Below are 461,373 nucleotides of genomic sequence, written 5' to 3' on the forward strand. Positions count from 1 at the left end.
CACCTCCGGGTTCGCGGACGCCGTCCGCCTGGCCCGGGGCGCCGATGTCTGCGTCGCCGTGCTCGGTGACCGGGCCGGTCTCTTCGGCCGCGGCACGTCCGGCGAGGGCTGCGACGCGGCCGATCTGTCGCTGCCCGGCGTGCAGGGCGAGCTCCTCGACGCCCTGCTCGCCACGGGTACCCCGGTGGTCCTGGTGCTGCTGACGGGCCGCCCGTACGGGCTGGGACGCTGGGCGGACCGGACGGCGGCCGTCGTGCAGGCCTTCTTCCCGGGGGAGGAAGGCGGTCCGGCGCTGGCGGGCGTGCTCTCCGGCCGGGTCAACCCCTCCGGCCGGCTGCCGGTGAGCGTGCCGCAGGGGCCGGGTGGTCAGCCGTGGACGTATCTGCAGCCGCCGCTGGGGCTGGTGAGCGGGGTCAGCAACCTGGACCCGACACCGCTCTATCCCTTCGGGCACGGCCTGTCGTACACCACCTTCGACTGGGAGCAGGGCGATCCCGCCCCGGCCGGGATCCCCACCGACGGCTCCACCGACGTCGAGGTCACGGTCCGCAACACCGGGGAGCGCGAGGGCGCCGAAGTGGTGCAGCTCTACCTCCACGACCCGGTGGCCCAGACGACCCGGCCGCAGGCACGGCTGATCGGCTACGCAAGGGTCCCGCTCGCCGCCGGCGAGGCGGCCAGGGTCCGGTTCCGCTTCCACGCGGATCTGGCGTCCTTCACCGGCATCGGCGGCCGTCGTGTCGTCGAGCCCGGAGAGCTCGAACTGCGCCTCGCCGCCTCCAGCGACACGGCCGACATCCGCCGGACCCTGCGGCTCCGGCTCACCGGCCCCGAGCGCATCGTCGACCACCGTCGACAGCTCGTCTGCGGCACTTCGGTCGAGCCCGCCCCCGTGCCGGAGCCGGCCGCGCGCTGACCCGTACCGCCCGCACAGCCGCACCATCCCTCTCGTGAACCTCCCCGCCGCCACTACGGTCTCCCCGTCGGATGCGGGGAGGTTCACGAAACTTTCGAAGCATCTTCATCGAATGCGCGTCGATCCCGGCACCCAGGTTCCGGGGGAGACGCGCCCACCGAAGGGATATGTCATGCGCAAGACAGCCCAGGCCGCCATGATCGGCACCGCCGCCGCGGCCCTGCTCGTCTCCTCCTTCACTCTCAGCGCCTCGGCCGCACCGGAACACTCCGGCTCCCACGCGAAGCCCAAGCTCCCCGTCGCCGACACTCTGGGCAGCCTCGGCAAGCGGGCCGACCTGCGCATCGGCACAGCAGTCGACATGGCGGCCCTGGCCGCCGACGCGCCCTACCGGGCCAAGGCGGCGAGCGAGTTCACCTCCGTCACACCGGAGAACGTCATGAAGTGGGAGGTCGTCGAGAAGGAGCGCGGCACCTACGACTGGGCCGCCGCCGACGAACTGGTCGACTTCGCCGGAGCCAACGGACAGCTGGTGCGCGGCCACACCCTGCTCTGGCACAACCAGCTGCCCGCCTGGCTCACCGAGGGCGACTTCGGCGCCGACGAGCTGCGCGCGGTCCTGCGCAAGCACATCACCGACGAGGCCGGCCACTTCAAGGGCCGGATCTGGCAGTGGGACGTCGTCAACGAGGCCTTCAACGACGACGGGACCCTGCGCGACAGCATCTGGCTGCAGAAGCTCGGCCCCGGCTACATCGCGGACGCCTTCCGCTGGGCCCACCAGGCCGACCCCAAGGCCAAGCTCTTCATCAACGACTACAACATCGAAGGCGTCAACGCGAAGAGCACCGCGCTCTACGACCTGGTCGTGGAGCTGCGCAAGCAGCACGTACCGATCGACGGTGTCGGCATCCAGGGGCACCTCTCCGTCCAGTACAACGCCCCGCACGACATCGCCGACAACATGAAGCGGTTCGACGACCTCGGCCTGGAGACCGCGATCACCGAGGCCGACGTCCGCATCCCGATGCCCTCCGACAGCACCAAGCAGGAGGCCCAGGCCGAGGGCTACGACGTGCTGCTGCGCGGCTGCCTGCTCACCCGTCGCTGCACCGACTTCACCGTGTGGGGCTTCACCGACACGTACTCGTGGGTGCCCGACACCTTCGAGGGCGAGGGCGCGGCCAACCTCTTCGACGAGAACTACGCGGCCAAGCCCGCCTACAGCGCCCTGCGCGACGACCTGAAGCTCGCCGCGGGCCGGGACTGACCGCTCACGGGAAGGGCATCGGTATGACGAACGGCCTCCGGATCACCGGAGTGAGAATCACCCCCGTGGCCTTCCGGGACCCGGCGCTGCTGAACGCCGTCGGCGTGCACGAACCCTACGCACTGCGCGCGATCGTCGAGGTCGACACCGGCGAAGGGCTCGTCGGCCTCGGCGAGACCTACGCCGACGAGGGCCATCTGCGCCGCCTGCGGGCGGCCGCGGACGCCCTCACCGGGATGGACGCGTACGCACTCGGCGCCATGCACCGCAAGGTGGCCGAGGCCCTCGCCGGGGACGACGGCACCGGCGGCTCGGGACTCACCGGGATGATCACCACCAGCAGTGCCGTCGACCGGGTCTTCTCCCCGTTCGAGGTCGCCTGTCTGGACCTCCAGGGGAAGGCCGCCGGCCGCCCGGTCAGCGATCTGCTGGGCGGTGCGGTGCGGGACTCCGTCCCGTTCAGCGCCTACCTCTTCTACAAATGGGCCGGGCACCCCGGCGCCGAACCCGACGACTGGGGCGCGGCGCTGGACCCGGACGCCGTCGTCGCCCAGGCCCGGCGAATGATCACCCAGTACGGATTCACGGCGGTCAAGCTCAAGGGCGGCGTCAGGCCGCCCGAGGAGGAGATCGAGGCAGTCCTCGCCCTGCGCGAGGCCTTCCCCGGGGTGCCGCTCAGGCTCGATCCCAACGCGGCCTGGAGCGTGCCGACTTCGGTCGCGGTGGCCCGCCGGCTGGAGGGGGTCCTCGAATACCTGGAGGACCCCACCCCCGGACTCTCGGGCATGGCGGAGGTGGCACGGCAGACCCCGATCCCGCTCGCCACCAACATGTGCGTCGTCGCCTTCGACCATCTGGCGCCCGCCGTGGAGCAGGGCGCCGTGCAGGTGGTGCTCTCCGACCACCACTACTGGGGCGGTCTGCACCGCTCGAAACTGCTCTCCGGAATCTGCGACACCTTCGGCATGGGGCTGTCCATGCACTCCAACTCCCACCTCGGCATCAGCCTGGCCGCGATGACCCACCTGGCAGCCGCCACACCCCATCTCACCTACGCCTGTGACACCCACTGGCCGTGGAAGACGGAGGAGGTCGTCGAGCCCGGCGTGCTCGAATTCATCGACGGGTCGGTCCGGGTCCCCCAGGGGCCGGGGCTGGGTGTGGAGCTCGACCGTGACGCACTGGCCCGGCTGCACGAGCAGTACCTCGCCTGCGGTCTGCGCAACCGGGACGACACCGGCTACATGCGGCGGATCGACCCGGACTACGAGAAGAAGTCACCGCGCTGGTGACCCCCGCCGCGGAACCCCGCCGTCGGCTCCGCGGCCCCAGCTCCGTCCCCCTTCACAGGACATCGAGGATCTCTCATGGCCCCTCTCGACTGGGCCGCCCTGGGCGGCTACTTCCTGGTGATGCTGCTCATCGGTCTCTGGTCGCACAAGCGCGTCGGTGACGTCAGCGACTACTTCACCGGTGGCGGCCGGATGCCCTGGTGGCTGTCCGGCATCTCCCACCACATGTCCGGCTACAGCGCCGCCGTGTTCGTCGCCTACGCGGCCATCGCCTACAGCTACGGCATCACCGTCTACGTCTGGGCGTTCCTGCCGCTCGCCCTCGGCACCGGCGTCGGCGCCTGGCTCTTCGCCCCGCGCTGGAACCGGCTGCGGCAGCGGTACGCCGTCGCCTCGCCGCTGGAGTACCTGGCCAAGCGGTACAACGTCCCCACCCAGCAGGCGCTCGCCTGGAGCGGCGCCCTGCTCAAGGTTTTCGACGTCGCCGCGAAATGGGCGTCGGTGGCGGTCCTGCTCAACGTGTTCACCGGTATGTCCATGACGGCCGGCATCCTGATCACCGGCGTGGTCACGCTGCTGTACTGCACGGTCGGCGGACTGTGGGCCGACGCGCTCACCGACTTCGGCCAGTTCATCATCCAGGGCTTCGCGGCCCTGGCCATGGTCTGGGTCGTGCTCGACCGGCTCGGCGACGGCATATCCGGCCTCGGCACCATCTGGCACCGGCTGCCGGAGGGGCACGGCCACCCGCTCGTCGGTCCGTACACCGCCACCTTCCTCGGCGCCTACGTCGTCGTGAAGCTCTTCGAGTACAACGGCGGCATGTGGAACCTGGCCCAGCGCTACATGGCCACCGACACCCCGAAGGCCGCCCGCCGTTCGGCCGGACTCTCCGCCGTGCTGTACGTGGTGTGGCCCGCGGTCCTGCTGTTCCCGCCGCTCGCCGCGGCGGTGCTGCTGCCGGACATCACCGACCCGCAGAAGGTCTACGCGCTGATGGCCCAGTCGTATCTGCCGGCGGGCCTGGTGGGGCTGACCCTGGCGGGGATGTTCTCCCACACGATGGCCATGGCATCCTCCGACGCCAACGCGGTCTCCGCCGTCGTCACCCGCGACATCATCCCGGCGCTCGTGCGCGGCGCCAGGAACCTGCCCCCGGCGACGGGGCTGCTCATCGCCCGGGTCTGCACGGTCGTCTTCATCACCATCAGCATGGTCGTCGCCATCGAAGCCGATCACTTCGGCGGGGTGCTGGGCATCATCGTCGGCCTGGTCGCCGCCGTGATGGGGCCGATCTCCATTCCGATGCTGCTCGGACTGCTGCCCCTGTTCTGCCGGTGCGGCCCACGGGCGGCGCTGTCCTCCTGGGGGCTCGGGCTGCTCGGCTACGTCCTGGTGAAGTTCGTCCTCGACAGCTCCGACCAGACCCTGGTCATCGTCACCCCGCTGGTGACCTCGCTGGTGGTGTACGTCGTCGTCGGGCTGGTCGCCCCCGAACCCGACGCGACGGCCGACGCGATCACCGCCGCGGTCTCGGGCCCCGACGGAGACGACGAGCCGGCCGTGGTGGCGCAGCCGCAGCCCGTGGTGCCCGGCTCCACCGGCTGACCCGGGCCCGGCCCGTTCCGGACAACTGTTCCGGGCGCCCATCCACCCAATTTGTCATGAATGTGAACAAATAGGAGAGCAGTATGGACGACAACGTCCCGCAGTACACCGGCCGCAGAAAGGTGCTGGGTCTCGGGCTGGGTCTCACCGCACTCACCGCGACCCCCCTCGGCTCCCTCCTCGGTCTGGCCACCGAGGCGTCCGCGAGCGGCCATGGCCCTGCGGTGCGGCCGACCGACCCCGGCGCGTACATCTCGTTCACACCCCGGCGCGGCAGCTTCGCACTCGTCAGGAACGGGCGCGCGGCCCCGATCCTGGTCAGCGACCGCGACTGGGCCGGCGTCGTCCGGGTGGCCGGAGACCTCCGGAGCGACATCGAACGGGTCACCGGCGTCCGCCCCGAGCTCTCGCACGGCGCGGCACCCAAGGGCGACGAGATCACGATCATCGGCACCGTGGGCCGCAGCCCGCTGATCGACGGACTCATCGCCCGGGGCAGGCTCGACGTCTCCGCGATCCGGGGCAAGTGGGAGACCAGCCTCCAGACCGTCGTCGACAAGCCGATGCCCGGGGTGGAGCGCGCACTTGTGATCGCGGGCAGCGATCAGCGGGGCACGATCTTCGGTACGTACGACGTCTCGCGCGGCATCGGTGTCTCGCCCTGGTACTGGTGGGACGACGTCACCCCCGTACACCGGGACGAGATCCATGTCCTGCCCGGCCGGCACACCCAGGGCACCCCGGCCGTGAAGTACCGCGGTTTCTTCATCAACGACGAGAACCCGGCGCTCGGCACCTGGGCCCCCGCCTACTTCGGCCCCGGCAAGGCGCCCGGCTTCGAGGGAGGCTTCAACGCCGACTTCTACGCCAGGATCTTCGAGGTGATGCTGCGCCTCAAGGCCAACTACCTCTGGCCCGCCGTCTGGGGACGGGCGTTCGCCGAGGACGACCCGCTCAACCACGCCACGGCCAAGGCGTACGGCGTCGTCATGGGCACCTCGCACGAGGCCCCCATGATGCGCGGCATCGAGGAGTGGAACCGGCACGCGGTCGCGGCGGTACGCGACAGTGCGGGCACCATCACCACCCCCGGCCACGACCCCTACGGCGGCACCGGCGAGTGGTCCTTCCGTCGCAACGCCGAGGCGATCAAGGCCTACTGGGCCGACGGCATCCGGCGGATGAAGGACGAGGGCTTCGAGGGTGTCGTCACCCTCGGCATGCGCGGCAACGGCGACGTCAGCCTCCCCGACGGCGACGGCATCGAGCTGATGACCGAGATCATCGCCACCCAGCGGAAGATCCTGGCCGAGGTCTCCGGCAAGGACGTCACCACGATCCCGCAGGTCTGGACGCTCTACAAGGAGGTCCAGCGCTACTGGGACCGCGGACTGCGGGTCCCCGACGACGTCACGGTGGTGCTCACCGACGACAACTGGGCCAACATCCGCAAGCTGCCCGACCTCGCCGATGACGTCCGAGAGGGTGGTTACGGCCTCTACTACCACTTCGACTACGTCGGGGTCGGCCGCAACTACAAGTGGGTGGACACCGCTTCCCTGCCCAACATGTGGGACCAGCTCCACCAGTCCGTCGCCTACGGCAACCACGGCCTGTGGATCACCAATGTCGGTGACCTCAAGGGCAACGAACTGCCCACGCAGTTCTTCCTGGAGTACGCCTGGAACCCCGAGCGCTGGACCCTGGACCGGCTGCCGGAGTGGGAGGAGCAGTACGCCCGGCAGAACTTCGGCGAGAAGGAGGCGGCCGCGGTGGCCGGCGTGCTGCGCACGTACGCCCGGCTCCAGTCGCGGCGCAAGCCCGAACTGCTCAACCGGAAGATCACCCTCGACCCGGCCAAGGACCCCGCCACGGACAGCTCGGCGATCGTCTACGACGACCGGGCGACTCCGTTCAGCATCGTCGACTACCGCGAACTGGAGCGGGTCACCGAGGAATGGCGCACGCTCGGCGCCGAGGCCGAACGGGTCGGGCGTCGGCTGCCGGCCTCCGCCCAGGACGCCTGGTACGAACTGGTCGGGTACGAGGTGCGGGCCACCGCCAATCTGTACGCGCTGCGCGCGGCGGAGTTCACCAACCTGCACTACGCCGCCCAGGGGCGGGCCCTGACCAACGACCTGGCGGCCGCCGCCGAGGCCCGGCTCGCCGACGACCTGGCCCTGGCCGACCGCTTCAACAACCGGGTCGCAGGGGGCAAGTGGCAGGGCTTCCAGACCCAGCCGCACATCGACTACGGCGACGTGGAGCGTTACGGCCCGAACGCGCCCTGGCAGCAGCCCGAGATCAACAACGTCGCGCTCAAGGACGTGCTCTTCCCGGCGGTCAAGCGCATCGACCTGCCGGCCGGCGCCGAGATGGGTGTGGCCGTCGACGGCTCGGCCGCATGGTGGCCGCACGAGCAGAGCCCGGCTGTGCTGCCGGTCTTCAGCCCGTACCAGAGCCAGCCCGCCCAGTACATCGAGGTGTTCAACCGGGGCACCGCTCCGTTCGACTACCGCGTGCGCACCGGCGTCTCCTGGCTGACCGCGGACCGCGTCCGGGGCCGGGTCGACCAACAGGACCGGATCACCCTGCGCGTCGACTGGGACGGGGCCCCGAAGGGGGTCACCGAGGTGTCGGTCACCGTCACCGGGCCGGACGGGGCGGAGGTGGTCGTCAAGGCGGTCGTCGACCGTCCCGCGCTGTCCCGCTCACGCCTCGACGGCTTCGTCGAGGCCAACGGGTACGTCTCCGTAGAGGCCGACCACTACAGCCGGGCCGTCGACGGCGGCGGCATCAGCTGGCAGCGCATCCCGGACATCGGCCGGACCGGCGCGGGGATGGAACCCTTCCCGGTCACCGCCGCCCGGCAGACCCCCGGCGGCAACAGCCCGCGGCTGGAGTACCGGGTCAGCCTGTTCACGACCGGCCCGGTCACCGTCCACGCGTATCTGTCGCCCCGCAACAACCCGCTGCCGACCGACGGACTGACGTACGCGGTCTCCTTCGACGACGCCGCACCGCAGTCGGTGAACGTCACGAAGGTGACGGGGGCCGACGACGGCACCATGAACGCGCAGTGGGCCCGTAACACCTCCGACAACGTCACCATCACCAGTACGGTGCACCACATCACCGCCGCCGGAGTGCATGTGCTGAAATTCTGGATGGTCGACCCCACGGTGGTGCTGCAGAACCTGGTGGTCGACACCGGCGGCCTCAAGCCCAGCTACCTGGGCCCGCCGGAGAGCCTCCGGCTGGGCTGAGAAGCCCGGAGTCCGGGCAGGGGAGAGCAGAGCGAATGAAGAGCGGCAACGACGACACCGGCGCGTCGACCGAATACCTGGAGGTGACCCCCGTGGGCACGGGGGTCGAGATCAGGGTCGGCGCACCGTCGGGAGAGCTCTCACTGATCTGCACCCCGGAGCGGGCCCGGGAACTGGCCACCGCTCTCGGCCTCGCGGCGGACGAGGCCGAGAGCGTGGCGTCGGCGGACCCCGTCACCGTCAGGGCGGACGATCTGCGTCGTGGAGACGTACGCGACGGCGACCGCGCCATGACGGTCGACGCCGTGCGGATCGACGGGGCCACCGCCCATGTCACCTGGAAGTCGGCGGCCGGTCGCAGCTGGAACCAGCTCTACGACGCCGACGCCCGCATCACGCTCCGCCGCCGCGGCCGGCAGCCCGGGGCCTGAGCGCACCGGCCGCCGCAACCTTCGTTCCACGCATCCGCCCTGTCGTGCGTCGCCGCGCTGCGAGGCGCACCCTGGAGGGGAGGCTACGGAGGTGAGCGCCATGACACAGACGGCTGTCGGATGGCACATCGAGCTGGAATTCGAGGAAGACACCCATCGCACGCGCGCGGCCGCTCTGGTGCGGCTCTCCGACGGGAGTGAGGTACGCGCCCACGGCTACGCCAGCCGCCATCCCTCGGACTCCGAACAGCCCCGGGTGGGCGAGGAGATCGCGGGGGCCCGCGCACTCAACGAACTGGCGATGAAGCTGCTGACCAAGGCCCACGACGAGATCGACGAGGAGTCCGGCCGTACGTCGTACCCGCTGACCTGACCGTGGATGGTCCGGGCTCTTCGCGTCGCCTTGTACGAGAGGCATCGTAATTTGACGGACGTCGTAGTACGGGATGTATCGTACTAGCGATCCTTCCGTACCCGCGAAACGGAGTCCGTCGTGAGTGTCCTTTTCGAGCCCTTCACCCTGAGGTCGCTTGTCGTGCCCAACCGGGTATGGATGGCACCCATGTGCCAGTACAGCGCCGAGGCGGAGGGCCCCGAAACGGGCGTGCCCACCGACTGGCACTTCGCCCATCTCGCAGCCCGCGCCACAGGTGGCACCGGTCTGGTCCTCACCGAGGCGACGGCCGTCAGCCCGGAGGGGCGGATCAGCCCGGCCGACCTCGGTATCTGGAACGACACCCAGGTCGCGGCGTTCCGCCGTATCACCGACTTCGTCAAGGCTCAGGGCTCGGCCGTCGGAATCCAGCTGGCACACGCCGGCCGCAAGGCGTCGACCGCCGCCCCCTGGACCGGCGGCGGACCGGTCGGCCCGGACGCGCACGGCTGGACGCCCGTCGCCCCCAGCCCGCTGCCCTTCGACGCCGGCTACCCCGTCCCCCACGAGCTGACCGTCGACGAGATCCAGGCGGTCGTCGCAGACTTCCGCGAGGCCGCCCGACGCGCACTCGAGGCGGGCTTCCAGGTCGCCGAGGTCCACGGCGCGCACGGCTACCTCGTCGGACAGTTCCTGTCGCCGCACAGCAACCACCGCACCGACGCGTACGGCGGCAGCTTCGAGAACCGGACCCGCTTCGCCCTCCAGGTCGTCGACGCCGTACGGGAGGTGTGGCCCGAGGACCTGCCCGTCTTCTTCCGCATCTCCGCCACGGACTGGCTCACCGAGAACGCCGAGGACGAGCGCGAGGGCTGGACCGCCGACGAGACCGTGCGCCTGGCCGGGGAACTCCGCGCCCACGGCGTCGACCTGCTGGACGTCTCCACCGGCGGAAACGCTCCCCGCGCCCGCATCGCGACCGGACCCGGCTACCAGGTCCCCTTCGCCGAGCGGGTGAAGCGGGAGACCTCCCTCCCCGTCGCGGCCGTCGGCCTGATCACCGACCCGCAGCACGCCGAGAAGATCCTCACCGAGGGCAGCGCGGACGCTGTGCTCCTCGGGCGCGAACTGCTGCGCAATCCGTCATGGGCGCGTAATGCGGCCCGCGAACTGAGTGGCACGGTGCACGCCCCCGAGCAGTACGGCTACGCGATCTGACCCGGCCCGAAGCCCTCCCCGCATCGTCCCGGCCGTCTCGCGAGGGCGGCCCGCGGGGAGGGCGGTTGCGTACGTACCGTCCGGATCGCGGCATCCGTTCATCGCGCGTTCACCCGGGATGACGGCCGAGGCATTCCCTCCCGCGCCATGGGGATCTACGCTCGGCCGCGAATCGATCAACGTTGTCACCGGCCGGACCCCGGCCGGTGACAACGTTGTCCGGACTCCCTGGAAGGTACCGCGACATGCCCCCCAGACCGCTGACCGCGACTCGGCGCCTCGCCGCGCGAACAGCCGCCGTGGTCATCACCGGCACGCTGGCCGCCGCCGCCCTGCCGCCCGCCGCGCAGGCCGCGGCGCCCGTCACCCGCCCCACCGCCTACGTGGACCCGCTGATCGGCAGCGCCAACGGCGGCAACACCTTTCCCGGCGCCACCCTCCCGTACGGGATGATCGCCTGGTCGCCGACGAGTACCACGGGCGACCAGACCGGCACCGGCGCCGCGAACGGCTACGAGTACGGCGCCACCCGGCTGCGCGGACTGAGCCTCACCCATGTCAACGGCGCCGGCTGCAACCCCGGTGCGGCCGGTGACATCCCGATCATGCCCTTCGTCGGGGACGTCACCACCTCGCCGTCCGCCGACACCAAGGACGCCGTCTACGCGGCGAACTTCTCGCACGACGACGAGCGCGCCGTCCCGGGCAGGTACACCCTCGGCCTCGACTCGGGTGCCAGTGCCGACCTCGCGGTGAGCCGCCGCGCGGGCGTCGCCGACTTCGCCTTCCCGGCGGGGAAGCCCGCGAACCTCCTCTTCCGGGTCTCCAATTCGCTCAACGGCAGCGAGGATGCCCAGGTGGCGATCGACACCGCGCACCGGAAGGTCACCGGCTCGGTTCTCACCGGGGCCTTCTGCGGCCGGCGCGCCAACGGCGGCACCAACAACCGCAAGAGCTACTACCGCCTCTACTTCAGTGCCTCCTTCGACCGCGGCTTCTCCTCCACCGGTACCTGGAAGGACGGCACGATCGCTCCCGGCTCGACCGCCGGCAGCGGCGGCGAGGGCTACGCCACCGGAGCGGACCGGGCGGGCCGCGGGTCGGGGGGCTGGGTCGGCTTCGACACCACGTCCGACCGCGACGTCCACATGCGGATCGGCATCTCCTACGTCAGCCAGGCGGGCGCCGAGGCCAACCTGAAGGCGGAGATCGCCCCGCGCGCGAGGGTGGACGAGGTGGCGGCCGCCGCGAGCCGGACCTGGGACCGGGAGCTGAACTCCGTACGCACGACAGGCGGCACCGAGGACCGGCGCACCACCTTCTACACCACGCTGTACCACTCACTGATGCAGCCCAACCTGGTCAGCGACACCGACGGCCGCTACCCGGGGATGGACGGGCAACCGCACCGGATCGAGCGCGGACAGGGGGCGCAGTACAGCAACTTCTCCGGCTGGGACCAGTACCGGGCCCAGATACAACTGCTCGCCCTCCTCAAACCGGAGATCGCCGGGGACTTCGCCCAGTCGCTGTACAACTTCGCCCGGCAGAACGGCGGTGTGTGGGACCGCTGGGTCCACGTCAACGGCGCCACCCATGTCATGACCGGTGACCCCACCGCGGCCACACTCGCCACGTTCTACGCCATGGGGGTACGGAACTTCGACTACGAGGGGGCGTACGAGTCGCTGGCGCGACAGGCGACCGTCCCCGTCGACGACGGGCTCTCGGACGCCGGCTGCCCGGGGCAGTGCACAGGTCAGCGGCCCAACCTGGCCCAGTACCTGGAATCCCACTACGCGCCGCAGGACGTCTGCCACTGCTGGGGCGGCGCCGCCGAGACGCTGGAGGACGCGGTCGCCGACGCGGCGCTCGGACGCTGGGCGAAACTGCTCGGGCGTGACGAGGAGGCCAGGGCCTTCGAGGAGCGCGGCGGCTGGTGGCGCAACGTGTACAACCCCGACGCCACGGACGGCACCGGCACCGAAGGCTACATCCAGGCCCGCAATCTCGACGGCTCCTGGGTCGGGCCCTTCAGCCCGGGCAGCGACCGGGGCTTCGCACAGGGCACCAGCGCGACGTACACCTGGATGGTCCCGCAGGACGTCCAGGGACTCGCGGAGGCCATGGGCGGCCGGGACGTCGCGGCCCGGCGCCTGGACGGCTTCTTCCACAAGGCGGACGGCTCCTGGTCGGTGAAGGGTGGCGACGCGGTGCGCTATGACCCCACCAATGAGCCGGGTATCCACGCCCCTTGGCTCTACAACGCCCTCGGGCAGCCGTGGAAGACCCAGGAGACCGTCCGCGAGATCATGAACACGGTCTACGGCACGGGCCCGCGCGGGCTGCCGGGCAACGACGACCTGGGCACCATGTCCGCCTGGTACGTCTTCTCCGCGCTGGGTCTGTACCCGCAGGCGCCGGGCGGCGGCGAACTGCTGCTGGGCGCGCCGTTGTTCCCGAAGGCGGTGATCGGCCGGCCGCACGGCAAGGACATCACGATCACCGCCCCGGCAGCCGATGCCGCCCATGCGTACGTCGACGCGGTGACGGTCGACGGGCGCGTGCATGACCGTTCGTGGACGGACGCGAGCCTGCTGGCCAGGGGCGGGAATCTGGCCTACCGACTCTCCGTGACGGCCAATACCTCGTGGGCCACGGACCCATCGGGGCTGCCGCAGTAGTCGGACCCCGACCCTGCGCCGGATCCCCGCGTCCCGATCGCGGCGATCCGGCGCGGGCATCGGCAGGGTCTGGCCCGGCTAATTTATATCGTTGAAAATTCTCTGTGCACGACTGTTGTTTTGCGTTTGGTGCTGTGGCTCAATGTTCGATTGTGTGCTGTGCCTCACAGGTTCGAGGCACTTCAGCTCTCTCGACAGGACGACGCCTTGAGACGACAAATGCCCCGCCCCCGCGCTCTGTTCCGAACGGCGGCCCTGGCCGCAGCGCTGCTGATCCCCGTCGGGGCCACCCTGGTCCCGGCCGCCGCAGCCACCCCCGCCGCAGCCGCCGGCGACGCCACCGCGACCACCTTCAAGGCCGGGGACCCGGCCACCGCCGCCCACGGCCTGAAGGGCGAGTACTTCAGCATGTCCGCGCCCGGCGCGCGGGACTTCGACAAGCTCGGCGGGACTGCCCTCGACCCGCAGATCAACTTCCCCGGTCTCACCGGCACGTTCGAGTCCACCACCGGCCGGACCGAGAACACCACCGCCCGCTGGACCGGCAGCATCACGGCCCCCGAGGACGGCGACTACACCTTCGCCGCGAGTGGCGACAACGGCTTCCGGCTCTTCATCGACGGCCAGGTGGTTATCGACCACTGGGAGCCCGACTGGGACAACGAGCAGACCAGCAAGCCGGTCGCACTCAAGGCCGGTGAGCCGCACACGTTCAAGCTGGAGATGTTCCAGGACACCGGCGGCGCCAACATGTTCCTGCGCTGGTCCAGCGCGACGCTCGCCCGGCAGATCGTGCCCGAGTCCGCGTTCACCCCGCCGGCGGACTTCGAGGTCTACCCCATCGGGCTGAGCGTCGCGGACGACGGCCTGAAGCTGCTGGCGACGTTCGAGGACAAGGTCGGCGACTACGCGGCGCTGAAGGACCACCTCACCATCGAGGCCGACACCTCACCGATCCCGGTGAAGTCCGTCGCCCGGGTTCCCGGCAACGCCAACGCGCTGGCCGTCACCCTGACCGGCCCCGTCCTCAAGGGCCAGCAGGTCAGGTTCGCGTACGACGGCGAAGCCGGTCTGCTGGCCGGCGGCAAGGCCGTTCCGCAGATCAGCCGCACGGCCACGAACCTGTCCACGCACCGGCTGACCACGACCTGGGGCGACAAGGTCGACCGCAACCACCCGCTGCCCGAGTACCCCCGGCCGCAGCAGGTGCGCGACGACTGGAAGAACCTCAACGGCCCGTGGGAGTTCGCCGGGGCCGAGGCCGGTGAGAAGCCCGTCTTCGGTAAGAAGCTCGGTGAGCGCATCACCGTGCCCTACCCGGTCGAGTCGCAGCTCTCCGGACTTGAGCGCCACGAAGACCACATGTTCTACCGCAAGCTCGTCACCGTTCCGAAGAACTGGTCCGTGAAGGGCGGCAAGGGCGACAAGAGCGCCGAGGCCAACCGCCTGAAGCTCAACTTCGGTGCCGTCGACTACCAGGCCACCGTCTGGGTCAACGGCAAGCAGGTCGCCGAGCACACCGGCGGCTACACCGCCTTCAGCGCGGACATCACCGACGCGGTCAAGGGCAGTGGTCAGCAGGAGATCGTCGTCGCGGTCACCGACACCACCGGCGCCGACCAGCCCACGGGCAAGCAGTCCGCCAACCCCGGTGGCATCTTTTACACCGCCTCGTCCGGCATCTGGCAGACCGTCTGGATGGAGCCCGTCGCCCCGGCGGCCGTCGACTCCCTGACGACCACCCCGGACATCGACAAGGGCCGGCTCGCCCTGACGGTCAACTCCGAGGACGCCTCGGACTCCGCCCGGATCACTGCCGTCGCCCGCGACAAGAAGGGCAAGGTCGTCGGCACGGTCAGCGGCCCGGCCAACCGGGAGCTGAGCCTGCCGGTCTCGAAGCAGCACCTGTGGACGCCCGACGACCCCTACCTCTACGACCTGAAGGTCACCCTTGACGACGGCCGCTCCAAGGACACCGTCGACAGCTACTTCGGCATGCGGTCCTTCGGCATCGCCAAGGTCGGCGGCTACCAGAAGCTGGTCCTCAACGGGAAGCCGTTCTTCTCACTCGCCCAGCTCGACCAGGGCTTCTACCCCGACGGCCTGAACACGGCACCCAGCGACTCCGCTCTGCTCTTCGACCTGAAGGCGCAGAAGGACCTGGGCTTCAACTCCGTACGCAAGCACATCAAGGTCGAGCCCGCACGCTGGTACTACCACGCCGACCAGCTGGGTCTTCTGGTGTGGCAGGACTTCGTCTCCGGCAACCTCACCGGCGAGAAGGGCCACAAGGCCTTCCTCGACCAGGGCGCCGAAATGATGAAGCAGCTGCACAACTACCCCTCGATCGGTGCCTGGATCGTCTTCAACGAGGGCTGGGGCGAGTGGGACCGCACCGAGACCGGCAAGATCACCGAGCAGGTCCAGGCCGCCGACCCCTCCCGCGTCGTCAACGCCCACAGCGGTGTCAACTGCTGCAACTCCAAGGGTGATTCGGGCAAGGGCGACATCATCGACCACCACGACTACAACAACACCGACCCGGCCTTCCCGGACGACAACCGTGCGGCGATGGACGGCGAGCACGGCGGCTTCACCCTGCGGAGCCCCGGGCACATGTGGCCCGGCGCGCCCACCGCGATCTACAGCGGTGTCGCCGACAAGGCCGCGCTGACCGCCAAGTACGTCGAGAACACCCGTAAGTACTACCTGGAAGCGGCCGGGGCCGAACTCTCCGGCTCCATCTACACCCAGGTGACCGACCTGGAGAACGAGCTCAACGGCCTCTGGACGTACGACCGCCGTGAGATCAAGGTCGACCCCGCCCAGGTGCGCAAGATCAACCGGGAGGTCATCGCCGCCGGCGCGGCCGCCGGCGCGCGGGACGAGGTCAAGGGCGGCGGCGCCTGGTCCCTCGACGAGAACAAGGGCACCAAGGCCGCCGACAGCGGGCCGAACCACAAGGACCTCACCCTCTCCGAGGGCACGTCCTGGACGGCCGGCGTGCACGGCTCGGCGCTGAAGTTCAACGGTGAGGGCCAGTACGCCGAGACCTCGGGCCCGGTCGTCGACACCACCCGCGACTACACCGTCTCCGCCTGGGCGTCCCTGGACGCGCTCCCCGGCAACTACGCCACCATCGTCAGCCAGGACGGCCGGCGTCAGGAGAACCCGTTCTACCTCCAGTACGGACAGGGCGGGTTCGCCTTCTCCACCCCGGGCGCCCAGCGGGCCCGGCTGGAGATGAAGCCCGAGCTCGGCCAGTGGTACCACGTGGTCGGTGTACGCAGCGGTGACGAGATCAAGCTGTACGTCGACGGCAAGCTCGCCGCGACCGCGCCGGCCGGGACCGCCGATGTCAGCAGCGGCGCGCTGTCCGTGGGCCGCGCCAAGTGGTCGGGCGGCAACACCGACTTCTGGAACGGTTCCGTCGACCAGGTCGCGGTGTACGACAGGGCACTGACCGCCGACGAGGTGAGCGCGCTGCACGACACCGAGCAGCCGTAGCCGTCGGCTGTCGCGAAGAGCTGAACCACTGAGCCGCTGCCTGCGGTCGCCCCGTGCGACGGCAGGCAGCGGCATCTGTGGAATCGGCGATGCCGAGCCGTGTCTGCGCCTCACGTCGGGGTACTGCCGATCACCGTGCCGGAGACGGCCGGTCAAGGACACCCCGGCAACGATCCGGGCACTCGGCCTCGCCCCGGCCACGCTGCGACGGGGTTCAGGCGATGAGCAGGCGGAGGACGGGATCTGCCGCGTCGAGCTCGGCGAGGTCGCTGTTGCGCTCGTCCCACCGGCCGGATCCGAGGTCGGCACCGAGGCTTCGTACCGCCCGCGAGGACGGCGGCGAACTCGGGCAGGTAGTCGCGGGTGAGTCAGAACCGGTCCTGCCATCCGGGCTCGTCGGTGTCGAACGTGAGCACCACCACATGGCAAAGGCAAGGAGAGAGGTCTCTCCTTGCCACTCTCAACATATAGCGCGCCGGGGGGCTTGCCGCAAGGCCCGGGTTACGGTGCAGAATCGTCGGCCGATGCCACAACCTGCGGAAATGGGAGCACGACGTGCGTGTGTTGTTGTCGGCGTCCGGGGGGTGCGGTGACGTCGAATCAGAGATGCGGTCGCGACCCCTCGGGGCGGCGCTGCGGGGTCGGGTGCCGCCCGACTCGTCAGAGGCAAGGGAACGCGGGATGAGGACGTGCTCGACAAGAGGTGCGGCAGAGTGGAAGGCGCCGGTGATTCGATCGGCCACCGCAAGGCAACGGAGCACGGCAGTCTCGGAGGTGGCGCAATGACTGAACAGTACGTCCGGGATCTGGAAGAGACGGACGAGACGCAGGTAGCGCTCGTTGGCGGCAAGGGCGCGCACCTGGGCGGGCTGTCGCGGATCGAAGGCATCCGCGTGCCGGACGGCTTCTGCGTGACGACGGACGCGTTCCGCCGGATCATGGCGCAAGCACCGTCGATCGGCGACCGGCTGGATCAGCTGTCGCTCGTGGACCCGGACGACCGGGAGGCGATCCGCACCCTCAGCGCACAGATCCGTCGGACCATCGAAGGGATCGCCGTCCCGGACGGTCTCGCGGCGGCGATCACCCGTGCGCTCGCCCGGCACGGCGAGCAGGCCGCATACGCCGTCCGGTCCAGCGCGACGGCGGAGGACCTGCCGACGGCCTCGTTCGCCGGCCAGCAGGACACGTATCTGAACGTCGTCGGGCCGACGGCCGTGCTGCGGCACATCAGCCGGTGCTGGGCATCGCTGTTCACCGAGCGCGCCGTGACCTACCGCCGGCGGAACGGCATCGACCACCGTACGGTCCACATGGCCGTGGTCGTGCAGCAGATGGTCTTCCCGGAGGCCTCCGGCATCCTGTTCACGGCCGACCCCGTCACGGGCAACCGGACGATCGCCACCGTGGACGCCGGCTTCGGCCTCGGCGAGGCCCTGGTCTCGGGCCTGGTGAACCCGGACGTCTTCAAGGTGCGAAACGACGAAGTCGTCGCCAGGACGATCTCCGCCAAAGAGCGTGCCGTTCACGCCCTGGCGACCGGTGGTACGCAGGAGGTGACGGTCGACGCGCAGCGGCAGGAGCAGCCGGCACTGACGGATGCGCAGGCCGTGCGGCTCGTGCGGCTCGGGCGGCGGATCGAAGCACACTTCGGCCGCCCGCAGGACATCGAATGGTGCCTGGCCGACGACGAGTTCCGGATCGTGCAGAGCCGGCCGATCACGACACTGTTTCCCGTGCCGGAGGCCGGCGACCAGGACAATCATGTCTACGTCTCCGTCGGCCATCAGCAGATGATGACCGACCCCATGAAGCCCCTGGGATTCTCCATGTGGCAGCAGACGGCCATGGTGGCGATGCACGAGGCAGGCGGGAGGCTGTTCGTCGACGTCACCCGGCGCCTGGCCTCGCCCGCGAGCCGCGCCGGCCTTCTGGACGTCATGGGGAAAGGCGATCCGCTGGTCAGGGACGCTCTGGAGACCGTCCTGGACCGCGATGGCTTCGTCCCGTCGCTCCCGGACGCGGCTCCCGGAGGGCCGCCGGCCGGAAGCGCGCCCGCCCCGGTCGAAACCGATCCGGCCATCGTCACCGAGCTGATCGAGCGGAGCCGGCAGTCCATCGCGGCTCTGGAGCGCGACATCCGGACGAAGACCGGTCCGGCACTGTTCGACTTTCTGCTGGCGGCCTTCGACGAGCACAAGCGCGTCCTCAGCGACCCACTGAGCATGCAAGTCATCATGGCGGGGATGGAGGCCACCTGGTGGCTCAACGACAAGCTGGAGGAGTGGCTGGGCGAGAAGAACGCGGCTGACACGCTCACGCTGTCCGCACCCGACAACATCACGTCGGAGATGGGGCTGGCGCTGCTCGATGTCGCGGACGTGATCCGCCCTAATCCGGAGGTGGTGGCGTTCCTTCGCGGCGTCGAGCACACCGGGGACGAAACCTTCCTGGACGAGCTGGCGAAGCTCGCGGGCGGGACCGGAGCGCGCGATGCCATCGAGGCCTATCTCGACCGGTACGGCATGCGCTGCGTCGGCGAGATCGACATCACGAGGCCGCGGTGGAGCGAACGCCCCACCACGCTCGTGCCCGTGATCCTCGACAACGTCAGGAACTTCGAGCCGGGAGCCGCCGCGCGGCGCTTCGAGCAGGGGCGGCAGAAGGCGCAGAAGAAGGAACAGGACGTGCTGTCCCGCCTGCGTGCCCTGCCGGACGGGGACCGGAAGGCGGACGAGGCCAAGCGCATGATCGACCGGGTCCGCACCTTCATCGGGTACCGGGAGTACCCGAAGTACGGCATCATCGGCCGCTACTTCGTCTACAAGCAGGCTCTGCTGGCGGAGGCGGAGCGCCTCGTGCGGGCCGATGTGCTTGCCGAGAAGGAGGACATCTTCTACCTCACGTTCCAGGAGCTCCACGACGTGGTGCGCTCGAACCAGGTGGACGATCAGCTGATCCAGCAGCGCAAGGACGAGTTCCGGTCGTACCAAGCGCTCACACCGCCCCGGGTGCTCACCTCGGACGGCGAGGCCGTCACCGGGGCCTACCGCCGCGACGACGTGCCGGACGGCGCCCTGACCGGCCTGGCGGTTTCCTCCGGGACCGTCGAGGGAAGGGCCCGCGTCATTCTTGACATGGCGGAGGCAGATCTCGAAGCGGGCGACATCCTGGTCACGGCCTTCACGGACCCCAGCTGGTCGCCGCTGTTCGTCGGTATCGCGGGTCTGGTGACGGAGGTCGGCGGCCTGATGACCCATGGTGCGGTGATCGCCCGGGAGTACGGCTTGCCGGCCGTCGTGGGCGTGGAGCGGGCGACCCGGCTGATCCGGGACGGGCAGCGGATCCGCGTGCACGGAACCGACGGGTACATCGAGATCCTGCCTTGACCGGCCGCACCGGGAAGAGCATCCATGGCTTCCGGCCGGACGGAGCCGGCATGACCACCGTGAGGATCGAGGAATGGGAGATCCGGCGCCGTCGATACGCCGACCTGAGCGCGTGCGTGGCAGCACTGGCCACCGTGCACGAGGCGGACCGCTACCCCGCCGAGTGGCCGGCCGACCCGGCACGCTGGCTGACGCCCGATGACATGCTCGATGGCTGGGTGGCCATGGAAGGTCCGGACGTTCTGGGGCATGTGGCACTGCCCCGTACCGACCACGTCCTGGCGGCGGATACGGGACTGCCGCCGGAGGAACTGGCCTCGGTGGCCCGGCTGTTCGCCACGGCGTCGGCCCGTCGGCGCGGCGTGGCACGTGCGCTGCTCGACACCGTGACGACGGCCGCGGCAGCCGAGGGCCGGCGACTGGTCCTGGAGGTGGAGGACGGCGGCAGGGCGGCCATCGCCCTCTACGAACGCACGGGGTGGCGCCGTGCCGGCAGCCGCCCCGGCGACTGGACGACGGCCGACGGCCGGACGGCGCTGCTGCACACGTACGTGGCCCCGGCTGAAGGAATTTGCTAGGGCCTTTCGTTTGGATCAGGCCGGATCAGGGAGCGGGGTCCGGTGCGTGCAGCTGCAAGGCGGAGGAGGGAGTCACTGCGGAGCATGGGTGACCGATGACAACGCGGCAGATGTGCGTGCCGGAGCCCGCGAGCCCGGCCTGATCCAAACGAGAGGCCCTAGGGGCTCCGGACCGACGGCCAGGACGCGACGCATGTGCGTCGGGTCCTGGCCGTGGGCGGGGGAGCAGACGGTCAGGTCACGGTGCCCAGGGCGCCTCCACCGCCCAGGTGGTGTCCTCGGCGAACGTGGCCGGGTTGTCCCAGGCGTGCCCACCGCCCGGCGTGGCCAGCCACACCTCCGAGTCGATGTGGCGCAGATAGCTGCCCGGCAGATTGGCGCTGGACAGCCGTACCCCTCCCGTACCGGCGATGGCGCACCAGGTGGCGTCGGCCTTGAAGAGCGCCGAGCCGTCATCGGCGTCCCGTCGCACCCGGAAGTCGCGGTGCCGGAGGAACTCGCCGGGATAGTTGCGGGACTCCAGCGAGTAGCAGTTGCTGTTGGCGAGCCCGGTGACGATCTTCCAGGTGGCGTCGTTCTTCAGCAGCGTGCTGCTCGCTCCGCTGACGACCTCGGTGAAAGCGAGCGCGTCCTGATGGCGCAGGTACTTGTCGGTGTAGCCAGGGGTGGTGACGCGCAGGGACTTGTACTGTCCGGTGGGCAGGGTCACCGGCGGGGCGGGGTTGCGTGAGGCGTTGACGAGCGCCTGGTTGGCGGCCTTCACGCGTGCGGTGTCCACCTTGACGACCTGGCGGTCGTAGGTGAGCAGCCCGTTCGCCTCGTTCTCGACGTCGGTGATCTCCGTATACACCGAGGCGGACAGGCCTGCGGGCAGCTGGCCGACACGGATGCTGTCGAGCAGCCCGACGAAGCGGTCGTTGAGTGCCGCGACGCTCGCCTGGTCCTCGTAGCTGAAGCCGCCGCCGGGGAACCACTCGTGCCCGGGGACCTTGTAGCCGAGGCCGCCGAACTCGCCGAGGACGGCCGCCCGGGTCGCCGTCGGCGCGGTGTTGCCGGGGCCGACGTAGACGTGGTGGTCGACCACGTCCCCGTTGCCGCCGTCCACCGAGCCGCAGCAGTTGACCCCGCTCATGTTGTTCACCAGCCGGGACGGGTCGTACGCCTTCACCTCATTGGCGATCCTGCCCTGGTCGTACTGCCCCCAGCCCTCGTTCTGGTCGACCCACATCACCAGCGAGGGCGAGCTGCGGTGCTGGTCGATGACGGCGTGGAACTCGGCCTCCCACTGGGTGCGGGCCGCCGCGTCGGGACTCTTGCCGGTGTCCATGGCGGGCATGTCCTGCCAGACCAGCAGTCCGAGCTTGTCCGCCCAGTAGAACCAGCGCTGCGGCTCGACCTTGATGTGCTTGCGGACCATGTTGAAGCCGAGGTCCTTGTGGGCCTGGAGGTCCGACTTCAGGGCGTCGTCGGTCGGCGCGGTGTAGATGCCGTCCGGCCAGTAGCCCTGGTCCAGGGTGCCGGTCTGGAAGACGAACTTCCCGTTGAGGACGGGTCGCAGTACGCCGTCGACCTTCGCCACGGCGATCGACCGCATGCCCGTGTAGCCGGCGGCCGAGTCCGTGACGGCCGAGCCGTCCAGCAGCTCCGCCTTCACGTCGTACAGGAACGGGTCCTCCGGAGTCCATAGATGCGGGTTCGGCACCGGAACGGAGATCTCGGAGCCGACGGTCCCGGTGGCCGTGCCGACCACGTTCCCGCCGCTGGAGACGGTGACCCGGGTGCTGCGGCCGGACGCGGACGCGCCCTGCACCTTCACCCGCAGCGTGCTGTCGCCCAGGTTCGGTGTCATGTCGAGGCGGGTGATGTGGGCGGCCGCGACCGGCTCCAGCCACACCGTCTGCCAGATGCCGGAGGCCGCGGTGTAGAAGATGCCGCCGCCGGTGTGCGGCTGCACGTCATTGATGCGCTGTTTGCCGACGGCCTGGCCGCCCGTCTGCGTCGGGTCGTACACGGAGACCACGACCGTGTTCGTACCCCCGTTGAGCTGCGGGGTGATGTCGTACGCGAACGAGTCGTAGCCGCCCTTGTGCGCACCGACCTGGGTGCCGTTGACCCAGACCGTGGTCTGCCAGTCGGACGCGCCGAAGTTGAGTACGACCCGGCGGCCGTTCCAGTCGGAGGGCACGGTGAAGGTGCGCTTGTACCAGAGCTTGTCGTTCTCGGTGATCTTCCGCTGGATGCCGGAGAGCGCGGACTCCGCGACGAACGGCACGCGGATCCGATCAGGGAACGAGGACGGCTGCCCGGCGTCCCGGCCGGTCACCGCGAAGTCCCAGATGCCGTTGAGGTTGGCCCAGTCGGGCCGGGTCAGCTGCGGGCGCGGGTACTCCGGCAGCGGATTGTCGACGGGGACCCGGTCGGTCCACGGCGTCGTCATCGGGGACGGTTTGGGTGCCCAGGAGGCGGCACCGGCGGGCGCGGAGCCGACTCCCACCAGCGTCGAGGACACCAGCGCCAGCAGTCCGGTCGTGGCGATCGCCCGTCTCCACCACGGCCTGCGGCCGGGCACACGTAAACGGCTCATTGGTTCGTCTCCTTCGCCGGGGGCTGCCCCGGTACGGGGAAACTCCCCGCGCCGGGTGGCGCGGGGAGCGGTGCGGGATGTGCGGACGAACGGTCGGGGGTCAGACGAGCTGCCAGAGGTGGTCGTCGGTGCCGTTGTCGTCGAACTGGACGACGTGGGCGCTGTCCTGGGTGGACATGTTGTCGACGCCGAGGACCTTGCCGGAGTGGCGGTTGCGGACGCGGTACCAGCCGTCGCCGTCGGGGACCAGCTGCCAGAGGTGGTCGTCGGTGCCGTTGTCGTCGAACTGGACGACGTGGGCGCTGTCGGCGGTGGACATGTTGTCGACGCCGAGGACCTTGCCCGAGTGACGGTTGCGGATCCGGTACCAGCCGTCGCCCTCCGGGACGAGCTGCCAGTCGTGGTCGTCGGTGCCGGTGTCACCGAACTGGACGACGTGCGCGCTGTTGGCCGTGGACATGTTGTCGACGCCGAGGATCTTGCCGGAGTGGTGGTTGCGGATCCGGTACCAGCGGTCGGAGAGCCAGGGTGCCGCGCCCGGACCGGCCGTGGGGAACGAGGTGATGCGCAGCCGCGCCGCCCCCATCGGAACGAGCGTGATCTCCTCCACCGGCTCCGTGCTGCCGGCCGGGCCGTCCTGGAGCGGGGCGACGACGTGCTCGCCGTCCGCCGTCCATTCCGGGATCCGCCGGGCCTTCGCCGTCATGGTCAGCGGGGTGCCGTCGAGCGTGAACGGGTTGGCGTCCTTGGCATGGCGCACCGTGTGGTGGCGCAGAGAGGCGGCCGGCTTCCGGTCGTCGAGTACGAGGCCGTAGTTCCACGGACTCGTGGCGTGCACCGCGTACTCCGGGAACTGCTCGGTACCGCCGATGCGCTCGTACGTCTCACCGATGCGCAAGGAGTACGTGAGCGGGCCGCGGTCCACGCTCACGGCTCCGTGGTTCTGCTCCCAGGTGCGGACCGTGGTCTTCTGCGGGAAGCAGAGGGTCACCTTGTCGCCGTCCGCCCAGGTGCGGTCGACACGGGTGAAGGCCGGACCTGCGGGGGCGTCGACCGGACGTCCGTTGACCTTGATCTCCGGGCTGTCGCACCAGGCGGGAACGCGCAGCACCAACGGGAACGACAGGCGCTTCGGTGCCTTCAGGGTCAGCGTGACCGTGTCCGTGAAGGGGTAATCGGTCTCCTCCGTGAAGGTGACCTCGGTGCCGTCCGCGACCTTCGCGGTGACCTCGCAGCTCGCGTACATCGCGGCGGCGAGACCTCCGTCCGGTGTGGCGAGCCACAGCTCCTCGACGAAGTAGGGCCAGCCCATGCCGTAGTTGTGCGGGCAGCAGCGGTACTGGTCGACGCCGGGCAGGAACGCCTGCATGGCGAAGCCGTTCTGGAACTGCCGGTCCTTCTTGGGGGCGTTGTCCAGGTCGACGCTGTTGGCGCTGGTGATGTAGTGGACCGCCTTGCCGGACGGGTCGAGCGAGGCGGGCAGCGAGTTGAACGCCAGCTCCTCGCAGCGGTCGGCCCACAGCGGGTCGCCGGTGATCCGGGTGAGCAGCTGGTGGCTGGCCATGAACTCGACGATTCCGCAGGTCTCGAAGCCCTGCCGGGGGTCGCCGTGCCCGGGGCGCGCGTTCTCGTCCCCGGCGAATCCGCCGCCGGGGAACTGACCGTACTGGTCCATCGCCTTGCCGTACGTTCCGTACGTGTTCCGGGTGTCGTCGGCCGAACCGCTGCGCAGCGCGTACTGGGCGGGCTCGCGGAAGCCCTGCGCGATGTTCACGTTGTGCAGGTTGACCAGGTTGTCGCCCCAGTCGGCGCCGTTCGCGTGGATCTTGTCGGCGAGGTCCAGGAGGAAGGTGTCGCCGGTGCGGTTGAAGAGCCAGAAGACGCTGTCCAGGCCGTCGCCCCAGCGCAATGCGATCCAGCTGGTGTTGAAGGCGCCGGGCCCCTGGGCGTTCATGTAGCGGAAGAACCGGCTGAGGAAGGGGATGACCCGGGTGTCACCGGAGTGCTCCTGCCAGGAGCGCAGGGCCTGGATCAGCGGCAGGAAGGGCCAGAAGTCCGGGCCGCCGTTCAGGGACGTACGCAGCGCCTTGGGGCCGAAGAAGCCGTCGGACTGCTGGGTGGTGAGAATCGCGTCGAACCAGCGGCGCACCGCGGCGAGTGCCTTCGCGTCGCCCGTGACGATCGCGAGGTCGGTGTATCCGCGCAGCCAGTACGGGACCTCCTCCCAGCCGCCCAGCTCGGGGCGGACCCAGCCGGTGGCCGTGAAGTCCAGGAAGTGCGAGAACTCCTCGTAACGGCCGCACAACCCGTCCAGCTGGAGCTTCAGTTGTCCGGCCAGCCAGCCGCGCGCGGTGACCTGTCCGGGCGGCAGCTTCAGGAACGCCGTCGGGTGCAGGGGCGCGGCGTTGGGGGAGTAGTGGCCGCCGTGGGCGGGCTTCGCGCGGTGCTCGGCCGCGGTCGCCGTGGTGGCCCAGCGGCCCGATGCGGCCGTGGTCGCGGCGACGGTGGCCAGCGCGCCGGCCATGAGTTGTCTGCGGTTCAGGGGCATGGAAGGGCTCCTGCTCTCGGCCGGCCGGGCGGGGCTCCGGCCGGGGGGACGGCACATGACAGTGCAGGTCTCGCCACGGACGCTGTGGGGCGACCGGAAGGGTTGCGCGGCAAGTTCTTGCAACGTTGGAAAAATGGGTCCGGCGGTATGACAGCACGGCGTCGGGCCACTGTCCAGGGGTGCGGCGGTATCCGGGGCCGCGGGATCCGTCCGCCGGTGCCGGGCAACTCCGACACATTTTGGAAACGCATCGACAACGCTCTTGCCGCCTGCGCCGCGGCGCCTATATAACGTTGTAAACCGAGCCGCCGAGAGGCCGCGCAGACCTTCACGACCGCAGTTCGTCCAGGTGGCGGGGTCGTGAGGAATGCAGTGACATCAGCCGCCGAGCGGCAGCCGATGCATCGTCCAGCCATGCCCGACCGCACGCCCATCGGCGTGCCGTCATCCCCGCCAAGGAGCTCCCGCGCATGATGATCCAGCGCCGAACCCGTACCCTCGCCGTGGCCTGCCTCCTCGCCGCCACCGCCACGCTGGCCGCCTCCGGCTGCTCCAAGTCGGAGACCTCGGACACCGCGACCACCGACAGCAGCCAGGGCGCGCAGGCGGCCAAGTCCCCGGAGTCCTCTTCCGGTTCGGGCTGCTCGCTGCAGACCTACGGCGCGCCGAAGCTGGACCTGAAGAACGCCGTGGTCGGCTTCTCCCAGTCGGAGAAGGAGGCCAACCCGTTCCGGATCGCCGAGACCCAGTCCATCAAGGACGAGGCCAAGAAGGTCGGCGTCAAGAAGCTGCTCACCACCAACGCCCAGTCGCAGCTGTCCAAGCAGATCAGCGACATCCAGGACATGCTCTCCCAGGGCGCCCAGTTCCTCATCGTCGCTCCGCTGAACTCCGACGGTCTGGAGCCGGCGCTGAAGGCCGCCGCGGCCAAGAAGGTCCCGGTCCTCACCATTGACCGCAAGGTCAACTCGACCGCCTGCAAGGACTATGTGGCCTTCCTCGGCTCCGACTTCGTGGAGCAGGGCAAGCGCGCCGCGGACGCGATGATCAAGACGACCGGTGGCAAGGGCAAGGTCGCCATCCTGCTCGGCGCCTCGGGCAACAACGTCACCACCGACCGCACCAAGGGCTTCGTCGACCAGCTCAAGGCCAAGGCCCCCGGACTGGAGATCGTCGCCCAGCAGACCGGTGAGTTCGCCCGCGACAAGGGCCAGCAGGTCATGGAACAGCTGATTCAGTCCAAGCCCGACATCACCGCCGTCTACGCCGAGAACGACGAGATGGGCCTCGGCGCCGTCACCGCGCTGAAGGCCGCCGGCAAGAAGCCCGGCAAGGACGTCAAGATCGTCTCCGTCGACGGCACCCGTAACGCCGTCCAGGCCCTGGTCAACGGCGAGTACAACGCCGTCATCGAGTCGAACCCGCGCTTCGGGCCGCTGGCCTTCGCGACCGCCCAGAAGTTCTACGGCGGCGAGGAGATCCCGGAGAACGTCATCATCACCGACCGCGCCTACGACGAGTCCAACGCCAAGGCCTCGCTCGGCGGCGCGTTCTGACCGGAACCCGCCCCACCTGCCCGGACCGCCGGCCGGCGCCGGTCGTGTACTGATCCGTACGCGGCCCCCGGCCCGAACCGGACCTGCCGGACCACCCGCCGCCGTGACGTCGCCACCCGTCACGGCGGCCCCGGGCCCCCACCCTTGGAAGAGCGGAAGGCCAAGAACAGCCATGGCACCACCCGAAGCAGTACCGCAGCCGCCGCAGCCGGCCGCCGGCCCGAAGGAGGCATCCGCGCCGGGCGTCGTCGGAAAGGATGCCGCTGCACCGGTCACCGGCGCACCGCAGGCCCCCGCACCGGCCGCGGCAGTCCTCGAAGCCCGCTCGGTGAGCAAGCGATTCCCCGGCGTCGTCGCCCTCGACGATGTCTCCTTCTCCCTGCGTGCCGGGGAGACCCACGCACTCGTCGGGGAGAACGGAGCCGGAAAGTCCACCCTGATCAAGGTGCTGACCGGCGTCTACCGGCCCGACGAGGGCGAACTGCGGCTGGCCGGCGAACAGATCACCTTCGCCCGCCCGTTCGAGGCGCAGCAGGCAGGCATCTCCACGATCTACCAGGAGGTGAACCTCGTCCCGCTGATGAGCGTGGCGCGCAACATCTTCCTCGGCCGGGAGCCCAAGAACCGGCTGGGCCTGATCGACTTCGCCCGGATGCATCGCGAGACGACCGAACTCCTCGACGGCTTCGGCGTACGCGTCGATCCGAAGAGGCCCCTGCACACCCTCGGCATCGGCACCCAGCAGATGGTCGCGCTGGCCCGCGCCGTCTCGGTCAACGCCCAGGTCGTCATCATGGACGAGCCCACCTCCTCGCTGGAGCCGCGCGAGGTCGAGACCCTCTTCCGGGTCATCGAGGACCTGCGCGCACGCGGCATCGCCGTGCTCTACGTCAGCCACCGCATGGACGAGCTCTACCGGATCTGCGACCGCGTCACCGTGCTCCGCGACGGCCGGCACATCCACACCGGGGACCTCGCCGACCTCGACCGCATGCAGCTCGTCTCGATGATGCTCGGCCGCGACATGGCCGAGGTCCGCCGCTCCGGCCTCACCAACTTCGGTTCCGAGGGCCACGACGCCTCCCGCACCCCGGTGCTCACCGCGACCGGCCTCTCCCGCGACCACCAACTGCACGACATATCCCTGTCGTTGTACGCGGGTGAGGTGCTCGGCCTCGGCGGGCTCCTCGGCTCCGGCCGCAGCGAGACAGCCAAGGCCCTGGCCGGCGCACTGAGCCTGGACTCCGGCGAACTCGGCATCGGCGGCCGCACCCTGCGCCGCCTCACCTCCGCAGGCGCCATCCGGGCAGGCATCAGCCTGCTGCCCGAGGACCGCAAGGCCGAAGGCATCGTGCCCGGCCTCTCGGTCCGCGAGAACATCGTGCTGGCCGCGATGCCCCGCCTCTCCCGCGCCGGCATCGTCTCCCGCGCCAAGCAGGACCGCGTCGTCGACATCTTCATGAAGCGGCTGCGGATCAAGGCCGCGAGCCCCGAGCAGAAGGTCGGCGAGCTCTCCGGCGGCAACCAGCAGAAGGTCCTGCTGGCCCGCTGGCTCTGCCTGGAGCCCAAGGTCCTGCTGCTCGACGAACCCACCCGCGGCATCGACGTCGGCGCCAAGGCCGAGGTCCAGAGCCTCATCGACGACCTCGCCCGCGAGGGCCTCGCCGTCCTGCTCATCTCCTCCGACATCGAGGAACTGATCGAGGGCGCCGACCGCATCGTCGTCCTGCGCGGCGGCGCGGTCGCGGGCGAACTGTCGGGTGACGAGGTGGCGGAGAGCCATCTGCTCGAAGTGCTCGCCGACCACTCACCGGCGCCCGCAGGGAAGGCCCCGGCCGCCAAGGAGGACCCCCGATGACCCAGGCCGCACTCTCCACCCCCGCAGCCCGGCCGCCGGCCCGGCTGCGCGACCCCGCCTGGTACCAGGAGTACGGCGTCTACCTCGCCGTCGCGGTCGTCCTCCTCTTCAACGCCCTGTTCACCGAGCACTTCATGACCGCGGACAACCTCCGCACCCAGCTCGTGCAGGTCGCCCCGATCGTCATCGTCGCCCTCGGCATGGCGCTCGTGATCGGCACGGAAGGCGTCGACCTCTCCGTCGGCTCGACCATGGCACTGGCCACCGCGCTGCTGCCGCTCTACCTCGGGTACGGGCTGGTGCCCGCCCTCGTCATGGCGCTGCTGGCCGGCGCCGTCGTCGGCGCGATCAACGGCTCGCTGGTCTCCCTCGTCGGGCTGCAGCCGATCGTCGCCACCCTCGCCCTGTTCGTCGGCGGCCGGGGCCTGGCGCTGGTCATGGCGGACGGTCAGCTCAAGCAGATCGTCAACCCCGACCTGCTCTCGCTCGGCACCGGTTCCTTCCTCGGTATTCCGCTGGTCGTGCTCATTGCCGCAGTCCTCGCGGTCGCCGTCGCCTTCCTGGTCCAGCGCACCACCTTCGGCCGCCAGGTCGTCGCCATCGGCGGCAACCGCTCCGCGGCCGCCCTCGCCGGACTTCCCGTACGGCGGGTGCTCATCGGTGTGTACGTGCTCTGCGGCGTTCTGGCCGCCCTGGCCGGCATCCTCGCCACGGCCAGGCTCACCGCCAGCGACCCCTCCTCACTCGGCACCCTCATGGAACTCTCCGCCATCACGGCGGTCGTGGTCGGCGGCACCCCGCTCAACGGCGGCTCCATCCGGGTCCTCGGCACCGTCGCCGGAGCCCTGCTGATGCAGCTGCTGCGCGCCACCCTCGTCAAGCACGACCTGCCCGACTCCACCGCACAGATCGCCCAGGCGGCCATCATCATCGCCGCCGTCTACGTCGCCCGGGAGCGTCGGTCCCGATGAACGAAACCTCACCCGCACCCGTGGCCCAGGCCCCGGTACCGCGCAAGACCCCGACAGCCGCCGACGGCGCCACACGCACACCCCGCCCCGCGGCCGGGCAGCGCATCGCCGAACTCCTCCAGCGCCAGGGCGTGCTCGCGGTCCTGCTCACGGTCGTGATCGTCGCGTCCTTCATCTACCCGACGTTCGCCACGCTGGACAACGCCCGCGGCGTGACCATCCAGGCCTCGTTCCTGGCCGTCGTGGCACTCGGCATGACCATGGTCATCATCACCGGCGGCATCGACCTGTCCGTCGGATCCGTCTTCGCGCTGGGCGGTGTGCTCGCCGCCTGGGCCTCCCAATGGGGCTTCCTGGCCGCCCTGTTCGTCCCGCTCCTGGTGTGCGGCGCGATCGGGCTGCTCAACGGCTTCCTCGTGGCCCGCGCCGGGATGGCCCCCTTCATCGTCACGCTCGCCACCCTGCTGGGGGCGCGCGGCCTGCTTCTCGCGTTCACGGACGAGGGCGCCACCACCTATCTGGTACCCAAGGGCTCCGCCTTCGCCGAGCTCGGACAGGGCAGTATCTGGGGCTTCGGCTACCCGATCCTGATCGCCCTGGCGCTGTTCGGCATCGGCGGACTGCTCCTCCAGCGCACCTCGTTCGGGCAGACGCTCTTCGCGGTCGGCGGCAGCAGTGACGCGGCCACGCTGATGGGTTTGCCCGTCGCCCGTACCAAGATCCTGGTCTACACGCTCAGCGGGCTTCTGGCCGGACTCGCCGGCGCGCTCAACGCCGCCAGGCTCTCCTCCGGCGTCACCATCGTCGGCGTGGGCATGGAACTCGACGCGATCTCCGCCGTCGTCATCGGCGGCACCCTCCTGATCGGCGGCGCCGGGTCGATCAGCGGAACCCTCTGGGGTGTGCTGCTGCTGGCCGTCATCCAGAATCTGATCAATCAGATCGGCTCGCTGAACTCCTCCTACCAGTCGGTCGTCAGCGGAGGGTTCCTTATCGTTGTCGTGGTGGCCCAGCGCTATCTGGCGCGCAGCCGCAGAACCACCTGAACCGGTGCCGGGGCCCGCGGCCCCGGCACCGTCCCAGCCGAACCGGCACAGCCGGGCCACCGCGCGTCAACGCGCGACAAGTCGATCCAGGGAGTGCCGTGGGCGTCAGCCTCAAGGACGTTGCACTACGGGCGGGCGTGTCCATCAAGACCGTGTCGAACGTGGTGAACAACTATCAGCACGTCACACCGAAGATGCGGGCCAAGGTGCAGCAGGCCATCGACGAGCTCGGCTACCGGCCGAACCTCACCGCACGCCATCTGCGCAAGGGCCGCACCGGCATCATCGCCCTCGCCGTCCCCGAGTTCGGCAACCCGTACTTCGCGGAGCTGGCCGGGGCGGTCGTCGACGCGGCCGCCCGGCACGACTACACCGTGCTGGTCGACCACACCGGCGGGCTCAGGGAGAAGGAGCTCCTGGTGAGTCAGGGATTCCGGTCCCATGTGATCGACGGGCTCATCCTCAGCCCGATCCATCTGGAGACCGAGGACCTGATGGCACGCACCGAGACCGCACCCCTGGTGCTGCTCGGGGAGCGTGAGTACGAAGCCCCGTACGACCACATCGCCATCGACAACGTGGCGGCCTCCCGCGACGCCGTGCGCCACCTCATCGACCACGGCCACCGCCGGATCGCCTTCCTCGGCTCGCGCACCGGTCGCGAACGCCAGCCCGCCCATCTGCGACTGCGTGGCTGGCGGGAGGAGCTCGCCGCGGCGGGCATCGAGGCCGACGAGTCGCTCGTCGTCGTCACCGACGGGTACGGCCGCGAGGACGGGGCCACCGCCATGGCCGCCCTCCTGGACCGCGGGGAACAGCCGGACGCCGTGTTCGCGTACAACGACCTCATCGCCATCGGGGCCATGCGCACCCTCTCCGAACGAGGGCTGCGCATCCCCGAGGACGTCGCCGTCGTCGGGTTCGACAACATCGAGGAGAGCCTCTACGGCGCCACCACGCTCACCACGGTGGCCCCCGACAAGGAGGCCATCGCCCGGCTGGCCGTCGACAGCCTCGTCGAGCGTCTCTCCGGCAGCCAGGTGTCCGAACCCCGGCGCCCACGGCCCGGCTACCGCCTCGTCGTCCGCGAATCCACCGTTCCCCGGCCGCCCGCGTAGACCCGACGCCGGACTTCCCTCCCCCTGAGGGGAGTCCGGCGACGTGTTCAGGGCCCGCAGCCCTCGCTTCGCCCGGCCGTCCGCTCGTCCCAAGGATCTCTGATGCCTCGCCCCACCGTGAACCGCACACCGTTCGGCGCCCACGGGCCCACGGACGTCGACGTCTGGACCCTCGACTCCGGAACCGGAGTCCGGGCCGAGATCCTCACCTACGGCGGCATCCTGCACCGTCTCACCGTGCCGGACACCGGCGGAACGCCCGCGTCGGTCGTGCGGTCGCTGGTCTCCCTGGACGACTACACGGGCAAGAACCCGTTCTTCGGCGCCCTCATCGGCCGCTTCGCCAACCGCATCGCGCACGGCCGCTTCACCCTCGACGGAACGGCGTACCGGATCCCGGCCACCGACCGGGGCCACGCCCTGCACGGCGGCCCCGACGGCTTCCACACCCGCGTCTGGCAGGCCGACGGCGAGGCCACCGACACGGCCGCGACGCTGCGGCTGACCCTGCACAGCCCCGACGGCGACATGGGTTTCCCCGGCGCGCTCGACGTCGCCGTGACGTACACCCTCGACAGGGCGGGCACCCTGGCCCTCGACTACACCGCCACGACGGACCGGTCCACCGTCGTCAACCTCACCAACCACGCCTACTTCGACCTCACCGGACAGGGCGACATCCTCGGACACACGCTCCAGGTGGACGCCGGCAGCTACCTCCCCGTCGACGAGGACGGCATTCCCGAGAGCCCGGCCACGGCTGTACGCGCAACCCCGTTCGACCTCACCGCCCCGCACCGCATCGGAGACCGCATCGCGCTCCCGGACGAGCAACTGCGCCGAGCCGGAGGCTTCGACCACTGCTGGATCCTCCACGAGCCCGGCACACCGGCCGGCCTGCGCCGGGCCGCCCGGCTCACCGCCCCCGGCGCCGAGCGGATCATGGAGGTGTGGACCACCGAACCGGGCATCCAGGTCTACACCGCCAACCAACTGGACGGCACCCTGGCCGCCCCCGGCGGCGGGTGTCACGAACGCCACAGCGCCGTCTGCCTGGAGACCCAGCACCTCCCCGACTCGCCCAACCGGCCCGACCACCCCGCCACCGTTCTGCGGCCCGACGAGGTCTTCTCCAGCCGCACCGAGCTGAGGTTCCCGCACCTCACCGCGGAGAGGGACCGAACCGGCACGCCCTCCGGGCGGGGCGGAGCGGGAATGCCGGAATGAACCGGGCTGTTCAGACGTCCATGACCTTTTTTGTGGACGTGACCGTACGGGGCTACGAGCTCGATACGCAGGGACATCTGAACCAGGCCGTCTACCTCCAGTACGCCGAGCATGCGCGCTGGGAGCTGCTGCGGGCCGCCGGGCTGCCCCAGGAGAAGCTGCTGGCCGACGGAGTGGGGCCCGTCGCACTGGAGGTCACGGTCAAGTTCCGCAGGGAACTGCGCGGCGGGGAACGGGTGCGGGTGTCCTGCCGGTTCGACTACGGGCAGGGCAAGACGTTCACCATCGCCCAGCAGATCCTCAAGGAGGACGGCACGGTGGCCGCGGAGATCACAGGCGTGGCCGGCATCCTCGACCTGACGACGCGCAGGCTGGTCGACGATCCGGCCGGCCGGCTCGCCGCGCTCGCCAAGGACCCGGAGCTGCTCAGCGGCTGACCGGGCATCAGCGGACCTTGCGGCCCGCCGCCAGAGAGGCCACCGCCTTCTGGAGGCGGGCCGCCCTGACTTCGGGGGTCGTCGCCGTCATGAGACGCAGGAGTACCAGGTACCGGTCCGAACCGCCGAGCCCCTCGAAGAAGAGCCGCGCCGGCTCGTCGGCCTCCAGAGCGGCAGCGAGATCGGCCGGGACGGTGGCCTTGCTCTGCGAGAGGTACGCCGCCGCCCACCGCCCGTCCGAGCGCGCCGCCTCGACCTCCGCGAGGCCGGACTCACGCATCCGTCCGGCTGCGAGGAGCGCCTCGACCTTCTCCACATTGATCTGCGACCACACGCTCCGGCGTCGGCGGGGCGTGATCCGCTGGAGGTAGTACACCTCGTCGAAGGACTTGCGCTGCCCGTCGATCCAGCCGAAGCAGAGCACCGAGTCGATGACTTCGGCCGCGCTCACCGACTCCACACCGGAGTTGCGTTTGGCGATCTTCAGCCAGAGCCCGGTCCGGTCGGCGTGGTGCTGCTCCAGCCATGATTCGAGCTGGGCGGCCCCCGCGAAGGGACGTGCGTTCTCCGGGGTGTCCAAGGTGTCCGTCATCCGGCTGCGCCTCCTGAGGGGGCCGGGCCTGTGTCCGGCTGCTACGCCACGCTAATCGTCCTTTGGGTCAGAATCTGTCCTCATTCCCCGAACTACGATGAGGCTCGTATTATGGTGAGCCCCGGACGACGTGACGATGCGGAGTGACCGTGACCCCTGCCAGCGCCACCGCCCCGGCAGCAGCCGCCCGCGCGCTGGCCCACCCCGCACGGGACGAGATCAGTCTCGAGTCGGTCCTGCACGCCCTTTCGGACCCGGTGCGGTTGTCTGTGGTCCGCGAGCTGGCCGCCGCCGAGGACGAGCTCACCTGCTCCCGGTTCGACCTGCCGGTGACCAAGTCCACCAGCACCCACCACTTCCGGGTGCTCCGCGAGAGCGGCATCGTCCAGCAGGTCTACCGAGGAACGGCCAAGATGAACGGGCTCCGGCGCGAGGACCTGGAGGCGCTCTTCCCCGGACTGCTCGACAGCGTGCTCGAAGCGGCGAACCTCCAGGCGGACCGCCTCGGCGAGGGCTGACCGTCCAGGGACGCTTCAGGCCGGCCCCCGCGCCCCTCCGTCACATCGGACTGCTGCCGAGCGCCGCCCCCATCAGCCCCGGCCAGTCCGGGATCTTCACCGGCCCCCGGCCGAGCGAGCGCCCCAGGGCAGCCTCCGCCCGCTCGATCGACAGCCAGCCGTCCCATTCCACCGGCCGCAGCCCCCAGGACCGGAGCACGGCCAACGGATCCGGGGCCGACGCGCGTCCCACGAGCAGAGGCGCGTCCTCGATCAGCGACGCGACGGTCTCCTTCGCACACGAACGGTTCGACCCGATGACTCCGGTCGGACCGCGCTTGATCCACCCCGCGACGTACTCCCCGGGCGACGCCACCCCGTCCCGCAGAACCCGGCCGGCCCGGTGCGGCACCGTCCCGTGCACCGCGTCGAACGGAAGCCCGGGCAGTGGCAGGCCCCGGTAGCCGACCGCCCGCAGGACGAGCTCGGCGCCGATCTCCTCGTACGTACCGGTGTCCCGCACCCCGCCGTTGCCGTCCGGGGCCGTACGGGCGAACCGGACACCGGCCACCCGGCCGTCGCGCCCCAGCAGCTCGACCGGGCGCAGGAAGAACCGCAGCCCGATGGTCCTGGGCCGGTTGTCGCCGGCCCGGGGCACCTCGCGAGCCCAGCCGCGCAGCACGTCGAGGTTCCGCCGCACCGGCGCCGGCAGTGGCGGGGAGTCCGGTGCCGGGCTGCCGTACGCCGGGTCCAGGGCGAGTTCCGCCGGGTCCACGACCATCCGGGCCCCCGGCAGCGCGCCGAGCTCGCGGAGCTCCTTGGTGGTGAACCGCGCCTGGGAGGGGCCCCGCCTGCCCGCCATGTGCACCTCGCGCACCCGGCTGTCCGCCAGCACGCCGAGCGCGGGCTGCGGCACATCGGTGGGCCGCAGCTCATCGGCCCCCCGGGCGAGGATCCGCGCCACGTCGACCGCCACATTGCCGACGCCGATCACGACGACCGAACGGGCGCGCAGCGCGAAGAGGCCGGCGGCCGCATCCGGGTGGGCGCTGTACCAGGAGACGAACTCGGTCGCCGAGTGGCTGCCGGGCAGCTCCTCGCCGGGGATGCCCAGCGGGCGGTCCGCGGCAGCTCCGACGCAGTAGACGACCGCGTCGTAGAGCTCGGCCAGCCGCCCGGGTGGCACTCCGTCCCCGCCGACGGCGACATTGCCGACGAAGGTGACGCGCTCGTGCTCCAGGACGGCCCGCAGGCTCTGCTGCAGCGACTTGATCTTCTCGTGGTCCGGTGCGACGCCGTACCGCACGAGTCCGTACGGACAGGGCAGCCGGTCCAGGACATGGACCCTCACATCGGGCACCAGGGTCTGGGCCACCAGGGCCTGGGCGGTGTAGATCCCGCTGGGGCCGGAGCCGACGACGGCGACACGAAGCACGGCGCACCTCTTCCCTGAGGGTGTCTCCAGCATCGCACCGGCGAGCCCGGCGGGGGAGAGGCGCGCCCCGTGCTCTTGGCAGCCGTGCGTCCGGCAGGGGCCTTCGGGGGCCGTCGGCTCTCAGGAGGAGAGCGCGCGCATCCGGTTGATCTCGGTGGTCTGCTGGGCCACCACATCACCGGCCATCTCCTCGACCTGCACGTTGTTCCCCTCCGAGAGGACGTCGGTCGCCATGGTGACCGCCCCCTGGTGGTGCGTGATCATCAGCTTGAGGAACAACTGGTCGAAGGCCGTCCCCTTCGCGGCCCTGAGCTTCTCCAGCTGGCCGGCCGTCGCCATGCCGGGCATCGCGGTGTGGTCGTGCGTGCCGGACTGCCGGGTCCGGCCGTGACGGCTGAGCCATCCCTCCATCGCGCCGATCTCGGGCTTCTGGGCGGCGGTGACGCGTTCGGCGAGCCTCTTGACCGTGGCCGAGCGGGAGCGGGTGGGAACGAGTTCCGTCAACTCCAGCGCCTGCGCGTGGTGCTGGATCATCATCTGCACATACCGGATGTCCGCCGAGTTGGGGGTGTCCAACCCGGCCTCCTTGACGGCCTCCGAGGGGGAGAGCGTCCGTGCGGGTTCGCCCGGTTTCCCGGGTGCCACGACCGAACCGGCCTGGTGTGCACCGGACTTCGAGTCGCTGTCAGCACTGCCCGCGTCGCAGCCGGCCGAGGTGAGCACGGCTGCCACGACGGCCGCACCGAGGGCGAATCCGCGGAACCGCAGGGTCTGACGACGAATCAACAAAGCGACCTCCGTTGATACAGGAGTGGTTGCGCTCTGTCCTAGCACGTCAACGCACAGCTTTGATCAAAAACTTTCGTTACGTCTCTGTTGCCATCTGTTGAGATGCCCATGGCAAGGACGATACTGCCGGAGTCCGTGAACCGGTCAACTACATACGGATCCATGGGAGGACGCAGTGACCTCGTTGCACACCACCCCGGTGCGGCGCAGACGTCTGGGCGTGGCGGCAGCCGCCGCCGGGCTCTTCGCCACTCTGCTGATGGCCGGGCCCGCGGCCGCGACACCCGACCCCGGTGACGCGACCGCGAGCCGAACCGATGTCTCCGCGAGCCAGGAGGCGGAGGCGGCCGCCGCGATCACGAGCGGTGAGATACCCGGAGTGGACGAGATCGTCCACAGCCGGAACATCACCCACCTGGCCAATGTCCCCAAGGACGCGCTCCAGGGGCTGAACACGGACCTGGCCTTCCAGGGGAAGTACGCCTTCGCCGGAAACTACGACGGCTTCCGGATCTTCGACATCAGCAATCCGAAGTCACCTCGCACGATCGCCCAGGTGCTGTGTCCCGGATCGCAGAACGACATCTCCGTCTCCGGGAACCTGCTGTTCCTGTCCACGGACTCCTCGCGCAGTGACAACTCGTGCACCAGCACCACCCAGCCTGCCACGGAGAAGTCGTCCTGGGAGGGCATGAAGGTCTTCGACATCAGCGACAAGCGCAATCCGAAGTACGTCGCCGCCGTCGAGACCTCGTGCGGATCGCACACCCACACGCTGGTTCCCGAGCGCAGCAACGTCTACGTGTACGTCTCCTCGTACTCGCCGAATGACACGTTCCCCGACTGCCAGCCGCCGCACGACGGGATCTCCGTCATCAAGGTGCCGCGCAAGGCACCCGAAGAGGCCCGCATCGTGAACTTCCCGGTCCTCTTCCCGGACGGCGGGAACCCGGGCGGTCCCACCAACCCGGGCGTCAGCAAGACGACGGGCTGCCACGACATCACCGTGCTGCCGTCCAAGGACCTGGCCGCCGGTGCCTGCATGGGGGACGGTCTGCTGTTCTCCATCAAGGACCCGGAGAACCCGAAGATCATCGACCGGGTGCAGGACAACGTGAACTTCGCGTTCTGGCACTCCGCCACGTTCAACCAGCGGGCGGACAAGGTGGTGTTCACCGATGAGCTCGGCGGCGGTGGCGCGGCGACCTGCAACGAGGAGGTCGGTCCGAAGCGCGGCGCCGACGGCATCTACGACATCGTCGGCAAGGGCGACCAGCGCAAGCTCGTCTTCCGCAGCTACTTCAAGATCGACCGTCCGCAGGCCGACACCGAGGTCTGTGTCGCCCACAACGGCTCGATCATCCCGGTCAAGGGCCGCGACCTGATGGTCCAGGCCTGGTACCAGGGCGGTGTCTCGGTGTGGGACTTCACCGACTCCTCCCACCCGAAGGAGATCGGCTTCTTCGAGCGCGGCCCCGTCAGTACCGACGAGGTCACCACGGCCGGTCCGTGGTCGGCGTACTACTACAACGGCTACATCTACTCCAACGACATCGCCAAGGGCTTCGACGTCCTGAAGATCGACGACCGGCGGACCGACCCGGCGAAGCGGGTGCGGACGGACGAGCTCAATGTCCAGACGCAGCCCGACTACTTCGACCGCTGAGTTCTCCGAGTCCGCCGTACCCACAGGCGGCCGGTCGCTGAAGGTGGCGGCCGACCGCCCGCCGGGCCGTGCGGCCGGTCCCGTTCCCGGGTCTCCGCCCGGCGGGACCGGCTTCCGCACGGCGGTGCGTTCATTGACCGATCCGCCGCGCCGGGACATGCTGTACCCCCGCGCGGGCCGGCTCTCGTACGCAGTCCGTCACGCGGTCCTCGGCCGGGGCTGCCGGCCGGGGTGACCGGCTGGTTCCGGCGACGCAGGGGATCGCCGGAATCAGACGTCTCAGGCGGCCTCGTACCGGTGCGCCCGGCCGCCCCGCCATTCGACCCATTCGGGGCTGTCCAGGATCCGCTCGGGGTCGTCCAGCCCCGCACCCTCCAGGAACACGATCACATCGTGATCCGAGTGCGCGAGGCCGAGAATCTGGACCCGCCCGTCACGCTGCACGGTGACGCGCCGGCCGCCGGAGGGGGACGGCCGGAAGATCACGATCGGGGGAGAAGCCATGCCTCCAGGGTGCGACGTGCCGACGGCCGCCGCACAGCGAACCGGAAACCCGGTGCCGCAGCAGATCGGGGGCGTACCGAGCCTGTGCCGGCCGATGTACCGCGGGCAGCTCGGACGGCTGAGGCGGCTCAGGCGGCGGACCTGGTGTTGCCGCCGGTGGCTGCCGCCCACTCGACCAGCAGCCGCTGGTACTCCTCCTCGTCCTCAGGGGACAGGCATCCGCCCGAGCGCTGCCACAGGTCGCGAATGTCTTCATTCACCACTGCGGCGGAACGCGCGGAACCGGACGGGCACGGAGTCGGGGACATGGTTACCAGGCTAAGGCCCCGATGTGACAATCCGACCCATGGCGCGTCAGGGACATCTCTCACATGTCTCTCAGGCAACGTCTGAGGCCAGTCCGAGCTCCCGCAGTCCGTCCGGCCGCTCATTCACCGGCACATGCTGCACGAAACGCACCTCGCAGCCCAGCGCAGCCGCCCCGGCGTCCGCGTGCCGGTCGTCGCCGACCATCACCACATCGGTCGGATGCTGTCCCAGAAGTGTGCAGGCCGTGTGGAAGAGGCGTGCGTCCGGCTTGTGGATTCCGTGCTCGAAGGACAGTACGTACGCCTCCACATAGGCGTCCAGACCGTGCGCCCGGAAGACCGGCCTCAGGTCCCACCCGATGTTGCTCACCACGCCGATCGCGATGCCCCGGTCGTGCAGTGAGGCGAGTACCTCCGCGGCGTCCGGATACGGACGCCAGGCGGCCGGGGTCCGGTGCCGGTCGTACAGGGCGTCGTAGAGCCCCGGATCCGGCAGCTCCACCTGGCGGGCCAGTCCCGTGAACGCCTCGCGGTGCCGGTGCGCGCTCTCGTCCCGGGAGGCCCAGGCCGACGCCAGTCCTCCGGGCACCTGCTGCGGAGGAGGGCCGCCCGGCAGCGCGCCGGAGGCCTCCAGCTCCTGTACGTAGCGCTCGAAGTCGGCATCGTCCACGCTCACCTTCCGTTCGGCGAGGGTCGCGGCGAGCCAGGAACGGACGGATTCGATCCGGAAGAGCGTTCCGGAGAAGTCGAAGAGCACACCCTTGATCGGCATGGGCCCGATCCTTGCCGACCGGTGCGGGCGGGGCAAGGGCGCTTGTTCAGTCCCTTTCCTCAGGGCGGTGGCGGGAGGCGTACCGCTCGTATCCGGCCGCCGCGAAGGCGGTCAGGGCCGCCCCCAGCAGCCACCCGCCCAGTACGTCGGACGGCCAGTGCACGCCCAGGTAGAGCCGGGTCAGCCCGACGCCGACCACCGAGATTCCCGCAGCGGCCGACGCCGTCCGCCGGATCCAGGGGCGGGCGCCGGACCGGTGCAGGAGCCACAGCAGCAGACCGCAGCTCACGACGGCCGTCATCGCGTGCCCGGAGGGGAACGCCGCGTAGTGGGCGGAGTCCACCGGGTCGGGCCACCGGGGGCGCTCCCGGCCGACGGCGGCCTTGACGCCCTGCTGGAGAAGGCTGGAGACCAGACTCGTCACCGCCACCCAGGCCGCGAGCATCCGGGCCCCGCGGCGCCACAGGACGACCACGGCGACGGCGATCAGCGCGCGCATCGTCCAGGGATCCCACAGCCAGTCCGTCAGCAACCGGTTCACATGGACGAGGCCGGGCTCCGTCACCGCCCGCCGGTGCAGGGCTTCGGCGATGTCACGGTCCAGGCGCATCAAGGGGGACCATCGTGCGGCGACCAGGCCCAGCAGCGCCAGGGCAAGGACTCCGCAGACGGCCCCCGCCCACGGTGCCGGCGAGGGAGTGCGGGTGCGGTGCGCGGGGGAGAGGGGCGGGGAGTGCATGAGGGGATCCTTGCCGACGGGCGGGGCGTACGGCCATCCCGGCGCGGCGCGACCGTTCAGCGAGTGCCGTGGCGGGCCGGCGCCGAGCCGCCTCCCGGTCAATGCCGGAGCTGCCTACCCCAGTGCACTGAGCGCCGGGACGAACGCCACCAGGAGCGGGATCGCCGGCAGGAGCGTGGCCGCCGCTGTCAGCCGCAGTCGACGGCCCGTCGTGAGCCGGCCCGCAGGCGCCAGCAGCCGGTTCACCCGCAGCGGCATCTGCGCATCAGGCGTCGGGCAGGGGCCGAATACCCCGCGGTCCTCGTTGAGTTCGACCAGTGCCAGTGCGATCGTCAGCCGGCCGAAGCGCCGGGAAGCCATGTCGTCGGCGGCCAGTTCGACGAGCCGGTGCATCTCGCCGCGGAACGCCGCGAACACCGGAACCTGCGGAAACCCGGATGCCAGCGCCGCCGAGCAGTTGAGCAGCCAGTCGTGGCGTGCGTTCGCATGACCCTGCTCATGGGCGAGCACCGCGTCGAGCTGACGGCCTTTCAGTCGCCCCAGTGCGGCGGTGGTGATGACGAGCCGAGGCGCCGTGCCGGGCAGCCACCACGCGTCGGGGCGATCTCCCTCCAGCACCACCAGGCGACCGCTGCCGGGTTCCTCGCCGGGCATCAGCGGTGAACGCACCAGGAGTTCGGACCGCCGCTGCCTGCGCTCCAGGCGCACGCGGCGGATCTCGCGGGTCAGCATCGCGGCCGTCCATACGCCCCCGAGGGCCAGGAGCACGGCCATCACGGCCGACCACGGTCCGTAGGCCGCGAGCGCATAGGCCTCGACGACGGCGTGCGGGGCGGGCGCGAACACATGGCCGCGCACCGCCTGCCAGGCCGCGGCCGCGCTGAACGTCATCGACAGCCCGAACGACAGCAGCACACCGGCCACCACGCACTGCCAGACCCACAGCGCCACCACAGGCTCGCGCTCCGGCCATTCGGCCCGCGCCATCAGCCGCGGGGTCACGACGGCGGCCAGTGCACCGAGCAGCAGCAGCGCGAGGGAGACCAACATGGCTTCAGCCTATGAGCGGCACGGCACGCACGGGTATGGCTGCGCTCAGCAAGTGACGTACGCCACGGTTTGCGGGGCCCCTTGTCTCAGACGGTGAGCAGCATGGCGAACATGGCTATCCCCATGGTCAGCCGGCAGGCCAGCGCCAGCTCCGGCCGCGCCCCCCAGCCGCCCGCCGACGGCCCGCCGACCATGGCCCCGCCCCCGGCCGTCGCCGCAGTCACGGGTATCAGCCGGGCGCCGGAGCGCAGCACGTACGCGGCGTAGTAGGCGAGGAGCAGCCCGGTCAGCAGGGGAACGCCTCCTGCGGAGGCCATGGCGTGCGACGCATGGCCGCTGTGCCCCGCCCCGCCGGGCCGCGCCATGACGACGGACATGTAGACCATCGCCGACGAGCCGACCAGGTGGTGCAGATGGTGACCGCTGCGGCGCGAGAACCAGAGGGCGCGCAACGCGGCAACCCCGAACAGGACCGCGTACAACGCCCATCCCCACGCGGGCGGTGCGACGACGGCGGCCGGCACCGCCATCGCGGCCATGGAGAAGCCCATCAGCGCCTCCGCGCGCGCTGTCCTGCGCTCCTCACCGCTCCCGCCGTGGGCCCGCAGCAGGCAGTACGCGCCCGTCACCGCGCACAACGCCATCAGCAGCCAGCCGGACATCGCAGGTCCGTGCACAGCGGAACCTCCCCCTGGGCGAACGACATCGCCGTCGTCTAGTCGATGCCCGCGGCCGGACGCCCGTACGCGGCGCACTGGGGTAAAGGGGGAGCGCGCGGCGGGAGTGAATCACAGAGCCGCAGCGCCGGCCCGCCGGGTTCCGGCTGCTCAGTGCACAGACCGGCGCCTGCCCCTGGACCAGCACCCGGGAGTTACGCTGCTGCCGCACGGCACAGCAGAGAAACGGAGAGCCTCACCATGGACACCGCCCCGCCCCGCGACTCGGGCCAGCTGACCTTCCGCGACGCGACCGAAGCAGACGTGCCCGCGCTCGTGGAGCTGATCCAGTCCGCGTACCGCGGTGACTCCAGCCGTGCGGGATGGACCACCGAGGCGGACATCCTGCAGGGGCAGCGCACCGACCCGCAGGGCGTACGCGACGTGGTGGAGGACCCCGGCAGCCGGCTGCTCGTGGTGGAGCGCGACGGCGAGCCGGTCGCCTGCTGCCAGCTCGAACACCGGGGCGTAGCCGCGTACTTCGGAATGTTCGCGGTCCGCCCCTCGCTCCAGGGCGCGGGGCTCGGCAAGGTGATCATCGCCGAGGCGGAGCGCACCGTCGGGGAGGGCTGGGGGGTGCGCGAGATGCACATGACCGTGATCTCGGTGCGTGACGAGCTGATCGCCTGGTACGAGCGCCGCGGTTATCGCCGTACGGGTCAGCTGAGCCCGTTCCCGTACGGCGACGAGCGCTTCGGTATCCCGCAGCGCGACGACCTCGCCTTCGAACTGCTGGTCAAGGACCTGCCCGAGAGCTGACCCGGGACCCGGGGGGCTATGCGGTGAACCGGCCCGCGCGGCGGATCTCCGGGAAGTCGGTGGTCGCGCCGTCGAGCCCGAGCCCGCGGGCCAGCCGCAGATGGTCCTGGGTGTTCACCACCCAGCCGACCACCGTCAGCCCCTCTGCGTGGGCCCTCTCCACCAGTTCCAGTGTGATCCGCCGGACGTTGAGTACCAGCCGGGTGGCGCGCACCGCCTTCGCGCGGTCCACCACGTCGTTGCCCCAGCGGCTGGCCACGAGGGCGGTCCGCACCCCCGGCACCAGCTGCGTGATCTCGGCGATCGCCTCGTCGTGGAACGAGATCACCTCGACCCGGTCGACGAGATCGCGCCGCCGCATCACCTCGGCCAGCGTGCGGGCGGCGGCCACGTCCTTGATCTCCGCCTGCAAGGGGGACCGCACTGCGTCGAGGACCTCCTCGAAGACCGGTACCCGCTCCCCCTGCCCGGCGTCGAGTTCGCGCAGCTCTGCCAGGGTCTTCTCGGCGATCGGGCCCTTGCCGTCGGTCGTCCGGTCCACCTCCGCGTCGTGCATGACGGCCAGGGCGCCGTCCTTGCTCAGATGAAGGTCCAGCTCGATGAGGTCCATCCCGGCCTGCTCGGCGTGGATGAACGACCGCAGCGTGTTCTCCGGCTCGACACCCATCACCCCGCGGTGGCCGATGGTGAGAAAAGACAAGGGACTCTCGCTTCCGTCGACGGCTTCTCCCTGTGTGCCTACCCACGCGGTGCTACGGCATGACCGCAGATCCGGCTGACCGGTGTCCCGTCGCGGAGTCGGGGCCGGCCGTGCGCGGGGGAGTGGCCCCGTGTCCCTGTACGTCGGCGGCGCCGAGCAGGAATCCGGTGATGACGGCGGCGACCAGGACGGCACGGATGCTCACGCGCGGGTTCTCCCGAGGGCGTACGAGGGGCGGACGCCGTCCGTCCTACCGGCTGCGGGCTGTCTGCCGCGAGCTGTGTCACTCATACGTGGGCGTGTCCTGCGCGGGCTTGCCGGGCGCCTGTGCGAACGAATCCGGGATGAGCGTGCTGTTTCCGACCCGTCACTCTCCGGCCCATGCGCGTTCATGCGCGGAAGGCTTTGCCGAAGCGCTGGATGACAGGAAAAATCGCGGTGACCATGGGGGGTGGGCAGGATAATTTCCAGGTCCCCACTTGTATCGGGGAGTCGCACACGGATACGGTTGCTTGACGCGAGGTTCTCCCGTGGAGGAAGTGTTATGACGGAAATTCTTGTGCACGACGTCGCCGCCGGCGGCATAGCTTCCGCCCAGCGGGTGATCGAGCACCCGGCCTGGCCCGCGCTCAAGAACGCCGTGGAGGAGATCCGCCCCTGGCAGTCGAAGGACGGTTCCATCGACTTCGACGCCGAGGACGCGCCCGCCCCGGCAGCTGCCGAGGCGGCCCTGGACCGGGTGGCCGTCGCGGTCGAGGAGCTCTCGCCGCTGCTCCCGCACGATGCGGCGTACCACCGCGCCCTTGTCGTGGACCTGCGTCGCTGGGCCGCCGATGGATTCGGCGTCCCGGACTTCCTCGACTCGCTGCTGGCGTTCCAGCCCGCCAAGGGCCGCGTCGACGGGCTCCAGCACCTCGTGGTCTTCGCGATGTACACGCAGAACGGCAATCCCGACCGCAACCTCGAAGCGGTCGTGCTCCGGATGGTCTGGCCCGAGTGGCTCGCGGACCTGGAGGCGACCCGTTACGACAACCCGCTGTTCTGCGGCATCACCTTCGAGGACTTCACCGCCGGGTACGACACCAATTCCGCCGTGCTCTTCCCGGAGACCATCGCCGTGCGCGAGGCCCCCGAGCGCTTCAGCTGGGGCGGCATCTTCTGCGACCGTGAGGCCGCCCGATTCCGCCGTGTCACCGAGGCCTCCGTCGAGCTCCTGGGCGTCGAGCTGCCCGAGGACATCCGCGAGATGGTCGGCGACCAGCAGCGCTGCGAGCAGGCCTTCGTGCTCTGGGACATGGTCCACGACCGCACCCACAGCCACGGCGACCTGCCGTTCGACCCGTTCATGATCAAACAGCGCCAGCCGTTCTGGATGTACGGGCTCGAAGAACTGCGCTGTGATCTCACCGCCTTCAAGGAGGCCGTGAAGCTGGAGTCCGAGGGCAACGTCCACGGTCGTGACGTGCAGTACGCCGTGCTGTTCGACCGGATGTTCCGCTTTCCCGTCACCGGCGAGCGCGTCCGCAACTACGACGGTCTCGGCGGCCAGCTGCTCTTCGCGTACCTCCACAAGCACGACGTCGTGCGCTGGACGGACAACACCCTGAAGATCGACTGGGAGCGGGCTCCGCAGGTCACCAACCAGCTGTGCGCCGAGATCGAGAAGCTGTACCGGGACGGCATCGACCGCCCCAAGCTGGTCCACTGGTTCGCCGCGTACGACCTGGTCGCGACCTATCTCGCCCCGCACCCCGGATCCCGCTGGGCCAAGGGCCCCGACGCGCTGGACCTCTCCCAGCCGCCCCGGAAGCTCGTCGACGACGTGCTTCCGGACGAGTTTCCCCTGAGCATGTTCTATGAGGCGCTCTCCAAGAAACTGAAGAACGTGATCGCCTCCACCAAGGGGATCACCGCCGCGGACGCCGGGCAGGCGGCCGCGTGAGCGCACGTCATGAGGAGGCGGTGGCCATGAACGGAAACGGCAAGGGCAGCGGGAGCGGCGCGCTCGAAGGCGCTGTCGTCGCGGTCGCGGGCGCGGCCGGTCCGGCCGGCCGGGCGGCTCTGCTCCGGCTCGCCGAGGCGGGCGCGGTCGTCGTCGCCTCGGACGCGAACGCCACCCGGCTCGCGGAGGCCGTGGACGCGGCCCGCTATGCCCATGGCGGCGCTACGGTCACCGGCGACACCGTGGATCTGCTCGATCTCGGCGCCGCCCGTGAATGGGCCGCCAAGACCGAGAAGGAATTCGGCAGGATCGACGGCCTGGTCCACCTCGTGGGCGGCTGGCGCGGCAGTTCCAGCTTCGCCGAGACGGACCTCGCCGACTGGACGCTGCTGGAGAAACTGCTGATCCGCACGGTCCAGAGCACTTCGCTGGCCTTCCAGGACGGTCTGCAGCGCAGCGATCGCGGTCGCTATCTGCTGATCAGCGCGGCCGGTGCGAGCAGCCCCACCGCGGGCAACGCCGCCTACGCGGCGTCGAAGGCGGCGGCCGAGGCGTGGACCCTCGCGCTCGCGGACGCCTTCCGCAAGGCGGGGGGCGATCAGGGGCCGCAGAGCGCGGCTGCGATCCTGGTCGTGAAGGCACTGGTGCACGACGCGATGCGCGCCGAGCGACCGAATGCGAAGTTCGCGGGCTTCACCGACGTCAAGGAGCTGGCCGATGCCATCGCCGGCGTCTGGGACCGGCCCGCCCCGGAAGTGAACGGAAAGCGCCTGTGGCTGACCCCGGAACCGTAAGGACCGACGCGCGTCGTCATCACGACCCGCAGGTACGCGGATTCGCCAGTGACAACTACGCGGGAACCCACCCGGAGATCCTTGAGGCCCTCGCCCTCGCCAACGGCGGTCATCAGGTCGCCTACGGCGGGGACGACTACACCGGTCACCTCCAGCGCGTGATGCACAGCCACTTCGGCCCCACCGCGGAGACCTTTCCGGTCTTCAACGGAACGGGCGCCAACGTGGTCTCGCTCCAGGCGATGACCGACCGCTGGGGTGCCGTCATCTGCGCCGAGTCCGCACACATCAACGTGGACGAGGGAGGTGCGCCGGAACGGGTCGGCGGCCTCAAGCTGCTCACCGTGCCGACCGAGGACGGCAAGCTCACGCCGGAGCTCATCGACCGGGAGGCGTACGGCTGGGACGACGAGCACCGGGCCATGCCGCAGGTCGTCTCGATCACCCAGAACACCGAGCTCGGCACCGTCTACACACCCGACGAGATCCGGGCCATCTGCGAGCATGCCCACGGGCACGGCATGAAGGTCCATCTCGACGGGGCCCGCATAGCCAATGCGGCGGCGTCCTTGGACGTACCGATGCGTACGTTCACCAACACCGTCGGCGTCGACGTGCTCTCCTTCGGCGGGACGAAGAACGGGGCCGTCTTCGGCGAGGCCGTCGTGGTGCTGAACCCGGACGCCGTCCGGGCCATGAAGCACCTGCGCAAACTGTCGATGCAGCTCGCGTCCAAGATGCGCTTCGTGTCCGTACAGCTGGAGGCGCTGCTCGCGGGCGATCTGTGGCTGCGTAACGCCCGGCACGCCAACAGCATGGCTCAGCGGCTCGCCGAGGGCGTCCGGTCGGTGGACGGCGTGGAGATCCTCTACCCCGTCCAGGCCAATGCCGTCTTCGCGCGGCTGCCGCACGAGGCGAGCGAGCGGCTGCAGAAGCGCTTCCGGTTCTACTTCTGGGACGAGAAGGCCGGCGACGTGCGCTGGATGTGCGCCTTCGACACCACGGAGGACGATGTCGACGCGTTCGTCCTCGCCCTCAAGGAAGAGATGGCCGCACAGTAGGGGCATGTATGAGTATGCGGTCGACCGGAAATCCATTGACTCCGGTCGGCCGCTTCCTTACGCTCGGCGGCCATGGAGCTGATACAGCAGGTCCCTGAAATTTCCGCCTACCTTGCCGCCGATGACGCGATCGACCATGAACACCCGCTGGTCCGCGATACGGCAGCACGGCTGCGTTCCGAGGTGACGGATGCGTACTCATACGCGGAAGCCGCCTACCGCTTCGTACGCGACACCGTCGTGCACTCCGCCGATTCGGGTGACATGCGCGTCACCTGGCGCGCCTCGGACGTACTCGCCACCCGTAACGGCATCTGCCATGCGAAATCGCATGCCCTGGTCGCGCTGCTGCGCGCGGAAGCCATCCCCGCGGCGCTCTGCTACCAGGAACTGGCAGACGACGACGGGGACCCGGGGGCGGTCCACGGGCTGATCGCGCTGCGGCTGCCGGGCCGGGACCGCTGGGACCGGCAGGACGCGCGGGGCAACCGGCCCGGCGTGGACGCGCAGTTCTCGCTGGACGGGGAGCGGCTGGCCTGGCCCGTCCGGCCGGAGCTCAACGAAGTGGACTGCCCGACGCTCTATGCGGCGCCGCATCCGGCAGTCCTGCGAAGCCTGCGGACGGCCGTCGACCGTGCGGAACTGTGGCGCACACTGCCCACGGCGCTCTGACCGGGCGGGCTCGGCGCGGCGGCCTCCGGACCGCGAGGCCCTGAAGAGGCCGATCCCCGGGGCGCGGAGCACTGTCCGCGCCCCGGAGTGACGTTTCAGCCGCGGCCCCGCGCAGGTCCGTCAGCTGCGCTCGCGGACCTCGGCGGCCGTCGGAGCCGTACCCCCGAGATGCGAGGGCACCCACCAGGTGTCGCTCGCGTCCTTCGGGCGCACCGGGTAGGCCCGCTGGGCCGCTTCGAGCAGCTCCTGCACGCGCTCTCGCAGTCGCCGGGTGATTGCGCCCGCGTACTGGTCTGCGGGGGCCTCCACCGGCTCACCGACCCGGATGGTCACCGGGATGTGGCTGCGCCTGAAGTTGCGCGGGCGGCCCTTGGTCCAGAGGCGCTGGGTACCCCACAGCGCCATCGGGATCAGCGGCACGCCGGCCTCCTGCGCCAGGCGCGCCGCACCCGACTTGAAGCTCTTCAGGGTGAAGGACTCCGAGATCGTCGCCTCGGGGAACACTCCGACGATCTCGCCGGAGCGCAGCGAGGCCAGCGCGTGCTCATACGCGTCCTCGCCCTGCTTGCGGTCGACGGGGATGTGCTTCATGCCGCGCATCAAGGGGCCCGAGATCTTGTGCCGGAACACCGATTCCTTGGCCATGAACCGCACCAGGCGCTTCTGTGGCAGCGCTGCGAGTCCGGTGAAGATGAAGTCCAGATAGCTGATGTGGTTGCTTACCAGAACCGCGCCACCGGTCTTCGGGATGTGCTCCGAACCCTGGGTGTCGATCTTCAGGTCGAGCGCCTTGAAAAACGTACGAGCGGCGCCGATGACCGGCCGATAGACGAGTTCTGCCATCTGGAGAAGACCCTTCTTCAGCGCCTGGGGAGGGTTCTCCCGGCGGAAGTTACGCAGCCGTAGGTTTTCGGCATTGGGCCGATCGTGCCCCATGTGCGTCGTGGTGGCCAGTCTCGGCGGGCGCGGGGCGCGAGATTCTCGTCACGTGGAACGGACGGGAATGTCCTGGTGCCCGTAGGTGCTGACCCTTTGCGTAGAGCTCTGACAGGAGGCCGAAGGTGGACGGGCAGATCCGTGCGGACAGGCTTGATGCAGCCCAACTCGGTGTGGAATTGGGGGAAAAGGCGACACTCGTCCAGTTCTCCAGCGCGTTCTGCCAGCCTTGCCGGGCCACCCGCCGCACCCTCACGGAGGTGGCCGACATGGTTGACGGCGTCGCGCATGTGGAGATCGATGCCGAGGCGCATCTCACTCTTGTGCGCGCCCTGCACATCAGCCGGACCCCGACCGTCCTGGTCCTCGATGCCGCCGGCTTGGTCGTCCGCCGGGCAGTCGGGCAGCCACGCACCGTCGACGTCGTCGCCGCGCTCGGGCAGGCGATGTGACGGACCGTGATGCTTCTCCCACCTTGTGGGACGCTCTTGACTGCACCCGCCACGCATCGTCACTCTGACGCTATGCCGCCAGAACTCCTTCTCTACGGCCGGGTCCACATCGACCTCGCCCGCCACGCGAGTGCGCGCTGTCCGGATGCCTGAGCATCCGCGGCCCCGTACATCCGACGCGCAGAAGGACATCTCCATGACGGCATCACCCGAGACCGGCACTCCCCGGACGGCATCCCCGGACCTCCTGCGTTCCGTGTTCCGGCAGCACGCCGCCGGTGTCGCCGTGATCACCGCTGCCGGTGACCGGCCGGTGGGCTTCACCGCCACCTCCCTCAACTCCGTGGCCGCCGATCCGCCGCTCATCTCCTTCGGCGTGGGCACCTCCTCCTCCAGCTGGCCGGTCGTCTCGGAGGCGGACCACATCGGCGTCCACATACTCGGCGAGCATCAGCGGGAACTGGCCGCCACCTTCGCCCGCAGCGGCGCAGACCGGTTCGGCCCGTCCACCGATTGGCGCAGCGGACCGGAAGGTGTCCCGGTGCTGGACGGCGTGCTCGCCTGGCTCGTCTGTCGGGTCGTGGCGCGGGTTCCGGCGGGGGACCACCGGATCGTGATCGCGCAGGCGATCACCGGCGACCCGGCCGGCGGCGGCAGGCCGCTCGTCTATCACCAGGGCAGGTTCACGGCTCTGCGAGACTGAGATCTCCTCGTGGCACCAGGGCGCCGGGCGTAGGCCAGATCACAGCGCAAAGCGCTTGCTTAATGGTCGCCCCATGGGTGTACTGGCGAGTAATATTATGGTCGGAGCATGGGTCGCCCCGACCGGAAATCGCCCCATCAGGCGCCTATGCTGCGTGCAACAAGGCAGCCCGGAAATGACGATGCAGTAGGAGAGCCGGCGTGAGCTTGAGGATCGTTGTCTGTGTGAAGTACGTGCCCGACGCGACCGGTGACCGGCATTTCGCCGATGACCTGACGTTGGATCGTGAGGATGTCGACGGGCTGCTGTCGGAGCTGGATGAGTACGCGGTCGAGCAGGCGTTGCAGATCGCGGATGCGGCGGACGATGCGGAGGTCACCGTGTTGACGGTGGGTCCGGAGGATGCCAAGGACGCGTTGCGCAAGGCGTTGTCGATGGGTGCGGACAAGGCTGTTCACGTCGAGGACGACGATCTGCACGGCACGGACGCGATCGGTACGTCGTTGGTGCTGGCGAAGGCGATCGAGAAGACGGGCTATGACCTGGTGATCTCGGGGATGGCGTCGACGGACGGCACGATGGGTGTGGTTCCGGCGCTGCTGGCCGAGCGGCTGGGTGTGCCGCAGGTGACGCTGCTGTCCGAGGTTTCCGTGGAGGGTGGCGTCGTACGTGGCCGCCGTGACGGTGACACGGCGTCCGAGCAGCTGGAGGCGTCGTTGCCTGCGGTGGTGTCGGTGACCGACCAGTCGGGCGAGGCCCGTTACCCGTCGTTCAAGGGGATCATGGCGGCGAAGAAGAAGCCGGTCGAGTCGCTGGATCTGGATGATCTGGGGATCGACGCGGACGAGGTGGGTCTGGGTGGTTCCTGGACCGCGGTCGACTCCGCGGCCGCACGTCCGGCCCGCACCGCGGGCACGATCGTCAAGGACGAGGGCGAGGGCGGCAAGGCTCTGGCCGAGTTCCTCGCGGGCCAGAAGTTCATCTGAGCCCCGGCTGTTGCCTCACCGCCCCCCCCGCACTCCCTCGCACACGCAGGAGATTGAAGTCCCATGGCTGAAGTTCTCGTCTATGTCGACCACGTGGACGGTGCCGTCCGCAAGCCCACGCTGGAGCTGTTGACGCTGGCGCGCCGGATCGGTGAGCCGGTCGCCGTGGCGCTGGGCAACGGTGCCGCGGACACCGCCGCCGTGCTCGCCGAGCACGGTGCGGTCAAGGTCCTGACCGCCGACGCCTCCGAGTTCGCCGACTACCTCGTCGTTCCGAAGGTCGACGCGCTGCAGGCCGCCTACGACGCGGTGTCGCCGGCCGCCGTGCTGCTGCCCTCGTCCGCGGAGGCCAAGGAGATCGCGGCCCGTCTCGCGGTCCGGATCGGTTCCGGCATCATCACCGACGCCGTCGACCTGGAGGCCGGCGATCAGGGCCCGGTCGCCACGCAGTCCGCGTTCGCCGCCTCGTACACCACCAAGTCCCGTGTCTCCAAGGGTGTCCCGGTCGTCACGGTCAAGCCGAACTCGGCCCCGGTCGAGCCGGCTCCGGCAGCCGGTGCCGTGGAGGCCCTTTCGGTCTCCTTCTCGGCGCAGGCCACCGGCACCAAGGTCGTCTCCCGTACCCCGCGTGAGTCGACGGGGCGTCCGGAGCTGACGGAGGCCGCGATCGTGGTCTCGGGCGGCCGTGGTGTCAACGGTGCGGAGAACTTCCACATCATCGAGGCGCTCGCGGACTCGCTGGGTGCGGCGGTCGGTGCCTCGCGCGCCGCGGTCGACGCGGGCTGGTACCCGCACACCAACCAGGTCGGCCAGACCGGTAAGTCCGTCTCGCCGCAGCTGTACATCGCCTCGGGTATCTCCGGCGCGATCCAGCACCGGGCGGGTATGCAGACCTCGAAGACGATCGTCGCGATCAACAAGGACGCCGAGGCCCCGATCTTCGACCTCGTCGACTACGGCGTCGTCGGCGACCTCTTCAACGTCATCCCGCAGCTCACCGACGAGGTCAATGCCCGCAAGGGCTGACCCCCCGGTCGGCATGCACGGCCAACGGCCCGGGGCCGCACGGTGAAACCCACCGCGCGGCCCCGGGCCGTTTCCGATCACCATTGACGCAGATACGGCAGCCTTATAACTTCACTATACGGATTGTTGATTCCGAGAAGCGGAAACAGCGAGAGCGTGGAGGGTGCGGAAATGGGTCAGCAGGAGAAGGTGGCGACGAGCCTCGCCGGTGCGGTCAGCGAGGGGATCAGCGCCTCCCTCACGGCGGTGGACGCCGAACTCGCCCGCCGCTACCCGGGCGACCCCGGAACGCGCCAGCCCGTCCACACGGTCTACGTGCCAGGGGACACCTTCACCGCGGGCACCATCCGTTCCTGGGGTGACCAGGCGTTGCACGCGCTCGACGAGCACGCCCCCGACGCCGCCTCGCTCGCAGCCGTGCTCGGCATCCCGGCCGAGCTCGCCGGCCCCGTCCATGACCGCGTACGCGCCAAGCTGAGCCGCGAGCCCGTCGAGGACCTCCGTGTCGACTTCGAGGACGGATACGGCCCCCGCTCCGACGCCGAGGAGGACGAGGCGGCGGCCCGGGCGGCCCGGCTGATCTCGGAGGCGTACGCGAACGGCACGGCGGCTCCGTACATGGGCATCCGGATGAAGTGCATGGAAGCCGCTGTACGCGACCGGGGCATCCGGACCACGGACGTCTTTCTCACGGGCCTGATGGAGGCGGGAGGCCTTCCCGACGGGCTCGTGCTCACCCTGCCGAAGGTGACCTACCCCGAACAGGTCACCGCCTTCGTCCAGCTTCTCGAAGCCTTCGAGCAGGCACACGGACTTCCCTCCGGGCGGCTCGGCTTCGAGATCCAGATCGAGACCAGTCAGTCGATCCTCGCCGCCGACGGCACCGCCGCCGTCGCCCGCATGATCGACGCCGCGCAGGGGCGTGCAACGGGTCTGCACTACGGCACGTTCGACTACAGCGCCTGCGTCGGGGTCAGCGCCGCGTACCAGGCGAGTGACCACCCGGCGGCCGACCACGCGAAGGCCGTGATGCAGGTGGCCGCCGCGGGCACCGGGGTACGTGTCTCAGACGGTTCCACCAACGTCCTGCCCGTGGGCCCCACCGCCCAGGTGCACGAGGCCTGGCGGCTTCACTACGGGCTCACCCGGCGCGCTCTGGCCCGCGCCTACTACCAGGGCTGGGACATGCACCCGGGCCACCTCCCGACCCGGTACGCGGCCGTCTACACCTTCTACCGGGAGGGCCTGGAGCAGGCCGCGGCCCGGCTTGCCGCATATGTGGCGAAGGCGGGCGGCGACGTGATGGACGAACCCGCCACCGCCAAGGCGCTCAGTGGCTACCTGCTGCGAGGCATCGACTGCGGCGCGCTCGACACCGCCGAGGTGGCCCGGCTGACCGGGCTGACCCGCGCGGACCTGGACGCCTTCGCCTCACCGCGACGCGGCGGACTGACCGTCACCGCACCCTAGCGACCCGCCCGGCCTCAGGCCGGGCGCAGCTCGCCCGAGCCGCGCGGGATCAGCCGCGTCGGGAGTTCGACGCGCGCCGGTGCGTGGTCGGCGCCGTCGAGCCGGCGGAAAAGGTGCTCGGCCGCGGTGCGGCCGACCGCCGCCGCGTCCTGGGAGATGACGGTGATGCCGAGCAGATCCGCGAGCTCGATGTCGTCGAAGCCGACCAGGGCGACGGGCCGTTCCCGCCCGGCCAGCACGCGCACCGCGGTCACCGTCACGCGGTTGTTGCCCGCGAAGAGGGCCGTGACGGGTTCGGGGCCGGAGAGCATGGTCTCGGCGGCCGGACGGACCCGCTCGGGATCCGTGGAGCCGAGCGAGACCCAGGAGTCCTCGACCGTGATCCCGGCGTCGGTCATGGCGGTGTGATACCCGCGCAGCCGCTCCGTGGCGGTGTGGATCCGGGGCTGGTCCCCGATGAACCCGATCCGGCGGTGGCCGTGGGCGATCAGATGGGCGACGCCCTCGCGGGCGCCGCCGAAGCTGTCCGAGAGCACCATGTCGGCCTCGATCCGGCCGGCCGGACGGTCCACGAAGACCGTCGCTATGCCGGCCTTGATCTCCGGCTCCAGATAGCGGTGGTCGTCGCCGGCCGGAATCACGATGAGCCCGTCGACGCGTCGTGCGCACAGCGCGAGCACGAGTTCCTGCTCGCGCTCCGGGTCCTCGGCGCTGGAGCCGTTGATGAGCAGGGCGCCGTGCGCGCGGGCCACCTCTTCCACGGCGCGGCTCAGCGGCCCGTAGAACGGGTCCGCGAGATCCTCCAGGACCAGGCCGATGGAGGCGGTGCGGCCCTTGCGCAGCACGCGCGCGCTGTCGTTGCGGCGAAAGCCCAGCGCGTCGATGGCCTCCTGGACCCGGCGCTCGGTGTCGGGTGTGACGCCCGGCTCGCTGTTGACCACGCGCGAGACCGTCTTGAGGCCCACTCCGGCACGGGCGGCCACGTCCTTCATGGTCGGCCGGTTGCCATAGCGGGGCTCGGGGTGACGAGTGGTCTCGGCCACGGTGCGCAGTCCTGTCCTCGGGTTCGGGCGATCCGGACCGGCCGCGGAGGGTGCCACGGAGAAGGCCGGAGGCTGTGGCGTCGAGCATAGGCCCTGGACAACGTTGTCAAGTGAATGGAGACTATGCAGACTATTTACTGAAGCCGCAGGTCCCACCCCCTCACCAACGGAGCCACACCGATGCATACCGACCTCGTCGCCGCGCTGGACATCGGCGGCACCAAGATCGCCGGGGCATTGGTGGACGGCGACGGCACGCTCCGCGTGCGGGTGCAGCGTCCGACGCCCGCCCGGGAGGACGGCGAGACGGTGATGGGGGCGGTCGCTGACGTGCTGGCGGAGCTGTCCGCGTCACCGTTGTGGGGCCGGGCCACGGCCGTCGGCATCGGCAGCGCGGGCCCGGTGGACGCCGAAGCCGGGACGGTCAGTCCCGTGAACGTGCCCGGATGGCGGGGCTTCCCGCTGGTGGAGCGGGTGAGTGCGGCGACCGGTGGTCTCCCCGTCGAGCTGGTCTGCGACGGCGTCGCGATCGCCGCGGCCGAGCACTGGATGGGCGCCGCCCGCGGACACGACAACGCCCTGTGCATGGTCGTGTCGACCGGAGTCGGTGGCGGGCTCGTCCTCGGCGGCAAGCTCCACCCCGGCCCCAGCGGCAATGCCGGTCACATCGGGCACATCAGCGTCGACCTCGACGGTGACCTGTGCCCGTGCGGCGCGCGCGGCTGCGTCGAGCGCATTGCGAGCGGCCCCAACATCGCCCGCCGTGCGCTGGAGGCCGGCTGGCGGCCCGGACCGGACGGTGACACGACTGCGGCGGCGGTCGCGGCCGCGGCGCGGGCCGGGGACCCGGTCGCGGTGGCCTCGTTCGAACGGGCCGCACAGGCGCTGGCCGCGGGCATTGCCGCGACGGCCACGCTGGTCGAGATCGACATCGCGGTGATTGGCGGGGGAGTGGCCGGCGCCGGCGATGTGCTGTTCGCCCCGCTCCGCAGCGCCCTGCGGCGGTACGCGACGCTGTCGTTCGTCCAGAGGCTGACCGTGACGCCTGCGGTGATGGGCAACGACGCGGGGCTGGTGGGTGCGGCGGCGGCGGCCTTCGCCGTGCGGGTGGGCGCGGACGGGGCCGTTTCCGTCTAGAGCCTCTCGTCCGTCCGGGGCCTCTCGTCCGGATTCTCCGGACATCGCTCCTGTCGTACGAGCGCAGGTATGTGCGTGCGGCGGCCTTCGGCTACACCGACTTCCACGACGACCTGAAGAAGTTCGACATCCCGCTGCTCATCGTCCACGGCGACGACGACCAGGTCGTCCCGATCGACGCCACGGGCCGCAAGACCGCCAAGCTGGTCCCCGGCGCGGTCCTCAAGGTGTACGAGGGCGGGTCCCACGGCATCGCCGTCGTCCCCGGGGACAAGGAACGCTTCAACCAGGACCTCATCGAGTTCCTGAAAGCCTGACCCCCGCGGGGCTCTGCGCGGAGGCGCGCACCGGCGTCCGTCACCGGGCCGGATCGCGGCTTCCCCCGCTCCTGGGAGCTGTCCGGTCGGCGAGGGCTGTCCTCGCCGACCGGACAACGTGGCGACGGCGTCGGACGCCGCCATGCGGTTCTTCGGGCGGGCTGCCTCAGCAGGTGATGCGGAGGTCCGCCCAGTCGGCGTGGTCGGAGTCGACGCCGTCGCCCCCGTCGGTGACCACCAGACGTACGACCTGCGCACCGCTGACATCCGCCGAGACGGACTGCGCCGCCATCGCGTTGGTCAGGACACCGGTGGACGCCGCCTTCGTGCCGTCCGACCAGATCTCGAAGGCCACGCTTCCCTTGGCGCCCTTCTCGTCGTCGACCCCGACGTGGGCCGTCACGGTGCTGCACGCACCGCCCGCGTAGTACTCGACGGAGCTGTCCGCGTGGACGCCCAGGCCCTTCCCGTACACCTCGCCGCCGATGGTCAGCGGATTTCCGTCCCCGGCCGCGCTCTCACCGTTGCTGGTGTCCTTCTCGACCGGTCCGTAGCCGTTGGACGCGGAGAGCTGCGGCAGATCGCTCAGGTAGCCGCCGCCGGCCGGTGGCGCCACCACCACATGGGCCTGGAACGGCACGGAGGACCGCACCCGCTGCCCGGAGGGCGAGCGGTACTGCGCGGTGAGCGTCAGATCATAGGTACCGGTGGCCGTGCCGGCCGGGGCCGTCACACGCCAGCGCGTGGTCAGTGCCCTGCCCGTCGGCAGGGCAGCCGTCGAGGTCGCGGAATCGGCCCTGACCTGCCAGCCGGACGGCCCGGTGAGCGCGGCCGACACCTTCACGGCGGGCGTCCGGCCCAGATCGGTGACCGTGGTCGTCAGCGGGGCCGTGCGGCCGGATTCGATCAACGGGCTTCCGTCCAGGGCCAGTTCCACAGCCGGCGGATACGCCGCCCAGCCGCTTTCGGCGGCGACGCGGAGCAGCACGGTCCCATGGGCCGGGACGGTCGCGGAGAGATCGCCCGCCGTGTTGCGCGTGGTGTGCGCCCACAGGTCGCGCACGGTGTACGCGTCGGCCTGCGGAAGCCCGGCCGCCGCAGCCGTCGTCGAGATCCGCTGCGCACTCCCGGTCTCGTTGAACAGCGCCACCACCCGGCTGCCGTCCTGCATCTCCTTGCCGACGACCCAGCGCCCGCCGTCGGAGGAGAGCACGACACCCTGCTTGCCCAACGGGTCCTGGTCGACGGCGATGACCTCGTGGTTGGACAGGATCTGATACGTCTCGGGCGTCGCCGTGCGCAGATCGGAGCCGATGAGCAGGGGGGCGGCCATCACCGACCACATGGAGAAGTGGGTGCGGTACTCGGTGTCCGTCATCCCGCCGTTCCCGACCTCCAGCATGTCGGGGTCGTTCCAGTGGCCGGGGCCGGCTGCCGCGGCGAGCGGCAGGTTCTGCTTCATGATCGACAGCATGCTGCTCCAGCTGTCGTTGATGTCGCCGGTCGTGCGCCAGAGGTTGCCCAGATCGGCGGCCCACTCCCAGGGCTTGTTCTCGCCCCATTCGCAAATGCTGTAGACGATGGGCCGGCCGGTGGCGGCCAGCGCGTCCCGCATGGTCGTATAGCGTTCTTTCGCGTCCACGCCCTGGTTGTTGCAGTTGTCGTACTTGAGGTAGTCGACGCCCCAGTCGGCGAACTGCTGCGCGTCGCTGTACTCGTGACCGAGCGCGCCGGGAAGCCCGACACTGTCGCAGGTCTTGGTGCCTGCGCTGGTGTATATGCCGAGCTTGAGACCCTTGGAGTGGACGTAGTCCGCGACGGCCTTGATCCCGTTCGGGAATCGCGCCGGATCGGCTTCCAGTTTGCCGTCCGCATTACGCTGCGGCTTCGCCCAGCAGTCGTCCAGGTTGACGAATTCGTAGCCCGCTTCCTTGAGTCCCTTCTCGACGAAGATATCGGCGATCCCCTTGACCATCGCCTCGTTGAACTCGGCCCGGCAATGGGTCGAGTTCCAGTTGTTGAAGCCCATGGGAGGGGTGAGCGCGAGACCGTTGTCGGCCCGTGCCGCCGACGCCGGCGACGGAGCAGGGGCCGGGGACTGGGCGGCGGCGGGAACAGTGACTCCCGCCGCGCACAGGAGACCTGTGGTCAGCGCTCCGATGACTCTGTGGCGGCTCGTGCGGGTTGTACGGCCTGGAAGATGACGCATCGTTACGTTCCTCCGTACTCGTGCCGAATCGATTGGCGGCATGTGCACGCCAAGACGAGCGATTACGTTAGAGCCTGTTGAACTATGTTGGAAGAGGGCGGTACCGGTTGTTCGATATCTCGCCAAAACCCTTGACCAGTCGCTTGGTTGGGGGTGTGATCCAAGCGCGCGTTCGGTTGTGTTGGGTTGCTTCCCGGAGGGGCGGGGGTGGGGCGCACGCGTGCGACAGGTGGGATTTGCCCGACGGTGTCGCTGGACATCGGATGTCCCGGCGAACTCCGCTGCGTGGCGAGGTGGCCGGAACCGGCGCGGCCACGCTTCCCGCGCTGCTCGCCGGGCTGGGGTCCGTCAAGGGATGAGACGGCTCCGCCCGAGGGTGATCGTGGGATCACCCTCGGGCGGATCCGGGTGAGGGGCGCCTTCGCTCCGTCCGTCATGTGCCGACGGGGGCGGGGGCTGCTGCGAGCTCACTCGGCGGGTCTGTTCACACGGATCAGTGTCTGCTGGCCGTTGGCGACAAGCTTTCGTCCGCCGTCGTCGCTGACGCCGAACACCTCCAGGAGGCACACGGTCAGGGTGCGTCCCGGCTTGAGGACGGTGCCGATCGCCTCAAGGTGGTCGCCGGAGGCGGGTGCGAGGAGGTTGATCTTGTACTCGACGGTGAGGACCTCGGAGTCCTCGGGGAGCAGGGTGAGTGCCGCGTAGCCGCCGGCGCTGTCCGCGATGGCGCTGGTGGCACCGGCGTGCACGTAGCCGTGCTGCTGTGTCACCTCGGGCCGGGCCGGCAGCTCGATGTGCACCCGGCCGGGTCCGATGTGGCTCAGGCGCGCGCCGAGATGGCTCATGAGGCCCTGGCGGCCGAAGCTGTCCTCGACGCGCCTGCGGATCTCGGGGCTTGCCTCTTCCCGCTGTGCCGGGTGTCCCATTGCTCTCCTTCGCATGTTGTACGGGGTGGGCCGGGCGCGTCAGCCGGCCAGGCGTTCCACCAGCAGGAACCCGCCGATGACGATCATCATGGCACCGGAGGTCCTGGTGACGGTCCGGGCGGCCGCGGGCCGGGTCCTGAGGACCGTGCGGGCCAGAACGCCCACGGTGAGGTAGACGAGAGCGCAGGCCGTCATGTGAAGCGTGCCGAGAAGGCCGGTCTGCGCGGCGACGGGCCAGCTGCCCGCCCTGTCGATGAACTGCGGGAACAGTGAGAAGTACAGCAGTAGCGCCTTGGGGTTCAGGCCGCTGATCCCGGCGCCTTTGAGGATGATCCGGCCGCGCGAGGAGGCCAGGGCGTCTTCGGAGGCGGTCGGTGCGCCCGGACCTCTCAGCATGCCCCGGCCGAGCCACATCAGGTAGCCGGCCCCGGCCACGGTGAGTGCGGTGAGTGCCGTGGGCGAACTCGCCACGATCACGGCCAGGCCCGCCACGGCGAGGAGCGTGTACCCCGCGTATCCGGCTATCAGCCCGGCGACCGCCGGAACGACCGACCGGCCCCCCAGTCCTGCCGAGATCGCGTAGGCCCAGTCCGCGCCCGGGGTGAGTACCAGCAGCAGATCGACTGCGAGGAAGGCTGCCAGCGTGGTCGTGTCCATGGTGCTCGATCCCTCTCGCGTTCTGATTCAAGAGGGAAGATTAGGCGGGATATGCCCGAAAGTGTTTGCGTAATTGCTCGATACTCGGAGTGAATGGGGGAGAATATTTTCCATGGATGCCATGGACCGGAAGATTCTTGCTGAGCTTCAGCTGGACGGCCGCCTTACGGTCACCGAGCTGGCCGCCCGCGTGCGGCTGAGTGTCTCGCCCTGCCACCGTCGCGTGCGCGACCTCGAACGCGAGGGCGCGATCCGCGGCTACCGCGCCGTCGTCGACCCGTCCGCCGTCGGCCTGAACTTCGAAGCCCTCGTCTTCGCCACCCTGCGCTGGGAGGACCGCGACACCGTCACCGCGTTCGAAGAGGCCGTGACCGCCATTCCCCAGGTCATCCAGGCGCAGCGCCTCTTCGGCGAACCCGACTACCTCCTGCGCGTCGCCACCACGGACCTGGGCGCCTACCAGCAGTTGTACGACCAGGAGCTCGCCCGGCTGCCCGGGGTTCAGCGCCTGAACTCCACCCTCGTCATGAAGAACGTCATCGACGACCGCCCGCTTCCTGAGTAGGCGCCTGCTCCACAGAGCTGTGCCGTCGGCAGCCGGTCCACTGGGGGTGCCCCGCGGCAAGGAAACAGGACGCGTGCCCGATGGCCGAGGAGATTGTCAGTGGCGGGTGCGATCCTGCCTGCATGGACGAGATCATGCGGCGCCGGGTGTACGGCGCCGATCACGACGACCCCGACCCGGGGCCCCGGCCGGGGCGTGTCTACCGGGAGCTGGTGGGCGGCCCACTCGACGGGCTATTGCTGGACGTGACCGGCTGGACGGAGGTGGCGCTGGCGGACGGCTCCGCCCTGATCACCGAGATCGGCGCCTATGGGGCGGGCGGCAGGGCCGAGTACGGGCCGCGGGCGGAGGATTCAAACAAGTGGGATTGGCGGGGAGACACGCCTTAGCATCCCGGGATGGCCCGCAGCGAGAAGAAGTCCCGCCGCCTTGTCGTCGACGACACCACCTTCCTCTGGAAGGTCGGTCACCGGCACGAGAGGGACGACGGTCCTGCTCGCAACTGCCGTGAGGTACTGACCCTCCGTCCACTGGACGGCCGTGGCCGGCTGGAGATCGTCTTTCGGGGAGGGCCGGGCCGGATGGTGCCCGACGGCTGGCTGCACTCCGGCGGGGTGGAATCAGCGGACGCCTACCTCAACCTGAACAAGCCGGGCAGCGTCCGTGCGCTGCTCGACGAGGCGCTGGCCGCCCACGGCTGGGACACCGATGACGCCGTGCCCCGGACGATCGACGGCTGGCCCCTTTTCGACGCGGTGTCCGCCCGCCGGACCGAGGCCGAAGCGGAACTTGCGCAGGGAGGCACCGACCGGCCGGACTGACCTGAGGGGCGGCGGTTCGCTCCGCGCCGCCTCGCCTCAGCGGCCCCGCTCCGAGGCCTGCTGCGGTACGACCACCAGGAACGCGTCCTGTTCCAGGTCCATCACGACCTCCGCCGCGACGCCCTCCCCGCGGCGTGCCGCCGCGAACTCCTCCGCGGGCCAGCTTCCCCGCGGGCCCCCTGCGGGAAACTGTTCAAGTACGGTGCGACGCACGGTCCACCCCTGTCGTTCGTTCTGCTGCACGCTCCAACGACGTCCCGCCATCACCGTTACGGCCGGATGCCGCTGGGACGGGCACCGCTCCCCGTCCCGGAAGACCTGCCGACCGCAGGGCACGGTTGCGTTCGCGCGACGGCATCGCCACAGTCGTGTTTTCGCGGCAGGGTGTTGCGGGCAAGCCACTGGGGGCTACGGAAGAGGGGGAACCGTGATCGTCTGGATCAACGGTGCGTTCGGCGCGGGCAAGACCAGCGCCGCGCGTGAACTGATCGATCTGATCCCGAACAGCACCTTCTACGATCCGGAACTGACCGGCACGGGGCTGGGATCCCTGCTGCCACAGAAGAAATTTGCCGAGGTGACCGACTTTCAGGACCTGCCGATCTGGCGGCGTCTCGTGGTGGACACCGCGGCAGCGCTGCTTGCCGAGATGGGCGGGGTGCTGGTGGTGCCGATGACGCTGCTGCGACAGGAGTATCGCGACGAGATATTCGGAGGACTCGCCTCCAGACGCATCGCGGTGCGTCATGTACTGCTCTCACCTGAGGAAACGATCCTGCGTCAACGGATCGCCCACCGGGCGGAGTTTCCCGACGATTCGGAGAAGGCCGACGGGTCCGGTCAGTGGGCCCACGACCGCATCGAGCCCTACCGTTCGGCGCTCGACTGGATCAATCGGGACGCGCACGCCATCGACAACAGCGCACTCACACCCCGCGAGACGGCCGAACTCATCGCCGAGGCCGTGCGCACCGGGGCGGCCCCGGCCTGCGAGATCGTGCAGACACCCGACCCCACGGCCGAGACCGTCGCGGCCGGCGTGCTGCTCTTCGACGAACACGACCGGGTGCTGCTCGTCGACCCCACGTACAAGCCCGGCTGGGAGTTTCCCGGAGGTGTCGTGGAGGCGGGTGAAGCGCCGGCGCAGGCCGGGATCAGGGAGGTGGCCGAAGAGATAGGGATACACCTCGAACGGGTGCCCAGACTCCTCGTCGTCGACTGGGAGGCGCCGCAGCCCCCCGGATACGGAGGGCTGCGGCTCCTCTTCGACGGCGGGACGCTGCCGGGCGCGGACGCCGAACGGCTGCTGCTGCCCGGCTCGGAGCTGCGTGGCTGGCGGTTCGTCACGGAGGAGGAGGCGGCCACCATGCTGCCTCCCACCCGGTACGAACGGCTGCGCTGGGCGCTGCGCGCCCGCGAGCGCTCAGCCGTGCTCAACCTGGAGGCGGGAGTCCCGGTCGGCTGAGGCACGCATGACCGCGACCGCGTCGACGGTGAGGGGATCGCCGTGGCCGAAGCAGACCGTGGCCGCCTCCAGTGCGGCCAGCCGCCGGAACGAGGCCACGGCCTGCTCGCGGTCGATGTTGAACACCCCCAGCATCACGCGCCCGGCCTCGGCGACACAATCACCCGTGAACAGCACCCCGTGCCGGGGCAGATGGACACCGATGGCTCCCGGGGTGTGGCCGGGGGAGTGGACCACCCGCGCCCCGCCGCCGAACGGCAGCACAGCGCCGTCGGACAGCTCGGTGTCGACCCGGGTCGGCGGAGCCTCGGGCAGGGTCAGCCCGTGCGCGTACAGCGGGCGCTCCCAGTCGAGCAGCACCGGATCGCCGATCTCCTCCTTGCCGCGGATCACCGGAGCGTCGAGCCGGTGCGCCAGGATCTCGGCGCCATGACGGTCGGCCAGCTCCTGGGCCGCGCCGTAGTGGTCGCGATGCCCGTGGGTGATGACGATCCGGGCGATTCGGGCGGGGTCGAGACCGAGGCCGCGCACCGCGTCCTCGATGGCGGGCGCCGCGTTCGCATCGCCCGCGTCGATCAGAGTCAGCTCCGTCCCGTCGCGCCACAGGTAGGCCTGGCCGATCGGGAAGCGCAACATGTGCAGCTGGGGAAGCACCTCGACGAGTTCCATGCCACGAACGTACGGGGGTGCAGGCGTTCACCGCCCGGATCTACGCTCTGGGCGAGCTTCGCTCTGCGCGTAGCGGCCGGCCGGAACGGAGCGATTGAGTTCCGGTCGGCCGCCGGGCTGTTCAGGCCTTCTTGGAGGCGGCGTAGTTCTGCAGGAACAGCGCCTCGGTCACCGAAAGGCGCTCCAGCTCCTCCGGGGACACACTCTCGTTCACCGCGTGGATCTGCGCCTCGGGCTCGCTCAGCCCGATCAGCAGGATCTCCGCCTCCGGATACAGCTGGGACAGCGCGTTGCAGAGCGGGATCGAGCCGCCCATGCCCGAGGACTGCATCTCCTGGCCGGGGTACGCGATCCGCATGGCGTCCGCCATCGCGGTGTACGCCGGGCTCGTGATGTCGGCGCGGAACGGCTGCCCCTGACCGACCTGCTCGACCGAGACGCGCGCCCCCCACGGGGCGTGTGCCTGCAGGTGTGCGGTCAGCAGCTTCGCCGCCTCCTCGGCGTCCTGCCCCGGCGGCACCCGCAGGCTGATCTGTGCCCGTGCGCTCGCCTGGATCGAGGGCATCGCGCCCACCACCGCGGGGCAGTCGATCCCGACGACCGTGACGGCGGGCCGCGCCCAGATCCGGTCGGCGACGGTACCCCCGCCGATCAGGCCCACTCCGTCGAGGACCTTGGCATCCTTGCGGAACTCCTCCTCCGGGTACTGCAGACCGTCCCACTCCGTGTCCGCCGTGAGCCCGTCGACGGTCGTCGTACCGTCCTCGGCACGCAGCGACGCGAGCAGCTGGATCATCGCCGCCAGGGCATCGGGCGCGGCGCCGCCGAACTGACCGGAGTGCAGGTTCCCCTCGAGAGTGTCGAGCTGCACCCGCAGCATCGTCATCCCGCGCAGCGTCGAGGTGACGGTCGGCAGACCGGCCCGGAAGTTACCGGTGTCACCGATCACCACGGTGTCCGCGGCCAGCAACTCGGGGTGCGCCTGCGCGTACTGCTCCAGCCCCCCGGTGCCCTGCTCCTCCGAGCCCTCCGCGATCACCTTGACCGAGACCGGGACCCCGCCGTTCGCCTTGAGGGCGCGCAGCGCGAGGAGGTGCATGATGAAACCGCCCTTGCAGTCGGCCGCGCCCCGGCCGAACCAGCGGCCGTCACGCTCCGTCAGCTCGAACGGCGGGGAGATCCAGGCGGACTCGTCGAGCGGCGGCTGCACGTCGTAGTGCGCGTAGAGCAGCACGGTGGGCGCTCCGGCCGGGCCGGGCAGGAAGCCGTAGACGGACTGGGTACCGTCCGGGGTGTCGAGCAGGGCGACATCCTGGAATCCCTCGGCGCGCAGCGCGTCGGCGACCCACGCGGCGGCCGCCTCGCACTCGCTCTTGGGGAACACCGCGGTATCCGCCACCGACTGGAAAGCCACCAGCTCGGTCAGCTCCGCCTTGGCGCGGGGCATCAGCGAGGCGACGGTCTCGGAAATCGGATGGGCGGTCATGGGCACGCTCCTGGTAGGTGCGACGTTATGTGTACGTATCCGGGTACGGGAACGCCAGGAGTGCGGCGTTGCAGGTACGACGGAGGTCCGGCCGATCCTCCCACAGCAGGGTCCGGCCGCAACGCGCCGTAGGATGCCGGGAGCAGCTTGGGCCACTGGTCGGATCGGGAGCAGAAGCACATCGTGAGCAGCGAGAACGCAGACGCCGGACATGAGCACGAAGAGTCGTCCGTGTGGGACGTCGTCGTAGTCGGCGCCGGACCGGCGGGAGCCTCCGCGGCATACGCGGCGGCGGTCGCCGGCCGTCGGGTACTGCTCCTGGAGAAAGCGGAACTGCCCCGCTACAAGACATGTGGCGGCGGCATCATCGGGTATTCGCGCGATTCACTGCCGCCCGGTTTCGAACTGCCCCTGCGAGACCGGATCCATGCGGTCACGTTCTCGCTGAACGGCAGGCTGGCACGCACCCGCCGCTCCAGGCGCATGCTCTTCGGCCTCATCAACCGTCCCGAGTTCGACGCGGGCCTGGTCGAGGAGGCACAGAAGGCCGGCGCCGAACTCCGCACCGGGGCGACGGTTTCCCGGGTCGAGCAGCACGGCGCCGCCGTGCCCGACCGGCGCACGGTCGCGGTCGTGCTGTCCGGCGGCGAGACCGTCCTGGCCCGTGCGGTCGTGGGCGCGGACGGCAGCGCCGGCCGGATAGGAGCCCATGTCGGGGTGAAGCTCGACCAGGTGGACCTCGGTCTGGAGGCCGAGATCCCTGTGCCGGAGACGGTCGCGGAGGACTGGGCCGGCCGGGTGCTGATCGACTGGGGTCCCATGCCCGGGAGTTACGGCTGGGTCTTCCCCAAGGGGGACACCCTGACGGTCGGTGTGATCTCGGCGCGCGGCGACGGCGGTGGCACCAAGCGGTATCTGGAGGACTTCATCGCGCGGCTCGGCCTGGCCGGCTTCGAGCCCAAGATCTCCTCCGGCCATCTGACGCGCTGCCGCAGCGACGACTCGCCGCTCTCACGTGGTCGGGTGCTCGTGTGCGGGGACGCCGCGGGTCTGCTGGAGCCGTGGACCCGTGAGGGCATCTCGTTCGCGTTGCGTTCGGGACGGCTCGCCGGTGAGTGGGCGGTGCGCGTCGCCGAGTCGCACGACGCGGTGGACGCCCGCCGGCAGGCGCTCAACTACGCGTTCGCCATCAAGGCCGGGCTCGGCGTCGAGATGAGCGTGGGACGGCGCATGCTGAAACTCTTCGAGCGGCGTCCGGGCCTGCTGCACGCGGTGCTGACGGGCTTCCGTCCCGCGTGGAACGCATTCGCGGGCATCACCCGGGGGACGACCTCGCTGGCCGAACTGGTCCGTTCACACCCGCTGGCGCAGCGGGCGCTGTCGGCGATGGACCGATAAGGACCGCCGGGGGCCGACGACACACCGGAGGCCGGGCCGGATCGGGACGGTACGACGATCCGGCCGCGGGTCAGCGCTCGACGGTGATCCGGAACACGGGGTGGTCGGGGCAGGCCACCAGCAGCTCGGCGTCCGTGGACTTGGCCGTGATGCCCTTGAAGTACTGATTGACCTCCCAGCCCCAGCGCTCCAGGTAGGCGCGGACGACGGCCGTCTTCTGGTCGTCGTCCGCGATCTCCACGGCCGTGAAGACGCGGGTCCTGCGGCCCACCCGCAGTTCACCGCCGCCCGCGGCCCGCATATTGCGCACCCACTGCGAGTGCCCCCGTGCGGAGACGAGGTACTGCGCGCCCTCGTAGGTGTGGAGGTTCACGGGGATGCGCTGCAGTTGCCCGCTCTTACGGCCCCGCACCGACAGCTCCTGTGAACCGAGCAGGCTGACCCCGTGCCGGGCCAGCCAGCCGATGACGCTGTTCATGCGGATGGCGAACGGGCTGCCCTGAAGGTAGTACGACGGCTGCGACATGGGGACCCCCACAGTTTGGGAGAGCAGTGCTCTCGCTTGAGATCAGTGTGCACGGGAACTGTGCTCAAAAGCAAGAGCACCGCTCTCGTTGTTGGTCGGTGCTCCCGCTTCATGGCAGACTGATGACCATGAGCGCTATCCGGGGAGCCAGGGAACGGGCCCGTATCGAGGTCACCGCCGCCATCAAGGACGAGGCGAGAAAACAGCTCGCGGCCGAAGGCGCGGCGAAGCTCTCGCTGCGCGCCGTGGCACGTGAACTCGGCATGGCGTCATCGGCGCTCTACCGCTACTTCCCCAGCCGCGACGATCTGCTCACCGCCTTGATCGTCGATGCGTACGACTCCGTCGGCGAAGCCGCCGAGCACGCCCACCGGACGGCGGTGGAAGAGTCGGCAGGGGCCGCCGCCGGGACCGCTGCCGCCGCGAGTGCCACCGAGCCCGCCGGAACCGTCGCCGCCGCGAGTACCACCGCATCCGCCCGGACCGGCGCCCACCTGGCCCGCTGGGTGACGGTCGCGTGCGCGGTACGGGACTGGGCCCTGGCACACCCCCACGAGTACGCGCTCATCTATGGATCGCCCGTGCCCGGCTACACCGCGCCGCAGGACACCGTAGGTCCCGCGTCCCGGGTCGGCCTCGTCCTCATCGCCGTTGTCGAGGACGCGCACCGCGAGGAGGGGCTCGCGCTTCCGCCGCTCGCCGAGGAACTGCGCCCCGAGGCCGAACGGCTTGCCGCGGACGTCGCCCCAGGGCTTCCGCCGGCGGTGGCGGTGCCGCTCGTCGCCGCGTGGTCACAGCTCTTCGGACTTCTGTCGTTCGAGATCTTCGGCCAGTTCAACCGCGTGGTGAAGGCCCGCGAGGTCTTCTTCCGGCAGGCGGTGACGGAGCTGGCCCGTACGGTCGGCCTGCTCGGCGAGCGACGGTAGGTCCGGCGGGCGAGGGTGGGCCTGGCGGACGGCGACAGGTCCGGCTGCCGCCGAGGAGGCCGACGGCCCCGTTCGCCGTACTCCCCGGGGAGTACGGGCGATCACCACGCCCGGCGGACGCCCGGGCGCAGGTGCGCGGTCTAGCGTGGCCGCCATGGAAGAGCAGCGCGCACAGACCGGCGACGGTCCCCCCGGGAATCAGGGCGGAACGTCGCGTCGACCCCCCTGGGCGCGCGGCGGGCCGGACGGCAGGACGGCCGGCCCGCAGGGCCCCCGGGGCTTCTGGAACAACGGCGAGCCGCCGCGCTGGCTGACGGGAGCGCAGGGCCGGTCCGCCGGCCGGCTGCCCTGGGCGTCCACGATCCTGCTCGGCGTCGTCGTCATGGCCGGATCGGGCTTCGCGGCCCGCGGGCAACTGGACGAGAAGGCCCCGCTCGACCTCTTTGCCAGGCTGCTCCTGATCGCCGCCGTGGCCGTACTGCTGTTCCGCCACCGGCATCCTGTCGCGGCCGTCTTCGGGGCCTCGGCCGCGGCAACGCTCTATCTCGGCGCCGGCTACCCGTACGGACCGGTCTTCCTGGCCGTCGCCGTGGGCTGCTTCAGCGCAGTTGTCGCCGGATACCGGCGGGCCGCATGGTCGGCGGTCGCCATGGTGTGGGTGGGGCATCTCGTGGTGGGGCACTGGCTCTACCGGTGGTTGCCCCCCGAAGGCGACGCAGCGGCGCCCTGGGGACAGGAACTGGGCGTCGCCGCCTGGGTGGTGGCCATCGTCGCGGCCGCCGAGTTCGTCCGCGTACGCCGTGAGCAGTGGGCCGCGCAACGGGCCGAGCGGGAACGTGCGGAGAAGCGGCGGGCCGACGAGGAGCGGCTGCGGATGGCCCGTGAGCTCCATGACGTCCTCGCGCACAGCATCTCCGTCATCAACGTGCAGGCAGGTGTCGGACTGGCCCTGCTCGACACCGATCCCGAGCAGGCCCGTACGGCGCTCACCACGATCAAGGCCGCCAGCAAGGAGGCGCTCGGCGAGGTGCGGCAGGTCCTGGACACCCTCCGTACGCCCGGTGACGCGCCGAGGACGCCGGCCCCCGGGCTCGACCGGCTTCCCGAACTGGTCGAACAGGCCGCGAGCGCCGGGCTGACCGTCACCGTCGCCACGGACGGTGTACGTGGGGCCGTACCGCCCGGCGCGGACCTGGCGGCGTTCCGGATCATCCAGGAGGCTCTGACCAACGTGGTGCGGCACTCCGGTTCGCGTACCGCGGAGGTCCGGGTCGGGTACGGGCCGGACCGCATCACGCTCCACATCGACGACGAGGGTCCTGCCACCGGCACGGCAGCCGGGGGCAGCGGCAACGGGCTGGCCGGGATGCGGGAGCGGGCGGCGGCCCTGGGTGGCACGATCGAGGCGGGGACCCGGCCCGACGGCGGCTTCCGGGTACGGGCCGGACTTCCGCTGCCGGCCGGTGGTTCCGGCCCGGCGGCGCACCAGAAGGAGACACCGTGATTCGCGTACTGCTCGCCGATGACCAGCTGCTGGTCCGGGCGGGATTCCGGGCCCTGCTGGACGCCCAGCCGGACATCGAGGTGGCGGGCGAGGCCGCCGACGGCGAGGAGGCCGTCCGTCTGGTGCGTGAACTGCGGCCGGACACCGTGCTGATGGACATCCGGATGCCGCGGCTCGACGGCCTCGCCGCGACCCGCACGATCACCCGGGACCCCGCGCTCGACGAGGTGAAGGTGGTCATGCTCACCACCTTCGAGCTCGACGAGTACGTCTTCGAGGCGATCCGCTCCGGAGCTTCCGGCTTCCTGGTCAAGGACACCGAGCCGGAGGAACTGCTGCGGGCCGTCCGAGCGGTGGTCGGCGGTGACGCACTCCTGTCGCCGGGCGTCACCCGCCGCCTGATCGCCGAGTTCGCCGCCCGGTCCAAAGAGCCCGCATCGGTGACCACACTGAACGAACTGACCGACAGGGAGCGGGAGGTGATGGCGCTGGTCGGCATCGGCCTGTCCAACGAGGAGATCGCCCGCCGTCTCGTGGTCAGCCCGCTCACCGCCAAGACCCACGTCAGTCGGACCATGGTGAAGCTCGGCGCCCGCGACCGGGCCCAACTGGTCGTGCTGGCCTACGAGTCGGGGCTGGTGCGACCGGGCTGGCTGGGCTGATCCGGCAGCACGGGGCCGCGCCTGCCGACCTCGCGCTCCGTGTCGCGGCGGCCGAACCGCCGCAGCACGTCGACGACGCGGCCGACGAAGACCAGCACTGCCACGGAGGCCGCGGCCATGAGCAGCCCGCGGCGCACACCGCCGCCCGACGCCGACAGGAGGGCCGGGGCGCAGACCATGGCGAACGCGGCCGCCGCCAGCAGGGCTCCGGTCAGCACGGCGAAGCCGATCTCGACGGTCATGGCGTCACGGTCCGACTGGCTTCGGTGTCCCATGTCCGGAGTTCTACAGGTGCGGTGGCGGGCGGACAAGCCGCCCGCCGCGTGTCCCCGCCGGCTCAGGACCAGGTGACCGAGGAGCGCTCACGCCACAGCCGCGCGAGGTCGGGGTCGCCGGTCACCGCGAGAGCTGTGAGGGGCCGCCGGTTCCAGAGAGTGAGGTAGAGCTCCTGGGCGGTGGCGCTCAACTCGCAGTCCACGGGCGGCAGCACGGACGGTTCGTCCGCGCGCACGGCTGCCGGTGGTTCGGTGGAGAGCCGTACGTTCCACACCGTGTCCGTGTCCGTGGCCCGTAGGTGCAGCGTGCGCGGTACATCGGTGCGCACCCTGCTCTTCGGGCGGGCGTGAAACCCTTGCAGCAGCTCGTCGATGCCGTCCACCGCGTGGGCGGACGCGACGGGGGAGAGTACCCCGCCGCGCGCGGACTCCGCGTCCACCCGGTGGATCGTCGTCTCGTGAGCCTGTCGCCTCGCCCAGAAGGCGAGGGGGGACGGCGCCGCGAAGAAGGCCCAGCATTCCAGGTCCTGCGGTGCGCGCTCCAGCGCCTCCACCAGGAGCTGGTGCCCCGCACGGAACCGGTCGAGCAGCGTGGGCCCGTCCAGGTCCGGCTCCCCGGCGTCGGGGACGTACGAGGTGTGGCCCTCGGTCACGAAGGCGGCCGCCCAGGTGTGCACCATCGCGGTGTGCCTGAGCAGGTCGCGCACCTGCCAGCCCGGACAGGTCGGCACCGGTGCCCCGGTGCCCGCCTCCTCGGCCGCGTCCGCCAGCAACCGGCCCTCGGCGGCCAGGGAATGTATATGCTCAGCGATCTTCATGGCTGGATTGTGCCAGGGGATCAGACGCCCTGGGGGCGGGCCTGACGGGTCCGGCCGCGGCCACCGCGCATCAGCCGTACGAACCAGCCCAGCGCGAGCGACTGCACCAGCACGGACACCACCAGCGCCAGGTAGACGAACCAGTCGGGCCCGAGCGCCTCCGCGCCCAGCATCGAACTCCCGGCGAAGAAGACGAAGACGGTCGGCGCCGCCAGGAGGAAGAGCCACACCCCGGCGAACGAGGCGTCCTCGTGGGCGACGAAGAGCGTGTCCACGGTGACGAACACCGTTGTCGCCGCCACCACGCCCAGGTAGATCCGCGATGCGGCGTTGCCGAAGGTGAGGCGTGCGAGCGTGTGGACGTGCTGCTTGGTCAGGACCGGCTTGTTCATGGAGTGCTCCCCGTTGATGGTTTCCGGCCTCACCCGCGACAGTCGGCGGGCGGGGCGGTTACGTCTCCATCGTGCGGCGGCAGAACCGTTCCTGCCTGAGTACGGCTACTCACTCATGTGTGCGCCGCATTGCGTGCGCCGTATCCCAGCGCCGCCGCGGCGAGGGCCAGCACCGCCACCGTGGTCAGGGCCACGGGCAGGGAGAACCAGTCGGTCAGGAAGCCGATCGCGGGGGGCCCGAGAAGCATGCCGCCGTAGCCGAGCGTCGAGGCCGCGGCCACTCCGCCGGGACCGGCCAGCTCGCCGGCCCTGCCGACCGCCACCGGGAAGATGTTGGCCAGGCCGAGCCCGGTGACGGCGAACCCGAGGAGCGCGAGCCAGCTGGTCGGGGCGAGTGAGCCGAGCAGCATCCCGGCCGCCGCGGTGGTGCCGCCCGCGACCAGGGTGCGGGTCTGGCCGAGCCGTTCGAGCAGTGCCGTGCCGGTGAGCCGGCCCGCCGTCATGGCGAGCGCGAACAGCGAGTAGCCCGCTGCGGCCACCCCCGGGTGGGCGTGCAGGTCCTGCTCCAGGTGGAGGGCGCCCCAGTCGGCCAGGGCGCCCTCGCCGTACGCGGTGCAGAGCGCGATCACGCCGAACAGGATCACCACACGGCGCGCCCGTCCGGTCAGGGGTTGGGGGCCCGCCTTCCCGTCAGCCGCCGTCGGGGCGGGCTTCGGCGAGGGGTGGCGCAGCAGGACCGGACCCCAGTACGCGGTGACGAGCAGTCCGATTCCGGTCAGGCAGAGCAGATGCGCGGAGGGCGAGAGGCCGCCCGCGACCAGACCGCCCAGTCCGGCGCCGATCATGCCGCCGAGGCTGAACGCGGCGTGGAAGCTGGGCATCACCGGACGCCGCAGGGCGGCGACCAGATCGACCGCCGCGCTGTTCATCGCCACGTTCATGCCGCCGTACGCGGCGCCGAACACCAGCAGCACCAGCCCGAGTGAGAGCGCCGAATGCGTCTGGGCGGGCAGCGCGATGCTGAGCGGCAGCAGGACGCCGCAGACCACGCTCACCGGATGGCTGCCGTAACGGCGGCAGAGCCGCCCGGTGAGCATCATGGTGATCACGGCACCGGCGGATACGCCGAGAAGTGCGAGGCCGAGGGTGGAGGCCGAGGCGCCGGTCTGCTGCTTGATGGCCGGGATACGGACCACCCAGCCGGCGAAGAGGAACCCGTCGAGGGCGAAGAACACGGTCAGCGCGGTACGGAGGCGTGTCGATGGAGGTGGGGCGGTGTTTCCGCCCGGTCCCCCCGGCAGGGCCGTCCGCAGTTTGTTTAGTTGCGGCACAAACTCAGCATAGGGGCCCGTGGACAACGGGCGCAAGACGGCTGCCCACCCGGCCCGGACGACGGGTCACGGGCTGCTGTTCCATGCCGTGGAGCGGGGCGGCGCGGGGGAGAAGCCGGACGCCGTGGCGTCCGCACCACCTCCGGATCATGGGAGACTCGCCCCCATGAACGGCAAGGTGACCACCACCCGGACGAAGTTGGAGAGGGGCCGCAGCGCGCTCGGACCCGCGCTGGAGCTGGTCCACACCGGACGCGCGCCCACTCGCGCCGTCCTCACCTCCGAGCTGGGCGTCACCCGCGCCACCGCCGGAGCGGTCGCCGCGGAGCTGGAGGCCCTCGGCCTGATCCAGGTCGACTCCAGCCCCGGATCGGCGGCCGGCTCACAGGGCCGGCCCTCGCACCGGCTGGCCGTGCGCGAGTCCGGGCCGGTGGCCCTCGCCGCCCAGGTGCACGCGGACGGATTCCGGGCCGCGCTGGTCGGGCTCGGCGGCCGGCTCGTCGCGACCGCCCCAGGCTGTGTCACGATCACGGCCGATCCTGCCCAGGTCATCGGCGAAGTCGTGGACGACTGCGCCCGGTTGCTGCGCGACAGTGGCCTGCGATGCGTCGGCGCGGGGCTCGCGGTGCCCTCGGCCGTCGCCGAGCCGGAGGGCACCGCCCTCAACCCGCTCCACATCGCCTGGCCGGCCGGGGCCCCGGTTCGCGAGATCTTCGCCACATGCGTCCGCGAAGCGGGCATCACCGGACCGGCGTTCACGGGAAACGACGTCAACCTCGCCGCGCTTGCCGAGCACCGTCACGGAGCCGGGCGCGGTGCCCAGCACCTGCTGTGCGTCGCCACCGGCCACCGCGGTGTCGGCGGCGCGCTCGTCCTGGACGGCCGTCTGCACAGCGGGAGTTCGGGGCTCGCCCTGGAGGTCGGTCATCTCACCGTCCACCCCGAGGGCCGGCCCTGCCACTGCGGTGGCCGTGGCTGTCTCGACGTGGAGACGGACCCGCTCGCCTTCCTCACCGCGGCCGGACGCGCACCCGGCCCCGAGGAGTCGCTGCTCAAGCAGTCCGGGGACCTGCTGCGCAACGAGTACGGCGACGCGGCAGTGCGCAACGCCGCGGAGGAACTGATCGACCGGCTGGGCCTCGGGCTCGCCGGCCTCGTCAACATCCTCAACCCGGACCGCATCATCCTCGGAGGCCTGCACCGCGCCCTGCTGGACGCCGACCCGGAACGGCTGCGCGCGGTGGTCGCGGACCGCAGCCTCTGGGGGCGGAGCGGCAGTGTGCCGATCCTGCCCTGCACCCTCGACCACAACAGCCTGGTCGGCGCGGCGGAGCTGGCCTGGCAGCCGGTGCTGGACGACCCGCTGGGCGCGCTCGCCTGAGGGCGGCGGCCGGCCACTGGGAGGCCGGTCCTCAGTCGACCCGCGTCGGCGCCTCGAACGCGAACGCCCGTGCCGGGTTGGCGACCAGCATGTCCTCCACGGCCCCGGCTCCCAGCACCTCGGTCAGGCGGGGGCGCAGCCGGCGCAGCAGATACGGCATGCCCGGGGTCTCCGGCACGGTGGTGTCACCGCCCAGCAGCAACTGCCCGCCGAACCCGGCCCCGGCCAGCGCCGCGAGCTCCTCGGGCAGCCGCCAGTCCGTCGCATGGTGGGCCCGCGACGGGCCGTCGAACGCGAGGAAGGCCCCGGCCCGCGCCACCTCCCGATGGGCGGCGCCGTCGGGCGACCGGCCGAGATGACCGAGGATCACGCGGTGCGGCGGGACCCCCAACGTGCCGCAGAGCAGGTCGAGTACGTCCAGGGCTGCCGTGCCCAGCTCCAGATGGACGGCGATCGGCGCGCCCGTACGGTGATGCGCCTCGGCGGCCGCCGTCATGGTGAGCCGGGCGTGGGCGTCGACCGTGTGGAAGGCGCCGGCGACCTTGATCAGCCCTGCTCGGACTGTCGTGGAGCCGATTCCGGCGGTCAGCTCGGAGACGAACAGCGAGGCGAGAGTGGACCGGATCCGGTCGAGCAGCGCGGCCGGGTAGTGCACGGCCTGGTGCAGCCCCGTCGCCGCCACCACATGCGTACCCGCCGAACGGGACAGCTCCGCCAGCAGATCGGCCCGGCGTCCCATGCCGTACGGCGTCCACTGCACGACGGACCGGCCGCCGAACCCGCTGAAGGCGCGCAGCCGTTCGGCCGCGGTCACGGGGTCGTCGAGCTCCTGGCCCGGCAGCACCGGGCTGCGCAGGAAGAGATGGTCATGGGCGTCGCACACACCGAGTTCGCCTGCGGGGATGTCCCCGAGGACGGTGCGGACCGCGGCTACCACTGGCGCTCCGTCCCGAGCCGTTCGCGCTCCGGTCCGCTGAGGTGGAGTACCTCGTAGCGTTCCCCGGCCTCCTGGGGCGCGGGGTGGTCCCAGAGCGTGAAGTGGAGCAGCTCCCAGTGGCGGGGGTCGTAGGCCAGCGCCGTGGCGACCGCACCGGGCACCTTCGCGAGGCGCCGGCTCTCCTCCAGTGCGGCCCCGATCGCGTCCGCCGGAGCGGCCGAGGGCGGGACGGGTGAACGGAGGCGGGTGGCCGAGCGGGGCAGCGTGGCCGGTGACGGGCCCTCCTCGTACGACAGGCCGGTCCAGTGCTGTACCTCGGGGCGCCCGAAGTCCTGGACGATGCCCTGGAATCCGGGCCCCCGGAGAAAGGAGTTCATGCCTTCGGGAGCGGTCCACAGATAGAACGGCGCGTACTGGCTGACCGGGGAGTCCTTGCCGCGCGCCCGCATCAGGTACGCCTTGATGCCGAGACCCGGAAAGGCGTCCATGAGGTGGCCCCGCGTCGCCACCCGGTCGCGGATGATGCCCATGTCGTAGTCGGCGGGCAGCGTGATCTCGTACTGCATCGCGTGCATCGTGCGCTCCTCAGGCTGCGGGGTACTCGGGGACGCGGGCCTCGCTGTGCCAGTGGATGGTGCTGCCGTCCTCGGCCGCCTCCACGAGGGCGAGATGGGTCATGAACGTGCGCGGTGCGGCGCCGTGCCAGTGCCACTCGCCCTGCTCGATCCACACCGTGTCGCCCGCCCGGATCGCCTCCACGGGCCCGCCTCTGCGCTGCACCAGACCTTCGCCCTCGGTGACGTGGAGGACCTGGCCGTGCGGGTGGGTGTGCCATCCGGTGTGACCGCCCGGTGCGAAGTGCACGCTGAACAGCCTCAGCCTGGACGGCGGTTCGGGCGCCGCGAGCTCGTCGATCCAGACAGTGCCGTTGAAGTGCTCGGCCGGTCCGCACTGAGTGTCCGGCCTGTTCCTGGTGATGCGCATGCGCGAGATGCTCCTCGGGGTGGATGACGTATGACAGGCAGTCAGGAGGCGGCCGTACCAGGGGCGAGCAGCGTCAGCAGCCCGCGTGCGGCCGCGTCGAAGGCGTCCGTCGAGCCCGAGGCGCGGGCCAGCACATAACCACCCTGTACGGTCGCGACGATCGCCGCCGCGATGTCGTCGGGGACCAGCGAAGGGCTGAACTCGCCGCCGTCCAGGCCCTCCTGGACGATCTCGGCGAGCCGGCCGCGGAGCCAGGTGATCGTCTCGTCGACGGGTGCCCGCAGTTCGTCGCTCGCGACGACCTCCGGGTCCATCGTCAGCCGCCCCACCGGGCAGCCGCGCAGCACATCGCGCTCCCGCAGCAGATAGCCCGAGATCCGCTCGTACGCCGACCCGGGTGCGTCCAGCACCCTGCCCGCCGTGGCGCGCAACTCCTCGGCCGTGCGGCGGATGGCCGTCAGGGCCAGATCCGGCTTGCCGGCGAAGTGGTGGTACATGCTGCCCTGGCCCGCGCCCGCATGCTGCTGGATGGCCTTGGGGCTGGTGCCCACGTATCCGCGCTCCCACAGGAGCTCCCTGGTGGCTTCGATCAGACGGTCCGAAGTGCTCATGCGCTCACTGTACATACCAGTAGGTACAGAATCCAGGCCCGCGATGCTCGGCGGCCGGGAGCAGGAGCGGGACCGCCGTCTACTCCCGCCGGGGTACGTGCACTGCCGCTGGCTGTACGACGACGCGGACCCCCTGTGGAGACAGGCTCGGTGGTGTCGCAAAAGCGTGCATCCGAACCGTGAACCGAGGAGCTGACCGAGATGAACACCCTGGCCTTCGACGGTGGACCCGGACCGTGGGTCCTTCTCTTCCCACTCGTCTGGGCAGCCGTCGTCATCACCGTCGTCACCGTCCTGTGACGCACCGTCCGGCGCGGACGGCGCGGCCCCTGGCAGGCCCGCGCGGCGCAGAACGGCCCCGCCGAAGCCTCACCGATCACCCTGCTCGGGCGGCGCTTCGCCGCCGGGGAGATCGATGAGGACGAGTACTGGCGCCGCCTCTCCGTCCTCGACGAACAGTTCGGCACCCTCGGCAAGGGCGGTGCGGCATGACCGCCGCCGCTCCCGCCACCACGACCGCCGCCCGGGTCGTCGACGCAGTGAAGGTCTACGGCACGGGCGACACGGAGGTCAGGGCACTGGACGGGGTGAGCGTCGGCTTCCCGGCCGGCCGCTTCACCGCGATCATGGGGCCCTCGGGCTCCGGCAAGTCCACGCTGATGCACTGCGCCGCCGGACTCGACACCCTCACCTCCGGCACGGCCTTCATCGGCGACACCGAACTCGGGGCGCTCGACGACCGCAGGCTCACCCTGCTGCGCCGCCGGCGCATCGGATTCGTCTTCCAGGCCTTCAATCTGCTGCCGACGCTCACCGTCGCCGAGAACATCACACTTCCCATGGACCTGGCGGGGGAGCGCCCGGACCGGGCCCGGCTGGACGCTCTCATCGACACGGTCGGACTGCGCGCCCGGCTGCACCACCGGCCCAGCGAACTCTCCGGCGGTCAGCAGCAGCGGGTCGCCGTGGCCCGGGCCTTCGCAGGGGATCCGGAGGTCGTCTTCGCCGACGAGCCCACCGGCAACCTCGACTCGCGCGCCGGCCGGGAAGCGCTCCGGCTGCTCGGCCGCACGGTCCGGCAGACCGGCCGCACCGTCGTCATGGTCACCCATGACCCGGTCGCCGCCGCGCACGCCGACGAGGTCGTCTTCCTCGCCGACGGCAGGCTCGTCGACCGGATGCCTGACCCCACCGCCGAACGCGTACTCGACCGTCTCAAGGCCTTCGATCCCGCACCGGGCATTCAGGGGATGCCATGACCAGCACCCGCGCCTCCGTGCGCATCGGCCTTTCCTCGCTCCGTGCCCACCGGTGCCGCTTCGTCGGCACCCTGACCGCCGTCCTGCTCGGCGTCGCCTTCCTTGCCGGGACCCTCGTCATGGGGGACACCCTGCGCGCGAGCTTCGACACGATGTTCGGCAATGCGGCCAGCGGCACCGACGCAGTCGTCCGCAGCACCAACGTCGTCACCGTGTCCGGCGAGTCGGAGGGCACCCGGCAGCCCGTGGCCACCGGCCTCGTGAACCGCATCGACAAACTGCCCCAGGTCGCCGCTGCCGCTCCTGACATCCAGGGGGCCGGCCAGCTGATCGGCGCCGACGGCAAACCGATCGGCGGCCAGGGGCCGCCCACCCTCGCCGGAAACTGGATCGACGACCCCGGGCTCAACCCCTACCGGCTCGCCGAGGGGCACGCCCCGTCCGCGCCCGGCGAGGTGGTCGTCAACCGCGGCACCGCAGACAAGGGCGGGCTGAAGATCGGCGACACAACCGTCCTGCGCACCCCCGACCCGGTGCGTGTCACCGTCGTCGGCCTGGCCACCTTCGGTGGCGAGGACGGCATGGCGCAGGTGACGTACACCGCAATGACGCTCGCCGACGCCGAGAAGCACCTCACCCCGAAGCCCGGCCAGGCGTCGAGCATCCAGGTCCGGGCCGGTCCCGGGACCAGCCGGCAGGAACTCGTCGACGCACTGCGGCCCGTGCTGCCCCCGGACACCGAGGCCATCACCGGACAGGCCTCGGCCGCCGAGAACCAGGACATGATCTCCGGCGCCTTCCTCAGCCTGTTCACCACGCTGCTCCTGGTGTTCTCCGGCATCGTGCTGCTGGTCGCGACCTTCTCCATCCACAACACCTTCGCCATCGTCGTCGCCCAGCGCACCCGGGAGAACGCCCTGCTGCGCGCACTCGGCGCGTCCCGCCGGCAGATCCTCGGTTCGACCCTCGTGGAGGCGACCGTGGTCGGCATGATCGCCTCCGCAGCCGGTCTGGCCGGCGGCATCGGCATCGCCGCCGGACTCCAGGCGCTCTTCCCCGCGATCGGATTCCCGTTCCCCGAGGGCTCCCTGGTCATCAGTGGGGTGTCCATGCTGCTGCCGCTCGCCGTCGGCGTCCTCGCCTGCGTCGGCTCCGCCCTGGTGCCCGCCGTCCACGCCGGACGCACCGCACCCCTCGCGGCCCTGCGCGAGACCGACGTCGACGACTCGGCCGGCTCCCGGCCCCGTGCCGTCAGCGGACTCGCCCTGCTGCTTGCCGCGGTCGGCGTGATCCTGACCGGTGCGTCGGCTGCCCCGTCCGTCTGGCTGTCGGCCGCCGGCGCGGTCCTGGCCCTCGCCGCGTTCGTCGTACTCGGCCCGATCGCCGCCTCCTGCGCCGTACGGATTCTCGGCGCGCCGCTCGGGCGGCTGCGCGGTGCCACCGGCCACCTGGCCCGGCGCAACGCGCTGCGCAGTCCCAGGCGGACCGCGTCGACCGCGACCGCGCTGATGATCGGCGTCGCGGTGGTCTCGCTCTTCACGGTGTTCGGTGCCTCGCTGAAGGCCACGATGAACCAGACCGTCGACCGGTCGTTCGCCGGTGACGTGGCCATCAGCGCCCCCTCCTTCGGCGCAGGCGGCAGCGGACTCAGCCCCCGCCTCGCCCCCGCCGTCGACCGGCTGCCGGACGTGGCCACCGCTGTCGGCCTGGGCAGGGGCGTCGCAGAGGTCAACGGTTCCGGGCGCGCCCTCACCGTCACCGATCCGGTCGCGCTGGCCAAGGTCTTCGATCTCGGCCGGATCGACGGGTCGTTGAAGACGCTGGGTGCGAACGGCCTCGCCGTATCCGGCACCGAGGCGGCCGAGCGAGGGCTGCACACCGGCTCAACCGCTCGGCTCACCTTCACCGACGGCCAGGAGCGGACCTTCACCGTCCAGGCCGTGTACGGACAGGCGGAACTGGCCGGTGACTACGTCATCACCCGCCAGGCCTGGGCCCCGCACCGCGGCCAGGATTCCGACTCGCTGATCGCCGTGTCGTTCAAGGACGGGGTGTCCGTGGCCGACGGCAAGGGCGCGGTCGCGAAGACCGCCGCCGCGTACGGGAACCCGGACGTGCAGACCCGAGGTGAGTTCGCGCAGTCCTCGGCGGGCGGGATCGACATGATGCTCACGCTGGTCTACGCGCTGCTGGCCCTGGCGGTACTGATCGCCCTGCTCGGCATCGCGAACACCCTCACTCTGGCCATTCACGAACGCACCAGGGAACTGGGCCTGTTGCGGGCGGTCGGACAGACCCGGAAGCAGCTGCGGGCCATGGTCCGCTGGGAATCGGTCCTGGTCGCCGCGTTCGGCACGACCGGGGGTCTCCTGCTGGGCGGCTTCCTCGGCTGGGTGCTGGTCAAGGCATCCGAGGGCGCGGGCGACACCGCGTTCGCCTTCGCGCTCCCGCCGATGCGGCTGCTCGTGGTCGCCCTGGTGGGCATCGCGGCGGGCGCGCTGGCCGGCTGGCGGCCGGCCCGGCGGGCGGCGCGGCTGGACGTTCTCCGCGCCATCGCCACCGACTAGTAGGGCTTGGTCATGTGCGGTTTGTGATGGCGTGTCTTCTTGATCGGTGGTGTCGTTGACCGGGTGTGCTGAGTGAGGAGTTGGCTGCGGTCCGGTGTGATCTGGAGGACTTCGCGGCGGAGATGTTCGAGCCGTTCGCGCGGGCGGATCAGCGTCGGTGGGGCGGGGTCTATCTGCGGGGCCTGCTGCTGGACGGCGGGCGCAAGTCGGTGGAGCCGATGGCCGCCCGCCTGGGCGAGGACGGGAACCGGCAGGCGCTGGCCCACTTCGTCACCTCCAGTCCGTGGGATGCGGCGCATGTGCGGGCCCGGCTGGCCTGGCGCATGCAGCCGGTCATCAAACCCACCGCCCTGGTCATCGATGACACCGGCTTCCTCAAGGACGGGGACGCCTCGGCATGCGTGACCCGGCAGTACACCGGCACGGCGGGCAAGGTCACCAACTGCCAGGCCGGAGTCTCGCTCCACTTGGCTTCCAACGGCGCCTCGGCGGCGGTGAACTGGCGGCTGTTCCTGCCCGGGAGCTGGGATCCTGCCTCGCCAAAGGCCGACCAGGCCAAGGTGGCCCGTCGTGACAAGTGCGCCATCCCTGCCCAGGTGGGGCATGTCGAGAAGTGGCAGCTGGCCCTCGACATGATCGATGAGACGCGGTCCTGGGGCATCGAGGTGCCCCAGGTCATCGCCGACGGCGGCTACGGGGACACCGCCGCCTTCCGGCTCGGCCTGGAAGAACGAGGTCTCGACTACGTGGTGGGCATCTCGACCACGACCACCGCGCAACCCGAGGACGCACAGCCATGCACCCCGGCCTACTCCGGCCGGGGCCCGCGGCCGATTCTTGCTTACCCCGAGCCGGCCCAGCGAGTGAAGAGCCTGGTCATCGCGGCCGGCAAATCCTCCGCGCGGCCGGTGCAGTGGAGGGAGGGATCACGGCCGGGCAGCGGCCGCAGCGGGTTCAAGCGCATGTACTCGCGCTTCGTGGCCCTGCGGATCCGGCCCGCCGGACGTGAGATCCGCATGGCCGCGGCCACCGCCGAGCTTCCGGTCCGCTGGCTGCTGGCCGAATGGCCCGCCGACCAGGACGAACCCGTCCAGTTCTGGCTCTCCAACCTGCCAGAGACCACCCCGCTGCCCGTCCTCGTGCGCACCGCGAAGCTCCGCTGGCGCATCGAGAACGACTACCGGGAGATGAAACAGGCCCTGGGCCTGGCCCACTTCGAAGGCCGGACCTGGCCAGGCTGGCACCACCACGTCACCCTCGTCTCGGTCGCCCACGCCTTCTGCACCCTCCAGCGACTGAACCGATCCCCAAAAGAGACGGCGCCGGCCTGAGCCTCTACCGAGTCGTCCGCGAACTGCAGACACTCCTCGCGACCTGGACCGGCGCCTGCCCCACCTGTCACCGCGACATGCCAGACCCCGCACCAACATGACCAAGCACTACTAGGACCTGTCCTGTTCGTCGGCCACGGGGCACCATCGCGAAGATGAGTTCCGGCCACGACATCACGAGTCAATCCTCAGCCGGAATCAGTTACAGGTGAGAATCAGTCATTCTGCGAATGCATGAAGGCGGCCCCCGGTCCGGCACCGGGGCCGTCAGCATTCCCTTAGGTTTCCATCCAGGACCGACACAGCTCCACTGCATCATCAATAGCCTGGGGGAGGGCTGGATCCGGCCAATAGTGACGGGAGTCCTGGCGGCCGTCCTGCATGATTGGCCACGCCTTCCCGGACCTTTCTGCCCCCACCGGAAACGGGAATTGCAACAGTACGCCCTATTCGCGAAGTTTGGCAAACGGATCAGAAGGAGATCTCTGAATGCGTAATATCTTCCGGTTTCAGGCAAAGGGGATGAAGCGGAGCCTGATATCTCTGGGGGCTGCTGTGATGGCGGTAGGGGGAGCGAATCTTGCGCTTGCCCCCAGTGCCTTCGCCGGAGGCTACGGGTGTTCGGGCTCGCTCGTGCACACGCAGAACCTTTTGGTGAGTGGAAAGGTTTGGTCCACGGGTTACATTTACTACTCCACGGCCAACGGCGGAACCAACTGCATTGTTCTGGTGGCGAAGAAGTACGCGGGGACGCCGCACTATATGTATGTTTCGCTGTCTGTTGATGGTCGGTCCGGAACGAAGAAGGATGAGGGTCGATTCAGTTCCTACGCCGGCCCTGTGACGCAAACGAACACGAATGGCCATTGCGTTTCTTCCACTTTGTGGGAGAACTCTCCAAATGATGAAATTCAGGCCGGTTGGCCTATTGATCATGTTGCCTGCGGATAGAGCACCTGGCGCCCCTTTGGCCCGGTCATGACCGGGCCTCCCCTGCGTGCCTCCCGTGGATGAGGCTGCGGGAAAGGGGGATGAGGCGTCGTGGAGGTCGGTGCGGCGTTCTCGGTGGACGGTGAGCAGCTCGAAGCGGTGGCACAGGGTGAAGCCCTGTGCCACCGCTTCGCGGAACTGGCCCGTGGGCGCCCCGCTGCCGCTTCAGCCGACGACCACCGACCGCGCCGCGGAAGGCGACACGCCTTCCGTCGCCGTGATGCCGTTCAGCTCGAACGGCCCGTCGGTCGTCGCCCCGTACAGCGCATGCGGTGGCTGCGTGGCGAACAGGGAGGGCGTGGGGAGGGTGAACCAGACCACCTTTCCCGTACCGCCCCGGGGGCGGACTCCCCAGCTCTCGCTGACCGCGGCAATCAGTGCGAGCCCGCGCCCCGATGTGCTGGAGTCACTGGCCTCGCGCACGGTCGGCATCCGTGGGTCGTGGTCGTGGACGGACACCGTCAGCCGTTCGAGCAGCAACTCGACCTCGACGGTGCATGATTTGTCCGGCTGTGCATGCCGGTGGACATTGGTCAGCAGTTCTGTGACGCCGAGCGCTGCCTGGTCGATCAAAGGATCGAGGTGCCAGTAGCGCAATTGCGCCGAGATGATTCTGCGGACCTGACCGATCCGCGACGGCAGGGCCTGGAGCTCCACCGTGCAGTGCCTGCTTGGCTCGCTGATCACGGCTGCGACTCCCCGAAGTAGGTCCGGAAGAAGACGAAGGAACGGATCCAGCAGATGGCTGGCTGCTGATTCGCCCGGCGGCCTGGATCGCATTGTCACCGCCGGTGAACCATGAGTGACGTGACTCCAATGTCGCCCAGCTGCCACGGCTCCGCAACTCGCGGTGTCCCTCCGGCGCCGCTCCGTCAGCCCCGCCGGCCCCCCGCCCTGCGCACGGCTTCGAGGAAGCGGCGAGCGGGGGCGGCGTCATCGGGCTTGCCCCGGCGCCGCGGCATCGTCAGCCGGTACCGCGTCCCGTTGACCCGCGCCACCGTCGCGTCCTCGCCCGCGAACCACGGTCTGCCCGCACGCACCGTGCCCACCGGCGCACTGTCGATCTCCACGCCGTAGCTGGTGAGCAGGGCCACCCGGCCGTCCTTGACGGTGACCTGCCCGGCCCGGGTGAGCGAGCGCGCCCACCGGTCGATCCGTACGCCCATCTCGCTGAACTCCGTTTCGTGCACGGCCCCTTCGCCCCCTTCATCGCACCCCTGAGAGGAAGTGTGCACATCCGGGAGCGTGTGCACCAGGGCGGAACGGGACGCACATGTCCATTCCCGACGCGATTGTCCGCCGGAGCCGCCCCGCAGCACCAAGGCAGTGCTATGGAGTATCAAAGTCAATGTTTGCCCAGGCGGGGGGAATATCGTGGGGCTCGCCGAGACCGGTCGTAGGAGGAGAAGCGCGCTGATGGGCACGAGTGAGCACAGGCACCACGGCGAAGCCGTGGCGACCGTCGACATCGACCGTACCGACCTGGCGTACCGCGCCTGGCTCAAGGAGGCCGTCCGCAAGGTCCAGGCCGACGCCAACCGCTCCGCCGACACCCATCTGCTGCGATTCCCGCTGCCCGAGAGCTGGGGTATCGACCTCTATCTCAAGGACGAGTCGACGCACCCCACCGGCAGCCTCAAGCACCGGCTTGCACGGTCGCTGTTCCTCTACGGGCTCTGCAACGGCTGGATCCGTCCCGGCAAGCCCGTGATCGAGGCGTCGAGCGGTTCGACCGCTGTGTCGGAGGCGTACTTCGCGAAACTGATCGGTGTCCCGTTCATCGCCGTGATGCCCCGCACCACCAGCCCCGAGAAGTGCCGGCTCATCGAATTCCACGGTGGCCGCTGCCACTTCGTCGACGACTCGCGCAAGCTCTACGAGGAATCCGCCGGTCTCGCCGCGGAGACCGGCGGCCACTACATGGACCAGTTCACGTACGCCGAGCGGGCCACGGACTGGCGGGGCAACAACAACATCGCGGAGTCCATCTACCAGCAGCTCAGGCTGGAGCGGTACCCCGAGCCCGCCTGGATCGTCGCCACAGCGGGCACGGGCGGCACCTCGGCGACCATCGCGCGGTACGTGCACTACATGCAGCACGACACCCGCATCTGCGTACCCGACCCGGAGAACTCCTGCTTCTTCGACGGCTGGACGCACCACGACCCCCACGCCACCAGCGACCGCGGCTCCCGCATCGAGGGAATCGGCAGGCCGCGGATGGAGCCGAGCTTCGTCCCGGGCGCCATCGACCGGATGATGAAGGTCCCGGACGCGGCCAGCGTCGCGGCCGTGCGCGCCCTGGAGCGGTCCATCGGACGGAAGGCGGGCGGCTCAACCGGCACCGGGCTGTGGAGCGCCTTCAAGCTGGTTGCCGAGATGGTCTCGCAGGGCCGTACCGGCAGCATCGTCACCCTGATCTGCGACCCGGGCGACCGTTACCTCGACAAGTACTACTCCGACGACTGGCTGGCCGCCCAGGGCCTGGACATCGCCCCGTACTCCCAGGCCATCGATCAGTTCCTGGCCACCGGCAACTGGCCGGTACAGAAGGAGGGTTCGGCCTGATCTGTCGATCGTGGCGCTGTCGGGGGACGTGCCGGCGCGATACGTCCCTCAGGCGGCGGCCGCCGAGAGCCGCCGGTCCAGATTGCCCACCGCGTCCCGGAACGACCTGCCCACCGCCCCCCGCGCCCGCCGCAACGTGAACCGGAACAGGGGCGAACCGTCGGCCGCGAAGGTCCACTGCACCCGTGTGCCGGAGCCGGCCGGGCTCAGCTGCCACTCCTCCAACAGGGCCTTCAGGCCCGGCGCGTTGGACCGGTCGGCCCGGTAGGCGTACCGCGTGCCGGGATCGGTGGCGACGACCGTCTCCCGGAACGTGATCCCGCCCTGCAGCCGCACCTCGCGGCCCGTGCCCCCGTCGAGCGGCAGCGCCACCTTCACCTGTGTGAACCAGCCGGGCCAGCCCTCGACGTCGTCGGCCAGGGCGCGGTACACGGCATCGGGCGGCGCCGACACCTCGGCGGCATAGACCAGTCGCAGCGGCGCGGACTCGACGAAGTCGAGTTCTACGGAGCGGAGTTGGCGTGTCATGGAACGCACCTCCCGTGCGGTCGGCGGCGGACGGGTTCGCGCATACCTTAGCTGGCGCACCGTCAGATGTCGCCGGGCCCGGCGGCCCCGGATCATGAAGCGTGACACGCAGGGGCCGGACCGTCGACCGGGCCCCGGTGTGCGACCTGGCCCCGGTGTGAGACCGGGACCCGACCCTCAGCGATACGGCTGTGCCGGCCTGTCCAGCATGGAATCCAGCACCCGGCCGAAGATCCGCCGGCCCGCGCCCGCGACCAGCGGATCGGCCCACCGCGGCTGCAGTCGGGCGCCCAGCTCCTCCACCCACACCACATGGGAGCCGGCATGGGTGGGATAGACATCGATCGAGGCCCGGCCCCGCACCACCCGGCCGCGCTTCTCCAGCCGGCACATGCCCGCACGGCTGCCGGCCGGCGGTGACCACCGCACCACTTCCATCGGATCGTCGAACCCCAGCGGGCCGATTCCGGTACGGGCCACGAAAACGGTTCCGATACGCGTGGGCAGCCCGGTGGGCACGGTGATCGTCGTCAGCGGCACATGCGCGGCGTGCCGCTCCCAGTCCGTCACCCGGCGCCAGGACTCGGCTGCGGGCAGAGGGGTGAAGCGCTCGATCCGGAAGACGGCCACAGGTCGATCCTAGGACGTCACAGCCCCGGCGCGAGCCGAGCGGAATCCGCGGCTCAGTCCTGCGCCGGCTCGCCGTCCGTGCTCCGGCCCGCCACCACGAGACCCGGAAGATGCTCCTCGATCTCCTCGCGGGCACCCCCGGACAGGCCCGCGTCCGTGACGAACGTGTGTACCTGTTCCAGCGTGGCGAACGAACTCAGGCCCACCGTGCCCCACTTGGTGTGGTCCGCGACCACCACCACACGCCGCGCGGACTGGACGAAGCGGCGATTGGTCTCGGCCTCCGCCAGATTCGGCGTGGACAGTCCGCCCTCCACCGAGATCCCGTGCACTCCGAGGAACAGCACATCGAAGTGGAGCGAGGCGATCGCCCGGTCGGCGACGGGGCCGACCAGCGAGTCGGACGGCGTCCGGACCCCGCCGGTGAGTACCACCGTCGCGGCACCGGGCCTCGAGCCGGCCGAGCCCGGACGCTGTGCGGCATGGAACACATCGGCGACCCGCACCGAGTTGGTCACCACCGTCAGATCCGGTACGTCCAGCAGATGCTGGGCGAGGGCGTAGGTGGTGGTACCGCCAGAGAGCGCGATGGCGCTGCCCGGCACGGCCATCGCGGCGGCGGCCCGCGCGATGTCCTCCTTCGCGGTCAGCTCAAGCGCCGACTTCGCCTCGAAGCCGGGCTCGTGCGTACTCGCCTCGACGACGGGCACCGCTCCGCCGTGCACCTTCTCGATGACACCCTGGCGGGCCAGCGCATCCAGGTCCCGGCGGACGGTCATGTCCGAGACGTTGAGTTTCCTGGTCAGCTCGTTGACCCTGACCCCGCCGCGCCTGCGCACCTCGTCGAGGATCAGCGCACGCCGCTGCTCCGCGAGCAGATTCTGATTCTCGCTCAACGCTGTGCCCGGTCCTTCCCTCTGGCCGTGCGGCAGTCCATGTCGACGGCTCATCCTGCCACGCGGTGTCGCGGGCCGCCGCACTGGGGAGATTCCGTAAGAGCGGTGCGGGCACCCGGATCCATCCATCACTCTGGTGACCGGGCATCAGCAGCGTCCCCTCCGGGCTTCCACATTCGAGAGCGAGTCCCCCGTGCCATCTGCCTCCAAGGCCCCGCAGAGCGAAGGACCCGCACTGGAGCTGCTGGTCCACGGCGTGGGCGGAGCGACGCCTCAGGAGATGCTCGTCGATCCGCGCACGGTCCGGGTCACCGGTGACGCCACCGCCGCCATCTACCGGCGCTCCGGCGACATCGACGCGGAGTCACACCCCGAGCGCTACCGGGACCGGCCCATCGCCGAGGCGTACTGCTGGTCCAACCTGACATCCGGCAACGGCTCCCGCGCGTTGTGGCTGCTGCTGCTTCCGTTCATGGTGATCAACCTCGCCCACTGGATGCGCCCGGCCGCCACGCGCCGCCCCAGGGCGATCCGGCTGTACGGCGTGCTCGTCCGCCTCATCGCGCTGAGTCTCACGGTCCTGCTGACCGCAGCCGTCTGCGAGGTCGCGCTCGATCTGACCGCCTGGCAGTGTGCGGGCGTACCGGACTGTTCCGACCAGCGGTCCTGGCTGGGGTTCCTCTCGGCCGCACAGGGCGGCTGGTGGTCCCAGCCGGGCCGCCGCCTGGCCCTTGCCGCCCTGGCCCCGACCGGGCTGGTGGTACTGCTCTGGTATCTGTCCAACCGGACCTGGAGCGCGTACGAGTCCCAGCGACCGCTCACCGGCGCGGACCCGGAGGACGACACACCGCAGCCGGCCCCCGGGACGGATGAGACCACCGTGGTGCGGCCCGCGCTCGGACGGCCCGGATTCTGGTACGGACGCCGGCTCGTCGCGCGACTGCGTGCCGCCCACACCGCGGCCGGATTCCTCACCGTCACCGCCTTCGTCACGGGCGCGGCGGCCCGCCAGGACCGTTCCGGCGCCGGGCCGGTGCCCGAAGTGTTCGGGAGGCTGATCGAGGCGCTGCTCGTGGCGGGGACACTCGTCGTGGTCTGGGTGGTCTGCCGGCGCGGCCGGAGCGAACGGCGCCTGGACAACCGCCTCGACCGCGCCGTCGTCACGTACCTGCCCGCGACCGCCCTCGCCCTGCTCGCCCTGGCCGCCATGCACGCCGCCTGGTCGCGCCCCGGCTGGGTTTCTGCCGGCACGCTGCCCGGTGACGTCATGTTCCGCGTCGTCACCCTCGCCCAGGGCGCCCTCGTCGTCGTCCTCGCCGTCGTGTCGCTGAACCTGTACCGGCGCAGCCCCGAGCCGCGCACCGTGCTGCGCGGACTCGGGGGCCCCGCCGTCGCGATGCTCGCCTGTGCGCTCGGCGGTGTGATGACCGGTGGTGTGGCCCAGCGCGTCGCGGACTGGCTCGACGGTCCCGGCAGCCCCGGCATGGGACGCAGCGCCGTCATAGAGGGACCGCCGGTGCTCCTCAGCTGGCAGGCCTCCGTCATTCCCGTGCTGCTGGTGCTGCTCCTCGTCCCGGGCCTCGTGCTCGGCGTACGTACGTATCGAGTGGCCCGCCGGCTGGAGCCGCTGATCGACACGGAGTACGAGGAAGCGCGGCCCGACCCCGCGCGTACGAAGCAGATCGCCCGGACCAGGGCCACAGCCGCACTCACCGACTCCGCACCCGGCATGCTGGGCCTCGTCTCCGGCGCGACCCTGCTGCTCGGCGCGGCAGCGGTCGGCGGGGCGTGGGCGAGCGGGCAGGTTCCCGGGCTCGCGATGGACGGCAGCAGCCCCTTCGTCGAATCGGTGGCCGAGGCGGCGCAGTCCACCGGATCCTGGCTCATCGGCTTCGGCTTCCTGCTGTTCGTCGCCTGCGGACGGCGCGCCTACCGGGACGCCTCCGCCCGGCGCACCATCGGCATCCTCTGGGACGTGGGGACGTTCTGGCCGCGTGCCGCACACCCCTTCGCCCCGCCCTGCTACGCGGAACGCGCCGTCCCCGACCTGGCCTCACGGATGTCCGGCTGGACCGCGCGCACCCGCGGCCGGCTCGTGATCTCGGGCCACTCCCAGGGCAGCGTTCTGGCTGCCTCCGCGGTCTGGCAACTGCCCGCCGGGACCCGCGGCCGGGTCGCCCTGCTCACCTACGGTTCGCCGATCGAACGACTCTACGGGCGCTGGTTCCCGGCCTACTTCGGGCCCGTCCAGTTGCACGGGCTGCACCGGTCGGTGCACTGCTGGCGCAACCTGTGGCGGGCCACCGACCCGATCGGCGGCGAGGTACGGCTCGGTGAGGAGTCCGGTCCCGAGGTGGACCGGGGCCCGCTCAAGGATCCGCTGGTCTACGGGCGCACCCCCGAACACCCGCTCCCCGAGCCGGTGCTGGGGCACTCCGACTACCAGGCCGACCCCGTCTTCGCCCAGGAGCGCGCCGCGCTCCTGGCCCGGCTCGTCCCCGTCCTGCCCCATCAGGCGGACGAGTCCGGGAGAGGACTCAGGGGAGTTCCGGAAGGTCTTCCGGAAACAGCAGAGTGAGGTCGTCCGTGCTCATCTCGGCAAGCTGGGCGACCCGGCCCGCATGCCGTTCGACCATCGACTCGAAGGTCTGGCGGGCCGTGCGGCCGTTACCGAAGGCGGGCCCCTTGGGAAGCTCGGTGAAGTACTTCAGCAGCGCATCCCCGGTTCCGGAAGCCAGGCTGTACTCCTGCTCCTCGGTCTGCTGCTCGACGATACGAAGGAGCTCACCGGGCTCGTAGTCGCTGAAGGTGATGGTCCGGGAGAAGCGGGACGCCACACCGGGGTTGACGGTGAGGAACCGCGCCATCTCATGGGTGTACCCGGCGACGATGACGACCACCGCGTCGCGGTGGTCCTCCATCAGTTTCACCAGCGTGTCGATCGCCTCCCGGCCGAAGTCCCGGCCGGAGTCCTCGGGTGACAGGGCATACGCCTCGTCGACGAACAGCACCCCGCCGCGTGCCCGGTCGAAGGCCTCCTGGGTACGGATGGCGGTCGAGCCGATGTGCTCGCCGACCAGGTCGACCCGGGACACCTCGACCAGATGCCCCCGCTCCAGCACCCCGAGGGAGGCCAGGATCTCGCCGTACAGCCGGGCCACCGTGGTCTTGCCGGTGCCGGGGGAGCCGGTGAAGACGAGATGGCGGCGGACCGAAGCCGCCTTCAGACCGGCGAGCTGACGCCGGCGGCCCACCTCGATCATGTCGGTGAGGGCGCGCACCTCGCGCTTGACGCTGTCGAGGCCGACCAGCGCGTCCAGCTCGCCGAGCACCGCTTGGGACGTACGCGCGGGCTCGGCCGGCACCTCGGCCGCCACGGGCTCCACGGCGCGCGGCGAAGGGACAGCACCCAGCAGCCCCGGCGTCGACTGGGTGGCCGTCAGGACGGCGGGCGGCGGGGGAGTGGCGGTACGCAGAGCGCTCTCGTCGCTGCTGCAGTCCTCCACGACCGGCCCGGTGGCCGAGCTGTCGCCGTGGGCCCCGCCCTCCGCGAACTCGTAACCGCCACGGGCGCACCGCTCGGTGCGGCAGCGCTTCAGCGTCGTACGGCAGCCGTCCATCACATGGAAGCCGTACCCCTCGCTGCCGGTGACCCGGCAGCTGTGGAAGGTGCCGCGGCCCTCGGCCGACACATAGAAGCCGGCCTCGGCGGGGGAGGTGACGGTACAGCGCTCGATCGTCGGATCGGCGCCCTTGGTGACGATCACTCCGGTCTGCACCGCGTCGATGGTGCAGTTGTTCAGGGTTCCGCCGCTGCCGTGGTCGCGGAACCAGGCGCCGGTCGACGCTTCCCTGATGCGGCAGTCGTCGAGCTGGGCGGTCGCCCCGTCGCTGACCGAAACCGCCGTGTTGCGGACCTGCGACAGATCGCTGTCCACGACATCGGCGCGCGAGCCCCGGTCGAGGACGAAGAGAGCGTCCGGCACGTCATGGACGCGGCACGAATCCAGTATCACGGTGGCCCCGTCGCTCACCCAGACCGCGGGGTAGTCGCCGGTGCTGTCGTGGATCTCGCACTGGTTGGCGTCGACCCGGGTGCCCGGGTCCCAGACCGAGAGTCCGTTGCGGCCGAACCGGCGCACGGTCGAGCGGGTCAGCGTGAGGACGGCGCGCGACCGCAGGTCCACCGCGTTCTCGGGGATGTCGTGGATGTCGCAGTCGGCCAGCGTGAGCACCGCGTCGGTGTCCAGCGTGACGCCGTCGGCGGAGGTGCGGTGCACCGTGCAGTCGGTGAGATGGGCTGCGGCGCGGGCGGACACCTGTATCCCGCTGCCCTTGATCTCGTAGATCTCGCAGCCGACCGCCTCCAGTCCGCTGCCCTCACCCGTGACCGACAGGCCCGCGCCCGAGGCGTGATGGATACGGCAGCGATCGAGGCGGGGGTGCGCGCCGTCGCGCACGGAGACACCGGACTGCCCGGCCGAGACGATCTCGCACTCCTCGAACACCCCGCCCGCACCGTCGAGTACGGCGATGCCGACCCCGGCCGGATTGTCGACGGTGCAGCGGCGCACAGTGGGCCGGGCCGCACCGCGCACCTCTATCCCGGCGGCCGAGCGGGTCACGATCCGCAGGCCGGCGATCTCCGGGGCGCCCTCCTCGACCAGCAGGGCCGGGCCGGCGGAGTCCTGGCCCTCCACATGCAGGTCCTGGACGACAGCGGAGGCGCGCAGAGTAAGTGGGACGCCGTCGACGGGGGCGATCCGCACGGAACCGACGGAACCCTCGGGCCCGCGCAGCGTCACCGCGCGGGCGATGACCAGATTCTCCCGGTAGGTGCCCGGCGCGACGGTGAGCACGTCACCGTCCGCCGCCGCTTCCAGAGCCGCGGTGAGGGAGGCGTACTCGCCTGTGCGGCGCCGCCACCGCGATGTGCCGGTGTGCGTCACCTGGACCGTGCCCTGTGCCATGGCGCTGTTGTGCCCCCACCTCGTGCGTGTGTGATGCCCGTGTCACCGGCCTCGCGGCAGCGACCACCCGGGGTCCCCTCGAAGGAGTGACGGGCAGGCCGGTCCACCGTAGCGCGCGCGGAGGGCGGGAGTTGACCCGATCAGCAGGTCTTCAGCTGCCGGTGCCCGTCCTGCCCCAGTCCGGACCGGCCTTGGCCCACGCCCGGTCGAGCCGCTCGTACCGCCGTTGCACCATGCGCCATACGATCAGACGCCGCCCGCCCTCGATCAGCAGGACAGCCAGCATTCCCGCGCCGAATCCGGCCAGCGCGGCGTGGGTGTGCGCCGTCGGCGCGTCCATGGGGCGAAGCGCGGGGTTGCCCGCCAGGTCGGTCCAGATTCGCACCCGCGCGCCGGTCGCGGTGTCGTGGGAGGTGGTCGTCACCGTGGCGCTGCGCGCCGTACCGTCCTGGGCATGCCAGCGGGCCACCACGGTCGTCTGCGCCATTCGGTCCGTGGAGACCTCGGGGTCCGACACATGGTGCCGGTCGGCCACGCGGCGCACCACGACGGCGGTGGTGAGCCGACGGTCCGCTTGCTGGGCCCGTACCGACTCCTGCAGTGCCTGGTCGGTACGCGATCCGCAGTACCAGCCGAGCGCAGGTGCCATCACCACGAGCAGAAGAAGCGCCACCAGAGCCACCCACGCCTCGCGCCTGTCCGTGGCGCGGCGCAGCGGATTGTGCCGCCAACGCCAGACTCCCGTGAACGTTCGCACAGTCCTGCACCCCCTTCCGTATCCGTCATAACCCGATACGGCGCGGTCCGCGCGCCGGAGCGACGAAGAGAGAGCAACCTCACCCCTTCAACCCGCCCCGCTTCCCAGGGAGTTACCGGTTCACCGGGATGTTTCAGCCCAGGATGCGCACAGGGTCCCCGATCCGGACGACTCCCGCCGTGTCCGGGATCAGATTCTGGCCGAAGAGCAGCTCCTTGCCGGACAGGCGGTGCCGGGCGAGCGTGCGCAGGGGCTCGGCGCCCCGGCGGGCGGTGTGCTGGTCGGTCGTGGTGATGACGCAGCGGGCACTGGGCTTGACCACGCGGAACGTCACGTCGCCGATCGACAGCCGCGTCCAGCCGTCCTCCGCCCACGCGGCCGTGCCGGCCACGACGACGTTGGGCCGGAAGCGGTTCATCGGCAGCGGCCCCTCGCCGGGGTGGTCACCCTGCGCGATGAGCGAGTTCAACGCGTCGAGCGAGGCGAGGGTGGTGAGCAGCAGAGGGAAACCGTCGGCCAGGCTCACGGTCTCTCCCGGCCGTGCGTAGGCGGGGTCGATGACCCTGCGCCGGTCCGGCGCGTCGAGATGGACCAGCCTGACCTCCGCGCCGAGGAAGTCGCCGAGCCAGGCGTGGGCGCTCGACGCGGCCTCGACCACGTCGAGCCGACTGCGGTGCAGCACCACGCCGATCGTCTCCCGCGGCTCGGGGACCTCCACGGTGAGCGCCGCGCTCCCTGGCGCGGCCAGCATGATTCCGCCACCCGGCACGGGGGTGGCGGAGATCAGCGCCATACGGGGCTGCTGACGCTGCGTGACCACCTTGCCCGTGGTGTCGACCAGCATCCAGCGGCGGTCGCCGTCGAGTCCCCATGGCTCGACGGCGGCCTCGCCGACCGTGCACGCGGCCAGCGATTTGACCGGGTGGATGTGGATGGCACTCAGTTCGGGAGAGGGCATGCCTCCATCCTGCCAGCCACTCCCCGGCAGCCCCTCGCTGTTTAGTAGCCCCGGCCCTGGTACGGGCGGTTGTACGGGTCCTCGTACGGGGACTGCGCGGGCGCAGGGCGCGGCGAGGCCGGACGCATCGACTCGTAGCCGGTACCCGGCGCGGGCCGCTGTGGCTGCTGGTACTGCTGGGGCGACTGCGGCTGGTAGCCGCCGCGCCCCGCAGAAGGCTGCTGCGGAATGTACGGCGCCGGAGCGTGCTGCAGCTGCGCCGGCTGCATCGGCGCGTACCCCTGCTGAGCCATCGGCTGCTGGTAGCCGTACGACGGATTCGGCTGGGAGGGTGCCGCGGGCAGAGCCGGCAGGGCCGACGGCAGGGCCGGCAGGTAGCTGTTGCCGGTGTCATACGCGGCGGGCACTCGGATCGGTGCGATCTGAGGCGTGCCCCGCTCCGCGACCAGGGAGTCGTAGATCGGAGTGTCGGGGAACGACGGTGCGGCGTAGTAGCCGCCGCCGTAGGTGGAGCGGGGGGAGGTCATGGCACCTAAGTTAAGCCCACGATGTGCTGATTGGGGAGCCCGATAAGAGGGTTGTTTTACGTGTTGTGAGTGAACAGCTATCCCCAATGCGAGCGAACTTGGGAAAAAAGGACGCCCAGGAGCGTTGTGATCGTGTAAAAGGCGAGTTCACGGGGGGTTACCGGCGGGTCCACGGGCCCGTACGGACACCACTGTGGGCCGCGCGGCGGGACGGGCATTAGGTTGACCGGGAAAAGTCTCGGCAGCCGGACTCGCGATGGGGGCGAGCATGACCATGCTTAAAGGAACCAATGTTCCGGTGCCGGCTCAGGCCGTGCGCGTCGAATTGGGGTGGCGCGCCGCCCCCGGAACCCCGGACGTGGACGCCTCGGCGCTCCTTCTCCTCGGGTCCGGAAAGGTACGCAGCGACGCGGACTTCGTCTTTTACAATCAGCCGTCCCACGCATCCGGAGCGGTACGCCACGAGGGCAAGCGGACCGCCGCCGGCGCCGCCACCGACACGCTCTCCGTCGACCTCGCCCGGATGGAGCCCGCCGTCGACCGCGTGGTGCTGGCGGCCTCCGCGGACGGTGGTTCGTTCGGCCGGGTGACCGGGCTCTATGTGCGGATCACGGACGCGGCGAACGGCTCGGAACTCGCCCGCTTCGACAGCACCGACGCCACGGTCGAGACCGCCTTCATCCTGGGAGAACTCTACCGGCGCCAGGGCTCCTGGAAGTTCCGGGCGGTCGGCCAGGGCTACGGCACAGGGCTCCAGGGGCTCGCCACGGACTTCGGGATCTCCGTCGACGAACCGCAGCAGTCCCCGCCGGCGCCCCAGCCGCATTCGCCGCTCCAACCCCAACCGCCCCACCCCGCAACCAGGGTTGCCGCCACGCCGCCTCCGCCGCAGTACCCCCAGCCGACGCCTGCCGCCCCGATGGCCCCGCCGGTCCCTCCCGCGCCGCCGGCACCGCCCGTCACTCAGCCCGTCCGGCTGACCAAGGTGACACTTACGAAGGAGGCGCCATCCGTCTCGCTCGCGAAGCAGGGCGGCACTTCGGGAGCCATGCGCGTCAATCTCAACTGGGAAGTGCGCAAGCAGTTCAAGGGGTGGGGCAGCAAACTCGGCAGGGCCGTCGCGCAGCACGCGGATCTCGATCTTGATCTCTGCGCCCTCTACGAACTGACCGACGGACGCAAGGGGGTGGTGCAGGCGCTCGGAAACGCCTTCGGCGCTCTCCACCAGCCGCCCTATATCCAGCTCGACGGCGACGATCGCACAGGCGCCGTCGCCTCAGGCGAGAACCTGACGATCAACCTCGACCAGAAGGCCAGGATCCGCCGGCTCCTGATCTTCGTCACCATCTATGAAGGGGCCCGGAGTTTCGCCGATCTGCATGCGACCGTCACCCTCCAGCCACAGCACGGCGCGGCGATCGACTTCTCGCTCGACGAATGCACCGTCCCCTCGACGGTCTGCGCGCTCGCACTCATCACCACCAACGGGAACGACCTCACCGTGCAGCGCGAAGCCCGCTATCTCGTGCCGCAACGCGGAGTGAGCCCGCAGCGCACCATCGACCAGGCATACGGCTGGGGCATGAACTGGACCCCCGGGCGCAAGTGAGACCGGACGGCGGTCACTGATCCGGTGCGGCTTCGGGACGGGCGTACGTACGCCCCTTCCAGGCCGCACCGCGGCCGCGGTAGTGCTGCACCGCGGAATCGACCGTCATCAGCAGATACAGCATCGCGGTGAACGGCAGCAGCGGAGCGAGCCACAGCGACTGCCGGTAGTAGCCGAGCATCGGCATGTACGTCCCGGCCATCACGGCCCACGCCGCGCCCCCGGCCCAGGCAGCCGCCGGTTCGCCGCCCAGCAGCCCCGCCACGAGCGTCACGGGCGGCGCCAGGTAGATGAGTGCGAGCCCGAGCACCGTGCCGAGCAGCACCAGCGGACTGTGCCGCAACTGCGCGTATGCACTCCGCGAGACCATGCGCCACAGGTCCGCCAGGCGCGGATACGGCCGCACGCTGTCCACGCGCTCCGCGAGCCCCAGCCAGATCCGTCCGCCGCTGCGCTGCACCGCCCGCGCCAGGGACACGTCGTCGATCACCGCCTGCCGGATCGAATCCGGCACCCGTGCCCGTACGGCCGCCTCGGTCCGCAGCAGCACGCATCCGCCCGCCGCGGCGGCCGTCCGGGTCCCCGCCCGGTTCACCCACCGGAACGGATACAGCTGCGAGAAGAAGTAGACGAAGGCCGGCACGACCAGCCGTTCCCAGACGCTCTCCACCCGCAGCCGCGCCATCTGCGAGACCAGGTCGAAGCCGCCCGAGTCGGCGGCCGCCACCAACTCCCGCAGACTGTCCGGTTCGTGCGCGATATCGGCGTCCGTCAGCAGCAGGTACTCGGGATCCCGGGACCGGGCCAGCGCGATCCCGTGCCGAACCGCCCAGAGCTTGCCCGTCCAGCCGGGCTCGGGTTCTCCCGGGGACACCACGGTGACGGGCAGCCCCGCGCACCGTACGGACAGCTCACGGGCGAGATCGCCGGTGCCGTCCTTGCTGCAGTCGTCGACCAGGAAGACCTCGGCGGTTCCCGGGTAGTCCTGCGCCAGCAGCGACGGCAGGCTCACCGGGAGCATGTCCGCCTCGTCGCGCGCCGGCACGACGATGGCGACCGAGGGCCAGTGCGCAGGGGCGGCTCGGCCCGGCAGCCGCTGGTCGGTCCGCCAGAAGAACCCCTGCCCCAGCAACAGCCACACCCACACGACCAGCGAACCCACGGCGATCCAGGCAACGGCGCTCATTGGCCGAAGTCTGCCCCACTGAGCCGGGACCGCAAGGGCGGTCGACTATGGTGACTGGGTGAAGATCGCGCTCATGGACTCCGGAATCGGCCTGCTCGCCGCCGCCGCCGCAGTACGCCGGCTGAGGCCGGACGCCGATCTGGTGCTCTCCTCCGACCCCGGCAGCATGCCCTGGGGGCCCCGGACGCCCGAAGACGTCACGGCACGCGCCCTCGCCGTCGCCCGTGCCGCCGCGGACCATCGGCCCGACGCGCTGATCGTCGCCTGCAACACGGCCTCCGTCCACGCGCTGGCCGCGCTCCGGGCCGAGCTGGAGCCCGCGCTGCCGGTCATCGGCACCGTCCCCGCGATCAAGCCGGCCGCCGCGGCAGGCGGCCCGGTCGCGATCTGGGCAACCCCGGCCACCACCGGCAGCCCGTACCAGCGCGGACTGATCCGTGACTTCGCCGGCTCCGCGGCCGTCACCGAGGTGCCCTGCCCCGGACTGGCCGACGCCGTGCAGTACGCGGACGAGGCCGGCATCGAGAAGGCCCTGGCCGCCGCCGCCGCGCTCACTCCGCCCGATGTGCAGGCCGTCGTGCTGGGCTGCACCCACTACGAGCTGGTCGCCGAACGCATCCGCGCTGCCGTCCAGCAGCCCGGCCGCCCGCCCGTCGTCCTGCACGGCTCCGCCGGCGCCGTCGCCGCCCAGGCCCTGCGCCGGATCGGGGCCGAGCCCGCTCCGTCGGCCGAACCCTCCACCGGACTCGCCGTTCTCCTCGGCGGACACCTGTCCGAGCTGCCGGAAACCGCCCTGGCCTACCGGGAAGGGCGCAGACTCTCCGCCGTCAGCACCACCCGCTGACCCTCCGGCGGCCCGACGGGGGCCGTTGGACCCGTCCCGGCGCGCGGATTCTTCAGTACGCTGCTTGGCATGAGGGACCACCCCCAGAATCCGACGCGTACCGGTGCCGACACGCACACCGCCGTCTGGACCGGCCGGGCCACCAACCGGACCCAATGGGTACTCGCGGCCGCCGGCGCCGCCTGCCTGGCGCTCGGCATCCAGCTCGCCGTCAGTTCCACCTGGACCTCCGGCGTCGCCCCGCTGCTGATGTCGGTGATCGGCTGCGTGGCGGCCGGACTGCTCATGCTGTTCGGCACCCTCGCCTTCGTGAACGTGGTGGTCCGCGTCGACGGTGACGCCCTCGAAGTGCGCTGTGGCCACATGGGGCTGCCGCGCCGCCGGATTCTGCTCACCCATGTGGTGGGCGCGGAGTTCGCACCGCAGGTCACCCCGCGCCAGTGGGGCGGCTGGGGCTACCGCTGGCGCCCCGAGAAGGGCACGGCCGTGGTCGTGCGCCGGGGCGAGGGGCTGGTGCTCAGGCTCGGCGACGGCAGGACCTTCACGGTCACGGTCGACGACGCGGAAGAGGGCGTCCGGTTCATCCGCGACCGCCTGCATCTGCCGCCCACCGGCGCACCGGCGGGCGCCTGACCTTCGGGGCGCGGCGGCCCGTGCGGATTCCGGCGCCGGATCGGTGCCGGCGCCATGCGTGCCGTCATGCGGGTTCCCGGCTCGTCTCACCGCTCCGCGCGGTCCGCCTGCGGATCGGACCCGGGCACGCCGTCCCCGCCGCGCGGCAACCGCTCCGTACCGGTGGCGCCCGCGGGGCCGCCCGCTCCGATCGGCCGCCTGGCCGAAGCCAGCCCGGCCAGCAGTCCCGCCCCCGCCGTCACCGGCGTGAAACTCAGCGCGTTGCCGACACTCGCCAGCGCCGCCAGTGCCGTGAGCGCGGCGCCGGCGGTCAGGGCCACCGCAGTGCTGCGCGGCGAGCGCCACAGGACGTACAGAAGCCAGCCGAACGCGGCCGCCAGCAGCACCACACCGACCACCCCCTGCTCGGCCGCCTGCTGCAGCGCCGCCGAGTGCGGCTTCCCGTCCGAACCGAGGGTCTGCTGCGCGGTGGGGCTCAGGTCGGCGAAGCGGTCGGGGCCGATACCGAGCCACGGGTGCTGCCCGGCCAGCCGCGCCGCGTCCTGCCACAGCTGCACCCGGTAGCTGGTGAGCCGGCCCTCCAGGGAGACCGTGAGCCCGCCGGGCAGCACGTCCTGGGCCACCGCCCACGAGAGGCCGGCCATCAGACCCGCGGCCAGCGCCAGACCGGCGAGAGCGAGCAGCCGACGGCGCGTCCTGACCGCCGCCAGGGAGCACAGCAGCACTCCGAGCGCCGCCGCGAACCCGGTGACGGAGCCGAGCCCGAGCGAGGCACAGGCCGTGCCGAGAGCCAGCAGCCGCAGGGCGAACCGCAGCGACTCCCGCCGGGCCGCGGCCGCCGCGCAGCAGGCAGCGCCGGCCGCCAGGACCAGCAGCGCGGCGCCCGCACCGGTGTGTCCCGGAGCGGTGTCCACGGTGGCCGTGGCACCGGGCATGCCATGACGCCAGACCAGCGCCATGCCGAGGGCGGCCAAGGCGGCGACGGCCGCGGTGGCCACCGGCAGCAGCGTTCCGCAGATCCGCCCGCAGGCGAAACCCGCCGCAACGGCGAGCAGCGCGAGCAGTACCCCTTCCGGGCGGGTCTCACGTCCGGCCGCGCTGATCAGCGACCAGATCGCACAGGCGGCCAGAATCAGTGCCCCGGCGATGTCGGAGGCGTTGCCGTCCTCGGGCCCCCGCTCTGCTGGTGCAGCCATCACGTCCGTCCCCCGGCCTGTGACCGTCCCGATCGCGAGGGCCGGATCCGGCCCGGTCGGCGGGGGACTGGCGCACAGATTAACGGCCGTGGCGGTCATATGTGCAGGAGATGCGAAGAAACGATCCGGCGGTACGGATTCCGCCACCGGGACAGGGCTCCCCGCCACATAGCCCGTCACCGTAGACTCCGCCGGGTGAGCACCACCATCGCCCAGGTCGGCGACCCGCAGAAGCCTGTCTCCGCCCCCCGAGCCGGCCGTCTGCTGCCGCGCCTCGCACGGCCCACCGCCGCCGTCCTGTCCGGGGTGATGCTGTACGCGAGCTTCCCGCCCCGGCCCCTGTGGTGGCTGGTCCTGCCCGGATTCGCCCTGCTCGGCTGGGTGCTGTTCGAGCGCAGGCTCCGTGCGGCGTTCGGCCTCGGCCTGCTCGCCGGACTCGGCTTCATGCTGCCGCTGCTGCACTGGACCGGCGAAGAGGTCGGCCCGGTGCCGTGGCTGGCCCTCGCCGCGGCCGAGGCGCTGTTCATCGCCGTGGGCTGCATCGGCATCTCGGCCGTGTCCCGGCTCGCCGGCTGGCCGCTCTGGGCGGCCGCGGTCTGGACGCTCGACGAGGCGCTCCGGGCCAGGGTGCCGTTCGGCGGTTTCCCCTGGGGCAAGATCGCCTTCGGGCAGGCGGACAGTGTGTTCCTGCCGCTCGCCGCGCTGGGCGGCACCCCGCTCCTCTCCTTCGCCGTGGTGCTGTGCGGCTTCGGCCTCTTCGAGGCGGTCCGCCTCTTCCGTATCCACCGCACCACGGGCGAACTGCCCCGCCTGGCGGCCGCAGCGACTGCGGCGGCCGTCCTGGTGCCGGTCGCCGCAGCCCTCGCATCCCTGCCGCTGGTGGACGACTCCGCCGAGGACGGCACCGCGACCGTCGCCGCGATCCAGGGCAACGTGCCGCGGCTCGGCCTCGACTTCAACTCCCAGCGCCGCGCCGTCCTGGACAACCACGCGAAGCGCACGGAGCAGCTCGCCCGGGACGTGAAGGCGGGCAAGGTCCCGCAGCCCGACTTCGTCCTGTGGCCCGAGAACTCCTCCGACCTCGACCCCTACCGCAACGCCGACGCCAGGATCGTCATCGACGACGCCGTGAAGGCGATCGGTGTGCCGACCGTGGTCGGCGCGGTCGTCGAACCCGACACGGGCAACCTGCGCAACACCCTCATCCAGTGGGAGCCGGACAAGGGCCCGGTGGCCACCTACGACAAGCGTCACATCCAGCCGTTCGGCGAGTACATGCCGATGCGTTCCTTCGTGCGCATGTTCAGTTCGGACGTCGACCGGGTGCAGCGCGACTTCGGGCCGGGCAAGAAGGTGGGCGTCTTCGACCTGGCGGGCACCCAGGTCGGCCTGGTCACCTGCTACGAGGCCGCGTTCGACGACGCCGTACGCGACACGGTCGAGCACGGCGCCCAGCTGATCGCCGTCCCCAGCAACAACGCCACCTTCGGCCGCAGCGAGATGACCTATCAGCAGCTCGCCATGTCCCGGGTGCGCGCGGTCGAGCACAGCCGTTCCGTGGTCGTCCCGGTCACCAGCGGTGTCAGTGCGGTGATCCGCCCGGACGGCACCGTGGTCCAGAAGACGAAGATGTTCACGCCGGACGCCCTGGTGGACGAGGTGCCGCTGCGCTCCTCGCTGACTCCGGCGACCAGGATGGGCCCGCTCCCCGAGGGCCTGCTGGCCCTGCTCGCGGTGATCGGTCTCGGCTGGGTGACGGCGCGGGCGGTGCGCGCGCGACGTGCCCGTTGAGCGGGTCCGCGCGCCACGTAGGGTCGTGGCATGGCCATTCCTGACTTCATCCGCGAGATCCGCGCCACCGCGGGTCAACAATTGCTCCTGCTGCCCGGCGTCAGCGCCGTCGTCTTCGACGACGAAGGCAGAGTGCTGCTCGGGCGACGCTCCGACACCGGTAACTGGTCGATCATCGGTGGCATCTCCGAGCCGGGGGAGCAGCCCGCGGCGACCGCGGAGCGCGAGGTGTACGAGGAGACGGCCGTGCGTTGCGTGGCGGAGCGGGTGGTGCTCACCCAGGCCCTGCCTCCCGTGCAGTACGAGAACGGCGACCGCTGCCAGTACCTGGACGTCACCTTCCGCTGCCGCGCCACCGGCGGTACGGCCCGGGTCAACGACGACGAGTCGCTGGAAGTGGACTGGTTCCACGTCGACGCGCTGCCGCCCCTGCAGGAGTTCGCCCTCTTCCGGATCAAGCAGTCGATGACCGAGGGCCCCACCTGGTTCGAGGCCACCGACCCGCAGATGTGACAGGGGGCCGGGTGGCCTCGCACGGCCACCCGGCCCCGGAACCGCTGCGGTTCAGACGCTACGTACCGCTGCGCACGGCATCGGCGGACGGCTTCGCTGACGTGTCCTGCCCGGCATCCGGCTCGACATCAGCCAGGTCCCGGTGCCGGGTCTCCTTGGCGCAGACCACGGCCAGCACGGTGATGAGCGCGGCAGCGATCACGTACAGCGCGATCGGTGTCGAGCTGTCGTAGTCGGCGAGCAGCGCGGTGGCGATGAGCGGCGCCGGGGCACCGGCCGCGACGGACGAGAACTGGGCGCCGATCGACGCACCCGAGTACCGCATCCGGGTCGCGAACAGCTCCGAGAAGAAGGCCGCTTGCGGCGCGTACATCGCCCCGTGGAAGAACAGCCCGACCGTCACGGCAAGCAGCAGGCTCCAGAAGCTCCGGCTGTCGATGAGCGCGAAGAACGGGAACATCCAGAGCCCCACCCCGACCGCGCCGACCAGGTAGACCGGCCTGCGCCCGAAGCGGTCGGACAGCGCGCCCCACAGCGGGATGACGGCGAAGTGGATCGCCGACGCGATGAGGACCGCGTTGAGTGCCGTCTGCTTGCTCAGGTCGGCCGCTGTCGTCGCGTAGACGAGGATGAACGCCGTGATGACGTAGTAGCTGATGTTCTCCGCCATCCGGGCGCCCATGGCGATCAGCACATCGCGCCAGTGGTGCCGCAGCACGGCCACGACCGGCAGCTTCTCCGCCGCCCCGGTGGCGGCTCTGCGCTCCTCGGCCTGTGCCAGCGCGGCTTTGAACAACGGCGATTCATCGACAGACAGACGAATCCACAAACCGACGATCACCAGCACTCCGGAGAGCAGGAAGGGGATGCGCCAGCCCCAGGCCTCGAACGTCGAGTCCGACATGAGGGCGGTGAGCGCGGAGAGCACCCCGGTGGCGAGCAACTGCCCGGCCGGCGCACCGGTCTGCGGCCACGAGGCCCAGAACCCCCGGCGCTTCGCGTCCCCGTGCTCCGACACCAGCAGCACGGCCCCGCCCCACTCGCCGCCGAGGGCGAAGCCCTGCACCAGCCGGAGCACGGTGAGCAGGATCGGAGCGGCGACGCCGACGGTGGCGTGCGTCGGCAGCAGCCCGATCGCGAACGTGGCCCCGCCCATCATCAACAGGCTGAGCACCAGCAGCTTTTTCCGCCCGAGCCGGTCACCGTAGTGCCCGAAGACCAGCGCTCCGATCGGCCGGGCGGCGAAGCCGACGGCGTAGGTGAGGAAGGACAGGAGGGTTCCGACGAGCGGCTCGGAATCGGGGAAGAACAGCTTGTTGAAGACCAGGGCGGCCGCTGATCCGTACAGAAAGAAGTCGTACCACTCGATGGTGGTGCCGATGAGGCTGGCGGCGACGATGCGGCGGAGGTTGGAGGCGGGTGGGGGAGCGGTTGCTGGGGTGGCCATGGGTGGGTACCACTTCCGGGACGGTCGGCGGGGACGGGGACGTGTCGCCACACCGTAGGAAGGGCCAGGTCAGGGGCGTATGTGGCGGGACACCATAGTTCGGGTTGCCGGTGTGCGGGCCGGCGCTACGGGGAGGGGGCGCGAGCCCGTTTCCGCTTCGGGGGTGGGCGGGAGAGGGTTGTCCGAGTTGCGTTGTTCGGTATGTTTCGCAAGGGCGGTGCTGACTCCCGTGCTGACTTGGTGCTGACTACGCTGCGTTGCAGTCTGGCAATTCGGTGTGGAGCGGACGGCTGAAGCTTCCGTTTGGACGCGTCCTTGCTGCAGATCCGTGAGGTGCGTGTCTCAGTCTCGAAGGGGGCTGTGAGGACGGTGGCGCCGACGCTGCCGCAGGTATGGACCCATCCCGGGGACGAGCGGGTGGCGTCCTCGGAATGGAGACTGCGAGGGCCGGTTTCGGGCGGCTGAAGAAGGACTCTCGTTGTTCCACAGCGTGGCCGATGAGTTTGTGGCTCCCGGCCGGTCCAAGCTTGTGAGACCTCGGGAAAGGACACTGCCATGTCGGAGCTTCTTGTCGACTTCATCACCTCCCTCGACGGCTACGCATCGGGAGAGGGGTGGCCCGGGTTCTGGGGCCTTGAGGGCCCGGAGTACCTCGCGTGGCTCGGCGAGCAGCCCAAGGTCACCTACCTGATGGGAGCGAACACCTACCGCCTGATGTCGGGCTTCGCCGCAGGCGAGGTCCCGAGTGGCCAAGACGAGTTCAGGCCCGAAGAGGAGGCGTCCGTCGACGAGCTCACGCAAGCTTCCAAGGTGGTGTTCTCCTCCTCTCTGAAGGAGCCACTGACGTGGGCCAACTCCACGCTCGTCCGCGACGACGCTGTCGAGGCGGTCCGCGCCATGAAGGCGAGCGGCTCGGGGCTTCTCAGTACGATCGGCAGCCTCAGCCTGTGCCGGTCCCTGCTCCGTGCCGGACTCGTCGACCGCTTCCGGGTCGTGATGTTCCCGGTGATCACGGGGGCCACGGGTGAAGAACGCATCTACGACGGCTATCCGGACGTTGCCCTCGAGATGATCGGGCACCGCACCTTCGACGGCCGCATCCAGCTGGTCGAGTACAGGCCCCGCGTGCTCGAGCACCCTCCGCTCGCCGTCCCTGCGTGACGTCGCCCCGTCCGCCGGTCCGGACGGCCGCCAGGCCGATGCCGGCGGGCGGCCAACGGCAGGGCGCCCGGCCCACCTGGCCCCGAGCCGTCGCCGATCCCGGTCGCCCGTAGGCCTGAGCCGCAGGCTCAGGGTCGAGTCCCTGGGCCTCGCCTGGGTACGGAACCCGTTCTTGAGGTGGAGGCCCTGGCGACGAGGCAAGGACTCACTGAAAGCCATCAACCGCGGCGAGGCCGTTGGCCTTGCGGCACCTCAATGGCTCGAAGCTCACGTGCACGGCGGCCTCGACGAGTGTGGCCTCCAGGGCGGCTGACCACTCGCCGGCACCGCCGGATCTGAGTACACACTGCGTGACCCGGACGGCAACAGCCCTATTCTCATCGAAAGCTCCTGAACAGGCGGTATCCATGATGAACAAGCAGTTCGCCGCAGTCCTGCAGAAGAGCCCAGCCAAGGGCGGCTGGACCTACGTCGTGTGGCCCGAGTCAGCCGAGTACTTCGGCACTCACGGCTTGGTGAAGGTCCGGGGCACAATCGACGGCCATCCATTCCAAAGTTCGTTCATGGCCCTGGGAGACGGTACCCACAAACTGCCGGTGAAGGCGGAAGTGCGTAAGGCGATCGGCAAGGAGGAAGGGGACACCGTAACCGTCCGCCTGGAGGCGCGGGTGGGCGAATGACATCCGAAGCGTTCGGACTGTCGTGAGGGGGCACAATGTCTGGGCTGATCTCCAGTCGGTACGCACCGGCCTCCGCTTGCGCGGAGAACACACGCCCCGTACGAGTGGGCCACCCAGGACAAGGCCGGTTCACCTCCGCTCGCGCGGAGAACACGGGAGGGCATGTCCATTTCGATTCGCCAGGTTGGTGCGGATTCTCCCGTCAGCTCCAGGGACATTTTGTTAGCCATCGCCCAGTGGATCATCGTCTGGATCTCTGGGCCGTACCTGAATCAGGGCGACGGCGTGGGGATCGGCGCTGGCGTCGGCCGCGACCTGCGCGGCGGCGGCCCCGGCGCGTTGGTTGACCGCCTGGAGGCCGGCCTCGCGTCGGGAGTACTGCGCCCGGCAGTACGCCCAGGAGGTCAGCGCCCGGCTGTTGTCGACCCGCGTCTCTCACGCCCTGTACGTGCGGTGGGTGCCTTCGGGGTCGTCAGCCCACTCTTCGGACCACTGCCGGGCGGACGGTCGGCTCGGTGGGGCTGTGATTGTGGGTGGTCGTGAGCCAAAGGCGTGTGACTCCTTCTTCGACCGGGGTGCGACAGTCCTGCATTCACTGTTCCTCAGCGAGCGGGAGGTAGAAGTCGGGCCACGGGACGGGTGGCATCCGAAGGATGCTCGTCCAGGTCTCATGCCTTGTCGCGGAGCGACTCCTCGTCCAGCGAGGCGAGTCTGCTGAGGATGTCGACGGCCAGTGCCCGTTCACCCGCGGGTAGTGATCCGAGGAGCAGTTCGTTGATCCGTTCTGCTGGAGCGATCAGGGAGTCGAGCAGTTCGGCACCCTCGTCGGTGAGGCTCAGCAGGGTTCGCCTGAGGTCTTCCTCGTCGCGCAACTGGCTCACGTAGTGCTGGTCGGTCAGGCGGCGGATCATATGGTTGACGGTAGAACGGTCCAGCGAGGTGAGGCGTGCGAGAGTCCGCTGGTCGATGCCCGGGTCCCGGCTGAGGGCGTTGAGGATGGCGAACTTCTGGGAAGTGATCTCCCTGGACACGTGCTGGGCCCAGAGGGCTGTGTGCACCTGTTCGGCACGCCGGATCAGATGGCCGATGTAGTTGGGCAGCTCCAGTGCGCGTGCCACGGCGCTCCGTCCGTCGTCGAGGTGGTGCCGGCAGGGAGGCAGCCGGTCTGATGGAGTCTAGAGAGTGCGCGACACCACCTTGGGTGCGACTTGTCCGTCAGCGGGGCCGACGCCCGGGGCGCTGGTCGTAGGGGGTGGCCCGTGAGCCGTCGACCCCCACTTCCAGACGGCCGACCTGCTCGATCTCCAGCACGACACGGTCCCCGTGGCTGAGTGGTCCCACGCCGGCCGGTGTGCCGGTCGCGATGATGTCGCCGGGGTGGAGCGTCATCACGGACGAGGTGTAGGCGATCAGGTCGGCCACCCCGAAGATCAGGTCGGCCGTGTTGGTGCGCTGCCGGGTGGTGCCGCCGACATCGCAGCGTAGATCGAGGGAGTCGGGGTCGGGTATCTCGTCAGCGGTGACGATCCAGGGTCCGATCGGTGTGAACGTGTCGAACGACTTGCGTGTGGAGCGGTCTTCGCCGGAGCGGACGGTGATGTCCAGTACGCAGGTGTACCCGAAGACGTAGTCGAGTGCGTCGGCTGCGTCGACGTGAGTGGCGGTGCGCCCGATGACGACGCCCAGTTCGCCCTCCTGGTCGGTGCGCTTGTCCGTGTAGGGCAGGACGATGTCCTGGCCCGGTCCGATGACCGAGGAGTTGGCTTTCAGGAAGACACCGAGGTCGGCGACCGAGGTGGTGTACTCCATCTCCGCCTTGTGGTCGAGGTAGTTGACCGGAGCGCCGACGACCTTTCCGGGGCGGGGCAGCGGGGATTCCAGGACCGCATCGCTGAGCGGGACGCGTGCGCAGTTGGATACGTCGACATCCACCGCGCCGCCGCGGGCGAGGGCTTCGATGTGCTGGTGCAGTGGTCCGGCCGCACCGGGGGTGCTGCCTTGGGCGAGTTGGTCGGTCACGTCGACGAGGTGGTCGCCGTCGACGATTCCGAGGCGTCCTTGGTTGAACAGGGCCAGGCGCATCGTGGCCTCCTTGTGAAGTGTCGGGTGTGGTGGATCAGGCGCCGGGATCGGCGCTCTCGGTGCGGTAGAGGCCGAGCGAGCGCATGACGGGCTCGTCGCTGTACGAGAACAGGACGGCATCGTCCGAGGTGGAGGCGTTCAGGTGGCGGTAGGAGGCCCAGCCGGGAACCGCGAAGGTGTCGTGCTCGGACCAGTCCAGACGCACGCCGTCCACGATCGTGGCGCCCTCGCCGCGTACGACGTTGAAGATGGTGGATGCGGTGTGCCGGCGGCCGGCTCCCTGGAAGCCGGGGCGCAGGCGTTGGATGCGGCAGCCGATGGTGGGCATGACCGGGCCGCCCGTCCACGGGTTGGTGTACTCCAGGACGATGCCGTCGACGTCGCTTCCTTCGGCGGTGTCAGCGATGCCTTTCAGCGACCGCTCGGTCTCCTGCCAGGTGTAGCGGGTCACGGGGGAGTTGGGCCCGTCCTGGGAGAGCCAGACGGGGTTGAGCCGGCCGTGGAGGAACTGCCTGCTGCCGGCGTCATCGGCTCGGGTGACCGGTTGGAGGCGCTGGTGGAACTTCTCGTAGAAGCCGGCCTCCAGAGCGTTGACCAGCGGGTAGTCGAGAGCGTCGAGCCAGATCATCGGCGCGTCACCCTCATGGGTGTGATCGTGCCAGTGCCATCCCGGAGTCAGCAGCAGATCACCTGGGGCCATGAAGACACGCTCGCCGTTGACCGTCGTCCACGCGCCACTTCCTTCGAGGATGAAGCGGAAGGCGTTGGAGGTGTGCCTGTGGGCCTGGGCAGTCTCGCCCGGCAGGATGATCTGCAGGCCCGCATAGAGAGTGTTGACCGTGGCCGGGGGGTCGCTCAGGCCGGGGTTGACGAGCATGAGGACCCGGCGTTCGGCCTCCTCCAGGGACAGGGTCCTGGAGAAGTGCAGCAGGTGAGGCCGCAGATCCTGCCAGCTCCATCGGCAGGGCACGGCGCGGCTCTTCGGCTCTGCAGGGAATAGGTTGCCGTAGAAGCGCCAGAGCGGAGCCGCCCCGAGTCCCTCCAGTGCCTTGTAAGCAAGTTCATCGGTCGTCATGGTGTCCTCCTACGAGTGCGGGATCACGGGGTGGGGACGGCGGCAGGGGCAGGTGTCCACACCCAGGAGACGTCGTTGAAGTCGTCGGACGCTCGTGACGCGAAGAGCTGATTGCGCAGGGTGGCGCCCATGCCCTCCAGGTGGCAGATCTCGCCGAAGCGGCGGGCGTTGGTCTGGATCCGTGCGGCGCGCTCGCGGCGCTGATCGGAGTAGGTGGCGAAGGCGTCCGCAGGGTTCGTGAACCGGCCGAAGGACTGCCCGAGTGCGACGGCGTCTTCCAGTGCCTGGCAGGCTCCCTGGGCCAGGTACTGCAGCATCGGGTGTGCGGCGTCACCGAGCAGGGCGATCCTGCCGTGGACCCAGTTGTCGATGGGCAGGCGGTCGTACAGAGGCCAGCGCCGGTCGCGTGCTATCAGCGGCAGGGCGTCGCGCACGGTCTGGCATGTCCCCGCGAAGCGTTCTTCGAGCTCGGCCTCAGTGCCCCAGTCGTCCGAGTCCGGCGTGTAGTGGTCGCTCTCGAACACGGCGACCTGGTTGTAGAGCTCGCCGCGCCGTACCGGGTACTGCACCAGGTGCATGCGAGGCCCCGCCCAGACCATGACCGCATCAGAGGCGGCGTGCTGCGACATCCGGCCGGTCATCCTGTCGGGGGGAAGGGCCCCGCGGAAGGCTACGTAGCGGGAGCAGACCAGCTCTTCGTCGCCGACCAGGGCCTGACGCAGCCGCGAGTGCAGACCGTCCGCCGCCACGACGGCGTCGGCCGTGAGCCTCGGCGTCGTCCCGGCGAAATGGAGGTGCACGGCGGATTCATCCTGTTCGGCGTGCGTGACGGTGTGTCCGGTGCGCAGCGTGACGGCAGGGTGTTCCCGGCAGGCGGCAAGGAGGGCTGCGTGCAGGTCCGTGCGGTGGGTGACCAGGTAGGGATGGGTGAAGCGTTCGGTGTACGCAGAGCTGCGCAGATCGAGAGAGGTGACCTGCTCGCCGCTCAGGGCGTCCATCATCACGAGCCGGGGCGGGGCGACCGCAGTGCGCTGAACTGCATCGAGCACCCCCAGTTCTTCGAGGGCCTGTGAGGCGTTCGGGGCGAGCTGCAGACCGGCGCCGATCTCCCCGAACCGGGCAGCTTGTTCGAGGAGAGTCACGTGGTGACCGGCACGGGCGATCGACAGCGCGGCAGCCAGGCCACCGATGCCACCGCCGACCACGGCGATGCGGAGTGCAACAGGGGTCACGGACATATGGCCTCCTTGGTCAGGGAAGTGGAGGACACCGAGGGGAAGCGCGAGGCGCGCGCAAATGATCAGTACATCAATCATTGGTGTACTGACTATATTGCGAGGGTGCTACCCCGGTGTCAACGGTTCAGGGGAAAGGTCAGCGGGGAAGAACGGGACGTCAGGTCTGTGCGATCAGCATGCGGCTGTGTGACTGTCCGCGTATACGGGAGCGTCGGTGCGCGTGGTGATGTCCGCGAACGTTACGCCCGGGGCTGTCTCGACGAGGGCGAAGCCGCGTGCGGTGACGTCCAGGACGCCGAGGTCGGTGATGACGCGGTGCACACACTGCCGACCGGTGAGGGGCAAAGTGCACTCCTCCACGATTTTGGGGCTGCCGTCCTTGGCGGTGTGCTCCATGAGGACGATGACGCGCCGGGCGCCGTGGACGAGGTCCATGGCGCCGCCCATACCCTTGACCATCTTGCCGGGGATCATCCAGTTGGCTAGGTCGCCTCGGGCCGACACCTGCATGGCGCCGAGAACGGCGGTGTCGATGTGACCCCCGCGGATCATGCCGAAGGAGAGTGCGGAGTCGAAGAAGGAGGCACCGGGCAGGACGGTGACGGTTTCCTTCCCGGCGTTGATGAGGTCCGCGTCCACCTGGTCCTCGGTGGGATAAGGGCCGGTGCCGAGGATGCCGTTCTCGGAGTGGAGCACGACGTGCACCCCGGGCGGGAGGTATCCGGGGATGAGGGTGGGGAGGCCGATACCCAGGTTGACGTAGGAGCCGTCAGCGAGTTCCTCAGCTGCGCGGGAGGCCATCTGTTCACGGGTCCAGGGCATCAGTTGCCCACCGTCCTCTTCTCGATGTGCTTGTCGGCGGCCTGCTCGGGGGTGAGCTCCACCACCCTCTGTACGTAGATGCCGGGCAGGTGGACCTCGTCGGGGGCCAGCTCGCCGGGTTCGACGAGTTCCTCGACTTCAGCAATGGTGACGCGGCCGGCCATGGCCGCGAGGGGGTTGAAGTTGGCCGCAGCCCGGCGGAATACGAGGTTGCCGTGCCGGTCGCCCCGCCATGCTCGGACGAGGGCGAAGTCGGTGGCGATGCCGTGCTCCAGAAGGTACGTGCGCCCGGAGAAGTCCCGGGTTTCCTTGGGCGGCGAGGCGACGGCAACCGTGCCGTCGTGCGCGTAGCGCCAGGGCAGGCCGCCCTCCGCCACCTGGGTGCCGACGCCGGCAGGCGTGTAAAAGGCGGGTATCCCGGCGCCACCGGCCCGCAGGCGTTCGGCGAGCGTGCCCTGCGGGGTCAGCTCCACCTCCAGCTCTCCGCTGAGGTACTGCCGGGCGAATTCCTGGTTCTCGCCCACGTAGGAGCCGGTTACACGGGAGATGCGTCCTGCGGCGAGCAGGACGCCGAGGCCGCGGCCGTCCACTCCACAATTGTTGGAAACGACATTCAGGCCGCTGGCCCCTTGCTTGTGCAGGGCGTCGATGAGCACATCGGGAATGCCGGAGAGCCCGAAGCCGCCGACGGCCAGTGAGGCACCGGACGGGATGTCTGTGACCGCCTCGGCGGCGCTGCCGCTGACTTTGTTCACGTGGGTGATTCCTTCTCTGTGATGGCGCCGGGCAGGACGGTGGACCGGCGGCCGTCGACGACGAGATCGGCGCGGACGACGCCGGCGTTGGCGTAGACGATGTCGATCTCGCCGAACGCGCCCGCGGTCTCTTCGGCCCAGGCGCGGGCTGAGCCTCGTCGGCAAAGCCCAAAGGGCTGGGGACGAGAGCAGTGCCGCCCTTCCGGGCGACGAGCCGCTGGGCCCACGACGGCCTATTCGTGGATCAGGCTGCCTTCGATGGCCTCCACGCCTTCAGCGGCGAACCGCAGGGCCGCTGACCGGCCCTGGTCTCGCGCGGTGCCGGAAATCGGAGTCACCTTGCCTTCGAGCCGTTTCGTACCGCGGCTTCGGGGCGAAGGGCGTCAGATATCGACTTGACTCCGCCATGTGCGGTGAGTCCGCCGTCGACGGGTATCTCGGCTCCGCTGATGAACGACGACTGGTCGGACATCAGGAAGACCACCAGGGGAGCCACCTCGTCGACGCTTCCGGTGCGTCCCAGCGGGGTCTCGCGGATGTTGGCCTCGCGGAAGTCTGCGGCGGCGGAGGCGGTCATCTCGGTCTCGATATAACCGGGATGGATCATATTGACCCGGATGCCGCGGGGGCCGAGTTCCAGCGCGGCGGTCTTCGAGAGGCCCCGCAGCGCCCACTTGCTGGTCGTGTACGCGACCGGGTAGTGGGCGGTGAGGGCCGCGGACGAGCCGACGTTCACGATGGAGGAGCCCGGGGGCATCAGGGGCGTGAGGTGCTGGATGCCCAGGAGAGGACCGGTGACGTTGACCGCGTGGACGCGGGCCATGTCGTCGGGGCGTACATCGCCGACGCGTGCGCGCCACGTGATGCCGGCGTTGTTGACCAGGCCGTGCACCTGCCCGTGGGTCTCCCGCAGTTCGGCGGCGAGGCCGGCCCAGTCCTTCTCACTGGCAACGTCGAGACCACGGCATCCGTGCACGGGTTCCATATCTGTGGCGATGACGTGGGCGCCCTCGCGGGCGAGGGCGGCTGCCTCGGCGGCGCCCTGGCCACGGGCCGCGCCGGTGACGACGATCACCTTGCCGAGCAGTCTCATCGAGGTCTGGTCGGTCACGGACGCTCCCGGTTGCGGCGTCGGCCGGCGGGCAGGGGGAGGGGCTCGACACCGGGGACCACGGTGTTGGTGAGCGTGCCGATGCCCTCGACGGTCAGGCTCACGGTGTCACCGGGCCGCAACGGGGGCGGGGTCTGCTTGCCGCTCAGGCCCCAGAGTTCGGCGAGGCAGCCGCCGTTGCCGCAGGTGCCCGAGCCGAGGACGTCGCCCGGTACGACGCGGGTGCCGCGTGAGGCGTAGGCGGTCATCTCCTCGAAGGTCCAGCTCATGTTGGAGAGCAGGTCCTCGCCGACGGTCTCCCCGTTGACCGTGGCGGTGAGGGCCAGCCGCAGGAAGCCTTCGGCGTCGCGGTGGGGCTCCAGTTCGTCGGCGGTCACGAGGTAGGGGCCGAGGGTGGTGGCGGTGTCCTTGCCCTTGCACGGGCCGAGGCCGACTTTCATTTCGGCGGACTGCAGGTCGCGTGCGGACCAGTCGTTGAAGACGGTGTAGCCCACGATGTGGTCGCGGGCCCGTTCCGGTGTGAGGTCGCGGCCTTCGCGGCCGATGACGGCTCCCACTTCGAGTTCGAAGTCGAGAACTACGGAACCGGGCGGCACCGGGATCCCGTCCCGGGGCCCGTAGATCGCGTGCGGATTGGTGAAGTAGAAGGTCGGTGCCGCATACCACTCGTCGGGCACCCCGGCGACGCCGTCGATCGATCGGCGTACGCCTTCGACGTGCTCCTCGAAGGTGACGAAGTCGCGTACCGAGGCAGGCCGGAGCGGGGGGAGCAGCCGCACCTGGGACACATGGGGCCCGGCCGGCACATCGAGTGCCGCCGCGCCCGCGGCGAGCAGGCCGGGCAGCCCGTCGGTCTCCGTGAGCAGCGTGGTCAGAGACGTGACGCCGGGCAGGGGGAAGAGTGTGCCGTCCTCCTCCACGACGGCGACCCGGTGGCCGTGCTGATGTTGGTAAGCGGCGAAACGCATGGTGCGGCTCCAGCGGAGTGTGGGTCAGGTGAGCAGGATGCGCATCGGGTCAGGTCGTGGCCCTGCCCCGATAGCTGGCCGCCCGCGCGGAGGTGCTGGCTGCGGTGGTCCGCTGCCGTCCGACAGCTGAGCGAGCGACGGTTCGGGGTGACCGGGTGCGCCGGCTTCCTGGGGCGCGGCGGGGCGCGTCGGACAGGGGCTGTGCCGCCGCGCCCCAGGTTCGCCCGATCAGACGGGCGGGGCGACGAATACGCCGCGGTCGGGGTCGTTGAACGACTCCTTGGCGACGAGTTCGTTCATGGCGTTGGCGGTGCCCCACTGGTCGGTGACTTCGGGCTGGGAGAAGTCGTAGACGTGCGGGTGCCAGGTGTCCTCGTCGAGGTTCTCCAGCTCGGTGGTGTATTCGACGGTGTTGCCGTGCGGGTCGAGGAAGTACGTGAAGGTGTTGTCGCCCGCCATGTGGCGGCCGGGGCCCCAGATCTTCTTGAAGCCGGCGCGCATGACCCGGCCGGAGCCGCGCATGTACTCGTCGATGCCGCGCATCTCGAACGAGACGTGGTGCAGGGCGGTGTGGGGTCCCTGGGCGATGGCCATGGAGTGGTGCTGGTTGCTGATCCGCATGAAGTGCATGACCTCGCCCATGTGCGGTGAGCTGAGGGTGTCGGAGAGGGCGAAGCCGAGGTGGCGCTCGTACCAGGCCCGAGTGCGGTTCAGGTCGGGGGAGTTGAGGACGACGTGGGACAGCTTGACGGGGATGGCCTCCTTCTCCTCGATCTTCCGGTGCTGCCGGACGTCGACGTCGGCGGAGACCTCGATGGTGCGGCCGTCGACGTCGAAGAAGCGGAAGCCGTATCCGCCGCCGGGGGTGTCCACCTTTCCGGGCCGGCTGATCAGCTCCACGCCGCCGGCCAGCAGCCGCTCGGCGAGGGTGTCCACGTCGGCCGGGTTCGCGGCGCCGTAGGAGACGAGGTCGAGGCGCTTCTCCTCGGCCCTGCGCAGCCGTACGACGTACTGCTCGGGGGAGCCCTCGGCGGCGAGGAACGAGATCCCGGAGTCCTCGGCGACCTTGGTCAGGCCCCACACCCCGGCGTAGAAGTCGAGCTGCTTGTCGTAGTCGGGCACCGCGAGGTCGACGTGCCGCAGGTGGGTGAGCAGGCGTGCGTTCATAGTGTTCCTCCTCGTTGAGGTCAGGCGAGTCGCAGGAGGGTGGCGGCGTTGCCGCCGCGTACCGCGTCGAAATCGGTCTCGGACAGCCGTGCGGCGCGCAGCGCGCCGACCGGATCCTCGGATCCCATGTCGAAGGGGAAGTCCGAGCCGAGCAGGACCCGGTCCGCACCCGCGACCTCGATCAGTGAGCCCAGCACCCGCGGGTCGTGGACGAGGGAGTCGAAGTAGATCCGCCTGAGGTAGCTGCTGGGCAGGTGCGCGCACCCCGCGCCGGCGTCGGAGCGTGCCGACCAGGCGTGGTCGGACCGGCCGATGTGGGTGGGCAGGTAACCACCGCCGTGGGCGGCGATCAGTTTCAGGCCGGGGTGCCTGTCCAGGACCCCGGAGAAGATCAGGTGCGAGAGGGCCACGGCGTTCTCGGCGGGCTGGCCGACGGTGTTGGACAGGTACCACCGGTCCAGGCGCTCGTCGAGCGTGCACCCGAAGGGATGCAGGAAGAGAATCGCACCCGTCTCCTGGGCCCGTGACCAGAACGGCTCGTAGGCCGGGTCGGACAGCTCGCGCCCCGGTGCGTGGCTGGAGATCTCCACACCGGCCAGCCCCTGGCCGAGGGCATGGTCGAGGGCGCGCACCATGAGATCAGGGTGCTGGAGTGGTACGAGTCCCAGCCCGCGCAGCCGGTCCGGAGCTTGGGCGCAGTGTGCGGTGGTGGCCTCGTTGGCGAGCCGGTAGACCTTCTCGGCCGTGTCGCGGTCCGCCCAGTAGTGGTAGTGAGAGGGGGAAGGGCTGACCAGTTGGACGTCGACACCCTGGGCGTCCATCGCCGTGAGGCGTGCGGTGACATCGGTCATCTTCGGGATGCGCGCACGGACCATGGGGCCGCTGACGGCAAGGGCGTCGGGGCCGTTGCGTCGGGCGTCCAGCTCCTTGGCCTCGGCGTGCGCGGGCATACCGGTGACGAGCGCCTCGATCTCGGGGAGCAGGACGTGGGCGTGGACGTCCACGGTCGGGGATGTCACGGCAGCTCCCGGAGCATCGTCATGGTGCGGCCCATCAGGCCGGGCACGTCGGCGTCGCGGACTCCGTCGAGCTGCCACTGTCCGATCTGGACGGACGCCTCCACGACCGGTCGGACGCGGGTGATGCGGCGCTCGTAGTACGCCTGGAGCAGTGCGTCGTCCCAGGTGCCGGCCTCGGTCAGCATCTGGGCGAGGACCCAGGCGTCCTCCAGGGACAGGGCGGCGCCCTGGGCGAGGGTGGGCGGGCAGCAGTGCGCGGCGTCGCCGATGAGCACGATGCGGCCGCGGTGCCAGGAGCCCTCGACGAGCATCCGGTCGAACCAGGTGTAGTTGACCTGCCCGGGATCCGTGATGGTCGCGGTGATCGCCGGCCAGAACCCGCCGTACGCGGAGGCCAGTCGGCGCATCTCGTCGGCGTAGGTCTCCGGCGGGATGGATGCCCGGTCGCGGTTGGCCTCGACGACGTACGCGTAGAGCGTGGTGTCGCTGGTGGGGCAGTAGCCGGCGATGTAGGCCGGGCCGCCGTAGGCGAGGTCGGTGCGGGTGAGACCAGCTGGGCGGGGGGCGGCGATGCGCCAGATGGCCATGCCGGTCGGCTCCGGCTTCGCCGTGATGCCGATCGCGGCGCGAGTGGCGGAGCCGAGGCCGTCGGCGGCGACCACCAGGCCGTAGCGGCCCTCGGAGCCGTCGCTGAAGCGCACGGTGACGCCGTCGTCGTCCTGGTCGAAGTCGGTGGCCTTGGCGCCCAGGCGTACGTGGGCTCCGCTCGCGCGCACCGCGTCGATCAGGATCTGCTGCAGCTGTGGGCGCTGCATGCCGACGGTGGCCGGCAGGTCGTCGCCTCCGCTGCGGATGTCGTCCTGGGCGTGCAGGACGGTGCCGTCGGGGGCGGTGATGCCCACCGAGCCGAAACCGTAGCCCGATGCCTGCACCTGCTCCCACACGCCCAGTTCACGCAGTACGCGCAGGGCGTTGCCCTGGAGGGTGATGCCGGAACCCGCGGTGGCGTTCCAGTCGTCCTTCGCTTCGATCAGGTCCACGTCGAGGCCGGCGCGGCGCAGCAGGACGGTGAGGGCGTTGCCGGCCGCGCCGCCGCCGATCACCAGGACCGTACGGTTGTTTCTCATGGGGAACTCCCTTGTTCCGCTCATTACTTGACGGCGATCGGGTTGACCGGGCTGCCGACCGCGCCCGTGATCGGCAGGGGGGCGGCGGTGAGCCAGAAGTCGTACACGCCGTCCGCGGCGCAGTCCTCGGCGAGCGCGTCCGGGTCCCACATCTCCCCGATGAGCAGGCCCATGTTGGGGATGGCGACCTGGTGCAGCGGCTGGAAGGCGTTCTCGAACTCGTTGGGCCGGACCTCGAAGCCCCAGGTGTCGGTGGCGATCGCGGCGATCTCCGTGTTGTGCAGCCAGCCGGCCGCGGTGAAGGAGAGGCCGGGAGCCGGTCCGCCGGCGTACTCGCCCCAGCCGTCGCGGCGGACCCGGGCCAGCTGTCCGGTGCGCACCAGGACGATGTCGCCGCGGCCTACGCTCACGCCCTGGGCGTCTGCCGTGGCCGTCAGGTGCTCTGCGGTGATCGGGAACCCGTCGGGCAGTTCGCCGTTCTCACCGATGACCCGGCCGACGTCGAGGAGCACTCCGCGGCCTGCGACGTGCGGCGCCATGTGCTCGATGCCGGTGACCAGGTCGCCTTCGGAGGTGACGACCTTCTCCGCCGGGCGCCCGTTCCACGCCTTGCCGTGATCGAAGATGTGACCGAGCCCGTCCCACTGGGTGGAGCACTGCAACGGCATCGCGATGACGTCGTCGGCGCCGCCGATGCCGTGCGGGAAGCCCTGCCCGGTGAGGACGGCGTCGGTTCCGGTGTCGAGCATCGTGTGCACGGGATTGGTGCGGCGGCGCCAGCCCTTCTGCGGGCCGTCCATGTCGAAGCGCTGGGAGAGGGAGAAGCTGACACCCCGCCGGATCAGGGCGGCCCCCTCGCGGCGCTTGGCCTCGTCGAGGAAGTTCAGGGTGCCGAGCACATCGTCCTCGCCCCAGCGGCCCCAGTTGTTGTACGCCTTGGCGGCCACGGCGATCGAGCCCTCGGGGTCAGTGCGGTCGAGGCTCACGAGGTCCCCTCCGCGACGCAGCGGGTGCGCTGGACGCCGAGCCCGGTGACCGTGCCCTCCATGACGTCACCGTCACGCAGCAGCCGGCCCCAGTGCATGCCGTTTCCTGCCGGACTGCCCGTCAGCACCACGTCACCGGGAAGGAGTTGTGCAGTCTGCGAGACGTAGGCCACCACCCGCGCGACGTTGAAGATCATGTCCTTGGTGGACTCGTCCTGCATGGTCTCGCCGTTCAGCTTCAGCGTTACCTGCAGGTCGCCCGGGTCCGCGACCGACGCGGCAGGCACGATCCAGGGGCCGAGCGGAGTGAAACCGGGGGCGTTCTTGCTGCGCAGCCAGTCCGTGCCGATCTGCGGCATGTCCCGGCGGAAGACCGTGGTGCGATCGGTGAGGTCGTTGGCGATGGTGTAGCCGGCGACGTGGTCCAGTGCCTCGTCGGCGGACAGCTGGTAGGCGGGCCGGCCGATGACGGCGGCCAACTCCAGCTCCCAGTCCGGCTTCTCGGCCCACGAGGGGAGCACGACGTCGTCATACGGACCGGTGATCGCGCTCGGCAGCCCGATGAACACATACGGCAGGTCCTCGGCCGCCCGGCGGTCCATGATCTCCGCCGCCTCCGCGCGCCGCTCCTCCTCGGAACGGGCGTCGTTCGGGGCGCGGTGCGCGACGTGCAGGTCGATGACGTGCTGCCGGTAGTTCGCACCCGACTGGAAGATCTGGCGGGGCTCGACGGGGGCGTGCACCTGGTAGTCCGCCAGCGGCTTTCGCTGCTGTCCGCCGTCTGCGGCCAGTGCTTCCAGCCGGGGGAGGGCGGCCTCCCAGTTCTCAAGAAGGCTCCGGATGGCCAACCGATCGTCGTCGAATGCGGCTCGCAGTTCGACCACCTGGGCGTCGGGTGTGACGAGTGCGGGGAAGGCGGGTCCGTTCGGGGCCGAGAGCGTGGCGAGGGCGAACGGTCCGGCGAAGAGCGCGGACGCGGGTGCAGGTTTCACAGACATGTCCTCCTGATTGCGATGTGACTAATCTGAACCTGCCACTGGCAATCATGGAAATCGATTCTATGGATCACAGTCATCCATTGTGTTTATTCGTGCTGGTCGGCGCCTTATCGCAAAGGGAACGCCCGTGAACCTGTCCCGTCTGGACCTCAACCTCGTCGTCGCGCTGCGTTCTCTGCTGGAGGAGCGCAACGTCACGCGCGCCGGACAGCGCGTCGGGCTCAGCCAACCGGCCATGAGTGCCGCCCTGGCCCGACTGCGCCGCCACTTCGACGACGACTTGCTTGCCCGGGTCGGCGGCCACTACGAACTCACAGCGCTCGGGCAGGTTCTCCTCGACCGCACCGCGACCGCCTATGACGTGCTGGAGCGCCTGTTCGCCAGTCAGGCCGACTTCGACCCGGTGAGTGAGAGCCGCGAATTCAAGCTGATCGCCTCCGACTACGCCGTCGCCGTGTTCGGCACCGAGCTTGCCCGGGTCGTGCATGAGGAGGCTCCCGGCATCCGCCTGCGCTTCACCCAGCCCCCGACCACCATCGTCGATGACACGGCCACGCTACTGAGCACCACCGACGGCCTGCTCATGCCGCACGGAGTGGTCAGCGACTTCCCCGCCACCGACCTCTACCAGGACAGGTGGGTCTTCCTCGTCGCCAACGATCACCCGAGTGTGGAGGACCGGCTCACCCGCCAGGACCTGGCCCGGCTGCCGTGGGTCACCTATCAGCGCACCTACGACGCCCCGGCCGTACGGCAACTCGGCATGCTCGGCGTCGAACCGCGCGTGGAGGTCTCCGTCGACAGCTTCCAACTGCTGCCGCTGCTGGTTGCCGGCACCCGGCGCATCGCCCTGATCCAGGCCCGCCTCGCCCACCTGATGACGCCCCTCGCTCCCGTGCGGGTACTGGAACCGCCCTACGAAGCGGTGCCGCTGCGCGAGGCAATGTGGTGGCACCCCGTCCACACGCACGACGCCGCACACATCTGGCTACGCGAAACGGCGGCCAGGGTCGGCCGACGCATGGCCGACGGGCACGACACGCCGGAGCCGTCCTGACAGGTGGCGGGAGCGGACGACCTGGACCGGCGGTATCCGCCCAGTGGATCCGAGGCATCCGAAAATCGGATCGCGGCAGGGCTGGGCAGGCCACCCAGGGGGCCGCATAGTCGTGGCACATCCCTATGCCGTGCGCCGACGTCGTCGACCGACGGATCTTTTGCCACGCGCATCTCCCTTCCCGCCTCCCGCTCTGGAGTGCCGCCATGCCCGCTCCCGTCACCCCGCCCTCCGACGCCCACGACGTCCCGGATACGCAGGGAAAACTACCTGCTGCTCTCCTCATGGCCGGCAGTTGCCTGCCTGTTCTGGGCGCTGTGCTGCTCGCACCGGTTCTGCCTCGCATGCAGGAGCACTTCGAGGGCGTCGCCGGCAGCGAGGCCCTGGTGCCCCTGGTGCTGACCGTTCCCGCGCTGTCGCTGGCCCTGCTGGCTCCCTTTGCCGGTGTCGTCGTCGACCGCCTCGGCCGCAAGCGCCTGCTGATCGTGGCGACGGTCCTGTACGCGTTGTTGGGCACAGTTCCGTTGTGGGTCGACTCGCTGTACGGCATTCTCGCCAGCCGCGTGCTGGTGGGTGTGGCCGAGGCGGCGATCATGACCGCTTGCACGACGCTGATCGGTGACTACTACACGGGGCGCGTCCGCGACCGCTACCTCGCGCTGCAGACCATGTGCGCGTCAGCATCCGCCACCGTCTTCTTCGTGCTCGGAGGGGCCCTTGGAGGGGCCGGCTGGCAGGCGCCGTTCTGGATGTACGGAATCGGACTGCTGCTCGCTCCCGCCATGGCTCGCGTACTGCCGGCACCACTGGCTTCATCGGCGATGGAGATCGAGCCGAACGCTTCCACGGCGGACAAGCGGCCCTTTCCGATACGCCGTATGGCCGGTCTCTGCCTACTGACCGCATTCGGCGCTGTCATTTTCTACACCGTGCCTGTGGAGATGTCCTTTCTCCTCGATGGTCTGGGCGTCGACTCCACCGGCGGCATCGGTGCCGTCACCGCGGTCGCGAGTGCGGCCACCGTCCTCGGTTCGGTGCTCTTCACCCGCCTCACCGGCCGACCGCGGCACCATTTGCCCTTTGTCCTGCTGCTGTGTGCCACTGGGTTCCTCCTGATGGCGATGAGCGACAGCCTTCCCCTGCTGATCGTCGGTGCCGTGGTGAACTGCGTGGGCACCGGCCTGCTGCTGCCGTCCCTCCTGACGCTGGCCATGTCCCGTCTCGATTTCGCCGACCGGGGACGCGGCACCGGGTTGTGGACCTCGGCGTTCTTCCTGGGCGAGTTTGCCTGCCCGCTGATCCTCCTCGGAGGCAAGGAAGCTCTCGGAGACCTGAGCTCGGCCGTCGGAGCGCTCGGCCTGGCCACCCTGCTTCTCTCGGGTGCGCCCCTTCTCCTCGCCCACCGGACGCCGGCCGCTGCCCCGCTGCACCATGTTCCCGAACAGCCCTGACCACCGAGGTCACCGCGCCGGCGCTGCCAAAGTGGACCGGCGCACGACCAGTTCCGGCTGCAGTACGACGTGGACATGTCCGTGAACGGCGTTGTGCGCCGTGTCCTCGATGAGCAGGCGGCCTGCCTGCCGCCCCATGGCGACGACCGGCCGCCGCACCGTGGTCAGCGGCACGACGGCGGACGCTGCGAAGTCGAGGTCGCCGTAGCCGACCAATGCGATGTCGTCGGGCACTCTCAGTCCGGCCTCGTACAGGGCCTGCATCACTCCGAGAGCGAGCAGATCGTCGGCGCAGAACACGGCGGTCGGCCGGTCCGCCAGGCCGAGGATGCGCTGACCCGCGTCCTTGCCCGCGCCCACCGTCAGGGCTGGGCACGAGAGCTCATGCAGGGAGTCCGAGGCGAGCCCGGCCCGGCTGATGGCACGACGTGCTCCTGTGCGCCGGTCCCGTATCGGTGCGAACTCGCAGGGACCGCCGACGTGCACAACGGACCGGTGCCCTTGCTCGAGCAGGTGACGGACCGCCGCGTAACCCCCGGCGACATCATCGATTCCCACGGAGCACGCAGCCGGTTCGAGCACGTACTGGTCGGCCATGACGAAAGGCAGCGCATGCCGACGCAACGCAGCCGCGGCTCGAACTGCTCCCTCGCCCGAAACCAGCACGGCTCCGCGGATCCGGTGCGCGGCGATCAGGGCGAGATGCTGACCGTCCTCCGCCCCCTCGCGGGCGCCGGTGCACACCATGACGCCGAGGCCGGCCTCGCCTGCGGCCTGCTCGACGCCGGTGGCCAGCGCCGTGAAGTACGGATCCGCCCCGTTCAGCCCCAGGACGGCGATGACACGGGAGGCCAGACCGTCCACCTGCTGTGCGCCTTGGGCGCGTACGTATCCGATCGAGCCGATCACGTCGAGGACGCGCTTGCGGGTGGCCTCGGCGACGACCTCCGGGTGGTTGAGGACGTTCGAGACGGTGCCGAGCGACACACCGGCCTCGCGCGCAACGTCCTTGACGCCCACCTTTCGACGCGCCCTGCCGCCGCGAGCCGTCCTTGTCTCCAGCCCGTGTGCCGGTGTCCTGTTCACGAAAGGAATGGTCGTGGGCAGTTGGTGGGCCATCGCTCAAGGGCTCACTGGGGCTGCGGTGGTGCTGCGTTGCACGAGGCGTGGGGTCATCGTCGTCTGCATGGACCGGTCCCGCCTGCCTTCCACGCGCTCGATGAGCATGCGGGCGGCGGTGGAGCCCATGGTGTGTCCCGCCTGATCGACGCTGCTGAGCTGGATGGTGGCCAGGGCAGCGAGAGCGGTGTTGTTGTAGCCGACGAGCGAGAGGTCCTCGGGGATGCGCATTCCGAGTTCGTGGGCCGCCCGGTAGATGCCCAGGGCGGCGACGTCGGCGCCGGTCATGATGGCGGTCGGCGGCCGTTCCATGGTCAGCAGGGTCATGCCGGCCTTGAACCCGCCCTCGTCGGAGTACGCGGCGTGGTGAACCCGCACGTGCTCGGTGAGTCCGTGCCGTTCCATGGCCGAGCGGTAGCCGCCCGCGAGGACGACCTCCGGTGTGCGCTTCCACTGATTGGCCCTGGTGCCGGGGGCCGCGACGAGGGCGATGTCCCGGTGTCCGAGCGCCACCAGATGGTCGACGACCAGGCCCGCGCCGGTGTCGTCCGCGTCGACCACCGAGTCGTGGGTGTCGGTTGCGTCGTGGTGGCCGATGACGACGGTCGGCGTGGCCGCCGCAGTTGCCAGTACCTCGGCGCGCGAGGTCCCCGGAGCGATGAGGATCAAGCCGTCCATCTGGCGGTCGACCATGGAGCGGATGGTTTTCGCCTGTTCGTCCGGGTCGAAGCCGGCCGCGCCGATCAGCACGGTGTACTCGCTGGTGCGGAGCTCCTCCTGGATGCCGTCGAGGATGTCCGCGAAGAAGGCGTTGCGGACGTTGTCCAGGAGCACGCCGATCGTGTACGTCCGCCCCCGCATCCCGCGTGCCGCCGCCTGCGGCCGGTAGTCCAGTTCGGCGATGGCCGCCCGCACCTTCTCCTGCATGCCGGGGCTCACGCCGTAGGCGTTGCGCAGCACCTTGGAGACCGCGGCGACGGACACGCCGGCGTGCCGGGCGACGTCGGTGATGGTCACGCGCTTGTTCTGCTTGGGTTCGGCCCCGCCCATCGTCAGTACTCCAGATTTCGTAGGTGCGAGTGTAACGGTCTACATAATGACCTCTGGATGGCCACAAGGCTACAGGGTCGGACCTCGGTGTTACGGCTCTGTGTCTTGACGGATAGCTGCGAGCGGTGCAGGGTGTTGCCCACTTCGTGGTGGAGAACGTTACACACAACCTTCTGCGCGATTGGACTCGTTTCCTTTCCTCAGCGCCGCTCGTCGTTCCTCGCCCCTTCTCTCAAAGACCTTCGGGAGTCTCCGTGTCCCTTCGCATGCCTCACGCCCGTCGTGCGCGTCTGAGCCTGTTCACGGCCGCCACCGCCTCACTGGCGCTGGTCACCACCGCCTGCGGCGGCAGCGGCTCCGGTTCCACGGCCGCACCCAAAGAGTTCAGCTACCTGAGCGTCACCGAGAACACCACCGTGAAGACGGCCCTGACCGCCATGTCCAAGGGCGTGTGCAAGGCGGCGAACGACGCTCTGCCACTGAAGGTGGAGACCGTGCCGCAGACAAGCCTCGATCAGAAGCTGCAACTGCTGGCAGGCCAGGATGCGCTGCCGGTGCAGTTCGCCGCGGGCAACGCCCCCGCACTCACCCAGCAGTTGGCGAAGTCGGGCAAGGTGGCCGACCTGGAGAAGGAGCTCAAGTCGCTCGGCGTTCTCGATCAACTGGAGCCGGCCGCCGTCTCCACGATCAAGGCACTGTACGGAGGCAAGCTCCAGGTGCTGCCGTACGAGTACAACATCGAGGGCATCTTCTACAACAAGAAGCTCTTCCAGGAGAACGCCATAGCCATTCCGGGCACCTGGGACGAGTTGGTGGCCGCCGCGGCGAAGCTGGACGCCAAGAACGTTCAGCCCTTCTCCGCCTCCGGTCAGCAGGGGTGGCCCATCACCCGCCTGCTGAGCACGTACCTCTACCGCAGCCTGGGGCCCGACGCCCTCCAGAAGGTGGCCGACGGCAAAGCGAAGCTGACCGACCCGGAGTACGTGAAGGCCGCCGAGGAGATCGCCGGCCTCGGCAAGAAGGGCTACTTCGGCAAGGGCGTCGGCTCCATCGACTACGACACCGCCATGAACCAGTTCCTCAACGGCAAGGCCGCCATGTTCTACATGGGCAACTGGGCACTGGCGAACATCTCGGACGAGAAGCAGAACAAGGTCGGCGCGGAGAACGTCGGCTTCATGCCCTTCCCCGCCGTGTCCGGCGGCAAGGGATCCATCGACCAGTACCCCTCCAACGTCGGCCTCGGTATCACCCTCGGTGCGAAGTCCTTCGACAAGAAGACCGGTGACTGGGTCTCCTGCATCGCCAAGAACTACGGCAGCACCGCGCTCAAGAATCACGGTTCCATCTCCGGTTTCAAGGTGAACACCGGGGTGATGGACGCCAACGACGTCACCACCAAGGTCCGTAAGACGATCAGTGAGTCGAAGCAGAACGTCCTGTGGTTCGAGGCCCTGTTCAGCACCAAGGCCACCACCGTCAGCCAGACCAACGCGGCCGGCCTGGTCACCGGGAGCATGAAGCCCGAGGCGTTCATGCAGACCGTCCAGGACGCGCTGACCGCCAAGTGACCCACCGGGGGCGGCCCAAGCCTCCCCGCGCGGACCGCCCCCGGTTCCGTCCGACAGGTCTCTTCAACGGAAACGAAGTGGACACCATCCATGCACCGCGTACTCGGTGACCGCAGGGCCATCGCGATCCTGCTCGGCCCCGCCCTCCTCGTCTACTCACTGATCATGCTGGTCCCCATCGTGTGGTCCCTCGGGTACTCCTTCACCCAGGGCAACACCATCGAGGGATTCACCGGAAACGGCGGCGCCAACTTCTCCCGGCTGTTCGAGGACCCGGCCGTCCGCGACGCCCTCTGGTTCACCCTCACATACGCGGCGCTCGTCACGGTCGGCCAGGTCGTCGCCGGCTACCTCCTGGCCCTGCTGTACGTCTTCTTCCTCAAGAGGTCCTCAGCGCTGATCCGCACGCTGGCCTTCTTCCCGGTCGTGCTGCCCACCGTCGCGGTCGGCCTGCTCTTCCAGAAGTTCTTCCAAGTCGCCCCGCAGACAGGCCCGGTCAACTCCCTGCTCAACGCGGTCGGACTCGACTCCATCGACTTCTTCGGCAGCGCAGGCAGCGCGTTCTGGGTCCTGATCCTCATGGACATCTGGCGCTCCATGGGCTTTTACGCCGTCCTGCTCTTCGCCGGCCTCGTCGACATCCCCGACGAAGTCCTCGAATCGGCGCGCCTGGACGGAGCCTCGGGGCTGCGACTGATCCGCCACATCGTGCTGCCGCTCTCCCTGCCCGTGCTGATGTCGTCGCTGATCTTCAGCATCAACGGGACGCTCAAGGTGTTCGACTCCGTCGTCGCCCTCACCAACGGCGGCCCGGGCAACGGAACCACTCCACTGACCCTGTACATGTTCCAGACATCGTTCACCTACAGCGACTACGGCTACGGCAGCACCATCGCCCTGCTGCTCACCGTCGTGTGCCTGCTGGTGAGCCTGGCCGTCTACCGCGTCTCGCGGCGCGACATCACGGAGGGCTGAGCACATGGCCATCGACACACCTGTGAAGACCTCCGCAGGCCGCCGGAGCCGAGGGCCGTCCGCTTCCGCCGGCCCCGTCCGGCGGGCCAGGGCGCCGCGCAGACTGTGGGTGAAGATCGTCGTCACCCTGCTGCTGGTCGTCGAGATCTACCCACTGATCTGGATGCTCCTGACCTCCCTGAAGTCCAATGACGACTACCTCAACAACTCCACCTGGAGCCTGCCCACCACGTGGGAGTGGGGCAACTACACCGAGGCATGGACCACCGGCCATCTCGGGCTGTACGTCCAGAACAGCCTCCTGGCCGTCCTGCCCGCACTGGCACTCATGCTGCTCCTGGGCACGGCCGCGGGATTCGCCCTGCAGATCATGGTGTGGAAGGGCCGCAGCCTCACCCTTCTCGTCTTCCTCGCAGGCATGATGGTCCCCCCGCAGATGATCCTCCTGCCGCTGTTCACCGTGTACTTCCAGACCGGCCTGTCCGGCACGTTGTGGCCGTTGATCCTCACCTACACCGGCACGGGCCTCCCCCTGACCGTCTTCATGATGGCCACCTACTACCGGACCGTTCCCCGCGAACTCTTCGAAGCGGCCACCATCGACGGCGCAGGCATCCTGCGCGCCTTCTGGACCATCAGCGTGCCCATGGTCCGCAACGCCCTGCTCACTGTCGGCCTGGTGCAGTTCTTCTTCATCTGGAACGACCTGCTCATCGCGCTGACCTTCACCAACAACCAGGACCTGCGCACCATCCAGGTCGGCCTGCTCAACTTCACCGGCGACTTCGGTGCCACACAGTACGGTCCGCTGTTCGCCGCGATCTGCATCAACGTCTTCGGCACCCTTCTGATCTACCTCTTCCTCAACCAGAAGGTCATGAAGGGCCTGACCTCGGGAGCGGTCAAGGGCTGAGACCGGCTGCCCGCAGCCCGCTCGCCCCGCTCCCGCGCACGTGAAGAAAGGCTTTCCTTGCTCCCCCCTCAGCCCTGCCCGGTGTCCTTCGAACACCTGCCGGACGGCCTCGGCATCGGCGTCCCCGCCCCCCGTCTGACGTGGACCTTGCCGGCAGGCGGCGGGTCCCAGGAAGCGTACGAACTCGAAGTCGCCCGAGCCGGCCGCATCGACCGCACCGGTCGCGTCGCCGCGAGAGACCAGGTGTTGGTGGCCTGGCCCGGCGATCCGCTGAACTCCCGTGAACGAGCGACCGTCCGTGTCCGCGTCTGGACGACGGAAGCGAGTGAGCCCTCGCACTGGAGCACCCCGAGTGCGGTAGAGGCGGGCCTGCTCGACGCCGCCGACTGGCAGGCAGCCCCGGTGGGCGCCGCCTGGACCGAGGACCCGGAAGCCGCCCGCCGTCCGGCCCGCGTCCGCAAGGACTTCCGGATCGACCGGACGGTGGCACACGCCCGTCTCTACATCACCGCACACGGCCTGTACGAGGCCGAGATCAACGGACGCCGCGTCGGCGACGAGACCCTGGCTCCGGGCTGGACCGTCTACCCGCACCGTCTGCGCTACCGCACGCACGACGTCACCAGCCACCTCACCGAAGGCGCCAACGCCATCGGCGCGTGGCTCGGCGACGGCTGGTACCGCGGCAAGTACGGCTTCGACGGCGGCACCCGCAACATCTACGGCACCGACCAATCCCTCATCGCCCAGCTGGAGGTGACGTACGAGGACGGCACCACGACCACGATCGCCACGGACCGGACCTGGAAGGCCGCGCCCGGACCGATCCTGACCAGCGGACTGTACGAGGGCGAGACGTTCGACGCCCGACTGCACGATCCCGACTGGGCCACCCCTCCCGGCGCCGCCGCGGGGGAGTGGACCCCAGTGCGCACCCACAGCCGTGACCTCGGCACCCTCGTCGCCCCGACGGGACCGCCGGTGCGCTGCACCGAGAGGATCGCACCGGTCGAGGTGACGCGCACCGGCGAGGACCGCCACTTGCTCGACTTCGGGCAGAACCTCGTCGGCCGTCTCGGCATCACCCTCGACGGCCCGGCCGGCACCGTCGTCACCCTCCGGCACGCCGAAGTCCTGCAGGAGGGCGAACTGGCCACCCGGCCGCTGCGCGAGGCATACGCCACCGACACTCTGATCCTCTCCGGAGGGGGCCCGCTCACCTGGGAGCCGCGCTTCACCCTCCACGGCTTCCGCTATGCAGAAGTCAGCGGTTGGACGGCAGACCTGAGCGCCGAGATGGTGACCGCCCGGGTGTACCACACCGACATGCGTCGTACCGGCTGGTTCGAGTGCAGCGACCCGCTGGTCAACCGGCTGCACGAGAACGTCGTGTGGAGCATGCGCGGCAACTTCGTCGACATCCCCACCGACTGCCCCCAGCGCGACGAACGCCTCGGCTGGACCGGCGACATCCAAGTATTCGCCCCCACGGCAAGCTACTTGTACGACTGCTCGGGCATGCTCGACTCCTGGCTCACCGACGTCGGCCTGGAGCAACTCCCCGACGGAACGATTCCCTGGTACGTGCCCGTCATCCCGGGCGAGCCCATGTGGACGCCGATCCACCCCGGGGCCGCCTGGGGCGACGTTGCCACACTCACTCCCTGGACGCTCTACCAGCGCTTCGGAGACCTTGATCTCCTGCGCAGGCACTACCCCATGGCCAAGAAGTGGGTCGACCTCGTCGAAAGCCTCGCTGGGCCGACCCGACTGTGGGACACCGGCTTCCAACTGGGGGACTGGCTCGACCCTGCCGCACCACCCGAGGACCCGGCCGCCGGCCGCACCGACCGATACCTCGTCGCTACCGCCTACTTCGCCCACTCCGCCCGTCACCTCGCGCTGGCGGCAGCCGCATTGGGCGATGACACGGACGCCGGGCGGTACAGCACGCTGGCCGACGAGGCCGCCAACGCCTTCCGCCGCCGCTACGTCCTTGCATCGGGGCGCATGAGCAGTGACAGCCCCACTGCCTACGCCATCGCGCTCGCCTTCGACCTGCTGGCCCCACCGCAAAGGCAGCCGGCCGGTGACCGTCTGGCCCAGCTGGTCATCGAGGACGACGCCCGCATTGCCACCGGCTTCGTCGGCACCCCACTGATCTGTGACGCCCTCACCGATTCGGGGCACCTCGATATCGCCTACCGGCTGCTCCTCCAGACCCAGTGCCCCTCATGGCTGTACACCGTGGACATGGGCGCCACGACGATCTGGGAACGCTGGGACAGCCTTCGCCCCGACGGCACCCTCAACCCCGGAGGTATGACGTCGTTCAACCACTACGCCCTCGGGGCCGTCGCCGACTGGCTCCACCGCGTGGTGGGCGGCATTACCGCCACGGCCCCCGGATACCGGAGGATCGCCTTCCGTCCGCGTCCCGGTGGCGGCATCACTTCGGCCCGTACCCGGCACGAGACTCCCTACGGCTCGGTGTCTTTGTCGTGGGAGCAGACAGCCGGCGGGCTGACAGCCCACCTCGTCGTACCGGAGGGCTGTGAGGCAACCGCAGAACTGCCCGGCTGCACGCCGGTCGTCCTGGGGCCGGGCAAGCATGTCCTCAGCACGGTGGAACTCGCGACAAAGGCAGCCTGACCCCCGTTTCATCAGCTACTGCAGGCCCGGTGCACGCTTCAATGCGCCGGGCTTTGCGGTTTCCGGGTTCGATGAACGCATCTGTATTTGCCATGTGGATGACGTCCATTCACTGCGTCGATAAAGCGCACGCGTAAGCTTTCAATTGAAATTTCAAAGCGATCCAACTGGAAAGTCTTGGTCGTTCCGACCGTGAGTTTCTCGAAGTGAGTGTTGCTTGAGGGTTGACCCGAAGGGGTGATAGGCAATAGTTTCCCTTCGTTGGTTGAAACGCTTCACGGGCGGTTGTCTCTGAACACCGAAATCGCATGCCGCGGTACGCGGCGTTGATTGTCTCGAATGAAGTGGTAATGCGTCTCTGTACGCACGTGTGTCCCACCGAGGTTCCGACCTCCTCGAACTGGGGTCGGCCGAGCACCTGACTGCTCGGCCGGCCCCGCCCCCACGGTGGCTCGTTCAGAAGCTGCCATTTTCGTCCGGGAGAGCCGCTGTGAACACGCAAGTTCATGGTCCGTCGCCGTCTTGCACTGATGGTCGGTGCGGCTTCGGGCGGAAGTGATCCGGCAGTCACTCTGTCCGGAGCCGGAGTGCTGAGAAAGAACGCCCACTCGGTCCCGTAATCAACGGAATATTTATCAGGGGTGGCCCGATTGCCAGCCTGAAGGAAAGTGTCAGGCTGTGGCCATTCGCTCTGCCGGGCGCTGAAGATCCAGAAGATGTTCTCTGTCGGCACCGATATCAAGGGCGCCCCTGTCGCCCTGAATGAGGTATCCCGAGAGGGTCGGGCCGCGAGCGTCGACTCTGCCCGATGTATCCCCTGAGTTACCCCACCCCAGCAATGCGCGGTGACAGCTGCGAGCATCGCACAGCGCTGTTCTGTCCTGCCCTGTCTCCTCATGGAAGAGCCGCCATGAATCGTCGTACGTTTCTCTCCGCCGCCGTCCTGACCGCTCTGGCTTCCGGCATCGCGCCGGCCGCTTCCGCGCCCCGTCGCACCGCGGATACAGCCCCCGACAGCAGGGCCGTCGCCCTGCTGGCGAGGATGACCGCCGCACAGAAGGAGGCCCTCGTCCGCTGCGACTTCGCGGCCCTGAGCACTCTCGGAATCCCGGCCCTGACCATGGTGGACGCCTCGGCAGGACTGCGTGGGGAGACCGGCGTCACCGCCTTCCCCGTCCCCCTGGCCCAGGCCGCGACATTCGATGCCGACCTCGCCGGCCGGCTCGGCACGGCACTGGGCACCGAAGGACGGGCCAAGGGTTACAACAACCTTCTCGGCCCTACCGTCGACACCGCCCGCACCTGGCACTTCGGCCGGCAGGCCGAGGGCATGGGTGAGGACCCTCTCCTGGCTGGGACCCTGGGCGCAGCGCTCACCCGAGGCATACAGGAACAACATGTCGTCGCCACCGTCAAGCACTTCAGTGCGTACACCCAGGAAGTCAACCGCTTCTTCGTCGACGCGCAGCTCTCCGACCGGGCCCTGCACGAGATCTACCACGCCGCTTTCGAGCGCATCATCGCCACCGTGCCCGTCACCTCGGTGATGATGGCCTACCCCAAGATCAACGGTACGTTCGCCACGCAGAGCCCCGCGCTGTTCAACGACCTCAAGAAGACCATCGGTCTGGAGGGCTACACCGTCCCCGACTTCTGGGCCGGCGATGATCCTGTGGGAGCCGTCAGGGCAGGCATGGACCTCGGCGGTCTCGGCCCCGGTGGCGTGAAGATACCTGTCGGCGGCCTCGTCGATGGCAGCGTCCCCACGGCCCGCCTGGACGACGCGGCCCTGCGCATCCTCAACACCATGTACGCCAACGGCCTGTTCGACCACCCCGTACCGGCGCCCGCCGCGGACGTCAGCACCCAGGCCCATAAGGACCTCGCTCATGCCCTCGCCGTCAACTCCGCGGTCCTGCTCACGAACCGCGACCAAGCCCTCCCGCTGACCTCCACCATCAAGTCGCTCGCGGTCATCGGCCCCGCGGGCGACACCGCCCTGACAGGAGTCTCCGGCTCCAGCTACGTCACCCCTGGTGCCTGGGTCACCCCGCTGGCGGCCATCAAGGACCGCGCCGGCGCCGGGGTCGCCGTCACCTACCGCGAGGGATCCGTCGGAGACATCCCCCTCACCGCCGTCCCGGCGACGGTGCTGCGCACGGCCTCTGGTGCGGCAGGGCTCACCGGTAGCTTCTACGCCGCAGCCGAACCGTCCGGTACTCCCGTCGCCACACAGGTCAGTGCCGGTGTCGATTTCACCAGTGCGCCCGCGGCCGGTCTGCCCGCCGTGTGGTCGGCCCGCTGGAGTGGCACCCTCACGCCGACCACCACCGGCCTGCACCGTTTCTCGCTGCTGCCCTCAGGTACCACCAAGCTCGTCATCAACGGCAAGACGGTCATCTCCGGCACCCGGCACAGCCGCCGGTTCTTCCTCGGGCCGTACGACTATCCGCTCCAGGGCGCCATCGATCTCACCGCCGGGAAGGCGGTGAGTGTCAGCATCGAATACAGCAACAGCACCGCCGATACCGGCACCTGCGGTCTCACCCTCGGCTGGCAGCCGAAAACCCTCATACCCGACGCGGCAGCCGCAGCACGGGCCTGCGACGCCGCGGTCGTCATCGTGAACCGGGTCGCGGGCGAGGACATGGACCACGGTTCCCTCGACCTGCCGGGCGACCAGAACAAGCTCATCGCCGACATCGCAGCAGCCAACCCCCGCACCATCGTCGTCCTGAACACCGACGGCCCCGTCGCCATGCCGTGGATCAACGATGTCGAAGCGGTCGTCCAGCTCTGGTATGCGGGACGCGCCACCGGAACGGCCCTCGCCGCCATCCTCTTCGGCGACGCCGACCCTTCGGGCCGTCTTCCGGTCACGTTCCCCGTCACGGCGTCCCAGGGACCCGGGGCGACACTGGCCACCTACCCGGGCAATGGCCCCACTGTCTCCCACAGCGAGGGGCACCTGGTCGGCTACCGCTACTACGACGCGAAGAACCAGAGCCCGCTGTTCCCCTTCGGCCACGGCCTCTCCTACACCACCTTCAACCTCGGCTCCCTGGAAACGTCCTACAACACAGCCACCAAGACGCTCACTGCCGCCGTCACCCTCACCAACTCGGGTTCCCGCGCAGGTACCGAAGTCGTGCAGCTCTACGCGGGGCTGCCTGCCGGCGCCCAGGCCGAGCCACGGCGACTGATCGGCTTCCGCAAGGTCACGCTCGCTCCCGGTGCCAGCACTCGGATCACCTTCAGCGTTTCTGCCCGCGACCTGTCGGCGTGGACTGCCGGCGCCTGGAAACTCACCCCCGGCTCCTACACAGTCCACGCCGGCCGGTCCTCGCGAAGCCTGGCTGTACAGCGGGTTGTCACCATCAGCTGAGGCCCCTTGAGCTCGTCGGATTCCACGTGAGTCGCATTTCGGCCCTCGGTCTGCTGCCGGCTGTGGTCGACAGCAGACCGAAGCCCTGAGCGTGACGACCGGAAGGGCAGCGCGACGTCGGATACATCGGCAGCCGCCCCGGAAGATCGAAGCTCGTGATGGCCGAACCGTCGCCGATGCGGGGCTGGAGACGGCGCCCGGGGGCGGGCCCGGCCGGGTGCGAGGAGGCGTGTCTCCCTACTGCGTCACCCGGCCGGGCCGCTCGGTCCTACCCTCTCAGTGACCGGTCGCCTCGGGGCTGCGCCGTACACCGACCACGGCGAGCAGGGCACCCAGCAGGCACAGCAGGCCCGAGACGAGCACGGCGGTGTGTACGCCGTTCATGAAGGCGTGGTGGCTCCCCTCGACGACCGCGGACCTGAGCTGTGCCGGCATCCCGTCGGAGACCGGCGCGACGCCCATTGCCACGGCGTCCTTCGCCTCGCTCAGCCCGTGGGCGGCATCGGCGGGCACCCCTGACGAGGTCAGCTCGCCGGTCAGGGTCGAGCCGACGCGGCTGCTGATCAGGGAGATCAGGACGGACGTGCCCAGCGCGCCGCCTATCTGCAGCGCCGTCGCCTGGAGGCCGCCGGCGACCCCGCCGTCCTTGACGGGTGCGTTCCCGACGATCGCGTCGGAGGACGACGCCATCACCATGCCGACGCCCAGTCCGAGCGCGATGAACGGGGGCCACATCGCGGTGTAGGACGAGTCCGCACCCCACCCGAGCATCGCGAAGCAGGCTGCTGCCTGGAGGGTCATACCCAGCGGCATCGTGAGTCGGGGGCCGAACTTCTGGGTGAGCGCGGCGCCCAGGGGTGATGCCACGACCGAAGCGAGGCTCAGCGGCAGGGTGCGGACACCGGCCTGGACAGGAGTGAAGCCCCGCACGTTCTGCAGGTACAGCATCACGAAGAAGATCATGCCGAGCAGAACGAAGAAGTTCAGCGCGGTGATGACGGTGCCGATGGTCAGCGCCGGGTTCCGGAACAGACGCATGGGCAGCAGTGGGTGCGCGATTCGTGTCTCGTACCGGCCGAACAGCAGCAGGATCAGCACGCCGACGATGATGGTCCCCAGTGTGCCGGCCGAAGTCCAGCCCCAGGTCTCGCCCTTGACGACGCCGAAGATAACCGCGAGAAGGCCGAGCGCCAGCAGGACGACGCCCGGGATGTCGAACTTCTCATCCGCGGCGCTGGTGTTCCTGCTCTGCGGCAGCACGATGATGCTGAAGACGAGCGCGATGACGCCGATGGGCGCGTTGATGTAGAAGACCGACTCCCAGTTGACGTGCTCGACGAGCAGGCCGCCCACGATTGGACCGAGAGCGGTGGAGACGGAGGACACCATGGCCCAGATGCCGACCGCCATGCCGAACTTCTTCGGTGGGAAGACGGCCCGCAGCATGCCCAGGGTGTTGGGCATCAGCAGTGCGCCGAAGAAGCCCTGGAGCGCGCGGAACGCGATGACTCCTTCGATGGATCCGGAGAGGCCGATGGCCACGGAGGCGACGGTGAAGCCCGCGACTCCTACGAGATAGAAGGTGCGGCGGCCGAAACGGTCGCCGAGCTTTCCGCCGAGGATCAGCGCGGCGGCGAGGGCGAGCAGGTAGCTGTTGGTGACCCACTGGAGGTCGGCCGTGGAGGCGTTGAGGTCCCGGCCGATCTCCGGGTTGGCGATCGAGACGACCGAGCCGTCGAGGCCGACCATGAAGAGGCCGAAGGCGACGGCGACGAGTGTCAGCCACGGGTTCGCGCGGCGGCCGCGCGGCTGGTCCTCACGGACCGGACGTGCAGGCGGAGCCGGGGAGTTCAGGACGTCGGAGGGCATGAAGGTGTCTGTCCTTCGTGAGGTTACGGGGTGTGTGTCGGGTGTCGTGCGCGGACGGGACCACGCGTCCGCGCATGACGAAGCGGCATCCGGGGCCTGAGGAAGGCCGGACGCGGGGGAGGAGAGGTGTCATCCCGTCGGCACGCGCAAGAGGTTCGTGCGACTCGCACGACTACGGGCGCGACAGTCCGCGAAGAGTCCGGGACGTCGGCTGCGCGTGTCAGTGACTGAGGGGATGCAGGCGGTCGTTGAGCGCGTGCAGCGCGCCCAGTGCCGAGCCGAGAGCGTCCAGTTCACCTTCGGTCATGGTCTGGAGCGCCCCGGCGACCAGGCCGCTCATCAGGTTCTGGACCTCGGTGAGCTGCTGCCGCGAGGTCGAGGTGAGGTGCAGGTGAGCGATGCGCTTGTCGGCAGGGTCCGGCCGGCGCTCCAGCAGGCCCTGTTCGGTCAGCTGAGTCACCAGCGCGCTCACGTTGTTCGGCTTCATCAGCAGGGCTTCGGCCGCCCTGCGCACCGTCGCTCCGTCGTTGGCCTCGACGTGACGGAGCAGGGCGATCTGCGCCTCGGACGGCTTGGGGTGCTCGACGTGCGGACCGATCTGCCGCTCCACGGCCCGGGCCAGCGCGGGCAGGCACGACACGAGCTCGGCGGCTACGTGGTCGACGTCCTGGAAGAACCTGGTGGGGCGGGGCATGACTACGACTCTAGGTATCCAGATATAGCTATGTCAAAATATCTAACTTTCGGTGACGGGAGACCTTCGCAGCAGTGAGGCCGATGCCGACTGCGCGAATGTGGACCGGCGGTGGCGGCGTCCACAGCAGTGCAGACGTGGCCGTAGAAAGGGTTCGAAGGCGACCTCGTAGAACTTCACGGCAACGCTCAGGCGACCACCGGCCTTTGGACGGCTGACTGTCTGATACGACGTGGTCAGGCCTGGTCGGTGGGCATGACTTAGAGCGACCGAGGATAGGCGTGCGGGGTGCGAGAGCCCGGGGTTTCCTGGCTATAGAAGTGCGCTACCAGTCCTCCCTTGGCGTGTCGAATGATCGCCCCCGCCCTATCCCCGGTGGGCACACCCCGTCGATGACGAGCGTCAGGAGGCGTTCGGTCTCGGCGGCGCCGTCGCTGTCAAGTTCGGTGGCCAGCGCGATGGCTCCAACGAGTTTGAGCAGCTGGGTGATGGTGACGTCGGAGCGTACGGCGTGCGCGTGGTGAGCGCGCGTGAGTAGTTCGCTGCCGGCGTTCACGATCATCATGTGGCAGGTGTCCCCGAACGTCGGATCGCCGGCGTCGGCGCCGGGCATCAGGGATGCCCCCAGGCCCTTGTTGGTGACGGCGTGTGCGCCCACGGCGTGGAGCCAGCTGACGAGCGCGGCGCCCGCGTCGGGCTCGGCGGCCAGGTCGTGCGCCTTGGTGCACAGGGCCTCAACCCGGTCTCTGAAGACGGCCTCCAGCAGCGCCTGCCGGGAAGGGAAGTGGCGGTGCAGTGTGGCTGAGCCGACCTGGGCGTGTCGGGCGATCTCCTCCAGGGAGGCTTCGGCGCCGTGCTGGGCAATAGCGGCCCCGGCGGCGGCCAGGATCCGGTCGTAGTTACGCCGCGCGTCGGCTCGCATGGGCCGCCTGGGCGAGGACGGCGCTGTGGCGTCTTGGGGCACGGAATCTCCTGACGGCTTGCTAACCGGGGTGGCCCTCCATATTGTATCGATCATCAACCGGAGGGCCACCCCACTTATGAGGAGGGTTCTCCCTGGTGCGTGCGAAATCCAGGAGAGACAGTGAAGTTGACGGACAAGACCATCGTGGTGACAGGCGCGACCGGCCTGCAGGGCCGGGCGGTGACCAGGCATTTGCTCGACGGTGGCTGGCAGGTGCGCGCGCTCACGCGCAATCCGGAGGGGGCGCCGGCAAAGGCCCTGGCGAGCGCCGGAGCGCAGATCATACGCGCGGCAATGGAGGACATCGCCTCTCTCGTCGACGCCGCCGAAGGCGCCTACGGCCTGTTCAGCGTCCAGCCCACGGTGGGTTCCCCCGGCACGGCTCCCGACTTCTCCGCCGAGGACGAGGTCCGCTGGGGAATGAACATTGCCGAGGCCGCCCAAATCGCCAACATCAGGCACCTCGTCTTCAGTTCGATCGCCGGCGCGGACCGCCATGACAGTGAGACATTGCCGCAGAACCTGATCAGCAAGTGGCGGATCGAACAGCACCTCACGAAGCTCGGCCTGCCCGCCACGATTCTGCGACCGGTCTCCTTCATGGAGAACTACACCGGTGAATACGCCCTCCAAGGCGGCAGCCTGGTCTCCGGCCTCGCCCTGGACGTTGCGCTGCAGATCATGGCTGTGGACGACGTCGGCGTCGTCACCGCACTCGCCTTCTCCCGGCCCCAGGAGTGGATCGGGCGCGCGACAGCCCTGGCCGGCGACGAACTGACCCCGGTCCAGATCGCCGCGCACATCGAAGCGGCCATCAATCGCCCGCTTCCGTACGCCCAGATCCCGATGGAAACGATCCGCGCTGTCAACGAGGAGTTCGCGTTCGCCCACGAGTGGCTGGGCGAACGCGGCTACCGCGCCGACATCACCGCCACACGACGGATCCACCCCGCTGCGATGGACTTCCCCACCTGGCTGCAGCGAACCGGTGCAGCCCAGATCACGGCGTTCCTGGACACCCAGAGCGCACAGGGGCGTGACGCGTGAGCGGCCAGCGGCCCCACCTCGGGCGCATCGGGATCTGGGCAGGCGAACTCGACAACTGCACGGCGGCCGGTGTCCGCGAGGCCGTGACCACGATCGAGGACCTCGGCTTCGGCACCTTATGGTTCCCCGAGACAGCCGGGCGGGAAGCGATGGCACAGGCCGGGATCCTGTTGTCACAGACCCAGCGGATCGTAGTGGCAGCCGGCAGCGCGGACATCTACGCGCGCGACGCGGTGACGACCGCCGCCGCACAGCGCACCCTTGAGGAGGCATTCCCCGGACGCTTCCTGCTCGGCCTGTGGGACAGCCACCCCAGCCTCGCCGAAGATGTCCGCGGCCACCGCTTCGGCCCCCCAGTGCCCACCATGCGTGCCTACCTCGACGCGCTGGACGCCGCCCCGTTCGGGCCGCCCGCCACGGCAGCCTCGCCCCACCGGGTACTCGCAGCCTTGGACCCCGGCATGCTCACACTCGCCGCCGAACGAGCCTGGGGTGCAAACCCGTTGGGCATGCCGGTCGCGCACACCCGCAACGCCAGAGCTGTGCTCGGGCCCACCGCGCTCCTGTCCGTCACCCAGCTGTGCGTGCTGGGCCCGGACCGCTCACACACCACCGCACTGGCCCGCACCACGGCGGCGGCCGCTCTGCCCAACCGTCGCGCTCTGCTGCGCGACCTGGGATACGAGGACGTGGACTCGCTCGGCGACCGACTCGTCGACGCGATCGTGGCCCACGGCCCCGCCGCGGACATCGCCCGCCGCGTCCACGAGCACCTTGACGCCGGGGCCGACCACGTCAGCCTCCACCTCCTCACCACCGCACCCCACACCCCGCCCACGCGGCAGTGGCAGGAGCTCGCAGCACACCTCCTGCCATGAACGACGCGGCCTTTACACCGAGCAGCAGAGGAGATGCCTTGCCTGTTGTGCCGTCATCTCTCTTTGAGCCTCTCTGGGAGCAGTTCTCGGCTCTCCTGCCCGAGCGACCCGAGTTCGACCCCTCCCATCCACTGGGCTGTCACCGTCGACGCGTGCCAGACAGGATGGTGTTCAAGTTGGTCGTCGAAGCATTGGTACACGGCTCCGGCTACGAACGAGTCGCCACCGCCGACTGCTCGGACTGGACCATCCGCAACAGGCTCAAGCAGTGGAGCAACCTGGGACTGGCACACGAACTGCATCGCATCGCACTGACCGCGTACGACAAGATGATCGGCCTAGAGCTGTCCGAGTTATCCGTCGACGGCTGTCACACCAAGGCCCCATGCAAGGGCGACAAGGCAGGGCCATCGCCAGTCGACCGGGCCAAACAAGGGCTCAAGAGGTCCACCCTGGTCGACGGCGCCGGAATACCGCTCGGGCTGGCCTCAGCCGGCGCCAACCGACACGACTCCGTCCTACTCGAACCGACCATCGACGCAGCCGGGCGCCAGGTCGGGAGCCTACCCACCAATGCCACCGTGCATCTCGACTCCGCCTACGACGGCAAGCCCAGCCGTCGGATCCTCGACGACCACGGCCTCATCGGCGAGATCGCCCGCGTTCCCGCTCCGATCCAGGTCGGCAGGCGCTGGGTGGTGGAACGCACCCAATCGTGGATGAACGGCTACGGAAAAATCCGCCGCTGCTTCGAACGCGACGGCCGTGTCATCGACTTCTACCTGTACCTCGCCGCCGCGTTCGTCACCGTGCGCGCCTTGATTCGACGTGCAAGAAAGCTCTACCGGTGGCCGAGCCGCCCAACTGCACGTCGACTGGGGTAATGCCTACCCTCGGTCGTCCTTAGAGTCGGCGATTGCGGTGTGCCGGGGGCGGGTCACCGTGTAGGTGATCCCGACGGCGATGTCCGGCCCTGGGCGTTGACTGCGATCATGTGCTCCCGTTCCTGGCACTGCGCGCCCGCCCGAAGCCGGCCCGTCCGCCTCGATCGTCGCCGGGCCGCGCGGATCGGCCGCCTACACCTCGTGCCCGGCCGCGCGCAACCGCCTGGTCAACGTCTTGCCGATGTCCCCAGTGCCGAGAATGCCGATCTTCCTGGTGAAACTCTTTGTCCGGAACGGAACCCCGGTTTCGGTCATACAAGGTCATGGCCGAGAACTCGCTGCGCCGGGTGCGTTTGTACGACGCTCGCGCGAGCTGTTTCACGTACCTGGCGAACAACGGGGTGCCGGACCATCTGCTTGCCCGCTGGGCAGGGCACACGGATGTCCGCGCGACGACGCGGTGGTAGGTGAAGCCGGATGTGGAGGATCTACGGTCGGCGGCGGATACGTGGGGAGGGCTGGCGAGTGCCGCGGCCCCCGCTCACGAAGCGAATGTGAGATGTGGGAGCGTGAGTGGGTGAGTGAGAAGAACGTGGACCCCCTGATACCGCTTTGACGTGCCAGAAGACGCCCCGGTCCTCGTCATGGGGACGTCCCTCGGCGCTACATGGCATATGTCGTAGAGACCGTCCAAGCGCGTCCAGCCGATCCAGGATGGGGCGCGTAGTGCCAGCTCAGGGGATTCGGTCCGGGGAGTCGGCTGAGTCGGTGAGAGCTGCGTGAGAGCGCGTGAGACGACGAGGTCCCACCGGGGCGCCATCGGTAGGTGGAGCTCGCCGTTCAGCGTCGTCCCGGCGATCGTCCACCAGGACGACGCCATCATCACCATCCTTTCGTGGGGCAGCAGCCGGGGCGCCGGAGATGATCCCTTGCTCCTTGATCTCCGCTACGTCGTACGGGGCCGTGGCGGCACCGTATGGCTTCGCTCATCCCCTGCCGTCACGGTCCCATGTCTCGTCGATCGCCGGCCGAACGGCTGGTCAGGCGCGGACCAGTGGGGTGTCGACCAGATGCTCGGCGAGGAACCACGTCTGCAGCTCCCCGGTCCTGATCACCTGTGAGACCAGCAGGTCGTTCGTGCCGTCGTCACCCAGCTCGATGGTCCGGGCTGCGGCGTCGTGCGCGTCGATGAGGATGGCCTCGTGAGCCTCCAGCAGCCGTGCCAGCATGGCGGGCACCTCCTCCACCCCGTCCGGGGGCCGAGGGATCGATGTGAGCTCCGCGACATGCCTGGCATCGCCCACCGCGACTCCGCCCAGGGACTGGACGCGTTCGGCGATGGTGTCGATGAGTTCGAGCTGCTCCCCTGCGTGCTTGTCCAGGACCAGGTGCAGTTGATAGAAGGTCGCGCCGCGCATCAGCCAGTGATGCTTCTTGTAGAGCCCGTAGAGGATTTGCGTGTCCGCCAGGGCCTTGTTCAGGCGCTGGCAGGAGTACATCCGCGCCTCGTAGGACAGGCCGATCGGGAACTGCTTGACGGTGCCGAACTCCTGGATCACCGCGCCCTTCTGGTGCAGCCGTGGCTGGCTGCTGCTCACGGGCTTGGAACTGGTGGTCATGGTCTTCCTCCTGCGCTGCCGTGCTGTGCGTACTCAGGTGACGCTATGTACCCGGACGGAGGGCGCCTTGCCGGGTAGCGCACGCAGTGGCGTCCGCCCGCGCACTGCGTGCAGCGTCCGGTGCGCGTCGTTCGCTCTCGGGCAAGCCCCCGTGCGCCGGCGGACTCGGGCCTCCGGCCGACCCGATCTAGCTTCGGCGGGACGGCCCACGCACGCGTGGAGCACGAGAGGTCAGGAGAGGCAGGCATGAGCGCGAACGAGCAGGCGGATGTGGTGGTTGTCGGGCTGGGGCCGGGGGGTGAGTACGTCGCGGGCACCCTGGCCGACGCCGGACTGGACGTGGTGGGGGTCGAGGCGGAACTCGTCGGCGGTGAGTGTCCCTACTGGGCGTGCGTGCCCAGCAAGATGATGATTCGGGCCGGGAACCTGCTTGCCGAGGCGGGCCGGATGTCTGCCCTCGCCGGCGAGGCGGTCGTGACTCCGGACTGGGGCAGGGTCGCCGGTCGCATCCGAGACGAGGCAACCGACGACTGGGACGACCGGGTGGCCGCCGGCCGTCTCGTGGCCAAGGGCGGTCGGCTGGTCCGGGGAACGGGCCGCCTCTCCGGGCCGCGCAGGGTGACGGTCGGCGACCGTACGTGGGAAGCCCGGCGCGGTGTCGTGCTGGCCACCGGCACCCGGCCCAGGATTCCCTCGGTACCGGGGCTCGAGACGACGCCGTACTGGACCAACCGGGACGCCATGGCCGCCAAGGAGCTGCCTGCGTCGATGGTCGTTCTCGGCGGGGGAGCCATCGGTGTCGAACTCGCCCAGGTATTCGCCCGTTTCACGTGTGCGGTCACCGTGATCGAGGGACAGGACCGGCTGCTCTCGCAGGAGGAACCGGAAGCCGGGGAGCTGGCCGCAGAGGTTCTGCGGGCAGACGGGGTCACCGTACTGACAGGCGCTCGGGCACAGCGGGTCAGCCACGACGGCACCGAATTCACCATCAGCCTGGGTGGCGGCGCGGAGCCGCTGCGTGCCGAACGGCTGCTGGTCGCCGCTGGGCGCCGTGCCGACCTGGCCGCACTGGCCGTCGACACGGTGGGGCTGGATCCCACGGCGGGGGCCGTTCCCACGGACGGGCAGATGCGGGTCGGGCAGGGGCTGTGGGCGGTGGGAGACATCACCGGCCGCGGCGCCTTCACCCATGTGTCGATGTACCAGGCGCAGGTCGCCGTAAGGGACATCCTCGGGGAACCCGGTCCCGATGCCGACTACCGGGCACTGCCTCGCGTCACGTTCACCGATCCGGAGATCGGGGCCGTCGGGTTGACCGAGCGGCAGGCGCGGGAGCGGGGGCTGCGGGTGCGCACCAGTGTGCTGACCATCGCGTCCTCCACCCGCGGATGGATCCACGGGCCGGGCAACGAAGGGTTCATCAAGCTCATCGAGGACGCCGACCGGGGCGTACTGGTCGGCGCGACCTCGGCGGGTCCCGCGGGAGGCGAGGTGCTCTACGGGCTGAATGTGGCCGTCCATGCCGCAATACCCGTCGACCGGCTCCAGCACATGATCTACACGTATCCGACCTTCCACCGAACGGTCGAGGCCGCGCTCGGAGCCCTCCGCTGAGTCACGGCCCGATCGCCCGGGCGGTCCCGAGGTCCAGGCGATGGCGCACCATGGCGGGGCGCGACCCGGGCGAGCCGCACAGGCCCGCCACCTCGCTGGAACTCCTCTTCGACCTGTGCTTCGTCATCGCGGTGGCGCAGGCGTCCAGGAGCCTGCACGCGGCGCTGGCCGACGGGGAGTACGCCATCGGCGTCCTGCGCTTCGCGTTGGTCTTCTTCACCATCTGGTGGGCGTGGATGAACTTCACCTGGTTCGCCTCCGCCTACGACACCGACGACGTCCCGTACCGGTTGACGGTGCTGGTCCAGATCACGGGGTCGCTCGTCCTCGCCGCCGGCGTCCCCAGCGCGTTCGAGGAGGGGGATCTGCGGGTCATCACCCTCGGATACGTCGTGCTTCGCTCGGCGTTGGCCGCCCTGTGGCTGCGCGCCGCATGGTCCGACCCCGCTCACAGGGCGACCACCCTGCGATTCGCCGTCGGAGTGACGGCCTGTCAGTTCGGGTGGGTCGGACTGCTCGGCCTCCCGGCCGCGGCGCGCCTGCCAGGTATTGCCGTCATGCTCGTCGCCGAGGTGGCCGTCCCGGTGTGGGCACAGTCCGCCGGGATGACGCCGTGGCATCCGCGCCATATCGCCGAGCGCTACGAACTGTTCACCCTCATCGTCCTCGGCGAGTCCGTCGCGGCCACCACCGTCGCCGTCCAGAGCGCCTTCGACCGAAACCACGGCACCGGTTCGCTGTACGCGGTGGCGGTCGGCGGCCTGCTCATGGCATACGCCATGTGGTGGCTGTACTTCGCCGAGCCCGCGCACACCCTGCTGGCCACGACGCACCGGTCCCACCGCAGGAGGTTCACCTGGGCTTACGGCCACTACCTGATCTTCGCCTCGGCGACCGCCGAGGGAGCAGGTCTGGCCGCGTACGCGGATCACGTCACGCGTCGCACGGACGCCTCGCCGTTGGCTGCCGGCGCGGCGGTTACTGTCCCGGCGGCCGTCTTCCTGATCACGGTCTGGGCCGTACACCTCCGGCCCCACCAAAGAACCACGGCCGAGGGGATTCCGTATCCCGCCGCGGCGGTCGGCATCCTGCCGGCCGCATACTCCCCGGCACCCGCCCTCGCCGTCGGTGCGCTGCTGGCTGTCCTGGTCGTGGTGGTCACGGTGGAGCGCAGATGAAGGAGGCGCAGCGAGATCTCGTTCCGGGCCAAAAGCGAAGGGCCGCGCGGCCGACTCCCCAGGAGTCGGCCGCGCGGCCCTTCGCCGCTTTGTCAGCTCGTGGCGCGCACCGCGTCACGGATCAGAGCGGCGACCTCCTTGGGCCGGGACACGGCCACGGCGTGCGAGGCGCCCTCGATCTCGACGATCGTCGCGCCGGCCCGCTTCGCACCGAAGCGTTCGACCTCGGGGTTGATCGCCCGGTCCGCGCCGGCCACGAGTGCCCAGGAGGGCTTGGTCTTCCACGCGGCGGCCGAGGCCGTCTCCGTGAATGCCGAAGCGGCCAGCGGACGCTGAGTCGCCGCCAGGACCTTGGTGACGGCGGCCGGAACGTCGGCGGCGAAGATGTCCGGGAACGCCTCGGCCTTGATGGTGACCTCGACCGCAGGCCCCGCTCCCTCCACGGGGTACGTCGCCTCCTTCAGGTTGCTGACGAGGGGCGAGAGGGGGAAGCGTCCCTGCAACTCGCCCAGGCTCTCGCCCTCTTCGGTGACATAGGCCGCTACGTAGACCAGCCCGACGACGTTCTCCGCGGCACCTGCCACGGAGATGATTGCCCCGCCGTAGGAGTGGCCGACAAGCACCACGGGACCGTCGATCTGAGCTGCCACGGAGGCGATGTACGCGGCGTCGGACTCCAGGCCGCGCAGCGGGTTCGGCGGCGCCACCACAGAGATGCCGTCGTTCTGCAGTTCCGCGATGACCCCCGTCCAGCTGGCGGCGTCCGCGAAGGCTCCGTGCACGAGAACTGCTATGGGGAGGGGAGACGTGGTCATGGTCGGGTGCTTCTCCTTGTTGTCGGGTGAATGTCCGAGGTGAGAGCGTGTGTCAGCCGGCGTGGAGCGCGGTGTGCAAGGTGCCGATGGCCAGCGTGATTGCTGTCTCGGCGGCGTGGGTTCCGCGGAGTGCGTTGAGCATCACGAAGTCGTGGATGATGCCCTGGAGCCGGACGGCGGTGACCGGGACGCCGGCCTCGCGGAGCTTGTTGGCGTAAGCCTCGCCCTCGTCGCGCAGGACGTCGGCTTCGCCGGTGATGACCAGAGCCGGGGGCAGCCCGGTGAGCTGCTCGGTGGTGGCCCGGAGGGGGGAGGCGGTGATCTGGGCACGGTCGGCTTCGTCGGTGGTGTACTGGTCCCAGAACCACTGCATGCCGTCGCGGCGCAGGAAGTAGCCCTCCGCGAACTGGTGGTAGGAGCCGGTGTCGAAGTTCGCGTCGGTGACCGGGTAGAAGAGCACCTGTTGCACGAGGGGGACGTCGCCGCGTTCCTTGGCCATCAGGGTCAGCGCGGCGCTCATGTTGCCGCCGACGGAGTCGCCGGCAACGGCCAGCCGTGAGCCGTCCAGGTCCTTGGAGGCACCCTGCTGGACGACCCACTGCGCGACCGCGTAGTTCTGCTCGATGGCGACCGGGTAGCGGGCCTCGGGGGAGAGGTCGTACTCGGGGAAGACCACGGCGGCGTTCGCGCCGACGGCGAGTTCCCGTACGAGGCGGTCGTGGGTGTGGGCGTTGCCGAACACCCAGCCCGCGCCATGGATGTAGAGGATGACGGGCAGGGGCCCTTCCACGCCGGCGGGGCGCACGATGCGTGCGCGGGCACTGCCTGTCGGACCACCCGTGACAGTGATCCACTCCTCGTCGATCAGCAGCTTGTCGATCTCGCCCGACTGCACTTCGTCGACAGCTTTGCGCCCCTCTGCGGGCGGCAGGTCGAAGAGGTAGGGCGGATTGGCGGTCGCTTCGGCGAAAGCGGCTGCTGCCGGCTCCAGCACCGGCTGAACCGGCTCGACGGCATCAGACATGTGATTCTCCTGAGTTACATGGGGTGCGCCGGTCTTTCCGGCGGGGGGAGACGACTCCGGGGCAGACACAGGGATCTGCGGGGCTGTCGCTCACCACGCTAAAACACCGAAGGCGGCGGAGATTGACCACCAGTGCACCGGCGCTGACCTCGCAGCGCATGGAGAGGGATGGCAGTGCACTCGAGGAACGAATCCAGTGCACTACCGGGACACCCGGACGCTTGCGCTCGGAATAGCCTGATGGCGAAGAATTTGCGGGCCGCCGGGGCCCGGGCCTGTGCATTGCATGAGAGCCCGCCCGGAATCTACTTCGGCTGGGCATGGACGCAGTAAGCGCGAGTGTCCCGGTCCTTTCCGCCAGTTGCTTTCTCCCCGTTGGAAGTCGATGCAGATGAAATCGACGCTGTTCACGCCTCAGGAGGTTGTCGAAAGGTGTCCACGATGCCGGTCGGTGGGCTGGTTGCCAGCGCCACCGACAACCCTGCGGACCTCGTCGTCCGCAATGCGAAGATCCATACCGGAGACCCGGGTCGCCCGAAGGCCGAGTCCATCGCCATACGTGACGGTGTCATCATCGTTGTCGGCGACGACAAGGACGTGGCTGCCCATGTCGGCCCGGCCACGAAGGTGGTCGACGCCCTCGGCCGCCGGATGATTCCCGGCCTCAACGACTCCCACCTCCACGTCATCCGAGGCGGACTCAACTACGTGCTGGAGCTGCGCTGGGACGGCGTCCCCACGCTGCGCCAGGGACTGGCGATGCTGCGTGAGCAGGCGGCCCGAACGCCGAAGGGCCAGTGGGTACGGGTGGTGGGGGGGTGGTCGGCCGAGCAGTTCGCCGAACGGCGGCTGCCGACCGTCGCCGAACTGAACGCCGCCGCGCCGGACACTCCGGTGTTCGTCCTGCACCTGTACCAGTCGGCGGTGCTCAACCGGGCAGCCGTCAAGGCCGCCGGATACAGCAGGGACACTCCCGACCCGAAGGGCGGCCAGATCGTGCGGGGCCGGGACGGTGAGCCCACGGGCATGCTGCTGGCTGCCCCGAGCGCCCTGATCCTCTATTCGACGCTGGCCAAGGCTCCGGTGCTGGAGGGTGAGGACAAGAAGACCTCCACCCGTCATTTCCTGCGCGAACTCAACAGGTTCGGGCTCACATCGGCGATCGACGCGGCGGGCGGATTCCAGAACTTCCCCGACAACTACAGCACGGTCGTCGAACTGGCCAAGGCCGGTCAACTGTCGCTGCGCATCGCCTATCATCTCTTCCCGCAGACCGCCGGCCAGGAAATCGAGGACCTTGCCCGCTGGATCGAAATGGCCCGGCCCGAGGACGGGGACGAATGGCTGCGCCTCAACGGTGCAGGAGAGAATCTGACCTGGGCGGCGGCTGATTTCGAGAACTTCAACCAACCGCGGCCGGAACTCGCCGATTATGAATCACAATTCGAGAAGGCTGTACGGCTCCTCATGGAGAACGGCTGGGGGTTCCGGCTGCACGCCACGTATGACGAGACTATTCGCCGCGACCTCGCTGTATTTGAGAAGCTTGCCGCGGATGGACTTTTCCCGGCCGGAAACCGGTGGCTGTTCGACCATGCGGAGACCGTTTCCGCAGACAGCCTCGACCGGGTCGCGGCTCTTGGTGGCGCCATGTCCGTGCAGAACCGGCTGTCCTTCCAGGGCGAGGCGTTCGTAAGCCGCTACGGCCCCGGCGCAGCCGCGGACGCCCCGCCGATCCGGGCCATGCTGGAGCGCGGCCTGACGGTCGGCGCCGGCACCGACGCCACCCGGGTCTCCACCTACAACCCGTGGATCGCCCTGCACTGGCTGGTCACCGGCCGGACCGTTGGCGACCTGATCGTCCGCCCGCCGCACAACCGGGTCGACCGGCAGACGGCGCTGGGGATGTTCACCGAGGCGGGTGCCTCCCTGACCGGCGAGGAGGGGGTCAAGGGCGTCCTGCGCCCTGGCTTCCTCGGTGACTTCGCGGTCCTGTCCGAGGACTACTTCACTGTGCCCGAGCCGGAGATCGCCCACATCGAGTCCCTGCTGACGGTCGTCGGCGGCCGGATCGTCTACGCGGCCGCCGAGTACGAGGGCCTCGACGAGCAGCTTCCGCCGGTCAGTCCCCGGTGGAGCCCGGTCGCGCACTTCGGTGGCTACCAGGCCACACCGAGCACGGGCCTGTCGGGCGCCCGACAGGCCGAGTTGCTCGGCCAGGCCGCCGGCGAGTCGGAGCAGCACCGCCAGTGGCGCGCCCGCCGCGGCCTGGCTCCGGAAACCGAGAGCACGTTCTTCGACCCCTGCTTCTCGCTCTGAACTTCCGGGAGGGGCCCGGTCACGAGCCGTCCCTCCCGGGACATCACCCCAACCGGCTCCGTCCCAAGCCTGGTTGCTCTCAGCAACGGACATCCGTCCGCGATCTCCCCACCCCACGAAAGGCCCTCTCATGGTCAACATCTCCGACGTCACCGCAGCCCCCAGCCCCGACCTGCTGACCCCCGACAACTGCGCCGTCCTGTTCGTGGACCACCAGCCGCAGATGTTCTTCGGCACCGGCAGCGGCGACCGCACCGCGATCATCAACTCGACCCTGGGCCTGGCGAAGGCCGCCAAGGTCTTTCACGTGCCGGTCGTGCTGAGCACCGTGGCGGCCGAGTCCTTCTCAGGACCGATCATGCCGCAACTGGCGGCTGTCTTCCCCGAAAAGGAGATCATCGACCGCACCACGATGAACGCCTGGGAGGACGTCGCCTTCGTCGAGGCCGTCAAGGCGACCGGCCGCAAGAAGCTCGTCGTCGCCGGTCTGTGGACCGAGGTCTGCGTCGTACTCCCCACCCTGTCCGCCATCTCTCAGGGGTACGACGTCTATGTGGTCACCGACGCTTCCGGCGGTGTCAGCCCGCAGGCGCACGAGCACGCCATTCAGCGCATGGTCCAGGGTGGTGCGATTCCGGTCACCTGGGTGCAGGTGCTGCTCGAGCTCCAGCGTGACTGGGCGCGGACCGAGTCGTACGTCCCCGTCACGGAGGTGGTGAAGGAGCACGGCGGCGCCTACGGCCTCGGGCTCGTCTACGCACAGGCGGTCATGGGCGCCCACGCGGCCGGCTGACCTCGTCACACGGATATCGACGGAACGTCAGGAACAGGCAGGAACGAATGAACACCGGACTATTGGTTCTCCGGCTGGCGGTGGGTCTCCTCATCGCCGGGCATGGGGTGCAGAAGGTCAGCTTCCGGCTGGACGGCAACGGCTTGGCGGGCGGAACCGCGGAGTTCCGGCACGACGGCTTCCGCGGCGGCCGGCTCACCGCGCTCGCCGCGGGCACAGGCCAGATCGGCGCAGGCCTGTTCCTGGCGGCCGGACTGCTCACTCCCGCGGCGGCGATGGTCGCCGTGGGAGTGATGACGGTCGCCGGCACCGTCAAATGGCACAACGGGCTCTGGGTCCAGAACGACGGCTACGAGTACCCGATGGTTCTCGTCGTGGCCTCAGCGGTGCTGGCCCTGACCGGCCCGGGGCGCTGGTCGGCCGACAGCCTCCTCGGGTTGACCCCCTGGCCGTTGTGGATCTGCCTGGCGACCATCGGCGTCGGCCTGGCCGGCGGACTGCTCACCCGAGTGGTACTGCACCGCCCGCCCGCACCCGGTGAGAGGACTCCGCATGTACAAGCTGTTGACTGACGCTGCCCGCACGTTGGTCCCGCCGAAGGGGGACCGGCACGGCCCGCTGCCGCCGCTGATGCTGACGCTGACCGTGGTGACGGGGCTGGTCGACGCCGTGAGCTATCTGTCGCTCGGGCACGTCTTCGTGGCCAACATGACCGGCAACGTGGTCTTCCTGGGGTTCGCTCTGGCAGGCGCCCAGGGACTGTCCGCGTCGGCGTCCGTCGTATCGATGACCGCGTTCCTCACCGGCGCGCTGGCGGGAGGCCGGTTCGGCACCCGGTTCGCGGCACATCGTGGGCGGCTGCTGACCATTGCCACGGCACTGCAGGCGGTGCTCGTGGCGGCGGCCGTCATCACGGCTGCCGCCTCCGACGGCAGGATGACCACGACGGTCCAGTACACCCTGATCGTGCTCCTCGGCCTCGCCATGGGGATGCAGAACGCGGTCGCCCGGCGTCTCGGCGTCCCGGACCTCACCACGACCGTGTTGACGCTGACTCTGACGGGGTTGGCCGCGGACTCCACCCCGGCCGGTGGGCCGGCGCCCCGGCCCGGCCGACGGATCCTGTCCGTGCTGGCCATGTTCCTGGGAGCGTTCGCCGGTGGCATGCTCCTGCTGCACGCCGGGTTCGCCTTCACCCTGGGCCTGGTGCTGCTGCTGCTCGCGGTGACCTCCGTAGCCGCCCATCGCCTCTCGTCCTCCGACGCCTCCTGGACCCGGCCGCTGTCGTGAACGCGGCGTCGGCCCCTCACCCGAATCGCGGGTGAGGGGCCGACGCCTTCCTCCGTCCACGAGGCAGGACATCCCGGACGACCTGCTCAGGGCCGACGTAGGGCCCTCGACAGCGTCTGCTTCCAGGACGACGTCCTGTCCGCGGGCACGAAGCTGTTTCCCGGGGGTCGCGTCGTGAGGCGGGACCGACCTCGCTGCGCGCAGGGGCCACAGACGGTGCGTTCTCGGTCAACCGGCTCACACCGACCGCTCCTACATTGGCCATCGGCTACGCCCGTACGGCGCCTGGGACATTGCCGGATGCACGGCGTCGCGTCCCGATTCCGGCCTGGACCAGCATGCGCGCGAGGATCGGGGTGGCGACGCTCACCGGACCGGGTGAGGGCGAGGCGCCGGCCCTCGGAGCCGGTCTCGGAGGCTGACACCCCAGGACCGAGGACGTCGGTCGCGCATGTGATCCGACCGCCAAGTCCTGGCAACGGGATCCCGGCCCCGGCCGCCAGGCATGGGATGTGGCCTACTCGGTTCCGCTCGTACGGCAGCCCGCCGAGCCGAGCGCCGGGGGCGGTGCTCGGTGGGCGTCGAGGTCGGCGAGGCGTTCGAGGGCCTCGGTGAGGCTGGTGGGGTCGGCTGCCTTGCCGAGGCCTACCGACCGGCTGAAGGCATTCCGAGCCTCGTCGCGGTGCCCGGCAGCCAACAGTGCGTCGCCGAGGCGCACCAGGGTGCGGCTTTCCAGACCGTGGTTGCCGCTGTCCCGCCAGAGGTCCGCGGCGGTGCGCAGGTGGTCGGCGGCTTCGCACCAGTTCTCAAGAGCGGTGTGTGCCAGGCCGATGTTCATCTGCAGTGTCGTACGGGTGAAGGCGGCGATATGAGGTTCGATGCGGTCGCCGGCGTGATCCAGGAAGTCGAGCGTGCGCAGGATCTCCGTGATGGACTCCTCGTGCCGGCCCCCCAGGGAAAGGTTCTGGGCGGTGTTGCTCCTGGCCTGGAGGGTGCCGTGGAGGTCGCCGACGGTTTCGAAAAGCCTGGCTGTCTCGCGGTTGTGCCGTGCCGCCGCAGCGTGGTCGCCGAGCAGACCGAGGGCCCAGGCACTGTAGTAATGGGCCCAGCCCTGCTGGGGGAGGTCTTCGGCGTGCTGGGCGGCGGCGAGGGCCTGGGCGGAGCGCTCGACGCTGTCGCGGTGGCGGCCCTCGCAGATCAGCAGGGCCCAGGCGTGGTAGTTCAGTTGGGTCGCTTCGAGGAGCGGGTCCCCGAGGGCCTGGCCGCAGCGGACCGCGGTTCGGAAGACTTCGGGCCAGTGCCCCCAGAAGATCCACTGGTCGGAGAACCAGTGCAGGGCCTCGGCGACCTCCACAACGGTGGCGTGGTCCCCTGCCGCGGCGGCCGCGCGCAGGGCGGCGAGCCAGTTGTCGCCTTCGGCCTGGAGCCACCTGCGGGCGTGTTCGGCGGTGGACAGGTCGACGGTGCCCTGCCAGGTGGGAGGTGGGGCGCCGTGGTCGGGTTCGTACCAGCGCCCGGCCACGACTGCGGTTTCGAGCAGCCAGCGGTGCAGTGCCGACCGGGCCGCCTCGGCGTTCCCGTCGGGCTCCTCGGCCCGCAGCCGGCTGCGGGCGTACAGGCGCAGCAGGTCGTGGAAGCGGTAGCGGTCCTGGTCGGTTCCCAGCAGTCCGGTCTCGACCAGTTCCTCGAGGGTGTCCTCGGTGTCGAACAGAGGCTGCCCGGTCAGCTGGGCGGCACCGGCGGCGCCGACATCGGGGCCGTCGACCAGGGCCAGCAGCCGGAACAGGCGGGCCGCTTTGGGGGTGAGCTGGCGGTAGGACAGCTCGAAGGCCGCCGAGAGATGCAGGTCACCGGCGGTCAGGGTGTCCAGGCGGCGCTCTTCGAGCGCGAGACGGTCGGCGAGGCGGCGTACGGTCCAGCCGGTGCGGGTGGCGAGCCAGTTTCCCGCCACACGCAGGGCCAGCGGCAGATGCGCACACCGCTGGGCCACCTCGGCGAGCGCGGTCGGGTCGGCGTCCGCGCGCTCCTGACCGACCAACGTGGTGAGGAAGGCGGCGGCTTCCGCGGAGGAGAGCTCGCCGAGGGGCAGGCGGTGGACGCTCTCCAGGCCGGTGAGCATCCTGCGACTGGTGATCATCACCATTCCCGCGCCGGCGCTCGGCAGGAGCGGGCGGACCTGTGCTTCGTCTCGGGCGTTGTCCAGTACGAGCAGGCAGCACCGTTCGGCCAGCGCCTGCCGGTACAGCTCAGGGTGGCCCTGCGGGCCGGCCTTGGCCAGGTCCCGGTCCGCCACCCCCAGCGCCTTCAGGACACGGAGTATCAGCTCGGCCGGGCCGGGCGGGGTGTCGTCCATGCCGCGCAGGTCGACCATGAGCTGCCCGTCGGAGAAGCGGTCGGCCAGCGCTCGGGCGGCGTGCAGTGCCAGAGTGGTCTTGCCCGTCCCCGGCGGCCCGGGCAGCGCCACTACCACCGGCTGTCCGGAGGCTGCTTGCTCGGCCAGTGCCGTCAGCCGTGTCAGCTCCGACTCCCGGCCGACGAAGTCGTGGATGCCGCGCGGGAAAGCGCGCACGCCGACCGCACTGTGGCGGGGTTTGCGGCCGGTCCGGGCGGCGGCCAGCAGACGCTCCCGCTCCGCCTCGCCCAGCCCCAGCCCGTCCGCCAGCGCGGCGACCGTTCCCCGCTGTGGAGTCGCCCGTCGCCCCCGCTCGAGATCCCCGATCCCGCGGACACTCACCCCCGACGCCTCCGCCAGCGCCTCGATCGTCAGAGACGCCTTCAACCGCGACTGCCGCAACAGCGCCCCGAACCCCTCACCACCCACGTCGGCCACCCGACCCCACCTGTTCCCTCACGTCGTCCACGCCCGAACCGCTGGTGCCCGAACAAGGCGGGGCGTCCAGCGGCGAGGAAGACTTTACGGCGGCTGACCAGGGGCACCGGCCCGGCGGGCCCGCTGCCGGAACCCCGAGAGCGGGACCGCCGGGCCGCGGGCGCACGCGGCAGGAGCGCGGGGAGAGGGCGGCGGCGCGGCGGTCAGTGCTTAAGCTCGGTCTCCAGCCACTGCAGGGCTTCGGGGGTCACGGGGTCGGTGATGTCGGCGAACTCGTCGTGCTTCTTGAGGAACTTTGCCACGTACGGGCAGACCGGCACGATGCGCTTCCCGGAGGCGCGTACGTCGGTCAGGGCCTGCTGTACGAGTATCGCGGCCAAGCCCTGTCCGGCGAAGGCGTCGTCGATTTCGGTGTGGTAGAAAACACGCTGCTCATCTCGGTCTCGGTAGGCGGTGAGGCCTGCGGTTCTGCCGTCGACCAGGATCTCGTAACGGTGCTTGGCGTTCACTCGCCGGACAGTGGGGGCGGCGGCGGGCTGATTCATGGTGTGCCTTTCAGTGACGCGTCGGGTTGGTGCGCGGTGCGATGGTGGCGTTCGGCAGGGCGGGCGCGGGCAGACGGTCGCCGTCGTACGATTCGACGCTGCCGAAGCGGTCGGACGCGTTCTGCCATGCCGTCCTGGCTTCGGCGATGTCTTCGTGGCTGCGGCCGATGAAGTTCCACCACATGACGATCTGCTCTTCGAACGGTGTCCCGCCGAGCAGGACCGCCCGAGCGGGGGTGTCCGTCTCGTTCGTCAGCGTCAGTGTGTCGTTTCCCGTGCGCAGGTATCCGAGTTCCGTCGGCCGAAGGGGTGTTCCGGAGATTCCGACCTTCCCTCGGTCGACCAGCAGGCCGTACTCGAAGGCGGGATTCACCGGGAGTGTCGTCGTCGAGCGTGGCTCGAGGAGAAGTTCGGCGCCGAGCAAGGGAGTGAACGTCCGCACCGGAGAGGTGTCGCCGGCCAGAGACCCCAGGAACACTCTGATTTTCGCCCCGCCCACCCGGACCGGGCTCGGGACGTAATGCCGGAAGTCGCGGCCGGTGTGCCGGTGCTCTCCGGGCAGAGCCACCCACAGCTGCACGCCGTGCAGGACCGTGGTGCGGGTGGTGGAGACTTCCGTATGGCTGATGCCGTACCCGCCGGTCATGAGGTTCAGCTCACCGGGCCGCACCAATGCGTGGGTGCCCATGCTGTCACGGTGCTCGATCTCTCCGCCGAACAGCCAGCTCACGGTCTGCAGGCCGGTGTGGGGATGGGGAGCGACGTCCATGCCGCCGGTGTCGGCGACATCGTCGGGGCCGTAGTGGTCGATGAAACACCAGGCCCCGATCAGTGTGCGGGCACGCTGCGGCAGCGTCCGTCGGACCGTCATCGCTCTCGGTCCGCCCAAAGGGACGTCCCGCGCGGTCAGCACGTCGACCCGCGGGGCGGCCTCGCCATGCTCCACGGCACCCCCGAGCAGGCCGGCGGGATCCGTGTCGGCGTTGCTCATCGCACTCCCTCTCACCCGAAGGTGATTTCGTATTCAACAATAATGCCTGATAGTAAGTCCATGCCCCGCACTTGCACGGCAGACCGAGCGAGGGCGCAAGCGGCCCTGAAGGAGCCCACGTTGAGTTACGCCACAGCAGTCCCCGCGAGCCGTCGGGTCTTCATTGACAAGCAGAGCCCCAAGGCCTACCGCGCACTGGTCAAGGCGGCCGATGCGGTCCGCGCAGTCGCCGACGAGGCGGGCCTGGACCGCCGCTTGGTGGAGCTGATAAACCTCCGCGTTTCCCAGCTCAACGGCTGCGCCTTCTGCCTCGACGTGCACACGAGGGCCGCGCTGCGCGCCGGTGAGACCGCCCAGAGGCTGGGCGTGCTGGCTGCGTGGCGCGACACCGAACTGTTCACGGAGCGGGAACGTACGGCCCTCGCCCTGGCGGAGGTGACCACCGATCCGGCGAACGCGGTCGCGCAGGACGGCGCATACGAACAGGCTCGCCAGGTCCTCGACGAGGATGAGATCTCCGCGGTGATCTGGGTGGCGATCACCATCAACGCGTTCAACCGGGTCTCCGTCCTGAGTAAGCACCACGTCCGCAGGATCCCCTCGACACCCGGATCTCCACGTGAGTGATCACCACCTCGTTCGCGGGTGAACACCGTCCGGACGACGGTCGCCAGGGCCGAGCTGCTTCGCCGGCCGGACTGACGCACGCGCTGTCCGAGCCGGGCGATGAGCCGCAGGCGTGCACAGCACATTAGCGGCGACCGCGGAAGGCACCTTGCCCGTCGGTGCACCACATGTGGCCTGTCCGCGCCTCGGAGGGGGCGACGAACGCCTTTGCCTTGAACACCGGGTGCCGCCTGCCGATGGGCCGGTGCCGTCCGTCCCCTCATCAGGTCGCGGGCACTCTGGCACCGCGGCCCTGAGGCCGTGACCTGGAGAAACACGCCTTATCCCCTTTCGGGGGAGAAGGGAGCGGCCGTGTCCGAAGAGAAGTCATTCGGGGTGGTGCTACGGGGTCTGCGGCAACGGGGCCGTTTGACGATGGAGGAGCTGGCTGAGGCCTCGGGCGTAAGTGTCCGGGCGATCGGCGACATGGAGCGGGGGCGTAGTCGGGTTCCGCAGCGGCGCACGGTGATGGCGCTGGCGGAGGGGCTGGGGCTGGCGGATGCGGAGCGGGAGGCGCTGCTGGTTGCGGCGCGGGCGGCGCGTCCGACGCGTGCGATGGCGGCGGCAGGGGCCGTGGTGCCGCCCCGGTCGGTGGGGGCCTCACGGGGCGTGATCGTGAGCTGGCGCGGCTGACGGAGGCCGCGGCCCGCGCAGGCGCCGGCGTGTGGGCGTCGGTCTCGGTTGTCTCGGGTCCTCCGGGGTGCGGGAAGACGACGCCGGCGCTCAGGCGGCAGCAGATCTGGCAGGGAACATTCCTGATGGGTGCTTCGTGGTCGACCTGTACGGAGTGGAGGGCCCTGTGGACCCGGGCGAGGCGCTGCTGAAGCTGCTGAGGGCCCTTGGAGTGCCCGATCGCCGGCTGGCGCAGGAGGATCCGCAGGGTCGTGCGGGGCTGCTGAGGGTGCTGTTTGCTGAGCGCCGGTGCCTGGTGGTCCTGGACAACGCCCGCGACGAGGGGCGGGTCCGTCCGTTGCTGCCCGGGGGAGGGTGGAGTCTTGTGCTGGTCACCAGCCGGCGGCCATTGACCGGGTTGGAGGATGTTGACCGGCTGGCGCTGCCGGAGATGGCGCAGCCGGAGGCGGTCGAGTTGCTGTGCCGGATCCTGGGCGAGGCGCGTGCTGATGCGGAAGCGGAGGCTGTGGCGCGGGTTGCGGAACTGTGCGGGCGTCTGCCGTTGGCCTTGCGGGTGGCGGGCAACTGGCTGCCGGTCCGGTCCGGGTGGAGCGTTGACCATCTGGTCCGTCGCCTCGCCGACGAGGAGCGCCGACTGCGCGCCCTGGTCGCGGGTGATGTGCGGGTGGAGGCGGCGTTCGAACTTTCCTACCGTCAGCTGACCGGCCAGGCCGCCCGGATGCTGCGGCTACTGAGCCTGGTCCCGGGGCCGGACATGACCGCCGCCTACGGAGCGGCGCTGACCGCGACCGGCGTCTTCGAGGCCGAGGACGTGATGGAGGAGCTGGTCGAGGCCGGCCTGCTGCAGGCCACCTTCACCGGCCGCTACCAACTGCACGACCTCCTACGGCTCTTTGCCCGCGCCCACCTCTCCCGCGATGAGGAACCCGGCGAGCCACGACTACGCCGCCCTGGGGCGATGGCACGAGGCCGCCGACTTCTGTCGCAGTACTGTGGTTCAGTCCCACCGCACTGGCCAGACCATCTTGGAGGGACTCACGCTCCTGGGTCTGGGTGAGGCCCTGACCGAACTGGGAGAAGCCGAGGAAGCGCGCTCCTGCTTCCGTCAGGTCCTCGCCCTCGGAGACGCGGCCGACAGCAGCCACCTGAAGACAGCACAGGAGCTCCTGGACGCGCTCCCTGCCGAGTGAGCAACGCCCGCCGACGCGGGCGGCCGTCCGGGACGTCGATGCAGGACTTGAACAACCCGCTGAAGATCGGCGTCGCGGCGATGATGCCGCCCGCGCGTTCATTGCCTCAACCGCCGCGCGCAGCGCGGGGCCGGGGAAGCCGGTCACCAGGTTGTGAGCGATGTCGACGGCCGGCTCCCCGGCCGTCGACATCGCTCTCGGGCGGGTGCCGCGGCTTGTACCGGTCCCTTCTCCGTCCCACAGCCGCACCCCACGCCGGCCCCGTACGGGCGCGTGCCTGCTCGCGAACGGGGGAGGTGCTCTGCGCGCGCCTCCGTACACCTGGCCCGGCGCGGAAGGAATCAGCCGCGATGTCGGTGCAGAGCGACGTGCACGGTGTCGAGGGCCTGGGTGAGAGCTGCGCGGGCGGCGTCCGTGTTGCGCAGCGGATCGAGCACCATGAAGCCGTGGATCGTCCCGTGGTACCGCATGGAGACCACTGCGACGCCGGCCGCCCTGAGCTTCGCCGCATAGGCCTCACCCTCGTCGCGCAGCACGTCGGCCTCGCTGGTGACCACCAGCGCGGGAGGGAGTCCGGTGAGCTGCTCCAGGGTCGCCTGCAGCGGTGATGCGGTGGCCTCGCTGCGCTGCCGCGCATCGGGCAGGTACTGGTCCCAGAACCAGCGCATGGTCTCGCGACCGAGGAAGTAGCCCCTGGCGAACCGCTGGTACGAGGGTGTGTCGAAGTCGGCGTCGGTGATGGGGCAGAGCAGCACCTGCTGCAGCAGCCGCACCCCGCCCCGCTCCTTGGCGAGGAGGGTCAGCGCCGCCACCAGGTTGCCGCCGGCCGAGTCGCCCACGGCGGCCATCCGGCTCCCGTCCAGGCCGATCTCGCCGCCTTGCTCGCAGATCCACTTCGCGACCGCGTAACACTGTTCGATGGCGACCGGATACTGCGCCTCGGGGGCGCGTTCGTACTCGACGAAGACCACAGCCGCGTCCGTACCGACGGCGAACGCGCGCACCAGGCGCTCATGGGTGCCGGCATCACCCAGAACCCAGCCCAGCCCGTGCAGGAACAGCACGACCGGGATTTTTCCGACGCTGTCGGCGGGCTTGACCACCTTCACCCGTACGTGACCGGTCGGCCCACCCGGCAGTGCGAACCACTCCGTGGAGGTGTCCTGCCCGTCTGGCGGACCGTCCTCGCCCTGCAGCCGGGCCAGGTCCAGCCGGGCCTGTTCCAGGTCCCGGTCGTGCGCCGACGATGGGCAGGCGTGCCTGTCCACGAACGCTCGGGTGGGGTGGTCCAGGACCGGGTGCCGAAGGGGCGAACGGGGGAAGTCGGTCACACCGTCTCCTGCCGAGAGGGCCAAGGGAAGAACTTGGAAGAAGGGTTGTCCGGCGCACCGAATGCATGGTCGCGAGGCGGCAAGCGATGCTGCGGCTGCCGGGCCGAGGCAGTGCCCGCCGGGGCGCGGGGCAGCCCGCACGGCTCCGAGCGGGCACCCTACCCCCTGGCGGGTGCAAGGTCAGCCCCCGGTCGGTCGGCCACCGTGGACGATGGCGCAGGCCTGCCCACGGGAGACAGCGCGACGTCGTCCTGGAGGGTGCGCAGGTTCCGCCATTCACGGGGGGAGACGCCGTAAGCGGCGCGGAAGGCCCGGCTGAAGTGGGCGGGGTTGACGAAGCCCCACCGCTGGGCAACGGCGGACACGGTGGGGGCTGTCCTGCCGCGGCGGGCCAGTTCGCGGCCGCACTCCTCCAGGCGCCGTTTCTGGATGAGCCGACCGACGGTGGTCCCCTCGCCTTCGAACAGCCGGTGGAGGTACCGGATGGAGATCCGGTGCGCCCGGGCGATGTTCTCCGGCGACAGGTCCGGGTCGCTCAGGTTCCGGTTGATGTGGTCGCGGACGCGTAGGAGCAGGTGGCTGCGGGCGGTGTCCTCGGCGTCCGTGCCGCTCGGGTGGGCCCGCTCGGTGATCAGGGTGGCGAACAGGTCGACGACATTGCCGGCCAACCGGTCCGCGACGGCCGGCGGGTAGGCGTCCGGCGAGGCGGCCAGGGAGGCCAGGAACGGGAGCAGTACCGCGCCGAAGCCGTGCCTGGTGCCGATGGCATGACCGGTGACCTGCCGGATGTCGCTGTCCGGCACGCCCAGCGTGCGGCGGGGCAGTTGGAAGACGTGGGTGGCGAACCGCTGCGGATAGTCGAAGGAGTACGGTCGGCTCCTGTCGCACACCACGAGGTCTCCCTCACCCACCTCGGCTCGCCGGCCGTCCTGGATGAAGGTGGCCGTGCCCGATATCTGGACACCGACGGCCACCAGCGCCTCGGACGAGCGGGCGATCAGTGCCGGAGTGCGGCTGACGCGCTCCGCGTCGGCCTCCATGGTGGAGACCTGGAGATACCCGAGTCGGTTGGTGACGATCCGGGCGTCGAAGAGGCCGTCGCTGTGCGGGGTCACGGCCACCGGCACCAGCGTCCTGTTCACCGCATCGTTCCAGTAGGCGACCCTGTCCTGGTCTGGCACCGAGGTGGTCGTCAACACCGAGCTCAATTTGCTCCTCTTTCAGGGAAGTGACTCAGGGGCTGCAATGGACGGCTGGACCTCCCCGGAAGGCGGGGCCGGTGTCCGGCAGGAACGGCCGGCTCGTTGTAAGAGCAGCAACTTCGCTGGAGAGCGCAACCGGCCTGCTTCGGCGAGGTCTGGGTTCCCGCCCGCAAACACAGCCAACCAGGGGAGCGCGTCGGTCTCCAGGCAGAACCACAGGCAGAAATGGCGGGAGCAGACAGCCACATGGCAGCAGGGGCAGGCCGAGTCGGTCGCCGAGGCGACTCCCGGTCCCGCGACCGCGACGGAGTCGTCCACCGGCAAGTCCTCCTCCCCGGGCGTGTCGTCATCAGCTTCGGTCACGGCATTCCCGTCCCCGTCCCCGTCCGCGGCCGTAGCCGCTTCCGTCACCAAGGCATCCGCCGAATCGACCGGGCCGGCCACCCCCACCCGCGGTTGCCCGAGTTGCACAGCGCCGGATGCACCGGTGGCCCATGGTCCGCCGACCGTCCGCCACCTCGCGCCGCGGTGGCGCCGGGCGGGGCAGCGGTCGGCCGGCGGGTGGGTCAGCCGCCGATGCCCGATTCCTGCGCGGCGCCAACGATTGCCGTCGCGTCCTCCGGCAGCAGGTATCCGGCATCGATGGACGTCTGCGCGGCCGCGCGCACCTTGCTCACGTAGTCGGCGTGGGTCGGGTAGAGCCGGCTGAGGACCGGTTCCGCGGTGGCCGGGAAGTAGGGGTCGGACGGGTCGCCGTCGTCGTGCCGGTCCCAGACGTCGGCGTCGCCGTTCCACGCGTCGCGGGCGCCGTACAGGCCGCAGAACACGCCGCTGCCCGTGGTGTCGCGCGAACCCGTGAGCGTGCGGGTGGGCACCGTGATGTCCGGCAGACGGACACCGCCGGTGGCCAGGCCGGTGGCCGGGTCCCGCAGGACGGTGCTCAGCGGTTGACTGCTCGGCGGCCGCGCACCGCCCCGCGCCCAGGTGGCCAGGTGGCGCAGTGCCGAGTTCATCGCCCAGTGGCCGGGCCCGTCGTTGAAGGGAGCCGAACCGGTGGCGCAGTCGGCCGACGGCGCGGCCGAACCCGCCGACTTCTGCACCGTTGCCTCACCGAGGTCGTAGGCCCACTGGTCACCGTGCGCGGTGCCGGCCAGCTCCCAGTGCACGACGCTGCCGGTGTCCGGCTGCCGTGCGGTTGCGGCGCCCGGCACATCGGTCTCGGTGAGCACGACGAACGTCGGCGCCGCCAGGTCGGTCCTGATCCGGGACGGGTTCGGCATCAGCAACGTGCCGGCGAGCACGCCGCTGATGGGCGAGGCGATCGCGCTGTTGCTGTGCACCATGAAGCCGTCGTAGACCTTGGCGAGCGGCTGGACGGCGTTGACGTACGTCGTCATGAAGCCCGCCGACTGCGACTCGCCGTCGGCGAGCAGCGTCCGGACCGGGAGCGCGCCGAGCGGGCTCGGCCCGTTCGGGGTCCGCAGCGCCTGGCCCGCCTGGGAGAAGATGTCGTAGGCGAAGGCGTCACCGGGGTGGACCAGGGTGCCGTACCTGGCCGGGTCCCAGTCCTTGAGGCCCTTGATCCCGCCCAGTCCGCCGTTGACCCCGACGGCCTGCGCCGAGACACCGACCCAGGCGTAGCCCTCGCGCAGCAGCTCGTCCCGCTCGAACCAGTAGTCCGGGGAGAGGTCGAGCTGCCCGCTGACGTTGAGCCACTCCACGACCACCGTGCCGTTGAACTTCGCCGGATCGGCGGGGCGGCGCACCAGCAGGCGGCTCTTGTAGTCGGCGGTGCCGGACGCGCGAACGCTCCACCGGCCGTCCGACGTCCACAGGCCGGACTTGGCGTAGGACGTGGCGGTGCCCGAAATGAAGTACTCGCTCTCGGTGTAGCCGAACGAGCCGAGGTCCTCCGCCGCGGCGAGGAACGGGAAGCCGTGACTGCCGGCGGGCGGGACGGTGACTGTCGGGTTCGCGGCCGCGGCGGGGGCAGCCGCGGCCGTGGTGGCCAGCGGGTCGGCGAAGAGGGCGCCGCAGAGCAGCGCCCCCAGCGCGGCGGCTGTGGCGAACCGCCGGGATAACCGGGCAGGCATGCGCATGGATTGCCTCCGTGAATGCGTGTCCCAATGGGTTGAGACCGCAGTTTCGACGGATCGTGGCGGGTTGACATCGGCGAATCCACCAGTGTCCCAGGAGCGGTGACCGGTGACCTCTCCTGGCGAAACACCCTGTGCCGTCCCGCCGTCCCGCCGTCCCGCCGTCCCGCCGTCCCGCCGTCCCGCCGTCCCGCCGTTCTGCCTGTGCGGTGCGGCGGCATGCTGGAGGCCTGAATCGCGTGCGCGCCCGACCTGGCGCTCTCGGCCCTGCCCGGATTCACTCCGCGGGGCGACGCCTCGGCCTCCAGCCGGTACTACGCCGAGGACATCACGGAGCCGTCCGTCCTCGTTCGAAACGGCGGCCGCTACCGCTTGGCCGCCACGAATCCCCACTGGTCGACCGGCTCGCCGACGGCGGGCTCGTCGGGACGCCACAGGCTGATCGAGCCGAAGCCCGGCTCCACCAGGTCGAGTCCGTCCGCGAAGGTCGCCATGATCTCCTTGGGGCGCGAGATGTACGGCATGGCACCGCCGCTGGCGTACTCCTCGGACCCGGCCTCCGTCTCCGGGGTCCCGATGGTGTCGCACAGCATCAGGTGGCTGCCCGCGGGCAGCGCGTCCAAGTAGCTGCGGAGCAGCGCCGCGGCCTCGCCCGAGTCCGCGACGTGTCCCAGTGTCGAGAGCACCATCACAGCCACCGGCTTGTCGAGGTCCAGCGTCCGGGCGGCTTCTCGCAGCACCGTCTTCGCGTCCCTCAGGTCCGCGTGCACATAGTCCGTCGCCCCCTCTGGCCGACTGGTCAGCAGGGCACGTGCGTGCGCCAGGACGATCGGGTCGTGGTCCACGTACACGATGCGTGCCGTCGGCTCGACGTCCTGGGCGACCTCGTGCGTCGCGTTCGCCGTCGGCAGACCGGTGCCGAGATCCAGGAACTGCCGAATCCCCGCCTCACCGGCCAGATAGCGCACCGCTCGTGCCTGGAACGCCCGGGAGGCGCGCGCTATGTCGATGATCTGCGGGTACAGCTCCTCCATCGTCGCCCCTAGCCGGCGGTCCGCCTCGTGGTTGTCCTTGCCGCCCAGCCAGTAGTTCCACACCCGCGCCGAATGCGGCGTGCCCGTGTCGATTCCGTCCACCGGCGTCGGGGTGTCTTGCTCGTCAGCCATCGGCCCTCTTCAAGTCGTACTTCGGTCGCGGACGACCCCCGTACCGCGCACGCCCATGCTTCCTCACCTGCATCGTCCGCAACAGCCCGGCAAGGGAGCAACTCCCCTACCGGGCACGGAGGCAGAGCGGGCCCGTCATGGTCCGACATGTCGGAACTCCGTACCCGCGCACCCGTATGACTCAACCCGGAGCGCTCCCGACGCCTGCCCTGAAAGAAGCCCTACCCACGTTCACGTGTACGCCGACAGGAGCTGCACGGTGAGCTGTACGCCGACCTCCCCAAGCAAGTCACCCCATTGGTCGCCTGCACCAACTCGCGGGACACCAGCTGCCGTTCGCCCACTGCCGCCCCATCTCTTCGTGGTGGACACGTCTTGATCTGCGTGTTAGCTTCCCCCGGTTGATCACCGGCCACAGGAGTTTCGCAGGCTGGGGAGTTCGATGCGCAGAAATGGGGATGGGATGCACAAGTCGACTTCGGTCAAGGCACTGCTCGTCGGGGCAGCCACGATCGCCGCCACCATGATTCCGCTCGCCGGGACGTCATACGCGGCGAGTTGTTACAGCCTCACCTGCGACAACTTGGGACCTGTCACGTATACGTGTGACGACGACGGCATCGAGGCGCGGCGAGTCGAGAGCGCGGACCGGGTGGCGAGACTCATCTGGTCGTCGAAGTGCCAGGCCGCTTGGGTCAACGTGAAGGGCACGCAGGGGTCGATCTACAACTCGTACGGCTACATCGAGAGGTACAACTCCAGCGGCACCGTTCTCCAGAAGTCGCTGTCGGTGGCGATCCCCCACGGGACCACGACCGACTGGTCGAACATGCTCGGTAACTCCAACACTGGCAATCTGTTCCGAGTCTGCATCAGTTTCCAGGGGGACGAGTACCCGCTCAAGTGCTCTACGAAGTACTGACCTGCGGTTGAAGCGGGCGGGGCGCTAGGGAGCGTGCGGTTCCCAGCGCCCCTCGCGTGTGTCGCTCACGCCGCAGGGTTGCTGGACGTGTTCGCGCAGGCTGACCGGGCGGGTGCGGTAGCGGGGCAACGGTCTGGGCCCGGGCCCGCCGCAAGGCGGCTGATACGGCACGGCCGACTCGGCGTGGGCGGTCATCTCGCCGGGAAGGGCGCCTGGAAGGTAGAACATCTGGTCAGGCGCCCTTTCTTTGGCGTCTAGAAGAAGCCCAGCTTCTTCGGCGAGTACGAAACCAGGAGATTCTTCGTCTGCTGGTAGTGCTCCAGCATCATCTTGTGGTTCTCCCTGCCGATGCCCGACTGCTTGTATCCGCCGAAAGCGGCGTGCGCCGGATAGGCGTGGTAGCAGTTCGTCCAGACCCTGCCCGCCTTGATAGCCCGGCCCGCCCGGTAGGCGGTGTTGGTGTCCCGCGTCCATACGCCCGCGCCGAGCCCGTACAGCGTGTCGTTCGCCGTCCTGATTCCTTCGTCGAAGTCCGAGAAGGACGTCACGGCGAGCACGGGGCCGAAGATCTCCTCCTGGAAGACCCGCATCCGGTTGTCACCCTCGAAGATCGTCGGCTGGACGTAGTATCCGCCCTCCAACTCACCTCCGTGCTCGATGAGCTGACCACCGGTCAGGATCTTGGCACCCTCCTGCTGCCCGATCTCCAGGTACGAAAGGATCTTCTTCAGCTGGTCGTCGGATGCCTGTGCGCCGATCATCGTTTCGGTGTCCAGCGGGTGCCCGGGCACGATCTGTTCGGTACGGGCGATGCCCGCTTCGAGGAACTCGTTGTAGTGTCCGCGCTGGATCAGCGCCCGCGACGGACACGTGCACACTTCGCCCTGGTTGAGGGCGAACATGGTGAACCCTTCGAGTGCCTTGTCGCGGAAGTCGTCGTCCAGCGCCCACACGTCGTCGAAGAAGAGGTTCGGCGACTTGCCGCCCAGCTCCAGCGTGACCGGCTTGAGGTTCTCCGAGGCGTACTGCATGATCAGGCGCCCCGTCGAGGTCTCGCCGGTGAAGGCGATCTTCGCGACCCGCGGACTGGAGGCAAGCGGCTTGCCTGCCTCCACGCCGAAGCCATTGAGGATGTTGACGACGCCGGCGGGAAGCAGATCCGCGACCAGGCTCATCCACACATGGATCGAGGCGGGGGTCTGCTCGGCCGGCTTGAGGACCACCGCGTTCCCGGCAGCGAGCGCGGGGGCGAGCTTCCAGACTGCCATCAGGATCGGGAAGTTCCACGGAATGATCTGAGCCACCACACCCAGCGGCTCGTGGAAGTGGTACGCGACGGTGTCGTCGTCGATCTCGCTGAGCGAGCCCTCCTGGGCGCGCAGCGCACCCGCGAAGTACCGGAAGTGGTCGATGGCCAGCGGAATGTCGGCGGCCAGCGTCTCGCGCACCGGCTTGCCGTTCTCCCAGCTCTCGGCGACCGCCAGCTCCTCCAGATGCTCTTCCATGCGGTCGGCGATCCGGTTCAGTACGGTCGCACGGTCAGCCGCGGACACGGCGGCCCAGGCAGGGGCCGCCGCATGGGCGGCGTCCAGGGCGCGCTCGACGTCGGCCTCGGTCCCGCGGGCGATCTCCGTGAAGGGGCGGCCGTTGACGGGGCTCGGATTCTCGAAGTACTGACCACGGGCCGGCGGGACATAGGCGCCACCGATCCAGTGGTCGTAACGGGACTCGTACGAGACGATGGCGCCCTCGGTGCCCGGCGCGGCGTAACGGGTCATCTGTGTGGCCTCCCGGATCCGGTGCCGCCCGCCGTTGGGCGGCCCTCGGCGCGAGACTAGGCACCCCGACGTTGCAACGCCGTTGCACGGACCGTCCCTGTGAGCCGCCCCTAAGCGCGCTGCTCCGCGTCGAGCGTCCTGGCCCTGGCCCGGAGCGCCGCCCGCCGCTCCAGGGGTGCCGCCGCGGCGAGCGCCTGCCAGACAGAGAGGTCCTCCGCGCCCCACGGGCTGTACGCCCAGTCGGCGAGCAATCCCGGATCACCCCGCGCGATCAGCGCGTCCCGCAGCCGGCCGGCGATCCGGCGACGCTGTCGGACGACCGCCGGTGCCTGCGAACGCGGCAGCAGAGGGCCCGCGTACCCGCCGAGCGCTGCCGCCACGGCCCCGGACTCCAGCCTGCGCGCGACGGCATCGAAGTCGGCGTCCACCGGCTCACCCAGCCGGTACGGACGCGAGCGCAGCAGCTCGGGTCCCAGAAGCCGCCGCAGCCGCGCGAGTTCGGCCCGCATCGTCACGGGGGAGACGGACTCGTCCTCGTACAGTTCGATCAGCAGTTCGTCACCGCCGAGGCCTTCCGGATGGAGGGCAAGCGTCACCAGGATCTCGCTGTGGCGTCGGCTGAGCCGGATCTTGCGCCCGTCCAGGACCAGGAGCGCCTCGTCGCTGCCGAGCGCGGAGAGCTGTGCCGACCCGCCGGCGGGCCGCGGCGCGACGAGTGCGAGCTGGGACTCGGCGGCACGCGCCACAGCCTGTACGAACGCCAGGCTGTGCGGATGCGCGAGTCCGTTCCCGCCGGTGATGTCGACGGCGCCGAGCACCCGGCCCGTATGCGGATCGTGCAGCGGGGCTGCCGCACACGTCCACTGCTGGACCGGGCGAAGGAAGTGCTCGGCGGCGAACACCTGGACCGGGCGGTCGACCGCGAGAGCCGTGCCGGGTGCGTTCGTCCCGGCCTCCGACTCGGCCCAGCGGGCGCCTTCCACGAAGTTCATCCGCTCGGCGCGCCGACGGGCCCGTGCATGCCCCTCGACCCACAGCAGCCTGCCGTGCGCATCGCAGACCGCGAGCAGATGCTCGCCGTCCATGGCGTAGGCGCTCATGAGTTCGCGGATCATCGGCATGACGCGAGCCAGGGGGTGCGTGTCCCGGTACGGACCGAGTTCGCTCGCGCAGAGCTCGACCGAGGCGGCGCCGTCAGGGCTGACCCGCGCCCGGGCCGAGCGTCGCCACGACTGCGCCACGACGGAGCGGACCGGTGTCTCCAGTCGTCCGTCGGAGGTGAACACCTCGTGCGCACGGCGTAGTTCACCGAGCCGGGCGCCGGGGTTCGCGTCGGCGGCCAGAGCCACCCAGGGATCCGTCAACTCACCCTCCCGTCCGTGGCGGCATTCCTGCCCATCGTCGGGGCAACGGGCGTCCGCGACAACCGCTGGGTGCGGGGCAATCCCCTTCGGGGTCCGGAGCCCCGGGGCGCCGTTGCCGTGTCATATGGAGCAATCGCTCGTTGGTCTGTTCATGGAGCGGGAAACACGGGTTCGCATGGTTCCCGACGGGCTGAGGGAGATCGCAGAGCCGATGATCCCACTGTCGCAGCTGCGTGCGCAGGGCAGTAGAACGTGAGACATGCCTGAGGGGTGCGTCTCGCCGCGATCGTCCATGTGCTCGCGGCTGTGACCTGCAGGCTCTGCCGTGTGCCCCGTATGGGCCCCGGCGCAGCCCACGTACCGGCGAACGCCACCTTCTCACCCTCCCCGCTCTCCCTCCGCTCCTACAAACGGCGAATCGTCCCACTCACCACGTAGGGCGCCGTCCAAAGCCTTGTCCTGCACGAGGGCTTGCCTGAGCCCCTCTCCGCTCTATTCGCTCGACTTGCACGCGTCTGCCGGCCGCTCACCGGCCCCGACGTGGTCGATCGGTCTGAAACCGGTGGTTTCCCGCACATGCCGTTCCTCCTCGAATTCCCAGCTGCACGCAGTTCCGCGCCGCAAGGCGTGGACCATGTACCGATTCGCGCCCGGTCGGTGGTCCCCGGCCGCCAACGGTGGGACGTTGCGGCCGTGTTCGGCCGTCCAGTCGTCGCACGGCTGGTCGAGAGCCATCTCATGGCGGGCGAGGGCGTTCAGGAGGTGCACGCCAACCCCGTCACCGGACGGGTGCTCGTGAGGTGCGACCGCACCCTGGACTCACGACGGCTTGCGGAGCTGCTCCGTCGAAGCGTCGACCGAGCCGTCCTGGACGCTCTGGCGCAGCCAGTGATCCCGGCCGCGCGGCAGCCCGGTGACTCGGTCGCCGCCGCTCCGTCCCCGTCCCCGTCCGCTGCCGCTGCCCGGCCCCGGAGGCCGGGCAGCGGATCGGCTCCGAGGACAGCCGGTGTGTCCCCCCGAGGCCGGCTCCTGAAGGTGGCCGCGGGCGGGGCGGCGACCGTCGTCGCGCTGGCATGCGGAAAGGCCGGCATGGGGCTGCTCCTGCATCCGTTCGTCACTCTCGGCGCCGCTGCCGCGGCGACGACGATCGTGATCAGAAGAGCGCTGCGCCGGTCCAGGAAAGGGCGGCCGGAACAGCACGACGGACGTGGCCGGCATCCACTGGGACAGATCATCGGTCCGCACAAGCGCCGGTTCGCGTGGGCGACGCTGCTCTCGGCGACCGGCCAGCTGGCCGAGACCTCTACGTTTGCCATCTTCTCGTACACCTTGATGGTGCTCGTGCAGGGAAACAGTGGCTTGCTGGCGCAGTGGGGGCTTGTCGGCCTGGCTGCCCAACTGCCGCTCCTGGCAGGTGCTGTGGCTCTGGCGTGCGCGGCCACCGCAGGCTTGGAGTACGGCGCCGGCATCGCATGGCGCCGCCTCGGGCAGTCGGTCGAGCACGACTGGCGAACGCGGACCTATGCGCACGTCCAGCAGCTCTCGCCGGCGGATCTGGAAGGGGAACACACCAGTCGGATCACGGCTGTTCTGACCGAGGACGTCAGCCGGATGGGTACGTTCGTCAGCTCGTCGATGCACCAGTCCGTCCAACTGGCCACCAGCTTCGCCGTACTGCTGCCCGTCTTCACGCTGCTCGTCCCCCAGCTCGCCTGGCTCGCCTTCGCCCCGATCCCGCTGATGACCTGGCTCTCCTTTCGGTACCACGAGCGCTCGAAAGCCGCCCTCGCGGTTTCCGGCGAGCGCCGCGGTCGGATGAGGAGCCGAATGTCCGACAACCTTCAGGCCAATTCCACCGTGAAGGCATTCTGCTCCGAGGGCTACGAAGCGGCACACATCACCGAGCTCAGTCAGGGGTACGCGGACGCCACCGAGCGAACCGACCGCAGCATGGTGCTCCAGGCGCTCGTGGTGCGGGCATCAGCCATGACCATGCTGCCGGCCACCCTGTTCCTGGGTGGCAAGGCCGTTCTCAAGGGATCGCTGTCCGTGGGAGCTGTCGCCCCGTTGATCGAGATGCCTGCGCAGGCATTGAAGCGGCTCACCCTGCTGGGCGGGATCACCGACCAGTACCAGCAAGCACGCGGCGCCTTGGCGAACGTCCAGCGGCTGCACGAGCTGCCCGTCGAGTCCGGCACGAACAGTCTGTCCCTGGACCACGGAAGTGTCACCGGGGAGATCGAACTCAAGAATGTCACTTTCGCCTACCCGGGCCGTCCTGCGACACTGGAGAAATTCTCGCTGCACATTGCCCCGGGGGAAGTAACCGGAATCGTCGGCGCCACCGGGTCGGGGAAGACGACTGTTGCAAAGCTGCTCATGCGCTTCCGGCGACCGGATTCCGGCGATGTGCTGCTCGATGGACGTAACGTGGAGGACCTGGCACTGAGCGACCTCCGCGGTGTCATTGGGTATGTTTCCCAGGATCCATTTCTTTTCGACGCCACGATCGCGGACAATATCCGCTACGGCACCTTCGGTGCCGACGATGAGCGACTCGCCGATGCCGCTCGCACGGCAGGTGCGGATACATTTATCTCGGCATTTCCGGACGGCTACCACACCATGGTGGGTGAGCGGGGTTCCGCGCTGTCCGGGGGGCAGCGTCAGCGAATCGCGCTGGCCCGCACCATTCTGAAGAACCCGCCGATCGTGATTCTTGACGAGGCGACCTCCGCTGTCGACAACGGGACCGAGGCGGCCATTCAGTGTGCTCTCAACGCCTTCGGGAAGAACAGGACCATGGTCGTGATCGCGCACCGGCTGTCAACGATCCGCAATGCCGACCGCATCGTCGTGCTGGACCAGGGTGGCGTGGTGAAGGAACAGGGAACCCACCACGAACTGGTCCAGAGTGCTGGCATGTACGCGACCATGTGGGGTCTGCAGGCCGGGGAGAAGGTGCCTGGTGCACGGCACGAGTGACTCACAGGAATAGCGCCTCGGCAGTTCCGGCACTCGTATAGGTGAATGATCGCGAGGTGGATACGGTCGGTGCGTGGGTGTCACCTAACCTGGATTACGTCAGCAAAGCCACCGGAGATCTACATGAAGGATCCGGCGGTAATCATTCCGGTCGTCATTACTGGTGACCACGCAGATAGTGAAAGGCTGAATCAGTATGCTGCCTGTAGTTCCCCCCTTCCTGCTCGGGCTGCTCGTCGCCCCGTTGGCGAAGCGCGTGGCAAAGCCCGTATTTCAGGGCGTCGTAAAGCTGTCCGTGGGAATCGCCCTCGACGCCAGGCGTGCCGTGCACAGTGCGGGAGAGGAATTGCGTGACCTGACTGCCGAGGCTTTGGCGGATGAGATCCTGGCGGATTCGGTAGTGGAAACCTCCGGAAACAGCGACGCACAGGCGGGCCAGCGGAAGAAGCACGTCGCGGCCGCCGCCAAGGCGCACTGACGGTACCGACCGTTGCCGCTTCCCCTATGAGGTGACGTGACGATCAGAACTGTGCTCTACACCGCTGAACTGTATGTCGAGGACAGGAAATACACGCTGGTGGTCAACCACCAGTCGCAGGAAATCGCGCAGACCGTGCAGATCACGCGGAAGGCGGTGGACAAGCTGCCGGACTACCTGTCCATGCTGAGGTCCCGCGCCGGTAGGCGTCTGTGATCCATCGCGACGGAGGCTCAGTCGTCAACTCTGGTCACTGATGTCGACGAGCCCGTGGCGAACGGTCGTGCGCTCGGATGGTGAGGGTAGTGAACGCCTGCGACACAGTCGTCGCAGGCGTTGCTCATGGCTTCGTGCAGAAGGCGATCAGCCGCTCGCTCCAGGAACGCGAGATGCTGGGAAGAGCGGCGACGATGCTTGTCAAGGACGTCACACTCAGCCGAAATCATCGGCGGCCGGGAGGGACCGCGGCACGGGCCGTGACGCGGGGATCACGCTTCCTGAGCGCAGGAGACCGCGTGCGGCCCCGGGCTCCTACCTGGGCTTTCCGGCAGGGACGGCCGGTGGCAGCACCGCGCTGAATACAGAGTCGAGCGTGGATCTGCCGCGACCCGAGCTGGCCTGAATCCGGAGGGCCGCCGTTGGCAAAGCGGACTCGGCCCTGTGCAACATGGGGCGCTTTCGCTTACCAAGTAGAGACGTGTGCCTGCCGAGGATCCACCGACGGAGGTGTCCGGTTGTCGGGCCGAGCAGAGTTGACCGTATCGAACAGGCGTGGGCGGTGAGGCGCCATGAGCCGGCCTGACCGAGCGGGTGGCCGCACGGAGACGGACGGCGACGGACAGAATCCGGGTCAACGGATGCGGGCGGCCGGCATGACCGTGCTCCCGGTGCGGCGCATAGCCGCCGGGGACGTGGGCGCCCTGCGCCGAGCCGTCGCCGACCGCTCCGGCCCGGTGCTCTGCACCGGGCTCACGGATCGCTGGGGCGCACTGGCCACATGGAACCCGGCCGAGCTGCGCCGCCGGCACAGTGAACGGCAGGTGACCGCTCTTGTCGGTCTTCCTGACACAGGGGTGCTCTTTCCCCAGGACCAGCACCTCTACGAGAAGACGCTCGGCTTCACCGAGTTCGTCGACATCATGCTCACGACCGCTCCCTCCGCGCCCTGCTATCTCGCGTACCGCAGGGCCCACGAGATCTTCGACCCCGCCGACTACGACTTCGGCTCCCTCGTGCCGTCCAGCGGTCGGCACCCCACGGACACCAGGGTGTGGATCGGCTCGGCCGGCACGCGCTCGATGCTGCACTCCGACCTCAAGGACAATCTGTTCTGCCAGGTATGGGGCGAGAAGGACGTCACGCTGCTCGACTGGCGGGACAGCAGAGCCGCGTACCCCTTCCCCGACAATCTGGTCAACAGCCAGGTCGACCTCGGGGCCCCCGACCTGAAGCGGTTCCCACGACTCGGGCGAGCGCGCTTCCACCATGTACGGGTGGGGCCGGGCGATCTGCTGTACGTCCCGCGCGGCTGCTGGCACGACATCCGCGCACGCACCCCCTCCATCTCCATCAACCACTGGTTCGGGGAGCCGCTCGGCCTCGCCGAGTACCTGCGGCTGCTGGCTGTCCTCGGACCGGACTACTGGCGGAGTACAGCCCGCGACTTCGTCGTTCACGGACTGCTCCGCCGGAAGGAGTCGACCCGGTTCTTCTTCAGCCCTGCCTCCACCGGCAAGCGCCTGTACGACGCCCTGCGTTCGGGGAACTTCTCCCAGGACAACGACCCGAGCTCCACCCAGTAGCAACACGTCGCGAAGAGGCAGGAGAAGACGCATGTCCGCTGGGGAACAGCCACGCCGGGTGCTTGTCACGGGCGGAGCCTCGGGTATCGGCGCCTCCATCGCACGGCGCTTCGTACGGGACGGCGCCCGGGTCGGCGTCATCGACCGCGACCCCGTGGCGCTGGCGGCGTTCGCCGAGACCGACCCCGGGGTGGGGCTGCTGCTCCACACGGACGTGTCCGAAGCCGCAGACGTGACCGCGGCCTTCGCCACCGTGGACGAGGAGTGGGGCGGGGTCGACGTGCTGTGCAACAACGCAGGCATCAGCATCCGCAGCCCGTTCCTCGATACGACGCTCGAAGCGTGGGAGCGCACGCTCCGGGTGAATCTCACCGGAGTGTTCCTGATGGCCCGCGAGGCGGCCCGGCGCATGGTCGACGCGGAAGGCGGAGTGATCGTCAACACCGCTTCCGTCAGTGGGATGGTCGGCATGCCCCGCTACGCCGCCTACAACGCGAGCAAGGCCGGCGTCATCGAACTGACCAGGACCATGGCCCTGGAACTGGCGCCCCGCGTACGAGTGAACGCGGTGTGCCCGGGATATGTGCTGACCCCCATGCAGCGGGCCGAGTACAGCGAGGACCAGCTCGCCGAGCAGGCCGAGGTGGTTCCCCTGAAGCGCCTGGGGGACCCCGCGGAGATCGCCTCCCTGGTGGCCTACCTGGCATCCCGCGACGCAGCGTTCGTCACCGGCCAGTCCTTCGTGATCGACGGTGGCGAGACGGCTGGAGGACTGGCCAGCGCCCACTGAGGCCGATCGCGCCACCCACCGCACAGCACCCGCAACGGCGTCGTCCTGGGCACAGGGCGGGGCATCCGCCGACGTTCGTACGGAGGAACAGTTGAATCGCATGGAGCCTTGGACGGGCGATCCCAGCTCACCTGACAAGGAGACGGCCGGCAGCCCCCCTGTGGCGCTCAGCTCGTACACCGAGTGGGACCCCCTACGCGAGGTCGTCGTCGGGTCCCTGGCGGGTGGGGTGTTTCCCAGCTGGCAGGAGTCCATGACGCACACGTTGCCGGAAGCGGCGTGGCGCATCTGCCGGGAGGAAGGCGGCCAGCCGTTCCCGGCCGCCCACCTCAAGGCGGCCGAGGGCGAACTGGACACGCTGGCCGGCATCCTCGAATCCGAGGGCGTCACCGTGGTGCGCCCCGACATCGTCAGCCACCGGCGGCCCTTCCGCACGCCGCACTGGACATCCGATGGCGGCCTGTACGCGGGCATGCCCCGCGACCTGCTGATGGTGGTGGGCGACACTGTCATCGAGGCGCCCATGTCCTGGCGGTGCCGGTACCACGAAGGGGACGCATTCCGTACGTTGCTGAAGTCCTGGTTCCGGCGCGGCGCCCGCTGGATGCCGGCGCCCCGTCCGCAGCTGCTCGACGAGCTCTACCGGACACCCGGCGATGCGGCGTCTCCCGATGCGGAGCGGTGGGCGGTGACCGAATTCGAGCCGGTCTTCGACGCCGCCGATTTCCTGCGGTTCGGCGAGGACGTCATCGTGCAGCGCAGCCATGTCACCAACGAGTTCGGCATCGACTGGGTCCGGCGGGCCCTCGGACCGGAGTTCACCGTCTCGGTCGTCGAGACCAATGATCCTCACGCCATGCACATCGACGCCACCTTCGCTCCGCTGGCGCCCGGAAAGCTGCTGGTGAACCCCGAACGGTACATCCCCCACCCGCTGTTCGAGGGCTGGGAGATCCTCCCCGCCCCCGCCCCGGCGCTGCCGCCGGACTGGCCGATGTACTTCTGCAGCCCGTGGGTGAGCATGAACGTACTCTCCCTGGACCCGGAGACCGTCGTCGTGGAGCGCCAGGAGCAGCCGCTGATCGACGCGTTGACCGCCTGGGGGTTCCGCTGCGTGCCGGTGGACTTCCGGCATGTCTACAGCTTCGGCGGATCGTTCCACTGCGTGACTCTCGATACCGTGCGCGACGGGGGACCCGGCAAGTACCTGGCTTCGTGAGAACGAGCCGAACCGCTTCCGGTGGGCCGGGCCCTGCCCCGAGCGGGCCCCGGCCCACCGGCGGGATGGCGTTCAGGCCGAGAACAGCAGGCGTGCGTAGTCCGGACGCAACACGACGTTGTTGGCGTGCACGCAGTACTCCACGGCCAGTTGGGGGGCAGGATCGCCTTCGGTTCCTGTCACGTCATCGACCGCTTGCATCAAGTCGGCGATTGAGTCGTACCGTTGGCCGAGCGCTGAGCAGACGTCGTACGGGCTCCAGCGGGACGGGTCCTCCCAGTAGCCGGGCAGGCCGATCGCCTGGAACACGGCGTGCGTCCGTTCCGGGCGGGTGCCTGTGATCAGCTCGACAAGCGTGAGTGCGAGGTCTCCGGGATTGGCGGTGTCCTCGGCGTCGCCGTCGGCCGAGGGCGTTGCCAGGACGCGTCGGAGGAGGGCTTCGGCGTCGCCCGCGACCGGCGGCACGAGGGTGCCGGTGGAGAGAACGCGGGTCATGAAGGCGGGCCAGTCGCGTGTCGCGCGGAAGGCCCGGGAGAGGAAGGTCTCCTCGACGTAGGCGAAGAACTCGTCCACGGCCCGATTGCTGCCCAGTTCCCCGACCAGCGACGGCGGATAGCCGAAGGTGGGGTAGAGCAGGTCGATCTCGTCCAGCCGGCCCCGGGGGCCGACGGAGTAGGCGGATGCGGCGGATTCGCCGATCGCCCCGTCACCGAGATCGAACACCCGGGTCGCGCGGGTGATCAGGGAATCGTCGAAGCGTTCCCCGAGGCCGAGCTCGTTGACCGTACGCAGCGTGGCCGAGACGGTCTCGGCGGTGGCGTAGGAATTGCCCAGGAACATGTCCAGGCGCCGGGACGGCAGGGGCTGTCCGTGCTCGCGCCGGTACTTCTCCTCCTCCTCCAGCCAGTACAACTGGGCCTGGATGGCGTGCCGGGACCGATAGGGCACGCGCGTCTGTTTCAGGTTGTCGTCGTGGTAGGAGGCGAACTGGTTCCAGCTCGGCTCGAAATGCGCGTCCAGCAGCATCCGGATCTCGTCTCGGTCCAGCGCCGGGTTGGGCAGCAGGTAACAGGTCCAGCCCACAGGCCTGTCCCGCCCCCGGTTGAGCCTTCGCATCCGCTCGGCCATCTCGAAGAGCAGGGCGTTGCTGCCGATGTTGATCTCTGAGCAGACCAGCCATATCCGGCTCACTCCGCGATCGGCCAGGAACGTGATGTCGGACATCACCACGTCGAGGTCCCTGATGCGGTGCTGCCGGCCCTTGACCACCGGCTCCGTGCAGAAGTAGCAGCGGTACGGGCAGCCGCGCTGGATCTCGACCGGGACATGGGCGGAAACCGGGCCGGTGCTCCTGTCCGCGCCGTAGAAGGCGAGAAGATCGTCCAGGACGGCCTCGGTGTACTCGGTGTGGTCCGCGGGAGGCAGGAACACCCTTGGACCGAAGGAGTATTCATCGCCCGAGGGATACGCGAGGTTCGCGATCTCGCCCAGCTTCCGGTGCGCGAGGACGTCGTCCAAGCGGGCCATGACGTGGTCCGGCTCGCCGACCACACCGAAGTCCGGGCGCAGCCGCTTCATGAGCGCCTGCGCCTGTGTGGAGAAGCCGAACCCGCCCACCATGACCGGCACGTCGGTCAACGAGCGCAGCAGCGCCATGAGTTCCTCGGTGTCGTCCACCGGCCAATAGCTGTTGCGTACGACCTCCGGTGCGCCCGGGAGGGGGCTCTCGGCGTAGTTCCAGATGAAGATGGAGTCCACCTGGCGCAGGTGGATCCCGATGATGCGCGGCGATGTGCGGTCCAGGGCCTGCCTCAGGACCTCCTTCCACCGGTGCTTGGGCGTGCGGAGGAGATCAAGACGTTCAGTGGTCAGGTTGTTCCGTGCGGCGACAGCCGAGACCTGCACAAAGGCGTAGGGGTAGATGGGCAGCGCCGGGTAGTTCGAGGCGCTGATGAGCAGAACGTCCGTGCTGGTCCCCGGACCAGCCGTCGAGCTGTCGACCGACATACGTCGCCGTCCTTCGGAACGTGAGGTGGCTCTGCCGCGATGGCCGCGCAGGGCTACCAGGCGTACCGAAGCACCCGGCCCCTCACAAGAGGCCGGTCCAGGACAGGGCGTCCGTATCCGGTCGTTCACATGTCCCTGACCGTGTCCGGATCGTGGCCCTGCGCGACGGGGCGGCCTTGACTGGGCACCGAGGGCCTTCACTAATGGAGCCGAGCAATCGTCGTCGCCCTCCGTTCCCGACGCAGGAGTGGGTGCATGAACTCACCTGTCATCTCGGCGGACTCGCATGTCGTGGAGCCTGTCCGGCTGTGGTCCGACCGGCTCGAACGCAGATTCAGGGACAGAGCGCCTCGCGTCCACTGGGACGCCGATCGCCGTGGATGGTTCTTCACGTGCGACGGTCTCCAGCCCGCGCTGATCAATTCCCTTTATGTGACGGACGCGTCGCCCGAGGAGTTCGCCGACGTCTCGGAGTCGGGCATCGAAGCGGCCCGGTCGGGCGGCAACGATCCTCTCGCACGGATGAAGGACATGGCGCAGGACGGAGTGTCCGCGGAGGTCCTGTATCCGAGCCTGGCCATGAGCCTGTTCTGGCTGCGGGACGCCGAGTTCCAGCGGGCCTGTTTCCGGGCCTACAACGACTGGCTGGCCGAGTTCGTGAGTCACGCGCCCGACCGGCTCGTCGGCCTGGGCCTGATCTCGTTGTGGGACGCCGGCGAAGCCGTCAAGGAACTGAACCGGTGCCGTGCCATGGGTCTGAGAGGGGCCTCGATCTGGGCTTCTCCGGCACCGGAGCGGGAGTTCACGGGTGAGGCGAACGAGCCCTTCTGGCATGCCGCACAGGAGCTGGGGATGCCGGTCTCGATGCACTGCCTCACCGGCTACCGGGACAGCCCCAAGCTGTTCGACTACAGCACACCGCTGGGCCGCATCCAGCGGAACATGGGATATCCCGAGGAGATGCAGCACTCGCTCACGGACCTGATCTTCTCCGGAGTGCTGGAGCGCTTTCCCCGCCTCCAGCTCGTACTTGCGGAAAACGACATCGGCTGGGTCGGCTACCACCTGCTGCACGCCGATCGCATCTACGACAAACTCGGCCCCGTCCTGGACACCACGCTCACCATGCCGCCCAGCGAGTACTTCCGCCGCCAGGTCCACGCCACCTTCACCGATGACGAGATCGGCATCCTCACGATGCGTCTCCTCGGCTCGGGGAACTTTCTCTGGGGGAGTGACTACCCGCACTACGAGGGGAGTTGGCCGCACTCGCAGGACCTCATCGCGCGGTCCTTCCGTGATGTTCCCGAAGAGGACCGGCACCAGGTGCTGTTCCGCAACTGCGCCCGACTCTACGGATTCGATCCGGCAGCACTGAACGCAGAATGAAGGGATCCGAAATGGGCGAGCGGACCACCAATCCCTGGTACCGGTTCATCGACGAGGACATCGAGCACAGAACAAGGGAAACAGTCGGATTCACCAACCTGATCGCGGACCGGCCCTATGCGCTGGACACCGCGACGCTTCAGGGGTTCATCGACCGCAACGCGCTGATCCGCAGCTACCAGCGGATCACCCGAGACGTGTTCATGGCGAGCGTGCGTGGTGAAGCGGACCCTGCCATCGCCGACTCGATCCTCTCCTGCCAGCCACCCGAGCGCGGCATCGAGTTCCACCGCGGTCTCACCGAACGCCAGCTCGCCCTGCCGGTCTACTTCCGCACGGACGAAGCCGCTCCCGGAGCGATCGCCGAGATCCAGTGCCCGGCCTCCGGCTGGGAGATCGCCGAGCAGGTGTACAGCATGTACCAGGAGTTTCCCGGGGATTTCGGCGCACCGGTCCAGGGCTTCGGATCGCTCATCGGCGGGCTCGCCACGTCCCTGCACAGCCGGCTGGGGCCGGACCCCGTAGCCCACCATCTGACCAACAACGCGTCCCGCCCGCACGGGGTCCACTACACGGTCCAGCGACTGCGCGAGGCCGGCATCCGGCACTTCGGCTGGGACCCGGTCCACTGGAAGGAGTGCAACTTCGTCCGGGCTCATGAGTTCTACGACCTGCGGTACAACGGATTCTTCGACCAGTGGATGGAGGAGTGCGAGAAGGGGGAACTCTTCTTCGACCATCCCCCGATCCCCTTGTACGACGCCAAGGTGGCCATGGCGTGGCCCTTCTGGGACAAGACCCGTGCGTACTACCCGGACGAGATCCGTGGACTCTTCCCCCACACCGAGATCATCACCCCCGACGGCTTTCACATGCCCGACGGATCCTGGATAAGCCTGGAGGACTACTGCACTCTGGGCGAGCGCAAACGCGTGTACTACTTCAAGTTCGGCAGCCATCATCCGACGCTCAACTGGGGCAGCCGCGCCGTGTACTTCTCCGGCAGCTTCACGACCGTTGCCCTGCGGCAGTTGTTCGAGCGCATCCTCGCCGACAGCGCGGCGGGGCACCAGTGGGTCGCCCAGGAGGCACGCATGCACCCGGAGCAGGCCGGCGCGGTGACCCGGGAGGGGGAGGAGCTGAAGATCGATGCCTATACCAAGTTCAGTGCCTTCTACACCCCCGAGCGGCTGGTCGGGGTCCTGGCCATGCAGGAGCGGTCCCGCAAGGTCCATGGCTCGCCGCAGACCGTGGTGAGCATCGCCTACTGACAGAGGACGAGGTGTTCTCATGGACGACAGGCCAACAGACGTCAGGCTGACCGGAGACGTTCATCCCGCCGACTACTTCCGCTTCGTGGAGAGGGAGGAGATCGACTGGGAGCTGTGGACCGACGTCCTTCGGGGGCGCGTCCTGGGAGTGATCTTCCGCGGGGCGCTGGCACCGGAGGTGTGCGAACGGATCCGCCGGAACTTCTGGAGCAGCCCCATCCTGAAACAGGCCGGCAGCAATTCCCCGAACGGCTACGGCTGCGGTCCCCAGATGGTCGGCGCGAACGGCCTGGACCGGTACCTGGACGATGCGGAACAGACCCGTGCCGGTGTCGATGCCCTCTTCACCGGTGTTGAGGACCGCGCCGTTCCCGCTCTGCTCGACGACTATCGTGCGCACCTCACAAGGCAGGGCGTGAACCTCCGGCTCGCGGAACTCCATGGCCGGCGGGCTGGGTCGTACAAACTGCGCTCGCGGGAGGCCTCCGGGGCGTACTCGCTCGTCCCGCACGACGATGCCGACACGATTCGCCGCGCGCCCTACCTCAGGGGATTCGAGGTGCAGAGCGCCCGGCATGTCTGCAACGCCCTGGCCTGTGTGGAGAACGGGCCGGGAGGCGCACTGATGGTCTGGAACATCGCCCCGGACGCGGCGAGCCGCCGTGCGCTGGGCTTCGGCGACGACAGCTTCGGGTACCCGCAGGAGACACTCTCCGGCTTCCAGAAGGTCACGGTGCCCGTCGAAGCCGGCGACATGTACGTATTCGATGTGTCCAAGGTCCACGCGGTCGGACGGAGGGACGAGGAGGGGACATACCGTTCATCCATCCAGTGGAGCATGTCCTTCCTCGACTCCACGACGGTCCTGCACTGGTGCTGACGTCCCGGTCCGGAGATCGGCCCCGGGCCGGGCGGTCGAGCCCGGCGTGCCTCCGGGACCACCCGGTCCAGGCGCCGAAGGACGGTACCGTTCGGTCGGGCTTCAATGCGTGGGCGCCGGGGGCAGACAACCTGTCTCCGGGAAATGGCCGTTGACCTCGGTCCAGACACGCTCCTGTGTGACGGCGCCGGTGAGGCAGGCGGACTTGCCGATCCAGATTCCGTACACGCTGCCACGGACGGGATTCTGTCCGCTCCGGCTGGGCCACTTCTCCACGGCCAGGTGGGCGGGAGCGGCCAGCCGCGCGAGCACCGTCCGGACCTGCGCGGGCTGAATCCGATTCTGATGCCTGAGGCCCTCAAGGGCCGACCGGATCTCCGCGGCCTTCTCGTGCGCGCGTTGCTCGTCCGCCGCACTCGGGCGATCCGGGCGCACAGCCCGGTTGTTGTCGCCGTACTGAGGGGGCTCGTTCACACCGGTGGCGTCGCCGGAAGGTGTCCGGCGGTCCGAATCATTCGACGTCTGTGTGCCGTTGAGATTGGAGAAGAGATCATCAGCGCTCTTCCCGCAGCTCGTCAGAGCGAAGACACAGAGCAGGGTGATCGAGGCCGTCCTGATACGTCGGGTCATGGTTGCCATTCTCCCGGAGAGGGGCCGTGGCGCCGTGAGTACGGGTACTCAGGAGTCAGCCGCCCTGCGGCGCCGTCCCTTCCGTTGCGCGAGTGCGGGGCCCCTCGGAGAGGAGCCCCGCACGGGCTTTGACCGTACCTACGTGTGTTACGACTTCATCAGGTCAAGGGTCCGCTCGAACGTATCGGCGTAGAGGCGGGCCCCCTCGATCTTCGGGTGGAACGACTGCGCGGACAAGCCGAAATTCTCAAGGATGGGGTAGTCCGTGAGGGGCTTGTCGGAGTCCACGAGTGTCTTGACGATGCCGTGGATCGACTCGGGGTCCCCGCAGATGGCCTTCCCCGCGAAGTCGTCCTTGGGGTCGGAGAACCAGGCATCGATGCCCGCCGCCTTGGCGTCGTCGGCTGCTCCCTGCATCTCCACCCTGAGCGTGGCTGCGACGGAGTTCAGCCAGTCCGCGGAGCCGGCCGACAGCCCGATCTGGTATCCGGCAATCGTGATACTCAGGCAGTCGCCACGGTTCTCGATCAGTGACGGGTAGCCCATGAGTGCGATCTTCGCCTTCGGAGCCCTGGCGTGGATCTCCTTCAGCGTCTTGACGATGTCCGGCCGGACAATCTCCTTGATGATGCCGGCCATGGCCGTCTCCAGGGACTGGCCGACGAACTTGCGGTCGCGCCCACCGATCGGGCCGTCCGTATCGTCTTCGGTGAAGATGTTCTCCTTGCAGTTGGTGTTCGTGGCGAGCAGGCATTTCTGGATGATGCTGGAGAACCGGGTGTCGTTGCCGCCGACCGAGATGCTGACCAGGGTGGTGTTGCCGTCCAGATAGCCTTGGTCCATCTGAGGTCTCTCACCTCCGTTGCCCTGGACATTGCCGTTGTGCACCACGTTGTAGGTGCGAGCGCCCGAGCAGGCGATCAGGTGATAGTCCATGGCTGAGCCGTATCCGTCGGCCAGTGCGCCGATCGACGCCGACCGGCCGGGGATGGTGGCCTGCCGGGACCATGCCTGGGTCGAACGGTGGCAGGCGTTCCGGGTGTTCGCGTTCTGCGTGTCGAGGTAGTTCGTCTCCGGGTAGTAGTCCCGATTGCCCTCGGACGCACCCTCACCGGCGGAGAAGGAGTCGCCCATGGCGACGACGAAGTCCTTCGGCTTGGCCGACAGCGGCTGGAAGGCGACCGAGTCCCAGGCGATGTCCTCATCGCCCGTCCCGTCGTCCGTGTCGGTGTCGAGAGTCACCGACGGGGTGCCGGTGAAGTTGAAGACACCGAGGTCCACCCACTCGTTCTTTCTGATCCGCTGGGGATGGACGCGAACCGGGGCGTTGTCACTTCCGGCCTCGGTGCCGCCGATCTCGTACGCGGCCTGTCGGGTGTGTGCGCCGTGGTCCGGCATATGAACGAAGACGCGCATCCAGCCCCTGGTGGAGCTGTTGAGTGTCCACTTTCCGCTGACTTCGAGCCGCTTGCCGTCGGCGGTGGCAAGCCAGCGTGTATGTCCCATCCAGAAGTGGTTCCCGTTGCCCGCGCCTATCTGATGCAGGTCCACCTTGGACGGGTATTTTCCACCTTCACTGGCGAAGGTGAAGTCGAACGAACCATTGGAGCTGACCGCGCATGTCCGCCCGGCGGATCCGGCGGGAACGGTGCCGTTGGGCAGGTCGTCCACGATCAACGACCCGGCCGGCAGACCGGTGTTGCAGCGCGGCGGATACGAGTTCGCATCCGGTTGCTCGGGGTACGTGTCATCGAAGCGGTGGACCGGATTTCCGCACCGGGCCAATTCGACGCAGTTCTTCCAGGCGACCGGCTCGTGCCACCAGCACTTCAGATAGAGCGGATCATCCGTGTAGGGGTCGCCGGGCAAGGTGCATGGCCCCTTGCCGTCATCGTTGGAGGCGCCTTCACTGATCATCGAGGGCACGCACATGTTCGTGGGCCCGCAGAAGTGGAAGATCGGCGGCTTTGCCGAGGTGCGGGCATCGTTGCTGTTCCACCACGCGGCACGGTAGCCGGCCTGCATGTCACCCGGTGCGAACATGGCGGCGAGCGGACGGGCCGCCCAGCCGATCACCTTCTCCTCGTACGGCCAGTACTGCGGAGTCGAGGCGTGGCTGTAGTCGTCCTTGCCGTCCGCAGCCTCCAGGAACGGCGTGCGGTTCTCCTTCCACAGCGGGTTGGCCGGGTTGTTCGTCCAGCCCACTCCCCATTGTCCTTCCTTCGGGGCGGACTTGGGGTAGTAGCCGGAGTTGTACGCCCACAGGGCGTAGAACCAGTTCTCGATGTACTTCGGATGGCCGTCGTTGATGATCAGGCCGTCCTTGCGGGTGTCGTTCCACTTCCCGACGAGGATGTTGACGCCGGCGGCAATGTTGGCGGCGTAGTCCAGCGCCACGGCCTCCTGCTCCTGCGTGGTCTTGGGCTCCTCGTTCTCCTTCTCCTTGCCGTGCATACGCATGCCGTCGGTGACCTGCGTGATGCCGTAACCGCAGTCCGCCTCCGCGAAGTTGATCGCCCACGGGTCGGTCTGCTGGCCGGAGGCGGAGTACTTGATGCCGTAGAAATTGCCGATCAGCGAATTGGCCGTGACCCCGGGCACGGCAAGCCGGGTGGCCTGCCACATGTTCGACTCCTGCGCGGTGATGCCCAGCATCACCTGTGCCGGAACGTGCCAGTCCTCACCGGTTCCGCCCGTCAGCGGGTCCAAGGGGAAGAGCGACTGCGGAGCGTAGGCCGGCATGCCGGTGTTCTTCCAGTTCGCCGGCCTGGTGGCACCCTTGTTGAGGGTGCCGACGACGGTCTGGTCCACTGCCCATTCGACCTGGCGTGGCGTCGGCTGGAAGGCCTGCTTCTTCGGATCGTTGCGTGGCACGGAGCAGTACCGGTCGTCCTCGACCACGCTGCTTGCGGCGACACGTGACGTGCCGGTGGTGGTGCCTCCACTCTGCGCGAGGAGGACCGGGCTGGTCTGCGTGCCCCCGGTCACCTGCTTCTGGGTACCGACATACGTACTCGCCGGAGGCGCATCCAGGACGACCGACTTATGAGTGTCGGCCGTCGTGATCGTCGTCCGGATCGTGCGCGCTTCCAGGGCTTCCTCGGGGCGGATGCGCGAATCCTTGCCATCTGCCCAGCGCGAGGACACGAACGCCTGGGCGTTGCTCGACACCCGGGCGTCCTTGTCGATGCTGCCGGGGTTGTGCAGGCCGCCTCCTGTCCGCGCGACGCTCTTGGCCTCACCGGTGACGTACACCTCGCCCTTCGGCGTGGAGGTGAGGTCGAAATCGGTCAGCTCGCCCTGTGCGAGGCGGAGCGGCTCGGTGCTCGCGTCGTTCGTGCTGATCTGGTCGGCTGTGACGCGCGAGACGGTTGCGGTGGTGGCAGCCGCGGAGGGTGCGGCGGACTTCTGGGCGGCGGACGGTGGGACCGGGTCGATGAAGGTCACGCCCCCGGCGGCGTCGGCCTTCAGCTGGAAGGGCCAGGCGGCCGTCTTCGCGACGGTCCGCACCTTGCTGTCCGCCACGGCGACGATGCGGTTGCCGGCAGCCGCGACTATTCCGTTCCGGGTCGGCACGGCGGAGGTGACCTGGCCGACGACGGTCTGCCGGGTGGCAGTCTTCCCTGTCCGGGCGTCGACCGTGACCAAGCGGGTCTGGTTCTTCGCCGTTGCGTCGTCGCTCATGGCGGTGAACACGGTCTGGTTCCCGTGCCCGCACCCGGGGGAGAAGTAGGAGAGCGTCGCCTGGAACGGCAACTTCGTAATGTGGCCATTGCGCAGGTTCACTACTGCCGTGAACGCGCCGCGTGTCATCAGATCAGGCTTGTTGGTAAAAGTGCGCGGTGCGTACGCGACAGCGGCGTACGTACCCGACCCGGTGATGCAGGCGTTGCCGATCCAGGTGTCGGTATCGAATCCCGGTTCGGACAAGGATGCCGCTGTCCTCCATGCGTATCCGTCGCGCTCGTCGGCGACCATCACGTGAAAGCCGGTGCCATCGCCCGAGGTGGTGAACGCCCGGTCGGATGAGCGGTCGTAATCGGAGCCCAGGGTGGCCCGGCGCGCCTTCGCGGGTACGGACAGCGGCATTTCGCCGGGGTTTGTCTTTGCGCCGTGCGCCGTAGCTCCCGATGGGCCTTCCGCCGCCTTGGGCGGGGCAGGTGCTGCCAAGGACTGATTGGTGGCAATTCCTGCAGAAAGAGACAGGGCAAGCGCTATCACCGGTATGCGCGCATATCTGAAAATGCCGCGTTTCAACGAGTGCTCCTTCCGATGGGGTGTGGGTCTGGAACGCCGAGAAGAATCCGCACTCTGTGAACTGCCGATGCGTGGCGCACGTCGCGAAGTCGAAAGGTGTGCGGCCAGGCTGGATCACGGCGTGCGGAGATCCCGCCGTGAGGACGGGTCTGCACTCGGCGGAGATCGAGGGCGTCGCACGTTGGGGGGACTGGGGCCAAGGGGTTACCTGGCGGCATGGATGCATTCATGTCGCCAGGCGCACTGCGCTCCCGAAGCGGAGTCAGCAGGCCCTGTGAAGTCGCTTCGGCTTCACAGTCGTTGGCCACTCGCAGCCGCAGCTGAATGAGCGGACGCTGCGATCCCTGTGACAAAAGCAGCGCACAGACCAATGCGCATGATCGTTTTTATGGTCATGTGGAACCGACCCCCCGGTGTGTGCACTCGAGCTGCGAGGCGGTCACATGCCTCACAGCTGAGGGGCACAAGATATTCACAGAGGGCCCCGTGGGCTGTGATGTACGACACAAGGGTGACGTGTGTGGGTTTGATATTGGCCTGAATTGGTGGGCGAGTTGGAAGTTCTTCGCTGCGGCAACGGCAGCGGCGTGAAGTCATGTTGATCCGCAAGTCAGGCGCTTTGCCTGTTTCGATCGACATAGGCGGGTTCGAATCCTTGACTGCCTCCTTGGTCGGCGACCGCGGAACGGCCCTGACCGGCCTGGCTCGCCGTCATGTTGCGAGGGAATGCATTCGGGACGCGGGACCGTTTGCCTCTTCGGGGAGGGTGCGGAATCGGATCGGGCGGGTTGAATATGCAAGTTCTCCGCATGCCGCATCAAACCGAACCGGCCATGAGGAAACCCGAGTTGCCGGGGGTTCGCCTTCGGCGCCGGTGAGGTTGGCCGAAAGACCTCGGGTCCGGGGTTCCGGCCCGGAACGCGGGGCGGTCACCAGTGCGGCGTGGGTACGGTCGGCGTGTCGTCGTCGTCGCTCCGTACCGGACGTGGCGGCTGGTTGAGCACCTCGCGGGCCGTGCACCCGTTGTCTGCGGCACGATGCCACCGGGAGCGAACCCGGCACCCGAGGAGGGCGACGAGGCCCAGGAGCAGGGTGATTGCCCCTTTGATTCGTTCCACGGTGATTCCTTCCAGGGGGTCTGGGCATATCTACCGCGCATCTGAACAATAGATATCGGTACGGGCGAGAGCGGAGCCATCTGGCTGATGAGGGGGTTGGATGGGCGGCATAGGTGAGGACGGCACGTTAGCGGATCCGCACGGAGCGGCCGGGCGGACGGCGTCCGGCACGCAGCTGTCCGAGGACGCCGTCCGGGTGTTCCGGTGGGTGAGCGACCAGGGATCGTGCGACGCGAAGACGCTGGGCGCGACACTGGGGCTGCCGGAGGGTTGCGCTGCCTCGGCGGTGGTGACACTGACCGAACTGCTGCTGCTGCGCTATCTGCCGGAGGACTCCGACCGGCTGGTGCCGGTGGCGCCGGACGCGGCCATAGCCGCGTTGGTCGCGCCGAAGGAGGCCGGGCTGCGCCGGCAGCTCGCTGAGATCGATCAACTCCGGGGTGAACTGGCCCTCCTGACGCCGTTCTACACGGAGGGCAGGCGCCGATGGCAGGGGCGTGCGCCACTGACCGAGGTCACGGACCTGAAGACCGTCGTGGGCTTGATCACCGAGGCGACCATGCGGTGCCGGCTGGAGGTCCGCACCTGCCACCCAGGAGGTGGCCGCTCCCCGACGCTGCTGGAGCAGGCGTTCATCCGGGACCGGGACATGCTGCGCCGCGGCGTGCGGATGCGCACGCTGTACCAGCACACGGCCCGCTACCACCTGCCGACGCAGGAGTACGCGCGGCGGATGACCGACGAGGGGGCCGAGATCAGGACGATGAGTGAACTGTTCGGCCGCATGGTCGCCTTCGACGGGGAGACGGTGTTCATCCCGCACCAGGACGACCTGGACGCCGCCATCGTCATCCACGAGCCGTCCACGGTGGCGTACCTGTGCGCGACCTTCGACCACACCTGGTCGCTGGCTGAGCCCTACCACCCGGCCTGGACGGAGAGTTCGGCGCGGGACGAGGTGAAGCAGGCCATCGTGCGGCTGCTGGCGGAGGGGATGAAGGACGAGATGGTGGCCCGGCGGTTGGGTATGTCGTTGCGCACCTGCCGCAAGCACATCGCCGAGATCATGGAGCAGCTGGGGGCGGCCAGCCGCTTCCAGGCCGGCTATCTGGCCCGTGTGCAGTCCTCCGGTCCTGCCGCGGCGGCCACGGGCGGCGCCTGACGGCCTCACCGGAGAGAACGGCCGGTGGCCGCCCGCCGTTTGTTCCCGTCGCGGTACGAGCCGCCCCGGCGCCCCTCGGCCGGCTCGGCCCGGAGCAGGGCGGGCGGCTCCCGGCCGGGCATGCCCGGCCGGGGGTGCGGACGCTCCCTGATCCGGCCTGATCCGAACGAAAGGCCCTAGCACCGCATTCCCGGTCCGGCCGGCTGCTCCCGAGCGAACAGCAAGGTCAGCCACGGTAGTTCGTAGTGAACGGACTCCTCTACCGCCGCTGTGTGCGCGGTCACTTCGGGGCCGGGCGGCGGAGCCAGGACGCCGGCGTCGATGAGGCCCTCCAGTGCCCGCTGTGCGTTCCGTCCGTCGAGGCCCAGGGCGCGGGCGGCGGTGGACAGGGAGAACGACGGGTCAGGCAGTGCGGCCAGGGCATGGAGGGTGTCGCGGGCGGGAACGGTCAGCCGGGCCCAGGCATCGGCGAGACGGGCGCGGACCCCGAGGCCGCCGGCCGCGAGTTCGTCCAGTGCCTCCAGGGGGTGTTCGAGGCGGTCCGCGTACTGCCCCAGAGACATGTGGCGCAGTACGGACAGGCGGTTCCCGCCCGCCCGCAGAGCGAAGGGGAGGAGCCCGGTGGCGGTGACGATGCGTGCGGCGGCGGCGTGCTCTGCGGTCAGCCGGGTGCGGCCGATGATTCCGCCGAGCAGGTCCAGCGCCTCCTCGGCGGACAGCGGCGGGAGTTCGGTCCGGTACGCCGACTCCAGACAGGGAAGCCGGCTCCGGGATGTGACCAGCGCGGCGGTGGGGCCCGAAGGCGGTAGCAGCGGGCCGAGAGCGGTGGCATCGGGGGCGTCGTCCAGCAGCAGCAGGATCCGGCGCCCGGACAGCCAGGAGCGCCAGGCGGCGGCGGCTTCCTCCCGGTCGCCGGGAAACCGCCCGGTGAAGCCGAGCGAGCGGGCCAGTTCCGCCAGCACCGACGGCCACGGGCGCGTGGAACCGTCCTCGGCGCAGAGCCGGGCAGCGACCACGCCGTCGGGGTAGCGCGCGGCGAGGCGGTGCGCGACGTGCACGGCAAGGGCCGTCTTGCCGACGCCTGCCGGGCCGGTGAGAACGACCGGGGGACCGTCCTCGCGGCCCAGTTGTTCGCTGACGGCTGCGAGTTCCCACGTGCGCCCGGTGAAGTCGGCGAGGTCCGGCGGCAGCAGCCGGGAACCGGTGGGGCCACCGCGTGCGCGGGGCGGGGCCGCCTCCTCCAGCAAGGCGCGGTAGGCGCACTGCAGCGCCGCCCCGGGCTCCAGCCCCAGTTCCCGGGAGAGCTGCTGGCGGCACTCGTCGTAGGCGGCCAGCGCCTCCGTTCTGCGCCCGACCTGGTGCAGTGCGGTGAGCTGGGCGGCGCGCAGCCGCTCCCGCAGCGGGTGGCGGCTGACCATCTCGTCCACGGTGTCGGCGACCGGGGCCGGTTCGCCGGTCTCCAACTGGGCCTCCGCCCATGCCTCGTAGACGGCCAGGCGACGGGCGTGCTGCCGGTCGACGGCGGCGAGCAGTACCTCGGCGCGGGCGGCGAGATCACTGAACGGATCATGCCGCCACAGGTCCAGCGCCTGGCGGTAGAAGCGCGCGGCGCGGCTCGGTGCGCCCGCGCGTGCCTCCGCATCGCCGCACCGGGCCAGTTCCTCGAACCGCAGGCTGTCGCACTCGTCCGCGGTGAGGTGCAGGACGTAACCGCCGGGTCCGTGGTGCAGCCGGCCGAGATCGTCGGGGTCGAGTACCCGGCGGAGCGTCGAGACGTACACCTGGAGGTTCTTGCGGGCGGTGCGGGGCGGATCGTCCGGCCAGACGGCATCGGTCAGCTCCGCCAGCGACACGGGTGTGTTCGGACGAGTGAGAAGGACGGCCAGCACGAGGCGCTGCTTCAGCGGACCGAGAGGCAGTGGCAGACCGTTGCGGGACGCTCGCAGCGGACCGAGGAGGGAGAGGCGCAGAGGTGCGGTGGCGCTTGTCCCGCTGCCGCCTGCGCGCTCTCGCAGAATTCCGGGCTCCGCCGCCCCGTCGCGGCGTTCCGTAAAGGTATCGGTCATTTTCTCTCAGCCCCTTCCCCAGCCGGTGTCGTCGGAGTTCTGGGAGAAGAGAACAATTCCGTGCACGAAAGCCTCCGGGGAGCGGTCGGGGGGGTGAGCGAATCCGCGAGGAGCCCTGAATACGTTGGGAATTCGACGGAATTCCTTCCGTTCTTCACAGCATGGTCACAAGTTGATGGCGGGGCTACCGGATCGAGGGTGACTCAACGTGCATGCAGCAACACACCCGCCGGGATAAAGGTTCAATACACGTACATAGCGATGCGAATCGGAAGGCTGTGCGCGGCCTCTCCGCACCGCCGGACAGTCCTGTGCCGCGTACCGGACCCGAACCCGCCGACAACCGCGACCGAACCGGTCCCGAGAAAGCTGATGCCGCATGCCCAGGGGACCGACGGAGGTGACGCGATGCGACTGGCGGAGATCATCGAACTGCGACCGGTTCCGGCTGCCGGGCTGCTCGCCACGCTCACCAGGCGCTGCCCTCTGAGCTGCGCCCACTGCTCGACTTCGTCCGGGCCACGGGGCGAGGACGTCCCGGCCGAGGCGCTGCGCCGCTTCGTCGGCGGCTTCACCCCCGAAGACCGTCCGGAAGTGCTCATGCTCACGGGCGGCGAGCCGCTGCTGCGCCCGGCGCTCGTGGGCGAGCTGGCGGGGCTCGCCGCGTCGGCCGGAACGCGGACGTCGGTGCTGAGCGGAATGTTCTTCGCGGCCGACGGGCGGATACCGGCCCGCATCATGCGCGCACTTCGGCACGTCGCCCACTTCTCGGCGAGCATCGACGTATTCCACGAACGCGAAGTGCCGCGCGCGGCGTCCTTCCGTGCGGTCCGCCGCATCATGGAAAGCGGAATCGACGTAAGTTTTCACGTGGTGGGCAATGCGGCGGACGATCCCTATCTCGCGGACATCACCGCGTCGATACGGGCCGAGTTCCGGGACCGGGCGGCCGTACTGGTGAATCACGTCCGGCCGGTGGGGCGGGCGGCGGCATGGGCGGCCGCCCGGGAGGTCCCGCCCGACGGCGCCGGGGCGTCGCCGGCCCCCTGCGCGATGGCGGCCTGGCCGGTGGTGGCCTTCGACGGTACGGTCACGGCCTGCTGCAACCAGCGCGTGGTGGACGCCCGCCCCATGCCGGAACACCTTCGCCTGGGGCACATCGCCGCGGACGACTGGGCTCGGATCCGGCGCCGGTGCCAGGAGTCACCCGTGCTGCGCACCATCCGTACCGCCGGCGTCGGTTCCTGCGCGGACTGCCGCGGCCTGGCCGGGCGGCCCGCGGCCCTGGAAGCCGCCGAACGGGCCGGGTCCAGCCCGGCGGCCGGCGCCATGGACGCCCTCGGCGCCCGGCTCCAGCGCGACGCGGGGGCCGCGGCGCTGCTCGGACGGTACGGAAACGAGCGGTACGCGCCGCTCGTCCTGCTCGGCGGTCGCGGGGACGGGGAGGCGCCCGCATGAGCCCGTCGGCCGTCGCGGGCCTGCGCCTCGAACTGTCCCTCGTGCAGCCCGTACTACGGGCCGCGGCCGCCCGCATGTGGCGCTCCGACGCAGGGCTCCCCGGCCGGTACCGGCACTACCTGTGCGCCATGCACCAGGTGATCCGCGCCTCCGTCCCGCTGATGGAGCGGGCCGCCGCACGATGCGAGGCGCTCCCGCGCGACCCGGTGGCACCGCCCCTCGCCCGGTACCTGCGGGCGCACGCCGAACAGGAACGGGGCCACGACGACTGGCTGCTCACCGACGCCGCGGCCGCCGGGACGGTGCCGGGCGCACTGACCGGCACCACCCCGCCGGCCCACGTCGCCGCTCTGGTGGGCGCGCAGTACTACTGGATCGAGCACAGCCACCCCGTAGCCCTGCTCGGCTATATCGCGGTGCTGGAGGGCAACGCACCGGCGCCGGGCCTGGCCGGCCGGCTGGCCAGGGAGACCGGGCTGCCGCCGGCCGCGTTCGAGACCGTACGCCTGCACGCAGACCTGGACGACGGGCACAGCGCCGGCCTGGACCGACTCATCGGCCGGCTGCCCCTGGACCGTGCGCAGCGCTCGCTGGTCGCGGTCAGCGCGCTGCACACGGTCGCCGCCCTCGCCGAGCTGTTCGACCGCATCGCCACGGCACCCCACGCATCGGAGAGCGCCCATGACTGACCACGCGCACGATCGAGACCGCCTCCGCACGCTGGAGGACGCCGGGTTCCCGCTGCACAGCCTCTCCCCCGAGCAGCGCGAGGTGCTCCAGGAGCTCAGCGCGGAGGAACTGACCCTGCTGCTGGGGCTGAAGGAGCGGCTGGACGCGGCCGAGCCGGAAGTGCAGGCGCACAGCGAGATCGCCGGCGGAGCGCTGTTCTGATGACCGGGACCGCGCGGATGTGCCCCCAGTGCCCCGAACCACCGCCGGACGGCGCGGCCTTCTGCCCCCGGTGCGGAACCGCCTGTGTGGCCGCGGCCGGTTCCGCGACGGCCGAGGAACGCCGGGTGGTGACCGTGGTCTTCTGCGACCTCGTCGGATCCACGGCGCTGTCCGGGCGGCTCGACCCGGAGACGCTGCGCACCGTCACGCTCCGGTACTTCGCCCTGATGCGGGCCCGGATCGAGGAACACGGCGGCACGGTGGAGAAGTTCATCGGTGACGCCGTGATGGCGGTCTTCGGGGTTCCCGCACGCCACGAGGACGACGCCCACCGGGCCCTGGCCGCCGCCCGCGGGATGGTCACCGGCCTCGACGGCCTCAATGCCGAGCTGGAACGGGAGCACGGGGTGCGGCTCGCCGTCCGCATCGGAGTGAACACCGGAGAGGTCGTGGTGAGCGTCGATCCCGCCGCCCGGCAGGCCCTGGTCTCCGGGGAGGTCGTCAACATCGGCGCCCGGCTCGAACAGCATGCCGGCGAGGGCGAGATCCTGATCGGCCCCGCCACGCTGCGCGCCGCCGGGCCCTCGGCGGTCACCGAATCCGCCGGATCGCTGTCCCTCAAGGGGGTCGATGCTCCCGTCCCGGCCCACCGCCTGGTCGCGCTGCACGAGGACGACCCCGAGCGGGTCCGCCGCTTCGACACCCCGTTCATCGGCCGTGAGCAGGAACTGGCCGAACTCCGCCTGCTGTTGAGCAAGCTGGCGGCGGAGCCCCGTTCACATCTGGTGACCGTGTACGGCGAGGCAGGCCTCGGCAAGACGCGCCTGCTGCGCGAATGGCTGAGGGACTGCCCGGCGTACGGCGAGGGCCGGTGCCGTCCGTACGGCGAGACCGGCACCCTTTCGCCGCTCGCCGAAGCGGTACGCCAGGTGCTGGAAAGCGTCGGGGAGGAAGCCGGACTGGCGGGGCTGCCGGCACACGAGCGAACGGAGGCCGAGCAGGCGCTGCGCCTGCTGCGGGCCGGTCTGCTCGCGGACGGGACACCCAGCCCCTCCGCCGACGACACCCTCATGGCGCTGGCGTGCCTGCTGGACGGCCTGTCCCGCGAGCGGCCCGTGGTGCTCGTACTGGACGACTGCCACTGGGCTTGTGCGCCGCTGCTCGACATGGCGGACCGGTTGCTGGACGAGCTGGACCGCTCGGCCGTCGCCCTGGTGTGCGCCGCGCGTCCCGAGCTGCTGGAGACCCACCCCGGCTGGGGCAGCGGCCGCATGCGTTCCGCTTCGCTGATGCTCACACCGCTCACGCGGGAGGAGGCCGCCGTACTCGCCGGTGAGCTGGTCGAGGTGGCTGCCCACCGGCAGGGCCTGCTGGAGGGCACCCTCGACCGCGCGGAGGGCAACCCGCTGTACCTGGAACACCTGACAGCGATGGCGGCCGAGTGCGACGACCTGCCGCTCACCGTGCATGCCCTGCTCGGCGCGCGCATCGACGCGCTGCCGCCCGAGGAGCGGACCCTGCTTCAACTGGCCGCCGTCCTGGGACGCGAGTTCCGTCGCGCCGATCTGACGGAACTCGCCACCGCCGAGCACTCCGCCCCCGCGGAGTCCGCTGCCGGCCTGCTGCGCGGTCTCGTGCGACGGAGGCTCATCGAGGCCGGGGGCCGTACCCCGTCCGCGAGCGCCGTGCTCCGGTTCGGGAGCGCTCTGGTGCAGGAGACCGCCTACCGGGGGATGGCCAAGAAGGTACGCGCCCGGCGGCACGAGCACGCTGCCCGTGTGCTCGTCGGGCACGAGGCGGGTGACGCGGCCGTCGGCACGCACCTGGCCCGCGCCCACCGTCTGCTCACCGAACTGGGGATGCACGACGACGGCACCGACCTGCTGCGTACGCGTGCCGCCGGCCTGCTCATCCGGGCCGGCGCCGCCGCTCTGGCACGCTCCGACCTGCCGTGGGCCGACGACCTCCTCACGCAGGGGCTGGACCTGGTGGCGCCCGGAGAGCCCGCCGCCGCCGAGGCCGCCCGCAGGCTCGGCGAGACGAAGGTCGCCCGCGGCGAGCCGGTGCGCGGCCGGGAGCTGCTGGCAGGCGCCCTCGAATCGGCGGAGCGGGCCGGTGACCGGCTGGGTGCCGCCCATGCCCGGCTCGCCCTCACCGCACTCGATCCGCGGCACGGCTCGGCGGCCGGCGTGGCCGAGGCCGCGCTCGCGCTGTTCACGGTGGCGGGCGACGACCAGGGCATCGCGCGTGCCTGCGTCCGCATCGCCCAGGACCGCCAGCGGCGCGGACGGCACGCGGAGGCCGAGGCACTGCTGTGCCGGGCCCTGGACCATGCCGACCGCGCCGACGCCGAACCCGAACGGGCCCTGGCGCTCGGCGCGGTCGGCATCTCCTTGTGGCGGGGCCCGACCCCGGTCGCGTGTGCCGTGGACCGCTGCGAGGAGCTGCTGGCGGCCCACGGCGCAGGCCGGCCGACCGTCCGGGCCACCCTGGCCTGCCCGCTGGCCGTGCTCCTCGCACTCCAGGGCCGCCACGACGAGGCACGCGAGCGGCTGGCCGAGGCGGCCCGGCTCGCCGACGGCCTCGGCTACGCCGAAAGCGCGCTGTTCGTCCCGCTGTTCGCCGCCGAGGTCGAGGCCCTGACCGGTACGCCGGACCGCAGACTCGCCCTGCTGGACGAGGCCGCCCGCGCCGGCCGTGAACTCGGCGCCACCGGTGCGCTGCCCGGCATCGCCCGCGAACGGGCCCGCATCCTGCTGGACCGGGGCGAGCCGGCACCGGCGCTCGCCCTGCCGGATCCCCAGGAGGCCGGTCTGCCCCCGGCGGAGTCCGCCGACGCGGACGGACTGCGGGCCCGGGCCCTCGCACTCACCGGGGAGCCGGTCGCCGCGCGCGTCTGCGCTGACCGCGCGGCCGTCGCGGCCGGGGACACGGACTCCCCGGCCGTCCGCGGCACCGCGGCACTCGACCGCGCGCACACGCTCCGCACCCTGGCTCTCCCCGGCGACGCGGTGCGTGAGGCGCGTGCGGCGGAGCGGCACTTCGCAGCCAAGGGCCACCGGCTCGGCGCGGACCGCGCGGCCGCGTTCGCCGACGACAGCGCGGCCGCGGCCGCGGCCGCGCGCACCGACCGCCCGGCCGGGCGGAAAGGCAGGACCACATGACCATCGGGACGGCAGGGGGGCTCACCTGGAGCCTGCGCGACCGTACCCCCGAGGACCTCACGATGCTCGCCGACACGGTGCCGGCCCTGCCCGCCGATCCGTCGGCGTGGTCGGACGGCGCAGGGGTGCGCGTGTGTGTCGTCGACACCGGGGTGGAATGCGGTCACTCCGCGGTCGGCACGGTGCAGGGCTCCTACGAGGTGGCACCCGCCCCCGACGGGACCCTGCGGGTCGTCGACAGCGGTCCGCTGCCCGACGGCGCCGGCGACGGCTGCGGGCACGGAACGGCCTGTGCCGGAATCGTCAGGCGCGTGGCGCCGGGCTGTGACCTGTACAGCGTACGAGTGCTGGGCGAGGGCTTCACCGGCAGCGGCGACGCCCTGCTCACCGGGCTGCGCTGGGCCGTCGACCAGGGCTTCGACGTGGTCAACCTCAGCCTGTCCACGACCCGTCCGAAGTTCCTCGAAACCCTGCGGTCGCTGGCCGACCAGGCGTTCTTCTCCGGGACCACGCTGGTGGCGTCGGCCCACAACACACCGGTGGAGAGCTTCCCCTGGCGGTTCTCGTCCGTCATCTCGGTCGGTACACATCGCGAGGACGACTCCGGGCTCTTCCTCTACAACCCCGCACCACCCGTGGAGTTCTTCGCACCCGGCCAGAACGTGCAGGTGGCCTGGACGGGCGGCCGGACCATCCGCACCACGGGGAACAGCTTCGCCACCCCCTTCATCAGCGGGCTGTGCGCTCGACTGCTTGGCAGCCGACCGAAGCTGACGCCGTTTCAGATCAAGCACGCGCTCTACCTCTCCGCCGCGAACGTACGTATCGGCGCACCAGAAACCCGAGGTGAATCATGAGCCAGTCCCACGGCCTCGTCCCCGCCACCGACGTGGGCCCAGCGACACAGGCCGGCAGTGCGGAGCGCGACCTGCTGCAGTCCGTCGTCGAGACCGCGCGGGCCATCTTCGGCGCGGCGGCCAGCTCCGTCCTGCTGCACGACCGGGACGCCGACGAACTGGTCTTCCAGGCGGTGGCCGGGGAGGGCGAGGAGTCCCTCGTGGGTTCCCGGTTCCCCGCCGGCCGGGGGCTGGCGGGCTGGGTGCTCGTCTCGGGTGAGCCGATGGTCGCGGACGACCTGAGGAAGCAGGGCATGTTCGCCCGGGACGTCGCGACATCGACCGGGTATGTGCCGGACGCGCTGATGGCGGCGCCGCTGGCGCACCGCGACCGGGTGCTCGGGGTGCTCGAAGTGCTCGACCCCGTCGAGCAGTCCAGGTCCAGCCTCTCCGAACTCGACCTGCTCGCCCTCTTTGCCCGCCAGGCCGCGGCGGCCCTCGCCATCGTCACCGAACGGCGGCGCGAGGAGACGGCGCCGGAGGTTCGCGCACGGGGCCTGGAACTGGTGGAAGCGTTGCGGGACGTGCTGCTCGACGGGATGTCGCCGCCGGCCCGGCACGGCGGTTGAGGCGTCGGCGCCGGCGTGCCGCCGATTCCACGATGCCGACGGTCCTGCGGATCCTCCAGCCGCCGGTCTGCACGCCTACCCGGCCGCTGCGAGGAGCGGCCGGGTAGGCGCGCAGACCGGGAACGAGGCATCTCCCAGGCCGCCGCCGGTGGTGCGGGCGATCAGGACCGTACGGAAGAGGGCGGGCTCTCCTGTGGCAGGCGTGCGCGGAGGGCGGCAGCGAGGTCCTCGGCCCGGGGAGAGCCGGATGCGGAGTGCCTGGTGACCTGCTCCGCGGCCGCCCGCTGTACTCGCGTACGCGGTTCCAGCAGGCCGCCGCGCTCGCGGGTGTCCAGATCCTCACCGGCGTCGACGCGGTCCGTTGCGTCGAGCAGGTCGCGCGTCTCGTCGAGGGTGAAGCCGAGCGGCTTCATGCGGCGGATGACCATGAGCCCCGCGCCCTCTGGTCACTGGGCGCTCCCTCGAGGAGCGGCGGGCAGCGACTCGTCCGGTGCGGCGGCCGGCTCGGGGCCGGCCTCCCCGGAGGCGTCCCCGCGCGGGAGAGCGGTCCAGGCGTAGACGCCGGACAGGACGACGAGCGCGCCGGACATCGCGAAGACAGTATCGACGGGGCCGAACCGGATACCGGCGAAGGAGCCCCCGACGTCCCGCAACGCGGAGCTGGCGAGCCAGCCGGACAGCACGGCGGAGAGCATCGACGCCAGCCGTGTCACCGGGTAGAACACGGAAACCACGCGGCCCCGGTACTCGGCAGGCGCGGCGTCGAGCAGGAGCGGCGCCATCGCCGTGTTCAGCATGGTGAGTGGAACGGTGAAGACGAAGAGCAGGACGACGCCTCCGACGAATCCGGTCTGCCGGGAGTAGACGAACAGCAGGAGGCCGCTCACGATCAGGCCCGCCCAGGTGGTGCGGCTCGCCCCGATCCACTGCACCACACGCCCGGCGCACAGCGCGCCGACGATGCCGCCCAGCCCCATGGCCGTGCCGATGTAGCCGTAGAGGTGGACGGGCATATGGAGGTTGTCGGTCGCGAAGAAGATGTTCAGGGTGCTCAGGGCGCCGGTCCCGAACTGGCCGATGACGGCGAGCACGGTCAGCGCGACCAGGAATCTACTGCGCCGGAAGAAGCGGATGCCCGCCGTGAACTCCCTCAGCAGGCTGCTGGGTTGAGAGGTGGATCCGCTGTCGGGCTTTCCGGCTCCGGCCACTTGGCGGTCCGCCCCGATGGAGCGGATCACGACATACGACACCGCGTACGACAGTGCGTTGAGGAGCAGCGCCCACTGGAGGCCGGCGGTGAGGAGCAGCGGCGCGGCCAGGGGCGGCCCGATGATCCAGGCGGTCTGGGCGGTGGCCTGGGCGATGCCGGCCGCCCGCGCACGGTCGGCCTCCCCGGTCACCAGATCACCGATGACCGAGAAGCGTGCCGGGGTGAAGAACTGGCTTGTCGCGTTGAGCGTCAGGACGGTCGCGTAGACGATCGCCAGCCAGACCCCGACCGGGAGGGCGTCGAGCGGCAGGAAGGACAAGGCGGTCAGCACGGCCACCAGCCCGCCGCGGACCGCCTCGGTGCGGAGCATCGTGCGGCGCTTGTCCCAGCGGTCGACGAACACGCCCGCGAGCGGACCGATGATCAGGACGGAGATGCCCGTCGCCAGCAGGATGCCACTGACCGCCATCGGTGCCCAGCTCTGGTCCTTCGCCAGCACGGTGGCCACCCACAGCACCAGGGTGGTGCTGAAGACGGCGTCCCCGACGGACGAGACCGCCTGCCCGAACCAGAGCCGGGTGTAGTCGCGGTTGATGAGTACCAGACGTGGTGTCATGACGCCCTCTCCGACGAGACGATCAGGGCCATCAGGGCGGTTACCAGGGTCGTGTGGTAAGCCTTGCTGAAGAAATCCGCAGCCGTGTCCGATCCCGACGCCCTGAGTGCGGCCGACCGGCCGGGTATCGAGCCGTCGGGCAGTTGGGCCCGTGCGAGGCACTCCGCGGCCGCGGCTCCCGAAGGTGTACGCAGCGGATCGGTGCCCAGGATGAACTCCGTGAGGAGGAGCTCTGCGGCCAGGTCCCACCGGTCATGCGCGACGCAGTGGTCCAGCATGCGGCGGACCAGGTCCCGTGCGTGCGCCGTGACGTCGCCGGTCAGCCCGGGGTCGGTCCGGCCGAAGTCGCTGAGATAGAAGGCGGTGTGCGTCAGGGCGTACGCCTGCGGGGCCGCGAGCGGCTCCGTGTGCCCGGGTTCCGCGGCTTCCGGCTCAGGGGCCGGGTGCGCGACGAGCGGGCTGAGCGGGACGAGGCCGGCGTACGGCTCGATCCCGTGGCGGACACCGGCCTTGTCCGCGTAGTAGCGGATCTCGATGCGCTGGTACGCGGACTTCCCGTGCGGCGAGAGGAAGCCGGGGCTCAGCCGCATCGGCGTGCCGTCGATCCCGGCGGGGGCGAGTGCCGTGTAGATCAGCCAGTACGAGGACGCGTGCCCGGGGTGGACGTCGAAGAGGTCCGGGAAGTCCGGACGCTGCCAGAGTGCCCGGACCAGGTCGGCAGCCCCCGCCAGCGAGCCGGGGGCGCTGTCCAGACGTGCCGCGCAGTGGCAGAGCAGCGCCAGTTCCAGTGCCGCCTTCGCCTTTGTGTGCGTTGCCGACGGGGCGCTCGACGAGTACGGGTCGAAGTGGTCCAGGCTTCCCCCCAGCCAGTCGAGCGCGCCGTCGGAGAGCCGGTCGAGTGGGGAGGCCATGGCTACAGGCGCCCCGTCTCGTCCAGGTGGTCGAGGAGTGCCGTGTCGACGGTGTCGCGGAACTCCGCGATGGCCCGTGCGCCCTCGTCGTAGCGGTAGAGATCCTCACAGGCGATCCAGCGGTCGTCGGCCTTCGCGCCGGACACGTATCCGTCGGCGACCGTGCCGACTTCCCAGTCGGACTTGCCCGCTGTCTCCCAGCAGCTGGAGAGGGTCCCGTCCGCACTGACCACCGCCCCGTAGCGTCCGCCGGAGTGACCGCAGGTGGTGCAGGGCCGGCGGGCACCGGGGCGGGTCACGGTGAAGCCGAGGCCGAGAGCCCGGCGCTGCCACCGGACGAAGGCGGCCGAGAGCTCGCCCGTGCGCAGGTCGTTGGCGTATCCGATGCCGACGTCGCCGACCCGGGCGAAGTACAGCGTGCACCGGGCGGGGTCGAGCGCGGCAGCGAGCCGGTCGATCAGGCTGTCGATCCCGTGGATGTTCTCCTGGGAGACGTTGACCCGCAGGGTCCACCGGACCGGTGCGGCCTCGGAGGCCCCGACGATGTTGCCGATGATCGTGTCGAAGGTCCCGCCGCCGTCCGCCCTGCCGGTCCGGATCCGGTCGTGGTCGGGGCGGTCGCCGTCGAAGGTGACCTGGACGGAGTCGAGTCCGAGTTCGGTGAGCTGCCGCGCCAGCCGCGGGGTGAGCAGCGTGGCGTTGGAGATCATCCAGGCCGACGTCTGCCCGATGTCCGCGGCCCGCTCCAGCAGTTCCAGACAGCCGCGCGGGTTGAGCAGGGGCTCTCCGCCGAAAAGGAGGATCCTCAGCCTCTCCAGGTCGGCGGCGGCCATCTGCCGTCGGGTGAAGTCGAGGACCGAGGTGATCGTCTTCGAGGTGAGCCGGCTCCGGGCGATCCGGGGCGGGCGTCCGCCGCCCGCCGGGTCCTGGGCGGTGTTCTGGAAGCAGTATCCGCAGCCCAGGTTGCAATGGGTGCTGGTGAGGACGGTCAGCGAGTAGGAACGGACCGGACTGGCGGCGAACAGTCCCTTCTCGTCCAGCCAGCGCTCCGTCTCGGGCAGCAGCGCCCCTTCGGCGGTGAGGTGCCGGGAGCCGAGGCGGGCGATGCCCCCGGCACCTAGGAACCACCAGTTCCGCTTGCCTCGCAGGAGGCGCTCGCCCCCGGTACGGGTCACTTGGTCAAGGCTCATCGCACACTCCCCATCACTGATGCGCCCGCTGTCGGAAGCCCGCCGGATCGGCCACCGAAGACGATGAGCATCGCCAGGGCCGTTCCGAGGGTCGACTGATAGGCACGCCTGAAGAACGCCACGGGCGCCGCGGTCGGCGCGGCCCGCTCGGTCACGGATTTCCCCGGTATCGCACCGTCGGGCGACAGCGCATCCGCCAGCATCCGGATGCCGGCCGCCCCCGAAGGCGTCGTCAGCGGATCGGCGCCCAGGCAGTACTGGGCGAGCACGAGCTTCGCGGTGAAATCCCACGCCCCCTGCCGTACGCAGTGCTCCGTGAGGCTTTCCACGACGCGCACCGCCCGCTTCCGTTCGCCGTTGGTCAGCCCGGGATCACGGAACCCGAACTCGCTGAGGTGGAAGACGGTGTGCGTGATCTCGCAGACGTCCAGCTCCGCCACCCGCAGCGCGGAGGCCCGAGCCAGCAGGCTGTCCGCGTACAGCTCCCGGTAGGAGGCCAACCGGTGTTCGACGCCCGCCAGATCGGCGTAGAACCGGGTCTCCAGGTGGAGGTACGGAGACTTCCGGCGCGGTGCCAGAAATCCGTCGGCCTCCAGCCGGACCGGCGCGACGCGGTGCGCGTCCGAAACGGCCCCGGCCGGCGCCAGTGCCGCGTACATCAGCTGGAACTGCCGCGCGTACCTCGGGTCGGCGGTGACCAGACGGGGAAAGTCGGAACGCTTCCAGGCGCGTTCCACCACCGCGGCCGGCGCGGGGAGGCAGACGTCCGTCGGCGCGATCCTGCCCCAGAAACGGCAGAGCAGCGCGAGTTGCAGCAGCGCCTTCACATGCGGGGTCGTCGGCAGCTCGGCATGGGCGGCCGGGGAACCGAGGTAGTCGGCGTGACGCCCCACCCATTGCCGTGTGCCCACGGACAGACGTTTCGCGGCCTCCTCAAGGCCGGCTGGTCGCGTATCCATGATCCTCCTTCGGTGTGGTGGAGGCCTGGGCCGTCCGCTCCACGATGTCGGCCGCGCGGGCCGCGCCGTCCATCGCGGCCAGTCGGCTGCCGAGGGCGCGCGCGCGGGTCCGCAGGCCCTCGTCCTCCCACACCGACTCCAACGGCGCGGACGGCTCCTCGGACGGGGCGTTCGGGATGTGCGCGGCCACACCGGCCCGCAGGCAGGCGCCCGCCAGCAGCGGCTGCTCGGCACCGTTGGGTGAGACCGCGAGGGGCCGTCCGCGCAGCAGGGCACCCAGGACCGGGGCGGAGGTGCCGTTGGTCAGCACCAGGCCGGCCAGGTCGATGAGCGGACCCATCCAGGGCTTGTGTACGAGGACGAGGTCGGCGTCCGGCGCGGGCTGCGGGTCCGTGGACCGGCCCTGCTCGACCACGGCCTGGAACCGGCCGCCGGTGAACGCCGCGTTGAGCAGGGGCCACAGGCTCCTGCCCCCGAAGAAGCGGCCCATGTGTACATAGACCACGGGTTTGCCGGACCGTTCCAGGTGGTCCTTGACCCATCCGACCTCGGCCGGGTCGGCGGCCGGTTCCCAGACCAGCGGTCCCACGTGACGTACCCGCTCGGGCAGTTCGGCGCCCGGGTGCTCCAGCGCCGGGTCGCCGCGGAGCAGCAACGCGTCACCGAGCAGCGGGCTGCCCTCCCAGCGACAGGCGCGTGCGGCCTCACCCGCCTGCTCCCGCACCTCGGCGTACAGGCGCAGCCCTTCGCCGGTGCGGCTCTTCCGGGTCCTGCCCAGCTGCGGTTCCCCGTCTCCACCTGACCGGTAGTCCCACAGATGGGCCGAGAGGCCGACCACCACCACGGGAATGTCCAGCACCTCGGCGGCGAGCAGGGCCCCGTTGCACAGGACGGAGGTGACCAGCAGATCGGCTCCTGCCTCCCGGACAGCACGTACGGTCGCCAGGTACTGCACCTGACCGGTCGTTCCCCACCAGGCTGCCGAGAACGCCCGCAGGCCGCCGTAGTCCTCCGCCGCCATGAAGGGAAGTCCGGCCTCGGCGACGACGGGCGCGGCGGTCGAGCGGCCCAGGACACTGACGCGATGCCCCCGGCGCGTCAGCTCACGCCCGGCAGCGATCACCGGGTAGAGGTAGCCGCCGTCGCTGAGCGGGCAGAGAAGTATCCTCACGACGTCACCCGGCCGGGACAGCCGCGGTCAGGTGCCGTGAGGCCCGGCCGTCCGGTCAAGAGGACGAGGCACTCGGGGAGTTCGTGTACGCGGTCCTGCCGGACCGTGCGGGGGTGCCGGCGCTCTGCCGGAGTACGGGCGACGGAAGTCATTCGGCGCTCTCTCATGGCCAGGCCGGAGACGGGCGGGCCCCGGTGCCGTGGCCTCGGGGCTGACGCAGGCGCGGGCTGCCCGGTTCGCGGCATGAAGCCGGGATCCGAGTAGCCCGCCCCGCGCTCAGGACTCGATGGACCGGGTCAGAGTGCGCTGCTGCCGTTGACGATGCAGCCGGGTACCTCCGGCTCGAAACCGTCGTTCTCGGTGTGCGCGACGACCTCGGCCTCGGTGTCGTCCTGCTCCTGCTCCGGGTTCGTGTTCTCGGACATCCGGTCCTCCTTGATGGACGGCGACTGCTGCGCCGGCTGAGACAGAACGTACGAGCCCCCGGTATGGGAACGCCTGGACACAGGTTCGGCGTCGGTACACGCGTGGAGCCTGTGGGGTGAACTGCGATACAGGGGCCGTGGGTCAGGCCCGTCCACTCCTTCCCCCAGCCGGGACCTTTCCCCCGTACGACGCCGACGGTTCCGAACGAGCGTGCCAAGGGGCACGCCTCACCGCGCGACGCGCTCCTCCAGCAGCTGTCCGGGAACGAACCCGGCCCCCGCGAGCCGCTGCCAGAGTTCCTCCGGGACCGGGAAGCGGGCGGCCGCCGCGTTCGTCGTCACCTCGGCCGCCGAACGGCAGCCGAGGACGACCGAGTCGACGGCCGGATGCAGCAGCGGGAACTGGATCGCGGCGGCGTGGATCGGCACCTCGTAGGCGTCGCACAGCGCCCGGCACTGCCTGGCCCGCTCCACCATCTGAGCCGGAGCCGGACGGTAGTTGAACATGGCGTCGGGAGAAGGGTCGGCCAGCAGACCCGTGTTGAAGACACCGCCGACCACCACCGAGGTACCCGTCCTGGCGCACACGGGCAGCAGTGCGGTGAGCGCCTCGTGGTCGAGGAGGGTGAGGCGGCCCGCGATGAGCACGACATCGACCTCGAACTCCGCCACGTACGAAGCGAGCGGACCGCTGTGGTTCATGCCGAATCCGATGGCCTTGATCAGACCCTCGTCGCGCAGCCTGCGCACCGCCGGATAGGCCGTGCGGCGGATCTCGTCCGGGTAGTCGTCCGGGTCGTGCAGATACAGGATGTCGACGCTGGAGCGGCCCAGGCGGGTCAGGCTCGACTCCAGGGACTCCCGGATGCCGCGCTCGGTCCAGTCGGTGATCACCTCCCCGGGGGAGCCGTCCGGACGGGGGCGCAGCAGCCAGCCCGTCTTGGTGGAGATCACCGGGGCGGTGACCCCGGAGGGGCCGAGCAGCCGGCCGAGGCGCTGCTCGGCGAGGCCGTGTCCGTAGCGGGGCGCGGTGTCGAAGTACGTCATCCCGGCGGCGCCCGCCGCTTCGAGGGTCGCGGCGGCGTCCTCGTCGCTGACGTCCTCGAAGAGACCGCCCAGGGGCGCGGTGCCCAGACCGAGGCGGGGCAGGGTGAAGGGCAGCCGCTTCGGTGCCGGTCGGTTGTTCATACCGTCTCCCACGGTGAGGCGCAGGCCGCGCGGCCTGCGCGCAGGGTCATGGTCAGGGTCAGCCGGATCCGTGAGTTACCCGGGAGGCCGACGCGGCAGTACGGTCCGTCCACCGGCTGCTCGGGGCCGTCGTCACTGCGGACGGTGGCGACGTGGTGCTCGGCGAACGAACCCGCCTGCACCAGCAGGGAGCGTGCCGTGTCGCCCAGGTTGACCAGCTCCACGACCGTGTGGTCCGGGCTGATGTCGCAGACGAGTGCGGCGACGTCCGGCGGAAGGCCGGGGCGGCGGGCGTCCGCATCGTGGTAGCGCACGTGCAGGTTGACGAGGCCACCGTTGTAGAGGACCTGCGGGGAGCCGGTGGTCAGCTGCAACAGCGCCTCGGTCACCACGGGGTTGAGGTGCTGCCAGTGGTGGATGTCCAGCGCGTCCGGGCCGACCGCCGGGTCGACGGTGTCGCTCTCGATGGCCTCGACCCGCTCGGCGCAGCTCGCCAGGGCGCTGCGCAGCATCCGCTCGGGATACTGCGGGTTCCGCCCGTGCAGGAACTCGTACCAGGGCTCCTCGTGCCCGGCCTCGTCCTTGATGCGCTGGGTGTGCACGGCGGTCCAGTCCCAGTGGGATGCGGAGCGCAGCCGCTCGATCCGGTCCCGGTCCGCCTCGTCCCGGCTGAAGTGCCAGAGGCCGACCGGGAGTTGGCCGGGCATGACGGTGTAGTCGAACCAGCCGGAGTCGTTGTGCCGCTGGGGGACCATGAGTGTGCGCTCGGCCGTCATCGCGCGCAGGTGCGGCTCCCAGCGCTCGCCGAGCGTACCCATCTCGTCCGCGCCGCGCTGTTCGGCGTGGGACAGCACCGCGTCGAGGGGATTGCGGGCCAGGTCCAGGTAGCCGCGGTCCCCGGTGAGAAGCGTCGCGTTGGCCGCGCCGATGACGGTGGCGCTGCCGACGGGGGAGAGGCCGTGCGGCCAGGACCAACCGTAGTGGCCGCCGTACCAGCGGCCGTCCAGGTACTCGCCCACCACACCGTTCAGGCCCGCGTTGTCGGGTACGACGTCGCGGCCCGTGAGTCGCTCCTGCCACACGCCGACGTACTCGGCCACCCAGTCCGCGTAAGCCTGCTCACCGCTGAGGAGGAAGGCCTGGGTCGCGAGGCCGGTGGCGGCCAGATTCGCGATCGTGTCACCGCGGCCCATCCGGTCCCACATCGCACGGCCGTACGCGCGTGCACGCTCGGGGGACGAGGCCAGGTCGTCGAAGGACGCGAGGTCATCGACCCCGTCCAGCGGCATCCCGTACGGGCGCAGGGCCAGGCTCCACGGGAAATACGGCTCTTCGTCGCTGAAGCCGAATCGCGGACCCCCCGAACCGTTGTGCGGGGCGCGCACGACCCGGTGCACGGGGTCGTAGTTGGGGCCGCCCGGAAGGTAGAAATCGGCGAAGCGGAGCGCGAGTTCCTGCAGCTCCTTGTCGTCCGGGTCCGCGAGGCACAGGCCGTAGAAGAGGAGCAGACCCTCACCCTGGTGGAACCAGTCGTAGCCCCGCTCCAGGCCGCCGGAGAGCATGCCCATCTCGGTGAGCTGTGCGGTGACGCCGCTCCAGTGCCGCCGCGCGGCGGTCAGCAGATCCGCGCTGCCGCCCAGCAGGTACAGCGTCGGCCAGTTGAAGAACGGCTCGTAGAAGTCGTCCACGCCGTCCCGCCCGTCCAGCCCCTGGCCGAGGGTGTCACGGAAGACGAGGCGGCCGTCCCCCTCGGTGTAGCGGTCGGCGAAGAGTCGCCACGCCTTGTTCTGGACGGCGAACAACTGCCTTTCCAGCTCTGCCCATCGGGGGAGGTCGGTGACGCTCCGGGTCGCCGTCAGTAGTGGTCCGTGGGCCGCCGCCCCTGTGTGTGTGCCGGTCCGCTCAGGCCTGAGCATCGAGAACACCTGCTCCCTCGTCACGTAAGCATTGAATAATCGCCCATCGATAGCCGATGGTTAGACTCACCGGCGGGGAGCCGACGTGTCAATACTCGGGAGCTGCCCCGCACGCCCCGAGGAGGAGGCACACCGTGATCGACTGCCATGTTCACCTGTGGGATCCGGCGGAGGGATTCCCGTGGATCAGGCCCGGCAGTGAGCACCATCACACCTTCGGTGAGGACGACTTGGCGCAGTCGGGCGCGGGCCTGGACCTGGCCGGCGCGATCCTGGTCGAAGCGTCGCGCGGTGATGCGGGGGAGACGCACGCCTTGCGTGAACTGCGGCTGCGCCGCCCCGACCTGGTCGCCGGGTACGTGGCCAACCTGCACGTCCACGGAACCGACGGGCCCGACCCGTTCCGCGCCCTCCTGCACCGGTGGGGCGCCTCGGGGCCCAACGGGATGCGGCTCGGCGGCGCCTCGTGGACGGACACCCCTGAGCCGGCCCGCGCCCTCGTCCCCGTACTGGCAGAGGAGGGCCTGGTGCTCCAGCTCAACCTGCATCAGGGGGCGTTGACGGCGGCGGTCGACGTCGCCACTCGACACCCGGAGCTGACCGTTGTCGTCGACCACCTGGGCAACCCCCCTGACCTGCGCACGCCGGAGGCTGCGGAGTGGTACCGCGACATCGAGCGGGCCGCGGCGCGTGGACACGTGGTGGTGAAGGTCTCCGGGCTGCTCACCCAGCAGTACGGGAATCCGTCGCGGCGCGTCGCCCACATGGTGCGGCACGTGGTGGACACGCTCGGCCCCGACCGCTGCCTCATCGGCTCCGACTGGCCGATCTGCCTGCCGCGCGGTTCCCGGGCCGACTCGCTCGCGACATCCCGGCTCGGCCTGGCACACCTGACGGCCGATCAGCGTCAGAGCGTGCTGCACACGACCGCGGTCCGCGTGTACGGACTCGACGATGAACGTCGTCGTGGTTGACCGTCCGCGTGGTTGACAGTGCTCGAATGCCCCTGATTCGATTCCCTCGATGATCGATAGGCGATGATCAGCGACCGACTCCGCCTCGACGTGAGTCGGCCCCGACCTCCGCGGAGATGCGCATGGCACATTTCGACTTTCCCCTGGACGAGCTGGAGAGCTATCGCCCGGCTCTGCCCGAGCCGGACGACTTCGACGCCTTCTGGCAGCAGACACTTGCGCAGCAGGAGGGGTTCGGCCTCGCCGCGACGTTCGACCCGGTGCCCAACGGGCTGGCCACGATCGACACCTTCGACGTGACCTTCGCCGGGTACGGCGGCCATCCCGTGCGCGGCTGGTTCCATCTGCCGGTGACCCGCACCGGCCCGCTGCCGGTCGTCGTGGAGTTCCTGGGCTACGGCAGCGGCCGGGGAGCGCCGCACGAGATACGGCTGTGGGCCGACGCCGGCTACGCGCACTTCGTCATGGACACCCGCGGCCAGGGGGCCGACACCCCCGACCCCGACCCGGCGAGCGGCGACATCGCGGCGCCCGGCTTCCTCACCCGCGGCGTGCTGGACCCACTCCGTTACTACTACCGGCGTCTGTACACCGACGCGGTGCGTGCCGTCGCTGCGGCGCGCACGCACCCGGACGTCGACCCGGCCCGCGTCGTGGTCACGGGCACCAGCCAGGGCGGCGGCATCGCGCTCGCTGCCGCGGGCCTCGTCCCCGACCTCGTGGCGGCCATGCCGGACGTGCCGTTCCTGTGCCACTTCCCGCGCGCGACGACGATCACCGACATGCCGCCGTACGACGAGGTCACCAGGTTCGTGAAGCGGCACCGCGAGCACGCGGCCACGGTGGCCCGCACCATGGCCTACTTCGACGGTGCCACCCTGGCCCGGCGGGCGAATGCGCCGACGCTGTTCTCGGTCGGTCTGATGGACCGCATCTGCCCGCCCTCCACGGTGTACGCGGCGTTCAACCACTACGGCGCCCAGTGGGACGTCGATCAGTCCGACAAGCAGATACAGGTGTATCCCTTCAACGACCACGAGGGCGGCGGAACCGCCCATGAGGTAGTCAAATTGGAGTGGCTGGCCGATCAGCTGGAATCCTCGGTGTGACTCCATCGAGGGAAGACGGGCGCGTATTATGTCGCAACTGACGTGCCCCAGTGCAGGATTGGGAATTCATGGCATCAAATGCTTCCGGTGGATTCGTCTCCACGCTGGCCACCAACAAGGACCGGTTCCGCAAGACCCTGATCTCGGACCAGGTGTACGACCTGCTCCGCCAGGCCGTTGTCGAAGGGGATCTCGCGCCGAACGACCGCGTGGTCGAGTCGGAGATCGCGCGGCGGCTCGGCGTGAGCCAGGCCCCGGTGCGCGAGGCGGTCAAGAGGCTTGCCCGTGAGGGCCTGTTCACGCACGTGCCGCGACGCGGCCACTTCGTCGTCGAGGTCTCCTCGCGGGACGCGGAGTACGCCCGTCAGGTGCGTGAGCCACTGGAGAGCCTTGCCGCGCAGCTTGCCGCGGAGCACATCACGGAGGAGCAGCTCGCCGAGCTCGACGCGCAGGTCGAGCGGATGCACGAGGCGGTCGCCACGAACGACGTCAGTACCTTCCGCGACGCCGACATCGAGTTCCACAGCCTGGTCAGCCAGTTCGCGGGAAATCCGTTCCTCGCCCGTATGTGGGAGGTCATCGAGCCGAGTCTGCGCACTCTTCGCGCCATCTCCGACCCGCTCTTCGACGGTGACAGGGGTGCGATGGCGGACGAACACGGGCGTCTGGTCGCACTGTTGAGGACAAGGGAACCCGGTAAGGCGGCCCAGGCGTTCGCCGACCACGCCGCCGGCCGGGGGCCCGTTCCCGATACGCGGGAGACGAAGCCGCCGCGCAAGAAGGCCGCCGCGACGAAGCGGACCACGTCCGGGAAGACCGCGCCGAAGTCGAATTGACCAGACGGTAATGGGCCCGACCCGGAGTATCCGGGTCGGGCCCATTACCAGGTCGCGAGCGGGCTAGCGTCGGGCGCCCGCAGTCCACACGGGTGCCCCGTACTGGTAGGCGCCCAGGCTCGGGGCCGGATCCGTGGACCCGTCGTTGATCCCGGGAAGAGCGATCGCCATATTGCGAGCCGGTGAGCCGGCGGTGAGCCGGTAGTCGTGGTTCGCCGCGTCGACGAACAGCGGATCGGTCTCCGGGGGAAGGTTGTTGGAGAGGACGAGCCCGCCATCGGTGGCGCCGGTCAGGCCCCGGATCGTACCGAGGTTGTTGTAGATCCTGGTGCCGGTCGACTGCCCCGGTTCCTTCACGTAGAACAGCGTCATTCCGCCGGTGTTGTTGTAGACGCCGTTGTCGTGCGACCCGGTTCCCAGGCCGTTCAGCATCACCGTGCCCTCCCGGTTGCCCCAGCCCACGTTGTTCGCGATCACGAGGTCGCTCTGGCCGTTGTCCGCGTAGATTCCGGAGATCCCGAAGGTGGTGGAGGTCGTGGCCGGCGCCGGGTCGTGCAGCACGTTGTGATCGATGGACGTGCCCATCATCCAGGCACTGCAGCAGGTGTAGATCGCGGCGACGTCCAGGCTCATCCGGGCGTAGCCGGAGATGTCGTTGTACGCGATCAGGTCCTTGCCCGGGGTGAGGCCGGCGACCTCGTTCCACTGGAGGTTGATCCCGCTGCGTCCGACCCGGGAGATGGTGTTGTGCGTGACGGTCTGGCTGTTGCCCTGTACGGCGATGCCCGCCGCGTAGGTGCCCATGTAGTCGACGTCGTGGATCACGTTGTCCGTGGCGGTGTTGTTCTGCCCGCGCAGCGCGATGCCGTTCCCGGCGCTCAGCGAGAGGTCGCTGTTCACGATCTTGTTCCGGGTGCCGTCGACGATGATGCCGCTGTCGCCGACGCCCCGCGTCACCGTGCTGCCGCAGTCCGTCGCGCCCCGGGTGATGTCCGTGTAGTGCGAGAGGTACTGGCCCTGGATGCCGTCCAGCGTGACGCCCGTGCTGGAGGGGCCCGTGGCGATCGTGGTGGCGAACAGACCGATGCCGTCGACCGTCGTGTGGGAGGCGTTCGTCAAGTCGAAGCCGAGGGTGCGCCGCTTGGCCTCGACGGTGTGGGTGTCCGGGTCATCGGTGCCGTACACGTACAGGCGCTTCGCGACCGGGTCGTAGAACCACTCGCCCGGGTGGGCGAGTTCGCCGATCTTTCCGGACAGGGCGTACCGGGTCTCCTTCGGCACGACCTTGTGGACGCACGGCGAAGCCGCGTCCAGCGTCACCGAGCCGACGGCGGAGCTCTTGACCGTGGTGGTGGCCGAGACGTACCAGTAACCGGTCAGGGCGCGCCCGCCGTCCCAGTACCCCGCCGGGCGGGTCAGGGCCGCGTCGGCGACGGTGGCGTCCGCGCTGCCCGCGCCGGCGTACTGGAGCGTGGGGGCGAGCAGGTCGAGGCCGGGGTAGGGCCACTGGGCCTCGATGCCCATCCTCTTGTCGGTGAACACCTGCACGGTGGTCACGTCCGGGCCGAGGTCCACGTCCGTGCTGTAGATGTGCCCGTCGGCCACCGCACCGCTGAAGGCCGAGTCCGCGGCGAACGGGTCGGTGGCGGCGATCTCGGTGACATCGGCGGCGGTGACCGGCGCGAATCCGCCGATCCTCGACGCGCCGCTGACCGTCACCTTCGCACCCGGCGCGGCGCGGTAGGTGATGGGCAGTTGGGCGCTGCCGGAGCGGGCCGGCACCACCGTCTCTTCGTAGGTGCCGGAGAGCACCAGACAGGTATCGCCCGGCACCATCACATCGGCGCACTTCTGGATGTGCCGGAACGGGGACTCGGCGGTCTTGCCTCCGGCCGCGTCCCGGCCGGACGGCGACACGTAATAGGTGGTGCCCGCCTGGGATTTTACGGGATGGGCGGCGGCAGGATGGCCGACCGCCACCATGGTCAACGATGCGAGCAGGGCGGCTGCGGACCACGGCCCTCTGCGGGACCGTGGTTTCCAACTCCTCAGCACTCCGTGGTCCTTTCTCTGTTCTCGGCTCTTTGTCGGACTCGGGTCGGACTCGGACGGGGAAGGACGAACCCCGTCATCCCTTCACGGCGCCCACGGTGAGACCGCTGATGATGTGGCGCTGCATGTAGATGAAGAAGATGACGACGGGGGCGATGGCGAGCAGAAGGTTGGGGAACACCTTCGTCAGATCGGTCGAGTACTGGCTGATGCCGGCGTAGACCGCGGTCGTGACCGTGTAATGCCCGGAGGACGGGCTGAGCAGGTTCTGCGGGGAGATGAAGTCGTTCCAGATTCCGATCGAGTTGAGGATGAGCACCGTGACGACGGCAGGGCGCATCAGCGGGAAGATGATGGACCAGAACGTCCGGTAGCGGCCCGCGCCGTCGATCGTCGCCGCGTTGTCGATGTCCACCGGGATGGTGCGGATGAAGCCGACGAACAGGAAGATGCTCACCGGCAGCGTGGAGGCGACATCGTGGGCGACCAGGCCGGTGACGGTGTTGGCCAGACCGATCTCGCGCAGCACGTAGATCACCGGGATGATCACGGCGGCGCCCGGGATGAAGGTGCCGGCCAGGAAGTACAGCAGGACCAGCTGCGTACGCCGCTTGAGGCTGCGCGCGATCGCGTACGCGGCGGGGCCGGCGAGCACGATGCACAGCACGTCCACGAGCACGACGAGGAACAGTGTGAAGCCGTAGCCGTCGATGACGTTGAACTGCGGGCTGTTGATCGCGGCTGACATGTGCTCGAAGGTCAGCCCGTTCAGCGGGATGGAGAAGGGGTTGTCGAGGATGTCCTGCTGCGACTTGAAGGCGTTCACCATGAGCAGGTAGACCGGCACGATCATGATGACGAAGAGCACACCGAGCAGGGCCCACCGCACGGGTGACCGGGGCTCCTTGCGCTCCGTGTCACGCGCGTCCTCACCCTTGGCCGGCGCGGCCTTCGGCCTCTCGCGGACCTCTGCTTCCAGTACGACCACCAACGGCTCCTGACTAACTTGTCGCTGCTTGGTCCTGGCGGTTGCGCAGCGCCGTCACGAGGAGGGCGAGCACTGCGGACACCACCATCAGGAACACCGCCTGCGCGGTCGCGTAACCGACTTTGGTGCCCTCGAAGGACCGGGCGAGAATGAGATAGGTGAATGTCTGCGTCGATCCGGCCGGACCGCCGCCGGTGAGGCTGACCACGATGTCGTAGGCCCGGATGAGCCCCACCAGGTTCAGCACCGTTGCCACGGTCACCACGGGCGAGATCATGGGGATCACGATGCGCAGATTGATCTGTCGCTTGGAGGCCCCGTCGATCGCCGCCGCCTCCAGCAGTTCGGCGGGCACGGTCTGCAGGGCGGCCACGAACAGGACGACGTTGAAGCCGAATCCCGCCCATACGATCACGGCGATCAGTGAGATCAGCGCGAACTGCTCGTCGAAGAGGAACCCGACCGGCTCGATTCCGAACTTGGCGAGTGTGTTGTTGATGGCTCCGTTGGTGCCCAGGATCGCCGCCCACAGGTACCCGAGGATCAGGGCGCTGATGACGTGCGGAAAGTAGGCGACGGCCCGGAAGAAGGAGTTCGAGCGCGAACGTCCCTTGAGCGCAAGCGCGTACACGAGCCCCAGGCCCACCATGAGAACCGTGCCGACCGCGGCGATCAGTGCCGTCACATACCAGGCGTCCGACGAACTGGGGTCGTCAAAAAGGTGTTTGTAGTTGTCGAGCCCGGTGAACGAGGCGGTGGAGAAGCCGTCCCAGTCGGTGAAGCTGAGATAGACAGCGACTCCCACCGGCACGACGGTCATCACGGTGTAGAGGAGGACGGCCGGACCCATCATCCCGAGAGAGACGGCCGATTCCCTGAGTCGTGCCTGACGCCGCGACCGGTCGTTCAGCCCTGCGTTCAGCTTTGCGAGTTCCACCACTTGTCCAATCCATCCGCCGCGTCCGCGGGGGACGAGCCCGTGTACAGGGACTGGATCTGCTTGTTGAGCTCGTCGCTGAAGCCTGCGATCGGCTTGCTGTCACCGGACTGGACGAGCACCGACGGCGCCTTGTCCAGGATCTGCTGCACGGAGGTGCCGAGACTGGACATCGGGTACGTGAAGCCTTCGCGCAGGTTTCCGTCGGAGGCGAGCTGGCTCTTGATGGCCTCCGGGTCGGTGGTGGCCCACTTCACGAACTTGATGGCCTCGGCCTTGTGGTGCGACTTGTTGACCACGACGTACGGGTTCGACATGTTGCCGAACTGGCCCGACGGGTGTGCGCCGTCGGTCGGCATGGTGAACACCCCGAGGTCGTCGCTCTTCTTGGCGGCGTCCGCGGCGGGTACGAAGAACGAACCCATGATGTACATCGCGGACTTGCCGTTCAGGAAAGCCGTCTGTCCGTCCGCGTACGTGAGTCCGAGGGCGCTCTTCTCCAGGTATCCCTTGTCGATCCAGTTCTTGTAGTGCTGGAGGTAGGGCAGGTAGCCGCTCTTCGCGAAGGAGCCCTCACCCTTGTTGCGCTTGGCCGTCCACTCGGGGTCGGCGGTGAGCACACCCGCGTCGGCCATCATCGAGAACTGTGAACCCGTGACCCACTGTCCGGCCGACTGGAGTGGCTTGTAGCCGGCGTCCTTCAAGTCACCCATCGCGGCGGTGAACTGATCCATCGTCTGGATCTTCGAGGCGTCGAGCCCCGCCTTCTCGAACGCCGCCTTGCTGTAGAAGACGAGCGACTGGATCTGTTCACCCACGCCGACCACGTAGTGCTTGCCGTCGATGGTGTACTGGTCGGCCAGCGGCGTCTTGGCCAGCCAGGGCTGGTCGGACAGGTCGGTGAAGAGCGAGGCGGTGTCGGCGGTCGGGACGATCTGCAGGGAGACGTCCGGCGGGTCGCCCGCCGCCAGGTCCTGCCTCAGCTTCGCGTCCGCCGAGATCGTGCCCGTCAGTTCGAGCTTGACGTGCACACCGGGGTTGGCCTTCTCGTAGTTGGCGAAGAGATCGTTCCAGTACTTCTCCGTCAGGTTCGGGGTGATGTTCACGATGACGCGGAGGGTCGTACCCTCCGAGGCCTGGTCGGACCCGCCCCCGCAGGCGACGGCCGACGCCATCACGAGGGGAGCCACGGCGAGTCCGCAAGCGCGGCGCCACATTGTTTTCATCGGACACGCTCCGTTGCGTAGTCATGAATAATCGATAGCTGGTGCTCGACCGCGGAACTCCCGGTGGAGCGGCGGTGCGAGGGGGTGCGGGGCGGGGGAGGGTGCGTGTCGCCCGGCGGGTGGTGCGATGCGATGGAGGCGAGGCGTGGCCTTCGCCTCCATCACGTCTATCGTCTATCGATTGTTGATGCTAAAGCCGGCTTCTTGCTTCTTCAAGGGTGCTGCCGCAACCTCTGGGTTCCGATTTCGCCTCGCGGTCGGTCGTGCCGTCCGATTCCGGCACTCATCTCTGCTGCACCGGGACGGAGTTCGACGTGAGCGCCCCGTCCCGGACGTGGTCTGCCCGTCGGGTTCACCGCTGCCCTTCCGGCTCCAACTCCAGCTCGATCACCGGGAGCAGGACGTCGGGCCGGGCGATCGGCAGGGTCAGAGTCAGGGTCCCCGCCGGCTGGCTCGGCGGCGCGAGGTTGTTGTGCTCGTGCCGCGCGCCGTCCGTCTCGTGGAAGCGGATCTCCGAACCGTCGTGCAGAAGCTGGGCGTAGCGCACGCGCCCGGCCAGTCCCGGCAGGTGAAGGTGTTTGAGCGGCCAGACCGGCAGGTGCAGATAGAGACGGTTGCCGGACTGTGTGTACAGGGTGTGCGAGGGCGGTTCCAGCGCGCTCGGCCCCGCGCCGTGCACGGACCGTCCGTGCAGCTCGGTCCACTCGCCGATGGCCCGGAGCGTGGCGCGGGCCTGCGGATCCAGGGCGCCGCGGCCATTGGGCCCGACGTTCAGGATGAGGTTGCCGCCACAGGCGACGGACTGCACCAGCATGCGGACCAGCAGCGCCGGGTCCTTGTAGTCATGGTTGTCGCGGTCGTACCCCCATGAGCCGTTGAGCGTGTGGCAGGCCTCCCACGTCACCCGCTCACCACCGCGCTCCAGCGGCCGGTCGGGCTGGTACTGCTCGGGCGTGACGTAGTCGCCGGGTATGCCGAGCCTGTCGTTGACGAGGATGCCCGGCTGCAGTTCCTTCACGGTCGCCAGCAGGTGTTCCGCCCCCCACTCCTCGGGGCCCTTCTCCGGATACGTGAAGTCGAAGAAGAGGGTGTCGATCCGGCCGTATCCGGTGAGGAGTTCGCGTATCTGCCCCTCCATGTAGGAGCGGTAGCGCTCCATGTCACGGGGTTCCTGTTCGGCCGCCGTGCCGCGCAGCGGGTGGTGCTCGTCGACGGGGAAGTCGGGGTGGTGCCAGTCGAGCAGCGAGTAGTACAGGCCGACGCGCAGGCCCTCGGCGCGCATGGCCTCCACGAACTCGCGGACCAGGTCGCGGCCTGTCGTACGCACCGAGGTGTAGTCGGTCAGTGCCGAGTCGAACAGGCAGAAGCCGTCATGGTGCTTGGCCGTGAGAACCGCGTAACGCATCCCCGACTCCCTGGCCGTACGTGCGAGTTGGCGGGCATCGAACAGATCGGGATCGAACCGGGTCAGGTAACGGTCGTACTCCTGCTGGGACATGGACTCCCGGCTGCGGACCCACTCGTGCCGCGCCGCCAGGCTGTACAGGCCGAAATGGACGAAGAGTCCGAAGCGTGCCGCCTCGAACCACCCGATACCGGTGGCGGGATCAGGGGAATCTGGGGAAGCACCGGTCATGGGAGGCTCCTGACGCATTGACAGCACTAATCGATTGGCTGTTATCTACCATCGATAGGCGATGATGTCACTGGCGTTGCGTGCGACGAGCGCGCGGAGAGGCACGTGCATGCACTCGATCGGGGACCAGGAAGCGGCGTCGACGGGGGAGCCCCGCATGATCGGGGCGGAGGGGGGCCGGGCCTATGAATCGATGCGAGCGCCGGTCCACACCTCCACCTTCGTACGGCCCACCTCGCAGATGGTGGACGCCCTCAAGGATGTGAGCGCGGCGACGGCCTGCGCGAAGCTGCATCAGATGGGCATCACCCGGACATTCATCGACGGCCCCGTGCCGTTGCACCGCGAACCGGACGTCAAGGTCACCGGCGGCGCTGTCACGCTGCAGTTCCTGCCGCAGCGTGAAGACGTCTTCAACGGTGCGGAGCAGGAGGACATCGAGCGCAAGACCCCGCTGTGGGGTGTCCTCGAATCCATCCGGCCCGGGGACGTGCTCGTCATCTCGGCGCACGGCAGTCACTTCACCGGCTGCCTCGGCGACATGCTCGTGCGCTACTTCAAACTGCGCGGTGGCGCCGGGATCGTGGTGGACGGGCGGGTACGGGACGCGGCCCGGGTGCGCGCGCTCGGCGTGCCCATCTGGTGCACCGGCGTCACCCCTCACTACGCCTCGCAGACGGAATTGTTCCCGTCCGCCTTCAACGTGCCCGTCGGTGTCGGCGGCTCACTGGTGACACCGGGCGACCTGATCGTCGCCGACGAGGACGGAGCCGTCGTCGTGCCGCAGCAGAACGCGATCCCGCTCGCCGAGGACTCCCTGCTCCACCAGGACCGCGAGGCGTTCGCCCGCCGCCGCCTCGACGAGGGCGGGCGTCTCTCCGACTACTACCCGCTCACCGGTGAGGGCATGACCGAGTACCTGGCGAGCCGTTCCGGCACCTGAGCCGCGGGGGCGGTGGGGCATGGCGGCTGGATGCGGGGCACGGGGCGAGGACCCACCCGAAGCCGTCGGCTGTGCCGCCCCGCAGTGCCGGGAGCCGAGGCTGCCCGCCCCGTCGGGCAGTCGTCCGCGCGCGTGCCCCACCCAGGTGCTGCCCCCGAAAGCCGGTGCGTAGCCGATCAGGGCCGCACGGCAGCGGGGGGCGGGGTCTCCTGGGGCAGGCGCGCGCGGAGGGTGCCGGCGAATTCCTCGGCCCGGGAGAGCTGGATGCGGAGCCTGGTGACCTGCTCCGCGGCCGCCCGCTCGTACTCGCGTACCCGATCCAGCAGACCCTCGCGTTCGCCGGCGTCCAGGTCGGCGCCGGCGTCGAGGCGGTCCGTGGCGTCGAGCAGGTCGCGCATCTGGTCGAGCGTGAATCCGAGCGGCTTCATCCGGCGGATGACCATGAGCCGTTGAACGTCGCTCTCGGTGTAGAGCCGGAAGCCGCCCTGCGAGCGGGCGGAGGGAACGACGAGCCCCGTTTCCTCGTAATGGCGGATGGTGCGCAGGGACAGCTCGGTCCGTGCGGCGACCTCGCCGATCTGCATGTGCTTGTCGTCCACGCCCGTGGTCCTGGCCCTTCTCCTTGTGGCGGGCCGCATCCTGCGCGGCCGCCACCAACCTCTACTCTAACGTTAGGGTAGAGTCGGTGACGGTGAGGGCGGCCCGGCCGCCCCGCCCGTGCTGTTCCCGGGGTCGATGGCGCCCCCGACGAAGGTCCGATTCTTGCAGGAGTGAGCGTGCGGGAGCCCGAGGTGCTGACTGCCGCAGCCTGTCCGCCGTGAGGTTTCGCTCCCGGATGTGAGCTGCCCGGCCGTGCGCCCGCGCTTCGTCCCCTTCGTTCGACTTCCGGCCCGTCGGGGCCGTCCGCGGAGTGCCGGCCCGGCCCCTTCGCCTTTACCGCACGCCCCCGGCCTGCCGGGCGGGGACTGCCCGAGCACGACAGGTACTCACCTCCTTGTCTTCTTCCGTCATGACGCCCGCCGCTGTTCTGCGCGGCCTGAAGCCCGACTGGCTGTCCGACCCGAAGGTCTGGCGCACCGAGATTCTGGCCGGCCTCGTCGTCGGACTCGCGCTGATCCCCGAAGCCATCTCGTTCTCGATCATCGCGGGAGTCGACCCGGCGATCGGCCTGTTCGCCTCGTTCACCATGGCCGTGGTCATCTCGGTCGTCGGCGGCCGCCGTGCCATGATCTCCGCCGCCACCGGGGCCGTCGCACTCGTGATCGCACCACTGAACCGGGAGCACGGCCTGGGCTACCTGATCGCCGCCGTCATCCTGGCCGGGATCTTTCAGGTCGCGCTCGGTGCACTGGGGGTGGCGAAGCTCATGCGGTTCGTTCCCCGCTCGGTGATGGTCGGCTTCGTCAACGCCCTGGCGATCCTGATCTTCATGGCGCAGGTACCCGAGATGCACGACGTGCCGTGGGCCGTGTACCCGCTGATCATCGGCGGTCTGGCGCTGATGGTGTTCTTCCCGAAGGTCACCAGGGTGATCCCGGCGCCGCTGGTCTCCATCGTCATCCTCACCGTCATCACGGTCGCGGCGGGGATCGCCGTGCCGACCGTGGGGGACAAGGGAGCCCTGCCGTCCTCGCTGCCGGTACCGGGTCTGCCGGACGTCCCGTTCACCATGGACACCCTGACGACGATCGCCCCCTACGCGCTCGCGATGGCTCTGGTCGGGCTGATGGAGTCGCTGATGACCGCGAAGCTGGTCGACGAGATCACCGACACCCATTCCTCCAAGACGCGCGAGTCCATCGGTCAGGGCATCGCGAACATCGTCACCGGGTTCTTCGGCGGCATGGGCGGCTGCGCGATGATCGGCCAGACGATGATCAACGTGAAGGTCTCCGGCGCCCGCACCCGGCTGTCCACCTTCCTCGCCGGTTCCTTCCTGATGCTGCTGTGCATCGTCTTCGGCCCGGTGGTCTCCGACATCCCCATGGCCGCCCTGGTCGCCGTCATGGTCATGGTGTCGTTCGCGACCTTCGACTGGCACTCCATCGCCCCGAAGACCCTCAAGCGGATGCCCGCGGGTGAGATCACCGTCATGGTCATCACCGTGGCCGTGGTGGTCGCCACCCACAACCTCGCCATCGGCGTCGTCGTCGGCTCCGTCACCGCGATGGTCATCTTCGCCAAGCGCGTCGCCCGCCTCGCAGACGTCACCGCCGTCACGGACCCCGACGGAACCAGCGTGGTGTACTCCGTGAACGGAGAGCTGTTCTTCGCCTCCTCCAACGATCTCGTCGGCCGGTTCGACTACGCCGGCGACCCCCACCGCGTCGTCATCGACCTCTCCGCAGCCCACATCTGGGACGCCTCGTCGGTGGCCGCCCTCGACGCCATCGAGACCAAGTACGCCCAGCGCGGCAAGACCGTCGAGATCATCGGTCTCAACGATCCGAGCGCCGATCTCCACGGGAAGCTCACCGGAGAACTCACCAGCCACTGACTTCCCGCAGCGCACCGCGCGGGGCCGTCTTCGCAGGGTGCCGGGCGGGCCGGTCACCCGAGCGGCTCGGCCCGCAGACGGAGCCGGTCAGGCGTCAGGCGCGTCGACGAGCAGGTTGCGGACGTACTGGTCGAGCCGTGCGCCGTCGTGCGTGTGGGTCCGCCCGGTGGGAGTGAACCCTGCCCGGCGCGCGACCGCGCCCGAGCCGGGATTCTCCGGCTCCACCTGGATCACCGCCTCCTGCCCGCCCTCACCCGCCGCGTACTGCAACACCAGCAGGACCGCGCGGGTGGCCAGGCCACGTCCCCTCCAGGACGGATAGAGGCCGTACGCGACATTCACCTGACCGGGAGCCAGGCCCGCTCCCGCGAATCGCAGGTCGATCGTCCCGGCGAGGGTCTCGTCGGTGCCTGCCCGGATGCCGAAGGCGCGAAGAGGCCCGGCGGTGTCCCACTGTTCCCGGCAGTGCCGGACGTACGCCTCGACACCTTCGCGTGTCCCTGGACCGCCGTTCAGCCAGCGAACGAGCAGTTCGTCCTCGCCCGCGAGGTGGGCTTCGACGTCGTCCAGGAGCAGCGGGGACAGAGTGATGATTCCGTCGGACATTCTCACGTCAGGCATCCGGCGATTTTCGTCCCCGACTCCGCTTCGCACCACCGGATTCGGCAGGCTCCTGTGCGCGGTGGCCGCGCCGACGGCGAAGGTGCCTGCGGCCATGCGGTGGGGACGCCGGTGCCGCGGGAAGCCGGGCGAGGGAACGGGACACCGTTGGTTCGCATGACTCACGCCGAGATCGAGATTACCGCGGAGCTGGTACGGGAACTGCTGCGCGACCAGCACCCCGACCTGGCCGATCGGGCAGTCCGGCTCGGCGCACGCGGCTGGGCCGTGCGGCAGGCTCTCACCGGCATCCTCATCGGAGACGCCGGCGTCCACGGCCGCCCCGGTGGCAAGGCCACCTGGGGCCCGCCCGCGCAGGCCGCACTGCGACGCCTCGTCGCCACAGCCCGCTGAGTGACCGAGGCGGCTGCCGTGCGCAACCGCCGACGAGCGCGAGCACGAGCACGAGGGCGGACTGGCCGAAGGCGCGGCCGCGGGGCCGTGCCGGGGAGTCCGTGCGTCAGGGGCGGCTGGTCAGATATCCGCCCATCGAGGTGAAGTACTCCGCCGCAGGCATCTCCCGGCCGTCCTCGGTGCGCACCCGGGTCACGGCCAGGCCGTGGTTGCGCCCGGTGCGGGCGTCCGCTCCGGCCACGATCACCACGCCCTCTCCCTCGCGGTAGAAGATGCGGCCGGGCGTTCCGCCGTAGCGGCCCTGGGACACCACGGCGGCGACGACCTCCAGGCGCTCGCCCCTGTGGAAGGCGTAGGCGCTGGGATACGGCGCGGACTGGGCGCGCACCAGACGTTCGAGGTCCTGCGCCGGCCAGTTCCAGTCGATGCGGATGTCCTCGGCGGATCGCTTGTGGAAGAAGCTCGCCCGGGAGCGGTCCTGCTTGGTGAACTCCGTCTGCCCGCCTGCGATGAGGTCGAGTGCCCCGGTGGTGACCGGGGCGATGAGGTCGACGGTCTTGTGGAAGAGATCGGTGGCGGTGTCCGCCGGACCGACCGGAACCGCTTCCTGCCGGACGATGTCACCGGCGTCGAGCTCGTCGTTCATCATGTGCGCGGTGACGCCCACTTCACGCTCACCGTTGATCAGGGCCCAGATCAGCGGGGAGAAGCCGGCGTACTTCGGCAGCAGCGAGTCGTGGATGTTCAGCGTGCCGTGGCGCGGCAGGGCGAAGATGCGCGGAGGGATCCAGGTCCGCCAGTTGTTGGCCACGATGATGTCCGGTTCGGCCTCCTTGAGGCGCTCGAACAGCTCCTGGTCGTCGGGGCGATTGCGGATCAGCACCGGAACGCCGTGCTTCTCCGCGAGGTCGGCGACGGAGTCGCTCCAGATCTTCTCGTACGCGTGGTCGCTCCTGGGGTGCGTCACGACCAGCACCACGTCGTGCTCGGAGTCCAGGAGGGCTTGCAGGGTGCGGTGCCCCCAGGTCTGGTAACCGAACATGACGACCCGCATGGGGTTCCTCCTCAGCGTAGGAATGGAGCGACAGTTAGTAAAGCAAGCCTTACCTAATCGCGCAACGGGCTCGCGTGGCACCCCCGTTGGCCGGCCGCGGCGCCCTGATTGTCCGGTTCTGGTCTATCGACAGCGCCGGAGGATTAGCTTAGGCTCACCTAAGTTCCATCGGGTCGCTCCATCGGCGTGCCCGTCTCTCGCGTTTTCCCCACACCTGACAGGCGGCTTCCCCGCACGATGGGAGTGACATGTCACAGGTTCGTCCTGGCGACGCACCACCGGTCCACGACCTCATTGGCATCGGCTTCGGGCCGTCCAATGTGGCCATGGCGATCGCGATCAGCGAGCACAACGCACGCAGTGGCAGCCAGGAGGCGGTCAGCGCTCACTTCTTCGAGCAGCAGCCGCGATTCGGCTGGCACCGCGGCATGCTCATCGACGACGCGACGATGCAAGTCTCCTTCCTCAAGGACCTGGTGACGCTCCGGAACCCGTCCAGTGAGTTCAGCTTCCTCTGCTATCTGCAGAGCAAGGGGCGGCTGATCGACTTCATCAACCACAAGAACCTCTTCCCGCTGCGGGTGGAGTTCCACGACTACTTCGAGTGGGCGGCCGCACAGGTCGGCGGCATGGTCTCCTACGATCACGAGGTCGTCGGTGTCACGCCCGTCGTCCACGACGGAGACGTGGAGTACCTGGACGTGACGGTCCGGTCGGGGAAGGGGCTCACGGTTCACCGTGCCCGCAACCTCGTCATCGGCACCGGACTGCGCCCCCTCGTGCCGGAGGGTGTGGAGCGCGGCGATCGCGTCTGGCACAACTCCGAACTGCTGGCGAAGGTGGACACGTTGGAGGGCACCTCGCCCTCGCGGTTCGTGGTCGTGGGCGCCGGGCAGAGCGCCGCCGAGAACGTCGCCTATCTGCACCGCCGTTTCCCCGGGGCCGAGATCTGCGCGGTGTTCTCCCGCTACGGCTACAGCCCCGCCGACGACAGCAGCTTCGCCAACAAGATCTTCGACCCCGGGGCGGTCGACGAGTACTTCGCCGCCCCCGAGGGCGTCAAGCGCAGACTGATGGACTACCACGGAAACACCAACTACTCCGTGGTGGACATCGACCTGATCGACGATCTGTACCGCCAGATGTACCAGGAGAAGGTCCTCGGCACGGAGCGGCTGCGCTTCCTCAACGTGTCGCGCCTCGAAGAGGTCAAGGAGACGCCGGACCACGCCCGCGCCACCGTCCGGTCCCTCGTCACGGGAGAGGAGACCGTCCTGGACGCCGACGTCGTGGTGCTCGCCACCGGCTACAGCCCCGCCGACCCGCTCGGTCTCCTGGGCGACGTCGCGGAACGGTGCCTGCGGGACGAGGAGGGCCGCGTCCGCGTCGAGCGGGACTACCGCATAGCGACGGACTCCGCCCTGCGCTGCGGCATCTACCTCCAGGGGGGTACGGAGCACACGCACGGCATCACGTCTGCTCTGCTGTCCAACACCGCGATCAGGGTCGGCGAGATCCTGGACTCGCTGCTCGACCGGGGCGCCGAACCCGCTGTCGGCGAGGCGCAGCCGGTCGCCGGCGGCTCGCCGCGCTGACACGGTCACCACGGTGCGGACCACCGTGCCGTCCGAGTGGATCAAAGGGATAACGTACGCCGACATGAGCACGACTGCAGTGGAGCGCCCCGCTCCCCGGGGAACAACGACGGCCCGCCGGAGGCGGGTTGTGGGGATGGCCGCGCTCCTTGCGACCCTGGTGATCGCGGGAGCGCTGTCGCTGGCCGTGGGTGCCCGATCGCTGAGTCCGGCCGAGGTGTGGCACGGGCTGTTCGCGGCACCGGAATCCGATCAGCGGCTCACCGAGATCCGGCTCATCGTGCAGACCGTGCGGGTGCCCCGGACGGTGCTCGCCGTCGTGGCGGGCGTCGCTCTGGGGGTCGGCGGATCGCTGATCCAGGGCTACACGCGCAATCCGATCGCGGACACCGGGCTGCTGGGGGTGAACGCGGGCGCCTCGTTCGCCGTGGTGTCCGTCATCGCTGTGTTCGGCTTCACCGATCCGTTCCAGTACGTCTGGTTCGGCTTCCTGGGGGCGGCGGTGGCCGGTGTCGTGGTCTTCGGACTGGCGAGCATCGGCAGGGGCGCCGGCAATCCGCTGACGCTCGCACTGGCCGGCCAGGGCATCACCGTGTTCCTCGCGGCCATGACGACCGCCGTCGCGCTGTCGGACCAGAAGTCGCTGAACGCGCTGCGGTTCTGGAACGCCGGCTCCGTCGCGGGCGTCGACTTCGAGATCATCTGGCCGGTGACCGCGTTCGTTGCCGTGGGGCTGGTGCTGGCGCTCACCATGCTGCCGTCGCTCAACCTGCTGAACCTGGGCGACGACGTGGCACGGGGGCTGGGCGTGAACATCGCGCTGAGCCGGACGGTCGGCATTCTCGCCATCACCCTGCTGGCGGGCGCTGCGACCGCGGCGTGCGGCCCCATCGCGTTTCTCGGGCTCATGGTCGCGCACCTGGCCCGCTATCTGACCGGGCCGGACTACCGCTGGCTGGTGCCGTACGCGGGTCTCCTCGGGGCCGTCGTCCTTCTGGTCTGCGACATCGTGGGCCGACTGGTGGTGAGGCCGGGCGAGTTGGACGTGGGTGTCGTCGTATCCCTCCTGGGCGCCCCGTTCTTCGCGGCGCTGGTGTGGCGTGGAAAGTTCAGGAGTGCGTGAACGTGACTGAGACGAAGCCTTCGTTGGCGCCCGGCGTGAGGTTCGGCCAGGTGTCGTTCGTATGGCGGCCCTGGATCGTGCTGGTCACGCTGGTGCTGGCGGCCGCGGCCTTCCTGGTGTTCTGCCTCTCCATCGGCGTCGGGGACTTTCCCATCGGTCTCTCCCGGGTGATCGCCACGATCGTCGGCAGGGGCGAGCCGGTCGACGAGTTCGTGATCATGGATCTGCGCATGCCGCGTGCTCTGGCAGGCCTCGTGGTCGGGATCGCGCTCGGAGTATCCGGGGCGATCACCCAGTCCGTCGCGCGCAACCCCCTGGCCAGCCCGGACATTCTCGGGATCACCGGCGGCGCTAGCGTCGTCGCGGTGTTCCTGGTGACGGTGTCGGGCGGGACCGCCGCGGCGGTCGTCAGCTCCGTGGGCGTGTCGGCGGCGGCGCTCGCGGGCGGTCTTGGGGCGGGCCTGCTGGTGTACTTCCTGGCCTGGCGGCGCGGGATCGACGGCTTCCGGCTCATCCTCATCGGTATCTCCGTGAGCGCCATGGCGGAGGCGGTCACGACATGGCTGCTGGTCTCGGCCGACATCAGGGATGTGGCGCGCGCCCAGGCGTGGCTGGTCGGCTCGCTGGACAACCGGTCGTGGGACGAGGTCCGGGTGGCCTTCTGGTGCTCGCTCGTCCTGCTGGCCGTCGTGGCCTGCGTCGCGTTCCAGTTCAAACCGATGCATCTCGGTGACGAGGTCGCCGCGGGGCTCGGCGTCCGGTACACAAGGGTCCGGGCCGTCCTGCTGCTGTGCGCGGTGCTGCTGGCCGCGGTGGCCGTGAGCGCGGCGGGCCCCGTCCCCTTCGTGGCGCTGGTGGCGCCGCAGGTGGCGATGCGTCTGGCGAGATGCCCGACACCGCCGATGGTGGCCTCAGGGCTGGTCGGCGCGCTGCTGCTGACCGGATCCGACCTGGTGGCGCGCTCGGCTCTGCCGATCGGTCTCCCGGTCGGTGTGGTCACGGCCGCGATCGGCGGACCCTTCCTGGTGTACCTGCTGGTGCGGGCGAACCTCAGATAGATGACAGACGAGTCGGACTACCCGGACAAAGGGGGACCTGTGGCCGTTCACCACACCATCACCGAGGTCGAGCCGGTGGGCCGGGACGTCTCAAGGCTGGCGGCCAGAGGTATCACGGTCGGATACGGCGGCCGGACCGTCATCGACGGTCTGGACGTCGCGATCCCGCAGGGCGTGATCACCACGATCATCGGTCCCAACGGCTGCGGCAAGTCCACCCTGTTGCGCACCCTGACGCGTCTGCTCAAGCCGGCCAAGGGTGCGGTCGTACTGGACGGTGAGGACATCGCCGCGCTCAGGACCAGGGACGTGGCGAAGAAGCTCGGCCTGCTTCCGCAGGCCCCCGTCGCCCCGGAAGGACTGACGGTGGCCGATCTGGTCGCCAGGGGGCGCCATCCGCACCAGAGCTGGCTGCGGCAGTGGTCGTCGGACGACGCCGGAGTCGTGGCGAAGGCGCTGGCCATGACCGGGGTTTCCGACCTGGCCGACCGCCCCGTCGACTCGCTCTCCGGCGGACAACGCCAGCGCGTCTGGATATCGATGACGCTGGCTCAGGGCACCGACCTGCTGCTGCTGGACGAACCGACCACCTATCTGGACCTGGCGCACGCGATCGATGTGCTCGACCTGGTGGACGACCTGCACGAGTCGGGATGCACCGTGGTCATGGTGCTGCACGACCTCAACCTGGCCACGCGCTACAGCGACAACCTCGTCGTGATGCGGGACGGGAAGATCCTGGCGCAGGGTCACCCCCGTGACGTCATCACCGCCGAGCTGCTGCACGAGGCGTTCGGGCTGCGCGCCATGGTGATCGACGACCCGGTCGGCGACCGGCCTCTCATCGTGCCGATCGGCCGCACCCATGTTCATCTCAACTAGGTTTCGGACAAGGGAAATGTGCTGGTTAGGCTAGGCTGCCCTCATTCAGTCGGGGTAAGGTTTGGCTGCCCTTACAAAGGGGCTCAGTGGACAGTGCGAAAGCAAGGGAATCCGGATGCTCACCCATAGAACGATGCTCACGAAGCCCTGGCGGCGGCTGGCGGCGACGGTGTCCGCCGCGGCCCTCGGCGTCGGCCTTCTGGCGGGATGCGGTTCAGACTCGGCGGACGACGCGGACAAGGCGAGCGACAAGGCTCCGGCTGCCGCTTCCGGCGCGTTCCCGGTGACCGTGGAGCACGCGTTCGGATCCACGAAGATCACCGAGGCGCCCAAGCGGGTCGTCTCGGTCGGCTACACGGACGACCAGACCATTCTTGCGTTCGGCATCAAGCCGGTCGGCATGGTCGACCAGTACCCGAACCCCGCGGGCAAGACCCCCGACATCAACACCCAGTGGCCCTGGGTGAAGGACAAGTGGGGTGACGCCCGCCCCGAGGTCATCATGAAGAACGGTGACACGGGCCCCAACTACGAGAAGATCGCGGCCCTTCGGCCCGACCTGATCATCGCGGTCTACTCCGAGGTCGACCAGGCCGCGTACGACAAGCTGTCGAAGATCGCCCCGACGGTGGGCCGTACCAAGGCCGAGAAGGAGCCCTTCAGCGCGCCGTGGCAGGACAACGCGCTCCACATCGCCAAGGCGCTCGGCAAGGAGGCCGAAGGCGCCGCGATGGTCAAGGGTGTCCAGACGCAGCTCGACGCTGCCGCCAAGGCCCACCCGGAGTTCGCGAAGCAGACCGGGGTCGCGCTCTCCTGGTACGAGAAGTCCGTGGCGCCGTTCACCACCACCGACGTACGTGGACGGCTGGTGACGGGCATCGGCTTCAAGGGTGCGACGGAGATCGACAAGATCGCGGGCGGCAAGTTCTACACCACGCTCTCCCCGGAGCGCATGGACCTCGTCGACGTCGACCGCGTCTTCGTCATCAATGACAAGGCTGACCAGGAGGCGCTGAAGAAGTCCGAGCTCTTCAACAACCTGTCCGTGGTCAAGGAGGGCAGGGTGTCGTACCTGCTCGACAGCGAGGGACCGGCAGTGGGCGCGGCCATCTCCCAGGGCACCCTGCTGTCGATGCCGTACGCGATCGACGAGCTCGTCAAGTCGGTCGACCAGTGACGTCGGCCGAAACCCTCGGCCGGTCCGCCCCGGCCCGCGTGTGAGCACCACCGGCACCCGTTCCGCCCCGGCGACCCTGCGCACGGCGACCGGGGGTGAGGCCACCCGATGGATCACGGCGCACTGCCGTGACGTGCCGTGGCTGGCCACCGCCACCGTGCTCACCACGGTGGCCGGGGCGGCGCTCCAGGTGCTCCCGGTGCTTCTGCTCGGCCAGGTGGTCGACGGGGTGGTCGAGGGCGAATCGCGTTCGCTCCTTGTCCGGCTCGGGGTGCTGATGGTGTCCGCCGCACTGCTCGGGGCGGCGGCCACCGCGGGGTCGACGTACCTGATCGGGCGGCTGGGTGCGGACCTGCTCGCCCGGCTGCGGGAAAGCGCCGTCCGCGCGGTGCTGGGGATGCCGAGCGCGCGCATCGAGCAGGTCGGCCGGGGGGACGTGCTCTCCCGGGTGGGCGACGACGTGGCCGTGCTGTCCCGGGGTATCCGGTCGGCCATCCCCACCGTGTTCACCGCAGGGGTGCTGGTCGCCATCGCCACGGCCGGCATGTTCGGTCTCGACTGGCGGTTCGGCCTGGCCGGCGCGGGTGCCCTGCCCGCGTACGCACTTGCCCTGCGCTGGTACCTGCCCCGCTCCGCGCCGCTCTACCGCAAGCAACGGGCGGCCCAGGCGGACCGGGCGCAGGCGTTGATCAGCGGTCTGAACGGAATCGACACGGTCCGGGCCTACCGCCTGGAGGGCGCGTTCCGCGAGAAGGTCACGAGCGAGTCCTGGCGGGTGCGCGAGCTGGGCATCGAGGTGTTCCGGTTCTTCGGCCGCTTCGTCGGCAGGGAGAACCGCGCCGAGTTCATCGGTCTTGTCCTGATCCTCCTGGTCGGATACGCCCTGCTGGAAGGCGACGCGGCCACCCTCGGAGAGGTGTCGGCCGCCCCGCTGATGTTCCACCGGCTGTTCACCCCGCTCGGCGCGATCATGTTCACGTTCGACGAGGCGCAGAAGTCGGGCGCCAGCCTGACCCGGCTGGTCGGGGTGCTGGGGGAGGACACGGAGGGCCGCCTGGTGGGCGACGCCGCCGTGGCACCGGCGGACTCCGCGCCGTACCGAGTGATGGTGGAGGGGCTGACGTTCAGCTATCCCGATGCCGAGGACCCGGTCCTGAGGGATGTCAGCCTGACCATTCCGGCCGGCGGCTCTCTCGCGCTGGTGGGGGCGACGGGTGCGGGCAAGTCGACCCTGGCCGCGCTGATCGCGGGCATCGGGACACCACAGACCGGCTCGGTGCACATCGGGCCGAACGACCTCGCCTGCCTGGACGAGGCGGGGGCGCGGGCCCTGGTGAGCATTCTGACGCAGGAGACGCATGTCTTCTCCGGTCCGCTCGCCGACGACCTGCGGCTGGCCGCGCCGGAGGCGACCGACGACGAGCTGATGGACGCGCTGCGGACGGTCGGTGCGGGAGTGTGGGCAGATGCCCTGCCGGACGGGCTGCGGACCATGGTCGGCGAGGGCGGCGAGCGCCTGGACGTCACCAAGGTCGCCCAGATCGCCCTGGCCCGGCTGGTGTTGGCCCGGTCGCCGGTGGTGGTTCTGGACGAGTCGACGGCGGAGGCCGGCAGTGAGGGCGCAGCCGAGCTGGAGCGGGGTGTGCTCGCCGCGTGCGCGGGCCGGACCACGCTGTTCGTGGCGCACCGGCTGACCCAGGCGATGGCTGCCGACCGGATCGCCGTGCTGGACGAAGGACGCGTGGTGGAGCAGGGGACGCACCAGGAGCTGGTGGCGCTGGGGGGCCGGTACGCACGGCTGTGGCGGGCCTGGCGAGAGGGTAGTTAGGTGAACCTTAGTTAGGCTAGGCTAAGTTGAACACCTCGGACTGGGAAGCGGAGTCTTCGATGATGGAACCGGGCGCTCGTCCCGCACTGCTTTCTGAATCGGGTCTGGCCGGCCTGCGCCGGCGAACCGGTGACTACAGCGACCGGACCATCGTCACGGCGTGTGCCATCGGCCTGTCCTACTGGGCGACCGGCCGGAGCCCCGACGGCATCGACCTCACCCCCGGCACCCTGTTCGCCGATGTCCTCGGATGGGTCGACAACGCCGGTTCCGGGGCGGGCGGTTGGGGGATCGGTGCGGACGGCTACAGCATCGCCGTCCCCGAGGGTGTCTCTCCGGCCGACGCCCAGCTCGCCCTGGACGACCTCGCCGGCTTCCCCGACCGGCCCCTCGGCACCATCGGCCCCTCCGACATCGCCGCGCGGATCGAGGCCCTGGCCCGGTGGAACGACACCGGGGCCGGCCGGGTCCGCCCGACCATCGTGGAGATGTTCCGCGAGCAGGCGCGGGCGCGGCCCGACGCCGTCGCGATCGTCGACGGGAACCGTTCACTGACCTACCGTCAGGCCGACGAGCTCTCGGCTCAGTTGGCCCACCATCTGACCGGTCGCGGACTTCTCGCCGAAGAGGTCGTCGGCATCTCCCTGGCCCGTTCCGCGGACATGGTCATCGGGCTGCTCGCTGTGCTCCGGGCGGGATGCGCGTTCGTTCCGCTCGATCCGGTGTGGCCCGCCGCGCGCCGGGCCGTCGTCGTCGAGGACGCCCGGGCCGTGCTCCAGCTCAACAGCTCGGGCGAGCACGGCCCGGGTGAGCCGGAGGCGGTGGCCGTCGACCTCGACGACTGGAGGTTCGCCTCCCACCCCTGCGAGGGGCCCGAAGTCGCCGTCCCCGGCCCCGCCCTGGCGTACGTGATCTTCACGTCCGGTTCGACCGGCCGGCCCAAGGGTGCGATGATCCGTCACGAAGCCATCAGCGAGCGCCTGTTGTGGCAGGTCGACGAGATCCTGCACTTCGGCCACGACGACGCGTCCCTGTTCAAGGCGCCGCTGTCCTTCGACATCTCCATCAACGAGATCTTCCTGCCGCTGGTGTGCGGCGGCCGGCTGGTGGTCCTGCGGCCCGGCGGCGAACGCGACCCGCACCACCTGCTGAGCGTGATCGCCGAGCAGCGCGTCACCTTCACGTACCTGGTGTCGTCCATGCTGGACGTCCTGCTGGAGATGGCGGGGGACTCCGGACGGCTGGACAGCCTGCGCCACGTGTGGTGCGGCGGCGAGGTGCTGACCCCCGAGCTCTACGAGCGCTTCCGTACCCGCCTCGACATCCCCATGTACCACGGCTACGGCCCCGCCGAGACGACGATCGGCGTCTCGCACGTCATCTACCGGGGCGCGGCGGAACGCCTTTCGACATCGATCGGCAAGGCCAACCCCAACACCCAGCTGTACGTACTGGACGACGAACTGCGCCCGGTCCCGGTCGGGGTCGGCGGCGAACTGTACGTCGGCGGGTTCCTCCTGGGGCGCGGGTACGTCAACGCGCCCGGCCTCACCGCCTCCCGCTTCGTGGCGAACCCCTTCGCGGCCGACGGCTCCCGGCTGTACCGGACGGGCGACCTCGCCCGGTTCGCCCCGGACGGCTCGCTGGACTTCCTCGGGCGGGCCGACAACCAGATCAAGATCCGCGGCATGCGGCTGGAGATCGAGGACGTCGAGGCCGGTCTCGCGGAACACCCCGGCGTACGGCACAGCTGCGTCGTCGCCAGGAAGAACACGGCGGGCGGCACCTACCTGGTCGGCTACGTGATCCCGGCCGCCGGGAGCGAGGACCTGCACGCCGACGAGGTCAGGGCGTGGGCCGTCGCGCACATGGTGGAGTACATGGTGCCCGCCCACACCGTCGTCATGAAGGAGTTCCCCCTCACCGCCAACGGCAAGCTCGACCGCGCCGCGCTGCCGGAACCCGTGACATCGGCCGGACCGGTCCTCGCGCCCGCCACGGAGAACGAGCGCATCGTCTGCTCGGCCGTCGCCGCGGTGCTGCGGCTGGACGAGGTCGGCGTAGACCAGGACTTCTTCCGCCTCGGCGGGGACAGCATCCTGGCGATCTCCCTGCTGAGCGCGCTGCGCGACGCAGGTCTCCACGTCACGGCACGCCAGATCTTCACCCACACCGTCGTGGGCGCCCTTGCCGCGGTCGCGAGCCGTGAGGACCCGTCCGCGGTGGAGGACGACGACGTGGCGACCGGTCCCGTCGTGGGATCGCCCATCGTCCAGTGGCTCGGCGGGACCACGGACGCCGTCGACGGCTTCGTACAGTCGGTCGTGCTCAACACCCCGGCGGACCTGACCTACGGCGCCCTGGACGAGATCCTCACCGCCCTGGTCCGACACCACGACATGCTGCGGGCCGGGCTGGTGCGCGGGGAGCACTGGAGCTTCGACATACCGGAGGCGGCCGGAGCCGTCGCCGGGTGGCAGGAGAGCGACCGGCCGCTCGACGCATGCGTCGCACTCGCCACCGACGGGCTCGACCCGGACAACGGCGTCATGCTGCGTGCCGTCTGGCGCCGCGAGGCACGGCAGTTGGTCGTGGTCGTCCATCACGTGGTGGTCGACGGTGTCTCCTGGCGGGTCCTGATGGAGGATCTGGCCACCGCATGGCGGCAGCTCACCTCGGGTGCGCCGGTCGAACTGCCTCCGGTCGGCACGTCGTTCCGGCGCTGGACCGAGCTGCTCGGTCGCGCCGCGTTCGACGCGGACCGTGCCCACTTCGGCCGTCCCCTGCCCGGACCGGACGGACCGGTGGGCAGGCGCGCGCTGTCCGAGGCCGACACCGTCGCCCAGGAGCGGGAGCGGACGCTCTCCGTCGGTCCCGAGATCACGACGGCGCTGCTCAGCGAGATCCCCGCGATGTTCCACGCGGGCGTCAACGACGTGCTGCTGACCGCGCTCGCCGTCGCCCTCGCCCGGTGGCGCCGCGACCTCGGCCAGGACCAGACGTTCGCGCACATCGAGCTGGAGGGCCACGGCCGCGAGGGACGGTTCGTGGCGGACGCCGCCGGCTTCGAGCCGGAACTGTCGCGGACCGTGGGCTGGTTCACCACCCTCTTCCCGGTGACCGTCGACCCGGGCGCCGCAGCCGACCTCACCGCACCCGCGTACCTGGCCGCCGCGCTGAAGGCGGTCAAGGAGGACCTCGCCCGCGTGCCGAGCAACGGTGTCTCCTACGGCGCCCTGCGGTACCTGGCCGGCACCCGGTTCGAAGCACCCGCACCCCAGGTGCTGTTCAACTACCTCGGCCGCTTCGACTCGGACACCTCGGGGGACTGGCGGCTCGCGGGAACCACGGGGCAGCTGGGCGAGAGGCGTGACCCGAGGATGCGCCTGCCGCGCGCCCTGGAGTTCAACCTCATCGCCGAACCCGCGGCGACCGGTGCGTACGAACTGGTCACCACCATCTCCTGGCCCGACGGCGTGTTCACCGACGAGGACATCGCCGTCGTCGGCGAGTATCTGCGGGAGGCCCTGGCGGGGCTGGCCGCACTCACCCGGGGCGGACACTCGCCCAGCGACTTCGCCCCGGTGCCGTTGACGCAGTCCGATGTCGACGCCCTGGACGGCCCCGGTCTGTACGACATCCTGCCGCTGACCCCGTTGCAGGAGGGTCTGTACTTCCACTCGGTCTTCGACGACGACTCGGCGGGCAGCTATGTGGAGCAGCAGCTGCTGACACTGGACGGCGAAGTGGACGCCGGACGGCTCGCGGCGGCGGCCACCCGGCTGTTCACGCTGTACCCCAACCTGGCCGCCCGGTTCACGGCCCTCGCCGACGGCCGGGTCGTCTCCGTGCTGGAGAGCGGCGCCGAGGCACCCTTCACCACGCTGGACCGTCCCGGCATCACCGACGCCGAGATCCGCGACCACGCCGAGCGGGACCGCCGTGCCGGGTTCGACCTGGCCACCGGTCCACTGATGCGCTACACCCTCATTCGCGGCGGCTCCGGCCGGAACGTGCTGGTGCAGACCGTGCACCACATCATCGCCGACGGCTGGTCGGTGCCTTTGATGCTCCGCACCCTGCTGGCCGAGTACCACCGGCCGGGGACCGCGTACCGGGTCGGCGGCTTCCCCGACTACGTGCACTGGCTCGCCGGACGCGACGAGGACGAGAGCGACCGCGTCTGGCGCGAGCAGCTCGCCGGACTGCCCGGCCCCTCGCTGGTCGCCGAGGGCCACACCCCGTCCGACCGGTTCGCCGACACGGCCGTGGAGCCCACGGAGAACATCGACGCTGACGCGGCCGCCCGGTCGGCCGGCGTGCCGCTGAGCGTGGCCGTGCACAGCGCCTGGGGGGTGACGCTCGGCGGCCTCCTGCGCGGCAAGGACGTGGTGTTCGGCTCCACGGTGTCCGGGCGCGACGCGGACGTCCCCGGCATCGCGGACATGGTGGGCCTGTTCATCAACACGATCCCCGTACGCACCCGGTGGGCCACGACCACGACGGCCTCCGGGCTGCTCGCCTCGGTGCGGGAGCACCAGAGCGCCGTGCTGCCCCACCAGCACGTCTCGCTGGCGAGGATCGGCCGGCAGGCAGGTGCCGGCGCCCGCTTCGACACCTTGGTGGTGTTCGACGTGGCGACCGATCTGACCGCCCTGCGCGGGCCCGACGACGAACTGGTCATCACCGGCATCGTGAACGAGGGAGCCCCGCACTACCCGTTGACGCTGGTGGTGGAGCGCGCCCCCGACGGCCGCCCGCGCTTCAACCTGATCTACGACGGTGAGCTGCTCCGCGAATCGAGCGCCGAGGCGATCCTGCGTACGTTCACCCGCACCCTCACCGGCCTGCTCACCAGGCCGGACGCCCTGGTCGAGGACCTGACAGCCGAGTTCGACCGGCGCCCCGCACCGGTCACCCCGACGACCCTGGACGCACTGTTCGACGCCGCCGCCCTCCGCGACCCCGGCTCCGTCGCCGTCACCCAGTGCGCCCTCGGCGGCGGCACCGAGTCGCTCACGTACGGCGAACTGGCCTCCGCGAAGGACGAACTGGCGGCGGTTCTGCGCGCGGCCGGAGTCGGACCGGGCGGTCGCGTCGCCGTCGCCGTTCCGCGTTCCGTGGAGCAGGTCGTGGCCCTGGTCGCGATCGTCACCGCGGGCGGCGCGTACGTACCGCTGGACCTGGCCTACCCGGACGAGCGGCTGGAGTACATCCTCGCCGACGCCGCACCGCAGGTTGTTCTCGTGGACCGTGCGCAGCGGGACCGCTTCACCGGCCTGCTGGCCCGGACGGGCCAGCAGGCCCGGGTGCTCGTGCTCGGGGACGAACTGCCGCAGGTGGAAGTGCCGGCGCCGAAGGGCGCCGGCCCCGGCCCGCGCGATCCCGCGTACGTGATCTACACGTCAGGATCGACCGGCCGGCCCAAGGGCGTCGTCGTCCCGCACACCGCCGTGGTGGCGCTCCTCGCGAACACCGGGCCCGGCATGGATTTCGGTCCGCACGACGTGTGGGTCCAGTTCCACTCGTACTCCTTCGACTTCGCCGTCTGGGAGCTGTGGGGCGCGCTGGCACACGGCGGTGAACTGCTGGTACCGGACCACGCGCTGACCCGTTCCCCGGTGGACTTCCACCAACTGGTCCGCGAGCGCGGAGTGACCGTGCTCAACCAGACCCCGTCGGCCTTCTACCGGTTCATCGAGGCCGACCGGCATGCCCGTGAGCCGGTCACCGCACTGCGCCGGATCATCTTCGGCGGCGAGGCACTGGATCCGGCGCGGCTGCGCGGCTGGGTCGAGCGTTACGGCACCGCTTCGCCCGAGCTGGTCAACATGTACGGCATCACCGAGACCACCGTCCACGTCACCCACCGGGTGCTGACCGACGGTGACCTCAGTGCCGACGTCAGCCCGATCGGCGGTCCGATCCCCGGCCTGGACGCCTATCTGCTCGACGACCGGCTCCGGCCGGTGCCGCCCGGCCGGGTGGGCGCCATCTACGTCGCGGGCGACCAGGTGTCCCTCGGCTACCTCGGCAGGCCCGGGCTCACCGCGGGCCGGTTCGTGGCGAACCCGTTCGCGGGCGACGGCTCCCGCATGTACCACACGGGCGACCTCGCCCGCCGGACGCTTGACGGCGAGCTGGAGTTCGCCGGCCGGGCCGACGACCAGGTCCAGCTCAAGGGCTTCCGGATCGAGCTCGGTGAGGTGGAGTCCGCGGTCAGGGAGCTCGACGGCGTGGTCGATGTGGCCGTCACCGTGGCGGACAGCGGCGACCACCTGGTCGCACACGTCGTGGGCCGGGCGCCCGGCGATCTCACCGGCCTCCTGGCGGCGAAGTTGCCCGCGCACATGGTGCCGGGCCAGGTGGTGACGGTCGACGCGCTGCCGCTGACGGTCAACGGAAAGCTGGACCGCAGAGCCCTGGCCGAGCATGCGGCGGCGGACATCGTCGAGGAGGCCGTGACCGGCTCCTCGCTTGCCGCGCTGACCGGCATCTTCGGCGAGACGCTTCCGGGTTCGGGCGTGGACGCCGACACCGACTTCTTCATGGCCGGCGGCGACAGCATTCTCGCCATCACCGTGATCAACCGGGCCAGGGCCCTCGGGCTGTCGATCGCACCGCGGGACGTCTTCCTGTTCAAGACCCCGCGTGAACTCGCCCGGGAGCTGGAGTCACGTACGCCGCAGACCGCGGCGGTGGGACCCGTCCGTCGTGAGGACGGCCCGCTGGTCCCGACACCGATCATTCTGCGCCGGCGTGAACTGGGTGGCCCGCTCTCCCGGTTCGCCCAGGCCAGGGCACTGGTGGTCCCCGACGGCGCCGGGCTCGCCGACGCCGAACGTGCCGCGAACGCCGTGGTGGCCGCCCACCCGGTCCTCCGGCTGAAGCTGCACGTCGAGCACGGTGTCTGGGCCCTGAGCACCGGACCCGGCCGTGAGGTCCCCGTCGCCACGGCGGAGACGGACGACGTGACGGCCGCGGCGAACGAGGCCGCCGGGCGCCTGGACCCCGAGTCCGGGAACGTCATCGCGTTCTCCTGGCTCGCGGCGAGCCGGACCCTCGTGGTCACCGTGCACCACCTCGCCGTCGACGCGGTGTCCTGGCTGATCCTGCTGGACGACCTGGCCACCGCCCTGCGCGGGGCGCCCCTGGCGCCGCCCACCACGTCCTACGCCGAGTACGCCGAAGCGACGGGCGTCCGGTCCGCGCAGGTGACCGGACTCGGGGACTGGCTCACGACGCTCGGGGCGCCCGCGCTGCTGCCCTCCGTGGAGGGTCTGCGCGAGACCACCGTCGTGCTCCCGCCCGAGGTGAGCGACCGGGTGACGCGTACCGCGCCCGCCGCACTCGGCGTCGGTCTCACCGAGCTGCTGTGCGGCGCGCTCCGCACCGCGCTGACCCGGGTCCAGCCCTCGCCCGGCGATCTCGCGATCGATCTGGAGCGGCACGGCCGCGTCCCCGTACGGGAACACCACGACTACACCCGTACGGTCGGCTGGTTCACCGCCATCGCGCCCGTCCGGCTCACGCCGCACACCGACCCCGTCGAGGCGGCGCGCGAAGCCGCCGCACGTCAGGCGGACGAGGACGGGCACGTCGCCTACGGCCGGCTCAGGTACCTCAACCCGCAGACGGCCCCGCTGCTGACCGCCCAGCCACAGGTGTTGTTCAACTACCTCGGCAGGGGCAGTGAGTCCCACGCGCCGCACATCACCGGAGCGGACCGGAACAGCCCGTACGCCGTCGAGGTGAACGCCTGGACCGACGACACCACCGGCAGCCTGCACGCGGCCTTCACCCTCGCCGACGGCATCCCCGACGAGATCACCGGGCACTGGCGACACGCACTGGAGCGCATCGCGGATGCCTCCGCGACGGCCGAGCGCACCGCGCCGGTCACACCCCTCCAACGGGGCCTGTACTTCCAGGCCCAGCTGGCGGGCACGGCCGGACACTACGTCGCACAGAGCTACTTCACCTTCGACCGGCGGCTGGACACCGACGCGCTCGCCGAGGCGATGGCGTACGTGATCGCCCGGCACCCGGTCGTGGGCGCGGGCTTCACCACCGACGACCGAGGCAATCCGGTCCAGGTCCTCAAGGCGGGCCGCCGCGTCGACGTCGGTACGGTCACCGTCGCGACGGACGCCGAGGCCGACGCCCTGCGTGCCAGGGACCGTGACACCGGATTCGACCCGGGTGAGCCGCCGCTGGTCCGGCTGACCGTGGTGCGTCTGCCCGACGGCCGCGACCGCCTGCTCCTGAGCTACCACCTCCTGCTGTGGGACGGCTGGTCGCGCGAGATCCTGCTGCGGGACCTGTTCGACGCCTACCGGGCCGTCGTCGCGGGCGAACCCCTGGACGCGACCCCGCTCACGCCGGGCTTCGAGGACTACGCCCGCGCGCTCGCCGCCAAGGACCCCGCCGTGGCGGAACGCTTCTGGGCGGACCACCTCGACGGCCTCAGCGGCCCCACCCTGCTCGCCGGACCGCAGCCGCCCGTCTCGGACGAGTTGCCGCGCGCGCTCGTGCACACGATGTCCGCCGAGCTGTCGGACCTGCTGCGGGACGCGGCCAAGGCGCACGGCGTCACGCTGAACACGGTGCTGACCGGTGCGTTCGGCCTCCTGCTGGGCGCGCACACCGGCCGCGCCGACGCGGTGTTCGGCGTGACCGTCTCGGGCCGGGAGGGCGAGGGCCTGTCCGGAATCGTCGGAGTGCTGCTCAACACCGTGCCCATGTGGACGCGGGCCCGGCCGGACGACACGGTCGGGGAGTACCTGGCGGCCGTCCAGACGGCCAGGGTTCAGGCGATGGAGCACGAGCACCTCGGGCTCGGCGAGATCCAGCGGGCCAGTGGACACGACGCCCTGTTCGACAACCTGTTCGTGCTCCAGAACTTCCTGGACCTGGACGCGTTCGCCGAGATGAACGCCAGGCACGGCATCACCTCGGTGCGGGCCGACGACTCGACCCACTACCCGTACACCTGGGTCGTCACGCCCGGCGACCGGCTCACCGTCAAACTGGAACACCGCGACGACGACCCCGCGCAGGCCCGCCTCCTCCTCGCCGGCTATCTGCGGATGCTGGAGGACCTGGCCGGGTCGAGCGGCCCGGTCGGCGCCCTGCCGGGCGCGGGTCCGGAGCCCGCACCCGCCGCACGTACGGACATCGGGACGGACACCGTCGTCGACCGGTTCGACCGGGCGGCGGACCGCGACCCGCAGCGGGTCGCCCTGGTCGCCCACGGCTCGGCCATGACCTTCGCCCAACTCCGGGACCGCAGCCGTGCGGTGGCGGGTGTGCTCGCCCGGCGCGGCATCGGACCGGAGCGGACCGTGGCCCTCGCGATCCCGCGTTCGCTCGACTCGATCGTGGCGCTGTTCGCCGTGCTGCGCGTCGGCGCCGCGTACGTACCCCTGGAGCTCGACCACCCGGACGAGCGGATCGCCGCGATCGTCGACGCCGCCCGCCCGGACGTGATCCTCACGGTGAGCGCGGTGTCTCCGCGGCTGACCGGGGACCTGATCGAACTGGACCGGCCGCTGCCCGATGCCGCACCGTACCGGACGTTCGCGCCGGACGATCCGGACCGCCTGCGGCACCCCGCGTACACGATCTTCACCTCGGGCTCGACCGGCAGGCCCAAGGGTGTGGTGACCGAGTACGCCGGGCTCACCAACATGCTGATCAACCATCAGCGCCGGATCTTCGAACCGGTACTGGCGCAGCACGGACACCGGGTCTTCAGGATCGCGCACACCGTGTCGTTCGCCTTCGACATGTCGTGGGAGGAGCTGCTGTGGCTCGCCGACGGCCACGAAGTGCACATCTGCGACGAGGAACTGCGCCGCGACGCACCCCGGCTGGTCGAATACTGCCTGGAGCACGGGATCGACGTCATCAACGTGACCCCGACGTACGCGCAGCAACTGGTGGCCGAGGGACTGCTCGACCACCCCGAACGGCGGCCCGCTCTGGTGCTGCTGGGCGGTGAAGCCGTCACTGTGAACCTGTGGCAGCGGCTCGCGGAGACCGAGGGGACGGCCGGCTACAACCTGTACGGACCCACTGAATACACCATCAACACCCTCGGCGTCGGCACCTTCGAGTGCGGGGACCCGGTGGTGGGCGTCGCGATCGACAACACCGAGGTGTACGTGCTGGACCCGTGGCTGCGCCCCCTGCCGGACGGGGTTCCCGGCGAGCTGTACGTGTCGGGCGTCGGCATCGCGCGCGGCTACCTCGGGCAGCCCACGCAGACGGCGCACCGGTTCGTCGCGTGCCCGTTCGGCACACCCGGCGAGCGCATGTACCGCACCGGGGACCTGGTGATCCGGCGGCCCGACGGGAACCTGATGTACCTGGGCCGCACCGACCAGCAGGTCAAGATCCGGGGACACCGGGTCGAACCGGGCGAGGTCGAGGCCGCGTTCGCCGCGCACCCCGCGGTGCGGTTCGCCGCCGCGGTCGCCCAGCCCGACCCGCAGGTCGACGGCGCGTACCGACTGGCCGCCTACCTGGTGCTCGACGGCTCCGATCTGGCGTCCGTCGCCGCCGAAGTGGGCGCCGGCCTACCGGACTTCCTGCGCCCCACGCACTACGCGCAGGTCGACCGCATCCCGCTGACCGTGAACGGGAAGGCCGACACCAAGGCCCTGCCGGAGGCCAGGCCGCTGGGCGTGCTGACCACCGGGGCCGAGCGCGCACCGGAGACCGAAACCGAGATCACGGTGTGCGAGTTCTTCGCCGAGGCCCTGGACCTGGACGACGACGAGGTGAGCGCGGTGAGCGACTTCGTCTCCCTCGGCGGCCACTCCATGCTGGCGGTGCGGCTGATCGGGTTGCTGCGCCGGGAGTACGGTCCAGTGATCACGATCCGAGACCTGCTCACCCTGCGAACCCCCGAAGCGATTGCCGGTCACCTCGATGCGAACTCCTGACACCCGCCGGCCCCTCCAGGGAGCCGGCATCCTCCGGACCGCGCTGCGCCGCAACGTCGGCGCCATGGCCTGGGGCACCGTCCTCATGGGCCTGTACCAGGCCGGCGAGACCGCCTTCCCCATCGCGCTCGGCCTGATCGTCGAGCACACGCTCCAGCATCGGAGCCCCGGCTCGCTCGGGGTGTCGATCGGCGCGCTGGCCGTGATCATCACGACCGTGTCGCTGTCGTGGCGGTTCGGGATGCGCGTCCTGCAGAAGGCCAACACGACCGAGGCGCACCGCTGGCGCGTACAGGTCGCGGCATGCGGACTCCAGCCGGTGGACCGGGACATCGACCTGAAGTCCGGCGAAGTGCTGACGATCGCCACCGAGGACGCCGACTCGACCGCCGACATCATCGAGGTGGTGCCGCTGCTGATCAGCTCGCTGGTCGCGGTGCTGGTCGCGGCCGTCGCACTGGGTCTGGCGGACCTCCGGCTGGGACTGCTGGTGATCATGGGAACGGTGGTGATCCTGACGATCCTGAGTGTGATGTCCAAGCGGATCGGCGCCAGTACCCAGGAACAGCAGGCCCGCGTGGCGCGGGCCGGCGCGAAGGTCGCCGACCTGATCACCGGCCTGCGCCCGCTGCACGGATTCGGCGGCAACCACGCGGCGTTCGTGTCCTACCGCAAGGTCAGCACGGAGGCGAAGCACCAGGCGGTCACCGTCGCCAGGGTGAACGGCGCGTACGCCGGAGCCGCGCAGGCCCTCAACGCGGTGCTGGCCGCCGCGGTGACCCTGACGGCGGGCTGGCTGGCGTTCGACGGGCAGATCACCATCGGAGAACTCGTCATGGCGGTGGGCCTCGCGCAGTTCATCATGGAACCGCTGAAGATGTTCTCGGAGATGCCGAAGTACGTGATGATGGCGCGCGCATCGGCCGAGCGGATGGCCCTGGTGCTGGGGGCGCCCGAGGCGACGACGCCGGGGCCGCGGCGCCCGGCCGCGGGCGGGGACCTGGAGATCGACGGCGTCCGTTACGGGACGCTGCGCATGCTGAAGTTGCGGGTGTCCGCCGGCGAGTTCGTGGCGATCACCGCCTACCAGCCGCGCGCGGCAGCCGACTTCGCGTCGGTCCTGGCCGTGAACGTCCCGCCGCACGCCTACGAGGGAGTGGTACGGATCAGCGGGCAGGAGATCGCGGACCTGTCGGTCGAGGCGGTCCGTGAGCACATGCTGGTGAACCCGTACGACGCGGAGATCTTCGCGGGCACCCTCCGTACGAACATCGATCCGTCGGGTACCAGCCGGATGGTTCCCGAGGCCGTCGAAGCATCCATGCTGACCGACGTCGTCGCCCTGCACCGCACAGGGCTCGACCACGGTGTCCGCGACCGCGGCGCGAACCTGTCAGGGGGACAGCGCCAACGGCTGTCCCTGGCCCGCGCCCTGGCCGCCGACACCGACGTCCTGGTTCTGCACGACCCGACCACGGCCGTCGACGCGGTCACCGAGCAGCTGATCGCGCGCAACCTGGTGAAGCTGCGCCGGGGCCGTACCACCGTCGTGATCACCAGCAGTCCGGCCGTCCTGGACGCCGCCGACCGGGTCCTCGTTCTGGACGACGGCGTCATCACGGCCGAGGACACCCATCGCAACCTGCTGGCCACCGACGAGGCCTACTGCCTGGCGGTGGCAAGGTGAGTCGCCAGGGCTCTCGTTCGGATCAGGCCGGGCTCGCAGGGGCCGGTCCGGTCCGAACGAAAGGCCTCAGCCGAGTGCCCAGGCGACATCCCTGACCAGGGCGTGCCGCCAGCCTGCCCGGTCGTGGCCGGACGCCGACCGTGACACCCGTACGGTCGCGCCCGCTTCTGCGGTCAGGGTCTCGACCGGCTCGCAGTGGGGCAGCATGCGCGTCTCGTGTTCCCCCACGTCGAACGCGATCCGCAGACCGGACAGGTCGGGTCGCTCCCGCAGGCGTGCGGCCACGGAGCCGCCGGCGGGGCCGCCGAAGGGATCCGCCAGGTCCTTCACGCCGGGCGTCCACCAGAACGACCCCGACTGGCAGGCGACTCGGGAGACGAGCTCCGGGAGCTCCAGCGCCGCGTTGAGCGCGCTCAGCCCGCCGAGGCTCTGCCCGGCGACCACCAGCCGGTCCAGGTCCGCGGTCACCCCGGACTCCGCGACCAGAGGCAGCAGTTCGTCCCGGACCGCCTGCCACAGCCCGGATCCGCCGGTGAACTCGGCCGCCCGGTCCTTGGCCGGAAGGAAGACCAGCGTGACGGGCGGCATCTCACCACCTGCGACAGCCGAGTCGAACGCGCTCATGGCCGGGTGCAGGTACAGCCAGTCGTCCCCGTCGAGCAGCAGGACCACCGGTCCGCCACCGCCCGCCGGATGGACGCGCACGGTCCGTCGTCCGCCGAGCCGTTCGCTGTTCCAGCGGAGCCGGGTGCGGGGGAGGGGCAGGACGTCATCGGCGCCGACGACCGGCCAGTGCGGCTGGGCCGGGGCGTCCGGAGTCGCGGCGACGGAACGGTCCGGGCCGGCACCGACCGGGTTGGACGGATCGGCGTACGCCGCCCCGTCCACCAGGAACTGGTAGGTCACCCGCAGCCGTTGCGGCATGTGCACCTGGGCGTACCAGCAGTCGGTGTCGCGCCACCGGCGCAGGGGCACCGGCTCGGACCAGCTCTCGAAGCCGATGCTCGCCGGGGAGCCGCGCCGCAGGAACAGGGTGGTCCAGCCACCGTCGACGGCCGGCACCGACGCGGGCGTCCGCGCCGTCTCCCAGAACTCGTCGGTGCCGGGTGTGCCGGGCAGTCCGAACGCGACGAAGTCGTCCTCGGCGTGGATCCGTTCGGTCACCGGGGGCATGAACGTCTCCTTGTGAGAGAGAAGGGGAAAAGGCTAAGCTCATTTCAATTAGGGGAGCCTAACCTAAGTTTGGCTTCTCCTTCAGGTGTACACGCTCGACGCGGCCGTCACCGGCCCGTCGGACCCGAGGAGGCACTGACACATGAGCACCAACCCGTTCGACGACCCCGACGGCCGGTTTCTCGTCCTGGTGAACGGCGAGGGCCAGCATTCGCTGTGGCCGTCCTTCGTGGAGGTGCCAGGGGGCTGGGCGATCGCCTTCGACGAGAACACCCGGGAAGCGTGCCTGGACTTCGTGGAGACCAACTGGACCGATCTGCGGCCCCGGTCCCTCGCGGCGTCCATGGATGCCTGACACGTTGACCACGGTCACGCCGAGCCCCGCTCCTCCGATGCGTGGGCGCGCGCCGGCGCACTCCGTGCGCTTCGGCCGTGCGGACGACGCCGGCGAACTTGCCGAGCTGTCCATGCCCTTCGTTCGCTCGGGCGCCCTGCGGGAGCGGCCGGTCTCGCTCTACGCCGCCCGAGCGGCTGACTTCCTGGTGGCCGTGGGTCCCGGAGACCGGCTCGAAGGCTGTGTGGGCCTGTGCGTATACCCGGCCGGTCCGGCGGAGGCCGGCGCACCCGCGGGTGTTCTGTACAACTTCTGTGTGGCCGGGCACCGGCAGGGGTGCGGAGTGGGAGCGGTGCTGCTGCGTACGGCGCTGACGATGGCGCGCGCCCGGTCGCTCGGTGCGCTGTTCACGGCGACGACCGGTGGCGGGCAGTTGTTCCGGCGATACGGCTTCACTTCGACGGCCGCGTGTCTGGCGCCCGTTTCCTGGGCGCAGTCGCTGGATCCGCGGCGTAACGCGCGGATCCTCGCGCGGGCCGTGTAGGGCGTCGGTGTCGGGGGAGGGGCGCCAAGGTGCCCCGCCCCCGACACGGAGTGGTGATTCCCGGTGCTTCGTTGCCGGCGGTCATACGCGACTCAGGTCGCGGTCCGGGCCGGTACCGGGCGAGGGGACGGTGCCCGGAACCACGAGGGTGCCGGGGCCGTTCTCGCTGCCGAGTACGCCTCGCAGCACCGCGTGCGGCACCCGGCCGTCGAGCACCTGTGCCCGGGGTACGCCACCGCGGACGGCCCGCAGGCAGCCCTCCATCTTCGGCAGCATCCCGCTCGCCAGTCCCGGCAGCAGCTCGGTCAGTGCGTCGGCCGACAGGTGCCTGATCACCTCGGTGCTGCGCGGCCAGTCCGCGTACAGCCCCTCCACATCGGTGAGCATGACCAGCCGATCCGCTCGGAGGGCCACGGCCAGCGCGGACGCGGCCAGGTCGGCGTTGACGTTGTAGACCTGTCCGTCCTCGCCGCGGGCCACGGGGGAGACCACCGGGATGTGGCCCTGTTCCAGGAGGGTGCGCACCATGCCCGGGTTCACGTCCACGATCTCCCCGACGAGACCGATGTCCACCGGGCGTCCGTCCACCTGGGCCGCCCGCCGCACCGCCGTCATCGTGTGCGCGTCCTCGCCGGTCATGCCCACGGCGAAGGGGCCGTGGGCGTTGATCTGCCCGACCAGCTCCCGCTGGACCTGGCCGGACAGCACCATGCGCACCACGTCCATGGTTTCCGCCGTGGTCACGCGCAGGCCCGCCTCGAAGCGGCTCTCCAGGCCGAGGCGGTCGAGCATCGCACTGATCTGGGGCCCGCCACCGTGCACCACGACCGGACGCAGGCCCGCGTGCCACAACTCCACGACATCCTGGGCGAAAAGGCGTTGCAGGTCCGCGTCCACCATTGCGTTGCCACCGAACTTGATGACGACCGGTCTCATGTCTGCCCTACCCCGTTCGAGAAGTTAGCTTAGCCTAACCTGAATTGCAGGGTTCTTGGTGAGGATCCGCTCTCCGGCCCCGGGCGCAACCGCCGCATGATTCCGGCCGCCCGGGGTCACCTGGCCGCGGGCCCCCGACGAGGCGGTTCCCCTCCGTTTGCGGAGCCTCGGACATCGGGTTTGAGTGGAAGAATCCCCCTGCCCGTCTGGAGCTGACATGTCGATGGCGTTCGGTTCACCCTTCGGTTCGTCCGATCCCTTCAGCGAGATGCTCGACCGCTTCTTCGGTACGTCACCGGCATCGTCGCCACCGGCCGTGCAGCGGGTGCCCATCGGCCGTCTCCTCACGGAGTCGTCGCACGAACTCCTCGGGCTGGCCACGCAGAAGGCGACGGAGAACGGGACCTCCGACCTCGACACGGAACACCTCCTGTGGGCGGCCACGCAGGTGGACCCCGCCCGGCAACTTCTCACCCAGGCCGGCGTCGATGTCGACGCGCTCGCGGCCCGGATCGCCGAGGTGCTGCCCCGGGAGGCGGGCGAGCCGTCCGCGGAGCCCGGACTCACACCGGCGGCGAAGCGCACCCTCGCCGCCGCGTACGCAGGGTCGCGGGCGGCCGGAGTGTCCTACATCGGCCCCGAGCACATCCTCGGTGCGCTCCTGGAGGACCCCGACTCCGGTGCGACCCGGTTCCTGCGCGCCGAGGACATGGACACGGAGAAGCTGCGGGGCCGGACGGACCGGGCGACCCGGGCGGACGGCGCCCCCGCCGCCGGGAAGGAGCCTTCGACGACCCTGGACGAGTTCGGCCGGGATCTGACGGAGGAGGCGAAGGCGGGCCGGCTCGACCCCGTCGTCGGCCGGGCCGAGGAGATCGAGCAGACCGTCGAGATCCTCTCGCGGCGCTCCAAGAACAACCCGGTGCTCATCGGGGAGCCCGGCGTCGGGAAGACCGCCATCGTGGAGGGGCTGGCCCAGCGCATCGTGGCCGGTGAAGTGCCCGACACCCTGAAGGACAAGAGGGTCGTCTCCCTCGACATGTCCGGCATGGTGGCCGGTGCGCAGTACCGCGGCCAGTTCGAGGAGCGGCTGAAGAAGGTCATCGAGGACGTCCAGGCGTCCGGCGGCGACATCATCCTCTTCATCGACGAGCTGCACACGGTCGTCGGCGCGGGCGCGACGGGCGAGGGAGCGATGGACGCGGGCAACATGCTCAAGCCCGCACTCGCACGCGGCGAGCTCCACGTGGTGGGAGCGACGACGATCGACGAATACCGCAAACACATCGAGAAGGACGCCGCCCTGGAACGCCGCTTCCAGCCCGTCCTCATCCCCGAGCCGACCGTCGAGGAGGCGGTGCAGATCCTCGAAGGGCTTCGGGACGTGTACGAGGCGCACCACCAGGTCCGCTTCGCCGACGGGGCCCTGACGGCGGCGGCGGAACTGTCCGACCGCTACATCAGCGACCGTTTCCTGCCCGACAAGGCCATCGACCTCATGGACCAGGCCGGTGCCCGCGTACGCCTGCGCAGCGCCAGTCGTTCCACGGAGGTCGTCAGCCGGGAGGACCGGCTGGCGAAGCTGCGACGCGAGAAGGACCAGGCCGTCGCCGGCGAGGAGTTCGAGAAGGCCTCGGAGCTGAAGCGGCAGATCGCCGAGGTCGAGGGCGAGCTCGCGGGCATCGAGGAACGGCGCGAAGGCGTCGTCTCGGTCACCGCTTCCGACATCGCCGACATCGTCTCCCGCCGCACGGGCATCCCGGTTTCCCAGCTCACCGCCGGCGAGAAGGAGAAGCTCCTCAGGCTGGAGGAGGAGATGCATGCCAGGATCGTCGGCCAGGACGAGGCAGTCACCGCGGTCTCCGAGGCCGTGCGACGCAATCGTGCGGGCATGGGCGACCCCAACCGTCCTGTGGGGTCGTTCCTCTTCCTGGGCCCCACGGGAGTGGGCAAGACCGAACTCGCCAAGACGCTGGCCGAACTGCTCTTCGGCGAGGAAGACCGCATGATCCGGTTCGACATGAGCGAGTTCCAGGAGAAGCACACCGTCGCCCGGCTCGTCGGCGCGCCTCCCGGATACGTCGGCTACGAAGAGGCCGGCCAGCTCACCGAGAAGGTCCGCCGCATGCCGTACAGCGTGGTGCTGTTCGACGAGGTGGAGAAGGCGCACCCCGACGTCTTCAACACACTGCTCCAGATCCTCGACGACGGCCGCCTCACCGACGGACAGGGCCGCACGGTCGACTTCCGCCACTGTGTCGTCATCATGACGTCCAACATCGGTGCCCATCGCATCCTCGCCCACAAGGGCGACGCGGCCGAGCTCAAGGACGAGTTGATGGAGGACCTCCGGGGGCGGTTCCTGCCCGAGTTCCTCAACCGCATCGACGACATCATCATCTTCCACAGCCTCACCGAGGAAGACCTGTCGACGATCGTCGAGCACCTCCTGGACCGGAGCAAGCACCGCGTCCACGCGCAGGGCCTGACACTGGAAGTCACCGAAGCGGCAAAGAAGTTGCTGGTCGCCCACGGCTATCAGCCGGAGTTCGGTGCCCGTCCGCTGCGCCGTACGATCCAGACGGAACTCGACAACCGCGTCGCCTCGCTGCTCCTGAGCGGGGAGAGCGGCCCCGGGGACACGATCGTCGCCGATGTGCTGGACAACTCGCTCCACTGCACGGTGCGCAAGGGCGGGTCCGGCGCCGGCGCCGAGCAGCGGGACGGCGCCGGGAGCGGCGCCGCCCAGTAGTGCTTCGGCCGGCAGTACGGCCGGCCCCCGCTCCGTGGTCGCGTGCTACGTTCGCGTGATCGGACGACCGGGGGCACGTGGTGACGGAAGCAGGCGAGCGGCAGCCGGCATCGCGGGCGCGGCTACGGAGGCAGCCGCAGCAGGCGCGCAGCCGGGCCCGGGTCGAGGCCATCCTCGCCGCGGCCGACCGGATTCTGTCCCAGGAGGGGTACGAGGCGCTGACGACGCGGCGGATCGCCGAGGAGGCGGGCACGCCGGTCGGCAGCATCTACCAGTTCTACGCGGACAAGGGCGCCATCGTGGACGCGCTGGGCCGGCGGTACCTCGATGCCTTCAAGGCCGCCATCGACGAACTCGTCGAGCGTACGGTCGAGGGTGACCTGTCCGACCCGGTCGGCACGATGGTCGGCGTCTACGCCGAGCTCGTCCGGTCCCAGACGGGCGGCATGGCCCTGTGGGCCGGGCGGCACCTCAGTCCTGAGCTCGCGCGGGCCGACGAGGCGAGCAACGCGCACATCGCCGAGGGGCTGCAGCGCATCGTGGAGCACCTCATCGGCGGGCCCGGCGGTGACCGGGCGCAACGGGCGACGCGGATGGTGGTGTGGGCAGCCAACGCCGTGCTGCACGAAGTATTCAAGAGCGACGGCGAGCCGGACCTGGAGGCCGTGGACGAGCTCAAGCGGATGCTGAACGTCTACTGGGAGGACCTGCGCGGCCGGCTGGCGGCTGCGGAAGAGTGATCCGGTGCCTCGGCGGCTCGCCGGGCCCAGGGCCGCGGTTCCGGAACTCCGGGCCGACCGGTACCACCGCTGCCCGGCCCGCGCCCTGGGCGTCGTATGGCGTGACACGGGCAGCCCCCGGCGCGCCGCCGGCCCGTCCCACCCGCCCTTCCCGTCGGCCAGGTCCTGGCCAGGCCCGACCCATAGAACATGAACAAAAGTTCATGTTATGGTGCGGCCCACCTCGGTGGCGTGCCCCGGTCACGAACAGCCGCCCCCTGGGCTGCCGTTGGGGTGCGATGAGCGACCGTCGGCAGGATTCCGGAGCCACCGCGCGGGCGGCCGAACCTGGGCGACTCGCGCATCACCGATGAAGGCAGCGCCAGTGACGACGAGCTCCACCGATGCCACTCGACTTCCCCGGCTCCCGGCCGACTTCGCCTGGGGCGCCTCGACCGCCGCCTACCAGATCGAGGGCGCCGCCGACGAGGACGGCAAGGGGGCGTCCATCTGGGACACCTTCGTACGGCGCCCCGGGGCCGTGCGCGACGGGCACACCGGCGACATAGCCTGCGACCACCACCACAGGTTCGACGAGGACGTCACGCTGATGAGCCGGCTCGGGCTCGACGCGTACCGCTTCTCGGTCTCCTGGTCGCGCATCCTGCCCACCGGAGCGGGCAAGGTGGAGCCGCGCGGACTGGACTTCTACGACCGCCTGGTCGACGCACTGCTCGACGCCGGGATCGAACCCACACCCACCCTGTTCCACTGGGACCTGCCGCAGGCCCTGGAGGACGAGGGGGGATGGCTGAACCGCGGGACCGCCCATCGGTTCGCCGAGTACGCGGCTGTGGTCGCGGAACGGCTGGGCGACCGGGTCAAGCGGTGGATCACCCTGAACGAGCCCTTCGTCCACATGTCTTTCGGCTACGCCTTCGGCGTCCATGCTCCGGGCCGCGCACTGATGCTGGACGCACTGCCCGTCGCACATCACCAACTGCTCGGCCACGGCCTCGCGACCGCGGCGCTGCGAGCCGCCGTTCCGGGCGGGCAGATACTGATCGCCAACAACTGCACGCCCGTCCGTCTGCGCCCCGACGCCCGGCAGGAGAAGGACGTGGCGGCGGCCTCCGCCTATGACGTCCTGCACAACAGGCTCTTCAACGACCCGCTGCTGCTGGGGAGTTATCCCGACCTGTCGGCCTACGGCATGAGCGACCCGAGCTGGGGAGGAGTGGTGCGCGAGGGCGATCTCGCCACGATCGCCGCACCGCTGGACGGGCTGGGCGTCAACTACTACAACCCCACCTGGATCACCGCCCCGGCCGATCCGGCCGCCGTGCTGCCCTTCGACCTGGCCGAACCCGCCGAGCCGTACGAACGGACCGCGTTCGGCTGGCCGGTGGTCCCCGAGGGCCTCACGGAGCTGCTCACCGGCCTCAGGGCACGCTACGGCAACGACCTTCCACCGGTGTGGATCACCGAGAACGGCTGCTCGCAGCCGGCCGGACTGCGCGACCAGGCACGCATCGACTACCTCGCCGGGCACATCACCGCGATCGCCCTAGCCGTGTCCCACGGGGTGGACGTGCGCGGCTACTTCACCTGGTCGTTGCTCGACAACTTCGAGTGGGCCGAGGGCTATCACCAGCGCTTCGGCCTGGTCGAGGTCGACTTCACCACCCGACGCCGCACACCCCGGGCGAGCTTCGAGTGGTACCGCGACCTGATCGCCTTCCAGCGGTCCTGAGCAACGGAGCCGTCATGTCCCACGCCTCCACGGCGGGCGGCCCCACCGTCTTCGCCGAGCCAACCGCCCCGGTCAAGGCCGTGTGGACGGTGAACCTCTCGCTGGCCACGCTGGCCGTCTTCATGGCGTTCATGACGCCCATCCAGATCCTGCTGCCACTCCAGTTGGAGGACATCGACCCGCACGACAAGAACGACGCGCTGTCGCTCGTCACCGGCCTCGGCGCGCTCGTCGCGGTGCTTGCCAACCCGCTCGCCGGCGCATGGTCGGACCGCACCACGAGCCGGTTCGGCCGCCGCAGGCCCTGGATCCTCGGCGGCGCCCTCGCCGGGGCGGCGGGGTTGTCGATCACCGCCACCCAGCACACCGTGGCCGGCGTCGCCATCGGCTGGTGCCTCGCGCAGGCAGGGCTGAACGCGATGCTGGCCGGGGTCACCACCCCGATCGCCGACCGTGTACCGATCACCCAACGCGCTCAGGTCTCCGGCTGGACCGGCATCATGCAGTCCTTCGGCCTCGTCCTCGGCGCGCTGATCACCACGCTGCTGATCACCGGCGTCCGCTCCGGCTACGTCACCCTCGCCGTGCTCACCGTCGCGCTGGCCCTCCCCTTCGTGCTGCGCCACTCCGAGCCGCCCCTGCCCCGGGCGCTGCGCCCCGCCTTCGACGCCCGCGCCTTCGCCCGCTCGCTCTGGGTGAGTCCCCGGCGGCACCCCGACTTCGGCTGGGCCTGGCTCACCCGGTTTCTGATCAACCTCGGCAACGCCCTCGGCACCCTCTACCTGTTCTACTTCCTCGCCGACGCCGTCCACTACGGCGACCCCGGCACCGGTGTCCTGATCCTCACGGTGATCTACACCCTCTGTGCCGCACTCACGGCCATTCCCGCCGGTGTGCTGTCCGACCGCATGGGGCGCCGCAAGGTCTTCGTCGTCCTCTGTTCGCTGGTCATGGCCGCAGCGGCGGTTCTGCTCTCCCTGCTCCACACCTGGCCGTCCGCCATCGCCGCCGCGGCCGTACTCGGCGCGGGTTACGGCATCTACCTGGCCGTCGACCAGGCCCTGGTCACCCAGGTCCTGCCCGAGGCCACCGACCGCGCCAAGGACCTCGGCGTCATCAACATCGCCAACTCCGGCCCGCAGGTCCTCGCCCCCGCCCTCGCCTCGCCGATCATCACCCACCTCGGCGGTTACACCGGCCTCTACCTCACGGCGGCCCTGGTCATCCTCGTCGGGGGTCTCCTCGTCAACCGCGTTCGCGGCGTGGCCTGACGGACAGCCGCGCAGGCCGGCCTGCACGGCCCCCGGGCCGGTCGGCTCCCGAGGTCTGCTCAGCCCTCAACTGTGCTCCACCGAAGCCGAGTTCGATAAAGATGAGAAATTCTCATGTTTATCGGTCCGGACCGTTGACTCCGCCGACGGCGGTCGCGATTCTGATAACTCGTCAGTAACTTCAATGGGCATGTCAAGCGAAGCGAGTGATGACCATGGCTCAGCCTCCGCGCCACAGATTCAGATCCCTCACGGTGGTGTCACTGCTCCTCGCCGTGATGTCCCTGGTACTCGGCCCGATGCCGAGCTCCGCGGCGGAGCCCGACTCCGGCTGGTGGAACCCGACCGCGCGGCCCGCGCCCGACGCGCAGATCAACGTCACGGGTGAGCCCTTCAAGGGCGCCGACGCCCAGGGCCGCGTAAGAGGCTTCGTGGACGCCCACGACCACATCATGTCCAACGAGGGCTTCGGTGGCCGGCTGATCTGCGGCAAGCCGTTCTCGGAGCAGGGCGTCGCCGATGCGCTCAAGGACTGTCCCGAGCACTACCCCGACGGTTCGCTCGCCGTCTTCGACTTCGTCACCAAGGGCGGCGACGGCAGACACGACCCCGTTGGGTGGCCCACCTTCAAGGACTGGCCCGCCCATGACTCGCTGACCCACCAGCAGAACTACTACGCGAACATCGAGCGGGCCTGGCGCGGCGGCCAGCGGGTGCTGGTCAACGACCTCGTGACCAACGGCGTCATCTGCTCGGTCTACTTCTTCAAGGACCGCAGCTGCGACGAGATGACCGCCATCCGCCTTGAGGCGAAGAAGTCGTACGACATGCAGGCCTTCATCGACAAGATGTACGGCGGCCCCGGCAAGGGCTGGTTCCGGATCGTCACCAGCAGCGCCCAGGCGCGCGAGGTCATCGAGCAGGGCAAGCTGGCTGTCGTCCTGGGGGTCGAGACGTCCGAGCCGTTCGGCTGCAAGCAGATCCTGGACATCGCGCAGTGCAGCAAGGACGACATCGACCGCGGCCTGGACGAGCTGCAGCAACTGGGCGTCAGCAGCATGTTCCTGTGCCACAAGTTCGACAACGCCCTGTGCGGGGTGCGCTACGACTCCGGCGCCCTCGGGACGGCGATCAACGTGGGCCAGTTCCTGTCGACCGGCACCTTCTGGAAGACGGAGACCTGCCGCGGACCGCAGCACGACAACCCCATCGGCAACGCGGTGGCGGCGCAGGCGCAGAAGCTGCTGCCGAGCGGGGTGAGCGTCCCCACGTACGCCTCCGACGCGCAGTGCAACACCCGCGGGCTGACCGGCCTGGGTGAGTACGCGGTGCGCGGAATGATGAAGCGTCACATGATGCTGGAACTCGACCACATGAGCGTCAAGGCAGCGGACCAGGCCTTCGACGTCCTCGAGTCCGAGTCGTACCCGGGCGTCATCTCCTCGCACAGCTGGATGGACCTGGGCTGGACCGAGCGGCTCTACAAGCTCGGCGGGTTCGCCGCCCAGTACATGAGCGGCTCCGCGGCGTTCAGCGCGGAGGCGGACCGCACGGACGCGCTGCGCGAGAAGTACCAGGTCGGCTACGGCTTCGGCACCGACATGAACGGCGTCGGCGGCTGGCCGGCCCCGCGGGGCGGGGACGTTCCCAACCCGGTGAAGTACCCCTTCCGCAGCACGGACGGCGGCTCGGTGATCGACAAGCAGACCACCGGTGAGCGCACGTGGGACTTCAACACCGACGGCGCGGCGCACTACGGCGTGGTCCCGGACTGGATCGAGGACATTCGCATCGTCGGCGGCCAGGAGGTCGTGGACGACCTCTTCACAGGTGCCGAGTCCTACCTGCGCACCTGGGGGAACGCCGAGAAGCACGAGTCCGGAGTGAACCTGGCCTCGGGCGCGTCCGCCTCGGCATCCACGACCCAGTGGTGGAACCCGGCCGTCAACTTCGCTCCCGGCCAGGCCGTGGACGGGGACGGGGGCACCCGCTGGGCCAGCGAGTGGAGAGACGACGAGTGGCTGAGGATCGACCTCGGATCCGCGAAGCCGGTCAGGCGCGTCACCCTCGACTGGGAGGATGCGTACGCGAAGTCGTACCGCATCGAGCTGTCGCAGGACGGCGCGAACTGGCAGACGGCATGGTCGACGACCGCTGGTGACGGCGGCCTGGACACGGCGTTGTTCTCGCGGACCCAGGCCCGCTACGTACGAGTCCACGGCCTGGAGCGCGGTACGAAGTGGGGCTACTCGCTTCAGGAGGTCGGCGTCCACAGCGACTGATGGCACCGAACCCCGGGCCTGCCGGTATCGGCACCGGCAGGCCCGGGGGTTCGACTCAGGTGGCAGGGTCGATGGTGACCTTGACGTGCTTCATGATCGGCTGGTCGCTCTGGGTGCTGTAGTCGCTGAGCGCGCAGAGCACGTTCATCTCCGGCATGTAGCCGGCCGCGCAGCCGCGGGGGATGTCGTACGGGATCGCGACGTAGCCGTTGAGGGATCGTCGGCTGCCGTCCTTCGCGGTGCTGGTGATGTCGACGGGGCCGAGGTCGGCGATCCCGCGTTCGCGCATGTCGGCCCGGTTCATGAAGACGAGCGTGCGCAGGTTCTTGATGCCGCGGTAGCGATCGTCGTCGGAGTAGATCGTGGTGTTCCACTGGTCGTGGGACCGCATGGTTCCCAGGGCGAGCGTGCCGGCGGCGGGGATGACGTCGGGCAGGACGGCGGCGGAGAACTCGGCGCGCCCGGACGGGGTGAGGAAGACCAGTTCGCGGGCCGGCTGCTTGATGCGGAAGCCGAGCGGCAGGCGGACGCGGCGGTTGAAGTCCTCGAAGCCGTCCAGGGCCCGGGCCATGGTGTCCCGGATGCGGTCGTAGTCCTCGATGTACCAGTGCCAGGGAGTGGCGCTGTCGGGGAGGGCTGCGCGCGCGATGCCGGCGACGATGGCCGGTTCCGACAGCAGATGCGGTGACGCGGGGCGCTTCATTCCGATCGACAGATGCACCATGCTCATCGAGTCCTCGACGGACGTGCTCTGGATCCCCTTGCGCTGATGGTCCTTCTCGGTGCGGCCGAGGCACGGGAGGATGAGGGCTCGGCCGCCGTGGACGATGTGGCTGCGGTTCAGCTTGGTGCTCACCTGGACGGTGAGCGCGCAGGCGCGCAGCGCCTCGTAGGTGTACGGGGTGTCGGGCGCGGCCAGGGCGAAGTTGCCGCCCATGCCGACGAACACCTTCACATCGCCGCTGTGCATCGCCCGGATGGTGCGGACGGTGTCCAGACCGTGCTCGCGGGGCGGCTCGATCCCGCAGACCTCGCCGAGGCGGTCCAGGAAGGTGTCGGACGGGCGGTGGTCGATGCCGCAGGTGCGGTTGCCCTGGACGTTGCTGTGTCCCCGTACGGGGGAGGGGCCCGCCCCTTCCCGGCCCAGATTGCCGCGGAGCAGCAACAGGTTGACGATCTCCCGGACGGTGTCGACGCCGTGCTCGTGCTGGGTGAGCCCGAGGCACCAGCTGACGATGGAGCGGTCGGCCTCGCGGTACACGCGCGCTGCCTCGAGGATGTCCGTCCGGCTCAGACCGGACTGCGTCTCGATCTCCTCCCACGGCGTGCCCTCGCACAGAGTGCGGTACTCCTCGAAGCCGGTGGTGTGACGGTCGATGAATTCCTGGTCCAGCGCCTTGGGGTCGGTCGTCGACTGTTCCAGGACTGCCTTGGCCATGCCGCGCAGCAGAGCCATGTCGCCGCCGATGCGTGGCTGCAGGTTCAGGGTGCTGGTCCGCGTCGGCTTGAACAGCGCCATGTCCACGAAGTCGTGCGGGACGATGGTGCGGGTGGCCGCTGCCTCGACCAGCGGGTTGACGTGCACGATCTGGGCGCCCCGGCGGTGGGCCTCGGCGAGGGCGGTGAGCATCCTCGGCGCGTTGGAGGCGGCGTTGACCCCCAGGATGAACAGTGCGTCGGCGGACTCCCAGTCCTTGAGGTCGACCGTTCCCTTTCCCGTACCCAGGGATGCGGTGAGGGCGCGGCCGCTCGCCTCGTGACACATGTTGGAGCAGTCCGGCAGATTGTTCGTGCCCAGCTCGCGGGCCATCAGCTGGTACAGGAACGTGGCCTCGTTGCCGAGCCGCCCCGACGTGTAGAACGATGCCTGGTTCGGGCTGTCCAGCTCGCGCAGAGTCCGTCCGACCAGCTCGAACGCGTCCTTCCAGCTGATCGGGACGTAGTGGTCCGACTCGGGGTCGTAGACCATCGGCTCGGTCAGCCGGCCCTGGTTCTCCAGGTCGTAGTCGCTCCATCCGGCCAGCTCGGTCACCGAGTGGGCGGCGAAGAACTCGCGCCCGACCCGCTTGCGCGTCATTTCCCAGGTGACGTGCTTGATGCCGTTCTCGCAGATGTCCAGGTGCAGGCCCTTGGTGTCGTCCGGCCACGCGCATCCGGGGCAGTCGAATCCGGTGTTCTCATGGTTCATCCGCATGATCGCCCGCGGGCCGTCCACCAGCGCTCCCTCACGTACCAGGAAGCGGCTCACGCTCTTGGCCGCGCCCCAGCCTGCCGCAGGGTGGTGGTAGGGGCGGAATCCGGGTTTCCCCTCCGGGGCGGGGCCGACTTCGGGCTCCCGTGGTTCCTGGCCGTCACTGTTGGCGCTCAAGCTCTTGACCCTTCAACCATGTGGGGTGGCTGACAAAACGACGCTTCCCGGCAGGCTAAGCCCGGTGATATACCCCCGCCATCCGACCGGCGAGGCCCTCCTCGCGCCGGATTCGCCCCCCGCGGTGGGACGCCTTGCCGCTCCAGGGGCGCGGGGTGATGCTTGGGGGCATGGCCGACCAAGCCGGACCTGAGCCTGTCACGGCCGTCAGACGTGCGCTTCGCCTGTTGGAGACCGTCGGGGCGCGCGCGGGCGAGGCCACCGCACAGCAGCTGGCCCGGGAAGCGGGGCTTCCGCTGGTGACGGTCCATGAGCTGCTGCCCGGGCTGGCCCGGGACGGGTTTGTGACGGAGCTGGGCGACGGGACGTACGTTCTCGCCGACGCGGGCACCGGGCCGGACGGGGTGCGTGACGGCCGGGAGCTGCCGGAGCGCGTGCGCCCTGTTCTCACCGCGCTGCGGAACGACCTTCTGGCCGCCGTCTATCTGACCCTGTACGTGGACGGCGAGATCCGGGTCATGGAGATCGTTGACAGCGCCAGGACCCCACGGGTCGACCTCTGGGTGGGCTTCGAGGACGCCGGGCATGCGACCGCCCTGGGCAAGAGCGTGCTGCGTGAACTGGATGAGGAGGCGCGGGCCGAATATCTGTCCCGGCACTCGCTCACCGGGCTCACGCCCCGGACCATCACGCGCCCGGAGGAGCTGATGCAGCAGCTCGACGCCTCGCCGGCAGCGCCCTTCGTCATGGACCGGGAAGAGTACGCCCGCGGGACCACCTGCGTCGCCGTGCCCGTGTACAGCGGTGATCAGGTCGGGTCTCTCGGGATCTCCTTCCGGTCGGACCGGATGTACCGGACCACTCAGGTCCGGGAAGGGCTGTTGTCCTCCGCCGTACGCGTGTCCAGGCAGCTCTCGCTTCCTCGCTGAGGCCCCGGTTTTCAGGCAGTGGCCGGACGGGCGCGACTGTTCGCTCGGCATGTACTTTCCATGCAGGAAAGTACATGCGATGATGCAACCCGAAGTTTCCCGTCCGGAAGGTGTTGCAGTCGCGATGTCCACGCATGAACGCGCCACGGAGTCCGCCCCGCACGACCAGGGGCTGTCGGCCCCGGCGGCGATCCAGGCGCTGGCCGCCGTCGAGTCCGCCAGGGCGTTGCCCGGAAAGGTGACCGCTCCCTGGTGGTACGGCCCGTTGGCGGCTCTCGCCGTGGCGGCGGGTGTCGTGGTGGTCGGCAACGGGCTCACCCACGCGAGCCGTCCGGGCCCGGTGTGGGCGGGCGCCGTCGCCATCTGGGTCGTGTTCCTGCTGCTCATGCGCACGCGGACGTACGCCACCGGAGTGCGGCTTCCGCTCGCTGCCCGCTTCCGGCGCGGCAACCTGGTCGAGGTCCTCGTGCAACTTGCCGCAGCCGGTGCGGCGTGGACCGTCTGCGCCCTGCTCGGAGCCGGTGGAGGCGTCACCACGACGGTCGTGGCCGTGGTCGTCGGACTCGGGACCTGGGGCCGGGTCGTCGCACGCGAGGGCCGGATCCGGCGCGGGCTCCGGGCGCGCGCGTGACCGGCGAGGACCCGAGACCGGGCCCCGCCCTCGACGAGGTCGTCCACCACCCCAGCCGGCTGGCGGTCGCGGCCTTCCTTTCCGCGTGCGTCGAGGCCGATTTCGCGACCGTCCGCGACCGCTGCGGCCTGTCCGACTCGGCGCTGAGCAAGATTGCCACGGCGCTGGAAGCTCCTGGCTACGTCCATATCCGCAAGGGGCATGTCGGCAGGCGTCCCCGTACCTGGCTCTCGCTCACACCGGCCGGAAGGGACGCCCTGGTCCGTCATGTCGCCGCGCTCCAGGCCATCGCCGAATCGGCTCGCGACGCGGGGGCGGCCGTCGGGGAGCGGGCGGAGGCCGACGGCTGAACCCGGCTGCCGGAAGGGCTGTCGCCCGGCAGTGCGGCCCGACTTGTCGCCTACGGGTCCGCCGTGCGGGCGGATATGGCACAGTCGGGCCGTGGATGGACTTCGGCCTCAGGATCCCGCGCGAATAGGCGCCTACCAGCTGCTTGCCCGCCTCGGCGCCGGCGGAATGGGGCAGGTGTACCTCGGCCGCTCTCCCGGTGGACGGCTGGTGGCCGTGAAGGTCATCCGCGACGAGATCAGTGAGCACCCCGACGCCCTGGCCCGCTTCAGACGGGAGGCCGCGACGGTCGAGGCCGTACGCAGCGCGTACACGGCGCAGTTGATCGAGGCCTCGCTCGGTACGTCCCCGTACTGGCTGGCCACCGAGTACGTCGCCGGGCCCACCCTGCGCGGCGCCGTGGGTGCGCGCGGACCCTTCCCGCCGGACAGCGCGCTGCGCCTGCTCGCCGCGCTCGCCGAGGGGCTGGCGGCCGTCCATGTCCACGGAGTCACGCACCGGGACCTGAAGCCGCAGAACGTCATCCTCTCGCCGCAGGGACCGCAGCTCATCGACTTCGGGATCGCGCGAGGGCTGGAGCAGACGATCTTTACCCGGGAGGGGATGGCGTCGGGGACGCCCGGATTCACCGCCCCCGAGGTGCTGTTGCGCAATGAGGCGGGGCCGGCGGCGGACGTCTTCGCGCTGGGCGCGACCCTTGCGTACGCGGCGACGGGCCGGCCCCCGTACGGTGCGGGCGACCCCGCGGCCGTGAACTTCCGGACCGTGTACGAGGGCATCGACCTGGAGGGGGTGCGGCCGGCGCTGGCCGCACTGATCCGCGCCTGCGTCGCCAAGGATCCGGCGCAGCGGCCGGACCCGGCCGCCGTCATCGCCGGATGCGCGGTGGACTCCCCACTGGCGTCCGACCCCCACTACCGTGCGGTGGCGCAGGCGGCCGGCCCCGTGCCCGTACCCGGGTACGAGGACATTCCGTCCACGGTGTCCGGTGCGCAGACGGGTCCGGAGCCGGGCACTGTGCGGGCTGCGGGAACGGGGACCGCCCCTACCCGGCCGGAGGAGGGCCGGCCGGCCGGGCGGGAGGCCGGGGGACCGGCGGTGACCGGGTCCACGCGGTCACCCGGAACCACCGTCGCGATCGACGGACCGGACCGGCAGCGCCGTCCCGGCCGAGGCCCGAGGGGCACGACGTGGCTCGCGGTGTGCGTGGTGGCGCTCGCCGCACCCCTGACGGTCTGGCTGCTCCCGGAATCGGACCACACGGGCGGCGGCGCGGCCGGACCCGAGGCCACCCTGTCCGGGAGGCCTGCCGTGTCCAGCCCGGCGGGCAGGAGTCCGGGCGGCGAAAGTCGGGCCGCCGGGCCTCCGGATCACCTGGCGAACGACCGTGTCTCGCACGACCGTTGGACCCTGTCGCCGGATTCGTACCAGGCCGCCCTGGGGAGTGGCTCCTGCGATCCGGACAATTTCCCCGAGGAATCGCCGCCGGACGGCCTGACGTCCTCCGTTACGCACACGACCGGCTCGGACACGGCCACGGTGTCGATGCGCCCCAAGGATGTCGGGGAGGGGAAACGGCCCAAGCCCTACTACGTCTCCGTCGGGGTACGGCCGCCGCACGAGACCGACCGTGCCACCGGCCGGCCGCTCGCATCGGTCGGCAAGGGCATCGGCTTCACCAGCAAGCCGGTCGACCTCTACTCGCGCTGGTCCTCCGGCGGCACCGTCAGGCTCAGATACCCCGACGACTTCCGGGCCCACTTCGGTGACCGCGCCGTCGACGCGATCCCGGTGGGGGACGACCGGGGTGACTGGACCGTCGTGATCTACCACGTCGAGGGCGGGCCCTCGGCGTACACCTCCGTCGTCTGCAACGGCTTCCACGCCTGACGGGCACCTCACCGGGTTCCGCCGCGCGGCGGGCGGCGACGCGCCCGTTGTCCGTCCGCCGTTGATCCGCTGCTCGACTACTCGATGACGAGCTCGACCGGGATGTTGCCGCGGGTCGCGTTCGAGTACGGGCACACCTGGTGAGCCTGCTCGACCAGCTTGCGGCCGGTGGCCTCGTCGACGGACTGGGGAAGCTCCACGCGCAGCGTGACGGCGAGGCCGAACCCCTCGCCCTGCTTGCCGATGCCGACCTCGCCCGTCACGGCGGCGTCGGTCACATCGACCTTGGCCTGACGGCCCACGAGGCCCAGGGCGCTCGCGAAGCACGCGGCGTACCCGGCGGCGAACAGCTGCTCGGGGTTCGTTCCCTGGCCGTTTCCTCCCATTTCCACCGGGATGGCCAGCTGCAGATCGAGCTTGCCGTCGGCGCTGACGGCGCGGCCGTCGCGGCCGTGAGTGGCGGTGGCGACGGCGGTGTAGATCGATTCCATGGAAGACGGATCCTCTCGAAGGTCAAGTTCCGGCGGCGATGTCGGCCGCTTCCCTCGAAGTGAAGCACACAACTAAATTGTGCACAACCAAATGGGGTGTGCGACGTTATGCTGAATCCATGACCGCCACGCCCAGCTCCACCCGCGAGGCCTCGTCCGAGGCCGACTACCTCCGCCTCGACCAGCAGATCTGCTTCTCCCTGAACGCGGCCTCGCGCGCCTTCGGCGGCGTGTACCGGGTGCTTCTCAAGGATCTGGGGCTCACCTACCCCCAGTACCTCGTGATGCTGGTGCTCTGGGAGCACGGCGAGCTGCCGGTCAAGGCGCTGGGGCAGCACCTGCGGCTCGACTCCGGCACGCTGTCGCCGCTGCTGAAGCGACTGGAGGCGGCGGGCCTGGTGCGGCGCGAGCGGAGCGCCAGGGACGAGCGCTCCGTGCATGTGCACCTCACGGACGAGGGCGCGGACCTGCGCGAGCGGGCGCTGCTCGTGCCCCGTCGGATCGCCGCCGCAACGGGCTTCGACCTCGACGAGATCAACGAGCTGCGGGACCGCCTCGACCGGCTCACTGCCGCACTGGACGCGTCGGCGCTCGACGAAGGACCGGGTGGCAGGGCGGAAGCGCGGAGGAGCGGCGCCGCCGCTTCGTAGCGGCTCCTCTGACGCGTGGATCGCCGGAGATCGCCGGATCGGCCCGGTCTGTCAGGCGGCGTACGCGGTGACCGCCAGCGTCCCGGACAGCACCTTCCACAGTGCCCACGCACCGGCACGGCTTGCCGCACCGCACCACACGCTCTCCGTGCACCGCGTCGGCCGGTCCTGCCAGGCACTCACGACCAGGTAGTGGAAGCCGAAGGTACGGGTGAACGCGAACCGGATGTGCAGACCGTCGCCCAGATCGTGGCCGGGCAGGGTCGCGATCTGCAGATCGGTGTCACCGACGGCCTCGACCCGGACCGGGTTTCCGCCCAGCAGATCACACTCGTCCGCCGGCCGGATCCGGGCCGGACATCCGCCGCTCACCGGGAACAGCCAGAAGTTGTCGGTGAGTTGCCGGCGTACGTCGTGGGCGCCGGTGAAAGGGTGCAACCCCAGCGAGTAGTTGTACCGGTACAGCCACTTCACACCCCCGTGGCACGACTCGGGCCCCTCGTCGCAGCCTTCGCTGCCAGGTGGCTGGGAGAGGGGGGTGTCGGCGTACGAAGGTGGCGGCAGCGCGACGAGCACGAGCGAGGCGGCGAGCAGAAGGGCCGATGCGTAATGAGCCGCCGCACGGGTGAACGCCGCAGCAGGCGGCGGCCCCGGCGCACACCCCCGGGGTGCCGCCTCCTGAGGGAACGCCCGGGAGGGGCGGCATCCGGTGCGACTCGCCTTCCGCATCAGCACCTCCCGAAGTGCGGTATGAGCCACCTGGACGCTATGTCCTCGTGCGGCGTTCGGCACCTCGGGGGCGGGCGCCCCCGCCCCCGGGAGGGCTGCTCGATTCCTGACCGCCCTCCCTGCCGCCCGAGGGGTGGTTCAGGCTGCGAGTCCCAGCACCATGGCCCCGACGACCGGTGCCGCGTACACCAGGGGGAAGGGGATGTGTGCGTACCAGCGGGCCCGGATCACCGTGACGACCGCACCGGCGAAGTACAGCACCAGGCCGGTCCCGGCCAGGAGGCCGATGACCGGTTCGTACAGACCGGCGACCAGGCCCATGGCCCCGGCGGCCTTCGCCGCGCCGAGCCAGGTCCACCAGGAGCGGGGGACGCTGTAGTCGGTCAGGGCCTGGACGACCCACTGGGCGCGGAGGAGCAGGGCGCCGGCCGAGTAGCCGGCCATGGCGGCAGCGACGAGAGTGACGACGACGTGGGCGACGGACATGGTGGAGGCTCCTCATCGGGCGGTGCCGGTGTGTTCCTGCCGGCCTCGGTGGCCGGTCCGGCACCGCACTGAAACGCCCCGACGGGGAAACGTGACACGTCCGCGAGAAAAATCTTCCGAGCCGTCCCTGCGACGCTGCGTCAGCTGCGCCGCGCCAGCACGAACAGATGCGGCTCGGGCACCGCCGCAGGATGGTCGGGGACGAACAGATCGGTCTCCCGGGCCAGGACCGTGAACCCGGCTCCTGCCACCAGCTCGGTGAAATCGTCCTCACCAAAACTGGTCACCTGCACCGGCTGGCCCATGAACGTGCCGCTCACCCCCTCCACATCCAGTGGCACCGTCGCCACGGCCAGGTGGCCTTCGGGCCGAAGCGTCCGAGCGGCCAGACGCAGCACGTCCGCCTGCTCGGCGCGTGAGAGCTGCAGGAGCGAGAAGTACACGCACACTGCGTCGAAAATCCCTTCCTCCAAAGGCAGTTCACGGACATCCGCGCAGCGGAAATCGGCCCCGGGCACCTGCCGGGACGCGATGTCCACCATGACCGGGGAGACATCGATGCCGAGCACTTCGTGACCGGCGGCGGTCAGGGCCTCGGCGGTCGGCCGCCCCGTGCCGCTGCCGATGTCCAGTACCCGGCTGCCCGGGTCGAGCTGCTCCAGCAGGAGCTCCAGAGAGGCTCGGTGCGCGGCGGAGCCGGCGAACGCACGCTCGTACTCGATACCCAGGGCATCGAACACCGAAGCGGCAGTGGGGCGTTGTTCCGAATCCATCCCGGGATCTCTCCTTGATCGACTATTCCGCTGCTCCGCTACGGAACGCGGGCGACGGCCACGTACAGTCCGCTGTGCTCAGGCTCCGGCGCGGACGTTCCGCGGAACCACTCGGGGGCCGTCACCAGGCCGGGCTCGGCGACGTCCAGCCCGTCGAGGAACCGGGCGAACTCGTCCCTGGTGCGCAGCGCCAGCCGGATGCCGCCCCTGTCGTACTCGTCGGCTCCCTGCCGGCCCCGCTCCGGGTTGACGTCGGACGCGCCCTGGGACAGCACCACATGGCTTCCCGGTGCCAGCGCACGCGTCAGCGTGCGGACGATGGCGATCGGGTCGACGTCGTCGGGCAGGAAGTGCAGCAGGCCGAGCATCGAGAGGGCGACGGGGCGCCGGAAATCCAGGACCTTGTGCGCCGCCTCGATGATGGTGTCCGGTTCGCGTACGTCCGCCGGAACGTAGTCGGTGGCGCCCTCGGGCCGGCTGATCAGCAGCGCCTCGGCGTGGCGCAGGACGATCGGGTCGTTGTCGCAGTAGACCACCCGCGAAACGGGGTTGATCTCCTGGGCGATCTGGTGCAGGTTCGGCGCCGTCGGAATGCCGGTGCCGATGTCGAGGAACTGGTCGATGCCTTCGCCGGCGAGCCAGGCCGTGGCACGGTGCATGAACGCACGGTTCTGCCGGGCTCCGATCTTCGCCTCGATGGGCAGTTGTTGCGCAACGGCCTGGTCGACGGGGTAGTTGTCCTTGCCTCCGAGGAGCGCGTCGTAGACCCGTGCCGACTGCGGCCTGCTGGTGTCTATCGGGGGCTGGGACGTCCCTGCCGTCATGGTGAACTCCGTTGCAGATGAGGTGAAATCATTCCTTCGGTGAAGTCTGCCACAGCAACTTCACGGTGATCATGTGGTGTTGGGGAGGGCTGGGTGACCCGCCGGGCCGCCGACCGGATTCACACTGCCCTGCCCTGCGCTTCGCTGCACGACCGGGACTCCTACTGCAGGGCTCGGACCGCCGCACGGAACAGGGCCGGAGCCCGGTGTGCGGCGGGGACGATCATCCGTGCTGTGGCGGGGCGCCCGGCAAGGTCCAACAAGCCTCCTGTGAGCAGTCGGTGGCGCCGGGTCAGCCGGTCCCATCGGGCTGGATAGTCCTGCGGACGGCCGGAGGCCAGCGAGTCCACCGCCGCACCGGCCGTCACCACGGCCAGGGCCACGCCCTCGCCGGTCAGCGCATCCACATAGCCCGCGGCGTCGCCGATCAGCAGGACGCGCCCGGCCTGCCGCGCCCGCGCCCGCTGGCGCAGGGGGCCGGCTCCCCGTACCGGACCCGTGTCCCGGCCGAGGAGCACGGCGGCCAGGCGGGGGAAGGACGCCAGGTGACTCCCGTACGCACGACGCTCCCCGCTGAGCACGGCCACGCCCACCAGGCCGTCCCCGAGCGGCGTCACGTACGCCTCGCCGTGCCGGGACCAGTGAACCTCCACGAACTCCGTCCACGGGGCGACGCGGTAATGCCGGCGCAGCCCGTACCGGCGCACCGCGCTCACGGGTCCGTCCAGGCCGAGACCGCGGCGGACGGGGGAGTGGAGTCCGTCGGCGGCGATCAGCCAGCGGGCGGTCAGCCCGCAGGCGGTCACCCGGTCGTGACCCTGACGCACCTCCCCGACCTTTCCCGGCACGATCCGCACGCCGAGCTCCACCGCCCTCGCGTACAGCGCGGCGTGCAGCACGGTCCGTCGCACACCGAGGCCGGGCGCGCCGCGGAACGCCGCCTCCGCCTGCCGCGCCCCCTCCACATAACGGATCCCGCGCAAGGGGTGGCCGGACACCTCGACGCCCAACGCGCGCAGGGCCGCCACCCCGCTGGGCATGATCCCCTCACCGCACGCCTTGTCGACGGGAGCGGTACGTGGCTCCACCACGACCGCTTCCATGCCGAGGGCGGCCGCCCGGATCGCCGCTGCCAGGCCGGCCGGGCCGCCGCCCGCGATCAGGACATCGATCACGCCGGCACGCCCCCGGCCGGCGCGGAGGCGAGCGCAGCCTCCTCGCACCGGACGCGCACGGCCATCAGCGCCGCATTGAGCGCGGTGAACAGCACCGCGGTCACCCACGCCCCGTGAACGAGCGGTACTGCGATCCCCTCCGCTGCGACGGCGACGTAGTTGGGGTGCCGCAGCAGGCGGTACGGTCCGCCCGTCACCAGCGGCAGACCCGGGACGACGATGACGCGGGTGTTCCAGCGATGTCCGAGCGTACGGATGCACCACCAGCGCAAGGCCTGTGCGGCCACCACCACGGCCACCATCGTCCAGCCGAGCAGGGGCACGAACGGCCGGTCCGCCAGTCCGGCCTCGGCCAGACAGCCCACGAGCAGGGCCGTGTGCAGGGCGACCATCGCCGGATAGTGGCCGCGGCCCGACTCGGTCCCGCCCCTGGCCAGTGCCCAGCGTGTGTTGCGCAGGGCGACGGCGAGCTCGGCGAGGCGCTCGCCCGCCACGGCCAGCACCAGTGCGGCGTACCAGATCATGTGTCCTCCGACCTACCAGCGCAGCAGCACCAGTTCGCAGCAGAATCCGGGGCCCATGGCCATCAGCAGGCCGGGCGAACCCCGCTCGGGCCGCCGCTGTTCCAGCGTGTCCCGCAGGACGTGGAGCACCGAGGACGAGGACAGGTTCCCCACCTCGGCCAGCGAACGCCAGGTGACGTCGAGCGCCCCGTCGGGGAGGGAGAGGACATCGGCGACGGCCTCCAGCACCTTGGGCCCGCCCGGATGGCACACCCAGTGGGCGACGTCTTTCGGCTTGAGCCCGTGATCCGCGAGGAAGTCCCTTACGTCGTCCGCCAGATAGCGGCGCACGACATCCGGCACGCCCGGATCGAGGACCACCTTGAAGCCGGAATCGCGGATGTCCCAGCCCATCACGTGCTCGGTGTCCGGATACAGCCGGCTGCGGGTGGCCACCACTTCGGGCCCGGCCCCGGAGGCCCGGCCCTCGCCGAGCGCCACCACGGCGGCCGCCCCGTCACCGAACAGCGCGGTCGCCACCAGATTGGCGGGCGACGCATCGCCCCGCTGGAAGGTGAGGGAGCACAGCTCGACCGAGAGCAGCACCGCCACGTCGTCGGGCCGGCCGAGCAGGTAGTCGTGGAGCCGGGCGATTCCCGCGGCCCCGGCGACGCAGCCGAGGCCGAAGACCGGCAGCCGTTTCACATCCGGCCGCAGGCCGAGGCGCCCCACGAGCCGGGCGTCGACGGACGGAGCCGCCACCCCGGTGACGGAGGTGAACATCAGCAGGTCCACATCGGCGGGCCGCAGCCCCGCCGTCCGCAGCGCCCCGCGCAGCGCCTCGGCGCCCAGGTCCACCGCCGCCTTGATGAACACGTCGTTGGCGTCCCCGAAACCGTCCAGTTCCGCGTAGCGCTCCAGCGGCAGCACCATGTTCCGGGTGTGCACCCGGGCGTTCTCGTGCAGCCGGTCGAGGACACGCCGGTCCGCTCCCGGCGGCAGACAGGCACCGGCCACCATGTCGGTGACCTCGCGCTGGGTGTGGCGGTACGGGGCCAGGGTGCCGTGCACGGCGGCGATCCGGGTCATCCGGGGCCCTGCTTCTCAGGCGTCATGGCCCATCTCTGCCCCGCATGATGGACAAAACACCGTAAACAACCCGTGCGGCTGTCAGGTCCGCCGTGTCCGGAGTCCCTACGATCACGGGATGGGCACCCCGGACCCGTCGCGCACCTACGCCGCGACCGCGTGGCCGCTCCGCCGCATCTCGGGGCTGGCCCGCTCCTGCCATCCGGGGCCGGTGGTCGCGGTGACCGCGACCGCGGGCGCCCTGGGCGCGGGCGTCGGCCTCGACGCGGCCCGCTGCATCCTGCTGGTCGCCGCCGTACTGAGCGGCCAGCTCTCCGTGGGCTGGTGCAACGACGCCTTCGACGCCAGGCGGGATGCCGCCGCCGGACGCCGGGGAAAACCGGTGGCCGAGGGATCGCTGAGCCGCAGGTCGGTCTGGACGGCGGCAGGCATCGCCGCCCTGCTGTGTGTGCCGCTCTCCCTGTCCTGCGGGCTGCCGGCCGGCTTGGTGCATCTGGCGGCGGTGGCGGCAGCCTGGGCGTACAACCTGAAACTGAAGGCCACCGCCCTGTCCTGGCTTCCGTACGTCATCGGGTTCGGCACCCTGCCCGCCGTGGCCGCGCTGACCCTGCCCGGCCGCCCCGGGCCGACGTGGTGGGCGGTGACCGCGGGTGCGCTGCTGGGCCTGGCGGCCCACCTGGGCGATGTGCTGCCCGACATCGAGGAGGATCGGCGCAACGGTGTGACCGGCCTTCCGCAACGGCTGGGTGCCACCGCTACCCGGCTGCTCCTCCCGGCGCCCCTCGTGGCGGCCTCCGCGGTCCTGGCCTTCGGCCCGGCGGGACCGTCCGGTCCCTGGGGAGTGGCGACGCTTGCCGTCGCGGCACCGGCGGCGCTCGCGGGGCTCCTCCTCGCCCGGACCTGGCGCAAGGCGCCGCTTGCCGCGGCGGCCGTCGTCGCGGCGGCGGACGTGGCGCTGCTGCTGGTGCGCGGCACCGCCCCGGTGTGATCCGGGGCCGCGCCCCTCATCCCGTGCGCAGCCAGACCTCGATCTGCCGGAGGCCGGTGTCGGTGAGGCCGAGTCCGGGGTCGACGCGGTGGAGCAGGGCCCGCCCGGCGTGGTGGGCGGTCACCCAGCACCGGTCCCGCTCGGTGATCTCGTCGTCCACCCACACGAAGGCGCGCCCCGCCGCCCAGCGGACGAGCGTGCGCGTCTTCCAGTGCAGCCCTGCCCGTGCGTCCCGTTCGTCCTCGTCCGAGGGCGGGGGCCAGGCGACCACCGGGAGTTCCGGCAGTCCGAGCCGTGGCGCGAGGACCGCGTTCGCCTCGTCCGTCCATGTCGTCGCCCAGACCGGCTCGCACGGGAGCGCGGCCAGCCGGGGCCCGAGCGCCGGGTCGATCCTGTCGAGCAACGGATTCTCCCCGGCTCCCGGCGGGTGCGGTCCCGTCGGGTACGTCGGATGGCCGCCGGTACGCGGGCCGAACGGGATGAGGGGGCCGTCGACATCGAGGAAGAGCAACGGAAGGCCGCCGCCGGAACCAGTCACCGCCGCACCGTACAGCCGACAGCCAGTGGCCAGCGGTCGGTGGTCAGTGGGTAGTGGTCAGCGACCGCCCGCCACCCGCAGGATCGCCCCGGTCGCGTACGAGGCGTCGTCCGAGAGCAGCCAGGCGACGGCGCCCGCGACCTCCTCGGGCTGTCCCGGCCGGCCCAGCGGGATCCCGGCGGCGGCCTTGTCGGGACGTGCCGGGTCCGCGTGGAATCCGGTCCGGATGATGCCGGGGGCCACCGCGTTGACGCGGATACCGGCCTCCGCGACCTCTTTGGACAGACCGACGGTCATCGTGTCCACGGCCGCCTTGGCCGCGGCGTAGTGGACGTACTCGCCCGGACTGCCGAGCGTGGCCGCCGCCGACGACATGTTCACGATGGCCCCACCGCCCGACCCGCTCATGTCGCGCACGGCGCGCCGTGCACAGAGCAGGTAGCCGACGACGTTGACGTCCAGGGCGCGCCGGAGCCCGGCCGCGTCGGCATCGGCGAGCGGGCCCGTCGGGCCGCTCACTCCGGCGTTGTTGACCAGACCGGTGACCGGGCCGAGTTCCGCCGCAGCGGTGTCGAAGAGCAGATCGACCGCGGCCTCGTCGGTCGTGTCCACCTGCACCGTGACACAGCGCCTGCCCGCCTCCCGTACGACCGCGGCGACGCTTTCGGCCGCTGCCGCGTCGGAGCGGTAGCCCAGGGCGATGTCATGCCCGTCGGCCGCCAGACGGGCGCAGACGGCGGCACCGATGCCGCGGCTGCCGCCGGTGACCACGGTGACGGGATGACGGCTCATGCAAGGCCCCTCGCTTCTGTGTGCGACGACGACGTGACGTCCTCGGTGAGCATCCATCGTAAGCAGCGGTGATCGACTTCCCCTGGGCGGACCTTCGTTGCCGGGGGTGGCCGCCTGCGCGGCGTACGCACGCCGATGGGCTGCCACCCCCTCATGGAAGGGTGGCAGCCCATCGTTCGCGTGTGCGCCGCGGGTGTTACAAGGGACGGTCGCTGCCGCCCCGGACGCCCTGCTGCTCGCTCTGCTCCTGCAGCTTCCGGGCCTTCTCCTGGAGCCGACGACGCTGCTCCGGATCGCTCGTGCGCTCCGCGGCCTCGGTCATGTGCCGGGCCTTCTCGCGCATCTGCTGGGCTCGGTCGGTTTCTCCTGCAACGCTCATCGTCGCTCCTTGAACGGTAGGGAAGAGCGGGCTCTCCCAGAGAAACAGCGCTGCGTGAGCAGCGCACCCCGAACCGTTACCTACGGTGAGAGTGCCAGGTGAGGAAGGTGCGAGGGCCGGGCCCCCACGGCTGGGGCCCCCGCTGTGCGGCCGGCGTGATCCGGGCATGCGGACGCTGGCATGATCGGGGGTATGAACGAGCGCATGATCGCCGCGTGTGACGGGGCGTCGAAGGGTAATCCGGGGCCGGCCGCCTGGGCCTATGTGGTGGCCGACGCCGAGGGCAGGCCGCTGCGGTGGGAGGCCGGGCCGCTGGGCACCGCCACCAACAACGTTGCCGAGCTCACCGCTCTGCAGGAACTGCTGGAGTCACTCGATCCGGCGGTGGCGCTCGAAGTCCGGATGGACTCGCAGTACGCGATGAACGCCGTGACCAAGTGGCTGCCGGGCTGGAAGCGCAACGGCTGGAAGACCTCGGCCGGCAAACCCGTCGCCAACCGCGACCTGGTGGCCCGCATCGACTCCCTGCTGACCGGACGGGCCGTGGAGTTCGTGTACGTGCCGGCCCACCAGGTGGACGGCGACCCGCTGAACGCCCTGGCCGACCAGGCTGCCAGCGAAGTGGCGGTCGCGCAGCGCGCGGCCGGCACCTCGCAGGGCTCCGCCGATCTGCCGGTCCCCGCGCCCTCCCGCGCCACCGAAGGGCGGAAGGCAGGCGGTGGCGCGGCGAAGAAGGCGGGGAGCGCGGCCCGCGCCGGAGCGACCATCCGGGCCAAGTTCTCCGGCCGGTGCCACTGCGGAAAGCCGTACGCGGCCAAGGACATGATCGCCAAGAACGATCACGGCTGGGGCCACCCGGAGTGCCGGACCGCCACCGCCTGACGCGGGGCCCCCGGGCCGGTCGCGGTGAACCCGCCCCCTCAGGGGGATGCGCGTGCCATGATGCGGCTCCGGCAGCGAGGTTCGGGATGCCGCCGGAGCTGTGGGGAACGGCGACACGCTGGGGGGCGTATGGAAAGCACGGGCACGGTGCTGCGTGAGCTGCGCGGGGCGCAGAAGCCGGCCAAGGGGGTATCGCTCTACTCGCGGTACGTGAACCGGCCGGTCGGGCGGATCTTCGCCGCCGTCGCGTTCCGGCTGGGTATGACACCCAATCAGGTCACCCTGGTGAGCGCGGCGTTCACCTTCGCCGCCCTTGCTGCGGTGGCTCTGTCCCGTCCCACCTGGGGGCTGGCCGTCCTGGTCTACCTGGGACTGGCCGTGGGCTTCGCGCTCGACTCGGCCGACGGGCAGCTCGCCCGGCTCACCGGCCGTGGCGGGCCGGACGGCGAATGGCTGGACCATGTCGTCGACTGCGCCAAGATGATCCTGGTCCACACCGTCGTACTGATCTCGTTCCACCGCTACTTCGGCCTGCCGGCGGACGGCTGGCTGCTCCTGCCGCTCGGCTTCCTGTTCGTCGCGGTGCTCACCTTCTGCGCGGGGCTGTTGCGTGAACAGCTGGGCAAGGCGGCCACCCGCGCCGCACCGGTGGGGGCCACGGCAGCGCCCGCACCCGTCTCCCGGCTGCGGGCCGTGGCACTGCTGCCCGCCGACTACGGGGTGTTCTGCCTGGTGTTCCTGCTGCTCGGCGACGAGACGGCGTTCCGGACCGGATACGCCGTGCTCGCCGCCGTGCACGCGCTGTTCCTCGTGGCGTTCCTGGTCAAGTGGTTCAGGGAGCTGAGAGTGCTCCGGGCAGACTGACCAGTGTGTCCAGCGCCCGGCGCAGCTGGGTGCTGGACGTGTGCACGGTGTACGGGAAGTAGACGACCTCCACGCCGACTTCGGCGAAATCGCGTTCGAGGCGCTTGCCCTTCTCCGTGTCGCGCCAGTCGTCCCCCTTGAAGATGACGTCGAACCTGACCTGCTGCCACGTCTCGACCTTGTCGGGAACGGTCTCGACGAACGCGGCGTCCACGTACCGCACGCTCCGGACGATCTCCAGCCGCTCCGGCAGTGGAATGACCGGCTTGTGGCCCTTGGCGAGCGCGGCCATCTCGTCCGAGACGACCCCCGCGACCAGGTAGTCGCACTGACTGCGGGCGTGCCGCAGGATGTTGAGGTGGCCTATGTGGAACAGGTCGTAGACCCCCGGCGCGTAGCCGACCCTGTGCACCATCCGTTCTCTCCCCCCACGGTGTGAACGTGATGTCCGTGTCCCCTCGGAAGGTGTCCGGACATGGCATCCGGTCCGGTGGGATATCGGTATCGGTGTTGATCGTGCAACGACCTTACTGTGAAGACCACTTGCGCATCACGTGAACGGATAAGCTCACTTTTGGGGCTGTTCCTTGGGGGGAACACAGGTGGCTCCGGGGGAAGGCGATCGTCCGATGCCAGAATCAGAGCACCACAGACCGCTCGACGGCCGCCGCCTGCTGGTGGTCTCGACGAACTACGCGCCGGAGCTGACCGGCATAGGTCCCTACGCCGCCCAGCTCGCCGAGCACTGGGCCCGCTCCGGGGCCGACACCCATGTGCTGACCGGCATGCCGCACTACCCGTCCTGGCGGACCGAGGCGGCCTATCGAGGGGTCTGGCGGGCCGAGGAGCAGCGCTCGGGCGTCACGGTGCACCGGCGAAGACACTATGTGCCGCCCCGGCAGAGCGCCCTGCGCAGAGCCGCTTTCGAGGCGAGCGTGCTCGCGCACGGCCTCGCCGCCCCGCCCGCACTGCGGCCCGACGCGGTGTTCGCCCAGTTGCCGAGCCTCGCCGGCGGTGTCATCGGCGCCCGGCTCGCCCGCCGCCACGGCATCCCCTACGTACCCGTCGTCCAGGACCTGATGGGCGCCGCCGCCGCGCAGAGCGGCATCCGGGGCGGCGGCCGGGCGGCTGCCCTGGCGTCACGGGCCGAGCGGTACGCCCTCGGAGCCGCCACGCTGGTCGGCGTCATCCACGAGAGCTTCGTCCCCCGGGTTACCGCCTACGGGGTGGATCCGGACCGCATCCGGCTGGTCCCCAACTGGAGCCATGTCCAGGCGCCTTCGGCCGACCGTGCGACGACCAGGGCCCGCCTCGGCTGGCGCGAGGGCATCCCCGTCGTCCTGCACTCCGGCAACATGGGCCTCAAACAGGGGCTGGAGGTCCTCATCGACGCGGCGCGGCTCGCCCCCGAGATACGCGTCGTCCTGATGGGGGACGGCAATCAGCGCGACGCCCTGCTGGCCCGCGCGTCCGGCCTGCCCAACCTCGAATTCCTGCCGCCCGCCGCCGCGGACGACTTCACCGACGTCCTGGCCGCCGCAGATGTCCTCGCCGTGACCCAGCGCGCGTCCGTGCTCGACATGAGCGTGCCCTCCAAGCTCACCTCGTACTTCGTCTCGGGCCGCCCCGTCGTCGCCTCCGTGGCGGACGGGGGCGGCACCGCCCAGGAGGTGCAGCGCTCGGCCGCCGGACTCCTTGTCGCACCCGAGGACCCGGCCGCGGTACTCGCAGCGGTCCGCAAGCTCATCGAGGAACCCGCCGCAGCCGACGAACTCGGCTCCCACGGGCCCCAGTACGTGGCGCGCCACCTCGGCCGGGAAGCAGGTCTCGCCCGCTTCGACGCACTGCTCGCCGAGATTCTTCAGGACGCCGAAGGGAGAGACCGCCGATGACCCACCCGATCCGCGCCCTGGAGGACCAGGACGAACCCGCGCTGCTACGGGATCAGTTCCGCCAGCTCCTGCGCTACCGCACCCTGCTCGCGTGCGGCGTCGTCGTCGGACTGCTCGGCGCCGGCTGGCTGGCCCTGAGCGGCGAGGACACCTACACCTCCACCGGTGAGGTGTCCGTACGCTCCGCCACATCGGACCCCTTCGCCGCAGGCGCCTCGGCGGACAAGGGCATCAACATCGGCTCCGAGCGCCAGACCGCGGTCAGCGACGCCGTGGGCACCGTGGCCGTCGGCTCGCTGGCCAAGTCCGGCGACGCCGTCGAGGTGGGGACGCTGCTCTCCGGCCTCCAGGTCACCAACCCGCCGAACACGCTGGTGCTCAGGTTCTCCTACACCAGCCGCACTCCCGAACAGGCGAGGGCCCGCGCCGAGGCACTTGCCGAGGCTTATCTGGAGATACGCCGGGAACGCACCGAGAACAGCATCGACAACATGGTCGACGGCTACCGCGCCCAGCTGAAGCCACTCACCGAACAACGCGACCGGCTGGCCGAGCAGGAAACCGGCACCGTGGGCAACGACGTCACCAGCGCACGGGCCAACCTCATCGTCTCCATATCCGAACTGAGCCAGAAGATCTCGGAGTTGCGCGCGCTCGACACGACACCCGGCTATCTGAACAAGCAGCCCGTCGTGCCCGAGAAACCCAGCGGTGCCGGGCTGCCACTGCTCCTCGGACTCGGCGGCGTCGTCGGCCTGGCACTCGGCCTGCTGCTGTCCTGGGTCCGGCTCGTCTTCGACCCCGCCGTCCGTTCCACCAGGGAACTCGTCCGCTCGCTCGGCGCCCCTCTGCTCGGCACCCTGCCCAGGGAACGAGCCGCGGCCGGAACACTGCTCGCCATCGGGCGCGCCGGCAGCAGACTGGCCGAGGAGTACCGCGCGGTGGCCTTCCGGCTCGCCTACGACCCCTCGTTCGCCGAGCGTCGCCGGCTCCTGGTCACGGCGCCCCGCGGGGACAACGCCATGGCGACCGCCGCCGCCGCCAATCTCGCCGCCGCCTTCGCCGAGATGGGGCGCGACGTCCTGCTGGTCGAGGCCGATCTGCGGGCACCGTCCCTGGCCAGGGAACTCGGCTCGGTGGGCCGCGGCGGCCGGCCCAGCTGGGCCGCCGAACGCGACGAGCGCACCTGGCCGTCGGACAGCCGCACCAACGTGGACGTGCCCGGATCAGGGGCCTTCACACTCGTCGCCGGCCGCCGTACGGACAACGTGCCGCGCGCCCTGACCTCCGCACCGGTCGGCCGCATCCTGGCCGAGGGCGGCCGGCCCGGAGCCGTCGTCATCGTGCTGGCCCCGCCCGTCCTCTCGTACGCCGACGCGGTCGCGCTCATCGACCGCGTCGAGGGCGTCGTGGTGGTCTGCGACCCGCGCGAGGTGCACCGCAGCGACCTGGAGCGCATCCGCGAGATCATCGGCGCCGCGGGCGGCTCCGTCCTCGGCACCCTGCTCCACCCCGGCTACGGACGCCTGGAGCGCAGGGCCCGCCGGAAGGCGTCCAAACGCCGGGGCCGCGGCAGGCCGTCACCCCCCTACGGCCCCGGCGGGCAGGACGGCGCGGATGCGGAAGGCCCCGAACGGACGGACGGCGCCGGGCACACCGGCGACCCCACCGAGACACTCGGCCTGCGTACGCTGGACAGTGGCAACGGGCGCGGCGGCAGCGACCACAGCAGCACCGCGGGACACAGATGAGGGCACGCACCGCGGTCGTCTGCTCGGTCGCGGACCAGGGGGTGGCCGCGCTCACCAACATCCTGGTGCTGGTGGTGGCCGCAAGACTCTCCACCGTCGCCGACTTCGCCCGCTTCTCCGCCGTCTACCTCGTCTTCACCGTGCTTCTCGGGGTGTCCGGCGCCTACACCGGACAGCCACTGGTGCTGCGCCGCGGGGCGAGTGACGAGACGCGCGGCGCCTGCCGGTCCGCGTTCGGGTTCACCCTGCTCGTCTCGGCCGTCATCGGCGGTCTGCTCGTCGTCGTCTGCGCGCTGCTGCCGGGGGAGACGGCGCGCGCCCTGACCATGCTCGGGATCGTGCTGCCGGTCGTCCTCGCGCAGGACACCGCCCGCTACGCCTTCGCCACGCTGCACGCGCAGCATCTGGCGCTGGCCGCTGACACGCTCCGACTGGCGTGTGTGCTCGGGGCGCTGGCCGGACAGCCGCATGGCGCCCCGGCGGCCCGGCTGGTCGTCGTCTGGGGCCTCTCCGCGCTGCCCGCACTCCTGCTCTCGGTGACGGCGCTGCACCGCAGGACGGCCGGCACCCCGGTGCTGCTGAAGCCCCTGTTCAGGAAGGGGCACCTCGGCCGGCGGTTCGTCGTCGAGTTCGGTGTGGGAAACGCGACCAGCCAGCTCTCCGTGCTCGGGCTCGGCACGGTCGGGAGCCCCCTCCTCGTCGGCGCCCTGCGCGGCGCCACCACCCTCTTCGGCCCGTTGAACGTGCTGTTCACCTCGGCCACGGGCTTCGGCCCCCCGCTGATCGGACGGCTCACCACCGAACGGCTCAGGGTGCGGGCCACCGCCGCACTGGCCGCCGTCCTGGCGCTGACCGCGGCCGGCTGGGCCACCGTCCTCGCTCTGCTCCCCGGCTCGGTCGGCCGGCATCTGCTCGGTGACACCTGGCCGACGGCGGCGGCACTGCTTCCGGCGACCGGCAGTCAGTACGCCGCGATGGCCGTCGGCACCTGCGGACTGCTGGCGCTCAGACTCCTCGACCCACGCACCACGCTCTCCATCCAGGTGGTCTTCTCCCTCGCCGCGGTCGCCTTCCTCACCGGCGGTTACCTCCTCGGCGGAGTGATGGGCGCCGCCTGGGGCCTGTGTCTGGGGTCCGTCTGCAAGGCGGTGGCCACCTGGACCCGGGTGGCCCGGCTGGCCCGCCGGGGCGAGCCCGGCCTCGCCCCGTTCAGCGCGACCGCCGCCGGCTCCGGTCCGTGAAACTCGTGACCAGCGCCAGGCACAGCGCAGCGATGGCCAGCTTTCCGACGGCCTGGAGCAGCGGGCCACGCAGCAGGATGAAGGTGTATCCCGCGATCAGCGGCGCCGTGATCGCCAGGACACTGCCGGGCCCCGGACCGTCGCGCGACACCGCGCGCGCGTACCTGCGGTCGGTGCGCGCGGCGGCGTAACCGATCAGGGCGAGACCACCGACCATGCCCGGCGCCCCGAAGTCCACCCAGAGCTCGGTCCACAGCGGCGCGGAGAGGTTGGTCATGTTCATCCCCATCCACTGCCCGACGCGCACGCCGGTGTCCTCCGGCTTGCCGCTCCACGCCGCCCGCGGCACGAAGAAGAAGGCGGAACCCGCCAGTTGACGGCCGTACGTATGGCCGCGGGTATCGACCCAGGAGATGGTGTTGGCGAACATCACCGTCTGGTCGTAGTCCTTGGTGGCCAGCGGCTCGAACACCGACGAGGACTGCACCGGACGGTACCCGGTGTCGTCGTAGCGGAACCGGTCCGCGTACGGGAACAGCACCAGGGCGCCGATCACCCCCATGGCCAGCACCGAGCGGTACATCGCCGCGCTGCTGGGGAACGCCGTGAACAGCAGCGAGACCAGCACCGTCAGGAACCAGTAACGGGCATTGGATATCGGGTTGTTCACGACCAGGTTGACCGCTGCCAGCGCGATCCACACCAGGACGGTGGACGGCGAGCGCCGCGCCCGGCGCGAGGTCACCAGCCGTCGCGTGTAGAAGAGCAGCGCCAGCAGGGCTGGCACTGTACCGAAACCCTTCAGGAACGCCGAGCCCACATTGGACTCCCCGGAGGTGACCCCGCTCTCCGCGACGGAGGCGCTGATCTCCTGCCTGCTGGAGAAGAACACGGCGGGGCCGCCGAGCTTCATCACGTAGTAGCCGCTCGCCACGAACGCCAGCAGCACCAGCAGCCGCAACCGGACCGGATGCGCCGTGGCGGACCGGCCGCCGCCTCCACGGGCCGTGGTGCGCCGCCGCAACGGGCGCCTGGACGCCAGCAGCGCCCCCAGGTCGAAGGCCGCGCACCCCACCAGGATCAGGGCGATCGCGGTGACCAGATCGGAGCGCGGTCCGACCATGGGCGTCGGCGTCTGTCCGATGACCACCTGGGCGAACGGCGCCACGCCCATCGCGATGTACACGAACATCCAGAAGACGCCCTGCAGCAGCCGCCGCCGCGTGGACAGGACCATGGTGGCCAGCCGGGCCCCGGCGTAGCACGTCAGCACCAGCTGCAGCCAGTACGCCGTGTCCCGGGAACCGGTCCCGGGCTGGGCGGCGATCAGCGCGGGCAGGAAGCAGACCAGCCCCAGGATGAGCGGCAAGGCCATCGCCCGCGACAGCATCGCCCAGGACATCGGCTTGGCGGGCGGCTCGACGGAAGGGCGCGGGCCGCCGTCCCGTACCGGCGCGGACGGCGGTGCCCCGTGCACGGACGTCATTGTTCCCCCGTTCCGTGAGCCTGTGACCCTCTGAACACCTTAACGAATCAACCCACTTGAGGTGATGTGATGACTAGGCTGTGAACAGCCGGCCGAGGTCGAGGGGAACCCTGGTGAAGATCCTGCACATCGTCACACTGCACACCCCGGACCACGCCTTCGGCGGTCCGACCCGAGTGGCGCTGAACCTGTCGAAGGTCCAGCGCGCCGGGGGCGACGACGCCCGGATCATGGCCCTGGGCGACGGCTTCGAGGGCCCGCTGCCCGGCGAGGTGGAGGGGGTGCCCGTCCACCTCTTCCAGGCCCGCCACCTGCTGCCGATGTTCGAGGTCAGCGGAATCACCTCCGGAGCCCTTCTGATGTCGGCGCGCCGCATGATGCGCGGCGCCGACCTCGTCCACGTACACCTGATGCGCGACCTGGTGACGCTGCCCGCCGCACTGCTCGCCCTGGCCACCCGTACCCCGCTCGTCGTCCAGACCCACGGCATGGTGGATCCCACCGAGAAGCGCGTGGCACAACTGACCGACCTGCTGGGGGTACGGAAGGTCCTGCGCGGCGCCGACGCGGTGCTCCACCTGACCGAGGCCGAACGGATCGATGTGAACGCCGTCGCGGCCCCCGCCGCCCTCACCCGGACGGTGCGCCTGGTCAACGGCGTGCGCCCGCAGGAGCTGAAGCCCGCCCGCGACCCCGCCCGTCCGCCGGTGGTGCTGTTCCTCGCCCGGGTCCAGGAGCGCAAGCGGCCGGAGGACTTCGTGGCCGCGATGCCGGCCGTCCTGGCGAAGCACCCGGATGCCCGGTTCGTGCTGGCCGGCCCGGATACCGGCGCCCTCCCCGCCACACTCGAACTGGCCCGCAGGCTCGGCGTGCTGGACTCGCTGGACCAGGTCGGACCGCTCGGCCACGAGGCGGTGCTGGATGCCGGACGGCAGGCCGATGTGTACGTTCTGCCGTCGATCGAGGAACCCCTGGGCGTCTCGGTCCTCGAAGCGATGTCCGTCGGCACCCCCGTGGTCATCACCCGCACCTGCGGCCTCGGCCCCGACGTGGCGCGGGCCGGGGCCGGCCGGGTGATCGACAGCCGGGTGGGTGAGGACGAGGCCAATGCGCAGAAGGTCGCGCAGGCCGTCCTGGAGCTTCTGGAGCCCGAGGCCAACGCGGAGGCGGGGCGGGCCGCCTGGGAGCTGGTCAACGAGCACTTCACCATCGACGTCGTGACCGGGACGCTCCGGCGGACCTACGAGGACGTGGTCCGCCGGAAGCGCCGATGACTCAAGCAGCAGGTGTCTCACGCGACTTGAGAGCGATCTGCCACCGGTAGAAACTCATCGCCAGGGCGAAGTCGAGACCCGCCCGCCCGTCCAGGAAGCCCCGCCGGTACACGTACATGTACGCGAAGGACACCAGCGGTTTGAACGGTGCCTTGTGGAACAGCTGCCCCTGCCGGGACTTGACCCGGCGTACCTGCTCCTTCACATCGGGATGGTGCTCCAGCCACGCCTCCCAGTCCGAGTACCGGTTGTGGCGCTCGAACCAGGCGGTCACCGGGTCGAGGTCCTGGTGCTCGATCGGGTTGCGGAGCGATCCCGCACTCTCCGCCACCGGCTGGTAGTGGCCCTCCACCTCGCCGATGCCGGGCGCGGCGAGATCGCCCACCTCGGGGTAGTGACTGCGGGTGCGGTCGGTCAGCGAGCGCTTGCGGATGGTGTATCCGTGCCGCAACCGCCTTCCCGAGAACCAGTAGCCCAGCGGGATGTCGTACGCCGCCGGCCTGGGCGCGGCCGGATCGGCGAAGACCTGCCGCAGCTCCGCCAGCAGCCCCGGGCTCAGCCGTTCGTCCCCGTCGAGCAGCAGGATCCAGTCCAGGTCCGTACGGACATGGTCCAGGCACCACTGCTTCTTCCTGGGGTGTCCGCCGTCCCAGGTGTACATGACGACCTCGGCCCCGCACTCCGCGGCGATCTTCGCCGTGTCGTCGGTGCTGTGCGAGTCGACGACGACGACCGCCTCGAAGTGGCCGAGGACCGACTTCACCGCCTCGGCGATGTTGAGACCCTCGTTCTTCGTGGGGATCGCCACGGCTATGGGCAGCTTGTTCATCCGTTGTCTCCTTCGGGCAGCCAGGCGTAGCAGCCTGTGGAGGTGAAGGCGCGGGCCGCCTGCGGGATCGTGATCGCGGTCCGCTTCCCGTCGTCGGAGGAGCCCGACGCCAGGTCCTTCCCGTTCGCCCCGGTGATCTGCCAGCTGCAGGTCCTGGTGGGGGTGACGTCGCGGTAGCGCCCCGCACGGAGCTGCTTGTCCTCGTACGTGCCGTCGGGGTAGCCGGCGGACGCCCGCTCCACCAGGTCCTCGTGCTGCACGCACAGGTGCTCGACGGCGGGCTTCGCGTCGGTGATCTCACCGGTGACGATCGCGCCGACGGCGGTGTCCCGGTCCACCTTGACGAGATAGGTGAGCCGGTCGCAGGTCTCCTGTCCGGTCTGGAGCACGGCAGCGGGGTCCATGCCCTTGGGGACCCGGTCGGCGAGGTACTCCTTCTGCTTCTTCGAGAACGTGCCGGTGGCCGGGGTCAGTTCGTCGCTCGGGATCTTTGGTGGCTCACTGGTGGGGGAGGCCTTCGGGTCGGCGGGGGCCGGACTCCCGGGTCCGGCCCCCGCCGGCCCCGACGAGGCAGCGGGACCGGCGACCGCCGCCTGCTCCTTGCCTCCGTCGGAGGAGGACGAGCCGCAGGCGGCCAGCGCCGCCGTCATGACGACGACAGCGGCGCCGGCCAGGAACGGATACCTCATCCACCTGTCCTCAGCGCATAGTGGGCGGCGACCTTCGAGCTGCTCAGCACGGTCGGGTATACCGCCGTCTCGTCGATCTGCCCGGCGAAGAAGTTGCTGGTCGGACGGTTCGGCCAGCCGGACAGATTGTCCCCGCCGACCCGCCAGTAGCCCTGGTAGTTCCTGTTGCCGTTGTACAGCGGGTTGGTGGCGCGGAGCTGCCCGTCGACGTACAGCGCCATGCCTCCGGAGCCCTGAGTGGCCACCACATGGTGCCAGGCCCCGTCGTTGTACGCGGCGGAAGTGGCCACCGCCCGGTAGCCGCCGCTGTAGATCCCGAACGCCAGACGTCCGTCATTGCGCATGTAGACGCTCTTGTCGTGCTGGACGCTGTCCTCCATGGTCAGATTGCCGAACCCGAGGATGTTTCCTCCTCGGGTGGTCGTCGTCTTGATCCACGTCTCCACCGAGAACGTGGCCGGGGAGGCGCTCGGCCTGTTGCCGTACGCGTACTCGTCCGTGCCGTTGAAACCGATGGCGGTCGACGGACCGGCGATCGCAGCAGGCGTCTGCCGGTAGGAGGGCGCGTTGCGCAGGAAGGCGTTGTTCAGATTGCCCGAGGCGTCGGCGGCGAACGTCGAGGTGGCCTCGTCGTACCGCCAGTACAGCGACGCGCCGTCGGCGATCACCCTGGCGGGATACGCCTCTGCCGCGGACGCCACGACCGCCGTCACCGCAGGCGACTTGGCGCTGGTGTTGGTGCCGTCGCTCGCGCTGATCCGGTAGGTGTGCGTCTCACCCGGTGCCACGTCCGGGTCCGTCCACGTGAGTTGCGGACGGTTCCAGAACACCGAGAAGCCCGTGGTCGTGTGGACCGGGGTGCTCGCACCGTCCTTGTAGATCCGGTAGGTCAGTGTCCCGTCGTCGGTGTCGAAACTGGTCTGCCAGTTCACGTCCACCTCGCCCGTACGGACCGTGGAGACACTGGCATTGGGTACCCAGGGAGCCCCCGTGTCCGGGCCGTCGGCGAACCGTGTCAGCCCCTGCTGGCCGGCGCCGTTGACGGTGGTGAACTCGCCGCCCACCCACAGGTAGTGGTGACCGCCCTTGTCCGTCTGCGCCATCACGCGCGGACCGACCGGCTCGCCGATGCCGTCATTGGTGTCCGGGAACCACGGCAGCAGCTGCGGGTCGTCGACCGACTGGGCCAGCAGATGCTTGCGCGGCTGGTCGGGGAATTCGCCCATGGACGCGCAGTTATGGGCGTGACTGCCGCTGTACAGAACGCCGTTGTGCACCAGAAGTGCCTGCGTGGCGCCGAGGCAGGTGTCGCGCCAGACCTGGGAGAAGGTGGCCAGGTCGAGCGCGATCCGGCCGTCGAAGACACCACCCCCCGTGCCCTCGTTGGCGGTGTAGAACTGGGTGGCGTCCGAGGTCAGGTCCTGCACCGTCGAGGTGTTCGGAATGAACCCCGGATAGCTCTTGTCCAGGGCGCCCGTGGTGGCGTCCACCACGGCCAGCGCGTGCGAGTTGGTCCCGTTGACGGTGAAGAAGTCGCCGCCGATCACCACGTGCTGACCGTCGGGCGTGACCTCCACGGCCCGGCCGACCTCGTCCGTGTTCGCGGTGAACGGCTTGAGCTGGGCCCCCGTGGTCACGGCGGCGAACTTGTTCCGGGTCTGCCCCGCGACGCTGTTGAAGTCACCACCGAGATACACCGTGTCGTCGGTGACGGCGAGCGCCCGCACGGTCGCCGAGACGGCGACCTTGAAGTCGTTGCGCGGGGTGCACGTGGCCGTGTCGACGGCCGCGATGTTACTCACCCCGACCCCGTTGACCGCCCCGAACTGACCGCCTGCGTAAAGGGTGTCGCCGTCCGGGGAAAGCACGAGGGACCGCACGGTCGCGGTTCCGGAGGAGAGCGTGAACGACAGGCTGCAGCCGGTCGGCGCGCCGGTCGCGGCGTCGAACGCGGCGAAGTTCACCGCCGGCTGCTCGGAGGTACCGGCCGCCGCGTCGGGCGGCCGTACGGTGGAGAAGGTGCCGCCCGCGTAGACCACTCCGTCGGCCGACGCGGCCATCGACCAGACGATGCCGTTGGTCTGCCAGGTGGACAGGTCGTCCGCGGTGATCGACACCGGCGGGGTGAGCGCCGCTGCCGGGGAGCCCCCGGCAGCGGCAGCGCTCAGGGCCCCGGCGAGCAGGCAGAGCGCGGCGGCCGCGGCACGCGTCCGGCCGCGTGCGCCGGGTCTGCGCACCGTACTTTCGTTCATCATTCAGCTCCGAAGGTGAGAACGAGCTGCGGCCGGTAGGCCGCGGTTGCGACCTCGCTCGACCAGATGCGGAGACTGTCCGTCCCGCTGCCGGTCAGGGCGAGTGAGTAGGCGGAGCCCAGGGCCCCGCCCAGTGCCGGCGCATTCAGCTCCACCGAGTAGTCGGTGGAGACGGCGGTTGCGCCGGAGATGGTCCCCAGTGCTGTCGCGGCGAGCGACGGCCGGGTGTCGTAGGTGACCGCCGACTCGGTCCACGCGCCGGTGACCGGCACGAGTGTGTGGGGTTCGGCCGAACCCGCCGTGGAGTCCGACGAGGTACGGAAGGCGAGGCGGGCGCTCTTGAGTTCCTGGCCGGCCGGGGCGGCGGGCAGGGCGAAGCGGAGGTAGCCGAGATACGGCGTGGTGCCCCGGGAGGCGAGCTGGTTGTCGTTGTAGGTGGTGTTCGCCGCGACACCGTTGACGTAGGCGTCCTCCGTGGGCGTCAGGGTGACCGTGGTGTCGCCGGGATGGGACGGGGTGTCCGCCAGGTTGTGGTGCGCGGCCACCTGGGCGGCGGTCAGCGCCGAGGGGTAGACGGCCGTCTCGTCGACCTGTCCCGCGAAGTAGGTGCTGGTCGGACGGTTCGGCCAGGCGGTGGACATGGCGTCCCCGCCGACCCGCCAGTAGCCGTTGTACGAGCGGTTGCCGGTGGTGGCGTTGGTGCCGGCCTGCACGCCGTCCACGTACAGCCGCATGCCGGACGCGCCCTGGGTGGCGACCGCGTGGTGCCAGACGTTGTCGTTGAAGGAGGCGGCCGAGGTGATCGTCGGCCGGCTGCTGGAGCTGCCGATCTGGACGCCGAAGGCGAGACGCCCGTTGTCGGTGAGGTAGAGGATCTTGTCGGAGATCCCGCTGGTGTGCCCCTGGGCGGTGCCGATGTTGCTGCCGAACCCGACGATCCGCCCGCCGCGGGTCGTGCCGGTGCGGAACCAGGTCTCGATGGAGTACGGGGTCGGCGAGGTGTAGTGGTGCAGCCGGTCGCTGTAGACGTACTCATCGGTGCCGTTGAGGGACAGGGCCGTGGAGCCGGTCACGGCGGACGGGGTCGAGCGGTACGAGGGGGCGTTCATGTACACCCCGCCGTCGGCGTTGTCCGAGGCGTCCGCCGCGAACGCGCCGCCCGACTCGTCGTAACGCCAGTACAGATCCGCCCCGTCGGCGAGCACGCGCTCCGCGTACGGGCTCGCCGAACCTGCGGCGGTGACGGAGGCGTTGGCGGAGAGAGTGCTGGTGTTGGTGCCGTCGCTCGCCGTGATCCGGTACGCGTAACTGCGGCCCGCCACGACATCGGTGTCGGTGAACGTCAGCTGCGGCCGGCTGAAGAACAGCGAGGACCCGGTCGAGGTGTGCACCGGCGTCGATCCGCCGTTGCGGTACACCCGGTAGGTGAGCCGGCTGTCGTCCAGGTCCAGGCTCGCACGCCAGGACACGCGAACCTCGCCGGCCCGGGGCGCGGAGAGGCTGACGACGGGCGCAGAGGGCGCCCCGGTGTCCGGGGAGTCGGCGAACCGGGTCAGCGCCTGTTGCGCCACGCCGTTGACCGTGGTGAACTCGCCGCCCACCCACAGGAAGTCGCGCCCGTCGCGGGACGAGACGGTCAGCGCGCGCGGTCCCACCGGCTCGCCGATGCCGTCATTGGTGTCCGGCAGCCAGCCGAGCATCGCCGGATCGTCGACGGACTGCGCAGTCAGGTGCTTGCGGACCTGATTGGGGAAGCCGCCCATGGTGGAGCAGTCGTGGACATGGCTGCCCGCGTACAGCACTCCGCGGTAGACCCGCAGCGCCTGCGTGGCACCCTGGCAGGTGTCCCGCCAGCGCTGGTCGAACGTGGCGAGATCCATGGCGAGCCGGCCGTCGAACGAGGCCCCGCCGACCCCCTCGCCGCCCACGTACCAGCCTTGGGACACGGTGTCGGTGACGATGTCCTTGATGACGGCGGACGACGGGATGAAGGAGTCCGGGTAGGCACGGCTCAGCGCGCCCGTGCCGGCGGCGGTCACCGCGAGCGCGTGCGAGTTCGCGCCGCCCACCGTGAAGAAGTCCCCGCCGATCAGCACGCTCTGCCCGTCCGGGGTGACCTTCAGGGTCCGGCCGGGCTCGTCGGCGTCCGGATTCCAGGCCGTCAGCGCACCGGCGGCCGTCACCGCGCCGAAGAAGCGGCGGGTCTGGCCGTTGACGTCTCGGAAGTCGCCGCCCGCGTACACCGTGCCGTTCGCGGCTACGTCGAGCGCCCGCACGGTCGCTCCGAAGTTCGGCGCGAACCCCGAACGCAGCGTGCAGGTAGCGGTGTTGATCGCGACGAGGCCGTTGGCGGAGGTCCCGTTCACCGCGTTGAAGTAGCCGCCGGCGTACAGCGTGGACTTGTCGGGGGAGACCGCGAGCGCCCGCACGGTCGCGGTGCCGCTGGAGCGCGTGAAGGAGAGCGAGCAGCCGGTGGGCGCCCCGGTGGCGGCGTTGAACGCGGCGAAGTTGACGGCGGAGGTGGTGTTGCTGCCTGAGGGGGAGCCGGCCGGGCGGACGTTGCTGAAGGTGCCGCCCGCGTAGACGATCCCGTTCGCCTCGGCGAGCGACCAGACGATGCCGTTCGTCTGGTACGTGGCGAGGTTGTCGGCGGTGAAGCCGACCGGGGGAGTGAGTGCGGTGGCCGGGGGAGAGGATGCCGCGGAAGCGGTCAGGACTCCGGCTGCGAGGGAGAGGACGGCGGCGAACACACCGCTGCGGTTCCGTCTGAGGCGTCGGGGCGGGCTCATCGGTCCACCCGCACGGCTGCTCCGCTGAGCTGGTCGGTCAGCTGCCGGACATCGGCGTCGACCATGATCCGGGCCAGCTCCTGCGACTTCACGGCGGGCTTCCAGCCCAGCAGTTCCGCAGCTTTGGACGCGTCCCCGATCAGTGCGTCGACCTCGCTGGGGCGTTCGTACTTCGCGTCGTAGCGGACGTGCTCGCGCCAGTCGAGACCGGCGTGCTCGAAGGCGTACTCCAGGAACTGCCGGACGCTGACCCCTTCACCGGTCGCCACCACGTAGTCGTCCGGGGTGTCGCACTGGAGCATCCGCCACATCGCGTCGACGTACTCGGGGGCGTACCCCCAGTCGCGCACCGCGTCCAGGTTCCCCAGGTGTAGATGCGTCTGCAGTCCCGCCTTGATCCGGGCCACCCCACGGGTGATCTTCCGGGTCACGAAGGTCTCCCCCCGGCGTGGCGACTCGTGGTTGAACAGGATCCCGTTGACCGCGAACATGCCGTACGCCTCACGGTAGTTGACCGTAGCCCAGTACGAGTAGACCTTGGCGACGCTGTACGGGCTCCGAGGGTGGAAGGGGGTCTGCTCGTTCTGCGGCGGCGGGTTGGCGCCGAACATCTCCGACGACGACGCCTGGTACACCCGGGTGTCGATGCCGCTGGCGCGCACGGCCTCCAGCAGCCGGATCGTGCCGAGACCGGTGATGTCACCCGTGTACAGCGGGGCGTCGAAGGAGACCCGGACGTGCGACTGCGCGCCGAGGTTGTAGACCTCGTCGGGCCGGATGTCGCGCAGCAGGTTCACCAGTGCGACCCCGTCGGCGAGATCGGCGTGGTGCAGCACGAACGACCGGTTCTCCTCCTCCGGGCCCTGGTAGATGTGGTCGATCCGCTCGGTGTTGAAGCTCGACGAGCGGCGTATCAGACCGTGGACCGTGTATCCCTTCTGGAGCAGCAGCTCGGACAGGTAGGAACCGTCCTGTCCGGTCACGCCGGTGATGAGCGCGGTCTTCGCCACGTCTCCCCCTTCTGTGGTCGCCTGAGAGGCGGTCGGGCACACCGAAATTTCAGAGTTTGAGCGATCTGCGGTAAAACGTCACCGCGTCATACACCTGCTGGCACAATCCGAGCCATGACGACTGATCTCCCCGGCCCTCCCCAGGAATCCGTCCCGTCCCTGCTACGTCCCGGCGCCCGTGTGTTCGTCGCAGGCCACCGCGGTCTGGTGGGTTCGGCGCTGGTGCGCCGCCTCGCCGCCGACGGCCATGAAGTGATCACCCGCGGACGCGATCGCCTCGATCTGCGCGACTCCGAGCGGACCGGCACCTTTCTGCGCGAGGCGCGTCCCGACGCCGTGGTGCTGGCCGCCGCCAAGGTGGGCGGGATCATGGCGAACAGCACGTATCCCGTGCAGTTCATCGAGGACAATCTGCGCATCCAGCTGAGCGTGATCGCAGGCGCGCACGCTGCCGGGGTCGAGCGGCTGCTCTTCCTCGGCTCGTCCTGCATCTACCCCAGACGGGCCCCGCAGCCCATACCCGAGACCGCGCTGCTCACCGGCCCGCTGGAACCGACCAACGAGGCCTACGCCCTCGCGAAGATCGCCGGAATCGTGCAGACCCAGTCCTACCGCCGCCAGTACGGCGCCTCGTACATCAGCGCCATGCCCACCAATCTCTATGGACCGGGCGACAACTTCGACCTGGAGACCTCGCACGTCCTGCCCGCGCTGATCCGCCGCTTCCACGAGGCGCGGCAGAGCGACGCCCCGGCCGTCACGCTCTGGGGCTCCGGAAGCCCCCGCCGCGAATTCCTGCACGTCGACGACCTGGCCGCCGCCTGCGTGACGCTGCTGGAGCGTTACGACGGCGACTCGCCTGTCAACGTCGGTTCCGGCGAGGACCTGACGATCCGTGAACTTGCCTCCACCGTAGCCGACGTGACGTCCTATCACGGCGGAGTCGACTGGGACACGGCCAAGCCGGACGGCACCCCGCGCAAGCTCCTGGACGTGTCCCGGCTGTCCTCCCTCGGGTTCAAGCCGCAGATCTCCCTGCGTGACGGAATCGCACGGACCTACGCCTGGTGGCTGGAACAGCAGGGTGCCCAGCTCTGACCGGCGCACGGGACCGGACCCCCGGGCCGGGTGGACGGCCACTGCGCAACCCGCCACCCGGCCCGCTCGCTTTCCCCTCATCCGACCCCGCCCGCTCTCAGTACGCCCCGCGGCCGTCGGTGACGGCGCGCAGCGTACGGGCCATGAGCCCCATGTCCGTGGCCACCGACCAGTTGTCGACGTACCACAGGTCGAGCGAGACGGTCTCCTGCCAGGACAGGTCGGACCGACCGCTGACCTGCCAGAGGCCGGTCAGGCCAGGTCTGACCGCGAGCCGCCGCAGCTCCTGCTCGTCGTAGCGGGACACCTCGTCCGGCAACGGCGGCCGTGGGCCGACCAGGGACATGTCACCCCGCAGTACGTTGAAGAGCTGGGGCAGCTCGTCGAGGGACGAGCGGCGCAGCAGCCGGCCGATGCGGGTCACCCGGGGGTCCCGGCGCATCTTGAACATCGGACCGTCGTTCTCGTTCGACGTCACCAGCTGCGCCTTGCGCTGCTCGGCGTCCACCACCATCGAGCGGAACTTCCACATGGTGAACGGCCGGTTGTGCTGCCCCTGGCGGATCTGCCGGTGGAAGACCGGACCCGCCGAGGTGAGCCGGACCGCGGCCGCGACCGTCAGCAGCAGCGGAGCCAGCGCGATCAGGCCGAGAGCCGCGCCGGTACGGTCGACCGCGGCCTTGAGCGCCTGCTGCGGGCCGCGCCGCAGCGGCGGCACGATGTGCAGCAGGGTCAGCCCGGCCGCCGACGAGGGACGGACCCGGCTCTCGGTGATCTCCGAGAGGTGCGACAGCACGGACAGGTCGAGCCCGCCGTCGTGCAGCCCCCAGGACAGCAACCGCAACCGCTCCTCGGCGAGCTGTGGTCCCGGCACCACAAGAGCCAGGTCCGCTTCGTGGGCGAAGGCCGCCCCCAGTACCGTCGAGGCGTCGTCGTCGGCGGGCGCGGGCGCGAGCCGCCCCGGCACCGGAGCCTCGCAGGCCAGTGCCGTCGTCCCGACGGGCACGACGGCCACCACGAGGTAGCCGTGGTCCGCCCGGGAAGCGAGCAGCCGCACCGCCCGGTCCACCCCCGCGGGCTCGCCGACCACCAGGACGCGGCGGACCGTCCGGCGCCGCCCGGGCCACGGCAGCCGCCGCGCTCCGGAGGCCGCCGCCGTCGCCAGCAGGCCCGGCAGCAGAGCCACGACGGCCGTCGCCGGGTCGATGGTGCCGTCGACAGCGGTCCAGAGGACTGCCATCAGCCCGATGAGCAGCAGCCAGTCCCCGGTGGCGGTCAGCGCACCCGGCGGTCGGCCCGTGCCTCGTGCCGTGTAGCGGCCGCGCGCGGCCCGTACGCCGGACCACACCATCGCGGCAGCCGCCGCACCGGCCAGGGCCCTGGGCTGTCCGTCGGTGCGCAGGACGAGCCAGGCGGGAATCCCCAGGCCGAAGAAGTCGAAGCCGATGACGAGTGGCAGGTACCGGCCGGGTCTTTTCCTCGGCCCGGGCCGGGTGGAACGGTCGCGCTGTACGGTCTGGCCCTGCCGCAGGCGGTCGAAGTCCTGGCGGCGAGGCCGGTTCGAAGCGGTCCGTGGACGAGGCGCCCCCGCCAGTCCCACGGGTCCTGATATTTCGGATTCGGGTAGCTCGACATGCCCCATGAACCCCCCAGTCACAGTTGCATTGCCACAAACGGGGCGCATCCGCCGATCCTGTGGACTGACGGATGCGCCCTCGCTCGGTGCACGATATCCACACACGTGCCATTTCGCTGGAGTTCCAGTGAAGTTCAGACATGCGAGGTGACCCGGGACTCGTCCCGTTCCGTACTGGATCTCAGGTTCTGTGGTCGACTGTTGGTATTTGGGCCCTGCCGGAATCGGATGGTGTGCGGATATGTACCTTCGCCCGCCAACTACGTTGGGTGGCACCAGGGTTGATCGTCAAGGCCTGCTCGCCTCCTTTCCCCTGTTGCTGTCTGGGAGAATGCGGTGCCGGGGACATGGCCCGGCCACGAGCGAAAGAGGAACGCACGGTGACTCCCGCGGAGACGAACTGGGCCGGCAACATCACGTTCGGGGCGAGGCGGTTGTGCACACCCCGTACGGAGGCCGAACTGCAGGAGACGGTTGCCGCCGCCACCACGGTGCGGGCCCTGGGCACCCGGCACTCGTTCAACACGGTCGCCGACACCGCCGGGGACCTCGTATCGGTGGCCGGACTGCCGCGGCTCGTGGAGATCGATCCGGCGGCGCAGACGGTCACGGTCAGCGCCGGGCTGCGCTTCGGCGAGTTCGCCGGCGAGCTGCACGAGAGCGGCTTCGCGTTGCACAACCTGGGCTCGCTGCCGCACATCTCGGTGGCCGGTGCCTGCGCGACCGGAACGCATGGCTCCGGCGTCGGGAACCGCTCCCTCGCGGGGGCCGTCCGGTCCCTGGACATGGTGACGGCGGACGGTGGGCCGGTCACCCTGCGACGAGGCGACGCGGACTTCCCCGGCGCGGTGGTGTCGATGGGCGCCCTCGGCGTGGTGACCCGGCTGACGCTGGACCTGGTGCCCGCCTTCGATGTGCAGCAGTGGGTGTACGAGGAGCTGCCCGAGTCCGTGCTGACCGGCGCATTCGACGAGGTGATGTCGGCCGCGTACAGCGTCAGCGTCTTCACCGACTGGCGGCCGGGGCCGGTCGGCCAGGTGTGGCTCAAGCAGCGGGTGGGGGACGAGGGGCCGCAGCAGGCGCCGGCCGAGTGGCTCGGCGCACGGCTCGCCGACGGTCCGCGCCACCCCATCCCCGGGGTGGCCGCCGGGAACTGCACCCGTCAGGAGGGCGTTCCCGGGGCTTGGCACCGGAGGCTGCCGCACTTCCGTCTGGAGTTCACTCCCAGTAACGGCGACGAGCTGCAGTCCGAGTACTTCGTGGCGCGGGAGGACGCCGCTGCCGCGTACGAGGCCGTGGGCCGGCTCCGGGACCGGATCACCCCGTTGCTGCAGATCTCCGAGATCCGCACCGTGGCGGGCGACGACCTGTGGCTGAGTCCCGCGTCCGGCCGGGACTCGGTGGCCTTCCACTTCACCTGGGTGCCCGACGGCGCGGCCGTCGCTCCGGTGCTCGCGGAGATCGAGGAGGCCCTGGCGCCGTTCGGCGCCCGCCCGCACTGGGGCAAGGTCTTCGGTACCGCCCCCGATGTCCTGCGCGCCCTGTACACGCGGTACGAGGACTTCGAGAAGCTGATGGCCCGGTACGACCCGGCAGGCACGTTCCGCAACGATTTCCTGAACCGGCACTTCCCGCGCTGATCCGGCTCTGCCCGGTCAGCGGCTCTCGCGTTCGTCCTCCGGCCGGGACGGCCAGGCGGCCGCCGACCGGCCCGGGGCGAGCTGGTCCACCAGGTCGGCCAGTTCCTCGCAGGCCCGCTCGATCCGGCGGCGTACGTTGTGCTGCTCGGCGACGACCGCGGCCAGCAGCAGCGCGGTGAGCGCGACGGCGCCGTTCAGGATCGTGAGGTTGACCATGACCTGGATGATGGTGTGGCCCTCGAACGGACCCACCCGGTCCGTTCCCGCGATGATCGCCATGACGGACATCAGCAGGGCGCACGGCGCGCTGCCGGCGAGCTGGAAGCGCAGCGCCGCCCAGATGAGGATCGGGAACACCAGATAGATCATCGACAGGGGGCTGCGCATGGCCAGCAGCGATCCCGCCACTGAGACGATCAGCAGCGCCACGGCCTCCGCCCACCGGTCGGTGAGCCGCGGCATCCGCAGCCGGCGCAGGACGAGCAGCAGCGGGGTGACCACGAGGACGCCCATGACGTCGCCGGCCCACCACGCGGCCCAGACCGACCAGAACCCGCTCGCGGGCAGTTTGTCGTCGAGCAGCAGCACAGCGGTTCCCGTGGTCGCGCTGATGACCATCCCGGCCATCGCGCCCAGGAAGACCAGGACGACACCGTCGCGCAGCCGGTCCAGCTCCGTACGGAAGCCGACTCGGCGCAGCATCAGGAAGGCGCAGACGGGCGCGAGCGTGTTGCCCGCCACGACGAGGGCGGTGGACGGCGTCACCGATCCGGTGAGCGTCGCGATCACGAGCAGGGAGCCGAGCGCGATCCCCGGCCATACGCGCAACCCCATGTACAGCAGGGCGCCCAGTGCGATTCCGGTCGGTGGCCACAGCGGAGTGATCACTGCCCCGTGGACGGTCACCTTCCGGAGCAGCCCCAGGTCCGCGGCCGCGTAGTAGGCGCCGGCGACAGCCAGGATGCGCAGTGCAGCCACGGCCCTGCGTCGGTTCTTCTCGCTGCGGATCACGCTTCTCATCAGACACCGGCCGTGACAGGCGGCGGCCTTGTGACACGCGCCGGTCCCTCCGGCCTCATCCGGGGGCGGCGGGAAACGTCTCGTGGCGCAGGACGAGCACGGCGGCGTCGTCCTCGTGCCCGGTGCGCTCCGCCGTCTCCAGGATCGCGTCGGCCAGCTCGTCCGCGCTGTCGCCCGCGCGTGAGCGCACCAGTCGCACGACGGCGTCCAGTCCCTCGTCGATGGGGTACGACGGTCCTTCGACCACGCCGTCGGTGAGCAGGACGAAGGCCCCACCGGTCGTGAGCAGCCGGGTGGTGACCGGGTACTCCTCACCGCTCTGGATCCCGAGCGGCAGACCGCCCTCGTCCTCGGTGACGCCCGACTTGCCGTCGGCGGTGGCCCAGACCGCGCCCACATGACCGGCGCGGGCACTCTGGAGCTCCCGGGTCCGCGGATCGAGCCTGACGAACGTGCAGGTGGCCAGGAGCCCGGAGTCCACGGCCAGCAGCAGGTCATTCGTCCGGCGTACCACTTCGCCCGGATCGGCTGCCGTGACCGCGAGGGCGCGCATCGCGATCCGGACCTGGCCCATGAAGGCCGCCGCCTCGACGTCGTGTCCCTGTACGTCCCCGATGGCGAAGGCCAGCGACCCGTCCGGCAGCAGGAATCCGTCGTACCAGTCACCGCCGATGTCCAGACCGCTCCGCGCGGGGGTGTAGCGGGCGGCGGTCTGCAGACCGGGCAGGTCGGGCAGGACGGAGGGGAGCATTTCGCGCTGCAGTGCCACGGCCAGCTCCACCCGCGCCTGATGCAGCTCCACCTCCCGGCGTGCCCGCGAGGTGAGGCGGTGGAGGGTGGTGAGCAGCTCCTCGGCGCTGGCCGGGCGGGGAGGACGACGCCGGTTCATGGGCCGCTCCGCAGGGCAGGTGGTGGCCACCCGCACCACAGGATCCGTCGTGGCGGGTCGGTCCGGGAGGCCGACGCCGGTGAACCGGAAGGGATGGCCCGGCCCGGCCGCTGCGGGCGTGGTCCTCTGCATCGTATTTCGGTCCGGGGATCCGCGCAGGCCGAGCCGGAACGGGCGTGCGGGGCCGGTTGGGTGGATGCTGGAAACGGACCCGTACGGCGGCGGGCGCCCGCCTGCCGGTGCGGGCCGGGAGGTGCGCGATGAACCGATCGATGGAGTGGACGGTCCGTGTCGATCTGTCGGAGGACGACGGGACGACGAAGGCGGAAGCGGTGCTGGACACCGGTACCGCGAAACTCACCGGCCACGGGGTCGCCCGGTGCAGTCCGCAGGACCCGGACGTGCCCACCATCGGTGACGAGCTGGCGGCGAGCCGCGCGATGCGCGATGTCGCGGGTCAGCTGATGAGTGTGGCCGACCGCGAACTGGGCCGGGCAGGTGCGGGCCCCGGGGACGGGCCCGTACCACCGCCGTACGCCTGGTCGGACGCGACGGCCTGAGGCCGGCCCGGCTCCCACCGGTGACATGGCCGCGGTCATGGGCCCGCCCCGCCCCACTGTCCGGGACGGGGCGGGCCCGGCACGTCACCGGTGATCAGTCGACATAGGTGATGTCGGAGGTGGCGTACAGACAGTTCGTGCTGTCCGGGCCGGTGCCCGTCTGGCTGGGCTCGCCGCTCGTCACACCCTTGTACTTGGTGCAGATGTCGATGTCACGGTCGCCGTCGTCGTAGATCGTCACGCCGGACAGACGGGCCGTGTCACCGTAGTTGGGGTTGATCCCCACGAGGCCGTCGCCCGGTGCGGTGACCCATACGTTCTGTACCTGGACGTGCCGGCCGTACTGGGTGGAGCAGTTGCCGCACGAACGGTAGAGCTTGCCGAAGTCCTTGACCTGGAAGTTCTTGATGATCAGGGTGCCTCCGCCGTTGTGCTGGAAGACCTTGTCGTCCGCCTGCTTCGCGCCACCGCCGTCGATCGTGCGTACCAGCGAGGAGGAGCCGCCGAGGAAGGTGGCGGCATCCTCGCCCACGTCCTCCCACCACACGTTCTTCAGGGTGCAGGCGCCCAGGCAGTGCACGCCGTCCGCGGCGGGGGAGCCGAGGATGACGTTTTGCAGCGTGGCGCCGTCCGCCAGCTCGATCAGGGCGGGCTGGTCCTCGTCCTGGCCGTCGCTGCCCAGGTCGCCACTTCCGTAGAAGCGCTTCAGGCCGCCGTCGTAGGTGCCGGAGACCTTCATGGTCGAGGTCACGGCCTGGCTGCTGGTGGCCGTCGGCCAGGAGGGCGGGGAGCCGGGGTCGGTCGGAGGGTCGGTCGGCGGATCCGTGGGCGGGTCGGTCGGGGTCGACCCGGCGGCGGTGAACGTCCAGCGCTTGCTGGTCACCGAGTCGCAGGAGTTCTGCTGGACCAGGGCGCCGGCCGCGGTCGAACTGTCCTTGACGTTCAGGCACTTGCCGCCATTGGCGTTGACGACCTGGTACGTGTCGCCGCTGACCTGGGCGAGCGTCCACACCTGGCCGGCCCCGCCGGTGCAGCTCTGCTGCTCCACGGCCTTGCCCGCGCTCGTCGAGGCGTCACGGACCCCGGCGCACTTGGCGCTGTGCCCGGCGGCCAGGGTGTATCCGCTGCCGGAGGCCTTGAGCTGCCAGGTCTGGTTCGAGGCGCCGCTGCAGGACCGCTGGCCGAGCTGGACGCCGTCGGAGGTTCCCGCGCCGGGAACCTCCAGACACAGTCCGCTCGCGGCGTTCGACAGGCTGTACGAGCCCGCTGCGGGGGCCGCCGTGGCGGAACCGGTGGCGAAGAGTGCCGTGAGCCCCGCGAGAGCGAGCGAGGCTATCGCGACGAACGAGGCGGCTGCCCGGCCGCCTCTGCGTCTGGCATGCTGATTTCTGGTACGCACTGGGTATTCCTTTCACCGCCTGCGGTGTCCTCCGCAGGCACCAATGAGTGGTTTGGTGCGGTGGTAGGCAATCCCTCGACCATCGGAACGACGTACCGTGATGTTCCGTATGGTGAACCGAGTTCTTGTATGAGAACAGCGGTGACGGTACGTCAACGGCATGGACCGGTCAAGAAGTGGGAGTGTCATGGTTCGGCGGCCGCCGGACCGGGCCGTAGCGTGGCCGGGGAGCGGCTGCGGCGGAGACCGGCCGGCGGACACGAGAAACCCCTGGGTGGCGCCATGTGCTGGAGTGCGACCGCCGATCTCGTCGCGGGTACGGCGATTGCGGCGATCGGCGCGGCCTGCGTGGTCCGCACCCGGCGGGCCAGGGACCTTCCGCTCGCCGCGCTGCCGCTGCTCCTGGGGGCGCATCAGATCATCGAGTCCGTGGTCTGGCGGGCCGACGGCGGAACCGGACCGGCGACCGTGGCCTGGGCGGTCATCGCTCTGCCGATCCTCGCGCTGTGGGTGCCGCTGGGTGTGCTGTGCGCTGCCCCGCGGCAGGCCCGGCGCCGGCTCGCGGTGCCACTGGCGGCGGGGGCGGCGACCTCCGCCGCTCTTGCTTACAGCCTGGCGACCCGGCCCGTGACGGCGCAGATCCGCGGGCACACCCTCGGGTACGTCCTCGACCTGCCGTGGCCGGAACTGCTCGTGGCGGGCTACCTCCTGGCCACCGTCGGATCGCTGCTCCTGTCCGGCGACCGGGTGCTGGCCCGGCTCGGCCTGCTGGTCGCGGGCGGGGCTGCGGTCTGTGCCGTGCTGTGGCGCCTGGAGTTCATCTCCACCTGGTGTGCGTTCGCCGCGGTCTGCTCGGTGGTCCTGCTCGGCTGGTCCGGGAGGCGCCCGGCCGCCGGCGCCGGGGTGTGACGCGGCATCAGCGGTCAGCCGCACCCGCTCGGCCACGCCCGTGGTTCCGTGCAACCAACGCCTTCGGCCGGTGTTCGAGGGAACCTCTGTGCTGCTTTCCGGGGGTAACGGAACGGGCGTTCAGATCCGGCTGGGCCGCCGTTGTTACGGGTTCCGGGGGCCGGGCGGCCGGGCCCGGGCGGACGTGGGGCGGGGGCGGGGTGGTGCGCCGGCTTCCGTCAACCCGATGCCGTGCGGGTGGGTGCAGCGGGCAGCGATTGACAGGTACCCGGAGGTTTCGGTGGATGTCGCGTACAACCGCGTGTGACGGAAATGTCTGCATCCTGTAACACGTACTGGGGCGGTATCCGGACACCGGGCAACCGGGTCAAAGTATGCCTTCCCGGCACTACGCCGGGACCGAACAACGCCCGGACCGCAGGGTCCGGGCCTGCACTTGAGGGGTCTTCATGTCCCGTTCCGCACGACGGATCACCGCTGCTGTACTCGCTTCCGGCGCGCTGGTCGCCGCCGCCGCCCTCCCGGCGGTCGCAGACGACCACGACCACGACCACGGCCACGGCCGCGGTCACGCCCCTCGCCAGGCCGTCGTTCTCGGCAAGATCCAGTACAACAGCCCCGGCCGCGACAACGGCTCGAACCGGAGCCTGAACGGCGAGTGGGTCACCGTTACCAACACGAGCCGCCACTCGGTCAACCTGCGCGGCTGGACCCTGCGTGACGAGAGCCACCGCACCTACCGGTTCGACCTGCGTCTGCCCGGCCGCTCCTCGGTGCGTGTGCACACCGGCGTCGGCCGCGACTCCCGCACCGACGTCTACCAGGACCTCCGCCGCTACGTCTGGGACAACAGCGACACCGCGACCCTGCGGGACTCGCACGGCCACAAGGTCGACTCCAAGTCCTGGGGTCACCGCTACGGCGGCCACCGCTGATCCGTCGGCGCTCCGCCCGCTGAACACGGGGCGGCTGCCGACGCCCTGACCGCGGCGCACCACGGCCCGACCGCCGTGGTGCGCCGCACCCGTGTCCGCTTCCGCGTCAGGAGGCGTCGGCCTTCGCCGCCCGCTCGTCGTTGAGCGCCGCGACCGCCCCACGCACATCCCCGATCGTCGTGTAGTCGACGGCGACGAAGTTCACCGGACTGCCCCGTTCCCGCTCGCACCGATGGGCCCGGTCCAGCACCCAGTCACGGGCGTTGACCTTCCCCGCGTCCAGCCGGCTGCCGCCCGCGACCGTGATGAAGTGGTTCAGCAGGAACAGCCGCTTGCCGGTGCCCCCGCGGTGGGGGACGCAGCTCATCTCGGCGGGGGAGCGGAAGGCGAATGGCGTCTCCATTCCGTACCGGTAGAAGTTGCGGTACCAGGGTGCGGGCCCGTCGGCCTCCTCGGCGAAGACCACGAGCCGCCGGCCGCTGTCGACCATCTCGCCCAGCGTCGGCCACGCCTTGTCCGGGTCGGGGTCCGGTGTGTGGAGCAGGTCGTCGAGGCCCGCCTGCCGGAAGGCCTGTTCGGTCTCCTCGCCGCTGATCGCGTCCTGCACGATCAGCGTGACCACCTCACTCGGATGCTCCCGCATCCAGGTGCCCAGCGCGGTGAGGGCGGGCACCAGCTCGATCGCGCCCGCCCGGCACACGGCGTGACACAGCCACAGGCCCTCGCGCGGCGGGTTGAGCCGGTCGATCGCCGAGCCGATGAGCCGCCGCTGCTCCGGGGAGAATTCGGAAGTGTCCAGCCGCTGCGTGATCTCCTGCGACGTCTCCCAGTGGTACGTATCGATCTGCAGCGCCCGCGCACCCGCATTGAGCTGCGCAGTGATGTCGGGGTCCTGCAGCGGCCCGATGAAGCGGTCGTACGTCGTCGAGTCGGCGTTGTGCGAGGTCACGTAGGCCACCTCGTCGTACCGCATCCCGCACAGCCGGGCACTGCCCTGGCAGACGCGCGCAACCGACTGGTTCACGGCGAGACCAGGGTGGAGCGCGCGGTCGCGGTCAGGGCCATCACCAGCGTGCACAGGGCGGCCAGCACGAATGCCAGGGCACGCAGGGGGTGCGGCTTCCCGCGGAAGGTCTCCATGCCCGTGCCCATGCCCTCATGCTCGGTCCCCCCGGGCGATGCTGCGAGCCCAGCCGCCTCGCCGGCAGCCCGTGCCGTCCCGTCAGGAAGCGTCGTCGGGCGGGATCTCCTGCTCGGTCCACAGAGCCTTGCCGTCGGTGCCGTACCGGGTGCCCCAGTGCGTCGCGAGCTGGGAGACGATGAACAGGCCCCGGCCGCCCTCGTCCACGGTACGGGCGTGGCGCAGATGCGGGGCCACCGGGCTGGTGTCGTGAACCTCGCAGGTGAGGGTGCGGTCCAGCAGGAGCCGCAGGTGGAGCGGCGGGGTTCCGTAGCGGACCGCGTTGGTGATCAGCTCGCTCACGATCAGCTCGGTCGCCTCGATCGTCACCTCGTCGAGGTTCCAGCCTTCGAGCCGGTCGCGGACCAGGGTGCGGGCGATGGCGGGGGTGGTCCGGTCGTGGGCCAGTTCCCAGGTCGCGACCCGGTCGGGCGGGACGACGCCCGTCCGGGCGAGCAGGAGCGCGGCACCGTCCGGGTGCGCCTCGGCGGGGAGGGTGTAGACGACGGCGTCGCACAGCTCCTGCAGACGCCGGTCCGGATAGGCGAGCGCGTCCTGCACCCTGGTCACGGACTCGTTGTCGGACAGCAGCGAACCGGTGAAGAAGGCCAGCACACTGCCCTCGGCGAGTTCGACCGTCGCGGTGGCGAACGGGGCGCTGTCGTCGGAGAACAGGGGGGGTCCCTCGGGCACGTCGAGGGGGACCGGGCGGCCGTCCGGATCTACGGCGACCGGCGCCGGATGCCCCGCCCGCGCCACCGTGCAGGTCCGGGCGAAGGGGTCGTAGACCGCGTACAGACAGGTCGCGGTCAGAGGCTGGCGGTGCAGCGAGTCACCCGGCGGAAGCGACCGGCGCTCCCTGGCAAGGCGGTCGGCCGTGTCGTTGAGACGGGCCAGTACCTCGTCGGGGTCCAGGTCGAGACCGGCCAGGGCGTGGAGGGCCGTACGCAGTTGCCCCATGGTGATGGCGGTCTGGAGTCCGTGCCCGGCGACGTTTCCGATGATCAGCGCCGTCCGGGCACCGGACAGCCCGATGGTGTCGAACCAGCAGCCGCTGTTGCGCCCCGGGAGCAGCACATGTGCGGTCTCGATGGCGATCCGGGCGCCGTTGTACTGCGGCAGGAGCCTGCGCTGGACGGTCGAGGCGATCACATGGTCGTACGCGTAGCGCCGCGATGTCTCGATACTCAGCGCCGTGTGGGCGGCGGCAGTCAGCGCGAGGGTGAGATCCCGCTCGTCGAACGGCTCGGAACCGGGGCAGCGGTACAGGCTCACCAGTCCGAGGAAGGCCCCGTGCAGTTTCAGCGGTGCCACGATCAGGGAGTGGGCGCCGACCGCCGTGACCATGTGCCCGGTGACCGGATCCGAGTCCAGCCACGGGGTGTGCGGGCCGAGCTGGACGAGCCGGGGCCGCAGATCATTGGCGGCGAGGGCGTACGGCGTGCCCTGGGGCAGCCGCCGCGTCACGCCCACCGGTGTGTCCCCGTCGGCCCCCAGCTGGGCCGCGCGACGCAGGGGGACATCGGACCTCACCGGGCTGAGCGGCGCGCTCGAACCGCGCAGCACCTCGTCCACCACCTCGACCACGGCGAAGTCCGCGAACCGGGGCACCAGTGCACCCACGAACCCCTGACAGATCGCCTCCATGTCGAGGGAGTGGCCCACATTCCTGCGCACCGCGGCCAGCGTGTCCACCCGGGCGCGCGACTTCTCCCGTTCGTTGACGTCGACGACGGCCGCCAGCAGCCCGAGCGGCGGGCCGGAAGGGTCGCCGAGGCGGTGGACCGTGACCAGCAGACTGCGCTCGGGCCCCGGCGCCCCCATGAGCTGCCCGCGGATCACATGGTTCAGGACGGGCACACCGCTCTCCAGCACGCCGAGCAGCAGCTCCTCCGCCTTCTCGGGGTCATGGAGCCGGTACGCCTCCGTGAAGTGCAGTCCCACGATCCGCTCGGGCGCGACCGCGTCGGACAGCGCGTTGACCCGCTCCACCCGCAGTTCCGTGTCCAGGACGTGCAGCCCCACCGCGGACTGGCTGAACAGTGTGTCCAGGAGCGCGCCCGCCATTTTGTCGGCGGGGGGCGTTCCTGGGACCGGTGCACCGGCGTCCGGCACGTCGCACCCCCATCTGGCTCCGCCATCCCTGTGAATCGGCAGCTCTGCGGACAGCCTGCTCACCCCCCACCCGGGTCGCCACCGCGCTGCGGCAAACGGGTGAACCCGCACCCCGGGCGGCCGCCGCAGATCCGGTACGCCCGGACGGCAACCTTTCCGGTCCCGGCGGGCACTGAGGGGTACCCGACCCACCCCCACTCCGGAAGGCACGCACCGTGGTTCCTGAGCATCCCCGTTCCCCCCGCAGACGCCGCACCTCCCGCACCCGGACCCTGATCGGCGCCGTCACGGCCGGTCTGCTGGCCGCCGCCGGACTGGTCGTCACCGGCCAGACCTCGCAGGCCGCGACCGCGCGCCAGGCGGAGGCACTGGACCGCGGCGTCGTCAGCGTCCACACCGACACGGGCAACCTGATCAGCTGGCGCTGGCTCGCCACGGACGCGGACGACGTGTCGTTCAACGTCTACCGGGCGGGCACCAAGGTCAACGCCACGCCGGTCACCGGCTCGACGAACTACTTCCACGCGGGGGCACCCAACTCCGCGGACTACACCGTGCGCGCGGTCGTCGGCGGAGTCGAACAGAGCGACTCCGTCCACGCGATCCAGTTCCGCACCGGCTACAAGGACGTGCCCATCACCCCGCCCGCCGGCGGCACGACCCCCGACGGCGTCGCCTACACCTACGAGGCCAACGACGCGTCCGTCGGCGACCTCGACGGGGACGGCGCACTCGACTTCGTACTGAAGTGGCAGCCCACGAACGCCAAGGACAACTCCCAGTCCGGCTACACGGGCAACACGATCGTCGACGGGATCAAGCTCGACGGCACCCGGCTGTGGCGCGTCGACCTGGGACGCAACATCCGCTCGGGCGCGCACTACACCCAGTTCCAGGTGTACGACTACGACGGCGACGGCAAGGCCGAGGTCGCGATGAAGACCGCCGACGGCAGCGTCGACGGCAGGGGCACGGTGATCGGCAGCGCGTCGGCCGACTACCGCAACTCCTCCGGCTACATCCTGTCCGGCCCCGAGTACCTGACCATGTTCAACGGACAGACGGGCGCCGCCATGGGCACCGTCGACTACGTCCCCGCGCGCGGCACCGTCTCCTCGTGGGGCGACAGTTACGGCAACCGTGTCGACCGCTTCCTCGCCGGCACCGCCTACCTCGACGGCTCCAGGCCCTCGCTGATCATGGCCCGCGGCTACTACACGCGTACGGTGATCGCCGCCTGGGACTGGCGGAACGGTGCGTTCACCCGGCGCTGGACCTTCGACACCAACAGTTCGACCAACTCCGGCAAGGGATACGACGGCCAGGGCAACCACCAACTGTCCGTCGCCGACGTCGACGCGGACGGCAAGGACGAGATCGTCTACGGAGCCATGGCCGTCGACGACAACGGCAATGCCCTGTGGACCACGAAGAACGGCCACGGCGACGCCATGCACGTCGGTGACCTGGACCCGTCCCGCGCGGGCCTGGAGGAGTTCAAGGTCGACGAGGACAGCTCGAAGCCCTCGTCCTGGATGGCGGATGCGAAGACCGGCCAGATCATCTGGTCGACGCCCGCCGACGGCGACAACGGACGCGGCGTCAGCGACGACATCTGGTCCGGCAGCGCCGGTGCCGAGTCCTGGTCGTCCGCGGCGGACGGGGTCCGTAACCCCAAGGGCACCGTCGTCGCGAGCCGCAAGCCCTCCAGCGCCAACTTCCTGTCCTGGTGGGACGGCGACACCACCCGGGAACTCCTCGACGGCACCCATATCGACAAGTACGGCACCTCCGCCGACACCCGGCAGCTGACCGGGGCATCGGTCCACTCCAACAACGGGACCAAGGCCACCCCCGCGATCTCGGGCGACCTCTTCGGCGACTGGCGCGAGGAAGTGGTCTGGGCGACCACGAACAACACCGCTCTGCGCATCTACTCCACGCCGTACGAGACCGCCACGAAGATCACCACACTGCTCCACGACACCACCTACCGCACGGCCCTGGCCTGGCAGAACACCGCGTACAACCAGCCGCCGCACCCGAGCTTCTTCATCGGCAGCGGGATGGCGACGGCGCCTCGGCCCACCGTGTCGACGCCCTGACCGACGCCCTGGCCCCACGGACGGCCCGCCGGGGGACCGGCGGGCCGGTACGGGCGCTACGCCGCGTCCGAGGCCCCGTCGTCGGAGGCCGGCGGGGCGGGCGGCGGGGCCTCGGACTCCCCGGTCTGCGGTGTCACGGGCTCGGGGGCCGACTCCGATGTGGGCGGCGGCGCCTCGGAAGAGGGCGGAGGCGAGGGAGGCGGCTCCTCGGACGTCGGAGGCGCCGAGGGAGGTTCGGTGGAGGGCTCACCGGAATCCGTGGCATCCGTCGGGGGTGACGACCGCTCGTGGGACCCCGGGGAGCGGGAGGAGGAGTCCGAGGGGCAGGGGTCGGACTTCGGCGGGCAGGGGGAGGTGCCCGAGTCGGCTGGCGGGTCGGTCTTCTTGTCGCCGTCGCCCGTGTCGCCGGCGTCCCTTTCGAACCAGCCGTCGGTCCCGGGGTCGAACATGACGAACACGTTCACCGGCTGCGGGGCGGGCTCCACCACCACGACCTGGCCGGCCCGGTAGCCCGGCCAGGGATCGCCCTTCACCTCCGGCGTGCCCTTCAGAGCGACCGGTGGCAGCAGGGGGTTGCCGCAGGCGCAGCGCACCCTCGGTACACCGCGGTCGTCGACCAGGACCGCCGTACCGGCCTGGAGCACCGCCTGGTAGCTCGTGGCGGCGCCGTTCTCGTACCCGTGGTTGGTGACGCGGGTGTCGAGCCGCAGCTGGACCGGTGTCAGCGCGCGCAGATACGCCGGGACGCCGGACGGGGCGATGCCCTCCACCGAGGCGAAGGCCTTGTTCTTGGCGGGCTGGTCCGTGAGGGCGGTGATCTGCTTCTCCACGTCGCAGCTGGCGACCTTGCGGGTGCCGCCGTACAGGCCGGGTGCCGAACCGTCCACGCCCTGGGTGACGTTGTTCCCCGTCCCGGACGCGCTTGCCGCCGGACTCGGCACGGTGGTCGGCGTCGCGTCCCCGGGTGCGCTGCGTGCGGTCGAGCCGGTGAACGGCGCGCGGCCGGCCGAACCGGCCGCCTGGAGGAACACCTCGCCCCCCGCCGAGTTCGAGCCGTCCGGGCGGGTGAGGACGACGGTCAGCACCACCGCCGCCACGATGACGACGGCGATGGTCGCCACCTTCGGTACCGACCGCCACCAAGGAGTGCGGGGTCCCCGGCCGGAACCCTGCGGGGATTCACCCGGTCCCGCAGGGCCGCCGGAGCCGCCGGATCCCCCGGATCCCCCGGATCCCCCGGATCCCCCGGAACCGCCGTGATCGCCGCCGGACGGCGGACCGGGTGGCGGTCCGGAGGGGCGCTCGGGCGGCGGCGGGACGGACCCGCCCTGCGACGGACCCGACAGTGGTCCCGAGGGCGGCCCGGTGGGGCGGCCGGACGACGGCGGCTGGTCACTCACGGCTCATCTTCCCCACACCAGGATCGTTACCGAATTCTTCCGGTATCAGCCATTGTGTTCCCCATATCGGCGAGGCCCGCAAGCCGACGCGGTCGGCCCACCCGAGGGGCGGCCCGTAGCGCGCCTGCCTAGCGTGGGCCCGTGAGCACACAGGGACCGGACGGCCGGAGCGGTACGGGAGTCCGCGCCGCACACGGATGGGGCGACGCCCTCCTGACCGTTGTTGCGGGACTCGTGGCCATGGGCGTCACCGCCGCCCTCGGCCTGTGGGCGGCCGGGGCCACGGATCTGCCCGGCGGTTCGTTCTCCCGGGTGGTCGCGGCCGTCGTCGTCATGGCGGCGGGCGGATCGGTCGACCTGTCGGGCAACGCGGGCGAGCTCGCACAGACGCATGCGGACATCTCGGTGCTGCCGCTCTCGGTCACCCTCGTCGGCGCGCTGGTCCTCGCCGCCGGATTCCTGCGGCCCCTGAGACACCGCGCCGTCGCCACCACCCGCGAACTGGCCGGCTGGGCCGCCCGGATCGCGCTGCTGTGGGCTCTGGTGCTCATCGGCCTGTCCCTCCTGGCCAGGCAGACCTTCGCGATCCCCGGGGCCGACCCGACCGGCGGTGTCATCGGCGTGTTCGACGCCTCGCCCCGGGCCGGATTCCGGGCCGACATCCCGCTCACCCTCGTCCTCGGCCTGCTCTGGCTGGCCGGTGTCCTCGTCCTGGCCCTGCTCGTCTCGCGCGGTGCGCCGCTTCCCGCCCGGCTGGTGCGTTTCCAGGAGTCGGTACGGCCGGCCGCGTACGCGATGGTGGCGCTACTGCTCGCCTGCGTGGCCCTGGGACTGGTCATCGCGCTCGTCGTCGCGGTGACACAGGGGCAGCCCGCCGCGACGTTCGCGGTGATCCTGCTCGGACTGCCCAACCTCGTCTGGCTCGTCCTCACCCTGGGGCTCGGGGCGTCCTGGGAGGGGAAGGTGGACGGGCCGTTCGGGCTGCCGATGCCGCAGCTGCTGGACTCCGTCCTGCGGACCCCTGACCTCTCCACCCTGAACGTCGGCACGCTCGCCGAGCAGGACGGCCGCGCCTGGTGGTGCGTCGTCGTGGCAGCGGCGCTCACCCTGGCCGCCGCCTTCCTGATGGCCGCACGCTCACCGGCCCGGATGCGCCCCTGGCAGCACGCCCTGCACATGGCGGCGGCACTCACCCTCACCGTGTTCGCCGTATGCCTGCTCGTCCGGATCTCCGCGCACTACGGACTGTCCCTGCTGGGCCTCGGCGGCGGGCTGGGCGGCGAGGTGCTGCTGCGTCCGAGGCTGTGGGGCGCCCTCGGACTCGCCATCCTGTGGGGGCTGGTGACCGGTCTCCTCGGCGGGCTGCTCGCCGCCCGCGTCCACCGGCGCGGCGAAGTGGATTCCCAGGACGGGCGTTAGCCCGGCTGCCCGGGAAACACCGGCAGCGCCCACCGCGGAGGTGCGGGCGGCGGCCCGGGCCCGGACTGCCACCCGCCGATCCGCCCGTCCACCTGCGTCGGCGGATGGCCGCCCCGCACCTCGCCCCGGGCGGCGGCGCGCAGCGCGGCGACGAACTGGAGGCAGGAGTCGTACCGGTCGTCCGGACTCTTGGACAGGGCCTTCGCCAGCACCGCGTCGACGCCCGCCGGAAGATCGGGGCGCAAGGCCGTCAACGCCGGCGGTGGATCGAACTGGTGCGCCCAGAGCAGTGCCATGTCGTCGTCGCGCTGGAAGGGCGGCGCACCCGCCATCGTCTCGTGCACGACGCACGCGAGGCTGTACACGTCGCAGCGCCCGTCCACCGGACGGCCCGAGATCTGCTCGGGTGCCACGTAGTCGAGCGTTCCGACGAACTGGCCGACGGACGTGAACCCGGTCAGCGACAGTGACTTCTTCGTCAGGCCGAAGTCCGTCAGATACACGTGCTCCGGATGATCGCTGTCCGTGCCCGCCGCGACCAGGATGTTGCCGGGTTTGACGTCCCGGTGCACCAGGTCGTGGTCGTGGGCGGCGTCGAGCGCGGACGCCACCTGGGCGGCGATGCGGAGCGCGGTTCCGAGCGGCAGCGGCCCCTGCCGGTCGATGAGGGCACGCAGGTCCTGACCGGCGACGTAGCGCATGGCGATGTAGAGGATGCCCTCGGTCTCACCGGCTTCGAAGACCGGCACGATGTGGGGGTGGTCGATCGCGGCCGCCACCCGTGACTCATGCGTGAACCGTTTACGGAAGGTGTCGTTGCGGGCCAGTTCCGGGGCGAGCAGCTTGAGGGCGACCGTGCGGTCCAGCCGCAGGTCCTTGGCCCGGTACACGACCGCCATCCCGCCGCGCCCGATCTCGCCCTCCACCAGGTAGTCGGCGATCTGCCGGCCGATCAGGTCGGAGGGCCGCCCGGCGGGCAGCGAGGAATCGCCCGCGGGCATCACGCATCACCCGGCAGGGTCCGCGGATGGGCCGCCGGATCGACCAGCCGGGTCGGCTCCGGGCCGGACCCGGGCGCCGGGGCGCTGCTCGGCCGGCCGGGGCCGGACTGCGCCGCGTAGGTCGTCAGCCGGGTCCCGTCCGTGTACACCCAGCGCTCGTGCTCCGCGTCGTACAGCCAGACGGCTTCGCCGTCGACGACCACACCGGCCCGGAGCCCCTGGGTGCGGCGGCGGAAGGTCTCCCCGTCGATGCGGCCCTCGATGAGATCCTCGGACGCCCGGTGGAACCGTTCCAGTGACTCCTGGACCCGGGCGACAAGCGGCCGGGGGTCCGCCGTACGGGCCATCGGCTGCCCGGCCTGCGGCGGATCGTGCGGTACGGACACCAGCAGCCGGCCGTCGACCCAGGCCGACCAGCCGTTGGCGCACAGCACCTGTCCCCAGTCGCCGCGCCGGTCGAGCAACTGGACGGGGAGCAGCGGGTCGAGCGGTTCGGTGGGCCGGGAGACGTCGGGCGCCTCCCAGGCGGGCAGCCCGTCCTGGGGGACGACATGGGTGGGGCGGAAGTCCTCGGTCTCCATGGGCCGCTCCTACTTCCGCATGATGGCGGGCTCGTGCCGGCGCAGCAGCCTGGCCACCGCGAATCCGAAGACGGCCGACAGCACCACCAGCATCCCCATGTCGAGGAGCCAGATCCCGGCGGAGTGCTCGAAGAGGGGGTCCGAGGTCAGCTTCCCCGGCACGATCCTGGCCAGGTCGATCGTTCCCGCCATGGCTCCGAGCGCCCAGCGGGACGGAATCAGCCAGGACAACTGCTCGATGCCGGGTACCCCGTGCAGTTTCAGCAGCGCACCGCAGAAGACGACCTGGACGATCGCGAGCAGCACCAGGAGAGGCATGGTGACCTCCTCCTTGCGCACCAGCGCGGACACCAGGAGGCCGAGCATCATCGCGGTGAAGGACAACAGCGCCACCGTCAAGGTGATTTCGACCAGCGGTGGCAGCAGAACGCCCTTCCCGCCGGGGGCGTTGAGATCGACTCCCACGAGACCCACCAGGGTCAGCACGACGGCCTGGAGCACCGTGATGGTGCCCAGCACCACGACCTTGGACATCAGGTACGCGGATCTGGACAGGCCGACGGCTCGTTCCCGCTGGTAGATCACCCGCTCCTTGACCAGCTCGCGCACCGCGTTGGCCGCGCCCGTCAGCACACCGCCGACACACAGGATCAGCAGCGCGTTCATCGCCGTCTCCTGGGTCAGCCTGCTCCCGGCGAGGGCCCGTGTCATGGCGCCCATCACGAACGGCAGCGCGATCATGATGACGAGGAACGTCCGGTCGGCGCTCAGCGCGGCCGCGTACCGCCGCACCAGGGTCCGCAGTTGCGCACCCCAGCTGCGGGTCTTCGGCGGCGGTGCGACCTCCGCGGCAGCCGCATGGGGCAGCAGGGGTTGCGCGCTGGCGTTGGCGATGTACCGCCGGTGGAAGGGGGAGGCGGCGAACTCATCGGCCCAGGGCCGCTCGCGGTCGTTCTCGAAGGCCTCGAACGCCTCCGGCCACTCGGCGAAACCGAAGAAGGCCAGCGCCTCCTCGGGCGGACCGTAGTAGGCGATCTTCCCACCGGGTGCGAGCACCAGCAGCCGGTCGCACACGTCCAGGCTCAGCACACTGTGGGTGACGACGATGACCGTGCGCCCGTCGTCGGCGAGGCCGCGGAGCATGTGCATGACCGAGCGGTCCATGCCGGGGTCGAGGCCCGACGTCGGTTCGTCGAGAAAGAGCAGCGACGGCTTCGTCAGCAGCTCCAGCGCCACGCTCACCCGCTTGCGCTGCCCGCCGGAGAGACTGTGGATCGGCTGGTCGGCCCGCTGGTCGAGCCCCAGCTCCCGCACCACTTCGGCGACCCGCTCCCGCCGCTCCGACTTGGCGGTGTCCTGCGGGAATCGGAGCTCCGCGGCGTAACCGAGTGCCCTGCGTACCGTCAGCTGGGCGTGCAGGATGTCGTCCTGGGGCACCAGTCCGATGCGCTGACGCAGTTCGGCGTAGTCGTGGTAGAGATCGCGGCCGTCGTAGAGGACGGTGCCCTCGTCGGCGGGGCGCAGCCCGGTCAGGGCGTTCAGGAGGGTGGACTTGCCCGCGCCACTGGGTCCCACCACTCCCAGCAGGCACTTCTCGCCCACCGGGAAGGAGACGTGGTCGAGCAGAGTCTTGCGTCCCTTGTCGACGGTGACCGCCAGGTCCTGCACGTCGAGCGACACCTCACCGGTGTCGACGAACTCCTGGAGGGTGTCGCCGACCAGACAGAAGGCGGAGTGGCCGATGCCGACGATGTCTCCGGGGGAGACGGGTGCGCGGTCGGCCGGCTGGCCGTTGAGGAAGGTTCCGTTGTGCGAGCCGAGGTCGACGATCTCGTACGTGCCGTCCGTATGGGCCAGCAGTTCGGCATGGCGGCGCGAGACGCTCAGGTCGTCGACGACCAGGTCGTTCCCGGAACCGCGGCCGATCCGTACGGTGCGGGACGGCAGCGGTCGTACGGTGGTCGGCTGCCGGAACGTGCCGGTCGCGGCGGGCATCGAGACGGCCGACGGACGGCCCGGGGCCGCCGGCGCAGGCGTCGGCCGGCCGCTCAGCACGGCCTGCGGTCCGTCCGCCGGATGGCCGAAACGGATCACGCTGCCCGGCCCGATGCCCGACTCATGGATCCTCCGGCCACCGGTGTAGGTGCCGTTCGTGCTGCCCTCGTCCTCGATCGACCAGTGACCGTCCACGGGCCTGAGCACCGCGTGGTGCCAGGAGACCCGGACGTCGTCGATCACGATGTCGCTCAAGGGGTCGCGTCCGACGTGGTACTCCCGGCCCGGACTCATCACCGTGGGTCCTGCGTCGGTTTCGAGTACCAGCTCGGGCGCAGTCGGCGCGACAGGCCGCTCTCCCATGCCCGAATTCTATCGACCGGTACGGGTATGTGCCCGGCCAGCAGGCTGCGTGCAGGGCCCATGTTCCCGGTCGGAACGGAGCAGGGGAGGGCGGCCTCCCACCGCGGTGTCAGGCGTCCAGGGCGGCGGAGACGACGGCCTTGGCCTCCTCCTGGACGAGGGCGAGGTGCTCGGCGCCCCGGAAGGACTCCGCGTAGATCTTGTAGACGTCCTCGGTGCCCGAAGGCCGTGCCGCGAACCAGGCGTTCTCCGTCGTCACCTTGATCCCGCCGATCGCGGCCCCGTTGCCCGGCGCCGAGGTGAGGACGGCCGTGACCGGTTCGCCCGCCAGGGTGTCGGCGCTGACCTGCTCGGGGGAGAGGCGTGCCAGTACGGCCTTCTGCTCGCGGTCGGCGGGGGCGTCGATCCGGGCGTAGGCCGGCTCACCGAACCGGGCGGTCAGCGCGGCGTAGTGCTGGGACGGCGAGTCGCCCGTCACCGCGAGGATCTCGGAGGCGAGCAGGGCCAGCAGGATGCCGTCCTTGTCCGTCGTCCAGACCGACCCGTCACGGCGCAGGAACGAGGCCCCGGCAGATTCCTCGCCGCCGAAGCCGAGCGACCCGTCGGCCAGGCCGTCCACGAACCACTTGAAGCCGACCGGCACCTCCACCAGCTGCCGGCCCAGGTCTGCGGCGACCCGGTCGATCATGCCGGACGACACCAGGGTCTTCCCGATGCCCGCACCCGCCGGCCACCGGTCCCGGTGCGCGTACAGGTAGTTGATGGCCACGGCGAGGTAGTGGTTGGGGTTCATCAGCCCCGCGTCCGGGGTGACGATGCCGTGCCGGTCCGCATCGGCGTCGTTGCCGGTGGCGATCTGGTAGCGGTCACGCTGCCCGATCAGCGAGGCCATCGCGTACGGCGAGGAGCAGTCCATCCGGATTTTGCCGTCCCAGTCCAGCGTCATGAACCGCCAGGTGGGATCGGTGAGCGGATTGACCACGGTCAGGTCGAGCCGGTGCTCCTCGGCGATGCGGCCCCAGTAGGCGACCGACGCACCGCCCAGCGGGTCGGCCCCGATCCGTACCCCGGCCGCGCGCACCGCGTCCAGATCGAGCACGGACGGCAGGTCCGCCACATAGCTGCCCAGGAAGTCGTACGTTCCGGTCGACGGCGCTGCCAGCGCCCGGACGTACGGCATGCGCCGCACGTCCTTGAGGCCGCCGGTGATGATCTCGTTGGCCCGTTCCTGGATCCAGCCGGTCGCCTCCGACCCGGCCGGGCCGCCGTTCGGCGGGTTGTACTTGAACCCGCCGTCACCCGGCGGATTGTGCGACGGAGTGACCACCACACCGTCGGCGAGCTGCGACGAACGCCCGCGGTTGTACGTGAGGATGGCGTGCGAGACCGCCGGCGTCGGCGTGTAGCCGTCGGCGGAGTCGATCAGCACGGTCACGTCGTTCGCGGCGAACACCTCGATGGCGGTGACCCGCGCGGGCTCCGACAACGCATGGGTGTCGGCGCCCAGGAAGAGCGGCCCGTCCGTCCCCTGCCGTGCCCGGTACTCGCTGATCGCCTGGCTCGTCGCCGCGATGTGGTCCTCGTTGAACGCGGTGGCCGTCGACGACCCGCGATGCCCCGAGGTGCCGAAAGCGACCCGCTGGCCCGGTTCGGCCGGATCGGGGTGCAGCGTGTAATACGCCGTCACCAGCCGCGCCACATCGGTCAGGTCCTCCGGGCGCGCCTGCTGCCCGGCTCGTGTCTGCGGCATCTGCCACTCCTCCGTATCGGTCGGTCGGTACGATCTGCCCGCCGTGTCATTTTCGCCGGTCGCCGTCACGGGCGGTCGGCTGACCCGCCGCACGGACGGCCACCGCCGCCGCGTATGTGGCGGGTACCTCCACGTCGGTGACCTCCCAGCCCGCCGGGCCCGGCCGCGGCCGGGGGCCGGTGCCGACGTGCTCGGCCGCGAGTCCGCCGGCCAGGCCGATGCCCTCGCCCTTCAGATATGCCTCCTTGCGGGTCCACACCCGGCCGAAGGCGACCGGCCGCAGCTCCTCGGGAAGCTCCGCCAGCTCACGGGACTCCGCCGGGTGCAGTTGATCGGCGATGTCGGACACGACCCCGGGCTTCGGGATCCGCTCGATGTCCACCCCCACCGGCACCTCCGCGAACGCCAGCAGTGCCACTCCGTGGGTGTGCGACAGGGAGAAGTGCAGACCGCCGTCGGTCGCGGGACGGCCGTGCGGGCCACCGCAGGACGGGCACGGCTCCCGGGTGAGGGGCACCGCACCGGGCGCGACCCCCAGCCGCGCTCCGAGCAGCAGCCTCAGGGCCACATGCGCGGCGACGTAACAACTGCGGTCGGCCGCGACGGCCAGACGCGCCGCCCTGCCGAGCTCACCGGCATCGAGGATCTCCGGCGCGATGAGCTGCGCATGCCCGCCGAGCCGCACCGCGTCCACCAGCCACAGTGACGGGGCGCCGGGCGGAAAGCGGAAGGGCGGGAGCCGGTGGCCGTGCTCGGGGAATGCGAACACCTCGGGCTGATACACCGTAACGTCGATTCCTTCGCCGGGGAGGGAGCCGTGAGGGCGTGTCACGGCGGAGCGGTCACCGATATCCTATGGAGATCCGGACCGGGGCCGACGTATGTTCGATCACAGGGTGGCCAGTTCAGCGTGCTCACGAGGCGCGGCGGGCTTTTCGGTCGCCCGGCCCCTCAGGACAGGAGACCCCGGATGCCATCGGACAGCCACCCGCACTCCGGCGCGGTACTGCTGCGTGAGGCCCGCGCCGAGGACGCCGGCGTCCTCACCCGGCTCCTTCTCGATTCCCGCGCCGCCGCCCTGCCGTACCTGCCGCGGGTGCACAGTGACGAGGCGACACTTGGCTGGATGACGCACGTCGTGCTGCCCGCCACGGACGTGTGGGTGGCCGAGCTCCAGGGGGACGGGGGAGCGGCGGAGCCGGTCGGCTTCGTCTCGGTCGACGGAGATGAGATCGAACAGCTCTATCTGCGCCCCGACATGCGGCGACGGGGCATTGGAACGCAGCTGCTGGCGAAGGCAAGGGAACGCAGCCCGCATGGGCTCGCCCTGTACACCTTCCAGCGCAATGCCGATGCCCGGGCCTTCTACGAGCGGCACGGATTCACCGCCGTCGGGTTCGACGACGGCAGTCGCAACGAGGAGAACGAGCCGGACGTCAGGTACCGCTGGAGCCCGGCGGGCTGAACCGGCGAGCTGAACCGATGGCGTACGAAGACTGAGGAGACGAGCGGGTGCCGCGGTCGCGGGACCCGCTCGTCATCGAGCGGTGATCAGCTCGTCGGTCGATGAGGCGGGAGCCCGGAGTTGATACGGCGGCCCCGCGCGGCGAAGCCCAGTCCGCCGCCCACCACCAAGGACGTGGCCAGCACCATGCCGTGTGCCGGGTTGCTGCTCGCTCCGACCGCGGTGACCAGGGCCGGTCCGGCCAGGTAGCACAGTCCGTTGCCGAGCGATTCCAGGGCGAAGGCGGTGGGCAGCGCCTCGGCGTGCTCGCCGCGCAGCAGTGCCGACCAGCGGGTGGACGACAACGCGCCGAGCTGCGGGATCGTGGCGCCCACCAGTGCTCCGGCCGCGGTCAACGGTCCGTGCGGGCTGCCGTTTCCGGCGAGGGCCAGCAGCGAGACCACGGCGATGGTGTGGGCGAGGAGAGCGGGTGGCAGCACCCGGGTCTGGCCGAATCGGTCGACCAGCCGGGCGAGTTGGGGCCCGGCCAGCGCCTCTGCGACGGCGAAGGCGCCGGTGACCAGCCCGGCCGCGGCGTAGGAGCCGGTTCGGCCGTGGACCAGCCAGATGATGCCGAGGCCGGTCATGGCGATGCCCAGGCGGCCGGTGGTGGCGGTGAGGAAGAAGGCTGCGGCCCCGGGGGTGCGGAGCAGGGTGCGATAGGTCGCCGACGTCACGGCGCGTCTCTTTCGCTGCCCGGCGGGGCGGACCGCCCGGGGCCGTCGGCGTCCTGATGTGCCGACCCATGGTCATCGCCTGGAACCGTCCTGTGCTGGCGTGGAGCAGGGACGCGCACCCCACGCCGACTCCGTCACCGGGCAGAGGTCTCTCAAGAGGTCTCGGGTGTACGAACAGCGCGATCCTACGCTCTGCGGACAGGCCGCCGACCGCCGTCTTACGGCCCTCCGAGCTGGAACCTTTCAGCACCTTTCATTTTCACGCAAATTCCTTGCGTGAAACCCGGACGCGACCACGTCTGCCCGTTCGTCGGCCAAATGCCTTGATTGTCGCCCTGGTTGTTGTGTGCTTGCGGAGCCGTCCGGGGATTCCACTTCTGCCGCAACGGTGGACTCGCTCGCATTTCTCTGCAACTCTCTGACCGCTAAACGCAAAAGCCCATCCTGTTGGTGCAGGAATCGATGCCTCGACAGGTACGCAGACAGAGCCGCGCCTGGGTCGCGCCCTGCGCCGAGGCCGAAGATCGGGGACATATGAGAACCCAACGCTGGAGACGGCGTGCCCTTTCCGCCGCCGTCACCACCAGCCTGCTGGTGGTCGGCTGGCCGGCGCTCAACGCGTCGGCGGCCGGCGGACCGAACATCGCCGCCGGTCACAGGGCGGCGGCGAGCAGCGCCGGGAGCGGAAGAGCCGCCGGAAACATCGCGGACGGAGACCGGTCGACCTATTGGGAAGGGGCGGGCAGCGCCCTGCCGCAATGGGTGCAGAGCGACCTGGGCAAGGTCACCCGCATCGACAGGATCACCCTGAAACTTCCCGGGGACTGGAAGAGCCGCCGCCAGACCCTCTCGCTCCAGGGCAGCGCCGACGGCACCAGCTTCACCACGCTGAAGACCTCGGCCGACTACACCTTCGCGCCGGGCAGTTCCAATCAGGTGACCATCGAGGTCCCGGCCACCATGGCCCGGTTCGTACGGGCGAACATCACCGCGAACACCGCGTCGAAGAACGGCCAGCTTGCCGAGCTGGAGGTCCGGGCGGCCGCCGAGTCGTCGGTGAACCTGGCGGCCGGCCGCACGCTCACGGCCAGCAGCTACACCCAGACGTACATCGCCGCCCAGGCCAACGACGGCAACGCGGCCAGCTACTGGGAGAGCCGCAACGGCGAACTGCCCCAGTGGATCCAGGCCGACCTCGGCTCCTCGGTGCGGGTCGACCGTGTGGTGCTGCGGCTGCCGGACGGCTGGGAGAGCCGCAGCCAGACGCTGAAGATCCAGGGCAGCTCCAACGGCTCGGACTTCACCGACCTGACGCAGCCCACGGCGTACACCTTCAGCCCGACGGCCGGCGAGTCGGCGACGATCACCTTCGACGCCACGACCACGCGCTATGTACGCGTCCTGGTCAGCGCCAACTCCGTCCAGCCGGGCGCCCAGGTCTCCGAGCTGGAGATCTACGGACCCGAGTCGGGCGACACCCAGGCGCCGACCGCACCCTCGCAGCTGGCGTTCACCGAACCGGCCACCGGCCAGATCAAGCTGACCTGGAACGCGTCGACGGACAACACGGCCGTCACCGGCTACGACATCTACGCCGACAACGCGCTGCTCACCAGCGTGGCGGGTAACGTCACCACGTTCACCGACACCCGTCCGGCCGGCTCCACCGTGTCGTACTACGTCCGGGCCAAGGACGCGGCGGGCAACGCCTCGGCGAACAGCAACACCGTGACCCGGACCGGGAGCGGCGGCGACACCCAGGCGCCGACCGCACCGGCGAACCTGAGCTTCACCGAGGCGACCGCCGGTCAGATCAAGCTGGTCTGGCAGGCGTCCACCGACAACAAGGGCGTCACCGGGTACGACATCTACGCCAACAACGTGCTGCGCAAGAGCGTGGCCGGCGATGTCACCACCTACACCGACACCCAGTCCGCCGGCACCACCGTCTCCTACACCGTCCGGGCCAAGGACGCTGCGGGCAACGTCTCGGGCGACAGCAACACCGTCACCCGTAACGGCAGCACGGGCTCGGCGTCCAACCTCGCGGTCGGCAAGCCCATCACCGCCTCGTCCGTGGTCCACACGTTCGTCGCGGAGAACGCCAACGACAACAGTGTGACCACCTACTGGGAAGGCGCCGGGGGCAGCTACCCGAACACCCTGACCGTGAAGCTGGGTGCCAACGCCGACACCGAGAACGTCGTCGTCAAGCTCAACCCGGACAGCAGCTGGGGGGCCAGGACGCAGAACATCCAGGTCCTCGGCCGGGAGCAGAGCGCCTCGGCGTTCACCAGCCTGGCCGCGGCCAAGGACTACGCCTTCAGCCCGGGCAGCGGCAACACGGTGACCATTCCGGTCAGCGGCCGGGTCGCCGACGTCCAGCTGAAGTTCAACTCCAACACCGGATCGGGCGCCGGTCAGGTCGCGGAGTTCCAGGTGTTGGGTGCTCCGGCGCCCAACCCGAACCTCCAGGTCAGCTCGGTGACGGCGGCCCCGGCCGCGCCCGTCGAGTCGGACCCGGTCACGCTCAGCGCGACGGTGCGCAACAGCGGTTCGGTCGCGGCACCGGCGAGCAAGGTCGAGTTCCGGCTCGGCGGCTCCAAGGTCGCCACCGCGTCCGTGGGCGCACTGGCGGGCGGGGCCTCCGCCCAGGTCAGCGCCGACATCGGTTCGCGCGACGCGGGCACGTACGCACTGAGCGCGGTCGCCGACCCGGCTAACGAGGTCATCGAGCAGAACGAGACCGACAACACCTACACCAGCACGACCGGCCTCGTCGTGAAGCCGGTCGCCAGCTCGGACCTGGTCTCCACGGGGGTCAGCACCTCCCCGTCGGCCCCGTCCGCCGGTCAGAACGTCACCTTCTCCGTCGCCCTCAAGAACCAGGGCTCGGTGGCCTCCGCAGCGGGTGGCCACGCCATCACGCTGACCCTGCTCGACTCCAAGGGCGCCACGGTGAAGACCCTCACGGGCACCTACACCGGGGCGATTGCCGCGGGTGCGACGAGCGCCCCGGTGAGCCTGGGCAGCTGGACGGCGGTCAACGGCTCGTACTCCGTGAAGACGGTGATCGCCGACGACACCAACGAGCTGCCGGTGAAGCGCGAGAACAACACCACCACCAGCTCCCTCTTCGTCGGACGCGGCGCCAACATGCCGTACGACATGTACGAGGCGGAGGACGGGGTCACCGGTGGCGGCGCCCAGGTCGTCGGCCCGAACAGGACCGTCGGCGACGTCGCGGGCGAGGCGTCCGGCCGTAAGGCCGTCACCCTCAACAGCACCGGCAACTACGTCGAGTTCACCACCAGGGCGAGCACCAACTCCCTGGTGACCCGCTTCTCCATCCCGGACTCCGCGGGCGGCGGGGGCATCGACTCGAAGCTGAACGTCTACGTGGACGGCACCTTCCTCAAGGCGATCGACCTCACCTCGAAGTACGCGTGGCTGTACGGCGCCGAGACCGGTCCGGGCAACTCCCCGGGCTCGGGTTCGCCGCGGCACATCTACGACGAGGCGAACATGCTGCTGGGCAGGACCGTGCCGGCCGGCAGCAGGATCCGGCTCCAGAAGGACGCGGCGAACACCAGCACGTACGCGATCGACTTCGTCAGCCTGGAGCAGGCGACCCAGATCCCGAACCCGGACGCGGCCGCCTACGCCGTTCCCACCGGGTTCACCCACCAGGACGTCCAGAACGCCCTGGACAAGGTCCGGATGGACACCACGGGCAAGCTGGTCGGTGTCTACCTGCCGGCCGGTGACTACCAGACCGCGAGCAAGTTCCAGGTCTACGGGAAGGCCGTCAAGGTCGTCGGCGCCGGACCCTGGTACACCAGGTTCTTCGCACCCTCGTCCCAGGAGAACACCGACAACGGCTTCCGCGCCGAGGCCAGCGCCAAGGGCTCGTCGTTCTCGAACTTCGCCTACTTCGGGAACTACACCTCGCGCATCGACGGCCCCGGCAAGGTGTTCGACTTCTCCAACGTCTCGGACATCGTGATCGACAACGTCTGGAACGAGCACCAGGTGTGCCTCTACTGGGGGGCCAACACCGACGGCATCACCATCAGGAACTCCCGCATCCGGAACACGTTCGCCGACGGCATCAACATGACCAACGGCTCGACGGACAACCACGTCGTGAACAACGAGTCCCGGGCCACCGGCGACGACAGCTTCGCGCTGTTCTCGGCGATCGACTCCGGCGGCGCGGACATGAAGAACAACGTCTACGAGAACCTCACGTCCCTGCTGACCTGGCGGGCCGCGGGTGTCGCCGTCTACGGCGGGTACGACAACACCTTCCGCAACATCCTCATCGCGGACACCCTGGTCTACTCCGGCATCACCGTCAGCTCGCTGGACTTCGGCTATCCGATGAACGGATTCGGGACCGGTCCGACCACGGTCGAGAACGTCTCCGTTCTCCGTTCCGGCGGCCATTTCTGGGGGTCGCAGACCTTCCCCGGCATCTGGCTGTTCTCCGCCTCCAAGGTCTTCCAGGGCATCCGGATCAACCACGTCGACATCGTCGACCCGACGTACAGCGGCATCATGTTCCAGACCAACTACGTAGGAGGACAGCCCCAGTTCCCCATCAAGGACACGATCCTGACCGATATCTCGATCTCCGGCGCGCGCAAGAGCGGCGACGCCTACGACGCCAGGTCCGGATTCGGGCTGTGGGCCAACGAGATGCCCGAGGCCGGCCAGGGGCCCGCCGTCGGTGAGGTCACCTTCAACGGGCTGAAACTCAGCGGCAACGCCCTGGACGTGAAGAACACGACGTCCACCATGAAGATCAACATCAATCCGTAGGCCGCACCGCACCCAGGGGCGCCGTCCGGTCCGCCGGGCGGCGCTCCGCGCCGTGCACGAGGCGGTTCCCGCACGCCGCGTGCGCGACACTGCCGGACACCGGTCCGGCCGAAGGCGCACCTCTTCACAGGCCCGGCCGCGTATCCAGGCGCACGGCCGGGTCCGGCAGGATCGCGGGGGAGCGGGGGCTGCGGCAGAGTGGGCACATGGACGCTCCGAATGATCTGAATGCCCTGGCCGACGAGCACCTGGCCGCGGCCCGCACCTCCCCGCACGGCCGCAGTGCCCACCTCCTGCTCCACGAGGACACCCTGCGCCAGACCGTCATCGCGCTGGCCTCGGGCCGCGCCCTCGACGAGCACAACGCCCCGCCCGCCGCCTCCCTCCAGGTGCTGCGCGGCACGGTGCGGCTCACGGCCGCTTCCGGTGACGTGGAACTGGCCGCCGGACGTCTGCACCCGATCCCCCAGGAGCGGCACGGGCTGCTCGCCCTGGAGGACGCCGTGGTGCTGCTGACGGCGGTCAACGACTGACGACCGTCAGGCATGGCCGGACCGGCCGGCGCCAGCCGTCGCCACAGCGTGGGCCCAACGCCTTGTGGGAGCGCTCTCACGTTCGGCAGGATGAGGCGGTGACCCTTCTTCCCGGCCCACGGGCCTACCGATCCGCCGACCGCGTGGCCCTCGCCGACATCTGCGTCCGGACGGCCGACAACGGCGGCGACTCCCGGCATCTGTATCCGGACCCGGAGCTGATGCCGTCGATCTTCGCCGCGCCGTACGCGTACCTCGAACCCGACCTGGCCTTCGTCATCGACGACGGCACGGGGCGGGCGGTCGGCTACATCCTCGGGACGGCAGACACAGCTCGCTTTGTGACGGAGTTCCGTACACGCTGGCTGCCCCTGGTCGAGGACCGCTACCCGCGGCCGGACGGTGATGCGCGGAGCCCCAGCGACGAGATGATCGGTCTCCTGCACAACCCGGAGCGGATGGTCCTGCCCGAACTCGCGGACCATCCGGCCCACTTGCACATCGACCTGCTGCCCGACTGGCAGCGCAAGGGGTACGGGAGGGAGCTGATGCGCACCTTCCTCGCCGCCCTGAATGCCAAGGGGGTCAAGGGCGTTCACCTGTCCATGCTCACGGCCAACACGCCGGCCAGGGCCTTCTACGACCGGCTCGGCTTCGCCGAGATCGAGGTCCCGGACCCCGGCCCCGTCACCTACCTGGTGCGCTCCACCGCGCCGGACCTGTAGTCGGTCCCCTGCGCCGCGGGTGCCGCGGGGTTTCGCTGGGCAGGTAGTCCTGGACGGGACCGCGACGGGGGCGGGCAGCCGGTGGCGAGAGGTGTGTGACGTGAGGGAGCAGACCGTGTGGCAATTCTCCGACGACCGCGGGCAGGTGTCGACTGCCGGGCGGTGCCCGACGCGGGTCCTCGCCTATGTCCAGGCCGGTGCGACCTTATGGGATCACGGCATCCGCCCGACCGGGATATTCGGCTCGGGTCACGACGACCCCGCGGTACCGGACACGGCGAAGACGGGATCGCTGCCCCTGGCCGACGTCGCCTACGCCGGAGCGGGCGCCACGCTGGACGTGGACGCGCTGCTCAGCGGCGAGCCGGACCTGGTGGTGGCCGTCAGTTACGGCGGCGGCCAGGTCTACGGCCTCGATCCGGAGACGGCCAAGCATCTGGAGGGGCACGTCCCGGTCGTCGTCATCGACGTGGGCCAGACCCGCACCCTCGCCGAGATCGGTGACCGGTTCGCGGAACTGGCGCGTTCGCTCGGCGCCGGGGAGCCCGCGGCGGCCACCCAGGAGCTGGAGGCGGCCCGGGACCGGCTGCGCGTACTCACCGCGGGCCCGGACAGGGCGAGGGTCCTCGCCCTGTCCCCGGCCGGCCAGGAGCAGGCCCATCTGGCCCGCCCCCGCATGTGGCCCGAGCTGCGGGTGCTCACCGAGCTCGGCGTCGGCCTGGTGGAACCCGCCGAGGGACCCGGAGCGAACTGGTCGACGGTCGGCTGGGGGCAGGCCGCCGCGCTGCGTCCGGCCGTCGTGCTCGCCGACATCCGGGCCAACGCCACCCCGCTCGACGAGCTCCGGACCGACGGGCCGTGGGCGTCGGTCGTCCGCTCGGCGCGGGTGGTGCCCTGGAATCCCGAGCCGGTGTGCAGCGCGCGCGCCCATGCGCGGTTCCTGTCGCTCGTGGCCGACGCGCTGGACGCGTAGCCAAGGGCGGGGGCCCCGGTACCGGCCGGAGCGGTCCGTACACGGCAGGATCGGGCGCAACGCGTTCGCGGGCAGTGACCTGTGCCAGGACGCCTACGCCACCGCACAACAGGAGACCTCACCCTCATGCTCGACAGACTCGACCTGCTGGTCATCGGTGAATGCGTCGCGGACATCGTCCGGCTGCCGGATGCGGCCGACCGGGTCCACCCGGGAGGCAGCCCGGCCAACGTCGCGTACGGCCTGGCCAGGCTCGGACACGGCGTGACGCTGCTCACCCAGCTGGGGGCGGACGAGAACGGACGGCTGATCCGCGATCACCTGACCGGAGCCGGGGTCGACGTCCGTACGGACGGTTCCACCGACCCCACCCCGTCCGCTGCCGTGGCTCTGGACGGCACGGGCCGGGCCGCGTACACCTTCGAGATCACCTGGACACTCGGTGCGGTCCCGCTGGACAGGGCGCCGCTGCACCTCCACACCGGGTCGATCGCGGCGGTGATGGAACCGGGAGCGGCCACCGTCGTCGCGGCCGTCGAATCACTGCGGACGGGCGCGACCGTCAGCTACGACCCCAATGTGCGGCCGGAGCTGATGGGGGACCACGGGGCCGCCGTGCGCAAGGCCGAGCGCTGTGTCGCGCTCAGCGACGTGGTCAAGGCCAGCGACGAGGACCTGGAGTGGCTCTATCCGGGCGAGGACCCGGTGAAGGTCGCCGGGAGGTGGCTCGACACCGGCCCGGCCGTCGTCCTCGTCACCCGGGGCGGGGACGGAGCATGCGCGGTCCTGCCCGACGGGCCGGTGACTGTCGGTGCGCTGCCCGCCGAGGTCGTCGACACGGTGGGGGCGGGGGACGCCTTCATGTCCGGCACCCTGCACGCACTCGCCGCACACGGACTGCTCGGCGCGGCCGGCCGGGAACGGCTGCGCACAGTGGACCGGGCCACCGTGACGGACGTCCTGCGGCACGCGGCGGCATCGGCGGCCGTCACCGTCGGCAGGGCCGGTGCCAACCCGCCCGACGAGGCGGAACTGGACGCGGCCCTCGGCCGGATGTGAAACCGGGCGGTGCCACCGTCACCCCCCACGGGAACGGCGGCACCGCCCTTGCACCGACGAGGAGATGCTGAAGCGGTGGCTCCGGAGATGCTGCCCATTCCTCACCGCCCAGCTGTCACCGGCACGGCACTGTTGTACGCACCGCCCGTTACTCGGGCATTACAACCCCCTAGGCCGGCGCCGCCAGGTGCGGAGTGCTGTCGTCGTCGAGGAATTCGACGACCGCCAGGGCGAACAGGGCGCAGATCGCGATCCACACCGTGACCAGGCCCGTCGGCCGGTCCCACGCCACCAGTACCGCGACGGCCACCACGACCACCGTCCAGTTCAGCGGCCGCCTGGCCCGGTGCACCCACCTGCCGACCGGACCGCCGGTGACACCGGCCGCATCCCGTACGGCTCCGATGCCACCGCTCCACATCGCCTTGACCCGGATTGCGGCGCGGCCCCCGCCGGTGAGCCAGGCGGCGAGCGCCACCACCGCGCCGACGGTCACCACCAGCCGGACCCCGGCCCGCAGATAGCCGGCCAGTGTGTCGAAGACCGCGCCCGCCGCCGGCTGCGAGACGTCCGAGGGAAGGCTGTCGAGATAGAAGGCGCGTCCTGCCCACAGCCCGAGTCCGAGCAGTGCGGCACCCGCTGCGACCGCGAGCGCTGTGGTGACCAGTGCCCGTCGGCGGCGTACCGCGAGCAGCACGCCGCCCGCCGCCACCACCAGTGTGACCACGGGAAGCCAGAATCCGAGGAGTTCGAGCGCCCGGAAGCCCTGCTTTGCCTTGCCGACCGAGTCCGAGGTCAGGACCGTGAAGTCGGTGTGGACCTCCGGGATCTTTCCGGCCACCGTCAGGCCACGGTCGACGAGGCGCTGCTTCACCCGGTCGATGACCGGGGCGAGGTCCAGGGTGACGGTGTCGTCGGTCAGCTTCACCGCGCCGCCGCCCTCGCCGGTCAGCGCCTTCACGACGGAGGCGTGGGCGGATCTGTTGAGGTTGCGCCACACCCGCTCGAACTCGTCGCTCGTCACGAACTTCTCCACGGTGCCGTGGACGAAGTTCCTGACGCCGGTGGTGAGTGGATCGCCGAGCCTCCGGAGTGCCTTGTCCACCACGGGCCGGTCGGCGGGAGCGACGTCCGCCAGCAGCGCGTCGATGTCCAGATGGGTCATGACGGTGTCGGTGACGCGTGTGGTCACCGCCGCCTGCACATCGGGATCGGAGGCAAGCGGCTCCATCATTCCCACGTAGCGGTCCGTGTCCCCGGCGACATCGCTCGCCCAGCTCGACACGATGCTCAACGGGGTGAGTACGGCCGCCACCAGGATCAGCAGGGCCGCGAAGAACGAACGCAGGCGCAGCCGGGAGCGCGCCGGGGCCTGGAGCTCCAGCTGTGCCACCCGGGCGCGCAGGGCTTCGAGTTCGGCGTGCTCATCCGGTGCGGCCGCCTGGCCGGGGTGCCGTTCCATGACCCAAGGGGATGTCCTGGTCGGCCGCACAGCGCGGCGGGTTGCTGCATACGGGTGACGGGCGGTGGAGGGGTGAGTGGCATCGGAGAACCTGCCGGGCCGTGAAGAATCGGTTTTGGGCGCCGGTTATGGGGTGTCCTGGACGTTTTCTGATCGTTCCCGCTTGTATGACCACCATTCTCAACAGGTCCGGTCCCTCGGGAGCCGGAACCGGGCCGTTCGCCGACCCGCTCACCACCGTGCTTCTCGGTCCGGACGCCCGCCGCGAGCACGGCTTCTGGCGCCGGCTCGTCGCCACCGAGCCGTTCCGCCGGCCTGTCTGCCCCCCTCCCGGCCCCGCCCCCGACGAGCGGCTCGCCCTCGCCCACGCGCGGCTGCGCACGCTCAACGGCGCCCTGGACAGCGCCGCCCGGCCGGCCGCCGACCCAAGGGCGCTGGCCGCTCTGCACGAATGGCTCGCCCCGGTCGACCCGGCGCTCACCACTGTCGCGGGCATTCACTACAACCTCTTCCTCGGCAGCCTCCTGGACCACGATGCCGACAGCCCCCGCGATCTGTCGGACTTCCTCCAGCTGCGACGGATCGGCACCTTCCTTTGTACGGAGGTGGCCCACGGCAACGACGCGGCCGCCGTCGAGACGACCGCCACCTACGACCCCGGCAGGGACGGGTTCGTGCTGCACACCCCGCACTCCGGCGCCCAGAAGTTCATGCCCAACACCAGCCCGGCCGGCGGCCCCAAGTCGGGACTCGTCGCCGCCCGCCTGATCGTCGACGGCGTGGACCAGGGGGTGTTCCTGTTGCTGGTACCGCTCACCGATGCCTCCCGGGCCCTGCCGGGGGTCCGGGTGCGCCGGCTACCCGCACGGATGGGCAGTCCGGTCGACCACTGCCTGACCTCCTTCGACCAGGTCTTCGTGGATCGCGGGGCGCTGCTCAAAGGCGCGCAGGGGCGGGTCGGCGACGACGGGGTGTTCCGTAGCGAGACCGAAGGACACCGGCGCCGCTTTCTCGCCTCGATCGGGCGGGTCACCACGGGCCGGATCTGCATGAGCGCCAGCGCGGTGGGCACCGCACGCGTCACGCTGGCCGTCGCCGTCCGCTACGGAGGCCACCGCTTCGTCTCGGGGGGCCGCTCGTCGCCTCCGGTGCCGGTGATCGCTCACCGCAGCCACCACGGCCCGCTCGCCGAGGCCATGGCCACCGTCTTCGCGATGAGCCTGCTGCACCGGCGCGTCCTGGAACGCTGGGAACAGGCGGCGGCGCGGCCCGCGGAGCGGGAGGCCGCCGAGCGGCTGGTCGACATCGCCAAGGGGTGGATCACCTGGCAGGCCCGGTCGGTGATCGTCGAGTGCCGGGAACGGTGCGGCGCCCAGGGGCTGCTGGAGAACAACGGGATGACCGAACTCGTCACCGGGATCGAGGGTGCCATCACCGCCGAGGGCGACAACCTGGCCATCCACTCCCGGGCGGCCGCCGGACTGCTCTTCGACAGGGCACGGGGGACGGAGGAGGAGCCGGCCGCCGGCCCGCCGAGCGGCGACCTCACCGACCTGCGGTTCCTCGGCAGGCTCCTGGACCAGGTGGAACGCATCTGGTTCGACCGGGCGGCCGCACGGATGGCACGGGTACCGCACGGCGGCCCGCTGGAGCGCTGGAACGCGGCCTCCGGGCCCGCGCTGCGGGGGGTCGAGGCCCATGCGGTCCGGCAGGCGGCCTATGCGTACGAGCAGGCGCTCGCGGCTCTGCCCGCCGGTGAGGCCCGCGAGCGGCTGGGCGAACTGGCCCGGCTGTTCGCGCTGCGCCGGGTAGCGCACAGCAGCGGGGATCTGCTCGCGGCAGGGCACCTGACCGCCGCCCAGGTCGACGGGCTGACCGATGCCACCGAGCATCTCGTCGCCGCCGTGAACGGTCATCTGCCGGAACTGGCCGAGTCGTTCGCGCTGCCCGGCGAACTGCTCGCCGACTGGCCCATCGCGGGAGCCCGCTACGCGGACGCGTACGACGACCCGGACGCGTCCTGGCACAGCGCCGCGGCCGGGGCACCCGTCGGGGGTGTGCGATGACGGGCACACCGAGGCGAGAGGCCTCCGTGCTGCCGCGACGGGCGGCGGACGCGGTGCGGTGCCTGGGCCTCCGGGTCGTCCTGCCGGCCTTCTGGGGGACCGCGGCCGTGCTCTCGCGGTGGAGCGAGGGGTCGCGCAGCCACGTTGGCGAATCGGTTCGCCGCAAGGCGTAGCCGGAGGAACGCTGCGTGGTCGCTCCGGCGCCGGGGCGGTGTACGGCACCGCTCCGGCGCCCCGCGGGGCAGCCCCGTACCACCGACCACACCGCCGCTGAGCTGCGCAGAGGCTCGTGGTAGCGTGCCCGGAGCCAGTCGAACTCCACGTAGGGGTCAGGGAATCCGGTGCGAATCCGGAACTGACGCGCAGCGGTGAGGGGGACGGGCGGGGCCACGGCCACTGGGAGACCCACGGTTTCCCGGGAAGGCGTCCCGTCCGCATGAACCCGAGTCCGAAGACCTGCTGGCACCCGCGGTCCGGGACCGGATCGCGGAACTCCGTACACCGGGCCCCGCGCATGGGCCCAGAGACGCCGAGGTACTCCGTGCCGCCCATAGCCGGCCCCGCCCGCTCATCCGCCCTGCTCACCGCCGCACTGATCCTGCTGACAGCCTGCGGCGGCGGCACCGACAGCTCCGCCGCCAAGTCCGGGGTGGCCGACGGCTATCCGGTGACCCTGAAGAACTGCGGACGGACCGTCACCGTGGACGCGGCCCCCGAGCGTGCCGTGCCGGTCGATCAGGGATCGACCGAGATCCTGCTCTCGCTCGGCCTCGCCGACCGGCTCGCCGCCACGGCCACCTGGACCGACCCCGTACTGAAGGGCCTGGAGAAGGCCAACGCCGGCGTCCCGAGAATCTCCGACAACCGCCCCTCGTCGGAGAAGGTCCTGGACCAGGAGCCCGACTTCGTCAGCGCCTCCTTCGAGTCGACGCTCGCCAAGGGCGGTGTCGCCCCCCGCGAGCAGTTCGAGAAGCTCGGCGTCCCCACCTACGTCTCGCCCGCCGACTGCACCGCCAAGGACAACAGCAAGGACGGTGACGGTGTCCGCACCGGCGCCCTGACCATGGACAGCGTCTACGGCGAAGTGCGGGACCTGGCCAAGGTGTTCGGCGTCCCGGAGCGCGGCGAGAAACTCGTGGCCGAGCTGCGCGCCCGGGTGCGCAGGGCGACGGGAGGCATCGATGCCTCCGGCGCCTCCCTGATGTACTGGTTCGCCAACTCCGAGGCCCCGTACCTGGCCGGCTGCTGCGGAGCGCCCGGCATCATCACCCGGGAACTCGGCGCGAAGAACGCCTTCGACGACACCCACGAGGAATGGCCCCAGATCAACTGGGAGACCGTCGCCGACCGCAACCCGGACGTACTGGTCATCGGCGACCTGACCCGCAAGTCGCAGACCGCCGAAAGCGCCGCGAAGAAGATCGCGTTCCTGGAGTCCAACCCCGCCACGAAGAACATGGACGCCGTCCGCAACAAGCGCTATGTGCTGCTCAGCGGCCAGGCCATGAACCCCACCATCCGCACCGTCGAGGGCGTGGAGCGCGTCGCTGCCGGGCTGCGGACCTTCGGGCTTGCGGGGTGACGGACACCGAACAGGCCGCGGCGCCGCGCGAGGCCGCGGCTGCGCGCACCGGGCCCGGCCTCCGGCGCATCCGCGGTATCCGCGAAGGACTCCTGTGGACCGGTGGGCTCCTGCTTCTCGCCCTGTCCATCGCCCTCGCCGTCACCATCGGACCGGCCCGGATCTCCGTCGCCGACGTCTGGTCCACGGTCGCTTCCCACCTCGGTGCCGGTGAATCGCAACTCAGCCCGATCCGCGACGGCATCATCTGGAACCTGCGCATGCCGCGCACCCTGCTCGCCGCCGTCTGCGGCGCGGGGCTCGCGGTCTGCGGCACCGTCATGCAGTCGCTGCTGCGGAACCCACTCGCCGACCCCTTCGTCCTCGGGGTCTCCTCCGGGGCCTCCACCGGCGCGGTCGTGGTCGTCGTCCTCGGCGTCGGCGGGGGAGCGGTCTCCCTGTCGGCCGGGGCGTTCATCGGGGCACTCTGCTCCTTCGCCCTGGTCATGCTGCTCAGCCACACCCTCGGCGGCAGCACCGACCGGGTCGTCCTGTCCGGGGTCGCGGCCATGCAGCTCTTCTCCGCGCTCACCTCCTTCGTCGTGATGACCGCAGCCGATGCCGAACAGACCCGAGGGGTGCTGTTCTGGCTGCTGGGTTCGCTCGGCGGCGTCGGATGGAGCGATGTGTGGATCTGCTCCGCCGTGCTCGCCGTGACGCTGCTGATCTGCCTGGGCCACGCCCGTACGCTCGACGCCTTCGCCTTCGGCCAGGACGCGGCAGCCACCCTCGGCGTCCACGTCGGCCGTACCCGGATCGTCCTGCTGTGCACGACCGCGCTGCTGACCGCCGCACTCGTGAGCTCGGCCGGCGCCATCGGGTTCGTCGGGCTGGTGCTCCCGCACGCCGCCCGTGCGCTGACCGGTTCGGGACACCGCCGGCTGCTGCCGGTCACCGCGCTTGCCGGGGCGGTTTTCCTGGTCTGGGTCGACACCCTCGCCCGGACCGTACTCGACCCGCAGGAGGTTCCGGTGGGCGTCGTCACCGCACTGATCGGGGTGCCCGCCTTCGTGGTGGTCCTCTACCGCACCCGGCGGTCCCCATGACCGGGACCGTCCCCGGCGGCCTGCGGGCCGACCGGGTCAGCAGGGAGGCGGGCGGCCGTTTCATCCTGGACGGTGTCTCGCTCGACCCGGCGCCCGGTGCCACCATCGGACTGATCGGCCCGAACGGCTCCGGGAAGTCCACCTTGCTGCGGATCCTGGCCGGAGTCCTGGCACCGCACGCGGGCGTGGTCACCCTCGACGACGATCCGCTGGCAGCCGTCGGCCGCCGCACCGTGGCCAGGCGGGTCGCCGTGGTCGACCAGCACGCCGTCACACAGGTCGAGCTGAATGTCGTGGACGTCGTACGGCTGGGCCGCATCCCGCACCGGCGCGCCTGGTCGGCGCCGACTGCGGCGGACGAGACGGCGGTGCGGGAGGCGCTGGAGCGGACCGGTCTCGCCGAACGCCGCGACCAGTCCTGGCACACGCTCTCCGGTGGTGAGCGCCAGCGCGTCCAGATCGCCCGCGCGCTGGCCCAGCAGCCGCGGGAACTCCTGCTCGACGAACCGACCAACCACCTGGACATCCAGCACCAGCTGGAACTGCTGTCCCTGGTCACCTCGCTGCCGCTGACCGCTGTCGTCGCTCTGCACGACCTCAATCTGGCCGCGATGTTCTGCGACCGGATCGTGGTGATGAACGGGGGGCGGGTCATCGCGGGCGGCACCCCGGCGGAGGTGATCACGGAGGGGCTCATTGCCGACGTCTACCGGGTCCGGGCCGTGGTGACACCGGACGGTCCGGACGGGCGGCCCTCGGTGCGCTTTCGTCCGCAGCGGACCTGAGTCCGTGCGGCGGGCGGCTTCATGCGGCGGGTGCGATTCCCTGTGCCGGGTCCGGCTTCATGCGGCGAGTGCGATTCCTTGTGCCGGGTCCGGCTTCATGCGGCGGGCCCGATTTCTTGGGGCGGTTACGGGTGCTCCGTGCCGTGGAACGCAAGGGGGCGGACCCTCGTGCGGGGCCCGCCCCTCGCTGGTGCGGTACGGCCGTGCGGCGCGGTACGCGGGGGGTCAGCGGCGCCGCCCCTGACCGAATTCACCGCCCATGTCCTTGTTGTCGCCCATGTCCTTGCCGCTCTTGGTGGTGCCGTCCGCGTAGTCGATCTGCTCCTTGCGCAGTTCGGCGGAGACTTCCTTCTGTTCGGTCACCTTCTTCGTTTCCATCCGTACCCGCTCGACCGGCACGGTCTCCTTGCGCATCGTGGCGCGTTCGGCGTGCAGGGTGACCTCCACGTCCTGCTCGGTGATGTCGGTTCGGCCGGCTGTCTTCTCGCCCGGCCGGAGCGGTTCCCGCACCACGCGCACCTCTTCGTGCGACACCGGGACGGTCCTGGTGACGTTCTCGGTGACGACGTACTTGTGCAGGCGGGCCTTGCCGCTCTCGTACTCCTCGGTGCCGATGTGGAGCTGTTCCTCGGAGCGGATCAGCTCCTCCTTGCCACTGAGGTCGGCGGCGGAGCGTTCGGCGCCCGCGCCGGCTCCGACCAGCGGACGGGACGTGCCCGAGGTCTCGGTGTCGCGGTGCCTGCCGGTCCCGGTGCCCGCACCGGCCATGCCGGCCGAGGTGGTCCGGTCGGTCGTGCGCCCCGTGCCCGCGGCACCCATGGCCCCGGCCCCGGCTGCTGCTCCGGCTCCGGCCGCGCCCATGGTGCCCGTACCGGTCGTCGTCGGTGCGTCGGCGCTCGTGGTGCCGCCGGCCCCGGCGCGGTCGCCGAGATTGGCCGTGGTGTTCCGGCTCAGGCCGTAGTGCCGGTAGAGCTCCTCCTCCTCGGAGACGGACAGATGGGCGTCCGCGTCCACCCGAGGGGCGTCCTTGACCCGGTCCTTCGGATGGGAGATGTGCAGGTCGGAGCCCACGCGACGGGCTCCGGCGAGAGGCACGAAACTCTCCTTCATACCGAACAGGCCGGTCTTCACCGTGATCCAGTCCGGCCGGCCGGTGTTGTCGTCGACATACACCCGCCCCACGTTGCCGATCTTCTCGCCCTCGGTGTCGTACACCGTCAGGCCGTCGAGCTCTCCGGAATCCGTGAAACCGTCAGCGGCTCCCATGACCGATTCCTCCTCGCCCGGGCGCGTCCTGTGGGTGGGTCCAGCAGGGGAGGCGCGTCCGGATTCCATCGCGCCTCACCCGGATGGGCGCTGCAACCGCCCGGCCGTCGGCGGCCGGGCGCCGCACCCGCCCCACGTCGGTGCAGGCCCCGTGCGATGCCGCTGAGGGGCCGCCCGTCCGATTAGGCCAATCGAGTGACGGGGGCCTGCTCTCCGGAGCTGGTGGGGCGGCTGATGCAGGCGCGGTTCGACGCGGGCGCCGGATGGAGCGAACCGGTTCCGTGCGCAGCGCGACCGCCCCATCCCGGGCCACTGGGGTGCCGCACAGCCGCTACGCCCCTGAACAGGCAGTTCCCGCCGCGGAGCGAATTTCCGGGAAACCCTTGACACCCGCTGGGCCCAGCCGCATTCTTTCGCCAGAAATCGCAACGGCGTTGCGATTTCCGCACCGACAGACGGACGATGTGGACGAAGGAGGCCCGGCCCATGGCTGAGCACGGCACGGACACCACCACCCCGGCACCCACCGGACAGCAGGCCCCCGGCGTCCTGCAGACCGTGGACCGGGCCCTGCTCGTCCTGCTCACGTTCACCGAGCAGCGGCCCGAGTGGGGCGTCAGCGAACTGGCCCGCCACCACGGCTGGGACAAGGCCGTCGTCCAGCGTCTGCTCACCACCCTGAGCGCGCGCGGATTCCTGCTCTGCGACGACAACAGCCGCCGCTACCGCCCGGGTCCGGCGCTGTCGCGTCTGGCCCGGGTCAGCGAGCACAGCGGAGTGCTGTCCTCGATCGCCCGGCCGGTACTCGCCCGGCTGCTCCGCGAGACCGGCGAGAGCATCGTCCTCAACGTCCCGCACGGCGGCAGCTACCGCTGCGAAGCCGCCGTCGACGGCACCGGACCGGTCCGCTACACCGCGATCATCGGCGCGGTCATGCCCGGCCACGCGGGAGCGTCCGGGCACACCCTCTTCGCGTTCCACCCCGAACGCGAGATCAGGCAGATGTTCGGCGCCGCCGGCCTGACGCGTTTCAACGACCGCACCATCACGGACCTGGACGCCTTGCTCGCCTGTTACGCACAGGTCCGCGCCGACGGGTACTGCGTCAGCCACGGCGAGTACGACGAAGCCGTGACCGCGGTCTCCGCCCCCGTCTTCCAGGGAGACGGCGTCCCCGCCTCCCTCACGGTCATCGGCCCTTCCCACCGCGTGGACCGGGCCGCCGACACCCTCGTGACGCTGGTACGCGCCGCAGCGGCGGAGATCACCGCCGCCCTCGGCGGCTGACCTCACGCGCCGGCCTCTCCCGCGCACGCCACCGGGGGACACCCCGACCTCTCCCAGCCCTGCTCACCGAAGGGGGTGCCTCATGGCGCACCACGTCTCCGCGCCGCACCCTGCCCCACCGCCGGCCGGCCCCGACGGGCCCCGGTCCCACCCGAGGGTGATGGAACCCGTCCTGCTGGTCATCCTGGTGGTGCTCTCCGCCGTGGGAGCCGTCATCGGCATCGACCTGGTTTCCAAACTGGGCATCTCCGCCAACACCTCGGTGGTCGGCGCACTCGTCGCGATGCTCATCGGCCGCATCCCTCTGGGCTTTCTGCGCCGGATGCGTTCCGTGCACCGGCAGAACCTCGCCCAGAGCGCCATCTCCGCCGCGACCTTCGCCTCGGCGAACGCCCTGCTGACGTCCGTCGCCGTGCCGTACGTGTTCGGCCGCAAGGACCTGGTCTGGCCCATGCTCGCCGGCGCGTTCATCGGCCTCCTCGTGGACGCCTGGGTCCTCTACCGGGCCTTCGGCTCCCGGCTGCTGCCCGCCGACGCCGCCTGGCCGCCCGGCACCGCCGCCGCCGAGACCATCAAGGCCGGCGACCGGGGAGGACGCCGCGCCCTGATCCTGGCCGGCGGAACCGCGGTCGGCCTCGCCGGAACCCTCTTCAGCCTGCCGCTCTCCGCGGCCGGAGTGGCCTTCCTCGGCAACGTCTGGGCGCTGATGATGTTCGGCATCGGCCTCATGCTGCGCCAGTACAGCCCCGACGTCTTCCACACCGACCTCGGCGCCGGCTACATCCCGCACGGCGTCATGGTCGGCGCCGGAATCGTGGCTCTCGGCCAGGCCGTCCACCTGCTCATAGGCCGACGCGAACGCAAGCGGAAAGAGGCCGCCGCGGAGGCCACGAGCGTCGCGACCGTCCAGGACACGGACCCGACCACCGCCTACACGGTCGACGAACGGGCCCTGCGGCTCTCCCTGATCCGCGGCTTCGCGCTCTTCACCGGGGGCGCGGTCGTCCTCGCCGTCCTCGGCGGACTGATCGGCGACATGAGCCCCCTAGGCATCGCCGGCTGGGTGCTCTTCGCCGCCTTCGCCGCCCTGGTCCACGAACTGATCGTCGGCCTCGCCGCCATGCAGTCCGGCTGGTTCCCGTCCTTCGCCGTCACCCTGATCTTCCTCATCCTGGGCCTCGCCATCGGTATCCCGTCCGTACCCCTGGCCCTGCTGGTCGGGTACGTCTCCGCCACCGGCCCCGCCTTCGCCGACATGGGATACGACCTCAAGGCCGGCTGGCTGCTGCGACGCGAGCACCGCCCCTGGGACCCCTTCGAGCGCGAGGGCCGCCGCCAGCAGTTCCTGGCCGCCCTCATCGGATTCGCCGTCGCCCTCGTCGTCGTCGCTCTCGCCTGGCGCTCCTACTTCGGACAGGGCCTCATCCCGCCCGTGGCCAAGGTGTACGCCGACACCATCAAGAGCGGGCTCAGCGACCCGGACGCCGTACGCACCATGCTGCTGTGGGCCATCCCCGGCGCCGCGATCCAGCTGCTCGGCGGCACCCGCCGGCAGATGGGCGTCATGCTCGCCACCGGCCTGCTCATCCTCACCCCGCAGGCCTGCTGGCTGGTCCTCGGAGCGCTCGTCGTCCGGGTCGGATACCGCAAGCTGCGCGGCCCCGCCGCCGACGAGGAACTCAACCTGGTCGGCGCCGGACTGATCGCCGGAAGCTCGCTCGGCGACTCCGCCCAGATCCTCAAGACCTGACGGCCCACCACCCCCAAAACCACATTCCGCACCACCGCACCACTCAGCACCACCCGCACGGCAAGGAGAAACACCCCGTGGACATGTACAGCAGGCTCGAACCGCGCCCCGAGTACCTCAGCTTCGAACTCGCCCTGGCCGCCCGCAAGCTCGTCGAGGAGGTCATGCTCGTCAAGCGCGGCGAGCACGTCGTCCTCACCGGCGACACCAGCAGCGACCGCCGCGTCATCGAGGCCACCGCCCAGGCCGTCGCCGCCGCCGGCGCCCACCCCGTGGTCGTCTGGTACGAGACACTGCCCGGCGCCTCCATGGAGCCGCCCCGGCCCGTCGCCGGAGCCATCGCCGACGCCGATGTGTGGATCGAGTTCGCCGTCTCGTACCTGATGCACTCCAACGCCTTCCGCGCCGCCATGGCCAACGGCTGCCGCTACACCAACCTGACCGCGATGGACGTCCAGATGCTGGTCGCCACCGTCGGACGCCCGGACTTCCAGGGCGTCATCCGCCTCGGCAAGGCGCTCGTCGCCCTCCTGGAGGCCGCCGACGAGGTCCGGATCACCTCCGCCAACGGCACCGACCTGGTCGGCCGCAACGGCGACCGTCCGATCAACCTGCGCGGCAAGCCCGCCGAGAAGCCCGGCGAGACCGTGATGCTCTCCGGCCAGATCTCCTGGAATCCCCTCGAAGAGACCCAGGACGGCGTCCTCGTCTTCGACGGCGCCCTGTGGCCGCCGGACGAGATCGGCCTGCTGCGCTCCCCGGTCCGCTGCACCGTCGAGAAGGGCGTCGTCACCAAGATCGAGGGCGACGCCGACGCGGACACCTTCCGCCGCTGGATGGAGTCCTTCGACGACCCGAACATGTTCCGCGTCGCACACTGGTCGCTCGGCTTCAACCCCGGCGTCCTCGCCCCGACCGGCCGCATCGTCGAGGACGAGCGCGTCTTCGGCTGCGTGGAGCTCGGCATCGGCACCAAGGGTGCCTGGATCGGCGGCGAGCCGTGGGTCGCAGCCGCCCACACCGACGGAAGCATCCTCGGCCCGTCCATCTACCTGGACGGCGTCGCCATCGAGGAGAACGGGCGCTATGTGCACCCCGAACTCGTCGAGATCTGCCGCGACCTGGGCGTCGCCGGCTACTGAGCCGGCCGCCGGGCGGGCCCGCACCTTCCCGGTGCGGGCCCGCCCGGCACCCGTACACCGCACCGAGACGCGCAAGGAGCGCCCATGCCCACCCCCGCCCCCGTCTCCTACCGCCACGGCGGCCTGGTCTGCACCGACCACGCCGTCGACGTACCGCTCGACCACCGAGCCCCGGACGGACCCGCCATCGGCCTGTTCGCCCGCGAGGTCGTCGCCGAGGGCCGCGAGCACGAGGACCTGCCCCGGCTCCTCTGGCTCCAGGGTGGCCCCGGCGGCCGCGCCGAGCGCCCCAACGCCGCGGGTGCCTGGCTGCGCCGTGCCCTCGCCGACTACCGCGTCGTCCTCATGGACCAGCGCGGCACCGGCCGTTCCACCCCCGCCGACCGGGTCACCCTGGCCCGCTTCGGTACGGACTCCGAGGCCGCCGCCGGTTACCTCGCGCACTTCCGCGCCGACTCGATCGTCCGCGACGCGGAACTCCTGCGCCGCCACCTCCAGGGCGACCGGCCGTGGAGCGTTCTCGGACAGAGCTTCGGCGGCTTCTCCACCCTCACCTACCTCTCCCTCGCCCCCGAAGGTCTCACCCAGGCCTACATCACCGGCGGGCTGCCGTCCCTGACCGGTCACGCCGACGACGTCTACCGCGCCGCCTACGCCCGCACCCTCGCCCACAACGAGCGCTACTTCACGCGCTACCCCGGCGACCAGGCCCTCGCCGACGCCGTCGCCGCACACCTGGACACGCACGACGTGCGCATGCCGACCGGAGAACGCCTCACCGTCCGCCGCTTCCAGACCCTCGGCATCACGTTCGGAACCGCGGCCAAGTTCGACTCGCTGCACTACCTCCTGGAGACGGCGTTCACCGACGGACCGGCGCTCACCGACACCTTCCTGCGCGGCGTCGAAGCCGCCGTGTCCTTCGCCGAACGGCCCCTGTACGCCGCGCTCCACGAGCCGATCTACGCCCAGGGCGGCCGCCCCACCGACTGGTCCGCGCACCGGATCCGCCAGGAGTTCCCCGCCTTCGACGCCACCGCGGGCGGCCCTCTCCGGTTCACCGGTGAGATGGTCTACCCCTGGCAGTTCGAGGAGGATCCCGCGCTCGTCCCGCTGCGCGGCGCCGCCGGGGCGCTCGCCGCCCGTACCGACTGGCCTGCGCTCTACGACCTGGACCGGCTCGCAGCCAACGAGGTCCCCGTCGTCGCGGCCGTCTACCACGACGACATGTATGTCGACCGGGAGCACGCCCTGACCACCGCCGACGCCGTACGAGGACTGCGAACCTGGGTCACCGACGCCTACGCCCACGACGGTGTCAGGGCCGACGCCGCCGTACTGGACCGGCTGATCTCCATGGCCCGCGGCGAGGCCTGACCGCGCCCGGCAAGGGGGCAGGGCGCCCCGGAGGAGCCCTGCCCCGGCACCTATGATCGACGGGTCCCACACCGACCGCCGTTCTGCCGCACCACAGGGGGTATCCCATCCGTTCCGTACGCATCCGGCTGCCCGAACAGCGCGGCGAACTGCTGGCCCGGCGTGAGGACGGCCTGGAACTGCACCATCTCGTGTGGCGGCTCGGGCCCGGGTGGCGGGTCTGCAGCAGCGCGGTACTCGGGGGCGGCATCGGCCCGCGTGACTGGATCCTCAACGCCCAGGTGCCCGGCGGCTATCCCCGGATGGACCCCGACCGCCACCTGGCCGAGATCGCCGAGGCCGAACGGCTCACCGGCCCCGGTGCCGGACTGATGACAGCCGCCGACGTCACCGCGTACACCGTCGCCGCCGACGAGGGAGTCACCGCGACCGCCACCTGCGGCCTGGGCGTACGCGGCTGGGCGGCGGCCCCGGCCGAAGGAACAGGGGGACCGCCGCGGCCGGGGACGGTCAACATCGTCGTCACGCTGCCCGTGGCCCTCACCGACGCCGCACTCGTCAACGCCGTCGCCACCGCCACCGAGGCCAAGGTGCAGGCACTACTGGACGCCGGACTCGACTGCTCCGGCACCCCCACCGACTCCGTCTGCATCGCGGCCCCCGCCCCCTCCCCGGACACCGGGGTGGGTGAGCCGTTCGCAGGGCCCCGATCGCGCTGGGGCGCCCGACTCGCCAGGGCCGTGCACGACGCGGTCCTCGAAGGCGCGCTGCGGCAATCCTGAGCATCCGAAGTGCCGCTGGCCCGGCTCGGGCGCGGCCGACGAAGGGAGAACCTCTCATGACCACCTCAGCAGCCGACGCAGTCCCGGAGCGGCAGGCCGTCGCCGTGCTCGGCACCGGAATCATGGGTTCGGGCATGGCCCGGAGCCTGCTCAGAGCCGGTCTCGACGTCCGTGTCTGGAACCGGACACATGCCAAGGCAGCGCCCCTCGCCGCCGACGGCGCCACCGTCGCGGACACCGCGGCCGAAGCCGTACGCGGCGCCGCCGTCGTCCTGACCATGCTCAACGACAGCACCGCTGTCGCCGCCGCCCTCACCGCCGCGTCCGACGGGCTGCACCGCGGCCAGGTCCTCCTGCAGAGCTCCACCGTCGGACCCGAGGCCACCGCCGAGCTGGCCCAGCGCGCCGCAGACCTCGGCCTCGTCTACCTGGACGCTCCGGTCTCCGGAACCAGGCAGCCCGCGGAACAGGGCACGCTGACCGTCTTCGTCTCCGGACCGTCCGCCGCCCGCGCGGTGACCGGACCGGTGCTCGACGCGATCGGGCAGCGCACCGTCTGGGTGGCGGAGGAGGCGGGAGCCGCCTCGCGGCTCAAGCTCGTGATCAACGCCTGGGTGATCAACATGGTGGGCGGCGTCGCCGAATGTCTCAATCTCGCCGAGGGACTGGGAGTCGACCCGCAGTCGTTCCTCGACGTCGTGAAGGGCGGACCGCTCGACTCCGCCTACTTGCACGGCAAGTCCGCCGCGGTCCTGACCGGCGACCTCACCCCGAGCTTCGCCCTGTCCACGGCCCTCAAGGACACCCGTCTCATCCTCGAAGCCGCCGGACCCTCCGGCATCCGCCTGGATCTGATGGAGGCGTCGGCCGCCCGCTTCGAACGCGCCGAAGCGGCCGGGCACGGCGACGAGGACATGATCGCCACCTACTACGCCGGGCGGCCCACGGAGAAGGACGGCGGCTGATCCCGCTCGCGCCCGGCGCCGATGCCCGTCAGACGACCCGCACGTCGTGCCGGACCACCGCGTCGAACAGATAGCCCTGCGTGTTGTGCGCGGCGATCTCGGGCTGGGTGCGGCCCGTCCGGTCCGTCGCCCGTGCCAGCAGGACGGCCGGCCCCCGGTCCTTCGGCAGCCAGTCGGCCGACCAGCGCACCCAGCTCCCGCTCCGCGGCTCGTCACGCAGCCGTGCCCTGCGCCACCGCGCCCCGCCGTCGGTGCTGATCTCCACCATGCGCACAGGCGCCCCGCCCGACCACGACCGCCCCGTCAGCTCGTGGCGCCGATGGGCGGGGAACGCCGCCCCCGGCGCCAGCTCGAAGGCGCTCTTCAGCGTCTGCCGGGTCAGCGGTGCACTGCCTTCCGCCGGGTAGCCGGGGCCGAACAGCCGGTAGAGACCGGTGTTCCAGGGGGAGACCAGCGGCTGAGCGCTGACCTCGATGTCGCCGACCCACTTGATGTTCGCGATGCCGACCCACGACGGCACGATCAGCCGCACCGGCGCGCCGTGGTCGGGCGGCAGCGGTTCGCCGTTCATCTCGTACGCGAGGAGAACGTCGTCCAGTGCCTTCGCCACCGGAAGCGGCCGGCGCACATGCCCGAGGTTGATCCCGTCGCTGACCACCTCGTCGTCCAGACCGCGCGGCAGCACGTCGACCGCGTGCCGGGCGATGCCCGCGCGGTGCAGCACATCGGCGAGCCGCACCCCGCGCCAGCGAGCCGTTCCGATCGCCCCCATGGTCCAGGCTGTCCCGCTCACCTGCTGGTTCTGCTGCGTCGTGTAGTAACTGCGGGCATTTCCCGCGCACTCGACGAAGGCGGTACGGGTCACCGATGGCAGCGCGCGCAGCTCGTCGTAGGTGAACTCCACCGCCGGTCCGGTGAGCCCGTCGCCCCACACCCTGAGCCGCCATTCGGCCGCGTCGATCCGCGGGGTGACGGTGTGGTTGCGTACGAAGAAGCGCTCGGCCGGTGTCAGCAGCCCCGTCGGGCGCAGCGCCGCGAAGTTGGTCTCCGCATTGGTGCCGCGCACCGTGAACACCTCGGGCGGCAGCGGCTTCACGATGCCCGGAGCGGCGGAGGCGGTCCCGTCCGCCGCGTGTGCGGGGGCTGCCAGGCCGGCCAGAGGGACCGCCACCGAAGCCGCCGCGACCAGCCGCAGCAGATCACGGCGGTCGATCCCCGCAGAGCGCGCGGCGCCGCGCGACCACTGGCGAAGCCGCATTCCGTCGTAGGCGGCCTCGGACGGAGCAACGGATCTCATGAACAACTCCAGGGGGAAGCGAACCGGGGTCGCGGGCAATGCGGGTGAGCGTGTCAGCGGCTCAACAGGGCGTCAACCGCCCCTCCGTACTGCCGCCGGGCCCGCCGGGAACGCTAGGGGGCCGGACCGGCCGCCTGGCAGGGCGTGACATCTCGGCCGCCGGCACACCGCCGACCTGCGCGGACGCTCCGCACGCGGACGGCGCTCACACCCGGCGGGGACGGGCGGCCGGGGGAGCGGCGGGGCGCGGCGAATTCACGGGGCCGCAATGTTCGGCCGGCCGCGGCACGACTTCCGTACGTGGCCCGAGTCCAGGAACACGTTCGGGCTCCCGGGCGCCACAGCGGCCGGGAGCCCGAACATCCCACGCTCACTCCTCGACGAACATCCCGTCGCGGAGCCGGTTCAGAATCCGGCTGATCAGCCGGGAGACGTGCATCTGCGAGATGCCGAGCTCCGCGCCGATCTGGGACTGCGTCATCTCCTGGCCGAACCGCATGTCGATGATGCGACGCTCACGCTCGTCCAGATCACTCAGCAACGGTGCCAGGGCATGCAGGTTCTCGACGGTCTCCATGGCCGGGTCCGGGCTGCCCAGTACATCGGCGAAGGTCCGGCCCGTCTGGCCGTGCTGACCCGATTCGGTCGTGGCGGCCGGCATGTCCAGCGAACCCGCGGTGTATCCGTTGGCTGCCACGATGCCTTCGGTGATCTCGCTCTCGCTCAGACCCAGTTGCTCGGCGAGTTCGGGAACGGTGGGGTCCCGGTCGAGCTCTCCGGCCAGGGTCTCCTTGGTCTTGGCGATGTCGACCCGCAACTCCTGGAGCCGGCGCGGGACATGGACCGCCCAGCTGGTGTCGCGGAAGAATCGCTTGATCTCCCCGGTGATGTACGGAACCGCGAAGGAGGTGAACTCGACCTCGCGGGACAGGTCGAACCGGTCGATGGCCTTGATCAGCCCGATGGTGCCGACCTGGACGATGTCCTCCATGTCGCCACTGCCCCGGTTCCTGAACCGGCCGGCGGCGAACCGGACGAGGGAGAGGTTCATCTCGATGAGGGTGTTCCGCGCGTACTGATGGGCGGACGTCCCCTCCTCCAGGACCTGAAGCCGGTCGAAGAACAACCGGGACAGTTCCCGCGCGTCGATGGGGGCGACCTTGCCCGCGTCCTCGATCCACGGCAGTTCACCGAGGTCTGCGGGGGCCGGGGCGGCGCCCGTGAGTTCCCGCTGTCCGGCGACAGCCGTCAGGGCTGTCCCGGTGCCGGCCGGCGCCGGCCGTGCACTCTCCGCTCGCTCCGCACCGGCAGTCCGCGCAGTGTGCGCCGTCATCTCGTCACGCTCCCCTGGTGGTAGGCCATGAGGTCTAAGCGTCTGCCCCGTCAGGAGACACTCATGCACACAAACGGAAGTTGATCATGTGACAGTGCGTCAATGGCCGGGAAGCGGCGTGATGGTTCGTCCCAGCGGTGTGCGGCCGGGCGCCGTCACACAGAACCGCCCCACCGGTACGGGGGAGCCCGGTGGGGCGGTCATCACCAGAGTGCCACAGGCACGGCCCTCAAGGGGGCCGGCCGACGCATATCGGGCGGTAGTTGAGTCAAAATCGACCGTGGTGCGAGGCGGGGCCCGGCGATAGCGGCTCAGTCGCGCGGATAGCCGACGACCGTGTGGGTGACCGCGGGCGAGTCCTCCGTCGTGTAGTAGTGGCTGCACTGTGCCGAGAACCGTGCGGTGTCGCCCGCTTCCAGCACGTACGGAACGTCGTTCACCACCAGCGTCACCTGGCCGGACATCACGAGCACGTGCTCCACCGAGTCCGCGCCGTGCGAGCTGACCTGGCTCTGTGCGTACGGATGGAGCCGGGTCCGGTAGATCTCCATCCGGCCCTGCTCGTGGCCGGAGTAGAGCAGATTGACCGAGGTCTCGTCCTCGGGTTCGTCCAGCGAGGCGGCCCGGATGATCTCCGGCTCCAGCAGCGGCTGGCGCAGCAGATCCGTGCAGCTGGTACCCAGCACATCGGCGATCCGGACCAGCACGTCGACGGTCGGATTGGCTTCGGCCCGCTCTATCTGGGACAGCAGCCCCTTGCTGACGCCGGTCGCCGCCGACAGCTCGCGCAGGCTCCAACCACGGGCGAGCCGACGGCGGTTGAGATTTCCGGCCAGTGATGCCCGTACGCCGGAGGCGCCGGACTCGTGGGCCTGCGGCGGCCGCGCGGCCGGGGGCGGTCCGGTGGCGGCGGTCGGTTCGGACACCGTTCCTCCTCGCTCTCGGTGGTACGCGCAGGTCAGCGGCACACTCTACCCGGGTGGCCGCGGGCCGGTCAGTCGATGCGGCCGATGTCCGCGGCCCCGGGCAGGGCGTCGATCATGCGCCGGGTCCAGGGGTGTTGCGGCGCGTCCAGGACCTCGGCGGCGGAGCCCTGCTCGACGATCCGTCCCCGGTGCATCACGGCGACCCGGTCGGCGATCTGCCGCACCACACCCAGGTCATGGGTGATGAACAGCACCGCGAAGCCCTCCTCGCGCTGGAGCGTGACGAGCAGGTTGAGCAACTGGGCCTGGACCGACACGTCGAGCGCCGCCACCGCTTCGTCGCAGATCAGCAGCCGGGGCCGGGCGGCCAGCGCCCGCGCCAGGGCGACCCGTTGACGCTCGCCGCCGGAGAGCGCGGCCGGGCGGCGCGAGGCGTACGACCCGGGCAGCCCCACCTGCGCGAGCAGGGCGTCCACGCCGGACGCGTCAACCCGCCCCCGCCCGCCCGCAGCGGCGGCCAGCGCCTCGCGCAGCGTCGCGCCCACGGTGCGCAGTGGGTTGAGCGAGGAGTACGGGTCCTGGAACACGATCTGCACCTGCTCCGCCAGACACCGCCGGTCCGCCGTGGTGGGACGGCGCCCGACGGGCAGGGCGATCCCGCCCACGGACACCGTGCCGCTCTCGAACGTCTCCAGGCCGACCGCGATCCTGGCGAGCGTCGTCTTGCCCGAGCCGGACTCGCCGACCAGGGCGACGACCGTGTTCCGCGGCACCGTCAGGCTCACGTCGAGCAGCGCGGCGTGGTCCCCGGCCGACGAACGGAACGTGCGGTCGACGGACGTGGCCACCAGCGCCGCGTCCTGGTCCGGCTGCTCGCCGCACCCCTGACCGGGCACCGTCGCCGGTTCGGCGGCCCTGCGCGCCGACGGTGCGGCGAGCGCGCCGCCGATCTCGGAGATCCGCACACAGGCCGACATCCGGCCCGTACCGTCAGCCGGCTCCTCGGCCTTCCCGGGCGGCAGCAACTCGACCGGCTCGCTGCGGCATGTCTGCGTCGCGTGGGCGCAGCGGTCGGCGAACGGGCAGCCCGGCCCCCGGGATCCCGGGGCGGGCACGGAGCCGGGAATGGCCGGAAGTTCCGCGAAGCGCTCGCGCACGGACGGCTCGGAGGCCAGCAGACCCGCGGTGTACGGATGCAACGGGCCGGATTCGAGCTCCTGCGAGCGGCCGTGCTCCAGCACCTGGCCCGCGTACAGCACATACACCCGGTCGCAGGCGGAGAAGGCGACCCGCAGATCGTGCGTGATGAGGACCAGACCCATCTGACGGCTCTGCTGCAGACCGCGCAGCAGGTCCAGCACGGCGCGCTGGTTGGCGGCGTCCAGTGCCGTCGTCGGTTCGTCCGCGATCAGCAGTTCGGGGTCGCCCGCGAGCGCCGCGGCCGCCGCCACGCGTTGCCGCATCCCGCCCGACAACTCGTGCGGGTAGCGGTCGGCGACGTCGGGTGAGAGGCCGACCTCGGCGAGCCGTCGCTCCACTTCCGTGCGCCGGGCCGCCTTGTTCCTGCGCAGGCGTCCGCCGTCGAGGCCGCGGAGCCCGTCCGCGATCTGGCGCCCGCAGGTGAGCTGAGGGTGCAGCATGGTGAACGGATCCTGCATCAGCAGGGTGACGCGCCGGCCGCGCAGCGCGTGGCGTTCGCGCGGCGACAGGGTGAGGACTTCGTGGCCGTCGATGCGTACGGAGCCACCCGTCACCCCGGTACCGGACGGCAGCAGGCCCGCCACGGCCCGCATGGCCAGGGACTTTCCGCTGCCGGACTCGCCGACGATGCCGATGCACTCGCCCCGGCCGACCTCCAGCGAGACGCCGTCCAGGATCGGGACCGGCCCGCCCGGCGCGGCCGTTGCCGCCACCCGCAGACCGTCGACTGAGAGCAGCGGCCCGGTGGCCGGCACGGCGGGGGTGGTACGGCTGTCCGTCGCCGGGTGCGCTGTCATCAGGACCTTCCACGGTCGGAGAACGCCTCGAACAGCCGGTCGCCGAGGAGGTTGAGGGCCACGGCCGCCGCGACGATGAGCACGGCCGGCGCGAGAGCCGCGGACGGGTTGTCGTACAGCAGGGTGCGGTTCTCGGAGAGCATCCGGCCCCAGTCCGGGGCGCCCGGCGGCACACCGAGGCCGAGGAAGGACAGGGAGCTCAGCGCGACGATCGCCCCGGCGAAGTTCAACAGCGTGTTGGCCACCACGACGGGCAGCACATTGGGCCAGATATGCCGTGTCATCACCGTGAAGCGGGAGAGCCCGAGGGTCTCCGCCGCCTCGACGTACGCGCGGTGCCGCTGCTCCAGCACGGCGGACCGCACCAGCCGGATGTCGGCGGGCGACGTCAGCACCACGAGCACGCCGACGGCCAGGGCGTAACCCCCACCGCCGATGCCGGCGACGACGATCGTGACCAGCAGAGCGGGCAGCGCCAGCAGCAGATCGGCCCAGCGCCGCACCACGGTGTCGATCCAGCCGCCCCGGTACCCGGCGAGGAGACCGAGCACGTTGCCGATGACCATCGACCCGATCGCGACCATGGCCGCACCGGCGAGGGTGCTCCGGGCACCGGCGACCACCATCCGGGCGATGTCGCGGCCGAGTTCGTCGGTGCCGAGCAGATGCCCGCTTCCCGGCATGGCCGCGCCGGTCGCGAGATCCTGCGCGTCCCAGTCCGGCAGGACCAGCTGCCCGACGGCCGCGGCCAGCGCGAACAGCACCAGCAGGAGGGTGCAGCAGACGGTGAGCGGGGAGAACCTGCGGGAGGTACGGGTGTTCATGCGTGCTCCTCCTCGGGGACTCCGGACGGCAGCGTCCCGGCGGACGCCTTCGCCGCCGGTGATGTCCTTGCCGCGGGTGCGGTCCGCAGCTGCGGATCCAGCAGCGGCTGTACGAGGTCGGTGACGAGGTTGGCCAGGCAGACCAGGGCGGCGATGAGCAGCGCCTCGGCCTGGACGACGGGTACGTCCCGGAAGGTGACCGAGTCGACGAGCAGGGAGCCGAGTCCGGGCAGTGCGAAGACCTGCTCCACCATGACGGTTCCCGCCAGGAGGTAGGCGAGGATCAGCCCGATGCCGGTGAGGACGGGGACGACGGTGCCGCGCAGCACGTACCGCAGCAGGATGTCCCGCTCCCGCACCCCCCGGGCGCGGGCGAACGTGACGTGTTCCCGGTCGAGTTCCCGGATCACCGCCGCCCGGGTCAGTTTCAGCAGGACGGCGGTGACGGCGAGTCCGAGCGCGAGCGCCGGCAGCACCAGATGCATCAGCCGGTCGCTGCCCGTTCCCTCGCCCGGTCCGTACGCGGGGAACCAGCCGAGCATCAGCGCGAACACGTAGATGAGCACCAGCCCGCCCGCGAACGCAGGGGTGGACAGCGCCACCACGCCGAGACTCTGCACCGCGCGATCGGTGGCTCGCCGGTTGCGCAGACCGGCCAGGACGCCCAGCGGCACGCCGAGGAGCAGTGCCACGGCGAATCCCAGGCCGACGAGCTGACCGGTGAGCACCAGGCGGTCGCCCAGTGCGGCGGCGACGCTCTCGCCGGTGCGGATCGACGTACCGAGATCGAGCCGGACGGCGTCACTCAGCCAGTACCAGTACTGCACGGCCATCGGGCTGTCGAGGTGATAGCGGGCCCGGACGGCACTCAGCGCCTCGGGGGTGGCGCTGCGCGGGCCGAGCAGTGTCTGGGCCGGGTCGCCCGGCGCGGCCTGGAGCAGGGCGAACACGGCGACGGACAGGACGACGAGGAGTCCCAGCGTGCCGCCGAGGCGGCGCAGCACGAGCCGGGCGGGAAGCGCGGCGCGCAGTCGCGAACGGGTGGTGGCCGTCATCGCACGCCTCCGTCCGGGCCGGCGGAAGCCGGGTGCGGGGTGGCAGGGCCGGACGGTTCCAGGGGGGTGTCACCGTCCGGCCCTGCCGTGGAAGCCGTGCCGGGGATCGGCTCGGGGGAAGCGTCCCCCGGCACGGCGGTTCGGGGGGCTGCCGCGGGGCGCGGCGCCAGGTGGGTGGCGAGCCACTGTTCGACCCGGGCCGCGGCATCGAGGAGATGGCCGCCGTCGGTGAACTCATGGCCCTCGCCGGGGTACACGTACAGCTCGACGGGCGCGCGGCCGGTCCGCAGCAGTGACCGGTACAGCTCGTGGGCCTGGCCGACCGGAGTGACCCGGTCGGCGGAGCCGTGCACGATGAGCGTCGGTGTGCCGCTGCCGCCGCGGGCGAAGACCGGCGAGCGCCGGATCAGCTCCTGGGGGGCGTCCGGGCCGCCGATCGCGTATGTCCGGTCGTAGCCGCCGCCGATGTTGCTGGTGTGTGTGAAGCTCAGCCAGTCGGTCGGCGCCGAGACGACGACCGCGGCCCGGAACACATCGGTGCGCGCCGCGGCCTGGGCGGCGAGGAAGCCGCCGTAGCTGTGGCCCAGGACCGCTGCGCGGTCCGGGTCGGCGAGCCCGGCGTCGGCCAGGTGGCGCACGCCGGACAGTACGTCGTCCAGGTCGGCGCCGCCGACGTCGCCGACCACGGCACGGGCGTGTTCGAGGCCCCGGCCGTTGCTGCCGCGCGGGTTGGGCAGCAGGACCAGATATCCGGCGGCGGCCAGGGCGGGCGCGAGTCCCAGTACGTCGCCCGGCGCGTATCCGGCGGACCAGAGCCAGGCCGGGCCGCCGTGCACCAGGACGGCGAGGGGGCGGGGATCGGTGCACTCGCCCTCGGAGAGGACGAGTCCCTGTACCGTGCGGCCGTCGGGTGCGGACCAGTGGGTCCGCTCGGTACGGACACCGGTGAGCTCGGCGGGCGCGGGCGCGTTGAGCGCCGTGACGGGCGTCCAGTCCCAGGCGTCCGGTCCTTCGGTACGGGTGACGACCGCCTCGGGCGGACGGCCCGGTGCGTCGAGCACGGTCGCGGCCAGCAGCCCGTCGCCGCTGAGCGACAGCGCCGGCTGGTAGCCGGCCCCGCCGAGGGTCACAGGACCCGACCAGTGGACGAGCGCGGGGTGACCGGTGTGCCCGGCGCGGGACCCCGTCCCGTCCCAGCCCGCGAACCACAGGGCGCCGGGAGAGGCGTCGTCGAACCGCAGCCAGGTCGCGTCCTCGACCCCGGCCACCACGGTGGTGGTCCCCGTGGTCAGGTCGGCCACGACCGGGCGTCCGGCGACGATGGAGATGCCTTCGCAGACCGCCGCGGACCGGCCGTCGGCGGCGAGCGCGGGGGAGCCCAGCTGCCCCTGGGGCGTGTACACGGTCCTGGCGGTGCGGGCAGCGAGGTCCAGCGCGGCGAACCGGGCACCGTAGTACCCGGCAGGCAGCGTGTCCTCGCAGACCGTCGCGACCGCCGTCGTCCCGCCACGCCAGGCGACGTTCCACACGGTGAGACCCGCGGGCCCGGCGTCGTGCATCCGGCCGTCGGCGAGGTCGACGAGATGCAGCGACCTGCGGCCGGTGCCCGGAGCGAAGCGTTCCGGTGCCGGTACGGCTCCGAGCCGCACGGGCAGGCCGAGGTGCATGCCGTCCTGCTCGGCGCCGTCCGCCGCGCAGAGCAACAGGGCCTGCTTCCCGTCGTCGGAGACCAGCAGGTCGTCCACGGCGCCGGGTGCCCGGACGACGGTGCGCACGGTGCCGGAGACCGTGTCAAGGGCCGCGAGGCGCACCTCGGTTCCGGACGGGCCCTCGTTCTCGGCGATGTGCAGCAGGGTCCGGGAGTCCGGCAGCCAGCGCGGGCTGTGCCGGTCCGTCGGCGCGTCCGGCCCGGCCGGCGCGCGGAGCACGGGCGGCGGTGCGGCGCCGTCCCGCAGCCCGGCAGGCACCGCGGCCAGGACCAGCTCGGCCTGCCCGGGACCGGCTGCCGCCACGGCGACGGAGCGGCCGTCCGGGCTGATCCTGGCCTCCACCGGGTGGACCAGACGCAGCATCGCCTCGCGGACGCGCCGCACGACGGTCGCAGCGGTACTGGGCATGGGTGTCCGTTCCTTCGAAGAAATGGGAGGGAAGAGGTGGTGGTGGGCCGGTCAGGCGGACTTGCGGATCCGGGTCGCCCAGGGGCCGATGAACGCGAACGGCCCCTGGTCCAGCAGCATGAACTCCTTGGAGAACGCGGACGCGGTCTGCGCCCACCACAGCGGGAGGTACGGCAGATCGGCGCCGGCCGTCTGCACGGCCGTCATCAATTCCCGGGCGCGGACGTCCTTGTCCGTGGCGGACTTCGCCGTGTTCAGCGCGGTGTTGACCGTGCTGTTGTCGTAGTGCGCGATGTCCGTCGCGGTGGCTGCCGCGTTGAGATACGGGTCGGCCAGTTCGGCCGGGTCGCCGGTGACGGGGAAGTACCACAGGAACTGCAGCGGCTGCTTGCCGGAGCCGAGCTCCGCCACCCACTGCTCCAGGGTGATCTCCTTGACGTTCAGCGTGATGCCGATCTTCTTGAGCGAAGCGGCCAGCGCGAGCGCCGCCTTGCCCAGCTGAGGACCGCTGTTGGGATAGTGCAGCTCGGTCGTGAAGCCGTCCTTCACCGAGGACTTGCCGAGCTCGGCCCGCGCGGCGTCCAGGTCGTAGGACAGGGCGGGGATCGCGCCGTAGCCCGAGCGCACCTCGTCCGCCGGCATCAGGTCGCCCCACATCTCGCGGGAGGGCAGCGCGTCGGCGACTTCGGCCCGGCCGTGCAGGATGCCCTTCACCATGCCCTCGCGGTCGGCCGCGTGGGCGATGGCACGGCGGACGTGCACGTCGTCGAAGGGTGCCTCGGCGGTGTCGAAGGCCAGCGACACCACGGAGCGGTCGCCGGTGTACGTGACGCGCGCGCTCGACTCCCAGCCACGGGCCTCGTCCGACGCGAGGCCCAGGGCGCCGTCCACCGCACCGGACTTCATCGCGACCAGCCGCGTGCCGGCGTCGGGGACGAAGGAGAGCTTCAGTTTCCGCACGGCGGGCTTCTCGCCCCACCAGGCGTCGTTGCGTTCCAGCAGGACATGGTCGTCGGCGGCGAACTCGGTGATCCGGTAGGGGCCGGTGCCGAGCAGCAGTGTCTTCGCCGTGCCGATGCTGCCCCTGTTCCGGGTGAGGAAGGCACGGCTGCTGACGAGGAGTCCGCCGGCGGTCGTCGTCCAGGCGAACATGGCGTCCGGGGCCTTCAGCCGGATGGTGACCTCGTGGTCGCCGGTGGACTTCACGGAATCGACGCCTGCGTACGCGTAACCGAGGGCGGAGCCGTTCTTCGGGTCCCGGATCGCGTCGATGGATGCCACCACGTCGTCAGCCGTGAACGGGGTGCCGTCGGTGAACGTGACGCCGCGGCGCAGTGTGTACACGTACGTCCTGGCATCCGGCTGCTTCCAGGACGACGCGAGCCCGGGGCCGAGCTTCCCGGAGGGGTCGACCGAGAGCAGGGACTCCTGGGCCAGCACCGCGACCAGGTAGTTGAGAACGCCGGACTCGCGGCCCACGTCGAGGCTGGAGAGGGACGAGGGCAGGGCGAGGGTCAGCGTGCCGATCGGCGCGTCCGCGCCCTGCGCACCGGTCCCCGAGCCCGTCGCCCCGTCACCGGAGCTCTCCCGGGTCGGCGGCGCACACGCGGCGAGCACACCGGACGCGGCGAGGACGCCCATGCCGGCGCCGGCGAGGCGCAGCAGTCGGCGTCGGCTGAGGTTGCCACCCGGCTCCGAGGTCATCGGGAACCACCCATCTCACTTTGTCCACTGTCACTGCCCAACTGGGCGTGGACAGTATCCGATCACTTTGGGGGCGTCAAAGGGTGGCTAATAACCGTCCAAGGAATGGACGATTGAGAGGGATTGATGCCTCATAAGTGAACGAAAGGTGTGGCACGTTCTCGATGGGCGGACTCTGCTGCCGGGTCGGTGATCAGCGGGGTCCGGCACGGACGCCGGGCGACCCGGGCGGATCCGAAAACGATGTGCGCGCGGCCGGTGACGCTGACAGGCTGCGCCGGTGAACCACGACCTGATCTCCGCCCTTGCCCATGCCGCCCACCCGATCAAGGCGCCGCTCGACGACGACTCCGTACGCAGGCTCCTGGACCATGCGGTCCCGCGCGGCGACGCGAGAGCGCTCGATCTGGGCTGCGGGGGAGGGGAATGGCTGCTGCGCGCCCTGAGCAGCCATCCGGGCCTGCGGGCCGAGGGCGTCGACATCGCCGAGGGCTCTCTCCGGGAGGCCGGCGCGGCGGCGGACCGCCTCGGCGTGCGCGAGCGCCTCGTCCTGCACCAGCAGGACGGCGCCGCATTCACCTCCGCGGAACCGTTCGACCTCGTCCTCAGCGTCGGGGCCGCGCACGTGTTCGGCGGGCTGCTGCCGACCCTCGCGGCAGCCCGCAAGCACCTGGCTCCCGGCGGCCGTGTCCTGATCGGCGACGGCTTCTGGGAACGCGAGCCGACGCCGGAGGCCGTCGAGATGCTCGGCGACTTCGCAGACCTGGCGACCACCCTGGACCGGGTCACCGCAGACGGCTGGACACCCGTGCACGGACACGTCAGCTCACGCGCTGAACTGGACGCCTACGAGTGGTCCTGCTGGGGCTCGCTCGCCTCCTGGGCCCTGGACCACCCGGCCGACCCGGAGAGCGCGGAGGTGCTGGAGACCGCGGCGACCCGCCGCACCGAGTGGCTCCGGGTGTACCGGGAGACCTGGGGCTTTGTGACCCTGGTGCTGCGCCCGACCGCCGGCTGACTCCGCCCGGGGGCCGCGTCGGCCCGCCGAATCATTGCGGCCCGGTGAACGCTCCCGCCCCGGGGAATATGTGCGCGGCGGCCGGACTTCCTGCTGCTGGGGGAACCGATGTCCGGCCCGGGTGCCCGTGCCATGAACAGAGAGGGAGCCCATGTCCAAGGCGTACGTGTTCACCCGCAACGGCGGACCGGAGGTGGAGGCCCTCGTCGACCAGGACAAGCCCGTGCCCGGTCCCGGGGAACTCCTCGTCGCCGTCCGGGCGGCCGGGGTCAACCCGGTGGACTGGAAGCTGCGGACGGGATACACCCGGCCCGGCAGTGTGCCGCAGCCCTTTCCCACCGTCTTCGGCAGCGAGGCCGCAGGGGTCGTCGAGGCGATCGGCCCGGACGTCGAGGGATTCGAGGCCGGGGACGAGGTCTTCGGCAGTCCGCTGACCGGCGGGTACGCCGAGCACACGCTGCTGCCCGTCGCCGTGACCGCGCACAAGCCGGCCGGGCTCTCCTTCGCCGACGTCGCGGTGCTGCCCGTCGCGGCGGCCACCGCCTACGACGGAATGCGTCAGCTCGGCCTCGCCCCGGGGGCCACCCTGCTGGTCACGGGGGCCGGTGGCGGGGTGGGAAGCGCCGCGGTACAGCTGGCACACCACGCCGGGGTCCAGGTCATCGGCGCCGCGAGCGCCGCCAAGAAGGAGTTCGTCGAGTCGCTCGGCGCGGTGCACGTGGAATCCGGCGCGGGATTCGCCGCCCGAGCGCGGGCGGCGGCGCCCGGTGGCATCGACGCGGTCTTCGACCTGGTCGGCGGCGACACGCTGCGCGAAGCGGCCCAGCTGCTCGCCGGCCCCGCCACGCTGATCAGCGCCGGCGGTAAGCAGCTCGTGGCCGAGCTCGGCGGGGCGCCCGTCGAACGGGCCCGTACCGCCGCCGTGCTCCGCGAAGTGGCGGACCTCGTCGTCGCCGGCGCCCTGCGGACACACATCACCCGGACCTGGCCGCTCGCCGGGGCGGGCGAGGCGCTTCGCGCGGTCGAGGAGGGCCATGCCCTGGGGAAGACCGTGATCGAGGTGACCGCATGAGCGAGCTCCGTGTCCCCGTAGGTGGTGTGCACCCCCTCGACGACCCGGTGGGCACCTCGCTGAGAGGACCGCACGCCCACTTCGCCGAGCGACGCGGCCGCATTCTGCGCTACCCCCCGGAGGTCACCCCGTGGGTCGCCCTGCCGGACAGGCCGGAGGCCGCCGACTGGGCGGATGCCGCCGCGCTCGCCGGTCCCGGCGGCATCGTCATCGTCACCGCCTTCAGCGAGCCGCCGCCGGACGACTGGGAGGTCGTCTTCCACGCCGAGGGCGTCCAGCTCGTCGACGCGGGAGTCGAGGCGGCACCGTACCCGGAGGCCGTGCGGCTCGGCCCCGCCGACGTGCCGGAGATGCTGGACCTGGTCGCACGCACCCGGCCCGGCCCCTTCGAGCCCCGCACGGTGGAGCTCGGCACCTACCTCGGCGTACGGCGCGAAGGACTGCTCGTCGCCATGGCCGGCGAACGCATGCATCCGCCCGGCTGGAGCGAGATCAGCGGCGTCTGTACGGACGAGTCCGTACGCGGGCAGGGGCTCGCCGGCGGACTCGTGCGGGCCGTCGCCCACGAGATCCGGGAACGTGGAGAGACACCCTTCCTGCACGCCGCGGCGTCCAACACCAACGCCGTCCGGCTCTACGAGTCGCTGGGCTTCGCGCTCCGCCGCCGCACACCGTTCCTCGGAGCGCTCGCCCCGGAGAACCCGCCGATAAGCGTGTCCGGCACCGTCCGCGACCTCCGTGAGACGGCCACGCGCTGACGGCCGGGCCGGCGCAGCCGGCCCGAGAGGTCCGCGTCACGGCCCTTCGTCGCGCAGTCCGCGGCCCGAATCCCCTGTCGGCGCCGCTTTCCGGGACCTTCGGCGCAGTGGGTGAGGCCGTAAGCCTCGTGTGCCGCCCCACGCCACTCGGGTGCACTGGGATCGTACGCCGGCGCCGGGCCGGCAGGTCCCGGGAGGAGACGGCCGTGACGATCGGGCTTCAGCGTTTGTCCGCGACGAGTGGAACAGCACTCTCGGGTACGGACGCGGGAGAGGCGGCCGTCCGGGCGCCGAGGGTCGGCAACCGGACACTGTTCGGCGGTCTGGCCCTGCTGACCGCGGTGATCGTCCTCCTCGACATGGGATCCGGCGACGAACTGCGCATCGTGCCGCTGATGGTCGTCGTGCCCGCACTCGTCTCCGTCTTCGGCACGATCCGTCAGACCGTGGGCGTGGCCTCCTGGGTCATGCTGGTGGCCGTCGCCTCACGCCTGGTAAGCGGTGGGACGTTCTGGGACATCACCAGCAGTGTCGTCTTCACGGTGCTGGCCTGCTTCCTCGGCGTCGGCGCGTGCGCGCTGCGTATCCGCCACGCCATCGAGATAGCCAGGCTGCGCTCCGCCGCCGTTGCGCTCCAGCGCCAGATCCTGCGCCCGCTGCCCATCGTGACCGACCAGGTCGTCGCCCACGGCACCTACGCGCCGATCGAGGAGGACCGCCTGGTCGGCGGCGACATCTACGAGGCCGTGTCCTCGCCCTACGGAACCCGGGTGATCATCGGGGACGTCCAGGGCAAGGGACTCGCCGCGATCGGGGCGGGTTTCGCCGTCCTCGGCGCGTTCCGTGAGGCGGCCATCCGTGAACCCACCCTGACCGGAGTCGTCGACGCCCTGGAGGACGCGGTCGCCCGGCACAACGCCTTCTCCGCGCAGACCGGGGAGATCGAGCGCTTCGTCACCGCCCTGGTACTCGGCTTCGACGGCGACGGGCGCGTCCAGGCCGTCAACTGCGGACACCTGCCGCCCCGGCTGCTGCACGACAACGTGGCCGGCCCCGTCCCGCTGCGCCGTACGTCGGTGCCGCTGGGCATGGCGGAACTCAGCAGCGAGGCACGGGTCACCGAATGGCTGGACTTCCCGACCGGTGCGACGCTCCTGATGTTCACCGACGGAGTGACCGAGGCCCGCGACCTGGCCGGAACCTTCTACCCGCTGGACACACGGCTGGGCCGCTGGGCGCACCTGGCCCCCCGGGAACTGCTCGACGCGCTCCATCGCGACCTGGAGGAGTTCTCCGGCGGCGTCCGGCGCGATGACATCGCCGTGCTCGCGGTGCGTCGGACGCCGTCAGGCAGCCCCAGCCGTCCCGAGCCGTCGGGCTACGGCGCGAGGCGGGCCGCAGAGGCGTTCAGCGGGCGGTAGCGGGCCGCGCCCCGCACCGCGGCCGCTCTCGGCCCCGAAGGCGGCCGCAGCGGAGTCCTGATGTCCCGACGAGACTTTTGTCGTGTCGGGACATTTTTGGGTGTACGGTGCAGATATGAACCGGGAACGGAAGACCCCGGAGAGGCGGAGCCGCAAGGCGCGCCGGACCCGGGACACACTGGCCCAGGCCGCGTTCGAGCTCGTGCTCGACCGGGGTCTGAGGGACGTCACGGTCGAGGAGATCGCGGAACGCGCCGACGTCGACCGCCGCACCTTCAGCCGGTACTTCACGAGCAAGGAAGCCGCGGTCCTGGACTCGGTCCGGGGCGACGGCGACCGGATCAACGACGCCCTGCGGGCCCGGCCCGCCGGTGAACCCCCGCTCACCGCGTACCGCCGGGCCGTCATGGACTGGCTCGCGGACCCGGAGGCGGAGGCCTGGCACCGCCGCCCGAGGATCTTCGAACTGCTGGTCCTCGCCAAGGAGGAGCCGACCCTCTACGCGGCGTTCCACCACATCCGGGTGGACGCCCAGGAGGACTCGCTCGCCATCGTCGCCGACCGGCTCGGGGTCGACCCGCGGCAGGACATCCGCCCCGCCGTCACGGTCGCCGCCGGAGCCGGCGCGCTCCTCGCCGCCCAGGCCGCCTGGGTGCGCGGGGGCTGCCCCGAGGAGTTGCCCCGACTCGTCGAGCAGGCATTCGACGCCCTCGCGGGAGAACTGGTCACGCAGCCTCCCGCCGGACCGGCGTCACACAGCACCACGGAAGGAAACGGAACATCATGAGCACCACCCCCACCCCCGTCGACCAGGAATTCGCCGGCCGCACCGCCCTCGTCACCGGAGGAGCCTCCGGCATCGGCCTGGCCCTGGCCCACCGGCTCGCCGCCTCCGGCGCGTCCGTCGTCGTGGCCGACTACGACGAGGAGAGCGCCCGCAAGGCGGTCGCCGCACTGCAGAGCACCGGCGCCAAGGCCGCCGCCGTGGCCATGGACGTCACCGACCCCGCCTCCGTCGAAGCGGGCGTGCGGTTCGCCGTCGACACCTTCGGCGCCCTGCACCTCGCCGTGAACAACGCCGGCATCGGCGGCCCCAGCAACCCGACCGGCGACTACGCCGTCGAGGACTGGAACCGCGTCGTCGCCACCAACCTGAGCGGCGTCTTCTACTCCATGCGCTACGAACTTCCCGCCATCGTCGCCGCGGGCGGCGGCGCGATCGTCAACATGTCGTCGATCCTCGGCACCAACGGCTTCGCCGGCTCGCCCGCGTACGTCGCCGCCAAGCACGGAGTCGTCGGCCTCACCAAGACGGCAGCACTCGAATACGCCGCACAGAACGTCCGCGTCAACGCGGTCGGCCCCGGCTTCATCGACACCCCGCTGCTGCGCAACACCGAGGGACCGGCCCGCGACCACCTGATCTCGCTCCACCCGGCGGGACGCCTCGGCACGGCGGAGGAAGTGGCGGAGCTCGCCGCCTTCCTGCTCTCCGACCGCGCCTCCTTCATCCACGGCAGCTACCACCTGGTGGACGGCGGCTACTCCGCCTCCTGAGTGGCGGACGGGGGACAGGGGGGCGAGAAATGGAACAGCAGAGGTCAAGGAGGACCCCATGAAAGCCGTTCAGTACCGAGAGGTCGGCGCCGCACCCGAGGTCGTCACCGTGCCCGACCCGGAGCCCGGCCCCGGCCAGGTGCTGTTGAAGGTCACCGCGGCAGGTGTCTGCCACTCCGACATCGCGGTGATGTCCTGGCCCGCGGACCAGTTCCCCTACCCGCTGCCGATGACCCTCGGCCACGAGGGTGTCGGCACCGTCGCCGCACTCGGCGACGGCGTCAGCGGGCTTTCGACCGGCCAGTCCGTCGCGGTCTACGGCCCCTGGGGCTGCGGTACGTGCATCAAGTGCGCCGAGGGCAAGGAGAACTACTGCCTGCGCGCCAAGGAGCTCGGCATCAACCCGCCCGGACTGGGCTCGCCCGGCGCCATGGCCGAGTACATGATCGTCGACGACCCGCGCCACCTGGTGCCCCTCGGCGACCTCGACCCGGTGCAGGCCGTGCCGCTCACCGACGCCGGCCTCACCCCGTACCACGCGATCAAGCGCTCCCTGCCGAAGCTGGTGCCTGGAGCCACCGCCGTCGTCATCGGCACCGGCGGCCTCGGCCACGTGGCGATCCAGCTGCTGCGCGCCATGACGGCAGTCCGGGTCATCGCCCTCGACGTCACCGAGGACAAGCTCGCCCTGGCCCGTGCCGTCGGGGCGCACGAGACCGTCCTGTCCGACCAGCACGCCGCCGGCCGGATCCGCGAACTGACCGGCGGCATCGGCGCCCAGGTCGTCCTCGACTTCGTCGGCGCCCCTGCGACCGTCGCCACGGCCGGCGCCGCGGCCGCCATCGACTCCGACGTCACGATCGTCGGCATCGGCGGCGGAGCACTGCCGGTGGGCTTCGGCTCCCTGCCGTTCAGTACGACGGTGACCGCCCCGTACTGGGGATCGCGCTCCGAGCTGGCCGAGGTGCTCGACCTGGCGCACGCGGGCGCGGTGAAGGTCCACGTCGAGACGTACTCGCTGGACGAGGCGCCGCTGGCGTACGAGCGGCTGCACGACGGCAGGATCAACGGCCGAGCCGTCATTCTCCCCAACGGCTGACCGAGCCTCCTTCTCACGACTCTGCGGGCCGGCGCGCTGTGCGCCGGCCCGCATCGTCATACCCGCGGCCGATGTGCGTCGCATTGCTCCGGAGGGACACTGCCCGCATGGAATTCGCTGCTCTGATGACGCTGCCCGTACTGGTGATCGGCCTGACCGCCGTCGCCTTTCTGGACCAGCTGCTGCTTCGCGCGGGCCGGGCCGGTCTGCTGCCGTGGCGCAACAGTGCCCGGCAGGGCCAGATCTCGGCGACCGGATTCGAGCAGTTGCACGCGACGTTCTCGCCAGGCAAGCAGAGCGAGCTCAAGGAACGTCAGAGCGCCCTGCTGCTGCGTGACGACGAGGAGGACGGCGCCCCGCCCCACCGTTCCACCGTCGACCTCGACGGCGGCCTCGCCGTCATCCGCCTGCCGGGGGAGTGAAGGGGCAGTATCCGCGGGTGGTGCCGCGCGCCCCGCTTCATCGCGCCGCGACCAGCGGCCGGAGCCGGCTGTCGCGCAGCGGCGGGCCGCTGTCCGGCAGGCCGCGGTTCAAGGAAGGCCGGCTTGACCAGGTCGTTGACGAGTTACTCGGCCACCACGGCCACCACGGCCACCACGGCCACCACGGCCGGCGGGGTACACGGAGCCATGGCGGTGTGTGCGCGATCCGCGGGCCGCGAGCGCCACCAGGACGCCGGCATCAGCAGAGCGAACAGGGCCGGGCCGCAGCCCGACCAGCCGGCGCAGCGCCCCGGCTACACTGCCCTCATGGGTTCGTACTACTTCTTCCGCTGATTCCGGGCAGGGTCGCCGCCGCGCGACGCCGAGCCGTCACCTCGTGACGCCGGGCCGCGCCGCGCCCCGCCCTCCCATCGGACCGTCCGGAAGCCCCGCCCGACGCGCCCTCCCACGGGCCGCCGAGGCACGTACCCCCAGGGACAAGCAGCCATGCCCCTCCCGCACGACCACCCCCAGCTGACCCTCAAGGACGTCTCCAGGACATACGGAGACCGTGCCGTCCTCGACCAGGTGTCCCTCACCGTCCGCCCCGGCGACCGCGTCGGTGTCATCGGCGAGAACGGATCCGGGAAGTCCACCCTCCTGCGGCTGATCGCCGGTGCCGAGACGCCCGACAGCGGCGAGATCACCGTCCGCTTCCACGGCGGCACCGGCTACCTCTCCCAGACGCTCGCCCTCGACCCCTCCCGCACCGTCCAGGACGCCGTCGACGCCGCCCTCGCCGAACTGCGGGCACTGGAGCGGCGGATCCGCGCCGCCGAAGAGACACTTGCCGCACCCGGAGAAGTCGACGACGCACAACTGGCCATGTACGGAGACCTGCTGACCGAGTACGAGGAGCGCGGCGGATATCAGGCCGATGCCCGGACCGACGCCGCTCTGCACGGCCTCGGACTCGCGTACCTCACCCGGGAGCGGACGCTCGGCAGCCTCTCCGGGGGCGAACAGTCCAGGCTGGCGCTCGCCTGCGTCCTGGCGGCAGGGCCCGAACTGCTGCTCCTCGACGAGCCGACCAACCACCTCGACCTCCGGGCCACCACCTGGCTGGAGGACCAGCTGCGCGCCCACCGCGGCACCCTCGTCGTGATCACCCACGACCGCGCCTTCCTGGAACGGACCACCACCGTGATCATCGAGGTCGACCGCGATCTGCGCAGCGTCGTCCGGTACGGGGACGGCTGGGACGGCTACCGCACGGCGAAGGCCGCGGCACGCCGCCGCTGGGCCCAGGACCACCAGGAGTGGCTGGACGAGCTGGCCCGGACCGAAGAACTCGTGAACGCCGCGGGACAGCGGCTCGCCGCCACCGGAAAGGACCCGGGGGAGGGCTGGGGCAAGCACCGCCGCTCGCACGAGGCGAAGCTGTCAGGTCAGGTCAGGGCGGCCAGAACACGGTTGGAAGGGCTGCGCAGGGCGCCGGTGCCGGCTCCGCCCCAGCCACTGCGGTTCTCCGCCGGTCCGACCCTGGCCTCCGGCGGCGACCGGGAGCCGGGGCCACTCGTGGAGCTCGCGGCCGTCGTGGTGGGCGACCGGCTGAGCATGCCGGCGCTGAGGGTGGACAGCGGGCAGCGCCTGCTGGTCACCGGGGCGAACGGGGCCGGGAAATCGACCCTCCTGAGGGTTCTGGCGGGCGACCTGGCCCCCGCATCGGGCACGGTGCGTCGCCGGGCCCGGATCGGCTATCTCCCACAGGAACTCCCCGCCCGGCCGACCCGGCGCACCCTGCTGGACACCTTCGCGGCCGGACGGCCCGGTCACGCCGACGAGTACACCGACATGCTTCTCGCACTCGGCCTCTTCCGCCCGGAGGACCTGTCGGTCCCGGTTGCCGCGCTGTCCATCGGACAACAGCGCAGACTGGCGCTGGCCCGGCTGGTCACCAGGCCCGCCGATCTGCTGGTGCTGGACGAACCGACCAACCACATCGCCCTGGCGCTGGTGGAGGAGCTGGAGGCGGCGCTGGCGGCGTACGAAGGAGCCGTCGTGGTCGTCTCGCACGACCGCAGCTTCCGCAGCCGCTTCACCGGCGACCGGCTTGAGCTTCATGCGGGCAGGCCGGTCGCCCGCACCTGACCGCGGCGACGCACGACGACGGGGCGGGCGGGCTCAGGCCCCGTCGCCGTGCGCGGGAGGGGTGCCCCGGCCGCCCGCCAGATGGTCCCGCAGCCGGTCCACGAAGACCCGCTGGCCCTTGACGAGCCGCTCGGCCGCGACCTCCGGCGCGCACCAGGCGAACCGGTCGATCTCGGGGAACTCCCGCTGCACACCCGACCCCCGCGGCCACTCCATGGTGAACGTCCCAGGCACCGCCGTGGCCGGATCGAGGTCGGCCTCCACGGCCCACACCGTCACGGTCTTGCCGCCGGCCTGACGCGATTCGCCCAGGGCCACCCATGCGCCGTCCGGCACCGGGTGGCCGAACTCCTCCTCGAACTCCCGCCGTGCCGCCGCCTCCGCTCCCTCCTCGGGGCCGTACTCGCCCTTGGGGACCGACCACGCCGCACTCTCCCGACGCGCCCAGAACGGTCCGCCCATGTGCCCGACGAGGACCTCGAAGCCGGTGCCGCGGCGGCGGAACAGGAGAAGTCCGGCGCTGCGTCCTGGGGAAGTGTGGGCTGCCATGCCGTCAAGTGTGTGGCGGCAGACCCGACGCCGTACGGACGACAGGCCGCCTACGCCTTGCGGTAGTCGTACGCCTCCGAGGCCGCGGCCACCACCGCGTCGAGGTCGCCGCCGGCCGACGCGGTGACCACGGCGGCCACCGCACCCTCCACGAAGGGCGCGTCCACCAGGCGTGCCCCGTCCGGGAGCTCGTCGCCCTCGGCCAGCATCGCCTTCACCGTGAGGACGGCGCTGCCCAGGTCGACGAGCACCGCGACCCCCGCACCGCCGTCGACGGACCGGGCCGCCTCCGCGATGAGCTCCGCGCTGGTCCCGAGCCCGCCCGCGGGCGTACCGCCGGCCGCGGCCACCGGCGCCGTCGCCCCGCCCGCCGCGAGCCCCCTCGCCAGCTCGGCGACCGACTCGGCCACCGGACCGCTGTGCGACACCAGCACGATCCCGACCTGCCTGTCCGCGCTCATGCGCCACCTCCCACCGCGCCGGCGGTCTCCGCGAGCGCGTCGATCAGCAGCGCGGACGATGTCGCCCCCGGATCCTGATGCCCGATGCTCCGCTCACCCAGATAGCTCGCCCGGCCCTTGCGCGCCTGCAGGGGGACGGTCGCCAGCGCGCCGGCCAGGGCCGCGTCCCGGCCTGCCTCGAACGACGTTCCGAGCGCTTCGACCGCCGGCAGCAGCGCATCGAGCATCGTCTTGTCGCCTGCCTGCGCACCGCCCAGCTGGGCCACCGCCGCCACACCTGCCCCGAGCGCCCGGGCCAGCTCCTCGGCGGTGACGGCGGGAGCATCACCCAGTTCCTTGCCCGTGCGCCGCAGCAGCGTCCCGTACAGCGGCCCCGATGCCCCGCCGACGGTCGAGATCAACTGCCGTCCGGCGAGCATCAGCACGGCGCCCGGTGTCTGCGGCGGCTCCTTGTCCAGGGCTGCCGCGACCGCGGTGAAACCACGCTGCAGGTTGCTGCCGTGGTCGGCGTCCCCGATCGCGGAGTCGAGTTCGGTCAGATGCGCCGCCTCACGGTCGACCGAGGCCGCGGTCGTGGACATCCAGCGGTGGAAGAAATCGGCGTCGAGCACATGCGCTCCTCGGTACGTCGGACGAAAGGGCATTCCGGGAGGGGCCAGGCGGGTCAACGGCCCCAGCGCAGTGCGGGTGTCTGCACCGGCGCGTCCCAGAGCCGTGCCAACTCCTCGTCCACCTGGCAGAGCGTCACCGAGCAGCCCGCCATGTCGAGCGAGGTCACGTAGTTCCCCACGAGGGTACGGGCCACCACCACACCGCGCTCGGAGAGCACCCGCTGCACCTCGGCGTTGAATCCGTACAGCTCCAGCAACGGTGTCGCCCCCATCCCGTTGACGAGCGCGATGACCGGTCCCTGCGGCCGCAGGTCCTCCAGCACCGCGTCCACCGCGAAGTCGGCGATCTCCCGTGACGTCATCATCGGGCGCCGCTCCCGTCCGGGCTCGCCGTGGATCCCCACCCCGAGTTCGAGTTCGCCGGGCGGCAGATCGAAGGTGGGGGAGCCCTTGGCGGGCGTGGTCACCGAGGTCAGCGCCACCCCGAAACTCCGCGACGCCTCGTTGACCTGCCGCGCGAGGGCCGCCACCCGGTCCAGCGGTGCGCCCTCCTCCGCCGCCGCCCCGGCGATCTTCTCGACGAACAGGGTCGCTCCCGTGCCCCTTCGCCCGGCCGTGAAGAGGCTGTCGGTCACGGCCACGTCGTCATTGACGAGCACCTGGGCGACCCGCACCCCCTCCTCGTCGGCGAGTTCGGCGGCCATCTCGAAGTTGAGCACGTCACCGGTGTAGTTCTTCACGACGAACAACACGCCCGCACCGCTGTCGACGGCGGCGGCGGCCCGCACCATCTGATCAGGAACGGGAGAGGTGAACACCTCACCCGGGCAGGCGGCCGACAGCATTCCGGGGCCCACGAACCCGGCATGGAGCGGCTCGTGCCCGGACCCGCCACCGGAGACCAGAGCTACCTTTCCGGCCACCGGGGCGTCGCGTCGTACGACGACACGGTTCTCGACGTCCACGGTCAGTTCGGGATGGGCGGCGGCCATGCCGCGCAGCCCGTCGGCGACCACGGTTTCGGGGACGTTGATCAGCATGCGCAACGGAATCTCCCAGGAAGGCTGTCGACGGTGGACCACCACCGTAGGACGCCGGAGGTCCCGTGCGAAGAACCGCACCTGCCCGCTCGTGCGCGATGTCCCCGGTGCGGCCGGAAAATGACGGGCCCCTCAGCACCTTGAGGCATACCGTCGAGGCCGGGCCGGACCGAGGAGGGTGCGCAGTGGGTGCAGGTGAAGGGCCGCAGAAGGAGACGGCGACGGCAGCGGGTGAACCTGTTTCCTCTTCACTCCGGAGAAACCCCGACTACCGCATGTTCCTGGTGATCCAGGCCCTGTCCGCCCTCGGTGACTCCTTCTCGTACGTGGCGATTCCGCTCCTGGTGCTGCACAGCACGGGGTCGGTGGTCCAGATGGGGGCCGTCACCGGCCTCACCGGAGTCGCGTCCATCGTCACGGGTGTGTTCGCGGGGGTGATCGCGGACCGGTTCGACCGCAAGCGGCTCCTGATGATCAGCGACGGGGCCCGCTGTCTGCTCTACGCGGTCATCCCGCTGGTCTGGCTGTTCGCGACGCCGATCTGGCTGATCTACCTCATCGTGCCGGTCGTCGGTGTCTTCGCCATGCTCTTCCAGGTCACCTACGTGACCGTGGTCCCGGCCATCGTGGGGCCGGACCAGATCGCGCGAGCCAACGGGCATCTCTTCGCCACCTTCGCCGTCGCCGGAGTCGCCGGTCCGGCACTCGCAGGCTTCGTGGCCGCGGCCGCCGGTCCGGCCGCTGCCATCGGCATAGATTCCGTGACCTTCGCGGTCTCCGCGATCGGTGTGCTGTTCGTCAGGATCCGCACGACCCCGCGCGTCGACACCGGCAGCGCCGGACGCGGCGCGGTGCGGCGGGAGTTCCTGGCAGGCGCACGCTTTCTCCGGGCGCATCCGGTGCTCCGGCCCCTGACCGTGCTGCTGTCGCTGCTGACCTTTCTCACCTACGGGATGACGGACCTCGTCATCTATCTGCTGAAGCACGATCTCGGCCACCGCGACACCACGGTCGGCTATGTGCTGGCGGCCGGAACGGTCGGCGCGTTCATCGCCTCCGCCGTGGTCGCCCGGGTCCGTGCGCGCATGGGGTTCGGGGCGAGCTGGATCACGGCCTTCGCGCTCGCCGGCGTGGCCGTCACCTGCATGGGGCCGGCGAGGAGCGTGCCGGTGATCGCTGTTCTGATGACGGTCAACGTCATGTGCACCGGTGTTGCCGGAATCTCCTCCATGTCGCTGCGTCAGGAGGTGACCCCGAGCCGGCTGCTGGGACGGGTCACCTCCACGTTCTGGACCATCCACTCGGCTCTCGGCCCGCTGGGCGCGGCCGCTGCCACGGCGGCCGCGGCCGGATTCGGGGTCACCGCGGTCTTCGTCGTCATCGGAATCGCCGTGCTGTGCATCGCGCTGGCGGGCACGGCGACCGGGATCGCGCAGTCGGCGCCCGCCGAGCGGCCCTTGGGGGATGCCGCGTGACCCGGCAGTGAAACCTCCTGTGCGTGCGGACCTGCCGCCCCCTCAGCCGGCGGCACGCGGGCTACGCTGTCGGGCGCCGACCGTGGCTCCCCCTCTCTTTCGTGCGTCTCCTTGCGGACAGGTGATCTGATTTGCTGTACATCGCGTTCCTGCGCGGGATGAACGTGCCGGGCCGCTCGGTGAAGATGGAGTATCTGCGCAGTCTGTTCACGGACATGGGGTTCGACTCCGTACGCAGCTACATCCAGAGCGGAAACGTCTTCTTCGAGTCCGACGAGTCGGACCGGTCCGTGCTCGGCGCCCGGATCGGTGAACACCTCGAACGGGAACTCGGCTACGAGGTCGCGGTCTGTCTGCGTACGGTGCCGGAACTGGAGGCGCTGATCGCGCTCGACCCGTTCAAGGACGTCACGGTCACCGACGACCTGCGCTGCTGCGTGGTGTTCACGACCGAGCGGATCGATCCGGAGCTTTCGCTGCCGATGCTCTCTCCGAAGAAGGACATGGAGATCATCGGCAGCACCGGGTACGACGCCTTCGTCGTCTGGTATCTGATCAACGGCAAGGCGCCCGCCGCGAAGGGCTTCCAGGAGCGCGTCCTGGGCCACGACGCGACGACGCGCTTCTTCCACACCGTGGTGAAGATCCTCGCCGCGGCCAAGAAGGGCGCGGCCTGAGGGACGGGCCGTCAGCCCGCGGTGTCCGGGGCGATCTCCTCGATGAGGTTCTCGACGAGCGCCCTGATCTCGTCGCGGACGATGCGTACGGCCTCGACGCCCCGCCCGGCCGGGTCGTCCAGTTTCCAGTCGAGGTAGCGCTTGCCGGGGAAGACGGGGCAGGTGTCGCCGCAGCCCATCGTGACGCACACATCCGACTCCCGGACCGCGTCGGCCGTCAGGACCTTCGGGGTCTGCGCGGAGATGTCGATCCCTGCCTCCGCCATCGCCACGACGGCAGCGGGGTTGACGGCGTCGCCGGGGTTCGATCCTGCGGAGCGGACCTCGACGCGGTCCCCGGCCAGGTGGGCCAGCCAGGCCGCGGCCATCTGGGAGCGGCCTGCGTTGTGCACGCACACGAACAGGACGGACGGCTTGCCGCCGGGCTCGGCCATGGTGATCGTGCTCCCTCGTCGGATGACGGAACCAGCCGGAGACGAGTCAGTCCCAGTTGGCGTCAGTCCCTACTGGTATCAGTGGGCAGTGATGTGACAATATCAGCACATGCTGACTTCAGTCGATGCTGATCTGATGCGGGTGCTGAGCGATCCGCTCCGCCTCCGGATCGTGACCCTGCTGGCGCGCGAGACGCTCTGCACGACGCATCTGGTCGAGGAGACCGGTGCGAAGCAGACGAACCTGTCCAACCACATGAAGGTCCTCCGGGAGGCCGGTGTGGTCGAGACCGAGCCCTGCGGCCGCTTCACCTACTACAAGCTGCGCCCCGAGGTCCTGGCCGGTCTTTCGGCGCAGTTCGCGGCGCTGGCCGAGTCCGCCGGCGCAGCAGCTGAGAACAAGAGGGCCTGCCCGTGACTGCCGAGCGCACCGCGACGGCCCCCACGGCCGGCCGGGCCGCGGCCGGGCCCGGGGGCGACTCGATCGTCAGGAAGCTCTCCACCCTCGACCGCTACCTCGCGGTGTGGATCCTGCTCGCCATGGCCGCCGGCCTGGCGCTGGGGCGGCTGATCCCCGGGATGAACGACGCGCTGGCGAGGATCGAGGTCGGCGGCGTCTCCCTGCCGATCGCGCTCGGCCTGCTGGTGATGATGTATCCGGTGCTGGCCAAGGTCCGCTACGACAAGCTCGACACCGTCACCGGCGACCGCAGGCTGATGGTGTCCTCCCTGGTCATCAACTGGATCGTCGGACCGGCGGTCATGTTCGCCCTGGCGTGGATCTTCCTGCCCGACCTGCCCGAGTACCGCACCGGCCTGATCGTCGTCGGCCTCGCGCGCTGCATCGCCATGGTCATCATCTGGAACGACCTGGCCTGCGGCGACCGCGAGGCCGCGGCCGTCCTCGTCGCCCTGAACTCGGTCTTCCAGGTCCTGCTCTTCGGAGTGCTGGGCTGGTTCTACCTCGACCTGCTGCCCCAGTGGCTCGGCCTCGGCGACGGACAGGGCCTCGATGTCCCCGTGTGGCACATCGCCCTCAACGTCATCGTCTTCCTCGGCGTCCCGCTGCTCGCCGGATTCCTCACCCGCCGCATCGGCGAGAAGACGATGGGGCGCGGGCCCTATGAGGCGAAGTTCCTGCCGAGGATCGGGCCCTGGGCCCTGTACGGGCTGCTCTTCACGATCGTCATCCTCTTCGCTCTTCAGGGGAAGACCATCACTTCGCAACCGCTGGACGTCGTACGCATCGCACTGCCGCTGCTGGTCTACTTCGCGATCATGTTCTTCGGGTCCTTCGTGCTCGGCAAGGCCCTCGGGCTGGCCTACGACCGCACTGCGACCCTGGCCTTCACCGCGGCGGGCAACAACTTCGAGCTGGCCATCGCCGTCGCCATCGCCACCTTCGGCGTCACCTCCGGCCAGGCGCTGTCGGGTGTCGTCGGCCCGCTGATCGAGGTTCCGGTGCTGATCGGGCTGGTGTACGTCGCACTGGCCTGGCGGAACAGGTTCGCTTCGCCCGTGACGGCGGGCCGTGAGGGCTGACGTTGCGCGCCGGGCCTCGCAGGTGCTGCGAGCGGGGTGCCGGTGCCGTCAGGTCCGCAGGTCGAGCATGGCGGACATGGCTGCCACGACGGACGGCGCGACCTGGTAGTAGACCCAGGTTCCACGCCGCTCCGAGGTCAGCAGCCCCGCCTCGCGCAGTTTCTTCAGGTGATGCGACACGGTCGGCTGGGAGACGCCGACATCGGAGATGTCGCACACGCACGCCTCGCCGCCCGGATGTGACGCGACCTTGGAGAACAGGCGCAGTCGCACCGGGTCGGACAGCGCCTTGAACATCGCGGCCATTCTCTCCGCGTCGTCCTGCGACAGCTCTCCCGCGGTGATCGGCGGGCAGCACGGCACGACTGCTCCGGTCTTCAGGGCCGGCAGCTCCAGCATTTCTGACTTCGACATGCGTCTATGTTGACGCTCATCGATACGAGTGGCAAGCTCCGGATATAGACAATCATCGAAACAGCGGCCGGGATCGGTCGCCCATTCCGGAGGGCATCACCGCCATGACCACCACTGCAGACCTTCCGGTCGTCGTCATCGGCGCCGGCCCCGCCGGGCTGGCGGCCGCCGCCCACCTCGTCGAGCGCGGCATCGAACCGCTGGTCCTGGAGACCGGACCCACCGCCGCCACCGCGGTGCGCGGCTGGTCGCACGTGCGGCTGTTCTCGACGTGGGGCGAGCTCGTCGACCCGGCCGCCGAGAAGCTCCTGGCACCCACGGGATGGGCTCGGCCCGACGCGGACGCCTATCCCACCGGCGGGGACTGGGCCGAGCAGTACCTCCAGCCCCTCGCCGACGCCCTCGGGGACAAAGTCCGCTACGGGGTGACCGTCACCGGTGTCTCGCGCCTCGGCCGCGACCGGATCGTCGACGCCGACCGGGAGCAGCAGCCCTTCACTCTCCGCATCGCGCGCGCCGACGGATCCGAGGAGCGGATCCTGGGCCGCGCCGTGATCGACGCGTCCGGCACCTGGTCCACCCCCGGCCCGGTCGGCGCCGACGGACTCCCCGCCCTGGGCGAGCACGCCGCCTCCGCCCGCATCTCCTACCGCATTCCCGACCTCAAGGACCCCGCCGTCCGCGCCCGGTACGCGGGCAGGCGCACCGCCGTCATCGGCTCCGGGGCCTCCGCGTTCACCGCCCTGGCCGCCCTCGCCGACGTGGCCAAGGGCGAACCCGGCACCCACTCCGTGTGGATCCTGCGCCGCGGCATCGGCGGCTCCACCTTCGGTGGCGGAAACGCCGACCAGCTCCCTGCCCGCGGCGCCCTGGGCCTGGCCGCGAAGGCGGCCGTCGACGACGGGTACGCCGACGCCGTCACCGGCTTCCGCACCGAGATCATTGAGCCCACCGACGACGACCGCCTGATCCTCGTCGGCGAGGACGGCCGGCGCCTGGACCCGGTGGACGAGGTCATCGTCCTGACGGGCCTGCGCCCCGACCTCTCCTTCCTGTCCGAACTCCGCCTCGCCCTGGACGAGCGCCTCCAGGCGCCGGTGGAGCTCGCCCCGCTCATCGACCCGAACCAGCACTCCTGCGGCACCGTCTACCCGCACGGCCACCGCGAGCTCTCCCATCCCGAACAGGGCGTCTACCTGGTCGGCGTGAAGTCCTACGGACGCGCCCCCACCTTCCTCGCCATGACCGGCTACGAGCAGGTCCGCTCCGTCGCCGCCGCACTCGCCGGCGACACCGAGGCCGCCGACCGCGTCGAACTCACCCTCCCCGAGACCGGGGTCTGCGGCGGCGCCGGCCTCTTCGACGACCCGGCCGCCGGCCAGGCGGACGACGGGGGCTGCTGTGCGGCGCCCGCTCCGGCACTGGTGCAGATCGCCGGTGTCGCCCCGGCCGGCCCCGCCGAAGCGGCGGAGGAGTCCCGGGCCGGAGGCTGCTGCGGAGTCTGAGGGTCGCGGATCAGCGGTGCGGACGCAGCTCCGGGAGGGCGCCCCCGGCCGTCGCGGGCGCCCTCCCGGAGGGGGTGTGTCAGGTGCGGTCGATGTGCACGCTGGTCGACTTCACGCGGGCGGTCGCCGTCATGCCGACCTCCAGTCCGAGCTCCTCGACGGCCTCCCGGGTCAGCAGTGACACGAGCCGGTGCGGACCGGCCTGGATCTCCACCTGCGCCGCTACGTCCCCGAGCTTGACCGCGGTGACGATGCCCGGAAAGGCGTTGCGCGCGGAGGTGGAGGAGGTCTCTTCCTCGCCCGTGCTGTTCTGTGCGACCTCGACGGAGAACGCGGCCAGGTCGCGGCCGTCGATGAGGCGGCGACCGCTCTCCTCGCGATGGGTGGCGACGCGGCCGGCATCCGCCCAGCGCCGCGCGGTGTCCGGGCTGACGCCCAGCAGGCGGGCGGCCTGCCCAATGGTGTATGACTGCATACGCTGCACATTAGGGCTATTTATCTTGCAAATGCAAGTGTTTAAGCATGAAAAACTGGTAAGTGCGATCCGATCACTCGATCGGTGGGCCGGGTGGCCCTGCCGGGATGAGGAATCGGGGCGTGCGACCTAAGGTGCGAGCCATGGCAGAGAGCGCGGGGTACCGGGGTTCTGCGGGTCGGGATGCGGGCTCCGCCGCCGGACCGGACGCCCCCGACCCCCGGAGGTGGCAGGCGCTCGCGGTCTGCCTGGTCGCGGGCTTCATGACCCTGCTGGACGTGTCGATCGTCAACGTCGCCCTGCCGTCCATCCGGGAGGGGCTGCACACTCCGGAGTCCGATCTGCAGTGGGTGCTCTCGGGGTACTCGCTCGCCTTCGGCCTCTTCCTGATTCCCGCCGGGCGCCTCGGCGACGCCCGTGGGCGTCGCGAGGTCTTCATGACCGGACTTGTGCTCTTCACCCTGTCGTCCGCGGCCTGCGGCGCCGCCCAGTCCAGCACCTGGCTGGTGATCGCCCGACTGGTCCAGGGGCTGGCCGGCGGTCTGGTCTCGCCGCAGATCTCCGCCCTCATCCAGCAGATGTTCTCGGGGCGGGAGCGGGGCCGGGCGTTCGGCATGTTCGGCACGGTGGTCGGCATCTCCACCGCCGTCGGTCCCCTGCTGGGCGGACTGCTCATCCAGGCGGCCGGTGCCGAGGAGGGCTGGCGCTGGGTGTTCTACGTCAACCTGCCGCTCGGGCTCGTCTGCCTTCTGCTGGCGCGGCGGCTGCTGCCGGACACCCCCTCCGCAGGCCCGGTGCGGCTGCGGGACCTCGATCCCTTCGGGATCCTGCTGCTGGGCGCGGGGGTGCTGGCCCTGCTGCTCCCGTTCGTCCAGGCCCATCAGTGGCCGGGCAACGGGAAGTGGCTGCTCCTGCTGGTCGCCGCGGTACTGCTCGCCGCGTTCGTCGGCTGGGAATCCCGGTGCGGCCGCCGCGGCACCCATCCGGTCGTCGACCTCCGGCTCTTCCGCGTCCGCTCCTACTGGCTGGGCTGCCTGCTGATCCTGCTGTACTTCGCCGGATTCACCTCGATCTTCTTCATCACCACGCTCTACCTGCAGAGCGGGCTGCACTACACCGCCCTGCAGGCGGGCCTGGCGATCACCCCCTTCGCCCTGGGCTCGGCCGTCGCCGCAGGCCCCGGCGGCCGGCTGGTCGGCCGGTACGGGCGCCCCCTCGTCGTTGTGGGCATGGCCACCGTCGCGGTGGGACTGGCAGCCACCGCACTCGCCGTCCACCTGGTGCCCGGCAGGGGAGCGGGATGGGCGATGGCCGCCCCGCTGCTGCTGGCGGGACTGGGCAGCGGCCTGGTCATCGCACCCAACCAGACCCTGACCCTGTCGCAGGTGCCGGTGGCCACCGCGGGAAGCGCCGGCGGCACCCTGCAGACCGGCCAGCGCGTCGGCTCCGCGATCGGGATCGCCGCCGTGGGCTCCGTGTTCTTCGCCCAGGTGGGCTCCGCCGCCTGGTCCACCGCCTACGACCACGGACTCATCGTCTCCGTCGCCTTCGTGATCGCCGGACTCGTCGTGGCGCTGGCCGACGTGGGCGGGGCCCGGCGGGGCAGAACCCGTACACAGAAGTCCGCACCCTCCCCGGCGGACCACTAAGGAGACGCGATGAACGACCCGGACGGCACCGCCCAGGACGGCAACAGCGCGTACGGGCACAAACCCTTCAAACGGTCCCGGAGCCATTTCGCCGACCGCATCACCGCCGACGGCCAGGGCGGCCGGCCCGTCGAGGCGGGCCGCTACCGCCTCGTGGTGAGCCGCGCCTGCCCCTGGGCGAGCCGCGCCCTGGTCTCCCGCAGGCTGCTGGGCCTGGAGAGCGCGCTCTCGCTCGCCGTCGCCGACCCCTTGCAGGACGACCGCAGCTGGCGCTTCACCCTGGACCCGGACGGCCGGGACCCGGTACTCGGCATCCGATATCTGAGCGAGGCGTACGACGCCAGGGAACGCGGCTATCCGGGCGGCGTCAGCGTCCCCGCGATCGTCGACGTCCCCAGCGGCAGGCTCGTCACCAACGACTACCAGCAGATCACCCTGGATTTCGCCACCGAATGGACCGCGCTGCACCGCCCCGGGGCACCCGACCTCTACCCGGCGCCGTTGCGCGAGGAGATCGACGAGGTGATGGAAGGGATCTACCGGGACGTCAACAACGGCGTGTACCGGGCCGGATTCGCGGACGGTCAGCGCACGTACGAGAGCGCCTACGAGACGCTCTTCCGCCGCCTGGACCAGGTGTCGGACCGGCTGTCGGACCGGCGCTACCTCGTCGGCGACACGATCACCGAGGCCGACATCCGCCTCTTCACCACCCTGGTGCGCTTCGACGCCGTCTACCACGGCCACTTCAAGTGCAACCGCTCGAAACTGGCCGAGGACCCGGTCCTGTGGGCGTACACCAGAGACCTCTACCAGACCCCCGGATTCGGGGACACCGTCGACTTCCACCACATCAAGCAGCACTACTACCGCGTCCACACGGGCATCAACCCCACCGGCATCGTGCCCGTCGGGCCCGACCTTGCGGGCTGGCTGACACCGCACCACCGCGAGCAGCTCGGCGGCCGGCCGTTCGGCGACGGCACCCCGCCCGGTCCCGTGCCGACGGGCGAACAGGTCCCCCCGCGGCACCGGCCCTGAGAGGCCCTACTCCGTCTCGTCCAGGCGATCGGCGTAGTACTCGATCGCCGGACGATACGCCCGGACCTGCGGATCCTCGCTGGTGGCGGCCGACACCAGGAGCAGTGTCCGTACGGCTTCGCGGGACTCGCCCAGGTTGTACAGCGTCATGGCCAGGAACGTCCGCAGGGCGGCATCCTGCGCGAACTCGCCCAGCCCCCGGCCGAGCACCTCGCGCGCCTCCTCGTAGCGCCCCAGCACCCGCAGCGTGCTGCCGAGGCCGAGAAACGCCCCGTGGCGGTCCTCTGCCGCAAGCCCTGTTCCGCTCAGCGCGCGCTCGTAGAACGGCACGGCCTGGGCCTCGAGCCCTAGGGAATCGTGCGACCAGGCGGCCTGGTACGCGATGGCGGCATCGCGCGGATGGCGCGCCGCCAGGCTCACCAGCTCCTCGTGCGCCCGGGGAGTCTTCTCTTTGCGCAGGCGCACCGCCTGCGCAAGTGCCGCGTCCGCCGTCTCGTACTCGCTGTCGGTGCTCATGCTGCTGCACGCTGCCAGGCCGGCAGGCCCACCGCAAAATCGTGTGGGGGCAGGGCCCTGTCGAGACACGGGCGATCACGAGATATCTTGATGTCAAGCAATGTTGCAGACGTGGAGCGGAGCACAGGGTGACTGACTCGACCATCATCTATACACACACCGACGAGGCCCCGGCCCTGGCGACGTATTCGTTCCTGCCCGTGGTCGAGGCCTATGCCTCGAAGGCCGGGGTCACCGTGGAGAGCCGTGACATCTCCCTGGCGGGCCGGATCATCGCCAGTTTCCCCGATCGCCTCCAGGAGAACCAGCGCATCGACGACGCTCTTGCCGAGCTGGGCGCGCTGGCCACCACTCCCGGTGCGAACATCATCAAGCTGCCGAACATCTCGGCCTCGATCCCGCAGCTGAAGGCCGCGATCGCCGAGCTCCAGGAGCAGGGCTACGCGCTTCCGGACTACCCGGACGACCCGCAGAGCGATGAGGACAAGGACGTCCGCGCGCGCTACGACAAGGTCAAGGGCAGCGCGGTCAACCCCGTCCTGCGCGAGGGCAACTCCGACCGCCGCGCCCCCGCTTCGGTCAAGAACTACGCCAAGACCCACCCGCACCGCATGGGTGCCTGGTCGGCCGACTCCAAGACGAACGTCGCCACCATGGGCGTCGACGACTTCCGCTCGACCGAGAAGTCCGCCGTGATCGCCGAGCCCGGCTCGCTGCGCATCGAGCTGGTGGGCGACGACGGCACCACCACGGTGCTGCGCGAGTCCGTACCCGTGCTCGCCGGCGAGGTCGTGGATGCCGCCGTCATGCGCGTCGCCGCGCTGCGTGAGTTCTTCACCGCGCAGATCGCCCGGGCCAAGTCCGAGGACGTGCTCTTCTCCGTGCACCTCAAGGCCACGATGATGAAGGTCTCCGACCCGATCATCTTCGGCCACGTGGTCCGCGCCTTCTTCCCGAACACCTTCGCCAAGTACGGCGACGTCCTCGCCGCCGCGGGCCTCACCCCGAACGACGGTCTCGGCGGGATCCTCAAGGGTCTCGACTCGGTGCCTCACGTCGGCGCCGAGATCAAGGCGTCCTTCGAGGCCGAGCTCGCCGAGGGCCCCGCCCTGGCGATGGTCGACTCCGACAAGGGCATCACCAACCTGCACGTCCCCAGCGACGTCATCGTGGACGCCTCCATGCCGGCCATGATCCGCACCTCCGGCCACATGTGGGGCCCGGACGGTGGCGAGGCCGACACCATCGCCGTCCTGCCGGACAGCAGCTACGCCGGTGTCTACCAGGTCGTGATCGACGACTGCCGTGCCAACGGCGCCTTCGACCCGTCGACCATGGGCTCGGTGCCCAACGTCGGTCTGATGGCGCAGAAGGCCGAGGAGTACGGCAGCCACGACAAGACCTTCGAGATCCCCGCCACGGGCACCGTGCGCGTCGTCGACGCCGCCGGCAACGCCGTGCTGGAGCAGACCGTGGGCGCCGGTGACATCTTCCGGATGTGCCAGACCAAGGACCTGCCGATCCAGGACTGGGTCAAGCTCGCCGTCACCCGCGCCCGCGCGACCGGCAACCCGGCCGTGTTCTGGCTCGACGAGGACCGTGCGCACGACGCCCAGCTCATCACCAAGGTCAAGACCTACCTGGCGGACCACGACACCGACGGTCTCCAGATCGAGATCCTGACCCCGGAGAAGGCCACCGCCTTCTCGCTGGAGCGCATCCGCCGCGGCGAGGACACCATCTCGGTGACCGGCAACGTGCTGCGTGACTACCTCACCGACCTGTTCCCGATCCTGGAACTCGGCACCAGCGCGAAGATGCTCTCCGTCGTGCCGCTGATGAACGGCGGCGGTCTGTTCGAGACGGGCGCCGGCGGCTCCGCGCCCAAGCACGTCCAGCAGCTCGTCAAGGAGGACTACCTGCGCTGGGACAGCCTGGGCGAGTTCCTCGCCCTCGCGGTCAGCTTCGAGCACCTCGCGCAGACCACGGACAACGCGCGCGCCCAGGTCCTCGCCGACACGCTGGACCGCGCGACCGCCACGTTCCTCAACGAGGACAAGTCCCCCAGCCGCAAGCTCGGCGGCATCGACAACCGCGGCAGCCACTTCTACCTGTCCCTGTACTGGGCTCAGGAGCTGGCGCAGCAGAGCACCGACGCCGAGCTCGCGACGGCGTTCGCCCCGCTCGCCAAGACGCTGGCCGAGCAGGAGCAGACCATCGTCGGCGAACTGGTCGCAGTCCAGGGCAAGCCGGTCGACATCGGCGGTTACTACCAGCCCGACCCGGCCAAGGCCGCGGCCGTCATGCGCCCGTCGGCGACGTTCAACCAGGCGATCGCGAGCCTCGCCTGATGTGAGAAGGGCGGACGGAACGGGGGCTCCGCACCTCTGCCCCCGCCCGTACGCCCTGTGACCGCTCCGCCCCGGCCGACTCTCCGTCGAGCCGGGGCGGAGCTGTTTTCAGCACGGTTCCCGCGCGGCCCGGTTGGCCCGGCCGCCCGCGGGCCGGGGGACGCCCTGACGAGTGAAAGTGGCGCCGTGGCGGGCGCCGGGCCGCCTTGGGCGGGCCCGTGGCTGGTTTGCTGCAACCGGAATCACGCGCGACGCGCGGGGAGGGCCGTTCGGCCGACCCGATGGAAGCGGCGCCACACCGGGTGCGCAGCCCACCCGCGGCAGACAACCGAAGGAGCGTCCCAGTGACGACGACGGGCACAGCAGAGCCGACGGACGAAGAGGAGTCGTACGCCAACGAGCTTCCGGTGCACGGCAAGGAGCCGGGAAACGTCGTCATCAAGTGGCTGACCACCACCGACCACAAGACGATCGGCTCGCTGTACCTGGTCACCTCGTTCGCGTTCTTCCTCATCGGCGGCCTGCTCGCACTCGTCATGCGCGCCGAGCTGGCCCGCCCGGGCACGCAGCTCGTGTCGAACGAGCAGTTCAACCAGGCGTTCACCATCCACGGCACGATCATGCTGCTGATGTTCGCGACGCCGCTGTTCGCCGGATTCACCAATTGGATCATGCCGCTGCAGATCGGCGCGCCCGATGTGGCGTTCCCGCGGCTGAACATGTTCGCGTACTGGCTGTACCTCTTCGGTTCGCTGCTCGTGGTGGCCGGCTTCCTCACCCCGCAGGGCGCGGCCGACTTCGGCTGGTTCGCCTACTCCCCGCTGACGGACGCGATCCGCTCGCCGGGGGTCGGCTCCGACATGTGGATCATGGGCCTGGCCTTCTCCGGCTTCGGCACGATCCTCGGTTCGGTCAACTTCATCACCACGATCATCTGCATGCGCGCACCCGGCATGACGATGTTCCGCATGCCGATCTTCGTCTGGAACGTCCTGCTGACCGGTGTGCTGGTCCTGCTCGCCTTCCCGGTCCTCGCCGCGGCGCTCCTGGCGCTGGAGGCGGACCGGAAGTTCGGTGCGCACGTCTTCGACGCGGCCAACGGCGGCGCGCTGCTCTGGCAGCACCTGTTCTGGTTCTTCGGCCATCCGGAGGTGTACATCATCGCGCTCCCGTTCTTCGGGATCGTCAGTGAGATCATCCCCGTCTTCAGCCGCAAACCGATCTTCGGCTACATCGGCCTGATCGGCGCGACGATCGCCATCGCCGGGCTGTCCGCGACCGTGTGGGCCCACCACATGTACGTGACCGGTGCGGTGCTGCTGCCGTTCTTCTCCTTCATGACGTTCCTCATCGCGGTGCCCACCGGGGTGAAGTTCTTCAACTGGATCGGCACGATGTGGAAGGGCTCGCTGTCCTTCGAGACACCGATGCTCTGGTCGATCGGCTTCCTCGTGACGTTCCTCTTCGGCGGTCTGACCGGTGTCATCCTGGCTTCGCCGCCGATGGACTTCCACGTCTCGGACTCGTATTTCGTGGTCGCGCACTTCCACTACGTCGTCTTCGGCACCGTGGTGTTCGCGATGTTCGCCGGATTCCACTTCTGGTGGCCGAAGTTCACCGGCAAGATGCTGGACGAGCGGCTCGGAAAGATCACCTTCTGGACGCTGTTCGTCGGCTTCCACGGCACGTTCCTGGTGCAGCACTGGCTGGGCGCAGAGGGGATGCCACGTCGATACGCGGACTACCTCGCCAGCGACGGCTTCACCGCGCTGAACACGATCTCGACGGTCTCCTCGTTCCTGCTCGGCCTGTCGATGCTGCCTTTCCTCTACAACGTGTGGAAGACGGCGAAGTACGGGAAGCCGGTCGGGGTCGACGACCCGTGGGGCTACGGCCGTTCGCTGGAGTGGGCGACCTCCTGCCCGCCGCCGCGGCACAATTTCCTCACACTGCCCCGGATCCGTTCCGAATCCCCGGCGTTCGACCTGCACCACCCCTCCGTACGCGAACTCGACGAGGCCGCGAACCGCGGTGACCGCTCCGCGACGGTGGCGCCGGGGGACAGGCAGGCGTGAGCAGGACAGCCGGGGAGGAGGAGAGACGCATGGGTCCCGATCCCGAGAAGGACAGCGCCCGCGGTCTGGCCCAGATGGAGGGCTATCTGCTGTGGAACGCCGAGGCCGAGGAGGCACGGCGGCGCGCCCGCCGCTTCACCGACGAGCTGCCGTGGCTGACGACGGCCCAGCGCGAGGACGTGGAGCGGGTCTACACGGCCGACCGGGCCGCCGCCTCGCGGGCCATGTTCGTACGCGTCTCGGTCCGTGCCGCCGAGCTGCGTGGTGAGTACAGCGAGCGCTATCAGAGGCTCAGGAGGCGGTGCGTCGCCGCCGCGGTGGTCTGCGCGGGCACGGCGGGAGGCGCCTGCACCGTTGTGACGTACCTGGCCAGATAGACGGCCGACGTCGTCCGTTCTGCCGTCCCAGCAGGCGGACTCGCGCCCGTCTCGTAAAGATGAGAGGTGACGGGCGCGTGTGACGGGGCAGGCGAACGGTCGACCGTGCAGACCCCGAGAAGGGACGAACACTGTGGCACGACCCAGGATTCTCGTTGTCGGAGCCGGATTTGCCGGGGTCGAGTGCGTACGCCGTCTGGAGCGTGGGCTCCGCCCGGGTGAAGCGGACATCGCGCTCGTCGCACCGTTCTCGTACCAGCTCTACCTGCCGCTGCTGCCGCAGGTCGCCTCCGGCGTCCTCACCCCGCAGTCCGTCGCGGTGTCACTGAGGCGGAGCAGTCGGCACCGCACCCGCATCATTCCCGGCGGGGCCATCGGAGTGGACCCCAGGGCGAAGGTCTGCGTCATCCGCAAGATCACCGACGAGGTGGTCTACGAGCCGTACGACTACATCGTGCTCAGTCCGGGCAGTGTCACCCGCACGTTCGACATCCCCGGCCTGCTGGACAACGCCCGCGGCATGAAGACGCTGGCCGAGGCGGCGTACGTACGTGATCACGTGATCGCGCAGCTCGACCTCGCGGATGCCAGCAACGACGAGGAGGAGCGGGCCTCCCGGCTGCAGTTCGTGGTGGTCGGCGGCGGGTACGCGGGCACCGAGACGGCTGCCTGTCTGCAACGGCTCACCAGCAACGCGGTCAGGCACTATCCCCGGCTCGACCCGAAGCTGATCAAGTGGCATCTGATCGACATCGCTCCGAAGCTGATGCCCGAGCTGGGCGACAAGCTGGGCGAGAGCGCGCTGAAGGTCCTGCGGGAACGCGGCATCGAGGTGTCGCTCGGTGTCTCCATCGCCGAGGCGGGCGCCGAAACGGTGACGTTCACCGACGGCCGGGTACTGCCCTGCCGCACGCTGATCTGGACGGCCGGTGTCACCGCGAGCCCGCTCGTCACCACCTTCGACGCGGAGACGGTCCGTGGCAGGCTGGCGGTGACCCCCGAGATGACCCTGCCCGGCTACGACGGCATGTTCGCGCTCGGCGACGTGGCGGCAGTGCCGGACCTGGCCAAGGGCGACGGCGCGGTCTGCCCGCCGACGGCCCAGCACGCGATGCGTCAGGGCCGCAGGCTCGCCGACAACCTGCTGGCGACGCTCCGGCACCAGCCGCTGCGGCCGTACGTCCACAAGGATCTCGGGCTCGTCGTGGACCTCGGCGGCAAGGACGCCGTCTCCAAGCCCCTGGGCATCGAGATGCACGGGATCACGGCCCAGGCCGTGGCCCGCGGCTACCACTGGTCGGCGCTGCGGACCAACGTGGCCAAGGCACGCGTCATGACCAACTGGCTGATCAACGCGGCGGCGGGCGACGACTTCGTCCGTACGGGATTCCAGTCCCGCAAGCCCGCGACACTGCGGGACTTCGAGTACACGGACAGATACCTCACCCCGGAGCAGGTCCGTGAGCACACCGCGTCCCTGAACGCCCGGATGAAGTGATCCGTCACCCGGGACCGTCAGGCCGACGGCACGGTGGTGCGGATCAGGCGCAGGAATGCGGCGTTGTCCTCGGTACGCCGGATTCGGTCCAGCAGCGTCTCCAGGGAGGTCTGCGCGTCCCTGGAGTGCAGGGCCCGGCGCAGTCCTCGTACGGCGGTCAACTCGTCGGCCGGCACGAGGAGTTCATCTCGCCGAGTGCCGGAGGCGGCGATGTTCACCGCAGGGTGGATGCGCTTCTCGGCCAGTGAACGGTCAAGCCGGAGTTCCATGTTGCCGGTGCCCTTCAGCTCCTCGAAGAAGTACTCGTCCGCCCGGGAGCCGGTGTCGACGAGCGCCGTGGCCAGAATGGTCAGGGAACCGGCCTCCTCGGTGAGACGGGCGGCGCCGAAGAGCCGCTTGGGGCCTGTCAGCGCGGCGGCGTCCACACCGCCGCTCAGGGTGCGTCCACCGTTCCCCGCCGCGTTGTTGTGGGCCCGGCAGAGGCGGGTGAGCGAGTCCAGCAGAATGACGACGTCCCGGCTCTGCTCGACGAGCCGCTTGGCGCGTTCGAGCGCGAGTTCCGCGAGGGCGATGTGTTCCTTGGCCGGCCGGTCGAAGGTCGAGGCGTAGACCTCGCCGCGAACCGAGCGGCGCATGTCGGTGACCTCCTCGGGCCGTTCGTCGAGGAGCACCACCATCAGATGGGACTCGGGGTGGTTCTCGGCGACGGCGGCCGCGATCTGCTGGAGAAGAACCGTCTTGCCGGTCCTGGGAGGTGCGACGATCAGCCCGCGCTGCCCCTTGCCGACAGGGGCGACCAGATCGACGATGCGCGTCGAGGGGCTGCCGGACGATGTCTCCAGGCGCAGCCGCTGCCGGGGGTGGAGCGGAGTGAGGTCGCGGAAGTGCGGGCGGCCGCGCAGTGACTGCGGAGGCAGGCCATTGACGCGGGCGACGGCGCTCAGGGCGCGGGGCCGCTCGCAGGCCCCCTCGACGACATCGCCCTTGCGCAGGCCGTGCTTGCGGATGAGTGCCGCGGGGACCTGTACGTCCCCGGGGGCGGGATGGCCGCCGGCCGAGCGCAGGGAGCCGTGCCCCTGCTGCGTGATGTCGAGGATGCCGGCGGCGGCCGTGGCGGCCGCGGGCCGGGTCGTGGTGGTGACGGGGTGTTCGAGTGTGGTGGTCATGCGGGGTGGTCCTTTCGCGGACATGCGAATGAAGGGGCCCGGCTGAGACGGGGGCGGAGATCTCACGCCCCGGACGACGGGCAGGAAAGGCCGGTGGGAGAACCCGTACCGGACTGAGGAAAGCCATGCGATGAAGCTGGATCGCCGGTCGCAGAGGACGGGCGCATCAGCGTGGTGAAGGTGAATCGGTACCGGAGCCTGAATGAGAGGCATGCACATGTACCGATTGCAATGTAGCACGCCCGTCGGGCTCCGGTGGGCGATGTGGTGCGGGTAACCCATTGCGGTGGGGGAGCGGGGGGTGGTTTCGTACTCCGGGCCGATCCCCGTCACGACTCCGGAGTCACCTTGCCGATACACCTCACCGCCCTGACCGATCCCGACCGCGGCGCCAACGACTACCGCCTGGCGTGGCTGGCCTCCGACGAGTCGGGAGCGCCCGTCGGATCGGCGTTCCTCCGGGTCTTCACCCGCGAGGGCCAGGACCACCTCGCCGAACTGGAACTCCATGTGCACCCGGTGGAACGCCGCAAGGGCACCGGCTCGCAACTGCTGGACGCGGCGGTCCGGGCGGCCCGGGAGCACGGCAGGCGCTCCGTAGTCGCGCAGACCGAGGCCGGGACCCCGGGAGACGGGTTCCTGCGGGCCAAGGGGTTGCGCAAGGTCCTCACCCTCACCTACGCCCGGCTGTCCCTGGAGGACCTGGACACCGCGGCCCTGACCGCCGTCACCCGGGAGCCGCATCCGGGCTACCGGCTGGAGTCCTGGGACGGCGCCGTGCCCGGTCCGCTGGCGCAGACGTTCGCCGCGTCGCGCCGCGCCATGGACGACATGCCCATGGACGACACCGACTACGGAATCGTCGTGTGGGACGTCGACCGTGTACGGGCCGTGGCGCAGGCCGTCGAGGAGCGCGGCGACCGCCTCCACACCGTGGCCGCCGTCGACGAGAACGACGGAACGATCGCGGGCTTCACCGAACTCGTCGTACCGGGCGACGGAAAGGGCGACGGCCAGCACTACGGAACGGGCGTACTGCCCGAGCACCGGGGCCACGGCCTCGCACGCTGGATGAAGGCCCTGTCCGTCCTGCGGGCCCGCGAGCGCCACCCGGATCTGGGCGGACTGCTCGCGGACACCGCAGACAGCAACACGTACATGCGGCGCATCAACGACGCGTTCGGTTACGAGGCGACCCACCGCTCGGTCGAGTACCAGCTCGACCTCCAGGGCCTTTAGGAACCGTCCGGGGCCGCCTGTCCGGGGCCCCGGAACACCTTCAGGATCTGCTCGGCGGCCAGCGTGGCGGGCAACGAGCCCTCCCGTACGCGCAGTTCGAGCTCCGGCGCGAGCGCACGTACCCCGGGATGGCCGCGCAGGCTGTCCAGCAGGTCGTCCCGCACCATCGTCCAGGTCCAGTCGACCTGCTGCTCGCTCCGCTTGGCTGCGAGCCTGCCCGTCGACTCCAGCAGGGCCCGGTGCTGCTCCAGCCGCTCCCACAACGTGTCCAGACCGCTGGACTCCCGGGCGCTGCACGTCAGCACCGGTGGAGTCCATGCCGCGTCCACCGGGTGCATCAGCCTTAGCGCGCCCGCCAGTTCACGCGCCGCGGAGCGGGCGTCCCGCTCGTGCGGACCATCGGCCTTGTTCACCGCGATCGCGTCCGCCAGCTCCAGCACACCCTTCTTGATGCCCTGGAGCTGGTCACCGGTGCGGGCCAGCGTCAGCAGCAGAAACGTGTCCACCATATTGGCGACCGCCGTCTCCGACTGACCGACGCCGACCGTCTCCACCAGCACCACGTCGTAGCCGGCCGCCTCCATCACCACGACGGACTCCCGGGTCGCCTTGGCCACTCCGCCCAGCGTGCCGGCGGTGGGGGAGGGGCGTACGAACGCGGCCGGGTCCACCGCGAGCCGCTCCATCCTGGTCTTGTCGCCCAGGATGGAGCCGCCGGTACGGCTGGAGGACGGGTCCACGGCGAGCACCGCGACCCGGTGCCCGAGCCCGGTGAGCATCGTGCCGAGCGCGTCGATGAACGTGGACTTGCCGACGCCGGGCACTCCGCTGATGCCGATGCGCCGGGCGTTGCCCGAGTGCGGCAGCAGTTCGCGCAGCAACTGCTGCGCCAGTGCCCGGTGGTCGGGGCGGATGGACTCGACGAGGGTGATGGCGCGCGCGATGTGCGCCCGCTTCCCGTCGAGTACCCCCTTCACATAGCTGTCGAGATCGATCTTCGGAGCCATCGGTTCAGCGGCTCACAGCTCGTGGCCGAGCGAGGCGCCGAGGCGCGTCACCAGGTCGTGGGCCGCGTCCGGGATCACGGTTCCCGGCGGGAACACGGCTGCCGCCCCCATGTCCAGGAGGGTGGGCACGTCCTGCGGCGGGATGACTCCTCCCACCACGATCATGATGTCCTCGCGGCCCTCGGCCGCGAGCTCCTCGCGCAGCGCGGGGACGAGGGTGAGGTGGCCGGCGGCCAGGGACGAGACGCCCACGATGTGGACGTCCGCCTCGACCGCCTGCCGGGCGACCTCGCCCGGCGTCTGGAACAGCGGGCCGACGTCCACGTCGAAGCCCAGGTCGGCGAAGGCGGTCGCGATGACCTTCTGGCCGCGGTCGTGGCCGTCCTGGCCCATCTTGGCGACCAGGATGCGCGGACGCCGTCCCTCCGCCTCCTCGAACGCGTCGACCAGCGTGCGGGTGCGGTCCACGGACGGCGACTCCCCTGCCTCGTTGCGGTACACACCGGAGATCGTACGGATCTGGCCCGCGTGCCGGCCGTACACCTTCTCCAGCGCGTCCGAGATCTCACCCACGGTCGCCATCGCGCGCGCCGCGTCGACGGCCAGGGCGAGCAGATTGCCTTCGAGCCCGGGGCCCGGGTCGCGTCCGGCCGCGGCTGTCAGCGCGTGCAGCGCGTCCTGGCAGGCCTGCTCGTCGCGCTCCTCGCGCAGCCGCCGGAGCTTCTCCAACTGCTGGGTGCGGACGGAGGAGTTGTCGACCTTCAGGACGTCGATCTTCTCGTCGGTCTCGACACGGTACTTGTTGACGCCGATGACGGGCTGGCGTCCGGAGTCGATGCGGGCCTGGGTGCGGGCCGCGGCTTCCTCGATACGGAGCTTGGGGATGCCGGCGTCGATGGCCTTGGCCATGCCGCCGGCGGCCTCGACCTCCTCGATGTGCTGCCAGGCCCGCCGCGCCAGGTCGTAGGTGAGCTTCTCCACGTAGGCGCTGCCGCCCCACGGGTCGATGACCCGTCCGGTGCCGGACTCCTGCTGGAGCAGGAGCTGGGTGTTGCGGGCGATGCGGGCCGAGAAGTCGGTGGGCAGCGCGAGTGCTTCGTCCAGGGCGTTGGTGTGCAGGGACTGGGTGTGGCCCTGGGTCGCGGCCATCGCCTCCACGCAGGTGCGGGTGACGTTGTTGAACACGTCCTGCGCGGTCAGTGACCACCCCGACGTCTGCGAATGAGTGCGCAGGGAGAGGGACTTGGCGTTCTTCGGCTCGAACTCCTTGACGAGCTTGGCCCACAGCAGCCGGGCCGCCCGCAGCTTCGCGACCTCCATGAAGAAGTTCATGCCGATCGCCCAGAAGAACGACAGCCGCGGTGCGAACGCATCGACATCGAGGCCGGCGTCGCGCCCGGCCCGCAGGTACTCCACCCCGTCCGCCAGGGTGTAGGCCAGCTCCAGATCAGCCGTGGCGCCGGCCTCCTGGATGTGGTACCCGGAGATGGAGATCGAGTTGTAGCGCGGCATCTTCTGCGAGGTGTACGAGAAGATGTCGGAGATGATCCGCATCGAGGGCTTGGGCGGATAGATGTAGGTGTTGCGGACCATGAACTCCTTCAGAATGTCGTTCTGAATGGTTCCGGCCAGCTTCTCGGGCGCGACGCCCTGCTCCTCGGCGGCCACGATGTACAGAGCGAGTACGGGCAGCACCGCGCCGTTCATCGTCATCGACACCGACATCTTGTCCAGCGGGATGCCGTCGAACAACTGACGCATGTCGTAGATCGAGTCGATCGCGACACCCGCCATACCGACATCACCGGTCACCCTCGGGTGGTCGCTGTCGTAGCCGCGGTGGGTCGGCAGGTCGAACGCGACCGAGAGACCCTTCTGCCCGGCCGCCAGGTTACGGCGGTAGAAGGCGTTGGACTCCTCGGCCGTGGAGAACCCGGCGTACTGCCGGATCGTCCAGGGCTGGTTGACGTACATCGTCGGATACGGGCCCCGCAGATACGGCGCCACCCCCGGATAGGTACCCAGGAAGTCGATGCCCTCCAGGTCCTGCCCGGTGTACAGCGGCTTGACCGCGATGCCCTCCGGGGTTTCCCACAGCAGGTCGCCGTCGGAGGTCCCGGAGGACTCCTTGACCGCGGCACGCCACTGGTCCTCGGTCACCTCGGCGCCGCCGCCCGGCCCGAGCTCGATGTCGGAGAAGTCGGGGATCCGCATTACGCCACACCCATACGGTCGAGAACGGAAGAGAGCACGGCCACCACGTCGCAGCCGGCGAAGACGTACTCGTCGACACCTGCGTACGCGCCGGGCCGCCCGGCCAGATACACCCGCTGCGCACCGGCCGCGACAAGCGCATCGGCGACCTCGCCGGCCTGTTCGGCGTAGAGGGCGTCGCTGGAGCACAGGCACACCACGTCGGTCCCGGCGGCTGCGAGGGCCTCAGCGGCCGACGAGGCGTCCACCTGGACCGGCTCGTGCACGGGTTCGATGCCGCCCGCCTGGAACAGGTTCGCGGCGAACGAGGCGCGAGCGGTGTGGGCCGAGGCGGGACCGAGTGCGGCCAGGAATACCCGCGGCCGGGAGCCGGTCGCCGCCAGATGGGCGTCCGAACGGGCGCGCAGCGCCTCGAAGGCCTCGTCGCGGCGGACCACCGGAAGGCCGCCCCGAGCATCGGCCGGAGGCAGCGGCTCGCGCTCCACCGTGCGTTCCGCGAGGTGCGGGAACTCGCTGACGCCGGTGATCGGTTCCTTGCGCCGCGCCAGATCCTTGCTGCGGGCGGCCCACGTGGCCGCGATGCGCTCCGCGACCATGCCGGAGCCGAGCGCCGCGGCCTGACCGCCGGACCGCTCGATCTCCTGGAAGAACGCCCAGGCGGCGTCCGCGAGTTCGTCGGTGAGCCGCTCCACGTACCAGGAGCCGCCCGCCGGGTCGATGACCCGGGCCAGATGGGACTCCTCCAGCAGGATCGTCGACGTGTTGCGGGCGATGCGCCGGGCGAACGCGTCCGGCAGGCCCAGCGCATGGTCGAAGGGCAGTACGGTCACGGCGTCCGCACCGCCGACGCCCGCACCCAGACAGGCCAGCGTGGTCCGCAGCATGTTCACCCACGGATCGCGACGGGTCATCATCACCGGCGACGTCACCGCGTGCTGGCGCTGCGCCCCGGCCTCCGGCGCCCCGCACACCTCGGCGACCCGAGACCAGAGCCGGCGCGCGGCCCGCAGCTTGGCGATTGTCAGGAACTGGTCGGCGGTGGCCGCGTACCGGAATTCCAGCTGAGCGCAGGCCTCTTCGACACCGAGCCCGGCCTCGGTCAGCGCCCGCAGATAGGCGACTCCCGTGGCCAGCGAACTGCCCAGCTCCTGGGCCGCCGAGCCACCGGCCTCGTGGTACGGCAGCGCGTCCACGGTCACCGCCCGCAGCCCGGGGAACCCGGCCGCGCAGTGCTTCGCCCAGTGGACGGCGGACGTCAGGTCCGCCTCGCCGCCGCTGCGGGCGGCCTGACCCAGCGGGTCGGCCCCGAGGCTGCCGCGCACCGCGTCCGCCGGAACGCCACGCTCGGCGTGGAGCCTGAGCAACTCTGTTGCTGCGGCGTCGAGTTCGTTGCCGGCTTCGAGTACGAGCGGTGCCAGGTCGAGATGGACGCCTTCCAGTGCTCGCGCCAGACCGGAGACCGGAACGCCGCCGGTGCCCCCCACGGTCAGCCACAACGAGGTGGCGCCGTTCTCCAGATCCGCGAGCACGGCCTCGTTGAGCCGGGCGGGGTCCGTCGACGTGTGCCGCTGTCGTACGCCCCAGCCGCCCGCCGTGCTGCCCTGCGGCGTGCTGCCGCGGGTGAAGGGGGCGAAGCCCGGGAGACCGGCATCGGGTGCGTCGTCGCGTGAGGTGTAGAGGGGGCGGGTGATGAGCCCGTCCTCCACTGTGGTGGACAGCGCTTTCTCGGCGGCCGAACCCGAAACGTCCTTGCCCGACTTGCGCAGCACGCCTTCGACAAGGCTCTGCCACTGCTCGTGGGCGGGATCAGGGAATTCGGCGGCCAACGAAAGCCCGTCGGCAGGCAGGACCGTCATGCCCAGATGCTAGGGCAGGTCTCGGAGGGGCAGCAGAGGCTCGGCCTGTGACCTTGCCCTCTCCCAGCGCACTTGATCCTTTACGTACGGTCGCGTAGCCGCCGTGAGCCCTTTGATGGTAGAGGTTTGTCATGGTGCGGCGATAAATGTCCGAAGTTATGCTGCTGGCAATTCATCCTTCCGGAGAGGACACGCCCGTGGCTGTGGGACCTGTGGAGTACCTCGTCGTCGCTTTCCCCGGCAGCCGGTTCACCGGTGCCATCGCGCCGGCGCTGGCCGAGGCGGTCGCGTCGAAGGCGGTGCGCATCATCGACCTGACCTTTGTGTACCGGGCCGAGGACGGTGCGATCGAGATCATCGAGCTGGAAGATCTCGACCCCGACGACCTCGTCTCTTTCGAGCCGGTCGAGGGTGAGGTCACCGGCTTGCTGAACAGCGATGACATCCGGGCTCTGGGCGAGAGCGTGCCGCCGGGCAGTTCCGCGGCACTGATCGTGTGGGAGGACCTCTGGGCGCTGCCGCTCACCGAGGCGGTCCGCGCGTCGGGCGGTCAGCTCGTCGCCCATGAGCGGATTCCCGCCGAGGTCGCGGAAGCTGCCGTGTCCGCCTCCGTTTCCGCACGCTGACATCGCACCCTGCCGCACCTCATCGCACCTCATTGCACTGGAAAGGCGTATGGCATGCCGATCTTTCGAGGACCTGGAATGAACCGTCGAGGGCCCGGCCTGCTCGGGGCGGTGGCGCGCACGGCCGTCGTCGCGGGAACCGCCTCGGCGGTCAGTGGGCGTGTCCAGCGGCACCAGCAGGCGAAGTTCGCCGAGGACGACTCCGAGCAGATGGCGGAGGAGCAGATGCGTCAGCAGATGCAGATGCAGGCCGCCCAGCAGCAGGCCGTGCAGCAGCAGGCCGCCGAGCCGCCCGTAGATGATCTGATCAGTCGGCTGGAACGCCTGGCCGAACTGAAGAAGCAGGGCATCCTGACCGACTCCGAGTTCGAGGCGCAGAAGACAAAGCTTCTGGCGGAATGATTCTTCGCCGGGCGGCGGCAGCACGCCCGGCCTGAGTCGAAATCGGTGGCGTGCACTCGCTTTCGCCCGCCACCGGGAGCGGCGGGCGCGCGCGGTGGCACAGGGGCGTATTGCGTAAGCCGCGGCATTTCCCCTACGGCCTTGTGCCCGTTCCCATGGGCCGCCGCGATGTCCGCTCCGCACGCCTCCCGTCCTTGAGCGGCTATACAGCGCCCCATACCAGACGCCCTACCCAGCCCTTCTCGTACGGCTCCGGGCCCGGCCGGCAGGCTCGATCGATGATCACCGGCGTTTTACTTTGTCGATTTCCCGACGTCATGCGACTTTTGATCCGGCCAGGCCGAAATCAATTTCGGATACGTGTCGGGAAAAGAGGAAGTTCATCGTGCAAACCGCCAGGGCCGTCCCGGCAGCCTCTGTTCTCAACCTGCGGGATCTGGGCGGCATCGCTCTGGGAGCCGGCCGGCAGATGCGAGCGGGCGCAGTGCTGCGCTCCGGTCAGCTCAGCGGGCTCGATCCGGTGCAGGACGCGGCGGTGGCCGAGCTCGGGGTCCGCACGGTCGTCGACCTGCGGACCGCGGACGAGCGGGCATCGGCTCCCGACCGGCTGCCGCCCGGAGCCCGGCTGTTCGTCGCCGACGTGCTCGGGGACGATCCGGGCGTGGCACCGGCCCGGCTGCGTTCGCTGCTCGCCGATCCGGTCGAGACGGAGCGGCTACTCGGGGGCGGGAAGGCCGAGGGGATGTTCGCGGAGACGTACCGGCAGGTGGTGCTGTCGCCGCGCGCGGCGGCCGCCTATCGCGCCTTCCTGGAGACGGCAGCCGACGGTGCCGCGCGACCCGTGCTCTTCCACTGCACCACGGGCAAGGACCGTGCGGGCTGGGCCGCGGCCCTGCTGCTGCTCCTGCTCGGCGCCTCGCGGGATGCGGTCAGGGCGGAGTTCCTCGCGGTGAACCCGGTGATGCGGGTCGCGTTCAGGCCGTCCGTGCAGAGCTACCTCGACGCGGGCGGCGACCCGGAGATCGCGTCCGCGATCATCGAGGTGCGACCCAAGTACCTGGACACGGCACTGGACGCCATGGACGAACGCTGGGGAGGGCTCGACGGCTATGCGCGCGAAGGGTTGCGTATCCCCGAAGCCGCACTGCGGAGGCTGCGCGCCGAACTCGTGGTGAGTGCCCAGTGAGCCGTTCCAGGGGCTCCGCTCACTGATCAGAGCATGGCTTCTGCCGCCGGCGCACGTGCGCCGGCGGCAGAAGCCATGCCTGTACGAGGGAGGAAGGGCGGCGCCACGCGTGAAGCGTCTGCTTACCGGCCCTCGGCGGCGACTGCGCGTCTCACACGTTCAGCAGCCGTTCGGTGAGGTCCCGGTAGTGCTGCAGGGTGACTCGCAACTCCTCGGTTCGCGTGCCCGGATCGGTGTCCCGTCCGGCCGTGCCGAGTGTGTGCCGGTACTCCCTGAGCGCGTCCGTAAGTCCGTCGACCACGCTGTCGAAGGTGCTCTCGGCCTCCTCGACAGCACGGCGGGGGCTCTCGACGAACTCGCTCACCGCGTGCTGGAGCCGCTCGGAGTGCCGGTCGTGGTCGGCGTCCGGGAAGAGTGAGCGGCTTGCGTCGGGTGCGCTCACCGCGGTGCGGTCCTCCATGCGCGGCTTTCCGGCCGGCGGTACATCCGACTGCCGCGCTGTACCTGTTGCTCCGGTGCCCGTGGGTCCGGCGTCCACTGCGCGGGTGCTTGTCGAGTCGTGGTCCGTCGCACGGTCGGACGCGGCGGCTCGGGGCTTCTTCGTCACTTCGGGGGCCTCGGTGGGGATGCGAGGCGTGGATCCGGCGTCGTGTGTCATGCCCTGCCACTCCCTTCCACGGGGTGCGGGTGCCGGCGAACCGGCTGGTCCGTGCCGTTCGAGACGAGCACGTCGAACAGGCCGCGGGCCTCCAGCATCGCCTCCCGCATGTCCTCCGTACCGCCGTCGCCGTTTTTGGCGGCGTGCACCCGGTGATAGCCGTTGACGTGTTCGGCGTGGTGAACGGAGAGCGCGGCGCTCTGCTCGCCGAAGTCCTTGCCGTCGGGGAAGCCCAGTTCACGGGCCAGTTCGGCCAGCAGGGCGTCCGCCTCGGCGACCGCCTGCTGGGGTGCGTCGACGAAGCTGCCCTCGATCCGGGTCCAGCGATCCGCGTACTGTGCGCGCGCTTCGGACGTCAGTGGACGCTCGTGCAGGGAGCGGTGCCGCTTCAGCCGCTCGTGCAACTCACGCTCGGCGGCCTTCGTGTCGCCATGGTGGCGTGCGACGGTCCGGTCGTACTCAGGACCGAAGCGGCGCCGTATTCCGTGCCCGCCCGTCTGTCGTGCGTAGAGCAGGGCCAGTGCGCAGGCTGCCACGAGGACGACCGCGACGATGATCACTACGGTCGTCATGGTCACCACTCCTGCCGGTTCTCGGTCCGCATGTCGCTGTGTTCCACTCTCACCATCCCTTTCGGATCGTGCCCGGAGCCGTATCGGCCGGGTGTGCTCCTCGTGTACCCCGCCGCTCGCGTTCAAGGCCCGGAGCCTGCTCCCGTTGCTGTACGGCCCCTGGGTAGGGTGAAGGAGCTGCATCACACGCATCTCCGAGAGGGGCATCACGGTGACCGAGCGCAAACCCGCGGGCGTCAGCTTCGAGTCCTGGGTCGACAAACAGATTCGCGAATCCGAGCAGCGCGGTGACTTCGCCCAGCTGCCGGGGTTCGGGAAGCCGCTCGAAGGAATCGACCGCCCGTACGACGAGGCGTGGTGGATCAAGGCGAAGATGCAGCGGGAGGGCATGTCCGTGCTCCCGCCTTCGCTGGCCCTGCGCAAGGAGGCGGAGGACACCCTCGCGGCCGTGCCCGGGACGCGGACCGAGGCCGAGGTCCGACGGATGCTGACCGAGATGAACGAGAAGATCGCCGAGGCCGTCAGGCGTCCGCCGCCGGGGCCGCTCCTGAAGCTGAAGCCGTTCGACGTCGAGGCCCTGGTCGAGGAGTGGCGTACCGCCCGGCGCTCCCCCTGAGGCTGGCGGCGGCTCCGTGCCCATCCCGGATACGTAATACTCGCTGTATGAGATCAGGTATTACGTCGCGTGGTCGCCGGGCCTTGGGTGAAGAGGTGGGGATCAGGCGGGCCGACGCCCGGGACGCGAAGCGTCTGACCCGGCTGGTCCGGACCTCCCGCGCCTACGAAGGACCGTACGCTCCCATGGTCGCCGGATTCCGGGTGGGGCACGACTACATCGAGACGCACAGGGTCTTCGCGGCCGTCGGCGAAACCACCGGACGACTGCTCGGCTTCTACGCCCTGATCCTCGACCCGCCCGAACTCGATCTCATGTTCGTCGCCGACGATGCGCAGGGCGCAGGCATCGGACGTCTGCTCGTCGGGCACCTGAAGGACGAAGCGCACGAGACCGGACTCACTGAGGTGCGCATCGTGTCGCATCCACCGGCCGAGGGTTTCTACGGGAGCGTGGGAGCCCGGCGGACCGGCACCGTGAGGGCCACGCCGCCGGCGGTGATGTGGGACCGTCCCGAACTGGTGCTGCCGGTCGTCTGAGAGCGGGAGGCCGAGCCTGAGCCTCCGCGACAGCGGCCGGTGGTCCGCTCACTGGACGGGCCCCGGACCGGCCGGAGGTCTACCGTGTGGGAACGGGGCACGTACAGGCGCTGCGCGTACCGGACGGAGGCCCAACGGTGAACCCACCCGAGGACGAGCAGGGCACGGGCCGCGGATGGGGGCGGCGGGAGACGCCGGAGGAGCGGGCCGACCGCCGGTGGACCGACCTGCTCCAGGAGCTGCGCGTAGCCCAGACCGGGGTGCAGATCCTCTTCGGCTTTCTGCTCGCCGTCGTCTTCCAGCCGCGCTTCGCGGATCTCTCCGACACCGACCGCACGATCTATGTGGTCACCGTGATGTTCGGCTCCGCCACAGCCGGTGCGCTCATCGGACCGGTGTCGTACCACCGGCTCCTCACCGGGCGGCGGATGAAGCCCCAGACGGTCACCTGGGCCTCACGTCTGACTGTGATCGGGCTGATCCTGCTGTTCTGCACGATGTGTTCGGCGCTCCTGCTGATCCTGCGCGTGGCCCTGCACAACGCGCTCGCCCTGTGGCTGGTCGGCGGGATGGCGCTGTGGTTCCTGATCTGCTGGTTCGTCTTCCCGGCCTGGGCGCTGGCCCGGTCCCACGGCCGCGGGGAGAGCTGACGGTGCCCCGCGGTCAGGGCGCGCCGGTGGCCCCGGCCCTGTGGGTGTCCGTGAGCGTGAAGAGCCCGCCGTCCGGATCGATCAGCGTGGCCTCGCGTCCCTCGGGCCGGGACAGCTCCTCGACCAGAGAACCGCCGTGCTCATGTGCCGAAGCGATGGCGGCGCTGACGTCGTCCACCGGGAAGTTGACCTGCCAGTGCGGACGGACCAGCGGCTCGGGGGCCGCCTCGACCGCCCCCGAGCTGATCCGGGCCAGCTGACGTCCACCGCACTGCACGATCACCTCGTCCTTGGCATACGCCACCTCGCAGGAGCCGGGCCGGCCGCTGGCCCAGTCCAGGACCTCGCCGTAGAAGATCGCGGCGTCGAAGGCGTTCCGCGTGCGCAGCCGCAGCCAGGCGTGCGCATGGCCGTCAGGGGCGGGCGGCGAGGTCGCGGGTGCGGTCCGCTCCCAGATGCCGAACCCCGCGCCGTCGCGGTCGGCGGCCAGTGCGCCGCGCCCCTTGCCCAGCGCCAGTGGGCCCACGGCTACCGTGCCGCTGCGCTCGCGGATCCGGGCAGCGGTCACATCGGCGTCCTGGACGGCGAAGTACGGCGTCCACGCCACCGCGACGCTGAAGGTGGTCGCCACAGCACCGATCCCGGCGACAGGCACGTCGCCGCGACGGGCCACCGAGAACTCCTGGCCGAGCTTGCCCGGCCGGAACGTCCAGCCCATCACCGGGCCGTAGAACTCCTGGGCGGACTCCAGGTCCCGGGTCATCAGGTTGACCCAGCAGGGCGCCGCCGGTCCGGTCAGCGGTGCGGGCGCGGATGCCGTGCCAGGGGTGCTTCCCGTCATGGTCCTACTGCCTTCATGGGGAGTGCGGCAGGTGTGTGCCGGTGGCCTTCGGGCCTTCACCAGCCTCACCGCGGGCGGGCGCTCCCGCAACACGCGGTCCTGCCGCCGGTGCGGCAGCCACGTTGCCGCCGGTGCGGCAACCGCAGATCCGGGACGGCGCCGGAAGCCGTCCCGGAACCGCCGGGGAGGCCGCTCAGTCGCGCTGCTCGTCGTTGTCCCGGTGGATGGTCTCGCTCCCGTGGTCGCCGAGCTCGTAGGGCGACAACCCCCGGCCGTCGGCGGGGAAGGCGTCGTCCCCGTGGACGTCGCGCTCCTCGACGTGGGTGCGGTGGTCCGGTGCCACGGGCTGCTCATCGGGCCGGGGCGGCGGCAGCTCCTGGGCGCGCCGCCGCCTGCCCAGCCAGACGGCGCCGATCAGCACAGCCACCAGGATCACGCCGACAACGCCCAGCACCGCCCCCGTCGCGCCCCGTCCGTCGGCGAGGGTGAGGGCCAGGGAATTCAGGGCTCCATCCGATACGTCCATGCTTGCCGGATACCCCAGGGCGGGGCTGTCACTCGACTCTGACGTCGAATTCATGTTTTAAGTGGATATCACCACTGAAAGTGTTTGGAATGGTGCGAGGCCATTCATCTCGGATACCCGCGGAGGATCCGGGTCGCCCGTGTCGCAGGCCCCTTCCCGAGGGGTGAGCCTGGAGGTAACCCCTTGGGAAGGAACCGCGGTGAACAGCACACAGGACAAGCAGCAGTCCGAGGAAAGCCGCGACGGCCGTGAGGTTTCGGTCGTCGTCAGCGGGTGCGAGAAGGGCGACGCACGCACGGTCTTCGACGTGCTGCGGGCCGCCTTCGCCACCGACCGCGCCTCCGTCGACGTACCGCAGGACGTCACCGGCAAGCGGCCCACGGCGTGGGTCGTGACCGTCGATGTCACCGAAGCCCGAGTGGTGTCCGGGCCGGTACGGCTCGGTGCACCCGTCACCGCCGACGTGCAGGGTGGCTACTGGGCGGTCGACCGGCTCCGGCAGAGCCTGGCAGGAGCCTTCGCCGTGCAGGTCGTCGGCACCGTCTCCGGTGACCAGGAGGAGGAGGTCCGGCTGCGGCTGGAGAACAAGTAGGTATGCACCGTGAGCGGCGGGCGGCTCCCGGACACATATGTGCCGGTCACCAGGGGTGTGCGGTCGGATGTGTTGCGCGACTGGCTCTGCGGCCTCACCCTAAGGAGTGACCCAGAAGTGACATCTGCTCACTCTTCGTATTCGGGGGTCGTTGGTTCAACGGGGCGAAGCATGTGGGCCTCGATGTGAGGAGCCTCGACGATGACCGTTCCACTCGACCGGCACTATCTGGTCGAACTCCAGGTATCGGCAGAGCGTGTGTCCCAGCTGCGACGGATCGTCGCTGCACACCTCCGCCACTGGAGTCTCGAACTCCACATCCGGCCCGTGTGCCGTGCTGTGGAAGAGCTGCTGACCAACGTCCAGCGGCACGTCGGTGACGACAACACCTGTGTCCTCGAACTCCGCTGGTCCGGACGGCACCTCACGGTCTCCGTCGCCGACAACGGTTCCGACATGCCGCGGCTGCTCCAGGAGGGCGGCGGCCTCAGCCGGGTCATGGCCCTCAGTGACAGCTGGGGCACCTGCCGGACCGCCGAGGGCAAGGTCGTCTGGTTCACCCGCTATGCGCAGGAGCCGCAGCACATCGAGCTGGTGCCGCTGCCGCCGCTGCCCGGGGTCCGCGAGTTCCGCCGGCCGCCCGCCGCTGTGGTCGAGGACTTCCCCACGGCTGCCCCGGTCCGGACCGACGCCCCCGCCCTCGTCTGAGGCGCGCGGCACGGAGCAGCCCCGCACACCCCGTCCCCACGTACCCGTCCCACCCCCAATGCCCCTTCCGGCGCGGATCGCATGCCTCACGCATGCATGGTCCGCGCCGGTCGGGTATGCGGATGGCGGCAGCCCGCGTTGCGCAGCCGCGTGCGGCGCGGCACGGTCGAAGTACCGATGCAAGGAGGCCACAGTCATGCCCATCGCGACGGTCAACCCAGCGAACGGCGAGACGCTCAGGACGTTCGACACGCTGGGGGCGGACGAGATCGAGCGGCGGCTCGCCGCCGCCGACGCCGCCTTCCGGGAGTACCGCACCACCGGATTCGGCGAACGGTCCCGGCTGCTGAACCGGGCCGCCGACCTCCTGGACGAGGACCAGCAGGACATCGCGCGCACCATGACCCTGGAGATGGGCAAACCCCTCAAGGCGTCCCGGGCCGAGGCCGCGAAGTGCGCCAAGGCGATGCGCTGGTACGCGGCCCATGCCGAGGAACTCCTCGCCGACGAGCACCCCTCGCCCGCCGACGTCGAGGACTCCGGTGCGTCCCGCGCCTACGTCCACTACCGGCCGCTGGGCACCGTACTTGCCGTGATGCCGTGGAACTTCCCTCTCTGGCAGGTCGTACGGTTCGCGGCCCCCGCGCTCATGGCCGGCAACACCGGGCTGCTCAAGCACGCGTCGAACGTGCCGCAGACCGCGCTTTACCTGGGCGACCTGTTCCACCGGGCCGGATTCCCGGCCGGCTGCTTCCAGACGCTCCTGGTGGGCTCCGGAGCCGTCGAGGCGATTCTGCGCGACCGCCGGGTGGCCGCGGCCACCCTGACCGGCAGCGAACCGGCCGGCCGCGCCGTCGCGGCCGTCGCGGGCGACGAGGTCAAGCACACCGTCCTGGAACTCGGCGGCAGCGATCCCTTCCTCGTGCTGCCCTCGGCGGACGTCGCCAAGGCGGCTCGTACCGCCGTCACCGCCCGGGTCCAGAACAACGGGCAGTCCTGCATCGCCGCCAAACGGTTCATCGTGCACACGGAGGTGTACGAGGAGTTCGCCGAACGCTTCACCGTGGGCATGCGCGACCTGACCGTCGGCGACCCGCTGGAGGAGTCCACCGACATCGGCCCGCTCGCCAGCGAACAGGGGCGCACCGATCTGGAGGAGCTCGTCGAGGACGCCGTACGCCACGGCGCGAGCGCCCTGTGCGGCGGCGGCCGGCCCGAAGGCCTGACCGGCGGACTGGAGCGGGGCTGGTTCTACGCCCCCACCGTCCTCTCCGGGATCACTCCCGCCATGCGCATCCACCAGGAGGAGACCTTCGGCCCGGTCGCCACCCTCTACCGGGCCGACAGCCTCGACGAGGCTCTGACGCTGGCCAACGACACGCCCTTCGGACTGAGTTCCAACGTCTGGACCCGTGACGCCGAGGAGAGCCGCCGCTGCATCCGCGACCTGGAGGCGGGCGGTGTGTTCTTCAACGGCATGACGGCCTCGCATCCCGCACTGCCGTTCGGCGGGGTGAAGCGCTCCGGATTCGGACGTGAACTGGCCGGTCACGGTATCCGCGAGTTCTGCAACGCCACCACCGTCTGGTACGGCCCCGAGCCCCGGTAGCCGGCCCAGCGCACACGCCCGCAGAGAGGTGACCATGAGCGACGCCCCGCCGTCCTCATCGACGACCGGCCCGACCGACGAAGAGATCGCCGCGCTCGACGCACACTGGCGGGCCGCCAACTATCTGGCCGTGGGCCAGATCTACCTGATGGCCAATCCGCTGCTGACCCGCCCACTCGTTCCCGAGGACATCAAGCCCCGGCTCCTCGGCCACTGGGGCACCTCACCGGGGCTCAACCTCGTGTACACGCACCTCAACCGCGTCATCGCCGCACGCGGCACCGAAGCGCTGTGCGTCTGGGGTCCCGGGCACGGTGGCCCCGCCGTCCTCGCCAACTCCTGGCTGGAGGGCAGCTACTCGCAGACGTACCCCGACGTCAGCAGGGACGAGGCGGGCATGGGGCTGCTGTTCAAGCAGTTCTCCTTCCCCGGCGGCGTGCCCAGCCATGTCGCGCCGGAGACCCCGGGCTCCATCCACGAGGGCGGCGAACTGGGCTACGCCCTCGCGCATGCCTACGGCGCCGCACTCGACCACCCCGACCTGCTGGTCACCTGTGTCATCGGCGACGGCGAGGCGGAGACCGGACCGCTCGCCGCCTCCTGGCACGCCAACAAGTTCCTCGATCCCGTCCATGACGGGGCCGTCCTTCCGGTCCTCCACCTCAACGGCTACAAGATCGCCAACCCGACCGTCCTCGCCCGTATCCCGGAGGCCGAGCTCGACGCCCTGTTGCGCGGCTACGGACACGAACCGCTGTACGTGGCGGGGGACGACCCCCTCACCGTGCACCGCGCGATGGCCGCTGCGATGGACCGGGCCCTCGACCGGATCCGCGAGCTCCAGGACGCCGCCAGGACCGGGGGCGACACCGGACGCCCGCACTGGCCGATGATCGTGCTCCGCACCCCGAAGGGCTGGACCGGACCCGCCGAGGTCGACGGGGTGCCCGTCGAGGGGACCTGGCGTGCTCACCAGGTCCCCCTGCCCGGGGTCCGCGACAATCCCGAGCACCTGCGGCAGCTGGAGCGATGGCTGCGCTCCTACCGGCCGGAGGAACTCTTCGACGCCGAGGGACGCCCCACGGACCAGGTCCTCGCCTGCGTTCCGGAAGGCGAGGCGCGGCTCGGCGCCACCCCGTACGCCAACGGCGGCCTGCTGCTGCGCGATCTGCCGGTGCCGCCCCTCGACGAGCACGCCGTCCAGGTGGACAGGCCGGGGACCGTTCTCCATGAACCGACCAGGGTTCTCGGCGGGCTGCTGGAGGCCGTCATGGCGGCCACCGCCGACCGGCGGGACTTCCGGGTCGTCGGCCCCGACGAGACGGCGTCGAACCGCCTCGACGCCCTCTACGGAGCCACCGGAAAGGCCTGGCAGTCCGGCACGCTCCCGACCGACGAGCACCTCGCCCGCGACGGCCGCGTCATGGAGGTCCTCTCGGAGCACCTCTGCCAGGGCTGGCTGGAGGGCTACCTGCTCACCGGCCGGCACGGACTCTTCTCCTGCTACGAGGCGTTCGCCCACATCGTCGACTCGATGGTCAACCAGCACATCAAGTGGCTGCGGACCTCCAGGCGGCTGCCCTGGCGCCGCCCCATCGCCTCCCTCAACTACCTGCTCACCTCGCACGTCTGGCGCCAGGACCACAACGGCTTCTCGCACCAGGACCCGGGATTCGTCGACCACATCCTGAACAAGAGCCCCGAGGTCGTACGCGTCTATCTGCCCCCGGACGCGAACACCCTGCTCTCCGTGGCCGACCACGCACTGCGCAGCCGCGACTACGTGAACGTGATCGTGGCCGGCAAGCAGCCGGGCTTCGACTGGCTCACCCTCGACCAGGCCCGCGCACACTGTGCGCGCGGAGCGGGCGTCTGGGAGTGGGCGGGGACCGAGGACGGCAGCCGCGAACCCGATGTCGTGCTCGCCTGCGCCGGGGACGTGCCCACCCTGGAGACCCTGGCGGCCGCCGGTCTGCTGCGGCGTCATCTGCCGGAGCTGTCGGTGCGGGTGGTGAACGTCGTCGACATGGCCCGGCTCATGCCCCATGCCGAGCATCCGCACGGGATGCCGGACTCCGAGTACGACGCCCTCTTCACCCGCGACAAGCCGGTGATCTTCGCCTACCACGGCTATCCCTGGCTGATCCACCGGCTGGCCTACCGCCGTACCGGACACGCCCAACTGCACGTCAGGGGCTACAAGGAGGAGGGCACGACCACCACGCCCTTCGACATGGTGGTCCGCAACGACCTCGACCGCTACCGCCTCGTCATGGACGTCATCGACCGCGTGCCCGGCCTGGGGGTCCGCGCGGTGGCGGTGCGCCAGGAGATGGCGGACACCCGCAACCGCCACCACGACTGGATCCGCGCACATGGCACGGACCTGCCGGAGGTGACCGACTGGACCTGGGAGGGGTGAGCGCGCCCCGGTACGGAATAGGCCCGGACGGGGGTCTCCGTCCGGGCCTGCCGCGCTGCGAGGGTCAGCGGCCGACCGCGCGCGCCAGCTCGGCCTTCGTCATCGATGAACGCCCCTTGACGTTCTTGTGCTTCGCCTCTTCGTAGAGCTGGTCACGGGTGGGACCCTGGGCGCCGCTGTGTGAACGCAGCCCGCCGCGCCGCGAGGACGAGATGTCCTCGGTCGAGGTGCGGCTCGCGGTCCGAGACTTGCCTGCGCGGGCCCGTTCCTTGTTGACGGTCCGGGCGGCGATCTCCTCGGCCCGGTCCTCGCCGACGCCGCGTTCCTGGGCGCTCTCCTTGATGTGCTCGTACTGCCGTTCCCGCTTCGGATTCGATCCGCGTGGCATGATGCGTTCTCCTCTCGGCGCTACGGCCCGGGACCTCTCCAGTGTGGCAAAAAAGCCCGGGCCGCAGCCACCGCTCAGTAGCGCAGCGCCGCCGCGATCCGTCCGTGCTCCTTGAGTGAGTCGTCCGCGACGAAGACGACGTCGGCGCCGCTGTCCAGCGCCGCCTCGACCAGCTCGTCGACGATGTCCTCGCGTACCTTCTCGTCCGCCGGGCCGGCGGCCTCGCCGCCCACCGGCACCAGGTGCTCCTGGTCGACCCGGACCGTCTGCTGGTAGTGCTCCTCCACCGCCACCAGGCCGGCGCGTCCCTCCCGTACGGCGGCCCACACCTCGTCGAGGCCGCCGGCGAAGGCACGCCGCCCGCGGGCCTCGTCCAGCTTGCCGTCGATCTCCGCGGCGAAGCGCTTCTGCCGGGCCTCCAGCGCGGGCCGCAGCTCGGTCAGCAGATCGCTGGGCGAGGTGTCGGCCGGTGCGCCCTTGGTGACCCGGCCGACCGCACCCTTGGCGCTCTCGCCGACCTCGTCGAGCAGGGCGAGCGCCGGAGCGAGGCCGACCAGGTAGAGCGGGCGCGGATCGGTGGCCAGTACCCCGCGCAGCTTCTCGTCCACCGTGCGCAGGAACTGCCGGGTCTCCTCGCCGCTGAAGGTGCTCGGGGTGTCGCCGATCCGCTCCTCGCGCTGCGGGTTGGGCGCCTCGCGCGGGGCGGTCAGGGGGAAGCCGCCGATGTGTTCCTCGTGCGCGGAGTCCGACGTGCCGCTGAACAGGGCGGCGTGGTCGGCCGACACGGTGAGCGCCCAGAACGGCTGAGCCTGGGCCTTCGCGGCGACCAGGTTGCGGGTCAGATAGGTGTCGCTGAGTACCACCCGTTCGGGTGCGGTGCGCGGCAGCTGCCAGATCTGGTACTCGTCCGCTGTCGCGAGGACCACCAGCGCGTCCAGCGCGCGGCGCGGATCGATCTCGTCGACCGCCCGGTCCAGCTGCTTCCTGACCGCCGCGCGCACCTCGCGGGTGACCTCGGGATCGGCGTCGAGCCGGCTGCCGGCCTCGGACACCAGGTTGCGCAGCCGTACGGCGTCCTGGGCGTTGTCCGGTGCGCGGCGGTGGGTCGGCATGGTCAGGGACAGGGCCGGATAGGGCTTGGCCGCGCGGAGCTTCTGCAACAGACCGGCGGTCAGGGCGTCCGTATCCATCAGTTCCCTCCCGGGGACTTGTGCGCACTGCGGTGCGGAGCGGGTGATTCGACGAGTCAATTCATACCTTTTGATCCTAATATGGGCGAGTTGGTCATTCCGGGTTCGGGAGGTATGCGCGATGTCCACGCTCACCGTGTGGAAATTCCAGTCCGCCGAAGGCGCGGAGGACGTGGAGACGACGCTGAAGTCCCTTCAGAAGGAGGGACTGATCAAGATCCTGGACGCCGCCGTCGTGAGCTGGCCCGCCGACCGCGCCAAGCCGCGCACGAAGCAGCTGCTCAACCTGGTGGGCGCGGGCGCCCTGAGCGGCACCTTCTGGGGCATGCTCTTCGGGCTCATCTTCCTGATGCCGCTGCTGGGCGCCGCCATCGGCGCGGCCGCCGGAGCGCTCGGCGGAAAGCTGGCCGACGTCGGCATCGACGACGACTTCATCGCCGAGGTCAAGGAGAAGATCACGCCCGGCACTTCGGCGCTGTTCCTGCTCACCATGAACGAGGTGCCCGACCGGATCGGCGACGCGCTCCCCGGCGGCGGCGCCGAACTGCTCCACAGCAATCTGGACACCTCCAGCGAGCAGCGGCTCCGGGAGATCTTCGGCGAGGACGCGGCATGACCACCCCGGAGCCGGCGCCCCGGCCGGTCCCCACCTCGCCTGCCCCCATTTCCCTTCTCACTTCCGATCAGACGGAGCGTCCGTGAACCAGACCAGCCCCGTGCGGCGCGCCCTCGGCGGCCGCGCAGCCCGCAGCCTGACCCCTGCCGTGCTCGCCGCGGTCATCGTCGCGGGCACCGCCGCCTGCGACAGCTCCGACACCTCGTCGCAGGGCACGGCCAGAAGCACCCGTACGGTGTCCGCGGAGCCGGCCACGTCCCCCTCGGTCACCGAGAGCCCGCGCACCCAGGAGGACTTCGCGGCCTCGGTCTCCGCCGATGTGGAACGTAACCGGCAGAAGGCCGTGACGACACTGAAGGGTGTCGAGGGGAAGGGCAACGCCGTCGATGACGTGTCCGTCAACGGCCTCCCGGTCGCGGCGTCGGAACAGTTCCGCAGCGCCCTCGTACGGGTGACCAACCGCACCGACAAGGCCGCCTTCTACGCCGTGCGGGTGGAGTTCGTGGACGCCTCCGGCAAGGTGCTCGACTCCGTGGTGCTCGGCTTCGCCGACGCGCCGCCGAACCGGACGGTCAGCCAGCACGCCAACAGCCGCAAGGCCGCGGGCGTCAAGTCGTTCCCCCGGATCGCCCAGGCCGAGCGCAGCTGACGGCCGGGAGCACGGTGAGCCCCGCCACCGGTGCGGTCACGGACGCGCTGCGAGAACTGCACACCAGGTACGCCGGAGTCGACGAAGGTGAACTCGCCGACTACATCCCGCAATTGGCGCTCGCCGACCCGGGCGCCTTCGGGCTGGCCCTGATCAGCATGGACGGTCACCGGTACAGCACCGGCGACGCCGACGTGCCGTTCACCCTCCAGTCCGTGTCGAAGCCGTTCGTCTACGCCCTGGCCCTGTCCCTCCTCGGCCTCGACGAGGTGTCCCGCTGGGTGAACGCCGAGCCCAGCGGCGAGGCGTTCAACGCCGTCAGCCTGGAACACGGCACCGGTCGCCCGGACAACGCCATGGTCAACGCCGGCGCCATCGTCACCACCGCCCTGATCCCCGACACCCCCGTCGCGCCGAGGTTCGGACGCATCCTCGACTGCCTCAGCCGGTTCGCCGGCCGGAGGCTCGACGTCGACGAGGAGGTGTACGCCTCCGAGGCGGCCACCGGGGACCGCAACCGCGCCCTCGCCTATCTCATCCGCTCCACCGGCCCCCTGCCCATGGATCCGGTGGCGGCGGTGGAGACGTACTTCCGCCAGTGCGCGGTACGGGTCACGGCACTGGATCTCGCCGCCATGGCGGCGACCCTGGCCCACGGCGGCGTCAATCCGCTCACCGGGGACACGGTGGTGTCCGAGCCCGTCGCCGCCCAGGTGCTCGCCGTGATGGCGACCTGCGGCATGTACGACTCCTCGGGCGACTGGCTGCTCAGAGTCGGGCTGCCGGCCAAGAGCGGGGTCTCCGGCGGTCTGATCGCCGCCGGACCCGCGCGGTTCGGACTCGCGACGTACAGCCCGCTGCTCGATCCGACGGGCACCTCCGTGCGGGGACACCGGGCTATCGGGATGCTCTCGGAGCGGCTCGGCCTGCATCTCATGTACAACCCGGCCCTGGCGGGCTCCACCGTCACCCTGGTCACCACCGCGGACGATCTGCCCACCGCGCCGACGGGCGAGCGGGAGCGCGCGCGCCGCGAACGGGTGGCGGTCGCCGCCGCCCAGGGCGCTCTGGACTTCACCGCGGCGGAGCGGGTGCTGTACGCCCTGGACGAGGCGGGGACCGGGCGGACCGGCGCCGTGGTGCTCGACCTGGTGCGGGTGACGGACATCGACGCCGTGGCCCGGGCGATGCTGCGCAGCGGGCTGGCCCGCCTCGCCGGCGACGGCCGCCGCACCGCGGTGGCCGACCCGGACGGCCGCCTCCGTGAGCCGGGCGGCGAGGACGGGGTCCCGCGCCGCTTCGACTCCCGGGAGGAGGCCGTGACCTGGTGCACGGAGACGGCCGCCCGCTGAGCCGCCGCAGGGACCGTCCGCCGGTGGGTCAGGAGAGGTCCGTCACCAGATGGACTCCACCCACTCGGGGTGGTCGATGAACGGGTTCCGGTTGTGCTGGTACTGGTCGAATATGACGTCGTTGCGCCGCTGTTCAAAGGTGTCCGGCGGGTCCTGCTCGCTCCATGTCTTCAGCACGGAGAGCCGGCCGATGTTCGGTGCGGAGCCGTTCGACACGCTGTCGTTGGGTTCGAGGTCGGCGAAGGAGTCGTCGCCCTCGTAGCGCACCGCCATGTAGAGGATCATGCGGGCCACGTCGCCCTTGACCGCGTCGCGTGGTTCGAAGGAGTCGCTGTCGGTGTAGTTGCCGGGCGCCTCGCTCAGCTCGGTGCCGCCGTTGTCGAAGTCCTTGTTGCCACGCGTGGAGTTGACCGAGACGTCCTCCGGGCGCAGGTGGTGGATGTCCGTTCCGGGGCCCGTTGCCGTGCCGAAGTCGCCGTGGGACTTGGCCCAGACGTGCTCCCGGTTCCACTGGTCGACGTTGCCGCCGTTGTCGCTCTTGGGCTCGGAGCGTCCGGTGTACAGGAGGATCACGTTCGAGGAGTTGGCCGGGTCCTCGTCGGTGTCCTTGAGCGCGTCCCAGACCTGGCTGTAGGTGAGCTTGGACTGGTCGCTGATGATCGTGTGCAGGGCGCCCTTGAGGGCGGTGCCGGTCTTGCCGAGCGCGTCCTGGTAGTACGTGTCGTCCAGTGCGCCGAGCGGGGTGGCGGACGGGACCGCGGCCGGTGGTGTCGCGGCGGGCGCGGCGGCCGCGGTGCCCGCGAGCACCGCGAAGGCGGCGAGAGTGGCCAGCAGCGGGCGCCGGTGGGAAAGGTGACGACGGGACATGTGGGGTGTCCTCTCCGGAAATACGGGCACCGCGGCGCTGTCACAGGGTGGGGGACGGCGCCGCGGTGGTCGTGTTACTAGGTGGTCAGCGGGAGCCTTCCACACGCACCGTGACCGAGGTGTGAACACTGCGTACCTATCATGTGCAGGTCAAGTGAGGGTCGGGACCGGGCTGCCGCGCGCCTCGGATGCGCCCCCCTCGGCGCGGGGCGAGAATTGCCGCAAGGACGAGGAGGCGGCATGAGCGACGAGCCCGAATCCGTATCCGTACGGGGCGTGACCCCCGACAGCCTTCTGCACACAGGTGCCAGCGAGAATCCCTCGGCGGAGGACGTGGTGCTCGCCTCCGGGCGGGACCTGACACCCCGGAATCTCGAGTGGGCGGAGCGCCGGCTGGCCAGTGAGGGCCGGGCGGCCCTCGACAAGCAGCTGCCTTAGTGGCCCCGCGGCCGGGCGCCTGCCCTGGCCGCCGGCGGATGCCGGTGGCGCGGGGGACACCCGGCCGTAGCGGCGGTACAGGGCACTGTGCAGGTGCGCGGCGGCGGCCGGCTGTGCGGGCGTACGGCGCTGCTCGGTTAGCCTGAACGCAATATGAACCGTTTGACGACGTCAGGGGCCGGTTACGACCTCGCCCGATTCCCCGAGAACCCCCGCGACCCGTTCCAGGCCTGGGACGCGGCCGACGAATACCTGCTGCGGCACCTGGAGGGGATCGACGGGGCCGAGCCGCTCGCGCTCTCCGGACGCCTCGTGATCGTCGGTGACCGCTGGGGCGCGCTGAGTACGGCGCTGGCCGAGCACCGCCCCGCACAGATCACCGACTCCTACCTCGCGCAGCGGGCGACGACGGCGAACCTGGAGCGCAACGGCGCCGACCCCGAAGCCGTGCGCCTGCTGTCCGCCCGCGAGACGCCGCCGGACCGTATCGACGTCCTGCTCGTCCGTGTGCCCAAGAGCCTCGCGCTCCTGGAGGACCAGTTGCACCGGCTCGCGCCCGCCGTCCACGCAGGCACCGTTGTCATCGGCACCGGGATGGTGAAGGAGATCCACACCTCCACCCTCAAACTGTTCGAGCGGATCATCGGCCCCACCCGCACCTCGCTCGCGGTCAAGAAGGCCCGGCTCATCCACTGCACACCCGACCCCTCCCTGGCGCGTACCCCCAGCCCCTGGCCGTACCGCTACGAGCTGCCCGGCGACGTGGGCACTGTCGCGGGACGCACCGTCATCAACCACGCCGGGATCTTCTGCGCGGAGCGGCTCGACATCGGCACCCGCTTCTTCCTCAAGCACCTGCCGGTGCGCAGCGGCCCGGACCGCGTCGTCGACCTCGGCTGCGGGAACGGAGTCCTCGGCCTGGCCGCCGCACTCGCCAACCCCGACGCCGAGCTCACCTTCGTCGACGAGTCGTACCAGGCCCTCGCCTCCGCGGAGGCGACCTTCCGGGCGAACACCGGAGCGGACGCCGAGGCCCGCTTCGTCGTCGCCGACGGGCTGACCGGCGCAGAGCCCGCCGGTGCGGACCTCGTCCTGTGCAACCCGCCGTTCCACTCGCACCAGGCCACCACGGACGCGACGGCCCGGAACATGTTCCACGGCGCGCGCACCGCGCTGCGCCAGGGCGGCGAACTCTGGGTGGTCGGCAACCGGCACCTCGCCTACCACACCCAGCTGCGCCGGATCTTCGGTAACTGCACCACGGTGGCGGGCGACCCCAAGTTCGTCGTCCTGCGCGCCGTCAAGCGCTGAGGGTCACGCCCGGGTGTTCGCGCCCCTTCCGGATTCTGGCAACACGTTCTACTGTGTGCGCCGCCGCACACGGGCGACGCGAAGCGAGACTCCTGGAGGGGCCGTGCACCTCGAATACACGCCTGAACAGCAGCAGTTGCGTGCCGAACTGCATACGTACTTCGCCGCCCTGGTCCCCGACAACGCCTATGCGCGCTACGCCGACCCGGCCGCCCAGAAGCGTTTCTACCGGGAGACGATCCGGCGCCTGGGCGCCGACGGCTGGCTCGGCGTCGGCTGGCCCACGGAGTACGGCGGGCGCGGTCTGTCCCCGATGGAACAGTTCATCTTCTTCGACGAGGCGGCCCAGGCGGGCGTCCCGCTGCCGCTGATGGCCCTCAACACCGTCGGCCCGACGATCATGCAGTTCGGAACCGACGAGCAGAAGGCCTACTTCCTGCCCAAGGTCCTTGCCGGGGAGATCGACTTCGCGATCGGCTACAGCGAACCCGACGCGGGCACCGACCTCGCCGCACTCAAGACCCGGGCGGTGCGCGACGGCGACACGTACATCGTCGACGGGCAGAAGATCTGGACGACGAACGGCGACACCGCGGACTGGGTCTGGCTCGCCGCCCGCACCGATCCGGACGCCCCGCCCCACAAGGGCATCACCATGCTCCTCGTGCCGACGTCCGACCCCGGCTACTCCTGCACCCTGATCAACACCCTGGCCTCGCACGACACCACGGCCAGCTACTACGAGAACATCCGCGTCCCCGTCTCCCGCCGGGTCGGCGAGGAGAACAAGGGCTGGCGGCTCATCACCAACCAGCTCAACCACGAACGCGTCACCCTCGCCGCCCACGGCACCATGGCCATCCGCGCCCTGCGCAACGTCCGGCGCTGGGCCGCCGACACCCGCCTCGCCGACGGCCGCCGCGTGATCGACCTCGGCTGGGTCCGCGCCCGTCTCGCCCGCACGCACGCCCGGCTCGATGCGATGAAACTCCTGAACTGGCAGATGGTGTCAGCCGTCCAGCACGCCACCCTCACCCCGCAGGACGCCTCCGCCGTCAAGGTCTACGGCTCCGAGGCGCGCCGCGACGCCTACGCCTGGCTCATGGAGGTCGTCGGCTCGGCGGGCCCGCTCAAGGAGGGCTCGGCGGGCGCCGTCCTGCACGGCGAGCTCGAGCGCGGATACCGGTCCGCCGTCATCTTCACCTTCGGCGGCGGCAACAACGAGATCCAGCGGGAGATCATCTCGTGGATCGGACTCGGGATGCCGCGCGTGCGTCGCTGACTCCTTGTGACGAGGCTTTTTAGTTGGCATAGAAGTGGGATAGTTGGCACTGACTGCTGCCGACAGTCAGTACCACGTGTACCCGCTGGGCTTTGACGGCAGAGGGTGCTGACCTGCAGCTTCAGGCAAGCGGGTCGGGGGCCCTCGGGCTGTACGCGTCCGCTTCTTGCGCTACTACGACGTCCATGTCGACGGACAGTTTCTCGTCTTGGTCGCAGGACCTGGCCAGGTACGTCGCATAGAGAGCCAGGCGCTGCCGCAGTCGGAATCGCTGGCCGTGACCGAGGTTGGCCTCGTGGAAGTGGCCTATCAGTGTGGTGAGGGCTTGGGTGCCGACGGCGCTGCGTACCGCGACCGCGAAGGGGGACCGCGATGGTTCACCCCGCGTGACATCGCTCCATACGACGATCGACATGAAGCGCGGAACCATCTGGGTCCGCAGGCGCTCGAGCCGGTGGAGGCTGTCGAAGAGGCGGTCCCGGTCAGTGTCGGGCATGCACCAGCTTCCCATTCTGAGCCGGCGGTTGGCGTAGTCGATTCGGTCCTTCTGGGCGTCGAGTTCGTCCGCGATTTCCTCGACGATGTGAGTGAAGAGTGGCCACAGCCGCGCGTCGGTGAGCCTGTGCCCAAGCATGCGCTGTGCGTTGGCTCCCACTCCTGGAGAGACGCCCAGGGACATTGCGCAATCCGACCATGTCTGCCCCGATGCGAGTTCCGCGAGCCGGAATGCGGCTCCGCGACGCAGGAGCCGGTCGTCACGGTATGTGATGTTGGGGAGCTGTGCGCGGAGCTTTGCGAAGTGCGTCAGGTACCAGGAGCGTGGCAGGTAGGCCGGGACTTGGGCGATGGTGAAGGTGTAGTTGTGCCGCAGTTTTCGGTAAAGAATGTTGGTTTTGCGCGAATTGGGGTCGCGTGGTGACATTGCCCGTGCGAATTCCTTGGAGATGCCCGGTTCTTGGGCGATCTTGCTCGCGTATGGTTTTGAACGCCTGTATGTTTCGGCGGAGAGAGGCCCGACCTTTTCGGCGAGGGTCCACACGTCGCGTTCTGTGATGAGATTGTCGGCGGCGAGGAGTAACGCGCCGGATGTCGCAGGATCCGTCGGGGCGGTCCGAACTCCTGCGATTGTTGCTCCTTGGTCCTGTGAATAGCTGGAGAGGAACGGTGCGATGTGTGCATTGACGATCGCGGCCAGAGTGCTGGTGGGCAAGAGGCGGTGTCCGGTTGGCCAGCTGATTTTGATGAGGCGCGTGGCGGTGATGAGGTCATGGAAGTAGGTGTCGGCTGCGGGGGAAGCGTGAGCACTGTTGACGGGCGGATTCAATCGTCCGTCGATGCGCTTTTGGAGATCGAGTAGCAGCTGGAGGTCTTCCAGTGTAAAGGGTGAGTTTCTGTGGCTGTCTATGTGGTCCAGGCGGGCGCCGCAGACGGGACCGGTGCCGGGTATGGGGTTGCCGCCCGGAGAGATTTCGGGGTTTCGGCACTGAAGCGGGTGCAAGCCGTCGATGTTCGGTTGCTTGATCAGTGCGACGCGCCGCCGCTCGGGGTTGTTGAGGGGAAGGAGACAGGACGGACATTCGTACTCAAGGAGGCTTTTGTGCCGGGTGCATGCGAAGACGATGGGGAGGTGCCAGCGCAGTTGCCATGCGCCTCCGAGGGTGTTCTGGATGGGGCTGCCGTTACCGCGTAGGCATGGGGGGCAGTATCGGCTGGACGGTGTCATATTCCAGCCGACCGTCGCCGGTCCCCTGGCCCTATGCGTGCCCGCTCGGATCGTGAGCAGGGCGGCGCATCGCCGTGCTCTTCCTTGCCAACCCGCCGTTGGACCGCCCCGTTGCGCCGTATATGAGCCGGGACAGGCTGACGGTCGACATCCCCGGACTCGCCCGCCTCAAAGGCGCCATGTTCGGACTGCCCCCGGCCCCCGTCCGGCCCGCACACCATGCGGAGCAGGGCTCTTGACCCGGAAACGCTCAGTTCAGGATCCGGTCGAACACGTCGCGGTGCGCGCAGACGAAGGCATGTTCCCGCCTGCTCCAGGAGATCCGGTCGCCCAGAACGTTCGCGGGCGCCGGCGCCGAAGCCGGGCGGGCCAAGAACTCCGACCAGAACCTTACGTTCCGCGCCTGGCGCTCAAGGACGCAGTCGACCAGAGCGCGACGCTCGGGCTCCTCCAACCCGTACACGTCCGCGACGAGCCGCACTTGGTCGGCCTGCTCCTCCAGCGGAGTGGCCCACTTGGACGAAATGCACCACGTCCACGCCAGGTACGCAACATCCTCGAGCCGACTTCCCGGAGCGGCTTCCTCGAAATCGATGATCGCCACGGGCAGACCGTTTCTGAAGACGTAGTTATTCGGCCCGGGGTCGTGATGGCACACAACGTCGAACCGGCCGGCGAGCCGACTCCCACGTGTCGCCTCGTGCATCTCACGCAGGAGCAGGGTCGCCGCCCGGACCTGACCGTCCGACCATGGTTGGAACTTCTTCGGAACATGACCTTCCATGTACGTCAGAACATCTTTTCCGCCCACCTGGCCGAGGTATTTCGGGGCGCCTGAAAAACCGCGCTCCTCGAATATTCCCAGAAGGGAAGCCATGAATTCCGACGAAGTAGATGTGGGTCGTAGCACCCTGTCGTCGCTCCGTATGACCTCCGACGTCATGCGTCCGCCGGTCAGTACGAGTGCACCATGAGAAATATCAGCCATTGCCGCTCCCGCGCTGTGATCTTCGTCCACTGTACTCGCCGGGCGGTGTCGTCCAGAGGTGTCCGCCCGGGGCCGTGCACTCCGGGTGATGATAACGGGTCCGAGCCACATCCGCACTCGGATCGAATCATCCCGCACCCGTCCCCGTACGCCCTATAAACAGACTATCGATATTCCATGGGAGCTGCCGACGCGATCGAATCTCCGAAGGAAGAATGCAATGCCGCACCCCTCCGTGTGTCTATGTTGAGTGAATCTGCAATTTCACTGAAAGCGCGAAACGCAGGGTCGGTTATCGCGCCTGGAGAAGGCGGCACGCCGGGGCGCGAGGGAATCTCGTGAGCCTGTCGGGCACGGGCCGGCCCAAACTTCTGCACGAGCGGTTCCTCAACGGCCTGGCGATCAATCCGCTAACTTGATCTTTAACCCACGCGCGCGAACGTGGGTCCGTTGACTTCCTCGTTCGTCGTTTCGTGGAGCCTGGTTTGCCAACCGTGCACGTCGTGGCGCGGGGTGGGACGGGTGTTTGATTCCGGGTGGTCGACCTGGTCCGAGGTGGGAGACTTTCGAGGCGCACGCCCATGGCCCCAGGACCCGGGCGCCCAGCCGGGCAAGGGTGTGCTGCGGAGCGTTCGCGGACCACTGTCCGACGGCCGCGTACGAGCGGGCGCCGGCGACCACCGCCGAGGTGGCAACCAGCAGCACCGCCACGAACGGGTGACGAACCCCTCGACGCCGACGCGGATCGGGCAGCAGTCCCGCCGTTCCATCCACGGTGGGCGACTTGATCAGGCAGACGGTGGCAGACTGGCGGCACATCGAAGCTCCGGTGGTTCAGGGCGACTTGGGAAGGTCACCCCGTTCAACCGGAGCTTCGTTGCCTACGTGACGGGCCGACCCGGACCTCCCACACCGCCGTGACCAGCCGATTCATGCCCTCACCAGGACTTTGAAAGTGCCCTGCCCACGGGGGTTCGCGTCGCTATTGATCGCCGTGAGCGGCCAAGGCGGAGCGAGCAGCAAGGGCGCCGGTGCTGCCTCAGTGCACCACGTTGTACCAATGTGCCAACTAAACCGCCTCTTCGTGGGCGGGTGTGTTTGAACCCAGTTGGCATCACTGCAGGTCAGATCCGTGGAAAAGTGTCAACTATGAGGCTTGGTCACACCTGAGGAAATCCCGTTCGTGGAAACTGATATCCGGCCCGCTCCCGGCGGTCTCCCAGCCATCGGGCATCATCAGCGGTCTACGGGACAGGGAACTTCTTCATGAGCCAGCAGCACACGGTGGACCCGGCGGCACTGGTGACCGCCGCCCGCGAGGGGGACGCGGGGGCCAGGGACGAGCTGGCGAGCGCGTACCTTCCGCTCGTCTACAACATCGTGGGCCGGGCGCTGAACGGTTCGGCGGACGTGGACGACGTGGTGCAGGACACCATGCTCCGGGCGCTGCACGGGCTCGGCGGTCTGCGGGCCCCGGAGAGCTTCCGCTCCTGGCTGGTGGCGATCGCCATGAACCAGGTCCGCGCGTACTGGCAGGGCCGCAACGGCGCGCCGGGCACGCTGGAGGAGGCCGGGCAGGTCGCCGATCCCGGGGCCGACTTCGTTGATCTGACGATGATGCGCCTGCAACTGTCCGGGCAGCGTCAGGAGACGGCGCGTGCGACGCGGTGGCTGGAGCCGGAGGACCGGGGCCTGCTGTCGCTGTGGTGGCTGGAGTGCGCGGGGGAGCTGACCCGTACCGAGGTCGCCGAGGCACTGGAACTCTCGCCGCAGTACGCGGCGGTCCGGGTGCAGCGGATGAAGGCGCAGCTGGAGACGGCCCGCATCGTCGTGCGGGCGCTCGACGCGCAGCCGCCGTGCGAGGAACTCCGCGGGGTCCTCGCGGCGTGGGACGGCCGGCCTTCGGTCCTGTGGCGCAAACGCATAGCCCGGCACGCCCGTGACTGCTTCCGGTGCGCCGGACTCCGGAGCGGCCTGATGCCCGCCGAAGGCCTGCTGGCGGGGCTGGCACTGGTCGCGGCGCCCGTGGCCCTGCTCGCGCTGTGGCCCGCACAGGACGCGATGGCGTCCGTCGCCGCATCGCACGTGCTCGGCGGGGCACCGGGCGACGGGGCGATACCCGCCGGGCCCGGCCGGCACCGTTCGCCGGGCGGGCGGAACGGGGGCGGGCGGGGCACCTCGCGCGCCGAAGCGCGCCGGCGCCGGCGGACCGTCCGGCGGCGGGCGGTCGGCGGCGCGGTACTGGCGGCGTGCGTGGCCGGCGGGGGCCTGTGGTACGCATCCCTCGGGCCCGGTACCGGAGGCGACGACGAAGCGGCGTCGCGTACGGCGGCCGAGCCCGTCACCGATCTCGCCGCACCCGGGACCCCGGCCACCACGTCACCGTCACCGCAGCCGTCCGTGTCCGTTTCCGCGTCGCCCTCGCCGTCCGCGAAGAAGAGCGCCCCTGCGACCCCGAGCCGGAAACCGAGGAAGAGCGACCCCCCGGCGCCGAAGAAGACGGCCACACCGCCGGTGCCGAGCGCCCCAGCCGCGCAACCGGCCCCCCTGAGCACCACGGCCCAGGTCGTCGCCCTGGCCAACAAGGAGCGGGGGGCCGCCGGATGCGGACCGCTCACGGAGGACACCCAGCTCACGGACGCGGCGCAGCGCCACTCCGACGACATGGCGGCCAGGGACTTCTTCGAGCACACCAACCCGGACGGCGCCGACCCCGGGCAACGCGTCACCGACGCCGGGTACCACTGGTCCACGTACGGCGAGAACATAGCGCGGGGCCAGCAGACGCCCGCAGCGGTGATGGAGTCCTGGATGAACAGCCCCGGCCACCGCGCCAACATTCTCAACTGCGACTTCAAGGACATCGGCATCGGTATCCACCAGGGGCCCGGCGGACCGTGGTGGACGCAGGACTTCGGCGCGAAGCCATGAACCCTGCGACGGCCGTGCGGCCACCGCGCACGCCGACGGAGCCGCCGCCGTCCTGACCGCCCGGACAGGTTCTGGCTCCGGGCCGGATGAAGCGAGGAGTCCGTGCATCGCGAAGTCACCGAAGGGGCGTTGCCGGGGTGGTGACGACAAGCAGATCCTGAGAGCCTCTCCGGGACTGCGATCCTGGCCGGAGCGCCCCATCGCGACGAGTGCGTCGGTTCGCCGCCCAGCAGGAGGTACGAGCACATGACGGAACCCGACCCCGGGCTCTTCGGGCCCGCCTCGGTCACCTGGCAGCTGCACGGCGACCCGATGATGTGGGTCGCCGGAGTGCGCGCCCTGTACCTCCAGGCCCTCCACCCGCGCGCGGTGCGCGGCGTCATGCAGAACTCCGACTTCCGCAAGGACGCCTGGGGGCGGCTCATGCGTACGGCGGGCTTCGTCGGGACGATCACCTACGGCACCACCGACGCCGCCGAGAAGGCCGGAGCCCGGGTCCGCAAGATCCACCGGCTCCTCAAGGTCACCGACCCGCTGACCGGTGAGACGTACGGCGTCGACGAGCCGGACCTGCTGCTGTGGGTGCATTGCGCGGAGGTCGACTCCTACCTTCAGGTCCAGCGGCGCTCCGGCTACCCGCTCACCGACGCGCAGGCCGACCGGTACATCGACGAGCACCGCACCAGTGCCCGGCTCGTCGGGCTGGATCCGGCCGGCGTTCCCGCGACGGCCGCGCAGCTGGCCGCCTACTTCGAGCAGGTGCGGCCCCAACTGGCCTCCTCTCCCGAGGCGTTGGATGTCGACCACTTCCTGCGCCGGCCACCGGTCCACCCGCTGCTCGTACCGGCGCGTGCCGTCCTGTGGCGGCGCGTCGCGACCCTCGCCTACCAGTCGCTGCCCCCGTTCGCCCATGAGCTGTACGGCAGACCGGTACCGCCTGCGCCCACCGTCGACCGCCGCCTGCGCACCACCGGAACCGTCCTGCGCACCATCCCGTCGAAGCTGCGCTGGCAACTCCCGCCCGGTCACATCGTGAACGCGATGGCACGACTCGGACCCGGCAGCCGCCCCACCCCGTACAAACTGAAAAGGGAGGCAGCCATACTGGACGGGCCGGGGAGGGCACAGCGACAGCAGGCGGAGTGACGGGGGCGACAGCAGGGATGGCGGAAACCAGGCTGATCCAGAGCCGGTACCGACTGCTCGATCTGATCGGGCGTGGCGGCATGGGCGAGGTGTGGCGTGCCCGCGACGAGTCGCTCGGCCGGCAGGTCGCCGTCAAATGCCTCAAGCCGATGGGCCCGCAGCACGACCAGGACTTCACCCGCATCCTGCGCGAACGCTTCCGCCGGGAGGCCCGGGTCGCCGCCGCCCTGCAGCACCGGGGCGTCACCGTCGTCCACGACTTCGGCGAGCACGAGGGCGTGCTCTATCTGGTGATGGAACTCCTGGACGGCCGCAACCTCAGCCAGCTCCTGGAGGACAACAAGCAGCACCCGCTGCCCGTCGACGACGTCGTCGACATCGCCGAACAGGTCGCCGACGCCCTCGGCTACACCCATCAGCAGGGGATCATCCACCGCGACCTCAAGCCCGCCAACATCATGCGGCTGGCCGACGGGACGGTGAAGATCTGCGACTTCGGTATCGCCAGGCTCGGCCACGACATCTCGGTCACCTCCCGCCTCACCGGTGTCGGCATCGCGATGGGCACCCCGCACTACATGTCGCCGGAGCAGATCAGCGGCGGCCAGATCGACCACCGCAGCGACCTCTACTCGCTGGGCTGCGTGCTGTACGAGATCGCCACGGGCGCCCCGCCGTTCGACCTCGACGACGCCTGGGGCGTGCTCGTCGGGCACCGCGACACCCCGCCCGAACCGCTGCGCACCCACCGGGCGGAGCTGCCCGGGTTCTTCGACCGTGTCGTCCTGGAACTGCTGGCCAAGGCCCCCGACCAGCGGCCCGCCGACGCGGGCGACCTGCGCCGCCGCATCGCCGGCGGCCGAACCGGCGAGCAGGCGCACCCGGAACCGACCGGCCAGGTGCTCCTCGCGCCGCCGGCCCCGGTCGCGCGACCCGGCGGGCCGGTCGCCCCCGCATCGCGCCTGCCGGACTGGACCCGCGGGATGACCACCGGGCACAAGGCGACCGGCAGCCCGACCGGTCCACCCGATCCGTTCGACCACGCGGCGGGTCTGACCGGCGCATGGACCACCGGCATCGGCCGGCCGGCCGGGGCCGGGCGGCCCACCCCGGCCCCGGAACTCCTCTCGGTACTCGCCAACCGCCACAGCGCCGGCCTCAACCTGGGCAGGCTCGGCCACTGGGAGGAGGCGGGGGAGGTCCACCGCGCGGTCGCCGCCGAACGCGAGAACGTGCTGGGCCCCGACCACCCCGAGACGCTCTCCAGCCGGTACGAGGTCGCGTTCACCCTGAGCCGGACAGGGGATGCGGCCAACGCGCTGCGCGAGTTCGACCGCGTCGCCCAGGGGCGCGAACGCACGCTCGGCCCCGACCACCCGGAAACCCTCGCGGCGCGTCAGGAGATGGCGTACGTACTGGGCCGGCTCGACCGTCACTTCGAGGCCCACCAGCTGTACGCCGCCGTCCTCGCCTCGCGGGAACGCTCGATGGGGTCCGACCACCCCGACACCCTGCGCTGCCGCCACAACCTGGCGTTCAACCTCAGCAGGCTCGGCCGGCTGGAGGAGTCGTACGTCATGGCCCGCGACGTGGCGACGGCGCGCGGCCGGCTGCTCGGCGCCGACCACCCCGACACCCTCGTCACCCGCTACGAGGTCGGCTACACCCTGGGCCGGCTCGGCCGCTGGGCGGAGGCCCTGCAGACCTACCGGGAAGTCGTCCAGGCCCGTGCGCAGGCCCTGGGCGCCGACCACCCCGACACCCTCGCGGCCCGCTACGAGGTAGGCATCAGCCTCGGCCGGCTGGGCCACAGCGCCGAGGCCCTGGAGCTCTACCGCGCGCTCGTCGAGGACCGGACCCGGGTCAGCGGCCCCACCGACCCCGAGACCCTCCGCGCCCGCCACGGGCTGGGCGTCAACCTGGGCAGGCTGGCCCGCTGGGAGGAGGCACTGGCCGAATCCCGCGAGGTGTGCGCGCACCGCGAACGCGTCCTGGGAGCCGACCACCCCGACACCCTGGTCAGCCGCCGAGAGGTCGCCGTGGGCCTCGGCTGGCTCGGGCGCTGGGCCGACGCCCTCAAGGTGTACCGGCAGGTCGCAGAGGAGCGCACCCGGATCCTGGGGGCCGACCACCCCGACACCCTGGCCGGCCGCAACGACGAGGCGCACTGCCTCGAACAGCTCGGCCGCGGCCCCGAGGCCGTCGACCTCTACCGGCAGGTGGCGGCGCTGCGGCAGCAGCGGGGCATCCCGCAGCACTGAGGGCGAAGCCCGGCGCGAGCCCTGGTCCGGGCCGCGTGTCCGTGTTACCAAGGGGCATGCCCGTACGAGACAGCTATGACGCAGTGATCGTGGGCGGCGGCCACAACGGCCTGGTCGCCGCCGCCTACCTCGCCCGCGCCGGACAGTCCGTCCTGGTCCTGGAACGGCTGGCCACCACCGGGGGAGCGGCGGTCTCGACCCGCCCCTTCGCCGGGGTCGACGCCCGCCTGTCGCGCTACTCGTACCTGGTGTCGCTGCTCCCGCCGAAGATCGTCCGCGATCTCGGCCTGGACTTCGCCGTACGCAAACGGACCGTTTCCTCGTACACCCCGGCCGTCCGCGACGGGCGTGCCACCGGGCTGCTCGTCGGCGGCGACCGCACCCGTGACTCGTTCGCCGCGCTCACCGGCTCCGACCGGGAGTACGAGGCCTGGCAGCGGTTCTACGGACTCACGGGGCAGGTCGCCGAGCGGGTCTTCCCCACACTCACCGAGCCGCTGCCCACCCGTGACGCGCTGTGGGAGCGGATCGGCGACCCGGACGCGTGGCGGATGCTGTTCGAGGAGCCCATCGGCGTCGCCGTCGAGGACAACTTCGCCGACGACCTCGTCCGCGGCGTCGTGCTCACCGACGCGCTGATCGGCACCTTCGCCGACGCGCACGACCCGTCACTGCTCCAGAACCGCTGCTTCCTTTACCACGTGATCGGCGGCGGCACCGGCGACTGGGACGTCCCGGTCGGCGGCATGGGTGCGCTCACCGACGCCCTCGCAGGGGCCGCGCTGGCCGCCGGTGCGCAGATCCGGACCGGGCACGAGGCGGTGCGTATCGACACCGACGGGTCGCACGCCGAGGTGACGGTGCGGACGGCGAGCGGTGAGTCGACCGTCGGCGCACGCCGCGTTCTGGTCAACGCCTCGCCCGAGGCTCTGGCCGCCCTCCTCGGCGACGCGCCGCCCGCACCCGCCGAGGGTGCCCAGCTGAAGGTGAACATGCTGCTCACCCGACTGCCCCGGCTGAAGGACCGGTCCGTGGACCCGCGCGAGGCGTTCGGCGGGACCTTCCACATCGCCGAGGGGTACGGGCAACTGGCCGACGCCCATCGGGACGCGGCAGCGGGCCGGCTCCCCGCCGCCCCGCCCTCGGAGATCTACTGCCACTCGCTCACGGACCCCTCGATCCTCGGCGCGGACCTCGCCGCCCGGGGCTACCAGACGCTGACCCTCTTCGGCCTGCACACCCCCGCCCGCCTGTTCGCCGCGGACAACGACGCCACCCGCGCCACCCTGCTCAAGGCCACGCTCGCCGAGCTCGAAGCCCACCTGGAGGAGCCGCTCGCCGACTGCCTGGCGCTGGATGCGGACGGCGCGCCCTGCATCGAGGCGAAGACACCGCTCGACCTGGAGCGGGACCTGCGGCTGCCCGGCGGCCACATCTTCCACCGGGACCTAGCCTTCCCGTACGCCGCACCGGAGACCGGCCGCTGGGGCGTGGAGACCGCGCATGCCAACGTCCTGCTCTGCGGGGCCGGCGCGGTGCGCGGCGGCGGGGTCAGCGGGGTCCCCGGCCACAACGCCGCGATGGCGGCGCTGGGCCGGTGACCGGTATCCCCTACTGACCGAACGCGCCGCGCAGGGCGGCGAGCTTGCGGGGCAGGTCGTACTCCGCCCCGCCCTCGTGCCCGTTGTACGTGAACACCTCGATCTGCGCCGGACCGGCGTAGCGGTGGTAGGCGGCGAACACCGTGGACGACGGACAGGTCTTGTCCATCAGCCCCACCGAGAACCACGCCGGAGCGGTCGCCCGCGCCGCGAAGTTGACACCGTCGAAGTACGACAGGGTCTCCATCGCCTCGTCGATCCGGAAGCGGTGCCCGGACAGCCAGCGGGCGATCTCCGCGTACGGACCCGTGTCCGTGATCTGTGAGGCACGCCGGTAGTGGCAGAGGAACGGCACATCGGCGACGGCCGCCACGACGTCGTCCCGCAGCCCCGCCACGGCGAGCGCGAGGCCGCCGCCCTGACTGCCGCCGAGCACCGCGACCCGCGAGGCGTCCACCGCGTCATGGGCCTTCGCCGCGTCGACGGCCCGCACGGCGTCCGTGATCAGCCGGCGGTAGTAGTGCCGGTACGGGTCCTCGATGCCCCGGGTCAGGAAGCCGGGGGAGGAGGAGCCGTTCCCCTCGGGACCGATGTCCATGGTGTCGGCGGTGTTCTTGCCGCCACCTCCCTGCCCGCGGTTGTCCATCACCAGATGGGCGTAGCCCAGGGCGCTCCAGGTGAGCCAGGAGTAGGGGATGCCGCGGCCGCCGTTGTACCCGATGTACTGCACGACAGCGGGCAGCGGACCCGAGCGTTCCCGGGGGAGCATCAGCCACGCCTTCACCGGCTGGCCGCCCCAGCCGCGGAACGTCACGTCGAACACGTCGACGGTGGTGAATCCGGCGTCGTACGGAACGAACTCGGCGTCCAGGCCGTGGCGGGCGCTCTCCGTGAGCGTCTTCTCCCAGAAGGCGTCGAAGTCGGCCGGCTCCTCGGGCTCCGGCCGGTAGTCGCGCAGCCGGTCCAGAGGCATGTCGAACAGCAAGGGTCTAGCTCCTCTTCAGAGTGAGGTTGAGGGTTGCACCGTGGAGTTCGGATGTGGCGGCGGTGATACGGATGCCGGTGCCGGTCGGAGCCACCGTGATGCCCGGGTCGGCCGAGACGACGCCCAGATTGCGCTGGGCCAGGTTCAGCACCACGGAGGACCGCAGCTGGGTCGGGTCGGACAGCGAAACGGTCACCGTCTTGCCCTCCGGCCGGACCAGGACCGAGGCCGGTCCGTCCGAGGCGAGCTCCTGCGCGGTGCCCGCGGTCCAGAAGTTCGCGGCGAGCAGCCCGTCCGTGCAGCGGCGTACCGCGTGCACGGCGGTGGAGTCGGCGATGAGCTTCACCGGGGGCGCGGACGACCACTGCTTCGTACGCTCGGCGGAGGCCATCGGCGCCTGCAGCCAGAAGTAGCCCGCCCCCTGCGGTGCGGTCCCGTGGTCCTGCCACAGCGTCAGATACGGGCGGGTGACGGAGGTGTCCGTGCCGTACTTGAGGTTGATCTCGCGCCAGGTCGCGGTCCGTTCCTCACGCAGACCGTGCAGCGTGGCGGGGGCCGGGAAGATGTAGCCGCCCGTCCCGGCGACATGCAGCCAGCGCACCTCGTCCAGCTGCGCGGACCAGCCGGTGTCCGCCGACGCCGCCTGGCCGTTGACGAGCAGGGCCGCCGCCGGGTCCCGCAGCTTCCGGTTCTCCACCACGGTCTCGGCCGTACCCGCGTCGGCCGTGATGCCGGAGCCGACGCAGGCGATGACGTCGTCCAGGCAGAACCAGCTCTTGAGGCCCTGGAGCGAACTGCCGAACGCCCGCAGCTCCATCCCGTACGCGCCGAGCGTCGTCCCCGGCAGTGCGGCGCCGCCCGCCCAGTCGGTGGTGCTGGTGGTGCGCTGCCCCGCCGCGTCGGCGGGCCGGCCCGCGAGGACGGTGGTGCCGGGCAGCCGGGTGGGGTCGACCGTGGGCCAGTAGTCCTCGCTGTAGTGGCCGAGGTCATTGGTGTAGAGGAGCACCATGCCGTCGGAGAGGTGCCAGGCGTGCAGGTTCTCGTTCTGGATCGACTCGTAGTTGTAGATCCTGGACGAGTAGGCGGAGATGCCGAGCGCGAACGAGGGCCGGTGGTGGGCCGCCTTGTCCATCCGGGGGTGCTGCTTGTGGGCGACCAGCGGACCGCGGGCGGGTACCGACGACGCGATGACGTTGCGGGCCGCGACGAGCGAGGCGAGGTCGGTCACGGCGAGGAAGTCGCGGTAGGTGTCCTCGGCGATCCACTGCTTGACCAGGGACGTGAACCGGTCGGCGGTCTCTCCGGGGAAGCTCGGGATCAGCCGCACCACCGCCTCGATGACCGTCTGCGCCGAGATGTGGCCCTGCTTGCTCGGGCGGGCGATCTCACGCCCGCAGACCGACGCCATCACATCGCCGCGCGCCAGCAGCGGGTCGAAGCCCTCGTCGACCCAGAGCCGGACGTTGTCGAGATCGGGATCGGTGACCGTCCACGACGTGCCCGCGAGGAGGTTCAGGAGACGGGAGAGGTTGTTCAGCAACTCCTTGCCGTAGCCACCGTTGTACGGGTGCTTGTAGTGCTGGAGGAACGAGCCGTCCGAGTAGAAGCCCTCTCCTGTGCCCTCGGCCGCCGCGCTCGCGTCGTTGAAGGCGAGGACGCTGTTGGCGCCCGAACCCTCGACGTCCGAAAGAGCGTCACGGACCCGGACGAGGTCGGCGCCGCTGTCGCGGAGCACCGCGTTCACGGCGACGACGGTGGAGATCCACACCCGGTTGGCGCCGGTCGCGATCTGCCGGTCGGCGCGCCAGAGGTTGGGGTCGGGTGTGTAGCTCCGGACGGCCTCGTTGATCCGGCCGAGCCGCTCCGCCCCGAGCGCGTCGTACAGCAGTACGGTCGCGTCGTTGAGCGCGAGCGCGCAGCCGATCTCCCAGTCCCAGTCGTTGTCGAACCGGGTGTGCCCGGGTCCGTAACGGTTGGCCAGCATCCAGTCGATGCCCGCCACGAGCAGGTCCCGCAGTGCGGTGTCGCCGTACTGGACGGTGCCGGGTACGGCCCACGCGGTCGCGACCGTCGCGAGCCGCTTGAACGACGTCGTGACGTGGTTGGAGAGCGTGGTGCTGGTCAGGTCGGGGAACAGCCCGTCGGCACGGGTCGGGTCCAGGCCCTTCGCGGACGTCGTCGCGGCCTTCCCGATCCTCGCCACGGCCGCGGCGATCTGCGGGTCGGTGAGGTCGAGGCCGGGGCCGCCGGTGAGCAGGGTGTGCCACCGGGCGCGCAGCGAGGCCGCGTCGTCGACCGGGTCCGCGGCGTGCGCGGTCCCCGCCACGAGCGTGAACGGCAGGGTGGCGGCCGCGCCGAGTGCTGCCGCACCGGCGAGGACGGTACGGCGGGTGGTGGTGCCGGTGGTGCCTCGGGTGGTGCCTGGCTTCATGGTGCGGCCCTCACAGAAGGTGTCGGCGGTCGACGGCTGCGGCGAGCGCCGCATGGCCGGAAGGGTTGGGGTGGAGGCCGTCGCCGCTGTCGTACGCGGGCAGCATCCGCTCCGGGTGGTCCGGATCGCGCACGGCGGCGTCGAAGTCGGCGACGGCGTCGAAGACCCGGCCGGTCCGTACGGCCGCGTTGATCTGCTGCCGCACCGTCTCCAGCTCGGGCGTCCAGCGGGTCCAGCCGCCGAACGGCGTGATGGTCGCGCCGACCACGCGCAGGCCGGCGTCCCGGGCGCGCAGCACCAGTTGCCGGTAGCCGGCCAGGACGAGCGCCGGGTCGGTCTGGCTCGGCGGCTGCTGGAGGTCGTTGACGCCGAGGTGGACCAGTACGGTCCGCAGTCCGGGCAGGGACAGCACATCGCGGTCGAAGCGGGCCTGTCCGCCCGGCCCGAACCGGGCGTCGTCCAGCAGCAGGCGGTTGCCGCTGATCCCGAGATCGGCGAGCGCCGCGCCGGGAAGGCGCCTGGCCAGCTGGTCGGGCCAGCGCAGATCGGAGTCATCGGGTGTGCCGACGCCCTCCGCGATGGAGTCGCCCAGCACCGCGATCACGGGCCCGTGCGCGCCCGTCACCTCCACACCCGTCAGCAGGAACACCGAAGTGGTGCGCACCCCGTCGACGTCGTGCGAGGCATGGGTGTTGCGGTGGAACGACAACGGACCGGTGGGGCCCGGCAGTTCGGTCCGCACCGTCAGCAGGGAGCCCTCGGCGGCCCGCAGGCCCCCGACCGCGTCACTGGTCAGCGAGGCACCCGCGGCGAGCCAGGCCTGCCGCCGCCCGCCGAACGTCACGGGGGCGCCGCCCGCGGTCACCGGGCCGATCAGGACCGGCACCGTGCCGAAGGCGTGCCCGTAGCGCAGCCGGACCTGCCCGCCCGCGGACAGCCGCACGCGCGCGGTGAACGTGCCCTGCGTCAGCCCGGCGCTCGCCACCACGTCGGTGGCCGTCGGCGCGGTCTGCGCGGTCGCCCACGACGTCGTCCAGCGCGAGCGGCGCGCACCGCCGCCCGGTCCCTCGGCGGCCTGTGCCCCCGGGGCCGTCGCCACGACCGCGGCCAGGCCGGCCGCTGCCGTCAGTACCCCGCGTCTCGCGGGTCCCCGCCCGCTCACTGGGGGCACGCGCCGGTCGGGGCGTACTCGCTGCCGTACGTGCCCACGGAGTCGCCGCCGGTGTTCCCGCTCATCGTGTTGGTGCAGACGGGGCCCTGGGGGGTGCGCATGAACTTGATGCCGCCGCCGGCGTTTCCGGTGATGGTGTTGCCGTAGATGCTGGTGTCGATGCCGTCGGTCGCGGTGTCGCCGCCGAGCCGGATGCCCGCGCCGGCGTTGTCGTGGATGGTGTTGTAGCGGAATATGTTGCCGCTGCCGCGCGCGTCGAGCCCGCCGGAGCTGGAGTCCTTCTGCTGGCTGCAGTCGTTGTACTCGACGTAGTTGTTGGTCGAGTTCTCCTTCACGTCGACGCACTCGTTGCCGCGGGTGGCGATCGTGTTGTGGTGGATGCGGTTGTTCTTGCTGATGTCGGGGGCGGCGTCCGGAGCGCCGTTCGCACCCTGCTGCTCCGGGGCCGTGCCGAGGTAGATGCCCTCGCCGTTCTTGCCGCCGCCGCCGAACTTGAAGTCGGCGACGCCGCAGTCGGTGATGGTGTTCTCGGAGATGTCGGCGCCGGTGACGAGGTAGCGCACGCGCAGGCATTCGTCGGCGGCGTTCTTCAGGGTCATGCCGGTGATGCGGAGACCGCCCACACCGTTGCCCGGAGTCGTGCTCATGACATATATGAGCTTGAGCCGGTACCCCGACACATCGGTGGACGACCCGTGCAGCCCGTCGACGGTGAAGCCGTTCAGCGTCGTCGAGTCGTGCTGCACCTGAATGATCCGGGCGTCTCCGGCCCCCTTCACCACGGCGTTCGCCGGGCCGGTGATGGTGACCCCGGCGCGCTTGGTCACGACATCCTGCTTGTACGTGCCGGCGGCGAGGTTCACCACGGCGCCCGTGGGCGCCAGATCGACGGCCTTCTGGATCGTGGCGAGCGGGGAGCCGGCCGACGTACCGGAGTTGGTGTCGCTGCCGGACGGCGACACGTAGTAGGCGGTGGCGGCGGCAGCGGCCACCGACGGCGGGGGGAAGACGAGCGGGGCGCCGACGGCGAGCGCGGCGACGAGGGTGGTGCGCAGTGCGTGGCTCATGGGGTGTGCCTCCTGGGATCAGCGAAGGACAGAGCGAGCAGTACGGGAATGCTCGGGCCGAGAAGCAGTGGCCCCAGCGGTACGACGAGGGAGAGGAGCACGGCGGAGACCACCGCACCGAGCAGGGCGGTGCCCCGGGCGGCCGAACCGAATCCGAGCGCCAGCGCGCCCCGGGTCCAGCCGCGGACGGTGCCGCCCGGCTCCCGGCCGGCCTCGGCCGCGAACGCCACATGGTGGATGACCAGGGCCGCCGCGATGCCCACCTGGGCAGCCAGCAGGACGAAGGTCCACGGCTCCGAACGGCCGAGCAGATGGACGATGTTGGCGGCCAGCACGCCCCCGGCCACCGTGGACACGAGGGAGTGCCGCCACAGGGCGCGCCAGTAACGGGGGAAGGATGTGAAGGTGTGGACGAAGCAGCGGCTGTCCCCCTCGGCCCGCCACCGCTGGAGCCCGTGCGCCATCGCGGCGAGGGCGGGAAGCCAGGTCACGACCCCCAGCGACAGCAGGGCGAACGCGGCTCCGGCCGCGGCCGGGTAGGCCACGAACTCCAGCCGCCGCAGCAGCGTCGGCCAGCCGGACGAGAGAGTTGCCTGCATGATCAGCCGACCTTTCCTGTGTACGGTTCCGTCACGTCGAGCAGCACGCGGCCGTCCAGCTCCAGCCGGGTCGCTGCCACGACCCAGGGGGCGCCGCCCTCGGTGAGCAGCACGGCCGCAGCATCGGCGAGGACTCCGGCGGTGCCGATCCGCCGGGTGACGGGGGAGAGCAGCACGGTCTCGGTTCCGAAGGACACGCCCTGGCCCTCCGAGCAGGGGACCCGGGTGGCATCCGGCGCCGTTCCCGGAGCGATGGTGGTGAGGAACAGCCCCTCGGCCGACCGTGTCGTGGTCGAGCGCAGGGTGTGCAGAGTCCGGGTGAGGCGCAGCTCCGGCGTGCTCGACGTCGGATTGGCCTCCACCTCGGTGACCTCCCCGACGACCCGGCCGCCGGCGGGGGCGAACTGCCGCAGCCGCGCCGAGGCCGCCCCGGAGCGGATCAGCCGGCCGCCGTCCGGCTGCGGTTCGGTCGGCCGGTCGGTCTGGAGCAGGAACGTCCACTCCCGCGCCGCATCCGCCTCGGCGAGGTCCAGCAGTACCAGGCACCCCGACGGGGTGAACACCAGTGTCCGGTCGAGCCGCCGCACCCCCAGCGCGGGGTCGTACATCGCGGCGATCTCCGCCGTGGCGTGCGCCCATCCGCATTCGGCGGAGACGAGCACATCGCGCTGCCGGGCCTGCCGCTCGAAGGGGATGTCCCGGTACACGTGGTACCGGTCCTCGTCCGCGTACCCCTGCCCGTCCACCAGCAGCAGATTGTGGTGCGCGGCCTTCTTGCGGTTGCTGTAGCCCTCGTCCACCGCGAGGAACGCGCCCTGCGAGACGAACACGAAGGAACCCGAATCGGGGTGGTGGTGCCCCTGGTTGAGGGTGTCCCAGCCCTTGTCCACCCGGTGCCTCTCCGCGGTCTCCCACGCCCGGTGGCCCCCGCCAGGACTGGCCTTGAACGACACCAGGGTGGCGTCGTCGTCCCAGCCCGTGCGCGCGGCCAGCAGCCCGAGATCGGGGAAGAACGCCCGCGTCTCGGTGGGCCGGGCGGCCTGGACGGACGGGTCGTACCAGAGGTACTCCAGATAGGCCTCCGGGAGGATGCCCGGCCGCACGCCGCTCTCGGCAGCCTCCGCCCACAGCAGTTCGCCCGACGCCAGATCGCCCATCCACTGCGCCTCGGGGATCGCGTACTGGGCGGCCAGGCGGTAGTAGAGACCGGCGCTGTGGCCGCTGCGCCGGTCATGGCAGTCGCCGTGGTCCACGTTGAACGCGAACCCGGGCGCCGTCTGGTGCAGCCGGTAGCGGAACGTCCGGGGCAGGAACCCGCCCCGGTCCCACCAGTCGATGCCCTCCGCCTCCTTGAGGAGATCCAGGTGGATGGCGAGGAAGGGTACGCCGTAGCGCCAGTAGACGACGCCCTCGGCATGCGATCCGTCCTCGGGCATCAGGTCCAGGACGGTCGCGAGGTTGTCCCTGGCGCGCTCGGTCCACTCCTCCTTGCCCAGCACGTACCCGGCCGTCGCCAGACCCGCGTAACAGATCCAGTTGTGGTTCTGCCAGTACGACGACGACCACCAGCTGCCCTCGCTCGCCACCGCGAACTCGTACATCCGCCGCCCCTGGAGCAGCAGTTTGTACCGCAGCAGCGCCTGCACCCCGTCCGGCAGGTCGTCGCCGAGCCACCGGTAGGCGAGGGAGAGATGGTGCAGCAGCCAGCCGGCATCCAGGTCGTGGTCCGGCATATGAGCCCTGCCCCAGTGCGGCAGCCGTACCGCCGCCTCGATCCAGCGCAGGCTCTCCGCCAGGTGCGCGGGGTCGCCGCCGACCCGGTAGGCGAGGGCCGGGTTGGAAGCGGCGGGGCCGAGCCAGGTGATGCTGGCCAGGGGGTGCGTACGGGGCGGGGTCAGCCCGCGGTGGCGGGTGGCCTCCTCGTACAGCCGCTTCTCCTGCGCGGGACGCGGTCCGGGGGGCGGGGTCGCCGAGAGCAACAAGGGTTCAGTCCTCCGTCCGGAACCGTGCGGTGCCGCCGTCGGCCAGGCAGACCGTCAGCCCGTCGCCGTCCAGGCGTACGTCGGTGACCGCGGGACCGGCCGATGCCGCCTGGTAGACCGAGGCGAACGTGACCCGGTCGGTGTCGGCGGTGAAGTCCACCCGGGTCCGCACGCGTTGCGGGTCGTCGGCCGGCCCCGGGCCGGGCCGGCCCACCGGGCGCACCGGCACATCGGCCCGGTGCGTGTGCCAGCCGTGCAGCGTCTCGTCGCCGTACCAGGTGGTGCGGGCCGCGCCCGCCGCCTGCACCTGCACGTCCAGTGCGGTGCCGGGGCGCAACTGGGCGGTGATGTGCCGGGACTCCGTGGCCGTCACGGTCAGCAGGTCCACCAGATAGCTGTCGCCCGCCACGATCCGCCGGACCCCGCGCACGCCCTCGTACGCCGTGGTCACCTCTGCGGTGACGGACCGGTCGTCCGAGCCGAGCAGGGCTCCCGCGCACTCCGCCTGTTCGAGGCCGTCCACCCGGAACGCCGGATGGGCCTCGGTCGACGCGTACAGATCACGGAACTCGGCGTGGGCGTAGGGCACCTGGCCGGGATCGGGCTGCCACGGAGTGGTGTCGCCGTAGAGATAGAGAGACAGCTTGTCCCGGTGACCGTGCGAACCGCCGTGCGGACCGAAGTCGAGCAGTGCGTGAATGCCGGCGACCCGCAGCACCGCATAGCCGGCCGTGCCGAACAGGGTGAGCGCGCCGGACGCCGGGCGCTCGGGCAGCGGCGGGCCGGTGAACCAGCCGCCCAGTTCCCGGTCCAGCCCGTCGTCGCTCGCGCCCAGCTCGGCCCGGGACCGCCCGGCCACCGCTGCCAGCGCGGGTGAAGGAACCAACTGCTGTGCAAGAGCCACCAGTTCGAGCCACTCCAGGGCCAGCGGGGCACGCAGATACGGACCGTCGTGCAGCGCGGGCAGGATGCCGCCCGGCGTGGCGATCGCCGCCAGCACGTCCGTCATCCCGGCCAGCACACCCACCACATCCGACGGGAGAGCTGCCGGATCGGTGCCCCGCAGCGCCAGCAGCGCCGCCCGCAGCACGAACCCGTGGTAGTAGGTGCTGCCCTCCCACTCCCAGCCGTCCTCGGCGACCGCGACCCGCAGATGCGCGTACAGCCCGCTGTCGCCCTCCAGCCACTCCTTCGAACCGCCCCACTCCTGCCCGCGCACCGCCGCGGCGCCACGCCCGGCGGCGGCGCCCGCGGCGTTGAGCCACGCGGTGTAGTTGGAGGCGAGCTGGCCCTTGCCGATCAATACGGTGCGGGCGTCGAGTGCCGCCCGCTCCAAGGAGTCCAGCAGCGGCAGCACACCGGACAGATCATCCGTGCCGTGCTCGGCGAGCGTCAGCACGGTGTGCCCGATGTTCACCGCCCAGATCGCGTCGGTCAGCGCCTGGTGGAAGAGCCGGCCGCGCAGCATCCAGCCCTGTGCCTCACCGTGCTGCGCGGTGGCCAACTCCTCGTACAGAGCGGTGTACTCGACGAGGCGGGCCACCGCCTCGTCACGCTCCCCGCGGTGGGCGAGCACCCGAAGATGCCGCGCCCACGCCTGGTGCGACAGCACCAGCCAGGCACCGCGCACCGCCTCGTTGTCCACCCGGCAGCCGTACGCACAGCGCGCACCGCCCTCCGGGAACACCCCGGCGAGCACATCGCCGTGGTCCAGCTCCACCCCGTGCGCGGGGCAGACGTACGCGTGCCACCAGCCGCCGCGCTCCCGCGCGATCCGCCTCAACGCGGCCATACGCCACCGTCGATGTCCACCGTGGTGGCGGTGAGGAAGCCGGACGAGGGCGACGCCAGGTGGACGACGGCCGCGGCCACGTCCTCAGGGGTGCCCGCCCGGCCCACCGGGATGCCCGCCTCCATCGCCTGCTGCGCCTCGGGCGCGGTGAACGTGTCGTGGAAGGCGGTGCCCTTGATGAAGCCGGGAGCGACGGTGTTGACCGTGATGCCGCTGCCGCCGAGCTCCTTGGCCAGACCCTTGGTGAATCCGCGGATGCCGGCCTTGGCGGCCGCGTAGGCGACCGAGCCGGGGCCGCCGCCGTTGTGCGCGGCGAGCGACGACATCGTGATGATGCGCCCGGCCGACGACTCCTTCAGGTGCGGCAGCGCCGCCCGTACCGTACGGAACGTCGAGGTCAGATTGGTGTCGATGACCTGGCCGAAGTGGTCGTCGGACATCTCGGCGATGGTGGCCCGGCCGATCAGATGGCCGGCGTTGCAGACCAGGACGTCCAGTCCGCCGAGGAACCCGGTGGCCTCCTCGACGAAGCGGTCCACCTCGGCCGTCACCGTCGCGTCGGCCTGGAACGCCTTGGCCTTACGGCCCAGCGCCTCGATCGCGGAGACCGTCTTCGCGGCCTCGTCGGCGGAGGAGTGGTAGTGGACGGCGACATCGGCGCCGGCCTCGGCCAGGGCGACGGCGATGGCACGGCCGATGCCGTGGCCCGCCCCGGTCACCAGCGCGCGGGAACCTTGGAGATCAGCAGACATGGGGGGTAACCCTTTCGATAACCGGCCGTTGAGGACCGGGACCGGTCACTTGAGACCGGCGGTTGCGAAGCCCTGCACGAAGTAGCGCTGGCCGATCAGGAAGAGCACGACCATGGGCAGGGTGGCGAGCGTGGTGCCCGCCATCAGGAAGTGCCACTGGGGACCGTTCTCCGTCCTGAAGACGGAGAGCCCCACCTGGATGACCCGCAGACTGTCCGTCCGGGTCACCAGCAGCGGCCAGAGGAAGTTGTTCCAGGAGGACTCGAAGGTCAGCAGCGCCACCGTGATGATGGCCGGCTTGACCTGCGGCGTCATGATCCGGGCGTAGATCCGGAACTCGCCCAGACCGTCCAGCCGGGCGGCCTCCTCCAGCTCCACCGGCAGGTCCAGATAGAACTGCCGGAAGAGGAAGACCGCGAACGGGGTGACCGCGCCGGGCACGATGAGCGCCCACCAGGTGTCGAGCCAGCCGCTGCCGCCCTGACCGAACAGGTCGTTCCCGCCGGCCAGCGGCATGAACCGGACGATCAGGAACTCGGGCAGCACCTTCGTGTACGTCGGGATCATCAGCGCCGCGATGAAGAGGTAGAAGATGACCTCGCTGCCCCGGAACCTGATCCTGGCCAGCGAATACCCGGCCATCGAGGCGATCACCAGGTTGAGCACGGTGTGACTGATCGCGATGATGAAGCTGTTGCGGGCGTACGTGGCGAAGGGAGCGGCCTTCAGCGCCTCGGTGTAGTTGCTGAAGTCCCAGTGCTCCGGCAGCAGTCCGGCGTCCTGCGACGCGATCTCGACCGGCGTCTTGAGCGAGGTCAGCACCATCCAGACGAACGGCACCACCATCAGCAGCGACACGGCGGACAGCGTCACATAGAGCGCGATCCGCCCGAAAGTGACCGGCTTCCGCTTGGCCGTTGGCCGGGGCGGGCGAGCGACGCCGGGCTTGTGCAGCTCAGTTGTGGCCACGGGTACCTCCCATGATCCGCCGGTTGACCAGGGTGAAGCCCATCAGCAGGACGAACAGCACCAGGGACTGGGCGCAGGCGTAGCCGACGCGGAACTCCCGGAAGGCGGACTTGTAGATCTCGTACGTCATCATCGTGGTGCTGTTGGCCGGCCCGCCCTCGGTGAGGATGTAGATCTGGTCGAACGACTGGAACGCGGTGATCATCGAGGTGATGAGCACGAAGAACGTCGCGGGCTTCAGCAGCGGCAGCGTGATGGAGAAGAACTGCCGGGCCTTGGACGCGCCGTCCACCGAGGCAGCTTCGTACAGCTCCTTCGGCAGGGACTGGAGCGCGGCCAGGTAGATGAGCATCTTCATGCCGATGCCCTGCCAGATGCCGACCAGGATCACCGAGGGCAACGCCCAGGTGGTCGACGAGAGCCAGGCCGGGCCGTCGATCCCGACGAACGAGAGAAGGGCGTTGAGCAGCCCGTTGCTCGGGTTGTAGATCCACAGCCAGACCAGGGCGATCGCCACCGTGGCGGTGACCTGCGGCAGGAAGATCGCGGTACGGAAGATGCCGCGCGCCTTCAGGCCCGTGTGCAGGGCGAGTGCCACCAGCAGCCCCAGCATCATGCCGAACGGCACGGTGAAGAAGGTGTAGACGACGGTGTTGACGATGGACTTGCGGAACACCGCGTCGTCCATCATCTCCTTGAAGTTGTCCAGCCCCACGAACTGCGGCGGCGTCAGCACGTCGTACTTCGTGAAGGCCAGGACGACCGAGGCGACGACCGGCAGGCCGATCCAGAGCGCCGCGTGCAGCAGGGCGGGGGCCACCATCAGCATGCCGGCCCGTTGCCGGCGGCGCCCCGGACCCGTCGGGGTCCTGCCGGCCCGCCGCGTGGCGGGCCGGGTCTTCTCAGGCGGGGAAGGCGGCCGCGCGGGCCGTGCCTTCAGTACGGATACAGCTCCCACAGTGGCGCCTCACATCCGGCCGATGGCGGCTTCGGCGAGACGGCCGAGTTCCGCGATGGCGTCCTTCGCGGACTGGTCGCCCACGATCGCGGGCTCCAGCGTCGGCTTGATCTTCTCGCGGATCTCCATCCAGGCCGGGGTGCCGCCCTCCGAGCAGGCGGCGCTCATGTTCTGGAGGGAGAGGTCGACGAACTTGTTCTCCTTCACATAGCCGGATTCGTTGAGGTCCTTGAGCCCCGGCACCGAGCCGCGCTGCTTGGCGGCGCCCAGAATCGACTCCGGGGTCGCGAGATACTGGACCAGCGCACGGGCGGCGGCCGGGTGCTTGGAGCTGGCCGACTGGGTGACGAGGGTGCCGCCCTGGAGCATCGCCGGCTTGCGGTTGGCCAGCACGAACGCACCGAGCTTGTCGTCCTTCAACAGCTCGGGGTTCTGCAGGCGGACCTGCTCCCACAGGGCGCTGCTCGTCATCATCATCGACGCCTTGCCCGTCTGGACGTTCGCCGGTTCACCGAGTGCCGTCTTCTTGGCGTAGCTGGCGGAGCCGTCCTTGATGAGGTCCTTGAAGAACTGCAGAGCCTCGACACCCCGGTTGTCGGTGAAGAGAACCTTCTTGCCGTCCGCGCTGAACAGCTGACCGCCGTTGGCGAACAGGAAGGTCTCCCAGCACTGGCGCAGATCGATGGAGAACGGGTCGAAACCGATCCGCCCGTCCTTCGTCAGCTGCTTGGCCACGGCCCGCAGCTCGGCCCAGTTGGCGGGCGTCTTCTTGATGCCCGCCTCGGCGAAGTGGTCCTTGCGGTAGACGACGATGCGGGTGTCCAGGACCACCGGCAGCGCGTACAGCTTGCCGTCGTAGCGCGACGGCTCCAGCACCCGCTTCTCGTAGTCGTGCGCGGTGGCGAACTTCTCCGGCAGTGGGGCGATCGCCTTCTTGGCGGCGAACGGCGGGATCCAGCCGACCCCCATCATCAACACGTCGGGCAGCAGACCGCCGGCCATGCCCGTGGTGATCTTCTCGTTGAGCTGCGCGTACGTGGTGTAGTCCACGTTCACCTTGACGTCCGGATACTTCTTCCGGAAGCCGCCGAGGATCTCCTTCTCCAACAGCGTCTTGCCGTTGGCGTTCTCGTAGATCGGGGTGAGCAGCGTGATCTCGCCTTCGGCGGGACCATCGGCGGAGCCTGCGGCCGTGGAGCCGGTGCCGCAGCCGCTGAGCGCGGCCGCAGCGGTACCGGCACCGATGGCAGCGAGCAGCGACCGTCGTTTGAGTTCCATGGGGCACCCCTTTTGAGGTGGAGGCAGTGGATCGATCCAGCGATGGCATCCCGGCCATGGCTGGGAAGCGCTGGTAAATCGATGCACTGAGACTAAGAACGCTCCAAGAGGTGCGTCAACAGCTGATGCACAACAATTTTCGGGAAAGTTAACGGGTGTACCGGTGAAGAGAGTTCAGTAAATCGGTACACTAGTGTGGCGAACACATTCCGAACCGGAGGTGGCATGAGCGGGGTAACGATCCATCAGGTCGCGGAGGCTGCGGGGGTCTCCGCGAGCACCGTGTCGAACGTCCTCAACGGACGTACGGACCGTATGCAGGCGGCGACCCTGGCTCGCGTCGAGCAGGTGATAGAACAGCTCAGCTACCGGCCCAACCGCGCCGCGCGCATGCTGCGCACCGGCCGGATCAAGGTCATCGGCCTGATCGTGCCGTCCGTCGCCAACCCCTTCTGGGGGGCGCTCGCCCGGGAGCTGGAGGCCATCGCGCTGGCCGAGGGGTATCACGTACTGCTCTGCAACAGCGAGCGCGATCCGGCCCGCGAGCTCAAGTACGGCGAGGAGCTGCTGGCCGACGGGGTGAGCGGTGTGGTGCTCTGCTCCTCGCTGCCCTCGCTCGACCATGTGGCGCCGCTGCTCAGCCGTGGTCTGAAGATGGTGGCCTTCGACCGCACCGCCCAGGCCGGCGATCCGCCGTCCCTGGCTTCCATCAGCGTCGACAACGCGATGGGCGCCGAGCTCGCCACCCGTCATCTGCTCGAACTGGGCCACCGTCGGCTGGCGTTCGTCTCGGGCTCGGTCAACAGCGTCAACCGCCGTGAGCGGTTGCGCGGCTTCCGCGCCGCCCTGGAGTCGGCGGGCCTGGACCCGGCCGACGCGATCGTGTGGCCCGGCGCCGACACCGCCGAGTTCGGCGACAAGGACGCCGCCGAGCTGGGGCGCAGGGCCGCCCGTGAACTCCTCTGCGGGCCGCGCCCGCCCACCGCCTTCGTCGCCATCAACGACATGTGCGCCATCGGGATCTGCCGAGGCGCGAAGGATGCCGGCCGCAACGCCGGGCAGGACGTCTCGGTGGTCGGGTTCGACGACATCCTGCTCGCCGACCTCTTCGAGCCGCCGCTGACCACGGTCCGCCAGCCGCTGCCGGAGATGGCCGCCGAGACGTTTCAGCAACTGCGGTCGCGCATCGATTCGGCGCCGGTCGCAGGGCGTTCGCTCCTGATCAGGCCGAGACTGGTGGTCCGGGAGTCGACGGCGCCCGCACCTGCCGAGGTGGCGGCGCCGGGTGAGGTGCTTGCGCACCGGTGAGCCGCGGGTGCGCGCCGGTGCTGTCCGCCGGCCGGCGCCGGAACGACACGTGAACACCGCCCCGGCGCTGTCCGTCGGCCGGCGCAAGGCCGACGCGAGGACACCGCCCCGGAGGCAGTGCCCTCGCGCCGTCGGCAGCCGGATGTCAGCGCGCGTCGCCGCGCGGCACCCGCCCGTGGTTCAGGAGGCGGTGCAGGCGCCGATGGAGGGCGCCGAGGTGTTGCCGTTGGTCATGACGGTGAACCCGAAGGACGTCGAGGCCCCGGCGGCCAGGCTGCCGTTGCCATGGGGCTTCATGGTCATCACATTGCCGCTGCTGTCCCAGGACGGGGTGCCGTTCCAGGTGGTGGTGATCTTCTGGGGCGACGTCACCGTCACCGGAACCGTCCAGGTGCTGATCGCCGCACTCCCCGCCGTGACCGTCACCTGCCCGTTGAAGCGGTCGCCCCAGGTGTTCGTCCTGGTGTACGTGACCGTGCACGAGCCGGTTCCGCCGCCGTTGTCCCCGCCACCGTCACTGGTGCCGCCCAGTGCCGCGAGTACGGCGGTGTACGCCGGCTTCTTGCCGTAGTTGTCGTCGAACAGCAGCGGAGTGCCACTGCTGCGCCACGAGTACTTGTCCGGGATGCCCCACACGGTGATTCCGGCGCACCGCGACACGGCCAGGCAGGCGTTCACGACCTTGGTGTAACTCGCGGCCTGCGCCGATCCCGAGCCCTCGATGTCCAGCTCGGTGATCTGCACGTCGACCCCGAGATCGGCGAAGCGCTGCAGATTGGCCTGGTAGTCCGAGGGGACGGGGGAGTTGCTGTTGAAGTGTGACTGGAAGCCGACGCAGTCGATCGGCACACCGCGCTGCTTGAAGTCCTTCACCATGGCGTAGACCGCGTTGCTCTTCGCGTTCTGGCCGTCGGTGTTGTAGTCGTTGTAACAGAGCTTGGCCCCGGAGTCGGCGGCCCGGGCGGTACGGAAGGCCTCCTCGATGAAGCCGTTGCCGAGCTTGTCCTGGAAGGGCGAGCTGCGCCTGGCCCCGCTGCTGCCGTCCTGGTAGGCCTCGTTGACGACGTCCCAGGCGTAGATCTTGCCCTTGTAGTGCGCCATCACCTGGTTGATGTGGTTGTTCATCGCCGAACGCAGGTCGTCGGCGCCGAGACCGCCGACCCAGCCGGGCAGCTGGGAGTGCCACACGAGGGTGTGCCCGCGGAGTTTCATGCCCTTGCCCTGGGCGTGGCTGACGATCTGGTCCGCGGAGGCGAAGTTGAAGCTGTTGCGGGAGCCCTCGACGGCATCCCACTTCATCTCGTTCTCCGGGGTCACCATGGTGAACTCGGTGTCCAGGGTGGAGGCGTACGCAGATTCGCCCAGGTGGTTGGCCGCGACGGCGGTACCGAAGTACCGGCCCTTTGCGGCGGCGGACGCCCCGAGCGTCGTGGCGGCCTCGGCGCTGCCGGCGAGCGAGAGGACTCCTGCCGCGGCGAGCAGGGCGGCCGTGGTGAGCACGCCGGTCCTTCGGGCCCGTGAGCGCAGCTGCGGACGTGCGGTCTTGCCGCCGTGCGGTGAATTGACGATCACTTTCCAACACCTTCTTCCGGTCGCCGGGCGGGCTTGAGCGGGCCGCCCGGACGGGTGGGGGGAACTGTGCGCAGAGCGGTTCGTCCGCCACGGGTGCGCCGGGCAACAGCGGTTCCGTGGCGAGAAGTTGATCGGTGTTGCAGGGGAGCGAGGGAGAGTATGCGCGCGCCTGAACGACTCGTCAACGCTGCATTTCCGAAATATTTCGGTGAAGTTAACTCCCTGGCTTGCGTGATGTATGGCTGTGACCTGCTGTTATGTGACCTGATCCCCATTCAATCGACATGACGGATAGGGCACATGGGTGCATTCGCCTCTGAGGGTTACGAAAGGATTCCGAATGTCTTGTGAGGCGGTCGCGTGGACGGCCGTCGCAGGTGCAGAGAGCCATTTGGGAGCGCCTCGTCTGACCTGGGGTGTTTATGGTCGCTTCAGCGAATCGGACGTCGGCCGAATCGAAATTGACCAAGTGTGGGAGCGAAATATTTCGGCATCAAAAGAATCTTGAACGCAACCCCGGAGATAGCCGTTTCCTCCCATGGCACGATCGGTTCGCCGCGGCCGGTGGAAGTGCCGGCTGCTCTGGTTGGAGGGATCCATGGGAACGCGGTGGAGTCTGACGATCGACTGCGCGCACCCCGCGCAACTGGCGGAGTTCTGGGCGCTCGCCCTGGGTTACGCGCAGAAGCCGCCGCCGAAGGGCTTCGGCAGCTGGGAGGAGTGGTTCGCGCACTACGACGTCCCGGAGGAGGAGTGGGACGACGGCGCCTACCTGTCGGACCCGGACGGCGAGGGGCCCGCACTGTCCTTCATGAAGGTGCCCGAGTCGAAGGCGGGGAAGAACCGACTGCATCTGGATGTGCAGGCCGGCGGCGGCCGCGAGGTGCCGTGGGAGGTGCGGTGGCCGCGCGTGCTGGAGGCTCTGGGGCGGCTGACTGCCGCGGGGGCAACGGTCATCCAGGAGTACGAGGCCCAGGGCCGGCCCGATCACTTGATGATGGCGGACCCGGAGGGCAACGAGTTCTGCCTGTTGTGACGGCCTGTGCGCCGGAGTCCCGTGTCCCCGAAGGTACGGCGAAGCGACAGGCAGCCCTCCGGGCCGGACCGCGTCGCAGGCCGGCATCCCGGTGCCGGCTGATTCCCGGCTCCGGCCTACGTCAGCTCAGTGGACTGCGGGGCGGCCTCGTGTCCGCCGGCGCTGACCAGCCCCGTCTCGTAGGCGGCGATGACGGCCTGGACACGATCACGGAGCCCGAGTTTGGCAAGGATGCGGGCGACGTGGGTCTTGACGGTCGTCTCGGCGAGGTGGAGACGGGTGGCGAGTTCGGCGTTGCTCAGTCCTCTGGCCAGGAGGCCGAAGACCTCCAGTTCGCGAGGGGTGAGCGAGGCGAGGTCACGGTGCAGGGTGACGGACTCGCCGCCGCGCCGGGCGAACCGCTGAACGAGGCGGCGGGTGATGGCCGGCGCCAGGAGGGCGTCGCCGGTACGGACCGTGCGGACGGCGACGGTCAGGTGCTCGGGGGTGACGTCCTTGAGGAGGAAGCCGCTGGCGCCGGCGGACAGTGCCGCGTAGACGTACCGGTCGAGGTCGAACGTGGTCAGGATGATGACGCGAGGTTCGCCGGGAGCGCCGGTGAGGATGCGGCGGGTGGCCTCCAGCCCGTCCATCTCGGGCATCCGGATGTCCATCAGGACCACGTCGGGCCGGGTACGTCGGACCGCTTCGACGGCCTCGGCTCCGTTGGCCGCCTCGGCGACGACGTCCATGCCGTCGGCGCCGAGGATCATCCGGAATCCGGTACGGACCAGTGTCTGGTCGTCGGCCAGGAGCACGCGCAGCGGCTCGGTCACAGCGCCTCCAGTGGGATCAGGGCTTCGATACGGTAACCGCCGGTCAGGCGTCGCCCGGTGGTCAGGGTTCCGTCGTGGACGGCGAGGCGCTCGCGCAGCCCGATCAGGCCCCGGCCGTTCCCGGCGGGCGCGCCCGCGCCCGGGTGCCCACCGGTGTCGGCGACTTCCACCCGGAGCCGGTCCGGGCCGTATTCGACGGTGACGGCGGCCGTGGCGCCGGACGCATGTTTCACGGTGTTGGTCAGGGCTTCCTGGACCACGCGGTAGGCGGCGAGTTCGAGGCCGGGCGGGAGGGGGCGGGGTGGGCCGGTCACGGTCAGATCGACGGGCAGTCCGGTGTCCCGGACCCGTCCGACCAGCGATTCCAGCTGGTCCAGGCCGGGTTGTGGGGCCAGCTCCGCCACCGTGTCGGCCAGGTCCGCGCCTCCGTTCGCCCCTTCGCTCTCGTCTGCCATCGTCAGCAGTCCCATGACATGGCGCAGCTCGGTCATGGCAGCCCGCCCGCCCGCCTCGACGGCAAGCAGCGCCTCGCCGGCCTGCTCGGGGGAGGTATTCATGATCTTCCGGGCGGCGCCCGCCTGGATGATCATCACGCTGACGTTGTGTGTGACGACGTCGTGCAGTTCGCGGGCGATCCGAGCCCGCTCGTGCTCGACTGCCCGGCGCAGTGCCTCGGCCTGTTCGCGTTGCAGCGCGGAGAGCCGGGTGCGGCCCTCACTGGTTCGGATTTTCCAGGTGCGCAGGCCGATGGCGGCCACGGCCATCGGAACAAGGATCAGCAGGGCGATGTACTCGTTGGGGACGATCGGTGTGACCGAGTTCCCCGAGGTGCCGACCAGGACGACGGACACCGGCAGCGCCGCCAGGGTCGCCACCCGGCGCGGGCTGTACACGGCGGCGCTGTAGACGGCGATGACGAATGCGTAGAAGGTCAGCCGCAGGACGCTCTGCGGTGTCGCCAGTGTCGCGGCCGTCACGACGCACAGCACGGCGAGCGGGTAGCGGCGGCGCAATGCCAGCGCGCCCGAGGCGATGGCCGCGAGGGCAACCATGAAGGCCAGGCCGTCGGTGCCGGACGGGCGGGCCATGACGTACTCCACGCCGGGGGCGACCTCACGCACCACGATGTTGCCGGCGTTGTCGATGCCGTAATAGACGGTGACGATGGCGAGGGCCAGTGCCACCAGCACGTCGAACTGCCAGGCGCGCCGGGTGGGTCGCAGCGGCGGACCATTCGGAATCCTGGCGTCGCCGATCATCCGGCGAGCGGATTCCCGAATCCGCTCCAGCGTCGTATGTACGTCCATCACCGGTTCATTGTCACCGCCGCGCGGGCCCGCGGGCGTCCGTTCCGGTGGCCATTTCCACGGCACCGGATACATCACCCGCCTACATCGCAGGGATGACGTTTCCGACGCTCATCCCAACGCGGTACCGCAATGGGCTCGGCCGGGCGATGCGGGCGTGCCGGGCCCGCTCCTAGCGTTCACGCAGCCAACTGCCCGTACCCAAGGAGCCTCTTCATGACCACACCGGTGATCGAACTGCGCGGGGTGAGCCGCCGATACGACGACGGCCCACCCGCTCTGCACGAGGTGTCGCTGACCGTGCAGCCCGGCGAGGCGGTCGCGATCCTCGGCCCTTCCGGCAGCGGCAAGTCCACATTGCTCAATCTCGTCGCGGGACTGGACCGGCCCGACACCGGGACCGTGATCGTGGACGCGGTGAGGGTGGATCAGCTGGGCGAGACCGGTTCGGCGCTGTACCGGCGGTCGAGGATCGGCATGGTCTTCCAGTTCTTCAACCTGCTCGACGATCTGACCGTCACCGACAACGTCGCCCTGCCCGCCCGCCTCGCGGGTATGGCGCGTGGCGAGGCAGCACGCCGGACGGTGGAACTCCTGGAACTGCTGGGAATCGACCGGCACGCCCGCGCCTACCCGGGGCGGCTGTCCGGCGGGGAGCGGCAGCGCGTCGCGGTGGCCCGGGCGTTGATGAACCGGCCCACGCTGCTCCTGGCCGACGAGCCGACCGGGGCCCTGGACACAGCCGCCGGGCAGGACGTCAGCAGGCTGCTCACCGGCCTCAACGCCGAGGGCCAGACCGTCGTCGTGGTCACCCACGACCTCGCTCTCGCCCGGTCCTGCACGAACCGCACGATCCGGATCGCCGACGGCCGTATCACCGAGGACGTCCGGACCCGGTCCGTCGCCTCGGCAGCCGTTGACGCGCAGGCCGCCCGGTGAGCGCGCTCGGCAAGGTGGTGCGCTCGGGGGTGGGACGACGGCGGGTGCAGACACTGGTGATCGGGCTCGCCACGATGATGGCGGTGGCCGCCTCCGTCCTTGCCGGATCACTGCTTGTGGTGTCCGGCGCGCCCTTCGACGAGGCCTTCGCCAAGCAGCACGGCGCGCATCTGTCCGTGCAGTTCGACGCGGGCAGGGTGAGTGCCGGACAACTGTCGACGTCCGAGCACGCCGAAGGAGTGAGCAGTGCGGCCGGGCCGTTCCGTACGGCAACGGTCATCCCGAAGTCGGACGGGGCCGACCCCGGGTGGCCGATGACCGTGACCGGCCGGGGCGGTCCCGGCCGGGACGTGGATGCGGTGGCGCTGCTCGACGGGCGCTGGCCCACGCGCTCCGGGGAGATCGTGCTGTCCGCCAACTCCTGGCTCTTCCCGACGATGGGCCGGAAGCTCACCTTCCCCGCCCTGTCCGGCGGTCCGGCCCTGACGGTGGTCGGCGTGGCCCGCTCGGTCACACAGACCGCGGACGCCTGGGTGGTTCCCTCCCAGATGCCGGCGCTCACCGCGCCCGGCAGCGGTGGCTACCAGATGCTCTACCGCTTCACCGACGCGGGCAATGCCGCGCAGATCACCGCGGGCGCCAAGGCCGTGACGGGCTCCCTGCCGCCGGGAGCGGCCGTCGGCGAACAGTCATGGCTCACCGTCAAGAAGACCGCCGAGCGCGACACCGCCCTCTACGTTCCGTTCCTCATCGCGTTCGGCGTCCTGGGCCTGGTCATGTCGGTGCTCATCGTCGGCAACGTCGTCGCATCGGCGGTCGGAACGGGAACCCGCCGCATCGGCATCCTCAAGGCTGTCGGCTTCACCCCGGCCCAGGTCGTTCGGGCCTACGTGGGGCAGGCGCTGATCCCGGCCGCCGTCGGCACGGTCCTCGGTGTCCTCGCCGGCCATCTGCTCGCCGTCCCCGTACTGGCCGAGACCGAGGAGGTCTACGGTACCTCGTCCCTGACCGTCGCCCCCTGGGTCGACCTGGCGGTGATCGCCGGGGTGCTCGGTCTGGTGGCGGCGACAGCGTGGGCGAGTGCCGGGCGGGCCGGCCGGCTGCGTACGGTCGACGCACTCGCCGTCGGGCGCAATGCTTCGGCGGGGCGCGGCCGGTGGGCTGTCCGTCCGGCCGGTCGGCTGCCGTTGCCGCGGCCGGTGTCGCTGGGCCTGGCCCGGCCCTTCGCGCGGCCCGCCCGTGCACTGGCCATGGGAACGGCGATCCTGTTCGGTGCCATCGCCGTCACCTTCACCGTGGGGATGAGCGCCTCGCTCGGCCAGGTGATGAAGGCCAAGGCCCACGACGCCGCCGATGTCGTCGTGCCCGCGCCCTTGCCGGACTTCGGCCCCCAGGGTCCCGGCCCGGCGAAGCGGCCGAAGGCCGATCCCGCCGCAGTCGCCACGGCCATCGGGGCCGCCGCCGGAACCGGGAAGCACTACAGCGCAGCGACGGTGCGGGCGACCGTGTCCGGCCTGACCGGCACCATCGACGTGATCGCCTTCACCGGCGACGCCTCCTGGGGCGGCTACACGATGGTCTCGGGCCGCTGGATCGACCAGCCCGGCGAGGCCGTGGTCCCGACACCCTTCCTGGCCGCAACCGGCACCCGTATCGGCGACACCGTCACCCTGAACGGCCTGGCCGAGGCGGTCCATGTCCGGATCGTGGGCGAGGTTCTCGACCCCCGCAACGACGGCATGCAGGTCTTCACCGACGCCAGGACCCTCACGGCCGCGCATCCCGACCTGACGGAATCGAGCCATCACATCGCGGTCGCGTCAGGAACCGACGTCCCCGCGTACGTCGACGCGCTGAACAAGGACCTGGCACCGCTTGGGGCAGTCGCTCGGGCCGGTGGCCTCGACGCCGGCGGCGACATGGTCGTCACCCTCAACGCGCTGTCCGCGATCCTCACTCTGATGCTCGTCGCCGTGGCCGCCCTCGGCGTGCTCAACGGCGTGCTGCTCGACACCCGCGAGCGCATCCGGGAACTCGGTGTCCACAAGGCGCTCGGCATGACCCCCCGCCAGACCATTGCCATGGTCCTCACCTCGGTCGTCGCGACCGGACTGGCCGCGGGCGCCCTGGGCGTGCCGCTCGGCGTAGCCCTGCACGGCTGGGTCATGCCCGCGATGGGCGACAGCGTGGGGCTCCGTCTGCCCGATCCCGTCCTCGCCGTCTACCACGGGGCTCAGCTGTTCCCGCTCGTACTCGGCGGCCTGTTCATCGCCATCCTGGGTGCGCTCCTGCCCGCCGGCTGGGCGGCCAGGGCCCGGACGGCCACCGCTCTGCGCACCGAATAGGAGGCCGGGTCACCACCATCGGCGTCGAGCGCGGAGCCGGACCGGCTATGACTCGTCGGCCTCCTGGCCGATGGCCTCGTTGGCGCGGTCGATCTCGACCATGTGTTCCTCCGCCCAGGTACGCAGACCCGCAAGCACGCCTTCCAGAGACAGCCCGAGTCCGGTGAGCCGGTAGAAGACCCGCGGCGGCACGGTCGGTTCGACCCGGCGCGACACCAGCCCGTCGCGGGTCAGGCTTCGCAGCGTCACGGACAGCATCTTCTGCGAGACACCGGGCATCCGGCGTCTCAGCTCCGCGAAGCGCACCTCGTCCGGTGCGGCGTCGGCGAGCGTCTTGACGGCCATGGACGTCCACTTCGTGCCCAGTCGGTCCAGCAACTGCCGCGTGGGGCACTGGGGATCGAACAGATCGCCGCGTACCCCGCGACCGGCGGCCCGGGGCCCTGAGGTGGTCACCCGTGGCTCACCACCTTCCCTGAAAGTGCCGTCTGGGCGGCGGCCGGACGGTTACCTATCGTTCTGTAGTCACCAATGGTAACCGCCCCCAGGAGTCGTCATGCCCGTCACCACCGCACCTCAACTGCACCGCATCGCGACGAACGGCGTCCAGCTCAACGTCGCAATCGCCGGGGACGGACCTGCGGTTCTCCTGCTGCACGGCTTCCCGCACACCTGGCAGCTCTGGAGCGGCATCATGGGCCGACTTGCCGGGCAGTACCGAGTCATCGCCCCTGACCTGCGAGGCTTCGGCGCCAGTGAACGTGCCGTCGATGGCTACGACGCGGGCACCCTCGCCGCCGACGCCGAGGGGCTGCTCGACGCACTCGGTGAGACCTCGGCAGCAGTGGTCGGCATCGACGCGGGCACAGCCCCCGCCGCCCTCCTCGCGCTGCGCCGACCCGGCCTCGTCCGGCGCCTGGTCGTGATGGAGGCGCTGCTCGGCCGCCTCCCCGGAGCAGAGCACGTCTTCGCGGGCGCCGCCCCGTGGTGGTTCGGCTTCCACGACGTTCCCGGCCTCGCCGAGACCGTCCTGGCCGGCAACGAGGCCCCGTACATCGACTGGTTCCTCGACTCGGGCACGCTCGGGCGAGGCGTACCCGACGACATCCGTGCGGCCTTCGTCCGCGCGTACACCGGGAGCGAGGCGTTGCGCTGCGCGTTCTCCTACTACCGGGCGTTGCCCACCAGCGCGCAGCAGATCCAGGATGCCGTAGCGACGGCTCGGCTGACCATGCCCACCATGGCCGTCGGCTCCCACCCCGTCGGCACCGGGCTCGAACGTCAGCTCCGTGCCGTCGCCGACGACCTGGTCGGACACCACCTCCAGGACTGCGGCCACATCATCCCCCTCGACCGCCCCGACGCGTTGATCGCGCTCCTTGAACCCTTCCTCTCCGCCGATCTGCCGAAGTGAGCGGAGTGGTGCCGAAGGAAGGTGGCCGACGGCTGATCAGGATGCGGGACAGAGCGTCTTGCGCAGCCCGTGGTTGAGGTGGCCTCCGTCGTCATCGGTCAGCTTGATGCCGTCGTAGGAGAACCGCTGTGCGGCACCGCGGTCCGGGTTCGTCGCGCCGCCGTCAAGGGCCGCGCACTGGTCGCGGGCCGCGTCGATGGCTTTGTCCTCGTCGTGGGTGAGGTTGCCGTTGACGTCATGGATGGCCTGGAGAGCGGCGGATCTTGCCGCACCCGTGGGCTCGGGTGGCAGGCCGCCCTTCTTGGCGGCGTCGCTGTTGTCTGCTGCACGCGACGTCTCGGGTGCGGTGCTTCGGGTGGCGTCGGCCTTGCTGTCGCTGCCCTTGTCGCCGCTGCAGCCGGCGATGCTGACGGCGAGTACTGCGGCGATGGCCGCCGTCGTGGTGCGGATGCGCATGATCCCCCCTGGTGTGACACGAGTAGGGACATGGTGAGGCCGGCGGGGCGGCCGGGCCGCGGCGGTGACAGAGCTGTGACCAGCTCCGTACGCGTTGGTGCAATGGCCCGGCCGCCCGGCCCCTTTGTGGGGCTCCGGTCAGTTCGCCGAAGGGGTCCAGCCGTTCGCCTCGATGCGCCGGGCGTCGGCCGGTCTGGCCTCGTCGAAGACCGTACGGCCGCCGTCCTTGATCCTGATGGCGTCCACGTACGCCCCGCGGCCTACGTACAGCTGATCCGTGGCATACCGCCAGCGCAGCCGCACCTCCTTGCCACGCCACTGCGCAAGGTCCGCATCGAGCCGGTGCCAGACCCGGCCCGACCAGCCGGACACCGAGCCCGCCGGATGCGTCGCGGGCTGCTCCTGCCCCTTCTGCGAGGCCGGACCGGTGGTGAACGGGACCGGCTGCCACGTGGTCCCGGCGTCCGCCGAGGCCTCCAGGAAGAGGAAGTCGGAGCCGGGCTCGGTGTCCCACCACAGTGCGCAGCTCAGCCGGGCCCGCGAGGACGCGAGGGTGAGCGGCGGGAGCGCCAGGGTGGCGGACGAGGCGCTTGCCAGACCGGAGAACCATGCCGTACGGCCCCGGGCCGGCCGGACCGCGACAGCCCGGGCCATCTGGTTGGCGGTGGCGACACGGGGGGCGCTGCCGGAGCGCCAGCTGCGCACCGGGTGCACCGAGTTGCCCAGCACGATCAGGAACGAGTCCGTGCTCGGGTCGAGGACCAGGCTCGTGCCGGTGAACCCGGTGTGGCCCGCCGTGCGCGGGGTGGCCATCGCGCCCATGTACCAGTGCTGGTAGAGCTCGAAGCCGAGGCCGTGCGCGTCACCCGGGAACGCGGTGTTGAAGTCGGTGAACAGCAGGTCGACCGACGCGGCCGAGAGGATTCGCGCGCGGCCGTAGACCCCGCCGTTGAGCAGGGTACGGGCGAGGATCGCCAGGTCCCAGGCGCAGGAGAAGACCCCGGCGTGGCCCGCGACACCGTCCAGGCTGTACGCGTTCTCGTCGTGCACCTCGCCCCAGACCAGTCCGCGCTCCAGCCCGGACCAGGGGAGCCGGGCGTCCTCGGTTGCGGCGATCTTCGGCTTCCAGGAGGCCGGCGGGTTGTACCGGGTGCGCTGCATCCCGAGCGGAGCGGTGATCTGCTCGCGGAGCAGTACGTCCTGGGCGCGGCCGGTGATCTTCTCCAGTACCAGCTGGAGCGAGATCAGATTGAGGTCCGAGTAGAGGTACGCAGTGCCGGGCGGGCTCGCCGGCACCTCGTTCCAGAGCAGATCCAGCTTCCCCTCCCGGGTGGGCGCCTTGTAGAGCGGGATCCAGGCCCGGAACCCCGAGGTATGTGTGAGCAGCTGACGGATCGTGATGTCCTGCTTGCCGCCGCCGGCGAAGTCGGGGAGATACGAGGCGACAGTCGCCTCCAGCTCCAGTGTGCCGCGCTCGATCTGTTGCACGGCCAGGATCGAGGTGAACAGCTTGGAGACCGATGCCAGGTCGAAGACGGTGTCCTCGGCCATGGGGATCTGCTGGTCCGCAGGGAACTCCACGCCGGTGTCGGTCTTCTCGTCGTACGCCGCATAGCGCACCGCCTTGCCGATCGGCCGGTGCAGGGCGACTGTCCCGCCCCGCCCCGCGAGCAGTACGGCGCCCGCGTACCAAGGGTGCTTGGGCGAGTCGGCAAGGTATCTCTCCGCCTCGGTGACCAGTCGGTCGAGCGGCTCCTGCAACAGTCCCGCGCGGGCGGCCGGTCCACGCCGCAGCGTCGGCCTGTTGCGGCCGGAAGGCGTCCCTGCCGCGGCTCCTGTACCCATGTCCGACGACCCCGCCCCCGACTCCGTGGCAGACGCCGCTTCCGCGAACGGAATGGGCGCCAGGGCGAGTGCTCCGCCCAGGGCCAGCATCCCACCGCCCAGCCTCCGCCGGCTGATGCCCGCGCCCGCCGTGTCCTCGGTCATCCGGAACCCCTTCCACGTGCCTGAAAGTGTGTCTGAAAGCGTGCCTGAAAGTAATTTTCGAAATATCTTCCGAGTGTGAAACTTCCTGCCGAAGCAGAGGGTACTGTCCCCCTTCGCCGTCCCGTAGGCCCCGGAGTCACAAAGAATCTGACACTGCATCAGAAAAGCTCTTCCCTCGTCCGTCGGACTGCGGCATCCTGCCGCCCATGGAGACGGAGCTGAGTCAAAAACTGGGGATCGAGCACGCCATCTTCGGCTTCACGCCGTTCCCGGCGGTGGCCGCGGCCATCACCCGGGCCGGAGGATTCGGCGTACTCGGCGCGGTCCGCTACACCGCCCCCGACGACCTCGCACGCGACCTCGACTGGATGCAGGAACACACGGACGGCAAGCCCTATGGCCTCGACGTCGTCATGCCCGCCAAGAAGGTGGAGGGTGTGAGCGAGGCCGATGTGGAGGCGATGATCCCGCCCGGCCACCGGCAGTTCGTCCAGGAGACCCTCGCCAAACACGGCGTCCCCGAACTCGCCGAGGGCGAGGCCTCGGGCTGGCGCATCACGGGCTGGATGGAGCAAGTCGCCCGCAACCAGCTCGACGTGGCGTTCGGCTATCCCATCAAGCTCCTCGCCAACGCGCTGGGCTCACCCCCCGCCGATGTCATCGCCCGCGCCCACGAGCAGGACGTCCTCGTCGCCGCCCTCGCCGGAAGCGCCCGGCACGCCCGCCACCACGCGGACGCGGGCATCGACGTCGTCGTCGCCCAGGGATACGAGGCAGGGGGCCACACCGGGGAGATCGCCTCCATGGTGCTGGTCCCGGACGTCGTCGACGCCGTCGGCCCGCTGCCCGTCCTTGCCGCGGGCGGCATCGGCAGCGGCGAACAGATCGCGGCCGGGCTCGCGCTGGGCGCCCAGGGCGTCTGGCTCGGTTCCCTCTGGCTCACCACCGAGGAGGCCGACATGCACTCCCGGGCGCTGACCGCCAAACTCCTTGCCGCGGGTTCCGGCGACACCGTCCGCTCGCGTGCGCTCACCGGCAAACCCGCACGCCAGCTACGTACCGAGTGGACCGACGCCTGGGACGACCCGTCGGGACCCGGCACCCTGCCCATGCCACTCCAGGGACTCCTGGTCGCCGAGGCCGTCTCCCGTATCCAGAAGTACGAGACGGGCGCCCTGCTCGGCACGCCCGTCGGCCAGATCGTCGGCCGGATGAACACCGAACGCAGCGTGCAGGCCGTCTTCGACGACCTGACCAGCGGCTTCGAGCGGGCCATCGACCGGATCAACCGCATCGCCGGACGGAGCGCCTCATGAACCAGCCGCCCAACGGCTTCTGGGCCCAGGCCACCGCCGACCCCGACCGCATGGTCCTCGTCGCACCCGACGGCGAGAACTGGACGGCGGGACGGCTGCACGCCGAGGCCAACCGCATGGTCCACGGACTGCGCGCGGCGGGTCTCGAAGAGGGCGATGCCTTCGCCGTCGTGCTGCCCAACGGCGTCGAGTTCCTCACCGCCTACCTCGCCGCCTCACAGGCCGGGTTCTACCTCGTCCCCGTCAACCACCACCTCGTCGGGCCGGAGATCGCCTGGATCGTCTCCGACTCCGGCGCCAAGGTGCTCATCGCGCACGAACGCTTCACCGAGGCCGCGACGGCCGCCGCCGACGAGGCGAAGCTGCCGGCGAGCCATCGCTACGGGGTCGGCGCGGTCGACGGCTTCCGCCCGTACGCCGAACTGCTGGAGAACCGGCCGGTCTCGCCCCCCGAGGGGCGCACGCTCGGCTGGGTCATGAACTACACCTCCGGCACCACCGGCCGTCCGCGCGGTATCCGCCGGCCGCTGCCCGGAAAGCTTCCCGAGGAGAGCTACCTCGGCGGCTTCCTCGGCATCTTCGGCATCAAACCCTTCGACGGCAACGTCCACCTGGTCTGCTCGCCGCTATACCACACCGCCGTGCTGCAGTTCGCGGGCGCAGCCCTGCATATCGGCCACCCCCTCGTCCTGATGGACAAGTGGTCGCCCGAGGAGATGCTGCGGGCGATGGACACCCACCGCTGCACCCACACGCACATGGTCCCGACCCAGTTCCACCGCCTCCTCGCCCTCCCCGACGAGGTGAAACAGGCGTACGACGTGACGGCGATGCGGCATGCCATCCATGGCGCGGCCCCCTGTCCCGACCACGTCAAACGGGCCATGATCGACTGGTGGGGCCGGTGCGTCGAGGAGTACTACGCGGCCAGCGAGGGGGGCGGCGCCTTCGCCACCGCCGACGACTGGCTCAAGAAGCCGGGAACCGTCGGCCGCGCCTGGCCGATCAGCGAGCTCGCGGTCTTCGACGACGACGGAAACCGGCTCGCGCCGGGCGAACTCGGCACCGTCTACATGAAGATGAGCACCGGCGGCTTCAGCTACCACAAGGACGAGGGCAAGACGAGGAAGAACCGTATCGGCGACTTCTTCACCGTCGGTGACCTCGGCGTCCTGGACGAGGACGGCTATCTCTTCCTCCGCGACCGCAAGATCGACATGATCATCTCCGGCGGGGTGAACATCTATCCCGCCGAGATCGAGAGCGCTCTGCTCACCCATCCCGCGGTCGCCGACGCCGCCGTCTTCGGCATCCCGCACGCCGACTGGGGCGAGGAGGTCAGGGCCGTCGTCGAAGCCGCCGAGGGACACGAGGCGGGCGACGAACTCGCCGCCGAGATCCTCGGACACTGCGCCGGACTGCTCGCCGGTTACAAGCGCCCCAAGACCCTCGGCTTCATCGAGACGATGCCCCGCGACCCCAACGGCAAGCTGTACAAACGACGGTTGCGCGAACCGTACTGGGAGGGGCACAGCTGAGGGGTGAACCGGCCATTCGGGTGGCCTCGCGGCAGCCGTGCACCAGGCCGGCCCCTGGACCGCAGCGGTCCAGGGGCCGGGCGGAGCCCGGCAGGAGCTACCGGCGCGTCCCACACGCCCTCGGTCTTGTTCCAGATACCCAGAGCCTCCCTACCGCCGCCGATGGGATACGCCGCTCGCCCCGCAGCACCGACTGGTGCTCGCCCGGCGGCGCGTCCGGCGCGATGCCCGCACCCCTCAGCTCGGCCACCGCGTCGGCGAGAGCCGCCAGGACGCGTGGCGCCGAGGTGTTGAGCAGCGTGACGAACCCGTCGGCGAGCGTGCACACCAGGTCGGCGGCCTGAGCCCAGCCGTTGCCGAAGCCCGGATTCGCGTAGTCCTTCGCCACGATGTGCGGAATGCCGTACTCGGTGTAGCGGATCACGGCGGAGAGCCCGCCGCCCGACGGATGGTGGGTACGGGGGCTGAGCGCCGAGGCGGGCGGCAGTGACGCCGACACGGTGAACAGCGCGAGACCGGGTACGGCGAGAATCCTCAGACGGTTCCGGAGGGGCAACGGTCCTCCCAACTCTGCGGGAGCGAAAGACGGTTACTCAGCAGTTCGAGAAGTCATGGGCAACTCAGCCGGCACTCCTGTACGTCTGCCAACATCCCGGCCGTAATCCAGACCCTTGACCACGGCGCCCCGGCCGCACAGGATCACGCCATGACCGGTGTACGCAGCAGCACAGTCGACGGCGTCGTGACCCGCAGCGCACGGCGCACCCCCGAGCGCACCGCCCTGCGGTACGCCGACCGGGCCTGGACCTATCGCGGTCTCGATGAGGCGGTCAGTACCGCGGCCGCCGTCCTCATGGACGGCCACGGGCTGCAGCCGGGGGACCGGGTCGCCTCCTACGCCCACAACTCCGACGCGTACCTGATCGCGTACCTCGCCTGCGCCCGGGCCGGACTCGTCCATGTGCCGGTCAACCAGAACCTCACCGGCGAGGACCTCGCGTACATCCTGCGCCAGTCGGGCAGCTCCCTCGTCCTCACCGACCCGGACCTCGCCGGCCGCATCCCCCAGGGGTACGCCGTGCGGCCGTTGCGCGACGCCCCCGGCTCCCTGCTGGACGAACTCGACACCCCGCGCCCCTTCGCACCCGCGCACGAGCCGGCCGCCGACGACCTCGTCCAGCTGCTGTACACCTCCGGCACCACCGCCCTGCCCAAGGGCGCGATGATGACGCACGGCGCCCTCGTCCACGAATACGTCAGTGCCGTCACCGCCCTGGATCTGCGCGCCACCGACCGGCCCGTACACGCGCTGCCGCTCTACCACTCCGCGCAGATGCACGTGTTCCTGCTGCCCTATCTTGCCGTCGGCGCGGAGAACACGGTGCTCGACGCCCCGGACGCGGCCCGGATCCTCGACCTCGTCGAGTCCGGACAGGCCGACAGCCTCTTCGCCCCGCCCACGGTCTGGATCGGTCTCGCCAACCACCCGGACTTCGCTGTCCGCGATCTCGGCGGACTGCGCAAGGCGTACTACGGGGCGTCGATCATGCCCGTCCCGGTACTGGAACGCCTCCGCGAGCGACTCCCGGGACTGGCCTTCTACAACTGCTTCGGCCAGAGCGAGATCGGCCCTCTCGCCACCGTTCTGGGACCGGACGAGCACGAGGGCCGGATGGACTCCTGCGGGCGGCCCGTCCTCTTCGTCGAGGCCAAGGTCGTCGACGAGAACGGGAAGGACGTCCCCGACGGCACCGCGGGCGAGGTGGTCTACCGCTCACCCCAGCTGTGCAGCGGCTACTGGGACAAGCCGGAGGAGAGCGCCGAGGCGTTCCGCGACGGCTGGTTCCACTCCGGCGACCTCGCCGTCCGCGACCCGGAGGGCTACTTCACGGTGGTGGACCGGGTGAAGGACGTCATCAACTCGGGCGGCGTCCTCGTCGCCTCCCGTCAGGTGGAGGACGCGCTCTACACCCACTCCGCCGTCGCCGAGGTGGCGGTCGTCGGACTGCCCGACGAGCGCTGGATCGAAGCGGTCACCGCCGTCGTCGTCCTGCGCGGTGAGGCGACCGAGGCCGAACTGATCAGCCACGCCCGTGAGAAGCTCCCCCACTTCAAGGCTCCCAAGAGGGTCGTATTCGTGGAAGGCCTCCCGCGCAACGCCAGCGGAAAGATCCTCAAGCGGGAGCTCCGCGACCGCCTCGCCTGACCTGCCACAGCAACCACGGGCGACCGGTGGCGCGTTCTGCCGCCGGCCGCCCCGGCAGGCCGCCCCAGGCCGTCAACTTCCCGGCTGCTCCCGCTCGTCGACGATCCGCCGGAACTTGCCGACCGACCTCTCCAGCGTCTCGGGGTCGAGGATCTCGACCCCGACCGAGACGCCGATCCCGTCCTTGACGGCCGCCGCGACCGACGCGGCGGCCGCCGCCCGCTGTTCGGGAGTCGCCCCCGCCCGAGCCTCCGCCCGCACCGTCAGCACGTCCAGCCGACCCTCGCGGGTCAGCCGGAGCTGGAAGTGCGGCGCCACCCCGGGCGTCCGGAGCACGATCTCCTCGATCTGCGTCGGGAAGAGGTTCACCCCGCGCAGGATCACCAGGTCGTCACTGCGCCCGGTGACCTTCTCCATCCGCCGGAACACGCGGGCGGTACCAGGCAGCAGCCGGGTCAGGTCCCGGGTCCGGTACCGGATCACCGGCATGGCCTCCTTGGTGAGCGAGGTGAACACCAGCTCGCCCTCCGCCCCCTCGGGCAGCACCTCGCCGGTGAACGGGTCGACCACCTCGGGATAGAAGTGGTCCTCCCAGATGTGCAGTCCGTCCTTCGTCTCCACACACTCCTGCGCCACACCCGGGCCCATCACCTCGGACAGCCCGTATATGTCGACCGCGTCGATCGCGAACCGCTCCTCGATCTCCCGGCGCATCTCCTCGGTCCACGGCTCGGCCCCGAAGATCCCCACCTTCAGCGACGTCGTCCGCGGATCGACGCCCTGCCGCTCGAACTCGTCGAGCAGCGTCAGCATGTACGACGGCGTCACCATGATGATCTCGGGCCGGAAGTCCTGGATCAGCTGGACCTGCCGGGCCGTCATGCCGCCCGAGGCGGGAATGACCGTGCAGCCGAGCCGCTCCGCCCCGTAGTGCGCGCCGAGCCCGCCGGTGAACAGCCCGTAGCCGTACGCGACATGGACCTTCTGCCCGGGACGCCCGCCTGCCGCCCTGATCGAGCGGGCCACCACGTCCGCCCAGGTGTCCAGATCCCGCTCCGTGTAGCCCACGACGGTCGGGCGGCCGGTCGTCCCGCTGGACGCGTGGATCCGCCGCACCTCCTCCTCGGGCACCGCGAACATCCCGAACGGGTAGTTGTCGCGCAGATCGGCCTTGGTGGTGAACGGGAACCGGGCCAGGTCGGCGAGGGAACGGCAGTCGTCCGGATGCAGCCCCGCCCGGTCGAACGCCTCCCGGTAGTGACCCACCCGGTCGTAGGCGTGGCGCAGGGTGGCCCGCAACCGCTCCAGCTGCAGGGCTTCCAGTTCCTCGCGGCCCATCCGTTCCGCCGCGTCCAGCAGAGCCGTCATGCGGATCTCCCTCTTTCCGTGCGCACCGTTCGGGCGACCGATCATTCGGTCGATCCTCCCGGGAGCAGTAATTCAGGATCTTCCCCCAGGTGGCAAGAGGGGCGACGCATCCGGTACGTGCCGCGGCTACGCCCGTACCGAACACAGCTGCATCACCCGGTCGGCCCTGTTTGGATGGGTCCATGCCGACTTTCCGTACGTACGACGGGACCGAGCTCGCCTATCACGTCATGGGGGAGGGTGCACCGCTGATCTGTCTTCCGGGCGGCGCGATGAGAGCCGGTGCCTACCTCGGAGACCTCGGCGGACTCTCCGCCACGCGACAGCTGGTCGTGCTCGATCTGCGCGGGACCGGGGACTCCGCCGTACCGGACGACGCCTCCTCCTACCGCTGCGACCGGCTCGTCGAGGACGTCGAGGCGCTGCGCCGGCACCTCGGCCTCGAACGCGTCGATGTGCTCGCCCACTCGGCGGCCGGGGACCTTGCCGCGCTCTACGCCGCGCGCCACCCCGAATCCCTGCGCAGCCTGATCCTCGTCGCCCCCGGCACCCGGGCCGCCGGATTCGCCTTCGTCGAGCGTGCGGCCCGGGAGGCCGCCGCGCTGCGCCGCTCGGAGCCCTGGTACGCGCGGGCGCTTCCGGCCCTGGAGGGGATCTGGGCGGGGCAACTCACCGATGAACTGCGCGCCGCAGCAAGGCCGTTCCTCTACGGCAGGTGGGACGAAGCGGCGCAGGAGCATGCCGCGGCCTCCGCCGAACAGATCAACGCCGCTGCCGCACAGGGCTATTACGGCCCGGGAGCATTCGATCCTCCCGCGACCGTCGCGGCCCTGCGGGAGTTCCCGTCCCCGGTTCTCGTCCTGGCCGGCGAGTACGACGGCATACCCACCCCCGACCGGGCCGCCGAACTCGCCGCGCTCTTCCCCGAGTCGGAGTTCGTCGTTCAGCGCGGCGCCGGGCACTTCCCCTGGCTGGACGACCCGGGGGCGTTCGTCCGTACCGTCACCGCGTTTCTGGACCCGGACGTGCACAGTGTCCAGGCCGGCGGGATCCGGCTCGCCTACCGGGTATGGGGGGATCCGTCCGCGCCGCCCGTCGTCCTTGCCCACGGACGCTGCGGCGACAGCACGACGTGGACCACCGTCGCCCGACGCCTCGCCGCCCGGCACCGGGTGTACGCCTTCGACTTCCGCGGCCACGGGCTCAGCGACTGGACCGGCCGCTACTCCTTCGAGCTGTTCCGTGACGACCTGCACGCCTTCCTGGAGGCCCGCAACCTTTCCGGTGCCACGGTCGTCGGGCACTCCATGGGCGGTGCCGCGGCCTATCTGCTGGCCGAGCGGCAGACCGGGCTGATCGGCCGTCTCGTCATCGAGGAGGCGCCGCCGCCCTTCCCGCTCGACCCGCCCCGCGCACCCGCCGAACACCCCGGCGGGGAGCTGGACTTCGACTGGCCCGTCGTTCCCTCCACCGACGCACAGCTCAACGAACCCGATCCGGAGGCGCGCGAGCGCCTCGGCGAGATCACCGCGCCCACGCTCGTCATCGGCGGCGGGCCCAGGAGCCAGATCGCCCAGGAGGACCTCGCCTGGATGTCCGGGCAGATCCCCGGCGCCCGGCTCGTCACCATCGATGCGGGCCACCTCGTGCACACCGAACGGCCGGAGGAGTTCCTCGCGGCCCTCCGGTCGTTCGGCGTCGGATGAACCCGCCACGCCTCGCCCCGCGCCGTCAGTCGCGGCGCAGCAGCGCCACCATGACCGCGTACAGCGCCGACTCGGCGTCCTCGACGCCCGACTCCGCGCGCCAGGCGACGAACCCGTCGGGGCGCACCACCACCGCGCCCTCGGCGCTCGTCCCGTGCGCCTCGGCCCAGTCGGCACCGGCCTCCGGTTCCAGATCGCCGCCCGGACCCGTGCCGATCCCGAACGCGTCGAGCCGCACCCCCAGCCGCTCGCCGACCCGCGCTGCCGCCTGCCGCCAGGCCACGTCCGCCGCGTCGGTGAGCAGCACGAACGACCGCTCGTACAGATCCAGCGTGGAGATCCGCTCACCGGCCCTGCGGACCCACAAGTGCGGTGCCCTGCTGCCCGGTTCACCCGTCAGCTGTACGCCCTCGGGCACCACGGGCCGGTCCGGGCCGACACCGAGAACCGCGCCGTCCACATAGCGGTAGCCCAGCGCCACGTTCAGCATCCCGCCCCGCTTCCCGCCGCCCACGGTCGGCGGCGCGGCGTATCCCGGGTGGCTGTGCTCTCCGGAACGCGCCGAGGCCCGCTCACTCGTTGCCCGGGCTACTGGTCGCCGCTCCGCCTCGTACGTGTCCAGCAGGCCCGGACCCGCTTCACCGCGCAGCACGGCCGCGAGCTTCCACGCCAGGTTGTGCGCGTCCTGGATGCCGGTGTTGGAACCGAATGCCCCGGTGGGCGACATCTCGTGTGCCGAGTCGCCGGCGAGGAAGACCCGGCCCCGTGCGTACCGGTCCGCCACCCGCTCCGCCGCGTGCCACGGCGCCTTGCCGGTGATCTCGACGTCGAGATCCGGTGCCCCGACCGCCGTGCGGATGTGCGCCGCGCACCGCTCGTCCGTGAAGTCCTCCAGGGTCTCGCCCCGGTCCGGCTGCCACGGCGCGTGGAACACCCACTCCCGCTCGTTGTCGACCGGCAGCAGCGCGCCGTCGGCCTCCGGATTCGTCAGATAGCACACGATGAAGCGCCGGTCTCCCAGCACCTCGGCGAGCCCGCGCGACCGGAACGTGATGCTCACGTTGTGGAACAGGTCACCCGCACCCGAACGGCCGATGCGCAGCTGCTCGCGGACCGGGCTGCGCGGTCCGTCGGCAGCGATCAGATAGTCCGCCCGCACGGTGGTGTGCTCACCCGTCTGCCGGTTCTTCAGAGCCGCGGTGACACCTGAGCCGTCCGGTTCGAACGACATCAGTTCCGTGGAGAACCGCAGATCGCCACCCTGTTCCCGGGCCCGGTCCAGGAGGACCGGCTCCAGGTCGTTCTGACTGCACAGGCACCAGCCGCTCGGGCTGAAGCGGGCGAGTGCGCCACCCGGGTCGATCTCCTTGAACAGCCACTCCTGGTCGTCACCGGTCAGCGAACCGGCCTGCAGAATCCCGTGGTTCTCCGCCAGGACCGATGCCGCGGCACGGATCTGCGGCTCCACTCCGGCCCTGCGGAAGATCTCCATCGTGCGGACGTTGTTGCCTCGGCCCCGTGGATGTGTCGAGGTGGCGGCGTGCTTCTCGACCAGCAGGTGCTCGACGCCGAGCCGGCCGAGGAAGAGGGACGCGGACAGGCCCACCAGGGAGCCGCCCACGATGAGGACCGGTACTTGGACGTCGACGTTCTCGTTCATGAGTTGCTCCAGCTCGGACGCCGTACAGATGCAGTGTCCATGCCCTTGTCCGAGCGGTTCGGACGCCTCCTCACCTGAACGGTTCATAAATCTCGCGTCAGCCGGACCAGCGTTTCACGATCGGTCACGGAGACGTCGCCCGCGGTCCGGGCGGACCGTGCGCATCCGCCGGGAGATTCCCCGCTCCGCCCCCCACTCGACGGTTCCTCACCGGCCCGGCCGGTCCTCCCACCGTCTCGAAGGAGTTCGCAAGATGACCACCACCCTCTCGGAACGGACCTCCCAGTCCGCCTTCGACGGATCAAGGCTGCGGGTCATCCTGCTGCTTGACCTGCACGACGGCGCCCAGAAGCAGTTCCTGGAGGCGTACGAGCACATGCGCAACCAGGTCGCCTCGATCCCCGGCCACATCAGCGACCAGCTGTGCCAGTCCATCGAGAACCCGTCCCAGTGGCTCATCACCAGCGAGTGGGAGAGCGCGCCGCCCTTCCTCGCCTGGGTCAACAGCGAGGACCACGTCGCCACGGTCCAGCCCCTGCACAGCTGCGTGCGCGACACCCGCTCGCTGCGCTTCAGCGTCCTGCGCGAGACCGGCGCGGCCTTCGAGGAGAGCTTCGAGCCCGTCAAGGGCGGTCTCCAGGCGGCGCCCCGCCTCGGGGACGGGGTGGTGCGCCACGCGCTGACCTTCACCGTCAAGCCGGGCACCGAGGAGATCGTCGCGAAGCTCCTCGCCGAGTACGACTCCCCGCAGGCCCGGGTCGACGAGCACACCCGACTGCGCCGCACCTCGCTCTTCATGCACGGCAACCGGGTGGTGCGCGCGGTCGAGGTCGAGGGCGACCTCCTCGCGGCCCTGCGCCACGTCTCCCGGCAGCCCGAGGTCCGGGCCGTCGAGGAAGCGATCAACCCGTACCTGGAGCAGGATCGCGACCTGGCCGACCCCGACTCGGCCCGGATGTTCTTCACCCGGGCGGCCCTGCCCACCGTCCACCACGTGACGACGGGCCGCCACGCAGCCGGGGAGGGCAAGCGCCACGCGCTGTTCTACCAGGCCAAGGAGGGCTGCGGAATGGCGCTGGCCCGCCTCCTGGCCGAGCACGACGAGGAGGAGGCCGACAACACCGGCAGCCCCATCGAGAGCAGCACGATCTTCCAGCGCGACGACGTCGTGGTCCGCCTCCTGGAGGTGAGTGGCCCGCTCGACGCCCAGCCGGCCCAGGCGCTCGGCATCCACGGCCCCGGCAAGGCGGCCCGGCTCGCCCGTCTCCTGGACGGTGAGGCGAACGCCGTGCCGACCACCGACCAGGACGCCGCGCGCTTCCTCGCCCGGTCCGAGATGAAGCTGATCACCGACCGGCGGGCCGCGGAGTCCTGAGCCGCGCAGCAGCACTCTGGGGGGTTCTCGCTCAACCCGTCGACACAACGCGCCATGCGCCAGGAGGAAAGCAGTCATGACCATGCACCGGCCACGCATCGTGGACCTCAGTGAGACCCAGCCCAACACCAGGCGCGGGGGTGACCTGCGCGCCCTGCTCACCCCGACGGCCGTGGGCGCCACCAGCGGCTTCATGGGGCTGGCCATCATTCAGCCCGGCGACCGCATCGCGGAGCACTACCACCCGTACTCCGAGGAGTTCGTCTACGTCGTGGACGGGCTGCTCGAAGTGGACCTGGACGGTGAGCCGTACGCGATGCGACCGGACCAGGGACTGCTGATCCCCCTGAACGTACGCCACCGCTTCCGCAACGTCGGTGACGTCGAGGCGCGCATGGTCTTCCACCTCGGCCCGCTCGCCCCCCGCCCGGAACTCGGCCACGTCGACACCGAGGTCACCGAGTCGGCCGAGCGGGGCGCGCCGCCAGAACGAACCGAGGCCGCCTCATGACCCGGCGCGTGGCCGTCACCGGTGTCGGCGTCGTCGCCCCGGGCGGCATCGGCACCCCTGCCTTCTGGGACCTTCTCTCCAACGGCCGCACCGCGACCCGGGGCATCACTCTCTTCGACCCGGCCGGATTCCGGTCCCGGATCGCCGCCGAGTGCGACTTCGACCCGGCGGCGTACGGACTGGACGAGGAGGAGGTCGCCCGCGCGGACCGCTATGTGCAGTTCGCGATGGTGGCCGCCCGCGAGGCACTCGCCGACGCGGGCCTCGACCCGGAGCGGACCGACCCGTGGCGCATGGGCGTCTCGCTCGGCACCGCGGTCGGCGGAACCACCCGGCTGGAGCACGACTACGTCGCCGTCAGCGGGAGCGGAGCCCGCTGGGACGTCGACCACCGTCCGGCCGGCCCCCATCTGGAACGCGCCTTCTCGCCCAGCTCGCTGGCCGCGGCCGTCGCCGAACAGGTCGGCGCACACGGTCCCGTGCAGACCGTCTCGACCGGTTGCACCTCCGGACTCGACGCGATCGGCTACGCCTTCCACTCCATCGAGGACGGCCGCGTCGACGTGTGCATCGCCGGGGCATCGGACTCGCCGATCACCCCGATCACCGTGGCGTGCTTCGACGCGATCAAGGCGACCTCGGCCAACAACGAGGACCCGGAACACGCCTCCCGGCCCTTCGACTCGCGCCGCGACGGCTTCGTGATGGGCGAGGGCGGAGCCGTACTCGTCCTGGAGGAACTGGAACACGCCCGCGCCCGCGGTGCGACGGTCTACTGCGAGATCGCCGGCTACGCGACCTTCGGCAACGCCTACCACATGACCGGGCTGACGCCGGAGGGCCTGGAGATGGCCGAGGCCATCAACCAGGCACTCGGGCACGCCGGGATCGCCGCCTCCGACATCGACTACGTCAACGCGCACGGCTCGGGCACCAAGCAGAACGACCGGCACGAGACCGCCGCCGTGAAGCGGGCGCTCGGCGCACACGCCCACGACGTACCGATGAGCTCCATCAAGTCGATGGTGGGTCACTCGCTCGGGGCCATCGGCGCGATAGAGATCGCGGCCTGCGTACTCGCGCTGGTCCACCAGGTGGTGCCGCCCACGGCGAACTACGAGTCACCGGACCCCGAGTGCGACCTCGACTACGTGCCCCGCACCGCACGTCCGCTGAAGCTGCGCAGTGTCCTGTCGGTCGGCAGCGGATTCGGCGGATTCCAGTCCGCGGTGGCCCTGACCAGGAGCGGTGGGAGGACACCATGAGTACCCGCAAGGCCCGGCAGCCCCGGCAGACCGTAGTCACCGGCATCGGCGTCGTCGCCCCCAACGGCACGAGCACCGAAGCCTTCTGGAAGCGGACGCAGGAAGGCCTGAGCGTCCTGGACCGCGTCACCCGAGAAGGGTGCGAGGAGCTGCCGCTGCATGTGGCCGGCGAGGTCAGGGGCTTCGACCCGGTCTCGCTGATCGAAGAGCGCTACCTCGTGCAGACCGACCGGTTCACGCACTTCGCGATGGCCGCGGCCGACATGGCCCTGGACGACGCCCGGCTGGGCCGCGCCGACTACGAGGACGCGCCGTACAGCGTGGGCGTGGTGACCGCCGCCGGTTCGGGCGGCGGCGAGTTCGGCCAGCGCGAACTGCAACGGCTGTGGGGCCAGGGATCCAAGTACGTCGGCCCCTACCAGTCGATCGCCTGGTTCTACGCGGCCAGCACCGGCCAGATCTCCATCCGCGGCGGCTTCAAGGGGCCGTGCGCGGTGGTGGCCAGCGACGAGGCCGGCGGCCTCGACGCACTGGCGCACGCCGACCGGTCCGTCCGGCGCGGCACCGACGCGGTGGTGGTCGGCGCGGCCGAGGCCCCGCTCGCGCCCTACTCCGTCGTCTGCCAGCTCGGCTACCGCGATCTGAGCCCTGCCGAGGACCCGACGCGGGCCTACCGCCCGTTCACCTCGGACGCCTGCGGATTCGTGCCCGCCGAGGGCGGCGCGATGTTCGTGGTCGAGGAGGAGACGGTGGCCCGGGAACGCGGCGCCCGGGTCCGGGCCGAAATCGCCGGTCACGCGGCCACCTTCACCACCGCGATGCGCTGGGAGGAGTCCCGCGAGGGGCTCGCCCACGCCATCGAGGGCGCACTGCGGGAGGCCGGCTGCGCGCCCGAGGAGATCGACGTGGTCTTCGCGGACGCCCTCGGCGTCCCCGCCGCCGACCGGGCCGAGGCGTTGGCCCTGGCCGACGCGCTCGGCGCGCACGGCCGGCGCGTCCCGGTGACCGCACCCAAGACCGGCATCGGACGGGCCTACTGCGGAGCCCCCGTCCTCGACACGGCCGCCGCCGTCCTCGCCATGGAGAACGGCCTGATCCCGCCCACGCCCAACGTGTTCGAGGTGTGCCACGACCTCGACCTGGTCATGGGACGGGCCCGCCCCGCCGAACTGCGCACGGCCCTGGTGCTCAGCCGCGGCCTCATGGGCTCGAACGCGGCGATGGTGCTCCGGCGCCCCGCGTAGGCCTCACCGACACCCCTCGCGAGAAGGAGAAGTCCCTCATGACCGACCGACTGACGTATGACGAGCTGGCCGCCCTGATGAAGAAGGGCGCCGGACTGACCGTCGACCCCCGGGAGATGGAGAACCGGTCCGGTACGGCCTTCGACGAGTTCGGCCTCGACTCACTGGGCCTCCTCGGCATCGTCGGAGTCCTGGAGAACCGGCACGGTCAGCCGCTGCCGGCCGACGCCGACCGCTGCAAGACGCCGCGGGAGTTCCTCGACCTCGTCAACAACAGCCTCATGACAGGAGCCTGAAGTGTCCGGACACACCGAGAACGAGATCATCATCGCCGCCCCCCTGGACCTCGTCTGGGACATGACGAACGACCTGGAGAACTGGCCCCAGCTGTTCAGCGAGTACGCCTCGGTCGAGGTCATCGAGCGTGACGGCGAGCGGACCACCTTCCGCCTGACCATGCACCCCGACGACAACGACAAGGTGTGGAGCTGGGTCTCCGAGCGCACCACGGACCGCCCCGGACGCACCGTCCGGGCCCGCCGGGTCGAGCCCGGCCCGTTCCAGCACATGGACATCCGGTGGGAGTACTCCGAGGCTCCCGGCGGCACGCGCATGCGGTGGACACAGGACTTCGCGATGCGTCCCGACGCCCCGGTCGACGACGCGTGGATGACCGACAACATCAACCGCAACTCCCGTGTCCAGATGGAACTCATCCGGGACAAGATCGAGCAGCGCGACCGCGAGCGCCGGACGGCCTCCGTCCCGGTCAACTGACGCACCGTCCGCCGACGGTCCGGCCACCCGGCCCCCGGGCCGGGTCCCGGACCGGGTATCAGAAAGGCATCACCCGATGCACCACGCTCTGATCGTCGCCCGGATGGCGCCGGAGTCGGCGCCGGACATCGCCGAGCTGTTCGCCGCATCCGACAGCAGCGATCTGCCGCACCTGGTCGGCGTCACCCGGCGCAAGCTGTTCCAGTTCGGCGACGTCTATCTGCACCTGATCGAGTCCGAGCGCCCCCCGGGCCCGGAGATCGCCAAGGTGACGGACCACCCGGCGTTCAAGGACATCAGCGACCGGCTCACCGCCTTCGTCAGCCCCTACGACCCGCAGACGTGGCGGGGACCGAAGGACGCCATGGCGCAGGAGTTCTACCGGTGGGAGAGCGACTCCACCGCCTGACGCAAAAGAGAGACCGCCCCGGGTCCGGCCTTGTGGCCGGACCCGGGGCGGTCTCCGTGCTGCCCGGAACGGACGGGTCAGTCCGGGACCACGCACTCGAACGCGTGCAGATAGGGGTTGACCGGCCGGATCTCGCCGATCAGCAGCCCGGCGTCGGACAGCCGCTCGACCAGGCTCTGCCGGGTGTGCTTGGCACCGCCGACGTTCAGGAGCAGCAGCAGGTCCATGGCGGTGGTGAAACGCATGGAGGGCGTGTCGTCGACGAGGTTCTCGATGACGACGACCCGGGCCCCGGGACGCGCCGCCGCGACGACGCTGCGCAGCGCCCGGCGGGTGCTGTCGTCGTCCCACTCCAGGATGTTCTTGATGATGTAGAGATCGGCCGCCACGGGAATGCCCTCACGGCAGTCACCGGCCACGATGCTCGCCCGGCCGGCGAGTGAACCGCCGTCCCGCAGCCGCTCGTCGGCCCGGGCCACCACACCCGGCAGGTCCATCAGGGTGCCGCTGACCGACGGGTGCTTCTCCAGCAGGCTTGCCAGTACGTGCCCCTGGCCGCCGCCGATGTCGGCGACCGACGACACCCCGGTGAGGTCGAGCAGAGCGGCCACGTCCAGCGCGGACTGCACGCTGGAGGTCGTCATGGCCTGGTTGAACACCTGGGCCGACTCGTGTGCGTCCTGGTGGAGGTAGTCGAAGAACTCCTTGCCGAACACGTCCTCGAAGACGTTGCCGCCGGAGCGCACCGCGTCGTCCAGCCGGGGCCAGACCTCCCACGTCCAGGGCTCGGTGCACCACAGGGAGATGGCCCGCAGGCTGTTCGGGTCGTCCTCGCGCAGCAGCCGGGACATCTCGGTGTGGGCGAAGGTGCCGTCGGCGTTCTCGGTGAAGATGCCGTAGCAGGACAGGGCGCGCAGCAGCCGCCGCAGCGGCCCGGGTTCGGTCTTCACCACAGCGGCGAGCTCGGCCGCGGTGGCCGGCTTCTCACCCAGCGCGTCCGCGATACGCAGCCGCGCCGCGGCGCGCACGGCGGCGGAGCGGGCCGCGCCGAACACGATCTCGCGCAGCCGCATGGCGGGCTGCGGGGTGGGAACGGGCTGGACGGGCGTGGTGGTGGGGGTGGTGCTCACGGTGGTCATACCGTCTCGCTTCTCCTTGTGCGGGGGGACACCGGTCAGCACATTCCGGCCGGTGCGGAGGTGGTGCAGACATTTCCGGTGAAGCGGTTGCCCGTGCCGGTGTCCTCATTGGCCAGGTCCGCCGGCTGGTTGCCGGTCACCACGTTGCCGCTGATGGTGTTGTCGGTGTTCTTCGCTCCGACGAAGCTCTTGAACAGCACGACGCCGCCCGAGAGCGGCGTGGCACCCACGTTGTCGCGGATGAGGTTGGAGCGCACCTCGGTGGTCTCGGTGCCGGTGAGGACGATTCCGGAGCCCTGGATCGCGGGCAGTCGCTCGGTGGCGGCACAGAACTTGTTGTTCTCGGTGATGCGGTTGGACCGGATGGTCATGGCGCCGGCCTTCGGCGTTCCCTCGTCGCCCACGACGAACACGCCGCTGCAGTTGGCGGTGAAGGTGTTGTCGCTCACCGAAAGGTTCCGCACACGCCGTGCCGTGAACCCGATCCGGTTGTCGGTGAGGGTATTGGCCCGGACCCGGGTGCCTTCGGTGTCGGTGGCGCCGCCCTCCTCGTCGACGCTGTTGGCGACGAAGATGCCGGCGTCCCCGTTGGCACGGGCGGTGTTGTCGCGGATGTCGGAGCGGGTGGACCGCTGCTGGGCGATGCCCCAGACGCCGTTGGACGCGGAGGTCACCGAGCGGACCTCCAGCCCGTCCGTCCAGGACGCCCAGATGCCGCTCCTGGTGAATCCGGAGACGGTCAGGGACCTGATGGACACGTCGTCCACGGTGTGCCCCGCCGTGCCCAGGACGCAGATCCCGTTGCCGGCTTTCGCGCAGGCGTTGTCCGGCTGCGTCCCGCTCGCGCCCGGCTCGATGACCGTACGGTCCCCGGAGCCGCGCAGGGTCAGTCCGGGCGTGGTGATCAGCACGCTCTCCCGGTAGGTGCCGGGCCGGACGATGATGGTGTCACCGGGTTGCGCGGCGTCCACCGCTGCCTGGATCGACTGGCCCGCACGCACCACATGGCCGCCCGCGGCGGCGGCCGGCACGGACGGCGCGACGACGCACAGTCCGGCGGCCGAGGCGGCTGCGATGCTCACGAGGGATTTGATGTGTCGTTTCCTCATGAGCCGAAGCTATGGGCGATGACCCCCCGATGCCACGCAGGGTGTCCGGTTGGGCACGGGGCGTGCCCGAATGGCTTACGCCATCGCCACGGCCCCGCGTCCGTCGTGGACGCGGGGCCGTGCACTCGGGTGATTCGCCCTCGGGTCCTGGCCCTGGTCAGTCGGTGGCCGGGCCGGCGGGTGCGACGACGGCGCGTGCCCACCGGTAGTCGGCCTTGCCGCTGGGGGAGCGCTGGATCTGTGGGGTGATCACCAGGTGGCGCGGGATCTTGTAGCCGGCCAGCCGGGTGCGGCAGTGCGCCTGGACGTCGTCGAGCGAGGGTGCGTCGGCGCCTTCCCGCAGCTGCACCACGGCGGCGACCTGATTGCCCCACCGCTCGTCGGGAGCGCCCGCCACCAGTGCGTCGTACACGTCCGGGTGGGACTTGAGCGCCTGCTCGACCTCCTCCGGATAGACCTTCTCGCCCCCGGTGTTGATGCACTGCGAGCCCCGGCCGAGCACCGTGACGATGCCGTCGGCGTCGACCGTCGCCATGTCGCCGAGCAGGACCCACCGCTCGTCGCCCTTGCGGAAGAACGTCTCGGCGGTCTTGCCCGGGTCGTTGTAGTAGCCCAGCGGTACGTGTCCGCGCTGGGCGATCCGTCCCGGCTCGCCCGGTGACACCGGCTCGTACGTCGCAGGGTCGACGACGGCCGTGCGGGCGTTGACCCGGAGCCGGAAGCCGTTCTCCGGGCTGGAGTCGGCGGTCGCCGTGCCGTTGAAGCCGGACTCGGAGGAGCCGAAGTTGTTGAGGAGCATCACGTTGGGCACCAGTGCCTGGAACTCCGCCCGCACCGAGTCGGACATGATCGCGCCCGAGCTGGAGACGGAGAACAGCGCCGAACAGTCGGTGCCCTTCAGCGGCCCGTTCAGTGCGTCGATCAGCGGCCGCAGCATCGCGTCACCCACCAGCGACACGCTGGTGACCTTCTCCTTCTCGATCGTACGGAGCACCTCGTGCGGAACGAACTTGCGGTGTACGACGACCCGTTGCCCGAAGTTGAAGCCGATGAACGCGGTGAGGGTCGAGGTGCCGTGCATCAGTGGGGGAGTGGGGAAGAAGGTGATTCCCTCCCCGCCGGCGGCCACCCGTTCGGCCAGCTCCTGCGGGGTCCTGACCGCGTCGCCGGTCGGCGCTCCGCCGCCGAGGCCGGAGAAGAACAGGTCCTCCTGGCGCCACATCACCCCCTTGGGCATACCCGTGGTGCCGCCCGTGTAGATGATGAACTGGTCGTCGGCGGAGCGGGGCGCGAAGCCGCGCCCGGGATCCCCGCCGGCCTCCGCCGCGGTGAACGCGACGGCGTCGGGCCCGGGTACACCGTCCGTGGACGATCCCACCCGCACGAGGTGGCGGAGCTTCGGCGCCTGCGGTGCGGCGGCAGCGACCCGCTCGTCGAACTCGGCGTCGAAGACCAGGGCCGACAGATCCGCGTCGCGATAGAGGTAGACCAGCTCCTCCTCGACGTACCGGTAGTTGACGTTGACCGGGACGATGCGCGCCTTCAGGCAGGCCAGCACGGTCTGGAGGTACTCGATGCCGTTGTAGAGGTGCAGTCCCAGATGCTCGCCCGGTCCGATGCCCGCCTCGATGAGGTGGTGGGCGACACGGTTCGCCGCGGCGTCGAGCTCCGCGTAGGTGAGCCTGCGCTCGGCGCCCGTTCCGGGATGGTCGAGGTAGACCAGCGCCTCGCGTTCCGGGACAGCGTCGACGACCGATTCGAACAGGTCGGCAAGGTTGTACTCCACCGTTCCTCCTGACCCCGGTTGCTGAGTGGCTCGGCGGTCATTAGAGCGCCGACCGGCACAAGTGGGAAGGGGGCCCGGGAAGAAATCTGACTCCCTGTCAGAAAACTATTGAACTGCAACTCCACTTACTGCAACCTGTTCTAGCCTTGAGACGGGAGACAGACCATGGGCGGTACGGAACACCTCACCGTGCGGCGCGAAGGCGCCACACTGGTGCTCACCCTGAACCGGCCCGAGAGCAAGAACGCGCTCTCGCTGCCGATGCTGGTCGGCCTGTACGACGGCTGGCTCGCCGCGGACGAGGACGAGGAGGTCCGCTCCATCGTTCTCACCGGAGCCGGCGGCTGCTTCTGCGCCGGCATGGACCTCAAGGCCCTCGCCGGCAAGGGAATGGAGGGCGAGCAGTACCGGGACCGGATGACCGCCGATCCCGATCTGCACTGGAAGGCCATGCTGCGCCACCACCGTCCCCGCAAACCGGTGATCGCCGCCGTCGAGGGCCACTGCGTGGCGGGCGGCACCGAGATCCTGCAGGGCACCGACATCCGCATCGCCGGGGAGAGCGCCACCTTCGGTCTCTTCGAGGTGCGGCGCGGCCTCTTCCCCATCGGCGGTTCCACCGTGCGGCTGCCGCGACAGATCGCCCGCACCCACGCGCTCGAAATGCTGCTCACCGGCCGCCCCTACACAGCCGATGAGGCGGCCCGGATCGGGCTGATCGGGCGGGTCGTTCCCGACGGCACCGCACTGGAGGCGGCCCTTGCCGTTGCCGAGCAGATCAACGCCTGCGGCCCGCTCGCCGTCGAGGAGGTCAAGGCCTCGGTGTACGAGACCGCGGAGATGACGGAGGCCGACGGCCTCGCCGCCGAACTGAAGCGCGGCTGGCCCGTCTTCGCCACCGCCGACGCCAAGGAGGGCGCCCGCGCCTTCGCCGAGAAGCGCCCGCCCGTGTACCGGCGGGCCTAGGGCGTGTTTTGAAAGTCCCGCCTGCCCGGCGGGCCCGCCCTTCGGGCGGACGGCGCTACTTTCAAAACACGCCCTAGGGGGTGGCTCGCCGGTCATGGCCGGGTCCGCGGCGTCTGGCACGGCACCTCGCGGCGTTGCCGAA

The 461,373-nt window shown here is 70.4% G+C and carries 387 protein-coding genes, 7 pseudogenes and 1 riboswitch (1 of these 395 only partly in view); of the genes and pseudogenes, 208 read left to right on the plus strand and 186 right to left on the minus strand.

The window, feature by feature from the left end; genetic code table 11:
• From OG912_RS34175 to OG912_RS34220, 10 genes are all read left to right on the plus strand, one after another.
• A protein-coding gene (locus OG912_RS34175) for a glycoside hydrolase family 3 N-terminal domain-containing protein (protein WP_327712684.1) crosses the window boundary here: on the plus strand, nt 1-916 show its final stretch. It extends 1,499 nt beyond the left edge of the window; 916 of the gene's 2,415 nt are visible here — the last part of the coding sequence; the start codon falls outside the window, past its left edge; the stop codon is at nt 914-916.
• Nucleotides 917-1,088: 172 nt separating this feature from the next.
• Nucleotides 1,089-2,186: an endo-1,4-beta-xylanase gene (locus tag OG912_RS34180; RefSeq protein WP_327712685.1), complete on the plus strand. Its 1,098-nt coding sequence runs from the start codon at nt 1,089-1,091 to the stop codon at nt 2,184-2,186.
• Nucleotides 2,187-2,209: 23 nt separating this feature from the next.
• A complete protein-coding gene (locus OG912_RS34185) occupies nt 2,210-3,478 on the plus strand; it encodes a glucarate dehydratase family protein (protein ID WP_327712686.1) in 1,269 nt (422 codons plus the stop codon).
• Between the two features lie 75 nt (nt 3,479-3,553).
• Nucleotides 3,554-5,086: a sodium:solute symporter family protein gene (locus OG912_RS34190; protein ID WP_327712687.1), complete on the plus strand. Its 1,533-nt coding sequence runs from the start codon at nt 3,554-3,556 to the stop codon at nt 5,084-5,086.
• Between the two features lie 83 nt (nt 5,087-5,169).
• The gene (locus OG912_RS34195; protein WP_327712688.1) at nt 5,170-8,352 is read left to right on the plus strand and encodes a glycosyl hydrolase 115 family protein; all 3,183 of its coding nucleotides are present in this window, start codon (nt 5,170-5,172) and stop codon (nt 8,350-8,352) included.
• 35 nt (nt 8,353-8,387) lie between these two features.
• Nucleotides 8,388-8,783 (plus strand): hypothetical protein, encoded by a 396-nt coding sequence (locus OG912_RS34200; protein WP_327712689.1) that lies wholly within the window; start codon nt 8,388-8,390, stop codon nt 8,781-8,783.
• A 100-nt stretch (nt 8,784-8,883) separates the two neighbouring features.
• On the plus strand, nt 8,884-9,156 hold the full coding sequence (locus tag OG912_RS34205; protein ID WP_073736053.1) for a DUF1876 domain-containing protein: 273 nt from the start codon (nt 8,884-8,886) through the stop codon (nt 9,154-9,156).
• A gap of 120 nt (nt 9,157-9,276) precedes the next feature.
• Nucleotides 9,277-10,374 (plus strand): NADH:flavin oxidoreductase/NADH oxidase, encoded by a 1,098-nt coding sequence (locus OG912_RS34210; protein ID WP_327712690.1) that lies wholly within the window; start codon nt 9,277-9,279, stop codon nt 10,372-10,374.
• Nucleotides 10,375-10,619: 245 nt separating this feature from the next.
• Nucleotides 10,620-13,058, plus strand: a complete 2,439-nt coding sequence (locus tag OG912_RS34215) for a GH92 family glycosyl hydrolase (protein WP_327712691.1) — start codon at nt 10,620-10,622, stop codon at nt 13,056-13,058.
• A 219-nt stretch (nt 13,059-13,277) separates the two neighbouring features.
• Complete coding sequence (locus tag OG912_RS34220) at nt 13,278-16,565, plus strand: LamG-like jellyroll fold domain-containing protein (protein WP_327712692.1); 3,288 nt, start codon at nt 13,278-13,280, stop codon at nt 16,563-16,565.
• A gap of 214 nt (nt 16,566-16,779) precedes the next feature.
• On the opposite strand, the pseudogene OG912_RS34225 reads toward OG912_RS34220, so the two are convergent.
• Nucleotides 16,780-17,038: pseudogene (locus OG912_RS34225) on the minus strand (hypothetical protein); the annotation flags it as partial.
• A 309-nt stretch (nt 17,039-17,347) separates the two neighbouring features.
• Here OG912_RS34225 and rph point away from each other — a divergent pair.
• Together rph and OG912_RS34235 are read left to right on the plus strand one after the other, a co-directional pair.
• Nucleotides 17,348-19,954: a rifamycin-inactivating phosphotransferase gene (gene rph, locus OG912_RS34230; RefSeq protein WP_327712693.1), complete on the plus strand. Its 2,607-nt coding sequence runs from the start codon at nt 17,348-17,350 to the stop codon at nt 19,952-19,954.
• A 50-nt stretch (nt 19,955-20,004) separates the two neighbouring features.
• Nucleotides 20,005-20,532 (plus strand): GNAT family N-acetyltransferase, encoded by a 528-nt coding sequence (locus OG912_RS34235; RefSeq protein WP_327712694.1) that lies wholly within the window; start codon nt 20,005-20,007, stop codon nt 20,530-20,532.
• A 238-nt stretch (nt 20,533-20,770) separates the two neighbouring features.
• Here the strand turns inward: OG912_RS34235 and OG912_RS34240 are convergent, their stop codons facing one another.
• Together OG912_RS34240 and OG912_RS34245 are read right to left on the minus strand one after the other, a co-directional pair.
• Nucleotides 20,771-23,116: an AbfB domain-containing protein gene (locus tag OG912_RS34240; protein ID WP_443061049.1), complete on the minus strand. Its 2,346-nt coding sequence runs from the start codon at nt 23,114-23,116 to the stop codon at nt 20,771-20,773.
• A 100-nt stretch (nt 23,117-23,216) separates the two neighbouring features.
• Complete coding sequence (locus OG912_RS34245) at nt 23,217-25,664, minus strand: RICIN domain-containing protein (RefSeq protein WP_327712695.1); 2,448 nt, start codon at nt 25,662-25,664, stop codon at nt 23,217-23,219.
• 470 nt (nt 25,665-26,134) lie between these two features.
• On the opposite strand from OG912_RS34245, the gene OG912_RS34250 reads away from it, so the two are divergent.
• The 7 genes from OG912_RS34250 to OG912_RS34280 all read left to right on the plus strand — a co-directional run bounded on the left by OG912_RS34250 (nt 26,135) and on the right by OG912_RS34280 (nt 33,877).
• Entirely contained in the window at nt 26,135-27,220 is a 1,086-nt protein-coding gene (locus OG912_RS34250) for an ABC transporter substrate-binding protein (protein WP_326734578.1), read from the plus strand.
• A gap of 172 nt (nt 27,221-27,392) precedes the next feature.
• Nucleotides 27,393-29,078, plus strand: coding sequence for a sugar ABC transporter ATP-binding protein (locus OG912_RS34255; RefSeq protein WP_327712696.1), 1,686 nt, complete (start codon nt 27,393-27,395; stop codon nt 29,076-29,078).
• On the plus strand, nt 29,075-30,049 hold the full coding sequence (locus tag OG912_RS34260; RefSeq protein ID WP_327712697.1) for an ABC transporter permease: 975 nt from the start codon (nt 29,075-29,077) through the stop codon (nt 30,047-30,049). Before OG912_RS34255 ends, OG912_RS34260 begins: the two co-directional genes overlap by 4 nt.
• Nucleotides 30,046-31,095, plus strand: a complete 1,050-nt coding sequence (locus tag OG912_RS34265) for an ABC transporter permease (protein ID WP_327712698.1) — start codon at nt 30,046-30,048, stop codon at nt 31,093-31,095. Before OG912_RS34260 ends, OG912_RS34265 begins: the two co-directional genes overlap by 4 nt.
• 98 nt (nt 31,096-31,193) lie before the next feature.
• Nucleotides 31,194-32,213 carry a LacI family DNA-binding transcriptional regulator gene (locus tag OG912_RS34270; protein WP_326734574.1) on the plus strand — a complete coding sequence of 340 codons (1,020 nt, stop codon included), beginning with the start codon at nt 31,194-31,196 and terminating at the stop codon, nt 32,211-32,213.
• Between the two features lie 102 nt (nt 32,214-32,315).
• Entirely contained in the window at nt 32,316-33,440 is a 1,125-nt protein-coding gene (locus tag OG912_RS34275) for an aldose epimerase family protein (RefSeq protein WP_327712699.1), read from the plus strand.
• Nucleotides 33,441-33,460: 20 nt separating this feature from the next.
• A complete protein-coding gene (locus OG912_RS34280) occupies nt 33,461-33,877 on the plus strand; it encodes an acyl-CoA thioesterase (RefSeq protein WP_326734572.1) in 417 nt (138 codons plus the stop codon).
• 7 nt (nt 33,878-33,884) lie between these two features.
• On the opposite strand, the gene OG912_RS34285 is transcribed toward OG912_RS34280, so the two are convergent.
• On the minus strand, nt 33,885-34,469 hold the full coding sequence (locus tag OG912_RS34285; protein ID WP_327712700.1) for a YdeI/OmpD-associated family protein: 585 nt from the start codon (nt 34,467-34,469) through the stop codon (nt 33,885-33,887).
• A 149-nt stretch (nt 34,470-34,618) separates the two neighbouring features.
• On the opposite strand from OG912_RS34285, the gene OG912_RS34290 reads away from it, so the two are divergent.
• Nucleotides 34,619-34,987, plus strand: coding sequence for an ArsR/SmtB family transcription factor (locus OG912_RS34290; protein WP_327712701.1), 369 nt, complete (start codon nt 34,619-34,621; stop codon nt 34,985-34,987).
• A 40-nt stretch (nt 34,988-35,027) separates the two neighbouring features.
• Here the strand turns inward: OG912_RS34290 and OG912_RS34295 are convergent, their stop codons facing one another.
• Together OG912_RS34295 and OG912_RS34300 are read right to left on the minus strand one after the other, a co-directional pair.
• A complete protein-coding gene (locus OG912_RS34295; RefSeq protein ID WP_327712702.1) occupies nt 35,028-36,401 on the minus strand; it encodes an FAD-dependent oxidoreductase in 1,374 nt (457 codons plus the stop codon).
• Between the two features lie 120 nt (nt 36,402-36,521).
• Nucleotides 36,522-37,190 (minus strand): DUF305 domain-containing protein, encoded by a 669-nt coding sequence (locus OG912_RS34300; protein WP_327712703.1) that lies wholly within the window; start codon nt 37,188-37,190, stop codon nt 36,522-36,524.
• 175 nt (nt 37,191-37,365) lie between these two features.
• Between OG912_RS34300 and OG912_RS34305 the strand changes: the two genes are divergently transcribed.
• Nucleotides 37,366-38,856, plus strand: a complete 1,491-nt coding sequence (locus OG912_RS34305; protein WP_327712704.1) for an LVIVD repeat-containing protein — start codon at nt 37,366-37,368, stop codon at nt 38,854-38,856.
• Nucleotides 38,857-39,135: 279 nt separating this feature from the next.
• Here OG912_RS34305 and OG912_RS34310 read toward each other — a convergent pair whose 3' ends face one another.
• From OG912_RS34310 to OG912_RS34335, 6 genes are all read right to left on the minus strand, one after another.
• Nucleotides 39,136-39,360 (minus strand): hypothetical protein, encoded by a 225-nt coding sequence (locus OG912_RS34310; RefSeq protein WP_327712705.1) that lies wholly within the window; start codon nt 39,358-39,360, stop codon nt 39,136-39,138.
• A 128-nt stretch (nt 39,361-39,488) separates the two neighbouring features.
• Nucleotides 39,489-39,668 (minus strand): hypothetical protein, encoded by a 180-nt coding sequence (locus OG912_RS34315; protein WP_327712706.1) that lies wholly within the window; start codon nt 39,666-39,668, stop codon nt 39,489-39,491.
• Between the two features lie 70 nt (nt 39,669-39,738).
• The gene (locus OG912_RS34320; protein ID WP_327712707.1) at nt 39,739-40,440 is read right to left on the minus strand and encodes an HAD family hydrolase; all 702 of its coding nucleotides are present in this window, start codon (nt 40,438-40,440) and stop codon (nt 39,739-39,741) included.
• A 46-nt stretch (nt 40,441-40,486) separates the two neighbouring features.
• On the minus strand, nt 40,487-41,179 hold the full coding sequence (locus OG912_RS34325; RefSeq protein ID WP_327712708.1) for a phosphatase PAP2 family protein: 693 nt from the start codon (nt 41,177-41,179) through the stop codon (nt 40,487-40,489).
• Nucleotides 41,180-41,293: 114 nt separating this feature from the next.
• A complete protein-coding gene (locus OG912_RS34330; RefSeq protein WP_326734563.1) occupies nt 41,294-42,229 on the minus strand; it encodes a M56 family metallopeptidase in 936 nt (311 codons plus the stop codon).
• An 86-nt stretch (nt 42,230-42,315) separates the two neighbouring features.
• Nucleotides 42,316-42,906: a DUF5134 domain-containing protein gene (locus OG912_RS34335; protein ID WP_327712709.1), complete on the minus strand. Its 591-nt coding sequence runs from the start codon at nt 42,904-42,906 to the stop codon at nt 42,316-42,318.
• Between the two features lie 240 nt (nt 42,907-43,146).
• Between OG912_RS34335 and OG912_RS34340 the strand changes: the two genes are divergently transcribed.
• On the plus strand, nt 43,147-43,704 hold the full coding sequence (locus OG912_RS34340; protein WP_327712710.1) for a GNAT family N-acetyltransferase: 558 nt from the start codon (nt 43,147-43,149) through the stop codon (nt 43,702-43,704).
• Between the two features lie 16 nt (nt 43,705-43,720).
• Here OG912_RS34340 and OG912_RS34345 read toward each other — a convergent pair whose 3' ends face one another.
• Entirely contained in the window at nt 43,721-44,404 is a 684-nt protein-coding gene (locus tag OG912_RS34345) for a glycerophosphodiester phosphodiesterase (RefSeq protein ID WP_326734560.1), read from the minus strand.
• Between the two features lie 52 nt (nt 44,405-44,456).
• Nucleotides 44,457-44,609, minus strand: a complete 153-nt coding sequence (locus OG912_RS34350; RefSeq protein WP_327712711.1) for a hypothetical protein — start codon at nt 44,607-44,609, stop codon at nt 44,457-44,459.
• Between the two features lie 339 nt (nt 44,610-44,948).
• Between OG912_RS34350 and OG912_RS34355 the strand changes: the two genes are divergently transcribed.
• The 4 genes from OG912_RS34355 to OG912_RS34370 all read left to right on the plus strand — a co-directional run bounded on the left by OG912_RS34355 (nt 44,949) and on the right by OG912_RS34370 (nt 48,873).
• A complete protein-coding gene (locus OG912_RS34355) occupies nt 44,949-46,346 on the plus strand; it encodes a DUF6421 family protein (protein ID WP_327712712.1) in 1,398 nt (465 codons plus the stop codon).
• A gap of 26 nt (nt 46,347-46,372) precedes the next feature.
• The gene (locus OG912_RS34360) at nt 46,373-47,140 is read left to right on the plus strand and encodes an SDR family NAD(P)-dependent oxidoreductase (protein WP_326740498.1); all 768 of its coding nucleotides are present in this window, start codon (nt 46,373-46,375) and stop codon (nt 47,138-47,140) included.
• On the plus strand, nt 47,119-48,201 hold the full coding sequence (locus OG912_RS34365; protein WP_327712713.1) for a threonine aldolase family protein: 1,083 nt from the start codon (nt 47,119-47,121) through the stop codon (nt 48,199-48,201). Before OG912_RS34360 ends, OG912_RS34365 begins: the two co-directional genes overlap by 22 nt.
• Before the next feature lie 72 nt (nt 48,202-48,273).
• Nucleotides 48,274-48,873 carry a transglutaminase-like domain-containing protein gene (locus OG912_RS34370; protein ID WP_327712714.1) on the plus strand — a complete coding sequence of 200 codons (600 nt, stop codon included), beginning with the start codon at nt 48,274-48,276 and terminating at the stop codon, nt 48,871-48,873.
• Between the two features lie 120 nt (nt 48,874-48,993).
• On the opposite strand, the gene OG912_RS34375 is transcribed toward OG912_RS34370, so the two are convergent.
• Nucleotides 48,994-49,716 carry a lysophospholipid acyltransferase family protein gene (locus OG912_RS34375; protein ID WP_327712715.1) on the minus strand — a complete coding sequence of 241 codons (723 nt, stop codon included), beginning with the start codon at nt 49,714-49,716 and terminating at the stop codon, nt 48,994-48,996.
• Nucleotides 49,717-49,934: 218 nt separating this feature from the next.
• Here OG912_RS34375 and OG912_RS34380 point away from each other — a divergent pair, with 218 nt between their 5' ends.
• The 5 genes from OG912_RS34380 (at nt 49,935) to OG912_RS34400 (ending at nt 54,446) form a co-directional block, all read left to right on the plus strand.
• On the plus strand, nt 49,935-50,261 hold the full coding sequence (locus OG912_RS34380; protein ID WP_326734554.1) for a TlpA family protein disulfide reductase: 327 nt from the start codon (nt 49,935-49,937) through the stop codon (nt 50,259-50,261).
• Between the two features lie 196 nt (nt 50,262-50,457).
• Nucleotides 50,458-50,964 (plus strand): flavin reductase family protein, encoded by a 507-nt coding sequence (locus OG912_RS34385; protein WP_326734553.1) that lies wholly within the window; start codon nt 50,458-50,460, stop codon nt 50,962-50,964.
• A 200-nt stretch (nt 50,965-51,164) separates the two neighbouring features.
• Nucleotides 51,165-51,950, plus strand: a complete 786-nt coding sequence (locus tag OG912_RS34390) for an electron transfer flavoprotein subunit beta/FixA family protein (protein WP_326739383.1) — start codon at nt 51,165-51,167, stop codon at nt 51,948-51,950.
• 63 nt (nt 51,951-52,013) lie between these two features.
• Nucleotides 52,014-52,976 carry an electron transfer flavoprotein subunit alpha/FixB family protein gene (locus OG912_RS34395; RefSeq protein ID WP_327712718.1) on the plus strand — a complete coding sequence of 321 codons (963 nt, stop codon included), beginning with the start codon at nt 52,014-52,016 and terminating at the stop codon, nt 52,974-52,976.
• A gap of 171 nt (nt 52,977-53,147) precedes the next feature.
• Nucleotides 53,148-54,446 carry a DUF6986 family protein gene (locus tag OG912_RS34400; RefSeq protein ID WP_327712719.1) on the plus strand — a complete coding sequence of 433 codons (1,299 nt, stop codon included), beginning with the start codon at nt 53,148-53,150 and terminating at the stop codon, nt 54,444-54,446.
• A 14-nt stretch (nt 54,447-54,460) separates the two neighbouring features.
• Here the strand turns inward: OG912_RS34400 and OG912_RS34405 are convergent, their stop codons facing one another.
• The gene (locus OG912_RS34405; RefSeq protein ID WP_327712720.1) at nt 54,461-55,489 is read right to left on the minus strand and encodes a LacI family DNA-binding transcriptional regulator; all 1,029 of its coding nucleotides are present in this window, start codon (nt 55,487-55,489) and stop codon (nt 54,461-54,463) included.
• Nucleotides 55,490-55,669: 180 nt separating this feature from the next.
• Between OG912_RS34405 and OG912_RS34410 the strand changes: the two genes are divergently transcribed.
• On the plus strand, nt 55,670-56,626 hold the full coding sequence (locus tag OG912_RS34410; protein WP_327712722.1) for an ROK family protein: 957 nt from the start codon (nt 55,670-55,672) through the stop codon (nt 56,624-56,626).
• A gap of 83 nt (nt 56,627-56,709) precedes the next feature.
• Nucleotides 56,710-56,943: pseudogene (locus OG912_RS34415) on the plus strand (alpha/beta fold hydrolase); the annotation flags it as partial.
• A 166-nt stretch (nt 56,944-57,109) separates the two neighbouring features.
• On the opposite strand, the gene OG912_RS34420 reads toward OG912_RS34415, so the two are convergent.
• The 3 genes from OG912_RS34420 to OG912_RS34430 all read right to left on the minus strand — a co-directional run bounded on the left by OG912_RS34420 (nt 57,110) and on the right by OG912_RS34430 (nt 60,735).
• A complete protein-coding gene (locus OG912_RS34420) occupies nt 57,110-59,152 on the minus strand; it encodes an NPCBM/NEW2 domain-containing protein (RefSeq protein ID WP_327712723.1) in 2,043 nt (680 codons plus the stop codon).
• Nucleotides 59,153-59,619: 467 nt separating this feature from the next.
• On the minus strand, nt 59,620-60,078 hold the full coding sequence (locus OG912_RS34425; RefSeq protein ID WP_327712725.1) for a PaaI family thioesterase: 459 nt from the start codon (nt 60,076-60,078) through the stop codon (nt 59,620-59,622).
• Between the two features lie 39 nt (nt 60,079-60,117).
• A complete protein-coding gene (locus tag OG912_RS34430; RefSeq protein ID WP_327712726.1) occupies nt 60,118-60,735 on the minus strand; it encodes a LysE family translocator in 618 nt (205 codons plus the stop codon).
• A 112-nt stretch (nt 60,736-60,847) separates the two neighbouring features.
• On the opposite strand from OG912_RS34430, the gene OG912_RS34435 reads away from it, so the two are divergent.
• From OG912_RS34435 to OG912_RS34445, 3 genes are all read left to right on the plus strand, one after another.
• Nucleotides 60,848-61,300 carry an Lrp/AsnC family transcriptional regulator gene (locus OG912_RS34435; protein WP_327712727.1) on the plus strand — a complete coding sequence of 151 codons (453 nt, stop codon included), beginning with the start codon at nt 60,848-60,850 and terminating at the stop codon, nt 61,298-61,300.
• A 122-nt stretch (nt 61,301-61,422) separates the two neighbouring features.
• Nucleotides 61,423-61,689 carry a hypothetical protein gene (locus OG912_RS34440; protein WP_327712728.1) on the plus strand — a complete coding sequence of 89 codons (267 nt, stop codon included), beginning with the start codon at nt 61,423-61,425 and terminating at the stop codon, nt 61,687-61,689.
• A 9-nt stretch (nt 61,690-61,698) separates the two neighbouring features.
• Nucleotides 61,699-62,121 (plus strand): hypothetical protein, encoded by a 423-nt coding sequence (locus OG912_RS34445; RefSeq protein ID WP_327712729.1) that lies wholly within the window; start codon nt 61,699-61,701, stop codon nt 62,119-62,121.
• A 36-nt stretch (nt 62,122-62,157) separates the two neighbouring features.
• Here OG912_RS34445 and OG912_RS34450 read toward each other — a convergent pair whose 3' ends face one another.
• Complete coding sequence (locus tag OG912_RS34450) at nt 62,158-62,334, minus strand: hypothetical protein (RefSeq protein ID WP_326734541.1); 177 nt, start codon at nt 62,332-62,334, stop codon at nt 62,158-62,160.
• A 214-nt stretch (nt 62,335-62,548) separates the two neighbouring features.
• Between OG912_RS34450 and OG912_RS34455 the strand changes: the two genes are divergently transcribed.
• Nucleotides 62,549-63,586, plus strand: a complete 1,038-nt coding sequence (locus OG912_RS34455; RefSeq protein WP_327712730.1) for an NUDIX hydrolase — start codon at nt 62,549-62,551, stop codon at nt 63,584-63,586.
• Here OG912_RS34455 and OG912_RS34460 read toward each other — a convergent pair.
• Both OG912_RS34460 and OG912_RS34465 read right to left on the minus strand, forming a co-directional pair.
• Nucleotides 63,545-64,255, minus strand: a complete 711-nt coding sequence (locus tag OG912_RS34460) for an MBL fold metallo-hydrolase (protein WP_327712731.1) — start codon at nt 64,253-64,255, stop codon at nt 63,545-63,547. The genes OG912_RS34455 and OG912_RS34460 overlap by 42 nt on opposite strands.
• Nucleotides 64,256-64,376: 121 nt before the next feature.
• Nucleotides 64,377-65,741, minus strand: coding sequence for a dipeptidase (locus OG912_RS34465; RefSeq protein WP_327712732.1), 1,365 nt, complete (start codon nt 65,739-65,741; stop codon nt 64,377-64,379).
• A 183-nt stretch (nt 65,742-65,924) separates the two neighbouring features.
• Between OG912_RS34465 and OG912_RS34470 the strand changes: the two genes are divergently transcribed.
• Nucleotides 65,925-67,139, plus strand: coding sequence for a geranylgeranyl reductase family protein (locus OG912_RS34470; RefSeq protein ID WP_148015434.1), 1,215 nt, complete (start codon nt 65,925-65,927; stop codon nt 67,137-67,139).
• Between the two features lie 70 nt (nt 67,140-67,209).
• On the opposite strand, the gene OG912_RS34475 is transcribed toward OG912_RS34470, so the two are convergent.
• A complete protein-coding gene (locus OG912_RS34475; RefSeq protein ID WP_327712733.1) occupies nt 67,210-67,665 on the minus strand; it encodes a nitroreductase family deazaflavin-dependent oxidoreductase in 456 nt (151 codons plus the stop codon).
• A 128-nt stretch (nt 67,666-67,793) separates the two neighbouring features.
• Between OG912_RS34475 and OG912_RS34480 the strand changes: the two genes are divergently transcribed.
• From OG912_RS34480 to OG912_RS34490, 3 genes are all read left to right on the plus strand, one after another.
• Nucleotides 67,794-68,591 carry a TetR/AcrR family transcriptional regulator gene (locus OG912_RS34480; protein ID WP_327712734.1) on the plus strand — a complete coding sequence of 266 codons (798 nt, stop codon included), beginning with the start codon at nt 67,794-67,796 and terminating at the stop codon, nt 68,589-68,591.
• 154 nt (nt 68,592-68,745) lie between these two features.
• Nucleotides 68,746-70,095 (plus strand): sensor histidine kinase, encoded by a 1,350-nt coding sequence (locus OG912_RS34485; RefSeq protein ID WP_327712735.1) that lies wholly within the window; start codon nt 68,746-68,748, stop codon nt 70,093-70,095.
• Complete coding sequence (locus OG912_RS34490) at nt 70,092-70,757, plus strand: response regulator transcription factor (protein ID WP_327712736.1); 666 nt, start codon at nt 70,092-70,094, stop codon at nt 70,755-70,757. Before OG912_RS34485 ends, OG912_RS34490 begins: the two co-directional genes overlap by 4 nt.
• Here the strand turns inward: OG912_RS34490 and OG912_RS34495 are convergent.
• The 4 genes from OG912_RS34495 to OG912_RS34510 form a co-directional block, all read right to left on the minus strand.
• Nucleotides 70,718-71,032, minus strand: coding sequence for a DUF6332 family protein (locus OG912_RS34495; protein WP_327712737.1), 315 nt, complete (start codon nt 71,030-71,032; stop codon nt 70,718-70,720). The genes OG912_RS34490 and OG912_RS34495 overlap by 40 nt on opposite strands.
• A 62-nt stretch (nt 71,033-71,094) precedes the next feature.
• On the minus strand, nt 71,095-71,850 hold the full coding sequence (locus tag OG912_RS34500; protein WP_327712738.1) for a maleylpyruvate isomerase family mycothiol-dependent enzyme: 756 nt from the start codon (nt 71,848-71,850) through the stop codon (nt 71,095-71,097).
• A gap of 20 nt (nt 71,851-71,870) precedes the next feature.
• The gene (locus OG912_RS34505) at nt 71,871-72,242 is read right to left on the minus strand and encodes an SCO4225 family membrane protein (RefSeq protein ID WP_327712739.1); all 372 of its coding nucleotides are present in this window, start codon (nt 72,240-72,242) and stop codon (nt 71,871-71,873) included.
• Nucleotides 72,243-72,355: 113 nt separating this feature from the next.
• On the minus strand, nt 72,356-73,477 hold the full coding sequence (locus tag OG912_RS34510; RefSeq protein ID WP_327712740.1) for an MFS transporter: 1,122 nt from the start codon (nt 73,475-73,477) through the stop codon (nt 72,356-72,358).
• A 262-nt stretch (nt 73,478-73,739) separates the two neighbouring features.
• Between OG912_RS34510 and OG912_RS34515 the strand changes: the two genes are divergently transcribed.
• On the plus strand, nt 73,740-74,954 hold the full coding sequence (locus OG912_RS34515; RefSeq protein ID WP_326734529.1) for an ROK family protein: 1,215 nt from the start codon (nt 73,740-73,742) through the stop codon (nt 74,952-74,954).
• 31 nt (nt 74,955-74,985) lie between these two features.
• Here the strand turns inward: OG912_RS34515 and OG912_RS34520 are convergent, their stop codons facing one another.
• The 4 genes from OG912_RS34520 to OG912_RS34535 are packed head-to-tail and all read right to left on the minus strand — an operon-like array spanning nt 74,986 to nt 77,486.
• Nucleotides 74,986-75,891: a phosphotriesterase family protein gene (locus OG912_RS34520; RefSeq protein ID WP_327712741.1), complete on the minus strand. Its 906-nt coding sequence runs from the start codon at nt 75,889-75,891 to the stop codon at nt 74,986-74,988.
• Entirely contained in the window at nt 75,885-76,466 is a 582-nt protein-coding gene (locus OG912_RS34525; RefSeq protein WP_327712742.1) for a DUF4865 family protein, read from the minus strand. Before OG912_RS34525 ends, OG912_RS34520 begins: the two co-directional genes overlap by 7 nt.
• Before the next feature lie 10 nt (nt 76,467-76,476).
• Nucleotides 76,477-76,875: a (R)-mandelonitrile lyase gene (locus OG912_RS34530; protein WP_327712743.1), complete on the minus strand. Its 399-nt coding sequence runs from the start codon at nt 76,873-76,875 to the stop codon at nt 76,477-76,479.
• 41 nt (nt 76,876-76,916) lie between these two features.
• On the minus strand, nt 76,917-77,486 hold the full coding sequence (locus OG912_RS34535; protein ID WP_327712744.1) for a TetR/AcrR family transcriptional regulator: 570 nt from the start codon (nt 77,484-77,486) through the stop codon (nt 76,917-76,919).
• A gap of 201 nt (nt 77,487-77,687) precedes the next feature.
• Here OG912_RS34535 and OG912_RS34540 point away from each other — a divergent pair.
• The 5 genes and pseudogenes from OG912_RS34540 to OG912_RS34560 all read left to right on the plus strand — a co-directional run bounded on the left by OG912_RS34540 (nt 77,688) and on the right by OG912_RS34560 (nt 83,594).
• Nucleotides 77,688-77,978, plus strand: a pseudogene (locus tag OG912_RS34540) (SHOCT domain-containing protein).
• Nucleotides 77,975-78,745, plus strand: a complete 771-nt coding sequence (locus OG912_RS34545) for an ABC transporter ATP-binding protein (RefSeq protein ID WP_327712745.1) — start codon at nt 77,975-77,977, stop codon at nt 78,743-78,745. Before OG912_RS34540 ends, OG912_RS34545 begins: the two are co-directional and overlap by 4 nt.
• Entirely contained in the window at nt 78,742-81,312 is a 2,571-nt protein-coding gene (locus OG912_RS34550; RefSeq protein WP_327712746.1) for an ABC transporter permease, read from the plus strand. The genes OG912_RS34545 and OG912_RS34550 overlap by 4 nt, the downstream gene beginning before the upstream one ends.
• A 65-nt stretch (nt 81,313-81,377) precedes the next feature.
• On the plus strand, nt 81,378-82,643 hold the full coding sequence (locus tag OG912_RS34555) for an IS701 family transposase (RefSeq protein WP_443061018.1): 1,266 nt from the start codon (nt 81,378-81,380) through the stop codon (nt 82,641-82,643).
• A 489-nt stretch (nt 82,644-83,132) separates the two neighbouring features.
• Complete coding sequence (locus OG912_RS34560; protein WP_326734521.1) at nt 83,133-83,594, plus strand: hypothetical protein; 462 nt, start codon at nt 83,133-83,135, stop codon at nt 83,592-83,594.
• Between the two features lie 204 nt (nt 83,595-83,798).
• On the opposite strand, the gene OG912_RS34565 is transcribed toward OG912_RS34560, so the two are convergent.
• Together OG912_RS34565 and OG912_RS34570 are read right to left on the minus strand one after the other, a co-directional pair.
• The gene (locus tag OG912_RS34565) at nt 83,799-84,290 is read right to left on the minus strand and encodes an ATP-binding protein (protein WP_327713615.1); all 492 of its coding nucleotides are present in this window, start codon (nt 84,288-84,290) and stop codon (nt 83,799-83,801) included.
• Between the two features lie 215 nt (nt 84,291-84,505).
• Nucleotides 84,506-84,799: a hypothetical protein gene (locus OG912_RS34570; protein WP_326740497.1), complete on the minus strand. Its 294-nt coding sequence runs from the start codon at nt 84,797-84,799 to the stop codon at nt 84,506-84,508.
• A gap of 250 nt (nt 84,800-85,049) precedes the next feature.
• On the opposite strand from OG912_RS34570, the gene OG912_RS34575 reads away from it, so the two are divergent.
• Complete coding sequence (locus OG912_RS34575; RefSeq protein ID WP_327712747.1) at nt 85,050-86,201, plus strand: PLP-dependent cysteine synthase family protein; 1,152 nt, start codon at nt 85,050-85,052, stop codon at nt 86,199-86,201.
• A 48-nt stretch (nt 86,202-86,249) separates the two neighbouring features.
• Here the strand turns inward: OG912_RS34575 and OG912_RS34580 are convergent, their stop codons facing one another.
• The 3 genes from OG912_RS34580 to OG912_RS34590 all read right to left on the minus strand — a co-directional run bounded on the left by OG912_RS34580 (nt 86,250) and on the right by OG912_RS34590 (nt 88,255).
• Complete coding sequence (locus tag OG912_RS34580) at nt 86,250-86,729, minus strand: SRPBCC family protein (RefSeq protein ID WP_327712748.1); 480 nt, start codon at nt 86,727-86,729, stop codon at nt 86,250-86,252.
• Nucleotides 86,730-86,906: 177 nt separating this feature from the next.
• The gene (locus OG912_RS34585; protein WP_327712749.1) at nt 86,907-87,359 is read right to left on the minus strand and encodes an SRPBCC family protein; all 453 of its coding nucleotides are present in this window, start codon (nt 87,357-87,359) and stop codon (nt 86,907-86,909) included.
• 53 nt (nt 87,360-87,412) lie between these two features.
• On the minus strand, nt 87,413-88,255 hold the full coding sequence (locus OG912_RS34590; protein WP_327712750.1) for a DeoR/GlpR family DNA-binding transcription regulator: 843 nt from the start codon (nt 88,253-88,255) through the stop codon (nt 87,413-87,415).
• A 280-nt stretch (nt 88,256-88,535) separates the two neighbouring features.
• On the opposite strand from OG912_RS34590, the pseudogene OG912_RS34595 reads away from it, so the two are divergent.
• Nucleotides 88,536-90,820, plus strand: a pseudogene (locus OG912_RS34595) (hypothetical protein); the annotation flags it as partial.
• Here OG912_RS34595 and OG912_RS34600 read toward each other — a convergent pair.
• The 4 genes from OG912_RS34600 to OG912_RS34615 all read right to left on the minus strand — a co-directional run bounded on the left by OG912_RS34600 (nt 90,793) and on the right by OG912_RS34615 (nt 95,467).
• Nucleotides 90,793-93,225 carry a right-handed parallel beta-helix repeat-containing protein gene (locus tag OG912_RS34600; protein ID WP_327712751.1) on the minus strand — a complete coding sequence of 811 codons (2,433 nt, stop codon included), beginning with the start codon at nt 93,223-93,225 and terminating at the stop codon, nt 90,793-90,795. The pseudogene OG912_RS34595 and the gene OG912_RS34600 sit on opposite strands and share 28 nt — an antisense overlap.
• A 151-nt stretch (nt 93,226-93,376) precedes the next feature.
• Nucleotides 93,377-93,982 (minus strand): Rv1733c family protein, encoded by a 606-nt coding sequence (locus tag OG912_RS34605; protein WP_327712752.1) that lies wholly within the window; start codon nt 93,980-93,982, stop codon nt 93,377-93,379.
• 133 nt (nt 93,983-94,115) lie between these two features.
• Nucleotides 94,116-94,940 carry an MOSC domain-containing protein gene (locus tag OG912_RS34610; protein WP_327712753.1) on the minus strand — a complete coding sequence of 275 codons (825 nt, stop codon included), beginning with the start codon at nt 94,938-94,940 and terminating at the stop codon, nt 94,116-94,118.
• Between the two features lie 41 nt (nt 94,941-94,981).
• Nucleotides 94,982-95,467: a DUF6643 family protein gene (locus tag OG912_RS34615; protein ID WP_326734512.1), complete on the minus strand. Its 486-nt coding sequence runs from the start codon at nt 95,465-95,467 to the stop codon at nt 94,982-94,984.
• Between the two features lie 256 nt (nt 95,468-95,723).
• Between OG912_RS34615 and OG912_RS34620 the strand changes: the two genes are divergently transcribed.
• Nucleotides 95,724-97,076, plus strand: coding sequence for a TerD family protein (locus OG912_RS34620; RefSeq protein ID WP_327712754.1), 1,353 nt, complete (start codon nt 95,724-95,726; stop codon nt 97,074-97,076).
• A gap of 13 nt (nt 97,077-97,089) precedes the next feature.
• Here OG912_RS34620 and OG912_RS34625 read toward each other — a convergent pair whose 3' ends face one another.
• Nucleotides 97,090-98,262 carry a glycosyltransferase gene (locus tag OG912_RS34625; RefSeq protein WP_327712755.1) on the minus strand — a complete coding sequence of 391 codons (1,173 nt, stop codon included), beginning with the start codon at nt 98,260-98,262 and terminating at the stop codon, nt 97,090-97,092.
• A gap of 58 nt (nt 98,263-98,320) precedes the next feature.
• Between OG912_RS34625 and OG912_RS34630 the strand changes: the two genes are divergently transcribed.
• The gene (locus OG912_RS34630) at nt 98,321-99,106 is read left to right on the plus strand and encodes a glutamate racemase (protein WP_327712756.1); all 786 of its coding nucleotides are present in this window, start codon (nt 98,321-98,323) and stop codon (nt 99,104-99,106) included.
• A 69-nt stretch (nt 99,107-99,175) separates the two neighbouring features.
• Nucleotides 99,176-99,739 carry a hypothetical protein gene (locus tag OG912_RS34635; RefSeq protein WP_327712757.1) on the plus strand — a complete coding sequence of 188 codons (564 nt, stop codon included), beginning with the start codon at nt 99,176-99,178 and terminating at the stop codon, nt 99,737-99,739.
• Between the two features lie 86 nt (nt 99,740-99,825).
• On the opposite strand, the gene OG912_RS34640 is transcribed toward OG912_RS34635, so the two are convergent.
• On the minus strand, nt 99,826-100,935 hold the full coding sequence (locus OG912_RS34640; RefSeq protein ID WP_327712758.1) for an O-antigen ligase family protein: 1,110 nt from the start codon (nt 100,933-100,935) through the stop codon (nt 99,826-99,828).
• A gap of 195 nt (nt 100,936-101,130) precedes the next feature.
• Between OG912_RS34640 and lnt the strand changes: the two genes are divergently transcribed.
• Complete coding sequence (lnt, locus tag OG912_RS34645; RefSeq protein ID WP_327712759.1) at nt 101,131-102,726, plus strand: apolipoprotein N-acyltransferase; 1,596 nt, start codon at nt 101,131-101,133, stop codon at nt 102,724-102,726.
• Nucleotides 102,727-102,756: 30 nt separating this feature from the next.
• Nucleotides 102,757-103,239 (plus strand): NUDIX hydrolase, encoded by a 483-nt coding sequence (locus OG912_RS34650; RefSeq protein WP_326734505.1) that lies wholly within the window; start codon nt 102,757-102,759, stop codon nt 103,237-103,239.
• Between the two features lie 58 nt (nt 103,240-103,297).
• Here the strand turns inward: OG912_RS34650 and OG912_RS34655 are convergent, their stop codons facing one another.
• Nucleotides 103,298-104,686 carry an MFS transporter gene (locus tag OG912_RS34655; protein ID WP_327712760.1) on the minus strand — a complete coding sequence of 463 codons (1,389 nt, stop codon included), beginning with the start codon at nt 104,684-104,686 and terminating at the stop codon, nt 103,298-103,300.
• Between the two features lie 555 nt (nt 104,687-105,241).
• Between OG912_RS34655 and OG912_RS34660 the strand changes: the two genes are divergently transcribed.
• Entirely contained in the window at nt 105,242-105,847 is a 606-nt protein-coding gene (locus OG912_RS34660; RefSeq protein WP_326734468.1) for a dihydrofolate reductase family protein, read from the plus strand.
• A 407-nt stretch (nt 105,848-106,254) separates the two neighbouring features.
• Nucleotides 106,255-106,527, plus strand: a complete 273-nt coding sequence (locus OG912_RS34665) for a DUF1905 domain-containing protein (RefSeq protein ID WP_443061050.1) — start codon at nt 106,255-106,257, stop codon at nt 106,525-106,527.
• A gap of 668 nt (nt 106,528-107,195) precedes the next feature.
• Here the strand turns inward: OG912_RS34665 and OG912_RS34670 are convergent.
• The 13 genes from OG912_RS34670 to OG912_RS34730 all read right to left on the minus strand — a co-directional run bounded on the left by OG912_RS34670 (nt 107,196) and on the right by OG912_RS34730 (nt 119,875).
• Nucleotides 107,196-107,645 (minus strand): MarR family winged helix-turn-helix transcriptional regulator, encoded by a 450-nt coding sequence (locus OG912_RS34670; protein ID WP_327712761.1) that lies wholly within the window; start codon nt 107,643-107,645, stop codon nt 107,196-107,198.
• Between the two features lie 97 nt (nt 107,646-107,742).
• Complete coding sequence (locus OG912_RS34675; protein ID WP_327712762.1) at nt 107,743-108,609, minus strand: fumarylacetoacetate hydrolase family protein; 867 nt, start codon at nt 108,607-108,609, stop codon at nt 107,743-107,745.
• A gap of 34 nt (nt 108,610-108,643) precedes the next feature.
• Nucleotides 108,644-109,684: a cupin domain-containing protein gene (locus OG912_RS34680; RefSeq protein ID WP_327712763.1), complete on the minus strand. Its 1,041-nt coding sequence runs from the start codon at nt 109,682-109,684 to the stop codon at nt 108,644-108,646.
• A 23-nt stretch (nt 109,685-109,707) separates the two neighbouring features.
• Entirely contained in the window at nt 109,708-110,916 is a 1,209-nt protein-coding gene (locus OG912_RS34685; RefSeq protein WP_327712764.1) for an FAD-dependent monooxygenase, read from the minus strand.
• Between the two features lie 177 nt (nt 110,917-111,093).
• Nucleotides 111,094-111,744, minus strand: a complete 651-nt coding sequence (locus tag OG912_RS34690; protein WP_327712765.1) for a CoA transferase subunit B — start codon at nt 111,742-111,744, stop codon at nt 111,094-111,096.
• On the minus strand, nt 111,744-112,499 hold the full coding sequence (locus OG912_RS34695; RefSeq protein ID WP_327712766.1) for a CoA transferase subunit A: 756 nt from the start codon (nt 112,497-112,499) through the stop codon (nt 111,744-111,746). Before OG912_RS34695 ends, OG912_RS34690 begins: the two co-directional genes overlap by 1 nt.
• Before the next feature lie 334 nt (nt 112,500-112,833).
• Entirely contained in the window at nt 112,834-113,592 is a 759-nt protein-coding gene (locus OG912_RS34700; protein ID WP_327713617.1) for an SDR family NAD(P)-dependent oxidoreductase, read from the minus strand.
• 14 nt (nt 113,593-113,606) lie between these two features.
• Nucleotides 113,607-114,578 (minus strand): fumarylacetoacetate hydrolase family protein, encoded by a 972-nt coding sequence (locus tag OG912_RS34705; RefSeq protein WP_327712767.1) that lies wholly within the window; start codon nt 114,576-114,578, stop codon nt 113,607-113,609.
• Nucleotides 114,579-114,806: 228 nt separating this feature from the next.
• Nucleotides 114,807-115,745 (minus strand): VOC family protein, encoded by a 939-nt coding sequence (locus tag OG912_RS34710; protein WP_327712768.1) that lies wholly within the window; start codon nt 115,743-115,745, stop codon nt 114,807-114,809.
• Between the two features lie 20 nt (nt 115,746-115,765).
• Nucleotides 115,766-116,764: an amidohydrolase family protein gene (locus tag OG912_RS34715; RefSeq protein ID WP_327712769.1), complete on the minus strand. Its 999-nt coding sequence runs from the start codon at nt 116,762-116,764 to the stop codon at nt 115,766-115,768.
• Complete coding sequence (locus tag OG912_RS34720; RefSeq protein WP_327712770.1) at nt 116,761-117,891, minus strand: FAD-dependent oxidoreductase; 1,131 nt, start codon at nt 117,889-117,891, stop codon at nt 116,761-116,763. The genes OG912_RS34715 and OG912_RS34720 overlap by 4 nt, the downstream gene beginning before the upstream one ends.
• Nucleotides 117,892-117,914: 23 nt before the next feature.
• Nucleotides 117,915-118,877 carry a cyclase family protein gene (locus tag OG912_RS34725; protein ID WP_327712771.1) on the minus strand — a complete coding sequence of 321 codons (963 nt, stop codon included), beginning with the start codon at nt 118,875-118,877 and terminating at the stop codon, nt 117,915-117,917.
• The gene (locus OG912_RS34730; protein ID WP_327712772.1) at nt 118,874-119,875 is read right to left on the minus strand and encodes a fumarylacetoacetate hydrolase family protein; all 1,002 of its coding nucleotides are present in this window, start codon (nt 119,873-119,875) and stop codon (nt 118,874-118,876) included. Before OG912_RS34730 ends, OG912_RS34725 begins: the two co-directional genes overlap by 4 nt.
• Before the next feature lie 127 nt (nt 119,876-120,002).
• Between OG912_RS34730 and OG912_RS34735 the strand changes: the two genes are divergently transcribed.
• Both OG912_RS34735 and OG912_RS34740 read left to right on the plus strand, forming a co-directional pair.
• A complete protein-coding gene (locus OG912_RS34735; protein ID WP_327712773.1) occupies nt 120,003-120,932 on the plus strand; it encodes a LysR family transcriptional regulator in 930 nt (309 codons plus the stop codon).
• A gap of 206 nt (nt 120,933-121,138) precedes the next feature.
• Nucleotides 121,139-122,383, plus strand: coding sequence for an MFS transporter (locus OG912_RS34740; protein ID WP_327712774.1), 1,245 nt, complete (start codon nt 121,139-121,141; stop codon nt 122,381-122,383).
• Nucleotides 122,384-122,392: 9 nt separating this feature from the next.
• Here the strand turns inward: OG912_RS34740 and OG912_RS34745 are convergent, their stop codons facing one another.
• Entirely contained in the window at nt 122,393-123,469 is a 1,077-nt protein-coding gene (locus tag OG912_RS34745) for a LacI family DNA-binding transcriptional regulator (protein ID WP_327712775.1), read from the minus strand.
• A gap of 36 nt (nt 123,470-123,505) precedes the next feature.
• The gene (locus OG912_RS34750) at nt 123,506-124,552 is read right to left on the minus strand and encodes a LacI family DNA-binding transcriptional regulator (RefSeq protein ID WP_327712776.1); all 1,047 of its coding nucleotides are present in this window, start codon (nt 124,550-124,552) and stop codon (nt 123,506-123,508) included.
• Between the two features lie 254 nt (nt 124,553-124,806).
• Between OG912_RS34750 and OG912_RS34755 the strand changes: the two genes are divergently transcribed.
• The 5 genes from OG912_RS34755 (at nt 124,807) to OG912_RS34775 (ending at nt 134,048) form a co-directional block, all read left to right on the plus strand.
• Complete coding sequence (locus tag OG912_RS34755; RefSeq protein ID WP_327712777.1) at nt 124,807-126,123, plus strand: ABC transporter substrate-binding protein; 1,317 nt, start codon at nt 124,807-124,809, stop codon at nt 126,121-126,123.
• A 90-nt stretch (nt 126,124-126,213) separates the two neighbouring features.
• Nucleotides 126,214-127,098 (plus strand): carbohydrate ABC transporter permease, encoded by an 885-nt coding sequence (locus OG912_RS34760; RefSeq protein ID WP_327712778.1) that lies wholly within the window; start codon nt 126,214-126,216, stop codon nt 127,096-127,098.
• A 4-nt stretch (nt 127,099-127,102) separates the two neighbouring features.
• On the plus strand, nt 127,103-128,011 hold the full coding sequence (locus OG912_RS34765) for a carbohydrate ABC transporter permease (RefSeq protein WP_327712779.1): 909 nt from the start codon (nt 127,103-127,105) through the stop codon (nt 128,009-128,011).
• A gap of 81 nt (nt 128,012-128,092) precedes the next feature.
• Entirely contained in the window at nt 128,093-130,663 is a 2,571-nt protein-coding gene (locus OG912_RS34770) for a family 78 glycoside hydrolase catalytic domain (RefSeq protein ID WP_327712780.1), read from the plus strand.
• Between the two features lie 910 nt (nt 130,664-131,573).
• Complete coding sequence (locus OG912_RS34775; RefSeq protein ID WP_327712781.1) at nt 131,574-134,048, plus strand: glycoside hydrolase family 3 protein; 2,475 nt, start codon at nt 131,574-131,576, stop codon at nt 134,046-134,048.
• A gap of 276 nt (nt 134,049-134,324) precedes the next feature.
• Here OG912_RS34775 and OG912_RS34780 read toward each other — a convergent pair whose 3' ends face one another.
• The 3 genes from OG912_RS34780 to OG912_RS34790 all read right to left on the minus strand — a co-directional run bounded on the left by OG912_RS34780 (nt 134,325) and on the right by OG912_RS34790 (nt 137,575).
• Nucleotides 134,325-135,917, minus strand: a complete 1,593-nt coding sequence (locus tag OG912_RS34780) for an MFS transporter (protein ID WP_327712782.1) — start codon at nt 135,915-135,917, stop codon at nt 134,325-134,327.
• Between the two features lie 220 nt (nt 135,918-136,137).
• On the minus strand, nt 136,138-136,611 hold the full coding sequence (locus OG912_RS34785) for a MarR family winged helix-turn-helix transcriptional regulator (protein ID WP_327712783.1): 474 nt from the start codon (nt 136,609-136,611) through the stop codon (nt 136,138-136,140).
• Nucleotides 136,612-136,936: 325 nt separating this feature from the next.
• Complete coding sequence (locus tag OG912_RS34790) at nt 136,937-137,575, minus strand: TetR/AcrR family transcriptional regulator (protein ID WP_327712784.1); 639 nt, start codon at nt 137,573-137,575, stop codon at nt 136,937-136,939.
• A gap of 126 nt (nt 137,576-137,701) precedes the next feature.
• Between OG912_RS34790 and OG912_RS34795 the strand changes: the two genes are divergently transcribed.
• The 3 genes from OG912_RS34795 to OG912_RS34805 are packed head-to-tail and all read left to right on the plus strand — an operon-like array spanning nt 137,702 to nt 140,384.
• The gene (locus tag OG912_RS34795) at nt 137,702-138,622 is read left to right on the plus strand and encodes an NmrA/HSCARG family protein (RefSeq protein WP_327712785.1); all 921 of its coding nucleotides are present in this window, start codon (nt 137,702-137,704) and stop codon (nt 138,620-138,622) included.
• A complete protein-coding gene (locus OG912_RS34800; RefSeq protein WP_327712786.1) occupies nt 138,619-139,500 on the plus strand; it encodes a TIGR03620 family F420-dependent LLM class oxidoreductase in 882 nt (293 codons plus the stop codon). Before OG912_RS34795 ends, OG912_RS34800 begins: the two co-directional genes overlap by 4 nt.
• 38 nt (nt 139,501-139,538) lie before the next feature.
• Entirely contained in the window at nt 139,539-140,384 is an 846-nt protein-coding gene (locus tag OG912_RS34805; RefSeq protein ID WP_327713618.1) for an IS5 family transposase, read from the plus strand.
• Between the two features lie 192 nt (nt 140,385-140,576).
• On the opposite strand, the gene OG912_RS34810 is transcribed toward OG912_RS34805, so the two are convergent.
• Together OG912_RS34810 and OG912_RS34815 are read right to left on the minus strand one after the other, a co-directional pair.
• Nucleotides 140,577-140,699, minus strand: coding sequence for an NAD(P)-binding domain-containing protein (locus OG912_RS34810; RefSeq protein ID WP_443061051.1), 123 nt, complete (start codon nt 140,697-140,699; stop codon nt 140,577-140,579).
• 725 nt (nt 140,700-141,424) lie between these two features.
• Nucleotides 141,425-142,003, minus strand: a complete 579-nt coding sequence (locus tag OG912_RS34815) for a Dps family protein (protein WP_327712787.1) — start codon at nt 142,001-142,003, stop codon at nt 141,425-141,427.
• Nucleotides 142,004-142,249: 246 nt separating this feature from the next.
• Here OG912_RS34815 and OG912_RS34820 point away from each other — a divergent pair, with 246 nt between their 5' ends.
• Both OG912_RS34820 and OG912_RS34825 read left to right on the plus strand, forming a co-directional pair.
• Nucleotides 142,250-143,617, plus strand: coding sequence for a dihydrolipoyl dehydrogenase family protein (locus OG912_RS34820; protein WP_327712788.1), 1,368 nt, complete (start codon nt 142,250-142,252; stop codon nt 143,615-143,617).
• A gap of 50 nt (nt 143,618-143,667) precedes the next feature.
• The gene (locus OG912_RS34825) at nt 143,668-144,795 is read left to right on the plus strand and encodes a low temperature requirement protein A (RefSeq protein WP_327712789.1); all 1,128 of its coding nucleotides are present in this window, start codon (nt 143,668-143,670) and stop codon (nt 144,793-144,795) included.
• 92 nt (nt 144,796-144,887) lie between these two features.
• Here the strand turns inward: OG912_RS34825 and OG912_RS34830 are convergent, their stop codons facing one another.
• Nucleotides 144,888-145,610, minus strand: a complete 723-nt coding sequence (locus tag OG912_RS34830) for an alpha/beta fold hydrolase (protein ID WP_327712790.1) — start codon at nt 145,608-145,610, stop codon at nt 144,888-144,890.
• Between the two features lie 52 nt (nt 145,611-145,662).
• Complete coding sequence (locus OG912_RS34835) at nt 145,663-146,634, minus strand: alpha/beta hydrolase (RefSeq protein WP_327712791.1); 972 nt, start codon at nt 146,632-146,634, stop codon at nt 145,663-145,665.
• A 441-nt stretch (nt 146,635-147,075) separates the two neighbouring features.
• On the opposite strand from OG912_RS34835, the gene OG912_RS34840 reads away from it, so the two are divergent.
• The 4 genes from OG912_RS34840 (at nt 147,076) to OG912_RS34855 (ending at nt 151,036) form a co-directional block, all read left to right on the plus strand.
• On the plus strand, nt 147,076-148,953 hold the full coding sequence (locus tag OG912_RS34840; protein WP_327713619.1) for an amidohydrolase: 1,878 nt from the start codon (nt 147,076-147,078) through the stop codon (nt 148,951-148,953).
• A 130-nt stretch (nt 148,954-149,083) separates the two neighbouring features.
• The gene (locus OG912_RS34845) at nt 149,084-149,746 is read left to right on the plus strand and encodes a hydrolase (protein ID WP_327712792.1); all 663 of its coding nucleotides are present in this window, start codon (nt 149,084-149,086) and stop codon (nt 149,744-149,746) included.
• A gap of 47 nt (nt 149,747-149,793) precedes the next feature.
• The gene (locus OG912_RS34850; RefSeq protein ID WP_327712793.1) at nt 149,794-150,318 is read left to right on the plus strand and encodes a DoxX family protein; all 525 of its coding nucleotides are present in this window, start codon (nt 149,794-149,796) and stop codon (nt 150,316-150,318) included.
• Nucleotides 150,299-151,036: a YoaK family protein gene (locus OG912_RS34855; RefSeq protein WP_327712794.1), complete on the plus strand. Its 738-nt coding sequence runs from the start codon at nt 150,299-150,301 to the stop codon at nt 151,034-151,036. Before OG912_RS34850 ends, OG912_RS34855 begins: the two co-directional genes overlap by 20 nt.
• A 517-nt stretch (nt 151,037-151,553) precedes the next feature.
• Here OG912_RS34855 and OG912_RS34860 read toward each other — a convergent pair.
• From OG912_RS34860 to OG912_RS34870, 3 genes are all read right to left on the minus strand, one after another.
• Complete coding sequence (locus OG912_RS34860; RefSeq protein ID WP_327712795.1) at nt 151,554-153,866, minus strand: ATP-binding protein; 2,313 nt, start codon at nt 153,864-153,866, stop codon at nt 151,554-151,556.
• Between the two features lie 203 nt (nt 153,867-154,069).
• The gene (locus tag OG912_RS34865) at nt 154,070-154,411 is read right to left on the minus strand and encodes a GNAT family N-acetyltransferase (protein ID WP_327712796.1); all 342 of its coding nucleotides are present in this window, start codon (nt 154,409-154,411) and stop codon (nt 154,070-154,072) included.
• A gap of 10 nt (nt 154,412-154,421) precedes the next feature.
• Entirely contained in the window at nt 154,422-155,402 is a 981-nt protein-coding gene (locus tag OG912_RS34870; protein ID WP_327712797.1) for a pirin family protein, read from the minus strand.
• A gap of 120 nt (nt 155,403-155,522) precedes the next feature.
• On the opposite strand from OG912_RS34870, the gene OG912_RS34875 reads away from it, so the two are divergent.
• The 4 genes from OG912_RS34875 to OG912_RS34890 all read left to right on the plus strand — a co-directional run bounded on the left by OG912_RS34875 (nt 155,523) and on the right by OG912_RS34890 (nt 157,891).
• Nucleotides 155,523-156,029 carry a carboxymuconolactone decarboxylase family protein gene (locus OG912_RS34875; protein WP_327712798.1) on the plus strand — a complete coding sequence of 169 codons (507 nt, stop codon included), beginning with the start codon at nt 155,523-155,525 and terminating at the stop codon, nt 156,027-156,029.
• A gap of 351 nt (nt 156,030-156,380) precedes the next feature.
• Nucleotides 156,381-156,701 (plus strand): helix-turn-helix domain-containing protein, encoded by a 321-nt coding sequence (locus OG912_RS34880; protein WP_327712799.1) that lies wholly within the window; start codon nt 156,381-156,383, stop codon nt 156,699-156,701.
• A 67-nt stretch (nt 156,702-156,768) separates the two neighbouring features.
• Entirely contained in the window at nt 156,769-157,758 is a 990-nt protein-coding gene (locus OG912_RS34885) for a hypothetical protein (RefSeq protein WP_327712800.1), read from the plus strand.
• Nucleotides 157,727-157,891 (plus strand): tetratricopeptide repeat protein, encoded by a 165-nt coding sequence (locus OG912_RS34890; protein ID WP_327712801.1) that lies wholly within the window; start codon nt 157,727-157,729, stop codon nt 157,889-157,891. The genes OG912_RS34885 and OG912_RS34890 overlap by 32 nt, the downstream gene beginning before the upstream one ends.
• 341 nt (nt 157,892-158,232) lie before the next feature.
• On the opposite strand, the gene OG912_RS34895 is transcribed toward OG912_RS34890, so the two are convergent.
• From OG912_RS34895 to OG912_RS34915, 4 genes are all read right to left on the minus strand, one after another.
• Nucleotides 158,233-159,222: an alpha/beta hydrolase gene (locus OG912_RS34895; protein WP_327712802.1), complete on the minus strand. Its 990-nt coding sequence runs from the start codon at nt 159,220-159,222 to the stop codon at nt 158,233-158,235.
• 158 nt (nt 159,223-159,380) lie between these two features.
• The gene (locus OG912_RS34900; protein ID WP_443061052.1) at nt 159,381-160,430 is read right to left on the minus strand and encodes a helix-turn-helix domain-containing protein; all 1,050 of its coding nucleotides are present in this window, start codon (nt 160,428-160,430) and stop codon (nt 159,381-159,383) included.
• Between the two features lie 560 nt (nt 160,431-160,990).
• Nucleotides 160,991-162,523: an alpha/beta hydrolase domain-containing protein gene (locus OG912_RS34905; protein ID WP_327712804.1), complete on the minus strand. Its 1,533-nt coding sequence runs from the start codon at nt 162,521-162,523 to the stop codon at nt 160,991-160,993.
• A gap of 362 nt (nt 162,524-162,885) precedes the next feature.
• The gene (locus tag OG912_RS34915) at nt 162,886-163,686 is read right to left on the minus strand and encodes an SAM-dependent methyltransferase (protein ID WP_327712805.1); all 801 of its coding nucleotides are present in this window, start codon (nt 163,684-163,686) and stop codon (nt 162,886-162,888) included.
• Between the two features lie 463 nt (nt 163,687-164,149).
• On the opposite strand from OG912_RS34915, the gene OG912_RS34920 reads away from it, so the two are divergent.
• On the plus strand, nt 164,150-164,608 hold the full coding sequence (locus OG912_RS34920; RefSeq protein WP_327712806.1) for a DUF2690 domain-containing protein: 459 nt from the start codon (nt 164,150-164,152) through the stop codon (nt 164,606-164,608).
• 254 nt (nt 164,609-164,862) lie between these two features.
• Here the strand turns inward: OG912_RS34920 and exaC are convergent, their stop codons facing one another.
• Entirely contained in the window at nt 164,863-166,386 is a 1,524-nt protein-coding gene (gene exaC / locus OG912_RS34925; protein ID WP_327712807.1) for an acetaldehyde dehydrogenase ExaC, read from the minus strand.
• Between the two features lie 110 nt (nt 166,387-166,496).
• A complete protein-coding gene (locus OG912_RS34930; protein WP_327712809.1) occupies nt 166,497-167,750 on the minus strand; it encodes a GAF domain-containing protein in 1,254 nt (417 codons plus the stop codon).
• A gap of 1,008 nt (nt 167,751-168,758) precedes the next feature.
• On the opposite strand from OG912_RS34930, the gene OG912_RS34935 reads away from it, so the two are divergent.
• From OG912_RS34935 to OG912_RS34960, 6 genes are all read left to right on the plus strand, one after another.
• Nucleotides 168,759-170,735, plus strand: a complete 1,977-nt coding sequence (locus OG912_RS34935) for an ABC transporter ATP-binding protein (protein WP_327712810.1) — start codon at nt 168,759-168,761, stop codon at nt 170,733-170,735.
• Between the two features lie 196 nt (nt 170,736-170,931).
• Nucleotides 170,932-171,213, plus strand: coding sequence for a DUF5132 domain-containing protein (locus OG912_RS34940; RefSeq protein ID WP_326734460.1), 282 nt, complete (start codon nt 170,932-170,934; stop codon nt 171,211-171,213).
• A 36-nt stretch (nt 171,214-171,249) separates the two neighbouring features.
• Nucleotides 171,250-171,429, plus strand: coding sequence for a hypothetical protein (locus OG912_RS34945; protein WP_327712811.1), 180 nt, complete (start codon nt 171,250-171,252; stop codon nt 171,427-171,429).
• Between the two features lie 572 nt (nt 171,430-172,001).
• Nucleotides 172,002-173,015, plus strand: coding sequence for a cupin-like domain-containing protein (locus tag OG912_RS34950; protein ID WP_327712812.1), 1,014 nt, complete (start codon nt 172,002-172,004; stop codon nt 173,013-173,015).
• 31 nt (nt 173,016-173,046) lie between these two features.
• The gene (locus OG912_RS34955; RefSeq protein ID WP_327712813.1) at nt 173,047-173,805 is read left to right on the plus strand and encodes an SDR family NAD(P)-dependent oxidoreductase; all 759 of its coding nucleotides are present in this window, start codon (nt 173,047-173,049) and stop codon (nt 173,803-173,805) included.
• Nucleotides 173,806-173,905: 100 nt separating this feature from the next.
• A complete protein-coding gene (locus tag OG912_RS34960; protein ID WP_327712814.1) occupies nt 173,906-175,024 on the plus strand; it encodes an amidinotransferase in 1,119 nt (372 codons plus the stop codon).
• A 72-nt stretch (nt 175,025-175,096) separates the two neighbouring features.
• On the opposite strand, the gene OG912_RS34965 is transcribed toward OG912_RS34960, so the two are convergent.
• On the minus strand, nt 175,097-177,031 hold the full coding sequence (locus OG912_RS34965; RefSeq protein ID WP_327712815.1) for a B12-binding domain-containing radical SAM protein: 1,935 nt from the start codon (nt 177,029-177,031) through the stop codon (nt 175,097-175,099).
• Nucleotides 177,032-177,286: 255 nt separating this feature from the next.
• Here OG912_RS34965 and OG912_RS34970 point away from each other — a divergent pair, with 255 nt between their 5' ends.
• The 3 genes from OG912_RS34970 to OG912_RS34980 are packed head-to-tail and all read left to right on the plus strand — an operon-like array spanning nt 177,287 to nt 180,571.
• The gene (locus OG912_RS34970) at nt 177,287-178,420 is read left to right on the plus strand and encodes an amidohydrolase family protein (protein WP_327712817.1); all 1,134 of its coding nucleotides are present in this window, start codon (nt 177,287-177,289) and stop codon (nt 178,418-178,420) included.
• Nucleotides 178,417-179,691, plus strand: coding sequence for a hypothetical protein (locus OG912_RS34975; protein ID WP_327712818.1), 1,275 nt, complete (start codon nt 178,417-178,419; stop codon nt 179,689-179,691). Before OG912_RS34970 ends, OG912_RS34975 begins: the two co-directional genes overlap by 4 nt.
• Before the next feature lie 19 nt (nt 179,692-179,710).
• Entirely contained in the window at nt 179,711-180,571 is an 861-nt protein-coding gene (locus OG912_RS34980) for a hypothetical protein (protein ID WP_327712819.1), read from the plus strand.
• A gap of 102 nt (nt 180,572-180,673) precedes the next feature.
• Here the strand turns inward: OG912_RS34980 and OG912_RS34985 are convergent, their stop codons facing one another.
• From OG912_RS34985 to OG912_RS34995, 3 genes are all read right to left on the minus strand, one after another.
• Complete coding sequence (locus OG912_RS34985) at nt 180,674-181,201, minus strand: hypothetical protein (RefSeq protein ID WP_327712820.1); 528 nt, start codon at nt 181,199-181,201, stop codon at nt 180,674-180,676.
• A gap of 147 nt (nt 181,202-181,348) precedes the next feature.
• The gene (locus OG912_RS34990; protein WP_327712821.1) at nt 181,349-185,290 is read right to left on the minus strand and encodes an SGNH/GDSL hydrolase family protein; all 3,942 of its coding nucleotides are present in this window, start codon (nt 185,288-185,290) and stop codon (nt 181,349-181,351) included.
• 1,097 nt (nt 185,291-186,387) lie between these two features.
• On the minus strand, nt 186,388-186,576 hold the full coding sequence (locus OG912_RS34995) for a hypothetical protein (RefSeq protein WP_327712822.1): 189 nt from the start codon (nt 186,574-186,576) through the stop codon (nt 186,388-186,390).
• A 100-nt stretch (nt 186,577-186,676) separates the two neighbouring features.
• Here OG912_RS34995 and OG912_RS35000 point away from each other — a divergent pair, with 100 nt between their 5' ends.
• Complete coding sequence (locus OG912_RS35000; protein ID WP_327712823.1) at nt 186,677-187,738, plus strand: helix-turn-helix transcriptional regulator; 1,062 nt, start codon at nt 186,677-186,679, stop codon at nt 187,736-187,738.
• Nucleotides 187,739-187,914: 176 nt separating this feature from the next.
• Here the strand turns inward: OG912_RS35000 and OG912_RS35005 are convergent, their stop codons facing one another.
• Complete coding sequence (locus tag OG912_RS35005) at nt 187,915-189,804, minus strand: AfsR/SARP family transcriptional regulator (protein WP_327712824.1); 1,890 nt, start codon at nt 189,802-189,804, stop codon at nt 187,915-187,917.
• A gap of 408 nt (nt 189,805-190,212) precedes the next feature.
• On the opposite strand from OG912_RS35005, the gene OG912_RS35010 reads away from it, so the two are divergent.
• Genes OG912_RS35010 through OG912_RS35035 form a run of 6 tightly spaced genes read left to right on the plus strand, consistent with a single transcriptional unit; the run spans nt 190,213 to nt 196,782 of the window.
• Nucleotides 190,213-191,262: a radical SAM protein gene (locus tag OG912_RS35010; protein ID WP_327712825.1), complete on the plus strand. Its 1,050-nt coding sequence runs from the start codon at nt 190,213-190,215 to the stop codon at nt 191,260-191,262.
• Nucleotides 191,259-191,951 (plus strand): iron-containing redox enzyme family protein, encoded by a 693-nt coding sequence (locus tag OG912_RS35015; RefSeq protein WP_327712826.1) that lies wholly within the window; start codon nt 191,259-191,261, stop codon nt 191,949-191,951. The genes OG912_RS35010 and OG912_RS35015 overlap by 4 nt, the downstream gene beginning before the upstream one ends.
• Nucleotides 191,944-192,153 (plus strand): aroma-sacti cluster domain-containing protein, encoded by a 210-nt coding sequence (locus OG912_RS35020; protein ID WP_326734445.1) that lies wholly within the window; start codon nt 191,944-191,946, stop codon nt 192,151-192,153. Before OG912_RS35015 ends, OG912_RS35020 begins: the two co-directional genes overlap by 8 nt.
• Nucleotides 192,153-195,317: an AAA family ATPase gene (locus tag OG912_RS35025; protein ID WP_327712827.1), complete on the plus strand. Its 3,165-nt coding sequence runs from the start codon at nt 192,153-192,155 to the stop codon at nt 195,315-195,317. Before OG912_RS35020 ends, OG912_RS35025 begins: the two co-directional genes overlap by 1 nt.
• On the plus strand, nt 195,314-196,174 hold the full coding sequence (locus tag OG912_RS35030; RefSeq protein WP_327712828.1) for a S8 family peptidase: 861 nt from the start codon (nt 195,314-195,316) through the stop codon (nt 196,172-196,174). Before OG912_RS35025 ends, OG912_RS35030 begins: the two co-directional genes overlap by 4 nt.
• The gene (locus tag OG912_RS35035; protein ID WP_327712829.1) at nt 196,171-196,782 is read left to right on the plus strand and encodes a GAF domain-containing protein; all 612 of its coding nucleotides are present in this window, start codon (nt 196,171-196,173) and stop codon (nt 196,780-196,782) included. The genes OG912_RS35030 and OG912_RS35035 overlap by 4 nt, the downstream gene beginning before the upstream one ends.
• A gap of 161 nt (nt 196,783-196,943) precedes the next feature.
• Here OG912_RS35035 and OG912_RS35040 read toward each other — a convergent pair whose 3' ends face one another.
• The 9 genes from OG912_RS35040 to OG912_RS35080 all read right to left on the minus strand — a co-directional run bounded on the left by OG912_RS35040 (nt 196,944) and on the right by OG912_RS35080 (nt 206,392).
• Entirely contained in the window at nt 196,944-197,210 is a 267-nt protein-coding gene (locus OG912_RS35040) for a hypothetical protein (protein WP_327712830.1), read from the minus strand.
• An 18-nt stretch (nt 197,211-197,228) separates the two neighbouring features.
• Nucleotides 197,229-198,608 carry an MFS transporter gene (locus OG912_RS35045; protein ID WP_327712831.1) on the minus strand — a complete coding sequence of 460 codons (1,380 nt, stop codon included), beginning with the start codon at nt 198,606-198,608 and terminating at the stop codon, nt 197,229-197,231.
• Complete coding sequence (locus OG912_RS35050) at nt 198,605-199,519, minus strand: DUF6895 family protein (RefSeq protein ID WP_327712832.1); 915 nt, start codon at nt 199,517-199,519, stop codon at nt 198,605-198,607. The genes OG912_RS35045 and OG912_RS35050 overlap by 4 nt, the downstream gene beginning before the upstream one ends.
• Nucleotides 199,520-199,521: 2 nt before the next feature.
• The gene (locus OG912_RS35055; protein ID WP_327712833.1) at nt 199,522-200,709 is read right to left on the minus strand and encodes a radical SAM protein; all 1,188 of its coding nucleotides are present in this window, start codon (nt 200,707-200,709) and stop codon (nt 199,522-199,524) included.
• Nucleotides 200,706-201,668 carry a DUF6895 family protein gene (locus tag OG912_RS35060; protein ID WP_327712834.1) on the minus strand — a complete coding sequence of 321 codons (963 nt, stop codon included), beginning with the start codon at nt 201,666-201,668 and terminating at the stop codon, nt 200,706-200,708. The genes OG912_RS35055 and OG912_RS35060 overlap by 4 nt, the downstream gene beginning before the upstream one ends.
• Nucleotides 201,643-202,839, minus strand: a complete 1,197-nt coding sequence (locus OG912_RS35065) for a glycosyltransferase (RefSeq protein WP_327712835.1) — start codon at nt 202,837-202,839, stop codon at nt 201,643-201,645. The genes OG912_RS35060 and OG912_RS35065 overlap by 26 nt, the downstream gene beginning before the upstream one ends.
• Before the next feature lie 296 nt (nt 202,840-203,135).
• Nucleotides 203,136-203,264 (minus strand): hypothetical protein, encoded by a 129-nt coding sequence (locus OG912_RS35070; RefSeq protein ID WP_261991564.1) that lies wholly within the window; start codon nt 203,262-203,264, stop codon nt 203,136-203,138.
• Nucleotides 203,265-203,492: 228 nt separating this feature from the next.
• Nucleotides 203,493-204,452, minus strand: coding sequence for an aldo/keto reductase (locus tag OG912_RS35075; protein WP_327712836.1), 960 nt, complete (start codon nt 204,450-204,452; stop codon nt 203,493-203,495).
• On the minus strand, nt 204,449-206,392 hold the full coding sequence (locus OG912_RS35080; protein WP_327712837.1) for a hypothetical protein: 1,944 nt from the start codon (nt 206,390-206,392) through the stop codon (nt 204,449-204,451). Before OG912_RS35080 ends, OG912_RS35075 begins: the two co-directional genes overlap by 4 nt.
• Before the next feature lie 110 nt (nt 206,393-206,502).
• Here OG912_RS35080 and OG912_RS35085 point away from each other — a divergent pair, with 110 nt between their 5' ends.
• The 3 genes from OG912_RS35085 to OG912_RS35095 all read left to right on the plus strand — a co-directional run bounded on the left by OG912_RS35085 (nt 206,503) and on the right by OG912_RS35095 (nt 209,287).
• A complete protein-coding gene (locus OG912_RS35085; protein WP_327712838.1) occupies nt 206,503-207,342 on the plus strand; it encodes an amidohydrolase family protein in 840 nt (279 codons plus the stop codon).
• Nucleotides 207,343-207,464: 122 nt separating this feature from the next.
• A complete protein-coding gene (locus tag OG912_RS35090) occupies nt 207,465-208,451 on the plus strand; it encodes an acetylxylan esterase (protein WP_327712839.1) in 987 nt (328 codons plus the stop codon).
• Between the two features lie 68 nt (nt 208,452-208,519).
• Complete coding sequence (locus OG912_RS35095) at nt 208,520-209,287, plus strand: GntR family transcriptional regulator (RefSeq protein ID WP_327712840.1); 768 nt, start codon at nt 208,520-208,522, stop codon at nt 209,285-209,287.
• A 63-nt stretch (nt 209,288-209,350) separates the two neighbouring features.
• On the opposite strand, the gene OG912_RS35100 is transcribed toward OG912_RS35095, so the two are convergent.
• The 5 genes from OG912_RS35100 to OG912_RS35120 all read right to left on the minus strand — a co-directional run bounded on the left by OG912_RS35100 (nt 209,351) and on the right by OG912_RS35120 (nt 216,126).
• A complete protein-coding gene (locus tag OG912_RS35100; RefSeq protein WP_327713620.1) occupies nt 209,351-211,270 on the minus strand; it encodes a right-handed parallel beta-helix repeat-containing protein in 1,920 nt (639 codons plus the stop codon).
• 145 nt (nt 211,271-211,415) lie between these two features.
• Nucleotides 211,416-212,327, minus strand: a complete 912-nt coding sequence (locus tag OG912_RS35105; protein WP_327712841.1) for a carbohydrate ABC transporter permease — start codon at nt 212,325-212,327, stop codon at nt 211,416-211,418.
• 13 nt (nt 212,328-212,340) lie between these two features.
• Complete coding sequence (locus tag OG912_RS35110; protein ID WP_327712842.1) at nt 212,341-213,267, minus strand: carbohydrate ABC transporter permease; 927 nt, start codon at nt 213,265-213,267, stop codon at nt 212,341-212,343.
• Nucleotides 213,246-214,454, minus strand: coding sequence for an ABC transporter substrate-binding protein (locus OG912_RS35115; RefSeq protein WP_327712844.1), 1,209 nt, complete (start codon nt 214,452-214,454; stop codon nt 213,246-213,248). The genes OG912_RS35110 and OG912_RS35115 overlap by 22 nt, the downstream gene beginning before the upstream one ends.
• Before the next feature lie 388 nt (nt 214,455-214,842).
• Nucleotides 214,843-216,126 (minus strand): alpha-L-fucosidase, encoded by a 1,284-nt coding sequence (locus tag OG912_RS35120; protein WP_327712845.1) that lies wholly within the window; start codon nt 216,124-216,126, stop codon nt 214,843-214,845.
• Nucleotides 216,127-216,283: 157 nt separating this feature from the next.
• Between OG912_RS35120 and OG912_RS35125 the strand changes: the two genes are divergently transcribed.
• Nucleotides 216,284-217,069 (plus strand): ribonuclease activity regulator RraA, encoded by a 786-nt coding sequence (locus tag OG912_RS35125; RefSeq protein ID WP_327712847.1) that lies wholly within the window; start codon nt 216,284-216,286, stop codon nt 217,067-217,069.
• 176 nt (nt 217,070-217,245) lie between these two features.
• On the opposite strand, the gene OG912_RS35130 is transcribed toward OG912_RS35125, so the two are convergent.
• Nucleotides 217,246-217,668 (minus strand): MerR family transcriptional regulator, encoded by a 423-nt coding sequence (locus OG912_RS35130; protein WP_327712848.1) that lies wholly within the window; start codon nt 217,666-217,668, stop codon nt 217,246-217,248.
• A 410-nt stretch (nt 217,669-218,078) separates the two neighbouring features.
• Here OG912_RS35130 and OG912_RS35135 point away from each other — a divergent pair, with 410 nt between their 5' ends.
• Nucleotides 218,079-219,566 carry a SulP family inorganic anion transporter gene (locus OG912_RS35135; RefSeq protein WP_327713621.1) on the plus strand — a complete coding sequence of 496 codons (1,488 nt, stop codon included), beginning with the start codon at nt 218,079-218,081 and terminating at the stop codon, nt 219,564-219,566.
• A gap of 87 nt (nt 219,567-219,653) precedes the next feature.
• On the opposite strand, the gene OG912_RS35140 is transcribed toward OG912_RS35135, so the two are convergent.
• Complete coding sequence (locus OG912_RS35140; protein ID WP_327712849.1) at nt 219,654-220,187, minus strand: GNAT family N-acetyltransferase; 534 nt, start codon at nt 220,185-220,187, stop codon at nt 219,654-219,656.
• A gap of 246 nt (nt 220,188-220,433) precedes the next feature.
• Here OG912_RS35140 and OG912_RS35145 point away from each other — a divergent pair.
• A pseudogene (locus OG912_RS35145) lies at nt 220,434-220,580 on the plus strand (phosphotransferase); the annotation flags it as partial.
• A 106-nt stretch (nt 220,581-220,686) separates the two neighbouring features.
• Here OG912_RS35145 and OG912_RS35150 read toward each other — a convergent pair.
• A complete protein-coding gene (locus tag OG912_RS35150) occupies nt 220,687-221,634 on the minus strand; it encodes a methionyl-tRNA formyltransferase (RefSeq protein WP_327712850.1) in 948 nt (315 codons plus the stop codon).
• A gap of 248 nt (nt 221,635-221,882) precedes the next feature.
• On the opposite strand from OG912_RS35150, the gene OG912_RS35155 reads away from it, so the two are divergent.
• The 8 genes from OG912_RS35155 to OG912_RS35190 all read left to right on the plus strand — a co-directional run bounded on the left by OG912_RS35155 (nt 221,883) and on the right by OG912_RS35190 (nt 241,933).
• A complete protein-coding gene (locus tag OG912_RS35155) occupies nt 221,883-223,229 on the plus strand; it encodes a lysine N(6)-hydroxylase/L-ornithine N(5)-oxygenase family protein (protein WP_327712851.1) in 1,347 nt (448 codons plus the stop codon).
• A gap of 64 nt (nt 223,230-223,293) precedes the next feature.
• A complete protein-coding gene (locus tag OG912_RS35160; protein ID WP_327712852.1) occupies nt 223,294-224,352 on the plus strand; it encodes a FecCD family ABC transporter permease in 1,059 nt (352 codons plus the stop codon).
• Nucleotides 224,349-225,410 carry a FecCD family ABC transporter permease gene (locus tag OG912_RS35165; RefSeq protein ID WP_327712853.1) on the plus strand — a complete coding sequence of 354 codons (1,062 nt, stop codon included), beginning with the start codon at nt 224,349-224,351 and terminating at the stop codon, nt 225,408-225,410. The genes OG912_RS35160 and OG912_RS35165 overlap by 4 nt, the downstream gene beginning before the upstream one ends.
• Entirely contained in the window at nt 225,411-226,292 is an 882-nt protein-coding gene (locus tag OG912_RS35170; protein WP_443061053.1) for an ABC transporter ATP-binding protein, read from the plus strand. It begins immediately after the preceding gene.
• Nucleotides 226,293-226,407: 115 nt separating this feature from the next.
• The gene (locus OG912_RS35175; protein WP_327712854.1) at nt 226,408-227,469 is read left to right on the plus strand and encodes an iron-siderophore ABC transporter substrate-binding protein; all 1,062 of its coding nucleotides are present in this window, start codon (nt 226,408-226,410) and stop codon (nt 227,467-227,469) included.
• Nucleotides 227,470-227,509: 40 nt separating this feature from the next.
• On the plus strand, nt 227,510-229,297 hold the full coding sequence (locus tag OG912_RS35180; RefSeq protein WP_327712855.1) for an ABC transporter ATP-binding protein: 1,788 nt from the start codon (nt 227,510-227,512) through the stop codon (nt 229,295-229,297).
• 59 nt (nt 229,298-229,356) lie between these two features.
• Nucleotides 229,357-240,246 carry a non-ribosomal peptide synthetase gene (locus OG912_RS35185; protein WP_327712856.1) on the plus strand — a complete coding sequence of 3,630 codons (10,890 nt, stop codon included), beginning with the start codon at nt 229,357-229,359 and terminating at the stop codon, nt 240,244-240,246.
• Nucleotides 240,233-241,933, plus strand: coding sequence for an ABC transporter ATP-binding protein (locus OG912_RS35190; RefSeq protein WP_327712857.1), 1,701 nt, complete (start codon nt 240,233-240,235; stop codon nt 241,931-241,933). Before OG912_RS35185 ends, OG912_RS35190 begins: the two co-directional genes overlap by 14 nt.
• Before the next feature lie 66 nt (nt 241,934-241,999).
• On the opposite strand, the gene OG912_RS35195 is transcribed toward OG912_RS35190, so the two are convergent.
• Complete coding sequence (locus tag OG912_RS35195) at nt 242,000-243,106, minus strand: alpha/beta hydrolase-fold protein (RefSeq protein WP_327712858.1); 1,107 nt, start codon at nt 243,104-243,106, stop codon at nt 242,000-242,002.
• A 142-nt stretch (nt 243,107-243,248) separates the two neighbouring features.
• On the opposite strand from OG912_RS35195, the gene OG912_RS35200 reads away from it, so the two are divergent.
• Both OG912_RS35200 and OG912_RS35205 read left to right on the plus strand, forming a co-directional pair.
• Nucleotides 243,249-243,461 carry an MbtH family protein gene (locus OG912_RS35200; protein WP_327712859.1) on the plus strand — a complete coding sequence of 71 codons (213 nt, stop codon included), beginning with the start codon at nt 243,249-243,251 and terminating at the stop codon, nt 243,459-243,461.
• A 4-nt stretch (nt 243,462-243,465) separates the two neighbouring features.
• Nucleotides 243,466-243,984 carry a GNAT family N-acetyltransferase gene (locus OG912_RS35205; RefSeq protein WP_443061117.1) on the plus strand — a complete coding sequence of 173 codons (519 nt, stop codon included), beginning with the start codon at nt 243,466-243,468 and terminating at the stop codon, nt 243,982-243,984.
• 81 nt (nt 243,985-244,065) lie between these two features.
• Here the strand turns inward: OG912_RS35205 and argB are convergent, their stop codons facing one another.
• Nucleotides 244,066-244,920 carry an acetylglutamate kinase gene (gene argB / locus OG912_RS35210; protein WP_327712861.1) on the minus strand — a complete coding sequence of 285 codons (855 nt, stop codon included), beginning with the start codon at nt 244,918-244,920 and terminating at the stop codon, nt 244,066-244,068.
• Between the two features lie 217 nt (nt 244,921-245,137).
• Here argB and OG912_RS35215 point away from each other — a divergent pair, with 217 nt between their 5' ends.
• The 5 genes from OG912_RS35215 (at nt 245,138) to OG912_RS35235 (ending at nt 253,697) form a co-directional block, all read left to right on the plus strand.
• A complete protein-coding gene (locus OG912_RS35215; protein ID WP_327712862.1) occupies nt 245,138-247,672 on the plus strand; it encodes an ATP-dependent Clp protease ATP-binding subunit in 2,535 nt (844 codons plus the stop codon).
• 80 nt (nt 247,673-247,752) lie between these two features.
• Nucleotides 247,753-248,412: a TetR/AcrR family transcriptional regulator gene (locus OG912_RS35220; protein WP_327712863.1), complete on the plus strand. Its 660-nt coding sequence runs from the start codon at nt 247,753-247,755 to the stop codon at nt 248,410-248,412.
• A gap of 349 nt (nt 248,413-248,761) precedes the next feature.
• The gene (locus tag OG912_RS35225; protein WP_327712864.1) at nt 248,762-250,144 is read left to right on the plus strand and encodes a GH1 family beta-glucosidase; all 1,383 of its coding nucleotides are present in this window, start codon (nt 248,762-248,764) and stop codon (nt 250,142-250,144) included.
• A 14-nt stretch (nt 250,145-250,158) separates the two neighbouring features.
• Nucleotides 250,159-251,415, plus strand: coding sequence for an MFS transporter (locus OG912_RS35230; protein WP_327712865.1), 1,257 nt, complete (start codon nt 250,159-250,161; stop codon nt 251,413-251,415).
• A gap of 209 nt (nt 251,416-251,624) precedes the next feature.
• On the plus strand, nt 251,625-253,697 hold the full coding sequence (locus tag OG912_RS35235) for a galactose-binding domain-containing protein (RefSeq protein ID WP_327712866.1): 2,073 nt from the start codon (nt 251,625-251,627) through the stop codon (nt 253,695-253,697).
• 55 nt (nt 253,698-253,752) lie between these two features.
• Here OG912_RS35235 and OG912_RS35240 read toward each other — a convergent pair whose 3' ends face one another.
• Nucleotides 253,753-256,065, minus strand: a complete 2,313-nt coding sequence (locus OG912_RS35240) for an FdhF/YdeP family oxidoreductase (protein ID WP_327712867.1) — start codon at nt 256,063-256,065, stop codon at nt 253,753-253,755.
• Between the two features lie 170 nt (nt 256,066-256,235).
• Here OG912_RS35240 and OG912_RS35245 point away from each other — a divergent pair, with 170 nt between their 5' ends.
• The 4 genes from OG912_RS35245 to OG912_RS35260 all read left to right on the plus strand — a co-directional run bounded on the left by OG912_RS35245 (nt 256,236) and on the right by OG912_RS35260 (nt 259,863).
• Nucleotides 256,236-256,994, plus strand: a complete 759-nt coding sequence (locus tag OG912_RS35245) for an IclR family transcriptional regulator (RefSeq protein ID WP_327712868.1) — start codon at nt 256,236-256,238, stop codon at nt 256,992-256,994.
• 124 nt (nt 256,995-257,118) lie between these two features.
• Entirely contained in the window at nt 257,119-257,625 is a 507-nt protein-coding gene (locus OG912_RS35250) for a hypothetical protein (RefSeq protein WP_327712869.1), read from the plus strand.
• On the plus strand, nt 257,622-257,975 hold the full coding sequence (locus OG912_RS35255; RefSeq protein WP_327712870.1) for a winged helix-turn-helix domain-containing protein: 354 nt from the start codon (nt 257,622-257,624) through the stop codon (nt 257,973-257,975). Before OG912_RS35250 ends, OG912_RS35255 begins: the two co-directional genes overlap by 4 nt.
• Before the next feature lie 91 nt (nt 257,976-258,066).
• Nucleotides 258,067-259,863: a serine/threonine-protein kinase gene (locus tag OG912_RS35260; RefSeq protein WP_327712871.1), complete on the plus strand. Its 1,797-nt coding sequence runs from the start codon at nt 258,067-258,069 to the stop codon at nt 259,861-259,863.
• 77 nt (nt 259,864-259,940) lie between these two features.
• Here OG912_RS35260 and OG912_RS35265 read toward each other — a convergent pair whose 3' ends face one another.
• Nucleotides 259,941-260,354, minus strand: a complete 414-nt coding sequence (locus tag OG912_RS35265) for an organic hydroperoxide resistance protein (RefSeq protein WP_326734395.1) — start codon at nt 260,352-260,354, stop codon at nt 259,941-259,943.
• A gap of 119 nt (nt 260,355-260,473) precedes the next feature.
• Between OG912_RS35265 and OG912_RS35270 the strand changes: the two genes are divergently transcribed.
• Nucleotides 260,474-261,004 (plus strand): MarR family winged helix-turn-helix transcriptional regulator, encoded by a 531-nt coding sequence (locus OG912_RS35270; protein WP_327712872.1) that lies wholly within the window; start codon nt 260,474-260,476, stop codon nt 261,002-261,004.
• A 51-nt stretch (nt 261,005-261,055) separates the two neighbouring features.
• On the opposite strand, the gene OG912_RS35275 is transcribed toward OG912_RS35270, so the two are convergent.
• The 7 genes from OG912_RS35275 to OG912_RS35305 form a co-directional block, all read right to left on the minus strand.
• Nucleotides 261,056-261,733: a hypothetical protein gene (locus OG912_RS35275; protein WP_327712873.1), complete on the minus strand. Its 678-nt coding sequence runs from the start codon at nt 261,731-261,733 to the stop codon at nt 261,056-261,058.
• 138 nt (nt 261,734-261,871) lie between these two features.
• Nucleotides 261,872-262,219, minus strand: a complete 348-nt coding sequence (locus OG912_RS35280; RefSeq protein ID WP_327712874.1) for a DoxX family protein — start codon at nt 262,217-262,219, stop codon at nt 261,872-261,874.
• 140 nt (nt 262,220-262,359) lie between these two features.
• Nucleotides 262,360-262,992, minus strand: a complete 633-nt coding sequence (locus OG912_RS35285) for a class I SAM-dependent methyltransferase (RefSeq protein WP_327712875.1) — start codon at nt 262,990-262,992, stop codon at nt 262,360-262,362.
• Between the two features lie 38 nt (nt 262,993-263,030).
• A complete protein-coding gene (locus OG912_RS35290; protein ID WP_327712876.1) occupies nt 263,031-263,816 on the minus strand; it encodes an SAM-dependent methyltransferase in 786 nt (261 codons plus the stop codon).
• Nucleotides 263,817-263,977: 161 nt separating this feature from the next.
• Nucleotides 263,978-264,991 carry an NAD(P)/FAD-dependent oxidoreductase gene (locus OG912_RS35295; protein ID WP_327712877.1) on the minus strand — a complete coding sequence of 338 codons (1,014 nt, stop codon included), beginning with the start codon at nt 264,989-264,991 and terminating at the stop codon, nt 263,978-263,980.
• A complete protein-coding gene (locus OG912_RS35300; RefSeq protein WP_327712878.1) occupies nt 264,988-265,515 on the minus strand; it encodes an isoprenylcysteine carboxyl methyltransferase family protein in 528 nt (175 codons plus the stop codon). Before OG912_RS35300 ends, OG912_RS35295 begins: the two co-directional genes overlap by 4 nt.
• Nucleotides 265,516-265,527: 12 nt before the next feature.
• Nucleotides 265,528-266,583, minus strand: coding sequence for a type III polyketide synthase (locus OG912_RS35305; protein WP_327712879.1), 1,056 nt, complete (start codon nt 266,581-266,583; stop codon nt 265,528-265,530).
• A 118-nt stretch (nt 266,584-266,701) separates the two neighbouring features.
• Here OG912_RS35305 and OG912_RS35310 point away from each other — a divergent pair, with 118 nt between their 5' ends.
• On the plus strand, nt 266,702-267,571 hold the full coding sequence (locus OG912_RS35310) for a UbiA family prenyltransferase (RefSeq protein ID WP_327712880.1): 870 nt from the start codon (nt 266,702-266,704) through the stop codon (nt 267,569-267,571).
• A 16-nt stretch (nt 267,572-267,587) separates the two neighbouring features.
• Here OG912_RS35310 and OG912_RS35315 read toward each other — a convergent pair whose 3' ends face one another.
• From OG912_RS35315 to OG912_RS35325, 3 genes are all read right to left on the minus strand, one after another.
• Nucleotides 267,588-268,109 carry an HAD domain-containing protein gene (locus tag OG912_RS35315; RefSeq protein ID WP_327712882.1) on the minus strand — a complete coding sequence of 174 codons (522 nt, stop codon included), beginning with the start codon at nt 268,107-268,109 and terminating at the stop codon, nt 267,588-267,590.
• 57 nt (nt 268,110-268,166) lie between these two features.
• Nucleotides 268,167-268,901, minus strand: a complete 735-nt coding sequence (locus OG912_RS35320; protein ID WP_327712883.1) for an SDR family NAD(P)-dependent oxidoreductase — start codon at nt 268,899-268,901, stop codon at nt 268,167-268,169.
• A 196-nt stretch (nt 268,902-269,097) separates the two neighbouring features.
• The gene (locus tag OG912_RS35325; RefSeq protein ID WP_326734383.1) at nt 269,098-269,280 is read right to left on the minus strand and encodes a DUF6381 family protein; all 183 of its coding nucleotides are present in this window, start codon (nt 269,278-269,280) and stop codon (nt 269,098-269,100) included.
• Between the two features lie 192 nt (nt 269,281-269,472).
• Between OG912_RS35325 and OG912_RS35330 the strand changes: the two genes are divergently transcribed.
• Nucleotides 269,473-270,162: a ribonuclease H family protein gene (locus OG912_RS35330; protein WP_327712886.1), complete on the plus strand. Its 690-nt coding sequence runs from the start codon at nt 269,473-269,475 to the stop codon at nt 270,160-270,162.
• A 129-nt stretch (nt 270,163-270,291) separates the two neighbouring features.
• Nucleotides 270,292-271,026: a CDP-alcohol phosphatidyltransferase family protein gene (locus OG912_RS35335; protein WP_327712887.1), complete on the plus strand. Its 735-nt coding sequence runs from the start codon at nt 270,292-270,294 to the stop codon at nt 271,024-271,026.
• Here OG912_RS35335 and OG912_RS35340 read toward each other — a convergent pair.
• Nucleotides 270,995-271,441 (minus strand): adenylyltransferase/cytidyltransferase family protein, encoded by a 447-nt coding sequence (locus OG912_RS35340; protein ID WP_219568850.1) that lies wholly within the window; start codon nt 271,439-271,441, stop codon nt 270,995-270,997. The two genes, OG912_RS35335 and OG912_RS35340, sit on opposite strands and share 32 nt — an antisense overlap.
• Before the next feature lie 214 nt (nt 271,442-271,655).
• Between OG912_RS35340 and OG912_RS35345 the strand changes: the two genes are divergently transcribed.
• Genes OG912_RS35345 through OG912_RS35355 form a run of 3 tightly spaced genes read left to right on the plus strand, consistent with a single transcriptional unit; the run spans nt 271,656 to nt 275,910 of the window.
• Nucleotides 271,656-272,918, plus strand: coding sequence for a glycosyltransferase (locus tag OG912_RS35345; RefSeq protein ID WP_327712888.1), 1,263 nt, complete (start codon nt 271,656-271,658; stop codon nt 272,916-272,918).
• Nucleotides 272,915-274,669, plus strand: a complete 1,755-nt coding sequence (locus OG912_RS35350; RefSeq protein ID WP_327712889.1) for a lipopolysaccharide biosynthesis protein — start codon at nt 272,915-272,917, stop codon at nt 274,667-274,669. The genes OG912_RS35345 and OG912_RS35350 overlap by 4 nt, the downstream gene beginning before the upstream one ends.
• Nucleotides 274,666-275,910 (plus strand): hypothetical protein, encoded by a 1,245-nt coding sequence (locus tag OG912_RS35355; RefSeq protein ID WP_327712890.1) that lies wholly within the window; start codon nt 274,666-274,668, stop codon nt 275,908-275,910. The genes OG912_RS35350 and OG912_RS35355 overlap by 4 nt, the downstream gene beginning before the upstream one ends.
• Here OG912_RS35355 and OG912_RS35360 read toward each other — a convergent pair.
• A complete protein-coding gene (locus OG912_RS35360; protein WP_443061054.1) occupies nt 275,879-277,396 on the minus strand; it encodes a hypothetical protein in 1,518 nt (505 codons plus the stop codon). The genes OG912_RS35355 and OG912_RS35360 overlap by 32 nt on opposite strands.
• Nucleotides 277,397-277,509: 113 nt before the next feature.
• Here OG912_RS35360 and OG912_RS35365 point away from each other — a divergent pair, with 113 nt between their 5' ends.
• Nucleotides 277,510-278,670, plus strand: a complete 1,161-nt coding sequence (locus OG912_RS35365) for a glycosyltransferase (RefSeq protein WP_327712891.1) — start codon at nt 277,510-277,512, stop codon at nt 278,668-278,670.
• 1 nt (nt 278,671) lies between these two features.
• On the opposite strand, the gene OG912_RS35370 is transcribed toward OG912_RS35365, so the two are convergent.
• Genes OG912_RS35370 through gmd form a run of 5 tightly spaced genes read right to left on the minus strand, consistent with a single transcriptional unit; the run spans nt 278,672 to nt 286,239 of the window.
• On the minus strand, nt 278,672-279,499 hold the full coding sequence (locus OG912_RS35370) for a glycosyltransferase family 2 protein (protein WP_327712892.1): 828 nt from the start codon (nt 279,497-279,499) through the stop codon (nt 278,672-278,674).
• The gene (locus OG912_RS35375; protein WP_327712893.1) at nt 279,496-280,188 is read right to left on the minus strand and encodes a hypothetical protein; all 693 of its coding nucleotides are present in this window, start codon (nt 280,186-280,188) and stop codon (nt 279,496-279,498) included. The genes OG912_RS35370 and OG912_RS35375 overlap by 4 nt, the downstream gene beginning before the upstream one ends.
• Nucleotides 280,185-282,443 (minus strand): LamG domain-containing protein, encoded by a 2,259-nt coding sequence (locus OG912_RS35380; RefSeq protein ID WP_327712894.1) that lies wholly within the window; start codon nt 282,441-282,443, stop codon nt 280,185-280,187. Before OG912_RS35380 ends, OG912_RS35375 begins: the two co-directional genes overlap by 4 nt.
• Nucleotides 282,440-285,229: a LamG-like jellyroll fold domain-containing protein gene (locus OG912_RS35385; protein WP_327712895.1), complete on the minus strand. Its 2,790-nt coding sequence runs from the start codon at nt 285,227-285,229 to the stop codon at nt 282,440-282,442. Before OG912_RS35385 ends, OG912_RS35380 begins: the two co-directional genes overlap by 4 nt.
• The gene (gene gmd, locus OG912_RS35390; RefSeq protein WP_327712896.1) at nt 285,226-286,239 is read right to left on the minus strand and encodes a GDP-mannose 4,6-dehydratase; all 1,014 of its coding nucleotides are present in this window, start codon (nt 286,237-286,239) and stop codon (nt 285,226-285,228) included. The genes OG912_RS35385 and gmd overlap by 4 nt, the downstream gene beginning before the upstream one ends.
• Nucleotides 286,240-286,353: 114 nt before the next feature.
• Here gmd and OG912_RS35395 point away from each other — a divergent pair, with 114 nt between their 5' ends.
• The gene (locus tag OG912_RS35395) at nt 286,354-287,337 is read left to right on the plus strand and encodes a GDP-L-fucose synthase family protein (RefSeq protein ID WP_327712897.1); all 984 of its coding nucleotides are present in this window, start codon (nt 286,354-286,356) and stop codon (nt 287,335-287,337) included.
• Between the two features lie 97 nt (nt 287,338-287,434).
• Here OG912_RS35395 and OG912_RS35400 read toward each other — a convergent pair whose 3' ends face one another.
• Nucleotides 287,435-288,937, minus strand: coding sequence for a sugar transferase (locus OG912_RS35400; protein ID WP_327712898.1), 1,503 nt, complete (start codon nt 288,935-288,937; stop codon nt 287,435-287,437).
• Between the two features lie 416 nt (nt 288,938-289,353).
• Between OG912_RS35400 and OG912_RS35405 the strand changes: the two genes are divergently transcribed.
• A complete protein-coding gene (locus OG912_RS35405) occupies nt 289,354-290,613 on the plus strand; it encodes an FAD-binding protein (protein WP_327712899.1) in 1,260 nt (419 codons plus the stop codon).
• A 15-nt stretch (nt 290,614-290,628) separates the two neighbouring features.
• On the opposite strand, the gene OG912_RS35410 is transcribed toward OG912_RS35405, so the two are convergent.
• Both OG912_RS35410 and OG912_RS35415 read right to left on the minus strand, forming a co-directional pair.
• Entirely contained in the window at nt 290,629-291,624 is a 996-nt protein-coding gene (locus OG912_RS35410; RefSeq protein ID WP_327713624.1) for an MASE1 domain-containing protein, read from the minus strand.
• Nucleotides 291,625-291,688: 64 nt separating this feature from the next.
• Nucleotides 291,689-292,522, minus strand: a complete 834-nt coding sequence (locus OG912_RS35415; RefSeq protein WP_327712900.1) for a PP2C family protein-serine/threonine phosphatase — start codon at nt 292,520-292,522, stop codon at nt 291,689-291,691.
• Between the two features lie 260 nt (nt 292,523-292,782).
• Between OG912_RS35415 and OG912_RS35420 the strand changes: the two genes are divergently transcribed.
• The gene (locus OG912_RS35420; protein WP_327712901.1) at nt 292,783-293,082 is read left to right on the plus strand and encodes a DUF1876 domain-containing protein; all 300 of its coding nucleotides are present in this window, start codon (nt 292,783-292,785) and stop codon (nt 293,080-293,082) included.
• Nucleotides 293,083-293,176: 94 nt separating this feature from the next.
• Here OG912_RS35420 and OG912_RS35425 read toward each other — a convergent pair whose 3' ends face one another.
• The gene (locus tag OG912_RS35425) at nt 293,177-294,481 is read right to left on the minus strand and encodes a pectate lyase (protein WP_327712902.1); all 1,305 of its coding nucleotides are present in this window, start codon (nt 294,479-294,481) and stop codon (nt 293,177-293,179) included.
• A gap of 282 nt (nt 294,482-294,763) precedes the next feature.
• On the opposite strand from OG912_RS35425, the gene OG912_RS35430 reads away from it, so the two are divergent.
• Together OG912_RS35430 and OG912_RS35435 are read left to right on the plus strand one after the other, a co-directional pair.
• The gene (locus OG912_RS35430) at nt 294,764-295,390 is read left to right on the plus strand and encodes a DUF6629 family protein (protein WP_327712904.1); all 627 of its coding nucleotides are present in this window, start codon (nt 294,764-294,766) and stop codon (nt 295,388-295,390) included.
• 449 nt (nt 295,391-295,839) lie between these two features.
• Nucleotides 295,840-296,325 carry a lamin tail domain-containing protein gene (locus OG912_RS35435; RefSeq protein WP_327712905.1) on the plus strand — a complete coding sequence of 162 codons (486 nt, stop codon included), beginning with the start codon at nt 295,840-295,842 and terminating at the stop codon, nt 296,323-296,325.
• 106 nt (nt 296,326-296,431) lie between these two features.
• Here the strand turns inward: OG912_RS35435 and OG912_RS35440 are convergent.
• The 3 genes and pseudogenes from OG912_RS35440 to OG912_RS35450 all read right to left on the minus strand — a co-directional run.
• Nucleotides 296,432-297,340, minus strand: a pseudogene (locus OG912_RS35440) (hypothetical protein); the annotation flags it as partial.
• Between the two features lie 5 nt (nt 297,341-297,345).
• Nucleotides 297,346-297,477: a hypothetical protein gene (locus tag OG912_RS35445; RefSeq protein WP_327712907.1), complete on the minus strand. Its 132-nt coding sequence runs from the start codon at nt 297,475-297,477 to the stop codon at nt 297,346-297,348.
• Between the two features lie 70 nt (nt 297,478-297,547).
• Nucleotides 297,548-299,572, minus strand: a complete 2,025-nt coding sequence (locus OG912_RS35450; protein WP_327713625.1) for a SpoIIE family protein phosphatase — start codon at nt 299,570-299,572, stop codon at nt 297,548-297,550.
• Between the two features lie 263 nt (nt 299,573-299,835).
• Between OG912_RS35450 and OG912_RS35455 the strand changes: the two genes are divergently transcribed.
• The gene (locus OG912_RS35455; protein ID WP_327712908.1) at nt 299,836-301,725 is read left to right on the plus strand and encodes a rhamnogalacturonan lyase; all 1,890 of its coding nucleotides are present in this window, start codon (nt 299,836-299,838) and stop codon (nt 301,723-301,725) included.
• A gap of 56 nt (nt 301,726-301,781) precedes the next feature.
• Here the strand turns inward: OG912_RS35455 and OG912_RS35460 are convergent, their stop codons facing one another.
• The gene (locus tag OG912_RS35460) at nt 301,782-303,125 is read right to left on the minus strand and encodes a DUF6777 domain-containing protein (protein ID WP_327712909.1); all 1,344 of its coding nucleotides are present in this window, start codon (nt 303,123-303,125) and stop codon (nt 301,782-301,784) included.
• A 141-nt stretch (nt 303,126-303,266) separates the two neighbouring features.
• Between OG912_RS35460 and OG912_RS35465 the strand changes: the two genes are divergently transcribed.
• The gene (locus OG912_RS35465) at nt 303,267-304,544 is read left to right on the plus strand and encodes a streptophobe family protein (protein ID WP_327712910.1); all 1,278 of its coding nucleotides are present in this window, start codon (nt 303,267-303,269) and stop codon (nt 304,542-304,544) included.
• On the opposite strand, the gene OG912_RS35470 is transcribed toward OG912_RS35465, so the two are convergent.
• The 5 genes from OG912_RS35470 to OG912_RS35490 all read right to left on the minus strand — a co-directional run bounded on the left by OG912_RS35470 (nt 304,541) and on the right by OG912_RS35490 (nt 311,018).
• A complete protein-coding gene (locus OG912_RS35470; protein ID WP_327712912.1) occupies nt 304,541-305,545 on the minus strand; it encodes a serine/threonine-protein kinase in 1,005 nt (334 codons plus the stop codon). The genes OG912_RS35465 and OG912_RS35470 overlap by 4 nt on opposite strands.
• Nucleotides 305,545-306,126 carry a hypothetical protein gene (locus OG912_RS35475; protein ID WP_327712913.1) on the minus strand — a complete coding sequence of 194 codons (582 nt, stop codon included), beginning with the start codon at nt 306,124-306,126 and terminating at the stop codon, nt 305,545-305,547. The genes OG912_RS35470 and OG912_RS35475 overlap by 1 nt, the downstream gene beginning before the upstream one ends.
• A gap of 9 nt (nt 306,127-306,135) precedes the next feature.
• Nucleotides 306,136-308,484 carry an FHA domain-containing protein gene (locus OG912_RS35480; protein ID WP_327712914.1) on the minus strand — a complete coding sequence of 783 codons (2,349 nt, stop codon included), beginning with the start codon at nt 308,482-308,484 and terminating at the stop codon, nt 306,136-306,138.
• Between the two features lie 109 nt (nt 308,485-308,593).
• Nucleotides 308,594-310,234, minus strand: coding sequence for a phosphoglucomutase (alpha-D-glucose-1,6-bisphosphate-dependent) (gene pgm / locus OG912_RS35485; protein ID WP_326734354.1), 1,641 nt, complete (start codon nt 310,232-310,234; stop codon nt 308,594-308,596).
• Nucleotides 310,235-310,280: 46 nt separating this feature from the next.
• Nucleotides 310,281-311,018: a 4'-phosphopantetheinyl transferase family protein gene (locus tag OG912_RS35490; protein ID WP_327712915.1), complete on the minus strand. Its 738-nt coding sequence runs from the start codon at nt 311,016-311,018 to the stop codon at nt 310,281-310,283.
• Nucleotides 311,019-311,204: 186 nt separating this feature from the next.
• On the opposite strand from OG912_RS35490, the gene OG912_RS35495 reads away from it, so the two are divergent.
• Nucleotides 311,205-311,699 carry a GNAT family N-acetyltransferase gene (locus tag OG912_RS35495; RefSeq protein WP_327712916.1) on the plus strand — a complete coding sequence of 165 codons (495 nt, stop codon included), beginning with the start codon at nt 311,205-311,207 and terminating at the stop codon, nt 311,697-311,699.
• An 86-nt stretch (nt 311,700-311,785) separates the two neighbouring features.
• Here the strand turns inward: OG912_RS35495 and OG912_RS35500 are convergent, their stop codons facing one another.
• Nucleotides 311,786-312,415 carry a hypothetical protein gene (locus tag OG912_RS35500; RefSeq protein ID WP_327712917.1) on the minus strand — a complete coding sequence of 210 codons (630 nt, stop codon included), beginning with the start codon at nt 312,413-312,415 and terminating at the stop codon, nt 311,786-311,788.
• 534 nt (nt 312,416-312,949) lie between these two features.
• On the opposite strand from OG912_RS35500, the gene OG912_RS35505 reads away from it, so the two are divergent.
• The 5 genes from OG912_RS35505 to OG912_RS35525 all read left to right on the plus strand — a co-directional run bounded on the left by OG912_RS35505 (nt 312,950) and on the right by OG912_RS35525 (nt 320,529).
• A complete protein-coding gene (locus OG912_RS35505) occupies nt 312,950-317,239 on the plus strand; it encodes a discoidin domain-containing protein (RefSeq protein WP_327712918.1) in 4,290 nt (1,429 codons plus the stop codon).
• A 206-nt stretch (nt 317,240-317,445) separates the two neighbouring features.
• Nucleotides 317,446-317,772 (plus strand): cupin, encoded by a 327-nt coding sequence (locus OG912_RS35510; RefSeq protein ID WP_326734349.1) that lies wholly within the window; start codon nt 317,446-317,448, stop codon nt 317,770-317,772.
• A 98-nt stretch (nt 317,773-317,870) separates the two neighbouring features.
• Nucleotides 317,871-318,497: a GNAT family N-acetyltransferase gene (locus OG912_RS35515; RefSeq protein WP_326734348.1), complete on the plus strand. Its 627-nt coding sequence runs from the start codon at nt 317,871-317,873 to the stop codon at nt 318,495-318,497.
• A 100-nt stretch (nt 318,498-318,597) separates the two neighbouring features.
• The gene (locus tag OG912_RS35520) at nt 318,598-319,470 is read left to right on the plus strand and encodes an ABC transporter substrate-binding protein (protein WP_327712919.1); all 873 of its coding nucleotides are present in this window, start codon (nt 318,598-318,600) and stop codon (nt 319,468-319,470) included.
• Between the two features lie 126 nt (nt 319,471-319,596).
• The gene (locus OG912_RS35525) at nt 319,597-320,529 is read left to right on the plus strand and encodes a carbohydrate kinase family protein (protein ID WP_327712920.1); all 933 of its coding nucleotides are present in this window, start codon (nt 319,597-319,599) and stop codon (nt 320,527-320,529) included.
• A gap of 169 nt (nt 320,530-320,698) precedes the next feature.
• Here OG912_RS35525 and OG912_RS35530 read toward each other — a convergent pair whose 3' ends face one another.
• A complete protein-coding gene (locus tag OG912_RS35530) occupies nt 320,699-321,991 on the minus strand; it encodes a hypothetical protein (RefSeq protein ID WP_327712921.1) in 1,293 nt (430 codons plus the stop codon).
• Between the two features lie 167 nt (nt 321,992-322,158).
• On the opposite strand from OG912_RS35530, the gene OG912_RS35535 reads away from it, so the two are divergent.
• The 4 genes from OG912_RS35535 to OG912_RS35550 all read left to right on the plus strand — a co-directional run bounded on the left by OG912_RS35535 (nt 322,159) and on the right by OG912_RS35550 (nt 327,509).
• Nucleotides 322,159-324,057 (plus strand): acyl-CoA dehydrogenase family protein, encoded by a 1,899-nt coding sequence (locus OG912_RS35535; RefSeq protein WP_443061055.1) that lies wholly within the window; start codon nt 322,159-322,161, stop codon nt 324,055-324,057.
• A 291-nt stretch (nt 324,058-324,348) separates the two neighbouring features.
• Nucleotides 324,349-324,535, plus strand: a riboswitch (cobalamin riboswitch).
• 63 nt (nt 324,536-324,598) lie between these two features.
• Entirely contained in the window at nt 324,599-325,639 is a 1,041-nt protein-coding gene (locus OG912_RS35540) for an ABC transporter substrate-binding protein (protein WP_327712922.1), read from the plus strand.
• Nucleotides 325,636-326,724, plus strand: a complete 1,089-nt coding sequence (locus OG912_RS35545) for a FecCD family ABC transporter permease (protein ID WP_443061056.1) — start codon at nt 325,636-325,638, stop codon at nt 326,722-326,724. The genes OG912_RS35540 and OG912_RS35545 overlap by 4 nt, the downstream gene beginning before the upstream one ends.
• Entirely contained in the window at nt 326,721-327,509 is a 789-nt protein-coding gene (locus OG912_RS35550; RefSeq protein WP_327712923.1) for an ABC transporter ATP-binding protein, read from the plus strand. The genes OG912_RS35545 and OG912_RS35550 overlap by 4 nt, the downstream gene beginning before the upstream one ends.
• 225 nt (nt 327,510-327,734) lie before the next feature.
• On the opposite strand, the gene OG912_RS35555 is transcribed toward OG912_RS35550, so the two are convergent.
• The gene (locus OG912_RS35555; RefSeq protein ID WP_327712924.1) at nt 327,735-328,775 is read right to left on the minus strand and encodes a PRC and DUF2382 domain-containing protein; all 1,041 of its coding nucleotides are present in this window, start codon (nt 328,773-328,775) and stop codon (nt 327,735-327,737) included.
• Between the two features lie 486 nt (nt 328,776-329,261).
• On the opposite strand from OG912_RS35555, the gene OG912_RS35560 reads away from it, so the two are divergent.
• From OG912_RS35560 to OG912_RS35585, 6 genes are all read left to right on the plus strand, one after another.
• Entirely contained in the window at nt 329,262-330,062 is an 801-nt protein-coding gene (locus tag OG912_RS35560) for an IclR family transcriptional regulator (protein WP_327712925.1), read from the plus strand.
• Nucleotides 330,063-330,222: 160 nt separating this feature from the next.
• Nucleotides 330,223-331,812: an OPT/YSL family transporter gene (locus tag OG912_RS35565; protein WP_327712926.1), complete on the plus strand. Its 1,590-nt coding sequence runs from the start codon at nt 330,223-330,225 to the stop codon at nt 331,810-331,812.
• A gap of 83 nt (nt 331,813-331,895) precedes the next feature.
• A complete protein-coding gene (locus OG912_RS35570) occupies nt 331,896-332,954 on the plus strand; it encodes a hypothetical protein (RefSeq protein ID WP_326740490.1) in 1,059 nt (352 codons plus the stop codon).
• Nucleotides 332,955-333,038: 84 nt separating this feature from the next.
• Entirely contained in the window at nt 333,039-334,331 is a 1,293-nt protein-coding gene (locus OG912_RS35575) for an alpha/beta fold hydrolase (RefSeq protein WP_327712927.1), read from the plus strand.
• Between the two features lie 191 nt (nt 334,332-334,522).
• Nucleotides 334,523-335,113 carry an adenosylcobinamide amidohydrolase gene (locus OG912_RS35580; protein WP_327712928.1) on the plus strand — a complete coding sequence of 197 codons (591 nt, stop codon included), beginning with the start codon at nt 334,523-334,525 and terminating at the stop codon, nt 335,111-335,113.
• A 56-nt stretch (nt 335,114-335,169) separates the two neighbouring features.
• On the plus strand, nt 335,170-336,078 hold the full coding sequence (locus OG912_RS35585) for an NAD(P)-dependent oxidoreductase (RefSeq protein ID WP_327712929.1): 909 nt from the start codon (nt 335,170-335,172) through the stop codon (nt 336,076-336,078).
• A gap of 28 nt (nt 336,079-336,106) precedes the next feature.
• On the opposite strand, the gene OG912_RS35590 is transcribed toward OG912_RS35585, so the two are convergent.
• The 8 genes from OG912_RS35590 to OG912_RS35625 all read right to left on the minus strand — a co-directional run bounded on the left by OG912_RS35590 (nt 336,107) and on the right by OG912_RS35625 (nt 347,331).
• On the minus strand, nt 336,107-337,375 hold the full coding sequence (locus OG912_RS35590; protein ID WP_327712930.1) for a sulfite oxidase: 1,269 nt from the start codon (nt 337,373-337,375) through the stop codon (nt 336,107-336,109).
• 370 nt (nt 337,376-337,745) lie between these two features.
• On the minus strand, nt 337,746-338,708 hold the full coding sequence (locus OG912_RS35595; protein ID WP_327712931.1) for an RNA polymerase sigma factor SigF: 963 nt from the start codon (nt 338,706-338,708) through the stop codon (nt 337,746-337,748).
• Nucleotides 338,709-339,019: 311 nt separating this feature from the next.
• Nucleotides 339,020-339,634: a helix-turn-helix domain-containing protein gene (locus OG912_RS35600; protein ID WP_326734333.1), complete on the minus strand. Its 615-nt coding sequence runs from the start codon at nt 339,632-339,634 to the stop codon at nt 339,020-339,022.
• Between the two features lie 68 nt (nt 339,635-339,702).
• Nucleotides 339,703-341,631 carry an ABC transporter ATP-binding protein gene (locus OG912_RS35605; RefSeq protein ID WP_327712932.1) on the minus strand — a complete coding sequence of 643 codons (1,929 nt, stop codon included), beginning with the start codon at nt 341,629-341,631 and terminating at the stop codon, nt 339,703-339,705.
• The gene (locus tag OG912_RS35610) at nt 341,631-342,455 is read right to left on the minus strand and encodes an ABC transporter permease (RefSeq protein ID WP_327712933.1); all 825 of its coding nucleotides are present in this window, start codon (nt 342,453-342,455) and stop codon (nt 341,631-341,633) included. The genes OG912_RS35605 and OG912_RS35610 overlap by 1 nt, the downstream gene beginning before the upstream one ends.
• A complete protein-coding gene (locus OG912_RS35615; protein WP_327712934.1) occupies nt 342,452-343,510 on the minus strand; it encodes an ABC transporter permease in 1,059 nt (352 codons plus the stop codon). The genes OG912_RS35610 and OG912_RS35615 overlap by 4 nt, the downstream gene beginning before the upstream one ends.
• Nucleotides 343,507-345,627 (minus strand): alpha/beta fold hydrolase, encoded by a 2,121-nt coding sequence (locus OG912_RS35620; RefSeq protein ID WP_327712935.1) that lies wholly within the window; start codon nt 345,625-345,627, stop codon nt 343,507-343,509. Before OG912_RS35620 ends, OG912_RS35615 begins: the two co-directional genes overlap by 4 nt.
• A 51-nt stretch (nt 345,628-345,678) precedes the next feature.
• Nucleotides 345,679-347,331, minus strand: coding sequence for an ABC transporter substrate-binding protein (locus tag OG912_RS35625; RefSeq protein ID WP_327712936.1), 1,653 nt, complete (start codon nt 347,329-347,331; stop codon nt 345,679-345,681).
• 280 nt (nt 347,332-347,611) lie between these two features.
• Between OG912_RS35625 and OG912_RS35630 the strand changes: the two genes are divergently transcribed.
• The 10 genes from OG912_RS35630 (at nt 347,612) to abc-f (ending at nt 356,829) form a co-directional block, all read left to right on the plus strand.
• Nucleotides 347,612-348,349 (plus strand): SAM-dependent methyltransferase, encoded by a 738-nt coding sequence (locus OG912_RS35630; protein WP_327712938.1) that lies wholly within the window; start codon nt 347,612-347,614, stop codon nt 348,347-348,349.
• A gap of 151 nt (nt 348,350-348,500) precedes the next feature.
• The gene (locus OG912_RS35635) at nt 348,501-349,421 is read left to right on the plus strand and encodes an NADP-dependent oxidoreductase (protein ID WP_327712939.1); all 921 of its coding nucleotides are present in this window, start codon (nt 348,501-348,503) and stop codon (nt 349,419-349,421) included.
• Entirely contained in the window at nt 349,418-350,179 is a 762-nt protein-coding gene (locus OG912_RS35640) for a GNAT family N-acetyltransferase (protein ID WP_327712940.1), read from the plus strand. The genes OG912_RS35635 and OG912_RS35640 overlap by 4 nt, the downstream gene beginning before the upstream one ends.
• Before the next feature lie 206 nt (nt 350,180-350,385).
• Nucleotides 350,386-351,600, plus strand: coding sequence for a PP2C family protein-serine/threonine phosphatase (locus OG912_RS35645; protein WP_327712941.1), 1,215 nt, complete (start codon nt 350,386-350,388; stop codon nt 351,598-351,600).
• A gap of 115 nt (nt 351,601-351,715) precedes the next feature.
• Complete coding sequence (locus tag OG912_RS35650) at nt 351,716-352,387, plus strand: TetR family transcriptional regulator (protein ID WP_326734323.1); 672 nt, start codon at nt 351,716-351,718, stop codon at nt 352,385-352,387.
• Nucleotides 352,384-353,157 carry an SDR family NAD(P)-dependent oxidoreductase gene (locus OG912_RS35655; RefSeq protein WP_327712942.1) on the plus strand — a complete coding sequence of 258 codons (774 nt, stop codon included), beginning with the start codon at nt 352,384-352,386 and terminating at the stop codon, nt 353,155-353,157. Before OG912_RS35650 ends, OG912_RS35655 begins: the two co-directional genes overlap by 4 nt.
• A 58-nt stretch (nt 353,158-353,215) precedes the next feature.
• Entirely contained in the window at nt 353,216-354,256 is a 1,041-nt protein-coding gene (locus OG912_RS35660; RefSeq protein ID WP_327712943.1) for an NAD(P)-dependent alcohol dehydrogenase, read from the plus strand.
• Nucleotides 354,257-354,363: 107 nt separating this feature from the next.
• Entirely contained in the window at nt 354,364-354,678 is a 315-nt protein-coding gene (locus OG912_RS35665) for a DUF6191 domain-containing protein (protein ID WP_326734320.1), read from the plus strand.
• Nucleotides 354,679-354,801: 123 nt separating this feature from the next.
• On the plus strand, nt 354,802-355,032 hold the full coding sequence (locus OG912_RS35670) for a hypothetical protein (RefSeq protein WP_327712944.1): 231 nt from the start codon (nt 354,802-354,804) through the stop codon (nt 355,030-355,032).
• A 153-nt stretch (nt 355,033-355,185) separates the two neighbouring features.
• Entirely contained in the window at nt 355,186-356,829 is a 1,644-nt protein-coding gene (abc-f, locus tag OG912_RS35675) for a ribosomal protection-like ABC-F family protein (RefSeq protein WP_327712945.1), read from the plus strand.
• 33 nt (nt 356,830-356,862) lie between these two features.
• Here the strand turns inward: abc-f and OG912_RS35680 are convergent, their stop codons facing one another.
• Genes OG912_RS35680 through dhaK form a run of 4 tightly spaced genes read right to left on the minus strand, consistent with a single transcriptional unit; the run spans nt 356,863 to nt 359,496 of the window.
• Nucleotides 356,863-357,378, minus strand: coding sequence for an NUDIX domain-containing protein (locus OG912_RS35680; protein ID WP_327712946.1), 516 nt, complete (start codon nt 357,376-357,378; stop codon nt 356,863-356,865).
• Between the two features lie 50 nt (nt 357,379-357,428).
• Entirely contained in the window at nt 357,429-357,839 is a 411-nt protein-coding gene (locus tag OG912_RS35685) for a PTS-dependent dihydroxyacetone kinase phosphotransferase subunit DhaM (protein ID WP_327712947.1), read from the minus strand.
• Nucleotides 357,836-358,450, minus strand: a complete 615-nt coding sequence (gene dhaL, locus OG912_RS35690) for a dihydroxyacetone kinase subunit DhaL (protein WP_327712948.1) — start codon at nt 358,448-358,450, stop codon at nt 357,836-357,838. Before dhaL ends, OG912_RS35685 begins: the two co-directional genes overlap by 4 nt.
• A gap of 53 nt (nt 358,451-358,503) precedes the next feature.
• The gene (gene dhaK / locus OG912_RS35695; protein ID WP_327712949.1) at nt 358,504-359,496 is read right to left on the minus strand and encodes a dihydroxyacetone kinase subunit DhaK; all 993 of its coding nucleotides are present in this window, start codon (nt 359,494-359,496) and stop codon (nt 358,504-358,506) included.
• A 179-nt stretch (nt 359,497-359,675) separates the two neighbouring features.
• On the opposite strand from dhaK, the gene OG912_RS35700 reads away from it, so the two are divergent.
• Together OG912_RS35700 and OG912_RS35705 are read left to right on the plus strand one after the other, a co-directional pair.
• Nucleotides 359,676-360,965: an MFS transporter gene (locus OG912_RS35700; protein WP_443061057.1), complete on the plus strand. Its 1,290-nt coding sequence runs from the start codon at nt 359,676-359,678 to the stop codon at nt 360,963-360,965.
• 131 nt (nt 360,966-361,096) lie between these two features.
• Complete coding sequence (locus OG912_RS35705) at nt 361,097-361,642, plus strand: DUF1697 domain-containing protein (RefSeq protein WP_327712950.1); 546 nt, start codon at nt 361,097-361,099, stop codon at nt 361,640-361,642.
• 11 nt (nt 361,643-361,653) lie between these two features.
• Here the strand turns inward: OG912_RS35705 and OG912_RS35710 are convergent, their stop codons facing one another.
• Nucleotides 361,654-362,076 carry an arsenate reductase ArsC gene (locus tag OG912_RS35710; protein WP_327712951.1) on the minus strand — a complete coding sequence of 141 codons (423 nt, stop codon included), beginning with the start codon at nt 362,074-362,076 and terminating at the stop codon, nt 361,654-361,656.
• A gap of 109 nt (nt 362,077-362,185) precedes the next feature.
• On the opposite strand from OG912_RS35710, the gene OG912_RS35715 reads away from it, so the two are divergent.
• Nucleotides 362,186-362,494 (plus strand): ArsR/SmtB family transcription factor, encoded by a 309-nt coding sequence (locus OG912_RS35715; RefSeq protein WP_327712952.1) that lies wholly within the window; start codon nt 362,186-362,188, stop codon nt 362,492-362,494.
• Nucleotides 362,491-363,618 (plus strand): ACR3 family arsenite efflux transporter, encoded by a 1,128-nt coding sequence (gene arsB / locus OG912_RS35720; protein WP_327712953.1) that lies wholly within the window; start codon nt 362,491-362,493, stop codon nt 363,616-363,618. Before OG912_RS35715 ends, arsB begins: the two co-directional genes overlap by 4 nt.
• A gap of 48 nt (nt 363,619-363,666) precedes the next feature.
• Here the strand turns inward: arsB and OG912_RS35725 are convergent, their stop codons facing one another.
• Complete coding sequence (locus OG912_RS35725; protein ID WP_327712954.1) at nt 363,667-364,032, minus strand: ArsR/SmtB family transcription factor; 366 nt, start codon at nt 364,030-364,032, stop codon at nt 363,667-363,669.
• A gap of 104 nt (nt 364,033-364,136) precedes the next feature.
• Between OG912_RS35725 and OG912_RS35730 the strand changes: the two genes are divergently transcribed.
• Complete coding sequence (locus tag OG912_RS35730; RefSeq protein WP_327712955.1) at nt 364,137-365,537, plus strand: NAD(P)-binding domain-containing protein; 1,401 nt, start codon at nt 364,137-364,139, stop codon at nt 365,535-365,537.
• A gap of 79 nt (nt 365,538-365,616) precedes the next feature.
• Here OG912_RS35730 and OG912_RS35735 read toward each other — a convergent pair whose 3' ends face one another.
• Entirely contained in the window at nt 365,617-366,012 is a 396-nt protein-coding gene (locus tag OG912_RS35735) for a TOBE domain-containing protein (RefSeq protein WP_327712956.1), read from the minus strand.
• 143 nt (nt 366,013-366,155) lie between these two features.
• Between OG912_RS35735 and OG912_RS35740 the strand changes: the two genes are divergently transcribed.
• Both OG912_RS35740 and OG912_RS35745 read left to right on the plus strand, forming a co-directional pair.
• Nucleotides 366,156-367,661 (plus strand): MFS transporter, encoded by a 1,506-nt coding sequence (locus OG912_RS35740; protein ID WP_327712957.1) that lies wholly within the window; start codon nt 366,156-366,158, stop codon nt 367,659-367,661.
• Nucleotides 367,662-367,670: 9 nt separating this feature from the next.
• Nucleotides 367,671-368,702: a glutathione S-transferase family protein gene (locus OG912_RS35745; protein WP_327712958.1), complete on the plus strand. Its 1,032-nt coding sequence runs from the start codon at nt 367,671-367,673 to the stop codon at nt 368,700-368,702.
• Between the two features lie 6 nt (nt 368,703-368,708).
• Here the strand turns inward: OG912_RS35745 and OG912_RS35750 are convergent, their stop codons facing one another.
• A complete protein-coding gene (locus OG912_RS35750; protein WP_327712959.1) occupies nt 368,709-369,218 on the minus strand; it encodes a tetratricopeptide repeat protein in 510 nt (169 codons plus the stop codon).
• A 128-nt stretch (nt 369,219-369,346) separates the two neighbouring features.
• Between OG912_RS35750 and OG912_RS35755 the strand changes: the two genes are divergently transcribed.
• The 4 genes from OG912_RS35755 to OG912_RS35770 all read left to right on the plus strand — a co-directional run bounded on the left by OG912_RS35755 (nt 369,347) and on the right by OG912_RS35770 (nt 375,519).
• Nucleotides 369,347-371,569 (plus strand): NADP-dependent isocitrate dehydrogenase, encoded by a 2,223-nt coding sequence (locus OG912_RS35755; RefSeq protein WP_326734302.1) that lies wholly within the window; start codon nt 369,347-369,349, stop codon nt 371,567-371,569.
• Nucleotides 371,570-371,913: 344 nt separating this feature from the next.
• A complete protein-coding gene (gene ctaD / locus OG912_RS35760) occupies nt 371,914-373,644 on the plus strand; it encodes an aa3-type cytochrome oxidase subunit I (protein ID WP_327712960.1) in 1,731 nt (576 codons plus the stop codon).
• Between the two features lie 29 nt (nt 373,645-373,673).
• Nucleotides 373,674-374,021 carry a hypothetical protein gene (locus OG912_RS35765; protein WP_327712961.1) on the plus strand — a complete coding sequence of 116 codons (348 nt, stop codon included), beginning with the start codon at nt 373,674-373,676 and terminating at the stop codon, nt 374,019-374,021.
• A gap of 133 nt (nt 374,022-374,154) precedes the next feature.
• Complete coding sequence (locus tag OG912_RS35770; RefSeq protein WP_327712962.1) at nt 374,155-375,519, plus strand: NAD(P)/FAD-dependent oxidoreductase; 1,365 nt, start codon at nt 374,155-374,157, stop codon at nt 375,517-375,519.
• A 17-nt stretch (nt 375,520-375,536) separates the two neighbouring features.
• On the opposite strand, the gene rho is transcribed toward OG912_RS35770, so the two are convergent.
• Nucleotides 375,537-376,709 carry a transcription termination factor Rho gene (rho, locus tag OG912_RS35775; protein WP_443061058.1) on the minus strand — a complete coding sequence of 391 codons (1,173 nt, stop codon included), beginning with the start codon at nt 376,707-376,709 and terminating at the stop codon, nt 375,537-375,539.
• Between the two features lie 324 nt (nt 376,710-377,033).
• Between rho and OG912_RS35780 the strand changes: the two genes are divergently transcribed.
• Nucleotides 377,034-377,924 (plus strand): GNAT family N-acetyltransferase, encoded by an 891-nt coding sequence (locus tag OG912_RS35780; RefSeq protein WP_327712964.1) that lies wholly within the window; start codon nt 377,034-377,036, stop codon nt 377,922-377,924.
• On the opposite strand, the gene meaB is transcribed toward OG912_RS35780, so the two are convergent.
• Genes meaB through mutA form a run of 3 tightly spaced genes read right to left on the minus strand, consistent with a single transcriptional unit; the run spans nt 377,921 to nt 383,001 of the window.
• Nucleotides 377,921-378,931 (minus strand): methylmalonyl Co-A mutase-associated GTPase MeaB, encoded by a 1,011-nt coding sequence (meaB, locus tag OG912_RS35785; protein ID WP_327712965.1) that lies wholly within the window; start codon nt 378,929-378,931, stop codon nt 377,921-377,923. The two genes, OG912_RS35780 and meaB, sit on opposite strands and share 4 nt — an antisense overlap.
• A gap of 12 nt (nt 378,932-378,943) precedes the next feature.
• Nucleotides 378,944-381,145, minus strand: coding sequence for a methylmalonyl-CoA mutase (gene scpA / locus OG912_RS35790; RefSeq protein ID WP_327712966.1), 2,202 nt, complete (start codon nt 381,143-381,145; stop codon nt 378,944-378,946).
• The gene (gene mutA / locus OG912_RS35795) at nt 381,145-383,001 is read right to left on the minus strand and encodes a methylmalonyl-CoA mutase small subunit (protein WP_327712967.1); all 1,857 of its coding nucleotides are present in this window, start codon (nt 382,999-383,001) and stop codon (nt 381,145-381,147) included. Before mutA ends, scpA begins: the two co-directional genes overlap by 1 nt.
• A 212-nt stretch (nt 383,002-383,213) precedes the next feature.
• On the opposite strand from mutA, the gene OG912_RS35800 reads away from it, so the two are divergent.
• From OG912_RS35800 to OG912_RS35810, 3 genes are all read left to right on the plus strand, one after another.
• Nucleotides 383,214-383,627, plus strand: coding sequence for a DUF6325 family protein (locus OG912_RS35800; protein ID WP_327712968.1), 414 nt, complete (start codon nt 383,214-383,216; stop codon nt 383,625-383,627).
• A gap of 78 nt (nt 383,628-383,705) precedes the next feature.
• On the plus strand, nt 383,706-384,029 hold the full coding sequence (locus tag OG912_RS35805; protein WP_327712969.1) for an SHOCT domain-containing protein: 324 nt from the start codon (nt 383,706-383,708) through the stop codon (nt 384,027-384,029).
• Nucleotides 384,030-384,414: 385 nt separating this feature from the next.
• Nucleotides 384,415-385,215, plus strand: a complete 801-nt coding sequence (locus OG912_RS35810; protein WP_327712970.1) for a tyrosine-protein phosphatase — start codon at nt 384,415-384,417, stop codon at nt 385,213-385,215.
• Between the two features lie 151 nt (nt 385,216-385,366).
• Here the strand turns inward: OG912_RS35810 and OG912_RS35815 are convergent, their stop codons facing one another.
• Nucleotides 385,367-385,873: a hypothetical protein gene (locus OG912_RS35815; protein WP_327712971.1), complete on the minus strand. Its 507-nt coding sequence runs from the start codon at nt 385,871-385,873 to the stop codon at nt 385,367-385,369.
• Entirely contained in the window at nt 385,870-386,445 is a 576-nt protein-coding gene (locus OG912_RS35820; protein WP_327712972.1) for a hypothetical protein, read from the minus strand. Before OG912_RS35820 ends, OG912_RS35815 begins: the two co-directional genes overlap by 4 nt.
• Nucleotides 386,446-386,656: 211 nt before the next feature.
• Between OG912_RS35820 and OG912_RS35825 the strand changes: the two genes are divergently transcribed.
• The 3 genes from OG912_RS35825 (at nt 386,657) to OG912_RS35835 (ending at nt 388,250) form a co-directional block, all read left to right on the plus strand.
• Complete coding sequence (locus OG912_RS35825) at nt 386,657-387,061, plus strand: J-domain-containing protein (protein WP_326734288.1); 405 nt, start codon at nt 386,657-386,659, stop codon at nt 387,059-387,061.
• A gap of 47 nt (nt 387,062-387,108) precedes the next feature.
• Nucleotides 387,109-387,600: a GNAT family N-acetyltransferase gene (locus tag OG912_RS35830; protein ID WP_327712973.1), complete on the plus strand. Its 492-nt coding sequence runs from the start codon at nt 387,109-387,111 to the stop codon at nt 387,598-387,600.
• Between the two features lie 137 nt (nt 387,601-387,737).
• Nucleotides 387,738-388,250: a DUF6328 family protein gene (locus tag OG912_RS35835; RefSeq protein WP_327712974.1), complete on the plus strand. Its 513-nt coding sequence runs from the start codon at nt 387,738-387,740 to the stop codon at nt 388,248-388,250.
• 13 nt (nt 388,251-388,263) lie between these two features.
• On the opposite strand, the gene OG912_RS35840 is transcribed toward OG912_RS35835, so the two are convergent.
• Nucleotides 388,264-389,091 carry a VOC family protein gene (locus OG912_RS35840; RefSeq protein WP_327712975.1) on the minus strand — a complete coding sequence of 276 codons (828 nt, stop codon included), beginning with the start codon at nt 389,089-389,091 and terminating at the stop codon, nt 388,264-388,266.
• A 193-nt stretch (nt 389,092-389,284) separates the two neighbouring features.
• Nucleotides 389,285-389,617: a DUF6479 family protein gene (locus tag OG912_RS35845; RefSeq protein WP_327712976.1), complete on the minus strand. Its 333-nt coding sequence runs from the start codon at nt 389,615-389,617 to the stop codon at nt 389,285-389,287.
• A gap of 199 nt (nt 389,618-389,816) precedes the next feature.
• On the opposite strand from OG912_RS35845, the gene OG912_RS35850 reads away from it, so the two are divergent.
• From OG912_RS35850 to OG912_RS35865, 4 genes are all read left to right on the plus strand, one after another.
• Complete coding sequence (locus tag OG912_RS35850; protein ID WP_327712977.1) at nt 389,817-390,209, plus strand: hypothetical protein; 393 nt, start codon at nt 389,817-389,819, stop codon at nt 390,207-390,209.
• A 201-nt stretch (nt 390,210-390,410) separates the two neighbouring features.
• On the plus strand, nt 390,411-390,917 hold the full coding sequence (locus OG912_RS35855) for an ATP-binding protein (RefSeq protein ID WP_326734282.1): 507 nt from the start codon (nt 390,411-390,413) through the stop codon (nt 390,915-390,917).
• 196 nt (nt 390,918-391,113) lie between these two features.
• A complete protein-coding gene (locus OG912_RS35860; protein ID WP_327712978.1) occupies nt 391,114-392,526 on the plus strand; it encodes an NADP-dependent succinic semialdehyde dehydrogenase in 1,413 nt (470 codons plus the stop codon).
• A 34-nt stretch (nt 392,527-392,560) separates the two neighbouring features.
• Nucleotides 392,561-394,948 carry a phosphoketolase family protein gene (locus OG912_RS35865; protein ID WP_327712979.1) on the plus strand — a complete coding sequence of 796 codons (2,388 nt, stop codon included), beginning with the start codon at nt 392,561-392,563 and terminating at the stop codon, nt 394,946-394,948.
• 64 nt (nt 394,949-395,012) lie between these two features.
• Here the strand turns inward: OG912_RS35865 and OG912_RS35870 are convergent, their stop codons facing one another.
• Nucleotides 395,013-395,336: a plasmid stabilization protein gene (locus OG912_RS35870; RefSeq protein WP_327712980.1), complete on the minus strand. Its 324-nt coding sequence runs from the start codon at nt 395,334-395,336 to the stop codon at nt 395,013-395,015.
• Nucleotides 395,337-395,410: 74 nt separating this feature from the next.
• Entirely contained in the window at nt 395,411-396,526 is a 1,116-nt protein-coding gene (locus tag OG912_RS35875; protein ID WP_327712981.1) for a baeRF3 domain-containing protein, read from the minus strand.
• A gap of 121 nt (nt 396,527-396,647) precedes the next feature.
• Between OG912_RS35875 and OG912_RS35880 the strand changes: the two genes are divergently transcribed.
• The 3 genes from OG912_RS35880 to glsA all read left to right on the plus strand — a co-directional run bounded on the left by OG912_RS35880 (nt 396,648) and on the right by glsA (nt 399,143).
• A complete protein-coding gene (locus OG912_RS35880) occupies nt 396,648-397,142 on the plus strand; it encodes a DUF1269 domain-containing protein (RefSeq protein WP_327712982.1) in 495 nt (164 codons plus the stop codon).
• A gap of 82 nt (nt 397,143-397,224) precedes the next feature.
• Complete coding sequence (locus tag OG912_RS35885) at nt 397,225-397,791, plus strand: hypothetical protein (protein ID WP_327712983.1); 567 nt, start codon at nt 397,225-397,227, stop codon at nt 397,789-397,791.
• A gap of 14 nt (nt 397,792-397,805) precedes the next feature.
• A complete protein-coding gene (glsA, locus tag OG912_RS35890) occupies nt 397,806-399,143 on the plus strand; it encodes a glutaminase A (protein WP_327712984.1) in 1,338 nt (445 codons plus the stop codon).
• A gap of 42 nt (nt 399,144-399,185) precedes the next feature.
• Here the strand turns inward: glsA and OG912_RS35895 are convergent, their stop codons facing one another.
• A complete protein-coding gene (locus tag OG912_RS35895) occupies nt 399,186-400,010 on the minus strand; it encodes an endonuclease I family protein (RefSeq protein WP_327712985.1) in 825 nt (274 codons plus the stop codon).
• 240 nt (nt 400,011-400,250) lie between these two features.
• Here OG912_RS35895 and OG912_RS35900 point away from each other — a divergent pair, with 240 nt between their 5' ends.
• The 3 genes from OG912_RS35900 to OG912_RS35910 all read left to right on the plus strand — a co-directional run bounded on the left by OG912_RS35900 (nt 400,251) and on the right by OG912_RS35910 (nt 403,041).
• Nucleotides 400,251-400,448, plus strand: a complete 198-nt coding sequence (locus OG912_RS35900; RefSeq protein ID WP_326734270.1) for a hypothetical protein — start codon at nt 400,251-400,253, stop codon at nt 400,446-400,448.
• A 153-nt stretch (nt 400,449-400,601) separates the two neighbouring features.
• Nucleotides 400,602-401,759, plus strand: coding sequence for a methyltransferase (locus tag OG912_RS35905; RefSeq protein WP_327712986.1), 1,158 nt, complete (start codon nt 400,602-400,604; stop codon nt 401,757-401,759).
• Nucleotides 401,760-401,862: 103 nt separating this feature from the next.
• Nucleotides 401,863-403,041, plus strand: a complete 1,179-nt coding sequence (locus OG912_RS35910) for an acyl-CoA dehydrogenase family protein (protein WP_327712987.1) — start codon at nt 401,863-401,865, stop codon at nt 403,039-403,041.
• A 121-nt stretch (nt 403,042-403,162) separates the two neighbouring features.
• Here OG912_RS35910 and OG912_RS35915 read toward each other — a convergent pair whose 3' ends face one another.
• The 3 genes from OG912_RS35915 to OG912_RS40170 all read right to left on the minus strand — a co-directional run bounded on the left by OG912_RS35915 (nt 403,163) and on the right by OG912_RS40170 (nt 406,571).
• On the minus strand, nt 403,163-404,824 hold the full coding sequence (locus tag OG912_RS35915; protein WP_327713628.1) for a TniQ family protein: 1,662 nt from the start codon (nt 404,822-404,824) through the stop codon (nt 403,163-403,165).
• A gap of 190 nt (nt 404,825-405,014) precedes the next feature.
• Nucleotides 405,015-405,641 carry a phosphotransferase family protein gene (locus tag OG912_RS35920; protein ID WP_327712988.1) on the minus strand — a complete coding sequence of 209 codons (627 nt, stop codon included), beginning with the start codon at nt 405,639-405,641 and terminating at the stop codon, nt 405,015-405,017.
• A 513-nt stretch (nt 405,642-406,154) separates the two neighbouring features.
• Entirely contained in the window at nt 406,155-406,571 is a 417-nt protein-coding gene (locus tag OG912_RS40170) for a transposase family protein (protein ID WP_443061059.1), read from the minus strand.
• 447 nt (nt 406,572-407,018) lie between these two features.
• On the opposite strand from OG912_RS40170, the gene OG912_RS35930 reads away from it, so the two are divergent.
• The 4 genes from OG912_RS35930 to OG912_RS35945 all read left to right on the plus strand — a co-directional run bounded on the left by OG912_RS35930 (nt 407,019) and on the right by OG912_RS35945 (nt 413,691).
• Nucleotides 407,019-408,683: a sigma-70 family RNA polymerase sigma factor gene (locus OG912_RS35930; protein WP_327712989.1), complete on the plus strand. Its 1,665-nt coding sequence runs from the start codon at nt 407,019-407,021 to the stop codon at nt 408,681-408,683.
• Nucleotides 408,684-408,929: 246 nt separating this feature from the next.
• Entirely contained in the window at nt 408,930-409,829 is a 900-nt protein-coding gene (locus tag OG912_RS35935; protein WP_327712991.1) for an oxygenase MpaB family protein, read from the plus strand.
• 17 nt (nt 409,830-409,846) lie between these two features.
• A complete protein-coding gene (locus tag OG912_RS35940; RefSeq protein ID WP_327712992.1) occupies nt 409,847-412,090 on the plus strand; it encodes a serine/threonine-protein kinase in 2,244 nt (747 codons plus the stop codon).
• Between the two features lie 56 nt (nt 412,091-412,146).
• On the plus strand, nt 412,147-413,691 hold the full coding sequence (locus OG912_RS35945; protein WP_327712993.1) for a phytoene desaturase family protein: 1,545 nt from the start codon (nt 412,147-412,149) through the stop codon (nt 413,689-413,691).
• A gap of 10 nt (nt 413,692-413,701) precedes the next feature.
• Here OG912_RS35945 and OG912_RS35950 read toward each other — a convergent pair whose 3' ends face one another.
• The 11 genes from OG912_RS35950 to OG912_RS36000 form a co-directional block, all read right to left on the minus strand.
• Nucleotides 413,702-414,676 carry an acetylxylan esterase gene (locus OG912_RS35950; protein ID WP_327712995.1) on the minus strand — a complete coding sequence of 325 codons (975 nt, stop codon included), beginning with the start codon at nt 414,674-414,676 and terminating at the stop codon, nt 413,702-413,704.
• Nucleotides 414,677-414,680: 4 nt separating this feature from the next.
• Entirely contained in the window at nt 414,681-417,161 is a 2,481-nt protein-coding gene (locus OG912_RS35955) for a polysaccharide lyase 8 family protein (RefSeq protein WP_327712996.1), read from the minus strand.
• Nucleotides 417,118-418,206 carry an SGNH/GDSL hydrolase family protein gene (locus OG912_RS35960; RefSeq protein WP_327712997.1) on the minus strand — a complete coding sequence of 363 codons (1,089 nt, stop codon included), beginning with the start codon at nt 418,204-418,206 and terminating at the stop codon, nt 417,118-417,120. Before OG912_RS35960 ends, OG912_RS35955 begins: the two co-directional genes overlap by 44 nt.
• Nucleotides 418,207-418,265: 59 nt before the next feature.
• Complete coding sequence (locus OG912_RS35965) at nt 418,266-419,345, minus strand: right-handed parallel beta-helix repeat-containing protein (RefSeq protein WP_327712998.1); 1,080 nt, start codon at nt 419,343-419,345, stop codon at nt 418,266-418,268.
• Nucleotides 419,342-419,944 carry a DUF624 domain-containing protein gene (locus OG912_RS35970; RefSeq protein ID WP_327712999.1) on the minus strand — a complete coding sequence of 201 codons (603 nt, stop codon included), beginning with the start codon at nt 419,942-419,944 and terminating at the stop codon, nt 419,342-419,344. The genes OG912_RS35965 and OG912_RS35970 overlap by 4 nt, the downstream gene beginning before the upstream one ends.
• A gap of 2 nt (nt 419,945-419,946) precedes the next feature.
• Nucleotides 419,947-421,926 carry a hypothetical protein gene (locus tag OG912_RS35975; RefSeq protein WP_327713000.1) on the minus strand — a complete coding sequence of 660 codons (1,980 nt, stop codon included), beginning with the start codon at nt 421,924-421,926 and terminating at the stop codon, nt 419,947-419,949.
• 4 nt (nt 421,927-421,930) lie between these two features.
• Entirely contained in the window at nt 421,931-423,718 is a 1,788-nt protein-coding gene (locus OG912_RS35980; RefSeq protein WP_327713001.1) for a heparinase II/III domain-containing protein, read from the minus strand.
• Nucleotides 423,706-424,470, minus strand: coding sequence for an SDR family NAD(P)-dependent oxidoreductase (locus OG912_RS35985; RefSeq protein WP_327713002.1), 765 nt, complete (start codon nt 424,468-424,470; stop codon nt 423,706-423,708). Before OG912_RS35985 ends, OG912_RS35980 begins: the two co-directional genes overlap by 13 nt.
• A 45-nt stretch (nt 424,471-424,515) precedes the next feature.
• Entirely contained in the window at nt 424,516-425,439 is a 924-nt protein-coding gene (locus tag OG912_RS35990) for a carbohydrate ABC transporter permease (protein ID WP_327713003.1), read from the minus strand.
• On the minus strand, nt 425,426-426,268 hold the full coding sequence (locus OG912_RS35995) for a carbohydrate ABC transporter permease (RefSeq protein ID WP_327713004.1): 843 nt from the start codon (nt 426,266-426,268) through the stop codon (nt 425,426-425,428). Before OG912_RS35995 ends, OG912_RS35990 begins: the two co-directional genes overlap by 14 nt.
• A 138-nt stretch (nt 426,269-426,406) precedes the next feature.
• Entirely contained in the window at nt 426,407-427,675 is a 1,269-nt protein-coding gene (locus OG912_RS36000) for an ABC transporter substrate-binding protein (RefSeq protein WP_327713005.1), read from the minus strand.
• A gap of 225 nt (nt 427,676-427,900) precedes the next feature.
• Here OG912_RS36000 and OG912_RS36005 point away from each other — a divergent pair, with 225 nt between their 5' ends.
• Nucleotides 427,901-428,983: a LacI family DNA-binding transcriptional regulator gene (locus OG912_RS36005; protein WP_327713006.1), complete on the plus strand. Its 1,083-nt coding sequence runs from the start codon at nt 427,901-427,903 to the stop codon at nt 428,981-428,983.
• A gap of 180 nt (nt 428,984-429,163) precedes the next feature.
• Here OG912_RS36005 and OG912_RS36010 read toward each other — a convergent pair whose 3' ends face one another.
• Entirely contained in the window at nt 429,164-430,510 is a 1,347-nt protein-coding gene (locus tag OG912_RS36010) for an endo-1,4-beta-xylanase (protein ID WP_327713629.1), read from the minus strand.
• A gap of 643 nt (nt 430,511-431,153) precedes the next feature.
• Between OG912_RS36010 and OG912_RS36015 the strand changes: the two genes are divergently transcribed.
• The gene (locus OG912_RS36015) at nt 431,154-431,591 is read left to right on the plus strand and encodes a VOC family protein (RefSeq protein WP_327713007.1); all 438 of its coding nucleotides are present in this window, start codon (nt 431,154-431,156) and stop codon (nt 431,589-431,591) included.
• 116 nt (nt 431,592-431,707) lie between these two features.
• On the opposite strand, the gene OG912_RS36020 is transcribed toward OG912_RS36015, so the two are convergent.
• Together OG912_RS36020 and OG912_RS36025 are read right to left on the minus strand one after the other, a co-directional pair.
• Nucleotides 431,708-432,406, minus strand: coding sequence for a response regulator transcription factor (locus OG912_RS36020; protein WP_327713008.1), 699 nt, complete (start codon nt 432,404-432,406; stop codon nt 431,708-431,710).
• A complete protein-coding gene (locus OG912_RS36025; RefSeq protein ID WP_327713630.1) occupies nt 432,403-433,713 on the minus strand; it encodes a sensor histidine kinase in 1,311 nt (436 codons plus the stop codon). Before OG912_RS36025 ends, OG912_RS36020 begins: the two co-directional genes overlap by 4 nt.
• Before the next feature lie 216 nt (nt 433,714-433,929).
• Between OG912_RS36025 and OG912_RS36030 the strand changes: the two genes are divergently transcribed.
• The gene (locus tag OG912_RS36030; protein WP_327713009.1) at nt 433,930-434,652 is read left to right on the plus strand and encodes an ABC transporter ATP-binding protein; all 723 of its coding nucleotides are present in this window, start codon (nt 433,930-433,932) and stop codon (nt 434,650-434,652) included.
• Nucleotides 434,649-436,997 (plus strand): ABC transporter permease, encoded by a 2,349-nt coding sequence (locus OG912_RS36035; protein WP_327713010.1) that lies wholly within the window; start codon nt 434,649-434,651, stop codon nt 436,995-436,997. The genes OG912_RS36030 and OG912_RS36035 overlap by 4 nt, the downstream gene beginning before the upstream one ends.
• A gap of 45 nt (nt 436,998-437,042) precedes the next feature.
• Here OG912_RS36035 and OG912_RS36040 read toward each other — a convergent pair whose 3' ends face one another.
• On the minus strand, nt 437,043-437,453 hold the full coding sequence (locus tag OG912_RS36040; RefSeq protein ID WP_327713011.1) for a winged helix-turn-helix transcriptional regulator: 411 nt from the start codon (nt 437,451-437,453) through the stop codon (nt 437,043-437,045).
• 100 nt (nt 437,454-437,553) lie between these two features.
• On the opposite strand from OG912_RS36040, the gene OG912_RS36045 reads away from it, so the two are divergent.
• Nucleotides 437,554-438,411 carry an alpha/beta fold hydrolase gene (locus OG912_RS36045; protein WP_327713012.1) on the plus strand — a complete coding sequence of 286 codons (858 nt, stop codon included), beginning with the start codon at nt 437,554-437,556 and terminating at the stop codon, nt 438,409-438,411.
• Between the two features lie 36 nt (nt 438,412-438,447).
• Here the strand turns inward: OG912_RS36045 and OG912_RS36050 are convergent, their stop codons facing one another.
• Nucleotides 438,448-438,867 carry a hypothetical protein gene (locus OG912_RS36050; protein ID WP_327713013.1) on the minus strand — a complete coding sequence of 140 codons (420 nt, stop codon included), beginning with the start codon at nt 438,865-438,867 and terminating at the stop codon, nt 438,448-438,450.
• Between the two features lie 138 nt (nt 438,868-439,005).
• Complete coding sequence (locus OG912_RS36055) at nt 439,006-440,856, minus strand: serine hydrolase (protein WP_327713014.1); 1,851 nt, start codon at nt 440,854-440,856, stop codon at nt 439,006-439,008.
• A gap of 206 nt (nt 440,857-441,062) precedes the next feature.
• On the opposite strand from OG912_RS36055, the gene OG912_RS36060 reads away from it, so the two are divergent.
• Together OG912_RS36060 and OG912_RS36065 are read left to right on the plus strand one after the other, a co-directional pair.
• Nucleotides 441,063-442,172, plus strand: coding sequence for an NAD(P)H-dependent flavin oxidoreductase (locus OG912_RS36060; RefSeq protein ID WP_327713015.1), 1,110 nt, complete (start codon nt 441,063-441,065; stop codon nt 442,170-442,172).
• The gene (locus tag OG912_RS36065) at nt 442,169-443,710 is read left to right on the plus strand and encodes an acyl-CoA synthetase (RefSeq protein WP_327713016.1); all 1,542 of its coding nucleotides are present in this window, start codon (nt 442,169-442,171) and stop codon (nt 443,708-443,710) included. The genes OG912_RS36060 and OG912_RS36065 overlap by 4 nt, the downstream gene beginning before the upstream one ends.
• Nucleotides 443,711-444,005: 295 nt before the next feature.
• Here OG912_RS36065 and OG912_RS36070 read toward each other — a convergent pair.
• Nucleotides 444,006-444,266, minus strand: a pseudogene (locus OG912_RS36070) (penicillin acylase family protein); the annotation flags it as partial.
• A 150-nt stretch (nt 444,267-444,416) separates the two neighbouring features.
• Between OG912_RS36070 and OG912_RS36075 the strand changes: the two are divergent.
• On the plus strand, nt 444,417-445,916 hold the full coding sequence (locus tag OG912_RS36075) for an acyl-CoA synthetase (RefSeq protein ID WP_327713017.1): 1,500 nt from the start codon (nt 444,417-444,419) through the stop codon (nt 445,914-445,916).
• Nucleotides 445,917-445,988: 72 nt separating this feature from the next.
• Here the strand turns inward: OG912_RS36075 and paaK are convergent, their stop codons facing one another.
• Nucleotides 445,989-447,284: a phenylacetate--CoA ligase PaaK gene (gene paaK / locus OG912_RS36080; RefSeq protein WP_326734230.1), complete on the minus strand. Its 1,296-nt coding sequence runs from the start codon at nt 447,282-447,284 to the stop codon at nt 445,989-445,991.
• Between the two features lie 182 nt (nt 447,285-447,466).
• Here paaK and OG912_RS36085 point away from each other — a divergent pair, with 182 nt between their 5' ends.
• Nucleotides 447,467-448,990, plus strand: coding sequence for an alpha/beta fold hydrolase (locus OG912_RS36085; protein WP_327713018.1), 1,524 nt, complete (start codon nt 447,467-447,469; stop codon nt 448,988-448,990).
• A 25-nt stretch (nt 448,991-449,015) separates the two neighbouring features.
• Here the strand turns inward: OG912_RS36085 and OG912_RS36090 are convergent, their stop codons facing one another.
• Nucleotides 449,016-450,650, minus strand: coding sequence for an FAD-dependent oxidoreductase (locus tag OG912_RS36090; protein WP_327713019.1), 1,635 nt, complete (start codon nt 450,648-450,650; stop codon nt 449,016-449,018).
• A gap of 253 nt (nt 450,651-450,903) precedes the next feature.
• On the opposite strand from OG912_RS36090, the gene OG912_RS36095 reads away from it, so the two are divergent.
• From OG912_RS36095 to OG912_RS36125, 7 genes are all read left to right on the plus strand, one after another.
• A complete protein-coding gene (locus OG912_RS36095; protein ID WP_327713020.1) occupies nt 450,904-452,025 on the plus strand; it encodes a SchA/CurD-like domain-containing protein in 1,122 nt (373 codons plus the stop codon).
• A gap of 76 nt (nt 452,026-452,101) precedes the next feature.
• A complete protein-coding gene (locus OG912_RS36100; protein WP_326734226.1) occupies nt 452,102-452,536 on the plus strand; it encodes a cupin domain-containing protein in 435 nt (144 codons plus the stop codon).
• Nucleotides 452,533-453,801, plus strand: a complete 1,269-nt coding sequence (locus OG912_RS36105; RefSeq protein WP_326734225.1) for a beta-ketoacyl-[acyl-carrier-protein] synthase family protein — start codon at nt 452,533-452,535, stop codon at nt 453,799-453,801. Before OG912_RS36100 ends, OG912_RS36105 begins: the two co-directional genes overlap by 4 nt.
• A complete protein-coding gene (locus tag OG912_RS36110) occupies nt 453,798-455,045 on the plus strand; it encodes a beta-ketoacyl synthase N-terminal-like domain-containing protein (RefSeq protein ID WP_326734224.1) in 1,248 nt (415 codons plus the stop codon). The genes OG912_RS36105 and OG912_RS36110 overlap by 4 nt, the downstream gene beginning before the upstream one ends.
• A gap of 38 nt (nt 455,046-455,083) precedes the next feature.
• The gene (locus OG912_RS36115; RefSeq protein WP_311307478.1) at nt 455,084-455,341 is read left to right on the plus strand and encodes an acyl carrier protein; all 258 of its coding nucleotides are present in this window, start codon (nt 455,084-455,086) and stop codon (nt 455,339-455,341) included.
• 1 nt (nt 455,342) lies between these two features.
• Nucleotides 455,343-455,822 carry an SRPBCC family protein gene (locus OG912_RS36120; RefSeq protein ID WP_326734223.1) on the plus strand — a complete coding sequence of 160 codons (480 nt, stop codon included), beginning with the start codon at nt 455,343-455,345 and terminating at the stop codon, nt 455,820-455,822.
• Nucleotides 455,823-455,898: 76 nt separating this feature from the next.
• Entirely contained in the window at nt 455,899-456,231 is a 333-nt protein-coding gene (locus OG912_RS36125; protein WP_327713021.1) for a TcmI family type II polyketide cyclase, read from the plus strand.
• 77 nt (nt 456,232-456,308) lie between these two features.
• Here the strand turns inward: OG912_RS36125 and OG912_RS36130 are convergent, their stop codons facing one another.
• The 3 genes from OG912_RS36130 to OG912_RS36140 form a co-directional block, all read right to left on the minus strand.
• Nucleotides 456,309-457,370, minus strand: coding sequence for a methyltransferase (locus tag OG912_RS36130; protein WP_327713022.1), 1,062 nt, complete (start codon nt 457,368-457,370; stop codon nt 456,309-456,311).
• A gap of 35 nt (nt 457,371-457,405) precedes the next feature.
• A complete protein-coding gene (locus OG912_RS36135) occupies nt 457,406-458,479 on the minus strand; it encodes a right-handed parallel beta-helix repeat-containing protein (RefSeq protein ID WP_327713023.1) in 1,074 nt (357 codons plus the stop codon).
• 157 nt (nt 458,480-458,636) lie between these two features.
• Nucleotides 458,637-460,265: an acyl-CoA synthetase gene (locus OG912_RS36140; RefSeq protein ID WP_327713024.1), complete on the minus strand. Its 1,629-nt coding sequence runs from the start codon at nt 460,263-460,265 to the stop codon at nt 458,637-458,639.
• Nucleotides 460,266-460,430: 165 nt separating this feature from the next.
• Between OG912_RS36140 and OG912_RS36145 the strand changes: the two genes are divergently transcribed.
• Entirely contained in the window at nt 460,431-461,231 is an 801-nt protein-coding gene (locus OG912_RS36145) for a crotonase/enoyl-CoA hydratase family protein (RefSeq protein ID WP_326734218.1), read from the plus strand.
• Nucleotides 461,232-461,373 lie beyond the last annotated feature (142 nt).

It is taken from the genome of Streptomyces sp. NBC_00464, assembly GCF_036013915.1.
Classification (GTDB): domain Bacteria; phylum Actinomycetota; class Actinomycetes; order Streptomycetales; family Streptomycetaceae; genus Streptomyces.

What these genes read in the sequence shown, in the direction of transcription:
- OG912_RS36105 (WP_326734225.1), top strand. Translation starts at nt 452,533, where the DNA reads ATGACCCGGCGCGTGGCCGTCACCGGTGTCGGCGTCGTCGCCCCGGGC.
- OG912_RS35655 (WP_327712942.1), top strand. Translation starts at nt 352,384, where the DNA reads ATGAGCACCACCCCCACCCCCGTCGACCAGGAATTCGCCGGCCGCACC.
- OG912_RS34325 (WP_327712708.1), bottom strand. Translation starts at nt 41,179, where the DNA reads ATGCACTCCCCGCCCCTCTCCCCCGCGCACCGCACCCGCACTCCCTCG.
- OG912_RS34810 (WP_443061051.1), bottom strand. Translation starts at nt 140,699, where the DNA reads ATGACCGAAACCGGGGTTCCGTTCCGGACAAAGAGTTTCACCAGGAAG.
- OG912_RS34955 (WP_327712813.1), top strand. Translation starts at nt 173,047, where the DNA reads ATGTCCGCTGGGGAACAGCCACGCCGGGTGCTTGTCACGGGCGGAGCC.
- OG912_RS34200 (WP_327712689.1), top strand. Translation starts at nt 8,388, where the DNA reads ATGAAGAGCGGCAACGACGACACCGGCGCGTCGACCGAATACCTGGAG.
- OG912_RS35750 (WP_327712959.1), bottom strand. Translation starts at nt 369,218, where the DNA reads ATGAGCACCGACAGCGAGTACGAGACGGCGGACGCGGCACTTGCGCAG.
- OG912_RS35025 (WP_327712827.1), top strand. Translation starts at nt 192,153, where the DNA reads ATGACCGGGACCGCGCGGATGTGCCCCCAGTGCCCCGAACCACCGCCG.
- OG912_RS35735 (WP_327712956.1), bottom strand. Translation starts at nt 366,012, where the DNA reads ATGCAGTCATACACCATTGGGCAGGCCGCCCGCCTGCTGGGCGTCAGC.
- OG912_RS34530 (WP_327712743.1), bottom strand. Translation starts at nt 76,875, where the DNA reads ATGCGCATCACCAGGAACAGGCCGGACACTCAGTGCGGACCGGCCGAG.
- OG912_RS36085 (WP_327713018.1), top strand. Translation starts at nt 447,467, where the DNA reads ATGCCGACTTTCCGTACGTACGACGGGACCGAGCTCGCCTATCACGTC.
- OG912_RS35930 (WP_327712989.1), top strand. Translation starts at nt 407,019, where the DNA reads ATGAGCCAGCAGCACACGGTGGACCCGGCGGCACTGGTGACCGCCGCC.
- OG912_RS34840 (WP_327713619.1), top strand. Translation starts at nt 147,076, where the DNA reads ATGCCGGTCGGTGGGCTGGTTGCCAGCGCCACCGACAACCCTGCGGAC.
- OG912_RS34330 (WP_326734563.1), bottom strand. Translation starts at nt 42,229, where the DNA reads ATGTTGGTCTCCCTCGCGCTGCTGCTGCTCGGTGCACTGGCCGCCGTC.
- OG912_RS34400 (WP_327712719.1), top strand. Translation starts at nt 53,148, where the DNA reads ATGGGTCAGCAGGAGAAGGTGGCGACGAGCCTCGCCGGTGCGGTCAGC.
- OG912_RS35505 (WP_327712918.1), top strand. Translation starts at nt 312,950, where the DNA reads ATGAGAACCCAACGCTGGAGACGGCGTGCCCTTTCCGCCGCCGTCACC.
- OG912_RS35290 (WP_327712876.1), bottom strand. Translation starts at nt 263,816, where the DNA reads ATGACGGCAGGGACGTCCCAGCCCCCGATAGACACCAGCAGGCCGCAG.
- OG912_RS35375 (WP_327712893.1), bottom strand. Translation starts at nt 280,188, where the DNA reads ATGAGGTATCCGTTCCTGGCCGGCGCCGCTGTCGTCGTCATGACGGCG.
- OG912_RS35595 (WP_327712931.1), bottom strand. Translation starts at nt 338,708, where the DNA reads ATGACGGCGCACACTGCGCGGACTGCCGGTGCGGAGCGAGCGGAGAGT.
- OG912_RS35970 (WP_327712999.1), bottom strand. Translation starts at nt 419,944, where the DNA reads ATGCAGGCAACTCTCTCGTCCGGCTGGCCGACGCTGCTGCGGCGGCTG.
- OG912_RS34535 (WP_327712744.1), bottom strand. Translation starts at nt 77,486, where the DNA reads ATGAGCACTTCGGACCGTCTGATCGAAGCCACCAGGGAGCTCCTGTGG.
- OG912_RS35845 (WP_327712976.1), bottom strand. Translation starts at nt 389,617, where the DNA reads ATGGACGTATCGGATGGAGCCCTGAATTCCCTGGCCCTCACCCTCGCC.
- OG912_RS34495 (WP_327712737.1), bottom strand. Translation starts at nt 71,032, where the DNA reads ATGGGACACCGAAGCCAGTCGGACCGTGACGCCATGACCGTCGAGATC.
- OG912_RS35200 (WP_327712859.1), top strand. Translation starts at nt 243,249, where the DNA reads ATGAGCACCAACCCGTTCGACGACCCCGACGGCCGGTTTCTCGTCCTG.
- OG912_RS35450 (WP_327713625.1), bottom strand. Translation starts at nt 299,572, where the DNA reads ATGGCGGGCGCGCTCCTGGACACACTGTTCAGCCAGTCCGCGGTGGGG.
- OG912_RS35905 (WP_327712986.1), top strand. Translation starts at nt 400,602, where the DNA reads ATGAACCGTTTGACGACGTCAGGGGCCGGTTACGACCTCGCCCGATTC.
- OG912_RS34600 (WP_327712751.1), bottom strand. Translation starts at nt 93,225, where the DNA reads ATGGCACAGGGCACGGTCCAGGTGACGCACACCGGCACATCGCGGTGG.
- OG912_RS36065 (WP_327713016.1), top strand. Translation starts at nt 442,169, where the DNA reads ATGAACCAGCCGCCCAACGGCTTCTGGGCCCAGGCCACCGCCGACCCC.
- OG912_RS36125 (WP_327713021.1), top strand. Translation starts at nt 455,899, where the DNA reads ATGCACCACGCTCTGATCGTCGCCCGGATGGCGCCGGAGTCGGCGCCG.
- OG912_RS35335 (WP_327712887.1), top strand. Translation starts at nt 270,292, where the DNA reads ATGGAAAGCACGGGCACGGTGCTGCGTGAGCTGCGCGGGGCGCAGAAG.
- OG912_RS35715 (WP_327712952.1), top strand. Translation starts at nt 362,186, where the DNA reads ATGCTGACTTCAGTCGATGCTGATCTGATGCGGGTGCTGAGCGATCCG.
- OG912_RS34360 (WP_326740498.1), top strand. Translation starts at nt 46,373, where the DNA reads ATGAACGGAAACGGCAAGGGCAGCGGGAGCGGCGCGCTCGAAGGCGCT.
- OG912_RS34625 (WP_327712755.1), bottom strand. Translation starts at nt 98,262, where the DNA reads ATGAGCGCCGTTGCCTGGATCGCCGTGGGTTCGCTGGTCGTGTGGGTG.
- OG912_RS35920 (WP_327712988.1), bottom strand. Translation starts at nt 405,641, where the DNA reads ATGGCTTCCCTTCTGGGAATATTCGAGGAGCGCGGTTTTTCAGGCGCC.
- OG912_RS35840 (WP_327712975.1), bottom strand. Translation starts at nt 389,091, where the DNA reads ATGACGGGAAGCACCCCTGGCACGGCATCCGCGCCCGCACCGCTGACC.
- meaB (WP_327712965.1), bottom strand. Translation starts at nt 378,931, where the DNA reads ATGGCTCCGAAGATCGATCTCGACAGCTATGTGAAGGGGGTACTCGAC.
- OG912_RS34760 (WP_327712778.1), top strand. Translation starts at nt 126,214, where the DNA reads ATGCACCGCGTACTCGGTGACCGCAGGGCCATCGCGATCCTGCTCGGC.
- OG912_RS36000 (WP_327713005.1), bottom strand. Translation starts at nt 427,675, where the DNA reads ATGGAACTCAAACGACGGTCGCTGCTCGCTGCCATCGGTGCCGGTACC.
- OG912_RS35625 (WP_327712936.1), bottom strand. Translation starts at nt 347,331, where the DNA reads ATGACCTCGGAGCCGGGTGGCAACCTCAGCCGACGCCGACTGCTGCGC.
- OG912_RS35270 (WP_327712872.1), top strand. Translation starts at nt 260,474, where the DNA reads ATGACCGCCACGCCCAGCTCCACCCGCGAGGCCTCGTCCGAGGCCGAC.
- OG912_RS34525 (WP_327712742.1), bottom strand. Translation starts at nt 76,466, where the DNA reads ATGCACGCGATGCAGTACGAGATCACGCTGCCCGCCGACTACGACATG.
- OG912_RS34485 (WP_327712735.1), top strand. Translation starts at nt 68,746, where the DNA reads ATGGAAGAGCAGCGCGCACAGACCGGCGACGGTCCCCCCGGGAATCAG.
- OG912_RS35345 (WP_327712888.1), top strand. Translation starts at nt 271,656, where the DNA reads ATGCCAGAATCAGAGCACCACAGACCGCTCGACGGCCGCCGCCTGCTG.
- scpA (WP_327712966.1), bottom strand. Translation starts at nt 381,145, where the DNA reads ATGCGGATCCCCGACTTCTCCGACATCGAGCTCGGGCCGGGCGGCGGC.
- OG912_RS35010 (WP_327712825.1), top strand. Translation starts at nt 190,213, where the DNA reads ATGCGACTGGCGGAGATCATCGAACTGCGACCGGTTCCGGCTGCCGGG.
- OG912_RS34610 (WP_327712753.1), bottom strand. Translation starts at nt 94,940, where the DNA reads ATGCCCTCTCCCGAACTGAGTGCCATCCACATCCACCCGGTCAAATCG.
- OG912_RS34515 (WP_326734529.1), top strand. Translation starts at nt 73,740, where the DNA reads ATGAACGGCAAGGTGACCACCACCCGGACGAAGTTGGAGAGGGGCCGC.
- OG912_RS35530 (WP_327712921.1), bottom strand. Translation starts at nt 321,991, where the DNA reads ATGGAACGGCACCCCGGCCAGGCGGCCGCACCGGATGAGCACGCCGAA.
- OG912_RS35155 (WP_327712851.1), top strand. Translation starts at nt 221,883, where the DNA reads ATGTCACAGGTTCGTCCTGGCGACGCACCACCGGTCCACGACCTCATT.
- OG912_RS34615 (WP_326734512.1), bottom strand. Translation starts at nt 95,467, where the DNA reads ATGACCTCCCCCCGCTCCACCTACGGCGGCGGCTACTACGCCGCACCG.
- OG912_RS35995 (WP_327713004.1), bottom strand. Translation starts at nt 426,268, where the DNA reads ATGCTGATGGTGGCCCCCGCCCTGCTGCACGCGGCGCTCTGGATCGGC.
- OG912_RS35610 (WP_327712933.1), bottom strand. Translation starts at nt 342,455, where the DNA reads ATGAACACCCGTACCTCCCGCAGGTTCTCCCCGCTCACCGTCTGCTGC.
- OG912_RS35570 (WP_326740490.1), top strand. Translation starts at nt 331,896, where the DNA reads ATGTACAGCAGGCTCGAACCGCGCCCCGAGTACCTCAGCTTCGAACTC.
- OG912_RS34430 (WP_327712726.1), bottom strand. Translation starts at nt 60,735, where the DNA reads ATGGACACGACCACGCTGGCAGCCTTCCTCGCAGTCGATCTGCTGCTG.
- OG912_RS34705 (WP_327712767.1), bottom strand. Translation starts at nt 114,578, where the DNA reads ATGCGTTTCGCCGCTTACCAACATCAGCACGGCCACCGGGTCGCCGTC.
- OG912_RS34830 (WP_327712790.1), bottom strand. Translation starts at nt 145,610, where the DNA reads ATGACCACGTCTCCCCTCCCCATAGCAGTTCTCGTGCACGGAGCCTTC.
- OG912_RS35420 (WP_327712901.1), top strand. Translation starts at nt 292,783, where the DNA reads ATGAACCGATCGATGGAGTGGACGGTCCGTGTCGATCTGTCGGAGGAC.
- OG912_RS34825 (WP_327712789.1), top strand. Translation starts at nt 143,668, where the DNA reads ATGGCGGGGCGCGACCCGGGCGAGCCGCACAGGCCCGCCACCTCGCTG.
- OG912_RS34435 (WP_327712727.1), top strand. Translation starts at nt 60,848, where the DNA reads ATGGATGCCATGGACCGGAAGATTCTTGCTGAGCTTCAGCTGGACGGC.
- OG912_RS34850 (WP_327712793.1), top strand. Translation starts at nt 149,794, where the DNA reads ATGAACACCGGACTATTGGTTCTCCGGCTGGCGGTGGGTCTCCTCATC.
- OG912_RS35745 (WP_327712958.1), top strand. Translation starts at nt 367,671, where the DNA reads ATGAACGACCCGGACGGCACCGCCCAGGACGGCAACAGCGCGTACGGG.
- OG912_RS35245 (WP_327712868.1), top strand. Translation starts at nt 256,236, where the DNA reads ATGGCCGACCAAGCCGGACCTGAGCCTGTCACGGCCGTCAGACGTGCG.
- OG912_RS35935 (WP_327712991.1), top strand. Translation starts at nt 408,930, where the DNA reads ATGACGGAACCCGACCCCGGGCTCTTCGGGCCCGCCTCGGTCACCTGG.
- OG912_RS36135 (WP_327713023.1), bottom strand. Translation starts at nt 458,479, where the DNA reads ATGAGGAAACGACACATCAAATCCCTCGTGAGCATCGCAGCCGCCTCG.
- OG912_RS35660 (WP_327712943.1), top strand. Translation starts at nt 353,216, where the DNA reads ATGAAAGCCGTTCAGTACCGAGAGGTCGGCGCCGCACCCGAGGTCGTC.
- OG912_RS35615 (WP_327712934.1), bottom strand. Translation starts at nt 343,510, where the DNA reads ATGACGGCCACCACCCGTTCGCGACTGCGCGCCGCGCTTCCCGCCCGG.
- OG912_RS35430 (WP_327712904.1), top strand. Translation starts at nt 294,764, where the DNA reads ATGTGCTGGAGTGCGACCGCCGATCTCGTCGCGGGTACGGCGATTGCG.
- OG912_RS34655 (WP_327712760.1), bottom strand. Translation starts at nt 104,686, where the DNA reads ATGGCCACCCCAGCAACCGCTCCCCCACCCGCCTCCAACCTCCGCCGC.
- OG912_RS35555 (WP_327712924.1), bottom strand. Translation starts at nt 328,775, where the DNA reads ATGGGAGCCGCTGACGGTTTCACGGATTCCGGAGAGCTCGACGGCCTG.
- OG912_RS35045 (WP_327712831.1), bottom strand. Translation starts at nt 198,608, where the DNA reads ATGACACCACGTCTGGTACTCATCAACCGCGACTACACCCGGCTCTGG.
- OG912_RS35665 (WP_326734320.1), top strand. Translation starts at nt 354,364, where the DNA reads ATGGAATTCGCTGCTCTGATGACGCTGCCCGTACTGGTGATCGGCCTG.
- OG912_RS34920 (WP_327712806.1), top strand. Translation starts at nt 164,150, where the DNA reads ATGCACAAGTCGACTTCGGTCAAGGCACTGCTCGTCGGGGCAGCCACG.
- OG912_RS35285 (WP_327712875.1), bottom strand. Translation starts at nt 262,992, where the DNA reads ATGGATTCGGAACAACGCCCCACTGCCGCTTCGGTGTTCGATGCCCTG.
- OG912_RS35620 (WP_327712935.1), bottom strand. Translation starts at nt 345,627, where the DNA reads ATGCCCAGTACCGCTGCGACCGTCGTGCGGCGCGTCCGCGAGGCGATG.
- OG912_RS35040 (WP_327712830.1), bottom strand. Translation starts at nt 197,210, where the DNA reads ATGGTCATCCGCCGCATGAAGCCGCTCGGCTTCACCCTCGACGAGACG.
- OG912_RS34480 (WP_327712734.1), top strand. Translation starts at nt 67,794, where the DNA reads ATGAGCGCTATCCGGGGAGCCAGGGAACGGGCCCGTATCGAGGTCACC.
- OG912_RS34740 (WP_327712774.1), top strand. Translation starts at nt 121,139, where the DNA reads ATGCCCGCTCCCGTCACCCCGCCCTCCGACGCCCACGACGTCCCGGAT.
- OG912_RS35190 (WP_327712857.1), top strand. Translation starts at nt 240,233, where the DNA reads ATGCGAACTCCTGACACCCGCCGGCCCCTCCAGGGAGCCGGCATCCTC.
- OG912_RS34970 (WP_327712817.1), top strand. Translation starts at nt 177,287, where the DNA reads ATGAACTCACCTGTCATCTCGGCGGACTCGCATGTCGTGGAGCCTGTC.
- OG912_RS35765 (WP_327712961.1), top strand. Translation starts at nt 373,674, where the DNA reads ATGGGTCCCGATCCCGAGAAGGACAGCGCCCGCGGTCTGGCCCAGATG.
- OG912_RS35590 (WP_327712930.1), bottom strand. Translation starts at nt 337,375, where the DNA reads ATGAGATCCGTTGCTCCGTCCGAGGCCGCCTACGACGGAATGCGGCTT.
- OG912_RS34545 (WP_327712745.1), top strand. Translation starts at nt 77,975, where the DNA reads ATGACCGCCGCCGCTCCCGCCACCACGACCGCCGCCCGGGTCGTCGAC.
- OG912_RS34460 (WP_327712731.1), bottom strand. Translation starts at nt 64,255, where the DNA reads ATGGAACTCGTCGAGGTGCTTCCCCAGCTGCACATGTTGCGCTTCCCG.
- OG912_RS34445 (WP_327712729.1), top strand. Translation starts at nt 61,699, where the DNA reads ATGGCCCGCAGCGAGAAGAAGTCCCGCCGCCTTGTCGTCGACGACACC.
- OG912_RS35195 (WP_327712858.1), bottom strand. Translation starts at nt 243,106, where the DNA reads ATGCCCCCGGTGACCGAACGGATCCACGCCGAGGACGACTTCGTCGCG.
- OG912_RS34475 (WP_327712733.1), bottom strand. Translation starts at nt 67,665, where the DNA reads ATGTCGCAGCCGTCGTACTACCTTCAGGGCAGCCCGTTCGCCATCCGC.
- OG912_RS36005 (WP_327713006.1), top strand. Translation starts at nt 427,901, where the DNA reads ATGAGCGGGGTAACGATCCATCAGGTCGCGGAGGCTGCGGGGGTCTCC.
- OG912_RS34440 (WP_327712728.1), top strand. Translation starts at nt 61,423, where the DNA reads ATGGACGAGATCATGCGGCGCCGGGTGTACGGCGCCGATCACGACGAC.
- OG912_RS35035 (WP_327712829.1), top strand. Translation starts at nt 196,171, where the DNA reads ATGAGCCAGTCCCACGGCCTCGTCCCCGCCACCGACGTGGGCCCAGCG.
- OG912_RS34505 (WP_327712739.1), bottom strand. Translation starts at nt 72,242, where the DNA reads ATGAACAAGCCGGTCCTGACCAAGCAGCACGTCCACACGCTCGCACGC.
- OG912_RS35355 (WP_327712890.1), top strand. Translation starts at nt 274,666, where the DNA reads ATGAGGGCACGCACCGCGGTCGTCTGCTCGGTCGCGGACCAGGGGGTG.
- OG912_RS35250 (WP_327712869.1), top strand. Translation starts at nt 257,119, where the DNA reads ATGTCCACGCATGAACGCGCCACGGAGTCCGCCCCGCACGACCAGGGG.
- OG912_RS34315 (WP_327712706.1), bottom strand. Translation starts at nt 39,668, where the DNA reads ATGTCCCCGACTCCGTGCCCGTCCGGTTCCGCGCGTTCCGCCGCAGTG.
- OG912_RS35855 (WP_326734282.1), top strand. Translation starts at nt 390,411, where the DNA reads ATGACCGTTCCACTCGACCGGCACTATCTGGTCGAACTCCAGGTATCG.
- OG912_RS35280 (WP_327712874.1), bottom strand. Translation starts at nt 262,219, where the DNA reads ATGTCCGTCGCCCACGTCGTCGTCACTCTCGTCGCTGCCGCCATGGCC.
- OG912_RS35805 (WP_327712969.1), top strand. Translation starts at nt 383,706, where the DNA reads ATGAACCGTCGAGGGCCCGGCCTGCTCGGGGCGGTGGCGCGCACGGCC.
- OG912_RS35000 (WP_327712823.1), top strand. Translation starts at nt 186,677, where the DNA reads ATGGGCGGCATAGGTGAGGACGGCACGTTAGCGGATCCGCACGGAGCG.
- OG912_RS34940 (WP_326734460.1), top strand. Translation starts at nt 170,932, where the DNA reads ATGCTGCCTGTAGTTCCCCCCTTCCTGCTCGGGCTGCTCGTCGCCCCG.
- OG912_RS35435 (WP_327712905.1), top strand. Translation starts at nt 295,840, where the DNA reads ATGTCCCGTTCCGCACGACGGATCACCGCTGCTGTACTCGCTTCCGGC.
- OG912_RS36015 (WP_327713007.1), top strand. Translation starts at nt 431,154, where the DNA reads ATGGGAACGCGGTGGAGTCTGACGATCGACTGCGCGCACCCCGCGCAA.
- OG912_RS34950 (WP_327712812.1), top strand. Translation starts at nt 172,002, where the DNA reads ATGAGCCGGCCTGACCGAGCGGGTGGCCGCACGGAGACGGACGGCGAC.
- OG912_RS35360 (WP_443061054.1), bottom strand. Translation starts at nt 277,396, where the DNA reads ATGACGTCCGTGCACGGGGCACCGCCGTCCGCGCCGGTACGGGACGGC.
- OG912_RS34255 (WP_327712696.1), top strand. Translation starts at nt 27,393, where the DNA reads ATGGCACCACCCGAAGCAGTACCGCAGCCGCCGCAGCCGGCCGCCGGC.
- OG912_RS34965 (WP_327712815.1), bottom strand. Translation starts at nt 177,031, where the DNA reads ATGTCGGTCGACAGCTCGACGGCTGGTCCGGGGACCAGCACGGACGTT.
- OG912_RS34420 (WP_327712723.1), bottom strand. Translation starts at nt 59,152, where the DNA reads ATGCGTCATCTTCCAGGCCGTACAACCCGCACGAGCCGCCACAGAGTC.
- OG912_RS35185 (WP_327712856.1), top strand. Translation starts at nt 229,357, where the DNA reads ATGATGGAACCGGGCGCTCGTCCCGCACTGCTTTCTGAATCGGGTCTG.
- OG912_RS34370 (WP_327712714.1), top strand. Translation starts at nt 48,274, where the DNA reads ATGGAGCTGATACAGCAGGTCCCTGAAATTTCCGCCTACCTTGCCGCC.
- OG912_RS34235 (WP_327712694.1), top strand. Translation starts at nt 20,005, where the DNA reads ATGACCACCGTGAGGATCGAGGAATGGGAGATCCGGCGCCGTCGATAC.
- OG912_RS34815 (WP_327712787.1), bottom strand. Translation starts at nt 142,003, where the DNA reads ATGACCACCAGTTCCAAGCCCGTGAGCAGCAGCCAGCCACGGCTGCAC.
- OG912_RS36095 (WP_327713020.1), top strand. Translation starts at nt 450,904, where the DNA reads ATGACCACCACCCTCTCGGAACGGACCTCCCAGTCCGCCTTCGACGGA.
- exaC (WP_327712807.1), bottom strand. Translation starts at nt 166,386, where the DNA reads ATGACCCGTTACGCCGCGCCGGGCACCGAGGGCGCCATCGTCTCGTAC.
- OG912_RS35320 (WP_327712883.1), bottom strand. Translation starts at nt 268,901, where the DNA reads ATGAGCCGTCATCCCGTCACCGTGGTCACCGGCGGCAGCCGCGGCATC.
- OG912_RS35730 (WP_327712955.1), top strand. Translation starts at nt 364,137, where the DNA reads ATGACCACCACTGCAGACCTTCCGGTCGTCGTCATCGGCGCCGGCCCC.
- OG912_RS34820 (WP_327712788.1), top strand. Translation starts at nt 142,250, where the DNA reads ATGAGCGCGAACGAGCAGGCGGATGTGGTGGTTGTCGGGCTGGGGCCG.
- OG912_RS35510 (WP_326734349.1), top strand. Translation starts at nt 317,446, where the DNA reads ATGGACGCTCCGAATGATCTGAATGCCCTGGCCGACGAGCACCTGGCC.
- OG912_RS35525 (WP_327712920.1), top strand. Translation starts at nt 319,597, where the DNA reads ATGCTCGACAGACTCGACCTGCTGGTCATCGGTGAATGCGTCGCGGAC.
- OG912_RS34915 (WP_327712805.1), bottom strand. Translation starts at nt 163,686, where the DNA reads ATGGCTGACGAGCAAGACACCCCGACGCCGGTGGACGGAATCGACACG.
- OG912_RS35385 (WP_327712895.1), bottom strand. Translation starts at nt 285,229, where the DNA reads ATGAGCCCGCCCCGACGCCTCAGACGGAACCGCAGCGGTGTGTTCGCC.
- OG912_RS35100 (WP_327713620.1), bottom strand. Translation starts at nt 211,270, where the DNA reads ATGGTGGCGGTCGGCCATCCTGCCGCCGCCCATCCCGTAAAATCCCAG.
- OG912_RS35030 (WP_327712828.1), top strand. Translation starts at nt 195,314, where the DNA reads ATGACCATCGGGACGGCAGGGGGGCTCACCTGGAGCCTGCGCGACCGT.
- abc-f (WP_327712945.1), top strand. Translation starts at nt 355,186, where the DNA reads ATGCCCCTCCCGCACGACCACCCCCAGCTGACCCTCAAGGACGTCTCC.
- OG912_RS34280 (WP_326734572.1), top strand. Translation starts at nt 33,461, where the DNA reads ATGACCTTTTTTGTGGACGTGACCGTACGGGGCTACGAGCTCGATACG.
- OG912_RS35370 (WP_327712892.1), bottom strand. Translation starts at nt 279,499, where the DNA reads ATGAACAAGCTGCCCATAGCCGTGGCGATCCCCACGAAGAACGAGGGT.
- OG912_RS35955 (WP_327712996.1), bottom strand. Translation starts at nt 417,161, where the DNA reads ATGCGGCGCTCGCCGCAGCCGTCGACCGCCGACACCTTCTGTGAGGGC.
- OG912_RS34570 (WP_326740497.1), bottom strand. Translation starts at nt 84,799, where the DNA reads ATGGGCGTACGGATCGACCGGTGGGCGCGCTCGCTCACCCGGGCCGGG.
- OG912_RS34990 (WP_327712821.1), bottom strand. Translation starts at nt 185,290, where the DNA reads ATGCCGCTGTCCGTACCCGCGAAGGCGCGCCGGGCCACCCTGGGCTCC.
- OG912_RS36130 (WP_327713022.1), bottom strand. Translation starts at nt 457,370, where the DNA reads ATGACCACCGTGAGCACCACCCCCACCACCACGCCCGTCCAGCCCGTT.
- OG912_RS35495 (WP_327712916.1), top strand. Translation starts at nt 311,205, where the DNA reads ATGCCATCGGACAGCCACCCGCACTCCGGCGCGGTACTGCTGCGTGAG.
- OG912_RS35265 (WP_326734395.1), bottom strand. Translation starts at nt 260,354, where the DNA reads ATGGAATCGATCTACACCGCCGTCGCCACCGCCACTCACGGCCGCGAC.
- OG912_RS36100 (WP_326734226.1), top strand. Translation starts at nt 452,102, where the DNA reads ATGACCATGCACCGGCCACGCATCGTGGACCTCAGTGAGACCCAGCCC.
- OG912_RS34835 (WP_327712791.1), bottom strand. Translation starts at nt 146,634, where the DNA reads ATGTCTGATGCCGTCGAGCCGGTTCAGCCGGTGCTGGAGCCGGCAGCA.
- OG912_RS34245 (WP_327712695.1), bottom strand. Translation starts at nt 25,664, where the DNA reads ATGCCCCTGAACCGCAGACAACTCATGGCCGGCGCGCTGGCCACCGTC.
- OG912_RS34550 (WP_327712746.1), top strand. Translation starts at nt 78,742, where the DNA reads ATGACCAGCACCCGCGCCTCCGTGCGCATCGGCCTTTCCTCGCTCCGT.
- OG912_RS35640 (WP_327712940.1), top strand. Translation starts at nt 349,418, where the DNA reads ATGAGCGAGCTCCGTGTCCCCGTAGGTGGTGTGCACCCCCTCGACGAC.
- OG912_RS35895 (WP_327712985.1), bottom strand. Translation starts at nt 400,010, where the DNA reads ATGTCCCGTCGTCACCTTTCCCACCGGCGCCCGCTGCTGGCCACTCTC.
- OG912_RS34220 (WP_327712692.1), top strand. Translation starts at nt 13,278, where the DNA reads ATGCCCCGCCCCCGCGCTCTGTTCCGAACGGCGGCCCTGGCCGCAGCG.
- OG912_RS34960 (WP_327712814.1), top strand. Translation starts at nt 173,906, where the DNA reads ATGGAGCCTTGGACGGGCGATCCCAGCTCACCTGACAAGGAGACGGCC.
- OG912_RS35575 (WP_327712927.1), top strand. Translation starts at nt 333,039, where the DNA reads ATGCCCACCCCCGCCCCCGTCTCCTACCGCCACGGCGGCCTGGTCTGC.
- OG912_RS34500 (WP_327712738.1), bottom strand. Translation starts at nt 71,850, where the DNA reads ATGAAGATCGCTGAGCATATACATTCCCTGGCCGCCGAGGGCCGGTTG.
- OG912_RS34190 (WP_327712687.1), top strand. Translation starts at nt 3,554, where the DNA reads ATGGCCCCTCTCGACTGGGCCGCCCTGGGCGGCTACTTCCTGGTGATG.
- OG912_RS34465 (WP_327712732.1), bottom strand. Translation starts at nt 65,741, where the DNA reads ATGACCGCCCATCCGATTTCCGAGACCGTCGCCTCGCTGATGCCCCGC.
- OG912_RS34285 (WP_327712700.1), bottom strand. Translation starts at nt 34,469, where the DNA reads ATGACGGACACCTTGGACACCCCGGAGAACGCACGTCCCTTCGCGGGG.
- OG912_RS35310 (WP_327712880.1), top strand. Translation starts at nt 266,702, where the DNA reads ATGGGCACCCCGGACCCGTCGCGCACCTACGCCGCGACCGCGTGGCCG.
- OG912_RS34620 (WP_327712754.1), top strand. Translation starts at nt 95,724, where the DNA reads ATGGGGGCGAGCATGACCATGCTTAAAGGAACCAATGTTCCGGTGCCG.
- OG912_RS34660 (WP_326734468.1), top strand. Translation starts at nt 105,242, where the DNA reads ATGTCGGAGCTTCTTGTCGACTTCATCACCTCCCTCGACGGCTACGCA.
- OG912_RS34195 (WP_327712688.1), top strand. Translation starts at nt 5,170, where the DNA reads ATGGACGACAACGTCCCGCAGTACACCGGCCGCAGAAAGGTGCTGGGT.
- OG912_RS35170 (WP_443061053.1), top strand. Translation starts at nt 225,411, where the DNA reads ATGACAGACGAGTCGGACTACCCGGACAAAGGGGGACCTGTGGCCGTT.
- OG912_RS35330 (WP_327712886.1), top strand. Translation starts at nt 269,473, where the DNA reads ATGAACGAGCGCATGATCGCCGCGTGTGACGGGGCGTCGAAGGGTAAT.
- OG912_RS34730 (WP_327712772.1), bottom strand. Translation starts at nt 119,875, where the DNA reads ATGTCTGTGAAACCTGCACCCGCGTCCGCGCTCTTCGCCGGACCGTTC.
- OG912_RS35550 (WP_327712923.1), top strand. Translation starts at nt 326,721, where the DNA reads ATGACCGGGACCGTCCCCGGCGGCCTGCGGGCCGACCGGGTCAGCAGG.
- OG912_RS34675 (WP_327712762.1), bottom strand. Translation starts at nt 108,609, where the DNA reads ATGCGCCTGGCCCTGTTCAACCAAGGACGCCTCGGAATCGTCGACGGC.
- OG912_RS34425 (WP_327712725.1), bottom strand. Translation starts at nt 60,078, where the DNA reads ATGGGACACCCGGCACAGCGGGAAGAGGCAAGCCCCGAGATCCGCAGG.
- OG912_RS35215 (WP_327712862.1), top strand. Translation starts at nt 245,138, where the DNA reads ATGTCGATGGCGTTCGGTTCACCCTTCGGTTCGTCCGATCCCTTCAGC.
- OG912_RS35475 (WP_327712913.1), bottom strand. Translation starts at nt 306,126, where the DNA reads ATGGAGACCGAGGACTTCCGCCCCACCCATGTCGTCCCCCAGGACGGG.
- OG912_RS34635 (WP_327712757.1), top strand. Translation starts at nt 99,176, where the DNA reads ATGAGGGACCACCCCCAGAATCCGACGCGTACCGGTGCCGACACGCAC.
- OG912_RS34870 (WP_327712797.1), bottom strand. Translation starts at nt 155,402, where the DNA reads ATGAGCAACGCCGACACGGATCCCGCCGGCCTGCTCGGGGGTGCCGTG.
- OG912_RS35650 (WP_326734323.1), top strand. Translation starts at nt 351,716, where the DNA reads ATGAACCGGGAACGGAAGACCCCGGAGAGGCGGAGCCGCAAGGCGCGC.
- OG912_RS35965 (WP_327712998.1), bottom strand. Translation starts at nt 419,345, where the DNA reads ATGAGCCACGCACTGCGCACCACCCTCGTCGCCGCGCTCGCCGTCGGC.
- OG912_RS35125 (WP_327712847.1), top strand. Translation starts at nt 216,284, where the DNA reads ATGATCGGGGCGGAGGGGGGCCGGGCCTATGAATCGATGCGAGCGCCG.
- OG912_RS35470 (WP_327712912.1), bottom strand. Translation starts at nt 305,545, where the DNA reads ATGCCCGCGGGCGATTCCTCGCTGCCCGCCGGGCGGCCCTCCGACCTG.
- OG912_RS35275 (WP_327712873.1), bottom strand. Translation starts at nt 261,733, where the DNA reads ATGCGGAAGGCGAGTCGCACCGGATGCCGCCCCTCCCGGGCGTTCCCT.
- OG912_RS34250 (WP_326734578.1), top strand. Translation starts at nt 26,135, where the DNA reads ATGATGATCCAGCGCCGAACCCGTACCCTCGCCGTGGCCTGCCTCCTC.
- OG912_RS36060 (WP_327713015.1), top strand. Translation starts at nt 441,063, where the DNA reads ATGGAGACGGAGCTGAGTCAAAAACTGGGGATCGAGCACGCCATCTTC.
- OG912_RS35350 (WP_327712889.1), top strand. Translation starts at nt 272,915, where the DNA reads ATGACCCACCCGATCCGCGCCCTGGAGGACCAGGACGAACCCGCGCTG.
- OG912_RS34395 (WP_327712718.1), top strand. Translation starts at nt 52,014, where the DNA reads ATGGCTGAAGTTCTCGTCTATGTCGACCACGTGGACGGTGCCGTCCGC.
- OG912_RS34690 (WP_327712765.1), bottom strand. Translation starts at nt 111,744, where the DNA reads ATGCCCTGGACCCGTGAACAGATGGCCTCCCGCGCAGCTGAGGAACTC.
- OG912_RS36110 (WP_326734224.1), top strand. Translation starts at nt 453,798, where the DNA reads ATGAGTACCCGCAAGGCCCGGCAGCCCCGGCAGACCGTAGTCACCGGC.
- OG912_RS34385 (WP_326734553.1), top strand. Translation starts at nt 50,458, where the DNA reads ATGACGGCATCACCCGAGACCGGCACTCCCCGGACGGCATCCCCGGAC.
- OG912_RS34775 (WP_327712781.1), top strand. Translation starts at nt 131,574, where the DNA reads ATGAATCGTCGTACGTTTCTCTCCGCCGCCGTCCTGACCGCTCTGGCT.
- pgm (WP_326734354.1), bottom strand. Translation starts at nt 310,234, where the DNA reads ATGCCGCAGACACGAGCCGGGCAGCAGGCGCGCCCGGAGGACCTGACC.
- OG912_RS35875 (WP_327712981.1), bottom strand. Translation starts at nt 396,526, where the DNA reads ATGGATACGGACGCCCTGACCGCCGGTCTGTTGCAGAAGCTCCGCGCG.
- OG912_RS36030 (WP_327713009.1), top strand. Translation starts at nt 433,930, where the DNA reads ATGACCACACCGGTGATCGAACTGCGCGGGGTGAGCCGCCGATACGAC.
- OG912_RS34180 (WP_327712685.1), top strand. Translation starts at nt 1,089, where the DNA reads ATGCGCAAGACAGCCCAGGCCGCCATGATCGGCACCGCCGCCGCGGCC.
- OG912_RS35830 (WP_327712973.1), top strand. Translation starts at nt 387,109, where the DNA reads ATGAGATCAGGTATTACGTCGCGTGGTCGCCGGGCCTTGGGTGAAGAG.
- OG912_RS34780 (WP_327712782.1), bottom strand. Translation starts at nt 135,917, where the DNA reads ATGCCCTCCGACGTCCTGAACTCCCCGGCTCCGCCTGCACGTCCGGTC.
- OG912_RS35535 (WP_443061055.1), top strand. Translation starts at nt 322,159, where the DNA reads ATGACCACCATTCTCAACAGGTCCGGTCCCTCGGGAGCCGGAACCGGG.
- OG912_RS34985 (WP_327712820.1), bottom strand. Translation starts at nt 181,201, where the DNA reads ATGACCCGACGTATCAGGACGGCCTCGATCACCCTGCTCTGTGTCTTC.
- OG912_RS36075 (WP_327713017.1), top strand. Translation starts at nt 444,417, where the DNA reads ATGACCGGTGTACGCAGCAGCACAGTCGACGGCGTCGTGACCCGCAGC.
- OG912_RS34785 (WP_327712783.1), bottom strand. Translation starts at nt 136,611, where the DNA reads ATGCCCCGCCCCACCAGGTTCTTCCAGGACGTCGACCACGTAGCCGCC.
- OG912_RS34375 (WP_327712715.1), bottom strand. Translation starts at nt 49,716, where the DNA reads ATGGCAGAACTCGTCTATCGGCCGGTCATCGGCGCCGCTCGTACGTTT.
- OG912_RS34260 (WP_327712697.1), top strand. Translation starts at nt 29,075, where the DNA reads ATGACCCAGGCCGCACTCTCCACCCCCGCAGCCCGGCCGCCGGCCCGG.
- OG912_RS35095 (WP_327712840.1), top strand. Translation starts at nt 208,520, where the DNA reads ATGGCATCAAATGCTTCCGGTGGATTCGTCTCCACGCTGGCCACCAAC.
- OG912_RS35005 (WP_327712824.1), bottom strand. Translation starts at nt 189,804, where the DNA reads ATGACCGATACCTTTACGGAACGCCGCGACGGGGCGGCGGAGCCCGGA.
- OG912_RS35820 (WP_327712972.1), bottom strand. Translation starts at nt 386,445, where the DNA reads ATGACGACCGTAGTGATCATCGTCGCGGTCGTCCTCGTGGCAGCCTGC.
- OG912_RS34665 (WP_443061050.1), top strand. Translation starts at nt 106,255, where the DNA reads ATGATGAACAAGCAGTTCGCCGCAGTCCTGCAGAAGAGCCCAGCCAAG.
- OG912_RS35940 (WP_327712992.1), top strand. Translation starts at nt 409,847, where the DNA reads ATGGCGGAAACCAGGCTGATCCAGAGCCGGTACCGACTGCTCGATCTG.
- OG912_RS35060 (WP_327712834.1), bottom strand. Translation starts at nt 201,668, where the DNA reads ATGGATACGCGACCAGCCGGCCTTGAGGAGGCCGCGAAACGTCTGTCC.
- OG912_RS35325 (WP_326734383.1), bottom strand. Translation starts at nt 269,280, where the DNA reads ATGAGCGTTGCAGGAGAAACCGACCGAGCCCAGCAGATGCGCGAGAAG.
- OG912_RS34855 (WP_327712794.1), top strand. Translation starts at nt 150,299, where the DNA reads ATGTACAAGCTGTTGACTGACGCTGCCCGCACGTTGGTCCCGCCGAAG.
- OG912_RS35135 (WP_327713621.1), top strand. Translation starts at nt 218,079, where the DNA reads ATGACGCCCGCCGCTGTTCTGCGCGGCCTGAAGCCCGACTGGCTGTCC.
- OG912_RS34640 (WP_327712758.1), bottom strand. Translation starts at nt 100,935, where the DNA reads ATGGCTGCACCAGCAGAGCGGGGGCCCGAGGACGGCAACGCCTCCGAC.
- OG912_RS36115 (WP_311307478.1), top strand. Translation starts at nt 455,084, where the DNA reads ATGACCGACCGACTGACGTATGACGAGCTGGCCGCCCTGATGAAGAAG.
- OG912_RS34340 (WP_327712710.1), top strand. Translation starts at nt 43,147, where the DNA reads ATGGACACCGCCCCGCCCCGCGACTCGGGCCAGCTGACCTTCCGCGAC.
- OG912_RS35050 (WP_327712832.1), bottom strand. Translation starts at nt 199,519, where the DNA reads ATGGCCTCCCCACTCGACCGGCTCTCCGACGGCGCGCTCGACTGGCTG.
- OG912_RS36025 (WP_327713630.1), bottom strand. Translation starts at nt 433,713, where the DNA reads ATGGACGTACATACGACGCTGGAGCGGATTCGGGAATCCGCTCGCCGG.
- OG912_RS34710 (WP_327712768.1), bottom strand. Translation starts at nt 115,745, where the DNA reads ATGAACGCACGCCTGCTCACCCACCTGCGGCACGTCGACCTCGCGGTG.
- OG912_RS35980 (WP_327713001.1), bottom strand. Translation starts at nt 423,718, where the DNA reads ATGGCCGCGTTGAGGCGGATCGCGCGGGAGCGCGGCGGCTGGTGGCAC.
- OG912_RS35560 (WP_327712925.1), top strand. Translation starts at nt 329,262, where the DNA reads ATGGCTGAGCACGGCACGGACACCACCACCCCGGCACCCACCGGACAG.
- OG912_RS34700 (WP_327713617.1), bottom strand. Translation starts at nt 113,592, where the DNA reads ATGAGACTGCTCGGCAAGGTGATCGTCGTCACCGGCGCGGCCCGTGGC.
- OG912_RS34845 (WP_327712792.1), top strand. Translation starts at nt 149,084, where the DNA reads ATGGTCAACATCTCCGACGTCACCGCAGCCCCCAGCCCCGACCTGCTG.
- OG912_RS35565 (WP_327712926.1), top strand. Translation starts at nt 330,223, where the DNA reads ATGGAACCCGTCCTGCTGGTCATCCTGGTGGTGCTCTCCGCCGTGGGA.
- OG912_RS35230 (WP_327712865.1), top strand. Translation starts at nt 250,159, where the DNA reads ATGTCCCACGCCTCCACGGCGGGCGGCCCCACCGTCTTCGCCGAGCCA.
- OG912_RS34215 (WP_327712691.1), top strand. Translation starts at nt 10,620, where the DNA reads ATGCCCCCCAGACCGCTGACCGCGACTCGGCGCCTCGCCGCGCGAACA.
- OG912_RS35685 (WP_327712947.1), bottom strand. Translation starts at nt 357,839, where the DNA reads ATGAGCGCGGACAGGCAGGTCGGGATCGTGCTGGTGTCGCACAGCGGT.
- rho (WP_443061058.1), bottom strand. Translation starts at nt 376,709, where the DNA reads ATGTCCGCGAAAGGACCACCCCGCATGACCACCACACTCGAACACCCC.
- OG912_RS34580 (WP_327712748.1), bottom strand. Translation starts at nt 86,729, where the DNA reads ATGACACGCCAACTCCGCTCCGTAGAACTCGACTTCGTCGAGTCCGCG.
- OG912_RS34355 (WP_327712712.1), top strand. Translation starts at nt 44,949, where the DNA reads ATGACGGAAATTCTTGTGCACGACGTCGCCGCCGGCGGCATAGCTTCC.
- OG912_RS35235 (WP_327712866.1), top strand. Translation starts at nt 251,625, where the DNA reads ATGACCATGGCTCAGCCTCCGCGCCACAGATTCAGATCCCTCACGGTG.
- paaK (WP_326734230.1), bottom strand. Translation starts at nt 447,284, where the DNA reads ATGACGGCTCTGCTGGACGCGGCGGAACGGATGGGCCGCGAGGAACTG.
- OG912_RS34575 (WP_327712747.1), top strand. Translation starts at nt 85,050, where the DNA reads ATGGGCACGAGTGAGCACAGGCACCACGGCGAAGCCGTGGCGACCGTC.
- OG912_RS35635 (WP_327712939.1), top strand. Translation starts at nt 348,501, where the DNA reads ATGTCCAAGGCGTACGTGTTCACCCGCAACGGCGGACCGGAGGTGGAG.
- OG912_RS35090 (WP_327712839.1), top strand. Translation starts at nt 207,465, where the DNA reads ATGGCACATTTCGACTTTCCCCTGGACGAGCTGGAGAGCTATCGCCCG.
- OG912_RS34975 (WP_327712818.1), top strand. Translation starts at nt 178,417, where the DNA reads ATGAAGGGATCCGAAATGGGCGAGCGGACCACCAATCCCTGGTACCGG.
- OG912_RS34240 (WP_443061049.1), bottom strand. Translation starts at nt 23,116, where the DNA reads ATGAGCCGTTTACGTGTGCCCGGCCGCAGGCCGTGGTGGAGACGGGCG.
- OG912_RS35055 (WP_327712833.1), bottom strand. Translation starts at nt 200,709, where the DNA reads ATGAGCCTTGACCAAGTGACCCGTACCGGGGGCGAGCGCCTCCTGCGA.
- OG912_RS35605 (WP_327712932.1), bottom strand. Translation starts at nt 341,631, where the DNA reads ATGACAGCGCACCCGGCGACGGACAGCCGTACCACCCCCGCCGTGCCG.
- OG912_RS35880 (WP_327712982.1), top strand. Translation starts at nt 396,648, where the DNA reads ATGTCCACGCTCACCGTGTGGAAATTCCAGTCCGCCGAAGGCGCGGAG.
- argB (WP_327712861.1), bottom strand. Translation starts at nt 244,920, where the DNA reads ATGAGACCGGTCGTCATCAAGTTCGGTGGCAACGCAATGGTGGACGCG.
- OG912_RS35740 (WP_327712957.1), top strand. Translation starts at nt 366,156, where the DNA reads ATGGCAGAGAGCGCGGGGTACCGGGGTTCTGCGGGTCGGGATGCGGGC.
- OG912_RS35445 (WP_327712907.1), bottom strand. Translation starts at nt 297,477, where the DNA reads ATGGGCACGGGCATGGAGACCTTCCGCGGGAAGCCGCACCCCCTGCGT.
- OG912_RS34650 (WP_326734505.1), top strand. Translation starts at nt 102,757, where the DNA reads ATGGCCATTCCTGACTTCATCCGCGAGATCCGCGCCACCGCGGGTCAA.
- OG912_RS35725 (WP_327712954.1), bottom strand. Translation starts at nt 364,032, where the DNA reads ATGTCGAAGTCAGAAATGCTGGAGCTGCCGGCCCTGAAGACCGGAGCA.
- OG912_RS36145 (WP_326734218.1), top strand. Translation starts at nt 460,431, where the DNA reads ATGGGCGGTACGGAACACCTCACCGTGCGGCGCGAAGGCGCCACACTG.
- OG912_RS34720 (WP_327712770.1), bottom strand. Translation starts at nt 117,891, where the DNA reads ATGAGAAACAACCGTACGGTCCTGGTGATCGGCGGCGGCGCGGCCGGC.
- OG912_RS35340 (WP_219568850.1), bottom strand. Translation starts at nt 271,441, where the DNA reads ATGGTGCACAGGGTCGGCTACGCGCCGGGGGTCTACGACCTGTTCCAC.
- OG912_RS35305 (WP_327712879.1), bottom strand. Translation starts at nt 266,583, where the DNA reads ATGACCCGGATCGCCGCCGTGCACGGCACCCTGGCCCCGTACCGCCAC.
- OG912_RS35140 (WP_327712849.1), bottom strand. Translation starts at nt 220,187, where the DNA reads ATGCCTGACGTGAGAATGTCCGACGGAATCATCACTCTGTCCCCGCTG.
- OG912_RS34185 (WP_327712686.1), top strand. Translation starts at nt 2,210, where the DNA reads ATGACGAACGGCCTCCGGATCACCGGAGTGAGAATCACCCCCGTGGCC.
- OG912_RS40170 (WP_443061059.1), bottom strand. Translation starts at nt 406,571, where the DNA reads ATGTGCCGCCAGTCTGCCACCGTCTGCCTGATCAAGTCGCCCACCGTG.
- OG912_RS35120 (WP_327712845.1), bottom strand. Translation starts at nt 216,126, where the DNA reads ATGACCGGTGCTTCCCCAGATTCCCCTGATCCCGCCACCGGTATCGGG.
- OG912_RS35865 (WP_327712979.1), top strand. Translation starts at nt 392,561, where the DNA reads ATGAGCGACGCCCCGCCGTCCTCATCGACGACCGGCCCGACCGACGAA.
- OG912_RS35020 (WP_326734445.1), top strand. Translation starts at nt 191,944, where the DNA reads ATGACTGACCACGCGCACGATCGAGACCGCCTCCGCACGCTGGAGGAC.
- OG912_RS34680 (WP_327712763.1), bottom strand. Translation starts at nt 109,684, where the DNA reads ATGACGACCGATGAACTTGCTTACAAGGCACTGGAGGGACTCGGGGCG.
- OG912_RS34410 (WP_327712722.1), top strand. Translation starts at nt 55,670, where the DNA reads ATGCATACCGACCTCGTCGCCGCGCTGGACATCGGCGGCACCAAGATC.
- OG912_RS35815 (WP_327712971.1), bottom strand. Translation starts at nt 385,873, where the DNA reads ATGACACACGACGCCGGATCCACGCCTCGCATCCCCACCGAGGCCCCC.
- OG912_RS35395 (WP_327712897.1), top strand. Translation starts at nt 286,354, where the DNA reads ATGACGACTGATCTCCCCGGCCCTCCCCAGGAATCCGTCCCGTCCCTG.
- OG912_RS34205 (WP_073736053.1), top strand. Translation starts at nt 8,884, where the DNA reads ATGACACAGACGGCTGTCGGATGGCACATCGAGCTGGAATTCGAGGAA.
- OG912_RS34980 (WP_327712819.1), top strand. Translation starts at nt 179,711, where the DNA reads ATGGACGACAGGCCAACAGACGTCAGGCTGACCGGAGACGTTCATCCC.
- OG912_RS36090 (WP_327713019.1), bottom strand. Translation starts at nt 450,650, where the DNA reads ATGAACGAGAACGTCGACGTCCAAGTACCGGTCCTCATCGTGGGCGGC.
- OG912_RS35075 (WP_327712836.1), bottom strand. Translation starts at nt 204,452, where the DNA reads ATGAACAACCGACCGGCACCGAAGCGGCTGCCCTTCACCCTGCCCCGC.
- OG912_RS34265 (WP_327712698.1), top strand. Translation starts at nt 30,046, where the DNA reads ATGAACGAAACCTCACCCGCACCCGTGGCCCAGGCCCCGGTACCGCGC.
- OG912_RS36045 (WP_327713012.1), top strand. Translation starts at nt 437,554, where the DNA reads ATGCCCGTCACCACCGCACCTCAACTGCACCGCATCGCGACGAACGGC.
- OG912_RS35300 (WP_327712878.1), bottom strand. Translation starts at nt 265,515, where the DNA reads ATGATCTGGTACGCCGCACTGGTGCTGGCCGTGGCGGGCGAGCGCCTC.
- OG912_RS34750 (WP_327712776.1), bottom strand. Translation starts at nt 124,552, where the DNA reads ATGGGCGGGGCCGAACCCAAGCAGAACAAGCGCGTGACCATCACCGAC.
- OG912_RS34310 (WP_327712705.1), bottom strand. Translation starts at nt 39,360, where the DNA reads ATGGCTTCTCCCCCGATCGTGATCTTCCGGCCGTCCCCCTCCGGCGGC.
- mutA (WP_327712967.1), bottom strand. Translation starts at nt 383,001, where the DNA reads ATGACGGTCCTGCCTGCCGACGGGCTTTCGTTGGCCGCCGAATTCCCT.
- OG912_RS35710 (WP_327712951.1), bottom strand. Translation starts at nt 362,076, where the DNA reads ATGGCCGAGCCCGGCGGCAAGCCGTCCGTCCTGTTCGTGTGCGTGCAC.
- OG912_RS35480 (WP_327712914.1), bottom strand. Translation starts at nt 308,484, where the DNA reads ATGGGAGAGCGGCCTGTCGCGCCGACTGCGCCCGAGCTGGTACTCGAA.
- OG912_RS35225 (WP_327712864.1), top strand. Translation starts at nt 248,762, where the DNA reads ATGAAGGCAGCGCCAGTGACGACGAGCTCCACCGATGCCACTCGACTT.
- OG912_RS35585 (WP_327712929.1), top strand. Translation starts at nt 335,170, where the DNA reads ATGACCACCTCAGCAGCCGACGCAGTCCCGGAGCGGCAGGCCGTCGCC.
- OG912_RS35175 (WP_327712854.1), top strand. Translation starts at nt 226,408, where the DNA reads ATGCTCACCCATAGAACGATGCTCACGAAGCCCTGGCGGCGGCTGGCG.
- OG912_RS34865 (WP_327712796.1), bottom strand. Translation starts at nt 154,411, where the DNA reads ATGAATCAGCCCGCCGCCGCCCCCACTGTCCGGCGAGTGAACGCCAAG.
- OG912_RS34905 (WP_327712804.1), bottom strand. Translation starts at nt 162,523, where the DNA reads ATGCGCATGCCTGCCCGGTTATCCCGGCGGTTCGCCACAGCCGCCGCG.
- OG912_RS35870 (WP_327712980.1), bottom strand. Translation starts at nt 395,336, where the DNA reads ATGCCACGCGGATCGAATCCGAAGCGGGAACGGCAGTACGAGCACATC.
- OG912_RS34320 (WP_327712707.1), bottom strand. Translation starts at nt 40,440, where the DNA reads ATGCCGATCAAGGGTGTGCTCTTCGACTTCTCCGGAACGCTCTTCCGG.
- OG912_RS35860 (WP_327712978.1), top strand. Translation starts at nt 391,114, where the DNA reads ATGCCCATCGCGACGGTCAACCCAGCGAACGGCGAGACGCTCAGGACG.
- OG912_RS35985 (WP_327713002.1), bottom strand. Translation starts at nt 424,470, where the DNA reads ATGTCTGCTGATCTCCAAGGTTCCCGCGCGCTGGTGACCGGGGCGGGC.
- OG912_RS35945 (WP_327712993.1), top strand. Translation starts at nt 412,147, where the DNA reads ATGCCCGTACGAGACAGCTATGACGCAGTGATCGTGGGCGGCGGCCAC.
- OG912_RS36055 (WP_327713014.1), bottom strand. Translation starts at nt 440,856, where the DNA reads ATGACCGAGGACACGGCGGGCGCGGGCATCAGCCGGCGGAGGCTGGGC.
- OG912_RS34560 (WP_326734521.1), top strand. Translation starts at nt 83,133, where the DNA reads ATGCGTAATATCTTCCGGTTTCAGGCAAAGGGGATGAAGCGGAGCCTG.
- OG912_RS35150 (WP_327712850.1), bottom strand. Translation starts at nt 221,634, where the DNA reads ATGCGGGTCGTCATGTTCGGTTACCAGACCTGGGGGCACCGCACCCTG.
- OG912_RS35160 (WP_327712852.1), top strand. Translation starts at nt 223,294, where the DNA reads ATGAGCACGACTGCAGTGGAGCGCCCCGCTCCCCGGGGAACAACGACG.
- OG912_RS35415 (WP_327712900.1), bottom strand. Translation starts at nt 292,522, where the DNA reads ATGAACCGGCGTCGTCCTCCCCGCCCGGCCAGCGCCGAGGAGCTGCTC.
- OG912_RS36050 (WP_327713013.1), bottom strand. Translation starts at nt 438,867, where the DNA reads ATGCGCATCCGCACCACGACGGCGGCCATCGCCGCAGTACTCGCCGTC.
- OG912_RS34275 (WP_327712699.1), top strand. Translation starts at nt 32,316, where the DNA reads ATGCCTCGCCCCACCGTGAACCGCACACCGTTCGGCGCCCACGGGCCC.
- OG912_RS35070 (WP_261991564.1), bottom strand. Translation starts at nt 203,264, where the DNA reads ATGTCCGAGAACACGAACCCGGAGCAGGAGCAGGACGACACCGAGGCC.
- OG912_RS35680 (WP_327712946.1), bottom strand. Translation starts at nt 357,378, where the DNA reads ATGGCAGCCCACACTTCCCCAGGACGCAGCGCCGGACTTCTCCTGTTC.
- OG912_RS35380 (WP_327712894.1), bottom strand. Translation starts at nt 282,443, where the DNA reads ATGATGAACGAAAGTACGGTGCGCAGACCCGGCGCACGCGGCCGGACG.
- OG912_RS35900 (WP_326734270.1), top strand. Translation starts at nt 400,251, where the DNA reads ATGAGCGACGAGCCCGAATCCGTATCCGTACGGGGCGTGACCCCCGAC.
- OG912_RS34765 (WP_327712779.1), top strand. Translation starts at nt 127,103, where the DNA reads ATGGCCATCGACACACCTGTGAAGACCTCCGCAGGCCGCCGGAGCCGA.
- rph (WP_327712693.1), top strand. Translation starts at nt 17,348, where the DNA reads ATGACTGAACAGTACGTCCGGGATCTGGAAGAGACGGACGAGACGCAG.
- OG912_RS35015 (WP_327712826.1), top strand. Translation starts at nt 191,259, where the DNA reads ATGAGCCCGTCGGCCGTCGCGGGCCTGCGCCTCGAACTGTCCCTCGTG.